We start from the raw sequence: 445,269 nt of genomic DNA, 5'->3' as shown, positions 1-445,269 counted from the left end.
GGTAGGGCGCTGCACCTTCCACCGCCGGATCCAGCACCAGCCGATGTTCGAGCGGCGGGAAGGCGCGCGAACGGCATTCCGCCCGGTCACAAAGCCGGCAGGACAGGCCGATGCCCACCGCCGCCGCGTCGAGTTCAAGCCCATCCGCATAGACTAGGTCCGGGGCGCGGGAGATGTCGCAGCCCATCGCGACCACATGCACCGGCGGCGGTTCGCCCCAATGCGCGGCGGGTGATTGGACGGATCGCGCGACGGTCAGGAAGGTCGCGCCATCGGGCAGGCGCGCCACCTGCACGCGGATGCGCCCCGGTGTGCCGAAGGCCTCGTGCACCACCCAGCGCGGGCAGGACCCGCCGAAGCGCGCGAAGGGAAAGCCGGCCGCGGAGAAGCGCTTGCCGACATTGCCCGCCGGGTCGACGCGCAGGAAGAAGAAGGGCACGCCGCGCGCGCCGTCGCGCTGCAGGGTGGACAGGCGCTGCGCAGCCTGTTCGAAGCTCACGCCGAAGCGCGCGGCCAGGGCCTCGATGTCGTGGCGCAGGTCGCGCGCGGCCGCCAGGTAGGGCGCGTAGGGCATCAGCAGCGCGGCGGCGGCATAGTTCAGCAGGCCGATGCGCATCATCTGCGCGGCCTCGGGCGTGGAGGGCTCGGCGCCGGCCAGGGCGGCGTCGACGGCATCGCGCGCTTCCAGCAGCATCAGCGTGAACGCCATCTGGAAGCCGCGGGATTCGCGCGGCAGGGATTCCGACAGGTACAGCACGCGCGCCGCGGCATCGTGCCGGCGCATCGCCCCGTCCAGCGGGCCGACCTGCACGGCCAGGCCATGCGCGCGGCGCAGCCGTTCGGCGATGGCGTGGTTCATCTCGGCCGGGCGCGCGGCGAGGTCTCGGCCGATCGCTTCTGCCGCGGCCTCGATCGCCGGGAAGTGGTTGGCGCGGTCGTGGAAGAAGTCGCGCGTCTCCTCGTTGGGCAGCAGGATGCGCCGACCGGTCGGCAGCGCCAGGCCCGAGGAATCCTCGCGCGCCACGCGCCAGGCGCGATAAAGCGCGAGCATCGCGCGCGACGCGTTGGGCGCCGAGGCGGCGAGGGTCGCGACCTCGGCTTCCGGGACTTCCTCGAGCCCCAGCATGGGGTCCGAGAGCACCTCCCGAAGGCCGGATTCCAGCTGCCGTTCCGCGCTGCCGGAGAGTGCGGCGAGCTCGACGCCCAGCACCTCGGTCAGCTTGATGAGCAGCGACGCGGTGACGGCGCGCTGGTCGTGCTCGATCAGGTTCAGGTAGCTGGCCGAGATGCCGAGCCGCACCGCCAGCCCCTGCTGCGTGAGGCCGCGCTCGCTCCGCAGGCGTCGTACCGTTCGGCCAATCAGCGGGCGGGCCATCGCTTTACACCCTTCACAGATTCGGCCGTCCGGCTGTGCGAAACGCGACCATCTTGCGGCCTGGAGCGCAGGATTGCTGGTGCGCTTCGGCGATGCAATGTGAATTATTCACGGGCGCCGGACGGTCCGGCCTGGAGTTCAGATGACGATGCGCCCGCACACCACGCCCTGCTTCGCGCCCGATGGCTCCGCCGGCGGCGGCATGCCGCCGCAGGACCCGAACCGCTTCGCCGGCATCCGTCGCGACTACACCGAGGCCGATGTGGCGCGCCTGGCGGGGTCCTTCCGGGTGCGCCACACGCTGGCCGAGAACGGCGCGCGCCGCCTTTGGCAGCTGCTGCGCGAGGAGCCCTTCGTGAACACGCTCGGCGCGCTGACCGGCATGCAGGCGCTGCAGCAGGTCAAGGCCGGGCTGAAGGCGATCTATCTGTCGGGGTGGCAGGTCGCGGCGGATGCGAATTCCGCGGGGCAAATGTACCCGGACCAGTCGCTCTATCCGGTCGATTCCGTCCCGAAGGTGATCAGCCGCATCAACGCCTCGCTGCGGCGCGCGGACCAGATCGCGACGATGGAACGGCTCGATGGCAAGGCGGATGACCGCACGCACTACATGGCGCCGATCGTGGCCGATGCCGAGGCCGGCTTCGGCGGCGCGCTGAACGCCTACGAGCTGATGCGCGCCATGATCGAAGCGGGCGCCGCCGGCGTGCATTTCGAGGACCAGCTGGCCTCCGAGAAGAAGTGCGGCCACCTGGGCGGCAAGGTGCTGGTGCCGATCAGCCAGCACATACGCACGCTGAACGCGGCGCGGCTCGCCGCCGACGTGGAAGGCGTTCCGACGGTTCTGCTGTGCCGCACCGATGCCGAATCGGCGCAGCTGCTGACCGCCGATGTGGACGAGCGCGACCGCCCCTTCATCGGCAACGACCGCACGCCGGAGGGCTTCTTCCGCATCCGCCCCGGCATGGGCAAGCAATACGCGATCGCGCGCAGCCTGGCCTATGCGCCCTATGCCGACCTGCTGTGGTGGGAGACGTCGGATCCCGACCTGCAGGATGCGCGCGACTTCGCGGAAGCGATCCATCGCGAATTCCCCGGCAAGATGCTGGCCTACAACTGCAGCCCGTCCTTCAACTGGCAGCGCAAGATGGGCGTGGAGGCGGCCGCGCAGTTCCAGCGCGAGATCGGCGCCATGGGCTACAAGTTCCAGTTCGTCACGCTGGCCGGGTTCCACTCCCTGAACCTGTCGATGTTCAGGCTGGCGCGCGGCTACGCCGAGCGCGGCATGGGTGCCTATTCCGAACTCCAGCAGGCCGAATTCGCCGAAGAGGCCAACGGCTTCACCGCGGTCCGCCACCAGCGCGAGGTCGGCGTCTCCTACTTCGATGCGGTGGCGATGGCGGCCTCGGGCGGCCGGTCCTCCACCACGGCGATGGAACACTCCACCGAAACCGCGCAGTTCGTCCCTGCGCATTGAACGAGAGGAAACGAGATCATGAGCAACGACCGCCACGACGACGGCCTGGTGCATTCCCATCGCTGGGCCACCGAACCGCACCGCCGCCCCCAGCCGCGGGTTGTGATCAAGCCCCGCGACGACCACGATGACGGCCTGGTGCATGCGCATGGCTGGGCCTGCGGGGATCGGGGCCGCCCGGCGCATTGAGGCTGCGGGTCGGGGGCCGCATCGGCCCCCGGCCCATCTTCTCCGTGGCTTGCGCGACGTCAACGACAGGCCGTGCGGACTCGCGGATGGTGTGTGCGGCGCATCGATGCGCAAGGGACACACCCGATGACACCGGCCCGCTATTCGATCCCCTCGATCCTCCTGCACTGGACCATGGCACTCGCCATCGCACTCGCCTGGGGCGGCGCGCAACTGGCCGAGGCCCTCGCCCGTGGCCCGTCGCGGACGATGGTCTTCGGCGTGCACGCGCTGATGGGCCTGGCGGTGCTCGCGCTGCTGCTGCCGCGCCTGCTCGCGCGACTGCTTGGCGCCGCCCCTCGCGCCGCACCCCGCGCGCCGATGTGGGAACAGCGCCTGGGTGCGGCGGCGCATCTGTTGCTTTATGCCTTGATGATCCTGCTGCCGCTGACAGGCCTGCTGACGGCGCTGACAGGGCGCGCACCCTTCGACCTCGCCGGGCTGGCGACGCTGCCGAACGCCCTTGTCGCCACGGGCCTGCGCGGCACCGTGAAGGGGGCGCACGAGGTGCTGGCCAATGTGATGCTCGGCGCCGTCGCCCTACATGTCGTCGCCGTGCTCTGGCACGCCTTCGTGCGGCGGGACGGTGTGGCGGGGCGCATGATCCCGTGGCGCACGCGCACCGCTTGACATATCCATGCGCAATTCCGAATAGATAGGATGTGGCCCGCTGGTGTGGTCGGCATACCGCCATCCCCACCGGCGCGGCCGGAGCCCGTCCGTGCCATGACCCTGCCGACCATCTCCGCTGCCCGTGCCTGCGCCATGCTGCGCGACGGTGGCGCGCTGCTCGTGGATGTGCGCGAAGCCGATGAGCGTGCGCGCAGCCATGTGCCCGGGTCTGCGCATCTGCCGCTCTCGCGGCCGCAAGATGCGGCGCTTGTGGTCGGTGATGGCCGGCCGGTGATCTTCCACTGTGCGTCGGGCGCGCGCACGGCGCAGGCCGCGGCGCGCCTGGCCGCCCATGCCGGCGATGGCGGCGCCTTCATCGTCGAGGGCGGCATCGACGCGCTGCGCCGCGCCGGCGTGGCGGTGGCCGAGGACCGCCGCGCACCACTGCCGCTGATGCGCCAGGTGCAGATTGCCGCCGGGTCCCTGGTGCTGGCCGGCGTGCTGATGGGCGCGCTGGTGGCCCCGGGATTCTACGGGATCGCGGGCTTTGTCGGGGCCGGCCTGGTGTTCGCGGGCGTGTCGGGCTTCTGCGGCATGGCGAACATCCTGGCGCTGATGCCGTGGAACCGCCGTACGATCGAATCTCAATAAATCTTTAACGCTTCCGTCACCGGCCCGTGAGGGAGGCCGGTCTGGCCCCGTCCTATCCGGCAGGCAATCGAACCCCTGCCGGAGAACGTCATGTCGGGCACGCAGCTCAGCGCCACCACGTCCTTTACCCTCGCCCATATTGCAGCGAACGGGTCCGCCGCGCTGGATGCGGAGGTCGCGGCCTACGACGCGGAGACCGGCCTGATCTTCGTGATCGGCCCGAATGGTGTCGATGCCGTGGATGCGGCGACGGGCGTCATCCTGGGTAGCCTGGATACCAGTGCCTTCGGCGCCATCAACTCCGTCGCGGCAAGGGATGGCGTGGTCGCGCTGGCGTTGCAGTCCGACCCCAAGACGGACCCGGGCGTGGTGGTGGTGGCCGATGTGGTGCGCGTGGGTGACGACGTGACGGTCGTGCCACGGACATTCGGTGGCCTGCCCTTCGTGACCGTCGGCGCCCAGCCCGACCAGATCGGCTTCACGCCGGACGGCACCAAGCTGCTGACGGCCAATGAGGGGGAGCCGAATTCCTACGGGCTGGTTGGCAGCGTCGATCCGCTCGGGTCCGTCAGCATCATCGACCTCGTGGCCGGCACCGTGCAAACCGCGGACTTCAGCGCCTTCAACGGGCAGGAGGCCGCGCTGCGCGCCGCCGGCGTGCGCATCTTCGGGCCGGGTGCGAGCGTCGCGCAGGACCTCGAACCCGAATACGTCACGGTCGATCCGAATGACCCGACCAAGGCGTATGTGACCTTGCAGGAGGCGAACGCCATCGCGGTGCTCGACCTCGCCACCGCGACTTTCACCGACATCATCCCGCTCGGCTTCAAGGACCACGGGCTGGCCGGCAACGAGATCTCCGCCAACGACCAGGACAACGTCTTCGCGCCCGCCACCTTCGACAATGTCTTCGGGATGTACCAGGCCGACGGCATCACGGCGGTTGATGTCGGCGGCACCACGTACCTGATCACGGCGAATGAGGGCGACAGCCGCACCGACTGGCCGGGCTTCAACGAGGAAGCGCGCATCTCGCAGCTGACCCTCGACCCGATCGCCTTCCCCGACCTGGACGGGAACGGCCGCGCCGATGTCGTCGATTCGATCGGCCGTCTGACGGTCACCAACGCGCTCGGCGACACCGACGGGGACGGTGACTTCGACCAGCTCTACGTCTTCGGCGGCCGGTCCTTCAGCGTGTGGAACACCGAGGGCGAGCTGGTCTTCGACAGCGGCAACCTGCTGGACGAGATCATCGCCACGCAGTTCCCCGGCAGCTACGACGAGAACCGCGACGACAACAAGGGTGTCGAGCCCGAGAGCATCACGATCGGCCAGGTCGGCGCCGACACCTTCGTGTTCGTGGCGCTCGAGCGTGCCGATGGCGTGGCCGCCTTCCGCATGGACGGCCCGGCCGACTTCACCTTCGCCGGCTTCTTCACCACGCCGGGCGACGACGCGCCGGAAGTCATCACCTTCATCCCGGCCGAGGACGCACCTGGCGGCGTCCCGCTGCTGGTGGTGCCGAACGAGGACAGCGCGACCACAACTGCCTATGAGCTGAACGCCACCTTCAAGCTGCAGCTCCTGCACTTCTCGGATGCCGAGGCGGGGCTGCTGGCCTCCACCACCGCGCCGCTGCTCGCGGCGCTGGTCGATGCCTTCGATGACGATTACGGGAACACGCTGATCCTGGCGGGCGGCGACAACTACATCCCGAGCCCGTTCTTCGCGGCCGGCACCGATCCCTCGGTCGCCGCGACGCATACGCGCGGTGACAATCCCGGTGCGGCGGATATCGAGATCCACAACCGCATCGGCGTCGAGGCCTCGACCGTCGGCAACCATGAATTCGACTTCGGCACGCGCGCCTTCTCGGATGCCGTGGCCGATGCTGCCTTCCCCTATCTCACGGCCAACCTCGATTTCTCGGGTGATGCCGACATCCGCGGCCGCTACACCGAGACGGTGGGCGTGGGCGGGCTCGAGGACGCCACCGCGCTGCGCGGGCGCATCGTGCCCTCCGCCGTGGTCGACAAGGGCGGTGAGAAGATCGGCCTGGTCGGCGTTACCACGCAGATCCTCGAAGCCATTTCCTCGACCGGTGGGGTCGAGGTGAAGGGCTTCGCTGGCGACGGCTCCGAGACCAACGACATGGCGCAGCTGGCGGCGTTGCTGCAGCCGGTGATCGACGACCTGCGCACTCAGGGCGTCGACAAGATCATCCTGATGTCGCACCTCCAGCAGATCGCGTTCGAACAGGCGCTGGCGCCGTTGCTGGAAGGCGTGGACATCATCCTCGCCGCCGGGTCGAACACCCGCCTGGGCGACGAGACCGACGAGGCGGTGGCCTTCCCCGGCCATGCTGCCGACTTCGCCAATACCTACCCGATCCTGACCACCGGCGCGGATGGCGGCACCACGCTGATCGTCAACACCGACAATGAATTCACCTACCTGGGTCGCCTGGTGGTGGAGTTTGACGACCAGGGCCGCATCATCACCGACAGCCTCGACCCCGCGATCAACGGCGCCTATGCCGCGACGCGCGAGAACGTGGCCGAGGCCTGGGGCGTCGATGAGGCCGACCTCGACACCACTGCCTTCGCCGAGGGCACCAAGGGTGCCGAGGTGCAGGAGATCACCGACGCCGTGCAGGCCGTCATCGCCGCCAAGGACGGCGAGATCTGGGGCTTCACCGAGGTCTACCTCGAAGGCGAGCGCAACCAGGTGCGCAACCAGGAGACCAACCTCGGCAACCTGACGGCCGATGCCAACCTGTTCGCCGCCCAGCAGGCGCTGGGTAGCGGCGCGCTGGTGGTCTCGCTGAAGAACGGTGGCGGCATCCGCACCGCGATCGGTGCGGTGGACGTGGTGACCGGCGAGAAGGATCCGCCGATCGCCAACCCCGATGCCGGCAAGCCGGAGGGCGGCATCTCGACGCTCGACATCGAGAATTCGCTGCGGTTCAACAACCGCCTGGTGGTGTTCGACACCACGGCGGCCGGGCTGAAGGCGATCCTGGAGCACGGCTTCGCCAGCCTCGGCAACCAGGGGCGCTTCCCGCAGCTGGGCGGGCTGTCCATCTCCTACGATCCTGACCTGCCGGCCGGGTCGCGCGTGCTGAACGTGGCCGCCATCGACGCGAACGGCGACATCGTCGCGCGCATCATCGAGAACGGCATGGTCAGCGCCGATGCGCCGGCGCTGATCAGCGTGGTGACGCTGAACTTCCTGGCGCAGGGCGGCGACGGCTACCCGGTCAAGGCGAATGCCGAGAATTTCCGCTACCTGCTGGAGGACGGCACGCTCGGCCCCGTGCTGGACGAGACGACCGACATATCCGTCGCGCCGGCCGGCGCGCTCGGCGAACAGCAGGCGCTGAAGGACTTCCTGCAGGAGTTCCACGCCACACCGGGCGCCGCCTTCGACGAAGCGGACACGGCGGTATCGGGCGACACCCGCATCCAGGACCTGAATGTGCGGAGCGAGGATACGGTGCTGGACGGCATCGTGCTGGTCGGCGGCGGTCTGCTGGATGGCACCGTGGGTGATGACCGCATCACCGGTCGCAACACCTCCGATACCGTGCTGGCGGGTGCCGGCAATGACACGATCATCGCCGGCAGCGGGCAGGACAGCATCGACGGCGGCGGCGGTGCCGACAGCATCCGCGGCGATGCGGGCTTCGACACCATCAACGGCGGAGACGGCCGCGACACCATCCGGGGTGGCGCCAACGATGACCGGCTGCTGGGCGATGCGGGCGATGACCTCATCGAGGGGGAGGATGGCGTCGACGAAATCTTCGGCGGCGCCGGCGACGACACCCTGCGTGGTGGCCGGCGCGAGGACACCATCGATGGTGGCGACGACGACGACCTGATCGAGGGCGACATCGGCTTCGACGTCCTCTCGGGCGGCGCTGGCAACGACACGATATCGGGTGGCCTGTCGCGCGATACCATCACCGGTGGGGAGGGCGATGACCTGCTCTCCGGTGGTGTCGGGCCCGACCGCTTCTACTTCGGACCCGGCAGCGGTGCCGACACGATCACCGACTTCGTGCCGTCCGACCGCATCGTCCTCGACGGCCTGGCCGTCACGGCCCGCACGGTGTTCGATGCCGACGCGGACGGCCGGGACGACCTGCTGCTCACGCTCGACGATGGTGGGTCGATCACGCTGATCGACGTGACGCGGCTGACCCCGGTGGCGATCGAACTGATCTGACGGCGCGGCGCGGGCGGGGCGGGGGCTATCCTTCCTCCGCCCCGCACCACAGCCCGATCAGCGCGGCGATCACCGCCACGCCGCGCCGGTAGTCCGCGACATCCACCCATTCGTCGCGGCCGCCATTCTGCGTGAGGTCGCCGCAGAGCGGCCCAAGCCCGACGCAGGGTATACCCGACTGCACCATCGGGTTGCGGATGTCCGAGGATGTGTGCAGCGGGTTGATCTCCGGCGCGGTGCCGGTGCCCAGGCGCACCGCTTCGCTGGTCGCGTGCCACAGCGCGTGGTCCTGCCCGACCTCGGCCCCCGTCACCCCCGACAGCCACTGGACCTCGGGCGGATGCGCCGCAAGCGTCGCGTGGGCGGCGGCCGCCTCGTTCAGCGCGGCCTCGACCTCCGCCTGCACGTCGGCGAGCTTCTCGCCCGGCGGGAAGGCCAGCGCGCAGGAGAGCTGCACGGCCGGCGGCACGCGTGAGGCACGGCCATCGCCCAGCGCGCGGATATCGCCGATCAGCAGGTTGGTGGACCGCCCGATGGCGGCATCGAGCACCGGGTGATGGACTCGCGCGCCGCGGCGCGCATCGAGCGCGCGCAGGGCCGCGACCACCGGTGGCACCAGGTCGATCGGGTTCACCGCGAGATGTGCGAAGGCAGTGTGCCCGGGTTCCTGCGTGGGTGGCTGGGTGCCGCGCAGCACGATGCGGAATACCAGCTGGCCCGGGGCGAGCGCCTTCACCTCCCGCATGCCGATGCCCGATTCGGCCGGGTGAAGGTACACCGCCGCATCCGCCGCGACCCCGCCATGCAGCAGCGCATGCACGCCGCGCGCATGGCGCTTCGATGGCGTGCTCGCCAGGATCACGTCGCCCTTGGGGCGCAGCCCAGCCGCCTGCAGCACGCGCACGGCCTCCACCATGGTCGCCACGCCGGCCAGGTCGTCCGCCACGCCCCAGCCATGGATGCGCCCCTGCGCGACCGCACCGGCGAAGGGGTCGTGCGTCCAGCCATGCTGGGGCTGGAAGGCCTCGCCATCCGGATGCGCGAAGAAGATCACGCTGCGCCCGCCGCCGGTGCCGGGCAGGCGGGCGAGCACGGCCACGCGCTCCTCGGCGGCCATGGCGGCCTCGGCGGCGAATTCCTCGCGCAGCTGCACCTCGGCCGGCTTGTAGCGGCGGCGTTCCACGCTGCAGCCGGCGGCCTCCGCGGCCTCGGCGATGCGCGCCTGCACGGCTTCCTCGCCGGATTGCTGCAGGCGGATCAGCTCGCGCAGGAAGGCGACCGAGGCGTCCCCGCCGGCCTCGGCGGCGGCGGCGATGCGGGTGGCGACATCGGATGCTGGCATGCGGAAGATCCTGGGTGGTTCGTGCGATGGTTCGGCCCGCGCGACGTGCCGTCAAGCGCTGGCCAGCGCGGGGCTGCCGCGCCATCCTTGCGCGCATCGTGCGGGAGGCATCGCGGCATGCGGCTGATCATCGGGGGCAAGTGGTCCTCCACCTGGACCATGCGCGGCTGGCTGGCCTGCAAGCTCTCGGGCCTGCCCTTCGAGGCGGAGACGCTGTTCCTGTCGCGCCCTGACAGCAAGGCGCGCCTGGCCGAGGCCTCGCCCACCGGGCTGATCCCGGTGCTGGTGGATGACGGCTTCGCCGTGACCGACACGCTGGCGATCGCGGAATACCTGTGGGAACGCGCGCCGGGCTGCGACATCTGGCCGGGGGACCTGCGCGCGCGCACCGCTGCGCGGATGTCGGCCGCCGAAATGCACGCGCATTTCGCCGAACTGCGCGCCGCCATGCCGATGAACCTGCTGAAGCGCTGGCCGATCGCGAACGGCATTCCGTCCAACGCCAAGCTTCTCGGCCGTCCGGGTGTCGAGGCGCAGGTCGCGCGCGTGCAGCAATCCTGGCGTGACACGCGCACCGCCTGGGGGGCCGGCGGGCCGTACCTGTTCGGGGCGCGGTTCAGTTTCGCGGATGCGATGTGGGCGCCGATGGCCTCGCGCTTCCGCACCTATTCCGTGGCTCTGGCGCCCGATGCGCAGGCCTATGCCGATGCGGTGCTGGCGCATCCGCTGGTGGCGGAATGGGTCGAGGGCGCGCACGCCCAGGCGCGCGAGATCGGGTTCGAGGCCTGCGCCGCCTGGCCGTGAGAAACCCGGGCTTCGCACTCAGCCGCCCTGCCTACCCTGCGCGCGGGCCGGGCCTGCCACTGGTCTCACACGCCGAGCACCGACGCCGCTTCGTTCACCGCCGCTTCCAGCGCGCCCTCGGCGAAGGGCGAGACCAGCCCCGCCGAGGCCACCAGCCCCTGGAAGGGCATCGACCCGCCGCGCCCGCACAGCGCCACATAGGCATCGAGCGCACCCTTCGCGTCGCGCCGAGACCACACCCAGAACTGCAGCGCGACGCATAGCGCCAGCGTGTAGTCGATGTAGTAGAAGGGCGAGTTGTAGATGTGCTGCTTCGCCTGCCAGCGCCCGCCCTTGGCCGGGTAGGCGAGGTCGCCATAGTCGGTCCAGGGCATGTAGTGGCGTTCGAGCCGCTGCCACATCGCGTGGCGTTCCGCCGGCGTCGCATCCGGGTTCGCGTAGACCTCGTGCTGGAAGTGATCGACGCAGACGCCGTAGGGCAGGAAGGACAGTGCTCCGATCAGGTGCATCGCGCGGTAGCGGTCGGCGGCCGCATCGCCCACCAGCAGCCCCATCTGCGGATGCGTGAGGTATTCGAGGCCCATGGAGTGGATCTCGGCCGCCTCCATGGTCGGCCACAGATAGTCCACGCCCGGCTGGTGCCGGCTTTCCCAGCACTGGAAGGCGTGGCCCATCTCGTGCGTGAAGACGCCGATGTCGTTGTGCGTGCCGTTGAAGTTGGCGAAGATGAAGGGCGCGCCGACGCTGGGAAACGACGTGCAGAAGCCGCCGCCCGCCTTGCCCGAGCGGTTCTTCAGGTCGAGGAACCCGCCTTCGCGCATCATTGCGTAGAAGCCCGCGAGCCGCGGGTCCATGCGGTCGAACATGGTCTGCGCGGCCATCACCAGCGTGTCGTGGTCGCCAGCCGGCTTCGGGTTGCCGGCGGGGTCGATCAGCGCCTCGTCCCAATAGCGCAGGCGGTCCCAGCCATGGGTGGCGCGGCGGGCTTCCAGGATGCGCGCGACCAGTGGCGTGACATGCCGCGCGACGGCGTCGCGATACCGCGCCACATCCGCTGGCCCGTAGTCGAGCCGCCGCATGCGCCGATAGGCCAGCGGCGTGAAGGTGGCGTCGCCCAGCTTGCGCGCCATGCCCGTGCGCAGGCGCACGAGCTGGTCGTAGATCTCGTCCAGCGCATCGCCGTTGCGCGCGAAGAAACCCCAGCGCGCGGCCTCGGCCTCGTGGCGCGTCGCGCGGTCGGGGTCCTCGGCGAAGGGGGCGATGCCCGAGAGGTTCAGCTCATGGCCCTTCAGTGCCACCTTCGCGCTGGCCAGCAGCGCCGTATAGCGGGCGCAAAGCCGGCTTTCCTCCTCGGTATCCGCCGCGATGGCCGGGTCGAAGGCGGTGATGTCGGTTTCCCAAAGTGCCACCGCATGCGCGCCGGCGGTCGCTTCCAGGCCGGCGCGATCGCCATCGGCCAGCAGGCGCCGCTTCAGCGCGGTCTCGTGCGTCGCGGCCTCCGGCGCCAGCGCATCGGCGTATTCGCGCGCGGCGACGGCGTCGGCATCGGCGGTGTTCTGCGCGAAGCGCAGGTGCACCAGCGACGACCAGGTGTCGTAGTCGCGCCGCGCCTTGTCCCACAGCGCGAGCGCGCCGGGCCGGTCCCCGGCATCGAGGCGCGCATCGATCGCGGCATGCGTCGCGGCCAGGCTGTCCCGGTCGGGGCGTGGGGCGGTGATGTGGTCGAAGCGCAGGGTCATGGCAGCGTCCAGAATGGCGGCATGTCCAGGTGCAGCGCACCGGGGCGCAGCGTCAAGTGCGGGCTGCGGGCGGTGGCGCCGGCGCCGCGCCGGGGCCAGACTGCACCGCCAGAGACCGTCGCCATCCGCCGTCGGTCCCGCGCCCCGGAGCCCGCCATGCCGCGCCTGATGTCCACCCTAGCCATCGCCGGCCTGCTGCGCGAGGCGGCGCCGGCGATCGAGGCCGCGTTGGGCGCGCGGCTGGATGTCGAACTCGCACCGACCCGCGCGCTGGAGGCCCGCATCCGCGCGGGCGAGGGCGCGGATGCCGCGGTGCTGACGGCCGAGGCGATCGCGGCGCTGTCTGCGGAATGCGTGTTGGATGGCTCCACGGCGCGGGCGCTCGCGCATTCGCGCGTGGGCCTCGCCGTGAAGGCCGGCACGCCGCATCCGGACATCGCGAACGTGGCCGCGCTGCGCCGCCTGCTCATCGACGTGCCGTCGCTCTGCTACTCGCGTGCCGGCGCCTCGGGCATTTTCTTCGCGGATCTCATCGAACGCCTGGGCATCGCGGATGCCGTGAACGCCAAGGCCGTCGTGATCCCGCAGGGCTTCACGGCGGAGAAGCTGTTGACCGGCGAGGCCGCCATCGCCTTCCAGCAGGTCAGCGAATTGCTCGAGGTGCCGGGCATCGAGGTGGTCGGCGCCCTGCCCGAGGGTGCGCAGACCATCGCGGTATTCTCGGGCGCGGCTTTCGCCGGCGCGCCGGACGGGCCGCGCGTCCTGGCCGCGGTGGCGCGCGCCTGCACGCCGGGCGCGCTGCGCGCGAAGGGGCTTGAACCGCCCGGCTGACCTCTCCGCGACAGCCGATCGCTGTGGGCAAGCGTCTTCGCCCGGCCGGATGCTTCGATCCCGCCGGGACGTGCCCTATGCCGCGACCCGACGCAGCCCGGCGCCGCGCTGCCAGCGCGTGGCGCGCCGCAGCAGCCACAGCGCGATGCACAGGTTCACCAGGTTCCACGCAATGCCGTTCCACATCGCCGCGCGGTACGACCCGGTCGCGTCGAAGATGGCCCCCGCCATCCAGCCGCCCAGCGCCATGCCGACCAGCGTGGAGGACAGCGCTATGCCCACGCGCGTGCCCGCCTGCGCCGGGGGGAAGTATTCGCGCACGATCATCGCGTAGGACGGCACGATCCCGCCCTGGAACAGCCCGAACACCGCGCTGACCGCAAACAGCGCCACCATGCCGTCGGCCGGCAGGAACAGGAACAGCGCGACACCCTGCAGCGCGGAGCCCAGCACCAGCGTGCGCAGCCCGCCGATCCGGTCCATCACCGCGCCGAACAAAAGGCGCGAGACGATGCCCGCCGCCAGCATGACCGAGAGCATCTGCGCGCCACGCTGCGCGCCGTAGCCCAGGTCCACGCAATACGCGACGATGTGCACCTGCGGCATGGCCATGGCGACGCAGCAGGCGATCCCCGCCGCGCCGAGGATCGCCTGCAGCAGGTTCGGCGGCAGCCCGAGCGGATGCACCACCGCCACGCCGGCCGGCCGCGGTGGCGACGCCGGCGGCAGCGGCGGGCGGGTGCGCAGCGCGAGCGCGAGCGGCAGCATGGTCGCGATGCACACCGCGCCCATCGCCAGGTGCGCATGCCGCCAGCCGATCGTCTCCACGCCCCATTGCAGCAGCGGCGGCCAGACCGTGCCCGCCAGGTAATTGCCGGAGGCAGCGAGCGCGAGCGCGATGCCGCGCCGGCGCGCGAACCACAGGGATGCATCCGCGATCAGCGGCCCGAACACCGCCGCCGCCCCGAGGCAGCCCATCAGCACGCCATAGGCCAGCCCGAAATAGAACACGCTCGGCGCCAGTGCCGCCGCCACGCCGCCCGCGCCCAGCGACACCGCGCCCACCAGCACCGGCACCATGACCCCGAAGCGGTCCGCCAGGCGCCCCATCAGCACGCCGCCGAACACGAAGCCGACCATGGTCATGGTGTAGGGCAGGGAAGCATCCGCGCGCGCCGTGCCGAATTCCGCCTGCACCGCCGGCAGCATCACGACCACCGACCACATCGGCGCGCTGCCCAGCATGGACAGCAGCACGATGGCGACCAGGCGCAGCCAGGCACGAGGCGAATCGATCTGCGCGGCCGCGCTGTCCTGCATGGTGACGTTTCCTCGGCGCATAATCGTGCTTCCCGATCAGACGGCACCGGCCCGCTCGTGGCGCGACGGCACTGTCCCGATCCCGGGTGGGTGAGCGGGGCGGAGCCGATACCGACAGGTCGGAAAGCGCGTCAGCGTGGCACGCGGCGCGGCGCGCGGCCAAGCCAGGCCGGCGCATGGCCGCCGCGCGCCCGCCGCGATGTGTCCTGCCCTGCGCCGATCAACCCTGCCGTAACCATGCGGCGCCTATGGTCCGCGGATGCGCGTTGCCCTCCTGCAGATCGGCGCCAGCACGTTCATGCTTCTCGTGCTGGCCATGTGGCCGCGTGCGGGTCAGCCGATCCTGTTGGTGCTGCCGCCTGGCGCGCCGGCCGGTGCTGCCTTCGCGGCGGAGGGCTGGCGCGTGCAGCGCATCGCCGAGGCCGGACCCTTCCGGCTGGTGGTCGCGACACCCGATTCCGCCGCCGGCGACGCCGCCGTGCTCCGCCGGGCGTCAGGCGCCGTGCTCGCCCTTGCCGCGCGCGCGCTCGTCGCCTGTGCGCCCGGCACCCGATAAGGATTGGTCCCGATGGATCTCGAACTGCTGCGCCGCGGTACCGGGCGCTTCCTGCTGGTCCTGCTGTGGGTGCTCGCGCTGCTGACGCCGGTCGCGGCGCTGATCGCGGGTCGCAGCCCGGAGGATGCCGCCATTGGCGCCGCCATGGTCGGGGTCATGGCGCTGGTCGCGAGCGTCGCGGCGCGGGCCGGCGCGGGCGCGCCCGGTGCGCGCCACGCCATAGCGGTGGGGCTGATGGTCAGCGTCTCGGTGCAGGTCTGGCTCGCGCCGCCGGCCCTCGCGATCGACCTGCACATGGCCTATTTCGCGAGCCTCGCGCTGCTCTCCGGCTTCGTGGATTGGCGCAGCATCCTGCTCGGCGCGACGGTGGTGGCGCTGCACCACCTGGTGCTGAACTTCGCGGCGCCCGCCTGGGTCTTCGGCGTGCCCGAGGGCAGCCTGGGCCGCGTCGTGCTGCACGCGGCGGTGCTTGTCGTGGAGTCCTCGGCGCTGATTCTCATGACCCGGCGTCTCGAAGCTGCGGCGCTGCGCACCGACGCCGCGCTGAACGAAGCCCGCGCGGCGCGCGCGGCCGAGGCGGCCGAGGCCGCGCAGCGCCTCGCACAGGAGGAAGCCGCCCGCGGCGCCGCGCAGCAGGCGCGCGAGGGTGTTGCGGTCACGGTCGAACAGCAGATCGGCCGCATCGCGATCGACGTGGAGACGGCCTCGGTCACGCTGGGTGCCGCGGCGCAGCGCATTTCCACGGCGGCGGGCGAAGGCGCGGCGGGCGCGCAATCCGCGCGCGCCGCCGTGGCCGAGGCCTCCGGCGGCGTGCAGGCGGTCGCCGCCGGGGCCGAGCAGCTCGCGGCCTCGGTCTCCGAGATCTCGCGCCAGGTCGCGGCGGCCGCGAGCGTGGCGCGCACCGCCGCCGAACGCGCCGACGCGACCGGCGGGATCGTCCGCGGCCTGTCCGAAGGCGCGCAGCGCATCGGTGACGTGGTGCGCCTGATCGGCGAGATCGCGGGCCAGACCAACCTTCTGGCGCTCAATGCCACGATCGAGGCCGCGCGCGCGGGCGAATCCGGCAAGGGCTTCGCCGTGGTCGCGAGCGAGGTGAAGGCGTTGGCCGGCCAGACCGCCCGCGCCACCGAGGAGATCGGCGCGCAGGTTGCCGCCATCCAGCACGAGACGCAGGGCGCGGTCGATGCGATCCAGGGCATCGCCGAGGTGGTGCAGCAGGTCAACGAGGTCGCCGCCGCGATCGCCGCCGCGGTCGAGCAACAGGGGGCGGCGACGCGCGAGATTGCCGGCAGCACCGCGGGCGTGGCGCGCGGCACGGAGCTGGCCTCCGATGCGGTCGACACCGCTGCCGAACGCATGGCGCGCACCCGGGCGGAGGTCGCCGAACTCGAGCGCATGTCGGAGCGGCTGCGCCGTGAGGCCGCGGCGCTGCGCGCTGCGCTCGGCTCGACGCTGGCGGGGTTGCGCGCGGCCTGAACCGCGCAACAACCGAGTCCGTCCGCCCTGGCTGACGTCGGCGTCCCTGGCGGGGGCATCCGGGCCGGATCAGATGCCGCCATCCGGGGTGGTTCTGCTCTACAGCCCCATGAGGTCGAGCGTCCGGCCGATCACCTTCGCCTCGTCGAAACGATCGAGCGCGCGCGCCTGCCCCGCCGCCCCCATGCGCGCGCGCAGCGCCGGGTCGGCCGCCAGGCGCGCCAGCGCGGCGGCGAGCGGCGCGACCTGCATGGGCGGCACCAGCAGGCCGGTCTGGTCGTGCACCACCTGTTCGCGCGGCCCGCGGATGTCGGTGGCGACCACGGGCAGGCCGGTCATCATCGCCTCGATCACGCTCATGGGCAGGCCCTCGAAATGCGAGGGCAGGCAGAAGACGTCCGATGCCGCGAGGATGCGCGCGACGTCGTGCCGGTAGCCCAGCCGTACCACCCGCGTCCCGAGCGCCGCGGCGGCACGCGCGAAATGCGGGTCGAGGTCCTCGCCATGATCGGAGGCGAGGCGTTCGCCCACCACCCAGAGCACGGCATTCGCCGGCGTGGCTTCCATCGCACGCAGCAGCTCCGGATGGCCCTTGTGGCGGACCAGGCGGGAGACGCATGTGATGACGCAGTCATCCTCGCGCGCGCCGAACTCGGCGCGGATCGCGGCGCGCGCCGCCGCGTCGGGATGGAACAGCGCCGGGTCGCGCCCGTTCAGCACCGCAGTGGCGTGGCTGTGGATGCGCAGGCGGCGCGCATCGGCCGCCTCCTCCTCGCTGACCGTCAGGAAGGTATCGGTGATGCGCCCGCCGAGCCTTTCAAGGCGCAGCGACAGCGTGCGGCGCCACCATGGCCCAGGCTGGTTGAACAGGAATCCATGGCAGGTGTAGGCGATGCGCGAAACGCCTGCGGCCTTCGCGGCGGCCCGCGCCAGCAGCCCGCTGATCGGCATGTGCGCATGCACCAGGTCGAAGCGTTCGCGCCGGAACAGGTCCAGCAGGGCGCGGAAGGCCCGCGCCTGGGCGGCCGGGTTCAGGCTGCGCGCCATGGGCAAGGCTTCGACGCGGAAGCCCTCGGCCCGTGGGATGTCGAGCAGCGGACCTTCGGCGCTCACGCCCACCACCTCGTGCCCGCGCGCGCGCGCGCCGCGCATCACCGGCAGCAGGAAGTGCCGCAGCGAGAAATCGACATTGGTGACTTCGCAGATCTTCATGCGCGTTCCGGATTACGCCGGAACGCGCCGATGGGGAATGCGTGGCGCTGCCGCGTCAGCCTTCGCCGGGGCCGCGATTGCCCTGGATCATGGACAGGAATTCCCGCCGCGTGGAGGCATCGTCGCGGAAGGCCCCCAGCATGCGGCTGGTCACCATCGACACGCCGGTCTTGTGCACGCCGCGCGTGGTCATGCACTGGTGCACGGCTTCAAACACCACGGCCACGCCCTTGGGCTTGAGGACGTCGTTGATGACATTGGCCACCTGCGCGGTCAGCTTCTCCTGGATCTGCAGGCGCTTGCCGAAGGCTTCCACGACGCGCGCGAGCTTGCTGATGCCGACCACGCGCCCGTTCGGCAGGTAGGCGATGTGCGCCTTGCCGATGATCGGGCACATGTGGTGTTCGCACATGCTCTCGACGCGGATGTCGCGCAGCAGGACCATCTCGTCATAGCCCTCGACCTCCTCGAACGAACGGGCGAGCAGTTCGACCGGGTCTTCCTCGTAGCCGCAGAACCATTCGCGGTAGGCCTTGGCCACACGCTTGGGCGTGTCGAGCAGGCCTTCGCGGTTCGGGTCGTCGCCGGCCCAGAGCAGCAGGGTGCGGATCGCGTCCTCGGCTTGCGCCTGCGTGGGCCGCGGCAACGTGGTGGCCTGGTCGTCGGCGGGCCCTGTCGTGGGCAGGTGAATGTTCACGGGTCGCGGTTCTTTCCAAGGGCGCACTGCGTCGGACAGATTTCCGTGCCGTCGCGTCACGGCGCCTTCCTCGGACATCGAAATGGGGTGGGTGCGGGAACGCGCAAGCGTCGCGTCAATGCACCCGGCCCGAGGGCTGATGCGGGCTGTCCAGGCTGAAGGCCGGGATGTCCACGTCGAAGCCCTCGCCACTGTCGGTGACGACCATGTGATACGCGCCCTGCATGAAGCCCGAGGCGGTGCCGAGCGGCGTGCCCGATGTGTATTCGAAGCGCCCGCCCGGTTCGAGCACCGGCGTCTCCCCGATCACGCCCGCGCCATGCACGGTCTGCGTGCGGCCGAGCCCGTCAGTGATGCGCCAGGTGCGGCGCAGGAGCTGGACGGTCTCACGCCCGGTATTCGCGATCTCGACCCGATAGGCCCAGACGTATTGCCCGCTCTCAGGCTCCGACTGGTCCGCGAGGTAGAACGCACGCACCGTCACGCGGATGCCGCGCGTGGTGGCGCTGAACTCTTCCTTCCTGGCCATGATGGCAGCCACTCCCCAGGCGTCATTTGAAGCGCTGTGTGGCCGGCTTGTCCACCACCTATGACGCGTGGTTCTTGACTCGCATCAAGAACCGCGCGCCGCGGCGGTCGCGAGCCCCGCGCCGACCAGCATCGCGCCACCCGTCCGGTTGAAGGCGCGCCGCACCGATGGCCGCCCCACCGCGTTCGAAAGCCGTGCCGCAAGCAGCGCATAGATGCCGGCATTCGCCGCGGCGAGCGTGACGAAGGTCGCGACCAGCAGCGCGGCCTGCGGCAGGAAGGGCGTGCCGGCATCCACGAACAACGGAACGAAGGCGACGAAGAAGGCGATGCCCTTCGGGTTCAGCGCCGTCACGACATAGGCATCACGGAAGGCGCGGCGCGCCTGCACCGGTGCTGCTGCCGTGGCGGTGACCGGCGCGCGCCACATCCGGATGCCGAGCCACACCAGGTAGGCCGCGCCGGCAAGCTTCAGCACCGTGAACAGTGTTGCGGAGGCTGCCAGCAGCGCCCCCAGCCCTGCCAGCGACAGCGTCATCGCCGTGAGGTCGCCCAGCGCCACGCCGGCCACCAGCGGCAGCGCGGCGCGCGAACCGCCGCCGAGCGACTGGCCGACCACGAGCAGGATGGTCGGCCCCGGGATCGCCAGCATCACCACGGTCGCAGCGACGAAGGCGAGCCAGGTGTCGAGCGGCACGGCCGCTATTCCGCAGCGCGCGCCGGTGCTGCCGCCACGGCATCGAGGGCCTGCGAAAGGTCGTCGATGATATCGGCCACGTCCTCGAGCCCGACCGACAGGCGCACCGTGCCGTCGGCGATGCCCAGGCGAGCGCGTTCCTCTGCGCCCACGCGCATGTGCGTGGTGGTGGCCGGGTGCGTCGCGAGCGACTTCGAATCACCGAGGTTGTTCGAGATGTCGATCAACTGCAGCGCGTCCATGAAGCGGAAGCACGCATCCTTGCCGCCCTTCAGGTCGAAGGTGACCAGCGTGCCGCCTGCCGACATCTGCGCCATGGCCAGCTTCTGCTGCGGATGGTCGTCGCGGAAGGGGTACAGCACGCGCGCGATCTCATGCCGTTCGGCCAGCATGTCGGCCACCGCCGCGGCGTTGCGGCACATCGCGGGCACGCGCAGATGCAGCGTCTCGAGCCCCTTCAGGATGACCCAGGCGTTGAACGGGCTGATCGACGGGCCGGTGTTGCGGATGAAGGGCTGCAGCACGTCCTCGACCCACTTCTTGCTGCCCAGCACGCAGCCGCCCAGCACGCGGCCCTGGCCGTCGAAATGCTTGGTCGCGGAATACACCACGATGTCGGCGCCGTACTGCATCGGCTTCTGCAGCAGCGGTGTGGCGAAGACATTGTCCACCACCACCAGCGCGCCGGCCTTGTGCGCCAGGTCGCACACGGCGCGCAGGTCCACGATCTCGAGCATCGGGTTCGACGGTGTTTCCAGCAGCACCATCGTGGCCGGCGTGGCCAGCGCGCGCGCCCAGGCCTCGAGGTCGCCGCCATCGACGAATTCCGTCGCGATGCCGTAGCGCGGCAGCAGGGTCGACACGATCCAGTGGCACGACCCGAACAATGCGCGCGACGCGACCACGCGGTCGCCCGCCTTCAGGTGCGACAGCATCGCCGCATGCACCGCGGCCATGCCGGTGGCGGTGGCGCGGCAGGCCTCGGCCCCTTCCAGCGCGGCCAGGCGCGCTTCCAGCATCGCCACCGTGGGGTTGCCGAAGCGGGAATACTGGTAGTGCACCTCGGTGCCGGCGAAGGTCGCCTCGGCCTGGGCGGCGCTGTCGTAGACGAAGCCGGAGGTGAGGAACATCGCCTCTGCCGTCTCGTCGAAGCCCGAGCGCATCTGGCCCCCGCGCACGAGCTGCGTTGCGGGGCGGAGCGGGCGGGTGGTTCGAGAAGCCATCGGGCGGACCCTTCGCGAATGAACGGCGTCCGGCCCCTTCGCGGGCGGGGCATGGGTGTCATGCCCACGGCCGTTTAGCGCGCTTGTTTTCGCATCCGATCGATGCGCCCTGGACCGGGACCTCGCCGCAAGCTGGCCGGACAAATCGCGAGGGGTGTCACCACCACCCGCGTCGTTACGCCCGCCCGGTGCGTGCGGTCAAGCCGGCTGTCCCGGGCGGTCCCGTGAAATGCAGGCGCGCATCGAGCTGGAAGGGTTGCGGCGCACCGCGATGCGCCGCGGCGTACAACGCGTCGACCGGCTGCTCGGCGGCGTCGTCACGGAAAGGGCTGGACCGGCCGCCGCCCGGGTAGTTCGTCAGTTCGCACAGCCAGGCGCGCCCTCGGCCACCAGGAAATCGACCCGCAGGTAGACGAGCCCTGCGGAAAGCCGGCGTGCCGCGTCGAACAGCCGCGCCGGGTCCATCTCCGCGGGGAAGGGCGCCGGCGAAGGCTTGGCATACAGCGCGAGCTGGCGCAGGGCGATGTCGAAGCAGCCGCTGACCGTCTCGGCGCCATGCGGGAAGGTGTTCACCTTGATGTATTGCGGCACGCCACCGAAGCAGTAGACGCAGATCTCGTGCGGGCGCCGGTGCCCCGGGATGCGCAGCAGCGGCTCCGCGATCACGCGCGGGGGTAGGTCGCGGTAGCCCCATTCCATGCGTTCGCGCCACATCGAGCGCGCCAGCCAGGCATCGAGCTGCGCGGTGATGGCGGTGCAGTCGGGGCGGTCGCGGGCCCGCACGCGGATGTTCCAGCCGGAGCCGTTGGCTGGCCTTGAGGTAATAGGCCCGGGGCAGGCTCTCCCAGTCGATCGCGCCGGCGCTGTCGTGGACCTGCAGCGGTGGCACGGTCATGTCGTGGCCGAGGATCGCCCTGGCATGGGCGCGCATGCCCACCTTGTCGGCCATCAGCGGCAGGCGCGGGTCGCGATCGAAGATCAGCCGGTGCAGGATCCATTCGACATAGCGCCGGGGCGGCGCGAGTTCGGGCCATTGGCCGAAATCGCTGTGGAACCGCCGCACCAGCCGGCGCGCCACCGGCAATTCCGCCCGCGGGATCGCCTGCTACGCCAGCCAGTCCAGGATCGCTTCCGTTGCCATGGTCCAGCCTGACAGGGGCCGCTTGCCCGGACCCGCCCCGCCCGCCTATACGAAGGGCGCGCGGGCGTAGCTCAATGGTAGAGCTCTTGGTTCCCAACCAAGTGACGAGGGTTCGATTCCCTTCGCCCGCTCCAGCCTGCCTCAGCGTGGCGCGGGTGCGGGCACCGTCACCGACATCGGGTCACTGCCCTGCGCCTCGCGTGCACGGCGGACCCGCGCCTCCAGATCCGTCAGTTCGGTCCGGCGTTCGTTGAGCCGTGCCTCGGTCGCGGCGATCTGCCCGGCGATCTCGGCGCGGCGGCGCTCGGCGGTCGCGACCTCCGCACGCATGGCGTCCAGTTGCTGCGCCACCTGGGTGCGTTGCCGCTCGGCCGCGGCCACCGCGGCGCGCAGGCTTTCGGCCTGCGTCGTGGCCTCGCCGCGGCTGCGGTCGGCCGCCGCCACCTCGCCACGCAGGCGCTCCACCTGGCCCGCCAGCTCGGCGCGGCGCTGGTCGGAGGCTGCCACCTCGCGCCGCAGCGTCTCGATCTGCGCGGCGAGTTCGGCGCGCTGGCGCTGCGTGGTCGCGACATCGCCGCGCAGGCCTTCCGCCTGGCGTGCCAGGTCCTGGCGCTGCCGGTCGGAGGCGGTGAGTTCCTGGCGCAGCGCCTCGGCCTGGCGCTGCAGCGATTCCGCTTCCCCGCGCGATGCCGTGACGGCGCCGGCGGCGCGGCGGGCTTCCTCGACCTGGGCGCGGGCGCGCTCGGCCTCCTGCTCGGCGGTGCGCCCGGCGGCGGAGGCGCGGCGCTCGGCCTCCTCGGCGGCGGCTCGCCGCTCCGCGAGCGTGCGCTCGGCGGCGGTCGCCTCCCCGCGCAGGGCGGCCAGGCGGCGTTCCTCGGTGCCGGTCGATTCGCGCAGCTGCGCGAGGCGCTGCTCGGCCGCGGCGACGGCCGTGCGCAGTTCGGTGGCCCGGGCCTGCAGGCCGCGGAGTTCCGTCGCGGTCTGGTCGCGGGTGGCGGTCAGGCGGCCGATCTCGCCTTCCAGCGCCGCCACGGTCTGCCGGCGCGCCGCGGCTTCGCCCTCGGAAATGTTCACCGCCTGGCGGGCTGCGGCCAGGCGCTGTTCCTGTTCGCGCAGCGCGGCGTCGGTCTGGTTGGCGCGGGCCTGCAGGTCGGTCAGGCGCTGCTGCTCGGTGCCGGCGCGCTGGGTCAGGCCGGCCAAGCGCTGCTCGGCCTGGGTGGCCTCGTTGCGCAGGCCGTCGCGGCGGCGGGTCTCGGCTTCGGCGGCGTCACGCAACTGCGCGAGGCGAGTCTCCTCGGCCGCGGTGCGCTGGCCGAGGCCGGCGAGGCGGCGTTCCTCCTCCGCCGCGCGGGCAGTGAGGCCGGCCACGCGGGCATCGGCGGCGCTGATATCCCCGCGCAGCGCGCCCAGGCGCCGTTCCTCGGCATTGGCATTCTCGCGCAGGGCCGCGAGGCGGCGGTCGGCCTCCGCCACCTGGCCGCGGCGTTGCTCGCCCTGGGCGGCGGCCTGCGCGGCCTCGGCCTGCAGGGCGGCGAGGCGACGCGTCTCCTCCTCGACCCGCTGGCGGAGCTGGGCGGATTCCTGGTCGGCGGAGCTGCGCCCGTCCTGCGCCGAACCCAGGTCCCGCCGCGCGATCGCCAGGCGGCGCTCGATCGCGGCGAGGTCCCCGCGGGCGCGGCGTTCGGCGGCGAGCGTCGATTCGAGCTCGCCGACCCGGGTGGTGAGTTCCTGCCCGCGTGCCTGGGAGGCCGTGAGGTCACGCTCGAGCCCGGCGACGCGGGCGCTGTTCTCGACCGACAGGCCGCAGGCCGGCAGGACGGCGACCGAGGCAAGCAGGGCCAGCCTGGCGATGGCGCGGGTGCTGGTCATGGCGCGGGCCTCATGGGGTCGGTGCGGGTTGCGGACAGGGGGTGGTGACGCTTCGGTGATCCGGACGGCATATAGGAGGCCGTGCCCGGCGCTGGCGAGTCTAGCAAGCGCTGGTTGCATCGCCGAGTTTCCGTCGGGCTGCGCAGGCTGCCTGTCTTCACGATGCCACGCCCCGCAGCGCCAACCGACGGGCCGGTGGTGGGAACCGCGCCGCAGGGCCCCGGGCCGGGCATGGCGCGGGGTGCAGGCCGCCCGCTGCGGGCATGGTCGCGGCCGGGAACGGTGGGCCGCCCCGTGGCACTGATCAGATCCGCTTCGCCGCCGCCACCGCCGCGGCCGACCCGCTGCCCACCACCCAGGCCCAGGCGCGCAGGACGGGGCCATAGGCGGGTCCCTCGCCGGCCTCGCGCGCCTCGTCGCGGTGGTGGACTTCCTCCTCGCGGCAGTGTTCGAGCAGGGCGTGCACGTCGGGGAAGATGCCCTCGGCGGCCAGGCGGTCGGTCTGGGCGCGGTAGTGGTGGTCGACGAAGGTCTCGACCGCGTCCACCGTCGCGAAGACCGCGCGCGGGCCGAACAGCGCGGGCAGCGCGCCGGTCAGCCAGCCTGCCACGCGCCAGATCGGCAGCAGGCGGGACCGGTCCGCGGGCGGCAGGAGGCCTTCCAGCAAATCGAGGTGGCCCTGTTCGGTGGCGCGGTGGCGGGTGGCGAAGTCGCGCACCGCGGGGTCGCGGCTGAAGGCGAGGATGCCGTCGTAGATCCGCACGGCACCGGTCTCCCCGGCATGGTCGGAGCGCAATTCGCCGACCAGCCAGGCGGGAAAGGCGGTGGTGGGGGTGGCGTCGGCGGTCGTGGTGCTCATGCAGGCGGAGATGGCGCGGCGGCGGCGGGGGTCAATCCGGCCCCTGGTCCAGCCCGGCGCGCAGGCTGCCGTCGGGGTCGGCCACCATCCCCTCGCGCAGGAACAGGTCGATCAGGACAAGGTTCACGTTGAACTTGATGCCGTCGGTCGCGCGCACGGCCTCGAGCAGGCGGGCGGCGGGCCACAATTCGAAGCGCTCGACCTCGTCATCCCCGGGGGTGGGGGTGATGCCCTCGGGGATATCGAGGTCGAAGCAGTGCAGCACGTCGCGGCGCAGGCCCTCGGCGTTGGACATGACGTAGGAGACGCGCCCGGCCGGCCGCGCCGTCGCCGCAAGCGTGGGCGGCAGGCGGGCTTCCTCGGCGGCTTCCTTGACCAGGCATTCCTCAGCGGACAGCCCGGCCGGGATGCCGCCGGCCACCACGTTGTCGAGCTGCCCGGGGGCCACCGCCTTGTCCTTGGCGCGGATGCCGACCCAGACATGCAGCCCGTCGGCCCGGCGCACCAGTCCGTTCACATGGACGCCCTGGGACATGGCGCCGAAGGCCGGCAACGCGCCGCGGTCGAGCGTGCCGAGCACCGGCCCGGTGCTGGTGGCGCGCAGGTCGAAGGCCTCGTTGCGAATGCGCAAGAAGCCGCCGGCGGCGAGGGATGGCAGGGCGGCGGCCAGTGCCTCGCTGCGGGCACCGGGGCTGCGCAGCCGGGCGGCCAGGCCGACGCCATCCCCGTCGAAATGGAAGTCGCGCGGGCGGAAGGTCAGAGCCTGGGCCAGGTCCGGCGAGACCCAGCCGACTTGTGCGCCACCCATCCGGAACGGGATCAGCCCGGCAGGGGAGGCGATGTTGTTGCAGGCGGCGATGTGGCGGGCCAGGGCGGGGTCGGGCATGGGGCGGGTGTAGCGCCGGGCGGGCGCCCCCGCGAGGGGTGGGGGGCTTGCATCCGGCGCGCCGATGGGTCCCATGCGGCGGGCGCGCTTCCGCTCAGCGCCTCAAGGCCCCATGTCGCGGGCCTGTACCGGAGTTCCGCCTGCGTGTCCGCTGCCAAGCCTGCTGCCGAAGGCAGCCACCTCTCCGCCCTGCTGCGCATCGCGCCGTATCTGTGGCCCAAGAACGAGACCGAGCTGCGCATCCGCGTCGTCGCCGCGCTGGTGCTGGTGGCGGCGGCCAAGGCGGCGAACGTGCTGGTGCCGATCGCCTATGCGCGCGCCGTCGATGCGCTGGCGCCCAAGGACGGGATCGGCGCGGCCATCACCGTGCCGGTGGCGCTGCTGCTGGCCTACGGCATCCTGCGGGTGATGTCGTCGGCGCTGGCGGAACTGCGCAACGCCATCTTCGCCAAGGTGCAGGCGCGCGCGGGGCGGCGCGTGGCGCTCGAGGTGTTCGAACACCTGCACGCGCTGTCGATGCGCTTCCACATGGACCGCGCGACGGGCGGGCTGTCGCGGGTGATCGAACGCGGCGTGCGCGGCATCGCCACCTCGTTGAACTTCCTGCTGTTCAACATCATCCCGACGATCGTCGAGATCCTGTTCGTGGCGTTCATCCTGTGGTGGATCTTCGCCGCGTCCTTCGCGCTGACCATGCTCGGCACGATCGCGGCCTATGTGACCTTCACGCTGCTGTTCACCAACTGGCGGCTGCGCTTCCGCCGCACCATGAACCAGACCGACGAGGAAGCGAACACCAAGGCAGTGGACAGCCTGCTGAACTACGAGACGGTCAAGTATTTCGGCAACGAGGGCCACGAGGCGCGCCGCTACAACGAGAGCCTGACTCGCTACGAACGCGCCTACGTCACCAGCGAGACCACGCTGAACATGCTCAACGCCGGCCAGGCGCTGATCATGGCGGTTGGCCTCACGGTGACCATGCTGCTGGCCGGGTCGGGCATCGCCGCCGGGACCATGACGGTGGGCGACCTGGTGATGGTCAACACCTACCTGATCCAGCTGTACCTGCCGCTGAACATCCTCGGCTTCGCCTATCGCGAGATCAAGCAGGGGCTGACCGACATGGAGCAGATGTTCGTGCTGCTCGAAGTGCCGGCCGAGGTGCAGGACGCGCCCGGCGCGCCCGCGCTGGCGAAGGGGCCGGGCGAGATCCGCTTCGACGACGTGCAGTTCGGCTACCGCCCCGACCGGCAGATCCTGAAGGGCGTATCCTTCACCGTAGAACCCGGCCGGATGCTGGCCATCGTCGGGCCGACCGGGGCGGGGAAGTCCACCATCTCCCGCCTGCTGTTCCGCTTCTATGACGCGACCGGCGGCGCGGTGACGGTGGACGGGCAGGACGTGCGCGGCGTGACGCAGTCCAGCCTGCGCGCCGCGATGGGCGTGGTGCCGCAGGACACCGTGCTGTTCAACGACACCATCCGCTACAACATCGCCTATGGCCGCCCCGGCGCGACCGACGAGGAGGTCGAGGCCGCCGCCCGCGCCGCCCAGGTGCACGACTTCGTGCTGCGGCTGCCGGAAGGCTACGCGACGCGCGTGGGCGAACGCGGGCTGAAGCTGTCGGGCGGGGAGAAGCAGCGCGTCGCGATCGCGCGCACCATCCTCAAGGATCCGCGCATCCTGATCCTGGACGAAGCCACCAGCGCGCTCGACACCCGCACCGAACAGGAGATCCAGGCCGCGTTGCGCGACGTGGCGCGCAACCGCACCACGCTGGTGATCGCCCACCGCCTGTCCACCGTGGTCGAGGCCGACGAGATCATCGTGCTGCAGGAGGGCCGCATCGCCGAGCGCGGCACCCATGCCAGCCTGATCGCCGCCGATGGCCTCTATGCCGAGATGTGGCGCCGCCAGGCGCAGGCGGTTGCCGCCGCCGAAGCCGCCGCGCGCGCCCAGGCCGAGGCCGACCTGGATCGCCCGCGCGCCGGGCGGCTGGGCGAGTCCGTGACGTAATCGGGGGTTTCGCGACCCGCGCGGGCGCCCCATGTGACTGACCAGGAAGGAGAACGCCGCATGCAGCAGGACCCCTCGGGCATGGCCCCGGAGGACCTCAGCCACGCCGGATCGGTTGTGGACAAGGCGATCGAGTACATGATGGAGCAGCAGATCGCCCCGATCTCGATCGCCTCGGCCCTGCTGGGCGGTGCGCTCGGGTTGTTGGCGCGCACCATGGACGACCGCGCGGTGGCGGGCGTTCTGCGCAATGCCCTGGCCTCGGTCGAGGCGGGCGAGCTGGCCGAGGCGCGCGAGGCGCCGCCGCAGCCGCCCCAGGCTTGACGCAGCGGCTTGACGCCACGGCCCGGCTGGGCCACACACCGCGCCTTCCTTCGTCTCCACCGGCGCGCGGGACCCTCTCCCCGCGCCCTCATCGTTTCGGGATTTTCGCCATGGCCCGCCGCTGCGGTATCACCGGCAAGGGCGTCCTGACGGGCAACAACGTCAGCCACGCCAACAACAAGACCCGCCGGCGCTTCCTGCCCAACCTGCAGGAAACCTCCTTCTGGTCGGACGTGCTGGGCACGCCGGTGAAGATGCGTCTGTCGACCAACGGCATCCGCACCATCGAGCACAATGGCGGCCTGGACGCCTTCCTGCTCGGCACGCCGGACCGGCGCCTGCCCGTCGAGGCGAAGCTGCTGAAGCGCCGGATCGAGCGCGCCCAGGCCAAGAAGGCGGCCTGACGCCACCCTGCCCGCGGGCAGGCACAAGGGCGGCACCCGCAGGGGTGGCCGCCCTTTTTCGTGGCTACGGGGCGGGCGCCACCTGCGGCGGCGGCAGCGCGCCGGGGTTCTGCGGCATTGCCAGCCCCTGGCCCGGCTGCGGCGCGGTGCCGCGCGGCGCCGAGCCGGGCTGCACCGGGAAGCCTCCGGCGTTCGAGACCACCGTCCGCACCCCGCCCGCCGCCTCGGTTGCCGCGGCGAAGGCCACGTCGCCCCAGAACCGCGCGAGCACGCCGGCCGGCACCTCGTTCAGCTGCAGCACCCGGCCGAGGTCCTCGCCATCGTTGCGGGACACCGTCCAGAGCAGCTCGACCCGCTGCGTGCGGGTGGCCGGCTGGTCGATGACGGCCACCTGGCCCGTCACGGCGAAGCGGGCGCCCTGCGTCGTCTCCTGCACCAGCATCCCCTGCTGGCCCAGGGCCTCGCGCAGCCGGGCGGTCAGCGCCTGGTTGCCGTCCCCCGGGGCACCGCGGACCATGGGCACGTAGATGCGCGGCGGGCCGGTGACCGCCAGCGCGGCGGGGTCGGTGCCCTTGCGGGCGGCCTCGGCGCGCAGCAGCAGGTCGGCGATGCGCGGGGCGGCGTCCCGTGCGGCGCGGCGCAGCACCTCGGGGCTGGCGTCGGACCAGTCGCGGGCGGCGATGCGCGTGCCCTCCGTGGTGCCCTGGGCCTGGCCGTCGGGGTCGGTCAGGCGATAGCGGGGGGTGACGAAGCCGTTCTCGGTGCGCGCCTCGACCGTCAGGCGCCAGTCGAGCGGCAGGGGGGCCTCGGCGGCGGCAGGCACCTCGGCGGCCAGCAGGGCGGAGGACAGCGCCTCGGCGAAGCCGCGCGCCTGCTGTTCGCTCAGCAGTGCGGTGGTCGGCGGGTCGATGGTCAGGCGATACGCCGGGGGTGCTGCCAGCATGCCGGCATTGCCGCCCGGATTGCCGCGGAAGGGCTGCGGCAGGTCGCCGCAGGCGGCGAGCAGCGCGGCCGCCAGCAGCGCCGCCAGATGCCAGGGGCGGCGCATCAGACCGAGACCACGCAAGCGACGAGCATCGTCAGCATCAGCATGGCGGCGAACATGAGGACATAGGGCATGGCGTCCTTATTGGCGCTGCGGGCGGCGATGAAAAGGCCGGCGGGGGGCGTCGTAGCCGGACCCCTGCGATTGCTGCCCCACAGGCAGCCAGGGGTCGTCCCCGCGGCAGTCGGCCGGCCGGGGCCTGGCGGCGGCATCCGCCGGGTGGCGTGCCCGTCACGCCGTCAGCGCAATGGCGGAAAGCTGGTGCCCGATCGGTCCGCCCTTCGCCAGCGTGTTGCGGCGGTGGCTGAAGAAGCGGGCCTCGTCGGCCAGGGTGTCGTGTGGCGTGACCTCGGCGGCGACGCCGGCGGCGGCGAGGCGCGCCGCGCAATAGCCGGCCAGGTCGAACTGCCAGCGGTCGGGGCGCGTGCCATCGGCGAAGAATCGCGCATCGGCGGCGTCGCGCGTCAGCACCGCATCGCGCAGGTCGGCCGCGACCTCGTAGGAGGGCTGGCGGATGCAGGGGCCCACCGCGGCGACGATGCGCGCGCGGCTGGCGCCGATGGCGCACATCGCCGCGATGGTGGCTTCCAGCACGCCGCCCACGGCGCCACGCCAGCCGGCATGGGCACCGCCGATCACGCCTGCCTCGACGTCGGCGAACAGGACCGGCGCGCAATCGGCGGTGACGATGCCGAGCGCCAAGCCGGGCCGGCGGGTCACGACGGCATCGGCCTGCGGGCGGCGGTCGATGGGCCAGGGGTCCTCGAGCACCGCGACAGCGTCGCCATGCACCTGCGTCAGCCCGACCAGCGCGGCGCCGGGCAGGCCCAGCGCATCGGCCGCGCGCCGGCGGTTCTCGGCCACCGCATCAGGGTCGTCGCGGCCGGACAGCGAGCAGTTCAGCGCCGCGAAGCCGCCGGAGGACACGCCGCCGCGCCGCGTGAAGAAGCCATGCGCCAGGCCGGGCTGCGCGGCGAGGGTTGCGGCGGTGACGGCTTCGGCCATCAGGGATCCTCGAATCCGGGCAGGGGAGGCAGGCCGGGATGACCCAGGCAGATCGCCTTGAACAACCGGCCCATATGCTCGGGCGCGGCGAGGCGCTGCGCAGCCGATAGATGGCGCTGCGCATGGCCGGGGTCCATGCGCGCCAGGATGGCCGCACGGCTGAACAGGCCGAGCCGGGCGAGGAACACGCCCTGCGGCATCGGCCCCTGCACCGCCGCACCGGCGGCCTGCGCGGCCGCGGCCAGGGCGGCGAAGTCCACATGGGCGGTGATGTCGGCTTGCCCCGGCGGGCCCAGCGGATCGGCGCTGCCATGACTGGTCATGGCCTGCAGGCTGTCGCCGAAGCCGGCCTCGCCCGGGCCGTAGTCGATGAACAGCGCAACGCCGCCCTGCGCGGCGACACGCGCCGCCAGCGCCGCGGCGATCGCGACCGCGGCTTCGTTGACTTCCTGGATGGCGCCGTCGGGTGCGGCGGCCGGCAGCGGCGGGGCGTCGGTGGCCGGGCGTTCGGCGAAGGCGCCATCGGCGACGAAGCGTTCCATCCACGCATCGCCGCGGCGCACGAATTGCCGGATCGGCAGGGCATCGAGGAATTCGTTGCCGATGATGATGGCCGGGCCGGGCGGCAGGGCGGCGATGTCGTCGTGCCAGGCGCGCACGGCGGTGCCGAGCAGGTCGGCCTGCGCCTCGCGCAGGCGGGGGGAGGTCTCGACCAGGTGAACGCGCAGCGCGGCGCGGAAGCCGGGGGCCATCTCGGCCACGGCGCGCAGCGCGTCGGCCATCAGGGTGCCGCGGCCAGGGCCGAGTTCGGCGAAGACCACCGGGTCGGGGCGGCCCATCGCCTGCCAGGCGATCGCCGCCCACAGGCCGATGCATTCGCCGAAGGCCTGGGTCAGTTCCGGCGCCGTGGTGAAGTCCCCGCCGGCGCCGAAGGGATCACGCCCAGCGTAATAGGCGGAGGCCGCGCGCCGCATGTAGCGGTCGAGCCGCTGCGGTTCGGCCGCGGTGCCGCCGCCATGGCCGGCACCGCTGGTGCCCTCGGGCGACTGGACGGCGGGATCCTGGCCGGGCGGGGGGCCTTCAGATGGCATGGCGTTCCTTCGCCCGCAGCATCAGCCAGGCGCCGACCAGGATCATCGGCACGGACAGCAACTGCCCCATCGTCGCGCCGGCGAACAGGAAGCCCAGATGCGCGTCGGGCTGGCGGAAGAATTCGCCGATGATGCGCGCGACGCCGTAGCCCGCCAGGAAGGCGCCGGCCAGGAAGCCGGGCTTCGCGCGGATTCGTTCGCTGCGCGCGAGCCACATCAGCAGCGCGAACAGGCAGGCGCCTTCGAGGAAGGCCTGGTACAGCTGCGAGGGGTGCCGCGGCTCCGGCCCGCCGGTCGGGAAGACCATCGCCCAGGGCACGTCGTGTGCCACACGCCCCCACAATTCGCCGTTGATGAAGTTGGCCAGCCGGCCGAGGAACAGCCCGATCGGCACCACGCACACGACGCGATCCGCAAACGCCACCCAGTCGAGCCCGTTGCGCTTGCTGAACAGCCAGGCGGCGATGATCACGCCGAGCGCCCCGCCATGGAAGGACATGCCGCCCTGCCAGACATACAGCGCTTCCCACGGCGCCGTGACGTAGTAGCCGGGGCGGTAGAACAGCACGTAGCCCAACCGCCCGCCGATGATGATGCCGAGCGTCACCCAGGTGATGAAGTCGTCCACCTGTTCGGTCGTGGCGACCACCGGCGGGCGGCGCACCAGCACGCGCGCCAGCCGCCAGCCGAGCAGGATGCCCGCGATATACGCCAGCGCGTACCAGCGGATGACGATCGGGCCGATCTCGACCAGCACCGGGTCGATCATCGGGAAGGGAATGGCCAGCAGCATCAGGCGAAGGGGTCCTCGGCGTTCATCAGCACGTCGCGCACATAGGACCGCACGCCGTCCTCGATGCTGGTGGGCTTGTGGTCGAAGCCGGCGGCGCGCAGGCGGTCCATGCGGGCCTGCGTGAAGTACTGGTACTTGCCGCGCAGGTCGTCGGGCATAGGCACGAAGCGGATGTCGTCATTCCGCCCGAGTGCCGCGAAGATCGCGCGCGTGAGGTCGAGGAAGGTCCGCGCCGTGCCCGAGCCGATGTTGTACAGCCCCGAGGCCTGCGGGTTGCGCGCGAGCCACGTCATCGCTGCGACGCAGTCGCTCACATGCACGAAGTCGCGCTGCTGCGCGCCATCGGCGATACCCTCGCGGTCCGAGGCGAACAGCGTGGCGGCCTCCCCGCGCATCACCTGGTTGAACTTGTGGAGCACGACGGACGCCATGCGGCCCTTGTGGTGTTCGTTCGGCCCATAGACGTTGAAGAAGCGCAGTCCCGCCCAGTGCGGCGGACGCGGCGCACCCTGCGCCAGCATCTGCGCCACCCGCCGGTCGAAGGCCAGTTTCGACCAGCCATACAGGTTCAGCGGCCGCAGCCGCATCAGCGCCTCGGCCGACAGGTCGTCGTCGAAGCCCAGCGCCCCGTCGCCATAGGTCGCGGCCGAGGACGCGTAGATGAACGGCACGCCGGCTGCCGCGCACCAGTCCCACAGCATCTGCGGCAGCGCGATGTTGGTGCGCGCCACCAGGTCGCCATCGGTCTCGGTGGTGGCGCTGATCGCGCCCATGTGAAACAGCGCGTCGACGCGCGGCTTCTTCGCGAGGAAGGCGGGCAGGTCGTCGGGTGCCACGATCCCGGCGATGGCATGCTTTGCAAGGTTGCGCCACTTCAGGCCCTGGCGCAGGCGGTCCACCACCACCACTTCCTGACCAGCGGCGCAGAGTGCCGCAACCAGGTTGGAGCCGATGAACCCGGCGCCGCCGGTGACGATATGCATGATCCGCCTTGTTCCGACGCGGGCCTTGAGGGCCGGGCGGCGGCGGTATAGGCCCCCCCGGGACAGCCCGGCAAGGCGGCGGGCGACACAGGAGGCCGAGATGGCAGGCGAAGGCAGCCGCGGAAAATTCATGGACGACCTGGCCGGAGTGGCCGGGGGCGCCTTCTCGGTCCTGGCCGGGTTGCGCAACGAGGCCGAAGCGATGGCCAGGTCCCAGGGCGAGGCCGTGGTCCGCCGGCTCGACCTGGTCAAGCGCGAGGAACTGGACGCCGCCATGGAAGTGGCGCGCCGCGCCCGCGAGCAGGCCGAGACGCTGGAGGAGCGCGTCGCGGCGCTGGAGCACCGGCTCGCGGCACTTGAGGCTGGCGGCAAATCCTCACCCGAAAGCTGAAGAATTGATTGCAACCTATGCGGGCTTGCGACGCCATTTCGCGTCTGCGTAGTCTGCCCCTCGTATCCGGTCGCCCGATTCGCCCACAACATCTGGTGGGTGGCGCGGGCGGCGCCCCGGGCCTGGAGGTGCCGCAATGTCCGCCTCTCTCCAATTCGAGCGCGAGCGTTCGTCCAATCCCCTCGACATCCTCGAACAGATCATCGCCGCCAATGAATGGGCCTTCGAGCGCCGTTCGGACGGCGAGATGGCGGCCGAGGCACCGGGGAAATGGTGCGACTACGGGCTGCATTTCTCCTGGTCGCACGAAATCAGCGCCATGGCCTTCACCTGCGCCTTCGACCTGAAGGTGCCGGCGGACCGCCGCGACAAGCTCTATGAACTGCTGGCCCTGGCGAATGACCGGCTCTGGATCGGTCATTTCGGCATCGAGGTCGAGGACGGCGTGCCGGTCTTCCGCCATTCCGTGCTGCTGCGCGGGTCGCCTTCGGCCAGCGCCGAGAGCCTCGAGGACATGGTGGATATCGCCATCACGGAATGCGAGCGCTTCTTCCCCGCCTTCCAGTTCGTGCTCTGGGGGGGCAAGGCGCCGGCGGAGGCGCTTGCGGCCTCCATGCTGGACTGCGTCGGAGAAGCATAGGCTTTCGCGGGCCGTCGGACGGCGGGCGGGGCTCCGCCGCCGTCCGGGGGTGTCCAGCCCGGCGTGACCCTGCCCCTCGCGGCAGCGAGGCCGCCATCACCTGAGCGAAACTTTCCGATGCCCGGCGCGTTGCGCGCGGCATGGCGGAGCCGTCTGAACACCCTGACTCAACCGCCATGGCGCACCCGGCCGAGGCCGTGCGGCGCGACGTGCCGCGTCGTGCCGCCCTGGTGCTGAACGCCTCGGCGGGCACCATCGCGGCCATGCCGGATGCCGCAGGCAGCCTCGCGGCGATGCTGGACGACGCCGGCTACCGCCTGGTGGCCCCCGCACAGCCAGACCTGTCGGTGGACCACCAGATCGATGCCGCGCTGGCGCTGGGGCCGGAGGTGATCTTCGTCGCCGGCGGCGACGGCACGCTGCGCGGCGCGGCCGGGCGCATCGCCGGCAGCGGCGCCGTGCTCGGCGTCTTGCCCGGCGGCACCATGAACCGCATGGCGGCACGGCTTGGCCTGCCCGCCGATCCCGTGGCCGCGGTGCGCAGCCTGGCCGGCGCCACGGTGACCGACCTGCCGGTCGGTGAGGCGAATGGCGAGATCTTCCTGTACCAGGCGGTGGCGGGGCGCGCCTCGCGTCTGGTGCGCTTTCGCGAAATGCAGCGCGGTGCGGGCGTGCTGGGCTGGATCCCGCTCGCGCGGGCGGCCCTGCGGCTGGTGCTGCGCCGGCCGGGGCGGTCGCTCCGGCTGCGGTGCGGCGAGCGCGTGCGCCGCGCCGACGTGGCGGTGGTGACCGTGCCGTTGCCCGATGCGCCGGCGCTGCTGCGCGTCGAAGCGGTGCGCCGCAGCGGCGTGCTGGGCACGGTGCACCAGGCCTGGTGTTGGGTCCGCGGGCGGCTGGCGGCGGCGCCGGCGGTGGTGACCTGCGAACGCCCACGCCTCGCGGTGCAGGGGCGCGCCGCGCATCTGCGCGTGACGCTCGACGGCGAGTTGCACCTGATGGCGACGCCGCTGCGCATCCGGCTGCGCGCGGAACGCCTGCGGGTGCTGCGCCCACCCCGCGGATGATCCGCATCGCCCATCTGTCCGACCTGCATTTCGGCGCGCACATACCCGGCCTGGTGGAGCCGCTGCTGGCGGACATCGCGCGCTTCGCGCCCGACGCCATCGCGATCAGCGGGGACCTGACCCAGCGGGCGCAGCCCGAGGAATTCGCGCAGGCTGCGGCGTTCCTCGCGGCGCTGCCGGCACCCTGCGTCGCGGTGCCGGGCAATCACGACATCCCGGGCGGTGCGGTGCTGGAACGCCTGGCCGATCCGCGCCGACGCTGGCGCCGCTTCATCGGCGCCGAGACCGAACCCATGCTGCTTCTGCCGGGCGCGGCGCTGGTCGGGCTTGATACGGTGCGCCGCGTGCAGCCGCGGCTCGACTGGTCGGCCGGGGGTGTCTCATCGCGCCGGCGTGCCAGGCTGGCGGCGCGGCTCGCGGCCTGTGCCGGGCGCAGCATCGTGGTGGTGGCGCATCATCCGTTGCGCCATCCGGCTGCGATTCCCGGCCGCTCTGCGCCGATCGGCGGGGAGGCCGCCCTGGCCATGCTGGCCGATGCCGGCGTGGCGGCGGTGCTGTCGGGCCACCTGCATCGCCCCGGGCGGATCCCGGGGCCGCCCGAGATCGTGCTGACGGGCAGCAGCCTGTCGCATCGCACGCGTGGGCTGCCGAACAGCTGGACGCTGGTCGAACTGGATGGCGGGGCGCTGCGCGTGAACGCGCGGGAGGACAGCGGCGACGGCTGGCGCGCGGCGTGACGACCCGCGGGGCGTGATGCTTCGGGCGGCGTCCCCCTGGCGTGCCGGTGCGCGACACCGCGCGCCAGGTTGATGCGGCGGCGGCTTTTCGCACCAAGGAAACACGGGCTGTGGCGTCGCCCCGCCACGCACCCTCGTCGCCCCCGCCGGCGTCAGCGTCAGGCGGTGACGCGCCCGATGGGGCCGCGCAGGCGCCGCCGCTGTGTCCTCTCGCTGACCCGGCGCGGTGCGGCGCGCCGGAACCGGGCGCCGCCCTCGGCCTTTTCAAGCGTCAGGGTGCGGGTATGGAAGGCTTCGAGCCCCGGGCGGTGACCGATCGACACGATCGCGGCCTCCGGCACAGCCTCGACGAGAAGGGTCATCATCGCGTCCTGGTTCGGCTCGTCGAGCGCGGCGGTCGCCTCGTCGAGGAAGATCCAGCGCGGCTTCTGCAGCAGCAGCCGCGCGAAGGCGAGGCGCTGCTGTTCACCGAGCGAGAGGACCCGGTCCCAACGCTCCTCGTCCGCGAGCCGGTCGCACAGGTGACCAAGCCCGACCTTCTCGAGCGCATCGCACTGGGCGGCCGCATCGAAGGCATCCGCGGGACGCGGGTAGTTCAGCACGGCGCCGAGCGCGCCGAGCGGCAGGTAGGGCCGCTGCGGCAGGAAGGCCATGGCGTCGCGCGGCGGTGTCGCGATGCGCCCGCCGCCCCACGGCCACAGCCCGCCGATGGCGCGGAACAGGGTCGATTTGCCGGTGCCCGACTCGCCCTTGATGAGCACGCGCTCGCCCGGTTCGATCCGGGCCGAGGCGCCATGGATCACGGTCGTGCCGTCGGCGAAGGCGATCTGCAGGTTGTCGAGCACCAGGGCCTCCTCCTCGCCCTCGGTCGCCTCCTCGATGGTGATGGTGGGCTGCGATGTGTCGGCGTTGAGCTGGTCGAGGTCGTCCAGCGCATCCTGCAGGGCGGCGAGGCGCGACACCGCGCTGCGCCATTCGGCGATCTGGGGGAAGCGGTCGACGAACCAGTTGAGCGCGACCTGCACCTGGCCAAATGCCGCGCCGACCTGCATCAGCACGCCGAGCGACATGGCGCCGGCAAAATAGGCCGGCGCGGCGACCACGGTCGGAAAGATCATCGCCAGCGTGCCATAGGCGCTGGTCAGCCACATGAGGTTGCGCTGGCTGCTCATCAGCTCGCGCCATACGCCGCGCACCTCGCCGAACAGGCGGTCGATGCCACGACGCTCATCGGCCTCGCCGCGGATCAGGGCAATGCTCTCGCCGCTTTCGCGCGCCCGGGTCAGGCCGAAGCGGAAATCGGCCTCGGCGGTGGTGCGGCGGACCTGGATGCCGATCATCGGTCGGCCCACCCACCAGGTGAGGCCGGAGCCGACCAGCGCATAGAGCACCGCAGCCCAGACCATGTAGCCGGGGATGTGGAAGTCCATCCCGCCCAGCACGATGTCGAGCGGCCCCGACAGCGACCACAGGATGCCCACGAAGGCGATCAGCATCGTGACGGAAATCAGGATGCCGACGACGAAGTCGACCGACAGGTCGGCGGCCAGGCGGACATCCTCGGCGATGCGCTGGTCGGGGTTGTCGGCTTCGGCCGCGCCGGCCTCAAGCTGGTATTGGCGGCTGTCGCGCAGCCAGGATTCCGTGAGGCGTCGCGTCAGCCAGCCGCGCCAGTTCAGCTGCAGCAGCTGCTTGAGATAAAGCTGGTACACCGCCGCCGTCATCGACAAGGCGGCGAGCACCAGGAAGACAAGAATCTGGTACTGGAAGGCGTCGGCGTCGCGCTTGTCCAGCGCATTGAAGAAGTCGCGGCTCCAGACGTTGAAGCGGATCTGGACGGCGACCTGCGCCAGCGTCATGGCAAGCACGCCGGCGATCAGCACCCGCGCGTTTCCCCGGTCCGGGGCGGTCAGCCAGGCGCGGACCCAGCGGCCGAAGGCGCGCATGTCAGGGGTGGCGGGCGGTGCCTGAGCGGCCTCGTCGGAAGATTGGTCGGCCATGGGCGCTCCAGGCGGGACGGATGGGGGGTGCGTCGGCACCGCAGGGGGCATGCGGTACCGATGCGTGCCTGGTGCGGGCGGGCGTCAGCCCGCGAAGCCGCGCCCGGCGACAAGCGAGACGACGAACAGGATCAGGAACAGGACGAAGAGCACCTTCGCGATGCCGCTCGCCGCCGATGCGATGCCCCCGAAGCCGAGCACGCCGGCGACGATGGCGACCACGAGAAAGAGGAGTGTCCAGTAGAGCATGTGAAATCTCCCGAAGGCGCCGGCGTGCAACGCGGCACGGTGGCGCGGGTTGCATCGGCAGCAGAACGCCGCCGGGTTGCCCCGGCGGCGCGGCGTGGTGTTCGTGGGTCGCGGGGGCTCCTCAGAGCGCCTTTTCCCAGCGCGCCACCTGCTCCTCGGCCTGCTCCTTGGCGATGCCGTAGCGTTCCTGGATACGGCCCACCAGCTGGTCGCGCTGGCCCTCGACGATGGTGATGTCGTCGTCGGTCAGCTTGCCCCACTGCTCCTTCACGTTGCCCTTGAGCTGCTTCCAGTTGCCGGCGATCTGGTCCTTGTTCATCTGCGTGCTCCTTGCGTTGCCCGCGCCGGGTTGGCGCGATCTGCGATGGACGCGCCGTGGTAGCGCGATGCAGCAGAAACGCCGGGCACGGCGCGGGGTTGCGCCGCGACGCGATCAGACTGGCGGGGCGCGCCCGCCATGCACCGCCTGGTAGGTCGCGATCGCGAGCGCGAGGGGCTCGAAGGGCTTGCTGATGACGAAGGCGGGTTCCGCCCCTTCCGCGGTCAGCAGGCGTTCGGGATAGGCGGTCACGAAGATCACCGGCACCGTCATGGCGCGCTGGATCTGCGCCACCGCCACGCTGCCGTCGCCGCCGCGGCCGAGGTTGATGTCGGCCAGGATCAGCCCGGGGCGCTTCGCCTGCGCCTGACGCACCGCGTCGGCCTCGCTGGCGGCGAGGCCCACCACGCGGTGGCCGCAGGCCTCGACCAGGCGCTTGAGGTCGAGCGCGATGATCGGTTCGTCCTCGATAACCAGGATATCGGTCGCGGCGACGGCGCGCAGCGCGGCGCGGGCGGCCTCCGCCTCCCGCGCGGCCTCGTCGTCGGACAGCGCCAGGACGCGCCCGGCGTCGGACAGCGGCAGGTCCTCGAGCGCTGTCAGCAGCAGGATGTGGCGCTGCAGCTGCGGCAAGCCAGATGACGCGGCTTGGGGTGGCGCGGCCTGCGCGATGGCGGCATAGAGCGCGAGCCGCGCCGGCAGGTCGGGCAGCGGCTTGCCCAGGACCTGCGCCACCAGCGCATCGCCGCTGTCGCGGTCGCCCGTCACGGCGCGGGCAAAGCGGCGGGCATACGGGAGTGCACGCAGCAACTCGGTTTGATTCAGCGCGTTCATCTTGGCACCTGCTGCAGGGGGTCCATTATGGCGGGCATGGACGCGTCGCGCCCGGTGGTTTCGTGAATGATGCACCGACGGGCTTCCGCGACGCGATCGCGGAGCTCACGCCGCAGCTGCGCGGCTTCGCGCGGTTCCTGGCCCGCGATGCCGCCCGCGCCGACGATCTGGTGCAGGAAACACTGCTGCGCGCGCTCGAGAACCCCGGCGCCTGGCAGGAAGGCACCAACCTGCGGGCCTGGTTGTTCCGTATCCTGCGCAATGCCTTCGTGGACCAGGCACGGCGCAGCGGGCGGGAGAAGCGCCTGCTCGGCGCCCTGCCGCTGCGGGCGGTGGAACATGCGGCGCAGCCGGGCGTGGCGGAACTGGGCGAGCTTGGCCGCGCCATCGCCGCGCTGCCGGCGCCGCAGCGCGAGGCCATCCTGCTGGTGGCGGCGCTGGAATTCACGGTCGAGGAAGCGGCATCGGTCACCGGCATCGCGGAGGGCACGCTCAAGGCGCGCGTGTCGCGCGCGCGCGACACCCTGGCGCGACGACTGGCGCCGCGGACGTGATGCGGTCTGTGGCGGCGCGCGCCGGCGGAACCCTGCATGTGGCGGCAACATTCTTAAGGCCCGGCAAGTTTCATGCAAGAAACGCGGGTCAGCCATGCAATTTTTGACAGCCGGCGATGCAACCGAATGCCGCCGCCAGGCGTTGGGTGGTCATGAGCATGACCCTTGATCCCCGTTCCGATGCCTCCGGCGCGACCGGCGCCAGGTTCTGCTTCCACGACGAGCTCGTGGCGCTATTGCCACGGCTGCGCGTCCAGGCCTTGTCCCTGACGCGCAACCGCACCGAGGCGGACGACCTGGTACAGGCGGCTGTCGCCAATGCACTGGCCGCCCAGGCCAGCTTCACCCCCGGCACGCAGCTGGGCGCCTGGGTCTACCGCATCATGCGCAACCGTTTCATCTCCGACCGCCGCCGCCATCGCGACACCGTCGAGATGGACGATGCGCCGGCCGATGCCTTCGCCCGCTCGGGCAACCAGGAAGACAGCATCGCGGTCGGCGAATTGCGCCGCGAAATGGCGCTCCTGCCCGAAGACCAGCGAATCGCGCTGGTGATGGTGGCTGTGCAGGGCATGTCCTACGAGGAGGTCGCGGCGGCCACCGGATGCGCCGTGGGGACGGCCAAGTGCCGGGTGTTCCGCGCACGTCGGACGCTCGAGGCGCGACTGTTGGGCGATGCCCCGCGCGGCACCCCCCGCAAGCGCGCTGGCGCCGGGGCGCCCGCTGCGCGTAGCATGGCCGCGCCAGGGGATCGGCGGCATGTTGCCGCCACGGGGTGCGATGGGCCAGCCTGAGGACAAGGACGCAGCGGCGGCCAGACCGGTGCCGGCGAAGGCGAACAGGAACGGGAAGGCGGCGGTCCCTGACGCCGCCTTCGACGTTTGGCTGCGTCGTGGCCTGCACCAGATCTTCGACGATGTCGCCCGCGAACCGATTCCCCCCGAACTGCTGCGCCTGATCGAACAGGACCGCAAGAAGTGACGCGAGGCGGCGATACGCCGCCCGCGCACGGCCGAGGCGCCCGGTGGTGGCATACCGGCGTGCGCGGGCGGCTCCTGGCGCTGGTGGCGGCGGCTACGGTCCCGATCGCGGTGATCGCCGGCAGCAACGCCTGGAACGCCTACGATGCCGCTCTCGAGCAGTCCCGGCAGGAGGTCCTCGTGCTGCGAGAGGCCGCGGTCGCGCGGCATGGCTCGGCTGTCGGATCGATGCGGGAGGTGCTGACGGCGCTCGCGGCGGACCCCGACCTGCTGACGAGGGGCCCGGAGGCCTGCGACGCGACGCTGGAGCACGCGCGCAGCCTTTCGCCCAGCCGCTATTCGAATTTCTGGGTGCTGGGTGGCGCGGGCGAACTGCTTTGCAGCGGCGTGCCCACGCCACGTGGCGGGAACTACGCCGCGCTCGATTATTTTGACGCGGCACGATCGGCGGGCGGTTTCGCACTCGGGGAATTCACCATCGGCATCGTGAGCGGACGGGCTGTGCTGCCCGCGGCCGTGCCGATCCTGGCGCCGGATGGAACGATGACCGCGCTGGTCGGCGGCGGCCTGTTCCTCGATTCCTTCCTGCAGACGGAACGTCGCGCGCCCACCATCGCCGAGCACCATGTCTGGCTGCTCGACGAGGACGGGACCACGCTGCCGCTGGGCAATGCCATCGCCGGCGCCCTGCCGCCGGCGCCCGACCTTGACCGGCTGCGCCGGTACACCGCCGATGCCCTGCAAGGTGTGGCGCGGGACGGCTCTGCGCTGATCTGGGCGGCGGAGCAGCTCGAACGCGGCCTGGTGCTGCTGGTCGGGCTGCCGGTCGGCGCCATCCAGGATGCTGCGCGCCAGGCCCTGCAGCAGCGGCTGATCGAACTCACGGTCTTCGTCCTGGCATGCCTGGCGGCAATCCTGATCGGTGTCGAACTCGGCGTGTCGCGGCCGCTGCGGCGGCTGGCGGCGCGCGTGCGGACCTGGGCGCCCGGCCGCCCCTACGAGGCGCAGTCGGGCGGCAGCGTTCCGGTCGAAGTCTTCGAACTCGACCGCGCGCTGACCGCCGCGGCGGCCGCGCTGCAGGACCGCGAGCAGGCGCTGACCGCCGCGCTGCAGCAGCGCGATCTGCTGATGGCCGAGATCCACCATCGCGTGAAGAACAACCTGCAGATCGTCGCGTCCCTGCTCAGCCTGCAGTCCGACCGCATGCGCAGCGAGACGGCGCGGCGCGAATTCGCGGTGGCGCGCGACCGCGTCCAGGCGCTCGCGATGCTGCACCGCCACCTGTACATGAACCAGACGTTCCAGCGCATGTCGCTGCGACCCTTCCTCGAGGAATTGTCGCGCAAGCTGGGCGAGGCGATCGGCGGCGGGTCGGGCGGCAGCGTCGCCATCCGGGTCGAGGCCGACGACATCGAGCTGGGCGCGGATGAATCCATATCGCTGGCGCTGCTGCTGACCGAGGCGGTGAGCAATTCGGTGCGCCACGCCTTTCCGGACGGGCGGCCCGGCACCGTCACCATCTCCCTGCGGGTCGAAGGGACCACGGCGCTGCTGCGCGTCAGCGACGACGGCGTGGGAATCGACGGCGCCGCGGATGCCGGCGACGGCCTGGGCACCCAGCTGATCAACGGATTTGCCGCGCACCTGGGCGGCGTTGCGGAATTCACCTCCGGGCCTGGCACCACCGTGTCGGTGCGCTTCCCGCTGCCCGAAGCCGCGCGGCCTGTGGCGGTGCCGGATCACGCCGCATCCGTGTGATCGGCTGTCGCGCGGTCGCGCGCGGTCCGAGCAGACAGCGCGGGCCTTCTCCCAGATGTGGGGGACTGTCGTCGCGCAGAGAGCGCGGCCGCGGCGCAGCGATGGCCGGGTGGGTCACCGCGCCTGTGCCGACCGGCGGGACAGCGCGTTCGCGCAGGCCCCGATCAGCAGGAACCGGCTGAGCGCTTCAAGGTGCGCGCAACCACACGCGGCTCGAAGCGTGGTCTCGGGCCGAGGCGAGCGGAAGCGGATCCGGCGTCCATCAAGCCATGAACGCCGACCGCGCCGATGGTTGGCGCCACAGCGCCGACCGGCACCATTCACCTGTCGCGGCAGCGCATGATGCGATGCAACCGCGGCGCGCCTTCGGCGTTCCTCCTGCGCAACCCCGATCAGGAGTGATCATGACCCCGATGCTGCGTGCCGCCTGTGCGGCCTTCCTGCTCTCCCTGCCGCTGGTCGCCTGCGACGAAGGTCCGGCCGAACGCGTGGGCGAGCGCGTGGACCGTGCGGCGGAGAACGTGCGCGACGCGGTGGATCCGCCGAATGGTCCGCTGGAGCGCGCCGGCCGCGCAATCGACCGCGCCGCGGACTGACCCGCGCACATCCCGGCAGGGATCGAAGGCGCCGGCCCGCAAGGGTCGGCGCCTTCGTCGTTTCTGGGTGACATCCGACGCCTGGTCCGCGGGCGCGCCGACCGCGACGCCCGCCGACGCCCCGCACCGGTGGCGTCAGCAGCCTGGCGACGCGGTCAAGGTGAACAGGTCGAGCACAGGGAGGCCCCATGCTGGGCGCCCCGCTGCGGACACGCCCGTGCGGGGCGCCGATAGCGTCGGGCGCAGCCGCCGGCCGTGTCAGGCCGGCAGCGCCAGGCCGGCGTCGGGCGGCGGCAGCGCTGCCTCGGCGCCTTGCGGCGCGCGACGCGGCGCCGCGGCCGCGGGGAGCCGGGCGAGCAGCGCATCGAGCGTGCGCAACACCGGCGCCGCGCCCAGCGCGCCGCCGAGCTGCGCGGCCGCCCCGTCTTCGAGCGCCAGGCCCAGGCAGGGGCCCGCGGCGGCCTGCGCCGCGGCACGCCGCAGGCGCTGCGCCGAGACCGGGCGCGACAGGCACAACACGGTGGCGGTGGGGGTCTCGTCCTCGCGCGCCAGGCGCCAGCCCTGCTGCCGCGCCGCCGCGCCGGCCACGGCGGCCAGGGCACGATCGACCGCGCCGCCCACCGGCGCCAGGCGCAGCGCCGGTGCGTCGTCGGGTACCGGTTCGTCGGCCACCAGCGTGGTGCCGACCGCGGCGAGGCCCTCGGCGATGCGCCGGACCGCGGCGGCCGAAAGCGCGCCGTCGGCCTGGTCGGCGCTCAGCGCGGCGACGCCGGGCAGCACCAGGTCGCGCAGCGCCGCGCCGGCGCCCTGCGCGTCGGCATGGAGTTCGGCGATCTCGGTCGCGCCCTCGGGGTCACCGGCGAGGTGGCGCTGGTAGAAGCGCAGCGGCGCCGGCAGTGCCTCGGCATTGCCGAGCAGGATCTCGAGGAAACTCAGCGCCGGGACATGCCGGCCGAGGATGGCGAGGCAGGCGGTTATCGGCGGCGCCAGCAGCAGCCCGATCGGCCCCCACAGCACGGTCCACAGCGCCGAGGAGATGAGCAGCGCGAGGGGCGAAATGCCGGTGCTGCGCCCATAGAGCATGGGCTCCAGCAGGTAGGTCACGGTGCCGTCCACCACCGCGAACAGCAGCAGCACCAGCAGGGGCCCGGTCCAGTCCGGGCTGGTCGCGAAGGAGACGATGAGCGGCAGGCAGAGCGCGATCCAGGCCCCGAGGAACGGGATGTAGCGCAGGACGAAGCCGAGCACGCCCCACAACGGCGCGTTCGGCACGCCGATGACCGCAAGGCCGACGCCCATGCCCAGACCGAAGATGGCGTTGATCAGGGTCTGCATCAGCAGGTAGCCGCCGACCCGGTCGGTCGCGTCCGCCATGGCGCGGGTGGTACGGTTGATGTCGTTCAGGCCGGCCAGCCGCAGGAAGCGGTCCCGGACGTCCTCGCGCTGCATCAGCAGGTAGGCCATGAGCAGCAGCGCGATCGCGAGCGACGCCGCCGCCCCCGCTGCCATGCCCGCGACATCCAGCAGCGCTTCGAGCGTTCCGCCGCCGGCGCTGACCGGCGCCACCTGGACCGGCGCGGCGCCTGCTGCCGCGCTGCCGCCGCTCAGTTCCTCGGACAGGCGGCGCAGCGTGCCCATGGCGTGGTCGAGCACGCCCGAACCTTCCGAGAGCGTGCGCAGCTTCTCGCGCAGGGTGATTTCCCAGTTCGGCAGGTCGGCCGCCAGCGTCAGCACCTGGGAGATGACCAGCAAAATCACGCCACCGATCGTCGCGAGCGTGAGCAGCAGCAGCAATGTCACCGCCAGCGCGCGCGGCAGCCCGACGCGCTGCAGCAGCCGCGCCGGCGGGATCAGCACCACCGAGAGCAGCAGCGCCAGCGCCATCGGGATGAACACGTCGCGACCGACATGCAGGACCGCAAGCACCAGGACGGCAGCAATGACCCAGAGCGGCCCGCTCCCCTGCGGTGCGGCGCTGCGCTGGAATTCGGCTTCGGATTGCACGCGGTATCCCCCAGTTTGGCATCACCGCAACGCAACGGAGGCGTTTCGGTTGCGTCTGCGGGGCAGGGGAATCGCTTGCGCCGTGCGCGGCATGCGAAACCTTCCCGCCCCGGCCGCGTTTGCCCGCCATGAGCACCACGAGACACCCCCCTGCGCCATCCGCCACGCGGTCGGATTCCAACGCCGGTGCGGCGGACGGCCTGACCGCCTTCCTGGCCGACACCTATCTGCTGATGGGCAAGACCCAGGCCTGCCATTGGAATGTGAAGGGACCCAACTTCCAGGGCCTGCACACCCTGTTCGAGGCCCAGTACACCGAGTTGTTCGCCGCGGTGGACGTACTGGCGGAGCGCATCCGCGCACTGGGCAGCCCCGCACCGATGACGATCCAGGGCATGCTCGCGCTGTCGACCCTGAGCGAGCCGGACGCCATTCCCGACGCCGCCACCATGGCGCGCATGCTGGGCGAGGACCACGCCGCGCTCGCCGCCGCCGCGGCACGCCTGGCGCACGACATCGAGCACGACCTTGCGACCCACGACCTGCTGGTCGCGCGCATCGCGGCCCATGACAAGGCCGCCTGGATGCTGCGCAGCCACCTGGCGTGACCACCCATTCCGAAACGAAGGAGATGACCATGAACAACGCGAACCGGACCCAGGGCATTGGCGAGACCGCCGCCGGCATGGCGCAGGATGCGAAGGATGCCGCGAGCGCGGAGCTCGCGGTGCTGCGCGAGAAGGTCGAGGCGCTGATGCGCGACCGCGTGACGCCCGCGCTGGCCGATGCCGCTGGCCGTGCCGAGGACGCCGCGCATGATGCGATGGATGCGGTGCGACGCCAGACCGGCAACTTCGCTGCCACCGTGCGAGACCAGCCGATCGCCGCGGTCGGCGCCGCCGCCCTGGCGGGCATCGCCATCGGCCTGCTGCTGCGGCGCTGACCCGTGCGGCTACTCGGCCTTCTGGGCGTCGCGGCGCAGGCGGAAGGCCTGCGCCTGCGACGCAACATGGGCAGCGTGACGCGCCGCGCCGGCTGGATGGCCGGCGCGGCGTTGTTCGGCGTGGTGGGCATCGGCTTCGCGCATGTCGCGGCGCTCGCGTGGCTGGAACCGCGCTACGGCTTGGCCGGTGCAGCCGGTATCGTGGCGCTGGGGGATGTCGCGCTGGCTGGCATCCTGGCGCTGGCGAGCCGGCGTCGGCGCGACCCGGTGGCCGAGGAAGCACTGGCGCTGCGCCGCACCATGCTGGCCGCTGCTGCCGCCCGCAACCCGATGCGCGATGCGGCGGCGCTGGCGCTGGGATCGGCGCCCGCGCCGGTGCTTGGCGCCATCGCGGGCGAGGCGATCGCGACCTGGCTGCGCCGGCGCTGACCGGCGCGGCGTTCGCTAGGCATGAAAAAGGGGCGGTGGCCGATTGGCCGCCGCCCCTTTGCCATCGGCAAGAAGCTTTGCGTCAGTAGCCCGGCGCGGTCGCTGCGCCGCCCACGGCACCCACCGCGCCGCCGATCAGCGCGCCGGTGCCGGCATTGCCCGAGAAGGAGCCGATCGCGGCACCGGTGCCCGCGCCCAGCAGGCCGCCGGTGACGGCGCGCTGGCCCGGGCTGTTGCCGCAGGCGCCGAGGGCCAGGCCGGCGGCGAGAGCGAGGGTTGCGGGAATCATGCGGATCATCGTCAGCCTCCGTTCCTGTTGTCTTCAGATCACGTTGAAGACGTTGAGCAGGACGATCACGACGACGGGCACGCCAAGGAAGTACAGCAGGATCGAGCGCATCGGGTTTTCCTCCGTTGAAGGGCGGCGATGCCGACCTCAACGCGCGCCCGGTGCGTTGGTTGCGCGGCGGGCGTGCCTCAAGCGGCGCTTTCGCCCCCGGGGCGCGGGACCTCGATGACGAACAGCCTGTGCTGCGCGGTGTCGACGCGGCGGCGCATCTCGTCGCGCCAGATGCGTTCGGCGGTGGCGGCATCGTGGAAGGGGCCGAAGCATTCCTCGCTGCCGGGTTCGAGGTCCTGCCAGTTCGAATCGACGAAGATGCCGCCCCAGACGAACCACAACTTCCGTTCCGCCATGCCTCGCCTCCTGGTGTAGGGGCCATCATGGCGCGTCGTTGTGCGGTGCAGCAAGCGCGGCGACAGCGCCCGACCGCGACTGCTGCGTCAGGCGGACCGCAGGGCGGGCGATGCGGCGCGCGCCGCGAGGCGCTCCCGGACGCAGTCGCGCAGCGGGCCGTGGGTCAACACCGGGCGACAGGCAGCCCCGGCGTATCGGCCGTTGCCGCGTTCGCTCCCGACATTCTTGAACAGCGTGGTGATGGCATAATTGTCGAAGTGCTTGCGGTTGCCGTCGTCGAAGTCGCTATCGGTCACCGCGCCGTCGGCCAGCAGCAACCCGTGCGCGACCGATCGCATAGACCGGACGCGTGCGTTGCCCGATCCGCCTCAAGACGCTCGCAGCGCACGGCTTCGCCACATAGCGTTCTGCCGGTGCTGCGGCCCGAAACCGCGTCAGCGTGCCGCCTGGGGTACACGCCGCCGGCGCAGCATGCGCAGCACTTCCCGCGGGTCGAAGGCGCGCAGCGCGACGCCGGCGCCAAGGAAAACCGTGCCGCCGGCCGTGATCAACGCGGCCGCGACCAGGGCGCGTTCCACCGACCCCGCGCCCGCCGGCAGCAGCCAGCCTAGCGCGGCCACCGCCATCCCCATGATTGCCGCCGCTACCAGGATCCGCGGCACCGTCCGCCGCGACCGCCGGTCCACCACCCAGTCGCGCCGGCGCATCAGCAGCCAGCCCAGCAGCAGAGCATTCACCCAGGCTGCGAGCGCGGTGGACAGTGCCACGCCGACATGCTGCAGCGGCCCCATCAGCATCAGGTTGAAGCCGAGGTTCAGCGCCACCGCGCCCAGCCCGACCTTCACCGGCGTCGCGGTGTCCCCGCGCGCGAAGAAGGCGGGCGCGAAGACCTTCACGAGCACGAAGGCCGGCAGCCCCACCGCATAGGCAACCAGCGCCGCCGAACTCGCCGCGGCTTCCACCGCCCCGAAGGCGCCGCGCTGGAACAGTGCCGCGATGATCGGACCCGACGCGACCGCAAGCCCAACCGCCGCCGGCACCGTCAGCAGCAGCGCGAGCTCGACCGCCCGGTTCATCGACCGGTGCGCCGACAGCGCCTGCCCGCTGCGCAACTGCCGCGACAGCAAGGGCAGCAGCGCCGTGCCCACCGCCACCCCGATCACGCCAAGCGGCAGCTGCGCCACGCGGTCCGCGTAGTAGAGGAAGGATATCGCACCGGAGGGCAGCAGCGATGCGATGATGATGTCCACCGCCAGGTTCAGCTGCACCACGCCCGCGCCGATGATGCCCGGTACCATGCGCTTGAGCACCTGGCGCACCTCGGTGGTCACCGCCGGCGGGCGCAGCAGGTTCAGCGCCATGCCGGCCTGCGCCGTGGCCCACATCACCAGCGCCAGCTGCACGACGCCCGAGGCCGTGACGCCCCAGGCCAACGCATGCCCTGGTGTCGCGACATAGGGTGTCAGGAACAGCAGCGTCGCCATCGAGATCAGATTGAAGAACACCGGCGCGGCCGCGGCGGCGGCGAAGCGGTCGAGCCCGTTGAGCACACCCGCCACCAGCGCCGTCAGGCAGATGAACAACAGGTAGGGGAAGGTGATGCGCGTCAGTTCGACGGCCAGGGCGAATTTCGCCGGGTTGTCGGTGAAGCCGGGGGCCAGCACCTGCATCACCTGCGGCATGAACACCATGCCCAGCACCACCAGCAGGCCGAGCCACAGCGTCATCAGCGTGCCCATGCGTTCGGCGAGGGCCTGGGCATTGGCGCGGCCCTGGGTGGCGAGCGTGCCGGCGAAGGCGGGCACGAAGGCGGCGTTGAACGCGCCCTCGCCGAACAGGCGGCGGAACAGGTTGGGCAGCTTCAGCGCAACGAAGAAGGCATCCGCCACCGGCCCGGCGCCCAGGCGCGAGGCGATCAGCATGTCGCGCGCGAAGCCGAGCACCCGGGACACCATGGTCCAGGCGCCGACGGTCATGACGGAACGCAACATCAGCGGCGACGACAGCATGTCATGGGCAACGGGATGCGCTGCCTGCGTGGCGGATGCAAGGCGCGGCGGGGAGGGCTTTGCCCTCCCCGGACCCCACCCACCAAGGGCTTAAGGCCCTTGGATCCCCTGACTTAATCGGGGTGGTTGGGAGGGGCATGGAGCGCACGTCGCGCAAGGCGCACCGACGATGCCCCTCCGCAACCGCCCCGATCAGTATTGGTGTCCAGAGGCCCTTAGGCCTTTGGCGGTGGGGGTCCGGGGGAGGCAGCGCCTCCCCCGCCCGCGCTCACTCGGCGCGGATGTTGTTTTCCCGCACCACCTGGCCCCAGCGGGCCCAGTCCTCGGCGAAGACCCGCGCGAAGGCCTGGCGCGGCCCGCCCGCCGGTTCGGCGCCGAAGCTGCGGGTGCGCTCGATCACGTCAGGCAGCTTCAGGATGGCGTCGAGTTCTGCGTTCATCCGGTCAAGGATCGGTTCCGGCGTGCCGCGCGGTGCCAGCATGCCGCCCCAGAAGCCGACCACGTGGCCGGGCACGGTCTCGGCGAAGGTGGGGACGTTCGGATAGGCCGGCGCGCGTTCGGCGCTGGTGACCGCGATGGCCCGCAGCGTCCCGGCCTCGATCTGCGCGCGCGGGGCGAACAGGCCATCATGCGCCACGTCCACGTCCCCGCGCATCAGCGCGGTGATCGAGGGCTGGTTCCCGGCATAGGGCACGTGCGTCGTCTCGAACCCCGCCTGCTTCATCAGCAGCACAAGCGCCAGGTGGTTGATGGCGGCGGCGCCCGGGGTCGAGACGGTCAGGCGCCCCTGCCTTTCGCGCGCCAGGGCGATGAATTCCGCCACCGTGCGGGCCGGGAAGTCGGGCCGGCAGACCAGCGCGAGGGGAGAATTCTGCGCCAGGAAGACCGGCGCGAAGGCCTGCACCGGGTCGATCGTCGCGCTCCGGTTCACCGCCAGCGCGATCAAGGTGGACGGCGAGGTGTACATGAAGGTCGTCCCGTCCGGCGCGGCGCGCGCGACCAGGTCGGCGGCCACCTGCGTGCTGGCACCGGGGCGGTTTTCGACGATGAAGCTGCTGCCGGGCAGGCGTTCCGCCAACTTGGACGCCAGGAGCCTGGCCATGATGTCGTTGGCGCCCCCGGCGGCGAAGCCCACCACGATGCGAACCGGGCGGGATGGCCAGGCCTGGGCGCGCGCGGCGCCGGCGGCGAGCACGGCAGGCGCGGCCATTAGCAGGCTGCGGCGCAGGGTATGCTGGAACATCGATGTTTCCTTCCCAAGTCCCGCCATGCCGAATGGCCCCGCTTGGGCGGGATCGTTGCAGCGAGGATAGCAGGCCTGCCCGCGCCGGCACCCCCCGATCATGCAGGCCCGCCCGCCGAAGCGCCGCACGATAAGGTATACCGTCTGGACGGTTGACAAAACCGTCCAGACGGTATAGTTGCGATGCGCCATGAACGTGACCCTGCCCGCCACCGACGCTCGCACCCGAATCCTGGATGCGGTCGAGCGGATCGTCCTCGCCCGCGGCGTGGCCGGCCTCACGCTCGAGGCGGCGGCGCGCGAAGCCGGCGTCTCCAAGGGCGGGCTGCTCTATCACTTCGCCTCCAAGGAGGCGTTGCTGACCGGGCTGCTGGAGCGCCTCGCCGCCTTTATCCGCGCAGAGTTCGACAAGAACTGCGCCCGCCAGCCGGACGGCCCCGGGCGCGTCGCCCGCGCCTTCCTGTCCTGGGCCTTCGGCGAGGCGGACTGCTCCCCGGGGGACGAACACCACGACCGCGCTGCGGCCGTTTTCCTCGCCGCCTTCCACCACGACCCGGCGCTGCTCGACCCGATGCGCGCGGTCTACGGAGGCATGAAGGCGGCGCTGATGGCCGATGGCGTGCCGCCGGGCAAGGCGATGACCGTGCTTGCGGCCTGCGACGGCATGTTCATGGCGCAGATGTTCGGGCTGTACCGGCCGACCGAGGACGAACTCTCGGCGCTGCGCGCCACCCTTGAAACCCTTCTCGAGGTGAAGCCGTGACGCGCCGCGCACGCATCCTGTCGGGCGTGCTGGCCGTGGTTGCGGCGGGTGGCGCCTGGGTCTGGCTGAGCCAGTCGCCGGGGCCGAGTGCTGCGACGCCTGTCGCCGCCGCACCCTCTGCGCCGATCGGCGTCGGCGCTCTCGGGCGCGTCGAACCCGCCTCGCGCATCCGGCGGCTCAACCAGCCGGGCGGCATGGCGGTGACGCGGCTCGACCGGCTGCTGGTGGCCGAGGGCGACGAGGTGACCGAGGGCCAGTTGCTCGCCGAATTCGCCGATGCCACGCAGAAGGACGCGGCGGTGGCGCAAGCCCTGGCGGCGGTGGCGGAATATCGCGCCAGCCTCGATCGGATCCGCGCCGCCGGCCGGCCCTCCGAGGTCGCGGCGCAGCGTGCGCGCATCGCGGCGCTGGCCGCGCAGCTCGACCTCGCCGAGCGCGAGGCCGAACGCGCCGAACGCCTGCTGCCGACCGGCGCCGGCGCGGTCGCGGCCGCCGACCGTGCACGCGCCACCGCGGTGCGCCTCGCGGCCGAACGCGCGCAGGCCGAGGCGGATCTCGACAGCCTGCTGTCCTCGCGGCCCGAGGACATCGCATTGGCCGAGGCCCGCATGGCCGCCGCGCAGGCGGCCTTGGCCAAGGCGCAGGCGGATGCGGAACTCTCGCGCGTACGGGCCCCCTTCGCCGGCACCATCCTGCGCATCATCGCGCGGCCGGGCGACCAGGTGGGCAGCGACGGGCTGCTCGAGATCGGCGACCTCAGCCGCATGGATATCGTGGCCGACGTCTACGAGACCGACCTTGCCCGGCTGCGCATCGGCGCGCCCGCCGAAGTCGTGGTCCCGGGCGAGGCGCAGCGCTTCAACGCGACCCTGCGCGGCATCGGCTGGACGGTGCGGCGCACCACGCAGGGCAACACCGATCCCGTCGCGGCCGTGGACAGCCGCACGGTCGAGGTGCGCCTCACGCTCGACGAGGCCGGCGCGGCGGCGCTGCGGCGGCGGTCCAACATGCAGGTCCAGGTGGCGATCCGGCCATGAACGCCATCGGCGGCACCACCCTCCTGCCCTGGGCGCCCGAGAAATCGGGCGAGGCGCCGAACGCGACCCCGGTGTCCGACGCCGAGCACCCGGCCCCGCCGCGCGGCAGCCCCGGCCTGCTGCCCGGCCTGCTGCTGCCCACGCGGCTCGCGTGGCGGCAGCTGCGGGCCGAACGGGCGCGCCTGTTCTCGGCCATGGCGGGCGTGATGTTCGCGGCGGTGCTGGTGTTCATGCAGCTCGGCTTCCGGTCCGCACTGTTCGACAGCGCCACCGCGCTGCTGGCGAACATGCGCGCCGAACTGTTCCTGATGAACCCGCTGACCACCGCATCCTTCCGGCCCGAACCGCTGCCGCGGGTGCGCGCGCACCAGGCGCTGGCCTTGCCGGAAGTGGCGCAGGCGGTGCCCGTGTACCTCGCGCAATCCACCTGGCGGAACCCCGAGGACGGATCGCGCCGCGCCATCCAGATGATCGGCTTCGACACCGAGGCCGGCGCGATGGAATTCGAAGGCCTGGACGCCATCGGCCCCGCGCTGCGGCAGGTGGACGCGGTTGGCTTCGATGATCGCTCACGCCCCGAATTCGGCCCCGCGGCGCGCATCTTCGCCGAACGCGGACCCTTCGAGGTGCAGGTCGGAAACCGCATGGTCCAGGTGGTGGGCGTGGTTTCCATCGGCCCATCCTTCGGCGCCGACGGAAACCTCGTGATGAGCGAAGTGAACTTCCGCCGGATGGTGCGCGAACGCCAGGCATCGAACACCGACCTGGTCGCAATCCGCCTGCAGCCCGGCACCGACGTGGCCGCCGCACAGCAACGCCTGCGCGAGATCCTGCCGCCCGACGTCGTGGTGCTCACGCACGCACAGCTGGTCGCGCACGAACGCAACTACTGGGAAACCGCCACCCCCATCGGCTTCATCTTCGCCTTCGGATCGGTGATGGGCCTGATCGTGGGCATGGTGATCGTCTACCAGATCCTGTTCAGCGACATCGCCAACCACCTGCGCGAATACGCGACGCTGAAGGCGATCGGCTATTCCAACTTCTACCTCGCGCGCGTGGTCATGGCTGCCGCGCTGATCCTCGCCGTGATCGGCTTCATCCCCGGCGCCGCCCTGTGCGTGTGGCTCTACGACGTGGTCGCCGGCGCCACCTTCCTGCCCCTGGCGATGACAGCCGAACGCGCCATCCTCGTGTTCGGCCTGATCTTCACGATGTGCGCCGCGGCCGGCCTGCTGGCCATGCGCAAACTCCGCGACGCAAGTCCGGCGGATATGTTCTGATGGGAAGGCATGGGCGCGTGGCGGGGGAGGGCTTTGCCCTCCCCCGGACCCCCACCCACCAAGGGCTTAAGGCCCTTGGAACCCTCGACTTGATCGGGGGACTTGGCGAGGGGCATGGCGCATCTGCCGCGTCGGTGTCGCCGCCGACGCCCCTCCCCAAGTCCCCCGATTCAAAACCCGCGGTCCAGGGGGCCGTAGCCCCCTGGTGGGGGAGGTCCGGAGGGGGCAAAGCCCCCTCCGTCGCGCATAACCCATGATCAACCCCATCAGCATATCCCGCCTGACCTATGCGTATGGGGAGGGTGAACTGCGCCGGCCGGTGTTGCGGGACATCGACCTGACCGTGCATGCGGGCGAGGTGGTGTTGCTCACCGGTCCGTCGGGGTCGGGCAAGACGACGTTGCTCACCCTGATCGGCGCCTTGCGTGCGATGCAGGAGGGGTCCTGCCGTGTGTTGGGCCGCGAGTTGATGGGAGCGGGTGAGGCCGATCGCGTGCGGTTGCGGCGGTCGATCGGCTTCATTTTCCAGAACCACAACCTGCTGGGCTTCCTGACGGCGCGGCAGAATGTGGCGATGGCGCTCGAGATCGACGCGGCCTTGCCGGAGCGCGAGCGTTTGGCGCGTGCGGGCGAGATGCTACGCGCGGTCGGGCTGGCGGGGCACGAGGACAAGCCGCCGGGCAAACTTTCGGGCGGGCAGCGGCAGCGTGTGGCGATCGCGCGGGCGCTGGTGGCTGGACCGGGGCTGGTGCTGGCGGATGAGCCGACCGCGGCGCTCGACAAGGTCTCGGGCGGGGAGGTCGCGCATCTGCTGCGTGACATGGCGAAGTCGCGCGGTACGCCGATCCTGTTGGTCACCCATGATCCGCGCATCCTGGATATCGCCGACCGCGTGGTGGCGATGGAGGATGGGCGGATCGTCGAGGCGCAGGCGGCGTGAGCCGGGCCGCTGCCACGTTGATCTGAATCAATCGTCGCGGCCGCGCGCGCTGCGATGCTGCGCGGCATGTGGATGGCATTTCCATGTCGGCGCGCGTTGGGCCTCTCGTGAGGGATGGCGGCCCATTGCTGGCGGTTGCCGCGCCCGAGACGCGCGCCCGGCTGCTGGCGCAGGCGCGGCCGATGGTCTTGCCGCGCGGCGCCGCGATCTTCGCGCAGGATGTACCGGCGGAGTACGTGCACCTGCTCGTGCAGGGTTCGGTCGGGCTGAGCACGATCGAGGAGGGCGGCGCGGCGACGCTGGTCGAAATTCTGGGGCCGGGCGATGCGTTTCCGCTCGGCGCGGCAATGCTGCGGCTGCCCTGCCCGGTCTCGGCTGCGACGCTGGCGCCGTCGCGCATCGTAAGCATCCCGGGTGCCGCGCTCCGTGCCGAGGCCGTGGCCGATGCCGGGCTGATGCAGGCGGCGATCGAGCAGATGTCCCGGCAGTGGCGCCTGCTGGCGGACCAGGTGGCGGACCTCAAGACGCGTGACGCGACGCAGCGAACCGCGCGCTTCCTGGCGCGCCGGCTGCCGCGGCCGCACGGGCCGGTGGAACTGCCCGAACCGCGGGCGGCGATCGCGGCGCGGCTTGGCATGACGCCGGAGAGTCTCTCGCGCGCGCTGCATGGGCTGGAGGCGGCGGGGCTGCTGCGGCTGAACGGTCGGCGGGTCGACGTGCCCGACCGTGCGGCGCTATTGCGCCTGGCGATGCCGCGCGGCGAGCACCGCGTACGCCCGGCCTAGTCCCGGTCCCGATCGGGCAGGGCTGCACGCGGGACTCTTCGCTGATACCGCCCGCACACCCCCTTCGCGCGCGGGGCGTGCCATGCTGCGATGCGCGCACAACCGAAGGGAGAGACCGTCATGGCGCGCGTGCCGGACATGACCGTGGACGACCTGGCCGAGGCCGACCGCGACCTCTTGAAGCGCAACATCGCGCTGCACCGGGCGCTGACCAACAGCCCGAACGGCGCGCGTGCCTTCTCGGGGCTGGGGCAGTTCATCCGCTACGGGTCGAAGCTCGACCCGCGGCTGCGCGAACTGGCCATCCTGCAGGTCGGCTGGCTGGCGCGATCGCCCTATGAATGGTCGCACCATGTGAAGATCGGCTTCGACTTCGGCGTGACCGAGGCCGACATCCACGCGCTGATCGCCGAGACCGAAGGGCGGCCGTCGACGCTCGAGCCGGTGGCGCAGCTGGTGCTGCTGGCGGCGCGCGAGGCCTATCACGGCCCTGGCGTGAGCGAGCCCACGTTCGAACGCCTGCGCGCGCAGTTCGACAATGAGCGCCTGGTCGACCTGGTGCTGGTCATCAGCTTCTACTGCGCGGTGGTGCGCGTTCTGGCTTCTCTCGATATCCGGGTCGAGCCGGACTACCAGCCATACCTGGACCGTTTCCCGCTGCCGGGCTGACCGGCGGGTTGCGGCCGCGCCGCGCGGGGCCACCTGCGCGGCATGACGCTGCTCTCCGCCATCGCCGTCCTGTGTACCGCGCTGCTGTTCGGCGGCATGGCCTTCTTTGCCGCCGTGGTGGCGCCGGTGACCTTTACGCGGCTGCCGCCGGAGATGGCAGGCCGCTTCGTGCGCGGGATGTTCCCGGTCTACTACCTGTGGGTTCTGGGCACCGCCGCGGCGGGGGCGGTGGCGCTGATGCCGCTGCGGGTGGTCGATGCGCTGGTCCTCGCGATCATCGCGGGCAGCACCGCCTGGCTGCGGCAGGGGCTGATGCCGCGCATCAACGCGCTGTCGGATGCGGCGCAGGCCGGTGATGCCACTGCGAAGGCCGGGTTCGACAGGGCCCACCGCCTTTCGGTCATCGTGAACGTGGTGCAGATGGTGGCCGCTGGCGGCGTGTTGCTGCGCTTCGCCTGACCCCGCGCATGGCGCCCGCGCGCCCGGCGCATGGTCATTCCGCTCGACGACGCGTGCTGCACCGCGTCAGGCTGCAGGCATGAACCCGTTGCTGCGCCCCGCGCTGCCGATCCTGATCGGTGTTTCCGTCATGCTGTCGCTGGCCATGGGCATCCGGCAGAGCCTGGGACTGTTCATGGCGCCGGCGACCCAGGACCTCGGCATGGCGGTGGCGGAGTTCACGCTCGCCATCGCGGTGCAGAACCTGGGGTGGGGGTTCCTCACGCCCTTCGCCGGGGCGGCGACCTCGCGCTGGGGGTTCCGGCCGGTGCTGATGGCGGGCGTGGTGGCGTATCTCGCGGGGCTCGTGGTGATGGCGCTGGCGCAGGGCGCGCTGTCGATGATGATCGGCGCGGGCCTGTTGATCGGCCTGGCGCTGGCCTGCACCGCGAGCGGCATGGCGTTGGCCGTGGCGTCGCGGCCGGTACCGGCGGCGTTGCGGTCCACCGCGCTCGGCATGGTCTCGGCGGCGGGGTCGGTGGGCGCGCTGATCGCCGCGCCGGTCGGGCAGGTGCTGGCCGAGGGCTGGGGCTGGCGCGCCGGCGTGGCGGGCTTCCTGGTGCTGGCGCTGGCCATGCTGCCGGCGGCCTGGGTAGCCGGGCGCGTCGATGCCGTGCCGATCCCCGCCCTGGCGCGCGGCGAATCGCCGCGCATGTCGGTCGCGCTGAAGCAGGCCATGACGCATGTGCCCTTCCTGGTGATGGCCGGCGCATATTTCGTCTGCGGGCTGCAGCTGGTGTTCCTGACCACGCATCTGCCATCGTACCTGGCGCTCTGCGGGCAGGACCCGATGCTCTCGGCCAAGGCGCTGGGCATGATCGGTGGGTTCAACGTGCTCGGGTCGCTGTTCTTCGGCTGGGCCGGCGGGCGGTGGAACAAGGGGGCGCTGCTGGGCGGCATCTACCTGGTGCGGTCGCTGGTGCTGGGGCTGTACTTCGCCTGGCCGCCGAGCGAGGCCTCGACCCTGGTCTTCGCGGCCATCATGGGCTTCCTGTGGCTGGGCGTCGCACCACTGGTGGCGGGGCTGGTCGCCGAGTATTTCGGCCTGCGCTTCCAGGCGATGATCCAGGGCATCGCCTTCATGTCGCACCAGCTGGGGTCGTTCCTCGGCGCCTTCGGCGGTGGTGTGCTGTTCGACCTGCACGGGGACTACGTGCTGGCTTGGCAGCTCGGTGTGGGGATGGGGCTGACGGCGGGTGCAATCCAGGTGGCCTATGCGCTGCGGGGCCGGCCACCGGCGCCCGACCCGCGGCCTGCCCTGGCGTGATCCTTTTCGCCGCGCCCGCGATCCCCTATGTGGCGCTCAGATTATCGTCCCAGGGAGGGAATCCGTATGAACCGTCGCGCCCTGATGGGGGCCGCGGCCGCCGCCGCCCCCGCCGCCCTTGCTACGCCCGCGCTGGCGCAGACCCAGACGCCGGAGGTGCGCTGGCGCCTGACCTCATCCTTCCCGCGCAACCTCGATGTGCTGTTCGGCACGGCCGAGGGCATCGCGCGGCGCGTCGGGCAGCTGACCGACGGGCGCTTCCGCATCACCGCCTTCCCGGGCGGCGAGATCGCGCCGCCGCTCGCGGCACTCGATGCCGTGCAGTCGGGTGCGGTCGAATGCGCGCATACCGCGCCGTACTACTACGTGGGCAAGGAGCCGGGCTTCGCCTTCTTCACGGCGGTCCCGTTCGGCCTGAACAACCGGCAGTTCAACGCCTGGTGGCGGCATGGCGGCGGCAAGGAACTCGGCGCCGAGCTGTTCCGCGAATACAATGTGGTCAGCTTCACCGCGGGCGATACGGGCGCGCAGATGGGTGGCTGGTTCCGCCAGGAAGTGCCGAACCTGGCCGCGCTGAACGGTCTGAAGTTCCGCATCGCCGGCTTCGCGGGCCAGGTGTTCCAGCGCCTGGGCGCGGCACCGACGCAGGTCGCGGCGGCGGACATCTATCCCTCGCTCGAGCGCGGGACACTCGATGCGGTCGAGTTCGTTGGCCCGCATGACGACGAGAAGCTCGGCTTCGTGCGCGTGGCGCGCTTCTATTACGCGCCGGGCTTCTGGGAGCCGGGCGCGCGGCTGCACCTGATGGTGAACCAGCGCGCCTACGACGCGCTGCCCGACACCTACAAGGCCGCGCTCGAGGTCGCCTGCATGGAGGCCGATTCCGAGATGCTGGCGCGCTACGACTTCCTGAACCCGCAGGCGCTGCGCCGGCTGGTGGCGGCGGGTGCGCAGCTGCGCTTCTTCAACCGCGATATCCTGCAGGCGGCGTGGAACGCGGCGAATGCCGTCTATGCCGAGACGGCGGAGCGCAACCCGCGCTTCAAGAAGATCCTGGAGGCCTATATCCCGTTCCGGAACGAGCAGTACCAGTGGTTCCGCGTGGCGGAGAATTCCTTCGACAACTTCGCCTTTCCCGCGGCTGCCGCGCGGTAGGCGCGGCAGCTGGCTTTTTTTCGTCCCTCCGACGGCGGGCGGCGGGCATCCGCCCGCCTTGCCTTCGCGCCGGGGGCTGGAGCGCCCGGCGCGGTTGATGGTCTGGGCGCGGTCGCGCATTCGCGCTCGCGGATCGCGGCGTGCCGCGATCCGTTTTGTTGACCCTCAGGCGGCGGGCGGCGGCCATCCGGCCGCCTTGCCTTCGCGCCATGGGGTGGATCGCCCGGCGCGGTTAATGGTCTGGGCGCGGTCGCGCATTCGCGCTCGCGGATCGCGGCTTGGCCGCGGTCCGACCTGTCGCATGGCCGAAGTTTCACCCGCGCCCGATTCACGCCACGGGCTTGAGCGCATAAGGTCGCCGCACCTCGCGCACGGATTCGCAGCATGGATTTCGGCTCGCTTTTCTCCGCCCTGCTCATGGGCATCGTCGAGGGCCTCACCGAATTCCTGCCGATCTCCTCGACCGGCCACCTGATCCTGCTCGGCGAACTGATTGGATTCCGCGGGCCGCCGGGCAAGACCTTCGAGATCTCGATCCAGCTCGGTGCCATCCTCGCCGTGGTGGTGATCTACCGGCAGCTCATCCTCGACCTGCTGCGCGGCATGTGGCGGCCGGGGCTCGAACGCTTCTACGTGACGAACCTGGTGCTGGCCTTCCTGCCGGCGGCGATCATCGGCGCCACGCTGCATTCCACCATCACCGGCGCGCTGTTCAATCCCTGGGTGGTCTGCGTCGCGCTGATCGTGGGTGGCGTCGCCATCATCGCGATCGAGCGCGCGCGCCCCGAACCCACCATCCGCTCGGTGCCGGAGATCGGCCCGCTCGCCGCCGTGCTGATCGGCTGCGGCCAGGCGCTGGCGATGATCCCGGGCACGTCGCGATCGGGTGCCACCATCATCACCGCCCTGGTGATTGGCGTTGACCGCAAGACGGCGGCGGAATTCTCCTTCGTTCTCGCCATCCCGACCATGCTCGCGGCGACGGTGTATTCGCTGTGGAAGGCGCGCGCGGATATCGACGTGTCGGCCTTCGGGCAGATCGGCGTCGGTTTCCTCACGGCCTTCGTGGTCGCCTATTTCACTGTGCGCGCGGTGCTGTCGGTCATCGGTCGGATCGGCTTCACGCCCTTCGGCTGGTACCGGATCGGGCTTGGCCTGGTGATGATGGCGGTACTGGCGCTGCGCTGACGCTCAGGCCGCGCGCAGCGCCTCGATGCCGCCGCGCAGTTCGATCACGCCGACCACCTGCGCAAGGTTGCCCGCGACCAGGTGCACCATGCCCGCCGGCATGGCTTCGAGCGCGAGCTCGACGCGCATCGCACCCCCGTCGCGGCGCGCCAGCAGCAGGTCGGGCACCAGGTCGCGCTTCGCGAGCGGCTGCAGCAGGCGCGGCACAAGGCCGGGCGAGGCCTCCGCGAGCACGTGGAAGCGCGCGGCAACGGTCATGTCGGGGTCGGTCATGGCGGTGATCACTTCGTGTCGTGGCAGGAGGGGCGGCGCGAGACCGATCGGCCGAGGGCGCGCCCGCCCCGGAGCGCGTCCCTAGCGGGCCGTGCCGGTAATTCGAGCTGCGTTGCGCGGAAGCGATGCCATGGCGGCAGGCTAGCCAGCGTAGCGGTGCGGCGCCAGCCTCGGGCGCGGCTGCGGCGAAATGAGCAATCTCCGTTCGTGCGCGACGCGCTCGGCCGCGTGGCGCGGCGCGGCAGCGCCCGCGCCGCGCAGCATTGTTGTCGATGGCGTGGTCCGGGATTCCCGGTTGCGGCCCTGCCTGCCCGCACGCGCGGGACCGAATTCCCGCACCGGCCGTTCTGCCCTAGGTTGTCGCCTCCGACACCTGGAGCCCCACCATGCGCCGCCGCCACCTGATCCTCGCCGCCCCGGCGCTGCTCGCCACGCCGGCGCTGGCGCAGCCCTATCCCGGGCCGGTGCGCATCATCGTGCCCTTCGCCACCGGGGGCACCACCGACATCATCGCGCGCCTGATCGCCGATGAGATGGGTCGCCGCCTGTCCACCACCGTGATCGTCGAGAACCGGCCCGGCGCGGGGGCTACGCTCGGCACCGGGCTGGTCGCGCGAGCGGCGCCCGACGGGACCACGCTGCTGGTGTCCACCATCTCCGGCATGGCGGTGGGCAATACGCTGTACCGCGACCGAATCCAGTGGGATGCCGACCGCGACTTCGCGCATATCGCGACCATCCTCGGCACGCCGTATCTGCTGCTGGTGAACCCGACCACGTCGATGAACTCGGTGGCTGACTTCATCGCCGCAGCAAAATCGCCGCGCGGCGTGGCCTATGCCACCAGCGGCATCGGGTCGGTGCCGCACCTGATCGGGCTGCGCCTGGCGCAGGCGGCGGGGTTCGAATTGCAGCACATTCCGTATCGCGGCGGGTCGCAGGCAGCGACCGATGCGATCGCGGGCACGGTGCCGGCGGTGATGGATAGCCTGACGGCGGCGTCGGCGTATATCCGCGCGGGGTCGCTGCGCGCGCTCGCCTTCACGACGCGGGAGCGCATCGCGGATTTCCCGCAGATACCGACCTTTGTCGAAAGCGGCTTCCCCGACATCATTGCCGATGGCTGGGCCGGCATCGCGGCCCCCGCGGGCACGCCGCGCGTGTTGCAGGAACGCCTGGCGGGCGCGATCCGCGAGGCGATGGCGGCACCGCAGATCGCGCGGCGCTATGCAGAGACGGCCACACTGCCGGGCACGCTGTTCCTCGATGACGCGCAGGCCTTCGTGCGTGCGGAGATCGCGGCCTGGGCGCCGGTGGTGCGCGCCTCGGGCGCGACGCCCGGATAAGCGCGCCTCGGGCGCGATACGGCTCCCGGCGCGCCCGCGCGTTCTGCCGCAGCGCACGCATTCCCCCTGGCGCGGCACGCCGCGACAGGATTTGATGGATGCCAAGGATTGCACGGTACCGACGAAGCCGCGATACGGCACCCGCGCATCCATCCAGGGAGGAGACCAGAATGGCACGTGTCGCACTCGTCACCGGAGGCCAGCGCGGCATCGGTGCCGCCATCAGCGAGGCCCTGCAGGCCGCAGGGCGCAAGGTCGTCGCCTCCTACGCCGGCAACGATGCCGCCGCCGAGGCTTTCACCAAGCGCACCGGCATCCCCTGCTACAAGTTCGACGTGGCGGACTACGAGGCCTGCACCAACGCCATGAAGCAGATCGAGCAGGAAGTCGGTCCGGTCGAGATCCTGGTGAACAACGCCGGCATCACCCGCGACGCCACCATGAAGCGGCTGTCGCGCGACATGTGGGATGCGGTGATCGATACCAACCTCGGCTCCTGCTACAACATGTGCAAGCTGGCCTGGGATGGCATGACGGCGAAGAAGTTCGGGCGCATCGTCAACATCGGGTCAGTGAACGGGCAGGCGGGGCAGTATGGACAGGTGAACTACGCCGCCGCCAAGTCGGGCATCCATGGCTTCACCAAGGCGCTGGCGCAGGAAGGTGCCCGCAGCCAGATCACCGTGAACGCGATCGCGCCCGGCTACGTGGACACCGAGATGGTGCGCGCCGTGCCGCCCGACGTGCTCGAGAAGATCGTCGCGCGCATCCCGATGGGCCGCCTGGGCCGCGCCTACGACATCGCGCGCGGCGTGCTGTTCCTGACCGCCGACGATGCGGACTTCATCACCGGGTCGACCCTGTCGATCAATGGCGGGCAGCACATGTACTGAGGCCGTGCGCGCGGTCGCGGTGATCGGGCGCGACGGGCCAGATCCGTCTCGCCGCGCCGCCCGGCGCGAGGCGCATATCGCCGCCATCGAGGCCTTCGCGCGCGACGGCGTGCTTCTGCTGGGCCTGCCGCTGCATTCGCCGCAGGGGCGCTCGGAAGGCTCGCTGATGGTGGTCGATGTAGTCGCGCTCGAGGACTACCTCCTGCGCGAACCCTTCGCCGCCGGCGGCGTCTGGCACGACATCGCCTGCTGCGCCATCGAGATCCCGTCGTTGCCCTGGCGCGCCTGGCCGGCGCCCGGCGCCCAGCTGCCGCCTGGGCGCGGCCACACCATCCTGTGGGCCGAGGGCGAGGCCGACCTGCACCGCCTGGACGGCGCCGCGGCGTCCGGCGTGCTGACCTTCGCCGCACGAACCTGCGACCGGCCCGGTGCGATCCTGGTGACCGCGCATGCGAGCGACGCCGCGGCCCTGGCCTGGGCCGAGAGCGACCCGCTGCTGCGCCTCTGCTCCCTGGCCCTGCACGCCACGCAGTTCCGCCCTTTGCCGTACCGGCCGCTGCCATAGCGCGCCCAGGCTGACGTGCGCGCTGCCGCGTGCCAGGATCGCGTCGCCAAACCGAAGGGGCCGCCATGGGCTACGCCATCATCGCCTGGGACGGGCCGGACCCGGCGCGCCGCGCAGCATCGCGCGACCGGCACATGGCGGTGCTCACGCGCTGGGCCGGGGACGGGCGCCTGGCGCTCGGCATGCCGATCTTCACGCCGGATTGGCGCCCGGCGGGATCATTGATGGTGCTCGAGGTGCCCGACCAGGCGGGGCTCGATGCGTACCTGGCGGAGGAACCCTTCGCCGTCGACGGCGTGTGGGATCGCTGGACCGTGCACCCCTTCCGCATCGCGCCGTTGCCCTACCGCCCCTTGCCTCAGCCGGGCGACCCGGTCTCCGCCACGCGCACCCATACCGTGATCGTGGCGATGGACGGCACCGACGCGCAGGCGCCGGCGCGCCGCCAGGCGGTGCGCGCGCAGCACATGGCGCGCGTCGCACCGCTTGCCGAACAGGGCGTAGTGGCGATGGGCGGCGCGATCCTGGACGCGGCGGGCGTGATGCGCGGATCGATTGCCGTGACGCGGCACGCCACCGACGCCGAGGCGCAGGCCTGGATCGCCGAGGATCCCTACGCGACCGGCGGCGTTTGGCGCGACATCACGCTGCACGGCACGCGCTTCGCGGGCCTGCCCTATCGGCCGCTGCCCGGCGCGTGAAGCCGCCTGCCGGGGGGGGGCTTCCGGGGAGCGAAACCGCGTCGCCATGGAACGCGCTGCACGCCTGTGCCTGCTGCTGGGGCTCCTGATTCTGGTCGTGCCCGCGGCGCTGGTGCCGATCCCGCCGCTGCTGGACCTGCCCAACCATGTCGCGCGCCTGCACCTGCTGGTGGATGCGGTGGTGGCGGGAAGGGAACACCCGTTCTTCGCGGTCGACTGGACGCATGCGATGGTCAATACGCCCGTCGACGCCTTCGGCGTGGCGATCGGGGCGGTGATCGGCGCGGGGGCCGCCGAAAGCGTGCTCTGCGCCCTGGCGCTGGTGCTGCCGCCGCTGGGCGCGGCGCTGCTCAACCGCGCGCTGTTCGGTGGCAGGCATTGGTGGATGGCGGCGTTCCCGATGCTCGACTGGAACGGCAGCCTGCTGCTCGGCTTCATCAGCTTCCAGATCGGCGCTGGGCAGCGCTACTGGCCGCGGCCTGGGACCATGGCGTGGTGCGGCGGTGGGCGCCCCTGCCGCGCCTGGCCGCCCGCGCGATGGCAACCCCTGGGCTCCTGTTCGTGCATCCTTTTGCGGCGGCGTTCTTCGCGCTGCTGCTGGGCGGGCTCGTGTTCGGGCGTGGCGTGGGGGGATGGGGCGGCCTGCCGCGACGTATTCCCTGGGTGCTTGCCACGGGGGTGGCATGCCTGCTGCCGGTGCTGCTCAATCTCGCGCTGACGCCGACGCCGCCGGTCTCCGAACTGCCGGCGGCCACGGGCGGCGCGCCTGACCGCGGCGGGCTTGCCGGGCACCTGCACCATGGCTTCACGGTGCTGATGGGCGGCCTGTCCACCTATGACCGAACCGTCGAGTGGGTCTAGTTGCTTCCGCTGTGGGGCGTGGCGGCCGCTTCCGTGTGGATGGGCCGCGGCATGCGAGGCCATGCCGGCGTGCTGCTTGTGGCGGGCGTCCTCGCCGTGGTCGCGGCGACGATGCCCGTCTATGTGGTCGGCAACGCGGCGTCGAATTGGCGGCTGGTCGCGCTGGTCGGCCTGACGATCGTCGCGGGCTGCCGCCCGGCCTCACCGTTCCCGGTGCGCCCCGGGGCCGCGGCCGCGCTGGCGGGTGCTCTCCTGGTGGTCGGGGGGCTGCGCACGGCCGGGGTGGGGGCGGTGTGGTGGCTGGCGCGCGCGGACCTGGTTGCGGTCCAGGCGGTGCTGGCGCGGGTGTCGCCGGGCGCCGCGGTCCTGCCGGTCGAGCAAGCGCCTGATCTCGTGCGCGCGGCGGCGGTCGCGCCGCATCGCGTCTTCGTCGGCGGAACCCCGCTCTACTGGCATCTGGCGACGCTGGCGGTGCCATGGCGCGACGCCTTCCTGCCGACGCTGTTCACCGGGCGCGGCAAGCAGCCGGTGCGGCCGCGCCCGCCATGGGACGCGCTGGCGGTGCCGCACGGACCGCCGCCGTCGATCCACGCCCTCGCGCTGCCGGGCGAAGTCCTGCGCGCGCGCCTGGCAGCCGACCCGAAGCTGTACTTGTGGCGCTACCTCGCGCATTGGCGGGAGGATTTCGGCTATGTGCTGGTGCTCAACGTCGACCAGCCGGACCAGGAAGGACCGGTGCCGCCGATTGCCGGGCTCGAGCTGGTGGCAAATGAAGGCTTCGCGCAGCTTTGGCGCATTCAGCCGGTACCACCCCCCGTCGGAGGGCAGCGTCCGGGGCGGGACCGGCAGACCGCAGAGCCGCTCCCGCGCGCCTTGGCTCGCGGCAACGTCTCTAGGATTTTGTTTTCGCGAGAATCTTCACCCGATCGGATGATTCAATCTGATAGGGGCCTAGCCTAGGGGAACGACGTTGGATCTGCTCGAACAGGACATTCTCGGCGATGCGATCGGGGAGCACTGGTACTACCGCAGCAAGTCCCGCGCGATGCTGCGGCTGCTGCACGGGACGGCGCCGCGATCGGTGCTCGATATCGGCGCAGGGTCAGGCTTCTTCGCGCGGGAATTGCTGACGCGCGGCGGGGCCGGGCGCGCCACCTGCGTCGATCCGAACTACCCGGCCGACCGCGATGAGGCCGTGGACGGCAAGCCCCTGCTGTTCCGCCGCGCGGTGACGTCCACCGACGCCGATCTGCTGCTGCTGATGGATGTGCTCGAGCATGTCGACGACGACGTGGGTCTACTCGGCGGCTACGTGCGGATGGCACCGCGCGGGGCGACGGTGCTGCTCACGGTGCCCGCCTTCGAGTGGCTCTGGAGCGGGCACGACGTGTATCTCGGCCATCGGCGCCGCTACACCGTGGCGCGCCTGGAGGCGACGGCGCGCGCGGCGGGGCTGGTCGTCGACCGCGCCTGCTACGGTTTCGCCGCGGTGTTTCCGCTAGCGGCGGTGCTGCGGCTGCCCGGTGCGCTGCGGCGCGGCGCCACTGGCCAGGACCCGCCGCCGCGCTGTGAGATGCGTCGACACGGTGTGCTGGCGAACCGCGTGCTGGATGCCGCCTGCGCGGCCGAACTGCCGGTCTTTCCCTTCAACCGGCTGTTCGGCCTGAGTGTCTTTCTGCGGGGGCGGGTGGCGTAGGGCGCCGGGGTCGTTCCCGTTCGCCTTCGCCCACGGCAGGAGCTGTGTTCGTGCCCATCTTCACCCGATCATGTCGGTCGACCTGATCGGGCGTTGCGTTACGCCGCCGCCTTGGCCGCCACCTCGAAGGCCGCGCCGGTCTTCTCGCGCATTTCCTCCAGCGACACACCGGGGGCCAGTTCGGTCAGCACCAGGCGCGTCGGGCCCTTTCGCGCCACCTCGAACACGCCGAGGTCGCTGATCACCATGTCGACCACGCGCGCACCGGTCAGCGGCAGGGTGCATTCGGGCAGCAGCTTCGGCTTGCCGCCGGCGGTGTGTTCCATCAGCACGATCACGCGCTTCACGCCGGCCACCAGGTCCATCGCCCCGCCCATCCCCTTCACCATCTTGCCGGGGATCATCCAATTCGCGAGGTCGCCATTCGCCGCCACCTGCAGCGCGCCCAGGATCGACAGGTCGATATGCCCGCCGCGGATCATCCCGAAGGACTGCGCGCTGTCGAAGTAGCTGCTGGTCGGCAGCTGCGTGATGGTCTGCTTGCCGGCGTTGATCAGGTCGGCATCCTCCTCGCCCTCATGCGGGAAGGGGCCGAGGCCGAGCATGCCGTTCTCGCTCTGCAGCTGCACGTTGATGCCGGCGGGGACGTGGTTGGCCACCAGCGTCGGGATGCCGATGCCGAGGTTCACGTAGAAGCCGTCCTGCAGTTCGCGGGCGGCGCGGGCCGCCATCTCGTCGCGGGTCCAGGGCATGGTGGCGTTCTCCTCAGGCCTGGGATTCGGCGCCGGCCGCGGCCGCGGCGGGGCGCTTGCGGACGGTGCGCTGTTCGATGCGCTTCTCGTAGCCCTGCGGGCAGACGACCATGCGCTTGATGAAGATGCCGGGCGTGTGGATGTGGTCGGGGTCGATTTGCCCGGCCTGCACCAGGTGCTCGACCTGCGCGACCGTGACCTTCGCCGCGGTCGCCATCATCGGGTTGAAGTTCCGCGCGGTCTTTCGATACACGAGGTTCCCCTCGGTATCCGCCATGTAGGCGTGCACGATCGCGAGGTCGGCGAAGATGCCGCGTTCCATCACGTAGGTCTCGCCGTCGAACTCGCGCGTCTCCTTGCCCTTCGCGACATCGGTGCCGACGCCGGTCTTGGTGAAGAAGGCCGGGATGCCGGCGCCGCCGGCGCGGATGCGCTCGGCCAGCGTGCCCTGCGGATTGAATTCGATCTCGAGCTCGCCGGCCAGGAACTGCCGCGCGAATTCCGCGTTCTCGCCCACGTAGGACGACACCATCTTCCGGATCTGGCGCGTCTTGAGCAGCAGGCCGAGCCCGGCATCGTCGATGCCGGCATTGTTCGACACCACCGTGAGGTCCTTCACTCCCGATTCGCGGATCGCCTCGATCAGCAGGGCCGGGATGCCGCATAGGCCGAAGCCGCCGGAATGGATCACCATGCCGTCGCGCAGCACGCCGGCGAGTGCGGCTGTCGCGTCAGGATAGACCTTGCCCATGCGGGACCCCCGGAAAGCGTTCTGAAGGGCTTCTCCCTAGCGGTCTGCGCGCCGCATCGGAAGGGGTTCCGGCCCCCCTTGCAGGGGTGCGATGTCAGGGTTATACCCCGCGCCTCTTCCCGGGGGGCCATAGCTCAGTTGGGAGAGCGCTTGAATGGCATTCAAGAGGTCAGGGGTTCGACTCCCCTTGGCTCCACCACCCCACCGCAGGGCGCCGCGCCGAACAGGCCGGCGCCCTTCGTGTTTCAGCCGACGGCCACGACGCGATAGCTGAAGGCGGCGCCGTTGGGTTCCACGACCGTGACGTATTCGCCGGGGCGCACGGGTTCGCTGCCGGTATCGAACTGCGTCTCGGGCGCGTCAGGCCCGTCCGCCGCGGCGCCGAAGAAGCGGATCGACCATCCGTGGTCCGGTTCGTACTGGACGTCGCCCGGCAGCGCCTCGGCGCCCGGGGCGATGCGCCGGGCCCGCCAGGGCTCGGGATCGGCCGCCCAGGCCTCCGCATCCGGCCGGCCCGCGGCATCGAGCGCGAGGTCGATCTCGTAGCGATGCTCCGGGCTGCCTTCAGGGAAGCCCGGGCCCGTCGCCAATGCCAGCGTCATGCGCAGCAGCGTCATCAGATCGCGACCCTCACACCCAGCTCGACCACGCGGTCGGAGGGTATGCGGAAGAACTCCGTAGCGGGCACGGCGTTGCGCGACATTACCGTGAACAGCCACTGCCGCCAGCGCGACATCTTTGGCACGGCGGCGGCGACCACCGTCTCGCGCCCCAGGAAATAGGAGGTCTGCATGGGTTCGAACGGGATGCCGACCTCGCGCAGCGCCTCGAGCTCCTTGGGGATGTTGGGGCTTTCCTGGAAGCCGTAATGCAGCCCGATGCGATGGATGTCGGGCGCGAGCTGCTCGACCACGCGGCGGCGGTCGGGGTCGACCACGGGGATGGATTCGTTGGTGACGGTCACGAACAGAACGCGTTCGTGCAGCACCTTGTTGTGCTTGAGGTTGTGCAGCAGCGCGCCGGGCAGGAAATCGGCCTGGCTGGTCATGAACACCGCCGTGCCGGGCACGCGCACCGTGCGCGACTGCGGCAGCCGGGCGATGAAGGACTTGAGCGGCAGCCCGTCCTGGCGGAAGCGCGCGAACAGCAATTCCCGCCCGCGGTGCCAGGTCGTCATCAGGGCGAACAGGAAGCCACCCAGCACCAGCGGCACGTAGCCGCCCTGCGGGATCTTGAGCACGTTGGCCGCGAAGAACACCAGGTCGAGCAGCAGCAGCGGTGCGAAGACCGCGGCCGAAAGCGCCCAGCCCCAGCCGAAATGCCGGCGGAACACGATGATCGCGAGGATGGAGGTGCACACGAAGGTGCCCGTCACCGCGATGCCATAGGCCGCGGCCAGGCTGTCGGAATTGCGGAACTCGAGCACCAGGATCACGACCCCGACCAGCAGCAGGATATTGATCTGCGGCATGTAGATCTGGCCTTCCTCGGTCTCGCTGGTGTGGCTGACCTGAAGGCGCGGGATGAAGCCAAGCTGCACGCATTGCCGCGCGATGGTATACGCACCCGAGATCATCGCCTGGCTGGCGATGATCGTCGCCGCGGTCGCGAGCAACACCAGCGGCAGGCGGAACCATTCCGGCGCGATCAGGAAGAACGGGTTCTCGATCGCCGCCGGGTCGCGCAGCACCAGCGCGCCCTGGCCAAGGTAGTTGAGCGCCAGCGCCGGTAGCACGAGCCACAGCCAGGCCCAGCGGATCGGCCGCTTGCCGAAATGGCCCATGTCGGCATACAGCGCCTCGGCCCCCGTCACCGCCAGCACGACCGCGCCGAAGGCGACGAAAGCGGCGAGCTGGTAGTTGAGGCAGAACTGCACCGCGTAATGCGGCGAGAGTGCCAGCAGCACCGACGGGTTGTGCACGATCTCGACCGCGCCGAGCACGGCGAGCACGGCGAACCAAGCCGCGCAGATCGGCCCGAACACCGCGCCCATCAGCCCCGTGCCCCGGTATTGTACCAGGAACAGCGCGAGCAGGATCGCGAGAGAGATCGGGACCACCGCCTCCTCGAAATGCGGCGAGACGACCTTCAGGCCCTCGACGGCCGACAGCACCGAGATGGCGGGCGTGATGATGCCGTCGCCGAAGAACAGGCAGGCGCCGATGATGCCGATCACGGCCACCACCCAGCGCCAGCGTTCCGACGCCAGGCCGTCCCGCGCCAGCGCCATGAGGGCCAGGATGCCGCCTTCACCGCGGTTGTCGGCCCGCAGGATGAACACGACGTACTTGACCGTGACGGTGAGGATCAGCGCCCAGATGATGAGGCTGAGGATACCGAGCACTTCCCAGCGCTCGAGCCCGCCATCGGTGAAGTGGCCGAGCGCGGCCCGCAGCGCATAGAGCGGCGAGGTGCCGATGTCGCCATAGACAACGCCCAGCACGCCCAGCAGCAAGGCGGGCGTCAGGGCCTGGGACTTGCCGTGGGGCGTGCTCACGGGGCCTCGCTGCGGTGCGTCATGGCGGGAAGGCATAGGCCCGGAGTCGGACCTGCCGCAATCCCGCCCCGATGTCCCGCGCGCATGGCCGCCACGACGGCCGCGGGGCTGGTGCCCGGGCCCTCAGTGCCCCCGCAGGATCTGGCTGAGGAACATCTTGAGCCGGTCGGTCTTGGGGTCGTTGAAGACCTGGTCGGGGGTGCCGATCTCGACAACCTCGCCGCGGTCCATGAACACCACGCGGTCGGCGACCTGGCGGGCGAAGCCCATTTCGTGCGTCACCACGATCATTGTCATCCCGGTGTCGGCCAGCATGACCATGGTGTCGAGCACCTCCTTGATCATCTCGGGGTCGAGCGCGCTGGTCGGTTCGTCGAACAGCATGATCTTGGGCTTCATGCACAGCGCGCGGGCGATCGCCACGCGCTGCTGCTGGCCGCCCGAAAGCTGGCCCGGGTACTTCGCCGCCTGCTCGGGGATGCGCACCCGGGTCAGGTATTCCATCGCCAGTTCCTCGGCCTGCTTCTTGGGCATCTTGCGGACCCAGATCGGCGCGAGGGTGCAGTTCTCGAGGATGGTGAGGTGCGGGAACAGGTTGAAGGACTGGAACACCATGCCGACCTCGCGGCGGATCGCGTCCAGCGCGCGCAGGTCATCCGACAGCTCGATGCCGTCGACCACGATGCGCCCTTCCTGGTGCGTCTCCAGCCGGTTGATGCAGCGGATCATGGTGGACTTGCCCGAACCCGACGGGCCGCAGACCACGACGCGCTCGCCCAGTGCCACCTGCAGGTTCACGTCGCGCAGAACGTGCAGCGCGCCGAACCACTTGTTGACCTTATCGAGCACGATCGCCGGAGGGGCGTCGGTGCGGGCAGCGGAGGCGATCTGGCCTTCCGTCTCGATGGCTGCGCTCATGTGTTTTTCGTGTCCCAGGTCGTTGATGCGGCGTTTGCGTTGGCGGCACCGGCCCGCTCCCCACCCGGCCACCCATTCAGGATAAAGTCGTTGGGTGGCCAGGTGGGGGAGCGGGCCGGCGCCGATCAGACATCACCTGCGTCGGTGCTTGTTGAGGTCGGCCTCGAGCCCCGCGCTGTACTTCGACATCGCGAAGCAGAACACCAGGTAGATCAGGCCGACGAAGACATAGACCTCGACGCCGAAGCCCTGCCATGCGGGTTCGACGATCGCGGTCTTGCCCGCGGTCAGCAGGTCGAAGATGCCGATGATCAGCACCAGCGAGGTGTCCTTGAAGAAGCCGATGAAGGTGTTCACCAGCGGCGGGATCACCGTGCGCAGCGCCTGCGGCAGGATGATGAACGTGGTCTTCTGCCAATAGGACAGGCCCATCGCGTCGGCCGCCTCGTACTGGCCCTTGGGCAGGGATTGCAGGCCCGCGCGCACCACTTCCGCCAGGTAGGCGCCGGCGAACAGGATGATGGCGATCTGCGCGCGCAGCAGCTTGTCGATGTTCATCCCTTCCGGAAGGAACAGCGGGAACATGACGGACGCCATGAACAGCAGGCTGATCAGCGGCACGCCGCGGATCAGTTCGACGTATACGACGCACAGCACCTTGATGGCCGGCAGGTTCGACCGCCGCCCGAGCGCCACCAGGATCGACAGCGGGAAGGCGAAGGCGAGCCCGAAGGTCGCGAGGATGAGCGTGATCGGCAGCCCGCCCCAGCGTTCCTGCGGCACGTAGGGCAGGCCCAGCACGCCGCCCCACATCAGCACGCCGATGGCCGTAAGCGTGCCGATCCAGATCGGGATCAGCGTCCAGTTCCAGAAGCGACGCATCGCCGAGACGATGTACAGCGCCACGAACAGGATGCAGACCAGCGCGGGGCGCCAGTGCTGTTCGTAGGGGTAGGTGCCGAACAGCATGAAGCGGTGCTTTTCGGTCACCACCGCCCAGCAGGCGCCGGTGCCGTGCAGGTCCCGACAGGCCTGGGTCTGCGCGATGCCGTTCGGGCCGATCGGCACCGACCAGATCGCGTTGATGAAGGCCCAGTCCACGAAGCCCATCACCGCGCGGATGATGAGGTAGCCGCAGACCAGCGTGACCGCGGTGGACAGCCAGCCCGAGAACAGGTTGGCGCGCATCCAGGCGATCGGCCCGACCGCCGTGAGCGGCGCGCTGCGTGCGCGCTGCTCCGGGATGGCGGGGGTATTGGCGGTGATGTCGCTCATGGCTTCAGCGCTCCACCAGCGCGATACGCGCGTTGTACCAGTTCATGAACAGGCTGATCGACAGGCTGATGGTCAGGTAGACCAGCATGATGATGGCAATGCCCTCGATCGCCTGGCCGGTCTGGTTCAGCGTGGTGTTGGCGATGGACACGATGTCCTGGTAGCCGATCGCCACCGCCAGGGACGAGTTCTTCGTCAGGTTCAGGTAGTTCGAGGTCAGCGGCGGGATGATGACGCGCAGCGCCTGCGGCATCACGATCAGCCGCAGCACCGAACCGTGCCGCAAGCCCAGCGCCTGCGCCGCCTCCCACTGCCCGTGGCTGACCGACAGGATGCCCGCGCGCACCACCTCGGCGATGAAGCCGGCGGTATAGGTGACGAGGCCGATCAGCAGTGCGGCGAATTCCGGGCTGACATTGACGCCGCCCTGGAAGTTGAAGCCGCGCAGCGCCGGCCAGTCGCCCTGCCAGGGCGCGCCCATCACCTGCCAGGTCAGCACCGGCAGGCCGATCACCAGTGCGACGGCGGCTGGCCATACCTTGCGCGGCTGGCCGTCGGCGTACTGCTTCGCCCGCGCCTGGCGCGCATAGAGCCACGTCAGCACGATGCCCACCACGCAGGCCAGCAGTGCCGCGGTATGGGCCGGTTCCCAGACGATCCAGGGCAGCTTCAGTCCGCGGTTCGACAGGAACACGCCCTCGACCGGGTTCAGCGCCTGGCGCGGCCCGGGAAGGCCCTGCATGACGGTGTACCAGAACAGCAGCTGCAGCAGCAGCGGCAGGTCGCGGATCACCTCGACGTAGAAGGCCGCGATCTTCGACACCAGGAAGTTCTTCGACAGACGCGCCACGCCGATGATGGTGCCGAGGATGGTCGCGAGCACGATGCCCACCACCGCCACTTTCAGCGTGTTCAGCACGCCGACCGTCAGCGCGCGCAGGTAGGTGTCGGTCGGGTCATAGGGGATCAGGTGCTCGGCGATCGGCAGCCCGGCCTCGCGGTTGAGGAAGCCGAAGCCGGTCGCGATCCGCCGCACCTCGAGGTTATGGACGGTGTTGGACCACAGCCAGTAGATCACCGATCCGATCAGCGCCACCACCAGCACCTGATACACGATGCCGCGCACGCGCTCGTCGGACCAGGACAGCCGCAGGGGCCGTTTCGGCGGCTTGCGCCGGAATCGCGGATCGACGGTCGCGTCGGACATCTCTTGCTTGCCTCACCTGTCGTCGTTGCCCGCCGCGTGCGGCGGGGAAGGCGCCGCGGGGCGGAGGGCCTGCGCCCCCCGCCCCGCGGGTCGTCATCTCAGCGGAACGGCGGCGCGTATTGCAGGCCGCCGGCGGTGGTCCACAGCGCATTGCGGCCACGCGGGATGCCGATCGGCTCCAGGTTGCGCGCGTAGATCTCGCCGTAGTTGCCAAGGCCGCGGATGATCCGCGCCATCCAGGCATTGTCGACGCCGAGCATCTGCCCGAGATCGCCGTTGCGGCCCAGCATGCGCTGGACTTCCGGGCGGGCATCGGTGCGGGTGGCTTCCTCGACGTTGGCGGCGGTGATGCCGAATTCCTCGGCGCCGATCAGCCCGAAATGCACCCAGCGCACCAGGTCCGCGAAGCGCTGGTCGCCGTGGCGCACCAGCGGGCCCAGCGGCTCCTTGCTGATCACGTCGGGCAGGATGACGTGGTCGGCCGGGCGCGGCTGCGCCGAACGGGTGGCGGCCAGGCCCGACACGTCCGTCGTGTACGCATCGCAGCGGCCCGCGACATAGGCCGCGACCACTTCCTCGAGCCGCTCGATCACCACGGGCTGGAACTGCACGCGGTTGGCGCGCGCCCAGTCGGTCAGGTTCTGTTCCGTCGTGGTGCCGGGCTGCACGCAGATGGTCGCACCATTCAGGTCGCGCGCCGCATTCACGCCCAGCGACCGCTTCACCATGAAGCCCTGGCCGTCATAGAAGTTGATGCCGGTGAAGTCGAAGCCGAGCGAGGTGTCGCGCGACAGCGTCCAGGTCGTGTTGCGCGACAGCATGTCCACCTCGCCCGACTGCAGCGCCGTGAAGCGGTTCTGCGCGGTGGTGGGCACGAAGCGCACGCGGTTGGCGTCGTTGAACAGCGCGATCGCGACGGCGCGGCAGTAGTCGGCGTCGAAGCCGCGCCACACGCCCTGGCTGTCCGGCTGCGCGAAGCCCGCGAGGCCCGTGTTCACGCCGCAGATCAGCGTGCCGCGGGCACGGATGGCGTCGATCGTGGCGCCGGACGGCGCGGCAGGCTGCTGCGCCAGCGCCGGGCCGGACAGCGCGGCGGTCAGTGCCGCCGCGCCCGCCAGGCGCAGGAAATTGAACCGTGTCGTTGCAGTCACTTGCAGGTCTCCCTTGGGCACCCTGGCCCCGGCGGCCGGGCGTCTGTGATCGCCTGGTGGGCATGCTGCGCCACGGCAAGGCCGCAATCAACGCATTCCGCCAGACCCCCGGGCCGCGATCCGTCCCGGGGGGAGGGGCCTAGCAAACCACGGGCCGGAAAGGCAAACCTGCCCGGCCGCCGCCCCGGGGAACCAGATGCTGCATCTCGACCAAGCCGCCCTTCGTGCCGCCCTGCCGTGGGAGGCGCTGATCGACGCGCTGGCTGCGATGTTCCGCGAGGGCTGCGAGGCCCCGCTGCGCCACCGCCACGCCATGCCAGGCGCCGACGGGTCGGAGACGACGCTGCTGCTGATGCCGGCCTGGCGCGCCGGCGGGCATACCGGCGTCAAGATTGTGCATGTCGCGCCGGGCAATGCGGCGCGGGGGGAACCGGCGGTGCATGCCGCCTACCTGCTGAGCGACGCGATCACCGGCGCGCCGATGGCGCTGATGGATGGCGGCGAACTGACCGATCGGCGCACCGCGGCCGCCAGCCTGCTCGCGGCGCGCCACCTGGCGCGGCCGGACAGCGCGCGGCTGCTGCTGCTGGGCAGCGGCAAGGTGGCGCGCGCCCTGGCCGAGGGCTACGCCGCGCGCTTCCCGATCACCGACATCGCCATCTGGTCGCCGACCGCCCGCCACGCCGCGCACCTGGCCAAGGAGCTGGCCGCACGCGGCCTGCCCGCCCGCGCCACCGACCGGCCCGACCCGGGCGCGGCCGACATCGTCTCCGCCGCGACGCTGTCCGCCACGCCGCTGGTGCGCGGGGCGGCGGTCGCGCCCGGCACGCATGTCGACCTGGTCGGTGCGTATCGCCCCGACATGCGCGAGAGCGACGGTGCACTACTGGCCCGCGCGACGGTGGTGGTGGACACCCGCGCCGGGGCCCTGGCCGAGGCCGGCGACATCGTGCAGGCCATCGCCGAAGGCGCGATCAGCCCGACCCATCTCGTCGCCGACCTGGCCGAACTGTGCCGCGGCACCCATCCCGGCCGGCGGGACGCTGACGAGATCACGGTGTTCAAGTCGGTCGGCTGGGCCGGCGAGGACCTGGCCGCTGCGGTGCTGGCATACCGCCGGCACGCGTCCGGCTAGCGCGTTTTCCTATCGGACCACAGCGGACGACTGCCACCCAGCCGCCATCGCGTCACCGGCGCACACTTCGCGCGACGATAGAGTCCTGGCTGGGTCGCCGGGTGGGAAGCGGGCTGGTGCCGATTCCGGCAGGTCGCGCAACGTGCTTCGTGGGCCGCGCCGCCTCAGCGCGGCTGGAAGCCCGCCGGGGTCAGGGAGAAGCGCCGCAGGTCGATCCCCTGCTGCTGCGCCACCGATTGCGCGACCTCGTTGCGATAGGCGGCAAGCGCGGCCGGGCCAGCCGCGCGCAGGTCCTGGTGGCGTGCCACCACCGCCATGGCGTGGAAGGCCAGGGTCTCGGCGGTCGCTTGGCGCTCGGCGTCGGTCATGCGCGCGACATTGGGCATGCCCGCCAGCATCTGCCGCGCCTGGCCGCGCACCGCGGCGATGCCGGCCGGCTGCGCCGTCGCGTCGCCACCGGTCGAGACCTCCCACGCGATCAGGTAGAAGGCGGCGACCACGTCGGACAGGTCGCGCGGGTCGTAGCCGTGCTGCACCAGCAGCCGGTCGAACTCGACCCAGGGCGCGCCGGACTGCACCGCCTGCCGCAGGCCGGCGGGGTTCGGACTGGACGGCAGGGCGGCGGCGAGCACCTGGTCGCGCACGCGTGCGGTCACGGTGGGGTCGGTGGCGAAACTGGTCGCGCTGCGCGCGGGGCGTGCCGGCTGGCCCGCGGGGGGCAGCGGCGCCGGCTTGCCGAGGCCGCCGGCCACGGGCTGGGGTGCCTCGCCAAGGCCCGGCTTGACGACGGGCGCGACGGTGGCTGCCGCGGCCGGCTGCGGCACGGGTTGCGGTATCGGCCGGGGCTGGGCGGCCGCATCGGGTGCAGGGAACAGACGCAGGCCGGCGCCGATCGCCGCCTGACCATCGCCGCCGAGCGCACCGAAGGGCATCACCGCCGGCCGGCTGTCGGTCGACTTCTGCGCCTGGAGACTGCCCGGCGCCCATGCGAGCGCCAGGACCGCCAGTGTGGGGAAGGAAAGCCGCTGCATGGGGCGCACCTGTCCTGCCTGTGCCTACGCCCCCATGAATCGGTTGCGCGCCGCGCAAGTCAAGCGCGGCGCGCATCAGGTCGTGAAACGCTTCGGGGCGCGTCATGCCGGCGGCCGACATCCAGGGCCACCGGCACGCGCCGCGCGGGCCTCGGGAGTTATTCGAAGCGGGCGGCTTCCTCGAAGTCCAGGCGCGGGCTGCGCGGGAACAGGCCGGACGGATCGCCATAGCCCAGGTTCACCAGGAAGTTGGTGCGCCACTGCGTGCCGGCGAAGAACGCCTCGTCCACCTTGGCGGCGTCGAAGCCGCTCATCGGGCCGGCATCGAGCCCGACGGCGCGCGCCGCCATGATGAGGTAGGCGCCCTGCAGCGAGCCGTTGCGGAAGGCGGTCTGCTCGGCGAAGGAATAGCTGCCGGTGAACCAGTTCTTGGCGTCCGGCGCATGCGGGAACAGCTTCGGCAGGTGGTCGTAGAAGTTCAGGTCATGCGCGACGATCACCGTGACCGGGGCGGTCATGGTCTTTTCCATGTTGCCGGCCGACAGGGCAGGCTTCAGCTTCGCCTTGCCCTCGGGCGTGCGGATGAAGACGAAGCGCGCGGGCGACGCATTGGCGCTGGTCGGCGCCATCTTCAGCAGGTCGTAGACCTCACGCAGCTTGGCGTCGGGCACCGGGCGGTCGGTCCACTTGTTCTGCGTGCGCGCGGTGCGGAACAGCTGGTCGAGCGCGCGGTCGTCGATCGTCTCGGGGGCGGTGGTCGCGTCCATGGCGGTATCCTGGGTCAGGGTGGGGTGGTTGCGACAGATATGTCGCCGCCGCGGCGGTGGGCCATGCCCGCCGCGCAATGGTGGCGATCATCGCCGCGAATGATGCGAACGGCATGCCGCCGGCACGCGCGGTCAAATGCCGTTTGACAATGCCGCCACCCGCCCGTTCCCGACCCCTTCCCCCCAACGACAGTAACCTGGATGGGTGCCCGGGTCGGGGAGCCGACTGGTGTCGGAGCGCAAGAACGCGCCGAACGGCGCATTCCCACAAGGTCTCTCAGGCCTCGACCTGCTCCACCGCCACCACTTCCGGCACGTAGTGGCGCAGCATGTTCTCGACCCCGTGCTTCAGCGTGGCGCGCGAGGACGGGCAGCCGGAACACGCCCCCTGCATGCGCAGCTTCACGATCCCGTCGCGGAAGCCGTGGAAGGTGATGTCGCCGCCATCGCCGGCCACCGCGGGGCGCACGCGGGTGTCCAGCAGTTCCTTGATCTGCGCCACTACTTCCTGGTCTGCGGCGTCGAAATCCTCGCCGTGCTCGCCCTCGGCCGTGCCTTCCAGCACGGGCATGCCGGACAGGTAGTGCTCCATGATGGCGCCGAGCACGCGCGGGCGCAGCATGGCCCAATCGGCGTCGTCCGCCTTGGTCACGGTCACGAAGTCGGAGCCGAGGAAAACGCGCGCCACGTCGCCGACCTGGAACACGCGCTCGGCCAAGGCGGAGCGCCCGGTGGCCTCGGCCGCTGCGGTGAAGTCCGCGGTGCCGCGCTCGCCCAGTACGTCGCGCCCGGGCAGGAACTTCAGCGTGGCGGGGTTCGGGGTGGCTTCGGTCTCGATGAACATGGCGGGGTCCCGCGGCTGGCGTTGCATTCCCGACCTATGTGGTCCGCTTTACCGCCGGACGCAACCGAGGGCGACGCGCGGACTGCCCGACCGGCATGGTCAGCACGCCAGGCCGCTTATGCGGGGTGCCAGGCGAACTCGACCGGGCCACGCGCCACAGGTGGCGTTTGCCGCGAGGTCGATCGGGTGCAGTTTCAAATGTGGCTTGGGTGGCCCCAACCTGGTCCGGTGCGGGGCAAGGTCGCGCAGGACAACAGCTACGCGCTGCCGATAAGGTCCTGCCCGCAGGGGCGACGCGCACGGGCCGGCGGTTCGCTTGCGCCGTCGCCGGCGGATGGGCGCGGCAGGGAAACCCGCCGCGCCCTGCCGTCTTCAGCCGCGGGCCGGCGGAACCGGGGCCGGCGGCGGGGCGGCCTGCACCGGCGGCGGCGGCGGGGGCGGCGAGGCGCAGGCGGCCACGAACAGCACCGGGGCCAGCAGGGCCAGCAGGGCCACCTTACGGAATACGGCAGTCATCTGTATCTCCTTCGTCGAAATGGCGCGTGGACACGCCGAGATTGAATGGCAATTCTCGGCGCGAAGTCAAATATCCCATTTCGCGGATTGTACGAAAAACGAGGAGCACGGTTGGTGTCGAGCGCGGATGTCACGGGTACACCCGGCCCGGACGCGACGAGAGGGCAAGGCCCGGGAACGGCCACGCGCCGGTTGATCCTGCGTGGTGCTGCGGGAATCCTGGCCGCGGGGGGGCTGGGCGCCTGCGCGACCACCCCGCCGCCCATGCCGGCGGTGGTCGGGCGCAAGGACAACACGCAACTCGGCCGCCTGCTCGAGGGCACGCCCGACCTGGGGCTGGGCGGCGACCCGGTGGATGCCGAGGCGCTGCGCCGCTTCTACGCGCGCCGCCGCTACATGCCGGTCTGGGCTTCGCGCAGCCCCCAGGCCGAGGACCTGGTCGCGACGGTGCTGCGCGCAGGCGACCATGGGCTCGACCCCGAATCGTTCCGCGCCAGCCTGCTGCGCCGCCAGGACGAATTGCCGCCGCTGGAGCGCGAGGTGCTGCTCACCGACGCCTTCCTCGCCTATGCCGGGGCGCTGGCGCATGGCGCGGTTCCGGTGGACCGGCGCACCAGCTTCGAGGCGCTGGCGCCCGGCGAGGTGGATGTCGCCGCCGTGCTCGACGAGGCGATCGACAGCCCCGACCCGGTCTCCGTGATCGATGGCCTGGCGCCTTCGACCCTGAACTACCTGGCGCTGCGCCTGGGCCTGCGCGGCGGCGGGCTGCCCAATCCGCGCGGCGGTGGGCCGCGCAGCCTGCGCGGGCGCGCAGCCCTGGCGGCGGCCGCGCAGCAGCGCCAGCGCCAGCGCAGCATCGCCGCGAACCTCGAGCGCGAGCGCTGGCTGCCGCGGCGCCTGCCGCCCGACCGTGTCTGGGTCAACGTGCCGGACCAGCGTCTGGTGATGTTCCGCGACGACCAGGCGGTGTTCACCACCGCGGTCGTGGTCGGCGACAATGCCGAGCGCAACCAGACCCCGGAATTCCACACCAGCATCGAGGCGAGCTTCTTCAACCCGCCCTGGGTGATCCCGCGCGACATCGTCGCCGCCGAGATCCTGCCGCGCCTGGAACGCGAACCCGACTACCTCGCGCGCAACAACATGGTGATGCGCGCGAACGGGGAGATCGAGCAATCGGCCGGGCCCGAGGCCGGCCTCGGCTTCCTGCTGTTCGACATGCCCAACCGCTTCGACGTGTACCTGCACGACACGCCGGACCGCTTCCTGTTCAGCCGCAGCAACCGCCGCATGAGCCGTGGCTGCATCCGCGTGCAGAACCCGCGCGAACTTGCATCCCTGTTGCTGCGCCAGCCGCCGGAGGAGATCGACCGCAGGATCGCCACCGGCCGAACCACCCGCGCGCGGCTGCCGGCGCCGGTGCCGGTGTTCATCACCTACCACACCGCCTTCGTGGACCCCGAGGGCACGATGCAGTTCCGCGAGGACTTCTACAGCCGCGACGGCACGGTGTGGGAGCGGCTGCGCAAGGCGCCGGCGGCCGCCTGATACCAACGGCCGATGTCATCGATCGCTGGCATCAGCTTTTTCCGACCCGCAGATGCCGGGCGCGGAAACCTCCGGTTTCCTTGGCTTTCGCCGGACCGCCGGCGTCGTGCGCATGCACGCCTCTGGCGTGACGCCCATTCGGGCGCTCGGCACGAGTCGGAGCCTCGTGCCGTTGGCACGACACGTCAGGGCAGGTCGAAGCGCACCGCGATCGCTGCGGCGGCGATCACCGCGAGGTCGTGCGCGCCTTCCGCCGGCACGTCGAGCCCGCCCTTCACCGCCCGCGCCGTGATCACGCCATAGGGCAGCGACCGGCGCACCGCTTCGATGTCCACCAGGTCGGGGCGCTGCACGCCGATCGTGACCTCCACCTGCATGGCGCGGATATCGAGGCCGAGCGTGGGGATGAACGCCAGCGAGGAATGGTGCAGCGCGTCCTGCACCGCGCGCAGCGCGGCCTTGGTGTAGTCGCCGCCATGCAGGTCGTTGCCCGTGCCCATCTCGAGGATGATGCGCTTCAGCGCCATGTCCCGCGCTCCCGTCAGAGATCGAGGCGCACGATGGCGCAGCAATTCGCGATGACGGTGGTCGCGGTGCCCTCGTCGTTCGGGATCTCGAGCCCGCCTTCCACCACGGTCACGCTACCGCTGCCGTGCGGCAGGATCGCGAGCACCTGGGCGTGGTCCACCTGGTCGGGCTTCGGCACGCCGATCAGTACCTCGACCTGCATGGCATCGACCGGCTGGTTCACCGCGGCACCGATGGTCAGGGAATTGTGCCACAGCGCGTCGCGCAGTGCGCGCACCGCGGCCTTGGTATAGTCCGTGCCGCGTATGTCGGTGCCCATCCCGATCTCGAGCACCATGCGTTTCAGCGCCATGTCCGTCCCCGCCCTGCGATGCGCCAGCCTAGCGCGCTTTCCGACCCGCCGGTATCGGCGCCGGCCTGTGCCCCGCACCGCGTCTGGCCGGGGCGGCCGGGTCGGTGCATTCTGCGCCGCGGCCGCCGCATGGCGCGGCGCCACGGGACAGGCGGTGTCATGCGGCTCGGTTTCTTCACGCGGGTGCTGGACGAGGGCGGTGTGGCGGAGCGCTACCGCTGCGCGCTGGCACAGATCCGCCATGCCGAGACCCAGGGCTTCGACAGCACCTGGGTGGCGCAGCACCATTTCCACGCAGATGAGGGCGGCATGCCCGCACCCTTCGTGCTGCTGGCGCAGGCCGCCGCGCTGACCAGCCGCATCCGCCTGGGCACCGGCATCGTCACCCTGCCCATGGAACTGCCGATCCGCGTCGCGGAGGATGCCGCAGTTCTCGATATCCTGTCTGGCGGGCGGCTCGAACTGGGCGTGGGCTCGGGCGGCAATCCGCAGGCCTTCGCCGCCTTCGGCCTGACCGATGCCGACCGCCGCGCGGTCTTCGCGGACAAGCTGCAGGCGCTGGTGGGTGCGCTGCGCGGGCAGCCGCTCGAGGGCGGCGACCGGGTCCATCCGGCCTGTCCCGAACTCGCCGCGCGGCTGTGGTACGCGACCTTCTCGGTGGAGGGTGCGCGGATCGCGGGGCGGCTGGGGATGGGGCTGCTGCTGTCGCGCACCCAGCCGCGCCCGGCCGAGGCGCCGGATGCGAAGCTCGCCGACATCCAGGACCCGATGGTGGACGCCTATCTCGGCGCACTGCCCGACGGTGTCGCGCCGCGCATCCTTGCCTCGCGGTCGGTCTTCGCCGCCGACCGGCACGAGCATGCGATGCGCTTCGCGGAGGCGGGCCTGCAGCGCTTCCATCGCCGGCTGGTCTCGTTGGGCCGCGCGCCCGACGCGCCGCGCAGCACGGCGGAGATCATCCGCCGCCAGGACGTGCACCTCGGTACGCCGGAGGAGGTGGTCGCCTCGCTGCGGACCGACCGCATCCTGGACCGTGCGACGGACCTGGCGGTGCAGGTGCATTCGGTCGAACCGCCACATGCCTACGTACTGCGGTCGATCGAACTGGTGGCGCAGCAGGTTGCGCCCGAATTCGGCTGGCGCCGCGCCGCCGCCGAGCCCGCGCGCGCCGCCTGACGCGGGGTACCGCCATGACAGGGGATTCAGCATCGATGGACGTGATCGACAGCCTGGCCGGCATCGCGCCCGGGTCGCGCATGGATGCGCTGCGCGACGGGCGCCGCGTGGCGCGCATCCATGCGCAGCTGAGCCACGACGCGCTGCTCGCCCCTGCATCGCCGGGGGATGTCTCGATTGCCGAACGCCTCGCCATCGCGGCCTATGTCGCGGGGCTGCACGGCGCGGCGCCGACCGCGCTTCATTACGCCGCCGCGCTGCGCGCCCACGTCGATGACGCGCTGGCCCGCGCAGTGTCGGCCGCCATCGTGCAGACCGCCGCCGAGGGTCCGCGCGGCGCCTATCCGCCCGGCCCGCTGAGCGTGGAAGACACGCCGGCGCCGGCCTTTGCGCTGTCGCCGGACGTGGCCGCCGCGATCGGCCCGAAGCTCGTGTCTGGCTTCACCCATGCGCATTACCTGGTGTTCCACCCGCGCGATGCGGCGGCCGAGCGCTTCGCGCCACTGCGCGCCGCCGGCTGGTCCGAGGACGGTATCGTGACGCTGTCGCAGCTGGTCTCCTTCCTGGCCTTCCAGATCCGCGTCGTCGCCGGCCTGGCCGTGCTGGCCGCGACACCCTGAGGATCCGCCCTATGTCCGCCACGCCCAACGCCTTCACCCGCGCGCAGATCGGCTGGGTGCCCTTCGTGGCGCCGCTGGACGAAGCCCAGCTCACGCCACGCCACATCGCGGCCCTGGTCGATGCGGCACGGTCGAAGTCGGCGTATTTTCGCCTGCTCGCGCGCGACCCGGATGCGCTCGAGCACCGCACGCGCACCGACAAGGACATCTTCTACAATCCCGAGGCGGGTGCGCCGCGCGCCGACCGGGAGCTCGCCGCCGTGGCGGTGTCGCGCTTCAACGGCTGCATCTACTGCGCCTCGGTGCATGCGCGCTTCGCCGCGACCTATGCGAAGCGCGAGGCCGATGTCGATCGGATGCTGGCCGAAGGTGTTGGCGCCGACCTCGGCGAGCGCTGGAACGCGATCGTCGAGGCCTCGGTCGCGCTCACCGCCATCCCGATGCGATTCGGGCCGGAGCATGTGCAGCGCCTGCGCGCGACGGGCATGGACGACCTGGCGATCAGCGACGTCATCCAGGCCGCGGCCTTCTTCAATTGGGCGAACCGGCTGATGCTCTCGCTAGGCGAGGCCTCGGCGGATCATCCGCCCAATACCGCGGTGCGCTGAGGGGCGTTCCCTGGAAGGGCCGGTGCCCGACCGCGGGCGCGCGGATCAGCGCAGCCGCCACACCTCGACCGGGCCGCGTTCCTCCCAGACCACGGCGGCCAGGTCGTAGTTCTCGGCCAGGGCTTCCTCGATCATGGCGGCGATGCGCGGGCGCACGTTGGGCCACCAGCCGCGGTCGATCACGATGGCGCGCGGGGTGGTCGACAGGATGCGCGCCACTTCCTCGTTCGGGTCGATGCCGGTGACGCTCCAGTAGGGGCCCACCAGCTGCGCCGGAAAGGCGTAGCGCGTCGCAAGCCCGGCCTCGGCCAGGACATAGAGCGCGGGATGGTAGTTCACCACCCAGACCGCGTCGCCGGGTTCGATCTCGCGCCGCAGCGCGTCGGCCACCTCGCGCACCGGGTCGGGGCCGGTCAGGCCGATGGCGCCATACAGCCGCGGCACGGTGGACGACCGCCAGGCATCCACCGCGACGCCGCCCACGATCAGCGCGAAGGACGCCACCACCAGGCCCGGGCGCGCGGCGCGGGCGAGCCGGCGCGCGCCCAGCGCGGCCAGCAGGGACAGCGGCGGCAGCCAGATCAGGAAGTAGTGCTGGAAGTACATCCCCGGCATCACCACCGCGCAGGTGGCGGCGGCGAACCACACCACGCAGAAGCGTCGCAGCAGCGCGACCGGCCCGCGCCGCACGCGCGGCCGCCACAGCGCTGGCACCAGCAGCACGAAGGCCCAGAGCAGGATCATCGCCGCGATCAGCGTGAACCGCCCGGCATCGAGCAGCCCGACCCGTGCGCCTGCGTAGCGCATCGGTGCCAGGAAGGACCCCACCAGGAAGGCATCGAAGTTGCCCCGCAGGGCATAGGCCGCGGCGAAGGCCAGCGTCGGCGTCGCGCACAGCAGCGCATAGGCCACGGCGTAGAGCACCACGCGCGGCCAGGGCAGCAGACCGCGCAAGAAGGCCGGCCCGACAAGCAGCAGCCAGGCGAGCGAGCCCTCGAAGAAGGTCACCGGCTTGATCGCCAGCGCGAAGCCGACCATCAGCCCCATCGCCACCACCTTGGCGAAGGGCGGCGCCTCGTTGTTCTCGATGGCGCGCCGCGCGCCGCGCAGGCCGAGCGCCATCGACCAGGTGGTGAGCGGCGTGAACAGCACCTCGGTATTGGTCGCGAGGCCGCCCAGCAGCGTCGCATGCGCCAGGTACAGCAGCCCCGCCGCCAGCCCCAGCGCCGGCGGCGCGGTGGCGAAGCGCACGATGGCATAGAGCCCCCAGGCCGTGGCCCAGGTGCCCAGCAGCCCGAGCAGGCGCGGCACCCAGATGTCGTCGCCCAGCACGAACATGATGGCGGCGAAGAGCGCCGGTGCGCCGACCGGATGCATGTCCCACACGCCGACCAGCGGCCAGTTGCCGGCCAGCCATTCGCGGGCCTGCAGCATGTACAGCCCCTCGTCGGTGTCGATCACCGCCGGGGCGAAGGAGAAGGCGCGCAGCAGCAGCGCCGCCACGAACAGCACGGCAGGCACCGCCGCACCGCGCAGGATGCGGCGCAGGCGCGAGGGCGGCAGCATCCGGCGCGCGGCCGGCGGCACGATGAGGCTGCCCTCGGGACTCATGGCGGATGACGGCGAGCGGCGCCTAGAGCGCCGGCCGCCGGTCCTTCCAGGGGGCGGCTGCCTCGAACCCTGCGGCGGCGCGGTAGATCGTGGCCTCGTCGAAGTAGCGCCCGACCAGCTGCAGCGACAGCGGCAGGCCCTCCGCCTGCGAGATCCCGCACATCAGCGTCAGCGCCGGATGGCCGGTCACGTTGAAGGGCGTGCGCGCCTGGCGGGGATAGGTGATCTCGACCGCCTCGGGGTCGTCGATGCGGCAGGCGGGGTCCATGCTGCTCGCGGTCAGCAGGACGTCGCAGTCGGCCAGCGTGGCCTCGACCGCGGCGACCAGTTCGCGTCGGCGGCGCTGCGCGTTCACGTAGTCCTCGGCACGCACGAACAGGCCGGGGGCGAGGCGCTTGCGCGTGAGGTTGGAATAGCCCTCCGGCGCCTCGCGCAGCCAGCGTCCATGGATGGCAGCGGATTCCGCCATCAGGATGGCGCGGTTCACGCCAGCGAAATCCCCGAGGCGCGGCAGCGTCACGGTCTTCACCTTCGCGCCCAATTTCGCCATCAGCTTCGCGGCGGCGTCCAGGGCGGCGGCGACCTCGGCCGTCGCGGGCTGGTCGGTCTCGTGGAAGTGGCGGACATATCCGATGGTCAGGCCGCGCAGCCCTTTCCGGAGCGACCGCGCGTAGTTCTGCGCGCGCACGGCGGCACTGCCCGGATCGGCTGGGTCATGCCCGGCCATGGCGTTCAGCAGCATGGCGTTGGACGTCACGTCGCGCGTCATGGGCCCGACATGGTCCAGCGTGAAGGCCAACGGAAACACGCCGCGACGCGACACAAGCCCGTAGGTCGCCTTCATGCCGACGATGCCGCAATGGCTGGCCGGGTGGCGCACCGACCCGCCGGTATCGGTGCCCAGCGCCGCCGGCAGGATGCCGGCGCCGACCGACGAGCCCGAACCGGATGACGACCCGCCCGGATGATGCGCCGTGTTCCAGGGGTTGCGGGCCGGCGGGAAAGGCAGGTCGAAGGCCGGCCCGCCGATGGCGAATTCATGCGTGGCGAGCTTGGCCGGGAATACCGCGCCGGCGGCGCGCAGCCGCGCGACCACCGCCGCGTCCGCCTGCTTCATGTTGTCGAGCAGGTGGCGCGAATGGCAGGTGGTCGGGTGGCCCTTGAGGTCGATGATATCCTTGAGCCCGACCGGCAGGCCGTCGATCGCCGAGCGCGGGCCGGAGCGCGCGATGCGCCGGGTGGCCTTCTGCGCCTCGACGCGGGCTTCGTCCCAGAGCGGGCGGATGGCGGTGTTGAGCCGAGGTTCCAACGCATCGAAGCGCGCGCGCAGCGCATCGAGGTATTCGACCGGCGAAATCCGGCGGCGCTTGATGGCGGCCGAGGCCTCGGCCAGCGTCATGTCCTCGGGCGCGGTCATGCGCGCGCGGCCTTGGGCTGAGGCACGGCGAAAGCGGGCATCGGTTCTGCGGTCTCGTCGGCGGGGCGGGGAAAGGCGCCGGCCAGGCGGCGCGCATGGGCAACAGCCTCGGCGATCTCGGCCGCGCGGCCGCGCCAGGGGTCGCCGAGCCCTGCGGCCCTGGCGAGGGCGTCGTCGTCGGTCATGCGGGTGGGTCCTTCGGCCATTCTCCCGGGACCCTGCCGCAAATGGCTGGCGGGGGGAACCGCCCGCCGCTGTCAGCTGAACGTGACGGCACCGGATGCGAGGTCGAGCTTGACCGCGGAGTGACCTTCGTAGCCGGCGACGTGTTCGGCGATGTCGAAATTCGCATCCTTGCCGAGCTCGTCGCGCACCAGGTCGATCAGCGTCTCCGTCTGCCCCTTCGTGCTGGTCTTGAGGTCGAGCGCATCCAGCGTGCTTTTCGATGTGGATGCGGTCGCGAGGCTCGTTCCGCCGAAGACCCAGGCATCCCATTCCGCCTTGGGCGTTGCGACCATGGCGAGCAGGATCTCCTTGGCGTCGTCGCGGGCCTTCTGGTGATAGGTCGGCTCGCCCAGCGACCCGGAGAAGTGCGCCACCATGCCGACCTTGGTCGAGCTGCACCAAAGCACCAGGCCGACGCAGCTGCCGAAGCCCTTGGACTGGAGTTCGCCGCTGGTGTCCCCGGTGCACCATGAGGTGTCGGCATCGAACAGGTAGGGCGCAGAGCCCTTGTTAAACTTCTTTGCCATGACGGTGCCTTCCGCCTTCGTCAGGCCGCGTCACGCATGACGCCGGAGAGCAGCGTATAAGCCGCGGTCCAGGCGCCTTCGGCCTCGGGCGTCCAGGCATCCCCCAGGCCCTGGCCGAGGGTCCAGAGCAGCGCGGCGCCGACGCTGTCGTATTGCGCGGCCGCGACGCCGTAGCCGACATGGCGGCGGGCCAGCGCCTGTGCCGCGGGCACGATCTTCTCGGGTTCGTGCAGGCTGGTGACCACGGTGTTGAGCATGGTGACCAGCTTGCGCTTCTGCTCGGGCAGCGTCTCGGCCTTGAACAGCGGTCGGGTGCTGGGGTCGATCTCGAATAACCGATCGTAGAACAGCGTCGCGGCGGTATCGGCGATGGGCACCACCTGCTGCCAGGTGGCCTGGACGACACGGGTCTGGTCGGGCGACATGGCGGCTCCTGCGGCGGGATCACACCGCGACAGCCTAGCGGTGCGTGCCGGGCGACTTCATCACGTTTGTGCAGCGGCTGCGCAAAAAGGGCGGGGCGGGACCACGGGCCCCGCCCCGGAGTTTTCCGCCCGGCGCGCCGGGCGCGAGCATCGGGAGGGAGGACCCGTGCCACGAGGGAGACAGGCGCCGCGGCGCCTTGATCAGGACCATGCATCCGGGGTGCTTGCCGAAGCGTTTCCCGCCGCGCGATTTTCCGCCGATGCGATCCGGCGTATGGGTTGGCCATGACCCAAGCCCCGAACCTGCCCCTTGCGGGGCTGAAGATCGTCGAGCTCGGCCACTACATCGCCGCGCCCTTCGCGACCCGCCTGCTGGCCGACCTCGGCGCGGAGGTGGTGAAGGTGGAGCCGCCGGATGGCGACCCGGTGCGCGGCTGGGGCAGCAGCGTCGAAGGGCATGCCGTGTGGTTCAGCGTGCATGGGCGCAACAAGCTGAGCGTCACGCTGGACCTGAAGAAGCCGGCCGACCGCGAGAAGCTGGTCGCGCTTTTGCAACGTGCCGATGCGCTGGTGGAGAATTTCCGTGCCGGCTACCTCGAGCGCATCGGGCTCGGTCCCGATGTGCTGCACGCGGCCAATCCGCGGCTGATCATCGGGCGCATCTCGGGCTATGGGCAGGGCGGGCCGTATCGCGACAAGCCGGCCTTCGGCGCGATCGGGGAGGCGATGGGCGGGCTGCGGCACCTCACGGCCAACCCGGGACAGACCGACTACCCGCCGCCGCGTTGCGGGGTTTCGATCAGCGACGACCTGGCGGGCATGTACTGCGCCATGGCGGTGGTGGCGGCCTGCTGGCAGGTCAAGGGTGACCCCGCCGCGCGCGGCCGCGTGGTGGATGTGGACCTGGTGTCCAGCGTGTTCTCGCTGATGGAGGGCATGCTGCCGGAATACGGATTGTTCGGCTGGGTGCGGCAGCCGCAGGGCGCCGCGATCAAGACCGCGGCGCCGACCAACACCTATCCCTGCGCGGATGGGAAGTGGCTGTGCATCGCGGGCAATTCCGACCTGATCTTCAAGCGGCTGATGGGCGCGATCGGCAAGCCGGAGATGGCCGAGGACCCGCGCTTCGCCAACAACACCGGCCGCTGTGCGAATGTCGCGGAACTGGACGCGGCGATTGCGGACTGGACGCGCGGGCGCGACGCCGCGACCGCCGAGGCGGTGCTGGAAGCCGCCGAGGTGCCGTGCTCGCGCCTGTTCGACATGGCCGATTGCGCGACCGACCCGCATTTCCGAGACCGCGGCTGGGTGATGGAGGTGGCGGACCCGCTGCTGGGCGATGTGCTGCACCCCGCCGCGCCCTTCCGCTTCGATGGCGTGGCGCCGCGCGAGATGGTGCGCTGGACCGGCCCCGCCGCCGGCGCGCACAACGACCTGGTGTTCGGCGCCGTGGCGCGCGGGGAGGGGGCGCCGCTGCGGCCGTGACTCAGTCGGCGCGGATGTTTCCGGCGCGAATCACCTCGCGCCAGCGCGTGAGTTCCTCGCGGATCAGTGCGGTATAGGCGGCCGCACCCAGCGTGCCGGGGCGCACGCCGATCCCTGCAAAGCGTTCGCGCACCTGGGGGCTCGCCAGCGCGGCGGCGATTTCGTTTTCCCAGCGCGCGGCGATCTCGGGCGGGATGCCGGCGGGGGCCGAGAAGCCGAACCAGTTGGTGGAGGTGACACCAGGGAAGCCGAGTTCCGCGAAGGTCGGCACCTCGGGTAGGGCGGGTGAGCGCTCGGCCTCGCTTGTCGCGAGCGGACGCATACGGCCGCCGCGGATATTGCCCATGGCGGTCGGCACGCTTTCCATCAGCGCGGGGATCTGCCCGCCCATCACGTCGGTCATCGCCGGGGCGGAGCCGCGATAGGGCACGTGGATGAAGTTGATGCCCGCGGCGCGCGCGAGCAACTGCCCGATCAGATGGTTCATCGTGCCGTTGCCGCCGGAGCCGTAGGTGATCTCGCCGGGGCGGGCGCGCGCCAGGGCGATGAGTTCCGCGACATTCGCCGCCGCGACATTCGGCCCGACGATCAGCACCGAGGGGAAGGTGCCGACCGAATGGATATGCGTGAAATCCGCCAGCGGATCGTAGGGCACGTTGGCATAGAGCACCGGGCCGATGCCGTGCGATGCGGCGGAGGAGATCATCACCGTGTGCACATCGCCGCGCGCCTTGGCCACGATATCGGCGCCGAGCATGCCGCCCGCACCCGGGCGGTTCTCGATGACGATGGGCTGCCCCAGTCGGTTGCCGAAGTATTCGCCGAGCGTGCGCGAAAGGATGTCGGCCGCACCGCCGGGCGGGAAGTTCACGATCCACCGGATGGGACGTTGCGGCCAGGCCTGCGCGGTGGCGAGGCGCGGTGCGGCGGGCAGCGCGGCGGCGGCGAGCAGCAGGGCACGGCGCGTGGCGTGGGTCATGGGAGCCTCCGGCGGGATGGGACCAGGATGGCGCGGAGTAAGCAAGCGTCGCGCCAGGGGCGCGCAGGGCAAAGTCGCGCCAGGGGCGCGCAGTGCGAAGTCACGCCATGGACGCTGCGCAGCCCGCGTGGTTCGATCGCGACGATTCCGCCGGAGACCGCCATGCCACTCGACCTGATCCTGCGCGACGTGCGCCTGCCCGATGCGAAGCCGGGCGATCCGGCGATGGATATCGGCGTTGCGGGCGGGCGGATCGCGGCGATCGCGCCGCGGCTGGACACGACCGCGCCGGAGGAAGCGCAGGGTGGTGGGCGCGTGGTGAGCGCCGGCTTCGTCGAGACGCATATCCACCTCGACAAATCCTGCATCCTGGCGCGCTGCGATTGCGGCCGGCAGCGCTTCCCGCATGGTGCGATGGAGGCCGTCTCGGCCGTGAAGCACACCTTCACGGTCGAGGACGTGACCGAACGCGCGTCGCGCACCATCGAGAACTGCATTCTGCACGGCGCCACGCGCATGCGGACCCATGCCGAGGTGGACCCGAAGGTCGGGCTGCGCGGCGTCGAGGGCGTGCGCGCGCTCATCGAGAAATACCGCTGGGCGATCGACCTCGAGATCTGCGTCATGCCGCAGGAGGGGCTGACCAACAATCCCGGCACGGACGAGCTGATGGTGGCCGCGCTGAAGAACGGCGCGACGGTGGTGGGTGCCGCGCCGAACTACGACAGCGACCGCGCCGCGCAGATCCGGCGCGTCTTCGAGATGGCGCGCGAGTTCGACGTGGATATCGACATGCACCTCGACAGCGGCACCTCGGCCGAGGAGCTGGACACGCTGCTGGTCTGCGATTTGACGGAGAAGTACGGTTGGGGCGGGCGCGTCGCCGTCGGGCATGTCACGAAGCTGGCGGCGATGCCGTGGCCCGCGCTGGACAAGGTGGCGAAGCGCATGGCGGATGCCGGCGTGGCAGCGACCATCCTGACAGCGACGGATTTGTACCTGGGCGGGCGGCATGTCGAGGCGAATGCGCCGCGCAACGTGGTGGACGCCAACCGCCTGGCCGAGCAGGGCGTGCTGTGCACCGTGGCGTCGAACAACATCCTCAACCCCTTCACGCCCTTCGGCGACGGGCAGCTGCTGCGCCAGGCGAACATGCAGGCGATCGTCACCAACCGCGGGTCGGATTCCGAGGTGCGAGCGGTGTGGGACATGACGACGACGAACGCCGCGCGCCTGCTGCGCCAGGACGACTACGGCGTGGCGGTCGGCAACCCGGCCGACCTGGTGGTGCTGGATGCCGAGACGCCGGAGATGGCGCTTCGCACCGTGGCGCCGGTGCTGATGGCCTACAAGCGTGGGCGGCGCACCGTCACGCGCGAACGCGCGCGGCTGCACCGGCCCTGAGCGCGTTCAGTCCGCCGCCTGCGCGCGGCGCGCGCGGGTGTGGCGGTTCTCCGGCACGCGCAGGCCGAGGTTCTCGCGCAGCGTCGTGCCTTCATAGGCCGTGCGGAAGATGCCGCGGCGCTGGAGCTCGGGGATCACCAGCTCGGAGAATTCCTCGAAGGGCTTCGGGTAGTAGTTACAGATCACATTGAAGCCGTCGGCGGCGTCCTTCTCCAGCCATTCCTGGAGTTCGTCGGCGATGTAGTCCGGCGTGCCGACCAGCACGCGGTGGCCCTGCGCGGCGGAGACCGACCGCGCGGTCTGGATCAGCGACAGGTTGCCCTTGCGCGCCATGTCCATGATCAGTTTCTGGCGCGACTTGGCGGAATTGGCTTCCGGCAGGTCGGGCATCGGCCCGTGCAGCGGGTAGGAGAAGATGTCGACGCCGCGGGTGAAGCGCGCGAGTGCGGCCAGCGCGACATCGTCGGGCAGCAGGGACTGCAGCTGGTCGTACTTCTCCTGCGCTTCCTCCATCGTGCGGCCGATGACGGGCGTGATGCCGGGCATGATCTTGATGTCGTCCGGCGAGCGTCCGTACTTCGCTGTGCGGCCCTTCACATCGGCGAAGAAATCGCGCGCGGCATCCAGTTCGGTCTGCGCGGTGAACACCACATCCGCCGTGCGCGCGGCGAGTTCGCGCCCGGGTTCGGACGAGCCCGCCTGCGCCACCACCGGTCGCCCCTGCGGCGTGCGCGAGACGTTCAGGGGCCCGCGCACATGGAAATGCGCGCCGTGGTGGTCGAGGAAATGCATCTTGTCGCGGTCGAACCAGACGCCGCTGCCCTTGTCGCGCAGGAAGGCGTCCGCTTCCCAGGAATCCCACAGGCCGGCCACCACCTCGTAGAACTCGATGGCGCGTTCGTAGCGCGCGGCGTGGTCCACATGGGTGTCGAGGTTGAAGTTGCCGGCCTCGTCCTCGATCTGGGACGTCACCAGGTTCCAGCCGCAGCGGCCCTTGCTGATGTGGTCGATCGTCGCGAAGCGGCGCGCGATGTTGTAGGGCTCATTGAAGGTGGTGGTGGCGGTCGCGACCAGGCCGATATGCGTCGTGCCCATGGCCAGCGCCGCCAGGCAGGCCGTGGGTTCCAGCTTGACGATGCGCGACAGCCGTGTGCGCGTGAGGTCGCCGGCCTTCAGCGCATCCGACCCGCCGACCGCCACCGTGTCCTGGAAGAAGATGGTGTCGTACAGGTGCTTCTCGGCCGTCTGCGCCAGGCGCATGTACCAGCCGAAATCCATGTCGGATTCCACCGCCGCATCCGGGTGGCGCCAGCCGGCCAGGTGGTTGCCCGGCACGCTCAGGAAGGCGCCGAGCTTGAGCTGCTTCTTGGCCATGGTGTGCCCTCTCAACGCGCGACGCGGATGCCGGTCGCCATGGTGTACTGGTCCCCCCGCGGTATCAGCGTGAGGTTGCGCGCGGTGCCCCATCCGGATCGCACGAAGAAGATCGGCACGATCGCCGCTTCCTCCATCACACGGCGCACCGCCTGCTGGGTCAATGCCTCGCGCTGCGCGTCATCCATCGTGCGTTCGATCTGTCCGAGCAGCCCGTCCAACGTCGCATCCGAATAGCGGCCGCGATTGGCCGGGCCGTGGCTCAGGTCCGGATTGTAGGTGCGCAGGATGTTGTTCATGCCCTCCGATGCCGCGCCGGTGGTCGAGGCGAACATCGACATCGACACCGAGAATTCCGGCCCGCCCGCCGCTGGCGCGCGGTTGGCGCGGCGGAAAAAGATGCTGGACGGGATCGCCTCCACTTCGGTGCGGATGCCGATGGCCGTCAGCATCTGGCCCAGCGCCTGGCATGTACGGCCATCACCGGCGAACCGGTCCGACGTACAATGGATGGTCAGGCCGAACCCCTGCGGGTAGCCGGCCTCGGCCAGCAGCGCGCGGGCACGCGGCGGGTCGAAGGTCGGGATCGGCAGCCCCGGCACGTGGCCCATGAAGCCCTGCGGGGCGATCTGCCCGGCGGCCTCGGCGCCGCCTTCCATCGCGCGTTCGGCCAGAGCGGCGCGGTTGATGGCGTGCGACAGCGCCAGGCGCACGCGGCGATCCTGCAGGGGGTTGCGGTCGAGCGGCTGGCCATCCGCGCCGGTCACGAAGGGTGAACGCTCCCGCCCGCTGTCGATGTACATGTACAGGTTGAAGGCGGATGTTGCCGTATGCAGCCGCGACCGCTGGTCGCTGCGCACGCGCCCGTAAAGCGCGGGGGGCACGGCATCCACCACGTCCACATCGCCGGCCAGCAGCGCGGAGACGCGCGCGCTGTCGTTCGGAATGAAGCGGAACACCACGCGCTGCCAGGGTTCCGGCGGCCCCCAGTGGCGCGGGGCGCGTTCCAGCGTCACATCGCTGCCCGGCGTGAAGCGCACCCAGCGATAGGGGCCGGTGCCGACCGCGGCACGCCCGCCGTTGAAATCCTCCTCGGTCGCATTCGCGCCAACCGCGGCGGCGGAGACGATCATGATGGTGGTAAGGTTGACATGCAGCAGCGGTGCCGGCCCGCGGGTGCGGATGCGGACGGTGCGGGCGTCCACCTCCTCGACCGAGGCGAAGCTGCGGAGCTGCGCGCTGTAGGTCCGCAGCCCGCGCGCATCCGCTGCACGGCGCAGCGAGAAGGCGATATCCGCCGCGGTCAGCGGCGTGCCGTCGTGGAAGGCGACGCCGTCCCGCAGGCGGAATTCCCAGGTGGTGTCGTCGATGACGCGCCAGGATTCCGCCAGGCCCGGCAGCGGTTGCAGGTACTGGTCCTGGTTCACCAGCGATTCGTATACATGCATCTGCACGTTGCGGTTCGGGCTGTAGGATTGGTGCGGGTCGGACCCGTCCACCGCCGCCTTCATGCCGATGCGCAAGGTCTGCGCCTGCGCTGGCGCGGCGCAGGCGACCAATAGCGCGAGCAGCAGCCGCTTCATTGCGCCGCGCTCCCGAGCGCCTGGGCCACCGCTGCACGCCGACGCGCCGCAGCCGGGTGTTCCGGCCAGTCGAGTCCGAGGTTCTCGCGCAAGGTCCTGCCCTCATATGCGGTGCGGTAGAGTCCGCGCCGCTGCATCTCCGGGATCACCTGGTCCACGACGTCGTCCAGCCCGCCGGGCAGCCAGGGCGGTAGCAGGTTGAAGCCGTCCGCGGCCTCGCCATGGAACCATTCCTCCATGGCGTCGACGATGTCGGCCGGCGTGCCGACCACCGTGCGGTGGCCGTTGCCGCCGGCGATCGACAGGTACAATTGCCGGATCGACAGGTTCCCCCGCCGCGCCATCTCGAGGAAAATCTGTCCGCGGCTGTGGTCGCGCGCGCCGGCGGGCGGTTCGGGCACCGGGCCATCGAGGTCGTGGTCCGACAGGTCGCCCAGGTAGTTCGCCAGCGCGCCGAGCCCGACCACCGGCTGCACCAGGTCCTGCAGGACCTGGTAGCTGTCCTGCGCCTCCTGCCGCGTGCGGCCGGGTACCGCCATGATGCCGGGCATGATCTTGAGCTGCCCGGGCTCGCGACCGTATTTCGCCATGCGCCCCTTCACGTCGGTGTAATAGGCGCGGGCGTCTTCCAGTGTCTGTGCCGCGGCATAGACCACATCGGCCGTCGCGGCGGCGAGCTCGCGCCCGTCCTCCGACGCACCGGCCTGCACGATGATCGGGCGGCCCTGCGGCGTGCGCTGCACGTTGAGCGGCCCGGCCACGCGGAAATGCTTCCCCTCGTGATGCAGCGGATGGACCTTGTCGGGGTGGTAGTTCAGGCCGCTCGCCTGGTCGCGGATGAAGGCGTCGTCCTCCCACGAATCCCACAGGCCCTTCACCACCTCGACGAATTCCACCGCGCGGTCGTAGCGCCCGGTCTTCGGTGGCGCGCCCACCAGGCCAAAATTCTGGGCCTCCATGTCGGTCGCGCTGGTCACCACGTTCCATCCCGCGCGTCCGCCGCTGATGTGATCCAGCGAGGCGAATTTCCGCGCGATGTGATAGGGCTCATTGTAGGTCGTCGATGCCGTCGCCACGAGGCCGACGTGGTTCGTCACCATCGCCAGCGCGCTCAGCAGCGTCAGCGGTTCGAACTGCACGTTCTTGCAGGTGTGGGACAACGCGCCCTTCGGCACGTCGTTGAAGCGGATGCCCACGCCATCGGCCAGGAAGGCCATGTCGAGCAGCCCGCGCTCGGCGGCCTGCGTCACGCGCACGGCGTGCTGCAATTCCATGTTGCCGCCGGCCGAGGCCTGCGGATGCCGCCAGGCCGCCAGGTGGTAGCCCATGCCGATCATCGAGACGCCGAGGCGGATCTTGCGCGGGGATGCCATGCGGATGCTCCGTCGCGACCCGCGGGCGATCGCCATGCCCGACACGGCGGCGCGCAGGTCAGCGGCGCAATCCAACACCCAGGATGCGGGGGTGTCCATCGGGTGACGCACACGCAGCGGGCATGGGCGCACGGCCGAAGGTCATCAGCAGTGCAGTGGCGGTGGCGGGCTGCCCGCGAAAGACGCAACCATGCGCGCGGCCTCGATCGCCGGGATCAAGGCCGCTGCATGGATCAGACGACCTTCGGCGCGCTTTCCATCCAGCGCCAGTACAGGTCGCGCGCCTGGGTGGTGAAGCGCCCGATTTGCATGTCGCGCCCATTGTAGCGCGTGCAGGGCTGCACCTTGGCGTAGTTGCCGGTGGAGAAGATCTCGTCCGCCGCATCGAGCTCCGCCGGCTTCACCGCACGTTCCTGAACGCTCACGCCGGCATCCTGGAACAGGCGCATGACGCGCTGGCGGGTGATCCCGTTGAGGAAGGTGTGGTTCACCGCAGGCGTGATGACCTGGCCGTCCTTGGCGAACCACAGGTTCGCGCTGGCGAATTCCGCGACATGCCCGAGCGCGTCGCACATCACGGCGTTGTCCGCGCCCTGCGCCGCCGCGTAGTGCGAAGCCCGTGCGCCGTTCGGATACAGGCACGACGCCTTCGCATCGGTCGGCGCCATGTCCGGCGCGGGGCGGCGGAACGGCGCCATCACGGCGGAGAAGCCGGCCCATTGCGGGATCGGGCTGTCGTAGATGGACAGGATGAAATCCGTGCTGTCCGGGTCGGGCCGCGCGGCGCCCAGCCCCTTGCGGATGAAGAACATCGGGCGGACGTAGAGTTCCGCATCGGGACCCATGCGGCGGATGCCCTCGCGGCACAGCGCCTCGATCTCGTCGGGCGTCTTGGTCGGCTTCATCAGCATGGACTTCGCCGAGGCCACGCAGCGCGCGGCGTGGCGCTCGAGGTCCGGCGCCCAGCCCCTGATCGCCCGCGCGCCGTCGAAGATGACGGAGCCCAGCCAGAAGGCGTGGTCCATCGGGCCGATCACCTTCGGCTCCTCGGTGGACCAAGTGCCATCGTAGTAGAAGACGCCGGCCATGGTGTTTCCCTCTCCGTGCGCGTGCTGCGATGGTGTGCCATGGCGGCAGGGGCCGGTGAAGCCCCGCGGGCGGGAGGGATTCGATGGCCGATCACATGGATGCGCAGGAAACCCGCGATGCCGCGGCGCGCGCGACCGAGGTCGCGCGGCGGCTGCCGCTGGTCGTGGCGGCGGCCCTGCAGGCACCGGCGCAGGCGGCCCGGCTGTCCGGCATCGATCCGGCCGGGATGACGGACCGCGCGGCGCTGGCGCGGATCCCCGTGCTGCGCAAGGCAGACCTACCGGCGGCGCAGAAGGCGGACCCACCCTTCGGCGGCTTCGTCGCCGATCCGCCGGGGGCCTTTGCGCGGCTGTTTACCTCCCCAGGGCCGATCTTCGAGGGGGAACGCGCCGGGGCCGATCCGTGGCACATGGCGCGCGCCTTCTTCGCCGCGGGGTTCCGGGCAGGCGACGTGGCGCTGAACACCTTCTCGTACCACCTGACGCCCGGCGGCTGGATCATGGATGGCGGTCTGCGGGCGCTGGGCTGCGCCGTGATCCCGTCGGGGCCGGGGAATACCGAGGCGCAACTCGACCTTGTCGCGGCGTTCCGGCCGGCGGGCTATGTTGGGACGCCGGATTTCCTCAAGATCCTGCTCGACGCTGCCGGGGCGCGCGACGTGTCGTGCATCCGGCGCGCGCTGGTGTCGGGTGCCGCCTTTCCGCCGTCGCTGCAGGCCGAGATCGCCGCACGCGGCATCGATGCCTACCAGATGTACGGCACGGCCGATCTCGGCTGCGTCGCCTACGAGACGCCGGCACGCGAGGGGCTGGTCGTGGCCGAGGAAGTGCTGCTGGAGATCGTGCGCCCCGGCACCGGCGACCCGGTGCCGGATGGCGAGGTCGGTGAAGTGGTGGTGAGCGTGCTCGACCCCGCCCATCCGGTACTGCGGCTTGCGCTGGGCGACCTTTCGGCCGTGCTGCCGGGCGCCTCGCCTTGCGGGCGCACCAACACGCGCATCGTGGGCTGGCGCGGCCGTGCCGACCAGACGGCGAAGGTGAAGGGGATGTTCGTGCGGCCGGAGCAGGTGGCGGAGATCGCCGCGCGCCACCCGGGGGTCGGGCGGCTGCGGTTGGTCATCACGCGCATCGGCGAACAGGACGCGATGGCGCTGCGGGTGGAAGCCGCGGGGGCGGAAGGATTGGTCGATGCCCTGGCGGCCTCGCTGCAGGCCGTGACGCGGCTGCGCGGTGCCGTGGAAGTGGTGTCGCCAGGCAGCCTGCCCAACGACGGGAAGGTGATCGCCGACGAACGTCCCGTCGGCTGACCGGGGCGTAGCGCCGCATTTGACCGGCCCCGCGCCCCCTTCTAGCGTCCGCCCACTGTTTTCGGGGAGGAGCACGCACGATGACCGTGCATTTCTGCGTTCATGACGAAGGCGATTCCGTCGGTGTCGTGGTCGTCGAGGGGATCAAGTCCGGCCAGACGCTGAATGGCTGGATCATGGACCAGGACCGGATGATCGAATTCCCGGCGAAGTCCGACATCCCGATCGGCCACAAGGTCGCGATCCGCGCGATCGCGAAGGGCGACACCATCATCAAGTACGGCGTGGATATCGGGAAGGCCGTGGCCGACATCGGCGCGGGCGAGCATCTGCACGTACACAACGTCAAGACGAAGCGGTGGTAAGGCCATGGGCATCGACCTGAAGAACGCCACCTTCGAAGGCTGGCGCCGCGACAATGGCCGCATGGGCGTGCGCAACCACGTGCTCATCCTGCCGGTGGACGACATCTCGAACGCCGCGGCGGAAGGTGTCGCGCGCAACATCCAGGGCACGCTCGCGATCCCGCATGCCTATGGGCGGCTGCAGTTCGGCGCCGACCTCGACCTGCATTTCCGCACCATCATCGGCACCGGCTGCAACCCGAACGTCGCCGCGGTGGTGGTGATCGGGATCGAGCTCGGCTGGGCCGGCAAGGTGGCCGAGGGCATCGCCAAGACGGGCAAGCCGGTCGAGTTCTTCGCCATCGAGCAGAACGGCGACATCGCGACCATCGCGAATGCGTCGCGCGCCGCCTATCGCATGGTGAAGTACGCGACCGCGCTCAAGAAGACCCGCGCGCCGATGGTCGACCTGTGGGTGTCGACGAAGTGCGGTGAGTCCGACACGACCTCGGGCCTCGGGTCCTGCCCGACCGTCGGCAATTCCTTCGACAAGCTGTGGGAGAACGGCAATACGCTGGTCTTCGGCGAAACCACGGAACTGACCGGCGGTGAGCACCTGGTGGCCGCGCGCTGCAAGACGCCCGAGATCCGCGCCGAATTCATGCGCATGTTCGACCGCTACCAGGCGGTGGTCGAGGCCAACAAGACCTCCGACCTCTCCGAAAGCCAGCCCACCAAGGGCAACATCGAGGGCGGGCTGACCACCATCGAGGAAAAGGCGCTCGGCAACATCCAGAAGATCGGCAAGAAGTGCACGGTCGATGGCGTGCTGGACAAGGCGGAGGAGCCGACGCATCCGGGGCTGTGGTTCATGGACTCGTCGTCCGCGGCGGCGGAGATGGTCACGCTCTGCGCGGCCTCCGGCTTCGCGGTGCACACCTTCCCGACCGGCCAGGGCAACGTGATCGGCAACCCGATCGTGCCGGTCATCAAGCTGACCGCGAACCCGCGCACGCAGCGCACCATGTCCGAGCACATCGACGTCGACGTGACCGGGCTGCTGCAGAAGCGGATGAACATGGACGAGGCGGGCGAGGCGCTGATCGACTGCATCATCCGCACCGCAGACGGACAGCACACGGCGGCCGAGATCCTCGGCCATCGGGAATTCTCCCTCACGCGCCTGTACGAAAGCGCGTGACATGCCCGCGCGGCGCCCCGGCAGTCCGGGGCGCCGCCGGTTTCGTCCCCCGCAGTTTCCGCGTTAGCCTTCCGCAAACACCGCCACGGGAGGCCACAACCATGATCCGCCGACGCCACATCCTGGCCGCGCCCGCCGCGCTGCTGCCCGCCGCCGCACGCGCCCAGGCGCCGTTCCCCGACCGGCCGGTGCGGTACGTCGTGCCCTTCCCGCCGGGCGGCCTCACCGACATCATGGCGCGGCTGGTCGGCCAGAAGCTTTCCGAGATCTGGTCCCGCCCCGTGGTCATAGAGAATCGCGCCGGCGGCAATGCACTGATCGGCGCCGATGCAGTGGCCAAGGCCGCGCCGGATGGCCACACGCTGCTCGCCGTGACCATGACGCATACGGTGAACGCCACGCTGTTCCCGAATGCGCCGTATGATTTCCGGCGCGACCTCACGACCGTCAGTGTGCTCGGGTCGTTGCCGCTGGTCGTGGTCGTGAACGCCGAACGCAACCCTGCGCGCAGCCTGGCCGACCTGGTGCAGCAGGCTCGCACGCGCCGGCTCAATGGCGGGTCGTCGGGCAATGGGTCGCCGCCGCATCTCGGGCTGGAATTGCTGAGGCGCGCAGCGGGGGCGGGGGACAACATCACCCATGTGCCCTATCGTGGCGGCGCGCCGTCGGTCACCGACCTCGCGGCCGGCAACCTCGATGTCATGGTGTCGAACCTGCCCGAATGCATCGCGCAGATCCAGGGCGGGCGCCTTCGCCCGCTGGCGGTCACATCGGCCGAACGCCACCCGCTCATCCCGGAGGTGCCGACGGTGAAGGAAGCTGGCCAGCCGACGCTCGAGATGACGAACTGGACCGCGATGATGGTGCCCGCCGCGGTGCCCGCGCCCATCCTGGCCAGGATCGAAGCCGACACGCTCGCCGCCATCCGCGACGCCGACGTGTCGCGCCGCGCGCGCGATGGCGGCTTCACGGTCGAGGCCTGGGACCGCGCGCGCTCGCTGCCCTTCGTCACGGAAGAAACCGCGCGCTGGGCGCGTTTGATCCAGGAAGCAGGACTGCGCGCGGACTGATGCATCTCTCCCTCACCGAAGCCGAGACCCTGGCGCGCAGCGCGCTCGCGATCGCCGGCGCCAATCCGGGCATGGCCGCCGCCACCGCGCAGGCGCTCGCGGCCGCCGAGGCCACCGGCCAGCCCGGCCACGGCCTGTCGCGCGTGCCGCAATACGCGGCCTTCCTGCGCAATGGCCGCGCCGATGGCAGCGCCACCCCGCGCATCGTCAACGAACGCGGCGGCGCGGTGCTGGTCGATGCCGGCCATGGCCTGGCGTATCCGGCGCTGGCGCTGGCGGAATCCGAAGCCGCCTGGCGCGCGCGTGCGCATGGCATCGCCATCGCGGGCGTGACCAATTCGCATCATTCGGGGGCGATGGGACTGCCGGTCGCGCGCCTCGCGCGGCAGGGCCTGGTCGCGCTCGCCTTCACCAATTCGCCGGCCGCCATGCCGGTGCCGGGCGGACGACGGCCGCTGATGGGCACCAACCCGGTCGCCGCCGCCTTCCCGCGCGGCGCCGCGCCGCCGCTGGTCATCGACATGGCGCTGTCGGAAGTGGCGCGCGGCAAGATCATGGTCGCGGCGAAGGAAGGGCGCGCCATTCCCGAAGGCTGGGCGCTCGACGCCGAAGGCCGTCCGACCACCGACCCGAACGCTGCGCTGTCCGGTGCGATGCTCGCGATGGGCGGCACCAAGGGCGCGCTGCTGGCGATGGTGGTGGAATTGTTGTGCTGCGCCCTGACCGGCGCGGCCTTCGGCTTCGAGGCGGACAGCTTCTTCACCGACGAGGGCAACCGCCCGCGCCTCGGCCAGGCGCTGCTGGTGGTCGATCCGGGTGCGCTCGGCGGCGCGGGTGCCTTTGCCGAACGCATCGAGGCCTTCGTTGCCGCCATGGCAGCGGAAGACGGCGTGCGGCTGCCTGGCAGCCGGCGCGACGCGCTCGCCGCCCAGGCACGGGTGCAGGGCCTCGAGATCCCGGACGCGCTGCATCGCCGCCTGCTCGACCTCGCCAGCGCGTGACCCGCGCGGCCGATCTCGACCGTCACTGCGGCCCCGCCGCCGTCGCCGCGCTCTTTGCGCGACGCCCGCAGGATGTGATGCGCCTGTTCCATACGGCCGAGCGTCGGCGCGAGGCCGGCCCGCATTGCGCCCTGCTGGCCCGGTCGCGACGCCCGTATCGCGAGGTGGTGGCGGCCGACCTCGCGCGCGTCGCCGGCACGCAGCACCATGGCGGCATCGTCGCGCTCGCGGTGCCGCGCGCGGTGCCGGCGATCGACCCGCGCGCGCTGCCCGCCGCCGTGGTGGGCGCGCGCGTGACACCGGTGCTGGACGGCATCGGCAATCCGCACAACCTCGGCGCCATCGCGCGATCTGCCGCCTTCTTCGGCTGCCGCGCGCTGGTTCTGTCGGGGGACCCGCGGCAGGCGGGGCTGTCGGATGCGGCCTTCCGCACCGCCGAGGGCGGGCTGGAGGCGCTGGACCTGTTCCGTGCCACCGACCTGCCGCTGCTGCTGCGCGGCCTGCCACCGAGTGTCGTGAGCATCGCCGCCGTGCCGCGCGGTGGCGTACCGCCCGCCGAGGTGCCGCCCGGCCTGCCGCTGATGCTGGTGCTCGGTAACGAGGAAACCGGGCTGGCGGCACCCACCGTCGCTGCCTGCAGGCTGCGCGTGACCCTGCCGGCGGCTGGGCCGGTCGAAAGCCTGAATGTGTCGGTTGCCGCCGCGGTGCTGATTCACGCGTTGTTGGCCTGACCAGGAAAGGCTTGCCCTGGCGACCGGGACGGGTGCAATGCGACCGATGGACGGAACCCTGGCAGACCTGCCCGCGGCGCGGCTCGACCTCGCGGAGGATGGCGGCGCGCGCGTATTGACCGCGACCGGGCGGATCGACGCCGCGGCCGCGGCGCGGCTTTGGCCCGCGGCCATGACGGCTGCTGCGGGCGGGCCCGTCGCGGTGCTGGACCTGTCGGCCCTGGAAGCCATCGACACCGCCGGTGCCGTGCTGCTGCTCGAAGCCGCGCCCGATGCCGAAGCCCGGGGCGCCGCGCCCGAGGTTGCCGCCCTGCTGGACCGCACCCGGCGTGCACTTGCCGCGGCGCCGCCGCCACCGAAGGTGCCCGCCGCGTGGCGGCCGATCACCGCGGTCGGCCGCGCGACGGTGGACCGCGCGCGGGAATCGCTGAAGGGCGTTGCCTTCCTGGGCGAGGCGGTGGTCACGACCGGCCGCGTGCTGGCGCGCCCAAGGCTGCTGCGCTGGCAGGACCTGCTGCGCCACCTGGACGAGGTCGGCACGCGGGCCTTTCCGCTCACGCTGCTGCTCGGCTTCCTGATCGGCGTGATCCTGGCCTACCAGTCCTCGATCCCGCTGCGGCGCTTCGGGGCCGAGGTCTTCGTGCCGAACCTGGTGGGCATTTCACTTCTGCGCGAACTGGGGCCGCTGCTGGCCGGCGTGGTGATGGCCGGGCGCACCGGATCGGCCTTCGCGGCCGAACTCGGCACCATGACGGTGAACGAGGAAGTGGACGCGTTGAAGATCATGGGCATCGACCCGACCGCGATGCTCGTGCTGCCGCGCCTGGTCGCGGCCACGCTGGTGATGCCGGTGCTGGCACTGCTGATGTCGCTGGCAGGGTTGGCCGGCATGACGCTGATCATGAACACGCTGGGCTATCCCTGGGCCGCCGTGCAGGGGCAGTTGCAGCAGTGGTTGTCCTTGCAGGACCTGGTGGGCGGCTTGTTCAAGGCGGCCTGCTTCGGCCTGGTGATCGCGGGCATCGGCTGCCGCGCGGGGCTGTCCGCCGGGCGGGGTCCGCGCGCGGTAGGCGATGCGGCGACCGCCGCGGTGGTCGGCGGCATCGTCGCGATCGTGGCGATGGATGGCGTGTTCGCCGTGCTGTTCTTCCGGCTGGGGATCTGAGCGTGTCCGATGGTCGGAGGGCCGAAGGGCCCGGAGAGCTGAATCGGCCGCGCGAGACCGGCGTGTCCGATGGTCGGAGGGCCGAAGGGCCCGGAGAGCTGAATCGGCCGCGCGAGACCGGCGTGTCCGATGGTCGGAGGGCCGAAGGGCCCGGAGAGCTGAATCGGCCGCGCGAGACCGGCGTGTCCGATGGTCGGAGGGCCGAAGGGCCCGGAGAGCTGAATCGGCCGCGCGAGACCGGCGTACCGTCGGACCCTGTCATCCGGGCCGAGGACCTGGCCGTTGCCTTCGGCGGGCGCACCATCTTCAAGGACGTGTCCTTCGAGGTGCGGCGAGGTGAAATCTTCGTCATCCTGGGCGGGTCGGGCTGCGGCAAGTCCACGCTGCTCAAGGCGCTGATCGGGCTGGTGCCGCTGGCCGCCGGACATGCCTGGCTGCTGGGCGAGGAACTGACGGCGGCAAACGATGCCGCGCGACGCGCGTTGTTGCAGCGCATCGGTGTCATGTGGCAGTCCGGCGCGCTGTTCGGGAGCATGACCCTGGCCGAAAACGTGGAACTGCCGATCGAGGAACACACGCGCCTGCCGCGCCCGGCGCGGGAGGCGCTGGCGCGTTCGAAGCTTGGCCTGGTCGGGCTCGGCGATGCGGCCGGCCGGCTGCCGGCCGAGATTTCCGGCGGCATGGCCAAGCGCGCGGGCATCGCGCGCGCCCTCGCACTCGACCCGCCGCTGCTGTTCCTGGACGAGCCCTCCGCGGGCCTCGACCCGATCACCTCGGCCGGGCTCGATGACCTCATCAAGGAGATCGCGCGCGACACCGGCACCACCTTCGTGGTCGTCACGCACGAACTGCAATCCATCCTGGCGATCGGCGACCGCTGCATCATGCTCGACAAGACCGCGCAGGGCATGATCGCGCAGGGCAACCCGCGCGATCTGCGCGACAACAGCGACCACCCGACCGTGCGCGCCTTCTTCCGGCGCGAGGCCGCCTGAGATGGCACAGGCGGGGCGGTCGTTGTATTTCCGCGTGGGTGTGCTCGTGGTCGTCGGCGCCGCCGTCGCGATCGGCTTCGTCCTGTTCCTGACCTCCGGCTCCCTGCGCGGCGAGCAGACCATCTTCGAGACCTATGTGCGGGAATCGATCGCCGGTCTCGATGTCGGCGCGCCGGTGCGATTCCGCGGCGTGCCGGTCGGGCGCGTGACGGAGCTCGGCCTGGTTTCGGTGGTCTACGGCGCCGTCGCGCGGGATCCGGAGGACACCACCGCGCGCCTGGTGCTGGTGCGGTTCGCGGTCGACCCGGACCGCTACGGCCGGATCAACGTCGCCGCCGCCGTGCGGGCGGGGCTGCGGGTCCGCGTGGCATCCTCGGGAGTCACGGGGCTGGCGTATCTCGAGGTGGATTTCGTCTCCGACCCCGCGCGCTTCCCGCCGATCGAGGTGCCCTGGACGCCGCGTTATCCGGTGATTCCATCGGTCCCGTCCACCATCACCCAGGTGACCAGCGCGGCCGAACGCGTGATGACGCAGCTCGCCGACCTCGACCTGCGCTCGCTGGTCGGCGCGGCGACCGAGCTGGTCGAGGGACTGCGTGACCAGGTCGGCGGCCAGGGCGACCTGGCGACGACGCTCCGCGAGGCCGCCGCCACCATGGTCGCGCTGCGCAGCGTGATCGAGGGTGCGGACCTTGCCGCCACCGTGCGCGAACTGCGCGAGGCGGCGGCGCGCGTGGGTGCCGCGGGGCAATCGGCCGAGGCGCTGCTGGCCAGCCCCGAGATCACCGGCGCCGCGGCCAGCATCGGACAGGCCGCGAACGACCTGCGCGTGGCCGTCGCGCGGCTTCCGGCCGTCATCCAATCCCTCGAACTCGCGCTGCGCACGGTGCGTGGCACCACCGGCGATGCGCAGGCCGACCTTGGCCCGCTGCTGCGCGACCTGCGCGCGACCGTCTCCAGCCTGCGCGACACCGCCGAGCAGCTGCGCCGCAGCCCGTCGCAGTCCCTGTTCGGCGCGCCGCCGCCACCACCGCCACGGGATCGCCGCTGACATGATCGACCGTCGCCTGCTGCTGTTGGTGCCTCTGCTGGCGGGGTGCTCCGTGCTGCCGGACCGCCCCTATGTCGAGACGCGGCGCTTCCCGCTGGAGCCGCGCCGGCCACCGGGCGCCGAGGGGCGCGCGCGCCGCACCCTGTTGGTGCGCACGATCCGCGCCGGCGCGGGGATGGAGACGCGCAACCTGCGCACGCTACGCCCGGACGGCACGGAGAACCTGGACTTCTACGCAGAATGGGCGGCGCCGCCGGCGGAATCGGCCGAACAGGCGCTGCGCCGCTGGCTGATCGATTCGCGGCAGTTTTCCGCCGTGCTCGCCCCCGGGTCGCGCGTGACGCCCGACTACGTGCTCGAAGGCGAGATCACCCAGCTCGCCGCCGTGCAGGGGGAAGGGCGCGCGCGCGCGGAACTGACCCTGGTGCTGGTCGATGAGCGCAATGGCAGCCGGCTTGTCGGCCAAATGGTGAGCAGCGGCACCGCGCCCCTCGCCTCCGGCACCGCTGCGCCGACGCCCGACCAGGCGGCGGAGGCCATGAGCGCGGCGCTGGGCAGCGCGCTCACGTCGTTGGAGCAGGCGCTGCAGCGCTTCACATGAGGGCGCGCTACTCCGCGGCCTTTGCCGGCGCCGGGCCTGCCTTCCAGGAATACGCGTAGTCGCCCCATTCGACGGCGGATGCGGCCTCGCCGATTTCGAGCGCGTCGCGCGTGTCGAGCATCACGGCGTATTCGTCCGTGGCCGCCTTCTTCGGCGTGAAGGCATTGCCCAGCGCCTTGGGGTGCGGGCCGTGCGTGAAGCCGCAGGGGTGCAGCGTCATCATGCCAGCATGGATGTTGTCGCGGCTGAAGAAGTCGCCCGCGTGGTAGAACAGCACCTCGTCGTAGTCGTCGTTGTTGTGGAAGAACGGGACCTTCAGCGCGCCGGGATCGGTCTCGAAGGGGCGCGGGCAGAAGGTGCAGATCACGAAGCGGTTCGCCACGAAGGTGGTGTGGGCGGACGGTGGCAGGTGATAGCGGTGGGACATCAGCGGGCGGATGTCCTCAACGTTCAGGCGCACAGGCGAGAGATCGCCGTGCCAGCCCACCGCATCCAGCGGATTGAACGGGTAGGTCACGGTCGAGATCGCGTTGCGCCGCTTGATGCGCACCGCCCAGTCGCCCTGTCCCTGGTCGCGGAAGGCCTCGTCCAGCTTCGGTGTTTCGAGGATGGCGGGGTCGAAGACCGCGTGCTTGCCGACCATGCCGCGGTCCGGAAGCTGGAAGGTGGAGCCCGTTGCCTCGATCAGCAGGGCGACCGTGGGGGCCGAGCACTCGATGCGCCACATGGTCGATCGCGGCAGCACCACGTAGTCGCCGGCGCGGAAGGGCAGGCGGCCATAGTCGCAGAAGATGTCGCCCGCACCCTGATGGATGAACAGCAGCTCGTCGCCGTCGCCGTTGCGCGCCAGGTGGTCCATGCGCGTCGGCGCGCGCCAAAGGCGCAGGCGCACGCTCGCGTTGAACAGGATGTCCGGCGCGTCCCAGGGCGATGCGTGTTCGGCGTTGATCTTCGCCAGGTCGAATGCCCGCGGGCGCAGCGGTCCGTCCCAGGACGTCCAGCCGGTCGGCGGATGCCGGTGGTACATGTGCGTGGCCGGGCCGAAGAAACCTTCCTTGCCCAGTTCGCGTTCGAAGGTGCCGGCGGGCAGGTCGGCATGCGCCTGGCGCGAGGTCAGGCCCTCGCTGCGGGGGAAGGGGATGTACTGGCGAGACATGGCGTCTTCTCCCGGGCTGGACGTAGGGCGCAAAATGGTTTCAGATGAAACCAATGTCAAGCTTCGACCTCGATGCCTTCCTGCCCTACCGGCTGTCGGTCGCCTCCAACCTGGTGTCGCGCCTGTTCGCGCGGCGCTATGCGGAGGAATTCGGCCTGACCATCGCCGAATGGCGCGTCATGGCCGTGGTCGGCGCGGACGGCACCGCGAGTGCAAGCGATGTCCGGGCCCGCACCGGCATGGACAAGGCCAAGGTGAGCCGCGCAGTGACGGCGCTGCTGGCGCGGCGTCTGCTGCGGCACACACCGCACACCGGCGACCGGCGGGTCGAGCCGCTCGCGCTCAGCGCGGCGGGCCGTGCGATGTTCGAGGCGATCGTCCCGCGTGCCCGCGCGCTGGAGGCGGAACTCGCTGCTGGCCTGGCGCCGGCACAGGCTGCCGCCCTGGAGGCCGCGCTGCGGCACATCGCCGCGCGCGCCACGGCCCTTGGCGCCGATCCCGGCGGCGGGCCGGACTGAACCGGCCGGCGGCTGCGCGCCAGGAATACGACGAATGCTGGCGGTCGTCCGCCCGTGCCACGACACCTGCGTCGCCACCGCCGGCATGAAACGCTTCGCCACGGTGTGACCCGCACGGTTGGCGCGGCGGCATTCCCTCGGCTAGCCTCCGTAACGGACACGGACGGGCGCAGCGCCCGGCACTCGAGGAGGAGCGCAGATGCTCATGCGACGCCTTGCCATGGCTGCGGCCCTGGCCTTCACGGCCTTCGGCGGCACTGCCGCGCTGGCGCAGACCGGCGACCCGTCCTTCAACCTGGTGAATCGCAGCAACCGGGTGATCTACGAGGCCTATGCCTCGCCATCCTCGGACAGCAACTGGGGGCAGGACCGGCTGGGCACCAACGTGGTGCCGGCGGGACGGTCCTTCGTGATCCGCCTGCCGCAGGGCGAATGCATCTACGACGTGCGCGTGGTGTACGACCGGCAGGGCGGCCCGGCCGAGGAACGCCGCAACATCAACCTGTGCAACCTGTCGGAGCTCGCCTTCGATGGCCGCCAGGCGCAGCAGGGCGGGCAGCCGCCGCAGGCGCAGCAGCGTCCGCAGGGCCCGGCCCCGGGCGGCGCCGGCCCGACCGGCAACCCGTCCTTCAACCTGGTGAACCAGGGGCGGCAGACGGTGATGCAGGTGTTTGCCTCGCCTGCCACCGACCAGAACTGGGGGCCTGACCGCCTTGGCGCGGATACCGTCGCACCGGGCGCGGTCTATGCCATCCGCCTGCCGGAAGGCCCGTGCATGTACGATATCCGCTTCGTCTACGACAGCGGGCAGCCGCAGGAACGCCGCAACGTGAACCTGTGCGACGTCACCAACATCACCGTGCCGCTGCAGTAGGCGCACGGACAACGAAAAGGGGCGGCCCCCGCGAGGGAGCCGCCCCTTTTTTGATGCGCGCAGGTTCAGGCGGCGCGTGCTGCCGCCAGCGCCTTCCACACCGCCTCGGGCGTCGCGGGCATGTCGATGCTGGCCACGCCGGAATCGGCCAGTGCGTCGACCAGCGCGTTGATCACCGCCGGCGGCGAACCCACCGCGCCGGCTTCGCCCGCGCCCTTCACGCCCATCGGGTTGGTCTCACACGGCACCTCGATCAGGTCCACATCGATCGGCGGCAGGTCGTCGGCACGCGGCAGGGCGTAGTCCATGAAGGATGCGCTCAGAAGCTGTCCGGACTCGGCGTCGAAGGCGGTGCGTTCCATCAGCGCCTGGCCGATCCCCTGCGTCACGCCGCCATGCACCTGGCCGCGCACGATCAGCGGGTTCAGCGCATGGCCCACGTCATCCACCACGATGTAGCGCGGGATGGCGACGATGCCGGTCTCGGGGTCCACTTCCACCTCGGCCACGTGGCAGCCATTGGGGAAGGTGTGCGCCTTGATCTCGGCGGTTTCCTGCGCGTCGAGCAGCGTGGCCTCCTGGCCCGCCGCGGCGCGCTTCCGCTGCGCGGCCGCCAGTTCGATGATGCCCACGCCGCGGTCGGTGCCGGCCACCGCGAAGCGACCGTCCTTCGGCGTGAACTCGATATCGGCGACCGAGGCTTCGAGGTGTTCGGAGGCGGCGCGCTTGCCCTTCTCGACCACGCTCGCCGTCGTCACCAGGATCGCCTGGCCTTCGGAATAGAGGCTGCGCGCGCCGCCGGTGCCGCCGCCATCGGGCAGGCTGTCGGAATCGCCCTGGCGGATGCGGATCCTCTCGATCGGGATGCCGAGCTCGTGGCTCGTCATCATGGCATAGGCGGTCTCGTGGCCCTGACCGGTGGACTGCGTGCCGACATAGACATCGACGAAGCCGTCATCGGCGAAGCGCACCGCCGCATTCTCGCTCGGGCTGCCGCCGGTGGCCTCCAGGTAGTACGCGAGGCCGATGCCGCGCTTCTTCCCGCGCTTCGCGGCCTCCGCACGGCGTGCCGGGAAACCGGCCCAGTCGATATTCGCCAGCGCGCTGTCCATCAGCCTGGCGAATTCGCCGGAATCGTAGCGCTGCCCCATCGCGGAGACGTAGGGCATGGCCGAGGACGGGACCATGTTGCGCCGACGGATGTCGATGCGGTCGATGCCCATCTCGCGCGCCGCGGTGTCGATCAGGCGTTCGACCAGGTAGTTGCTCTCGGGCCGGCCGGCGCCGCGATAGGCATCGACGGGCACGGTGTTGGTGACCACGCCGATCACCTGCGCGTGGATCGCCTGGAAGTCATAGACGCTGGCCAGCACCTTGGTGCCCGCCCCGGTCGGGATGAAGGGCGCGAAGGTGTTGAGATACGCCCCCATCCCCGCCCAGTTCTTGGTGCGCAGCGCGAGGAACTTGCCGTCCTTGTCGAGCGCCAGTTCGCCGATGGTGATGTTGTCGCGCCCATGCGTGTCGGACTGGAAGGCCTCGGTGCGTTCCGACGCCCACTTCACGGCACGCTTCAGCTCGCGCGCGGCGAAGCAGGTCAGGACGTGCTCGGGGTACAGGAACAGCTTCATCCCGAAGCCGCCGCCGACATCGGGCGTCACCACGCGGAAGCTCTCGGGCGCGACGTTGAAGATGTTCTTGGCGAGGATGTTGCGCACCAGCCAGGAGCCCTGGGTGTTGGTGGACAGCGTCCAATGGGCGCGCCCCGCGTCGTAGTCGGCGAGTGCGGCGCGCGCCTCCATGCTGGCGACCACGACGCGGTTGTTCACCACGCGCAGGCGCGTGACATGCGCGGCGCCCTTGATGAGCGCATCGGCGTTCGCTGCATCGCCCACATGCCAGTCGAAGCACGTGTTGTTCGGCGCACTGGCCCAGACCTGCGGCTGGCCGGGATTCGTCGCGGTCGCGAGGTCGGTTGCGGCGGGCAGGATGTCGTAGTCCACCGAGATCGCCTCGGCGGCGTCGCGCGCCTGTTCGATGGTCTCGGCCACCACGAAAGCCACCGGATCGCCGACATGGCGCACGACGCCTTCGGCGAGCGCACGGCGGGGCGTGTCGGAGCACGGCGTGCCGTCCGCCGACTTCACCGGCGCGAGGCAGGGCATGAAGCCGAGCCCGGCCGCCGCCAGGTCCGCCCCCGTCCAGACGCCGAGCACGCCGGGCAGGGCCTTCGCCGCCGCGGCGTCGATGCCGGTGATCCGTGCGTGGGCATGCGGGCTGCGCAGCACGTAGCCCTGCGCCTGGCCCGGCACCGTCATGTCGTCGGTGTAGCTGCCGCCGCCCTTGAGCAGGCGCGGGTCCTCGACGCGGCGGATGGATTGGCTGAGGCCGAACTTCGCCATGCCCTGGGTCTCCCTTTGGTGTGCTGCCCTGCATCATCTGCGATGCGGGGCGCGTATGGGAAGGGGGGGAGTCCTAGGCTGCCCTCAGACGGCGGGCGCCGGCCATCCGGCCGGCTTGCCTTCGCGCCGTGCACTGGCGCGCCGGGGGTTGCTGATGGTCCAGACGCGGCGCGCCTCAACTATGCGTGCTCGGCCGGTGCCTTGCCGCCCACCATCCGCTTCGCCCGTTCGCGCAGGGACTGGAACACGACATAGAGCATCGGGATCACGAACACGCCGATCACCGCAGCGCCGATCATGCCGCCGAACACCGCCGTGCCCACCGCGCGGCGGGACATCATGGCCGCGCCCGAGGCAAACACCAGCGGCACCAACCCCAGGATGAAGGCGATCGAGGTCATCATCACCGCGCGGAAGCGCAGCCGCGCGCCCATGATGGCAGCATCGCGGATGGACAGCCCTTCCTCGCGTTTCTCCTTGGCGAATTCCACGATCAGGATGCCGTTCTTGGCGGCCAGTGCGATCAGCACCACCAGGCCGATCTGCGCATAGATATCCAGCGGCATCTGCGCCACCCACAGCGCGCCGAAGGCGGCCAGCACGCCCACTGCCACCGACAGCAGCACCGGCACCGGGATGATCCAGGATTCATACAGCGCGACCAGGAACAGGTAGGCGAACATCACCGCGAGCGCGAGAATGTAGACCGTCTGCCCCGAGGCGAGCTTCTCCTGGTAGGCCGTGCCCGTCCATTCATAGCCGTAGCCCGGCGGCAGCACGCGGGCCGAGAGCGTCTCCATCGCCGCCAGCGCATCGCCCGAGGAGATGCCCGGCCGCGGCGCACCGTTGATCGAGATGGCGCGGTAGTTGTTGTAGCGGAAGATGGTCTGCGGCCCGATGCGCGTCTGCACGTCGGCGATCGCGCGCAGCGGCACCATCTCGCCGCGCGCGTTGCGGACATGGATGCGCCAGATGCTGTCGATGTCGCGCCGGTCGGCGGCCTCGGCCTGCAGGTTCACCTGCCAGGTGCGGCCGAACAGGTTGAAGTCGTTGACGTAGAAGCCGCCCAGCGTGGCCTGCAGCGCGGTGAACACGTCCGAGATGCGCAGGCCCAGCGCCTGCGCCTTCTCACGATCCAGGTCGAGGAACAGCGTCGGGTTGGTCGCGTTGAAGGTGGAGAACACCGCCGTCAGCCGCGGGTCCTGGTTGGCCGCGACGATCAGCCCGAGCATCGCGGCACCCAGTTCCGCCGGCGGGCGTCCCTCGTAGTCCTGCAGGATGTATTCGAAGCCGCCGCCGGTCCCCAGGCCGATGATCGGCGGCAGGTTGAAGGCAAAGACATTCGCCGTGCGCACCGCCTGGCCTTCGCCGAAGACGCGCCCGATCGCCGCCTGCACCGACATCGCGGCCGTCGTGCGGTCGGCAAAGGGCTTCAGCCGCGCCACCAGGAAGGCGGAATTGGACTGCGCCCCGCCATCGATCAGCGAGAAGCCGACGATCGCGAGCGTCCCCTGCACCGACGGAATGCCCTTCAGGATCTCCTCGACCTGCACCACCGCCTCCCGGGTGCGGGAGACCGACGCGCCCTGCGGCAACTGCACCTGCACGAAGAAGGCGCCCTGGTCCTCCTGCGGCAGGAAGCCCGACGGCGTAATCTTGGACATCTGCCAGATGCCGAGGAAGAACCCGCCGGTCAGGACCAGCGAGAGCACCGACACGCGCACCAGGCGCGTCACCACGCCGGCGTAGCGGTCGCGCACCCAGTCGATGCCGCGCAGCCAGCGCCCCATGATGCCTGGCCGATGCCCGCCGGCATGGACGTGCGGGCGCAGGAACACCGCGCACAAGGCCGGCGAGAGTGTGAGCGCATTGATCGCGCTGATCACCATGGCGGCGCTGATGGTCACCGCGAACTGGCGGAACAGCTCGCCCGACAGGCCCGGGATGAAGCCGATCGGCACGAAGACCGACAGCAGCACCAGCGTGATCGCGATGATCGGCGCGGTGATCTGCGACATCGCCTTCTTGGTGGCTTCCGCGGGCGTGAGGTGGGGTTCCTCCTCCATCACGCGCTCGACGTTCTCGACCACCACGATGGCGTCGTCGACCACGATGCCGATCGCCAGCACCATGGCCAGCAGCGAGATCGTGTTCGCCGAATAGCCGAGTGCCAGCAGGATCACGAAGGACCCGATCAGGCTGACCGGCACCGCCACGGTCGGGATGATGGTGGCGCGCATGTTCCCCAGGAACAGGAACACCACGATGACCACCAGGATGAAGGCCTCGACCAGCGTCTTGATCACTTCCTTGATCGTGTCGTTCACGAAATCGGAGGTGTCGAAGAAGATGCGGTGGTCCATGCCCTCGGGGTAGCGCGTGCGCATCTCATTCAGCGCGCGGCGCACATTCTCCGCCGCCGTCACGGCATTGGCGCCAGGCTGGAGATAGACGCCCATGGTCACGGCCGGCTTGCCGTCGAAGCGACTTTCCGTATCCATGCTGGCCGCGCCGAGTTCCACGCGCGCCACGTCGCGGACCCGCAGCACAGACCCGTCGGCATTGGCGCGGATCAGGATCTCGCCGAATTCCTCGGGCGTGGAAAGCCGCCCGCGGGTCTCGAGGTTGATCTGGAACTGCTGGTCGTCGGGCACCGGCCGCCCGCCCAGCCTCCCGACCGGCGCCTGCACGTTCTGCGCCTGGATCGCCGCCACCACGTCGGATGGCGTGAGGTTGAGGCTGATCAGCCGGTCCACCTCGAACCAGATGCGCATGGAATAATCCATCGCGCCGAACAGGCTCACCTGGCCCACGCCCTGCACGCGCGCCAGGCGGTCGACGATGTTGATGGTCGCGTAGTTCGACAGGAAGATCGGCGTCTGCGCGCCGGACTCCGAATAGAGGAAGATGAACTGTAGCACCGCCGAGGACTGCTTGCGCACCGTCACACCCTGGCGCTGCACCTCCTGCGGCAGGCGCGCCAGTGCCGCCTGCACGCGGTTGTTCACGTTGACGGTCGCGAGGTCCGGGTTGGTGCCCAGCTGGAAGGAGACGTTGAGGCTGTAGGAGCCGTCATTGGCGCTGTTCGACCGCATGTAGATCATGCGGTCCACGCCGTTCACGCTGGCTTCGATCACCTGCGCCACGGTCTGCTCGATCACGGTGGCCGAGGCGCCGGGGAAGCGTGTGGTGACCGAAACCTGCGGCGGCACGATGTCCGGCAACTGGCTGACCGGAATGCGCAGCATGGCCATTGCGCCGGCCAGCGCGGTGACGATGGCGATGACGATGGCGAAGCGCGGGCGGTCGACGAAAAGGGCGGAGAACACGCGCGATCAGCCCCGGCCCGGCGGCTGCGGCGCGGGCCGTGGCGGCGCGGGTGCATCCACCGGCGCCGGGTTCACCGGCTGCCCGGGCCGCACGCGCTGCAGCCCTTCCACCACCACCGTCTCGCCGCCCTGCAGCCCGCCCTCGATCACCGCGCGTTCGGGAGTGGAACGCCCCAGCGTCACGTTGCGCCGCGTCGCGACATTCCCCTCGCCCACCACGAAGACGAAGGCGCCCTGCTGGTCCTGCAGCACGGCCGCGCGCGGCAGGGTGATGGCCATGACCGGTTCGGCACCCTCGACCGTGACGCTGACGAACTGCCCGTCCACCAGCTCGCGCGGGGAGACGGAGGATGCCTGGCCGTCCACCTGCCGGATGGGGTTCGCGATCAGCGCGCGCACCAGGATCGTGTCGGTGTTGCGGTCGATCTGGTTGTCCACGAAGTCGATCCGGCCGGTCTCGGGGAAGTTCCGCCCGTCGGTGGTGCGGATGCGCACCAGCACGGCGGCCGGCCCGCCGCGCCCCTCGAACCGGTTGCGCAACTCGAGCGCGGTGCGCTGGCTGACCGCAAAGGCCACGCGCATCGGGTCCTGGCTGACGATGGTGGACAGCGTGCCGGCATCCGGCCCCACCACGTTGCCGACCGCCAGCACCGAACGGCCGATCTGGCCGGCGATCGGTGCCGTGATCTCGGTGTAGCCGAGGTTGATCTGCGCCACGCGCACCGCCGCCTCGGCGGCCAGGACGTTGGCGCCCGCGGTGCGCTCCAGCGCCAGGGCATTGTCCAGCGCAACCTGCGTCCCGGTGCCCGACTGCCGCAGCTCGCGCGCGCGCGCCAACGCCACGCGCGCATTCTCGAGCGTGGCATTGGCCCCGGCCAGGTTGGCGCGCGCCTGCTCCACCTGCGCCTCGAAGGGGGCGCGTTCGATCCGGTAGAGCACCTCGCCCTCGCGCACGTCGCCGCCCTCGCGGAACAGGCGCTGTTCCAGGAAGCCAGTGACGCGGGCGCGGATGTTCACGCGGTCGGTCGCCTCGACCCGGCCGACGAATTCGATCGTCTCGGTGATGGGGCGGCGCTCGGCCACCTGCACGCCGACCGCGGGCGGGCCCTGCGGGCCGAACTGCGCTGCGGCGGGAACCGTTGCGACAAGCAGGGCCATGGCCGCGCCCGCCAGGGCGCGCAACGAAGCGAGGGCGTTCATCACAGGCTCATGTCGCGTTGCAGCATGACACGTCAAGCAATGTTACGGTGAACCATGCGCGCAGCACATGGCGCCGCGCCGCCAGGCGCGGGGTCAGTGCGCCACGAAGACCGGGCAGGGGGCGGCATGCAGCAGGCGCCGCGTGGCGGAACCGGTGAAAAGGGTGCGCAGGCCGGTGTGCTCGAAGGCGCCCATTACCAGCAGTGCCGCGGGCATGGCGGCCGCCTCCGTGAGCAGCGCATCGACCGGGCGCGCGCCTTCCACAGCCAGCGCCTCGGCCGCGACGTCGTGGGCGCGCAGGTAACCGGCCGCTTCGTCGGCCATGCGCTGCGCCTCGGCCCGCGTCTCGGCGACCGACAGCACCCTGACCGGCATCTCCCCGGCCAGGCCCAGCAGCGCGAAAAGCTGGATGGCCCGCATCGCCGGGATCGATCCGTCATAACCGACCAGCACGCCGCCGCCCGCGACCGGCGGGCCGGGCGGCACCACCAGCAGCGGGCGCGCACCTTCGTGCAGCAGCGCCTCGATGACCGGCGCCAGGCCATCGGGGCAGTCCTGGAGCCCCAGCGTCGAATCGCGGCCAAGCACGATGATGTCGTGCGCCGCACCGGCCGCGAGCAAGGCGGGTTCGGGCGAGTCGGTCAGGCGAAGCCGGGTGAATGCGGCGTCCCCCGCGGCGGCGGTGCAGGCGGCGAAGGCGGTGTCGGCCTCCTCCTCGGCGCGCTTGGCGCGCGCGGCGTCGCGCCGTTCCTTGAAGGCGGCGGCACCGGCGGGCACCGCCTCGTGCTCGTCGCGCACATGCGGCCAGTCGAGCACGGTCGCGGCGGTCAGCGCCGCGCCGGTGCGGCGCGAGAGGTCGATCGCGAGATCGCGGGCGCGCTGCGCGCCCTCGGTATCGTCCAGCGCGACCAGGATGCTGCGGATCATGCGTGGGCTCCCTCAGTGTCTGTTTGAGAATGCGCCTTTCGGCGCAATCTCAAGGTCCGGCACCGGCCCGCACCCCCACCCCGACCACCCATTCCAGGATACTGACGTGGGTGGCCGGGTGGGGGGTGCGGGCCGGTGCCGGACTCATCAAACAGGCACTCAGGCGTGACATTAGCGGCAATCGCAGGGCGGTTGAAGGTCAGCGCGGGCCGGGCATGCGCAGGAAGGCCAGGGTGCAGGCCACCAGCGCCACCGCGAAGACCATCAGCGCAGCGCCGATGCCGCCCGCCGCGGCCGCCGCGCCGGAGGCGGCCTGCAGCACCGCCGCCCCCCCGAAGAAGGATATGTTCATCGCCGACAGCGCGCGCCCCACGCGTTCCGGCGGCACGGCTGCGCGCACTAGCGCGAAGCAGATCACCTGCAGCGAGATCAGCAGCCCGAAGCCCGCCAGCAGCAGCGCATCCGCCGCGACACCCCAGCCCAGCGCCCCACCCAGCACCATCAGGGAGATCATCGCCGCGCCACCCAGGTGCCCCGCCACCAACAACCCACGCCGGTGCTGCTGGAAGCGGCGTTCCAGCAGCCCCGCCACGGCCGGGCCGATGATCAGCGCGATGGTGCAGGCCAGCAGCACATGGCCGGCCTCGACGCGCGGCAGGCCCTTGACCTCCATCAGCCACGGCCCGCCCCACAGGCCGCGCACGCCGAGCACCGCGGCGAAGGATGCGAAGGCGATCACCACCGGCCCGCGGATCTCACGCGAGAGTGCGAGCGCAATCACGTCGCGCGCATCCTCCGCGACGCTGCGCCGTGCCTGCGCCGGTGCCTGCGTGTCGCGCACGATCGCCGCCACCGCCACCAGCGCACCGAGGGCGAGCACGGCGCAGGCCACATACCCCGCGCGCCAGCCGGCGTGGTCCACCAGCAGCGCCAGCGGGCTGGCCGACAGCAGCATCCCGGTATTGCCGAAGGCCTGGATCACCCCGCCCCACAGCCCGAATTTCTGCGGCGGCAGGTTCTTGGCGGCATAGGTGATGGGGCACATCAGCATCCCCGAACACCCCACCCCCAGCACCACCTGCGCCGCCAGCATCGACCACGGCCCGCTGGCGACTGCCCCCAGCAGCGAGCCGACAGCGGCCACGCCCAACAATGCCAGCGCCGTGCGCTTCACGCCGTAGCGGTCGAGCGCCACGCCCACCGGCAGCATGGCCAGCGCGAAGGCGGCGGGAAAGGCGCCGGTCAGCGCGCCGAGGCCCTCTGCCGAAAGGCCGAGGTCGCGCTGCAGCACGTCGGCCGCCATCGCTGGCACCGTGCGTACGGCGTTGGAGAAGACATGGCCGAGCGCGAGCGCCAGGACGGACAGCCCGAGCAGGTCCAACCCGTCAGTTCCTGAACATCTTGCCGGGATTCATGATGCCGCGCGGGTCGAGCGCGACCTTCACGCTGCGCATCACCGCCAGCGCTTCCGGCCCGTGTTCCTGTTCGAGGAATTCGCGCTTGCCCATGCCGATGCCGTGCTCCCCGGAACAGGTGCCGCCCAGGGCGAGCCCCTGCGCGACGATGGCGCGATCCAGCGCCCAGGCGCGTTCCAGGCCCTCCTGGTCGCCTTCCGGAAACAGGATCAGGCAGTGGAAGTTGCCGTCGCCGACATGGCCTACGATGCAGGAAGTGAGGCCCGAGGCGAGCGCCGTCTCCTTCGCCTGCACCACCGCTTCCGCCAGGCGCGAGATCGGCACGCAGACATCGGTGGTGATGCCCCGGTGTCCGGGCTTCAGCGCCACCGCCGCCCAATAGGCATCGTGGCGCGCCTGCCAAAGCCGGTTGCGTGATTCCGCATCCGTCGCCCAGGTGAAGCCCTGCGCACCGAGATCGGTGGCGATCGCCTCGACCGATTCCGCCTGTTCCTTCACCGAGGCCTCGCTGCCGTGGAATTCCAGGAACAGCGTGGTCAGTGGTGCGAAGCCTTCCAGCTTCGAATAGCGGATGCAGGCCTCCATCTGGTCCTCATCGAGCAATTCGATGCGCGCGACGGGGATGCCGGTCTGCATGACGGTGATGACGGTCTCGACCGCCGCCGCCAGGGTGGAGAACTGGCACACCGCGGCCGACATGGCTTCCGGAATGCCGTGCAGGCGCAGGCGCACCTTGGTGATGACGCCGAGCGTGCCCTCGGAACCGATGAACAGCCTCGTCAGGTCGTAGCCGTTCGATGCCTTGCGCGTGCGGCCGCCGGTTTCGATCACGCGCCCATCGGCCAGCACGACTTCCAGGCCCAGCACGTTCTCGCGGATGGTGCCGTAGCGGACCGCGTTGGTGCCCGAGGCACGCGTCGCGCACATGCCGCCGATGCTGGCGTGGCTTCCGGGATCGACCGGGAAGAACAGCCCCTTGTCGCGCAGGAAGGCGTTCAGCTCCTGGCGCGTCACACCCGGTTCGATGAGGACGTCCATGTCCTCCTCGTTCAATTCCAGCACCGCCTTCATGCGCGACAGGTCGAGCGAGATACCCGCGCGCACCGGGTTCACATGCCCTTCCAGCGAGGTGCCGGCGCCGAAGGGCGTCACCGCCACGCCATGCTGGTGGCACAGCGCGAGGATGCGGCTGACTTCCTCGGTCGTTTCCACGAAGGCGACGGCGTCGGGCAGGGTCGGCGTGGTGGTGTCCTCGCCGCGCGAATGCTGTTCGCGCACGCTGGCGTTGGTGCTGAGGCGATCGCCCAGGAAGGCGCGCACGGCGGCGATGACGGCATCGGCGGGCGATGTCACGGTGTCCATGGGATCACTCCTCCCGCCGCAGCGGGCCGGTCAGGCAATGCGGGCCGCCGCCGCCCGCGGTGAACAGCGACAGGTCGGGGTCGAGCACGACCAGCCCCTCCGCGCGCAGGGCCGCATTCAGCGCGCCCGAACCACGCGCCGACACCACCCGCCCGCGCCCGAGTGCCAGGATGTTGCACCCGAGCGCCATCGCGTCGCGATACGGCACGTCGATGCAGCGGATGCCCTGCGCCGCAAGCCAGGCCACGAAGTGGGCGTCCAGCACGTCGAGGCACGCCACCGCGAGCCCCGGCGCGGCCATGCAAAACAACACGTCCAGGTGCAGGAAGTGTTCGTCGAACACCTCGATGCGCACCTCCCATCCCTCGGCGCGCAGCCAGGCGGCGAATTGCTCCGCCCCCGCCAGGTCGGTGCGCCCGCCCGACGCCCCCACCACTGCCACGCCAGGCTTCAGGATGTGGATGTCGCCGCCCTCCAGCGTGCCGGCCGACGACTTTCGCCAGAAGGCGCCGCCGTGGAAATCCATCACGCCGGCATACTCGCCGCGCCGCTGCGGCCGTTCCAACTGGCACAGCACCGCGCCCCAGGGTGTCACCACCGCTGAATCGCGCGTGTAGACCATGTAGGGGAGGTGCGGTTCCGGCGGCAGCACATGCACCCGTACACCGCCCTGGCGAAGCGCATCCACCAGTTCGCCATGCTGCGCCGCCAGCGCGAGCGCCGAGGGCTGCTGCGCCCCCGCCAGCGTGCGCCGCACGATGCTGTTGGTCGGAATCCAGCGGTAGTGAGCCGGCGGGCAGACCAGCACATCGGTCAGCACGCCGGTCTCGGAGGAGACGGTCCAGTCGGCCATGCCGCGCACCCTGCCGCGCGCAGGACTGACCGTCCAGCCGCGCGTTTGACGCGCCCCGGACCCCGTCCTAGCGTCCTGCCATAGCAGCCAAGCAAGAGAGGAAGCGGCGCCATGGCGAATGCGGTCAAGGAAGCGTGGAAGGCCGGCAAGGCGGTGGTGAACGGGTGGCTCGCCATCCCGAACGCCTTCTCCGCCGAGATGTACTCCAAGTGCGGCTGGGATTCCGTGACCGTCGACATGCAGCACGGCGTGCAGGACTACCTGTCCTGCGTGGCCTGCTTCCAGGGCATGCAGCCCTCGGGCGTGGTGCCGATGGTGCGCGTGCCGTGGAACGAGCCCGGCATCGTCGGCAAGGTGCTCGACGCAGGTGCGTACGGTGTCATCTGCCCCATGGTGAACACCGAGGAAGAAGCCCGCGCCCTGGTGCAGTACTGCAAGTACCCGCCGGCCGGCACACGCTCGAACGGCCCGATCCGCGCCGGCGCCTATGGCAGCAGCGGCGGCTACCAGAAGACCGCGAATGACGAGATCCTGGTCATCCCGATGATCGAGACCAAGACGGCGATCGAGAACATCGAGAAGATCCTCGATGTGCCCGGTATCGACGGCATCTATGTCGGCCCGTCCGACCTGTCCTTCTCCTACGGCCTCGAGCCCAAGCTGGATGTCGAGGACCCCTTCATCCTGGGCATCTACGACAAGCTGCTGGCCGAGACGTCCAAGCGCGGCATCGCCGCCGGCCTTCACAACGGGTCGCCCGCCTATGCCAACAAGATGATCAAGAAGGGCTTCAAGCTGGTCACCATCGCGAACGAGGTCGGGCTGATGTGCCAGGCCGCGACGGCGGCGGTGAAGGCCGCGCGCGGCTAAGACGGACCGGCGCGGGCATGACGCTTCCTGTCCGCGCCGACTTCCGCTTCTTCCTGGCCCACCGCGTCCGCTACGTCGAACTCGACACCCAGGGCATCGTCTTCAACGCGCATTACCTGACCTGGTATGACGAGGCGGTGTCCGACTACATCCGCGCCACCGGCTGGGATTACCAGGCGGAGGTGAAGGCGACCGGCGCGGATTTCCACGTCGTCCGTGGCCTGGTCGAATACAAGGTCGCGATCGGGCGGCGGGCGGAGATCGAGATCGGCGCCCGCACCCTTCGCGTGGGTCGCACCTCCATCACCTTCCAGCCCGGCGTGTTTCCGCGGGGCGAGGATGCGTTGCTCGCCACCGGGGAGATCGTCTGGGTGCTGACCGACCAGGCGACACGCCGGCCCGTGCCCATCCCGGATCGGCTGCGCGCCATGCTGGAAGCGTGGGAGGGGCGGGCGTTCACGGCGCCGGGGTAGAGCGAACGCGAGGGCGCGGCACCGCCGCCGATCACCGGGACCGCGCGCAGCGGGACGCGCGCAAGCCTCCGGCGCAGTCGGTCCTGCGCGCCCTTCGGGCGCAGTGCGTGCCAGTGCGCGCTTCGAGCGCATTCCGTGCTACTGCGCCGCCATGGAGACCAAACCGCCCATTCCCCGCGCCGTCCTCGTCGGCATCCAGACGCCGGAGGTCGATGACATCGCGCATGCCGCAAGCCTCGAGGAACTCGGGCGCCTGGTGAAGACGCTCGGCTACGAGGTGATCGGCACCGTGTCGCAGCGACGCGAGGGCACCGGCGCCGGATTGCTGCTGGGCAGCGGCAAGCTCGCCGAATTGGCCGCGCTCACCGGCGGCACCGGCGTGGTCGGGACCATGGCGCCACCGCCGCGATCCAAGGCACGGCAGCGCTTCGACGGCGCCGCGGACGCACCCGCCAAGGCAGAACCGGACGCGGACGCCGCCCCCAAGCCCGATTTCGTGATCGTCGACCACGAGCTCTCGCCCAGCCAGATCCGCAACCTCGAACGCGCGACCGGCGCCGAGGTGCTCGACCGCACCGGCGTGATCGTCGAGATCTTCCACCGCCACGCCAATACGCGCGAGGCGAAGCTGCAGGTCGAGATGGCGCGCCTCAAATACGTGGCCCCCCGGCTGCGCGAATCGACCGGTGGCGGCGGACGGCAGCAGGGGCCTGGCGCAGGCGAGACCACCCTAGATCTCGACCGCCGCAAGATTCGCGACCGCATCTCCGAATTGAAGGACCAGCTCGAGGCGGTGCAGCGCGACAGCGACAACCGCCGCAGCGGCCGGCGCGACCAGCTGCGCGTCGCACTGGTCGGCTACACGAATGCGGGCAAGTCGTCGCTGATGCGGGCGCTGACCGGCAGCCAGGTGCTGGTGGAGGACAAGCTGTTCGCCACGCTCGACACCACCGTGCGCATCCTGCAGCCGGAGACGCGGCCGCGCGTGCTGATCTCGGATACCGTGGGCTTCATCAAGCAGCTGCCGCACGATCTGGTCGCGTCGTTCCGCTCGACGCTCGCGGAGGCGCTGGAAGCCTCGTTGCTGCTGTTCGTGGTGGATGCGTCCGACCCGACCTACGAGGCACAACTCGAGGTCAGCCGCAGCGTGCTGCGGGAGATCGGTGCCGATGCCGTGCCCTCGCGCCTGGTGCTCAACAAGATGGACCGGGTGGATGCCGCCGGGCGCGCCGCGCTGGCCGAGAAGCACCCGGACGCAATCATGCTCTCCGCCCATGCGCCCGGCGATGTGAGCGCGCTGCGCGACACCATCATCGCCTTCTTCGAGGCGGCGATGGTCGAGGACGTCCTGGTGCTGCCCTACGCGAAGCAGGGTCTTCTCGGCGAGGTCTATGACAGCGCGCGGGTGCTGTCGGAGGCCTATGACGAGACCGGCCGCGTGCTGACGGTCCGTGGCCTGCCTGGCGCCATCACGCGCCTGCGCCGGAGCCTGGCCGCGCCCTGAACCTCGGGCGTGGCGCCATCCACCTGCGCGCCGGCTACCCCAGCATCGCCACCGCCCGCACGGCGACCGTGACCGCCGCCAGGTCCCGCGCGCCGGCGGCGTCGCGGACCAGGGCGGCGACAGTGTCGCTGCGCGCGTCGTCCGGCGTCTCGCCGCGCAGCAACCGGGCGGCGAGGCGGGCCTGTGCGGCGCCGGCCTCCTCGGCCAGGGCAGCGCGCGCGCGCGGACCGAAGGGGCCTGGCGCGGGTGCGGCGGCGATGGCCGCGCGCAGGGCGTCCAGTGCGAAGCGCGATTCGATGCTGCCCCAGGCGGTGGCGGCGGCGGCGGCGTCCACGCCGGCATTCCCGGCCAGGCGCACCACCGCCGGTGCCGCGGCCAGGCGCGGCGCGGCGGCGGCGAGCAGCCCGGCCTCGGGCGGCAGCCCGGCCGCCGGCACGGCGTGCGCCGCCGCGGCCGTTGCCAGTGCCGCGATGCCCGGCCGCAGTGCCGCCAATGCGTCCTCCAGCGGTTGCGCGGGTGCGGCCAGAAGGTCCTGCGCGGCCGCCTCCTGCAGGCGCCGCAAGGCAAGCAGGGCAGCGAGCCGCGTCTCGGCCGGTGCCTCCGCCGCGTCGATCGCGTCGCAGGCGGCTTCCAGCCCGAAGGCCTCGGCCGCCAGCAGTGCGGCGCGGCAGGCCGCGACCGGGTCGGCCGCCATGGTCAGCCGCGCCAGCGCCGCGCAGCCCAGCCGGTTCGCCACTGCATTCGCCACAATGGTCGCGACCAGGTCGCGCCGCAGCCGGTGGCGTTCCGCGAAGCGCGCATAGCCCGCCTGCAGGGGCTTCGGGAAATAGGCCATCAGCGCGGGCAGCAGCGCCGGTTCGTCCGGCAGCGTGGACTCCGCCAGCGCGTCGGTCAGCCAGAGCTTCGCGAAGGGCAGGAGTGCCGAGATCTCCGGCCGCGTCAGCGCATCCCCGGCACCGATGCGCCGCGCCATGCCCGCCGCATCGGGCAGCCCCGCCACGGCGCGGTCGAGCAGGCCGGCGGCTTCCAGTTTCTCCATCAGCGTCGCCTGGGCGGGCAGGTCCTCTGGCCCGGCCATGGCCTCCAGCGTGACGGCGATGGATTGCTGGGCGTTGTCGCGCAGCACCAGGGCGGCGACCTCGTCGGTCATGTCGCGCAGCAATTCGTCGCGGTTGCGGCGGGTGAGCACGCCATCGGCCTCGGCATCCGCGAGCAGGATCTTGATGTTCACCTCGTGGTCGGAGGTGGACACGCCGGCCGAATTGTCGAGCGCATCGGTGTTGATGCGGATGCCGAGGCGCGCCGCCTCGATGCGGCCCGCCTGTGTCACGCCGAGATTGGCACCCTCGCCGACGATGCGCGCGCGGATCTGCCCGCCGTCGATACGGATCGCGTCGTTGGCGCGGTCGCCGGCCTCGGCCTGCGTCTCGGTGGCGGCCTTCACGTAGGTGCCGATGCCTCCGAAATAGAGCAGGTCGGCCTCCATCCGCAGGATCGCCTGCATGATGGCGGCGGGTTCGGCGCGATCGGCGGCGATGCCGAGCATGGCCTGCGCCTGTGGGCTCAGCGGCAGCGACTTGGCGTTGCGCGGGAACACGCCACCGCCCTCGCTGATGAGGCGCGCCTCGTAATCCGCCCAGGACGACCGCGGCAGGCGGAACAGTCGCTCGCGCTCGACATAGGACGCCTCGGGATCGGGCGCGGGGTCGAGGAAGATGTGCCGGTGGTCGAAGGCCGCGCGCAGGCGTGTATGGCGGCTCACCAGCAGGCCATTGCCGAACACGTCGCCCGACATGTCGCCCACGCCCACCATGTCGAAGGGCGCATCCTGCACCGACCGCCCCAGCACCTCCTGGAAATGCCGGTCGATCATCACCCAGGCACCGCGCGCCGTGATGCCCATGCCCTTGTGATCGTAGCCGGCCGACCCACCCGAGGCGAAGGCGTCGCCCAGCCAGAAACCGTATTCGGCCGACAGCCCGTTGGCGATGTCGCTGAAGGTCGCGGTGCCCTTGTCGGCGGCGGCGACGATGTAGGGGTCGTCGCCATCGCGCCGCACGATGCCCCGCGGCGTGACGACGTCCGTGCCCTGGTAGTTGTCCGCCAGGTCGAGCATGGAGCGCACCAGCGTGCGGTAGCAGGCGATGCCTTCCGCCTGGAACGCCTCGCGGTCGGTCATGGGCGGCGGGTGCTTCAGCACGAAGCCGCCCTTCGCGCCGGTCGGCACGATGATCACGTTCTTCAGCCGCTGTGCCTTCATCAGCCCCAGGATCTCGGTCCGGAAATCCTCGCGCCGGTCGGACCAGCGGATGCCGCCGCGCGCGACCGGGCCGGCGCGCAGGTGGCAGCCCTCCATGCGCGGCGAATGCACGAAGATCTCGCGCCAGGGACGCGGCGCGGGCATCTCGCCGGCCAGCGCGCTGTCCAGCTTGAAGGCCAGGTAGTCCTTGTCCTGGAAGAAGTTGGTCCGCAGCATGGCATCGAGCGTGACGCGCAGGCGCGTCAGGATACGGTCCTCATCGGGGTTCTCGATTGCCTCGAGCAGCATGTCCCAGGCGGCTTCGGCTTTCGTGGAGTCGCGGTCGGGCGCGGCGGGGTCGAAGCGGCGGCGGAAGATCTCGACCAGCAGCCGCGCGGCCTCGGCATGCGCCGCCAGTGCAGCCTCGACCGATGCCTGCGCGAAGGGAAAGCCGACCTGCTTGGCCCAGCGGAACATCGCCCGCAGCAGCCAGCATTCCCGCCAGTCCAGCCCGGCGCGCAGCACCAGGCGATTGAAGCCGTCGGCCTCCGCCGCGCCATCCAGCAAGGCGCCCAGCGCGCCGAGGATTTCGTCGAAGCGGTCCTCCGGGCAGTCGGCGCCGGCCTCCAGCCGATAGACATGCAGCACCACCGCCGGCCCGTCGGCCGGCGCCAGGTGGTAGGGGTGTTCCTCGATGGCCCGCAGGTCGAGGCTCTCGAACAGCGGCAGCGCATCGGCCAGCGCCAGCGGCGTGGCGGGATTGGCGAGGCGCAGCGTCAGGGTCCGCGGTCCCGCCCCGGGGGCGCGCTGCAGGTCGGCGCGCGGGCGCCCCGCCGCGATCGCGCGTTCCGCCAGCAGGATGTCGGCCACGCCCTGGGCCGCGGTCGTGCCCTCGCGATAGGCCCCGGGGAAGGCCTCGCGCCAGCGGCCCAGCACCGACGCCGCAGCCGCCTCGCCGCGCGTGGCGGCGAGCGCCTCCGCCAGGCGTTCGCCGAAGCCGCGCGCCGCCTGCGCAATGGCCGATTCCAGCGTGGGAACATCAACTGCCGGCACCGCGCCGGGCTTGGTTGCCACGATGTAGTGCACGCGCGCCAGCGGCGCATCGCCGAGCGCGATGTAGTAGGCCGACAGCCGCCCGTCGAAGGCGCGCGCCACCGTCGCGCCCACCCGTTCGCGCAGGCGCGTGTCGAAGGTGTCGCGCGGCAGCCAGGCGATCGCGGAGACGAAGCGCTCGAACGGGTCGTGGCGCACCACGAGTGCCGCGCGCGGACGGATGGTCAGGTCCAGCGCGCGGCGCGCCCCCGCCAGGATCGCGTCCTCCGGCGCCTGGAACAATTCGTCGCGCGGCCAGGTGTCCAGGATGTTGCGCAGCGCGCGCCCGTCATGGCTGTCCGGTTCGACGCCCGCCATCTCGAGGATACGGTCGCATTTGCGCCGCAGCAGCGGGATCGACCGCGGGTTGCGGTTGTAGGCCGCCGCGGCGAACAGGCCGAGGAACAGCCGCCCGCCGACCACCTGGCCGGCGGCGTCGAAGATGCGCGTCGCCACCACGTCGGCATGTTGCGGGCGATGCACCGTGGCGCGCATGTTCGCCTTGGCCACCGTGACGGGCGTGGCGTTGGACAGCGCGCCGCGCACCGCCTGCGGGATGGCCGACAGGTCGCGCAGCGCGTCGAAGACCGGCAGCGCGGGGTCTGTCAGCAGGCCAAGGTTTTCCTCCGCCACCACGCTGATCGTGCCATCCGCCGCCAGCGCGAACCGGCGATGCCCCAGCAGGACGAAGTTCTCCTCGACCAGCCAGCGCAGGAAGGCTGCGGCTTCCTCGGCGTCCGGGCCGCCGGGCGCCACGACCTCGGCCTCGGCGCCGCGCAGCAGGGTCAGCATGGCCGGGAAGCCCTGGGTGGCGGCGCGCACATCGGCCATGGCGCGGGTCAGCGCGGCCTCCAGCGCCTCCAGGCCCTCGGCACCGCGCGGCGGGGTGCCCGACAGCACCGGCCCGGCGGCACCGAGTGTCACGCGCATCATGCTTTCGCGCTGCGGAGAGGCGCCGTCCAGCGCCAGCAGGCGGCCCGACGCGTCGCGCCGCACGCGGAGGATCGGGTGCAGCAGGGACGCCACCGCGCGCCCGTGCAGCGCCAGCGCGGCGAGCACCGAATCGACCAGGAAGGGCATGTCGTCGGTGACGATCTCGGCCACCGCGCGCGGGCCGGTGCCTGGCCCGGGCGCCAGCACGCGGACCTTGGCGGTGCCTGGCCTGCGGTCCTGGGCGAAGGCGAACAGGCTGGCGGCGGCCGCGGCCAGGGCTTCGGGCGGTTCGGCGGCCAGCTCGGCGGTGGGCACACCGGCGTGCAGGTCCCGCAGCAGGCGCGCGGCATCGGGCGGCAGGGCCGGGGCCAGGCGCGCCAGGGCCTCCTCGGCCGCCCGGATCACCTCGGCGCGGGTCGTATCCGCCGGGCCGGGCATGTCGTTCGCCATGGGTTCCTCCGTTTCGCCGCACCGCCGAGCCTGCGCCCCGCCGCCCCGCCGCGTCCAGACTTGACGCTGACGCACCCCGGCCCGCCACGCTAGGATGCGTCCCATGAAGATGACGTTGCAGGACCTGCTCGCACCGGTCACGCCCGAACGGTTCCTCGCCGAGCACTACGACCGTGCGCCGCTGCACATCCAGGGCAGGCCGGACAAGTTCGCCGGCGTGCTCGACTGGGCGGGCATCAACCGGCTGCTCGACATGACGCATGTCTGGACCGAGACCAGCCTGAAGCTGGTGCTCGACAGTGCGCCGGTGCCGCCCGCGGCCTACAGCGTCAAGGCGGTCTCGCGCGATGGTGCGCAGGTGCTGCAGCCTGTCGCCGCCAAGGTGCAGGACTGGGTGCGCCGCGGCGCCTCGGTCGTGATGAACGACGTGGACAGCCTCACGCCGGGGCTGGCCGCCGTGTCGGACGCGCTGGAAGGCGCGGGCTTCGGCAAGGCGCAGGCCAACGTCTACATCTCGTTCCAGTCGCACAAGGCGTTCCATTCGCACTACGACACCCACGACGTCTGGGCCGTGCAGGTCGAAGGCGAGAAGACCTGGAACATCTGGGAAGGCCGCGCCGAATGGCCGATCCCGCACCCCGCATTCCGTGGCCAGAAGCAGGACCACCACGACCAGGCGAAGGGCGCGCTGCGCGGCCAGGTGCACCTGAAGAAGGGCGACATCCTGTACCTGCCGCGCGGCTGGTACCACGACGCCCTGGCCGAGGCGCCGAACTCCGTCCATGTGGCGTATGGCGTGCACGCGCCGCTGGGCATGGATGTGCTGAACGTGCTGGTGGAACGCGCGCTGTATGACGCCGAGTTCCGCAAGCCGCTGCCCCGCCAGGATGGCAGCGCCGCGTCGCGCGAGGCGCTGGCGATGCGCAGCGCGCTGCTGGGCGACCGGCTTGCGGCGCTGGCGCGCGATCCGAAGGTGCAGGAGGTGGTGGCCAGCTTCGTGCGCGACTATCGCTTCCAGCGCGGCGGCTACGACCTGCTCGCGGCGCGCGCGGACGCACCGGCCGACGCCGCGCCCGCCGGCCCAGCCTTCCGCGTCGTGGCGGAGGCGAAGCCGGTCAGGCGCGGCAACGAATTCGGGCTGCGCACGCCGTCGGGCATCGTCGCGCTGACCCTGCCAGAGGTGGAGGCCGCCGCCTGGATTGTCACCCGCCCCGCGGTGACGGAGGCGGAACTGCGCGGCGCGCATCCCGGCTGCGACGCGGGGGCGCTGATCGCGCGGCTGCGCCAGGCCGGCGTGCTCGCGGCATGATCCGCCTGGTCCTCGCCTTCGTGCTGCTGGCCGGCCCGGCCGCCGCGCAGATCCGCCCCTTCAACTGCGTTGGCGCCGAACGCATCGAGGATGACGTCTTCTCCGTGCCCTTCGCCCGCGGCAATGCGCGGGTGAGTGATGCGGCGCGCACGCCGCTCGCGGCGGTCGAGGAACTCATGCGCGCCAATCCCGACCGCGTTGCCTGCCTGCTGGGCCATGCCGGGCAGGAGGGCGGCGCCACCACATCGATCCGCCTGGCGGCCGAGCGCGCACGCGCGGTTGCCCAGGCGCTGTCGACCCGCGGCATCGAGCGCGACCGCCTGCGCGCCGAGGCCCGCAGCGCGCAGTTCAGCCCGCGCGTGCGCGCGGCCGAACCGCCGTCGCGCACCGTGACCATCGTGGTGCTGCCTGCCCCCTGACGTCAGCGCGTGTGTCCCGCGCCCTTCCGGGTGGCGCGCGATTTCGTGATCGCACAACTGCATCCATCCGCGGCGGGGCTCCGTAAGGCGGTCAGCGGGGCCGATGGCGGCCTCGTTCCAACCCACGGAGAGACCGCCATGACGACTCCCCTTCGCCTGACGCTCGCCGCCTTCGGCATGGTCGCGGCCGCTGCGCCGCTCCAGGCCGCCACGCTGCTGGGCCTGACGGCCGACAATGCGCTGGTGCGCATCGACAGCGAGACGCGTCGCGCGTCCGCTCCCGTCCGCATCACCGGCGCCGATGGCCGCGTGATGGGCATCGACCAGCGCCCGCAGGATGGCCGCATCTATGGCGTGACCGAGCGCGGGCAGATCGTGACGATCGACCCGGCGAATGGCCGCGCCACCCAGGTCAGCCGCCTCAACACCGAATTCCAGCCCGGCGGCCGCGCCGTGGTGGACTTCAACCCGGTCGCCAACCGCCTGCGCGTGATGGGCATGAACGGCATCAATCTGCGCGTGAATGTCGAGACCGGCGAGGCGGTGCGCGACGGGCAGCTGAAGTTCGCCGCCGGCACGCCCTTCGCCGAACAGGCGCCGCGCGTCACCGCCGGCGCTTACACCAACAGCATGGCGGGTGCGACCGCGACGGCGCTCTACACCATCGACACGCTGACCCGCACCTTCAACCTGCAGGCGCCGCCGAATGACGGTGTGCAGCAGCCGCGCGGCGAAGTGGCGGCCATGCTGCCGCCGGGTGTCGCCTTCGACATCCTGCCGGGCGAGGGCGGTGCCAACATGGGCTTCCTGCTGGCCGGCGGGACGCTGCACAGCGTGAACCTCGAGACCGGCGCGGCAAGCGCGACCGGTGCGGTGACGGGGATGCCCGCCGCTGAGGTGATCGACATCGCCGCCATGCGGTGACCCTCGCGCGCCCCCGGCGGGCGTGAATTCCCTCCGCGGCTTGTTGCCCCCTGCCGCGGCGCCCGCCCGGGGGAAAGCGCCTGGCCCGCGCCCGCATCGGAGACGATGCGGGCGCGGTGCCGTGTATGGGCGCAACGGGCGGAAGGCGCCGGGCCGCGCGCTGCGCCAGGATCGCGCCATGAGCACACGCTTCCGCTGCATCCCGATGGATGCCCCATCCGCCGCCCGCTTCCGCACCACGCTTCGCGACGATCGCGGCGGGGCGGTGCATGTCCGCCCCGTCGACGGGCCGGGCTTTCCCTGCCGCGCCTGCCTGCGGTTGGGCCGGCCTGGTGAGACGATGCTTCTGGCATCGTGGGACCTGCCGCTGCCGCAGGGGCCCTACTGGACGCCCTCGCCGGTGTTTCTGCACGCGCAGGACTGCGGCGGCGCGCCGGTCGAGGATGGGCTGCCCGAGACGGTGGTGGTGAACAGCATCGTCAGCCTGCGCCATTACGATGCGGAGGGGATGTGCCTGTACGACCTTGGTGTGGTGGTGCCGGGCCAGGAGGCGGAGGCGGCGCTGCGCGCGCGGATCGATGACCCGCGCGTGGCCTATGTGAACATCCACACGGCGCGGCCGGGGTGTTGGCTCACGCGGGTGGAGCGCATCACCGTGGCCTGACCGGCGCCGCCAAGCCGGCGCCTCAGAAGCCGACCAGGTCGCCACCCTTCAGCTTCAGCATCGCCCGCGCTTCCGCAGGCGTCGCGACCTCCATCGACAGGTCTTCCAGGATGCGGCGGATCTTCGACACCTGCTCGGCATTCGACGTTGCCGCCTTGCCCTTGCCGATCCACAGGCTGTCCTCGAGCCCGACGCGGACGTTGCCGCCCATCATCGCCGCCATGGTCACGAAGGGCATCTGGTGGCGCCCGGCTGCCAGCACCGACCAGACATAGGCATCGCCGAACAGCCTGTCCGCGGTCTCCTTCATGAACATCAGGTTGCGATGTTCCGCGCCGATGCCGCCCAGGATGCCGAAGATGGTCTGCGTGAACAGCGGCGGCTCGACCACCTTGCGGTCGAGCATGTGCGCGAGGTTGTACAGGTGCCCCACATCGTAGCATTCGAATTCGAAGCGCGTGCCGTGGCCCTTGCCGAGCCGTTCCACCACCTGCTCGATATCCTGGAAGGTGTTGCGGAAGATGTAGTTGGTGGTGCCCTCCAGGTAGGGCTTCTCCCAGTCGTGCTTGAAGGCCTTCACCCGCGCGGCCGACGGCGCGATGTTGAAGTTCATCGAGCCCATGTTGAGGCTGCACATCTCCGGCTTCGCCAGCAGCGGCGCGGCCAGGCGTTCATCCAGCGACATCCCGAGCCCGCCGCCGGTCGTGATGTTGATGACCGCGTCGGTGGATTGCTTGATCACCGGCAGGAACTGCATGAACACCGCAGGGTCGGGCGTCGGGCGGCCGTCGATCGGGTCGCGCGCGTGCAGGTGGATGATCGAGGCGCCGGCCTCGGCGGCCGCGATCGACTGCTCGGCGATCTGCTGTGGCGTGATCGGCAGGTGTTCCGACATGGACGGCGTGTGGATCGCACCCGTGACGGCACAGGTGATGATGACCTTGGACATGCTGCTTCCTCCGGGTTCGCGCATGATCCTGCCCCGCGCGGCCGCGCGCCGGAACCCCCCGCGTCGCCGCGCTGACGCGGCGCCCGGTGTGTCGCCGCGCTGACGCGGCGCCCGACGCGTTGACGCGCCACCCGCACCGCCTGATCCTGCCCGCGTGCCCCAGACCCCCGGCGTCAGTGCGATTGGTGGAGCCGTCCTCGCCGTCGGCGGCGCGGTCTTCGCCATCGGCTTCTCGACCACGCTGGCGATGCCGCTGTTCACCACCTACGCGGCGCGTGATGGCGGTGGCGCCTCGGGCCTGGCCGCGGCCTTCATTGCCTATGCCGCCACGCTGATCGTCACCGCGCCGCTGTTGGGCGGGCTGTCCGACCGGATCGGGCGCAAGCCCTGCGTGCTGGCCGCGCTGCTGCTGGCGGGCCTGTCCACACTGGCGCTGGTGGTGGCACCGGGGCTGGTGGCGCTCGGTGTCGCGCGCATGCTGCAGGGGCTCGCGATCGGCCTGGTGGCCGGCGGCGCCACGGCCTGGGCGGCCGAGCTCGCCGGCGGGCCCGAGGCCGGGCGCCAGGCCGCGCGCGTCACCGCCTTCGCCACCGCCGGGTCCTACGGCGCGGGTGCGCTGTTCACGCTGTTCGCGCTGTGGCTGCTGGGCGATTCCGAACCGCCCGTGACGTTCTGGCTGCACATCGCCGGCTGCGCGCTGCTCGCCATCGTGGTGCTGCGCCTGCCGGACCGCCGCCCGCACGAACGCGTCGCCTGGCTGCGCGTGCCGGCCTTCCCGCGCGGTACGGTGGCGGGGTCGTTCGGGATGTTCGCGGCTTGGGGCGTCACGGGCGTGACCATCACGTCGGTGCCGAGCGCGCTGGCCGCGGCGGGGTATCCGCGCCTTGGGCCGATCGCGGTCTGCTTCATGATCCTGGCCGGGACGGCGGTACAGCAGGCGATCGGGCGGCTGCCGGCGCGCCGTTCGTCGCTGATCGGCCTGCCCGTGCTGGTGGCGGGGGCGGGGCTGGTGGTGGTCGGCACGCTTACCGCCTTCCTGCCGCTGTTGCTGGCGGGCGGCGCGCTGGTCGGCAGCGCAGCCTATGGCTTCCTGTTCGTGGGGGCGCTGGCGGGCGCGAGCGAGGCAGCCTCGGGCGAGGATCGGGCGCGCGCCGCTGCCGGCGTGTTCCTGATCGCGCATCTGGGCTTCTGCGTGCCGCCGCTGCTCACGGGCCTGGCGGTGGATGCCTTCGGTCCGGCGGTGGCGCTGGGGGGATTCTGGGGGCTGCTCGCGCTGTTCTGCGGTCTGCTCGCGCTGCGCCTGCGGCGGTAGCGGGGGCGGGCCCGTCGCGGGCATGATCCACCCGACAGGAGCCCCGCATGGATCGCGTCGTCGTCTTCGACATCGAGACCGTCCCCGACCTCGTTGCCGGCCGCGCGCTGATGGGCGCGGAGGCCGATGGCCTGCCCGATGCCCTGCTGCGCGAACGCCTCGGCGCCCGCTATGCGCGCGATGGCCAGGATCCTGCCACGGCCTTCCTGAAGCCGCCGCTGCACGCGGTGGCGTGCCTGGCGCTGCTGGTCGCGGACCGCGAGGGCCATGACGAACCCTGGCGCGTGCGCCGCCTGGCCGCCCGCCACACCGGCGATACGGCCGAGGCCGAGATCCTGGCGCTGTTCGAACGCACCGTCGCGGCGCGCCCCGCGCCCATCCTCGCGGGCTTCAACACGTCTGGCTTCGACCTGCCGGTGCTGCGCTACCGCGCCATCGCCACCGGGGTCGCGATGCCGGCGCTGAACGGCGCGAACGGGCGCAACTACGGCTATCGCTACGGCGCGGACCACATCGACCTGGCCGACCGGTTGTCGGGCTTCCGCGCATCACCCATGCCGTCGCTCGCCGAGGCCGCCGCGCTGGTCGGGCTGACCGCCAAGGCGGGCATGCACGGCGCCGATGTGGAACCCGCCATGGCCGCGGGCCGCGGCGACGAGGTCGCGATCTATTGCGAGACGGATGTCTGTGCCACCTGGCTGGTGCTGCTGCGCTTCTGGCAGGCGTTGGGCGCGATCGGTCCCGATGCCGCGCGCGGGTCCTTCCGCGCCTTCGCCGAGTTCCTCGAGGAACACCGCGCCGAGCCGGACTTCGCCCAGCATGCGGAGGTGGCGGCAGCGTTGGCGGTGGGCTGACCTGGCCGCGCACCGCTGCCTCGTCGAATCGACCGGCCCGTGCCTAGAGCAGATCCCGATCAGATGGAATCATCTGATCGGGTGCAGATGCTCGCGAAAACAGAGGTCTAGAGAGGTTGCAGTGAGCCAAGGCGAACGGAAACGGCTCTAGGTGCCCCAGGTCGGGACCGTCGTCTCGATCGTCTTGTCCATGTTGATGATGAAGTCGGTGCTGCACTGGCACGCTTCGCGGGCCATCTCGACCGCCTCCTCGTGCGACATCAGACCGCTCGAGACGATGGACTCGATGTCGGCCCAGGTCGGGTAGTCGAAGGTGAAGTACACCGGCGTGTCGGCGCCCTGCGCGCCATAGGTCTCGAGCAGCGCCTGCAGCTTGGCGGTGCAGTTCGCGTGCCCCTGCGCCGATCCGCAGGGCTGGCGCTCGGTGTACAGCCACACGATCCGCGCACCGAGGTCGAATTCCGCCTTGAGCGCTCGCGCACCCACCATCTCGGAATGCGCGCTCGGCACGTCTTTGGTGCCGGGCGGTTCGCTGACGAAGGTGAATTCGTGGTTGAGCTGCGTGCGCGGCGACCACATCATGATGGTGCAGATGTTCTTGCCGCCCACGGGGCGCACCCGCCGCGCCGCCTGTCGGTAGGATACCGCGTAGGACGCGGCTTCGCTGGTGTAGGCAACCTTCCTGACGTTCAAGGTCCTGCTCCGTGGTCGTCAGGCGCGGACGATATCGCAGGCCCGCGCGCGCAGGCCACGGGAAACCGCACGGCTGCCGCGGTGCTCCGGCGGCTATCGCTCGCAGCGGATGAACACGGTCGACGCATGCGCCTGTTCGCCCACATCCACCGCCGGACGCTCGCCGCTCGGGCTTTCGCGCAGCACGGGGGTGACGTTATTGCGGCGCAGGAAGTCCACCGCCTCGGTCCCCTTCACCGCGAAGTTCACGTTCTGCGGGATGTCGCCGGTACGCTGCGCCACGCGCGCGGCGTTCAGCTTGGACACGATCACACCGATCACATGGCCTTGACGGTCGAGCAGCGGTCCGCCGGAATTGCCCTGCTGTACCGGCGCGCTGATCTGGAACTGCGTCGGATTGTCGTTCAGCCCGGCCAGCGCACTGACCTCCCCGGTGGTCAGGGTCGGGCCGGAGGAAAGCAGGCCGGCCAGCGGAAACCCATAGGTCACGACACTCTCCCCGCGGCGCACCGGGTTGGCGCGGAAGGCGAGCACTGGCCCCGGGCTGCCGGCCACGCGCACCAGCGCGAGGTCCCGGCGCGCATCCGCGGCGGGCACCTGCCCCGGCATGGTGCGGCCATCGGCGGTGCGCACCAGGATGCGCGAGCAGCCCTCGATGACGTGATGGTTCGTGAGCACCTGCTCCGGGCCGACCACGAAGCCGGTACCGGTCGATGCCCGCGCATTGGGGTTGGGCCGCGGTCCGGGCATGGCGCCAGGCGCGGTGCCCGGGCCGGCCGCGACGCCGCCGGGCAGCGGTGCCGGCTTGCCATCGGGCGCGGGCGCGCCGGGCGGGGCGCGCTGCGCCACCGGCGGCGGGGCGGCGGCGGGGGCCAGCGCCATCGCGACATTCCGGTCGGCGCAGATATCCGCGTTGCGGCGGACCACCTCCTGGCCGCTTTCCAGCACCATCCGTAGGTCGAACCGGCAGCCGGCGGCCTCGGAGGGCCGCAGCGCAAAGAAGGCGCCGGGCGCCAGCGGCCCGCGGTTCAGCAGGTTGCTGCCCCAGTCCGGGCGCCCGCTGCGCACGGCGTGCAGGGCTGTCGCGGGGGCCGGGGTGCGGTTGTAGACGCGGAAGGTCTCGGTCTGCCCAAGCGCCGGAGTCGCGGCCAGGGCGGGCAGCAGCAGCAGGCCTAGGATCAGGGGACGCGTCATGCGCCTCATCATGTCGGTGGCGTGTGCAGGCGAGTCAATCGCGCCGGCGGCCGGTCGGGCCCGGGCGCACCGCCGGCCGTCACGGCTGCGGCGTGGGCGCGGGGCTGGCCGGTGGCGCTTCCGTCACGGCCGGCGCCGCCGGGGCAGGCTGCGGCGCCAGGTCGACAGACCGCGTCGCGCAGACATCGGCGTCGCGGCGCTGGACCTCGGTGCCATCCACCAGGGCCAGGCGGATGTCGAAGCGGCAGCCCGCGCCCTCGCCCAGGCGGACCGACAGGAACTGCCCCGGTGCCAGCACGTTGCGGCCGAGCAGGTTGCCGCTCCAGGCGGTATGTCCGCTGCGCACGACATACAGCGCGGTGGCCGACTGCGCAGTGCGGTTGAAGAAGCGCACCGGTTCGTTCTGCGCCTGCGCCGGCGCCATGGGCAGCAGCAGGATCCCCCCGAGCGCGGCGGCGCGCAGCAGCGCGGCCGGGGCGGTCACGGCCGTGCTCCCGGCACGGCAGGCGGCCGGGCCGTGGCCGCGGGCGTATCGGCGGTGGGGGGCGGGGCATCGGGGGCCATGGTGATCACCCGTTCGGCGCAGACATCGACATCGTTGCGCAGCGCCTCGCGCCCGTCGCGCAGGACCAGCCGCACGTCGAAGCGGCAGCCGCCGCCATCGCCCGGCTGCACCGACATGAAAGCGCCAGGCCGCAGGGTCAGCACCCCCAGCAGGTTCCCACCCCAGGACGAGGTGCCGGTCGGCGCAAGGTAGAGGCCGGTCGCGGACACCGGGGCGGCGTTCACGACGCGGATCGGCTGGGTCTGCGCCAATAGCGGCGCGTACGGCATCAACATCGGAACCAGGGCCAGGGCCAGGACGGGTGGCACGTTCATGTGACCTCCATGTCGCGATCCCGGGAGGGGCTGTCAATCGCCGCGGCTTGACCTTCCCATCATGGGAAGCGCCACTTGCCACCCGACATGCCCGAAGCGCCCGCCCCCGACCTGTCGCCCGCCATGCCGCGCCCGGCCCTGGCTCTGCCGGTCGAGGGCATGACCTGCGCCGCCTGCGCGGGACGGGTCCGGCGCGCCCTGCTCAAGGTGCCCGGCGTCACGGCGGCCGAGGTGAACCCCGTCACCGGCCGCGCCGCCGTCATGGGCCAGGCGGACCTTGGCACCCTGGCCAACGCGGTGGCCGGGGCGGGCTACCGCGTGCCGGAGGCGATCCTCGACCTCGCGGTGGGCGGCATGACCTGCGCGTCCTGCGTCGCGCGGGTGGAACGGGCGCTGGCACGGGTGCCGGGGGTGCTGTCGGTCCAGGTGAACCTCGCGACCGCACAGGCGCATCTGCGCGCCGTGGCCGGCACCACCGAGGCGGCGCTGGGCGCGGCACTCGTCGCCGCCGGCTACCGGCTGGTGCAGGCTGACCGGGCCGGTGGCGAGGACGCGGCCGCGGCGCGTGAAGCCCGCGACCTGTTGGCCGCGGCGCTGTTGAGCGCCCCGTTCCTGCTGGGCATGGCCGGCATGGCGCTGGGGCAGGATTGGATGCCCGGCGGCTGGGTGCAGGCGGGGCTCGCGACCCCGGTGGTGTTCTGGCTGGGCGCGCGCTTCTGGCGCGCCGGCTTCGCCGCGCTGCGGGCGGGCAGCGGCAACATGGACCAGCTGGTCGCGATCGGCACCGGCGCCGCTTGGGGCCTGTCCATGTTCCTGCTGCTGCGCCACGGCGGCGGCCACGCCCATGCGCTGTATTTCGAAGCGGCGGCGGTGGTGGTGTTCTTCGTGCTGCTGGGCCGTTGGCTCGAAACCCGCGCCAGGCGCGCCACGGGGGCGGCGATCGCGGCGCTGCTCGGCCTCGCGCCGCGCACCGCACGCCGCATCGACGGCGGCACCGAGCACGAGGTCCCCGCCGCCGCGCTGGCGGTGCACGACCTTGTCGTGGTGCGCCCGGGCGAACGCATCCCGGCCGATGGCGTGGTCCGCGAGGGAAGCTGCGGCATCGACGAGAGCGCCCTGACCGGCGAAAGCCGCACGGTCGAGAAGGACCCCGGCGCGCAGGTCTCGACCGGCACCATCGTGCTGGATGGCCGGCTGGTGATCGAGGTCCGCGCCATCGGCGAGGAGACGATGCTCGCGCGCGTCGCGGCGCTGGTGGCGGCCGCGCAGGCCTCTCGTGCGCCGGTGCAGAAGCTGGTGGACCGGGTCAGCGCCGTCTTCGTGCCGGTGGTGATGGGCATCGCCGCGCTGACGCTGGCGGGCTGGCTGGCGGCCGGCGCAGGGCTGGAACAGGCGGTGATCACCGCCGTCTCGGTGCTGGTGATCGCCTGCCCCTGCGCGCTCGGCCTCGCCACGCCGGCGGCGATCATGGCCGGGACCGGCGCCGCGGCGCGCGCCGGCATCCTGGTGCGCGACATGGAGGCGATCGAGCGCGCGCAGGCCATCACGCTGGTCGCCTTCGACAAGACCGGCACGCTGACCGAAGGGCGGCCGCGGCTTGTGGCGCTGCATCCGGCGGCAGGGGTGGCGCCGGCGCAAGCGCTGCGCCTGGCCGCGGCGCTGCAGGCCGGCAGTGAGCATCCGCTGGCCCGCGCGGTCGCTGCCGCGGCCGCCGAAGCCGCCGCGCCGCCGCCGGTCGAGGATTTCCGCGCGCTGCCCGGCCGCGGGGTGGAGGGCGTGGTCGAGGGGCGGCGGCTGGCCCTGGGCAGCCCGCGCCTGCTGGCGGAACGCGGCGCGGTCGCTGCCGGCCTTGGTGCCCCCGCTGCGGCCGAGGCCGCCGCCGGGCGCAGCCTGGCCTGGCTGATCGAGGGCGACGCGGCGCTGGCGCTGCTGGCCTTCGAGGACGCGCCGAAGCCCGGCGCGGCAGGCGCCATCGCCGCGCTGCACGCCGCCGGCCTGCGCACCGCCATGCTGAGTGGCGACCTGCGCGCGGCGGCGCAGGGCGTCGCCACGCGCCTGGGCATCGACGACCTGGCGGCCGAGGTGCTGCCCGCCGACAAGGCCGCGCGCATCGCCGCCTGGCAGGCGCAAGGCCAGCGCGTGGCGATGGTGGGCGATGGCGTGAACGACGCCCCGGCGCTGGCGCAGGCGGATCTCGGCATTGCGATGGGCACCGGCACGGATGTCGCGATCGCGGCGGCCGGCATCACGCTGCTGCGCGGCGACCCGGCCCTGGTGCCCGCGGCCATCGAGGTGGCGCGGCGAACGCAGGGCAAGATCCGCCAGAACCTGGCCTGGGCCTTTGGCTACAACATCATCGGGCTGCCCTTGGCCGCGGCGGGCCTGCTTTCGCCCGTGGTGGCGGGGGCGGCTATGGCGCTGTCCTCGGTCAGCGTCATGGCGAGCGCGCTGTGGCTGGCGCGCTGGCGCCCGCGGGAGGATGCACGGTGAATATCGGCGAAGCGGCCGCCGCCTGCGGCGTCTCGGCCAAGATGATCCGGCACTACGAGGCGATCGGCCTGGTCAGCGCCGCGCGCAGCGCCAACGGCTACCGCGTCTACGTCGAGCGCGACGTGGCCGTGCTGCGCTTCATCCGCCATGCGCGCGACCTCGGCTTCCCGCTCGAGGATGTGCGCCGGCTGCTGGCGCTGTGGCATGATCGCGCCCGCGCCAGCGCCGAGGTGAAGAAACTTGCGCTGGCGCATGTCGCGGCACTCGAGGAAAAGGCACGATCACTCGACGCCATGGCGGCAAGTCTGCGCCACCTCGCTGAGCACTGCCATGGCGATGCCCGGCCCGACTGCCCGATCCTGGACGACCTCGCACGCTAGCGCCGCCGCGCTTTGCCATTCACGTTCACAAACATCTCGACCCGACCCGATGATGTCATCCGATCGGGATCCGCCCGCCCAAGGAATGACCGCCATGGAAAAGACGTCGCCCCCCACCATCACGCTGAAGGTCGAGGGTATGTCCTGCAGCCACTGCGCGCAGGCCGTGACCGCCGCGATCGAGGCGAAGGACCCGGCCGCGAAGGTGGTGATCGACGTCGCCGCCGGCACGGTGCAGGCCAGCACCATCCTGCCGCGCCACGTGGTGTCGATGGCGGTCGAGGAGGAAGGCTACGAGGTGAAGGCGTAGGGCCTGCCTGACGGCACCTGCGCCGCTCGTCAGTTGCTGCCGCCATCCACCACGAAGTGCTGCGCCGTGACCATCGCGCTGTCGTCGGCCGCCAGCCACAGCACCATGCGCGCAATATCGTCGGGCAGCAGTGCGCCCTTCAGGCACTGGTTGGCCTGGCTGCGCGCCTCGGCCTCCGGCGTCAGCCACAGCGCCTTCTGCCGTTCGGTATGCACCCAGCCGGGCACCACTTCGTTCACCCGGATCCGGTCGGGGCCGAGGTCGCGCGCCAGGCCGCGCGTGAGCCCGCGCACCGCCGCCTTCGCCGCGGTATAGGCCGGCATGCCGCCGGCGCGGTTCATCCAGGAGATCGAACCGAGGTTGATGATCGACCCGCCACCGGCGCGGCGCATCATCGGCACCACCGCCTGGGCGCAGAAGAAGTGGTGGCGAAGGTTGGTCGCCATGCGTTCGTCCCAGTAGTCGGGCTCCACCGTCTCCAGCGCGTGCCGGTCGTCACGGGCGGCGTTGTTCACCAGCACGGTGATGTCGCCGACCCGTGTCGCGGCTTCCGCCACCGCGGCGCGCAGTTCATCGATGTCGCGCAGGTCGCAGGCGATGAAGACCGCACCGCTGGCGCCCGCCACCTCCGCGCCATGGGCGGCGTCGAAGTCCAGGAACGCCACGCGCGCGCCCTGCTGCGCAAAGCGCGCGACCATCTGCGCACCGATGCCCGAGGCACCGCCCGTCACCAGCACACCGCGCCCCTTGAGGCTCGGATAGATTGCAAAACCGTCATACATGGGCGCGTCCCTCCCGCGTCGTCCGAGATTGACACCTGTGTGAGCGCACGGCGACCATCCCCGACGGGAGACATCAACAGGAGAGTTTCACCATGTTCCAGCGAGGCCTTGCGGCCGCGTTCATCCTTGCCTGCGCCACCGTCACGGGCGCCGCCATGGCGCAATCCAACATCCCGAGCCCGACGCTCGACGCCATCCGCGCACGCGGCGCGCTGAACTGCGGGGTGGGCACCGGCGTTGCCGGCTTCGCGCTGCCCGACAGCCGCGGCGTGTGGCAGGGCCTCGATGCCGACCTGTGCCGCGGCCTGGCGGCGGCCATCTTCAACGACCCGACGAAGGTGCGCTTCATCCCGCTGTCCTCCTCCACGCGCTTCACCGCGCTGGGATCGGGCGAGGTGGACATCCTGTTCCGCACCAGCACCCAGACCATGCTGCGCGACACCACGCTCGGCCTGCGCCACGTCACCACCTATTTCTATGACGGGCACGGCTTCATCGTGCGCGCCAATGCCGGCGTCACGCGCGTGCGCGACATGGCGGGCGCCACCATCTGCCTGATCCAGGGCACCACCAACGAACAGGTCACGGCGGACTATTTCCGGTCGGTCAACGTGCCGTTCCAGCCGGTGGTCTTCGAACGCACGGACCAGGCGGCCGCGGCGCTGTCCGCCGGGCGCTGCGACAGCTTCGGCACCGATGCCTCCCAGCTCGCAGCCGTACGGTCGACCATGCCGCGCCCGGCCGACTGGACCGTGCTGCCCGAGCGCTTCAGCAAGGAACCCTACGGCGCCTATATCCGCCGCGGCGACGACAACTGGCACGACATCGTGCGCTGGTTCACCACCGCCATCATCGAGGCGGAGGAACAGGGCGTGACCGCGGCGAATGCCGAGGAGCAGCGCCGCACCAGCACCAATCCGAATACGCGCCGGCTGCTGGGCGTCACGCCTGAGCTTGGCCAGTCGCTGAAGCTCGATCCGGCCTGGGCCTACAACGCGATCCGCGCCATCGGGAACTACGGCGAGCTGTACGAACGCACCATGGGCGAGGCGACGCCGGTGGCGCTGCCGCGCGGGCCGAACCGCCTGCACACCAATGGGGGGCTGCTCTACGCGCTGCCGATGCGCTGAGTCTTGCGGCCGCGCAGTGCGGCCGCATTTTCCGCCCTCAGGCGCCGGGCGTGCTCATCTGCGCGCTTGGCTTGCGCGCCGGGCACTGGACCGCCCGGCGTGGCTGATGGTCTGGGCGCGGTCGCGCTGTGCGCTCCCGGATCGCGTGCCGCGATCCGTTTTCCTGTCTTTCGCAGCGGGGTCAGCCCTGCCGGCCGCGCGGCACCGGACGCCAGTCGGGCGGTGCCAGCTCGAATCCCGCGAAGTCGAAGGCGGGGCTGACGGTGCACCCCACCAGCGTCCAGCGCCCGAGCGAAACCGCCGACTGCCACCACCCCTTCGGCACCATCGCGAACAGCCGCTGATGCGCCGACAGGTCCGGGCCCAGATGCATCGCCTGCGCGTCATGCCCATCGGCCGACATCGACAGCGCGAGCGGCCCGCCGGCATGCCAGTGCCAGCCCTCGGCCGCATCCACGCGGTGCCAGTGGCTGAATTCATCCGCTGCCAGCAGGAACAGGATGGCGGTGCCCGCGCCGCGCGACCCGTCGGCCGGCGCGTCGCGCCAGGTCTCGCGGTAATGCCCGCCCTCCGGGTGCGGGCGCAGGTCGAGCGCGGCGATGACCTGCGCGGCCGTGACCGCCGGGTCGCGCAGGTCGATCATCAGGCCGCCGGCACGGTGCGCGACAGCGGCGGCAGCGTCGAGACCTCGGCGAACCAGGCGGCCAGCTTCGGGTGCGCCGCGCGCCACGGCTCGGCGGCGAAACGGAAATCGAGATAGCCGAGCGCGCACCCCACCGTGATGGCACCGATATCGGCCAGGCCGGCGGGCGGGTTCGCTTCCAGCACGTCCAGCGCGCGCTCCACCGCCGCCTTCTGCCGCGCGTCGAAGGCCTTTCGTCCCTCATCCTGCGGGTGCGGCATGTTCAACCGCCGCGCCACCGCTGCATCCAGGATGCCATCGGCCGCGGCGTGCATGATCTGCGCGCGCAGCCGGGCCGCGCTGCCGGTCGGCGGAAACAGTGCGGGTGCGTCGCCGATCGTATCCAGGTATTCGCAGATCACCGGGCTGTCGTAGATCGCGGTGCCGTCGTCGGCGACCAGCGCGGGCACCTTGGAGAGCGGGTTGCTGGCGAGCAGGTCGGCCGGCGAGACATGCGGGTTGGTGCCGACCGTCTCGATCCGGTGGTCGATGCCGCGCGCGATGGCGCAGGCCATCACCTTGCGGACATAGGGGCTGGCGGGGGAATGGTGCAGCTTCATCGTGGAATCGTCCGTTTCAGCGGAAATTGTCCTTGGCGGCGCGGATGCGCGCCAGGGCGGCGACATCGGCGGCGCGCAGGAAGGGGTTGGCGTCGGCTTCCTCGCCGATCGTGGTGGGCAGGGTCGGCCGGCCCTCGGTGCGCTGGCGCGCGATCTCGGCGGCGCGGGCCTGCAGCGCGGCGTTGTCGGGGTCGATGCTGAGCGCGAAGCGGGCATTGCTCTCGCTGTATTCGTGGCCGCAGCACACCAGCGTCTCGGGCGGCAGGGCGGCCAGCGCGGCCAGGCTGTCGAACATCTCGGCGGCGGTGCCTTCCAGCAGCCGTCCGCAGCCCAGCGAGAACAGGGTGTCGCCGCACAGCAGGATCGCGCAGTCCGGCAAATGAAAGGCGATGTGGCCGCGGGTGTGCCCATCGCTCGCGATCACGTCGACCGGCACGCCGAACAGCTCGAAGCGCTCGCCGGGCTTCACCGCGAGGTCGAGCTTCGGCAGCCGGTGCGCATCCGCCGCGGCCCCCACCACCGTACAGCCGTAGCGCTTCACCAGGTCGGCCACGCCGGCCACGTGGTCGCCGTGATGGTGGGTCAGCAGGATGGTGTCGATCCGCCCGTCCAGGGCATCGGCGGCGGCGATCACGGGGTCGGCCTCGCCCGGGTCGCAGACCGCGAGGCGCCCATCCGAGGCCCGCAGCAGCCAGGCATAGTTGTCGGAAAGACACGGCACCGGCGTCACGGTCAGGGGCATGGTCGGTAACTCCTCCGGCGGGGCGCGGGGGCATCCCAACCCGCCACGCGGACCCCTATATCCTCCGCATGGGCGGCGAGGTCCACGGGCTCGGAACATTCTACGCATCGGCGAACGGCGCCGCGGCGGGGCGGTTGCTTGCGCAACGGCTGCGACGCACCTGGCCCCGCCTGGCCGGCCAGTCGGTGCTCGGAATCGGCCATGCGGCGCCCTACCTCGACCTCTGGCGGGGCGAGGCGGCGCGCTGCATCGCGCTGTCGCCCGCGCAGCTCGGCCTCGCGCGGTATCCGGCGCAAGGCCCGGCCAGCGCCCTGGTCGCGGAGGAGGATTCGCTGCCCTTCCCCGACCTGTCCTTCGACCGCGTCCTGCTGGTCCATGGCCTCGAGATGGCCGAGAACGCGCGTCGCCTGCTGCGCGAGACTTGGCGCATCCTGAAGGATGATGGCCGGCTGCTGGTCGTTGTCGCGAACCGGCGGGGGCTGTGGGCGCAGATGGAGCATACGCCCTTCGGGCACGGGCATCCCTATTCGCCGGGTCAGGTCTCGCGCCTGCTCGCGCGCCACATGTTCCATGTGGAACACCGCGATTCGGCGCTGTTCACGCCGCCCTGGGGGCCGTGCCTGCGCGCCGGCGCGGGGTGGGAACGCCTGGGCCATGCGGTCTGGCCCGCGCGCTATGCCGGGCTTGCGATCGTCGAGGCGGTGAAGGACCTCGCCTGCGCGACGCCGGCCGGGCTGGTGCAGGTGCCGCGCCGGGTGCTGGCCCCCGCGTGACAGACCGCTTGAGGCTGCGCCGTGCGGCGCAGTCTGCAGCCCGGCACCGGCCGGCTCGCGCACCCGGCCACCCGTCGCGCCGCAGGCGCGCTATTCGCGCGACGGCAGCATCCTGGTTGGGTGGCCGGGTGGGGGAGCGGGCCGGTGCCGGCATTCCCAAACGGTCCCAGACCGGCCCCCCCTTGCCGGGCGGCGCCCCCCCTGCGATGGACGCGCTCTCGTTCTCCGGAGACACGCCCATGACCCCCGCCCAGAAGACCGCCCTCGAAGGGGTGTGCACCGCCACGCTGACCACCGTGCTGCTCAAGAAGGGCGTGCGCTTCTGCTACATCGCCGGCTCGCGCCCGATCGTGCCGGGCAGCGGCAAGCGAATCGTCGGCCCCGCCTTCACGCTGCGCTTCACGCCGACGCGCGAGGACCTCGCGACCGTCGATTCCTGGTCCTCCCCGCGCAGCACGCGTGCGGCCATCGAGGAGATGCCGGAGGGCTGCGTCGCGGTGGCGGATGCGATGGCCTCCACCGCCGCGGGCATCTTCGGCGACATCCTGTGTGCGCGCATGGCCAAGAAGGGCGTCGCCGGCCTGGTCACCGACGGCGTGCTGCGCGATGGCGCGGGCGTGATCGGCACCGGCCTGCCGGTGTTCTGCCAGGGCTATGTGGCGCCCGCTTCCGTCGCCGCGCTGAACTTCGTGGGCTGGCAGGAGACCATCGGCTGCGGCGGCGTCACAGTCATCCCCGGTGACATCATCGTGGCCGACCAGGACGGCGCCGTGGTGATCCCGGCCGCCATGCTGGATGCCGTGGTGGAGGCCGCGGTCGAGCAGGAACGCCTGGAAGCCTGGATCATGACCGAGGTCGAGCGCGGCGTGCCGCTGCCCGGCCTGTATCCCCCCAATGCCGAGACCAAGGCGCGCTACGAAGCCACGCGCAAGTGACCGCCCGGCGCGCGTGGCGGGCGCTCCACGCGCGCTGATGCGCCACGCGCCCCTGGCGCGATGACACGCCGCGCGCGCCGCCTATTCCAGCACGACGCGCGAAGGCGTGACGACCACCCCGTTCGACCGCCCGCCGGCGCCGAAGGTCTCGATCCGCGTGGCATAGCCCTGCGCCGCCACCATGCCGGTCGCGATGTCGATCGCCACGCGCGCGAAGATCGCCACGCGCGCATCCGATTCGCCGCCGCGCAGCCGCCCGGCCAACTCCACCGCGCAGCGCGCCAGCAGCACCGGACGCCCGCCCATCGCGGCCGTGCCCTCGGGCCGGCAGGTGCCCCCGCGCGGCGACCCGGCGACGGGCAGGGAGACATCCTCGCGCGGGGCGAAGCGGCGGCGTTCCAGGCTGAGTGTGCCGAACTGCTCCCGCCACGCTGCCAGCAGCCCGTCGCGCGCGGCATCGGGCGCCGGTGCGGTGCCGTCTGGGCGCAGCGCGGCGAATTCCTGCACCCGACCATCCACATCCCGCAGCGCCGAGATGCGCAAGCCGAGCTGCTGCTGCACCAGCACTAGGCGCGTCGCGTTGCCTTCCGGGCGCGCCTCGGCCACGGCCAGGCAGTCACGCTGCGGCGGGCGGCCGGGGCGCGGGGTGTGCTCGCGGCACAGGCTGCGCCAGGGGCCCCAGGCACTGCCGCCGACCGCGACCGGGGCGACCAGTGGCCGCACCGCGCCATCCAGCGTCAGCGCGGGCGCGGTGGCGCGCCAATCGCCCGGCTGCGCGGCGGCCGGCGTGCCGACCGCCAGGCCACCGGCCAGCCACGCCAGCGGCAGGGATGCGCGTACCCTCATGATGCGGCGGCGTGGCGGCTGATGCACGGCACTGTCATTCTCCGACCCTATCCCGCCCCCGCCCGGCGCGGCTAGAACGACAGGCATGAGCGGCAATGGCATGGATGCGGTGCGCGAAGGGCTCGCGCGGGGCCTCGCGCGTTTTCTCGCGCCTGCGCGCCTGCCCGACGGCTATGCGCCCGCTTTTGCCACGCAGCCGCGCGGGCAGGTCTTCGACCTCGCCGCCAATGCCGCAGCGGCCGAGGCGCTCGCGCATCCGCTGCTGGGCGGCGCCGAGGGCGCGCTCGACCTGCTGCTGTCCTTCCAGGGGGCTGGCCGCGCCCCCCAGGCGCTCGGCCCGGCCCGCGTCACGGTCGAGGACGAGACGCCGCGTTCGTTCGACATCCGCACCCCGCACCACCGCTTCACCGGCAACCTGAAGCGCGGGGAGATCGAGCAGCGGCTGCATGGCGAGGACGGCCCGCCCGCCATCCTGCACGGCGGCAACCTGGTCGAATTCACCTGGCGCGGCCGCAAGCACTGCCTCGATGTCGAGGACGCGATCACCACCACCGGGATCGAACCCGTGCCCGGCGGCGTGCTGCTGTTCCATGAAAGCATCGTCGGCGGGCGCGGTCGTTTCTCCCGCGCCGCGTCGCAGGACCTTGCACGGCTGCGCTACGCGTATGAGGTGCGCGCGGACAGCCCGGTGGTCACGCTGACCGTGACGCTCACCACCGCGCCGGGCATCACGCTGGATCGCGTGCGCATCACCACCGCCTGCGACGGCATGAGCGACCAGCGGTTCGCGACGCTGGTGCTGGGCGAGGGGGCCGAGGCGCGGCACAGCGACAGCCCGGCGGGCGACAACATCACCGTGCAGGACGGCCCGGTCGCCTGTTTCGGCGCGTTGCAGGGGCGGCCGGCGCGGCAGGCGCTGGCGCTGTCGATCCGTCCGTGCGGGCCGGCGCCGCTGCTCAGCGTGAAGGCCAGCGGGCCCGAGCCGCGCCGCCTGCACTGGCTGCTGGCGCGCTACGCCGAAGCGCGGCTTGGCCCGGGGCAGGCGCTGGTGGCGCGCGAGGAACGGCTGGTGCTGCGTGGTCTGGACGCGCCGCTGGCCGTGCCGCGCGGGGCGGATGCCGCCAGCGCGGCGCCGGCCGGGGCGATCGCGCTGGCGCTCGCGACCCACGCGGCGCTGGCGAACGGGCCGCGCGGTGCCGCACTGCGCGCCGCGGCACTGCACGCGCTCGGCGCCTTTGAGCCGGATGGCGCGACGCCGGCGGACCTGGCGCAGGCGCTGATGGCCGCGGATGCGCTGCGCCAGGGCGCCGGCGATCCGTCGCTCGCGTCCCGCGCCGCGGCGATCGAGGCCGCGCTGGTCGCGACACAGCGCGAGTCCGGTGTATTCCGTGATGCCGGCGATGCGCCCGCGACGGTCGGCGGCCACGCGGCGGCGCTGCTGGCGCTGGCGCGGCGCGGCAGGCCGCCGGAACAGCCGCTCCGGCGGGGCATCGCTGCGCTTGGCCTCGCCACGCTGGCGGGACCGATCGACACGCTGGCGTTGCGCGGCGAGGGCGATCCCGCCGCGACTGGCACCGAGGACCTCGCGCGCTTGCTGCGCGCACTGCGCGCCGTGCAGGCGGCGCGCGCCGCCGGCGCCATGGCGCTGCCCGAGGATGCGGCGAGGCGCCTCGCCTTCCTGGCCGCGACCGCGATGACGCTGTTGCAGGGCCGCATCCGGCCCGAGGGCGAAGTGCTGGTGGTGTCCGGCGGCGCGCCGGGCACGGCGCCGACACTGGGCGCCCAGGTGGCGGCGCTGGCGGCGCTGGTGCCGCCCGAGGCGACGCAGGAGCGGGCGGCCGCATGATCGGTACGACGGACCTTGTGGCCGCGCGCGTGCGGCGTGCCGCGCCGCACCGGCATCTGGCCGCCTGCCTGTCCGCGGTGCTGATGCTCGGGCTGCTGCAGGCCTGCGCGGCACCCCCGCCGGTGCCGGCCGCGATCGAGGCGCCGCTCTCCTACCCGCCCAGCGCGCGCGAGCGCATGCTGCGCATCGCCACCGCGGAATGGGAGGAGTGGGGTCGCCAGACCTCCGACAGCGCACCGGGCACGCGGGAGACCGATGTGGCGAATTTCCCGCGCGTGCTGGCCTATTGGCGCGCGGTTCCGGAGGGCGACGGGCCGGTCGCGCGCAATCGTGCGCGCTACTACTACGGCAGCGCCGACCTGTGGCGCGAACCGGCCTGGTCGGCGGCCTTCATATCCTTCGTGATGCGCAGCGCGGGGGTGGACCAGCGGGAATTCCCGCCCTCGGCCGCGCATGCCTTCTACATCGATGCGATGATCCTGGACGCGCAGCGTTTCCCGGCGCAGGCCCCCTTCATCCCGCACGAGGTCGCCGCGCGCGCGCCGCAGGTGGGCGACCTGGTCTGCGCCGATCGTTCCTCGCGCCCGATCAGTTCGTGGCGCGAGCGCGCGGCCGACCGCGGCGCCTTCCGGCCCACCCATTGCGACATCGTGGTGCGCGTGGCGCCCGGCGTGGTCGAGGCGATCGGCGGCAACCTGCGCGACGCCGTCACCCTTGCCGTGATGCCGACCGACGCGAGCGGCCGCCTGCTGCCGCGCGGCCGTGGCGAACCGCGCTTCTTCGCCGTATTCGAGAACCGCCTGGGGCGCCTGCCGCCCTTCGCGCCACCACCACCAGCCAACGGGGCACCGCCATCGTGACCGACCTGTTCTCTCCCTTCACCTTGCGCGGCGTCACGCTGAAGAACCGCATCGGTGTCGCGCCCATGTGCCAGTACTGCGCGAAGCCGGATGGTTTCCCGACCGACTGGCATCTCGCGCACCTGGTCTCGCGCGCGGTGGGCGGTGCCGGCGTGACCATCGCGGAAGCCACCGCCGTCACGCCCGAGGGGCGCATCAGCCCCGGCGACCTTGGCATCTGGTCCGATGCGCATGTCGCGCCGCATGCGCGCCTTGCCGCGGCGATCGCGGCGGTGGGGTCGGTGCCGGGCATCCAGATCGCGCATGCCGGGCGCAAGGCGTCGCGCAACGCGCCGTGGCTGCATGGGCCGGCGGACCCGTCCTGGACCTGCATCGCTCCCTCGGCCGAGGCCTTCGGCGACTTCGCGGTGCCGCAGGCGATGACCGAGGCGCAGATCGGCGCGACCATCGCCGACTTCGTCGCGGCGGCGAAGCGCGCCGTGCAGGCGGGCTATCGCTTCATCGAGATCCATGCCGCGCATGGCTACCTGATGCACCAGTTCCTCAGCCCGCTGTCGAACCGCCGCAACGATGGCTGGGGCGGGGATTTCGACGGGCGCACGCGCATCGTGACCGAGACCTGCGCGGCCGTACGCGCCGCGATCCCGGCGGACCTGCCGCTGGCGATCCGCGTGTCGCACACCGACTGGGTCGAGGGCGGCTGGACCACGGAGGAGACGGTCGAACTGGCGCGCCGCGTGAAGGCGCTGGGCATCGACCTGGTGGACGTCTCCTCGGGCGGCAACGACCCACGGCAGAAGATCGCGCTGGTCCCGGGCTACCAGGTGCCGGGTGCGGCGGCGGTGCGCGAGGCCGGCGTGCCGGTCGCGGCCGTGGGCCTCATCACCGAGCCCGAGCACGCGCAGTCCATCCTGAGCGAAGGCAAGGCCGACCTGATCTTCCTGGCGCGCGAACTGCTGCGGAACCCGTACTGGCCGCTGCACGCCGCGGCGAAGCTCGGCCGCACCGATGCGCTGGCGATCCCGCCGCAATATGACCGCGCCTGGGGCGCGCTGGGCAAGGTGACAATGGACATGGCCGTCGCGCAGCCGCAGCCGGCGCTGTGACAGGGCGCGCCCGCGCCGGCTAGCGCGGGTTCCGTCCGCCCTGGTTCACCTCAAGGCCGCTAGCTGCCTGCTTTCGCGAGCAGCTTCACCCGATCGGACGATTCCGTCTGATCTGGACCTGCTCTAGACTCGCGCCTGCAACGCTGGAGGCAGGCCATGGCCGAGATCGACGGTGTCCGCGCACTGCTGACCGGACGGCCGCGCCCGGTCGGCTGGTCGGAGCGGCGCGCGCGCATCGAGGAGGTGGCGGCGGCAGACCCGCCGCCGCCGGGCATCGCTTTCGCGCCCACGACCATCGCCGGCATTCCCGCCGAATGGTCCGAGGCGCCGGGTGTCGATGCCGCGCGCGTGCTGCTGTTCCTGCATGGCGGCGGGTATTGCTCGGGGTCGATCGTCAGCCATCGCACGATGGCATCCCGCGCCGGCGCGGCGGCGGGGATGCGCGCGCTGGCGCTGCAGTATCGCCTCGCGCCCGAGCATCCCTACCCGGCGGCGCTGGAGGATGCGCGCACCGCCTTCGCCGCGCTGCTGGCCGAGGGCTTCCGCCCGGCCGACATCGTGGTGGGCGGCGACAGCGCCGGTGGCGGTCTCACGCTCGCGCTGATGGTCGCGCAGCGGGATGCGGGGCTGCCGCTGCCGGGATGCGCCTGGCTGGCTTCGCCCTGGGTCGACCTGGCGACGACCGGGGCGAGCATGGACGCGAAGGATGGCGTCGATCCGCTGATCCATCGCGGCTACCTCGAGGAATTGTCGGCCGCCTATCGTGGCGGCGTGGCGGCGGATGATCCGCGCGTCTCGCCGCTGCACGCCGACCTGCGCGGCCTGCCGCCGGTGCTGGTGCAGGTGGGGTCCGCCGAGACGCTGCTGGACGACGCGGTGCGCATCGCCGGGCGGCTGGGCGCGGCGGATGTGCCGGTGCGGCTCGAGGTCTGGCCGCACATGATCCACGCCTGGCCGTTGTGGTCGGCGCGGCTGGCGGAGGGGCGTCGCGCTCTGGCCTCGGCCGGCGCCTTCCTGCGGGCGCGGGGGTTTCCCGAGGCGGCGGCAACGGCGTAGCCTCCCCGGCAAAGCCAGGGAGGGCGGCATCATGCGCAAGGGATTGATCGCGGCGGCATTCGGCCTGCTTGTCGCCGCTTCGGCGACCGCGCAGGAGGCGTTTCCCTCGCGCACCATCACGCTGATGGTCGCCTATCCGCCCGGCGGCAACACCGACCTGATGGCGCGCGCGCTGCAGCCGGAACTCACGCGCGCGCTGGGGCAGACCGTGGTGGTGGTGAACCGCGGTGGCGCGGCGGGCACGATCGGGTCCGCGGAACTCGCGCGCGCGCGGCCGGACGGCTACACCATCGCGATCACGCCGAACAACCCGATGACGGCGCAGCCGCACGCCATCGCGCTGACCTACGGGCTCGACAGCTTCCGCTTTCTCTGCCGCGTGTATGACAACCCGCAGGTGGTGATCCTCGGGCGCAACGCGCCCTTCAGCGACTTCGCCGGGCTTGTCGCGCATGGGCGCTCCGCGCGGGAGGCGCTCGTCTATGGCGCGCCGGGCAATGCCAGCACGCAGCACATCCTGATGGCCGCGCTGCTGAAGCGCGCCGGCGTCGAGGGGCTGATGGTGTCCTTCACCGGCGCGGGGCCCATGAGCCAGGCGGCGATGGGCGGGCAGATCCAGGCCTTCATCGAGGCATCGTCGATCCCGGCCTCGACGGGGCTCACCCCGATCGCGGCGGTTTCCGCGCAGCGGCTGCCGCATCTGCCGGATGTGCCGACGGTCGCGGAGCTTGGCTTTCCGGTGCAGGGGAGTTCGCATGGCGGGCTGATCGCGCCGGCGGGCATTCCCGACGCGGCGGCGGCGGCGATCGAGCGCGCCTGCGAATCCGCGGTGGCCAGCGAGGGCTTCCGCACCACCGCGCAGCGCCTGGCCTCCGTGCCGGCCTTCCTGCCGGGGGCGGCGTTCCGCGAGAGCTTCGCGGCCGAGAGCGCGGCGAACGAGGGCCTGCTACGCGACCTGGGGCTGCTGCGCGCCCGCTGAACCCGCGCGGACTTGTCGCGACGCGAGTGGCGCGGCCATGCTGCGTCGTCACGCTGGAGGACGCCGTGCCGGCCTATCTGATCGTCAACATCACCGTGCATGACCGCGAGGCGTTCGAGGCCTATCGCGCCCAGGCGCCGGCGGTCATCGCCGCCCATGGCGGGCGCTACCTGGTGCGCGGCGGGCCGGTCGAGGTGATGGAGGGCGAGCCCGGTCTCGACCGCGTCGTGGTGCTGGAATTCCCCACCGTGGCGGCGGCGCGCGGCTTCTGCCACAGCGCTGACTACGCGCCGCTGATCGCGCTGCGCCGTGCCGCGAGCACCGCGCATATCGCGCTGGTGGACGGGGTGGCGGCGTGACGATCGACGCGCTTGCGCCGTTCTATCCCTGGGTGAAGGCGATGCACCTGCTGGGCGCCTTCGCCTGGATGGCGGGGCTGTTCTACCTGCCGCGGCTGTATGTCTATCACTGCCAGGTGGCGGCCGGTTCGGCGCAGTCGGAACTGTTCAAGGTGATGGAGCGCCGCCTGCTGCGCGCCATCATGAACCCCGCGATGATCTGGACCTGGGGTTTCGGCTTGCTGCTGGTGCTGACACCGGGCGTGGCGGATTGGACCGCGGGCTGGTGGTGGGGGAAGGTCGTGGGGCTGCTGACCATGACCTGGTTCCACATGGACCTGGCCGCGGCGCGCAAGCGCTTCGAACGTGACGCCAACACGCGCAGCGAGCGCGGCTGGCGCATCATGAACGAGGTGCCGACGCTGGCGCTGATCCTGATCGTGGTGATGGTGATCGCGAAGCCGTTTTGATGTGTCCCTCAAACGGCGGAAGGCCGGCATCCGCCGGCCTTGCCTTCGCGCCATACGCTGGTGCGCTGGCGGCATAGCGTCGTCTGGGCGTGGTCTCGCTTGGCGCGATCCGAGTCGTTTGCGCCCTCAGGCGCGTGGTGCCGGAGGCACGCCTTTGGCGTGGCGCGCCCGCTTCGCGGGCTTGGCTTGCGCGCCGTGGTCTCCCGGAGCGCGGCAGGGCCGCGATCCGTTTGCAGTGGGGGGCGGGACCTTGAAGGCGGGCTCGCAGCTCCGCATATCGCCTGTTGACGGGCGGCCTCAGCCTTCCTAGGGTCCCGTTCGCTTCCCGCCTGCGGCGCGGGGTGCCTCGCGCCTTGTGCCGCGACTTCCTTCCTTCCTCCTCGGGACATTGCCCCTCGCGCCGGTCCTCGGCGCCGATCCGGGCGAGCAGGCAGTGGCTTCCATCGCCGCGCCCGCGGGAATTTCCCGGCCAATCCCCCGCTCTCGGACGCCGTCCAGGATCCAATGCACCTCTCCGAACTCAAGGCCAAAAGCCCCGCCGACCTCCTCGCCTTCGCCGAGGAGCTGAACGTCGAGAACGCATCCACCCTGCGCAAGCAGGACATGATGTTCGCCATCCTCAAGACCCTGGCGGAGAACGACCAGGCGATCTTCGGCGAGGGCACCCTCGAGATCCTGCCCGACGGCTTCGGCTACCTGCGCTCGCCGCAGGCGAACTTCCTGCCGGGACCCGACGACATCTACATCTCGCCCGCGCAGGTCCGGCGCTTCGCGCTGCGCACCGGCGATACGGTCGAAGGGCAGATCCGCGCGCCGAAGGATGGCGAGCGCTACTTCGCGATGCTGAAGGTCAACAACATCAATTTCGAGCCGCCCGAGGCGCTCAAGCATCGCATCAACTTCGACAACCTGACGCCGCTCTATCCGAACCGCCGGCTCAAGATGGAGAACCCGGAGGTCGAGAGCGTCGCGAAGTCCCCCGCCAAGGACAACACGCACCGCGTCATCGACCTGATCGCCCCCATCGGCATGGGCCAGCGCGCGCTGATCGTCGCACCCCCGCGCACCGGCAAGACCGTGATGCTGCAGAACATCGCGAAGAGCATCAGCGCGAACAATCCCGAAGTCTTCCTGATGGTGCTGCTGATCGACGAGCGGCCCGAGGAAGTCACCGACATGGCGCGCACCGTGCGCGGCGAGGTCGTGGCCTCCACCTTCGACGAGCCGGCCACGCGCCATGTGCAGGTCACCGAGATGGTGCTCGAGAAGGCCAAGCGTCTGGTCGAGCACAAGCGCGACGTGGTGATCCTGCTGGATTCGATCACGCGCCTGGGCCGCGCCTACAACTCCGTGGTGCCGTCGTCGGGCAAGGTGCTGACCGGTGGTGTCGACGCCAACGCCCTGCAGCGCCCCAAGCGCTTCTTCGGCGCGGCGCGCAACATCGAGGAAGGCGGCTCACTGACCATCATCGCCACCGCGCTGATCGACACCGGTTCACGCATGGACGAGGTGATCTTCGAGGAATTCAAGGGCACCGGTAACAGCGAAATCATCCTGGACCGCAAGCTGTCCGACAAGCGCGTGTTCCCGGCCATCGACATCACCAAGTCCGGCACCCGCAAGGAGGAGCTGCTGGTCGATCGCGGCACGCTGTCCAAGATGTGGGTGCTGCGGCGCATCCTGAACCCGATGGGCACGCAGGACGCGATGGAGTTCCTCACCGACAAGCTGAAGTACAGCAAGACGAACCAGGACTTCTTTGATGCGATGAACACCTGATCGGTGTTCACCGCATCCGTATCGTCGGGCACGCCTTCGGCGTGACGCGATGAACACCTGATCGGTGTTCACCGCATCCGTATCGTCGGGCACGCCTTCGGCGTGACGCGATGAACACCTGAGGGTGACCGGCGCGCCCGCATCGTCGGGCACGCCTTCGGCGTGACGCGATGAAGGCCCTCGACGCGGCGGCTTTCCCGCCGTCGCGCCCCGCCTACCGCGGCAAGGGCCGCAACCGCTCAATCGCGCGCCCCAGCGCCGCATCCGCGCGGCGGACATCGCCCGCCGCCAGCGCCTGCTCCGCCATCGCCATCTGCGCGCGCACCTGCTCGACATGCCGCAGGGTCGGCACCGCTTCCGCCATCCCCTGCGCCACCGCCAGTTCCTCGCTCGCCCGCGCACGCCTGCCGCGGATCCAGTCGTCCTGCATGCAGCGGACGCAGATGAAGCTCCGCGCCAGCCGCAATTGCCCGGCCAGCGCGCGCGGGTCGGGCGGGCCGCCCCGCGCCGCGACGCGGCCCTCCGCCTCGATGGCACGGATGGCCGCGTCGATCGCGGCCATCGCCTCCTCTTCCTCCTGCCATCCCAGCACATCGATCCCGTGGCGCACCTGGCGCATCGCCGGCACTGCGCCGGGCAGGGACGGTGCCGCCGCGATCATGTCGCGCGCCGTCTGCAGCTTGTCGCGGCCGATCATCGACCGCCGCGCGGGGTGGTTCACGCCCGACCGCTCGATGTCGTCGTTGCAGCGCGCGCACAGCATGTCGCGGGCGAAGCGCAGCTGGGCGATGATCGCTCGCGCCTCCGGCGTGATGACGGCGCGCGCATCGGGTGGCGCGGGCGTGGCTGCGCCGGCTCGTTGCGCCTGCGCGCCACGCCCGGCCGCCACCGTGGCGAGCATCCCCGCCAGCACTGCCCGCCGTCGCACCACGCCGACCCAGCCCGCCATCGCCGCTGCTCCCGCGCCCCCGGCGACAGCCTATCCCCTTGCGCGCACCCCCGCGACGCCCACAAAGGAGACACCATGAAACCCTGCACGGACCCCGCGGAGATCCTCCGCGCCACCCTGTTCGCCGCGCGCGCCCATGCCGGGCAGGCGCGCAAGGGTGCGGCCGCCGAACCCTATGTGAACCACGTGATCGAGGTCGCTGGCATCCTGGCGGACCACGGCGCGCCGCTGCCCGCCATCCTGGCCGGCCTGCTGCACGACACGGTCGAGGACACCGACTGCACCCATGCCGACCTGGTCGTCGCCTTCGGCGAGGAGGTCGCGGCCATCGTCGCCGAAGCCACCGACGACAAGTCCCTGCCCAAGGAGATCCGCAAGTCGCTGCAGGTCTCCCACGCGCCCAAGAAGTCGGATGCGGCAAAGCAGCTCAAGCTGGCCGACAAGATTTCCAACCTGCGCGCCATCGCCGACAGCCCGCCGGCCAACTGGAACCATGCGCGGCGCACCGAATATGTCGGCTGGGCAGGGCGTGTGGCCGCGGGCTGCAAAGGCGTGAACCCCGCACTCGACGCACTGTTCGACGAGACCTATCGCGACGCCCTGGCGCGCCTGGCGGAGGAGATGCGGGGGTAGCGCCGGCTCGCCCCTGCGGCTCACGCCCGATGCCCCCCCGATGGACGCGCGCGGAGCCACATGGCACCTTCCGGCCTGCATGCTTTCCATCCCCGCCAGCCGCCCCAATGCCTATACCGGCAGCCCGCTCGACCGCGCCGGCGAGAAGCGCGACGATGCCGAGTTCATCGCTGCCGCGCTCACCCACCCCGACACGCTCTTCGCGCCGGTCTGGCGTGCGCGCTCGCTCATGAAGGGTGTCGCGGAAGGCCGGCCCGAAGCCGTGCTGCTGACCGGCGCAGCGGCCGAGGCGGTGCGCATGGCCGATGGCCCCTGGGCCTTCCTCGGCCTGTGGGAGGGCAGGCCGGTCTTCGCGGTGGATTGCTCGACCGCCGACGACCCGCTGCCGCTGCTGCCCGACGGCATGGGCACCTTCACCGACCTGCGCCAGGTGGCCGGCCTGCTGCCGGCCGGCGAGGCGAGCGTGCTGGCACATGCCCGCGGCATCATGCACTGGCGCGTGAAGCATCGATTCTGCGGCGTGTGCGGCAGCCGCTGCGAACCGCGCAGCGCCGGCAACGTCATGGTCTGCCAGGGGTGCGGGGCGCAGCATTTCCCGCGCACCGACCCCGCCGTCATCATGCTGGTGGTGCGCGAGGATGCCTGCCTGCTCGGCCATTCCCACCGCTTCCCGAACGTGACGATGTATTCGACGCTGGCCGGCTTCGTGGAACCCGGCGAGAGCCTCGAGGAAGCGGTGCGGCGCGAGGTGAAGGAGGAAGCCGGCATCGATGTCGGCGAGGTCTGGTACCATTCCTCGCAGCCCTGGCCGTTTCCGTCGTCGATCATGCTCGGCTTCCATGCCGAGGGGCTGTCGGAGGACATCCACATCGACCACGACGAACTGAAGGACGCACGCTGGTTCACACGCGACCAGATCCGCAACCACCAGGCGCTGGGGTTCTCCCTGCCGCGCGCGGATTCCATCGCGCGCCGCCTGATCGAGGATTGGATGGGCGCATGACGCGCGCGCTGCTGATGCTTGCGCTCCTGGGCCTCGGTGCCTGCCAGCAGGGCGGCGTCTGGGCGAACGTGCCGCGCGACGACAGCCCCGACGGCCAGGCCTGCCGTCGCGAGGCGGCCGACGACCCCGAGGTGCGGCGGATCAGCGGCACCGCGACGTCAGGCAACCTCGCGCAGGATGAACGCGTGCGCGAGGAACTGCTCGCGGCCCTGCCGCGCGCCTGGCGCACCTGCATGACGCGCCGCGGCGCTCTGCCGCCTGGCGGGGTCGAGCAGGTTCGCCGCACGACCTTCTGACATGGGCCGCGCTACCTTTTGACTCGTGCCGCGTGCCCGAACGGGCGCCGCGGGTTATCTGGCGGGCCAGAGGAAACCTGAGGTTTCCGGTCACACCGATGGCGTGCCTCCGGCATGACGCGCACGGCGTGCCTACCCGGCACGTCACGCGGCGGGTGGCGCTCCGGCATCTCTCGCGCACGGGCAGGCAAACGCCGATACCGGCGGCCGAAGGCTTCGGCTGCTTCGCCGGGCGTTCGCGCGCGCGGGCATCTCGGGGTGGCGGCGCGCGAGACTACGTACCTGGCGCCGGCGCCGAGCCGCGGCCGGTCCCTCGCCACCGCCCACGTCGTCGCGGGTCAGGCGACCGCCTCGGCCTCGACCTCGACCACGAAATCCGGGCTGGCCAGGCCGGCCACCACCAGCAGCGTGCTGGCCGGCGCATGGCCGGCCAGGAAGGCATCCCGGTGGCGACGCCAATGCGTGACCAGCAGCGGGTCAGTCAGGAACACGGTCATCTTCACGATGTTCGCCGGGGCCATGCCATGCGCCGCCAGCACGGCGCCGAGATTGGCCAGGCACTGGTCGATCTGGTCCTCCGGCGCGCCAGCCAGCGTGCCGTCGGGGCGCAGCCCGACCTGGCCCGAAACCACCAGCCGCCGGCCCTCGCCCTCGATCAGCGCGGCCTGGGAATAGCGCGATTGCGGCACCGGCACGCCGGGCGGGTTGGAAAAGGTCACGCGGGCCATGGCGGGTCTCCGGACAGGGGAGGCGAAGCGTAGCCCGGGCCGGCCGGCCGGGCCGCACTTGTCGAACAGACAGTCAGAGGTCGATCGAGGCCGGTTCCGACGGCGCGGCGGGTGGCGGGGCGGCGGGCGTGGCACCGGGCGCCGGGGCCAGCGCCGCGCGCAGGTTGCGGCGCAGCTGGAATTCGAACTCCACGTTCAGGTCGTTGCCGGCGGCGCGCACGATCTCCTCCGCCGCGCGGGCGCGTTCGGCGGGGCTGCCGGCCGGGCGCACCGAGGCACGGCGCACCTCGGCCTCGGCAAAGCCGGCGGGGCTGCCGTCCTCGGCGCGGATCTCGATCCGGCAGCGCATGGTGCAGGTCAGGCGTTCCGTCGCCGCGGTGAACACGCCGCCACCGGCGGAAGGTTCGCGCGTGAGGGTCGCGATCTGCGTGCTGAAGCGCGCCAACCCAGGACCGCCTGCGGCCGAGAGCCTCTCCTGGGCCATGATCCGCACCACATCGGCGGGCACCAGGGGCGCCGGCGGCATGACGCGCGTCGCGGCGGCGTCGGTCGCGGGCTGGATCTCGATTCGCCCGACGGCCAAGCGTAGCGGCGTCAGGTGGCTGTAGGAGGGCGGGCCGGCCGGGGCGGGTGGGGGTTCCTCGGGGCCGGCGCAGGCCGCGGTGGCCAGCAGCGCGCCCAGCGCGGCGCGGCGGGGCAGCGCCACGGGCTCAGCCCTCGGTGCCGCGCAACTCGGCGCGGTCGAAGCGGAAGCCGATATTGCAGAATTCGCAGGTCATCGTGATGGTCCCGTCCTCCGCCATGTGGTCGAGATCCTCCTCCCCGAAGCCTGCCAGCACGCCCGACAGCTTCGCGCGGGAACACCGGCAGCCATAGGACAGGGCGCGGGCGCGGTCGAGGGCGAGGCCCTCCAGCGCGAACAGGCGATGCAGCAGGCGTTCGCCGGGCAGCGCGTCGTCCAGCAGTTCCGCGTCGGTCAGCGTGGCGGCGAGTGCCACCGCGGTGCGCCAGGCGTCGTCCTGCGCGTCGCGGTCCATCTCGCCGATGCCGCCCTCGCCGGCCACCCGTTCAAGGATGAGCGCGGCGGCGCGCCAGCCGGCCTCGGTGCGGGCGCAGGCCAGATGCACATGCGTGGCGATCTGTTCCGAGGTGCGGAAATAGGTGCCCGTCATCTCGGTGAGGGTGGTGCCCTCGATGGCCACGATGCCCTGGTAGCGGTCCATCTCCGGGCCCTGGTCGCAGGTGAAGGCGAGGTAGCCCTGGCCGAGCAGAGCCGCGGCATCCGGTGCCGGCGCCCCGGCCAGCAGGGCGGCGAGGCGTTCGTCATTGGCCCGGGCATAGCCGCGCAGCGCGCCGGCATCGGTGCAGTCGGCCAGCAGCATGGGCACCGGGCCGTCGCCCTTGGCCTGCAGCGAGAACGACCCGCGGAACTTCAGCGCCGCCGCCAGCCCCGCGGTCAGCGCCAGCGCCTGGCCGGCCAGCGCGGTCACTGTCGGGTGGCTGTCGTGCCGGGTCAGCAGCGCATCGGCCAGTGGGCCCAAGCGCACCAGGCGGCCGCGTACCGGGCGGTCGTGCAGGTGGAAGGGCTGCACGCCGCGCGGCACGACCAGGTCCGGCACGGGCGGACGGTCGTGGTTCAGGAAGTCGGGGGTGGCGGAGGGTTCGGTGGGGCTGGACACCCGGCCCAGATAGGGCGTGGGCGGGGCGGCGTCCACGGTGCCTGGCCGGGCGGCGCCGACACCTGGGCACTTTAGGACTTTACCGCTTTAGCACTTTGGCGGGCTGGAGTGGCGCGGCCCGCCGCCGCCCGCCCCCCTCACGCCGCCCGCAGGGAGGCGACGATCCCGTCCAGTTCCTGGCGCAGCGCGGCTTCGCCGGCGGCGACGTCCTCGACCACGCGGCGCAGCTCCGTCACGCGCGCGGCGGTCGCCTCGGCGCTGCCGCGGATCTCGGCGACACTGCCCGAGACCTCCCCGGTGCCGGTCGCCGCCAGGCCAGCCCCGCGCGCGATCTCCTGCGTGGCGGCGCCCTGCTGTTCGACGGCGGCGGCGATGGCGCCGGCGATCTGGTCGACCTCGCGCACCACCTCGCCGATGCCCTGGATGGCGGCGACGGCCTGTCCGGTGCTGGCCTGGATGTCGGCGATCTGGCGGCCGATCTCCTCGGTTGCCTTCGCGGTCTGGGAAGCGAGCGCCTTCACCTCGCTCGCGACCACGGCGAAGCCCTTCCCGGCTTCCCCGGCGCGCGCGGCTTCGATGGTGGCGTTGAGCGCCAGCAGGTTGGTGCGCCCGGCGATGTCGCTGATCAGGCGCACCACCTCGCCGATCTTCTGGGCGGAGGCGGCCAGTTCGCGCACGCCCGCATCCGTTTCGCCGGCCTGTTCGGCGGCCCGGCGCGTGGTGGCGGCGGATTGGCTGACCTGGCGCGTGATCTCGCTGACCGAGGCCGCCATCTGTTCCGCCGCGGCGGCGACCGTCGCGACATTGGCGCTGGTGCGGTCGGCGCCGGCGGCGGCGGTGGCGGCCTGGCGGGCCGAGGTTTCGGTGCCCTGCGCGATCTCCCCGCTCGCCTCGGCCAGGCGCTGCGCGGCGCCGGCCAGGCTGCGGGTGAGCGCACCGATGCGGTCCTGCACGGTGGTGGCGGCGGCCTCGGCCGCGGCGCGGCGGGCCTGCTCGGCCTGCCGGCGCGCCTCGGTCGCGGCGTGCTCGGCGGCGGCGGCGCGGCCGGTGGCGGCGCGCAGCGTGTCGACCGACCGCGCGATCACGCCGAGCGCGTCGGTCCGGTCGCGGCAGGGCACGTCCACATCGGTGCGGCCCTGCGCGATGGTGTCGATCGCGCCGGCGATGGCGCGCAGCGGGCGCATGGCACGCACCACCGTGACCCAGACCACCGCGCCGACCAGCAGCAGCACCGCCAGCCCCGTGAGCAGCGCGTCCTGCCGGCGTTGCGCGATGGCGGCGGCGATGTCGGCGACCGGCACGCCCACGAACAACAGCCCGACCTGCCGGCCGGCGGCGTCGCGGATCGGTTCGTAGATGGTCAGGTGCAACTGGCCGAGGATCTCGTTGCGGCCGCGATAGACCTCGCCGCGGGTGATGGCGGCGTCATGGGCCGTCCCGGCGGCCAGGCGCGTGCCGGTGCCGCGCGTCCCGTCGGGGCGCTGCACGTTCGTCGCGATGCGCTGGTCGCCCTGGAAGATGGTGGCGACGCCGCCGGCCACGCGCTTGACCGCATCGACCACGTCGTTGCGCCCTTCGAGCGGCTGGCCGCCGAGCGTGAGCCGCCCATCCTGGATCGCCCAGCCGGTGCCGAGCGGTCGCAGGACCTGCTTGAGAAGTTCGAGGTTCATGTCGAGGTCGGCCTGGGCATGCGCCATCTGCCGCTGTTCGAAGTCCCGCAGGTGCAGCAGCTGGAGCATGGCGACGCTGCCGCCCACCGCCAGGACAGCGGCGATGACCAGGCGCTGCACCAGCCCGACCCGTGTCCAAAAGCGCCCAAGCGTCTGCGCGATGCGCGACATGCAAGATTCTCCGATGCGTGACCGGGGCGAGTGTGTCGCGCAATTGTGAGGGAGCGATTAAGTGCTTGAAGAAAGGCGATTTTCCATGCCGGGGAATGGAAGGCGCGGCAGGACTCGGCTGGCAGGTCCGGGGCGGCGGACCCGTCTGGCAGCGATGATCGCGCAGGATTGCCGAATTAATTCCTAAAGTCGAGCGGCGCCTTGTCAGGACCGGCGCGTGTCACGGCCTGCTGGATGATGCTGCGGCGCCGGATGTCGCGATGCGGCCGACGGCGCCATCCCGGCCAGCCCGTCAGCCCCCGCCCAGCGCCCACAACAGCACGCCCTTCTGGGCGTGCAGCCGGTTCTCCGCCTCGTCGAACACCACGCTTTGCGGGCCGTCCATCACCTCGTCGGTGATCTCCTCGCCGCGATGGGCGGGCAGGCAGTGCATCACGATGGCATCGGGCGCCGCCTTGGCCAGCAGCGCGGCGTTCAACTGGTAGGGCGCCAGCAGGTTGTGGCGCTGCGGCGCGCGGCCTTCCTTCTCGTCCGACATCGACACCCAGGCGTCGGTCACCACGCAGCGCGCATCGCGCACCGCCGCGACCGGGTCGTTGGTCAGCTCGATGCGTGCGCCCTGTGCGCGCGCCCAGTCGACCAGCGCGGTGGGCGGGGCCAGGTCCGGCGGGGTCGCGATGCGCAGGATGAAGCCGAAGCGCGCAGCGGCCTGGATGAAGGATTGCGCGACGTTGTTGCCATCCCCGGTCCAGGCCACGACCTGGCCGGCGATCGGGCCGCGATGTTCCTCGAAGGTCATCACGTCGGCCATGATCTGGCAGGGGTGCGAGATATCGGTGAGGCCGTTGATCACCGGCACCGTCGCGTGTTCGGCCAGTTCGCGGATCTTCCGCACGTCGTCGGTGCGCAGCATGATCGCGTCGACATAGCGCGAGAGCACGCGCGCGGTGTCCTTGGGCGTTTCGCCGCGGCCCATCTGCGTGTCGTGGGCCGAGAGCACCACCACCTCGCCGCCCAACTGCCGCACGCCGACTTCGAAGCTGACGCGCGTGCGGGTCGACGGCTTTTCGAACAGCAGCGCGACCGTCTTGCCGGCGAGCGGCTTGCCTGCGACGTCGCCGCGCTTGGCCCGCGAACCGAGGTCGAGCATGCGGCGCAGCGCGGGCCCGTCGAAATCCATGATCTCGAGGAAGTGGCGGGGGGACTCGTTCCCCCCGCCGGCCGGCTTCAACACCGCGCTCACTTCGCGGCGACCTGCGCCTTCGACGGCGTGAGGCGGCGGCAGGCGCGGTCGAGCAGCGCCACCGCCTCGTCCGCCTCGGCCTCGGTGATGATGAGCGGCGGCGCCAGGCGCAGCACGTTCATGCCCGCGGCCACCGTCAGCAGGCCTTCCGCCACGGCGGCGGCCTGCATGTCGCCGTTGCTGATCTCGGGCTTCAGCTTGATGCCGAGCAGCAGGCCGGCGCCGCGTACGCCCTCGATGACGTCGGGGTGGCGTTCCGCGAGGCCGAGCAGCCCGCGCCAGAGGTGCCGCGCGACGCGGTCCACCTGGTCGAGGAAGCCCGGCGCCATCACCACGTCCATCACCGCGAGGCCGGCGGCGCAGGCGAGCGGCCCGCCGCCATAGGTGGTGCCGTGCGTGCCGGGCTTGAGGTGCTTGGCGACCTTCTCCTTGGCGAGGATCGCGCCGAGCGGGAAGCCGCCGCCGATGCCCTTGGCGGCCGACATCACGTCGGGCTCGATATCCGCCCATTGGTGCGCCCAGAGCTTGCCGGAACGGCCCATGCCGGACTGCACTTCATCCAGCGCCAGCAGCAGGCCGTATTCGTCGCAGACCTGGCGCAGTTCGCGCAGGAAGCGGATGGGGGCGGGGCGGACGCCGCCCTCGCCCTGGATGGGTTCGATCATGATGCCGCCGGTCTGCGGCGTGATGGCCGCGCGCAGCGCGTTCATGTTGTCGAACGGGACGTGGGTGAAGCCCTCGACCACCGGACCGAAGCCGGCGAGGTACTTCTCGTTGCCGGTGGCGGCGAGCATCGCGAGCGTGCGGCCGTGGAAGGCGCCTTCGAAGCAGATCATACCGAAGCGCTCGGGGTGGCCGTTCTCGGCGTGATACTTGCGGACGGCCTTGGTCATGCCCTCGTTCGCCTCGGCGCCCGAGTTGCAGAAGAAGACGCTGTCAGCAAACGACGCGGCGACGTGGCGCGCGGCGAGTTCCTCGGCCTGCTTCACGCGATACAGGTTCGACACGTGCATGACCTTCGCGGCCTGCTCGGCGATCGCTTTGGTCAAATGCGGGTGGCCGTGGCCGAGGCTGGAGGTCGCGATGCCCGCGCCGAAGTCGAGGAATCGGCGCCCGTCATCCGTCCACAGTCGCGCGCCCTCGCCCCGCTCGAAAGCGAGATCGGCACGGTTGTAGGTCGGCATCAGGGCGGGGATCACGGGAACCATTCTCCGCAAAATCCCCCGCGGGCAGCGCGACCATCGCGATGCCGGCCAGGGGAAAGGAGGCAGGATGCCGCAATATGCGCCGATACAAAAGGTCGGTGGCAGGCGGGGCCACGGCCGCCGGGGGGAAGCGGCGGTCGCGGCCCCGCGCACGCCGGGCACGCCGCGGGGGTATGGCGTGCCCGGAGGGCGTTACAGGTTGGGGGCCGAGGGGTTGCGGCGGACCGGCGTGCCGGCGGGGTCGACCGCACGCTCCAGCGCCGTGCCGCGGGGATTGACCGCGGTGCCGTCACGCTGGGAGGGGTAGGCGCCGGACATGTTGGTGCCCATCGCGCGATCGGTGGCGCGGCCGGCCGCCGAACCCGGCGGGTCGCCAGCCTGGCGGTCGGTCACGTCGCAGGCGGCCAGGCCGCCGATCAAAAGGATCGCGGCGCCGGCGCGCAGCAGGGGGAAGGTCATCGGGGCTCTCCGTGGTCGGCTATGCCCGTGCAACGCAGCCGCCCCGGATTGGTTGCACGCGGGCGTGCGCGTTCAGGCGGGGTCGCCGGTGTCCGCGACCAGGCCGGCGGCCTCGATGCCGGCGATGCAGCATTCCTCGTCCTTGGGCGAGGCGTCGCCGCTGATGCCCACGGCGCCGAGCAGCACGTTGTTCGCATCGCGCACCAGCACGCCGCCGGGGACGGGCACGGCGCGCCCGCCGGTCAGGTCGGACAGGGCGTTGGTGAAGCCGGGCACCGCCTGCGCGCGGCGCGCCAGTTCGCGCGTGCCGAAGCCCATGGCGAGCGCGCCGAAGGCCTTCCCGGTGGCGATCTCGGGCCGCAGGATCGACGCACCATCCTCGCGCCTGGCGGATTTCAGCTGGCCACCGGCATCGAGCACCACGACACAGAGCGGCAGCAGGCCGAGCGCGCGGCCCTTGGCGAGCGCCGCTGCGGCGATGGTCTCGGACTGCGCGAGGGTGAGGCCGTTAATGGCGGCGGGGTGGGCGGGCTGGGGCATGGGTGCGTTCTCGTCTGCAGGACGCGCGCGATTAGGCGCTCAGCGGCGACGTGTCGAGCCGCCGCGGGACTGGCCGCAGAGCGTCTCGCAGGGCACCCCGTCGCGGTCGCGATCGAGCCGCAGCAGGCCGCAGGACTGGAAATGGAACATCGCCTCGGCGCAGCTCGACATCTGGGTGCAGTAGGTCTTCTCGCCGCAGCGCCAGGGCGTGCCCGTGGCGGGCTGGCGCGGCGCGCCCTGCGCGAGCGCCGGGCTGGCGACGAGCAGGCCCGCCAGGATGATCGCGCGATGGGGCACCGGTGTCCTCCCGGCCGGAGCGCACGATCCTGCGCCGGTGGAGCGGCGGCGGGCAAGCGGGACGTGGGGGCGCTCGGCTGGCTGCCGCGAGCATGGTCCGATCGGGACCTGCCCGGGGTTCAGCGCGGCGGCTGCGGGGGCACCGGTGCGCCGGGCGCGCGGGCGCCGGCCGTGGAGGTGCCGAGCATGCCCTGCGGCGTGGTGCCGGTGGCGTCGGGGTCGTGCGCATGGCCGGCGGCGGATCCATCGGTGCCGCGATTGACCGCGTGTGGGCTGTCGGTGCGCGGGGGGTGGTTGGCCGGGCCAGCATCGCGGCCGACCGTCGCGGCGCGGCCGGGCTGCGGGCCGCCGGCCTCGGGCGGGGTCGGCGCCTGCGCCGAGGCGAGCAGCGGCAGCGCGAGCAGGAGAGCGGTGAGAAGCATGGCGGCGTGGTTCATGGCGTCCTCCTGCGGGTCCTGCGGTGGCAACGCCCGGCGCGCGGGGTGGTTGCCGTCCTCGCCAGCGCATCGGGGGCGTGGCAGAAGGCGCCCATGCAGGAGGACAAGGACGCTCGGCGCGGCGCTGGCCGGGTGCCGCGCCCCGCGGGACGGGCCCCCACCGCGCCCCGCCTGCGCGAGGCCGCGCTGGCGCACCTGGCACGCTTCGCCGCGACCGAGGCGGGCCTGCGTCGCGTGCTGGAACGCCGCGTGGACCGCTGGGCGCGCGCGGCCGAGGCCGAGGGGCAGCCGCGCGAGGCCATAGCCCCCGCCGCCGCCGCCGCGCGCGCCGCCGCCGCCGAGGTTGCCGCCGCCATGGTGCAGGCCGGCGCGGTGGACGACGCGGCCTTCGCCGCCAGCCGTGCCCGGCGGCTGGCGCGCACCGGGCGGTCGCGGCGCGCCATCGCCGCGCATCTCGCGGGCAAGGGCGTTGATGCACAGACCGCGGCTGACGCGCTGCCTGAGGGCGAGGAGGCGGAACTCGACGCCGCGCTGGCGTATTGCCGGCGCCGGCGCATTGGTCCCTTCGCCCGCGCCACCGAGGATGCCGAGGCCCGGCGCAAGGCACTGGCGGCGCTGGCGCGGGGTGGCTTCGGCCATGGCGTGGCGCGGCGCGCGCTGGATATGGACCCTGCCGCCGCCGAGGACCGGCTGCTGGCCGCGCGGCGCGACGCCGCAGGCGTGCTGTAGGCCACCGGCGCATGAACGCCGCGCGCGTCGTCTTCACCCGCCATGGCGTGCTGCGCGGCGCGCGCCACGCGGTGCCTCTGGTGATCGGCACCTTTCCCTTCGGGCTGGTGGTCGGCGTGATCTCGGATGCGAAGGGGCTGTCGCTGCTCGAGACCTGGTTGATGTCGGGGCTGGTGTTTGCCGGGTCCTCGCAGTTGCTGGCGCTGGAATTGTGGACCGATCCGGCGCCGATCCTGGCGGCCACGCTGGCGGCCTTCGTGGTCAATATCCGGCTCGCGCCGATGGGGGCGGCGCTGGCGCCGTGGCTCGATTGGCTGCGCGGGGTGCGGCTGTGGGGCACGCTGGCGACGCTGGTGGACCATTCCTACGCGCTGTCGGCCGCCGACCAGCGACGCGGCGGGCGGGATGCGGGGTTCCTGCTGGGGGTGAGCCTGGCGCTGTGGTTCTTCTGGATGATCGCGGTGGCGCTCGGGCATGTGTTCGGCGCGGCGGTGCGGCTGCCGCCGGGGCATCCGGTGTTCTTCGCCGCCACCGCGACCTTCTGCGCCATCCTGGTGCCGGTCTGGCAGGGGGTGCGGCGCGACCTGTGGCCCTGGGGGGTGGCGGCGGCCGTGTCGCTGCTTGCGTGGGCGGCGGGGCTGGCGGCGCCCTGGCCGCTGATGGCGGGCGCGCTCAGTGGGGCGGCGCTGGGGGCGTGGCTCGAACTGCGGCGCACACCATGACGCTGCGGATGGACGTGTTGCTGGCGATCCTGGGCATGGCGCTGGCGACCTATCTGTGCCGCGCGGGGGGCTATGCGCTGTTCCGCGCCTTCCGCCCGCCGCGGGGGGTTGAGGTGGCGCTGCAGCACCTGCCGGGACCGATCTTCGTCGCCTATGTCGCGCCGGCGCTGGCGGCGCAGGGGGCGAAGGGCTTCGCCGCCGCAGCCGTGGTGGTGGCGGTGCAGGCGGCCACGCGCAACCTCGCGGCGGCGATCGGCGCCGGCGTCGTGGCGATCTGGCTGTTCGGGATGGTGGCGTAGGCGGCTAGGGCGCCGCCGCCGGCACCAGCGTGATGGTGATGCCGGCCGAGGGCGCCTGTTCCGCCCCGCGCACGCGCAGCGCGACCGCGGCGGCGACGCCGTCGGCATCGAGCACCGTGACGCGGTAGGCGCCGGGGCCGGGGGGACTCCAGGCGACCTCGCGCCGTGCCGGTTCACTGCGCAGCGGCGCGCCATCGACCAGGAACGTCAGCGGCCGGCGGCCACCGGCGGCGCGCAGCACGACCGGGCCGGCATCCTCGGCCAGCGCGGCGCCGGGCGGCGGGAACAGCAGCCGCAGGCGGTCCACCGGCGCGGCCTGGCGCGGTGCATCGGCCACGACGCGCAGACCCTCGCGCGGGGCTTCGGGCAGCAGGGCGAAGACGCGCGCGAGCACCGGCAGGGCACCCTGGCGGCCGGTCGCACCCGGCATCGCAGTGCCATCCGGTCGGCCAATCCACACACCCGCGACGTGGCGCGCATCGAAGCCCATCGCCCAGGCGTCGCGCCCGCCCCAGGAGGTGCCGGTCTTCCACGCCACGCCGGTGGGCCCGCCGCCGGGGAAGTTCTGCACCAGGATGGCGCCGACCGCGTCCGCCGCGCGGCGTTCCACCACCTGTTGCGGGTCCGCGGGCGGGCCAGGCGTCAGTCGCAGCGGCCGCGCGCGCCCGTGATCGGCGATGGTGGCATAGAGCGCGACCATCTCGCGCAGCGTGGTGCCGGCGCCGCCGAGGGCCAGCGGCAGCGAGGCATCCGCCCCCGGCGGCAGGCGCGGCGCCGCGCCGGCTGCCTTCAGCGCGGAGGCGAAGCGCAGCGCGCCCACCTGGTCGAGCAACGCCACCGCCGGCAGGTTCAGCGACATGCGCAGCGCCTGCGCCGCCGTCACGCGCCCGGCGAAATCGCGCGAGAAATTCTCCGGCGCGTATTCGCCGAAATGTCGCGGCAGGTCGGCCACGATGCTGCCGGGCGTGGCGATGCCCCGTTCGAACGCCATGGCGTACAGGAAGGGCTTCAGTGCCGAACCCGGCGAGCGCACCGCGCGCGTGAGGTCGAGCGCACCGGCCCGCGATTCCGCGCCCCATTCGCCGCCGATCAGCGCGCGGACCTCGCGCGTTGCGACATCCGCCACCACGATGGCGAGCGCGGCGCGGTCGGGCAGGGTGGGCAGGATCTCGGCCGCGAGGCGTTCGGTCGCGCGCTGCAAGGGCGCATCGAGCGTGAGCGTGACATGGCCCGTCGCACCGCGCGCCATCTCGCGCGCCAGGTGCGGCGCGAGGCGCGGCATGTCGCGGCGACGGCCGGGCATGTCGGCGGCGATCGACAGCGCGCGATCAGCCTCGGACATGCCAGCCGCTGGGCCGCCGCGGCGCGCCAGCACCGCATCGCGCGCCGCGCGCGCGGCATCGGGGTGGCGATCCGGGCGCAACGAGGCCGGGCGGCGCGCCAGGGCCACCAGCAGCGCCGATTCCGCGGCGTCGAGCCGCGCCGCGGGGCGGCCGAACCAGGCGAGGGATCCCGCGCGCATGCCCTCGATATTCCCGCCCTGCGGCGCGAGCGTCAGCCAGATGCCGAGGATCTCGTCCTTGCCGAATCGTGCTTCCAACTGCAGCGCGCGAAAGATCTCGATGACCTTGGACCTCAGCGTGCGCGGCCGCGGCTCCAGCAGCCGCGCCGCCTGCATGGTCAGCGTCGATCCGCCCGACACCACGCGCCCGGCGCGCACCCACTGCACCACCGCACGCCCGAGCGCCACGGGATCGACACCCGGATGGCTGCGAAACCGCCGATCCTCCGCCGCCACCAGCAACTCGGTCAGCACCGGCGGCACATCCGCCACCGCCGTGCGCAACCGCCACACCCCGCCCGGCGCCGGCAACACCGACAGCGTGCGGCCGTCACGGTCGAACACCTCGACCCCCGCGGCGTGAAGACGCGACAGGTCCGGCGGGAAGATCCTGTCGAGCGCCAGCACGGCAAGGACCGCGGTGGCGGCGATGAGGAGGGCGGCGCCAGTGCGGCGGACGGCGGCGGGAAGGGCTTTGCCCTCCCCGAACCCCACCCACCAAGGGCTTAAGGCCCTTGGAACCCTCGACTTGATCGGGGGAATGGGGGAGGGGCAGGGCGTGCCTGTCGCATCAGGTGGCACCGACGATGCCCCTCCCCCATTCCCCCGATTCAAATCCCGCGGTCCAGGGGGCCGTAGCCCCCTGGTGGGCGAGGTCCGGAGGGGGCAAGACCCCCTCCGTCACCGACCGCGCAAGGCGCGTCCTCCTCACGGCAGCACCGTGATCCTTGCCGTGTTCTGGCGCGCGAAGATCCCTGGCCGGTACATGTCCTGGGCTTCGCCGCCGGGGAGTTCGAAGGTGCCGGGCGTGACCGCGCGCAGGCGGACGGCGATGCGGGCGAAGGGGCGTTGGGGGGTGATGGTGACGGCCGCGGCGTAGCGGTCGTCGAGCGCGGGTTGGCTGTCGACCTCCGTGAGGGTGCCGAGCCAGGGCATGCCGGCGATGTCGCCGGCGGGCAGGCGTGTGGCGATTTCCCAGCCGGCGGGCAGGCCCTGGATCAGCATGGCTTCGTGGCGGTCGTTGGTTTCGCTGCGCACTTCCATCAGCAGGATGAAGGACGCGTTCTGGCGGAGCTGGTCGAGATTCAGCGGTTCGCCGTTCAGCGCGAAGAAGCGGCGGGTGACGCGGAAGCCCTCGCGCGCGGCCGGCAGTGGTTCGCGCGGGATGCCGTTGATGGAAACCGACTGCCAGACCGAGGCGCTGCCCAGGTTGCGTGCGGTGCCCGGGCCGGTGAGGGAGGCCATCACCACCGGGCGTGGCGGCAGCGCGCTGCCGTTCACGGCGATGGTGGCGGCGCGGGTGCCCTGGCCCAGCACCTGTGCGGCCAGCACGGCCCAGGATTGTTCCTGGGTGCTGGTGCGATACGGCGTGAAGTCCGGGCCGGGCAGGGTGGACATCACCTGGTTGAGGCGTTCCGGCAGCAGGCCGGATTCGCGCAGCAGGGTGGTGGTGGCGAGCAGGTCGCGCGATGCGCTGCCGTAGTCGTAAAACCAGAAGCGCCGGCCGGTCGCGGCGAGGGCTGCGGTGAAGGCTTGTTCGGCGCGGGCGGTGTCGCCGCCGCGCGCGAAGGTGGCGGCGAGTTGCGCGCGCGAGAGCTGCGTCGGCAGGTCGTTCAGCGCTTCCATCAGGCGGCGCGCGGCGCCCAGGCGCACCTGCCCCGCGAGTGCCATGGCGTGCAGGCGATAGGCCTGTGCCGCGCGATCCTGCGGGGTATCGCCGCCGGCATCCTCGATGGCTTCGTCGAGGAAGCGGAGCGCTTCGCGCAGCGCGCCTTCCGGCACGGTCGCACCCGCGGTGCGGGCGCGGACCAGGGCTTCCACCGCGAAGGGTGTGAGCCATTGCTGGGTTTCGCCGCTCGCGCTCCACATCGCGAAGGACCCGTCGAAGCGCTGGCGGTCCAGGATGGAATCGACGGCGCGTTGCAGGCGGATGGCGCGTTCGGCGTCGCCATCCTCGGTCGTGCCGGCCGACAGGGCGAGCGCGCGCGAGGCGGATTGCTCGAGGCAGTAGAGCGGGAAGTCCTCCACCGCGCGCAGCATCCCGGCCACGTCGTAGCGGACCGCCGCGCCGAAGGACGCGCTGGCACGCCAAGCGTTCGGTACGAAGCGGTCGATCGGCGGGTTCAGCGGGAGTTCCACGCCCGCGGGGAGTTCCACGCCCGCCACTTCCGTCACGCGCGGGCGGGAGGAGCGGATGGTGATGCGGCTCTCGCGCTCCACGCGGAAGCCGTTGGGGCCGCTGACGGCAAGGCGCAGGATGCCTTCGCCGCCTTCGGTCGCACGCAGCGTGGTGAAGGGCTGCGCGCGCGCGCCGGTGGCGAGCGTAGCGGCCAGGCGTGCGGGGCCATCGATGGCGAGGCCGCCGGTGGCGGTCAGCTCCGCGACGATCTCGCCGGCGGGCAGTTCGATGTTGTGCAGCAGGATGGAAAGTCGCGCCTCGTCGCCGGGGGCGAGGAAGCGCGGCAGCAGGGCTTCGGCCACGACCTCGTCGCGCACGGTCAGCGGGCGCGATCCGGCGCCCACGCGCGTGCCCTCCCAGGCCACCGCCATCAGGCGCAGTTCGCCGGCGAAATCGGGGATGTCGAGCGGCACCATCGCGACACCGTTCGCATCCGCGCGCACCACGCCGGAGAACAGCGAAACCAGGCGTTGCGGCGGTTGCAGTGCGTCGGCGCCGGCATCCTCGTCGCCGCCCTGGCGCAGCAGGGCGAGTTCGCCTTCGGCGGGTGCGATCAAGCGGCCGTAGTCGTCACGGATATCGACGCCGAGCTGGCGGCGCGAGAGGAAATGCGCCGCCGGGTTCGGCGTGGCGAAGTTGGTCAGGCGCAGGATGCCTTCATCGACCGCGGCGAGGGTCAGCAGCACGGGGCCGTTCGCGTTGGTGACGCGCACCGGCACTTCGATGCGCTGGCGCGGGCGGATGCGCTCGGGTGTGTCGATGGCCACACCGAGCGTGCGCGGTGCGGGGTCGATGCCGACCCAGGCCAGGCCGAGCCCGCGGCCGGCCTGGCCGTTGCGGGTTTCGCCGGCGCGGAAGACGGTCACGGCCACATAGGCGCCGGGGCCCCAGGACGCATCGACGGGGATCTCGACCTCGGTGCCGGCGGTGGTGACCTCGATCTCGCGCAGCGCGACCAGGCGGTCGGTCAGCACGGCGACCGAGGCGCGCCCGGCGAAGGGCGGCGTGATGCGGATGCGCGCGCGATCACCGGGCGCATAGGCACGGCGATCGGCGGCGATGTCGACGCGGTCGGGGATCTCGGCGGATTCCACGCCGGCCCAGCCGGAGCGGAAGCGGATGGAGGTGATGCCGAGGCCGCCCGCATCCGACACTTCCAGCCGGTAGCGGCCGAAGGGCAGCGAGCGCGCAAAGCGTGCGGGTTGGCCCGCGACGACGCGGATTTCCTGCGCATCGACCGGTTCGTCGCGCCACACGGTCTCCCAGCGTGCGATGGAGCCGCGCACGACGATCCGCCAGTTCGGGCGTTCGCGCACCAGGCGGGCGCGCAGCGTGGCGGGCACGGCGGTGCCGTCGGGCGAGACGGCGGCGATGTCGAAGGCTGCTTCGCTGCCGGCGTCGATGGCGTCGTTCTCGAAAGCCGGGCGCACGCCGACGAGCGTGGCGCGGGCGCGCACCGGCACGGTGAAGCGCGTGCGGGTTTCGCGGCCGCCCGGTTCACTGACCGAGACGCCGACCTCGGCGCGCACGGGGCGCGTGGTGTCGGGCGGCTGCGGCAGCGTGAGGGAGAGCGTGGTGGCGCCCTGTTCGTTCGTCTCGGGGATTTCGAAGGGGATCAGGTCGGGCGCGAATTGCTCCTGCGCCAGGCCGAAGCGCCAGCCGCGCCATTCGGCGAAGGGCTCGGGGTCGTGCACCAGGCGCAGTTCCGCGGTGCCGGAGAGGCCCGCGCCCGGCGCGCCGTACAGGAAGCGCGCGGTGACCGGGATTTCCAGCGTGCGGCCGGCGACCAGCGGGCCGGGCACGGGGCCGGTATTCACTTCCAGGCGCTCCGGTACGAAGGCGTCGACGCGGAAGGTGGTGCGGCCGATCGGTGGCGCGTTGGGGTCGGTCAGCGCCTCGATCACCCATTGGCCGAAGGGCGCGCCGGCGGACAGGCGCAGCGGCCAGTAGATGGCGCCGCCGTCCTGGCGTGGCGGGACGATTTCGGCGGCGATCTGCCCGTTCGGGCGGCGCAGGCGCAGGCGGATCGGCAGGTCGAGCGGCTGGCCGGCGGGGTCGCGGATCAGGGCCGCGGCGTTCACCGTCTCGCCCGGCCGGTAGATGCCGCGGTCGAGCCACAGGAAGGCATCGACCGGGCCGGGATGCGGGCGGCCCGTGGCGCCACGATCCGACAGGTCGAAGGATGCGGCTTCGAGCGAAAGTGCCGCGATGTCGTCGGTGGTTTCCGCATGCACCGCGACGGGGGCGAGCGGCCCGGTGCCGCGCATCAGCGCAACCGGGAAGCGCACCAGGCCATCCGCGCCGGTGCGGGCCTCGGCCAGGATCTCGTTGTTGCGGGCCATCAGCATGATGCGCAGGCCGGGCGTGATGGTGGCGGATTGCAGGGAGCGCGCCTGCACCGCCAGCCCATCGGCGCCGCGCCAGGCGGTCAGGCCGATATCGGTGACGAAGAAGGGCAGCGCCGCGGTTTCGCCGCCGCCGCGGCGCGATTCATCCTGGCGCAGCACCAGCAGGTAGGCGCCGGGGCCCGCGCTGCGCAGCACGTCGGGAAGCGGCAGGATGGAACGATGTGTGCGGTTCGGTTCGACGCGCTGGAGTTCGGCGCGGCCTTCCCACAAGACGCGGCCCATCTCCTCGCTGATATTGGCTGCGGTCCAGGATTCGAGTGCCTCGCCCGGCGTCCAGTCGCGGCGCAACGGCACCAGGTTGCGCTCGGCCACGCGCACGATGCGCATGGTCATGCCGGTGACATTGACGGTGGCGACGCCCACGCGCGGTTCCTGCCCGCGCGGCAGGATGAAGGCGCGCGTGTCGAAGGCGATGCGCGGATCGCGGTTCGGCACGGCGATGCCCACGGTGGTGTCGGTGCGCAGGTTCTGGCGGTCCTCGCCGGGCAGGCCGGCGCGCAGGATGATGCGCGTGGTGGCCCCCCAGGGCAGGCCGGCGATGCAGAGCAGGTCGCCCTCGCGTTCCACCGCCAGGTTAGGAATGGGCGGGTCGGCGCGCACCCAGTCCTGCGGCTGCCAGTCGGTGCGGCGCGCCGGCGGGTTGGTGAAGGCGATGCAGGCGCGGGCGGGGTCGGCATCGGCCTCGGGCGTCACGCGGCGTACCAGCATGCCGGCGGCGCGGCGGGCGGCTTCCAGGCGCTGCTGGTGCTCGGGGCTGTCGGCGCGCTCCAGGATGGCTTCCAGTGCCTCGATCTGCTGGACCGGGCGATTGAGGCGGCGCAGCGCTTCGGCGACGACCATCAGCGGCGCCACTTCCGGTTCGCCATAGCCCGCGAGCTGGAAGGCGCGCCAGCCGGCCTGCAGGGCGCGCTGGTTGTTCGGCGGATTGGCGGCGAGTTGCGCCTGCGCAAGCGAGAGCCAGTGCGTGGCATTGGGCTGGCCCATGCCGATGCGTTCTTCCCAGGCGGCGGCGGCCGCAGCGTAGTCGCGCCGGCCTTCGGCCTGGGTGGCGCGCAGTTCGGCGGCGGCGCGCTGCTGCGGCGATGCGCCGGCGGGGAACCGGCGCTGCATCTCCTGCTGGTAGGCCGAGACATCGCGCCCCAGACCCGGCAGGTCGAAGCTTTGCGCGGCGGCCAGGCCCGGCATCGCGAGGGCGAGGAGCAGCAGCAGGCGGATCAGGCGCATGTGGGGCGGTTCCAGTCGAGACGCTCGGCGCGTCGAGCATGGCACGGCGCGGGCCGTTGCGCACGTGATGTGCGCGATGGGTGCGCGCGATCGTGAAGCGCTTCAGCGTGCGTGGCGGGCGGGTCTGGTCCTGGCCGCCCGGCCTGCGCAGACTGGCGGCATGCGACACATCCTCCTCCTCGCGGCCGCGCTGGCCGCCGCCGCGCCGGCAGCGCGTGCTGCCGAGACCTCGCTGCCGGCGCTGATGCGCCTGCTGCCGCAGCCGCAGGCGGGCAGCCAGCAGCCAGGCCACGTCATCCTGGCCTATGCGCGGGCCGACCTGCTGGCCGGGCAACGCGGGCCGACAGGCGCGCCCGGCTTCTCCCGCGTGGAGGCCGTCACCGCGGCGGGGCCGGCGGCCCTTGGCAACATCGCTCTGGGACAGGTGGAGGATTGGCCTGCGGTGTCGGGCTTCGACTTCGACGCGATCGAGGCGCTGGTGCTGCTCGACACCGCGCCCGTGCCGAATGCCGTGCGTGTGCTGGCCGGTGCGCGTATCCCGACCCTGCAGGCGCTGGCGGCGCCGCTGGCCCCGCGCGGCTTCGCGCCCCGCCGGATCGCGGGACAGGAGGTGCTGGCACGCGGCGCGGACAATGCCCCGAACTTCCAGTTCCGCGCGGCGGGGGATGCGCTGGGCGGCAGCCTCGGGATCTCGTTGCGCTACGCCGTGCCGGCGGCCGGCGTGCTGGTCGCGACGCGCGAGGATGCGACGATGGCCGCGGCGCTGGGCGCGGCGGGTGCCGGGCGGAGCCTGGCGGACGTGCCGGAGCTGCGCGCCCTGGCCGAGACGAGCGCCGGCGGTGTCGGGGCGCGCGACCTGGCGCAGGCACTGGTCTTCGTGACGGCGCCCTATGTCATCGTGCCCGACCTGACCATCGGACCCGACGATGCAGCGCGGCGGCTGCGCGCCGAGATGGTCGACACCGCCACGCTGCCAAGCCCGTCCCCCTGGGCCTTCGCCATGCTGTCGGAACGGCGCGACGCGCAGGCGATCGTGACGCGCCTGGCGATCGCGTATCGCGACCGCGCGGCGGCCGTGGCGGCGGCCGAGGCGATGGCCGCGCGGCTTGCCGTGATGCCGCCGGCGCCCGGGATCGGCGCCGCGCGTCACGAGGTGGTGGACGGCGCCGCCGAGGGCATCTTCGTCGCGGCGATCGAGGCGCGCCAGCCGCCCGGCACGGAGGAGACGCTGATGCGCGTGATCACCCGCCGCCACTATTCCGGCGCACCGACGCCCATGACGATCGGCGCGGTGCCGCGCGCCGCCTTCGCGCGCTGAGGGTCAGGCAGTCTCGCGCAGGAATTCCGCGAAGGTCGCGGCGGCGGCCATGAGGTCGGCGGTGTCCATCGCCTCGTGCGGGTTGTGGCTGCCATTCGCGTTGCGGACCAGCAGCAAGCCGGTCGGGATGCCCTGGGCGGCGAAGTTCGCGGCGTCGTGGCTGGCCGGGGAACCGAGCGGCAGGGTCGCGATGCCCGCGCGCGCGGCGGCGGCGGCGAGCGCGGCCTGCAGCGCGGGGTCGCAGGGGCCGAGCGGCGCGGCGTTGCGCGGCCCGAGGTCGATGGTGACGCCGCGGCGCGCGGCGGTGGTGGCGAGGATGTCGTGGAAGCGTCGTTCCAGCTCGGCCAGGTGCGCGGCGTCGTAGGCGCGCAGATCAATCGAGAAGGTGAAATCGCCGGCGACGACGGTGATCTCGTGCTTCGCCGTGTCGGTGTGGAAGCGGCCGATGGTGACGGCCATGGCGCGGCCGGCGGCGTCTTCCTCGGCCCACATCGCGTCGAGGGCGGTGAAGATGTCCGCGCCGGCGAGTGCGGCGTCATGGCGGAAGCGGCGCGGCAGGCCGACATGCGCGTCCGCGCCGGTGATGCGGATGGCGGCGTGGCGGATGTTGCCGGGGATGCCGGTGCAGATGCCGATCGGCGCGCCGGCCTCGAGCAGGGATGGCGCCTGTTCGATATGCGCCTCCAGGAAGCAGCGGATCGGGCCGGGCGGCAGCAGGCGCGCACCGGGCGTGATCGCCTTCGGGTCGCCGCCGCAGCGCGCGATGTGCTGCGCGAGGGTGAGGCCGGTATCGGCGCGGCGGCGGTCCAGCGCCTCCGGCGGCAGGATGCCGAGCGCGGCGCGGCTGCCGATCAGGCCGAGGCCGAACCAGACCGCTTCCTCGCAGCGGAAGGCGGCAATGGTGACGTCGGCGCGCGGGACGAAGCCTTCCGCGCGCAGCGTGGAGACCGCGGCCAGCGCGGCGACCACGCCCGCCGCGCCGTCAAAATTGCCGCCGTGGCGCACGGTGTCGAAATGCGAGCCCAACAACGTGCGTGGCGCGGCACGATCAGCCCCCGGCCAGGTGAGGTAGAGGTTCGCCGCGGCATCGCGCGTGATCTCGAGGCCGAGGCGGCGCGCATGGCCGATGGCAAGATCGTGGGCCGCGTTCTCGCGGTCGTCGAAGGCGTGGCGGGTGATTCCGGGCGGGTCGGCGCCGATCGCGGCCAGCGCATCGAGCATGGCCTGCACGGCGGCGGTGTTCACGCGCCGATCTCCGCCAGGACCTGCACGGTGTGTTCGCCCAGGCCGGGCGCGGGCGCGCGCCAGTGACCGAGGCCGGGCAGCATCGGCAGCGGCACTTCGCCGAGCTGCGGCTGGGGCACCTGCGATGCCGCGCCATAGGCGACGACATGCTCGTTCGCCAGCCAGTCGAGCGGCGTGTTGACTCGATCCGCGAGCAGCCGCGCGCCTTGCAACTGCGTGACCCAGTGCGTGGAGTCGCGCTTCGCGAAGGCGGCCCGCACGATGGCGTAGAGTGCGTCGCGATTCTCCCAGCGCAGCGGAAACGAGGCGAAGCGCGGATCGACCTTCGCGTCGGGAATGTCGAGCACGTCGCAGATGGTCAGCCATTCGGCCTGGCGCACCAGCGTGATCATCACCCAGGCGCCGTCGGCGGCCTGGTAGGCGCCGGCGGGTGCGTTCGGCGGTGCGGCGGATGTTCCCTGGTAGCCCCATTCGCCGATCTGGTGCGTCAGCAGGTTCGACGCGGCGGCCATCAGGGACATGTCGATGATGCGCTGGCGCGGCGTGCTGTCCTGTGCGCGCGCGGCAAGGGCCACCTGCACCGCGGCGAAGGCGTGGATGCCGGTGGCCATGTCGACGATGAAGGGGCCGGCCTTGTGCGGCGCGCCGTCGGCGCCGGCATTCAGCGCGACGAAGCCGGAGAAGGCCTGCGCGACGGAATCCGTGCAGGGGCGTTCGCGATAGGGGCCGGATTGCCCGAAGCCGGAGATCGACAGGCAGACCGCGTCCGCCTTGGCGTTCTGAGGGCCGAGGCCGATGCGCGCGGCGACACCGGGGCGGAAGGCCTCGATCAGCACATCGGCCTGCGACGCGAGCTTCGCGGCGGCGGCACGGCCGGCGTCGGATTTCAGGTCCAGCACGACGGAGCGCTTGCCGCGGTTGAAGCACACCGTCATGACCGAGACGCCGTCCTTGGCTGACCCCAGCCCGCGCGACCAGTCGCCCTCGGCCGGTTCCAGCTTGATGACATCGGCGCCGCAGGCGGCGAGCATCATGCCGCAATAGGGCCCCGCGATGCCCTGGCCGGCATCGAGCACGCGGATGCCCCTGTAGGGGCGCATCGCCTCGTCCATCGCGTTTCCTCCTGAGCGTTTGTGGGCTTATCCTGACGCGAACACGCGACAAGGGAAGGGGACGCCATGAGGACCACGCGACGTGCGGTGCTGGGCGCGGCGCTGGCCACGCCCGCGCTGGCGCAGGACTGGCCCACGCGGCCGGTGCGCTGCATCGTGCCTTATCCGCCCGGCGGGCCGACCGACCTGGTGGGGCGCGTGGTGGCGATGCGCGCGCAGCAGGAGCTGGGCCAGCCGCTGGTGATCGAGAACAAGCCGGGCGCATCCGGCACGATCGGGTCGGCGGAGGTGGCGCGCGCCGCACCCGATGGCGGCGTGTTCCTGGTGAATGCCTCCGCGCATGTCATCATTCCGCACATCAACCGCGCCATGCCCTATGACGCGCTCAACGATTTCACGCCGGTGACCAACATGGCGATGGTGCCGCTGGTCGCGCTGGTGAATCCACGCTTGCCGGTGCGATCGCTGCGCGATTTGGGCGACTACGCGAAGGCCAATCCGGGGCGGGTTTCGTACGCGTCGTCGTCGATCGGCGGGGCGCAGCACCTGGCGGCCGAGATGTTCAAGCAGATCGCCGGCGTGGATATCGTGCACATCCCCTATCGTGGCGCCGGTCCGGCGATCCAGGACCTGATCGCGGGCAACGTGCAGGTGATGTTCGACAGCGTTCCCGCCGGCGCGGGTGCGGTGCGCGAAGGGCTGCTGCGGCCGCTCGCCGCGTTGAACGCGCATCGGGTGCCAGTCTATCCCGACCTGCCCAGCGCGGCCGAGGCCGGCTTTCCAGACCTGGTGATCTCCACCTGGTACGGCGTCTGGGCGCCGCCACGCACGCCGGCGGCGATCACGGAACGCATGCAGCGTGCCGTGGCGGTTGCGGTGCAGGACCCGGAGGTGCGGGCGCGGCTCGCGCCGCTGGGTGCCGACCCGGTGGCCGACAGCCCTGCCGCCTTCGATGCCTTCTGCCGCAGCGAGTCACAGAAATTTGGCGCCATCGTGCGCGCCGCGAATATCCGGATGGAATGATGCGCGCGATCGTCTGCGAGTCCTGGCGGGATTTCGATGCGCTGGAGGTGAAGGAGATCCCGCCGCCCCCGCTGCGCCCGCGCGGCGTGCGCATCCGCGTGGCGGCGGCCGGCGTGTCCTTCGCGACGCAGCTGGTGGTGGCGGGGAAGTACCAACGCAAGCCACCGCTACCCTTCGTGCCCGGCACGGAGGTGGTCGGCACGGTGGTGGAAGCCGCGCCCGATGCGGATGCGCCATCGCCGGGCACCCGCGTCTTTGCCGTGGTCGACTGGGGCGGCTATGCGGAGGACGTGGTGGCGGACGACATCCATGTGGTGGCGATCCCTGACGGGCTGCCGATGGAACCGGCAGTGGCCTTCCCGATCTCCTATCCCACCGCGGGGTCGGCGCTGCTGTGGCGCGCGCGCGTGGCGCCGGGCGACTGGGTGCTGGTGCAGGGCGCGGCGGGCGGCGTAGGGCTTGCGGGGGTCGAGATCGCGAAGGCGATGGGCGCGCGCGTCGTCGCGCGGGCAGGTGCTGCGAAGCACGACCTGTTGCGCGCTCGCGGCGCGGATGTCGTGCTGGACAGCGCGTTGCCGTTTCGTGACGCGGTGCTGGAGGCGACCGGCGGCGTGGCCTGCGTGCTGGATACCATCGGCGGCGAAGCCTTCGATGAAGCGCTGCGCTGCCTGGGCGATGGCGGGATGCTGGTGGAGATCGGCTTCGCGGGCGGGGGCATTCCGTCCGTCGCGGCGAACCTGCTGCTGTTGAAGAACATCGCGGTGGGCGGCGTGAACTGGGGGACTTATGTCGGCTGGTCGCCGGGCGACAATCGGGCGTTGCACGCGCCGCGCGCGCGGGCGCTCTGGGCGCAACTGATGTCTTGGTGGCAGGCCGGTGCGCTGCGGCCGGAGGTGCACGCCGCCTTCCCACTGGAAGGCTTCCGCGAGGCCATGGCGGACGTCCGCGCGCGGCGCAGCGCCGGCCGCGTGATCCTGACACCGTGAGCGATGCGCGGGATCATCGCGGCATTGCGCTGATCGTCGCCTCCGCGTTGTTCATGCAGAACCTGGACAGCGCGGTGCTGGCGACCGCGCTGCCCGCCATGGCGCGCGACCTGAACGAGGACCCGGCGCGGCTGGGTGCTGCCATCACGTCGTACCTGGTAGCGCTGACGGTGTTCATCCCGTTCTCCGCCTGGATCGCCGACCGCTTCGGCGCGAAGCGCGTCTTCATGCTGGCGATCCTGGTCTTCGTCGCTTCCTCGGTGCTGTGCGGGCGCGCGCAGAGCCTCGGTGAACTGGTGGGCTTCCGAATCCTGCAGGGCGTGGGCGGGGCGATGATGGTGCCGGTGGGCCGGCTGCTGCTGCTGCGCGGCGTGGCGAAGAAGGACATGCTCTCGGCCATGGCGTGGCTGACCATGCCGGCTCTGCTGGGGCCGGTGATGGGGCCGCCGCTGGGCGGCGTGCTGACCGACCTGTTCTCCTGGCGCGCGGTGTTCTGGATCAACGTGCCGATCGGGTTGATCGGCTTCGTGCTGGTGGCGTGGAAGATCCCCGCCGTGGCGCCAACACGCCCGGGGCCGCCGGACCTGGTGGGGTTGGCGCTGACGGGTGCGACGCTCGCACTGGTGATGTTCGGGATCGAGACGGTGGGGCGGCATGTCGTGCCGGGCTGGATGTCGGGCGCGGCGCTGGCACTGGGCGTGTGCGCTGGCGTGCTGGCTGTGCGGCACATGCGCGGGCGGGCGCGGCCGGCGGTGGATCTCTCGCTGTTCCGCATCGCGACCTTCCGTGACCCGGCGGTGGCCGGCAGCATCTTTCGCACGGGCGCGGGGGCGGTGCCCTTCCTGATCCCGGTCATGCTGCAGATCGGCTTCGGGATGAGCGCGTCGCAATCGGGCTTCGTGTCCTTCGCCACCGCGCTCGGCGCCTTCGCGATGAAGCCGCTGGTGCGGCCGCTGCTGAAGGTTACCGGCTTCCGCGCGGCGCTGATGGGCAATGGCGTGGTGGCGGCGGCGGGGATCGCGGCGCTGGCGCTGCTCACGCCGGCCTGGCCGGCGGCGGGGATCTTCCTGCTGCTGGCCGCCGGCGGGCTGGCGCGCAGCCTGCAGTTCACGGCGCTGAACACCCTCGCCTTCGCCGATGTGCCGACCGAACGCATGTCCGCGGCGACGGCGCTGTACGGCACCTTGCAGCAATTGACGCCGGCACTGGGCGTGGTGCTGGCGACGACGACGCTGGAGGCATCGCTGGCCCTGTCCGGACGCGGCGCGCTGGCGGTGGCGGATTTCTCCTGGGGCTTCGTCGCGGCGGCGGTGGTGGTGCTGGCCTCGGTGCCGCTGCATGCGCGACTGGCGCCGGATGCCGGGGCGGAGGTGTCAGGGCATCGCCGCTAGAACAGCTCCATCAACTTGGCGTGGTCGTCGAGTTCAGACGGCGCGCCTTCGAAGATGAACCTGCCCGATCGCATCACCAGCACGCGGTCGGAGATGGCGAAGGCCTCGCGCACGTTCTGTTCGACCAGCAGGATCGACATGCCGCGCGCCTGGCGCAGCGCGGCGATCGGGCGGATCAGGTCCTGGAACAGCTTGGGCGCCAGGCCGATCGAGGGTTCGTCCAGCAGCAGCACGCGCGGGCGCGTCAGCAGCGCGCGGCCGATCGAGACCATCTGCTGCTGCCCGCCCGACAGCGTGCCCGCGCGCCGCGTGCGGAATTCCTTGATGCGCGGCAGGACGTCGAGCACGTCGTCGATGCGTTCGCGCTGGCCTGATTTCGGCACGCCAGCCGACCACAGCGCGAGGCCGAAGATCTCCTCGACCGTGAGATCGGGGAAGACGCCGCGGCCCTCGGGCACCAGGGCCACGCCCGCGGCGCCCATCGTCGCCGGATTGTGCTGCGCGGGTTGCTGGCCGAAGACGCGCAGTGTGCCGGCGGAGGGGCGATGCAGGCCGAACAGCACGCGCAGCAATGTGGACTTGCCCGCACCGTTATGGCCGATCAGGCAGAGGATCTCGCCGTCGTTCAGCGTGAGCGAGACATCCTGCAGCACGTCGCGCCCGCCGAAGCCGGCGGTGAGGCCCGTCGCCTGAAGGGCTGGCGCGCTCATGCGGCCTCCTGCGGGCGGTCGCCGAAATAGATCGCGGCCAGCGCGGGGTCGCGCAGGATCGATTGCGGGTCGCCTTCCGCCAGCACGCGACCCTGGTCGAGGAAGGCGATGCGGTCGGAGAGTTCCGCCACGACGTCGAGATTGTGTTCGATCAGGCAGATCGCCACGCCGCGTGCGGTGGCGGCCCGCAGCAGGGCACCGAAGCGCAGTCGCGACGACAGGTCGAGCCCCGAGGCCGGTTCGTCGAGCAGCCAGATATCCGCTTCCGCCGCCAGGATGCGCGCCATCGACAGGAACTTGCGCTCGGCATAGGCCAGGTCGACCGCACGCGCATCCGCGAGGTCCGACAAGCCCGTGGCGTCCAATGCGGCGGCGGCGCGTTCGGCGCGTGCGGCGCGGGCCCGCGCGCCGCCCGGCTGCCAGAACCAGGCCGATGTCTCGGTCGCGGCCAGCACGTTCTCGCGCACCGTCATGTGGGTGAACAGGCGCAGGTCCTGGAAGGATCGCGCAACGCCCAGCCGCGCCACTTGCCACGGTTTCAGCCCCATGATCGGCTTGCCGCGGATATGCGCCGTGCCGGAATCGGCACGCAGGTTGCCGGTGATGAGGTTGAAGGTGGTGGTCTTGCCTGCGCCGTTCGGCCCGACCAGCGCCGTGACCTGCCCCGCCGGCAGCGAGAGCGACACGCCCGCCACCGCCTGCACGCCGCCGAAGGCGCGCGCCAGGTTCTCGGATTTCAGCAGCACCTCGGTCACGAGGTGGACCTCCCCTTGGTCTGGTCGCCGACCAGGCCGGCGGGGCGGAAGATCATCAGCAGCGTCATCGCCAGGCCGTAGATGATCTGCTGCACGGCGCCGACCTCGGTTGGCGGGATGAAGGGGATGAAGGACAGCACGGCAGGCAGCGACAGCAGCATCACTGCGCCCACCAACGGCCCCCACAGCGTGCCGGTGCCGCCGATGATCACCATGGCCATGATCTGGATCGACTGGTCGAGCGTGAAGGACTCCACGTTGATGAAGGACAGGTGGAGCGCATAGAGCGCGCCCGCCACGCCGGCGCCGGCACAGGCGAAGACGACGGCCAGCGTCTTGGCGGCGTTCACGTTCTTGCCCAGCGCCTCGGCCGCGCTGTCGGCGTCGCGGATGGATTGCAGCGTACGGCCGAAGGCGCCGCGCTGCAGGCGCGCGGTAAGGAACAGGATCAGCGCCAGCGCGGCCAGCGCAAGCGGCAAGACCGGCACGACCGTGCCGAGGATCTCCGGGCGCGGGATGCCGACCAGCCCGCCGATGCCGCCCGTCAGCGGCTTGAGTTCGGCGAAGAGCGTCGCCGCCACCATCTGCAGGCCGAGCGAGGCGGCGACGAAGTATTCGCCCCGCACGCGCAGCGCGGGCAGGGCCAGGCACAGCGACAGCCCCCCCGCGATCGCCGCCGCCGCCAGGCAGGCGAGGAACGGGTCGGGCACCAGCAGCAGCGCCACCTGCGCCCCGGCATAGGCGCCGAGCCCGAAGAACACCGCATGCGCGACCGAGAAGATGCCCGCATAGCCCACGATGAAGTTCAGCGTTGAGGCCAGGATGCCCGAGATGGCGGCGAGTGTGGCGAGGTTCAGCAGGAAGGCGGTCATCGCGTCTGCACCACGCCGAAGATGCCGCTCGGGCGGAAGATGATGAAGGCGAACAGCACGAAGAAGGACACCGCCTCGGCCCATTGGGTATCGACCACCTGCAGGGCGATGCTCTCGGCGATACCCAACATCATGCCAGCGAGTGCGGCGCCGCGCAGCGAGCCGATGCCGCCCACGATGGTCGCCGCGATCGAGATCAGCATGATCTGGTGGCCGATCGCCTCGTTCAGCCCGGTGGTCATGACGGTGATGATGGCGGCCGGCGCCGCCAGCGCGGACCCGATCGCGAAGGCGAGCACCGACAGCCCGTTCGACGACAGCCCGTAGGTGCGGATGAGGTCGGGGTTCTGCGCCAGCGCGCGCAGCCCGACGCCGGCCGGATGCCGCGTGAGAAACAGCGTGAGTGCCACGAACAGCACCGCCGCCGTCGCCAGCGCGATCCAAAGCATGGGTGCCACGAAGACATCTGGCAGGATCTCGGCCGAGAAGGACAGCGGCGTGTCCACCGTGGCGAAGCCGCGCCCGGCGATCATGCCGATCACGTTCTGCACCACGATGCCAACGCCGAAGGCCGCGACGAAGACGGTGAAGAAGGACCCCTCGTGCCGCTGGATCGGACGATAGACGTAGCGTTCCATCGCCACGCCGAAGGCCATGGCCGCCAGCACCGCCGCGGCCGCGCCCGCCCAGCCGGGCCAGCCCGCCCGCCAGGCAAACAGGAAGACGTAGCCGGCGATGGTGAAGGCGGTGCCGTGCGCGACATGGAAGATCTTCGTCGCGCCGAAGATCAGCGCGAAGCCGGCGGCGGTGAGCGCGTAGATCGCGCCGATCTGCAGCCCGTTGAGCAGCAGTTGCAGGAACAGCACGGGGCGGCCCCGGTCAGCCGATGGCGACGAATTGCTGGCCGCGGATCTCGTTGACCTGCATCTGGGTGAGCATGTTGCCCTGTTCGTCGAACTCGCCCTCGCCGCCGACCAGGTCGAACTTGCGGGTGGCGAGCATCGCGGCGCGCAGGCTGTCGCCGTTCACCGTGCCGCCGGCGGCTTCCACCTGCTTGGCCAGCAGCCCGAACAGATAGGCCGCGTTGTAGTAGTTCGCGTGATAGACCAGCGGCGCCTGGCCGAAGCGCGCCTGGAAGTCGGCGGCGAAGCGCGACGTAAGCGCATGCGCGCCGGTCAGGTCCAGCTTCTGCGAGGTGAATAGCGCGCCCTCGGCCTCGGGCATGGTGCGCAGGCTGTCGATGCCGAAGGCGGAATAGGAACAGATGGTCTGCGTCACGCCATTGTCGCGCAGCGCCTTCACGATCTGTGCGTTCTGCGCGCCGAAGGATGCGACATAGACGGCATCGGGCCGCGTCTGGCGCACGCGTGCCACGACGGGGCCGAATTGCTGCGCGGCGCGCGGCACCGAGAAGCTGCCCACCAGCTCGCCGCCGTTGCGCGGCAGGGCGGTGCGCAGCTGGCCCAGGATGCCGTCGCCCAGCGGGTCGTCCACATAGATCAGCGCCACGCGCCTCGCGTTCCGCTGGCGCACCAGGAACGGCACCATCACCTGCACTTCGAGATGCGCGAGCGCGATGACGTTCCAGAAATACGGCGACAGACCGGCGAGGTCGGGCCCCACGGCGCCGCCATTTACCATGATGGTCTTGGCGCGGTCGCCGATCGGCGCGACGGCCTTCGACGTGGCTGTCCAGGACACCAGCACCCAATGCGCGCGGTCGACGCTGATCAGCTTGTTCATGCCGACCACGGATGGCTGCGGCAGCGCCTGGCTGTCCTCGGACTGCAGGCGCACGGGGCGGCGCAGCATGTTGTCCGCGGCGATGTGTTGCAGCGCCACCTGCGCGCCGCGGGTGAAGGCCTCGCCGAATTCGGCGCTCGGGCCGCTCATGGGGAACAGCGATCCCATCACGTAGGGCTCGGTGGTCTGGGCGGTGGCGGGGCGAATGAAGGGCAGCGCGAGGCCGGCGGCAAGCGCGCCGCGGCGGCCGATCGTGGGACCGGACATGGACGATACTCCCTCATGGGCTGGCGCCTTGTGGCGTCGCCCTTGTGATGCGGAGCCTCCGCCCGCGACGCCGTGGCTGTCAACCGTGCGGCAGGCGGAAGCCCGGTTCGTCCCATCGCATCGCGGCGAGCTTTCCGCTGGTGGACAGCGTGATGTAGGCGGTGCGCATGTCGGGGCCGCCGAAGCAGATGTTGGTGGGCATGCGCTCGGGCATCTTCACCACGCGCAGGATCTCGCCGGCGGGCGAGACGGTGGTGATTTCGCCAGCGACCAGCGTGGCGACGATGATGTTGCCCGATGCGGCGATGGCGATGGAATCGAGGCGGCGATAGCCCGGGAACTGGCAGATCACGCGACCGCCGTTGCTGGATGGCCAGGGTTCCTTGCGCAGCCTGCCCGGTGCTTCGACATCCCAGGCCCAGAGGCGGCCGGTCTCGGTCTCGGCCACGTAGACGGTCTTGCCATCGGGGCTGATGCCGATGCCGTTGGCGCCACCGAAGATCGGGAAAGCTGCCTCGACCGCGCCGCTGCCATCGGCCTTCGCGTAGTAGGCGCCGCCATGGTCGCGGTCGCGCGCGCGGACCTTGCCGAGGTCGCTGAACCAGAAGCCGCCATGCGCGTCGAACATCAGGTCATTGGGGCCGCGCAGCGGGCGGCCATCGACGGCGCGGATCAGCGTCTCGACGGAGCCGGTCGCCGGGTCCACGCGTTCGATGCGGCCGCCGGAATAGTCGGCCGCCTGGAAGCCAGGGCGCAGCAGGCCGGGTTCCTCGTGCCAGGAGAAACCGCCATTGTTGCAGACGTACAGCATCCCGTTCGGCCCCGGCGCGAGGCCGTTGGGCGCGCCGGTCACGGTGGTGATGGTGGATTTCGCGCCGTTCGCGGCGACGCGCGTGATGCGCCGCGCCTCGATCTCGACCAGCGCGACCGAGCCATCCGGCATGCAGACCGGCCCTTCGGGAAAGCGCAGCCCGTCCGTGACGATGCGCAGGTCGGGGGTCTCGACGGTGACGGTCATGGCGCTTCCTTCCCTATGCTTGCGCCGATGATGGCGCGGCCCGGGCGCGCTGCGAAGCCTTGACGGCGGCGCCCGCGCGCCGGAGCGTTCCGCCCATGACCACGCCCGATCCCGTGACGCTCTCGGTCCTCGACAACCGCTTCCGCGCGATCGTGGAGGAAATGGGCGAGGCGATGCTGCGCACTGCCTATTCGCAGATCCTGAATTCCTCGCGCGATTTCTCGATCGCGCTGTGCGACGCGCAGGCGAGGCTGCTGGCGCAGGCAGACCACATCCCGGTGCATGTCGGCGCCATGCCCTTTGCCGTGCAGGCGGTGGTGGAAGCCTTCGGCGATGCGGTGCGGGACGGTGACATCTATCTGCTCAACGACCCCTATCACGGTGGGTCGCATTTGCCGGACCTGACCATCATCGTGCCGGTGTTTGGTGAAGGGCGGCTGCTGTTCTGGTCGGTGGTGCGGGCGCACCACACCGATATCGGCGGCGGTACGCATGGCGCCTACAACCCCGCGGCGACCGAGATCTTCCAGGAAGGGCTGCGCCTGCCGCCGATCCTGCTCGGGCAGGGGCGCGTGCCGCGCGCCGACCTGGTGCGGATGATCGTGACCAACACCCGCCTGCCGCGGGAGGTGCGCGGCGACCTGATGGCGATGATCGGCGCGGCGCATCTGGGCGAGAAGCGGCTGCACGCCGTGGTGGCGAAGCACGGCGCGGCGCTGGCGGATGCCGCGGCCACGGGCATCATGGCGCTGTCGGAGGCGCATGCGCGCCGCATCATCGCCGGCTGGGCCGATGGCACCTGGACCGGTGAGGCCTTCCTGGACGATGACGGCTTCGGGCAGCAGGATATCCCGATCCGCGCGACGGTGACCAAGCGTGGCGATTCCATCACCGTGGACCTGTCGGCGTCGGCGCCGCAGGTGCCTTCCTTCCTGAATTCGTCCTGGCCCAACACGGTCAGCGCGGTGCGCATGGCGATCGCCTTCCTGCTCGACCCCGAGGTCGCGAAGAACGACGGCTGCTTCCGCCCCATCGAGATCATCGCGAAGGAAGGCACCATCGTGCTCCCGCGCGAAGGCGCGCCGGTGACGATGTGCACCTCGCACTGTTCGAACGAGATCGTGGAGGCGGTGGTGAAGGCGCTGGCGCATGCGTGCCCGGACCGTGCGATGGGCGGCTGGGGCCGGCGCTTCCGCGTGGCGATCAAGGGCAGTGATGCGCGGCGGCCTGGCCGGTCCTTCGTGTGGCACCTGTTCCATGCGCGGCCGGGTGGCGGTGGGTCGTCGCAGGGCGATGGCTGGTCCACCGCCGGCGAATGGCATTCGGCGGGCGGGCTGAAATTCGGGTCTGTCGAGATGGCGGAAGCGCGCTTTCCGTTGTTCTTCGCCAGGCACGAATTCCGCCCGGGCAGCGCGGGGGATGGCACCTATCGCGGTGGCTTGGGCGGCGAACTCGTGATGCGGCTGGAGACGGATGGCCCGGCGGTGGCGAACACCGCGGGCGATGGCGTGCGCTATGGCGCGGCGGGGATGCTGGGCGGCCAGGACGCGGCGCCGCATCACTACACGCTGGATCGCGCCGACGGCACCTCGCGCGACCTGCGCACCAAGGAAGTCGGCATTGCGCTCGCCCCCGGCGATACGCTGCATGTGCGTGCCGGAGGCGGTGGCGGTTGGGGACCACCGGATAAGCGTGACCCGGCGGCGCGTGCGCGCGACGCCCAGGAGGGGCTGCTGTGAGCGCGCCCGATGATCGGGCCGCGACACTGCGAGGCCAGCCGACCTATCGCATCGGCGTCGATGTCGGCGGCACCTTCACCGACGTGGTCTGCGTCGCCGCCGATGGCATGACCACGCTGGCGAAGGCAGCCTCCACGCCCGCCGACCAGAGCGAAGGCGTGGTGGCTGGCCTGGCCGTGCTGGCGCAGCGCCTCGGCCTCGCGCTGCCCGACCTTCTCGCGCGCACCGAGCGCATCGTGCACGGCACCACGGTCGCGACGAATGCACTGCTGGAACGCCGTGGCGCGAAGGTGGCGATGCTGACCACCGAAGGCCATCGCGACGTCATCGAGATGCGCGAGGGGCTGAAGCCCGAGCGCTACGACCTGCGCCTGCCCGCCGCGCCGGCGCTGGTGCCGCGCCGCCTGCGCCTGCCGGTGCGCGAGCGCATCCGTCCCGATGGTCGCGTCGAACAGCCGCTGGACCGCGCATCACTGGACGCCGCCATCACCACGCTGCGCGCCGAACAGGTCGAGGCGGTGGCGATCTGCTTCCTGCATGCCTGGCGCGACGATGCCCATGAACGCGAAGCCGCCGAGGCCGTGCGCGCCGCGCTGCCCGGCGTGTTCGTGACCACCTCCGCCGAGGTGCTGCCGCAGATCAAGGAGTTCGAGCGCTTCTCGACCGCCTGCGTGAACGCCTATGTCGGGCCGGTGGTGTCGCGGTATCTCGCGCGGCTGCGCGGGCGGCTCGGCGATGCCGGCTACCACGGCCCCGTCTTCGTGATTCTCTCCCATGGCGGCGTGGCACCGGTCGAGGAAGCCGCGCGGCTCGCGGCCGGCACCGCGTTGTCGGGCCCGGCGGGCGGAGTTGCGGCAGGCGTTGCGCTGGCGCAGCGTGGGCTGGGGCAGGACCTCATCACCTTCGATGTCGGCGGCACCTCGACCGACATCGCGCTAGTGCAGGATGGCGAGGCGGCACTCGGCCGCGGGCGCACCGTGGCGGGGGAGCGCATCGCGCTCGAGAGCCTGGACATCGTGACGCTTGGCGCGGGCGGCGGGTCGATCGGGCATGTCGGCGCGGGTGGCACGCTGCAGGTCGGGCCGCGCAGTGCTGGTGCGGTGCCCGGGCCTGTGGCCTATGGGCAGGGCGGCACCGAACCGGCGGTGACGGATGCGAACCTGGTGCTCGGCTACCTCGACGCGAACAACTTCCTCGGCGGTGCGCGCAAGCTGGATCGCGACGGCGCGCTGGCAGCCTTCGGGCGGCTCGGCGCGTCGCTCGGCATCGACGCCATGGCGGCGGCGGAGGGGGTGCATCGGCTAGCGAATGTCCGCATGGCGGATGGCATCCGCGTTGCCACCGTGCGCCGCGGCGTCGATCCGCGCGACTTCACGCTGCTCGCCTTCGGCGGCGCCGCGGGGCTGCATGCCAGCGCGGTGGCGCGCGAACTGGGTGTCATGCGCGTCGCGGTGCCGGTCTTCGCCGCGGGGCTGTCCGCCTGGGGCATGTTGCACACCGACCTGCGCTACGAGATGGCGCGCAGCGAGATCGGCGCCGGCGGCGTGCCCGACGACGATGCGCTGCGCAGCATCTGGGCCGGGCTCGAGAGCGAGGGCCGTGCGCGCGTCGGCGCCTGGTTCGGCGGCGCGGTCGAGACGAAGCGTGCGGCCGACATGCGCTATGGCGAGCAGGTCTTCGAGATCGCCGTGCCGCTCGATGGGGTGGCCTGGGATGCGCCGGGCCTGGCCGCGCGGGTGACTGCGGCCTTCCACGCGCGCCACGAATCGCTGTTCACCTACGCGCTGGCCGGCGAGGAGGTGGTGCTGGTCAACGCGCGCCTGGCGGTGATTGGCCGCCTGCCGCCCATGCCCGCCCCGCCCGCCGTGGCCGCGCGCGCGCCGGCCGCACCCTTTGCTACGCGCCGCGCGCGGCTGGAGGGCGCCGAACACGACCTGCCGGTCTTCGACTTCGCCGCGCTGGCGGATGGCCAGCAGGTGGCCGGCCCTGCCATCATCGAGAGCGACACCACCACCGTGTTGCTGCTGCCCGGCGACCAGGCGCGGATGGATGCGCGTGGCTGGGTCGACGTGACCCTGCCGGGAGAGAGCACATGACTTGCCCCGTGGCGCATCACCTGCGTCGACACCTGCCTGGCCGCGGAGACTGAACCCATGTCCGAATGGTCCCTTCCGCCCGGCCATGGCGGCCGCTGGATCCTCGCCTGCGCCGCAGGCAGCGGGGTCGGCCTCGCGCTCGCGGCGGTCTGGAACGCGCTGCTGCTGCCGGTGATGGCGCCGGGGCTTGTGGGCGTGCTCGTGCCGCTGCTCCAGGCCGTCGGCGGGGCGGTGCTGGGCGCCTGCCTCGGCGCCGCGCAGGGTGCGGCGCTGCGCCATGCCTATCCGGACCTTCCGCTCGGTGCCTGGATCGTGGCGACGGCGGTGGCCGGGTATCTCACTGCGCTGGTGATCAACCTGGTCCAGGGCGGGCTTGTGCAGCAGGTGGGCAGCATGCCGATCGAGCTGTTCGTGCTGATGGGCGCGGCGCTGAAGGGCGTCGTGGCGGGGCTGCTCTATGGGCAGGCGCAGGGGCGCGTGCTGGACCGCGTGGTGCGCGAACGCGCGTCCTGGACGCGGGTGGTGATGGTCGGCTTCATGCTCGGCGCGCTGCTGGGCAGCATGCGCTGGCTGGTCGGGCCGGCGTCGATGACACCGGTGTCGCTGGTGCTGGGTGGGCTGGTCGGCGGGGCGCTGGAAGGCCTGGCCCTCGGCATCGTCACCGCCGGCGCCTTCCGCTTCATGCCGCCGCGCGGAGCTCCGCCAGCGCAGCCGTGAGGTTCTCGCGCGCCCGTGCCTCATAGGTCGTGGCGAGGCGGGTGCGGAAGATGGCGGGTGCCTCCAGGAAGCGGGCGAGCACCGCGCCGCGGCCGGCACGCCAGCGCGCTTCGTCCACCGCGGCGTATTCGCGGCGCAGGAAGCCGGTGTTGCGCGCGAAGACGTCGGGCAGTTCCGCCAGCGGCGTGAGGTCGAGGTCGAGCAGCCGCTGCACCCGGCAATCCGTCCCGGCATAGGCCAGGTGGTCGGCGGTGGCGCGGATGGCGTCCTGCGCCCAAGTCGTGTCGCCCGGCACGAGTTGCGCGAGCAGCGCTGCGGAGGCGTCCTCGTTGTCCTTGGCCATCGGGTCGTAGATCGCGTCGTGGAACAGCAAGGCCAGGGCGAAGTCGCGATCGCCCGGGTCGCCGCCATGCAGCAAGTGGCGCAGCCAGAGCAGCCCGACATGCGCGGCGTCGTGATAGGCGCGGTGGGGTTCGCCGTAGCGGCGGCGGAGTTCGGCCGCGGCGGCGGCGGGCAGGTCGGCGCGGGCGAGCAGCGCGCCGAAGCCGGCGCGGCACTGGTCGAGGTCCTCGGCCAGGACCAGGGCGGCGCCTTCGCGGCCTTGCGTGCGGGTCATGGCGTCAGCCCTCCCGCCGCAGGGCGATGCGCCCGCCGGTATCCTCGAGCAGCAGCGTGCCGTCGGGCTGCAGGGCGTAGCGATAGGTTTCGCCGGGGATCATGCGGATGGGCGTGCAGCCGATGAGGCCGCAGGCGCGGCGTGGGGCCCAGTCCTCGATGGTCAGGCGCAGCCAGGGGCCGGCATCAGCCAGCGTCCAGTGGCCGGAGACGGTCATGGCGGTGCCGTCGGGGCCGCGGTCGCGGCGGGCGAATCGGCCATCGGGCTGCAGGGTGATCTCGACCGACTGGCCGCCCTGCGCGGCACGCCAGGTGCCGGCGAGGGGGCTGGCCTGCGCGAGGCCGGGGACCAGCAGGGCCAGGGCGAGGATGGCGGCAAGGCGGGGGGACATGGGGCGCTCCGGGGCTTCATGGGCCCTACGCGCGCTGTATGCGCGTGGATGCGCGCGGGGGCGCTGAATCGCTTCAGGGCGTGGCGAAGACGCGCCCGAAATGTGCGAGCGGCGCGGTGTCGATACCTGCCCGGTCGAGCAGCGCGGCGACGCCGAGCGCGGCGCTGTCGAGCACCGGGATGCCGAGCGCGGCTTCCAGCGGTGCCATGGCGTCGAGGCCGTGGAGGTTGGTGCTCCAGACCAGGATGGCGTCGGGTCGCGCCTCGGTCGCCACGGTGTGCACGGCGTCGATGATGGCGGTGGACGCGACGGCGGCGGCGGAGAGGTTGTCGGGGCAGCCGAGGCCGTGCGCTGCGACGGTCTCGATGCCCTCGGCCGCGAAGCCGGCGATGTGGGCCGCACCTTCCGCGACGGTACCGGGCAGCACGAGTGCGATGCGGCGCGCGCCCCGGCGCCGCAGCCAGGCGGCGGTGAAGATGGCGGTGGTGGTGGCGGGGCAGTGTGCTTCGGCGGCGAGGGAGGCGATCAGCGCGCGGTCGGCGGGCAGGCCGAGCGCGGCGCCGCGCGTGCCGTTCCAGCACACCGCCGCGACGCCGGCATGGCCGAGCAGCCGCGCGGCGTCGGCATAGGAGGGCGCGTCATAGGCACCCGCCGGCTGGCCGCTGCCATCGGGCGCATAGGGGATGCGCGCGGCGCAGTGGTCGATGCCGGGCAGGTGGCGCAGCAGCGCGGCCGTGGTGCGCTCCACCACGCGGTTGGAGGAGGGCAGGATGGTGCCGATGGCGATGCGCGACATGCCGCGCATCATCCGGGCCGGGCGCAACTGCGCAAGCGCGATCAAGCGCGCCCGTGGCATGAGGGGCACATTGCGGGAGAGGACGGCGATGGCGCCACGGGCACGGACGGGACGGGACTATGCGGCGCGCATCACGCGCGCCATGGCGCTGATCGCGGCATCGCCGGACGACCCGCCGGGGCTGGAGGCGCTGGCCGCGGCGGCCGCCTTCTCGCCCTTCCATTTCCACCGGGTCTATCGCGCGATCTCGGGCGAGACGCCGGCGCAGACCGCCGCACGGGCCCGGCTGATGGGTGCGGCGGTGGCGCTGTTGAAGTCGGGCGAACCGGTCGCGGTGGTGGGCAGGCGCGCCGGCTATGGCAGCCAGGCCGCCTTCACCCGGGCCTTCCGCGCCGCCTATGGCATTCCGCCGGCGGCGTATCGCGCCCGTGGCGGGCTGGGATTCCCGATCGATCGTGACACGCAGGCGGAGCGGGCGATGTTCACCGTGGAGATCCGCGACAGCGCGCCGATGCGCCTGGTGGTGCTGCGCCATCTGGGCGTGTTCGAGGGCATCGGCGCCGCCTTCGACCGGCTGATGGCATGGGGCGGCGGACGCGGGCTGATCGGGGCGGAAACACGCTTCGTGGCGCTATACCTCGATGACCCGACCAGCATGCCGGATGCCGAGCTGCGATCCGAGGCAGGCTTCACCGTCGGGGCCGAGGTGGCGGGCGAGGGCGAGGTGCGGATCGTCGAGGTGCCGGGCTTCGCCCGCGTGGCGGCGCTGCGCTTCAAGGGGCCCTATGCGGAGCTTGAGCGCGCCTATGACTGGCTGTACGGGCGCTGGCTGCCGGGCAGCAACGAGGAGCCGGCGGATGCGCCGGTCATGGAGGAATACCTCAATGACTGTCGGGCGCTGCCGCCGGCGGAATGGCTGACGGACATCCTGCTGCCGCTGAAGGGGTGAGCGGCTACTTCTTACCGCTCATGCCCAGCTCGGCCTCGATCTCGCGGATGCGCGCGAGCAGGGTGGTGCGCATGGAGGGCGACGCGTGCGGCTTGAGGCCCGCCAGCGTGTCCTTGAGTTCGCGCAGCAGCTTTTCCTTCTCCCCGCGGCTGCGCTGGATGGGGCGTGCGTCGGAGAACTGGCCGTCCCGGCTTCGCATGGTTGTCTTCCGTTCTGGGTTGGGCCGCATGCGGCCTTGGGCGCGCGTCAGATGTCGAGCATCAGACGCCGCGGATCCTCGATGCTTTCCTTCACGCGCACCAGGAAGGACACTGCTTCCTTCCCGTCGACGATCCGGTGGTCGTAGGACAGCGCGATGTACATCATCGGACGGATCTCGACCTTTCCGCCCACCGCCATCGGCCGGTCCTGGATCTTGTGCATGCCCAGGATGCCGGACTGCGGCGGGTTCAGGATGGGGGTCGACATCAGCGATCCGTAGATGCCGCCATTGGTGATGGTGAAGGACCCGCCGGCGAGCTCGTCGAGCTTCAGCGCGCCGTCGCGCGCCTTCTTGCCGAAGGCGCCGATGGTCTTCTCGATCTCGGCGAACGAGAGCGTGTCGGCGTGGCGGACCACCGGCACGACCAGGCCCGAGGGGCCGCCCACCGCGATGCCCATGTGCACGAAGTTCTTGTAGACGATCTCGTCGCCGTCGATCTCGGCATTGACCGCCGGGAATTCCTTCAGCGCGGCGACGCAGGCCTTCACGAAGAAGGACATGAAGCCGAGCTTCACGCCGTGCTTCTTCTCGAACACGTCCTTGTATTCGCTGCGCAGCGCCATGGCCGCGCCCATGTCCACCTCGTTGAAGGTGGTGAGCATGGCGGCGGTGTTCTGCGCTTCCTTCAGGCGGCGCGCGATGGTGGCGCGCAGGCGCGTCATCTTCACGCGCTCCTCGCCGGATTCCGGCGCGCGGGCTGGCTTGGGTGCCGCGGGTGCAGCGGCGGCGGGCGCGGGGCGGGCCAGGTAGTCGAGCACGTCGCCCTTGGTGATGCGGCCATCCTTGCCCGTGCCGGTGCCGACCGCCGCGGCGGTGGCGCCCGTCTCGGCCATCATCTTGGCGGCGGCGGGCAGGGGCGCGGCGCCCTGCGCAGCCGCCGGCGCGGAGCCGGATGGCGCACCGGGCACGGCAACAGGGCCCGTCACGGCGCGCGGCGACTCGACATGCGGCACCGGCGGGGCGCCGGCCGCGGGTGCGGGGGCGGCGGCCTTTGGCGCGGCGGCGGCGCCACCGGCGACGATCGACCCGAGCACCGACCCCGGCGCGACCTCCGCGCCCTCGGCGGCGGAGATGGCTTCCAGCACGCCGGCGGAGGGCGCGTTGACCTCGACCGTGACCTTGTCGGTCTCGAGTTCCACCAGCGGCTCGTCGGCCGCCACCGCCTCGCCGGCCTTCTTCAGCCAGCGCGCCACGGTCGCGGAGGAAACGCTCTCGCCGAGCGTGGGAACCAGGATGTCGGTCATGTCTGCCGTCCGTTGATCGTCGTGTCGCGCGTCACGGCGCGCTTTGTAACGTCGCGCTTCGCAGCGCGCTTTGTCATGTGGCGCGTCACAGCCCGAGAGCCGAACGCACCAGGGCTTCCTGCTGCTGGGCGTGGATGCGCGCGAGGCCGGTGGCGGGGCTCGCCGCATCCTCGCGGCCCACGTAGTCGGGGCGCTTGGCCGCGATGTCGAGGGTGCGCAGCACCTTCTCGATGCGGCGGTCCATGAAGGTCCAGGCGCCCATGTTCTCGGGCTCCTCCTGGCACCACACCACCTCGGCGTTGCGGTAGGGTGCCAGCGCCTTGGCCAGGCTGTTCGCCGGGAAGGGGAACATCTGCTCGACGCGCACGATGGCGACGTCATCGATGGCCTTCTCGCGCCGTTCGGCCAGCAGGTCGTAGTAGACCTTGCCGGTGCACAACACGACGCGCTTCACCTTCTCCTCGGGCGCGATCGCGTCGATCTCGGGGATCACGTAGCGGAAGGCGCTGCCGGGGCCGAATTCCGAGAGCGAGCTGACCGCCAGCTTGTGGCGCAGCAGGGACTTCGGCGTCATCAGCACCAGCGGCTTGCGGTAGTTGGCCTTCAGCTGGCGGCGCAGCGCATGGAAGTAGTTGGCCGGCGTGGTGAAGTTGCACACGCGCATGTTGCGTTCGGCGCAGAGCTGCAGGTAGCGCTCGAGCCGGGCGGAGGAATGCTCCGGCCCCTGGCCCTCGTAGCCATGCGGCAACAGCATCACCAGGCCCGACATGCGCAGCCACTTGGTCTCGCCCGAGGCGATGAACTGGTCGATGATGACCTGCGCGCCGTTGGCGAAATCGCCGAACTGGCCTTCCCACAGCACCAGCGTCTGCGGGTCGGCCAAGGTGTAGCCGTAGTCGAAGCCGAGCACGCCGAATTCCGCCAGCAGGGAGTTGAAGGCCTCGAACTTCGGCTGGCCGGCGCGGATGTTGTTCAGCGGGACGTATTCCGCCTGCGTCGCCTGGTCGATCAGGTAGGCGTGGCGGTGGGAGAAGGTTCCGCGCTGCACGTCCTCGCCCGACAGGCGCACGCGGTGGCCTTCCAGCAGCAGCGTGCCGAAGGCGAGCGCTTCGCCGGTCGCCCAGTCGATGCCTTCGCCGGTTTCGATGGACTGCTTCTTGGCTTCGAGCTGGCGGGCGATCTTGGGGTTCACGCCGAAATCGGCCGGCACGCGGCACAGCGCGCCGCCCACCTCGCGCAGGGTGTCGAGCGGCACGGCGGTTTCGTGCAGCTTCTCGACTTCCTCGCCGGCGGTGGCCGACTTCAGGCCGGACCAGTGGCCTTCCAGCCAGTCCGCCTTGTTCGGGCGGAAGGATTGCGCGGCCTGGAAGGCATCCTCCAGCGTGGCGTTGAAGGCGTCGTACATCGCCTTCGAGTCTTCGGCGGCGAGCGAACCCTCGCGCGCCAGTTTCTCGGCATACAGGGTGCGCGTGGTGCGCATTTCCTTGATGCGGTTGTACATGATGGGCTGGGTGAAGGCGGGCTCGTCGCTCTCGTTGTGGCCGTGGCGGCGGTAGCAGACGATGTCCAGCACGATGTCGGCGCCGAAGGTCATGCGGAATTCGGCGGCCATGCGGGCGCAGAACAGCACCGCCTCGGGGTCGTCGCCGTTGACGTGCAGGATCGGCGCCTGGATCGCCTTCGCCACGTCGGTGCAGTACAGGCCGGAATAGGCGTGCGCCGCGACGGTGGTGAAGCCGATCTGGTTGTTGGTGACGATGTGCACCGTGCCGCCGGTGCGGTAGCCGATCAGCTGGGACATCGCCAGCGTCTCGTACACCACGCCCTGGCCGGCGAAGGCGGCATCGCCATGCAGCAGGATGCCCATGACCGACCGGCGGCCCTTGGTGTCGCCGGCCATGTCCTGGCGCGCGCGCACCTTGCCGGCGACCACCGGGTTCACCGCTTCCAGGTGCGAGGGATTCGGCTGGAGCGACAGGTGCACCATGTGCCCGCCGATCTCCATGTCGGTGGAGGTGCCAAGGTGGTACTTCACGTCGCCCGAACCCTGCACGTCGTCAGGGTTGGCGCCCACACCCTTGAATTCGGAGAAGACCTGCACGTAGGGCTTCTTGACCACGTTCACGAGCACGTTGAGGCGGCCGCGATGGGCCATGCCGATGGCGATTTCCTTCACGCCGCCGGCGGCCGCGGTCTCGATCACCGCTTCCAGGGCGGGGATGGTGGATTCACCGCCTTCCAGGCCGAAGCGCTTGGTGCCGACGAACTTCTTCGCGCAGAAGGCCTCGAAGCCCTCGGCCTTGGTGAGGTCCGCGAGCAGCTCCTTCTTGGTGGCGGCGTCGAAGGCGGTCAGCCAGGGCGCGCCTTCGATGCGGCGCTGGATCCAGGACTTCTGGTCGGGGTCCTGGATGTGCATGAACTCGACGCCGATCGGCCCGCAATACGACGCGCGGCAGATCGCCATGATCTCCCGCAGCGTCGCGCTTTCCTTGCCGAGCACGAAGTCCAGGAAGATCGGGCGGTCCATGTCGGCTTCGGTGAAGCCGTAGGTCTTGGGGTCGAGCTCCGGATGCGCCTTGGGCGCGGTCAGGCCGAGCGGATCGAGCTGCGCTTCCAGATGCCCGCGCACGCGGTAGGAGCGGATCAGCATCAGCGCGCGCAGGCTGTCGAGCACCTGGCGGCGCGCGGCCTCGGCGGTCGCGGCCTGGACGGCGGGCGCATCGGTCGCGCGCCGGGCCGCGGGGGCCGGGGTCTCGGGATCGGGGCCGAAGGCGCCGCGGATGCGCGGGGCCCAGGACGCGCCGGTGGCGTCGGTGAGGACCGCGCGCGCCTCGTCATTCAGCGCGGCGAAGAGTTCCGCCATGGAGGGATCGACGCTGTCGGGCTTCTCGGCCCATCGGGCATAGAGATCCGCCAGGTAGGCGGCATTCGCGCCGGTCATCGCGGTTGCGAGGACGTCCACTCCAGCCATCGTTCTTCTCCGTGCCGGCGGATCGGCCGCCGGTCACCTTCCTCGGTTCTTGATGCGGGTCGTCGCCACAACCCCCGGGGAGGTTGCGGCGCCATCCCTTACCATACCCCTTGCGGCCCGCCGGTGGCAGGCCTTTCGGGTCTCAGCGCTTGAGCGCCTTGACCATGGTCGACCCCAGGGCGGAGGGGCTGTCCGCCACATGGATGCCGGCGGCCTTCATGGCGTCCATCTTGGCCTCGGCCGTGTCCTTGCCGCCCGAGATCACGGCGCCGGCATGGCCCATGCGCCGCCCCGGGGGGGCGGTGGCGCCGGCGATGAAGCCCACCACCGGCTTGTTCGGCTTGCCGGGGCCGAAATTCTCGCGCTTGAGATATTCCGCCGCCATGATTTCGGACTGGCCGCCGATCTCGCCGATCATGACGATGGACTTGGTCTCGTCGTCCTTGAGGAACAGCTCCAGCACGTCGATGAAGTCCATGCCCTTTACCGGGTCGCCGCCGATGCCGACGCAGGAGGACTGGCCGAGCCCCGCCGCGGTGGTCTGCGCCACGGCTTCGTAGGTCAGGGTGCCGGAGCGCGAGACCACGCCGACCGACCCGCGCTTGTGGATGTGGCCGGGCATGATGCCGATCTTGCAGGCTTCCGGCGTGATGACGCCCGGGCAGTTCGGCCCGACCAGGATCGACTTCGACCCGCACAGCGCGCGCTTCACCTTCACCATGTCGAGCACGGGAATGCCCTCGGTGATGCAGATGATGAGCGGCAGCTCGGCGTCGATCGCTTCCAGGATGGCATCCGCCGCGAAGGGCGCGGGCACGTAGATGACCGAGGCATTGGCCTGCGTCTTCTCCACGCACTCCGCCACCGTGTCGAAGACCGGCAGGTTCAGTTCCGGGTGCATCGTGCCGCCCTTGCCGGGCGTGGTGCCGCCGACATAGGTCGAGCCATAGGCGATGCCCTGGGACGCATGAAAGGTGCCCTGGGCGCCGGTGAAGCCCTGGGTCATGACGCGGGTGTTCTTGTCGACGAGAACGGCCATGGCGTTACGCGCCCTTCACTGCAGCGACGACCTTCTGGGCGGCGTCGGCGAGGTTGTCGGCGGGGATGATGGCCAGGCCGCTCTCGGCCAGGATCTTCTTGCCGAGGTCCACGTTGGTGCCCTCGAGCCGCACCACCAGCGGCACCTTGAGGTCGAGGTTCTTGCTCGCCACCACGATGCCCTCGGCGATCATGTCGCACTTGGCGATGCCGCCGAAGATGTTGACCAGGATCGCCTTCACATTGGCGTCCGACGTGATGATGCGGAAGGCCTCGGTCACGCGCGCCGCATTCGCGGTGCCGCCCACATCGAGGAAGTTCGCCGGGCTGCTGCCGTACAGCTTGATGATGTCCATCGTCGCCATGGCCAGGCCCGCGCCGTTCACCATGCAGCCGATCTCGCCATCGAGCGCGACGTAGTTCAGGTCGTTCTTGACCGCGTCGAGTTCCTTCGGGTCCATCTCGCTGTCGTCGCGCAGCGCTTCGAGGTCCTTGTGGCGGTACAGCGCGCTGTCGTCGAAGGACACCTTGGCATCGAGCGCCACGATGTCGCCCTTGCCGGTCACCACCAGCGGGTTGATCTCGACGATCATGCAGTCGAGCTCGACATAGGCGCCGTACAGCGCGGTCACGAACTTCGTGAAGGCGGCGACCTGCTTGCCTTCCAGGCCCAGGCCGAAGGCCAGCTTGCGGCAATGGAAGCCGGAGATCCCCGCGGCCGGGTCGACCGCGACCTTCAGGATCTTCTCGGGGTGGTTCTCGGCCACCTCCTCGATCTCCATGCCGCCTTCGGTCGAGGCCATGACGGTGATGCGCGAGGTGTCGCGGTCGACCAGCAGGCCCAGATACAGCTCACGCTTGATGTCGCAGCCGTCTTCCACATAGACGCGGCTGACGACCTTGCCGTGCTCGCCGGTCTGCTTGGTGACCAGCGTCTTGCCGATCATCGCCTCGGCGGCGGCGCGCACATCCTCGATCGACTTCACGACGCGCACGCCGCCCTTGCCGTTCGGGTCTTCCTTGAAGCGTCCCGCACCGCGGCCGCCGGCATGGATCTGCGACTTCACGACGTAGACCGGGCCGGGCAGCTGCTTCGCGGCCGCCACGGCCTCGTCGGCCGACCAGGCGACATGGCCGTCGAGCACCGTCACGCCATAGCGGCGCAGCAGCTCCTTGCCCTGGTATTCGTGGATGTTCATGCCGGGGGGTTCCCTGAGACGGGGCGGACAGGAAAAGGGCCCGGCGCGGTGTCCGGGCCAGGGTGGGTCAGCCCACCAGCTTCTTCGACGCGTCGATCAGTTCCTGCACCGCGCCGCAGGACTTGTCGAAGGCGGCCTTCTCTGTGGCGTTCAGCTCGATCTCGACGATCCGCTCCACGCCGCCGGCGCCGATCACGACCGGCACGCCGACATAGAGGTTCTTCACGCCATACTGCCCGGTCAGCCAGGCGGCGCAGGGCAGCACGCGCTTCTTGTCCTTGAGGTAGGATTCCGCCATCGCGATGGCGCTCGCGGCCGGGGCGTAGAAGGCCGAGCCCTTCTCGAGCAGCTTCACGATCTCCCCGCCGCCATTCGCGGTGCGGGCGACGATCGCGTCCACCTTCTCCTGCGTCGTCCAGCCCATCTTCACCAGGTCGGGCACGGGAATGCCGGCCACGGTGGAATAGCGCGTCAGCGGCACCATGGTGTCGCCATGCCCGCCCAGCACGAAGGCGGTCACGTCCTCGACGCTCACGTTGAATTCCTGGGCCAGGAACAGCCGGAAGCGGCTGGAATCCAGCACGCCCGCCATGCCGACCACCTTGTTCGCGGGCAGGCCGGACTTCTGCTGGAACACCCACACCATCGCATCGAGCGGATTGGTGATGACGATGACGAAGGCGTTCGGGCAATGCGTCTTCACGCCCTCGGCCACCTGGGCGATGACGCCGGCGTTCTTGGACACCAGGTCGTCGCGGCTCATGCCCGGCATGCGCGGGAAGCCGGCGGTGATGATCACCACGTCCGAGCCCGCGATGTCGGCATAGTCGCCGGTGCCTGCCATGGCGCTGTCGAAGCCGTCGACCGGCCCGGACTGCATGATGTCGAGCGCCTTGCCCCCGGCCACGCCCGGGAAGACGTCGAACATCACGACGTCGCCCAGTTCCTTGAGGCCGATGAGGTGGGCCAGCGTGCCACCGATGTTGCCGGCGCCGATCAGCGCGATCTTCTTGCGGGCCATGTAGCCTTCCTCGGGTCTGGTGCAGTGCGCAAAAACGCGCTGCTACCTACTCCGCGGCCCGCCGCCCGGCAAGGCTGGGCCGTTACAGGGGCATGCAGCGGACGATGTCCGAATGCCCATGCGCCAAGGTCGCGAGGGTGCCGGTCGGGCAGGCATGGGCCTGCGCATTGGTGGCCGGCTCGAGGCCGCCCTGCCAGGAGACCGCGCGGGTGCGCGGGGCGCAGTTGCGGCCGCGGCAATTCACCGCCGCCTGCTGCTGGCGCGTGCCGGACCGGGCGGCGGCCTGGCGCGTCCCGCGGGCGTCGCGGGCGGAGGCGGCGCTGCGGGTCGAGGCCTGGCGGGTGCCGCGGGCATCGCGCGCCGGGGTGCGCTGCGACGTGGCTTGCCGGGACGTGGCGCTGCGGCTGGCGGCTTCGCGCCGCTGCGGGGCGGCGGCGGCGCGCGTGGCGGAGGCGCGGCTCGCCTGCGGCGTCCCCTGGCGGGACTGTGCCTGCGCCTGGTCCCGGGTGCGTGCCTCGGACGGCGCGGCACTCCAGCCAAGGCTCGCCAGGACGATCAGCGCGGATGCCAGGAGCCGCATGCGGTTCACCTCTCGATTCATTGCCGGGCGTTACAAAGGCCGCGCACCATACCCAGGCGGACCGCCGAGGGAAAGTGCGAAGCGTGATCCAGGTCACTTGACCCGGGAGGGGTCGCACCGGCTGCGGTCAGGTCAGGTGCGGCAGCGCCAGGTAGGCCTGGGACTGCATCTCGACCAGGCGGGAGGCGGTGCGTTCGAACATCGCGGCGTTCTCGCCGCGTTCATACAGCCGGTCGGGCACGTCCTCGGCGCTTGCCACCAGCTTCACGCGGTGTTCGTAGAGCGTATCGACCAGGGTGATGAAGCGGCGTGCCTTGTCGAAATTCTCGGGCCCCAGGCGGGGGATGCCATCAAGCACGATGGCGTGGAAATGCGTGGCGACCGCCAGGTAGTCGGCCGGCCCGAGCGGGCGGCCGCAGATCTCGTCGAAGGCGAATCGCGCGACGCCGCGCGCCGCCTGCGGCACCGCCACCGCGCGGCCGAGCAGCGTGAGGGTGGTGGTTGACGCCGGCGCGCCGCCGGTCAGTTCCGCGAAGGCGGCATCAAGAGCGCGCTCGGCGCGGCCATCGGGGGGCACGTGCCAGGTCGGCAGGCCGCGGATGCGTTCGCGCCGGTAGTCGCGCGCGGATTCGATGACCAGTACCTCGATCCGCTTCTTGATCAACGTGATGAAGGGCAGGAAGGCGTCGCGGCCGGGCTTGCCGCGGAACAGGTCATCGGGCGCGGTGTTCGAGGTCGCAACCACCACCACCCCGCGGGCGAACAGGGCTTCGAACAGGCGGCCGAGGATCATGGCATCGGCGATGTCGTGCACCTGGAATTCGTCGAAACACAGCAGCGCGGCTTCGGCCACGATGCTGTCCGCGAGCGGCGGGATCGGGTCGTGGTCGTGGATGTCGGCGGGCGCGGGCGCGTCGGCGTCGCGCAGCTTCCAGGCATGGATGCGCCGGTGCACCTGCTGCATGAACTGGTGGAAGTGCAGGCGTTTCTTGCGCGGCACCTCGGCGGCCGCGAAGAACAGGTCCATCAGCATGGACTTCCCGCGGCCGACCTCGCCCACCAGGTACAGGCCCATGGGTGCGCCGGCGGGCGCTTCCTCGGTGGCCTTGCGGCGGAAGAAGCGGGAGAGGAAGCCGCCCGTGTCGGGCGGGTCCTGGCGTGGGTCGTAGCCGCGGGTGCGGCGCCAGAGGTCCTGCAGCTTCTCGGCCGCCATCACCTGCGCGGGGTCGGCGGTGATGGTGCCGGCCGCGATCAACGCGCGCAGCGCGGGCAGCGGGCCTTCGGACGGTGTGGTGGAGGACGGGCCCGGGCCGTGGCCGGGCATGGCGTCCGGAGGTGGCGTCATGGCGGCGCAGGCTTAGCCCGCGGCGTGGCGCGGGACAACCGCGGCAGGTGCGACCCTGCGCCTATGCCACGCCGACGCAGCGAGGCGGATCGAGGCGTGTCGCGATCCGGGAGCGTGAATGCGCGACCGCGCCCAGACCATCATGCGCGCCCGGTGCACCAGCGCGTGGCGTGAAGGCAAGCCGGCCGGATGGCCGCCTTCCGTCGCGTGAGGGCAAACGAGAATGCGGACCGAGGCGCGCCTCGAGCCGGGAGCGCGAATGCGCGACCGCGCCCAGACCATCATGCGCGCCCGGTGCACCAGTGCGTGGCGTGAAGGCAAGCCGGCCGGATGGCCGCCTTCCGTCGCGTGAGGGCAAACGAGAATGCGGATCGAGGCGCGCCTCGATCCGGGAGCGCGAATGCGCGACCGCGCCCAGACCATCATGCGCGCCCGGTGCACCAGCGCGTGGCGCGAAAGGCAAGCCGGCCGGATGGCCGCCTTCCGTCGCGTGAGGGCAAACGAGAATGCGGACCGAGGCGCGCCTCGAGCCGGGAGCGCGAATGCGCGACCGCGCCCAGACCATCATGCGCGCCCGGTGCACCAGTGCGTGGCGCGAAAGGCGAGCCGGCCGGATGGCCGGCGCCCGCCGTCTGAGGGCAAAAAAGAGCGTTCACTCCCGCTGCGACAGGTAATGCGCCAGGGCCGCGATCTGCGCGTCGGTCAGCCCCATCACCGCACCGTTCATCTGCGAATCGGCGCCCACGCGCAGCCCGTCGCGGTATTCGGCCATGGTGCGCGCCAGGAAATCCTCGCGCTGGCCGGCGATGCGCGGCACCTGTTCGCGCCCGGCCAGCGTGGGCATGTGGCACACCGCGCAGTTGCGCGGGCCGATCAGCGCCTGCCCGGCGGCAAACAGCGCGGGGTCGCGCGCGCGGCGGTCGTCCGGTGGGCCCGGCGGCAGGGAGGCGTAGTAGGCGGCCAGGTCCTCGATCTCGCGGTCGGGCAGGCCCTGGGCGAAGGCCAGCATGGCCGGCACTTGGCGCAGCCCCTCGCGGAACAGGATCATCTGCGTGACGATGAACAGCGGCGGCTGGCCGGCCAGCGAGGGGATGCCCTCGGTCTGGCTGCGGCCATCCGCGCCGTGGCAATTGGCGCAGCGATGCGCCGCGAGATCCGCCCCGCGCGCGGCATCCTGCGCGGCGGCGGAAAAGGCGACGGCGGCGCCGAACAGCGCCGCCGCCAGGAACGCCCGCAACCTCACTGGCGATAGGTGATGCGGTAGATCGCGCCCATCTGCTCACCCGAGACGAGCATGGAGCCGTCGCGCAGCACATGCACCTCGACCGGCCGGTCGGCGAAGGTCTGCGCGGCGTCGTTGCGGAAGCCGGTGAGGAATTCCTCGATGCGGGTCACGTTGCCCTGTGCGTCGAGATGCGCGACCACCACGTCGTAGCCCGACAGCCGCGAACGGTTCCACGACCCGCGCCGGGCGATGAAGGCCATGTTGCGGTACTGCTCGGGGAACATCGTGCCGGTGTAGAAGCGCATGCCGAGCACGGCGGTGTGCCCGCCCAGCAGCGCCGCGGGCTGCGCGAATTCCGAGCAGTTGCGCCCGGCATTGTATTGCGGGTCGCGCCAGTCGCCGAGGCAGAAGGGGAAGCCGAAATCCTCTCCCGCGCGGCGCACGCGCAGCAGCGTGTCCTGGGGCGCGTCGTCGCCCGCCCAGTCGCGGCCGTGGTTGGTTGCCCACAATTCGCGCGTCACGGGGTGGTGCGCCATGCCGACCGAATTGCGCACGCCGCGCGCCTCGATCCGGCGGTCGGACCCATCGGGGTTGAAGGAGACCAGCAGCGCGAACTTGTCGCGGTCGAACTCGCAGACGTTACAGTTCACGCCGACATTGGTGTAGATCCGCCCGTCGGGTCCGAGGGTCGCGAACTTCCAGTGGTGGTTGCCACCGTGTTCCTGCTCGGTCGGGAAGCCATAGGCGGCGGTCAGGTCCACCGGCGTGGGCACGTTGTCGAGGTTCGCCTCGATGTTGTCGTAGCGCAGCACGCGGTTGACCGCGAAGACATACAGGCTGTTGCCGATCATCACGAGGCCGCTGGGTTGTGCCAGGCCCTGCGCGATGATGCGGGTGCGCGTCGTGCCGTCCGGGTTGCGCGAGATGGCATAGACGCGCCCGATCGCGCGGGTGCCGGCGAACAGCGTGCCGTTCGGCCCTTCGGCGATGGCGCGCACGCCCGGCATCCCATGGGCGAAGACCTCGGCCTGGAAGCCCGGCGGCAGGCGGATGGACCCGACCGGCACCTGGTCGAGCGGCGTGACGGTCAGGCGGCCGGCATGCGGGGCGAGGGTCGATCCTTCGGGCCGGCCGACCGCCCAGCCGGGCACGGGTGCGGGGGCGGCGGGCGCCTGCGCGAAGGCGGGCGCGGCGAGAAGTGCGGCGGCGAAGCCGAGCAGGATGCGTCGTGAGGACATTGCGTTCTCTCTCCCTGTCGCCCCGGTGCGCGGGCGTGGGCGGCATGGAAGGACGGAACGGGCGGTCCTGCAAGCCTGGGTTGCATGACCGGGCCTGGACGACCGCGCCGCGCGGGCGGAGTCTCTCGGGCATGGATGGTCTTCTCGCCGGATTGCCGCCGATCGGCCCGCTGCTGGGCGTGGCCGCGGCCGCGCTGGCGGGCGGCGTGTCGCGCGGCTTCTCGGGCTTCGGGGCGGCGCTGGTCTTCGTGCCGCTGGCCTCGGCGGCGGCGGGGCCGCAGGCGGCGGTGCCGGTGCTGGCGCTGATGGAATGCGTGGCCTGCCTGGTGTTCCTGCCCAGTGCCTGGCGCCACGCCGTGCGGCGCGAGGTCGCGGTGATGTCGGTCGGCGCGATCTGCGCGGTGCCGCTGGGTGCGATGATCCTGGCGGCGAGCGACCCGGTGGCGCTGCGCTGGGCGATGGTGGGCCTGGTGCTGCTGGCGGTGGCGGTGCTGGCGTCGGGCCTGCGTTATCGCGGGGCGGGGTCGGTGCCGCTGACCATCGGCGTGGGCGCGGCGGGCGGGCTGATGAGCGGCACGGCCATGCTTGGCGGCGTGCCGCCGGCGGTGTTCTGGCTGGGGCGGGACGCACCGGCGGTGGTGGTGCGCGCCAACATGAACCTGTACTTCGCCATCCTCACGGTGGCGGTGACGGCGGCCTTCGCGTGGCGCGGGCTGATCGGGCCGGACAGTGCCTGGTTCGCGCTGGCCGCGGCGCCGGCCTATGGCGCCGGGCTCTGGGCCGGGGCGTGGCTGTTCGGGCGCGCCAGCGAAGCGACGTTCCGCATCGCGGGCATCGGCATCATCCTGGCGGCGGCGGTGCTCGGCTTGCCGCTCTGGGATGGCCTTACGGGCCGATGATGCGCGCGGCCGCGACGATGGCGGCGATGCGGTCGTTGCCGGCGCCACCGGCCTCGACCGCCGCGATGGCCTTGGCTTCCGCGGCGCGGATGGCCTGCAGCCGTTCGAGCACGGCCGGCGCGCGATCGAGCGGGATCACGACCACGCCATCGGCATCGCCCACCATGATGTCGCCCGACCGGACATGCTGTCCGCCCAGCGTGACCGGCGCGCCGACCACGCCCGGGCCGTTCGCCGCCGGGGAGGCAGGGATGATGCCCGCGGCAAAGAGCGGCAGGCCGGTGGCGACGATTCCGGCGCGGTCGCGCGCCAGGCCGTCGGTCACGAAGGCGGCGATGCCCTTGTTGCGCATCATGCCGGCGACGATGTCCCCGACCACGGCCGTGGCGGTGTAGGCGTCGTTCGCCACCACAACGACGTCGCCGGCCTGCGCCTCGGCCAGGGCGCCGTACACGCCCACCACGTCGGCCGGGTAGGACAGCGCGGTCAGCGCCGGGCCGACGAAGGCGGCATTGGCGTCGTCCATCGGCTTGATGCGGAAATCGAGCGCGCCGCGGCCATCCATCGCGTCGACCAGGTGCGAGGTCTGCGCGCCGCGGAAGGCTTCCAGCAGCGCCGCGTCGGGCCGCGCATGGCCGCGATGGATGGTGAGCATCGGCGGATTGTCGAGCATGGCGCGTGTCCTCGTTCTGCGGGGGCGATGCTCGCGCGTGGGCCGGGGGCCGTCGAGTCGGGGCCTGTTCGAGCGCTTCGGCGCCGGCGCGCACCGCCACTCGGCCGCCGTGGCCGGGACCGGGCGAAGGGCACTCAGCGCCGCCCGCGCAGCACCGCCGCCGCGGCCAGTTGCAGCACCAGCGCCGCCGCGCCCACCGTCCAGTCGCCGCCGACTTCCCGCAGCAGGCCGAAGATGGCCGGGGCGAAGGCATAGAAGGCCTGGTTCACTGCGGTGATCAGCGCCACCACCGCGCCAACCTGCGCCGCCGGCCATTCGGCCTGCGCGATCAGCGGCGGCAACGAGAGCAGGTTGCCCAGCCCCAGCCCGAACAGCACACAGGCCAGCACCAGCAGCGGCGCGCTGGTTCCGCCGGCCGCCAGCAGCGCGACCGACCCCGCCGCCTGCACCAGGAAGTTCAGCGCCGCCGCCCCGCGCCGGCTGGCACCGGACGGCAGCAGCCAGCCGACGGCGGTGCGCCCCAGGACCGCGCAGACGGTCGCGAGGCTGACCGCCCAACCGGCACCGGCGACACCCAGCGCCGGCGTCATCAGCGAATAGACCTGCGACAGCAGCCCCATCTGCCCGACCATGCCGAGCGCGAAGGCCATCGACAGGCTGCGGAAGCCCGGCTGCGACCAGAGCGAACCCGCCACGCCCGCGGCCGCGCGCGGGGCGGGCGGGGCCGCCGCGCCATCGGCGTGTTGGCCGAGCATTGCCGGGTCCGGCGCGAACCATCGCCCCACGACGGGCCAGAGCACCGCCATGCCGATCGCGCCGATGGCGATGGCCGCGGGGAGGAACCCGATGCCGCCGATCAGCGCCGCCCAGAGCGGCACGAAGACGATCCCGCCCATCGAGGCGCCGTTGTAGGCCATGGCCAGCGCGGCCGGCCGGCGCCGGTCGAACCATCGGCTGACGATGGCGTTGATGGCGGCACCGCTGGTCATGGCCCAGCCGGCGCCGGTCAGCAGCGCGGCGGGCACCAGCCAGGCGGGTGCCGGTGCGGCGGCCCAGGCCACCGCACCGCCTGCCGACAGCACCAGCCCGGCGCGCAGCATGGCCACCAGGCCCAGGCGCGCCTGCACCGCCGGCAGCCGCGCGACCAGCAGCGCGGAGGCGAGGAAATGCAGCGTGATGGCGCCCGAGACGGCGGCCACCGACCAGCCCCGGCCGCCGGCGAGCGCGTGCAGCCACACGCCCGGGCCGTAGAAGCCGATGCCCCAGGCGAAGGACGCCAGCGCGAAGGCCGCCCAGACCACCTGCCAGCCGAAGAAGCGATCCGCCATCGGGCGCAACCTGCCACGGATCGGCGCGTTGCGCGCGATTTCGCCCGGCGCTCGGTTGCGGTGCGGCAAACGCTATGTTAAGCGCGCGCCGCCGCCGGGATCGCCGTCCTGCGCGGCCATGACCCTTGGCGTGTTCGCCGGAACGCGCCGCACAAAAGGACCGGGATCGCTCGTGGCCGCCGAGACCATCCAGACCGTCTCCCCTTCCTCGCCGAGCCCGGTCGGTGCCGCTGCGCGCTATGCGTATGCGCTGCTAGGCCTGGCGGACGACCTGCGCCAGGCCGAGCCCGGCGCCGTCGACCGCATCTCCGCCGACCTCGAGGAGCTTCTCGTGCTGTGGCGCGAGGATGCCGATTTCCGCGACTTCATCGCCGACCCGCGGCTTGACGGCGTGAAGCAGCGCGCCGGCATGTTCGCGATCCTGGATCGCGTGAAGACCGGCACCGAGGTGCGCAACCTGGTCGGCGTGATGATCGTGAACCGCCGCCTGGCGGCGCTGCCCGCGGTGGCGCAGGCCTTCGGGGCGCTGCTGTCGGCCCGCCGCGGCCAGCAGACCGCCGATGTGGTCACCGCCCATGCGCTGACGGACACGCAGCGCGCCCAGATCGTCGCCCGCCTGACCGAGGCCGGGTATTCCGGCGTGCGGCTGTCCGAGAGCGTCGATCCGTCCATCCTGGGCGGGCTGATCGTGAAGATCGGCTCCCGCCTGTACGACAACAGCATCAAGTCGAAGCTGCAGCGCCTGCAGTACGCTATGAAGGGGGCCGCCTGACCATGGATATCCGTCCTGCCGAGATCTCGGAGATCCTGAAGGCACAGATCGCCGGCTTCGATGCCGAGGCGAACGTGGCCGAGGTCGGCACCGTGCTGACCGTGGGCGACGGCGTGGCCCGCGTGTACGGCCTGCAGAACGTGATGTCCGGCGAACTGGTGGAATTCCCGGGCGCCGGCATCCGCGGCATGGCGCTGAACCTCGAGGTCGACAATGTCGGCGTCGTCATCTTCGGCGACGACAAGAACATCCGCGAGGGCGACACCGTCTCCCGCACGCAGTCGATCGTGGACGTGCCGGTGGGCAAGGGGCTGCTGGGCCGCGTGGTCGATGCGCTGGGCAACCCGATCGACGGCAAGGGCCCGCTGACCGACGTGACGCGCACCCGCGTCGAGGTGAAGGCGCCGGGCATCATTCCCCGCAAGTCGGTGCATGAACCCATGCAGACCGGCATCAAGGCGATCGACAGCCTGATCCCAATCGGGCGTGGCCAGCGCGAGCTGATCATCGGCGACCGCCAGACCGGCAAGACGGCGGTGGTGCTGGACACCATCATCAATCAGAAGCCGATCAATCAGTCGGGCGACGAGTCGAAGAAGCTCTATTGCATCTATGTCGCGATCGGGCAGAAGCGCTCGACCGTGGCCCAGCTGGTCAAGACGCTTGAGGAGCAGGGCGCTCTTGAGTATTCGATCATCGTGGCCGCCACGGCGTCTGACCCGGCGCCGATGCAGTTCCTGGCGCCGTATTCCGGCTGCGCGATGGGCGAGTTCTTCCGCGACAACGGCATGCACGCGGTCATCTTCTACGATGACCTGTCGAAGCAGGCGGTGGCGTATCGCCAGATGTCGCTGCTGCTGCGCCGCCCGCCGGGCCGCGAGGCCTATCCGGGCGACGTGTTCTACCTGCATTCGCGCCTGCTCGAGCGTGCGGCGAAGATGAACGACGATTTCGGCGCCGGGTCGCTGACCGCGCTGCCGGTCATCGAGACGCAGGCGGGCGACGTGTCGGCCTACATTCCGACCAACGTCATCTCCATCACCGACGGCCAGATCTTCCTCGAGACCGAGCTCTTCTATAAGGGCATCCGCCCGGCGGTGAACGTCGGCCTGTCGGTGTCGCGCGTGGGTTCGGCGGCGCAGATCAAGGCGATGAAGCAGGTCGCCGGCAAGATCAAGCTGGAGCTGGCGCAGTACCGCGAGATGGCGGCCTTCGCGCAGTTCGCCTCGGACCTCGATGCCACGACGCAGGCGCTGCTGGCGCGCGGTGCGCGGCTGACGGAACTGCTGAAGCAGCCGCAATACAAGCCGGTGCCGGTCGAGGAGCAGGTGATCTCCCTGTTTGCCGGCACGCGCGGCTACCTGGACCGCATCACGGTGGCGCAGGTCGGCGAGTTCGAGCGCCGGCTGCTGGCCGACCTGAAGGCGCGTTCGCCCGATATCGTCGAGGCCATCCGCACCGACCGCGAGATCAAGAAGCCGACCGAGGACAAGCTGGTCGCCTTCCTGGACGACTTCGCCAAGTCCTTCGGCTGACCTAGGCAGGGCGCGGAGAGCCACAGATGGCGAGCCTCAAGGCGCTGCGCATGCGGATCAACAGCGTGAAGTCCACGCGCAAGATCACGCAGGCGATGAAGATGGTGGCTGCGGCCAAGCTGCGCCGCGCGCAGATGCGTGCCGAGGCGGCGCGCCCCTATGCGGAACGCATGGAGCGCATGCTCGCCTCGCTCGGGGTGGCGGTGGCGAACCAGCCTGACGCGCCGAAGTTGCTGGTGGGCACCGGCGGGGATGCGGTGCATCTGCTGGTGGTGATGTCGGGCGATCGCGGTCTGGCCGGCGCCTTCAACACGAACATCGGGCGCTTCGCCCGCACCCGGATTCGCGAACTGGAAATCCAGGGCAAGACGGTCAAGGTACTGGCCGTCGGGCGCAAGGGTGCCACCTTCCTCAAGCGCGAATTCGGGTCGCGCTTCGTGGGCGAGGTCTCGTTTGCCGGCAAGAAGACGGTGGGCTTCGAGGATGCGGCCGAGGTCGCGGCGACGATCACGCGCATGCTCGAGGATGGCGAGTTCGATGTCTGCTCCCTGCTCTACAACCGCTTCCGCAGCGTGATCTCGCAGATCCCGTCGGAGCAGAAGCTGATCCCGGCCGCGCTGCCGCAGGCCGAAGCCGAGGTCGCGACCGGGCCGCAGGCGCAATACGAATACGAGCCGACCGAGGAAGAGATCCTCGCCGCGCTGCTGCCGCAGAACCTGGCCGTGCAGATCTATCGCGCCGTCCTGGAGACCAATGCCGGCTTCTATGGCAGCCAGATGCAGGCGATGGACAATGCCACGCGCAACGCCGGTGAGATGATCAACAAGCTCACCCTCAACTACAACCGCACCCGCCAGGCCAACATCACCCGTGAGCTGATCGAGATCATCTCTGGAGCGGAGGCATTGTGATGGCGCGTGCACCGAAGAAGAAGTCCGATGCCGCCGAGGCGGCGCCGATCGAGCAGGGGATTGCCATCGTGAAGAACAATGTCGGCAAGGTCACGCAGGTGCTGGGCGCCGTCGTGGACGTGCAGTTCCCGCAGGACCTGCCCAACATCCTGAACGCGCTGACCGTCAAGATCGGCGATCGCGTCCTGGTGCTGGAAGTGGCGCAGCACCTGGGCGAGCGCACGGTGCGCACCATCGCGATGGACAGCACTGACGGCCTGGTGCGTGGTTCGGAAGTGATCGACACCGGCGCGGGCATCTCGGTGCCGGTCGGCCCCGGCACGCTGGGGCGCATCCTGAACGTGATCGGCGAGCCGATCGACGAGCGTGGCCCGGTGCCGCACGACAAGACCTACACCATTCACCGCGACGCGCCGAAGTTCGACGAGCAGGCGACCGCGGCCGAGATCCTGGTTACCGGCATCAAGGTCATCGACCTGCTGGCGCCTTACCTGAAGGGCGGCAAGATCGGCCTGTTCGGCGGCGCGGGCGTGGGCAAGACCGTGACCATCCAGGAGCTGATCAACAACGTCGCCAAGGGCCATGGCGGCGTTTCGGTCTTCGCCGGCGTGGGTGAGCGCACCCGCGAGGGCAACGACCTGTACCACGAGATGGTCGATGCCGGCGTCATCAAGCTGGGCGAGGGCACGACCGAGGGCTCCAAGGTGGCGCTGGTCTATGGCCAGATGAACGAGCCGCCGGGCGCGCGTGCGCGCGTGGCGCTGTCCGGTCTGTCGATGGCGGAATACTTCCGCGACGAGCAGGGCCAGGACGTGCTGTTCTTCATCGACAACATCTTCCGCTTCACCCAGGCGGGCGCGGAAGTGTCGGCGCTGCTGGGCCGCATCCCGTCGGCGGTGGGCTACCAGCCGACGCTGGCGACCGACATGGGCGCACTGCAGGAACGCATCACCAGCACCAAGAAGGGGTCGATCACCTCGGTGCAGGCGATCTACGTGCCGGCGGACGACTTGACCGACCCGGCGCCGGCGACGTCCTTCGCGCACCTGGACGCCACCACCGTGCTGAACCGGTCGATCGCTGAGCTCGGTATCTTCCCGGCGGTGGACCCGCTCGACTCGACCTCGCGCGCCATGGACCCGCGCATCGTCGGCGACGAGCACTACAACACCGCCCGCGAAGTGCAGAAGATCCTGCAGACCTACAAGTCGCTGCAGGACATCATCGCCATCCTGGGCATGGACGAACTGTCGGAAGAGGACAAGCTGGTGGTGGCGCGCGCGCGCAAGATCCAGCGCTTCCTGTCGCAGCCCTTCCATGTCGCGGAAGTCTTCACCGGCACGCCGGGCGTGTTCTGCAAGCTGGAGGACACGATCCGCTCCTTCGCCGGTATCGTGAAGGGCGAGTTCGATCACCTGCCGGAAGCCGCCTTCTACATGGTCGGCACGATTGAAGAAGCCGTTAAGAAGGCGGAAGGACTGAAGGCGGCCGCGTAGACGGCTTCTTCAATCGAGAGTCTTTGTTTGGCCCTCAGACGCCGGGCGGCGGCCATCCGGCCGCCTTGGCTTTCGCCGCAAGGCTGGCGCGCTGGAGGGTGAAGGTTTGTGGGCGGCGCCGGCCGCTGTGCGGCCGGATCCTGTGATGGCGCGCCAGGCTGGTGCGGGCGCGCTGGGTGTGATGGTGGTGGGCGCGCGTGGCGCCCGTTGACGTAGGGGTTTGCACGGATGGCCACCTTCCAGCTCGAATTCGTCTCCCCGGAGAAGCTGCTGCTCTCGCGCCCGGTCGAGATGGCGCTGCTGCCCGCCGCCGATGGCCAGATGGGCGTGCTGCCCGGCCACGCGCCGATGATCGTCGCGCTGCGTGGCGGCGTTATCTCGGTGCACGAGGGCGGGACCGAAACCGATGCCCTGTTCGTGCCCGGCGGCTTCGCCGAGATCGCCCCAACCCGCGTCACCATCCTGGCGGATGAAGCGACGCCGGTTGAGCAGCTCTCGCGTGCTGAGGCCGAGCAGCGAATCGCCGCTGCCGAAAAGGCGCTGGCCGAACTGAACGCCGAGGGCACCACGCCCGAGCGGCGCGAGACGGCCATGGACCGCGTGCTGGCGGCGCGGGCGATGCTCGCGGCCGCGCAGGCAGCCTGAACGCGTCCTGGCCGGGCGCCGGGCCCGCGCGCATTCACGGCGTCCAGCCTGGCGGGACGACCCGGGATCGGACGGTCCCTACCAGGATGCTCGGAGTCCGCAGCACGGCGTTTTCGGAAGGGATGCGGGTACCGCGCGACGCGGCGGCGTCGTTGCGCCCGGTCTTCGCGCGCCACGGCGTCCCGTGCCAGCGCCGCCTTGAAACTGCCATGTGGGCAACGAAGATTGGCCGCGGAGGCACGCCTGCGAGCCGCCCCGCCCGCCTGAGGGAGTTCCCATGAAGCACTGGCATATCGACGAGGTGGGCTGGGACCGCTTCGACCCCACGAAGGTCGACCCCGAGATCGTGCCGCTGGTGAAGGCCGCCGCGATGGTCGAGCGCAACGCGGCGGATTACGTCACCTACCTCACGCGCGTTTTCCGCGACGACCCCGACTTCCAGGCGGCGGCGGAACACTGGGGCGTGGAGGAAACCCAGCATGGCGACGCGCTCGGCCGCTGGGGCGAATTGGCCGATCCGGGCTGGGACTTCGCGGCGGCCTTCGCGCGCTACCGCGCCGGCTACCAGGTGCAGCTCAACGCCGATGCGTCGATCCGCGGGTCGCGCAGCGGGGAGTTGATTGCGCGCTGCATGGTCGAGACCGGGACCTCGTCCTACTACACCGCGCTGGCGGAGGCGACGGCGGAACCCGCGCTGAAGCAGGTGTGCAAGCTGATCGCCGCCGATGAGTACCGGCACTTCAAGCTGTTCTACGACCACCTCAAGCGCTACCTCGCGCGCGAGAACCTGTCCTTTCCGCGCCGTCTGCGCGTGGCGCTCGGCCGCATCGGCGAAAGCGAGGACGACGAGCTCGCCTTCGCCTTCCACTGCGGCAACGAGCCCGAGGGCACGCCCTATGACCACGACCGCTGCATCAGCGGCTACATGGGCCGGGCGATGGGCTTCTACCGCTTCCATCACATCGAGCGCGGCATGGGCATGATCTTCAAGTCGATCGGCCTGGAACCGCGTGGGCGCATGGCGGACATCGCCGCCAAGGGCGCTTGGCGGCTGCTGCAGTGGCGGCGCGAGCGCTACCGCCAGGCGCTGAAGCGGGCGGTGAACGAGAACGCGGCGGTGTCTGCCAAGGCGGCGTGACGCGGGCTCGGCGCTGCTTCGGCTCCAGTTGAGGTCTGCTCTCCGGCGTGCGGGTTGATGGCGATGACCGCGGCATCGTGCTGCGGGTCCTCGTCCTCCGCGGCGTCGTGCGGCGGCGGCGCGCCGGTTGAGGCGCAGACCCTCCGGTAGCGGTGGCGTGGCATCGCCTCGTCGAAGTCGAGCACCGGGACCGCGATACGTCGCGCCTCGGCGGCGTAGAAGCGGAATGTTCGGTCGCTGCCCGCATCCTGGACAGCGTCGGTCCTGGCGGCGCGCAACGGGCGCCGCTGGCATGTCGGCGGTGTCCCAGCGCGGCAGGGCGCCGGGCTGGCTGCGCCGCGATTCGCCGCCGTGTAAGCCGAAGCCCGCACGATCGGGCGCGCGAGGCGTTTGTGCGCGCGATCGGCCGATATCGCGACCTCCCGCAGGATCTGGCTGACCGGCGACGTCGCGCGGCACCCGCCCGACGTGCGCGAGTGTCGGCACCCGCAGCCGCAGGGTCGTCGCACCCATGGCGCAGGCCGCCCTGGCGCCGGTCCAACCGCCATCCCGCCTTGGGCTTACGAACCGGCAACCTTCCGGCGATTCGGACCCGGCACGGGTCGAATCGCCCGGACCCGACGAACTCCCCTGGCCGCTTTCCTGGCATTCCAGGTGGTTTGAGAAAAAAATTCGGGCGCGATGCAGTTTTCCCTTTGCGCGCGGAACCGTCGGGCCTATACGGCGCGCCTAGACGCAGTACGCACGTGCCTCTGGCCCCCGGCCCCAACCCGGCCAAAGGGTTTACGCAACGACGTCAAGCGTTCTGGCAACCCCGTTCGGCATCGTGCCGGGCGGCTCACTTGGTCGCTGGTTCGTTCGACCGTTTCGTCAACCTAGGGCCGTCGCCTGGACAGGCGGCCCACCGGAGCCTGGAAAGGTGCGGCGATGACCCCGAAGATCGCTGAGTATCTGCGCGACCACGCGCCTGCGACCCCGTGCCTCGTCCTCGACGTGGACCGCGTGGAGCAGAATTACCGTCGGCTCAAGGCCGCGCTGCCGCTCGCGCGCGTGTACTACGCCGTGAAGGCCAATCCGGCGGCGCCGATCCTGCAGCGGCTGACGGGCCTCGGTTCGTCCTTCGACGCCGCGTCGTTCGAGGAGATCGAGGCGTGCCTCGCCGCTGGCGCGCAGCCGGGCGCGATCTCCTATGGCAACACCGTGAAGAAGGTCTCGGCCATTCGTGCGGCGCACGAGGCCGGCGTGACGATGTTCGCCTTCGACAGCGAGGCGGAGTTGCTCAAGATCGCCCGCAACGCGCCGGGCGCGCGCGTCTATTGCCGCATCCTGGTGAAGAACGAGGGCGCGGAATGGCCGCTGTCGCGCAAGTTCGGCTGCGAGCTGGACATGGCGCGCGACCTGATGGTGCAGGCGGGCGAGCTCGGCCTCGATCCCTACGGCATCTCCTTCCATGTCGGCAGCCAGCAGACCAGCACGGCGGCCTATGAAGGGGCGATCGCGCGCGTGGCCATGCTGTTCACCGACCTCAAGGAGGCCGGGGTGAAGCTGCGCATGGTCAACCTGGGCGGCGGCTATCCGGTGCGCTACCGCGCCGAGGTTCCGGGCATCGATGATTTCGGCACCGCCATCATGGGCGCCATGACGCAGCATTTCGGCAACGACCTGCCCGAGATGCTGATCGAACCCGGCCGCTTCATGGTGGGTGATGCCGGCGTGGTGTCGTCCGAGGTCGTGCTCGTCTCCCGCAAGGGCAAGGACGATCCGGTGCGCTGGGTCTACCTGGATATAGGGCGTTTCGGCGGCCTGGCCGAAACCGAGGGCGAGGCGATCAAGTACGCCTTCCGGACGCCGCATGACGGCGGCGCAGACGGGCCGGTGACGATCGCGGGGCCAACCTGCGACAGCACCGACACGCTGTACGAGAAGTCGAACTACCGCCTGCCGATGGCGCTGGATTGCGGGGATCGGGTCGAACTGCTCTCGACCGGGGCCTATGTCACGACCTATGCGGCGCAGGGCTTCAACGGGTTCCGGCCGCTGGCGGAGCACTATATCTAGCCCTCGAACGGCGGGAGGCGGCCATCCGGCCGCCTTGCCTTCGCGCCACGCACGGGTGCGCGTGGCGCGGCTGAAGGTCTGGGCGCGGTCGCGCTTTGCGCTGGCGGATCACTGCGTGATCCGCTTTGCGGCCCTCAGACGCCAGGCGGGCCGCATCCGCGGCCCTTGGCTTCGCGCCAAGCGCTGCTGCGCTGGCTGCGGCTGATGGTCTGGGCGCGGTCGCGCTTTGCGCGCGCGGATCGCTGCGCGATCCGTTGTGGAGCCCTCGGGTGCCGAGGGCGGCTTTCGGCGGCTGGGATGTGCGACATGCATGTGCTGCCAGACGACGCTGACGGTCTGGGCGAGGTCCGCCGCCGCGGGCTCGCGCCGCAATTGCGCGGCTTGGCCTCAGCGACCCTTACCGCAGCCACGGCGGGCGCGACGCCGGCAGGCGGTGCGGCATCAGCGACTTCGCCCGACATTTTTCCTTCCCACAATCCCGTGCGCCGCATAAGGTGCGGTCATGGACAGCATAGACCGGAACATATTGGTCGCGCTGCAGCATGACGGGGCTGCAGGCCTTGCGGAGCTCGCCAAGGTCGCCGGGCTTTCCGTCTCCGCCACCGCGGAACGGGTGAAGCGGCTCGAGGAACGCGGCACCATCCGCGGCTGGCGTGCCGATCTCGCCCCCGCGGCCGTGGGGTGCCCGCTGCTCGCCTGGGTTTTCGTCGCGCTGCGGCCGACCACCGCCGACGCAAAGTTCCGCGAGGCACTGCTGCCGCATGAATCGGTGCTGGAATGCCATGCCGTCTCCGGTGCGTGGTCTTACATGCTGAAGCTGCGGGTGGCCGGGCTGGTGGAGCTCGAAGCGTTCGTCTCCGGCGAGTTGCGTCGCCGCGGCGTGGAACGCAGCGAAACGGTGCTGGCCCTGGCCACGCTCAAGGAAACTGCCATCCTGCCCGTGGCACCGGCGGACGACGACGAAGAGTGACGCGGGGCGGCCTGCTGGTGCAGGCTACGTGCATGAGCCGCCGCCAGCTCGAGGTCACGCCCGACCTGCTGCTCCGCGCCTATGGCGCTGGGGTGTTCCCGATGGCCGAGAGCCGGCAGTCGGACCGCCTGTATTGGCTCGACCCCGCCTTGCGTGGCGTGCTGCCGATCGACGAGGGCTTCCATCTGCCACGGCGGCTGCGGCGCACGGCGCTGTCGGCGCGCTTCACGGTCAGCGCTGACCGCGACTTCATGGGCGTGATCCGTGGCTGCGCCGAACCTGCCCCCGGCCGGATGGACACCTGGATCAACCCCCAGATCGAATCGCTGTTCGGCGCGCTGCACGAACGCCACGCGGCCCATTCGGTCGAGACCTGGCAGGATGGGCGGCTGGTCGGCGGGTTGTACGGCGTGGCCCTCGGTGGCGCCTTCTTCGGGGAGAGCATGTTTTCGCGCGTGACGGATGCGTCGAAGGTCGCGCTGGTGCACCTGGTGGCACGGCTGCGGCTGTGCGGCTTCGTGCTGCTGGACACGCAGTTCCTGACCACCCACCTGGCGCGCTTCGGTGCGCTGGAGATCCCGAAGGCCGAGTACAAGCGGCGGCTGGCCGATGCGCTTGAGGTGCCCGCGCGCTGGCATGCCGAGATGCCGGGGGAGGTGGTGGCGGAGGAGATCCGGGCGCTGCGCGAGGGCGGCTGAGGCGCGGTGGTCAGCCGTGCCATTCCGCGAGTTCGACGGTGACGCCCTCGGGCCCGTCGATGAAGACCAGCTTGCGGGCGTGGAAATCCATGATGGCATTGCGGGTCTTGAAGCCGGCGGCTTCCAGCTTCGCGACCTCCTCCGCTACATCGTCCACCGCGAAGCAGATGTGGTTCATGCCGAGCTTCGCGAGGTTGCGGATCTGCGGGTCGGGCACCGGGTCCGGGTGGCGGTAGTGCAGCAGCTGGATCTCGGTGCGCGGCATGACGTTCTCCAGCACCAGGGTGACGTGGTCGGCCTCGATGCCGGGCACGCCCATGTAGGTGTCGAAGGGCTCGCCCTTGATCACCACGGCGATGGCTTTGCGGAAGCCGAGCACGGCGAAGAAGGCGCGGGCGCGGTCGAGATCGCGCACGACGATGGTCAGGTGGTCGAAGTTGCGCAGCATGGCGCTCTCTCCCGGCGCGGCATACCCGGCATCTGAGCACGAACCGCGGACGTCGCGGAACGATTGCGCGAGCCAACGGGGGCGCGTCGTGGAAGCGCCAGGTGAAGCCGTGCTGCATGTCCTCGGACAACTTCGCCCGGCCTCGACGCCCCCTTCATCGCGAATACCATGCGCACCGGGTCGCAGGCTTAAGCGATCGCGGTATTCGGCTTGGTCACGGGATGAGATGACGTGGATACAACCGAATACGGCGAGGCGACGCGGGAGGGCTCAGTCCCTGCCGTTGCGCCGTTCGCGCATCCACAACTCACGCCAGATGGCGACTGCCAATGTCACACATACCGCCAGGATCATGAGGATGAGACTGTACGGCATGCCCCGACCACCGTGCGGACCCACGTAGCTGGCAATGCTGACTGACGCGAGCAGCGCGGAAAGCCCAACAAACAGAAGGAAAATACCCCCCAACTGACGTGACTCGGCTGACGCGAAAGGATTGCCCGGGTGCGTACCGTTCCAGCGGGCCCGCGCCACCCGATCCCCGCCGGCGAGGCGCAGCGTCCGATACGCCAGGACCGTCATTATTAGACCTGGCACAATCGCAAACAAAAAATAGACCGTTAAGAAAAACAGAAGCCCACCATAGGGACTCGATCGAGCATCAAACAATATCACATCAAGCCGGAAGAAGAATGAAATAAGCGCCACAAGAAGTCCAGCGCTCGACCAAGCTGAAGCCCCTCTTCAAACCGTTCGCGCCACTGCGCGGCCCAACCGCTCATTTCCCGGCTCTGACAGAGGGTCGCCGGCGACTAACGTAAAGCAGCCGCGACCGTGGGCGCCAACATGAAGCGCGCGCTGCTACCGGATCAGCCCGCTCATCGGGCTCGACGCATCCGCCTGGTAGTTCACCGGCATCCGCCCCGCGAGGAACGCATTCCGCCCGGCCTCGACCGCCGCCTTCATCGCCAACGCCATGCGGACCGGGTCGCGGGCATGGGCAATCGCGGAATTCAGCAGCACCGCATCGCAGCCCAGTTCCATGGCCTTCGCCGCATCCGACGCTGTGCCGATGCCCGCATCGACCAGCACCGGGACCTTCGCCTGCTGCTTGATCGACCGGATCATGAAGGGGTTGGTCAGCCCCAGCCCCGAGCCGATCGGCGCACCCAGCGGCATGATCGCCACGCAGCCGAGGTCTTCCAGCTTGCGCGCGGCCACGGGGTCGTCGGCGCAATAGACCATCACCTCGAACCCATCGGCGATCAGCGCCTTCGCGGCCTCCAGCGTGCCTTCCATGTCCGGGTAGAGGAAAGGCGGCGGGCCGAGCACCTCCAGCTTCACCAGGTTCCACCCGCCCGCCTCGCGCGCCAGGCGCAGCGTGCGCACGGCGTCGTTCGCGGTGTGGCAGCCGGCGGTGTTGGGCAGGTAGGTGTAGCGCGTGGGGGGCACGAAATCCTGCAGCATGGGCGCCGAAGGATCGGACAGGTTCACCCGGCGCACGGCGACGGTGACGATCTCGGCGCCCGAGGCTTCGATCGCGGCCGCGGTTTCCTCGAGCGACTTGTACCGCCCGGTGCCCACGATCAGACGGGACCGGAAGCGCCGGCCCGCGACCTCCCAGGAGTCGTCCGCGACGGGGGTGGTGTCCATGGTCAGCCTCCGCCGATGAAGTGCACGATCTCGAGCCGGTCGCCCGGGCCGAGCGCCACGCTGTCGTAGGTGGAGCGCGGCACGATTTCCTCGTTGCGCTCGACCGCGACCTTGCGGGTGTCGAGGCCGATGGCGCGCAGCAAGGCGGCGACGGTGTCGCCCGGGGCGATGTCGCGGGCTTCCCCGTTCACGGTGATGGCGATGCGGCTGGTCATGCTTCCGCGGAATGTGGCGAAGGCGGGGGGGGGCCGCAAGGCACGTGGGCGCATGGCTGGGGGGCGCCCGCTTGCCCCCCGGAAAGCCCCCGTGCTAGCCCATCCGGCCCTTGCACCGGGAAACGCCCGTGAACCCGCCCCTGATCGCCGTGCTGAACGGCCCGAACCTCAACATGCTCGGCATCCGCGAACCTGAGAAGTACGGGTCCGCGACGCTGGACGACGTGGAGGCGCTCTGCGCCGAGACCGCCGAGGAGTTCGGCCTGGCGATCGACTTCCGCCAGACCAATTCGGAAGGCGAATTGGTGACCTGGGTCCAGGAATGCCGCGGCCGCGCGGCGGGCATCATTATCAACCCGGCCGGCTACACCACCACGTCGATCGCGACGATGGACGCGCTGCTGGCGGTCGGGCTGCCGGTGATCGAGGTACACATTACCAATATCCACCGCCGGGAGGAGTTCCGGCACCACAGCTTCATCTCGAAGGCGGCCGTGGGCGTGATCTGCGGGCTGGGCGTGCAGGGCTACGCGCTGGCCATGCGCGCGATGGCGGACCTGGTCGAGCAGGACGGGGAATGATGGGCAACTTCATCCAATTCGACGCCGCCGCGATCCGCGAGCTGGCGCAAATCCTGCGCGAGACGGACCTCACCGAGATCGAACTGGTGGACAAGGATGCGCGGCTGCGCGTGGTGCGCCAGTCGATCATCGCGGCGCCGGCGGCAACGCAGGTGACCGTGACCGCGCCGGCCGCGGCCGCGCCTGCCGCAGCCGCGATCGTTGCCGAGGCGCTGGACGCCGACCACCCCGGCGCCGTGACCAGCCCCATGGTGGGCGTGGCCTACATGTCGCCCGAACCGGGTGCGGCGCCCTTCGTGACCGTGGGATCGAAGGTCGCGCAAGGCCAGACGCTGCTGCTGATCGAAGCGATGAAGACCTACAACCAGATCAAGGCGACGCGCGCGGGCACCGTCACGCGCATCCTGGTCGAGAGTGGCACGCCGGTCGAATACGGCGAGCCGCTGATGATCGTCGAATAGGTTGTCCTATCCCATGTTCGGCAAGGTGCTGATCGCCAATCGCGGCGAGATCGCGCTCCGTGTCCATCGTGCCTGCCAGGAGATGGGCATCCGCACCGTGGCCGTGCATTCCACCGCCGATGCCACGGCGATGCATGTTCGCCTGGCCGACGAGAGCGTGTGCATCGGCCCGCCGGCGGCGCGCGACAGCTATCTGAACGTCGCGGCGATCCTGTCGGCCGCGACCATCACCGGCGCAGACGCGGTGCATCCGGGCTACGGCTTCCTGAGCGAGAACGCCCGCTTCGCCGAGATGGTCGAGGCGCATGGGCTGAAGTTCATCGGCCCGTCGCCGGACCACATCCGCATGATGGGCGACAAGATCGCCGCGAAGGATGCGATGCGGCGGCTCGATGTGCCGCTGGTGCCGGGGTCGATGGGGGCGCTCGACACCTTCGAGGAAGCGCGCGCGGTCGCCGAGCAGGTGAAATACCCGGTGCTGATCAAGGCGGCCGCCGGTGGCGGCGGGCGTGGCATGAAGGTGGCGCGGTCCGCCGACGAGCTCGAGGAAGCCTGGCGCGTCGCACGCGGCGAGGCCAAGGCCGCCTTCGGCGACGATAGCGTGTACCTGGAAAAATACCTCGACCGCCCGCGGCATATCGAATTGCAGGTGCTGGCCGACACCCATGGCAACGTGGTGCATTTCGGCGAGCGCGACTGCTCGCTGCAGCGCCGCCACCAGAAGCTGGTCGAGGAAGCCGGCAGCCCGGTCCTGACCGGCGCCGAGCGCGATGCGCTGGGCGCACGCGTGACGGCAGGATTGTCGAAGCTCGGCTACCGCAATGCCGGCACGCTGGAATTCCTGTGGCAGGACGGTCAGTTCGCCTTCATCGAGATGAACACCCGCCTGCAGGTCGAACACCCGGTGACCGAGATGGTCTGCGGCATCGACCTGGTGAAGGAACAGATCCGCATCGCGGCGGGCGAACCGCTCGGCTACACGCAGGCGGACATCGCCTTCAGCGGCCACGCGATCGAATGCCGCATCACGGCCGAGGATCCCGACACCTTCGCCCCCAGCCCGGGGCGCGTGAACACCTACCATGCGCCGGGTGGCCTGGGCGTGCGCGTCGATAGCGCGCTGTATTCGGGCTACACCGTGCCGCCGCACTACGACAGCCTGGTGGCGAAGCTGGTGGTGCATGCGCCGTCGCGCCGCGAGGCGATCGGGCGCATGCGCCGTGCGCTGAGCGAGATGGTGGTGGCCGGCATCCGCACCACGCTGCCGCTGCACCAGGCGGTGATGGACGACCCCGAATTCCAATCCGGCGACTACACCATCCATTGGCTGGAACGCTTCGTGGCGGCGCGCCAGGGCTGAACGACTCCCGCGCCGGGGACGACCCCGGCGCGCATCGCGCAACGGTGGGGACGGCCCTGCCACAGGGGGAGACCTGTGATGGGATGGATCTATCTGCTGGGCGCCGGGCTGCTCGAGATCGGCTGGGCGATCGGGCTGAAATACACGCAGGGTTTCACGCGGCCGATGCCGACGGTGCTGACGGTGGCGAGCATGGTCTTCAGCCTCGGCCTGCTGGGCCTGGCGCTGAAGACGCTGCCGCTCGGCACCGCCTATGCGATCTGGACGGGGATCGGGACGGTCGGGACCGTCATCCTCGGCATCCTGCTGTTCGGCGAGGCGGCCACGGCCTTCCGCCTCGCCTGCGTCGGCTTGATCCTGGCCGGGATCGTCGGGTTGAAACTCGCGACCCCGGCGTGATCGCGGGTCAACGCGCCGGGCGCACGCCCATCGCCGTGGTGCGTTCGTCCATGCGGGCTTCGTAGGTGATGCCGCGGCGCGTCGCCCAGAAATTGACGAGCTGGTAGAGCGGGATCATCGCCTGGTGTTCCATGGTCACCAGGCGCACCGCCTCGCGCAGCATAACCTCGCGCCGTTCGTCATCGAGCGTCGCGGCGGCCTGTTCGGTCAGCGTATCCAGCGCGGCGTTCGAGAAGCGCGAGGAATTCGACGCGCCGCGCCGCCGCTCGCGGTCGTAGGTGCCGAAGATGTTGACGAGCATGTACGACGCCTCGCCGGTCACCGAGCCCCAGCCGCCCATGCGCATGTTGAATTCCTGGCGCGAGGTGCGCGCGGAATAGCTTGCCCAGGGCAGCGCCTGCACCTCGGTACGGACTCCGACGCGCGTCCACATCTGCGCCAGCGCCTGGCACGTGCGCGCGTCGTTGGGATAGCGGTCGTTGGGGCAGGATGCGGTGATGCGGAAGCCCTGCGGGTAGCCCGCTTCCGCCAGCAGGCGGCGCGCGCCCTCGGGGTCGTAGGCGGGCACCGGCACGTCGGGGTTGTAGCCGAAGGACCCCGGCGGCAGCCACTGGCCGGTCGGCCGCGCGGTGCCTTCCATGACGCGTTCTGCCAGCGCGGCGCGGTCGATCGCCATCGACATGGCGCGGCGCACGCGCAGGTCGTGGAACGGGTTGCGCGCGAGCGGGCGGCCGTCATTGTCGGTGACGAACAACGGGTTCTCGGCGCGCGAATAGTCCGGGATCATGTAGATCAGGCGCAGGCCCTGGATCTCGAACAGGCTGACGCGCGGTTCGCGGCGCAACCGTGCCAGGTCGGTCGAGGGCACCTGGTCGATCACGTCCACGTCGCCGGCCAGAAGTGCGGCTGTGCGCGAGGCATCGTTGGCGATGAAGCGATAGGACACGCGCGCCCAGGGCTGCGGGCCGGCCCAATAGGCATCGTTGCGGGCGAATTCGGTGCGGTCGCCCGAACGATACGACACCAGGCGATACGGCCCGGTGCCGATGGCGGCGGTGCCGGCATTGTACTGTTCGGTCTCCGCCCCCGTGCCCGCGTGCCGCGAGATGATCTGGATGGAGGCGAGTTCGACCGGCAGCAGCGGATGCGGGGCCGCGGTGTGGAAGCGGATGGTCAGCGGGTCCACCACCTCGACGCGCGTGATGGCGCGGATCAGCCCGGAGAATGTCCCGGGCGAATTGCGCACGGTCGGCACGCGCTCGATCGTGAAGGCGACGTCGTCGGCCGTGAGGTCGCGCCCGTCATGCCACTTCACGCCGGCGCGCAATCGGAATTCCCACAGGGTCGGTTCCACAGCGCGCCACGATTCCGCGAGCATGGGGCGCAGCCGCGCCTGCGCGTCGGTTTCGACCAGCCGGTCGAACATATGCTGCGTCAGGCTGATGTTCGGCGAGGCGTTGTAGAAATGCGGATCGAGCGAGGTGGGCGACCCGCCGATCCCGATGGTGAGGTTCTGTGCCGAGGCATGTGCGGCACCCGCCGCGATCATTGTGCAGGCAAGCAGTGCGCGGTGTGCGGGCAGGCGTGGCATGGCGGTGTCTCCTGGGCGCAGGCGAGGTGGCCGCGAGCCTAGCGGCGGCCAGGGCGTGCTGCTACAACCAACGCCACCAAAGACGACCCGGGAGGCTTGGAATGAAGCGGATCCACCAGCGGCAGGCCGCTGCCGCAAGCGTGTTCGCCACGGCGCTGGTGCTTGGCGCCGCGCCGGCGCTGGCGCAGACCGCGACCATCGCGGTGGGCGCACCGGTCACATCGATCGATCCGCACTACCACCAGCTCTCGCCGAACAACGCGGTCGCGGACATCATCTTCGACCGCCTGGTGAACAACGACCCACAGTCGCGCAACATCCCCGGCCTTGCCACCGAATGGCGCGCGGTCGAACCGACCGTGTGGGAATTCAAGCTGCGGCCCAATGTGCGCTTCCACAACGGCAACGCCTTCACCGCGGAAGACGTGGCCTTCACGCTGGCGCGGCTGCCCAACGTGCCGAACAGCCCGTCATCCTTCGCGGCCTATGCGCGGACCATGACGCGGGTCGAGATCGTGGATCCGCTGACCATCCGCTTCCACACGCCCCAGCCCTATCCACTGCTGCCGCTCGACATGACCAACGTGCGCATCGTCGACAAGGAAACCGCCGAGGGCGCGACCACCGAGGACTTCAACTCGCTGCGCGCCGCCATGGGCACCGGCCCCTATCGTGCGGTGGCGCACCGCAACGGCGACCGCATCGAATTCGAGCGCTGGGACGGCTACTGGGGCGAGCGCGCGCCCTTCCAGCGCGTGAACTACCGCATGGTGACCAACGACGCGGCGCGCACCGCAGCCCTGCTGGCCGGCGACGTGGACCTGATCGACCAGGTGCCGACCTCGGACCTCGCGCGGCTGCGCCAGGACCAGCGCGTGCGCGTGGCCGAGCAGGTTGGGCTGCGGCTGATCTTCCTCGGCCTCGATCACCTGCGCCCGGCCAACGAGAATTCGCCCTTCGTCACCGACAATGACGGCCGTCCGCTCGGTCGCAACCCGCTGGCCGACGTGCGGGTGCGCCGCGCCCTGTCCATGGCGGTCGACCGCCGCGCCATCGTCGAGCGCGTGATGGAAGGCGCGGCGGTGCCGGCCAACCAGTTCCTGCCCGAGGGCGTGTTCGGCCATGTCGGCGACCTGCAGGCGATCCCGTACGACCCGGATGGCGCGCGGCGCCTGCTGGCCGAGGCCGGCTACCCGCAGGGCTTCCGCATCACGCTGAACGGGCCGAACGACCGCTACATCAATGATTCGCGCATCGTGCAGGCGATCGGCCAGATGTGGACGCGCATCGGCGTGCGCACCGCGGTCGAGGCGCAGCCCTGGACCACCTTCGTGGGCCGCGCCGGGCGCAGCGAATACTCCGCCTTCCTGATCGGCTGGGGGTCGAACCCGGATGGGTCGCACCCGCTGCGCAACATCCTGGCGACCGTGAACCGGGACCGCGGCTGGGGTGCGTCGAACCGCGGGCGGTATTCCAATCCGCAGGTCGACGCGATGCTTCTGGAATCACTGTCCGAGCTGAACGAGCCGCGGCGCGGCGAACTGATCGTCGGTGCCATGCGCATCGCGATGCAGGATGTCGCGGTGGTGCCGATCCACATCCAGACCAACATCTGGGCGACGCGCCGCGGTTTCGAATACACCGCGAGCGTGGACGAGGGCACGCTGGCGCAGCGCCTGCGTCCCGCGCCACGCTGAACCCGAAGGAGCGCCGGCGATGACGGTCTACCTCGTGCGGCGCCTGATCCAGGCGCTGTTCGTCGTGCTGGCGATGTCCATCATCGTCTTCGTCGGCATCTACGGGATCGGCGACCCGGTCGAGATCCTGATCAGCCCCGACGCCGACCAGATCGAGCGCGAGCGCGCCGTGGCCGCGCTCGGCCTCGACCTGCCGCTGTGGGAGCAATACCTGGTCTTCCTCGGCAATGCGCTGCAGGGAGATCTGGGGCGATCCTTCGTGTTCAACGAACCCGCGCTGAAGCTGATCCTGCAGCGCATGCCGGCCACCATGGAGCTCGCCTTCGGGGCGATGTTCCTGTCCATCATCATCGGCCTGCCGCTGGGGCTCTATGCCGGGCTGCGCCCGGATTCGCCGGTCAGCAAGGGGATCATGGCGGGCTCCATCCTCGGCTTCTCGCTGCCGACCTTCTGGGTCGGGCTGATGCTGATCATGGTGTTCGCGGTGCAGCTCGGCTGGCTGCCCTCCACCGGGCGCGGGGAGACCTGTTCGATCGGCGGCTTCGTCGGGCTGACATCGTGCAGCGACGGGCTGCAATGGTCGTTCCTGACCATCGACGGGCTGCGGCACATGGCCATGCCGGCGCTGAATCTGGCGCTGTTCAAGATCAGCCTGGTGATCCGCCTGACCCGCGCAGGCGTGCGTGAAACCATGCTGATGGACTACGTGAAGTTTGCCCGCGCGAAGGGGCTTTCGCCGGCGCGCGTGACCTTCGTGCACGTGTTCAAGAACATCCTGATCCCGGTGGTGACCGTGGTCGGGCTGGAGCTGGGGTCCACCATCGCGTTCAGCGTGGTGACCGAGAGCATCTTCGCCTGGCCGGGCATGGGCAAGCTGATCATCGACAGCATCAACGTGCTCGATCGGCCGGTCATCGTGGCCTACCTGATGATCATCGTGCTGCTGTTCATCACCATCAACCTGATCGTGGACCTGACCTACTCGATGCTGGATCCGCGCGTGAGGCTGGAGACCAAGGGCACATGAGCGATGTCGCGCTGAAGGGGGCGCCGGCGAGCGCGCCGGTGCCCGCCAGGGTCGAGACGCCCTTCCGGCGCTTCGTCTCGGAATTCTGTGAATCCAAGGTGGCGGTGGGCGGGGCGATCGTCTTCGCCGCCATCGCGCTGATCGCGATCTTCGCGCCCTGGATCGCGCCGCAGAATCCCTATGACCTCGCGCAGCTCGACATCATGGACGGGCGCATGGAGCCTGGCACGGTGGGCGGGGCGGGCTTCACCTACTGGCTCGGCACCGACGACCAGGGCCGCGACATGATGTCGGGCATCATGTACGGGCTGCGTATCTCGCTGATGGTGGGCGCGGGCTCCGCGCTGATCGCCTGCGTGGTGGGCGCGTCGCTCGGGCTGCTCGCCGCCTATGCCGGCAAGAAGACCGACACGGTCATCATGCGCCTGGTCGACCTGCAGCTGTCCTTTCCGTCGATCCTGGTGGCGCTGATGATCCTGGCCTTCCTGGGCAAGGGCATCATGAACGTGGTCATCGCGCTGGTGATCGTGGAATGGGCGTATTATGCGCGCACCGTGCGCGGCACAGCGCTGGTGGAACGCCGGCGCGAATACATCGAGGCGGCGCAGTGCCTGGCGCTGCCCACGCACCGCATCCTGTTCCGCCACCTGCTGCCGAACTGCCTGCCGCCGCTGATCGTGGTGGCCACCATGCAGGTGGCGCGCGCCATCGCGCTGGAAGCCACGCTGTCGTTCCTGGGCCTCGGCGTGCCGATCACCGAGCCGTCGCTTGGCCTGCTGATCGCGAACGGCTACGAGTACATGCTGTCGGGCAAGTACTGGATTTCCTTCTATCCGGGCATCGCCCTGCTCATCACCATCGTGTCGATCAACCTGATGGGCGACCAGTTGCGCGACGTGCTGAATCCCAGGCTCAAGAAATGAGGCCTCGAACGCCGGCCGCCGGCTCCGCCGGCTTGGCTTTCGCGCCGACGTATTGTTGCGCTGACGCGGTGTTTGTCCTGCGCGCGCCGGCCGCTGTGCGGCCGGATTCGAGGAGCTGGAACCAGTGACCTCCGCACCGACGCTGGAGGTCCGCAACCTCCAGACCCACTTCTTCACCCGCGCGGGCGTGGTGAAGGCGGTGGACGATGTCTCCTTCACCGTGCGCCGCGGCAAGGTCCTGGGCCTGGTCGGCGAATCCGGATCGGGCAAGTCGGTCACTGGCTTCTCGATCATCGGGCTGGTGGATGCGCCCGGGCGCATCGCCGGCGGGTCCATCCTGTTCCAGGGCCGTGACCTCGCGAAGCTGAGCGAGGAGGAGATGCGCGACCTGCGGGGCAACCGCATCGCGATGATCTTCCAGGACCCGATGATGACGCTGAACCCGGTCCTGCGCATCGACACGCAGATGATCGAGACGGTGCAGGCGCATCGGAAGGTCAGCCACGAAGCCGCGCGGCAGCGCGCGCGCGACACGCTCGGCATGGTGGGCATCCCCTCGCCGGACGAACGGCTCAAGGCCTATCCGCACCAGTTCTCGGGTGGCATGCGCCAGCGTGTCGCGATCGCCATCGCGCTGCTGCACGAACCGGAACTCATCATCGCCGACGAACCCACCACCGCGCTCGACGTGACCATCCAGGGGCAGATCCTGGCGGAGGTGCAGAAGCTGGCCGAGACCACCGGCACCTCGCTCATTTGGATCACGCACGACCTGTCGGTCGTGGCCGGCCTCGCGGACGACATTGCCGTGATGTATGCCGGGCGCATCGTCGAGAAAGGCACGGTCGCGGAAGTGCTCGACCGTCCGCTACATCCCTATACCGCCGGGCTGATCGGCTCCGTGCCGTCGCGCAACAAGCGCGGCGAGCCGCTGCGGCAGATCCCGGGCATGACGCCCTCCCTGCTGAACCTGCCGCCCGGTTGCGCCTTCCGTTCGCGTTGCCCGCGCGCCGCCGCCCCCTGCATGGCCGAACCCGAAATGCGCGAAATCCTCCCGCAGCGCGAAGCACGCTGCTTCCTGCCGCTGACGTCGGATGCGGAGCAGGCGGCATGAGCGCAGCACTCGATGCCGGGTCGCCGATGGTGGAACTGCGCGGCATCTCGCGCCGGTTTGAGAAGAAGCTCGACTTCGCGGGCAAGATCGCGCGCAAGCTCGGCGCGCCGGTGCGCGAGGAAGTGGTCCACGCGGTCGACCAGGTGGACCTGACCATCCGCAAGGGCGAGGTGGTGGGCCTGGTCGGCGAATCCGGCTGCGGCAAGTCCACGCTCGGGCGCATGGTGGCGGGCATCCTGCCGCCATCGGACGGCGTGATCATGCGCAACGGCACCGACATCCTGTCCCGCAACAACGCCGCGGCGCGGGAGATGAAGCTGCGCACGCAGATGATCTTCCAGGACCCCTACGCGTCGCTCAACCCGCGCATGCGCGTGGCGGACATCGTGGGCGAGGCGCCGCTGGTGCATGGCATCGTCACGCGCGCGGGCTACGAATCCTACGTCGACGAACAGATGCGCCGCGCGGGTCTCGACCCCGCCTTCAAGCGGCGCTACCCGCACCAGTTCTCGGGCGGGCAGCGCCAGCGCATCGGGATCGCGCGCGCGCTCGCGGTGAAGCCAGACTTCATCGTCTGCGACGAGGCGGTGGCCGCCCTGGATGTCTCGATCCAGGCGCAGATCCTCAACCTGTTCATACGGCTGCGGACGGAACTCGACCTCACCTACCTGTTCATCAGCCACGACCTGGGCGTAGTCGAGCACATCTCGGACCGCGTCGTGATCATGTATCTCGGCCGCGTGGTCGAGGAAGCGCCATCCGAGACGGTCTTCGCGCGCCCGAACCACCCCTACACGCAGTCGCTGCTGGCCTCGGTCCCGCGCATCGAGAGCCGCAAGCGCGCCTTCTCGGTGGTGAAGGGGGAAATCCCGTCGCCGCTCAACCCGCCGCCGGGCTGCCATTTCCATCCGCGCTGCCCGCATGCGATGGAACGCTGCAGGGTGGAGGTGCCGGTGCTGCGCGAAGTGGCGCCGGGGCAGCGCAGCGCCTGCCATCTGAACGACAGTCGCTGACGCTGCGTTTTCGCGACGCGGCAGGCCCCGTGTGTCCGCTGCTCGCGCGGCGGTGCCCACACTTCGCACGTCGGGCTGTGCGCACCGCGCGAGGCATGGCCGTTTCTTCACGGATTCATTGTAGCCCGCCTGCCCCGCGTTGCGTTAACTGGCGAGCTCATGAACATCTTCCAGCACATCGCCCGGTTCGACCCGCGGTTCGCGCCGACCTGCGTCTTCGACATCGGGGCGAATATCGGCCAGACCGTCGGCCAGATACGGCGCGCCTGGCCCAGTGTTCTTGTCCATGCCTTCGAGCCGATCAGCAGCACCTTCGCGAAGCTCGAGGAGAACACTGCGGACGACGCGGCGCTGGTGCGCCATCGGCTGGCCTTCGGCAGCCGTGCCTGCCGCGCCGTCATGCATGCCGAACCGCAGGGTCTGTTGAATCGTATCGTCGGCACCGGCAGTCGCAAGCCACCGGGCCGTGGCCCAACCGAGGAAGTCGAGGTCGTCATGGGCGACGCCTTCTGCGCCGCACAGGGCATCACCGACATCGGCATGCTGAAGGTCGACACCGAGGGTCATGACCTCGAAGTCCTGGTCGGCTTCCGTGAGATGCTGGCGGCCCGGCGCATCACCTATGTCGAGGTGGAATGCGCGATCGCGCCCGACAACGCCATGCATGTCCCGTTGTCGCGCCTGTCGGACTTCCTGTTCGCCTTCGGCTACGGCCTGTACAATCTGTATCCGGGCATTCGCCGCAATCTGAACACCAACAAGCCGGAACGCGGCATGTGGTACGGCAACGCTGTATTCGTGGCCGAAGCCTGGCCCGACAACGCCGAGTACGCCTGACCCGCCGCGTCGATGTGTCGTCAGCGGTGCCGCGTCAGCGCGGCCGCGCCGCCATCGCGAAGCCCAGCAGCGCCAGGCCCCCGACCGCCGTCAGCAGCCACGGCACCGCCGCATAGCCGCCCAGACCATCCCACAGCAGCGCCAGCAGCAGCGGCGCGGCGGTGCGCGGCAGCATCGCGATGGCCGACAGGGCGCCGGTGACCGCGCCGTAGCCCTCGCGACCCAGGATCTCGGCCGTGCCGGCCGCGCGGACGATGGTCATGAGCCCATCCGCGACCGCCCAGCACAGGACGAAGGCGATGGTCAGCGCCAGGCTGCTCGGCGCCACCGCCAGCGCCAGCATTCCGACAGGCACCAGCCCTGACGCCAGCAGCCCCACGCTGCGCATGGTGGCGGCCCGCCCCGCGGCGAACAGGAGGCCCCGCGCCACGACCTGCGCGGGGCCGTGCGCCGCGGCCAGCAGCAGCACCGTCGCCTCGGGCCAGCCGCGTTCGCGCAGCAGCGGGATCAGGTGCGCACCCAGGCCCGTGGCGATGAAGGCATGCGCGGCGAAGCACAGCGCGAGGCCCGCGAAGGCTGGCTGCCGCAGCCGCGTGCGCAGAGGGATCCGCGTGGCGGCGGCGGCCAGCCCGGGCGCGGGGCGGCGCGCATGGCGTAGCATCAGCACCGTGATCACCGCCGATGCGCCCTGCAGGGCGGCCAGCGCCTGCAGCGCTCCGCGCCAGCCCAGGGCGTGGATCAGCCATTCGCTGAACGGCAGGAAGACGGTGCCGGTCAGCCCCGTGACGAAGCTGATGATGGTGATGGTGCGTGTCGCGTCCCGCGCTTCGGCCACCACCACCGCCATCGCGATTCCCCACAGCCCGATCGCCTGCGCGACCCCGATGCCGATCCAGATCGCGAAGAAGACGACGGGGTGCGCCACCAGGCTCCAGGCCACCAGCAGCGCGGCGGCCGCGATGGTGCCGGCCGTCATCATGCCATGCGGGCCGTGCCGGTCGAACCACCGCCCCGCCGGCGCGGCCGCGAGGCCCGAGGCCAGCAGCCCGCAGGTATAGGCGGCGTTGATCAGCACGCGCGACCAGCCGAGTTCGGCCTCCATCGGGGCAACCATCAACGGGAAGGGCGTGAACAGCGTGCCCCAGCCGATCAGCTGGGTGCTCGCCATGCCCCAGACCAGCGCGCGGTCGGACAGGCCGCGGCCGCTCACACCGTGAACTGCTCCGCGATGATGCGCTCCGACAGGCCGTGGTCGGGGTCGAACAGCAGCGTGAGGGAGACGTCGCGCGCCTCGCGCACCTCGACACGGCGCACGTCGCGCACCTCGGTGTAGTCGGCCACCGCGGCGACCGGGCGCTTGTCGGGTTCCAGGATCTCGAACACCACCTCGACATCGGCGGGCAGCAGCGCGCCGCGCCAGCGCCGGGGCCGGAAGGCCGAGATCGGCGTCAGCGGCAGCAGGTTCGCCCCAAGTGGGACGATCGGCCCATGCGCCGACAGGTTGTAGGCGGTACTGCCGGCGGGCGTGCTGATCAGGATGCCGTCGCAGATCAGTTCCTCGAGCCGCTGCTTGCCGTCGACCAGGATGCGCACCTTGGCCGCCTGGCGGCTCTCGCGCAGCAGCGAGACCTCGTTGATGGCGAGCGCCTGCACCGGCGCGGCGCCGTTGCGGAAGGCGCGCATGCGCAGCGGGTGCAGGGTCGAGGCCTGCGCGGCGGCGATGCGCGCGGGCAGGTCGTCCTCCCGCCAGTCGTTCATCAGGAAGCCGACCGAGCCGCGGTTCATGCCGTACACGGGCACGCCACGATGCAGGAAGCGATGCAGCGTCTCGAGCATGAAGCCGTCGCCGCCCAGCGCCACCACGACCTCGGCGGTATCCGGGTCGGCGGCGCCGTAGCGGGCGGCGAGTGCTTCCTGCGCGGCCCGCGCCGCCTCGTTCTGCGCGGCGAGGATCGCGAGGCGCGGGGCGCTCACGCGCCGGCCTTCGCGACCCAGCCGCGCGCGGCCTCGCGGTGTTCCAGCAAGGGCATGCCGGCGCGCACGCGGGCGGTCACCGCCGGGTCGATGCGCGCCGTGGCCCAGCCGATGCCGTCGCTGCACTTCGCGACCACATGGCCCCAGGGGTCGGCCACCAGCGAATGGCCGTAGACGCTGCGCGCGGCTCCGCGTTCCTCGTAGGTGCCGTACGACGCCGCCGCGATCATCCAGCACTGGGTGTCGATGGCGCGCGCGCGCAACAGCGCCTCCCAGTGGTCCTTGCCGGTCTGCAGCGTGAAGTTGGACGGCACCAGGATGGCTTCCGCGCCGCGGCGGCGGAGGTGCTGGTACAGTTCGGGGAAGCGGATATCGTAGCAGATGGTGCAGGCGAAGCGGATGCCGCGCGCGTCGAACATCGCGAGGTCCGACCCGCCGCCATACAGCGCGCTTTCGCGATATCCCGTGCCGTCGGGGGCGGTGATGTCGAACAGATGGATCTTGCGGTAGCGCGCCACCTCGGTGCCGTCGGGGCCAAACACAAGCGTGGTGTTGAACAGCTTCTCGCCGCCATCCTCGATGATGGAGCCGCCATGCACCGTGATGCCGTGGCGGCGCGCGAGGCCGCGCAGCATCTCATACGCCGCGCCACCCTCGGCGCCGGGTTCGGGCAGCACCTCGGCCGCAGCGCGGCGGCTTTCGCGCCCGCCGCCGAGGTTGGTCCAGGTCTCGGGCAGGGAGACCAGGCCGGGGCGGTCGGCTTCCACCGCGGCCTCGATCAGGCGCTGCGCCTGCGCGAGGTTGGCGGCCTTGTCGCTGCCCTGGTTCATCTGGATCACGGAGATATGCATTTTCCTGCCCTTAGGCGCCGGGCGCCCGCATGCGCGGGCTTGGCTTTCGCGCCCTGTACTGTTCCGCCGGCGGCGACGTGCGGGTTGGGCGCGGTCGCGCTGTGCGCGCCCGGATCGCGCGGGGCGCGATCCGACAGGCGTGGCAATCGAGCGCCGGCGGCTCGTGCGGGGGCGGGGGTGTCGCGCACCGCAATCGGCGCACCGCCAGGATGCGCCGCGGGGCCGGTTCGGAGGTCACGCGCGCATCCGCGCTTGGCGCGTCACGCGTCGCGATCCGTTCGCGGCCAATCGAGCCGCGGTTCGGCTCGCCCGCGCACCACGCGCGCGGCGGGCGGGGGCACCGGCGGGCGCGTCGGCTCTGGCGGGGCGATGCGCGGTTCGGCGCGGCGTGACGGCGGGGCCACGTAGTCTTCCTCCACCACGGTGCGCGCTGCCGTTCCGGGCTGGCGCAGCAGGGCACGGATCTCGCTGCGCAGGTCGGCGAGTTCCGCCTCCACCGCCTCGAGCCGCGACTTCACGCCGAACACCGCATAGGGCATGGCCAGCAGCGCCAGCAGCGAAATGCCGATCGCCAGCAGGATGACCAGGCCCACCCAGGAGGGCAGGCCCGGGATGGAGAGCCGTTCGATCAGCCCCTGCAGCGTGTCAGCCACCGGTCATGCTCATATGGCGCGCGACGGCGGGGGATTTGCGCCGGCGGTCGATCACGAAGTCATGGCCCTTCGGCTTGCGCGCGATGGCGTCGCGGATCGCCTGCGCCAGCGCGGCATCGTCCACGCTGGGGTCGCGCAGCAGCTCGCGGAATTCGGCGGCATCGTCCTGGCCCAGGCACATGAACAGCGTGCCGGTGCAGGTGAGACGCACCCGGTTGCAGGATTCGCAGAAGTTATGAGTCATCGGCGTGATGAAGCCGATGCGCCGGCCGGTCTCCTGCACTGTCACGTAGCGGGCGGGGCCGCCGGTCGCGTAGTCGGTGTCCGTGAGCGTCCAGGTCCGGCGCAGGCGGGACCGCACGAGCGACAGCGGCAGATACTGGTCGGTGCGGTCCTGGCTGATCTCGCCCATCGGCATGGTCTCGATCAGGCAGAGGTCGAAGCCGTGTTCGCCGCACCAGGCGACCATGCGATCGAATTCGTCCTCGTTCACGCCCTTCAGCGCCACCGCATTGATCTTGATGGCGAGCCCGGCGGCCTTGGCGGCGAAGATGCCATCCAGCACCTGGTCGATCTTGCCCCAGCGCGTCATGGCGGCGAAGGCGCCGGGGTCGAGCGTATCCAGCGAGACATTGATCCGCCGCACGCCTGCGGCGAACAGGTCGTCGGCCATCTTCGCCAACTGCGTGCCGTTGGTCGTGAGGGTGAGCTCGCGCAGACCGCCGGCGCCGATGCGCGCGCCAAGGCTGCGCACCAGCGTCATCACGCCCTTGCGCACGAGGGGTTCGCCGCCGGTCAGGCGGATCTTGTCGGTGCCCAGCGCGATGAAGGCGCCACACAGCCGGTCGATCTCCTCGAGCGACAGGATCTCCCGCTTCGGCAGGAAGGTCATGTCCTCGGCCATGCAATAGACGCAGCGCAGGTCGCAGCGGTCGGTGACCGACACGCGGAGGTAGCTGATGCCGCGCCCGAAGGGGTCGGTCAGCGGCGCCGGCGCGGAAGGAAGTCCTGGCATATTGGGGATTTGGGGCCGGAGGGGCAGCCGCCGCAAGCCCCTTTCACCGCCCTAGTGTCCTGATTTCGAAGTCCAACGGACTTCGTCCTCAGGCCACTCGTCTTGCTTTGCCGTGGCCTGCTCGTCCGCTGCGTTCGCTGGAAGTCCAGCGAACTTCGCGGCAGGACACTACCCGAACAGCGCCAGGCCACCCGCCACCAGCAGCACCCCCATCGCGAAGGGGCGGTACAGCCGTTCCGGCACCACCTTGAACAGCCGCGCGCCGATCGGCACCGAGAGCGCCATGACCGGCAGCAGCACCGCCAGGCGCACCAGCACCGGCAGGTCGATCAGGCCCCCGATCAGCGGCGGCACGATCGACACGATGGCGATGGTGGCGAAGAACATGATGAGGTTGGCGCGGTGGCGCCGCGCTTCCTCGAGGCCGGCCAGCAGGTACAGGATCACCGGCGGGCCGCTCATGCCGGTCGCACCCTTCAGCAGCCCCGCCGCGGTGCCGACCGCGAGGTTGAGCGGCAGCGGGCGGGACCCGTGGTAGCGCCAGCCCGACATCAGCAGCAGCCCGAACACCAGCACGAATCCGCCGATGAAGCGGCGCAGCGCATCGCCATCCGCGCTCAGCAGGATCCAGGCGCCGAGCGGCGTGGCCAGCGCTGCCGCGCCGCCCAGCGGCAGCACCACGCGCCGGTCGGCATCCTTGATGGCAGCCGGGAGCAACTGCACCGAGACCACCAGTTCCATCAGCAGCATGACCGGGATGCCCGCGCGCGGCCCCCAAAGCAGCGAATAGACCGGCGCCAGGATCACCGCCGTGCCGAAGCCCGAATAGCCCCGCATGATTCCGGCGATGGCGGTCGCCACGATCGCGCCCGCCAGACGCCAGTCGAGCAGGATCGGGGTGGCAATCTCAACCCACGCGATCACCGGCGGTCATCCTCGATCACGTCCAGCACAACCACGGCGGCGTTGATCAGGACCTTCCCGGCGTGCTCGAAATTGACGGTAATGCGATCGCCTGTCACCGACTGCACTTGTCCGATACCCCAGTCGGGCTGACCCGGAAGGCGAACGCGCATGCCTGGCTCGATGATTGCGGTCACGCGATGATGGCCATCAAGGTTCCGGCGCTAAGATGGCGGAAGCACCGCAGAGGATACTGTCTCGCCCCATGACGCAAGGGATGTCCCGGGCCATGCCCTCCGTACCGCCGCTGTCCGATCTGCGCCTGGCGCGGTTGGTCGGTCTTCGCCTGTGCCATGACATCAGCGGCGTGGCGGGCACCGTCGGCAATGCGCTCGAGCTGCTGGACGGCGCGGGGTCGGAGGCCGCCGACCTGGCGGTCGATGCCGCCGCGGTGCTGCGCCGGCGCCTGCTGCTGTGGCGTGCCCTGCTGGGCGGACAGGGCGAGTCGGCGCTCGGCACCGTGCTGGGGCTTGCCACCGGCGAGATCGCGGGCGGGCGGGCCAGCGCCGATGCCGCAGCGCTCGATGCCGGCATCATGGTCGCCGAGGAAGTGGTGCCGGTGCTGCTCACTGCCGTGCTGCTCGCGGGCGAGGCGCTGCCGCGCGGCGGCGTGGTGCGCCTGGTGGGCGACCCGCACCGCGAGATGGCGGTGCTGCCCGAGGGCCCGCGCGCAGCCTGGCCGCCGGCGCTGCTGCGCGCGGTGGCGGGGGCGCCGCTGCCGAACGAGCCGACCGGGCGGGAGGTGCTCTCGTTGTGGCTGGCCGCGACCGCGGCGGCAGGCAGCGTCAGCCTGAGCCTGGCGATGCCGCCAGGCGAGGGCTGCGGGCCGCTGCTGCTGAGCATCGGCGAATAACGCACGCGCCGCGGCGGCGGGGCGCGGGCTCCGCCGCCGTGCTTTACCGATTCTTTGGCCCCTGCCGGCCATGCTGCCGCGGCACGCACCCGCGGGGATGGCAATGGACGATCTGCTGGCCGACTTCCTGACCGAAACCCACGAGGGGCTAACCGCGCTCGACTCCGCGCTGCTGCGACTCGAACGCACGCCCGACGACCAGCCCACCCTGTCGGAAGTCTTTCGCCTGGTGCACACCATCAAGGGGACCTGCGGGTTCCTGGGCCTCGCGCGGCTCGAGGCGGTGGCCCATGCGGCCGAGAATGTGCTCGGGCGCTACCGCGACGGGTCGCTGCCAGTCACGCCGGCGGGCATCAGCCTGATCCTGTCCTCGCTCGACCGCATCAAGGCGATCGTCGCCGGGCTGGAGGCGGCCGGCGCCGAGCCGGCGGGCGACGACGCGCCCTTGATCGAAGCCCTGAACGCGGCAGCCGAGGGCCGCAGCACACCCGCCGCCGCGCCCGCCGCCGCTCCTGCAGCCGCACCGCAGGCCGAGGCGCCCGCCCCCGCGGCGGCACCGCCGGCCGAGGCACCTGTCGCTGCCGCGCCGGACGTGCCGGCCGCCGCCGCCGAGGCGACCGGCGGCATCGCCGCCCCGCTGACCATCCGCGTCGCGGTCGATGTGTTGGAAGACCTGATGACGCTGGTCAGCGAGCTCGTGCTGACGCGCAACCAGCTGCTGCAGCTGGCGCGCGGGCATCATTCGGACGCCTTTGCGGTGCCGCTGCAGCGGCTGTCGCACATCACCTCCGACCTGCAGGAGGGGGTGATGAAGACGCGCATGCAGCCGATCGGCAATGCCTGGTCGAAGCTGCCGCGCCTGGTGCGCGACCTGTCGATCGAACTGGGCAAGAAGATCGAGCTCGACATGCGCGGCGCGCAGACCGAACTCGACCGCCAGGTGCTGGAGCTGATCCGCGACCCGCTGACGCACATGGTGCGCAATTCGGGCGACCACGGGCTGGAAACGCCCGAACAGCGCCGCGCCGCCGGCAAGCCGGAAACCGGTCGCATCCTGCTGAACGCCTACCATGAAGGCGGGCACATCATCATCGAGGTGGGTGACGACGGGCGCGGCCTGCCGGTGGAGCGCATCCGCGCCAAGGCGCTGGCGAACGGCCTCGCGACCGAGGCGGAACTCGCCCAGATGCATGAGCGCGAGGTGCTGCGCTTCATCTTCGCGCCGGGCTTCTCGACCGCGCAGCAGGTCACGTCCGTGTCCGGCCGCGGCGTTGGCATGGATGTGGTCAAGACCAACATCGAGAAGATCGGCGGCACGGTCGAACTCTCGTCCAAGGAAGGGCGCGGGACGACCTTCACCATCAAGATCCCGCTGACGCTGGCGATCGTCTCGGCGCTGATCGTCGAGGCGGGGGGCGAGCGCTTCGCGCTGCCGCAGATCGGCGTGGTGGAACTGGTGCGCGTCGCCGCCGGCGGGGCAAATCCCGGCGTCTCGGCGGGCGGCGCGAACGCCACGGCCGGCGCGGGCGGCCAGGATGGCGGGCCGCGCATCGAACGCATCAAGGACGCCCCGGTGCTGCGGCTGCGCGACCGGCTGCTGCCGCTGGTCTCGCTGGCCGGGCTGCTGCGCCTGCCAGCGCCGGAGCGCCAGGCCGAGGGCTTCGTGGCGGTCATGCAGGTGGGCGGGCAGGCCTTCGGCATCATCCTGGACCGCGTCTTCGATACCGAGGAGATCGTGGTGAAACCGGTGGCGCCCATCCTGCGCCACGTCACCATGTTCAGCGGCAACACCATCCTTGGCGATGGCAGCGTGATCATGATCCTCGACCCGAACGGGATCGGCCGCGCCGCGGGTGTCGGCGCCGATGCGGCGGGCGAGGACGCGCGCCGCACAGCCACCACGGCGGGCGGGATGCGATCGGATGCCAGCGCATCGCTGCTGCTGTTCCGCGCCGGGGATGAAACCCCCAAGGCGGTGCCGCTCGGCCTGGTTGCGCGGCTCGAGGACATTCCGGCGGACCGCATCGAGATGTCGGGCGCGACGCCGGTGGTGCAGTACCGCGGCGCGCTGATGCCGCTGATCCCGGTCTCGCCCGGCTGGATGCGCCCCGATGGCGCGGCGCGCCAGGCGGTGCTGGTCTTCACCGAGAACGACCGCGCCATGGGCCTGATGGTCGACGAGATCCTGGACGTGATCGACGAGCGGCTCGACATCCAGCCAGGGTCGGGGCGTGCGGGGTTCATCGGTTCGGCGGTGATTTCGGGCCGCGTGACCGAGGTGCTGGACACCGCCTGGTGGCTCGCGCAGGGCGGCGAGGACTGGTTCCGCACTGCACGGTCCGCAGCGGCGGGCAAGTCGCGCCCGCGCCTGCTGATGGTCGAGGACAGCGCCTTCTTTCGCCACCTGGTGGTGCCCGCGCTGTCGGCCGCCGGTTACGAGGTGATGGCTGTCGATGGCCCCGCTGCCGCGCTGCGCCTGCGCGAGGAAGGCCACGTCTTCGACGCCGTGGTGTCCGACATCGAGATGCCGGACATGGACGGCATTGCCTTTGCGAAGGCGGTGCGCGCCGGTGGCGCCTGGGAAGCCATGCCGCTGATCGCGCTGTCGTCGCGCGCCGAGCCCGCCGACGTGGCGCGCGGGCGTGAGGCCGGCTTCACCGACTATGTCGCCAAGTACGACCGCGAGGCGTTGCTGCAGTCCCTGCAGGACTGCCTGTCGGCGTCGGTCGCGGCCTGAGGGATACGCCAGATGGAACAGACCGCCGCCGCGCCCGCCGGGCGCCCCGCCCCGCCCAACGCCACCCGCCATGAACGGGAGGAGGATGTCTTCCTGACGCTGACGGTCGCCGGGCAGTCCTGCGCCGTGCCGGTGCTGATGGTGCGCGACGTGCTGGGCCCGCAGGCCATCACGCGCATTCCGCTCGCCCCGCCCGAGATCGCCGGCAGCCTGAACCTGCGCGGGCGCATCGTGACGGCGGTGGATCTGCGCCTGCGCCTCGGCCTGCCGCCGCGCGAGGCCGGCCCCGCGCCCATGAGCGTGGTGGTGGAGCAGGCGGGCGAACTCTATTCCCTGCAGGTCGACGAGGTGGGCGAGGTGGTGCCGCTGCCCGCCGCGGGCTTCGAGCCCAACCCGCCGACGCTCGACCCGTTCTGGCGCGATGTCTCGCGCGGGGTGCATCGGCAGGAGCACCGGCTGACCATCGCGCTCGAGGTCGACCGCGTGCTGGCGATCAGCTGAGGAGACCGGCCATGACCGATCGCACCTGCCTTGTCGTGGATGACAGCCTGGTCGTGCGCAAGGCCGCACGTCGCATCATCGAGGGCCTGGGCTTCACCGTGACCGAGGCGAAGGACGGACAGGAGGCGCTGGAGGCCTGCCGCGCCAGGCTGCCCGACGGCGTCCTGCTCGACTGGAACATGCCGGTGATGGACGGCATCACCTTCCTGCGTGCGGCGCGCGCGGAATTCGGGCCGGACCATCCGCGCATCGTGCTCTGCACGACCGAGGCGGAGTTCGCCCGCATCGTGCAGGCGCTGGAAGCCGGCGCGCAGGAATACGTGATGAAGCCCTTCGACGCGGAGATCATCCGCGACAAGTTCGAGCAGGCCGGGCTGCTGGAGCCTGCGGCATGAGCCTGCCCGCCCCCGCGGGCAACGACGTACGGGTGATGCTGTGCGACGACAGCGCCACGGCGCGCGCCATCCTGCGCCGGCTGCTGGAATCGGAACCGGGCATCCGCGTGGTGCACCAGGCGGCGAACGGGCGTGACGCGCTGGATGCGCTGGCGGCCGCGCGGCCGGATGTCGTGCTGCTCGACCTCGAGATGCCGGTGATGGACGGCATGACGGCGCTGCCGCTGATCCTGAAGGCGGCGCCGCAGGCGGCGGTGATCGTGGCCAGCGCATTGACGCAGCGCGGTGCCAAGGCGGCGATCGCGGCGCTGGCCGCAGGTGCCGCGGACTACGTGCCGAAGCCGCAGGGCGCGGCCGGCGGCGCGGCCGACCCGGTGTTCAAGGGCGAACTGGTCGCCAAGGTGCGCGGCTGGGCGCGGATGAAGCGGCAGGAGAAGGCCGCCCCCCCACGCGCCGCGCCGCTGCGCCCGCCACCACCCACGCGCCCACCCGGCCCGGCCAGGGGCCGGCCGGCGCTGGTCGCGATCGGGTCCTCGACCGGCGGGCCGCAGGCGCTGGCCACGCTGGTCAAGCGACTGCCGCGGCTGCCGGTGCCTGTGGTGGTGGTGCAGCACATGCCCGCCGGCTTCACCACCATGCTGGCGGAACACCTCGACCGCATGGGCCAGCAGCGTTGCGCCGAGGCGAAGGATGGCGAGGCGCTGCAGCCCGGGCGCATCCATTTGGCCCCCGGCGACCACCACCTGCTGGTGGAAGCGGCCGCGGGCGGGCTGCGCGCGCGCCTGACCAGTGGCCCGCCGGAGAATTTCTGCCGCCCCGCGGTGGACCCGATGCTGCGCAGCGCGGTCGGCGCCGTGGGCGGGCGGCTGCTGGCGGTGATCCTGACCGGCATGGGGCATGACGGGCTCGAGGGCTGCCGCGGCGTGGTGGCCGCCGGCGGCACGGTGCTGGCGCAGGACGAGGCATCCTCGGTGGTCTGGGGCATGCCCGGCGCGGTCGCGCGCGCCGGCCTGCCGCAGCTGCTGGCGCCGCCCGAGGCGCTGGCCGAACGCATTGCCGCGATCGCGGCCGAAAGGGTCACGGCATGACGCCCGACAGTTTCAACTACCTGGCCGGGCTGGTGAAGCAGCGCTCCGGCATCGTGCTGACCGCGGACAAGGGCTACATGCTCGAGACGCGCCTGGCGCCGATGCTGCGGCGCGACGGGATCGCCGGGCTCGATGCGCTGGCGCTGCGCCTGCGCGCCCCCGGGTCGACCGCCCTGGCCGCCGAGGTGGTCGAGGCGCTGACCACCAACGAGAGCTCCTTCTTCCGCGACGGCAAGCCCTTCGAGCACCTGAAGAAGCTGTTGCCGAAGCTGGCCGCGGCGCGCCCGGCCGGTCATGTCATCCGCATCTGGTCGGCCGCCTGCTCCTCGGGGCAGGAGGCCTATTCCATCGCCATGACGGTCGCCGAACTCGGCACTGCCATGGCCGGCAAGCGCGTCGAAATCCTGGGCACTGACCTCTCGCGCGAGATGCTCGACCGCGCGCAGCAGGCAGTGTTCACGCAGTTCGAGGTGCAGCGCGGCCTGCCGGTGCAGATGCTGGTCAGGCACTTCATCCAGGACGGCACGCGCTGGCGTGTGAAGCCCGAATTGCGGGCCATGGCGCGCTTCCAGCCCTTCAACCTGCTGGACGATCCGCGCAGCCTGGGGCGTTTCGACATCGTCTTCTGCCGTAACGTGCTGATCTATTTCGACGCGCCGACCAAGTCGCGCGTGCTGGCCACGCTGGCGGGGCTGCTGCCGCCGGATGGCGTGGTCTACCTGGGCGGCGCGGAGACCGTGCTCGGCTTGACCGAACGCTTGGTGCCGGCGGCCGGGGAGCGCGGTGTGTACGAGCCGGCACGCCCGGCGGCGCGCAGCGCGTGATGCCAGGTTGACGGTCAGGCCGCCGCGGCAGCGCTTGGGCGGGCGAAGATGCGACGCCCACCCCACCCGCACGATATCGCGGTGACCGGCCCGCGCCTGATGTCCGTCACGACTCGGCGGAGAAGGCCTGGGTGCGCACCAGGCGCGCATAGAGGCCGTCGGCCGCCATGAGCTCAGCGTGGCGGCCCTGCTCAACCGCGCGGCCGGCCTCCATCACAACGATGCGGTCGGCGTCGCGCACGGTCGCCAGGCGATGCGCGATGACCAGCGTGGTGCGCCCGGCGCGCAGCCGCGCAAGCGCCTGCTGCACCAGCGCCTCGTTCTCGGCATCGAGCGCGCTGGTCGCCTCGTCCAGCAGCAGGATGCGTGGGTTGCGCAGCAGGGCGCGGGCCAGCGCGATGCGCTGCCGCTGGCCGCCGGACAGGCGCGACCCGCCCGACCCCAGCGCGGTGGCGTAGCCCTGCGGCAGCGCGGCGATGAAGTCGTGCGCGGCGGCGGCGCGGGCGGCCTCCTCGACCTCGGCGCGGGTCGCGTCCGGACGGCCGGCGGCGATATTGGCCTCGGCCGTGTCGTCGAAGATCACCGCATCCTGGCCGACATAGGCGATGGCATCGCGCAGCGAGGCGATGCTCACCTCGCGGATCTCGGCGCCATCGACCAGCAGGCGGCCCTCGGTTGCGTCGTACAGGCGGGGGACCAGGGCGATGGCGGTGGATTTGCCGGCGCCGGAGGGGCCCACCAGCGCGACCGTCTCGCCCGGTTCGGCGGCGAAGGTCAGGCCGCGCAGGGCGGCATCGGGCACCGCGCCGGTCGCGTCGGAGGCATAGGTGAAGCCCACGCCTTCGAAGGCGATGCGCCCGCGCCCGGCGGGCAGCGGGGCGGCGCCGGGCGCGTCCAGGATATGGCGCTTCTCGTCCACCACGGCGAAGACCCGCGTGAGGCCCGCCAGCCCTTCCTGCAGTGCCGCGTTCAGCGACCCCAGCGCGCGCACGGGGCGGGATGCGATCAGCAGCGCGGCCACGAAGCCGGTGAATTCGCCGAGGGTCCCGGCGCCCGAGGCCACGCGCCAGCCCACGAAGATCAGCACGGCGGCGACGGCGAAGCCGCCGAGCGCTTCCAGCAGTGGGTCGAGCGAGGCGCGGGTGCGGGCGATACCATAAAGGCTCTCGCGCAGGCGGGCGAACAAACCGGCGGCGCGGGCTTCCTCGGCGGCTTCCAGGCGATAGGCGCGCACCACGCGGGCGGCACCGAAGGACTCTGTCAGTGCCGCGGCGGCTTCGCCCACGCGTTCCTGCATGCCGCCCGAGGCCCGGCGGATGCGCTTGCCGAGCTTGAGGATCGGCACGACGGCGATCGGGTACATCACCGCCGCCACCAGCGACATCTGCCAGTCCAGGTAGACCATGGAGGCGACCAGACCGACCACGGTCAGCGCATCGGCGATGGCATTGATCGACTTGGTCAGCGCCTCGCGGATCAGCGCCGCGTCGGTCGTGAAGCGGGCGGCGTGGCGCGCCGGGGCCTCACGCGCCACGGAGGCCAGGTCGGCGCGGGTGAGGGCGCGGAACAGGTCGTTCTGGATGGCCTCGATGACCCGCAGGACCACGCCCTGGATGGCGACCGCCTGGCCGTATTGCGCGGCGGCCTTGAGGCAGGTGACCACCACAATGACCAGCGGGATGGCCCACAGAACGTCCTGCCGCCCTTCGGTGAACAGGTCGAAGGATTGCTGGATGACCACCGGGTACAGCGCGGTGGTGGCGGCGACGCCGAAGGTGCAGGCGAGGGCCACGGCTATGCCGCGGCGGTGCTGCGCCACATAGGCGCGCCACAGGCGGGTCAGTAGCGTGCGGGACGTGGTGTCGAGGGCAGGGGCGGCGGCCATGGGCGCGGGGCATAGAGGGTTTTGGCGGCCGGGGGTATGGGCCGGGGGGCGTGGGCGGGCCTTGCCGCGGCGGAAGGCCGTCCGGGCGGCTGGTCGCTGGCGGGGGCTGGGCGCGCGCGGCTGTCACATTAACGGGCTTGCAAGTTTCGGCGGCCCTGTGCTAGTTCTTGTTTCGTTCCGGTGAAGGCGGCGGGACCTGATCCCCCACTCATCCCCCGAGTGTGGTCCCGCCGCCGGCCCCGGTGCCCGCGCCGGCGCTCCTCCCGCCATCGTCGGACGGCGCCGCGCCGGGGCCTGCCGCGATGCGGCGGGCAAGTTCGGCGAGGGCTTCGTCGCGGGTTGCGGAGCAGCCGCCTTCGCGCCACCAGCGTCTAACTTCGCCTAGCAGTTCGCCCATTCGCGGCCCGGCCGTGATGCCGCGCTCGGCGAGATCGGCGCTCGCGATCGGAAATACCGGGAGAGGCATGCTGGCCGCCTGCGCGCGCGCGGCGTTCCAGTGCGAGGTTTCTGTTGCGCCATGCGCATGATGCTGGAGGGTTAGCGACCAGTCGGCAAAGCGGCGCAGAAGTGCCTCATCCGAGAATGAGCGTTGATGCGCGGAGAGAACCAGGGCGGCTTCGCCATTGGGCGTATGGTTTGGCGGCGAGCGGGGTTGGCCCTGTCTCGCCCGCGCCGCCGCCGCATCCATTGCCAAAAGGTCCAGGATGCGGCGTTCTTCAAGCGACGCCTTCAGCCGTTCCGCGAGGAGAAGAGGCGCGTCGCGCTCGGGCAGCAGCGCGACAAGCCTCGGCCATGGATCGGGCAGGGGCGAGAGGCATTCCAGCCGAGCCAGACTGTCGACATCCCCGTTCGTGCCGAGCACTGCCCCCAGCACCCCCGTCCGTGCCATCAACTCCACCGCTGCCACCGGGTCCGGCACTGACAGGATGCGCTTCAGCTCCATCCAGACGCGTTCGGCCGACAGCCGTGCCAGCCCCGGCACCGCGCGCGTGATCGCCGCGACCGCCGCCGCATCCGGTTCGCCCAAGCCATAGCGCGCCTGGAAGCGGAAGAAGCGCAGCGCGCGCAAGTAGTCCTCCGCGAGCCGCGTGTCCGCATCCCCTACGAAGCGCACGCGGCCGGCCGCCAGGTCCTCCCGCCCGGTGAAGTAGTCGAACAGCGCGCCATCGGGGGCGAGGGACATGGCGTTGATGGTGAAGTCGCGCCGCGCGGCGTCCTCGCGCCAGTCGGTGGTCCATTCCACGGTCGCGTGGCGGCCATCGGTCAGCAGGTCGCGGCGCAGGGCGGTCACCTCGACCGGCGCGTGGTCCAGCACCGCGGTGACGGTGCCGTGCGTCAGGCCGGTCTCGAACACCTTGAGGCCGGCGGCGCGCAGGCGGGCAGCGATCGCCTCCGGCGGCAGCGGGGCGGCGACGTCCACATCCGCGCTGGCGCGCCGGGCCAGGGCGTCGCGCACGCAGCCGCCCACCGCGCGCGCGCCCGGCAGCGCCGCCAGCACCGCGGCCACTGCGGGCGAATCGAGGAAGGGCGGGCGATCGATCCAGGCGACCGGCGCGTCGGTCATCGCCGCGGCTGGGCTTCGCTGGGCGGGATGTCGCTGCGCTCCAGCTGGACCGGCACGTAGTCGCGGCTGTGGTCCATGCTGCGCGACAGGCCATACCAGATGGCGCCGCCCAGCATCAGCACCACGCCGCAGGCCGCCAGCACCAGCAGGATGGTGCTGGGTTCGGCCGAGGGATTGGCGCGTCGCCACAGCCCATAGGCAGCGAAGGGCAGCAGGAACAGCAGTGCTTCGATCAGGTAGGGCACGTCGGCAGGATCGCGCGCGCGGACCGGGAAGGGAAGCGAGGCGACGCGTGGCGCGGTGCGTGGCCCGGCGGGCGCGGGCCGCGACAACCGTCTGCGCCGCTGGCCGGCGGGTGGGGACCTTCGGGTTGGGGGGAGTCCCCGCCGCGCGCCATGGCAGGTGGCCGCGCGGGTCGTGGCCTGGCGCGACGTGGCTCAGCCGCCGGCGAGGCGCAGTACCTCGGCGGGGCTCATGCCCGCCTCGCGCAGATCCCGCAGCGTGGCCGCGCGGTCGCGCTTGGCCAGCCGCCTGCCGGTCGCGTCGGTCAGCAGCGCGTGGTGGGCGTAGTCCGGCGCGGGCCAGCCCATCAGCGCCTGCAGCAGGCGATGCAGGTCGGTGGCGGGCAGCAGGTCGACCCCGCGCGTCACCAGCGTGACGCCCTGCAGCGCGTCGTCATGGGTGACGCACAGGTGGTAGGAGGCCGGGATGTCCTTGCGCGCCAGCACCGCGTCGCCGAAGCGTGCGGGGTCGCAGCGGCGCGGGCTCGCATGTTCGCGGAACGTCAGCGGCGCAGGCACCGCAGCCAGCGCGGCCGCCATGTCGATACGCAGGGCGTGGGGTTCGCCCGCCGCCATGCGCGTCGCGCGCTGGTCCGCCGAAAGCCGCCGGCAGGTGCCGGGATAGAGCGGCCCGTCCGGCCCGTGCGGTGCGGCGGCGCTGGCGGCGATCTCGCGCGCGATGTCGCTGCGCGTGCAGAAGCACGGGTACAGCAGCCCGCGTGCCGCCAGCGCATCGAGCACGGCGCGGTAGTCGGTCAGGTGGCGCGACTGCACGCGCACCGGGCCATCCCAATCGAGGCCGAGCCAGGCCAGGTCCTGCCGGATCGCGTCGGTGAAGTCGGGGCGGCAGCGGGTGGGGTCGATGTCCTCGATGCGCAGCAGGAAGCGGCCGCCGGTCTCGCGCGCGGCGCGCCAGGCCGTCAGCGCCGCATGCGCGTGGCCCAGGTGCAGCAGCCCGGTCGGGCTGGGGGCGAAGCGGGTGACGTTGGCGGTTGCGCCCATGGGCCGCAGCGGGTAGCGGGCAGGGGCGCGCGGGGCAAGGCGCGTCGGGGTTCGCCATCGGCAGGCGGCCCGCCGCGCTGCCGGGACGTGTCCCTGCGCTACACTTATCGCACCGCTGTGCCTGTGTGCAGTTCGACCAACGTGCCTTGCGGAATGCGACCAACGTGCCTGCGCAACGATGTGACCGACGTGCCTGCGCAACGATGTGACTGACGTGCCTGCGCACGATACGACCAAAGGGAGCCGACCATGGTGGAACTGGACGGGCCGCGCCGCGGTCCGCTGAATGGCGGCACCCCTGATGCGCTGGTGGTGCTGGTGCATGGGCTCGGCGCCGATGGGGACGATCTGATCGACCTGGCGGGCGTCTGGGCGCCGGCCGTGCCGGGTGCTGCCTTCGTCGCCCCCCACGCACCCGAACGAATCGAGGGCCTGCCCAATGGCCGGCAATGGTTCGCGCTGTGGGACCGCAGCGAGGCGCAGTTGCGCGCCGGCGTGCAGGCCGGGGCCGCCGCACTCGGTGCCTTCGTGGCGGCCGAGGCGGAGCGGCTGTCGATTCCGCCCGACCGGGTGGCGCTGATGGGCTTCAGCCAGGGGGCCATGACGGTGCTGGAGGCCGGGCTGCGCGGCGCGGTGCCCGATGCCGCCTGCGTGCTGGCCTATTCCGGCGGCATGATCGGCGGCGATGCGCTGCTGGACGAGATCGTCGCGCGCCCGGCCGTGCTGCTGGTGCATGGCGAGGATGACGAGGTGGTGCCTGCCGCTGCCTCCCGCGCCGCGGCAGCCGCGATGGAAGCCGCCGGCGTGCCGGTGCGCGCGCTGTTCCGCCCCGGGCTGGGGCATGGGCTGGACGATGTGGGCCTGGCGGCGGGGGCGCAGGTGCTGCATGGGCTGCTGAAGGGCGCGTGACAGGTCGTTGAAACTGCCGGTTGTGCGCCGCCGCGAGGGTTGCGGGCGCGCGGCCCGCATGTCATGCATGCAGCCTATTCGCGGCGGCGCCACTGTATCTGGGGCCTTACCGCCGGGTCAGGCCCCCAGGTCTTGGTGGCGCGTCTCTGAAAGGAGCGGCGCTTGCCTGACGGCGGAGTTTTCACCGGCGGCCAGTCCTACCCGGCGCTCGTGCTGAACGCGGATTTCCGCCCGCTGTCCTATTTCCCGCTATCGGTCTGGTCCTGGCAGGATGCGATCAAGGCGGTGTTCCTGGACCGTGTCTCGGTGCTGTCCGAGTACGAGGTGGAGGTGCATTCGCCATCGCTGGCGCTGCGGCTGCCTTCCGTCATCGCGCTGAAGGAATACATCCCGGCGGCGCGGCGGCCGGCCTTCACGCGCTTCAACGTGTTCCTGCGCGACCGCTTCGAATGCCAGTATTGCGGCGAGGGGCGGCCGACGCATGAGCTGACCTTCGACCACGTGATCCCGCGCTCGCGCGGCGGGCGGACGTCGTGGGACAACGTCGTGACCGCCTGCGGGCCGTGCAACCTGCGCAAGGGCAACCACCTGCCGCGCGAATGCCGGATGATCCCGCGCCAGGAACCGCGCCAGCCGACCTCGTGGGAATTGCAGGACAATGGGCGGGGCTTCCCGCCGAACTACCTGCACCAGTCGTGGCGGGATTATCTGTATTGGGACAGCGAGCTGGAGAATTAGCCAGCTCGCTCGTAACGACGTTCGCGCTGCGAGGGGAAATCATGAACCGCATCGTGCGTGCGAGCCTCGCTGTATTGCGCAGGCCTTACGCCCTGGGCGATCACGTCCCACCGAGTCTGAAGTCGTTGTAGCTGAGATTGTTGCCGAGTTCATTGGTTGTGGTGATCTGACGGCCGTCGAGTGAGCCCCCCCTGCGCAGCCGAACGGCCGGAAGACCACGATCAATTGCTCCCAACGTCACGGCGTCGGCCGTCAGCTCGATCGCGGCGCGACGCAACCTGAACCCAGAACCAAAGGTTGCTGCGAGATCGTCGGGCTGGACGCGGCGCACCGTTTCCGGCCGCGTGGGGTCATCGAAGGTGACAAGCATCGGCAGCTGGTCCGGCCGTAACTCGCGGACCGCACGCAGACGGGTAAGCTGCCCAAGGCCTTCATTAGTCCCACCCCGCCAACCGGTGAGTCGGATCCCCATGATCTCGGCCAGGCTCACCGGCTCCCGGTAGAAGTTCGGACCGACCTCCCATCTCAGGAGCGCCACCAGGACGCGTCCTTCGCCGAGGTCCACAGGCGTCGCTTCCCCGACGACGGTCACTTCAACGTTGTCCGGCGGAATGATGAAGGATGGCGTTCGCCATTGGGAAACCTGGACGACGCTGGATCCTGACCTGACCGATCCGTCCGGCGTTTCCACGTCGAGCGCCAGTCGGTAGCGATAGGTGTAGGTCGGGTAGAAGCTCTCGAAGGCCAGGTAGCTGAGGCCAACGACCAGAGCGAGACCGCCTGCGACTGCCAAACGAAGATTTCGCATCGAGAATCCTTCGCCTGCGCTGCATGAGCGCCCGGTGGCAGAAGATGCTGCGCACCGTCGCGGTTTGCGCGCGCGGATCGTGTGGCTGCGACAGCGAACTATCGACCTAGCGGCTCCGGCAGCAGACGCTGCGCGACCAGGACCAGGAACTCCATCATCATGTGCGCGCAGAGCGACGCCGCCATGCCCTGCACGTCGTGGTTCGGGCTGACGGTGTTGAAGTCGGCCGCGACGATGTTCAGGCCCGACAGGGAGCGCATCAGCGCGATCCCCTCCCGCGCCGTCAGCCCGCCCCAGGCCGGGGTCGCGACCCCCGGTGCCACGGAGGGGTCAAACACGTCCATGTCCCAGCACAGGTACAGCGGCCGGTCGCCCACCACGTCGCGGAATTCCGCCATGGCCTGCGCGGTGCCGCGGCGGACCAGGTCCTCCGTGGTGACCACGCGGAAGCCGAGCCCTTCGGCGTGACGGACCACGCCCGGCACGCCGGTGAAGCCGCGGATGCCGACATGCCAGGTGGCGGCGGCGTCCACCAGCGCCTCCTCCGCCGCATGGGTGAACTGGTTGGAGGCGTCGTAGGGGTTGGCCGGGTCGTAGGGATAGGCGTCGGTGTGGCTGTCCACGTGCAGCGCGACCAGGCCCGGGTGGTGCCGCGCCGCGGCGCGCATCAGCGGCAGCGAGACGGACCCGTCGCCGCCGATGCCCACCGGGATCGCGCCGGCCTGCAGGATGGCGTCGGCGGCGGCCTCGATGCGCGGGTGGGCCTCGGTGATCCGGCCCGGCGTGATGCCAGCGACATCGCCGCAATCGACGGCGTTGAGCGCGGCCAGCAGGTCGAAATCCGCCAGGACAGGGTGGTGGCGGCGGATCAGCGGGGATTGCGCGCGCACCGCGGCGGGGCCCTCGCGCGAGCCGATGCGGAAGGGGTGGATGCCGCAGTCGAAGGGCACGCCCAGGATGGCGACGCGGTTGCCCGGCTGCACCGCGCCGGCGGGGATGCCCATGAAGGTTGGCGGCGCGGTGAACAGGGGTTCGCTCATGCCTGGGCGCCTTCCGTGGTGCTTGGCCGCTGCGTGGCGCAATGACGTCGGTGGGCGTGCATCCGGGTGCGCCGGCGCCGCGCGCTCAGCCGGCCGCCGCTTCCTTCGGCATCGCCTTGTACGCCCCCACCCCCTCGCCCAGCTTTTCGTTGTTCGCCTCGCGCACCCGCGCCGCGGCCTCGTCGTACAGGAAGGGCAGGAAGGCGTAGCGCACCCCCGCCGTCACCGGCAGCGCCTGGTGCAGCAGGGAGCAGGAGAACACCACCGCGCCCCCGGTCGGCGCGCGCCAGGATCGCTTGCCGTATTCGGGGAAGCGCAGCTCGCCACCCGCGAATTCCTCGGCATTCAGGTTGATGGTGACGGCGAAGCGGCGATGCGCGGTGCCCGCCGTGGTGTTGTCACGATGCGCGGCGAAGTGCCCGCGCTCGGCTGAATCGTAGCAGGCGACGATGTAGCGCTCCATGCGCGTGGCGTCGAAGTGGTGCACGCGCTTCAGTTCCGGCACCACGCGTCGGAGGATGCGTGCGCGGGTGGCGGAACGCAGGCCTTCATCCTCGATCGTGCAGTCGCTGCGGCGCTTCATCGCGGGGTCGAAGACACCCACGGTCTTGCCGTTCTCCTCCCGCATGAAGCCGGACGGGTTGCCGCCCTGCGCCTGGTAGTGCCCGATCAGCGCGCGGCACAGCTCGGGTTCGAAGATGCGCGGCAGCACGAGAACGGGGGGCGGGATGTCGGTGCCGCCATGGGTCTCGGGCGGCGGCAATGCAGCGAGGCGCGCCATGATGGCCTCGGCCTCCGCCAGCGGGCGCGTTTCGATCACGCGCAGCATGGGGTCGAGCAGCACCCAGGACGGCGCATAGATCGGCGCGCCGCCATCCGGCGCCGGACGGACCACGCCGACGTCCCGTGCCACCGCGCCGTCGAGGTCGAACAGGAAGCGGATGCCGGGCAAATCCTGCACCAGGCGGCGTTCGGCGCGGTCGGTGGGATCGGCGCTGATGCCGAAGAAGCAGGCGGATTCATCGTCGAAGCGCGCGCGATGCCCGGCCACCGCGGCAAGCGCGGCCTGCGCCACCGGCTGGCGCGACGACCCGAGGAAGGCCAGCAGCACGTACCGTCCCGCCACGGAATGGAAGGCGTAGCGCGGGTTGTCCGTGGACGGCAGGGTGAACCAGGGAAAGGGATCGCCAGGCAGCGTCTTCATGGCGATTTCGATACCACAGTCGCGCGCGACGTTTCCACCGATGCGCCATTCCATGCCCGGTGCGCCGCGGTCTGGCTCGCGGCCGTGCCTCAGGCGGTTGTCTTGGCGAGCACTCTCACCCGATCAGATGTTTACGCCTGGTCGCGATCTGCTCTAGCCGACCGTGACGCGCGCCTCGGCCCGCGCGCTGCGCCCGGCCTCGTCTGTCCAGGTGAAGTCGAAGCTGCTGGTGCGCTCCATCCGCACGAAGAACACATGGTACGGGTTGGCCGAGGTGCCGTTGCGGAAGTCCGCCGCCAGCAGCGTCTCGCCGTTCATGCGCACCAGCAGGCGGGTCAGCATGTCGCGGCGCGGCCCCTGCAGGCCTGTCTCCATCGGGTGCTCGATCAGGGTGCGGATCTCGATCACCTCGCCCGCGCGGGCACTGCGCGGGATGCGGATGCGGGGTGCGTTGAGCGTGCTCATGTCAGGCAGCCCCCGGTGGTGACGCGGACCTCGGCGGTGGCGCGGCGAACGCGGCCGTCGTTCATCTGCGCCAGGACGATCACGTGCTGCGCCTCGGCCAGGCGGATGCGGGTCTGCACCTCGGCGCGCGCCAGCAGCGGCGTCAGGCGGAACGTGGCGATTCCCGGTGTCGGGTTGGCGGTGGCGAAGACATGGATGGCCGTGACGTGGTCGGCGGCCGTCATGGGGCTTTCGGCCAGGATGGTGATCGGCACCTGGCCGCCATTCTCGGCGGTGGCCGGCGCGCGCAGCGTTATGCCGCCATCGGTGATGGCGGCGTTGCCGACGGCGTCGCGGATGGCAGCCTGCAGGGCATCGTCGGCGGTGGCCGCCGCCGCCGGGAGCAGCGCCAGCGCCAGCAGGGAACGTCGGGTCGTCATCAGCCGAACATGGATCGCGTGATGCTGTCATACCAGGCGTCGGCGTAGATCGCCTCGGCGCGGCGCTGTTCCGGCAGGTCGCCGCGCGGGGAGACGCCGCCGGAATTCGGCACTTCCGTGATGGCGGTGCCGTCGGCGTTCGGGCGGAAGATGCCCACGACCGAGATGCCGTAGTTCTCGCCCACGTGGCTGTAGCAGGTGTTGAAATACACGGCTTCAGGCGGAGTCTGGCCGCGATGCAGCGCCACCGCGCTGGCCACCGCCTGCTTGGCCGTTGTGTTCGCGACATAGCCGGACTTCGGCATGGGGCCGGGGATATTGGCGTCGCCGATCACATGGATGCCCTGCGCCGCACGGGCTTCGAAGGTGCGCGTGTTCACCGGCACCCAGCCGCTGTCGTTGACCAGGCCGGTCTCGGCGGCCAGCGCGGCGGCGGATTGCGGCGGGATGACGTTGGCGACGTCGACCTTGTGGCGTGTGCCGAATTCGGTTTCCAGCACGCGCTCGGCCACGTCGATCTTCACGACCTTGCCGTCGCGGTTGCCCGGCACCCATTCGATCATGTCGCCGTACAGGGCGCGCCAGCCATCCTGGAACAGGCCCTGCTTGCTGAAGCCCTCCTTCGCGTCGAGCGCGATGATCTTCGATCGCGGCTTATGCCGCTTGAGGTAGTGCGCGATCATGCTGATGCGCTCGTAGGGTCCCGGCGGGCAGCGGAACGGGTTGCCGGGGATGGCGAGGCCGACCACGCCGCCATCCGGCATCGCTTCCAATTGGCGGCGCAGCAGCAGTGTCTGCGCGCCGTCGGCGGGGATCCAGGCGTGGGGCATGACATCCGCGGCGGCCTGGTCGTAGCCCTCGATGGCGCCCCAGCGGAGCGCAATGCCGGGGGAAAGGATCAGCCGGTCGTAGGCCAGCGTCTGGCCGCCCGCCAGGCGCACGGTCTTCGCGGCGGCGTCGATGCCGGCGGCGCGGTCGTGCACCAGGGTGACCCCGCGCGCGCGCAGACCGTCGTAGGAATGGGTGATCTGGCTGATTTGCCGTTCGCCGCCCAGCAGCAGGTTGCCATAGGGGCAGGTGACGAAGGCGCGCTGCGGTTCGACCAGCGTGACCTGGACGTCCGGGTAGGAGCGTCGCGCGAAACTGGCGGCCGACGCGCCGCCGAAGCCGCCACCGATCACCAGCAGGCGCATCGCACCCTGCGCGCGCAGCGGCGTGGGCGCGGCAAGCAGGGCGCCGGCGGCGAGGATGGCGCGGCGGGAGAGGATCATGGTCATGGCCCGGCCCCCTTCAGCGGATACGCGAGAAGTGTTCGGCCACGGCGGCGATCTCCGCCTCGGTGTAGCCGCGGGCGATGCGCCCCATGATGGTGCCCGGGCGTTCATTGGCGCGGAAGGCGAGCATGATGGCGATGAGTTCCGCGCGGTCGCGCCCGTTGATGGCGCCCGCGCCCGTGACGCCGCGGCCGTCGGGCCCGTGGCAGCCGAGGCAGCCCTCGGCGGCGAGCGGCGCCTGGGCGCGGGCCGCCATGGGCAGGGCGGCGAGGGCAAGGGCGAGGATCGAACCCCGCAGGGCGTTTGGCCGCATCTGTGGAAACCTCCCGGCAAGGGCGTGACAGCCCGGAACTTGCCGATTTCGCGAGCGGGGCCAAGCGAAAGGTTTTGCGGCTACGACGCCGCGGGCCGGCTGGCAGGCCATGCTCCGCAGGGGTGGGTGACGGAGGCGGATTTCGCGCAGACAGGCGCGCAGGGGCCGGCCGTGCCGCCCAGTGGATCGCCGGGGCGATGGCACCCGGGGTCCAGGCGGCCCGCCGCCGGCGCCTTCAGGCCGGCAGCCCGAAGGCCGGGCGCAGCCGCATCCCCACCCAGTTGCCCGCCAGTGCCGGGATGATCCAGCCCCAGCCATGCAGGCTGCCCGAGGCGATCCCCGCCACATAGGCGCTGATGTTGCACCCCGAGGCGACCACCGCCCCCACCCCCAGCAGCAGCCCGCCCAGCACCGACGCCACGGCGTGCCGCCAGGGCATCGCGAGCCGCGGCGCGAAGCGTCCGGCGAGGCCCGCCGCCAGCAGCGCACCGGCCATCAGCCCGACATCCATCACCGTGGTGCGGTCGGCCAGTACCGGACGCAGAAAGGCCTCGGTCCGGGTGGGGTCTTCCCAGAAGGCCCAGAAGGCCGGGTCGTCGAGGCCGAGCGCCTCGATGACGCGCGACCCCCAGAGCGGGAAGGCCGCGGTGATCACCCAAGGCCGCCCGGCGAGCCAAAGCGTCGCGAGGTTCAGCAGCGCCAGCGCGACGGCGCCCCACAGCAGCGGCCAGGGGCCGTGCAGCCAGGCGCCGCCCGTCCCGCGCAAGGGCGTGGCCGCGCCGTGGCGGCGCCGTTCCGCCAGCCAGGCGGCAGCGCCTGCAGCGGCCAGTAGTGCCAGGCTGACCCCGACCGCCGGCCACAGCCCAAGCAGCCCCGGCAGCGTCGCGGCAGGCAGCGCGGGCAGGCCGGACCAGGCCTCGGACTGCCAGGCGGCGAGTGTGGCGCCGGCGACGAAGAAGGCCAGCGTCAGCAGCATCCGCAGGCTGCCCCCGCCGGCGGTGTAGAGCGTGCCCGACCCGCAGCCACCGCCAAGCTGCATGCCCACCCCGAACAGGAAGGCCCCCACCACCACCGCAACGCCGAGCGGGAAGACGATGCCGCGCACCGGCGCGCCGGCCAGGCTGCCCGCGTCGATCGCCGGCAGCATCAGCACGACCAGGATCGCGAGCATCACCAGCTGCGCGCGGAAGGCCGCGCTGCGCCGCTGGCCAAGCAGCGCGCGGAAGCCGCCGGCGAAGGAGAAGGTCGCGTGGTACAGCGCGACCCCCAGCCCCGCGCCCAGCGCCCAGAGCGCGGCCTGCCGCCAGCCATGCCCCGCGCCGAACCATGCCGCGCCGCCCGCCAGCAACAGAGCGGCGGCGAGCACCGGCCAGGGCGCGGCGGCTGCGCGGGTCGCGGTGGCGCTCATGGCCGCGGGGGGGCGGTCGTCCCGCACCGGAACGCTGCGCCGAGCAGCCACCGGACGCCGGTCTCCTTGACGGGGGAGCGGGCTGGTGCCGGCATTCCCGGACGACCCCTCAGACGCGTTCGCTGATCCGGATTGCGACCTTGCAGCCGGCCTTGATGGCGGCGGAGAGCAGGCGATAGGCCGGCGCCTGCTCGGCCTCGTTCTCGAGGCCGATGTCGCGGTGTTCCAGTTCCTCGGCGCGGAACTTCTCGATGTGGGCCTTGAGCTCGGCCTCGTCCTCGCCGAGGGCTTCCTCCTGCGCGCGGTAGTGTTCGTCGATCGCTTCCTCGACCGCGACGGTGCAGGCCATCGCACCCCGGTGGCCGAGCAGCGCGGTGGCCGCGCCCAGCGCGAAGCCGGCCACGTGCCAGATCGGCAGCAGCGCGGTGGGGCGCACGCGGCGGGTCGCGATCAGGCGGGAGAAGGTATCCAGGTGCACCTGCTCCTGCGCCTGCATGTGCTTGATCATCGGCCCGTATTTCGTACGGCCGAGCACGGCGAGCTGCCCCTGGTAGATGCGCTTGGCGCCGTATTCGCCGGCATGGTCGACGCGGATGGCGCGTTCGACATAGTCGCGCGGGGTGGGGTCGCCGGGCAGGCGGTCCTCGGCAGTGGTGCGGGTGGTCATGCGCTTCGTCCTTTGCGGGCCAGGGCGAGGGCCAGCAGCCCAAGCCCTGCCCCATAGATGAGGTTCATCGCCGCCATGGAAAGCGGCAGTCCGGGGATCAGGTAGGTGGCCGCGTCGCAGGGCTTGGTCGGCGCGGCGGCCATGTTGCGAAGCATGTCGTCGATGGATTGCGCGCCGCCGGCGGTCGGCGCCGCGCAGCCCGGCAGCGGGGAGGGCCACCAGCCTTGCTCGACACCCACATGGAAGCCGCCGATGGCGGCGGAGACGAAGGCGCCCAGACCGGCGGCGGCGAGCAGCAGCACCCGCCCGCGCCCGGGCAGCAGCACCGCGCCCGCGGCCAGCGCGGCCGCGACCCAATACGGCCAGCGCTGCCACAGGCAGAGCTCGCAGGGGGCGAGGCCCCACCAGGTCTCGCTGCCGAGCGCAAACAGTGGCGCACCCGCGGCGAGGATCAGGATGACGACGGCGGAAGCCATGGCGCGGATGTCGCGCGTTGCGGCGTGCGGGGCAAGTCCGCCGGGGCCGATGCCGCCACCGCGCCCGGCGTGGTCTGCGTTTGCGCCGGTTCACTGCACCGCCGCCGAGCGCCCGGTTTCGCGAGCATATCTGCCCCAGGCCGGATGATTTCATCCGTTCCGGATCTGCTCTAGCCTTCGGATGACAAGGCGGGAGGACATGATGCGCAAGCTCTGGGGCCGGGCGAGTTCGTCCAACGTGATGAAGGTGCTCTGGACGCTCGAGGAGCTCGGCCTGGACTACGAGCGCGTCGATGCCGGCGGCGCCTTCGGACGCACACGCGAACCCGACTACCGCGCCATGAACCCGATGGGCCTGGTGCCGACGCTCCAGGAGGAGGATGGCTGGGCCTTGTGGGAGAGCAACGCCATCGCGCGCTACCTGTGCAACCAGTATGCGCCCGGCGGGTCGCTCTACCCGTCGGCGCCGCGCGCCCGGGCTGCGGTCGAGACCTGGATGGACTGGACGCTGGGGCACGTCACGGCGCCGATGGTCACGATCTTCTTCACCCATGTCCGGCTGAAGGAGCACGAGCGCGACTGGGCGGCGGAAGGCAAGGCACGCGTGGATTGCGCGCGGCTGTGGAAGATCGTGGACGGCAAGGTCGCGTCGCAGCGCTTCCTGTGCGGGGAGGACCTGACGCTGGCCGACATCGCGCTGGGCTGCTGGGTGCATCGCTGGCATGTGCTGCCGATCGAACGGCCGGCGCTGCCGAACCTTGCGCGCTACTACGAGGCGCTGAAGACGCGACCGGGCTTCACGCGCCATGTCGCGCTGCCGCTGGAATAGAACAACGGAGGACAACGTCATGGCCCGCACCACCACCAGCCACGCCGCCGAGGCCGACTTCAAGCGCGGCCTGCGCGCCTTCTTCGAGTATCGCGACCTCGGCATCGCCGCGGCCACGGAGGGCGCCTTCGGCGCGCATGTGATCCGCGGCATCCCCGGCGCGCACGCGACCGGCGCCTGGCATACCCACGACCTGCCCTTCCAGATGTTCTTCGTGCTGAAGGGCTGGGTGAAGTTCGAATACGAGGATATCGGCGAGAAGACTTTTCTCGCCGGCGATTGCTGCTACCAGCCCCGGCTGGTGAAGCACCGCGAGATCGCGCATTCGGAGGATGTCGAGATCCTCGAGATCACCGGTCCGGCTGAGTTCGAAACGAAGGAAGTGCCCGCGCCTGAGCGCGCCGCGGCGGCGGAATAGCCGCCGGCGCGCGTGCGTCGCCGCGGTGAATTGAAAAACGGCCGCCGGGACCGTAGTTTGCGCGGGCGGCGTCCCCCCGGGTGACGCCGCCGCAGCGATGCGCGGTCGCGGGCGTGGCGGAATTGGCAGACGCGACGGGCTCAAAATCCGTTTCTGGCAACAGAGTGTCGGTTCGACCCCGACCGCCCGCACCATGCTTCCTGGCGCGATGTCGCCCCCACCAACCCATCGCGCGGGGTCCGCATGGCGTCGCCCGGCCGCGGGCCGCGCCCGAGGGCACGCGGCGCCTGAACCCCTTGGCGTGCTTCCGTCAGAGCTGTTCCTCGACCGGCAGCCGGCGGATCAGCGATGCCATCACGCGGCGGATCCACGATGCCCGCGGCTCCTGGTCCGTGCAGCGCGCGCCGTCCGCGGCGCGGTCGCACCAGTTCAGCCTTCCGTCCTGCAGCACGACGCGCCAGCTCACCGACGGATCGGTGAGGCGCGCGTATTCGTCGGCCACTGCCTGCGCCAGGGCCGGATGGCGCACGAAGGCGCCCATCTCGGTGTTCAGCGCCGCCGAGCGCGGGTCGAGGTTGAACGATCCCACGAAGGCGAGCGCGCCGTCGATCGCGACGGCCTTGGTGTGCAGCGCGGCGCCGCGCGACCCGAGCAGGCTGGCCGGCCCGCCATCCGCATCGGGCTTCAGCTCGTGCAGGTCGATGCCCATGCGCAACATGGCGCGCCGGTATTTCGCGTAGCCGCCATGCACCGCGACCACGTCCGTGGCGCCGAGCGAATTGGTCACGGCGCAGATGCGAACGCCACGGGCGCGCAATTCGCCGAGCAGCGCCAGGCCCGCGCGCCCGGGGACCAGGTAGGGCGAGATCAACAGCACCTCGCGCCGCGCCTGGCGCAGCGCGTCGGCGATCTCGGCCGCGATCCCGCCGGCGGCCCGTGCGCGCTTGCGGGCGCCGAGGCCGCGCCGCGCCTTCTCGGGCCGGTCCGCGATGACGTGCACGCTGCGCGACGGCGTCGGCACCAGGCTGCCGCGGACATGGTCCAGCGGGTCGTCGTGCAGGGCGCCCAGCAGCGCCTGCGCCTCGGGCGCCTGGCCTGCCGCCGCGAGGCTTTCGCGCAGCGCCGGGAGACCCGACCGGGCGGCGGCGGCGGCCGTGGTCGCCGCCGGCCGTGCGAGCGGGCTCGACCAATAGGTTTCGAAGACCGCCTGCGCCTGTGCCGCCGCGCCGCCGGCGATGACCAGGTCGAGGTCGCGGAAGCTGATCCCGTCCTCGGCCTGCAGGTCGAAATACTCGTCGCCGATGTTGCGCCCGCCGACCACGGCGAGGCAGCCATCCGCGATCCAGGACTTGTTGTGCATGCGGCGGTTGAGGTGCCAGCCGCCGAAGGCGAGTTCGAGCGGGAAGCCCAGCGCGCCGAAGCGGCGCCATCGCGTGCCGTTGAACAGCCTGACCGCGATGCGCGGATGTTCGTCGAGCGCGGCCAGCGTGCGTTCGCGCCCCGGCGCGTAGACATCGTCGAGCAGCAGCCTCACCGCGACGCCGCGATCGGCCGCGGCCAGCGTTTCGCGCGCAAGAAGGCGGCCGGTGAGGTCGGACCGCCACATGTAGTATTGCAGGTCGAGCCGTCGCGCGGCCCGGCGGGCGCTGGCGGCGCGCACGCGGAACGCCGCGGTGCCCTCGGCGACCAGCGCCACCAGGTCGTTCGCGCCGCGCTGGGCGACGGTGCCGCGGTCGATCCCCGGCGCATCGGTTGACGCGGGGCGGCGCGCGCACCCGGCGCCGTCGTGCCCGGACGCCCCGTTCATCCGGATGCGGCGTGCTGTGCGACCGCGCCGATGCGCAGCCGGCCGATCAGCGGCAGGTGGTCGGATGCCACGCGCGCGAGCGGGCTCGCATAGGCGCGCACGTCGCTGACCAGCCCGGCGGGCTGCCCCAGGATGCGGTCGAGTGCGAGGACCGGCACCGCGGCCGGGAAGCTCGGCGGCGACGGCGCGGCGGCCCCGAACGCCGGTTCCAGCGCCCGCAGCGAGGAGCGCGGCCCGTGGCTCCATTCATTGAGGTCGCCCAGCAGCACGGTGGGCATCTGCGCCCCCTCGGCAAGGGTGCGCAGGATGGCGTGGCCCTGGCGCGTGCGGCAGCGGCGCAGCAGGCCGAAATGCGCCGCAATCACGCGCAGCGGGCCTTGCGGCAGGTCGATCTCGGCCACCAGCGCGCCGCGCGGTTCGGCGCCGGGCAGGCGCATGCGCGTGATGCGGGCGGCCAGGTCCTCGCGCAGCAGCAGCGCATTGCCGTGCCAGCCATGCCCGGACGGCACGTCCGATACCGGCACGAGCTTGAGGCCCGCATTGCGCCGCACCGCCGCGAGGTCGAGCAGCCCGGCGCGCCGGCCGAAGCGCTTGTCGACCTCCTGCAGGGCCAGGATATCGGCGCCGAGTTCCGCGATCACCGCGGCCGAACGGTGCGGGTCGAAGCGGCCATCCGCCCCCACGCATTTGTGCAGGTTCCAGGATGCCACCCGCAGGTCGGCCGGGTGCGCCGGGTCCGGGTCGGTCGCCGGACCACCGGGCTGGCGTAGCGAGCGCAGGTCCTGCACGAAGTCGCGCAGCCGCTGCGCGGCGCCGGTGATCTGCGGCAGCCGCAGGCGCGCGGCGTGGCGGGCGACGAAGGGCTTCATCCATCCTCTTTCGCATGACCCTGTGCGCAGGCACAGGTTTGGCGGTGAGCCTGCCGACACCAGGTGCGTTGCCGCGGCCGGGCACCGCCGGGGCCGGGTACCGCCCGCGCCAAGCGCCTGGCCGAAGGTGGCGTCCCACCCGCGGCCCGGACTGCAACGGCGCAGCCCCCGCGCGGTTTCCTGAGCCCTGACGGCACCCGGCGTGGCTGTGCCGGCAACTTTTGCCGCATGAGTGGGTTGATGGGGCACGGCATTCCTGCCCGCAACAACGGAGAAACGCCATGCGTCCGAACATCAAGATCCTCGCCATCACCGCGACGGCACTGCTGCCCGCTATCGCCCTGGCGCAGACGGCGCCGCAGCCGGCACCGTCCACCACCATGCCGCAGTCGCCTTCGACCATGCCGCAGGCGAATGTGCCGGCGCCGGTCCAGGGGAGCGCCGCGGGCATGGTGGCGACGGCGAATCCGCAGGCCCGCCGCGCCAGCCGCGTGATCGGTGCCAACATCATCAACGAGGCGAACAACACCGTCGGCGAGGTGCACGACCTGATGATCTCGCCCGCCGGCGGGCCGGTGATCGCCGTGCTGTCGGTCGGCGGCTTCCTGGGCATCGGGGAGCGGTATGTGGCCATTCCGCTGGCCGACCTGCGGTGGAATGCCGATCGTGAGCGCTGGACCCTGCCCGGCGCGACGGTCGACAGCCTGAAGGCGCGCCCGGCATTCACTTACCCGGAACGCGGCTGACGCCCGGTCCGGCAGGGCGGAGACGTCCTGCCGGATCTTTCCTTCCTGGCTTGGCATCGAGTGCGCCGGCGGCCTGTGGGTCGCCGGCGCACTTGATGTGTCGCGCCGTGGCCCGCCTGCCTCCGCAGCTGTTCGATGGGGCCGGCAGCCGAGCCTGACGTCGCGTAGCGCCAGGCAGCCCAACCGCCCGCCACGGTCCGCCCGGCCCGGGGTGCCGATGTCCGGCCGATGCGTCCGTGTCGCGGCGGGGCCCGGCGGGCCGCCGGGGGGCGAATCTTGCCTTCCGCCGCCATTCGCGCCAAAGACGCCCCCCAACCCGCATCCCCACCCCGGATTCCCCACGGAGGGCCACCCATGGCCTCGTCCTTCGACCGCATCGCCGACATCATCGCCGAGAACAGCGAAGTCGAGCGCGACAAGATCCTGCCCGACAGCCATGTCATCAACGACCTGGGCATCGACAGCCTGGACTTCCTCGACATCGTCTTCGCCATCGACAAGGCCTTCGGCATCAAGGTCCCGGTCGAGGCCTGGACGCAGGAAGTGAATGCCGGGACCGCCCCGGCCGAGCAGTACTTCGTCATGAAGAACCTGGCGGCGCGCATCGACGAACTGGTCGCCGCCAAGGGGGCTTGATCCCGTGACCGAGCACCGCGCGGTGCCGCGCGCGCGGGCCTGAAACGGGCAGACCGCAATGCGCCTCGAATACTTCCAGATGATCGACCGGGTGGCCGCGCTGGAAGGCGAGGCCATCGTGGTCGAGAGCACCATCCCCGAGGCCTCCCCGGTCTTCGAGGGGCATTTCCCCGGTTATCCGCTGATGCCGGGCGTGCTGCTGGTCGAGACGATGGCGCAGGCGTCGGGCTGGCTGCTGCTGAAGCTGATGGCGTTCGAACGGATGCCCTTCCTGATGGGCGTGAAGGAAGCGAAGTTCCGGTCCTTCGTGGGGCCTGGCACGCCGGTGACGGTGCATGCGCAGCGCCTGCATGACGGGTCGGGCTATGCGGTCACGAAGGCGCGCATCGAGGCCGCGGGCAAGCGCATCTGCGACGCCGAGCTGACCTTGCGCATCATGGATTTCCCGGCCCCCGAACTCGCCGCGGCGATGAAGGCGCGCGGGCAGGAGCTCGGCCTCGCATGACGCGCAAGGAAGTGGTCATCACGGGCATCGGCCTGGTCTCCTCGCTGGGCGAGGGGCCGGAGGCGCACTGGACCGTGCTGTCGCAGCCGGGGGCCAAGCCTGTCGTCGACGAGGCGGCCTTCGCGCCCTATGCCGTGCATCCGCTGCCGGCGATGTCCTTCGACGCGCAGATCCCGAAGAAGGGCGACCAGCGGCAGATGGAGCCCTGGCAGCGGCTTGGCACCTATGCCGCAGGCCTGGCCATCGACCAGGCCGGCGCGCGCGGGCTCGTGTCGGACATGCACCTGATCGTCGCCGCCGGCGGGGGCGAGCGCGACGTGGCGGTGGACGAGGCGGTGGCGACAGCGCTCTGCGCGACGCCGGCGGCCGAGGCCGGGGCGATCCTGAACGAACGCCTCGCGACCGACCTGCGCCCCACACTGTTCCTGGCGCAGCTGTCGAACCTGCTGGCGGGCAATATCTCGATCGTGCATGGCGTGACGGGGTCCTCGCGCACCTTCATGGGCGAGGAAGCGGCGGCGGCCGATGCGGTGCGCATCGCGGCGGCGCGGCTTGCGGAAGGGCGCGGCGGGATTGCGCTGGTGGGCGGCGCCTATGCGTCCCAGCGCTGGGACCTGGTGCTGCTGTATGGCGCCGGCGGAGCGGTGTGGCGCGGGCCGTTTGCGCCGGTCTCGGCCCGCGATGGCGCGGGTGGGTTCGTGGGCGGGGCGCTCGGCGCCTTTCTGGTGCTCGAGACGGCGGCGCATGCCGCGGCGCGCGGCGCGGTGCCGCTGGCGCGTATCGCGGGCGTCGCGACCGATGCGGCGCATAAGCGCGGCGGCGGCGCCTCGGCGCGGGCGGCGCGGGCGCTGTGGGACCGCCTCGCGGTGCCGGACGGGCGGCTTGGCGTGCTGTCCGGCATGACCGGCGTGGCGGAAGCGCGGATCGAGGAAGAAGCCTTCCTGGCCGGCATCGGCGCGGCGGCGGTGCGGCGCACCGGCTCGCTGCTCGGCCATGGTGTGGAAGCGACCTTCCCGGCCAATGTCGCGCTCGGAGCGCTGGCGCTGTCGCGCGGCGGCTTCTACCCCGCGATGGACCCGGCCGATGTGGGCGACGGGCCGGTCGACCGCATCCTGGTCACCGGCTTCGGCCAGTGGCGGGGCGAGGCGCTGGCCCTTCTGGAGCGCGCGGCATGAAGGATCATCTCGGCCGGCCGCTGGTGGCGGTGACCGGCATCGGCATCGTCAGCCCGCTGGGCTGGGGGCGGGAAGCGACCTGGGCGGCGATCACCGCCGGCACGTCGGGCATTTCGCGTATCCGCCGTTTCCCGACCGAGAAGCTGCGCACCACCATCGCCGGCACCGTCGAACTGCCCGAGGAAGCGGCCGGTGCGGAGCCAGTGAGTTCCCCCGTGCGGGTGGAGCGCATGGCCGAGGCCGCGGTGGCCGAGGCCCTGGCCCAGGCGGCGATCGGCGAGGGCGGTTTCCCTGGCCCGCTGATGGTCGGCATGCCGCCGGTCGAATACGAATGGCCGCAGCGCTTCGAACTGGCGCGCCAGGCCAATGGCAACGGCACCTATCGCGCGGCGACCGACGTCGCGGCCGGTCGGTCGGACCTGTACGAGACCTTCATGTTCGGTGGCGTCGGTGAGCGTTTGGCCGCGCGCTTCGGCACGCGCGGGGCGCCTATCGCGCTGACCACGGCCTGCGCGACGGGGGCCTCCGCCATCCAGATGGCGGTCGAGGCGATCCAGCGCGGCGAGGCGGATGCGGCGATCGCGCTCGGTGCCGATGGGTCGGTGCAGCCGGAGGCGGTGATCCGCTTCTCGCTGCTCTCGGCGCTGACCGCGCGCAACGACGAACCGGAGAAGGCCTCCCGCCCCTTCGAGAAGACGCGCGACGGCTTCGTGATGAGCGAGGGCGCGGCGGCGCTGGTGCTGGAAAGCCTGGAGCACGCGACGGCGCGCGGCGCGGTGGTGCTGGGCATCGTGTCGGGCTGCGGTGAGCGGGCGGATTCCTTCCACCGCACCAGGTCGAACCCGGATGGCCACGCCATCATCGGCGCGATGCGCAATGCCATCGCGGATGCGGGCATCGCGCCTGCCGATATCGGCTACGTGAACGCGCACGGCACCGGCACGCCGGAGAACGACAAGATGGAGACGCTGGGCATGCGCGCCGTCTTCGGCGATGCGCCGCCGCCCATTTCGTCGAACAAGTCGATGCTGGGGCACACCCTGTCGGCCGCCGGCGCGATCGAGGCGGCGCTGTCGCTGCTGACCATCCGCGACCAGCTGCTGCCGCCCACCATCAACCATGTCGAGGCTGATCCCGCGATCACGCTCGACGTGGTGCCGAACGTGGCGCGCCAGGTGACCGGGCTGCGCCATGTGCTGTCCAATTCGTTCGGCTTCGGCGGGCAGAATGTCTGCCTGGTGGTGAGTGCCGCGCCATGACGACGATGCGCGCGCTGCGCCTGCATGGCGACCGTGACCTGCGGCTGGAAGACGTGCCCGCGCCGCCGCCGCCCGGCCCGGGCGAGGTGACGCTGCGCATCAAGGCTGTCGCGTTGAACCACATCGACGTCTGGGGCTTTCGCGGCATGGCCTTCGCCAAGCGCGAGATGCCGCTGATCGTGGGCGCCGAAGCGGTGGGCGAGGTGGTCGCGGTTGGCGCCGGCGTGACGGAGTGGAAGGTCGGCGACCGCGCCGCGCCCTATGGCGCGCTGACCTGCGGCACCTGCCGCCGCTGCCTCAAGGGCGAGGACAACCTGTGCGAGAATGTCCGCGGCGTGAAGGGCTTCCACGTCGGCGGCTTCGCCTGCGAACTGGTGAACCAGGAAGCGCGGCTGATGGTCCGCGTGCCCGATGGCATCTCCTGGGATGATGCCGCCTGCGGCACCATCACCTTCAGCACGGTCGAGCACATGCTGTTCGACAATGCGAAGCTGGAACCGGGTGAGACCATCCTGGTCCATGCGGCCGGGTCGGGCATCGGCACGGTGGCGGTGCGCATCGCCAAGGATCTGGGCTGCACCGTGATCGCCACGGCCGGCGATGACGAGAAATGCGCGAAGGCTAAGGCGCTGGGTGCCGACGTCGTGGTGAACTACACCACGCAGAACTTCCCGACCGTGGCGCGCCGCGCGACCGGCAAGGTCGGCGTGGACGTGGTGTTCGAGCATGTGGGCGCCTCCACCTGGGCGGGGTCGCTGCTGTCGCTGCGCATGGGCGGGCGGCTGGTGACGTGCGGGTCGACCAGCGGTGTCTCCGCCGAGACCAACCTGATGATGATCTTCCAGCGCCAACTGCGGATCTTCGGGTCCTTCGGCGCGTCGATGCGCAACATCGCCGATGGCTACGCCAAGATGGCGCGCGGCATCCTGCCGGTGCTGGACACGGTGCTGCCGGTGGAACGCTTCACCGAGGGGCTGGACCGTCTGGAAAGCCGGCGTGTCTTCGGGAAGATCGTTGTTACGCTTTAAGTATCGCGCCTGGCTGTTCGCCGACCGGCTGTTCGGGCTGCTGGTCCGTGCGGTCTTCGCGCTGCTGCGGCTGTTGGGGCCGGATTCCGGGCCGAAGATCGGCGCCGCGATCTCGCGCAGCCTCGGGCCTTTGACCAGCGCGCACCGCATCGCGCGGGAGAACATCGCCGGCGCCTTCCCCGACAAGACCGAGGCGGAGCGCGCGGCGATCCTGCGCGAGGCGTGGGACAACCTGGGTCGCGTCGCCTGCGAATACGTCCACATGGACCGCATCTGGGATTTCGACCCGGCGCAGCCCGAGGCCGGACGCATCACCGCGAGCCCCGCGACGGTCGCGCTGTACGAACGGCTGCGCGACGACGGCAAGCCGGCGATCGTCTTCTCCGCCCATCTGGCCAACTGGGAATTGCCGGCGATCGCCGCGGCGCGCCACGGGATCGAAAGTGCGGTGCTGTACCGCACCCCCAATAGCCCCGCGGTGGCGAAGGAGATCCTGCGGCTGCGCCAGGACAGCATGGGCACGCTGGTGGCGGCGGGGATGTCGGCGCCGTTCAAGCTGGCGCGCGCGCTGGAACGCGGCCAGCACATCGGCATGCTGGTCGACCAGCGCTTCGGGCGCGGCCCGCGGATCGACTTCCTGGGTCGGCCGGCCTTCGCCAATCCGCTTCTGGCGCAGTTGGCGCGGCGCTTCGACTGCCCGGTGCATGGCGCGCGCGCCATCCGCCTGCCCAATGGGCGGTTCCGGCTGCACCTGACCGAGGAAATCCCGCTGCCGCGTGACGCCGAGGGGTTGATCGATGTCGAGGCCGCGACCCAGGCCATGAACGACGTCATCGCCGGCTGGGTGCGCGAGCATCCGGGGCAGTGGCTCTGGATGCATCGCCGCTGGCGGTAGAGCATGGCGCGCTCAACGCAGGAGGGGCGCGCATGTCGCACATCATGGTCACCGCCGGGGCGCTCGATGTCGCGGTGGAATTGCATGGGCCTGAGGGCGGCACGCCCGCGGTGCTGCTGCACGGCTTCCCCGACGATGCGCGGGCCTGGGATGGCGTGGCGCCGGCGCTGGCGGCCGCGGGGCTGCGCGTGGTGGTGCCGTATCTGCGCGGCTACGGCCCCACGCGGTATCGCGATGCGGCGACGCCGCGGTCGGGCCAGCAGGCGGCGCTGGGCGCGGATCTGCTTGCGCTGATGGATGCGCTGGGCCTCGAGCGGGCCTTGCTGGCGGGCTACGACTGGGGCGGGCGGGCCGCCTGCATCGCCAGCGCGCTGTGGCCGGACCGCGTGATCGGCCTGGTTTCGGCGAATGGCTACAACATCCAGGACATCGCCGCGGCGGCGCGCCCGGCGCCGCCCGAGCAGGAGGCGCGCTACTGGTACCAGTGGTACCTGCACACGGACCGCGGCGTGGCGGCGCTCGAGCAGGACCGCGCCGCCTTCTGCCGGTACCTCTGGCGTTTGTGGTCGCCGACCTGGCGCTTCACCGAGGCAGAATTCGCGCGCACCGCCGCCAGCTTCGACAACCCCGATTTCGTCGCGACGGTGGTGCAGTCGTATCGCCACCGGCACCGCGCGGCGCTGGGCGACCCGGCGCTGCAAGGTATCGAGGACCGCCTGGCGGCGCGCCCGCCGATCACGGTTCCGAGCATGGTGTTGCACGGTGCTGAGGACGGGGTGGACCCGCCGGCGAACAGCGCGGGGTGCGCGCGGTGGTTCGCGGGGCCGTTCGGGCGGGTGGTGGTGCCTGGTGCCGGGCACTTCCTGCCGCGGGAGGCGCCGCAACCCTGGGTAGAAGCGCTGCTCGCATTCCCGCGATAATCTTTGCGGGTCAGTTTGTCTCGAAAATCGTCAGTTTGCTCAAATCAGACGTTTACCAACCATTCTTGATGCATGTCATGGGTGAAAAACCGCTTGAGGATACGCGCATAGGTGGTATCTTACGCCTGTAGCGTGAGAGGGCACCAAAATGCGCGTCTTGTTAGTTGAGGATGATCTCACTACTGCTCGCGGTATCACCCTGATGCTCAAGCAGGCGGCGATGATCGTCGACACCGCGGACACGGGCGAGGAGGCGGTCGAGCTGGCCCGCCTGTACGATTACGACATCGTGATCCTCGACCTGATGCTGCCGGACATCGACGGGTCGGAGGTGGTGCGCCGCCTGCGTGCCGCGCGGATCGAGACGCCGGTGCTGATCCTCTCGGGCGTCTCGCGCCCGCAGACCAAGGTGAAGGTCTTCGGCATGGGGGCCGACGACTTCATCACCAAGCCCTTCGACCAGCAGGAACTGGTCGCGCGCATCCAGGCCATCGTGCGCCGCGCCAAGGGCTTCAGCCAGCCGACGCTGCAGGTCGGGCCGCTGAACCTCAACCTCGGTTCGCGCGAGGTCACGGTCGAGGGGCGCACCGTGCACCTGACCGGCAAGGAATACGCGATCCTGGAACTGCTCGCGCTGCGCAAGGGCGTGGTGATGACCAAGGAAGCCTTCCTCAATCACCTCTATGGCGGCATCGATGAACCGGAGGTGAAGATCATCGACGTCTTCATCTGCAAGCTGCGCAAGAAGCTCGCCCAGGCCGGGGCGAACGACCTGATCGGCACCGTCTGGGGGCGCGGCTATGTGCTCCGCGACCCGACCGCCGGGCGGGGTGCGGCCTGGCAGCCGGCCGCTGCGGCCACGGGCCCCTTGCCGGCCGTGCCGATGGACATGCGCGCGGCGTGATTACCGCAGCGCCCCGCGCCGTCGCGCGGGGCGTCAGGCAAAGGTCAGCAGGCGCCGCGGTGTATCCACCAGGATCTCCTGGATCTCCGCCTCGCTGAACCCGCGCCGCCGCATCAGCGGCAGCACGGTGCGGTGGATATGGGCGTAGCCCCACCCACCCCAGCGCGTCATGTGCGCGCGGTGGCAGATGTCGTGGCTGATCACGACCTGGCCCTTGTGGCCGCGGTCCAGCACCTTGCGGATGGCGCGCAGCCGTCCCGCGTCGTTGGGCATGTCGATGTCCAGGTTGTGGACGTACAGGCTGCTCTCCTGCCCGAACAAATCCCATTCCAGCACCACGCCGGTATCCGCCAGGCGGAACAGCGCATCGTCGTCGAACACCGTGCGGTCGATGTGGTCCATGATGGTGCGCGACGGATCGCCGCCGCGCGCGGCGATGAAGTCCATCACCTCCTGCGGGCTGTCCTGGCGGCGGGCGGGGTGGATGGTCAGTGCCGCGCCGGTTTCCTGCTGCGCGATCAGCGCGGCTTCCATCACGCGCCGTTCGAGCGGCGTCCAGGCATCCTGGCATCCGATCTCGCCGATCAGCCCGGCGCGCACCTGCGTGCCCCACATCCCTTCCTGCACCTGCGCGACCATCTCGGCGGCGAAGTCGTCGATGCTGCGCGTGTGGTTCTCGGGGAACTGGTAGTCCTCGACGTAATGGCCGCAGCCCATGACGATGTGGCAGCCGGTGGCCCGCGCCACGCGCACCAGCCCGTCGGGGTCCGGCGACAAGCCGCCGATCGACAGTTCCACGATGGTCTCGCAGCCGGCCGCCACGGCTTCGGCCACCGCCTCGGTCGCCACCTCGACGCTGGGCTGCCAGGCATTGGCCGGCGATGCGGCGGTCGAGCTGCTCATGCCCCAATGATTCGCCAGGCCGGGTTCGACGCCCGGATCGCGGTCGCGGATCGTCGGCGGGCGGATGTCCCAGATCAGGTGTTCATGCATCAGCGTCGAACCCAGCACCGCCGGATCCACCAGGCCCAGCACGGTCTGGGCTTTGCCTCGCATCTCGTCGCGCGTCAGTCGTGCCATGGTGTCCTGCGTTCGGCGTGAGTGTGGCGTGCGAGTCGTCCGCGGCCCGCCTGGCGGGTCGAGCGGCCGAACGGCCGCCGCCGGTCGTCCGGCGAGACAAGCGGCCCGGATGGGCCGCGCCCGTCGCTTGAGGGCGGCATATCAGCTCCGCCGGATGTTCCACGGGTAGGCGCCCGACCCCTGCACGAAGCCCGACAGTCCGGTGCGATAGGCGGTCGAGATGAAGAACTGCCCGAGCGGCAGGATCGGCGCGTTCTCGAAGGATTCGCGCTGTATCACGTCAGCGAGGCGCTTCTGCTCGACCTCGGTCTCGGCCAGCAGCCACTGGGATGCGGCCTGCTCGACGCGCGGATTGTCGTACCAGCCGAACCAGCCGCGATCGCCCTGGCCGCGCAGGGTCGCGTTGACCGCGGGGTTGATGATCGACACGCCGGGCCACCAGGTGTGGAAGATGGACCAGCCGCCGCGCTCGGGCGGTTCCTTGCTGGCGCGGCGCTGCACCACCGAGCCCCAGTCGGTCTCGACCAGGTCGACATTCATGCCCAGGCGCTTGAGCAGGTCGGCCATGATCTGCCCGAACGGCCCGATGGTCGGGAAGTCGGTCGGGTTGATGATGACGACCTTCTCGTTGTTGTAGCCCGCCGCGCGGATGGCCGCGCGCACAGCATCGAGGTTGCGCGCGCCCTGCATCGCGGTGTTCGCGGTGGTGCTCTCATAGGGCGTGCCGCAGGGCCACATCGACAGGCACTGCTTGAAGGCGGAGGGGTCGTTGCCGGTCACGCCGCGCAGGAAGTCCTCCTGCGTGATGGCACCCAGCAGCGCGCGGCGGATGGCCGGGTTGTTGAACGGCGCATGCAGGTGGTTGAAGCGCGCCACGCCGATGTAGCCGAGCGTGTTCAGCACCGCGACCTCGACCCCGCGCGTGCGGCGCAGACGCGGGGCGAGGTCGGCGTTGATCTGTTCCCACCAGTCGATCTCGCCGGCCTGCAGCGCGGCAGATGCCGTCGCGCTGTCGGGCATGATGGTCCATTCGACGCGGTCGAAATGCGCCACCTTGCCGCCGGCAGTGCGGCTGGCGGCTTCCTGCCGCGGCACGTAGCCGTCGAACTTCGCGTAGGCGACGCGCGAGCCCGAGACGTATTCGTCGCGCAGGAAGCGGAAGGGGCCGGAGCCCACCATCTCCGTCACCTGCTGGAACGGGTCGGTGCGCGCCAGCCGTTCGGGCATCATGAAGGGCACCACGGCGGCCGGCTTGGCGAGCGCTTCCAGCAGCAGTGGAAAGCGCGACTTCAGCTTGATGCGGATGGTGCGATCGTCGGCGGCCTCCCACGCATCGACCACGGCGCCGAGCGACTGGCCGAAGGTGTCGCGCCGCGCCCAGCGCGCCAGTGACGGTGCGCAATCCTGCGCGCGCACCGGTTCGCCATCATGCCAGCGAAGCCCTTCGCGCAGGCGGATCGACCAGGTCAGGCCGTCGTCCGAGACGGTATGCCCCTCGGCCATCTGCGGCTGAACGCGCAGGTCGTCGGTCATCCCGTACAGCGTGTCGAACACCGTCCAGCCGTGGTTCTCGGTGACCGCCGCGGTGGTCCAGATCGGGTCGAGCGAGGTGAGGTTGGCCTGCGGCACGAAGCGCAGCGTCCGGGCGCGCGCGGGTTGCGCGAGAGCGGGTGCGGCGGGCAGCGCGGCAGCGGTGGCAAGGAAGGAACGACGGCGCATGGGGTATGCTCCTGCTGGTCGTCCCGCGTGCATGCGGGTTGATGCGAGAGTGCCACCTGCGCGGTGCGCGCCACAAGGCGTGGCGGCCTGTCAGGCATGTCGCTGCGTGGCGCGGCCGCCTGTGGTTGCCATGGCGGCGCCGGCTGGCGGCTGCGGGATCGCGGGGCAGCCAGGCGTCGCGCCGTGCCCGATCCGTCATCGCAGGCGTCGAGCGTTCCCCTCCGCTGCAAGCGCCATGTGCGCCGGCGCGGCCCAGCAGGCCGGCGGGCTGAGCTCCGCAATGCGCTGTTGGCTTCCCGGTCCGGCTGCGCCGCCGGCGGCCGGCTACATCGAGGAGGTGACCGCCGGCGCCAGCGCCGCCAGCTTGCTGGCCGGGTGCGACGGGTTGCGGAAGCGCAGTTCGCCGTCCTCGGCGGCATCCGGCGGTGCGAAGCCGAACATCTCCATGCGCGAGGCACACACGGCCGCCACCACGCGCCGCGCCGCCGGTTCGGTCAGGAAGCGGCGCGCCGCGCCCTCGAGTTCCAGTGTCTCGCGCAGCGATCGCCATTCGCCGCGGTCGAGGTCGTCCACGAACATCGCCAGGATGCCCGGCGCGGTGCCCGTCAGCCGGCTGTCCGCTGCGAGCCGCATGCGCCCGACCACGGCTGCGGCGACGGCATTCTCGCGCCCCGCGCGCGCCGCCATCACGAAGACCGATCCGCCGGCCGGATTGCCGGTGACGGCGAGATGCGCCTCGGGCCCGAACTGCGCGCGCAGGCTGCGCGGCAGCGCGGTGCCGGCCTGCGCGCCCGCCAGCACCAGCGGGTCGAGCTTCAGCACCGCGTCTGCGCTGGAATCCTGCCGCTTCTGCGCAGCCAGCAGGGCCATGATGCGCGCCTGCAATTCGGCCGCCTTGTCGGGGCCGGCCAGGCCCTCGGGCAGGGTCATCTTGAGCAGGTAGCGCCCGGGATGGGCGGCGAGCCAGGTCTGCAGTTCCGGGTTCACGGCATCGACCAGGGCGCACCAATCGCCGCGATGCACCGGGCGGCCATCCTCGGCCGAGACGGTTTCACACACCACCTCGGCTGCCACCCCTTCTCGCGTGACGCGCAGGTCGAAGGGCGCGTCCTCGGCCAGGCCGGCGAAATCCACCGCGAAGCCGCGCGCGCGATACAGCGCCGCGGTGCGCAGCAGGTGGAACAGCGGGATCAGCGTGGACTCGCCCGTCAGGCCGTCATGGATCAGGGCGCGCAGGCGGGCGCGCGGCGCCTCGGGCAGGCTGCGTGCCAGGCGCACCGCATCCTGCGCGAAGGACAGCACGCGGCGCTCCGCCAGGGAAACGCGACCACCCGCGCCCGGGACGGCCGCGCGGGCCAGCACGAATTCGACGGCATGGCGCTGCTGCGCGGCGCGGCCGGACAGCGTGCCGGCCTGCACACGTCGCGTGAGGTCGGCCAGGCGCGCGGACCAGGCGCGGCCTCCGCACAGGCGCAGGAAGGCGGCAGGCGCGGCGGCGTCGGGGCTGGGGTCGGCAAAAGACATGGCGAGGCCTCATGTTCAAGCATCGGCCCGCGGGGGCCGGTGTCTCCGGCGCAGAGCGCGCCGGTCAGCAGGTCTGCCTAGCCATTCCCCGATGGCGCGATGCAGGTCGCGCCGGCCGGATGCCGGTCTTGATGCCGGTCAAGTCTCCTACTCCCCCACATGGGGGGCGCGTCAAGCGGTGGTTGGCGCATGGGGGCGCGCGCCGCGCGGGACGTGCCTCAGCGGCAGGCATACAGGCCGCCGGTGTGCTCGACGCGCACCCAATCCGGCCAGGCCTCACGCGGGGGTTTCGATTGTGACGCGCGCGAGGCCCTCATGATGCGGCGATGGCTGCGCGGCGGCGGGGTGCCGGCCGATGGGGTGCCCGGCGATCGCGTGGCGCAGGCATGGTGGAAAAGGAAGCAGCGCCGCGGGGCACGCTGCAAGGCAATGCCATGCACCCTCCGGCAATCTTTGCGGCGCAGGGTGCGGCCATGCGCCAGGTGCTGATCGCCCTCCTGCTCGTCGCCGCCCCGGTTGTCGCGCAGCCGCCGCCGCAATGCACGGCCGAAACCGAGGGCCAGGCCGTCTGCATGGCCGGAAAGCTCTGTGAATGCCGGTTCGAGCGCGGCGGCCAGATGACCGGGCGCCCGGACCGATTCGCCTGGGATTGCGGCGTGATGCGCCCGCCTTGCCCGCCCGACCCGACGATCCAACCGGCGCAGCCTTGGACTGCCCCTGGCGGGCTGCTGATCGTACCGCGCGGCTTGCGCCCCTGAACGCCGCCCGCTGCTGTCGCCGCGGCCCTTCGGCCGGCATCGTTTCGTGACCGTGGGATTGGCGTTTCGCGACCCGTGCTCACTTGTGCGGTGCGGGGTGGCGCGACTATGGTCCGCCCGCGTCGAAGCATCGGCGCGAAGCTTTGTTCTGACGTGGCGGCGCGGCCAACGCGCCCGGGGATTGGTGATGCGGTTGAGCGACGCGAAGCGCCTTTGGGCGGTAGTGCTCGGTCTGGTGCTGGCCATGGCGGCCACGCCCGTCCTGGCGCAGGGCATGGTGGGCGCACCCTCCGCCTGGGGCATGGGCCTGCAGGAGTCCGGTGGGCCGATCAAGGACGCCATCAGCAGCTTCAACTCGCTGGTTTTCTGGATCATCGTCGTCATCACCATTTTCGTGCTGGCGCTGCTCGGCTGGTGCGTGTGGCGCTTCCGGGCCGAGGTGAACCCCACCCCGTCGAAGACCAGCCACAACACGCTGCTGGAAGTGGCCTGGACCGTGGTGCCGGTGCTGATCCTGGTGGTGATCGCGATCCCGTCCTTCCGCCTGATCTACTACCAGGACCGCACGCCCGACGCTGACCTGACCATCAGCGTCCAGGGCCGGCAGTGGTACTGGAACTACACCTATCCCGACCACGGCAACTTCAACTTCGACAGCTACCCGCTCGCCGAGGACCAGCTACCGCCCGAGCGTCGCCACCTGTTCCGCTTGGCGGTCGACAACGAGCTGGTGATCCCGATCGGCGCCAACGTCCGCGTCATCACCACCGGCTACGACGTCATCCATTCCTTCTTCGTGCCGGCGCTGGGCATCCAGAAGTATACGATCCCGGGCCGCGCGCTCGAGACCTGGATGCGCGCCGATCGCGAGGGCGTGTTCTACGGCCAGTGCAACCAGATCTGCGGGACCAACCACTGGTTCATGCCGATCGCGGTGCGCGCCGTGCCGCAAGCCGAATTCGACACCTGGGTGGCGAGCGCGCGCACGCGCTTCGCCCGCGCGGAGGATGCGCCGGCCCCGGCGCTGGCCACTGCCCCCGAGACCACCGACAGCCTTCAGATCGCGGAGGCGCGCCGCTGAGGCGCGACCGAGAGGACAGACGATGGCCACCGCAACCGACGCGCACCATGACGACCACGACCACAAGCCCGGTTTCGTGAACCGCTGGCTGTTCTCGACCAACCACAAGGATATCGGGACGCTCTACATCATCTTCGCGCTGTTCGCGGGGGTGATCGGCGTCGGCCTGTCGGTGCTGATGCGCATCGAGCTGCAGACGCCGGGCATGCAGATCTTCGCCGATGGCCAGGTGTGGAACGCCTTCGTGTCGGCGCATGGCCTGATCATGGTGTTCTTCGTGGTCATGCCGGCGCTGATCGGCGGCTTCGGCAACTGGTTCGTGCCGCTGATGATCGGCGCGCCGGACATGGCCTTCCCGCGCATGAACAACATCAGCTTCTGGCTATTGGTGCCCGCCTTCCTGCTGCTGGGCGCGTCGCTGTTCGTGGGCGAGGGGCCGGGCGCGGGCTGGACGATCTATCCGCCGCTGTCCGACAGCCAGTTCCACCCGTCGATGGCGATGGACCTGGCGCTGTTCTCGCTGCACCTCGCGGGTGCGTCGTCCATCATGGGTGCGGCCAACTTCATCACCACCATCCTGAACATGCGAGCGCCGGGCATGACCCTGCACAAGATGCCGCTGTTCGTGTGGTCGATGCTGGTCACCGCCTTCCTGCTGCTGCTGGCGGTGCCTGTGCTGGCGGGTGCGATCACCATGCTGATCACCGACCGCAACTTCGGCACGGCGTTCTTCCGCCCCGCCGGCGGCGGCGACCCTGTGCTGTTCCAGCACCTGTTCTGGTTCTTCGGCCACCCCGAAGTCTACATCATGATCCTGCCGGGCTTCGGTATCATCAGCCACGTGGTGAGCACCTTTAGCCGCAAGCCGGTGTTCGGCTACCTCGGCATGGCCTACGCCATGGTCGCGATCGGCTTCGTGGGCTTCGTGGTGTGGGCGCACCACATGTTCCAGTCGGGCATGGACGTCGACACGCGCGCCTACTTCATGGCAGCGACGCTGGTGATCGCGGTGCCCACGGGCATCAAGATCTTCTCCTGGATCGCGACCATGTGGGGCGGGTCGATCGAGTTGAAGACGCCGATGCTGTTCGCCATCGGCTTCATCTTCCTGTTCACCGTGGGCGGCGTGACCGGCGTGGTGCTGGCCAATGCGCCGATCACGCAGATCCTGCACAACACCTACTACGTGGTGGCGCACTTCCACTACGTGCTGAGCCTGGGCGCGGTGTTCAGCATCTATGCCGGCTTCTACTACTGGATCGGCAAGATGAGCGGCCGCCAGTACCCGGAGTTCTGGGGCAAGGTGCACTTCTGGCTGACCTTCGTCGGCGTGAACCTGACCTTCTTCCCGATGCACTTCTCGGGCAACCAGGGCATGCCGCGCCGCTACCCGGACTACCCGGAGGCGCTCACGGCCTGGAATTTCATCGCCTCGATCGGGTCCTACATCTCGGCGGCGTCGCTGATCCTGTTCTTCTACGTGATCTGGCTGACCTTCCGTTCGGGCGAGAAGGTGGCGGCCAATCCGTGGGGGCCTGGCGCGACCACGCTGGAATGGCAGGTCTCCTCGCCGCCGCCCTTCCATTCCTTCGACGAGCTTCCGCGCGTCCGCTGAGGGCGCGCGCCGAACGGAGCCACCATGAGCGACACAGCGCTGGAACCGGGACAGGGGGGCGCGGCCCCCCTTCCTGCGTCCCACGACATGTCCGAGGTCAGCGACTGGATCGCGCTGCTGAAGCCGCGTGTCATGACGCTGGTGGTATTCTCGGCCGTGGTCGGGCTGGTCGTCGCACCGGGGGCCGCCTCCATGCCGCCGGTGCTTATGGTCGCGGCCGTGCTGTGCATTGCAGTGGCCTCGGGTGCAGCGGGTGCCATCAACATGTGGTTCGACCGCGACATCGACGCGGTGATGCGCCGCACGTCGAAGCGCCCGATCCCGGCCGGGCGCATCGCGCCCTCCGCCGCGCTGGCCTTCGGGATCTGGCTTTCGGTGGGGTCGGTCACGCTGATGTGGATGGCGACCAACCTGGTCGCGGCCGGCATCCTGGCACTGTCGATCGCCTTTTATGTGTTCGTCTACACCATGTGGCTGAAGCGGCGCACGCCGCAGAACATCGTGATCGGCGGCGCTGCTGGCGCCTTCCCGCCGGTGATCGGCTGGGCGGCGGTGACCGGCGATGTCACGCTGGTGCCGGTCATCCTGTTCGCGATCGTGTTTGCCTGGACGCCGCCGCATTTCTGGGCGCTGTCGCTCTGGGCACATGACGACTACGCGCGCGCCGGCGTACCGATGCTGCCGGTGACGGCCGGGGCGCGCGAGACGCGCCGCCAGGTGATGATCTACACCGCCATCCTGGTCCCGCTGAGCCTGGCGCCCTGGCTGGTCGGCTTCTCGGGGCCGGTCTATGCCGCGGTCGCGGTGGTGCTGGGCGCGATGTTCCTGCGCCATGCGCTGGCCGTGCTGCGGGACGCGCAGGACGAAGCCGGCCGCAGCCTGACGCGCGACGCGCCTGCCAAGGCCTGCTTCCGCTTCTCGCTGTACTACCTGTTCGTGCTGTTCGGCGCGCTCGCGATCGACCGGCTGGTGTTCGCCGCATGACGCCCGAGGAACTCGCCCTGTTCCACAAGCGCCGGCGCGGGCGCAACATCGCGATCCTGCTCGTGCTGGTGAGCATGTCGGTGCTGTTCTACTTCGTGGGCATGGCGCGGATCCTGCGCGGATGACCGGGCCCGGGGATGACCGCCGCGCGGCCATGCAGCGCCGCAACCGCCGCCTGGGCCTGGTGATGGGGAGCGTGGCCTTCGGCATGGTGGGCCTGTCCTTCGCCGCCGTGCCCCTCTACGACCTGTTCTGCCGCGTGACGGGCTACAACGGCACGACGCAGCGCGGCCTGGCCGCCCCGGGTGCGACCGAACGCACCATCACCGTGCGCTTCGCCGCACAGACCGACCGCACCCTGCCCTGGCGCTTCCAGGCCGAGCAGTCGGCCATGACGGTGCGGCTGGGCGAAGAAGGCCTCGCCTTCTACACCGCGGCGAACCGGTCCGAGACGCCGGTGACCGGCGTGTCCGTCTACAACGTCACGCCGGAGAAGGTCGGGCGGTACTTCCACAAGGTCGCGTGCTTCTGCTTCGACGAGCAGACGCTCACCCCCGGCCAGCGCGTGGACATGCCGGTCTCCTTCTGGGTCGATCCTCGAATCGCGGACGACCCGAACACACGTGACGTCACCACCATCACGCTGTCCTACACCTTCTATCGCACGATCGAGGATGCGCAGCGCGCCGGCGCGCTGGCCAATGCCGGGCCGCATGTCGGCCGGGCCGGAGCGCGGACGAACTGAGACGGCCTCGCGCGCGGCGCTGCCGCGCGGGGCCGCCCGGTCATGCCGGCGGCGGGCTTGATCCGCCACCGCATTTCGGGATTGATGCAGCGCGAAACGGGCAGGGCGACTTCCCTGCGAACGACCCGAGGTCCAGGACGTCCGATGGCCAGCACCACCCCCGCCGAGGCGACCCACGGCGAAGCCGCGCCGCACTACAAGCACCCGTACCACCTGGTCGATCCGTCGCCCTGGCCGCTGACCGGCGCCTTCGGTGGCGGCGCGCTGGTGCTCGGCATTATCCTGTGGGCGCATTCCTCCATCACCTGGGTGTTCTGGCTGGGTCTGGTGATGGTGCTCGGCACCATGTTCATGTGGTGGCGCGATGTGCTCAAGGAGAGTGCGACGCCTGGCCTGCATTCGCCGATCGTGCGCATCGGCCTGCGCTACGGCATGGTGCTGTTCATCGCGTCTGAGGTGATGTTCTTCGTCGCCTTCTTCTGGGCGTACTTCCACTTCGCGCTGTACCCGGAACATGTGTCGGGCGCCGCGGCGCCGCCGATCTGGCCGCCCCGTGGGATCGAGACCTTCGACCCCTGGGGCCTGCCCTTCCTGAACACCATGATCCTGCTGCTGTCGGGCTGCACGGTCACCTGGGCGCATGCGGCGCTGATCCAGAACGACCGGAAGGCGCTGATCCAGGGCCTGGCGCTGACGGTGGCGCTCGGCGTGCTGTTCACGGCGCTGCAGGCCTGGGAATATTCGCTGGCGCCGTTCAAGTTCTCCGGTGGCGGGGTGTATTCCTCGACCTTCTTCCTGGCCACCGGCTTCCACGGGTTCCACGTGATGGTCGGCACAACCTTCCTGCTGGTCTGCCTGATCCGCGCCATCAAGGGCCATTTCAGCCCGGAACGGCATTTCGGCTTCGAGGCCGCGGCCTGGTACTGGCACTTCGTGGACGTGGTGTGGCTGTTTCTGTTCGTCTGCATCTACTGGTGGGGTGCCGGCGTCATCGCGGAACACTGAGTTTGGCCTCAAGCGCCGGCGCCGCCATCCGGCGGCTTGGCTTGCGCGCCACGCACTGGCGCGCTGGCGGCGGTCAGGTTGGACGCGGTGGCGCCGTGCGCTCCCGGCCCGAGGCTATGCCTCGGGCCGTTTTGATTGGATGGCCATGACCTCGTCCGTGCCCATCTGGAAGGTCGCGCTGCTGGGTCGCTGTCCGCGCTGCGGGCAGGGGGCACTGTTCCGCGGCCTGCTCGACATCCGCGACACCTGCGATGCCTGCGGACTCGACCTGCGGGCGCATGATGCCGGGGACGGACCGGCGGTGGCCGGCATCTTCGTCATCGGGGCGCTGACCGTGGGGCTCGCGATCTGGGTGGATGTGCGGTTCACCCCGCCGCTCTGGGTCCATGCGGTGCTGTGGCCGGCGCTGGTGCTGCCGGCGTCGGTGGTCACGATGCGCGTGGCCAAGGCCGCGCTGGCGGCGTTGCAGTGGCGCCATCGGCGGGACGCATCGTGACGCGCCGCCGGGCTTCCGGTGCGGCGCGCGCGCCCATATAGCGGGCGCATGTCGAACACGCCCGGGCCGCGCAGGCTCATCCTTCCGCTGCTCGTGACACTGCCGGTCATGCTGGTGCTGGTTGGCCTGGGCACCTGGCAGGCGCAGCGCCTGGGCTGGAAGGCCGGCATCCTGGCGCGCATCGATGCGGCCGAGGCCGGGCCGCCCGCATCCCTGCCCGCCGACCCGGTCCCGTTCACCAAAGTCGAGGCCACGGGGCGCTTCGACCATGCGCGCGAAGCGCTGGTCGGGCTCGAGGTGCGCGGCGCCGTGCTCGGCTCCCGCCTGGTCACGCCGCTGTTGCGGGAGGGCGCGCCGGCCATCCTGGTGGATCGCGGCTGGGTGCCGATCGAGGGCCGCGCGGGCGTAGACCAGCCCGCGGGCGATCTGCGCGTGACCGGCTGGGTGCGCCCGGTCGAGCGCGTCGGCCTGTTCTCCGCCACCGACGACGCGCCCGGGCGGCGCTTCTACACCTTTGACCCGGCGGTGATCGGGCCGGCGCTGGGGCTGCCGGCCGTCGCATCCTTCGGCCTGGTGGCGCTGGGCGAGGGCGAGGGGCTGCCGCAGGCCGACCGGCGCCTGCCGCGCCCCTCCAACAATCATCTCGGCTATGCCATCACGTGGTACGGCCTTGCCGTCGCGCTCGCGGGCGTCTTTTTCGTCTGGGCGCGGCGGCGGTTGAAGGACTGAACACCCGATGCCCAATGCCGCCTATCGCCGACTCAAGACCCGCTTCGCCCGCATCGCCACGCTGGGCGAGGCCGCGTCGATGCTGCACTGGGATGCCTCGGCCATGATGCCGCCGGGCGGCGGCGCGGCGCGGGGCGAGCAGCTCGCGGCCCTGGCCGGGCTCTCGCACGAATTGCTGACCGCACCCATCGTCGCCGAGGACCTCGAGATCGCGACGGCCGAAGGCCCCTGGGAGGAGACGAACCTGGCGCTGATGGTGCGCACGCATGCGCGTGCCACCGCCCTGCCGACCGAACTGGTGGAAGCCAGCGCGCGGGCCAATTCAGCCTGCGAGAAGATCTGGCGCGAGGCGAAGGCGCAGGCCGATTTCGCGCGCGTCGCTCCGGCCCTGGCCGAGGTCGTGCGCCTGCAGCGCGAGACCGCGCAGGCGCTGGCCGCGGCGCTGTCCATGGATCCCTACGATGCGCTGATGGATGGCTACCAGCGCGGCGTGACGGCGGCCGATGTCGAACCTGTCTTTGCGGCCTACGAGGCCTTCCTGGCGGAGGCGCTGCCGCGCGCCGAGGCGATCCAGGCCGCGCGCCCGGTGGCGCTGCCGCTGCCCGGGCCGTTCCCGGTGGCGGCGCAGCGCGACCTGTGCGCGCGGCTGTCCGCACGCATCGGGCTCGACTACGGTCACGCGCGGCTCGATGAATCGCTGCATCCCTTCTGCGGTGGCACGCCCACCGATGTGCGCATCACCACCTTCTACGACGAGCAGGATGTCGCGAAGGCGATGCTCGGCGTGCTGCACGAGACCGGGCACGCGCTGTACGAACGCGGCCTGCCCGCGGCCTTCGCGCGCCAGCCGGTGGGCGAGGCCGCCGGCATGGCGGCGCATGAATCACAGTCGCTGATCGTCGAGATGCAGGCCTGCCGGTCCGACGCCTTCCTGGGCTTCTTGGGCGGCGAACTGCGCGCGGCCTTCGGCGGCGATGCGGCGGCCTACGCGCCGGGCAACCTGGCGCGGCACTGGCGGCGCGTGGAGCGCGGCTTCATCCGCGTCGATGCCGACGAGATCACCTATCCCGCCCATGTCATTCTGCGCTTCCGGCTGGAGCGCGCGATGATCCAGGGCACGCTCGAGGTCGCCGACCTGCCGGGCGCGTGGAACGAGGGCATGCAGCGCATGCTCGGCATCACGCCGCCCGATGATACGAAGGGCTGCCTGCAGGACATCCATTGGCACGACGGCGCCTTCGGCTACTTCCCGTCCTATACGCTGGGGGCGATGGCGGCGGCGCAACTGATGAAGGCGGCGCGCGCGGCCGAGCCTGGCCTCGACGCTGCCCTCGCGCAGGGCGACATGGCGCCGCTGCTCTCCTGGCTGCGCGTGCATGTGCATGGCAAGGGATCGCTGCTCGGCTTCCAGGACCTGCTGCGCGCCGCCACCGGTAGGCCACTCGACCCGCAGGACTTCATGGACCATCTGCGGGCGCGCTACCTCGATGCCTGACGCCATCGAGGCGCTGCGATTCCGCTTCGCGCCGACCGGCCGGCGTCTGCCGACCCTGCCGGAGGCGCCATCGGATGCGCCGAGCGTGGTCGGGCTGTCGCTGCCCAAGGCCGGATCGACGCTGCTGTTCGCACTGCTGCAGGACCTCGCGCCACGTGCGGGGCTGGCCTACGTCTCGCTGCAGGATTTCTTCTTCATCGACGGGCTGCGCCAGGCGGAGCAGCCGCACGAGGCCGGTTCGCTGTTCCGAGCGCAGGGGTATTGCTACGGCGGCTTCCGCGGCCCGCCGCCCTACGCCATCCCGATCCTGGACACCGCGCGGTGCGTGGTGCTGGTGCGCGACCCGCGGGACATGGCGGTGTCGCAGTGGTACTCGGTCACGCAGAGCCACGTTGTGCCGAAGGCCGCGGAGGGCGAGCACTTCATGGCGCGCAACCGCGAGCGTGCGCTCGCCCGCGGCAAGGATGCGCATGTCATGCAGGTTGCGCGCGGATTCGATGCGCAGTTCGACCGGCTGCTCAGCAGCGGCATCCTGCACCGCGCCACGACCGCCGTGTTCCGCTACGAGGACGTGATCTTCCGCAAACGCGAATGGGTGGATGCGATCTGCGACTGGTACGGCTGGACCATCGCGGCCGAGACACGCCACGCCGTTGCCGACCGCCACGACGTGCGGCCGGCCACGCCCGACCCGTCGGCGCATATCCGCCAGGTCACGCCCGGCAACCACCGCGAGGAACTGGGCGAGAAGCAGCTCGCGCACATGAATGCGGCGCTGGCACGCTGGCTTGCGATGTTCCGCTACGCCTGATTTCGGGCGCTGCCCGGCTGGCGCGATCAGGCGCCGGCCTTGATGAAAGCGGCCGCGCGTTCCGCCACCAGCATCACCGCCGGCTGGATATTGGGCGAGGGGATCAGCGGAAAGGCCGAGGCATCCGCCACGCGCAGCCCGTCGATGCCGCGCAGGCGCAGTTGCGGATCGAGCACGCTGCCCATCGCCGCCGTGCCGCAGGGGTGGAAGACGGTGCCGGCTGTGGCGCGGATATTCGACAGCAGCGCGTCGTCCGTGGTCGCGTCCGGCCCGGGGCGGAGTTCTTCCTCGATCAGCGCCGCGAGCGGGGATTGCTGCGCGATGCGCCGACCGAGCCGTGCCGCGCCCAGCATGACGCGCACGTCGTTCGGATGGTCGAGGTAGTTGGCGCGGATGCCGGGCTTGTCCCGCACGTCGGGCGATTTCAGGAAGACCTCGCCGCGGCTTTCGGGGCGGCAGACGCCGTAGTTGAACATGAAGCCGGGGAAGTCCTGCAGCCCCTTCATGTAGTCGAAGGTTGAGAAGTTCACGAAGAGGAACTGCACCTCGGCTTCCTCGGCGCCAGGTGTCACGCGCGCGAAGGCATTGGCTTCCCCCGCGCCGATCGCGAGCGGGCCGGCGCGCGAGAGCAGGTAGTCGAGTCCCATCTTCGCCTTGCGCAGCGGCGATTGCAGGATCTCGTTCAGCGTGCCGCAGGGCTTCGACCGGTAGATGAACTTCGCGATCAGGTGGTCCTGCAGGTTGCGCCCGACTTGCGGGCTGTGATGCACGACCGGGATGCCCAGGCCCTGCAGTGCCGCGCCATCGCCGATGCCCGAGAGCATGAGCAGTTTCGGCGTCTCGATCGCGCCGGCCGAGCAGACGATCTCGCGCGCCGCGCGGAAGGTGACCGGCTGGCCGTCCTGCAGGGCTTCCACCGCTACCGCGCGGCCAGCCTCCAGCACGATGCGCGTGGCGAGCACGCCGGTTTCCACGCGCAGGTTGGCGCGCTTCATCGCCGGGCGCAGGTATTCCTTCGCGGACGAGGAGCGCGTACCGCCGTTCACGTTGAGCTGCACCGGCCCCGCGCCGTCGATCGGCTGGCCGTTGTTCCAGTCGGCGTTGCGCGGCAGGCCGGCAGCGATGCAGGCCTCGACGAAGGCCGCGGCGGCAGGTGCCAGTTTGCGCGGTTCGCGCACATGGATCGCGCCATCGGCGCCACGCGCGGGATCGGGCGCGCCGTCCCAGTGTTCGATGCGGCGGAAGACGGGTTCGACGTCGCGGTAGGCCCAGCCGGTCGCGCCCGCCTGCGCCCAGCGGTCGAAATCGTGCGGGGAGCCGCGCAGGAAGACCAGGCCATTCACGCTGCCGGACCCGCCCAGCACGCGCCCGCGCGGCCAGTGGATGCGGCGGTCGGCGAGGTTGGGCTCGGCCTCGGTCTCGTAGCGCCAGTCGTACTTGCCGCTGCCATACAGCTTCGCGTAGCCGGCGGGCAGGCTGATCCAGATGTCGCGATCGGGCGGCCCTGCTTCCAGCAGCAGCACGCGGCAGGCGGGGTCCTCGCTGAGCCGCGCCGCCAGGATGCAGCCGGCCGAACCGCCGCCGACGATGACGATGTCGGCGGTGGCGGCGGGTTGCTGGCGCAGCGCCGCGCCGCCGGGTTCGTCGCGCGGGCTCACGGTTCCATGCGCACGCCGGTGCGCTCGACGACGCCCTTGAACTTCTCCAGCTCGGCGACGAAGAAAGCGCGCGTGTCGTCGGGCGTGTTCGGCCGTGTCCAGGGCGTGATGCCGGCGACCAGGAAGCGGTCGCGCAGCTGCGGGTCGCGCAACGCCTGGTTGATCGCGCCGTTCAGCGCGCTGGTGACGGCGGCGGGCATGCGCGGCGGGCCCAGCACCGAGAACCAATTGCCCAGGTCGAAGCCGGGGATGCCGGATTCCGCAAGTGTCGGGATGTCTGGGAAGGCGGGGAAGCGCTCGAGCCCGGTCAGCGCGATGCCGCGCACACGATTGTCGCGCACCTGCGCGGCGGCGGAGGCGAGCACCGCGACACCCCATGCGGTCTCGCCGCGCGCGATGCTCTCGACCATCAGCCCGCCCGAGCGATAGGGCACATGCGCGAAGCGGCCGCCGAGGTTGAGCGAAACGGCGATCGCCTCGCCCGCGAAATGCGGGATGGAGCCCACGCCCGACGACGCATAGGGCATGTCGTCCTGCGGGCCCGCGCGCAGCCGCGCCACGGCTTCTGCCGCGTTCGCCGCCGGGAAGTTCGGCTTCGCCACCAGGATCAGCGGGCCGTTCGCAACCATGCCGACATGGGTGAAGTCGTCGATCGGGTTGTACCGGGTGCCGCCCTGCATGGCGTTGGGGATGAGGATGTGGGACGACGCTTCGTTCAGCATCAGCACGTGGCCGTCGGCGGGTTGGCGGCGCAGCCAGTCGGCGGCGACGGTGCCGGAGGCGCCAGGCCGGTTCTCCACCACGATGCGCCCATTCGGCAGGAAGCCCTGCATCCGGTCAGCGAGCAGCCGCGCGGTGATGTCGGTGGATCCGCCCGGCGCGAAGCCGCTGACCAGTGTGATGGTGCGGTCGGGGAAGGCTTGCGCGCGTGCCACCGCAGGAGCGGCGAGCACGGCGAGGGCGATCAGGCTGCGGCGTTGCATCGGTGCGTTTCCCAGGAACATTGTGGTTGGCCGCAGGGAAGCGCCGAACGGCGCCGGAGACAAGCCGTCCGTCAGCCCGCCGCGCTGCCTGCGAGGAGGTTGACGGCGACGCCGAGGATGGCCGCGTTGAACGCGAACGACGCCAGGCCGTGCGCCAGCACCATGCGTCGCATCGCCGGGGAGGAGGTCGTCACGTCCGAGACCTGCGCTGTCATGCCGACGGTGAAGCTGAGATAAAGGAACTCCAGCCAGTCCGGCTCCTTGCCGCCGGGGAAGTCCAACCCGCCCTCCGCCAGCCAGTAGGCGTGCGCGTAATGCGCTGCGAACAGCACGTGCAGATACAGCCAGGACAGCGTGATCGTCGCGACGCCGAGCGCCATCGCATGCGCCGGGCGCGGGCCACCGCCGCCGATCTCGCTCACAACACCGAGCAGCGCCGTCAGGGCTGCCATGAGCGAGGTGCCGAGGATCGCCCAGCGGCTGTCCTCAAGCAGCGCCGCCTGGTGGCGCAGCCGCGCTGGCGGCGTGACGGCCAGGTGCCGCAGCAGCAGCACCGTATGCGTCGCGGCGCCGGCGCACCAGCCGAACAGGAAGGCGGCGCGCGGCGAGACGCCTGGGACCAGGGCCGCGATGCAGCCCGCGGCCAGCAGGACGGCCAGCGCCACGACCAGCGATGGGCGGTGCCGCAGCCTCAGGCGCATCAGGCCGCCAGCGCGCGGGCGAAGACCCCCGGGTCGACATTACCGCCGCTGACCACCACGCCGATCACGCCGCCGCGTGCGGCGACGCGACCGGCCAGCACCGCCGCAAGCGCCACTGCCCCGCCGGGTTCCACCACGATCTTGAGGTGTTCGAAGGCGAAGCGCATGGCGCGCAGCACCTCGGCTTCCGTCACCACCACGCCGCCGGCCAGGTGGCGGTGGTTGATGGCGAAGGTCAGCGCGCCGGGTTGCTTGGCCAGCAGCGCGTCGCAAAGCGGGCTGCCGGTGACGCTGTTGGGCAGGCGGCGGCCGGCTTCCAGCGACCGCTTCGTGTCGTCCCAGCCCTCGGGCTCGACAGCCCAGACCTCGGCCTTTGGCGCGAGTGCCTCGAGCGCCAGCACGCAGCCGGCGATCAGCCCGCCGCCGCCGGTGCAGACCGCGACGGCATCCGGCACCAGGCCGAGCGCGCCGGCATCCTCGATCAGTTCCAGCGCCACGGTGCCCTGGCCGGCAATGACATGCGGGTGGTCGAAGGGCGGGATGACGGTCGCGCCGCGCTCCGCTGCAAGGCTTGCGGCCAACGCGTCGCGATCGACGCCGTGGCGGTCGTAGGGGACGATCTCCGCCCCCCAGCGCCGCGTGGCGGCGACCTTGATCGCGGGCGCGTCGGTCGGCATGGCAATGGTCGCCTTCATGCCGAGCATGTGCGCCGCGGCGGCGCAGGCCTGGCCATGATTGCCAGAGGAATGCGTCACGATGCCACCGCGCCGCGCCTCGGCATCGAGCAGCAGCGCGGCATTGGTGGCCCCGCGCAACTTGAAGGACCCGGTGCGTTGCAGGGGTTCGGGCTTCACCAGGACGGTGGCGCCGGCGATCTCGTCCAGCAGGCGATGGCGCAGCAGCGGCGTTTGCACGATGCGCCCGGAGAGCCGTTCGGCGGCGGCGCGGACATCGTCGAAGGTCGGAAGGGTGTCGGTCATGCGGCGGCCTTGCGGGCGAAGCGGAGCGGGTCACACAGCGGCACCGCGGCGGCGAGCGCGCCGGGGTCGCGCCCGTCGACCAGCGCGGCAAGCAGCATGCCCGCCGCAGGTGCGGTCTGCATCCCGTAGCCGCCCTGGCCGACCATCCAGAAGAAGCCGCGCTCGGTCCCTTCGCCGACAGCTAGGCCACGGTCGGGCGTGAAGCTGCGCAGGCCGGCCCAGCGGTGTTCGATGCGCGCCACGGGGATGTCCAGCGCCTGCTGCATGCGGTCGATCGCGACGGCCACGTCGTATTCGTCGGGCTGTGCGTCGCAGGGGGCGGAGTCGGTCTCGTCGGCGGGGCTGACCATCAGCTTGCGGCGGGCCTCGGCGCGCACGTACCAGCCGTGGTCGGCATCGCCGAGCAGCGGCCAGTCGGCGCAGTCGTGCTCGCCCGGGTCGATGATGCAGGCGGTGCGGCGCTTGGGCTGCAGGCCGATGGGATCGAGCCCGGCGATGCGCGCGACCTCGTCGCCCCAGGCGCCGGCGGCGTTGATGATGACGGGGGCGGTGAAGACGGCGCCGGCGCTGGTTTCGGCGTGCCAGGTGCCAGCCTGGTGCCAGATGCGCCCGGCGCGCGCGCGCAGCGCCAGCGTGCCGCCGGCGGCGCGCGCCTGGCGCAGGAAGCCCTGGTGCATCGCGGCGACATCGATGTCGAAGCAGTCGGATTCGATCGCGGCCATGGCGGCGTAGCCGGGGCGCAGCGCGGGGACCATGGCCTGGACCTCGGCCACGGGGATTTCGCGCATGTCGTCGCCCTCGGCGATCATGGCGCGCAGGTGGTGCACTTGGTCGGCCGGCGCGAGATGCACCACGGGGCGCGGGCGCATCAGCGGCGCATCGGCGAAGCCTGGCGGCGGCGATTCGAAGAAGGCGCGCGACGCGGCCGTGAAGATGCGCGCATCCGGGCTGCCGTAGTTGCGGATCCAGATGGCGGCCGAGCGCCCTGTGGCGTGGTAGCCGGCGCTCTCCTCGGCTTCCAGCAGCGCGACACGGCGGGTGACGGAGAGATGCGCGGCAGCCGTTGCGCCGGCGATCCCGGCGCCGATCACGAGGGCGTCGAAGGCGTGGGTGTCCATGGCGCGCGAGCCTGCGCCGCCGGCGTGAAACCGACAAGACGGCCGCTTATGGATCGTAAGCCTGTTGCCATGCGCGTTTCACCCTGCCTAACCTTGCCCCATCCGAGAAGCGGGCTCGTCGGCGAAGCCTGTCCCCGGGGAGAGAACGGAAGGGAAAGCGATGTCCAATAACGGGATCACCCGGCGCGGCGCGATGCGCAGCGGGGCGGGTGTGGTTGCGGCAGGCGCGCTCGGCGCGCCCATGGTGCATGCGCAGGGAACCGCGGGTAGCCTGCGCTTCGCCTTCTGGGATCACTGGGTTCCGGGTGCCAATGGCGCGCTGCAGCAGCTCGCGCAGCGCTGGGGCGAGCGCAACCGCGTCAACATGACGCTCGACTTCATCAACACAACCGGCAACCAGCTGCAGCTGACCATCGCCGCGCAGGCGCAGTCGCGCAGCGGGCATGACGGCATCAGCCTGCTGCCGTGGGATCCGGGCACCTATGCCAGCCAGCTGGAACCCTGCGACGACGTGATGGGGCGCCTTGTCGCGAAGTACGGCGCGGTCAACCCGGTCGCCGAGTTCCTGGGCAAGCGCGAGGGCGCCTGGCGCGGCGTGCCGGCCACGGCCGGCACCCAGACCAAGCCGGCCTGCGTGCGCTTCGACCTGCTGCAGCAGCATGCGGGCATCGACATCCGCGCCATGTGGCCCGCCCGCAACGAGCGCGGGCCGACCGCCGACCAGTGGACCTGGGACACCTTCCTGCGCGCCGCCGAGGCCTGCCACCGCGCCGGTGTTCCCTTTGGCCTGCCGATGGGCCAGTTCACCGACGCGGTCGACTGGGTGGGCGCGCTGTTCATCTCCTACGGCGCGCGCATCACCGACGAACGCGGCAACCCAACGATCCGCGGCAACCAGGAACTGCGCCAGGCGATCGACTACGCGGTGCGCCTGTCGCGCTTCCTGCCCAACGATGTCTGGGCGTGGGACGATGCGTCGAACAACCGCGCGCTGATCTCGGGGCGCTCGGCGCTGATCTTCAACCCGCCCTCGGCCTGGGCGGTGGCGAAGCGCGATGCGCCGCAGGTGGCGGAGAATTGCTGGACCGTTCCGATGCCGGCCGGCCCGCGCGGCCGCTACCTGGCCTACCTGCCCTACATCACGGGCATCTGGGCGTTCGGGCGCAACAAGACCGCCGCCAAGGCGTTCCTGGAATTCATCTCGGAGCGCGAGAGCGCGGAACTCTGCTCGACCATGTCGCAGGGCTACGATATCCCGCCCTTCCTGAGCATGTCGGACTTCCCGGTGTGGGAACGCGAAGGGCCGCCGGTCGGCACGATCTTCAACTATCCGCTGAAGGCGCACCAGCAGGCGACCTACTCCATCGCCTTCTCCCCGGCGCCTCCGGAACTGGCGCAGCAGATGTACATCCGCGCGCTCAACACCCAGGTGATCGCGCGCATCGCCCAGGGTGGCGAGAACATGGAGACCGCGCTCGGCTGGCTCGAGCGCGAGATCACCAACATGCGCCGCGGCGGCTGAACCGCGCCCGCGCGCCGGGTCCGGCGCGCGGCGGCGGGGCGGCGGGGCAAACCCTCGCCGCCCGGTGCCGGCAGACGCCTTCCCGGGGACGAACGCAATGGCGGATGGCAGTTTGGTGATGCAGGGCGCGGCCGCGCCCATGGGCGGCTCGGCGCTGCGGCGTTTCGCGCGGCGGCGCTCGACCGTTGCGTTCGTGATGACGTTGCCGCTGATCCTGGTGATCGGTGGCCTGGTCGCCTGGCCGGCTGGCTACGCGATCTACTTGTCCACGCTGAACCGCCGGATGACGGAATTCATCGGGCTGACGAATTTCGAGATCCTGCTCGAATCCGACAGCTTCCGGATGGTGATCTTCCAGTCGGTGTTCTTCGCGGTCACCGCGGTGATCCTGAAGGCGCTGATCGGCTTCTGGCTCGCGCACATGCTGCACCACATCCCCACCAAGGGGCAGCGCAAGTGGCGTGGCATGCTGCTGGTGCCTTGGGTCATCCCGCCCGCGCTGTCGACGCTCGGCTGGTGGTGGATGTTCGACCCGTCCTATTCGTCGATCAACTGGCTACTGAACATCTTCGCGGTGCCCTCGGTGCCCTGGCTGGGTGAGCCCTGGTGGGCGCGCATCAGCGTCATCATCGTGAACGTTTGGTACGGCGCGCCGTTCTTCATGATCATGTACCTGGCGGCGCTGAAGTCGGTGCCCGAGGCGTTGTACGAGGCCGCGGCGATCGATGGTGCGACGTCCTGGCAGCGGCTGCGCTACATCACGCTGCCGATGATGCGCAACATCATCTCGATCACCGTGCTGTTCAGCCTGATCGTGACCTTCGCCAACTACGACATCGTCCGCGTGCTGACCAATGGCGGGCCGCGCGACCTCACGCATGTCTTCGCATCCTATGCGTTCCAGGTCGGCATCCTGGCCGGCAACATCCCGCGCGGGGCGGCGGTCAGCCTGTTCATGTTCCCGATCCTGGGCGTGATCGCCTTCTTCGTGCTGCGCGGCATCAACAAGCGGAACCGGGAGGAAGCGTGATGTCTGCCAGCATGGCACCGCAGGCGCATCCGCGCGGCATCTTCCACAAGGCGGGCAGCCTGCGCGCCGAACGGCGGTGGGCGCTCTGGAGCGCGTACATCTCGCTGGTGATCGCCGCGATCATCATGCTCGCACCGCCCTTCTACATGCTGCTGACCAGCATCAAGACCAGCGCCGAGATCGCCGACCTGTCGGGCAACCCGTGGTGGGTGAACGCGCCGACCTTCGAGAACTACTGGGCGCTGATCAACAACCCCATGTTCCGCGGTTTCTTCTACAACAGCGTGAAGGTCACGATCGCGGTGGTCGCCATCTCGATGGTGATATCGGTGCTGGCGGCCTTCGCGCTGGGGCGGATGCGCTTCTGGGGCAGCCAGTTCCTGGCGACCGGCGTGTTCCTGACCTACCTGGTGCCGGACACGCTGCTGTTCATCCCGCTGTACCAGATCGTGGGCGGGCTCGGGCTGCTCGACAATGCCTGGGGGCTGGTGCTGGTCTACCCGACGCTGACGGTGCCCTTCTGCACCTGGATCATGATCGGCTACTTCGCGTCGATCCCGAAGGAACTGGACGAGGCGGCGCTGATCGACGGGGCCAACTGGATGCAGATGCTCACGCGCATCTTCATCCCGGTGGCGCTGCCGGGGATCATCGCGGCGACCATCTTCGCCTTCACCGTCTCCTGGGCGGCCTTTGTGTATCCGACGGCCTTCATCACGTCGCCATCCGAGATGCCGATGACGATCGGCGTGGTCAGCCAGCTGATCCGCGGCGACACCTTCGCCTGGGGGCAACTGATGGCCGGCGCGCTGCTGGCGGCACTGCCGCCGGTGGTCGTCTATGCCTTCCTGATGGACTACTACATCGCCGGGCTGACCGCCGGCGCGACAAAGGGGTAGTGGCGCGCGCAAGCGCGCGACGGGCTGACAGCCGTCCGATCGTCGGAGCGCAGGATGGCGCGGAGACGTGAATCGGCCGGCTCAAACATAGGGACACTCCATGGCGCAGGTTTCGCTTCGCAAGGTGATCAAGGCCTATGAGGGCGGTGTCCAGGCGGTCAAGGGCATCGACCTCGAGATCGCCGACCATGAATTCGTGGTGCTGGTCGGCCCGTCGGGCTGCGGCAAGTCCACCACGCTGCGGATGATCGCGGGGCTGGAGGAAATCACCGACGGCGAGATCGCGATCGGCGGCACCGTCGTCAACGATATCCCGCCGCGCGACCGCGACATCGCGATGGTGTTCCAGAACTACGCGCTCTATCCGCACATGTCGGTCTACGACAACATGGCCTTCGGGCTGACGCTGCGGAAGTTTCCGAAGGCCGAGATCGACCGCCGCGTGAAGGAAGCCGCGCGCATCCTCGACATCACGCCGCTGCTCGAACGCAAGCCCAAGGCGCTGTCGGGCGGGCAGCGCCAGCGCGTGGCGATGGGCCGCGCCATCGTGCGCGACCCCAAGGTCTTCCTGTTCGACGAACCCCTGTCGAACCTCGATGCCAAGCTGCGCGTGCAGATGCGCACCGAGATCAAGAAGGTGCACCAGACGGTCAAGACCACGACCGTGTATGTCACGCACGACCAGGTCGAGGCGATGACGCTGGCCGACCGCGTGGTGGTGATGAACCACGGCGTGATCGAACAGGTTGGCCCACCGCAGGTGCTGTACCACACGCCGGCGACGCGCTTCGTCGCGGGCTTCATCGGCTCGCCCGCGATGAACTTCCTGCCTGCGAAGCTCGAGGAGATGTCAGGCGCGTTGCGCCTGCACCTGCCCGGCGGCATGAGCGTGGACGTGCCCGACGCCCGTACTGCGCGCTACAGGTCCTATGCCGGCCGTGACGTGGTCTTCGGCATCCGCCCCGAGCACCTGACCGACGACAAGCCCACCGACAAGACCAACCCCGCGCCCATGATCCTCACACCCGAGGTGATCGAACCCATGGGCATGGAGACGCTCGCGCACTTCAAGCTCGACGGCGCCGAGCTCACCGCGCGGCTCGATCCCGCGACGCCGGCCGAAGTCGGCCAGCCGCTGCGGCTGATCGCGCACATGGACCAGATGCATCTGATCGACCCCACCACCGACAAGGTCATTTGAATGAAGCGCCTCGAGGGTAAGTCCGCCTGGGTCACCGGCGCGGGCAGCGGCATCGGCCGCGCCATTGCCATCCTGTTCGCGCAGGAAGGGGCGAAGGTCGCCCTGACCGGCCGACGCGCCGCACCGCTCGAGGAAACGGCGGCGATGATCGGGGGCGCTGCCGTGGTCGTGCCGGCGGACCTCACGAACGAGACGCAGGTCGCCGCTGCCCTCGCGAAGGTGGAATCCTCCATCGGCGGGCCCGACATCCTGGTGAACAATGCCGGGGCGAACCTGCCGAAGCGCTACCTGCACCAGCTCACGCCCGAGTCGATCCGCACGCTGGTGGATGGCAATCTCACCGCGCCGTTCATGACCTCGGTCGCCGTCCTGCCGGGCATGCGCAAGCGCGGCGGCGGGCACCTGATCCAGGTCGCCTCCATGGCGGGCAAGAACATCTCGTTCCTGTCGGGGCCGGGCTATACCGCGGCGAAGCACGGCTTCGTCGCCCTCAGCCAGGCGATCAACCAGGAGAACGGGATCCACGACATCCGATCCTGCTGCATCTGCCCGGGCGAGGTGGCGACCGACATCCTCAAGAACCGCCCCGAACCCGTGCCGGCCGAGGATATCGAGCGCCTGCTGCAGCCCGAGGACATCGCCGCCATGGCGCTGTTCGTCGTCACCATGCCGCCACGCGCCAACATCACCGAGATGCTGGTGACGCCCACCTACATGCGACTGCTGGCGCCGCAGGCGAGAAAGATCGCGGCGATGTAGGGCAAGGTCGGGGGAGGGAACTCCCCCGAACCCCCTCCTTTTTCTGAAACCTGGGAACTGACTGCCAAGGTCAGTGAAACTGCCGATGCACATGCACCACATTCCTGTCGATGCGCTCACCGGGCTGGTGCGCGACGTGTTCCTTGCAGCGGGCTGCGACGGGGCGGAATCGAACCGCATCGCCACGCACTTGGTGGGGGCCAACCTGTCCGGGCACGACAGCCACGGCGTCGTGCGCGTGCCGCGCTACGTCGAATGGCTCGAGGCTGGGTACGTCGTGAAGGGCCAGACGGCGGAGGTCGTCACCGATGGCGGCGCCTTTGCGCTGGTCGACGGCAAGTGGGGCTTCGGACAGACCGTCGCACCGCAGGCCGTCGCACTCGGCATCGCGCGCGCGCAGCAGCATGGCGTGTCGGTCACCGCGCTGCGCAACGCCGGGCATATCGGACGCGTCGGTGACTACGCGGAACAGGCGATTGCCGCGGGGCTGATCTCCATGCATTTCGTCAACGTCGCGGGCAGCGTGTTGGTCGCCCCCTTCGGCGGCGTGGAACGGCGTTTCTCCACCAACCCCATCGCGATCGGCGTGCCGCTGCCGGGTCGTCCTCTGGTGCTGGATTTCGCGACGTCGCTGGTGGCCGAGGGCAAGGTGCTGGTCGCATCCAGCGGCGGCAAGAAGCTGCCGGAAGGCGCGCTGATCGAACCCGATGGGCAGCTCTCGACCGACCCACACACGCTCTATGGGGCCTACGACGCGGTCGGGCCGCGCAACCCGGCGAACGGGCAGGGCGCGATCCGCGCCTTCGGCGAGCACAAGGGCTCGGGCCTCGCCTTCATGTGCGAGATGCTGGCCGGCTGCCTCACCGCCGGCGGCACCTCGGGGCCGGTCAGCGGACGCGGGCGCATCGCCAACGGTATGCTCTCGGTCTTCCTCTCGCCGCGCCACTTCGGCACGCAGGCCGAATTCGAACGCATGGGCCTCGCCTATGCCGATTGGATCGCGGCCTGTCGCCCGGCGGACCCTGCCGCGCCGGTGCTGCTGCCCGGCGAACCCGAACAGCAGCGCCGCGCCGAGCGCACCGCGGGCGGCGTTCCGCTGCCCGACGAAACCTGGTCGAACATCCTGGCGACCGCGACGCGGCTCGGTGTGAAAAGCCCGCCCTGATCAGCCCATGTCGCGGTGCTCGTAGCCGCGGCGCAGCCAATCCACCAGCGGCAGCGGGCGGCGCCGGGGCTGGGTGGCCGCCTGGCGGCGCGCGTGGATCTCGTGCAGCAGTACGTCGCCGCCCGGCAACCGGCGCAGCGTCAGCCGGCGCGTGAAGCGCTCGGCGGCGCCGGGGTGACGGCCGAGCACCAGCAGAGCGGATTCCGGCAGGGCGGTGGCGATCAGGTCGACCATGCGGTCGGCTTCCGTCGGTTCGAGCGCGGTGGTGCTGTCGCCCAGCAGGATCCAGCGCGGCCGGTGCAGCAGCACGCGCGCGATGGCCAGGCGCTGCAACTCCACGCTTCCGAGCGCGCCGTCCCAATCGGCCGACTCCGCGAGCCGGGGCACGAGTGCATCGAGCCCGACGGCCTCGAGCGCCGCGGCCGCGAGATCGGCGGGGAACCCGGCGGCTGCCTCGGGAAAGATCAGCGCATCGTGCAGCGGGCCCTCGGGCAGGTGCGGCTTTTCTCCGATGGTCGTGACATCCGCATCGGGCGGCAGGTCGACCACGCCGCGCCCCCAGGGCCAGATGCCTGCGAGCACACGGAACAGCGCCTGCGCAGCCTCAGGGTCGCCGTCCACCAGCACGCGCTCGCCAGGTGCGACGTGCAGCGTGATGTCGGACAGCAGCGCCGTCCCGTCCGGCGCGGCGACGCACAAGTCCCGTGCGCCGAGCCCGCGGCCCGCGCTGCGGTCGAGCATGATCGCGTCCGGCCCGGCGCGCGCGGCCTCTGCCCTGACCACCTGCACCGCTTCCTCGAGCGATAGGACGCGTTCCACCGAGGCGCGCCATTCCGCGATGCGCTGCAGGTTGTCGACCGGCCAGGAGAGCGCCGCCGTCACCTGCTGGAAGGCCTGCGCGATCTGCATGACGCCGCCCAGCGTGATGGTGCCCGCCATGTAGCGCGGCGTCGTCACCAGGATCGGGAAGACCGGCGCCAGGGTGAGGTAGCCGGCGGAGAATCCGGTCAGCCGCGACAGCCCCTGCGTCTGCGCCGCCCAGGCCGGGCGGATGCCGTCGAAGAGCGTGGCGATGCGGCTGCGTTCGCGCGCTTCCCCGCGGGCGAGAGCGATGGGCTCCGCGGTCTCGCGCGCACGCACCAGGCCGAAGCGGAAGTCGGCCTCCCGCGTCTGCCGCAGGTCGGTCGCGCGCACCAGCGGACGGCCCAGCAGGAAGGCCACCACCGAACCCGCCGCGGCATAGCCGAAGGACAGCGCCACCATGTGCCCGGGCATGTCGAAGCCGAGCACCGTGACACGCCCGGACAGCGTCCAGAGCAGCCCGACGAACGTCACGAGCAGAAGGATTGCGTAGAGCAGGCTGTGCGCGAGGTCGATCGCGTATTCGGTGACGATGCGGATATCCTCGGCGATGCGCCCGTCGGCGTTGTCGTGGTCGCCGGGGATCTGCGCGATCTGGTAGTGGCGCGCTTCCTCCATCCATTCGCCCACGACGCGCTGCGTGAGCCAGGCGCGCCAGGCGATGTTGAGGCGCCGTCGCGCCACCATGTGGCAGGCGTTGGTCAGCATGGCGCCGGCGACAATGGCGGCGAAGACGCCGATCTGCGTCAGGAAGCGGTCCATCGAACGCCGTTCGAGCGCATCGAAGAAATCCGCGTTCCACAGATTGAGCCGGATCGCGAGCGCCACCTGCGCCGCCCCGAGCAGGCCCAGCGCCAGCGTCCAGCCGCGCGCCTGCCAGCGCTGCGGCCCGATGCGCCAGAACGGGTCGGCCAGGCGTAGAAAATCGCGGAAGAAGGCGGTCCTCCCGCTGTGCTCCGGCGGGCCGGTCATGCCGGCGGCGGCGCGGCACCGTCGAGGAAGGCGCGCAGGGCCGCGATCTCCTCGGCCGCCGCGGGATCGGCCAGGCGTGCATAGAGCGACGAGGCGCCGCCGTAGATCGCGCTGGCCGCGGGGTCATCGCGCGCGAAGTCCGCGATCTCCTGCATCTCGCCCGCCCAGCGATAGGCCTTGTCGTACATCGACGGGACCATGCGTGCGAACCAGGTGGCGAGCGCGGGCTGGCTCGCGGCAATCTCGCTGCGCAGCGCATCGGCGGCGCCGGCGCGCGTTGCCGCCAGCATCATCGCGGAGCCGATCGCGACCAGACCTTTGGTGATGCCGGCATAGGACATCTTGAGCGCCGAGGCCGCACCGATCGGCCCGGAGAGCAGCCGCAGGTCGATACCGCGGTCCTGCAGCAGCGCGACGAAGCCGGGCGCGGCGGGGCCCGAGGCATAGACGACCGGCCCGGCATAGTCCGCACGCGGTGGCCCGCCGATGATCCCGGCATCGACAACGGGCAAGCCATGCGCGCCGACCAGACCGGCGAGCCGCTCCATGGTGTCGGGGCTGATCGCGTTGCAGTCGACATAGATCGGTGGCACCGGCGCGGCCGCCAGGATCGGCGCCAGCGCCTGTGCGGTCGCAAGGGCCTCGGCAGGCGGCAGGATCGACAGGACGGCAGCGGCCTGCGCGAGGTCCGCGCGCGGCACCGCAATCATGCCTGCGGCGGCGGCGCGCGCGGCGCTCGCGCCGCTGCGGCCTTCGAGGCAGGTCAGCACCGTCACGCCATGCTCGACCAGGCGGCGCGCAACCCCCGCGCCCATCGCGCCCTGTGCGACTATCGCCACGATCGCCTTCGTCATCTGCCTGTCCCTTCGCTTCCTGGTCGATTGCCTCGGTGCGCGCCGCGCAGTCGAACCGCTTCCGCTCGCCCCGGTTCACGGCAACGCGTCTAGCCGTCTGTTTTCACGAGCATAAGCGCCCGATCAGATGATTTCATCGGAGCGGGATCTGCTCTAGCCTTCCGCCAACGGGGCCACCATGCCCCGGCGGGACAGGAACGTCATGCGTCGGCCGCGGCCGGCGCGCTGCGCTTTCGCTTCCCGCACCCACCGGAAGGAAGACAAGCGCATGCCCACCATCCGTCCGACCAGCGGCGTGCTCGGCGCCAGCGTCACCGATATCGACCTGTCACGCCCGATGGATGCGGCGGACTTCGCCACCATCCTGCGCGCGCTCGGGCGATTTGGCGTCCTGTGCTTCCCGAACCAGCTGCTGGAACCGGCGGCGCTGCGGGATTTCTCGCGGCGCTTCGGGTCCATCCAGACCTCGCTCTCCGGCAGGTTCCAGGACCCGCAGGTCCCCGAGGTCGGCATCCTGTCGAACATCGTCGAAGACGGGAAGCCGATTGGCCTGGCCGATGCCGGGCAGGATTGGCACACGGACATGTCCTATCGCGACACCATGGGCTTCGTGAACGTGCTGAACGCGCACAAGGTGCCGCGGCGTGATGGCCGCGTTCTGGGCTCGACCGTCTTCGCCAATATGCATGCCGCCTATGACGCGCTGGACCCGGCGCTGAAGGCGCGGCTCGAGACCGCCACCGCGACCCATGACTTCAACAAGTTCTGGGACATGATGGTCAAGCGCGGCACCGCCAACCGCAAGCCGCTGACGCCCGAGGAACGCGCCAAGCGTCCGCCGTCGGTGCATCGGGTGTTCCTCACGCATCCGGTCACCGGGCGGAAGGTGCTCTACTGCAACCCCGGCTACGCGGTGCAGATCAATGAGCTGGACGAGGCCGAGAGCGATCGCGTGCTCGAAGCCCTGTTCGAGCACCAGCTACAGGACCGCTTCCTGCACACGCATCAATGGACCGAGGGCGATCTGCTGATCTGGGACAATATCGGCACGCTGCACAACGCCATCCCGGACTACGGTCCAGACGAGCATCGGCTGATGAAGCGCTGCCAGGTCATGGCCGACAAGGTGTTCCAGCCCGGCTTCATCCAGCAGGCGCTGGCCGCCTGATGCGCTGGATCCGCTTCACGGCCGAGGGCCGCACCGCCTACGGCATCCTGGAAGGCGACCGCATCGCCGAAGTCGCCGGCGACCCGTTCCGCGGCCACGAGGCGACCTCGCGCTGGCACGACCTAGCGGCCGTGAAGATCGAGGTACCGGTCATCCCGCCGACCTTCTATTGCGCCGGCCTGAACTATGTAGACCACGTCAAGGAAGGTGCGGCGAAGCGCGGCGAGGTGCCGAACATCCCGACCAAGCCCGACATGGGCTATCGCGCGGCGAACGCACTGATCGCGCATGGCGAGACTATCGTCATCCCCGCCGATGCCACCGAGAAGGTGCACTACGAGGGCGAACTCGTCGCCGTGGTGGGCAAGAAGGCCAAGCACCTGACCGAGGAGAACGCGCTCGACTGCCTGCTCGGCTGGACCATCGGCAATGATGTCAGCGAGCGCACCTGGCAGAAGGCGGACCGTACCTTCTGGCGGTCCAAGAACACCGACACCTTCAAGCCGATGGGCCCTTGGATCGAGACCGACTTCAACCTCGATGCCGCCGAGACCATCGTGCGCCTGAACGGCAACATCACCACGCGCTTCCACACCAACCACATGCTGTTCGGCGTGGCGAAGTTCATGGCGACCATGACGCGCAACGTCACGCTGTATCCGGGCGACATCATCTGGTGGGGCACGGACGGATCCTCGCCCGACCTCAGGCATGGCGACGTGGTGGACATCGAGATCACCGGCCTCGGCCACCTGACCAACCCCGTCATCCGCGAAGGCGCCTGAATCCGTGAATGTTCCGCATGAGCGCGTGCGCGCGCAGATCGAGGCCATCCTGCAATCCTGGGGCATGGCCCCCGACCTGCTCGCTACCACCGTCGAGGCGATGATCGAGACCGACCTGCTCGGCGTGGACAGCCACGGCATCTCGATGCTGATGACCTACGAGAAGCGCGTGAAGGACGGTTCGCTGAACCTCCAGGCGCGCCCGCGCATCGAGAAGCAGAATGCCTGCACGGCGCTGGTCGATGGCGGCGCGGGCCTCGGCCATCCGGTCTCGGCCTTCGGGATGAACCTGGCGGTGGACAAGGCGAAGGAGGCCGGCGTCGGCATCGTCGGCGTGCGCAACTCGCATCATTTCGGCGCGGCGGGCGTCTATGCGCGCATCGCCGCGCGGCGCGGCGCCATCGGCATGGTCACGTCGGCGACGCGCGGCGTGACCATGGTGCCGACGCGTGGCGCGGCACCGGTGCTCGGCACCAACCCGATTGCCTTTGCCGCACCGGCGAAGCGCCATCCGCCCTTCGTGCTGGACATGGCAACGACGACGACGGCGGCCGGCAAGGTGAAGGTGCATGACCTGAACGACCGCCCACTTCCCGCCGGCTGGGTGCTGGACGCCAAGGGCCAGCCGGTCACCGACCCGAAGCAGGGCTTCGACATCGTGTTCAACCGGCCGGATGGCGGGCTGTCGCCCCTGGGCGGCACCGCCGAGATGGCGAGCGCGAAGGGCTACGGCCTGGCGATGATGGTGCACATCCTCGGCGGCACGCTGGTCGGCTCCTCCTTCTCGCCGATTCGCAACCGCACGCAGAAGCCGGGCGACCCGGACGATATCGGCCATTTCTTCATGGCGATCGACCCCGCCGCCTTCCGCGCGCCGGGCGACTTCGAGGACGACCTGGACGATGTGATCGACGTGCTGCATGCGACACCCGCTGCCGACGCGTCGAAGCCGGTGCTTGTGGCGGGCGATCCCGAGGAAGCCGAGCGCCAGCGGCGCCTGCGCGACGGCATCCCGGTTCCGGCGACGCTCGCTGCGTTGATCCGGGGCATCTGCGAGCGGTCCGGCGCGGCCTATACGCTGTCCTGATGGGCGGCCGCCGGCGGACGGGCCGGGCGCTGCACGATGACCGGCTGACTCGACCCGCCTGGACGGGATAAGGTGGGGCACCAGGAACGCCCGGCCAGGAGACCAGCCAGCATGAGCGAAACCGCCGTCACCGTGCAGCCCATGCGCTACCTCGACAAGGCGATGGGCGCTTTGCGCGACCTCGGCCTGCCCATGCCGACGCAGAATGCCGAGGAAAGCCCCATCACCGGCCTGCTGTCCAAGATCATGGAAGTGGATGCGGATCGCGTCACGCTGATCGCCCGCGTGCTGAACCAGGCGTCCAATTTCAACGAGGTGGTTCGCGAGCAGATCAAGGCGATGGAGGTGGGCGAGCGCTACCAGACCATCACCAACGCCTTCAACTCCATTCGCGACGATGCCCGCGGCATGGTCGCGCAGATGGAGGACGGCAAGATCTCCACCATGGAGCGGCTGTCGAACATCTGGCAGAAGGCGACGCGCGGCGACATCGCCTCGCGCTTCAACACCATTCGCGACACCTATCTGGAAGTGTCCAAGGACACCAAGGAGAACATCGACCGCGAGCACGCCATCCTGGAGGCGTATCGCGACTTCCGCGGTGCGCTGAAGCAGGCCGAGGTGCTGGCGCTGGAAGTGCTGAAGTCCGGCGAGGCGCGGCTGGCTACCGCCAAGGCCGCGACGGATGCCGCGGTGGCCGCAGCCGAGGGCGCCACGGCGATGGAGCCCGCCGAGCGCGCCAAGCTGGAGCTCGCCCGTGACGAGGCGCTGCGCCACCTGCAGGCCGAGGACGGCAAGTACCAGATCGCCAAGGACCTCGCGGACAACCTGACGGTGTCCTACAACACCTCGGAAGTGATCATGGCGCGCCTGGTGCAGATCACCACCGCGAAGGAACGCGTCTACCAGCAGTCGGTGTCCTTCTTCTCGACCAACGAAGCGGTGCTGACGGCGCTGACGGCCTCCTTCACCGGCATGCACGGGCTGCACGAGAGCACGCGCACGCTCGAACAGATGAAGTCCGGCGTGAACCAGTCGCTGGAAGTGCTGGCCGAGATCGGCGGCAAGGTGCAGGAAGCCGCGCTGCGCGCCGGCTACGGCCCGACCATCCAGGCGGACGCGGTGAAGAAGCTGGTGGAATCGGTGGTGAACTACCAGGAGCGTTCGATCGAGATCATCGACGAGATGCGCACCGCCGCCACGCAGAACAGCGACGAGATCCGCCGGTCGGTCGAGGACGCCAAGCAGCGGATGGCCAAGCTCGCGCAGCGCGCCACCGTGGTCGCCGCGACGAATGGCTGAGACGCGCGCGGGCGCGCCCGCGCCCGCATTGGACGAGACTATGCTCGCGATGGACGTGGTGGACACGATCCGCCACGCCGATCGCGTGGTCGAGCGCGAGCTGGAAGGCCCCGGCCGACAGGCGCGCCTGCGCGAACGCCTGCGCGAGATCTATGCCTCCCAGGGTATCGAGGTCGCGGATCATGTGCTCGATGCCGGCATCACGGCGCTGGAACAGCAGCGCTTCGCCTATACGCCGAAGGGTGAGGGCTGGAAGCGCAGCGTCGCGACCGCCTGGGCCACGCGCGCACGCTGGGGGCGTTTCGCGCTGGCGGGTTTCGGCGTGCTGGTCGTGGCGTTCGGCGTGTACCACTTCACCGTCTCGGCGCCGCGCGCGCGCGAAGCGGCCGCGATCGCCCGCGAATTGGAGACCGAACTGCCGCGCGCGCTGCGCGCCGAGCATGACCGCGTGCTCGCCGGCACGCAGGAGGCGGCGCCGCGCGCGGAGGCTGCGCGACTGTTGGCCGAGGGCGAGGCCGCCGCGCGCGCCGGCAACCTGACCGAGGCGCGTGCGCGTCGCACCGCGCTGAACGACCTCGCCGCGCGGCTCGCGAGCGCCTACACCGTGCGTATCGTGAACCGGCCGGGCGAACCGTCTGCCGTGTGGCGCGTGCCCGCTGCCAATCCGCGCGCGCGCAACTACTACCTGGTGGTGGAAGCGGTGGACCGCGACGGACGCCCGGTGGAGGTGCCCATCATTAGCGAGGAGGATGGTCGCGTCGCCCGCGTCTCGCGCTGGGGCCTGCGCGTGCCGGAAGCCGAATTCGAACGCGTGCGCCGCGACAAGCTGGCGGACGGCATCATCGACCAGCCGGTGATCGGCCAGAAGGTGGCGGGCAGCAGCGCGACGAACTGGACGGTCCAGACCAACGGGGGGGCGATCCTGTCATGGTGAGCGGCGTCAAGTCATGGTGAGCGGCGTCGCCGTCCTGCAGGAGATGGACCAGCGCTTGGCGGAGGCGCAGCGCGAGGCCTCCGCCGCGCAGACCCAGGCCGACACGCTCGCGGCGCGGCGCGAGGGCCTGCGCAGCGAGGAAGCCGACGCGCTGCGCGACCTGGCGCGCCTGCGTGTGCTTGAGATGGCGGACGGAAAATCCGCCCTGGACGCGCTCGATGCCGCTGGCGCGCAGGTGCAGGCCAGCCTGCGCCGGCGCGCGGGCGAACTCGAAGCCGCGCAGCGCGCGGTACTCGACGCCCGCGACGTGCTGATGGCCGCGGAGGCCAGGCGCGATGCCGAGGCCGTGCGGCACCGCGCACTTCAGGAGGCCGAGGCCGCCGCCTTGCGGGCCGCGGATGCAAAGGCGGCCGAGGATGCCGAGTACCGGCGCCTCGCGACCACCGCCGAGGAGGCGGAACGCACCGCGCAGCATGCCGAGCAGAAGTCCGGCTTCGCCGAACGGGACTTCGAGGAGAAGGGCCGGCCCTTCCGCGCCGATCCGCTGTTCGCCTATCTGTGGGATCGCGGCTACGGCACGGCGCGCTACCGTGCCTTCCCGCTGGTCGCGATGATCGATGGCTGGGTCGCGCGGCTGATCGAATTCGAACCCGCACGCCGGTCCTACCAGCTGCTGTCAGAGCTGCCGCCGAACATGGTGGCGCATGCGCAGCGCATGCGTGCCGCGGCCGATGCGGCGGTGCGCGCCATGGTCGAACGCCGCCGCGTCATCGCCGGCCTGCCCGAGGGCGATGCGCGCCCACCGATCGACGCGCTCGAAGCTGCCGAGGATGCCGTCGAGGCCGCGCAGGCCGCGTTGGCCGCGGCCGAGGCAAAGCGCAGCGCGCTCGCCTCCGGGGAGGATGCCGATTCGCAGGCCGCCATCCGCGCCCTGGAAGCCGCGATCGGCGCGCGGTCCCTGCGGACGCTGCGAGAGGAGGCCGCCCGCACGCCTACGCGCGACGACGACGCGATCGTCGCGCGACTCGAAATCGCCGCGGCGGAGCGCGCGCGCATCGAACGCGACCTGGCGGATGCGCAGGCGCAGGCCGAGGGTGCGCGGCGCCGCTTCACCGAGATGCAGGCGCTGCGCACCGATATGCGCACGCGCGGTGTCGAGCGCAGCGAATGGGGCTTCGCCAGCGGCGCGTTGGTGGGTGCGCTGCTGAGCGAGGTGCTGCGCGGCGCGCTCTCGCGCGACGGCTTCTGGGACCGGATGGAACGGCAGCGCGTGCCGGATCGTACGCAGGGCACGGCGCATCCCGGCCCCTGGGGCAACTCGCTACCGGGGCCCTGGGGAAAGCCGGCGCCGGGGCCGTGGCACACCAACCCGCAGCCAAGTGGTGGCTGGTGGGGCGGCGAGGATGCCGCGCCCTATTGGGACCGCGGTGGCAAGCAGGCGGGCAGCGCCGGGCCGAAGGGCGGCGCCTGGGGCACTGGCGGCGGTACGACTGGCGGCGATTTCCGGACCGGCGGCAAGAGCGATTCGGGCGGCGGATTCCGCACCGGCGGATCCTTCTGACCAGGGCGGGTTTCCCGCCCTCGCCGCTTCAGGATAGTCTCTCGCCGCTTAACGAACCGGGAGACGTGCCATGACGTACCGCCGCAGCATTCTTGCCGCCGCCACCGCGGCCGCCATTGCCCTACCGGGCGCCGCCTTCGCGCAAGCGCCGCAATTCTTCCGCATCGGCACGGGCAGCGCGGGCGGCACCTATTATCCGATCGGCGGCATCATCGCGAATGCCTTGTCCTGCCCGCCCGGCGCGGCGTGCAACACGGCCGGCGCGACCGATGGCATCCCGGGCATGGTGGCCGTCGCGCAGGCCACGCAGGGCAGCGTGCAGAACGTGGCGATGGTGCAGGCCGGCAATGCCGAGGCCGGCTTCGCCCAGTCCGACGTGACCCACTGGGCCTATACCGCGACCGGCCTGTTCCAGGGCCGCCCGGCGCAGAACCGCATCCGCTTCGTCGGCCACCTGTTCCCCGAGCACATCCACGCGGCGGTGCGCCGCGACAGCCCGATCCAGACCTTCTCCGACCTGCGCGGCAAGCGCATTGCGATCGGCCTGCAGGCCTCGGGCGCGCGCATCGGTTCCGAGCTGATCCTGTCGGCCTATGGCCTCACGGCGGGCCAGGGCTTCACCGCCGAATACCTGAACCAGGCCCAGGGCACCGAGCGCATGCAGGACCGCGGGCTGGACGCCACCATCACGGTGGTCGGCTATCCGGCGGCGGCCTTCACCGAATTCTGCTCGCGCACCGGCTGCCGCTTCCTGCCGGTGCCGGAAGCCGAGGCCGCCCGCGTGATCGAACGCGCGCCCTTCTACGGCCGCGGCGTCATTCCGCGCACCGCCTATGAAGGCCTGACCGAGGACGTGCCGACGCTGACCGTCGGCGCCGTGCTGGTGGTGCGCGACAGCCTGCCGGACGACCTCGTGTACAACATCACGCGCGCGCTGTGGTCGGACACGACGCGCGGGCTGCTCGACCGCGGCCATGCCAAGGGGCGCGAGATCGTGCGCGAGAATGCGCTGCAGGGTCGCGGCGTGGTCCCGTTCCATCCCGGCGCCGAGCGGTTCTACCGCGAAGCCGGCATTCTTCGCTGATTCCGTAGAGGCAGGGCCGTGTCCGCATCAGATCCCAGCGGCACGGCCGCCCCTTCCGGCCGCGCGAAGCTCGACCTCGACGCGGCCGCCGAACTCGAAAAGAAGTACGACACCGAGGTTTCCTTCCGCGACCTGCATGGGCCGACTGCGATCTTCGTCTCAGCCATGCTGGTGGCGCTTTCGGCCTTCCACTACTACACGGCCGGCTTCGGCATCCTGACCGAGCACTGGCACAAGTCGATTCACCTGGCTGCGGTGCTCGGCCTCATCTTTATCATGTTCCCCACCAAGCACGAATTCGGCCCGCGCATCGGCAACGTGCCGGTGACGGACTGGATCCTGGCGGCGCTGGTCGCGGCGTCGTGCTTCTACCTGCCGCTGGTGTTCGACGAACTCACCTTCCGCATCGGCATGCCGAACCTGCCCGACATGATCATGGGCACGATCATGATCGTGCTGGTGCTGGAGACGACACGCCGCGCCATGGGCTGGGTGCTGCCCGCCATCGTGATCGTGTTCATCCTGTACGGGCTGTTCGGCAACAACCTGTCGGGCGTGCTGGCGCATCCGGGGTCGTCGTGGGAGGCCTTCCTCAGCCACGTGTATCTCACGCAGGAAGGCATCTTCGGCATTCCGGTGAAGGTGGTCGCGACCTTCGTCTTCCACTTCGTGCTGTTCGGCGTGCTGGCCACGCGCATGGGGCTGGGGCAGTTCTTCATCGACATCGCGTCGATCATCGCGGGGAAGTATCCGGGCGGGCCGGCCAAGGTGGCGGTGGTGTCGTCGGCGATGTTCGGCAGCATCAGCGGGTCGTCGATCGCAAACACCGTGACCACCGGGTCGCTGACCATCCCGGCGATGAAGCGTGTGGGCTACAAGCCGCATTTCGCCGGCGCTGTGGAAGCCGCCGCCAGCGCGGGCGGGCAGATCACGCCGCCGATCATGGGGGCGGCTGCCTTCGTGATGATCGAATTCCTCGAGATTCCGCTGACCACGCTGCTGATCGCCGCCGCGGTGCCGGCCGCGATGCATTTCTGGGGCGTCTTCGTGCAGGTGCATTTCGAGGCCAAGCGTCTCGGCCTGCGCGGTATGGACCCGAGCGAGATTCCCCGCCTGTGGCCGACCATCCGCGATGGCTGGCCCACCGTGATCCCGCTGGTGCTGCTGGTCTATGTGATCATGCAGGGCTACACGCCCTACCTTGCGGCCTTCACAGGCATCAGTGCCTGTATCGTCGTGGGCTTCCTGAACCCGCGCAATCGCATGACGCTGAAGGATCTGTGGGACGCCTTCGACATGGGCGCACGCTATGCGCTCGCGGTCGGCGCGGCGGCGGCGGCGGTCGGCATCGTGGTGGGCGTGGTCACGCTGACCGGTGCGGGCTTCCGCGTCAGCTTCATCGTGACGCAGGCGGCGGTGCAGACGGCGGAGTTCTTCCGCCCCGTCGTCGAACTGCTTCCCGCCAGTATCGGGTCCATGCAGGGCCTGACGCTGTTCATCACGCTTGTCTTCATCGCACTGATCTGCATCGCGATGGGCGCGGGCATCCCGACCACGGCGCTGTATATCGTGCTGGCGGCGATCGCCGCGCCCGCCGTGCAGCAGCTGGGCGTGCCGCCGCTCGCCGCACACCTGTTCATCCTGTACTACGGGATTCTTGCGGACCTGACGCCGCCGGTCTGCGTGGCGGCCTATGCCGCCGCCGGCATCGCCGGGTCCAACCCGTTCCGCACGGGGATCACGGCGTTCCGGCTCGGCATGGCGAAGGCGACGGTGCCCTTCGTGTTCGCCTATGCGCCGGTGATGCTCATCATGGTGGATGACTTCACGCTCAGCGCCTTCCTGTTCACCACCATCACCTGCGCCATCGGCGTGCTGCTGCTGGGCATCGGCATGACTGGCTATGCCTTCACGCATATGGGGCTGGCGTCGCAGGGCGTGCTGGTGCTGGCGTCGTTGCTGATGATCTCGCCCTCGGTGATGATGACCGCGGCGGGGGCGGTGATCGCGGCGCCTGTGCTGGTCATCAACTGGCTGCGCGCGCGGGCGCAGCCAGCGACCGCCTAGCGCACGCCCGATCAGGTGGAGTCACCTGATCGGGTCAGGATGCAGATGAACACGGAATGTTGGCGCGGCTGCCGCGCGCCGACGCGAGCGCAAAGGCCCCTAGAACAGCGAATAGCCGCCATCCACCACCAGGCAGTCGCCGGTGTGGTAGGCGGACGCATCGGAGGCGAGGTAGACCGCGAGCCCGCCGAAATCCACCCCGGTGCCCCAGCGCCGCGCCGGGATGCGCGGCAGGACGGCGGCGGCGAATTTCTCGTCCGCCACACTGCGCGCGGTCATCGGCGTTTCGATCCAGCCCGGCAGCACGGCATTGGCGCGGATGCCGTGCCGCGCCATCTCGACGGCCAGCGCCCGGATCATCGCCACCATCGCGCCCTTGGTTGCCGCATATTGCGTATTGCGCGCGGCACCCTCGATGGCCGCGAGCGACGCCGTACCCACCAGCGACCCGCCGCCGCCGCGTTCGGCCATGTGCCGCGCCGCCGCGCGCAGGGTGTAGAAGGCGCCGTCCAGGTTCACCCGCGTTACGCGGTGCCATTCCGCGCTGTCCAGTTCGGTGAACTTCATCTTGCGCCCATAGGTGCCGGCATTGGCAAAGCAGGCATCGATGCGCCCAAGCGCCGCGAGCGTCACGGCGAAGGCGGCATCCACCGCGGCTTCGTCGCCCACGTCGCAGAGTTCGGCATGCACCCGCACGCCATGCGCCGACAGCGCCGCCGCGGCCTGCGCGTTCTTCGCTGCATTCGTGCCCCAGATCGCGACATCGGCGCCGGCCCGCGCCAAAGCCTCCGCCATGCCGAGGCCGATGCCGGAATTCCCGCCGGTGACGAGCGCGACCTTGCCGGCCAGGTCGAAGGGCGCGTAGCCCATCAGTAGCCCGCCTGCCAGTCCACAAGCTGCGTCAGGGGCGCGCCGTCGACGAAGCGGCGGAGGTTGTCGACCAGCAGCGCCGCCACCATGGAATCGCGCTGCGGATGCAGCCCGCCGATATGGGGCAGGACCATGATCTTCTCCTCCGACCAGAAGGGATGCTCGGCGGGCAGGGGTTCGGTGCGGAACACGTCCAGCACCGCGCCGGCGATGGTGCCCGCGCGCACCGCGGCAACCAGGTCGGCATCGTTGATCAGCGCGCCGCGGCCAAAATTCACCAGCCAGGCGGACGTCTTCATCCGCGCCAAGCGTGCCGCGTCGATGAAGTTCTCGGTCGCTGGCGTGGCGGGCAGCAGGAGGACCACGAAGTCGCTCTCGGCCAGCACTTCGTCCGTGCGCTCGGGCCCGACCACCTTCGCGACATGCGGGATCTCGGCGACACCGCGCTTGGTGCCGATCACGCGCATCTCGAGCGCTGCCGCCTTGCGTGCCAGTTCCCCCCCGATCGCGCCGAGGCCGAGGATGCCGAGCGTCTGCCCTGCCAGCGTGGTGGACACCCGCCGTGTCCAGCGCGCCGCTGCATTGTCACCGACGATCGCCGCATAGGGCTTGGTGATGTGGAACAGCGCCCCGAGGATATTCTCGGGCATCTGCACCCGATGCGTCCCGCGCGCGCAGGACAGCGCGAGGTCGGCGGGCAGGTCGGCCCGCGCGAGCCAATGCTCGACCCCCGCCGTCAGGGCCTGCACGAAGCGTAGCTTCGGCATGCGCGCCAGCATGCCGGCCGGCGGCCCCCAGGAGAGCAGCGCCTCGGCCTCCGCCAGCTGCGCGTCGGTCGGTGTCGCGGCGCGGGCCAGCATCTCGATGCGCAGCCGATCGGCGAGCCCCGCCTCGGTGATCGCGCGCGCATAGGGCTCGGCCCCGTCGGTCCACAGCAGCAGCAGCGGCTTGGTCATCACTATCCTCCGTCCTGCCGCGATGCTGCGGCAGGCGGCGGGGCGCGTCCAGGTCAGGCGGCGGGCGCGCGCAGCTCGGCCGAGACCAGCTTCTGCATCTCAGTCACGCGCAGGATGCGAATGGCGCGGCGGTCGCGCGCCAGCCAGCCCTCGCGCGTCATCTCGGACAATTCGCGCGAGACCACTTCGCGCCGTGCTCCGATGCGCGCGGCGAGTTCATGATGCGGTGGCGGCGGCGAGACAACGCGCTCGCCCGGCGCGCTGGCGCGTGGGCGCGACAGGCGCAGCAGTTCCGAGAACAGGCGCAGGCGTACCGGCAGCGCCTCGCGTTCCAGCGTGCGTTCGGTCTGCAGGCGCAGCTTCGCCGCCAGCGTCTTCAGCAGCCCGTGGCATGCCGTGGGCGTCGCAAAGATGAACTCGAGAAAGGCCTGCGCCGGCACGATGCACAGGCGCGACCGGGCGATGGCCGTGACGTTCGCCGCACGCGGCGCGCCGTCGATCGCCGACAACTCGCCGAAGAACTCGCCGGCGCCGAATTCGTTGAGCAGCACCTCGCGGCCGGAGGCGGCGCGCAGCTGCACGCGCACCGCGCCCTGCGCCACGAAGAAGATGTCGGTCGAGGGTTCGTCCTCGTCCACCACGACCTGGCCGGGTTCCACCATGCGCCAGCGCACGGCCGCGGACAGTTTCGCCAGCGCCGCCGCGTCGCCGCCCTTGAAGAAGCTGATATCAGCCAGCGTGGCCGTGCGTGCGGGCTCAGTCATGGCCGGTCGCAACCAGACGAGGTGCGGGACGACGGGATCCGGGATCGCGTGCATGGACGGCCTCCTGCAATGCGCCGCGCCGGCGCCCTGCGAGACAGACTGCGGCGTCGCGCCGCCCGGTGGGAGTGACGTGCATCACGCCGTGGGAACCCCGGCCAGGCCTTGCAGCACGCCGTCGCAATCCATCACGCCGTGGCCGAAGCGGTTGTTCCACCCGCTGCTGCCATCCGGCTGCCAGGCGGCGTTGCGCAGGCGCTGGAACAGCGCGGCGTGGGGCACGGCGTCCTCGCTCCAGCGCGTGCGCAGCGCGGCCACCACGCCGGCGGCCACGCCGCTCGCGGCGGAGGATCCGCCGGCGACGCGCTGGGCATGGTCGAGCACGCGGAAATGGCTCGGTGCCACCAGGTCGGGCTTGTGCTGCGGCCCGCCGCCATAGGCCGGGAACTGCCCGGGGCCCTGCGACGAGTAGCCGGCCCAGATGCCATCGGCGCGCGCCGCACCCACGGTCAGCACGCTGTCGAGCGAGTTGGCGCCCAGGATGCTGCGACCGGGGCCGATCAGCTCCTCCGCGCAGCGGCCATCCGGGCAGAAGGCGCCGCAATTGCCGGCGGCGAAGACGACATCGGCGACCGTCGCTGCGTGATCCACCGCACAGGCAACCCAGTGGTAGCGGTTGCGGATGTATTCGCCCGGTGTCGCCTCGCCGCGCGCATCATAGACCGACCAGGCATTCACGAAGACCCAGCGCCCGCGGAAGGTCTTCGGCCGGATCAGGCCCAGCAGCTCGATATCGATCGCCATGCGCGTGATCGCGCCGAAGGCATCGGAGAGAAAGGCGGGCAGGTTGCCCAGGATGCGCGGCGGGATCAGCGGGCAGTCGAAGATCATCGCCTTCGGCGCAAGTTCGAGCACGTTGCGCGCGATCATCGTGCCGTGGTGGTTGTCCTTGGCAGCCTTGCCGGGCGGCACAGCGCCGGGTTCACCGGCCTTCCACCAGCCGCCCATGAAGCGGCTGCCGGGCGGCAGGCGCGACGCATCAACACCTTGGTCGATGATGACGACCTTCACGCCGTCGCCGTCCAGCCCGGCCGTGCGCAGCGACTCCGCGCGGATCAGGCGATGCGCGTCGGCGACGGTGCCAAAGGAGGCTCCCTCGCCCCGCCCGGGGCCCCAGTGTAGCGCGGCATTGAGGCGCAGGTCGCCCACCGGCGCATCGAGCTTGCCGAGGCCCTTGTCATTGTCCGCACGCTCCCGGAAGGCTTGCGCGAGTGCGGCGGACTCAAAGCTGATCCCGAGCGCGACATCGGTCGGTGCCTTGCGCCGGCGCGGCAGTTCCGCAGCCACCTCGCGGTCCTCGGCCAGGGTGAAGGCCCAGTCGTTCAGCGGGCGGCGCGTGATGTGCAGCGGCAGGGCATCGGCCGCCGCGTCGGCACCTTCGAGCTTCAGCCGCCGCAGCAGCAGGCGCGCCAGGGGAGTCGGGTCGGGGTCGAGATACGCCTTGAGCAGGCCGTCATCCTCGAGCAGCCACGGGGCGTCGCGGAACACGAAGCAGCGCCGGACGGGTCGCGCGGGGGCATCCTTTTCGTCTTTGGTTGCCATGACCTGAGCCTCCGTGTTGCACGCTTGAGTATCCTTGCACTTCCGGCCCGTTTCGTGAAATCTCCGTCACTGCGGCGCAGCACAAATTTGGAACCTGACGGTCCATGTCGGCCCTACCCATGACGCGAGTGCTGGAGACGGAGGTCGCGCCCAACGCGCGGCGTTTCGCCGCCTTCGCATTCGCGGATGTGGTTGGCTACACGATCCTGATGGCGACCGAGGAGGCGCGCACCCATCGCCGTTGGATGGCGGTGCTGGACGGCGTGCTGCGCCCGGTCGCGGCCGAGCATGGTGGGCGCATCGTGAAGTCCACCGGGGATGGCGTGCTGGCGGAATTCGCCGAGCCCGGCGGCGCGGTGGCCTGGGCGCTGGCGGTGCAGCGGCGTCTGGCGCGTGAGGATGAGGCCGAGCCCGACGCGCCGACCCTCGCCCTGCGCATCGCGGTGCATGCGGGCGAGATCACCGCGACGGCGCACGACATCTACGGCCAGGGCGTGAATGTCGCCGCGCGGCTGCAGGAACATGCGCCGGCAGGGGGCGTGCTGGTCTCGGCTGCTGTGCGGGACGCGGCGGGTGGCGCGCTCGCGGCACCGGTGCGCGACCTGGGGTGGCTGAGCCTGAAGCATCTCCCCGATCCGGAACGCGCGTTCGTGATCGATCCCGAGACGCCGCCGACACGCCTGCCGAGCCCGCCCGATGTCTCGCCGCTGCCCTCGCTGGCGGTGCTGCCGCTTTGCAACCTGGGAGGCGATCCGCAGGATGACTACTTCGCCGATGGCGTGGTGGACGACATCGTCGTCTCGCTCGGCAATCTGCGCGAACTGATGGTGGTTTCGCGCAGCTCAACGCTGAGGTGGCGCGGGCGCGACGTGGACCCGCGCGAGGTCAGTCGTGCCTTGGGCGTGCGCTATGTCGTGAGCGGGAGCGTGCGTCGCGCCGGCCGGCACCTGAGGGTGCAGGTGGAACTGTCCGATGCGCAGTCCGGCACCAGCCTCTGGGGCGATCGCGCGGAAACCGAAGGCGGCGAAATCTTCGCCCTGCAGGACCGGCTGGTAGAACGGATCGTCGCTGGTGTCGCGCCTCACGTTCGTGCCGCGGAGCTGCAGCGTGCCCTACGCAAGCGCCCCGAGAGCTTCACGGCCTATGACCTTACCCTGCGCGGGATCGGCCTCATTCATCGTCTTGAACGCGAAAGCTTCGCCGAAGGACGCGACCTCTTTGACCGGGCGATGGCGCACGATCCCGGCTTCGCCCTACCTGCCGCATGGGCTGCCCGCTGGTACAGCCTGCGTGTCGGCCAGGGCTGGTCGGTCGACCCGCGTGCCGACATGGAACGGGCGGCCAGCCTGTCTGCGCGGGCGATCGAACTGGACCGTCAGAACGCGGTGGCGCTGGCGACCCATGCACATCTGCGATCCTTCCTGTTCCACGACTACGACACGGCGCTCGTGTTCTTCGAACGCGCGCTGTCGGCGTGCCCGAACAGTGCGCTCGCCTGGCTGCTGTCCTCGGCCACGCTGTCCTATGTGGGGCGCACCGCCGATGCGATCCGCCATGCGGAACACGGTTTCCGGCTGTCGCCCTTCGACCAGAGCCTGTTCAGCTACTACAATCTGCTGGGGTTGGCGCATTACGCGCATGGCGACCTCGCGAACGCGATCAAATGGTATCGCCTCTCGATGACGGAGATGCCGAATTTCACCGCGACGCTGCGCGTCTACGCGGCTGCGCTTGCTGCTGCGGGGCAGTCGGCCGAGGCGCGGTCGGTGGCGGCGCGGCTGCTCGAGGTCGAGCCAGGCTTCTCGATTTCCAGCTACGTGCGCACCCGCATGCCGTTCCGCGATGAACGGATCAAGGAGCGCTACATCACAGACCTGCACGCAGCAGGCTTGCCAACATAGGTCGCGCCCGGCGCGCATGGAGGAGACAGGATGGGTGGCATAGGCCCGGCGGACAACGCCGACAACGCGGACAATGCGGACAACGCCGACAATGCAGACAACGCCGCCTCGTCAGGCGGTTCGGGCCGCTCCAGCGGCCGCCCGATCGGCATCAGCCCCGCCCTGCACGAGGAACCCAGCGAAGACTGGTTCCGCGGCAACCGCTGGCCGCCCCAGGACCTGCCCGCGCTGACGACCGACCTGCGCAACCGCAGCCTCGCGAACACGCCGGTCGCTTTCCGGCCGGAGGACTGGTCCTTTGCGCATTTCGCCGTGGTCGCGACCACGCAGTTCGCGCAGCAGACGATGGGCGGGCCCGCGCCGGCCTGGACGGGCGTTGCCATCCCGCCGCCGCCCGCGATTCCCGCCGTGCTGCCGGCGCCGCCGGCGCTGACGCCGATCGAGGCGGAACTGGCCGAACTGCGCGAGATCGCCGAATTCCGCGCCGGCGTGATGGCGGAGGCGATGGAGCAGCGCGACAACGTGCTGGGCTACTTCCGCGGTGTGCTCACCTTCAAGGGGCTGACGCATCCCTGGACCACCAGGCTGGCCTACGCGGCCATCCGCGTCGGGCAGTTCCTGGCGATGCACCACAAGCAGGCGCACAACCGGGCGCGCCCGTCGCGCCTTCTCCCCGCCCTGATGCCCCCGATCGACCCGCCGGGCCATGCCGCCTATCCGAGTGGCCACGCGACCGAGGCCTATCTGCTGGCGCTCGTGCTCGCGCAGGTGATGCCCGCGGTTGCGTCGGGGGAGGGTGTGGGCGGCGCACGTGTAACCGTGACGCCTGGCGAGGCCAGGCACGCCAGCCTTCAGAACGACATCACCAAGCGCGTGCGCGACCTGCCCGGCCTGGCGAACCGCATGACGAACACGCCGTTGTGGCGCGTCGCGCAGCGTGTCGCGCGCAATCGCGAGGTGCTCGGCGTCCACTACCCGAGCGACAGCGAGGCCGGGCTGCGGCTCGCCGCGCAGGCGCTGCCGATCCTGCTGGCCTGCCCGCTGATCGGCGCGGCGGGCAGCGGCGCGATCGACCGCGCCAAGGCTGAATGGGCCTGAACTTGCAACGCGGCGGGGCGTGATCCCCGCCGCGCTGCGTCATGCCTTTACGATCAGTGCATCCACCGCAACGGCGTCGCTGCCGGCGATGATGATGGGGTTCACGTCCAGTTCCGCGATGCGCCCGCGCTGGTCGGCCACGAATTCCGACAGTCGCACCACGATCTCCGCCAGGCGGTCGAGGTCAGCCGCTGGCGCGCCACGGAAGCCCTGAAGCGCGGCGCGCCCGCGCAGCCCTACGAACATCGCGCGCGCTTCGGCGAGTGTGACCGGCGCAAGCGCCAGCGCCGAATCGCGCATCAGTTCCACCAGCACGCCGCCGAGGCCGGCGACGATCAGCGGCCCCATCAGCGGATCGACACGCCCGCCCACCATCACCTCGACACCCGGCTTCGCCATGGGCTGCACCAGCACGCCGTTGATGCGTGCGCCAGGCGCGTGGCGCACAGCATTCGCCATGACGGCGCGATAGGCCTCGCGTACCTCGGCGGCATCCTTGAGTTTCAGGCGGATGACGCCGGCTTCGGTCTTGTGGGGCAGGTCCGGGCTTTCGACCTTCATGGCGACGGGAAAGCCCAGCGCCTCGGCGGCAGCGACCGCCGCATCCTCGCTACCGGTCAGGCGTTCGGGCACCACGGGCACGCCATAGGCCGCGAGCACGGCCTTGGCCTCGCGTTCGGTCAGCGTGCGGTCCTGCGAGGCGGCGATCAGCGCGGCGGCCTCGGCGGCCGCTTCGGGGCGCGACAGGCGGGCGAGCACGCGCGGGCCGGCGGCGCGGCGCGCCTCGCGGTCGTGCCAATGCGACAGCGCGGCAAAGCAGCGGTCCATCGAGCGGAACAGGCCGATGCGCGGGTTCTGCTCGGCTTCCTTCGAGCCGAACCCCTCCAGCCATTCGGTGGTCCAGACCACGCAGATCGGCTTGTCGGCCTTCTCGGCGATGGCGGCCAGTTCGCCGGGGCGCTTCGCGGAGAGTTCCGTCGAATAGATCTGCGCGTAGATCAGCGCGCCGTAGTGGTCTTCGCCCAGCATCGCGCCGGCGCAGACGGTCAGGCTTTCCGGGTCGTTCGCGACCTGCGCCGTCACGTCGCACGGATTGCGTGCGGAGCCGAAATCCGGGATGCGCGATTCCAGGATGGCCTGCACCGGTGGGGTGGGCTGCGGCAGCGGCACGCCATGCGCCTCCGCCTTGTCGGCCGACATGATGGCTGCCCCGCCCGAGACCGCTACCACCGCTACGCCGCGTGCGCGCGGCGCCGGCGCCTTGGCCAGGAAGGCGGCGGTTTCCACCAGCGCCTCGAAATCCTTCACCACCACCGCGCCGGCGCGCTGGAAGGCCGCGAGGTACGCCGCGGTCTCGCCGGCGAGCGAGCCGGTATGCGACATCGCCGCCGCCGCGCCGGCTTCCCCGGTGCCGAGCTTGTAGACCACCAGCGGCTTGTTCGCGCGGTCCGCGACCTCGGCCGCCTGGATGAAGCGCAGCGGTTCGGGCATGCCCTCGAAGACGCAGGCGATGGCGCGGCAGCCGGGGTCATCGGCCAGGAAGGATACGCAATCCGCGACATCGACATCCGACGAATTGCCGGTGGTCAGCAGATGGCTGACCGATACGCCGCGCATCACCGACTGTGCGAGCGAAAACCCCAGCGCCCCCGACTGGCTGACCAGGCCCACCGCATGGCCGAGCGGCGGTTCCATCGGCGGCGGGATCATGAAGGTGACGCCGGCCTTGGTGCCGAAATTCAGCATGCCGATGCAGTTGGGACCGACGATGCGCATGCCGGCCTCGCGCCCCAGCGCGGCCAGGCGCTGCTGCGCGGCGATGTCGGCGTCGCGCCCTGTTTCGGCGAAGCCGGAGGCATAGACCATGATGCCGCCCACACCTGCCTTCGCGCAGTCGGTCGCGATCTCCTCGATCGCGTCCTTGGCGGCGACGACGATGCAGCAATCGACCTTCTCGGGGATGGCGCCGACCGAGGGGAAGCAGGCACGCTCGCCGATCTTCTCGTAGCGCGAATTCACCAAGTATAGCCGGCCGGTGTAGTCCTTCAGCGCCTGGATCGTGCGGTCGGCGAAGGACCCGGCGCGCGGGCTCGCGCCGATCACGGCGATGGAGGCGGGGTTGAACAGGCGGGCCATGTCGCCGTGGCGATAGACGGCGCGGCTGGTGCCATTCATGTGGACGTTTCCCCTGGTCTTGCTTTCGGTGCGGGAAGCCTAAGGGTGGTCGCGCGCGTCGTCACCCCCGTGGGGGCGCGGTGGCGGAGGCGAGGGCGGCATTGGCATAGCGCGGGTCGGCGGTGATCTCGCGCCCCGCCCAAGCGGGGACGCGCAGGGGATGGTCGGCTGCGGGAAGTTCGACCTCGGCAACCACCAGGCCGGCGAGGGCGCCTTCGAAGACATCGACCTCCCACACCAGCCCGTCGAGCGGCACCTCGTGGCGTGTCTTGCGGAGGCTGCGCCCGGCGCAGAGCAGTGCCAGCATGTCCTCGGCATCGCGGGCCGGGATGTCGTACTCGAATTCCCGTCGCACGAGACCGCCGGGTCCCTTGATGGTGAGCCGTGCCGCATCGCCGGCCACGCGCACGCGCACCGACACGCCGTCTTCCCGCGCGAGGTAGCCCTGCCGCAGGTGGCGCGTCGTGGTCACGTCGGTGCGCCAGGCCTCGCCCTGCACCAGGAAGCGGCGTTCGATCTCGAACGCCATGGCGCGGTCAGCTTCGCGCCGCGTCGGCCAGGTATTCGACTGCCGCGTTCACGCCCCCCGGCGCGTGCGGTACGCCGGCGACGCGCATCGCGGCTTCCACGGTCGCGAGCGTGCCGAGGATCATCGGTTCGTTCAGGTCGCCCAGGTGCCCTATGCGGAACACCTTGCCGCCGAGCGGCCCGAGCCCGCCGCCGAGCGAGACGTTGAACACCTGCAGCGCGATCCGCCGCAGCGCGTCGCCGTCATGCCCCTCGGGCATCATGACGGCGGTAACGGAATTCGAGTAACGGTCGGGCGAGAGGCAGAAAAGCTGCGGCCCGTTGTTGCCCGACCAATGGCGCACGCAGCGGCGCACCGCTTCAGCCAGGCGCGCGTGGCGGGCGAAGACCTGGTCCAGGCCTTCTTCCTCGAGCAGCCGCACCGATTCCTGCAGCCCGTAGAACAGCGAGGTCGGCACCGTCCCGATGAAGGACTTGTGTCGACGCGTGAGCATGTGCGTCCAGTTGAGGTAGGATTTCGGCAGCGTCGATGCCGCATGCGCCGCCAGCGCCTTGGGCGAGGCGCCGGTGAACGACATGCCGGTGGGCAGCATCAGCCCCTTCTGGCTGCCGCCGACCGCGACATCCACGCCCCAGTCGTCCATGCGGAATTCCATCGACCCAAGCGAGGAGATGGTGTCGACCAGCAGCAGTGCCGGATGGTTGGTGGCCTGCAGCGCGGCGCGCACCTCGGGCAGCGGCAGTTCCATGCCCGTCGCCGTCTCGTTCTGAACGGCGCAGATCGCCTTGATCGCGTGGCCGGTATCGGCGGCGAGCATCGCGCGCAGTGCGGCGAAGTCCGCACCACGGCGCCAATCGGCGGCTAGCGTGCGGATCTTGAGCCCGAAATCCTGCGCCATCTTCGCCCAGGATTCGGAGAAGTAGCCGGTCTCTATCACCAGCAGCTCGTCGCCGGCGGAGAACAGGTTGACCAGCGCTGCTTCCCACGCCGCGTGTCCGGACCCGGTATAGAGGAACACGTCGTGCTGCGTGCGCAGGATGCGCTTCACGCCCGCCACGGCATCGTCATAGACCTTCAGGAAGGCCGGGTCGTTGAAGTCGACGCTGACATGCGCGACGGCCTTCAGGATGGAATCCGGGATGTTGGTCGGCCCGGGATTGGCGAAGAACTGGCGGCCGCGGGGAATGCGGGTGGCAGCGGACATGGTCGGTTCCTTCTTCAGCGCGATGGCCGGAGGCGCGCAGGCGCCGGAGGGCTGAATCGCGCGGTCAAACATGATTCAGCGCGCGAGCTGGCGCGCCATGGTCTCGAGGCCCGCGAGTGTCAGCGGGTACATGCGGTTTTCCATCAGGCGCTCCATGATCCCTATGGATTGCGTGTAGCGCCAGTGGGATTGGTCCACCGGGTTCAGCCAGGCGGCCTTGCGGAAGTGCCGCGTCAGGCGTGCCATCCAGACTTGGCCGGCTTCCTCGTTCCAATGCTCCACGGACCCGCCGGGCTGGATGATTTCGTAGGGGCTCATGGTGGCGTCGCCCACGAACACCAGGCGCCAATCGGGGCCGTAGGTGCGCAGTACTTCCATCATCGGGCGCTCGGTCTCGCGCCGGCGGCGGTTGGTGCGCCAGACGCGTTCATACGGGCAGTTGTGGAAGTACCAGAATTCCAGGTGCTTGAATTCGGACCGCGCGGCGGTGAACAGCTCCTGGCAGATGCGGATGTGGTCGTCCATCGACCCGCCGATGTCCATCAGCAGCAGCACCTTCACGGCGTTGTGCCGCTCCGGGACCATGTGCAGGTCGAGCGAGCCGCCATTGCGCGCCGTGGCCCCGATCGTGCCCGGCAGATCCAGTTCCGTCGCCGCGCCGGTGCGCGCGAAGCGGCGCAGCCGCCGCAGCGCGACCTTCATGTTGCGCGAGGACAGCGCCTCGTCCTCGTCCAGGTCCTTGAAGTTGCGTTCGTCCCAGACCTTCACCGCGCGGCGGTGGCGCGATTCACTCTGGCCGATCCGCACGCCTTCCGGATTGTAGCCATAGGCGCCGAAGGGCGAGGTGCCGGCGGTGCCGATCCATTTGGACCCGCCCTGGTGCCGGCCCTTCTGTTCCTCGAGCCGCTTCTTCAGCGTCTCCATCAGCGCATCGAAGCCGCCCATGGCCTCGATCGCGGCCATCTCCTCGGGTGTCAGGGTCTTCTCGGCGATCTTGCGCAGCCATTCCTCGGGCAGGGTCCGCGGCGCTTCGCCCTGCGGCGTCTCCAGCCCTTTGAAGATCTCGCCAAAAACGCGGTCGAAGCGGTCGAGGTGGCGTTCGTCCTTCACCAGGGCGGCGCGGCACAGGTGGTAGAAATCATCGACGCTGAAGTCGGCGACGCCCTCCTTCATCGCGCGCAGGAGCGCCAGGTACTCCATGATGGAGGCCGGCACGCCCGCCGCGCGCAGCGCGAGGATGAAGGGCGCGAACACCGCTACTGCCCGCGGCGCCGCGCCAGGAAAGCGAGCCGCTCGAAAAGGTGTACGTCCTGCTCGTTCTTCAGCATCGCGCCATAGAGCGGCGGCAGCGCGGACTTGGCATCGGACGACCGCAGCGCCTCGGGCGGCATGTCCTCGATGGTCAGCAGCTTCAGCCAGTCCAGCAGCTCGCTGGTCGCCGGCTTCTTCTTGAGTTCGTTCACATCGCGGATCTCGAAGAAGACGTTCAGCGCCTCGCGCAGCAACCCCTGGCGGATATCGGGGTAGTGCGCCTTGACGATCATCTCCATCGTCTCGCGGTCGGGGAAGCGGATGTAGTGGAAGAAGCAGCGGCGCAGGAACGCGTCCGGCAATTCCTTCTCGTTGTTCGAGGTGATGATCACCACCGGCCTGTGTTTCGCCGCGACGGTCTTGCGGGTCTCGTAGACGAAGAACTGCATGCGATCGAGCTCGAGCAGCAGGTCGTTCGGGAACTCGATATCGGCCTTGTCGATCTCGTCGATCAGCAGCACGACAGGCTGCTCGCTCTCGAAGGCATCCCACATCTTGCCGCGGACGATGTAGTTCGCGATGTCGTGCACGCGCGGATCACCGAGCTGCCCGTCGCGCAGGCGCGACACCGCGTCGTATTCGTACAGCCCCTGCTGCGCCTTGGTGGTGGACTTGATGTGCCATTCGATCAGCGGATAGCCGAGCGCCTTCGCGATCTCCTGCGCCAGTACGGTCTTGCCGGTGCCCGGTTCGCCCTTCACCAGCAGCGGGCGCTGCAGCGCGACGGCGGCATTGACCGCGACCTCCAGGTCGCGCCCCGCGACATAGCGTTCGGTGCCCTTGAACTGCGCCACGTCTGCTTCCCTTGATCGTCCCGGCGTCAAGGTCGGGCCGGGGCGCGCTTCACGCAAGCCCGGATCATTCGATCACCTCGGCCGCCAGGCGGAACAGCGCGGCAGCGAAGGCACGCATATTGGCCTCGCGCCCCGGCGCCCCGGTCTCCAGCGTGATGACGCGCTCCACCGGCCCGGATACCGCCAGGCAGGCATGCCCCGCCGCATCGCCGTACCGGTTGCCGGACGGCCCGGCCGCGCCGGTTTCCGCGAAGCCCCAGTCCGCGCCCATGCGCGCCCGCACCGTCCGTGCCAGCAGGATCGCGTAGGGCTCCGACGACGATCGCATCCCAGCCATGTCGGCATCCGTGATCCCGAGAAGACCTGCCCGCGACGCCTTGGTGTAGACCACCGCACCGCCAAGGAAATACGCCGAGGCTCCCGGCACCGCGAGCAGCGCGGCCGAGATCAGCCCGCCGGCCGAACTCTCGGCCACCGCCACCGTCTCGCCGCGTGCCTTCAACCTCTCGCCGATTGCCCGCGCCGCGGGCAGCAGCATGTCCATCGCAGCCTCCTCCGTTCAGATATGTGTCCACCAGCGGCGCGTCGCGGCCAGCGCCGCCAGCCCCGCCAGGCCCATCATCGCCGTCGCCGCCGGCGCACCGAACACCTCCGCCAGCCCGCCCAAGACCAGGAACCCGATCGGCCCCAGCCCGATGCACACCGACAGCAGCCCCAGGATGCGGCTGCGCATCTCGACCGGCGTCGCCAGGAAGATCAGCGTCGGCTGCATGATGGCGAAGCCCGCCCCGCCCACGCCCGACAGCAACAGCGCCGTGCCCGCCGCCAGCGGTCCCGTCGCCAGCGCAAACGCCACGGTCATGGCCAGGTACAGCGTGATGCCGCCGAGGTAGATCGCCTTGTAGTGTTCGGGCCGCGCCAGCAGCGCAATCGTCACCGCCCCCAGGAAGGCGCCCACGCCATCCATGCCGGCCAGCAGACCGACCCCTTGCGGGCCGAGCGCCAACTGGTCCTTGCCGATCACCGGGATCATGCTGGTGCAGGGCCAGCCGAACAGGTTGAACAGCAACGTCACCATCAGCGCGCCCACCAGGCGCGGTTCGCGCCGCACCACCGCCAGCCCTTCGGCGATGCTGGCCAGCACCGGCGTCACCACCGCAACGGGCGCGGGCGGTGTGCGCGGCAGGCGCAGCACCGCGACGACCGCGGGAATGTAGATCGCCACGCTCAGCAGGAACGCGCCATCCAGCCCGACCGTCGCCAGCACCACTCCGCCTAGCGTCGGCCCGAGCACGCGGCTGCCGTTGCTGGTCGCGACATCGACCGACATCGCGACACCCATGCGCGCGGGCCCGACCACTTGGCCGATCATGGCGCGCCGCACCGGGTTGTCGGACGCCCAGGCGATGCCGTTCACGAAGGAGGCAACCGCCAGGTGCCAAACCGCGATGGCATCGGCGAAGGCGAGGCCCGCGATCACCGCTGACGTCACCGCCTGCGACAGCACCACCAGCAGCAGCGCCTGGCGGCGGTCCATGCGGTCCGCCGCCGCGCCCAGGAAGGCGCCGAACAGCCCCATCGGCAGCAGGCGCAGCATGGTGAGCATCGCCACCACGAAGGCCGAGCCCGTGGCGGCATAGGCGAAGACGCCGACGGCCAGCGTCTCGAGCCAGCGCACGACGAAGACGCACAGGCCTGAGACCCAGAGGCGGAGGAAGTCGCGCTCTTGGAAAAGGGTGCGCATCGCGAAAGAAAGGTCGGGGGAGCGAACTCCCCCGAACCCCCTCCTTCTTTTGGCACTTGGGGACTGACAACGGAGGTCAGTTCCCAACGGCCAGAAAAAGGGTGGGGGCTTGGGGGAGGTTCTCCTCCCCCAACCTTCCTGTCAGATCCCCGCCTGCGACACGAAGCGCGTGTTCAGATACGCCTCGATCGCCTCGCTGCCGCCTTCGCTGCCATAGCCGCTGTCCTTGATGCCGCCGAACGGCACCTCGGGCAGCGCCAGGCCCAGGTGGTTGATCGTCATCATCCCGCTCTCGACCTGTGCGGCGATCGCGTTCGCGGTCTTGGCCGAACGCGTGAAGGCATAGGCCGCGAGGCCATAGGGCAGGCGGTTGGCTTCCTGCACCACTTCGTCGAAATCCTTGAAGCGGGAGATCATCGCCATCGGGCCGAAGGGCTCCTCGTTCATCGCGCGGGCATCCTTCGGCACGTCGGTCATCACCGTGGGCTCGTAGAAATAGCCCTTGTTGCCGATGCGCGACCCGCCGGTGTGCACCTTCGCCCCCTTCTGCTGCGCATCCTGCACCAGCATCTCGACCCAGGGCACGCGGCGGTCATGCGCGAGCGGGCCCATCGTGGTGCCCTCGGCCATGCCGTCGCCGACCTTCAGCGCCTTGGTGTGCGCAACGAATTTTTCCACGAAGCCGTCATACAGCTTCTCCTGCACCAGGAATCGCGTCGGGCTGACGCAGACCTGGCCGGCATTGCGGAACTTCGCCCCGGCCAACGTCTTGGCCGCGAGGTCCAGGTCCGCATCGTCGAACACGATGGCCGGCGCATGGCCGCCCAATTCCATCGTCACCCGCTTCATGTGCGCGCCCGCCATGCCCGCCAGCAGCTTGCCCACGGGGGTCGACCCCGTGAACGTCACCTTGCGGATGATCGGGTGCTTGATGAGGTACTCGCTGATCTCCGCCGGCACGCCATAGACCAGGTTCGCGACCCCCGGCGGCAGGCCGGCATCGACGAAGGCGCGGATCAGCTCGGCGGGGCTCGCAGGGGTTTCCTCGGGCGCCTTCACGATGATCGAGCAGCCGGTCGCAACCGCGCCGCACAGCTTGCGCACCACCTGGTTGATCGGGAAGTTCCACGGCGTGAAGGCGGCGACCGGGCCGATCGGGTCCTTCACCACCAGCTGGTACACGCCCTCGGCGCGGGCCGGGATCACGCGGCCATAGGCGCGGCGGCCTTCCTCGGCGAACCAGTCGATGATGTCGGCGGCGGCCATCACCTCCATCTTCGCCTCGGGCAGCGGCTTGCCTTGTTCCAGCGTCATCAGCCGCGCGGTCGCGTCGGCGCGGGTGCGGAAGATGTCCGCGGCCTTGCGCATCAGCTTGTAGCGGTCGAAGGCGGAAACCTTGCGCCAAGTCGCGAAGCCGCGCTCGGCGGCGGCCAGGGCCTCATCGAGGTCGGCGCGCTCGGCGTGGGCGACGGTGCCGATCACTTCCTCGGTCGCGGGATTCAGCACGTTCAGTGTCTTGCCGGAGCGCGCCGCGCGCCACTCCCCGTTCACGTGCAACTGGACATTGGGGTACGACATCGGCGTATTCCTCCGCGGCTGGGTCTTGACCGTCACCCTAGCCCCGCAGCCCTTGCGCGGCCAGACGCGACGGCTTGCCGCAGATGCATGGCTGGCCGATCACGGACATTTCAGACAGACACTGAGCGGCAGCAGAGTCGGCTGGTCCGGGCCGCCGGGATCGCCGTCGATGACCACCGCATCCGCCGTGGTGCGGCGCAACGCGGGCCGCTAGGATGGGTCCATGATGCTGTCCCTGCCGTCGCCGCGTACCCTGCTCCTCGCCGCTGCCCTGCTCTCCGCCTGCGCCGCCGCCGAGGGCGGCCGGGCCGGCGAGGCGACCTTCGCGCCGACTCCGACCAACCCCTTCGGCGCCTATCTGGCGGGGCGCTTCGCGACATCGGAATCCGACACGCGGGTGGCCGCTGACGCCCTGCTGGCCGCCCTGCGCGCCGACCCCGACCAGCCCGAGGTGGTTCAGCGCGCTTTCATCGCCACGCTGCTGGACGGCCGGCCCGAAGCTGTGCGCCTCGCGCGGCGTCTGCCGGACAACCCTCTGGCCGCCATGCTGATCGCCGGCACGGAAGCCCAGGCCGGCCGCTGGGACCGTGCCGAGGCACGCATCCGCACCCTGCCGCGCCAGGGCGCGGCGCAGTTGCTGCAGCCCTTGCTTCTCGCCTGGACGCTGCACGGCAAGGGCCAGACGGACGCCGCGGTGGCGCTGCTGCGCCCGCTGTCGGAATCGGGCCGGCTGCGCACGCTCTATGCGCTGCACGCCGCGCTGATCTGCGACCTGTCCGGCCGTGCGCGCGAGGCCGAGCGCTTCGTGCGAATCGCGATCGGCGACAACAGCCCACCGACGCTGCGCCTGGTGCAGATCTCGGCCGGCATCCTGGCGCGCGGCGGCCGCGAATCGGAGGCCGAGCGCCTGGTCGAGACCCTCTCGCGCGGGCAGGACGACCTGGCGCTGGCCACCGGCGAGCAGGCGATGCGCCAGTTGATCGCGACGCGGCCCGTGACCTCGGCCGTGGAAGGCATGGCCGAGGCGCATCTCGCCCTGGCCGGCGCTCTGCGTGGTCAGGGCGCGGCGGAATTCTCGCTGGCGCTCACGCGCCTTGCGCAGCGCCTGCGGCCCGGCTTCGCGCCGGCGATGCTGCTCGCGGCCGACGCACTGTCGGACGAAGGGCAATACGCCGCCGCGCTGGCTCAGCTCGACCAGATTCCGGCGGACGACATGCTGTCGGGCCTGGCGGGGCTGCGCCGCGCCGGGCTACTCGACCGGCTCGACCGTCCGGACCAGGCGATCGCCGAATTCCGCCGTGTGGCGGCTGCCTATCCTTCCGCATCGCAGCCCCAGGCCCGGCTTGGCGACATGCTGCGCAGCCGCCAGCGCTGGACCGAGGCCGCGGCCGCCTATGACGAGGCGATCCTGCGCGTGCCGGCGCCGGTGGCAGGCCACTGGCCGCTCTTCTACGCCCGCGGCATCGCGCGTGAGCGCAGCGGCAATTGGCCGCAGGCCGAGGCGGATTTCCGCCGCGCGCTCGAGCTGAGCCCCGAGCAGCCCTATGTGCTCAACTACCTGGGTTATACCTGGGTGGAGCGCGGCGAGAACCTGGTCGAGGCGCGGCGCATGCTGGAACGCGCGGTCGCGCTCCGCCCGCAGGACGGCAATATCGCCGACAGCCTGGGCTGGGCGCTGTTCAAGCTGGGCGACATGCCCGGCGCGATCCGCTGGCTCGAGCGCGCGGTCGAGCTCGAACCGCGCAACAGCGTGATCAACGACCACCTGGGCGACGCGTACTGGACGGCGGGGCGGCAGCGCGAGGCGCAGTTCCAGTGGCGGCGCGCCCTGGCGCTGGGGCCGGAGGGCGACGAGGGCCCGAAGATCGAGGCCAAGTTGCGCAATGGCCTGCCGGCCAATCCGGTCGCGGAGAACCGCCGCTGAGCACCGCCAGCGCGTCTGGCCTTCGGCAATCCGCGCCGGCCAAGGTCAACCTGTTCCTGCACGTGACCGGGCGGCGGGCGGATGGCTACCACCTGCTGGACAGCCTGGTGGTGTTCGCCGATGCCGCGGATGGCATCGAGGCGCTGCCGGGCGCGCAGCTTTCGCTGGCGGTGGACGGGCCCGAGGCGGGGGCGCTGGAGGCCGAGCCGGACAACTTGGTCCTGCGCGCCGCACGGGCGCTGTCCGCCGCGGCCGGGGTTCCGCCCAGCGCGGCGCTGGCGCTGCACAAGGTGCTGCCGGTTGCCTCCGGCATTGGGGGCGGCAGTGCCGATGCGGCGGCGGCGCTGCGCGCGCTGGATGCGCTGTGGGGCCTGGGCTGGCCCGACGCGCGGCTCGCCGAGGTGGCATTGTCGCTGGGGGCGGATGTGCCCGTTTGCGTCGCCTCCCGGCCCGCACGGATGAGCGGCGTGGGCGAGATGCTGGCCCCGGCGCCGTCGCTGCCGAGATTCGGGATGGTGCTGGTCAACCCGCGCGTTGCCTTGCCGACGCCCGCCGTGTTCCGCGCACGCGACGGGGCGTTTTCCCAACCCGCGGTGCTGCCCGATGGCTGGGAGGACGCGGCCGCGATGGCGAGCGACCTTGCGGCCCTTCGCAACGACCTGGAGCCCGCCGCGATGGTCCTGTGCCCCGCTGTGGCTGCGGCGCTGGCGGCGCTGCGGGACCTGCCGGGTTGCCTGCTGGCGCGCATGAGCGGATCGGGTGCGACGTGCTTTGCCATCTTCGACCAGCCGGGCGATGCCCGCCGCGCCGCGACGGCGTTGCCGGCGGTCTGGTGGCGCTGGGGTGGGGGGCTTCACGGAACGCCCGGGTGAAGGCTATGAGGCGGTGCGGATGGGGCGTCGCCAAGCGGTAAGGCAGCGGTTTTTGGTACCGCCATTCCCAGGTTCGAATCCTGGCGCCCCAGCCACGCAGTCCCGGTGTCGCCGGTATTTCGGCAGTCCGCGCTGCCCCGCCGCTAATGGCCCGCGTAGCGGGCCAGGCACGGCGCCGGATATCTCGAACCCACCATAAAAGACGCTCCTTAGGCCGAGGTTAGCCGCGCATACGGCGTCCGGCCTCCGAAGCCCGTTTCGACATATTCAGTTGGTGCGCAGTCCTCGCCCCGCGGCAGCACGCAGTCTGATGCAAACCCGATCACACTGCGCCGTTGCTACCTCACCGCCGGGCATGGACAGATCATGGCGATCGGTGCGTGCTTCGCGCCGACCAAGGCCCATCGCACAAGGACCATCCCATGACGCGTGTGCTGATGATCGCCCTCGATGGGCTGCGACCCGACATGGTGGATGCGGCAACGACACCGCACCTTGCTGCGCTTGCTGCGTCCGGCACGCGCTTCGCGCGCGCGCGCAGCGTCTTTCCCTCCGAAACGCGGGTGGCAACGCCCTCGCTGATCACCGGCTGCCGTCCAGGCGGGCATGGCATGGTGGCGAATACGCTGTTCGATGCCGGCGTCGCGCCGGACCGGCTGCTGCGCACGAAACTGGTCGAGGACGTGCTGGCCTTGGCGGCCGGCGCCGAATCCCCGCTGCAAAGGCCCAGCCTGGCGGAACGGCTCGCGCCGCATGGGCTGCGCTTCGCCCTGGTCAGCGCCGGTACGGCCGGGGCGGCGCGACTGCTGCATCCTGCTGCCGAACGGCTCGGCACCTTTCGCTGGAACGTGGAGGACACAGAAGGCGCCACGGCGGCCGAGGTGCTCGACGCGCTGGGCGCAACACCCGCTGCGGAGGTGCCCAATATCGCGCGCATCGAATTCGCCGGCCGCGTGCTGCTCGACCACGTGCTCGCACGCCATTGCCCCGATGTCGCGCTGCTCTGGTTGTCGGAGCCCGACGTGTCCTTCCACTGGGGCGGGCTGCGCGCGCCGCACACGCTGCGTGCCCTGCGCACGGCCGACGCGGTGCTCGGGCGCGTCGTCGCCTGGCGCGACGCGCAGCCCGACGCCGAGGAGATCGCCATCATCGTGCTGTCGGACCACGGCCATGTGACCGGCCGCGGCAAGCGCTGCCTGCGCACCGAGTTGCAGCGGGCGGGCTTTCGCGCCGGTATCGGCCTGGCACCCGACATCGATGTGGTGGTGGCGCCCGCGGCGGCGCCCGGCCTGTGGCTGCGCCATACCTCGCTGGCTCCGCAGATCGCCGATTTTCTCGCTCGTCAGGACTGGGCTGGGCCGCTGCTGGCGCGCGATCCGGCGATCCTGCCGGACGGCCGCGCCGCGCCGCTGGCGCTGCTCGGCAGCGCCCACGCGCGCAGCGCCGACCTTGTCGCGACCTTTGCGGGCGACGAAGGCCCTGATGCCTGGGGCCTGCCCGGCACCGCGCCCTTCGACGCGCCCGACGTGCCCGAGGGCGGCGGCATGCATGGCGGCCTGCACCGGGCGGAACTCGCGACGGTGCTGGTGATGCAGGGCGGCCCGTTCCGCCGCGGCGCCGTATGCGAGGAAGCCGCTGACCTGACGGATATTGTGCCCACGGTGCTGCATCTGCTGGGCCTCGGGACCGAGGGCATGGAAGGCCGGCCGCTGCGTGGCGCCTTCGACGCCGCTGCCGATGCCGCGCCGACGGAGGAACTGCACGACCTGCCCGGCGGCTTCGTCCTTGAAGCGATGCGCGCGCCGGATGGTCGGCTCTATCCGACAGCGATGCGTCGGATGCGCTGATCGCGGTGCCTTGCCTCCGCCGGGCTTGCTGGTCGCGGCAAACGCGCTGAAGTTTCTTCCGGACAGCCGACGCATGTCGGCCCGGACTGCTATCGGGACGCGAGCCCGGCGCCGGGTCCGCCAGGCGTCCGGCGGCGATTGCGGCCACCACTGCACGAGAGGACCTGCGCGTGACCGAGCCCTATCCCCGCGACCTCGTTGGCTACGGCGAGCACCCGCCGCATCCGCAATGGCCCGGCGGCGCACGCGTCGCGGTCAACTTCGTGATGAATTACGAGGAAGGGTCGGAATACTCCTTCCCCGACGGCGATGGCCGTTCCGAGACCAGCACCGCCGAGGCGCCGCAATCCCCGGTGCCGGACGGCCAGCGCGACCTCGCGGGTGAAGGCATGTTCGAATACGGATCCCGCGTGGGTTTCTGGCGCATCATGCGGATCTTCGCCAAGCGCAACCTGCCGATGACCGTTTTCGCGTGTGCGCTGGCACTCGAACGTCATCCGCCCGCTGCTGCCGCCATCCGCGCCGCGGGCCACGACATTTGCTGCCACGGCTGGCGCTGGATCGAACACTACAAGCTGGCGAAGGAGCAGGAGCGCGAGCACATCCGCCTTGCCATCGACAGCCTGCAGAAGACCATGGGCTCGCGTCCGCTCGGCTGGTACTGCCGCTATGGGCCCAGCGTTCACACCCGCACGTTGGTCGTGGAGGAGGGCGGCTTCCTCTATGACAGCGACTGCTACAACGACGAACTGCCCTACTGGGTGCTGCAGGACGGCAAGCCGCACCTGGTCGTGCCGTATTCGTTGGTCACCAACGACAGCAAGTTCGGCCGCGGGATCTTCTCGACCGCCGACGACTACTTCACTTTCCTCAAGGACCAGTTCGACATGCTGTACGAGGAAGGCGAGACGCAGCCGAGAATGATGTCGTGCGGGCTGCACATGCGCTTCATCGGGCATCCAGCGCGCGCCATCGGCCTCGCCCGCTTCCTCGACTATATCCAGGGTCACGATAAGGTCTGGATCACGCGCCGCATCGAGATCGCCGAGCATTGGCGGCGCACCTTCCCCTACCAGCCTGGCATGGAACAGATCGCGAAGGTGGGGCCATGACGCTGCGCCTGGTTCTGGAACCCCTGACGGCCAAGGCCTTCGCGCCCTTCGGCGACGTGATTGATCCGCCGGGCGAGGGTGCGGGCCTGGCGCTGACCGACACGCTGCGGGCAATCGACGGCGCGATCCAGCCGCGTCTGTCTTTCAGCACGGCGAAGGCCTGGTCGCTGCCGCTCACGGCGACCGAGATGGAGCGCCACAACCGGTCCTCGCAGTGCTTCGTGCCGATGGATGTGGAGCGCTGGGTCGTGCTGGTCGCCCCCGATGTTGGCGGGAAGCCTGATGCGTCCGCACTGCGCGCCTTCGTGGTGCGGGGCGACCAGGCGGTGAACTATCACCTGGGCACCTGGCACCACCCACTGCGCGCGCTGGACCGGCCCGGACGCTTCGCCGTGCTGATGTGGACCACCGGCAACAAGCCGGACGACGAGGAGTGGGCGACCCTGCCGGAACCAGTGGAACTGGCCGGCTGACCGCCGGATGCGCGCGTATCCCGACCCAGCGGCACCTAGCCATTCCGCCGCCTGGCCACCCATCCTGGATTCTGTCGTTGGCTGGCTGGGCGGGGGAGCAGGCCGGTGCCGTCCGATCGGAAATCGCGCAACCGGGCACTCGACCTGCTGAGGACTGAGCCCGATCAGTTGAACTCATCCGATCGAGCGAAGATGCTCGTGGAAACCGGTCTAGTCGTGCCGCAGCGCCGCGATCGGGTCGAGCCGTGCCGCGCGCCGCGCCGGCCAGAAGCCGAAGAACAGCCCGGTCAGCGCGGAAACGCCAACCGCCAGCAGCACCGAGTCCAACGTAACCAGCACCGGCCATCCGGCGAGGTCCGCCGCCAGGTGCGACAGCGTGATGCCGGCGGCGACGCCCACCGCACCGCCGAGCAGTGCGAGCACCAGCGCCTCGAGCAGGAACTGCGCCAGCACGTCGCGCCGGCGCGCACCGATCGCGAGGCGCAGCCCGATCTCGCGCGTGCGTTCCGTGACGCTCACCAGCATGATGTTCATCACGCCGATGCCGCCCACCAGCAGCGACACCGCGGCGACCGAGGCCAGCAGCAGCGACAGCGTGCGCGCCGCGGCATCGCGCGTGGCCTGGATATCGGACAGGTTGCGCACCGACACGCTGTCGGGTTCGTTGGCGGCGACGCGGTGGCGCTGGCGCATCAGCGCGCGGATGTTCTCCTCCGCGTCGCGCATGTCCTCGCCCTCGTGCACCTTGACCGAGATGGTGCCGACCTGCCGCGCATTGGCGCGCGACGCGCCCATCACGGACCGCCGCGCCGTCCAGTAGGGGATGAACACCGCGTCGTCCTGGTCCTGGCCCATCGGGTTCTGGCCCTTGCGCGCCATTACGCCGATCACCTCGAAGGGCGTGGAACGGATGCGGATCTCGCGCCCGACCGGGTCTTCCTCGCCGAACAGGTTCTCCGCCACCGTGGCACCCAGGATCACCACCTTGCGCGCGGCGCCGGCCTCCTCGGTGCCGAACAGCCGGCCGCTGTCGGGCACCCACTCATGGGCGGTGAAGAAATCCGGGTCCGCGGCAATCACCACCGCCGACCAGTTCTGGTTGCCTGCCACCATCTGGAAGGTCTGCCGGATGGAGCCCACCGCGACCTCGACCTCCGGCACCTCCCGCGCGATCGCCACGGCGTCGTCGTAGGACAGATTCGACCGACCGCCGGCCCCCAGCCGCACGCCGCCCATGGTGGCGGACCCGCCCCAGATGATCAGCAGGTTGGCACCGAGCGACTGGATCTGCGCCGTCACTTGCCGCCGCGCGCCTTCGCCTACCGCCACGGTCGCGATCACCGCGGCGACGCCGATGAAGATGCCCAGCGCCGTCAGGATCGACCGCAGGTAATTCGCGGCGAGCGCCGAGAGCGCACCACGGAACGCCTCGGCCAGGTCCATGCCGCCCCGCGTGGGCGGCAGCGGCGGGAGCACCGGCGTTGCTACGCTGGTGGCGGGCGCGGCACGCGTAATGGTGCCCGGCGCGTTCACGCCGCGTCTTCCATTGGCGGCAGTGCGGCCAGCATCGCGGCCGCGTCGGCCGGATCCTGCCGCGCATCCGACACCAGGCGACCATCGCGGAAGCGCAGCACGCGCGTTGCGAAGCGCGCTACCTCGGCATCATGCGTGACCATCAGTACGCCCACGCCGCCGCGGTTCAGCGCCTGGAACAGCGACACCACCGACAGGCCGGTGCGCGTGTCGAGCGCGCCGGTGGGCTCGTCCGCCAGCAGCAGGTCGGGGCTGCCCACGATGGCGCGCGCGATCGCCACGCGCTGTTGCTGACCGCCGGAAAGCTGCGAAGGCCGGTGCCGCATCCGGTCCCCCAGTCCCACGGCCGCCAGCGCCATCGCCGCGCGGTCCCGCCGTGCACGCCGGCGCAGCCCGCGATAGACCAGCGGCAGTTCCACATTCGCCAGCGCATCCGCGCGCTGCAGCAGGTTGAAGGACTGGAACACGAAGCCGATGCGCCGGCTGCGGAGTTCCGCCAGGCGGTCCTGCGACAGCGCGCCAACCTCCTCGCCCATCAGCCGGTAGGTCCCGGTGGTCGGGCGGTCCAGGCAGCCGATCAGGTTCAGGAAGGTGGATTTGCCCGACCCCGACGGCCCCATGGCAGCGACGAATTCGCCGGGCTGGATGCTGACCGAGACGTCGGCCAGCGCGCGCACCACGCCCTCGCCCGCAGGGAAACTGCGCGACAGGCCGGCGGTGTCGATCAAAGCGGTCATGCGTCAGAACAGTCGCCGGCCGGTCGCGGCCGCGGCGGCGCCGGCGCGGTCCTGGCCGATCACGACGCTCGCGCCCGGCGCGATCTCGCCCGAGAGGATCTCGGTGACGGTGCCGTCGGTGATGCCCGTGCGCACCGCGACGCTGCGCGGCGGCCCGTCGCCCTCCAGCACCCAGACCGTCCCGGGCGTGCCGCCCCGACCCGCCCCGCCGCCGCGCATCGCCGCGAGGCGCGCGCGCTGGTCGGGCGTGAGTGCCGCATTCAGCCGTGAGACGAGCCGCTGGCGCGCCTGCTGCTGCTGCTGGCGCCGCGTGTCGGCGTCGCTGGGCAGGGATTGCATGCGGCTGCGCATCTCGGCGCGCGCGGCATCGATTTCGGCGCGCTGCGCTGGCGTGAGGTCGGTGAGCGAGGCCAGCGCCTGGTCGAGCTGCGCCTGGCCGGGGGCCGCGGCCTCGGTGGGCGGGCCGCCGGCGGTGGTGCCGGGCGGGCGCCAGCGCAGCGCGGCATTGGGCACGCGCAGCGCCTGCGGGCGTTCCTCGGTGACGATGCGCAGGGTCGCGGTCATGCCCGGCAGCAGGCGCCCGGAGGCGTTCGGCGCCGTCACCACCACCGTGTAGGTCACCACGTTCTGCACCGTGGTGGCCGCCAGGCGGATGTCCTTCACGCGCCCGCGCAGTGTCTCGGACGGGAAGGCGGCGACGGTGAAGGTCACGTCCTGGCCGGCGCGCACGCGGCCGATATCGGCCTCGTCCACCGTCGCCCAGACCTCCATCTCATCGAGGCTTGCAGCGATCTGGAACAGCACCGGCGCCTGGAAGGACGCCGCCACGGTCTGCCCGACATCGATGTTGCGCGAGACCACGATGCCGTCGATGGGGGATCGGATGGTGGCGTTGTTCAGGTCCACCTCAACCTGGCGCATCAGCGCTTCCTTCTGCGCGCGAGCGGCCTCGGCGGCCTCGACCTGCGCGGATGCCGTGCGGGCGGCGGCGGCGGCCGAGATCGCGGCGGCTTCCGCGCGCAGCAGGTCGGCGCGCGCCTGCGCGACCGAGGCGCGGGCACGGTCCGCCGCGAAGGCGGTGCGCAGCGCGTCGCGCTCGGCGCCCACGCCGCGGGCGCGCAGTTCGGCGCTGCGCGCGGCCTCGCCCTCGGCATCGCGGGCGGCCGCCTCGACACCCAGGATGGCGGCGCGGGCGGCCTCGATCTGCGCGCGGGCCTGGGCTTCGTCGGCGACGGCGCGCTCGGCCTGGGCGCGCGCGACGATCACCTGGGCGGCGGCGGCCAGCATGTCGGCCTCGGCGGCGGCGCGGCGCGCCTCGATGGTGGCGGTATCGAGCCGCGCGATCGGCTGGCCCTCGCGCACCTGCGTGTTGAAGTCGGCGTGCAGTTCGCGGATCTGGCCGGAGAGCTGGCTGCCCACCTGCACCAGCGTGACGGGGTTCACAGTGCCTGTCGCCGCGACCACCGCGGTGATGGCGCCGCGATCGGCTGGCGCGCTGCGCAGCCGTGGCAGCGCGGCGCTGGTCGCGGCGTTGCCTGTCAGCATCGCGAGCCCCGGCGTGCCCGCCCACCACCAGCCGGCAGCGAGGGCGCAACAGCATCCGGCGACAAGGAGAAACCTGCGCATGGCGACTACCATAGCGCCTTGGCGGTAACCTGCATGTATCGGACTTTCGCGAAGCACGGCCGCCGCCTAGGGTCGCTGACCTGGGGCAGGGGGGACGACGCGATGCGGCTGCTGGTGCTCGGGGCCGGCGCACTCGGCGGGTATTTCGGGGGGCGGCTGGTCGAGGCCGGCACCGCCGAGGTCGCCTTCCTGCTGCGCCCTGCCCGCCGGGCCGTGCTGGAGCGCGATGGCCTACGAATCGACAGCCCCTTCGGCGCCTGGCAGGGCCCCGTGGCGACCCTGGCCGCGGGACAGGCGCGACCCGGCTGGGATGTCATCCTGATGTCGTGCAAGGCCTATGACCTGGATGACGCCATCGCTGCCATCCGCCCCGCCGTCGATGCGCGCACCGCCATCCTGCCGGTGCTGAACGGGCTGTCGCATGTCGACCGGCTGATTGCGGAATTCGGCCCGGAGCGCGTCCTGGGCGGGCTTGCCAAGATCCAGGCGACGCTGGCCCCCGACGGGACGGTGCGGCAGTTGAACGACTGGCGCTGGATTACCTTCGGTGAAGTCGGCGGCGGCCTGTCGGAGCGCGTCCGCGCGATCGAGGCCGCCTTCGCGCCGGCCCGCGGCGTGGTGGCGCAGGCGGTGCCCGACATCATGGCGCGCATGTGGGAGAAGCTGGTCCACCTGGGCACCAGCGCGATCGGCACGGTGCTGATGCGCGCCAATGTGGGCGAGGTCGCGCGCAGCCCGGGCGGCATCGACTTCCTCCATCGCATGCTGGACCGCAATGCCGCGATCGCGTCGGCGCGCGGCTTCCCGGTGCGCGATGCCTTCCTCGAGGAATTCCGCGCCGTCTTCGCCGATACCGGCGCCGCCTACGCCACCTCCATGCTGCGTGACCTCGAGGCCGGCAGCCGGATCGAGGCCGACCATATCCTGGGCTTCCTGCTGGACGCCGCGCGCGCCGCCGGCGTGCCGCACGAGGTCCACGAAGCCGCCTGGCTGCACGCCAAGGCCTATGAACAACGGCGCGAGGCGGGACGACTACCGGCGCGCTAGCCGCACCGTTCGATCGCCCTGGTTCGCCATGATCGGCATTCGTGCGGCGGGCGCGATGATGTTTGGAGTGCGGGATTCCACCGGGGCCGAGGGTGGTGCCGTGTCCGCGGCTTCGCTGCGCCGCAGCATCACAGTCGGCACGATGCGCACGCAATGCAAGACTCCGGCCCCCCGGCGCGTTTAGGGTAGGGTCAGCTTCGCGGGGTGGGTCCGATGGACGTGCAGAATGCCGCGCCACGATTCGTGGATGACTACCTGCTGTCGCTGCTGGCGCGCGCGTCCTTCGTCGTCTCCTCGGAATTCCACGACAGGCTGCGCGCGCGCGGCGTCTCGGTGCCGGTCTGGCGAGTGCTGGCCATGCTCTCCGGCGGGCCGGAGACGGTGACCACGCTGGCCGAGGCCTGCCTGTTGCAACAGCCGACCATGACCAAGGTGCTAGACCGGATGGAGCGCGACGGCCTGGTCAAGCGCCAGCAGGACGCGCGCGACCGCCGCCTGGTGCGCGTCCACCTGGCGCCGAAGGGCGAGGGCATGGTGGGCGATCTGCTGGCGGCCGCCCGTGCGCATGAGGCCGAGGTTGTGGCCCGCCACCCCGATGCCGCCGCCATCAAGGACCTGCTGCGCGCGCTGATCGCGCGGCAGGGCCAGAAGCGCCGCCCGCGCGGGGGCTGAGCCGATGCCGCCGATGCATGTCCTGCAGCGCATCGTCCTGGTGCTGCTTGTGGTGGCGGCGGTGGTGCAGGTGACGGTCGCCGTCCTGCGTTGACGCGAGGGTCCGGCGCAGCCAGCGTGCGCGCACTCGTCAGGGAGAGCGGCATGAAGGTCGGCGTCATCGGATTGGGCAGCATGGGCATGGGCGCGGCGCTGAGCCTGCTGCACGCCGGCCATGACGTGACCGGCTGCGACATGCGCGAGGCGGCGCGCGCGGAATTCGCGGCCGCCGGCGGTGGTGTCGCCGACCGCGCTGACGCGCTGCCGCAGGGCATCGAGGCGCTGGTGGTGCTGGTGGTCAATGCCGCACAGACCGAGGCCGCGCTGTTCGGGCCTGGCGGGGCGGTGGACCGGCTCGCCCCGGGTGCGGTGATCGTGAGTTCCGCGACGATGGGCCCGGACGCGGCGCGCGCGTTGGCCGAACGCGCGCGCGAACGGCAGCTCCTGTTCCTCGATGCGCCGGTTTCCGGCGGGGCCGTGAAGGCGCGCGCGGGCGAGATGACGGTGATGGCCTCGGGCTCCGCAGCGGCGTTCAACGCGGCGGCGCCGGTGCTCGATGCGGTCGCGGCGAAGGTGTGGAACCTGGGCGAGGAACCCGGCATCGGCGCGACGGTGAAGGTGGTGCACCAGCTGCTGGCCGGCGTGCATATCGCGGTGGCGGCCGAGGCGATGGCGCTGGGCATCCGTGCCGGCGCCGACCCGCGGCAGCTCTACGACGTGGTGACCAGCGCAGCCGGCAATTCGTGGATGTTCGAGAACCGCATGGCGCGCGTGCTGGACGGCGACGATGCGCCGCGATCCGCGGTGGACATCTTCGTGAAGGATCTTGGCCTGGTGGCTGACATGGCGCGCGGGCTGGACTTCCCGGTGCCGATCGCCGCCACCGCGCAGCAGCTGTTCACCGCGGCGCGGGCGATGGGGCAGGGCGGCAAGGACGACGGCTTCGTCATCCGGGTGTGGCAGGCGATGACCGGGATCAAGCTGCCGGGCGAGTGAGCGCCGCCTCGATCGCAGCCGCCACCTGGAACAGCCGCGCATCGCCCATGTGTTCGCCTGTGAGCATCAGCCCGACCGGCGGTTCGCCCTCCGCCTGGCAGGGAATGCTGATCGAGCAGCGGTCGAGGAAATTGCCGACACTGGTGTTGCGCAGCAGCGCCATGTTGATGCGGTTGTACTCGCGTTCGTCATCCACCTCGGCGATGGCGGGCGGCACCACCGGGCAGGTCGGGCCGAGCATGGCGTCGAAGGGCGCGGTGCGCGGAGCGATGGCGCCGATAATGCGCGCGCGGGCCTGCACGAGTTCCACATAGTCCGCCGCCGACATGCGTTCACCGCGCTGGATGCGCTTGAGGATCCGCGGGTCGTAGCGATCGCCCTGTTCGGTGGCCAGGCGGTGGTGCCAGGCCCAGGCCTCGCTGGCCGCAAAGCCTCCCGCGGCATTGGCAGCAGCGATCTGGTCGAGCTCGGGCAGGTCGAATTCGATGATCTGCGCGCCGGCCGCCGACAGCCGCGTGAGCGTGCGGCCGAACACCGCCGCGACCGTGCCGTCCATGCCATCGGTCAGGAAGGTGCCGCGCGGCAGGCCGAGGCGCAGGCCCTTCATCGGCAGCGGCTTCGGCGCGGCGGGGGTCTCCTCCCCCGCCATGAAGCCGTCGACGATCGCGCAATCTGCCACGGACCGCGCGAGCGGCCCCGCGGAATCGAGCGAAGGCGCCAGCGGCAGGATGCCCGCGATGGTCACGCGTCGGGCCGTTGGCTTCCACCCCACGACGCCACACAGCGCAGCCGGGATGCGGCAGGACCCGCCGGTGTCGGTGCCGAGCGCGGCGAAGCCCATGCCATCGGCCACCGCCACGCCCGCACCGGAGGACGACCCGCCCGGCAGGCGGCCGGTGGCGCGGTCCCATGGGCTGCGCGGCGTCCCGTGATGCGGGTTCACGCCAAGGCCGGAGAAGGCGAATTCGACCTGGTTCGTGCGCCCCAGGATGACGAAGCCCGCGCGGACCAGCCGCTGCACGGAAGGCGCGGTCGCCTTCGCCACGGGCGCGCCGTCGAGCACGACCGAGCCCGAGCGCGTAGTGAAGCCGGCCTCGTCATAGAGGTCCTTGATGCTGATCGGGATGCCGGCGAAGGGCGAGGGCGCGCGCCCGGCCGCACGCAACGTATCCATCGCGGCTGCACTCGCGCGCGCCGTGTCGGCGTGCACGGTGATGAAGACGCGCGCGCCTTCCCCGGCAGGGTCGGCGATGCGCGCGAGCGCGGCCTCGGTCAGTGCCGCGGCGGTGGTGGTGCCGGCCGCGAGTGCCGCGGCGGCGTCGGTCAGCGTGCGTGGCATCAGTAGATGTCCGGCTCCGGCGTGGGCAGCGTTCCTTCGAGGAAGCGCAGGTCGCAACCCTCATCCGCCTGGGTGACATTGTCGAGATACAGCGACGTCCAGCCGCGCCCATAGCGCCGCGGCGGTGGCGTCCAGGCGGCGCGGCGGCGTGCCATCTCGTCGTCTGGAACCAGCAGGTCGATCCGCCGGCCCGCCACGTCCAGCCGGATCAGGTCGCCGTCCTGCACGAAGGCGAGCGGCCCGCCGACATGGGATTCCGGTGCCACGTGCAGCACGCAGGTGCCGTAGGAGGTGCCGGACATGCGCGCATCCGACAGCCGCACCATGTCGCGCACGCCCTGCTTCAGCAGCTTCTGCGGCAGCGGCAGCATGCCCCATTCGGGCATGCCCGGCCCGCCTTGCGGACCAGCCTGCTTTAGCACCAGGACGGAATCCGCGGTGACATCGAGGTCCGGATCGTCGAGGCGCTTCTTGAGGTCGGCGTAGTTCTCGAACACCACGGCGGGGCCGGTGTGCTGCAGCAGGCGCTGCTCGGCCGCGCTGGTCTTGATGACGGCGCCCTGGGGCGCGAGCGACCCGCGCAGCACGGCGAGCCCGCCTTCGGTCTGCAGGGGCTTGTCGAGCGGCAGGATCACGCTGTCGTCGAAGACCTCGGCGCCGGCGATGTTCTCGCCGATCGTGCGGCCGGTGACGGTGCGCGCCGAAAGGTCGAGGTAGTCGCGGATGCGCTCGAGGAAGGCGCGCGCGCCGCCGGCGTAGAAGAAATCCTCCATCAGGTATTCGCCGGCATTGGGGCGCAGGTTCGCCACCAGCGGCACGCGGCGCGACAGCGCGTCGAAGCGTTCGAGGTCGAGCATCACGCCCGCGCGGCGCGCCATGGCGATCAGATGCGGGATGGCGTTGGTCGATCCGCCGAAGGCCATCGCGGCGGTCACGGCGTTGTCCACGCTGCCGGCGGTGATCAGCGATTGCGGCGTGGCGTCCTCCCACACCATCTCGACGATGCGCTTGCCAGCTTCGGTCGCCATGCGCGGATGCGCGGAATCGGCGGCGGGGATGGAAGACGCGCCGGGCAGGGTGAAGCCCAGCGCCTCGACCGCCAGCATCATCGTCGCGGCCGTGCCCGCAGTCATGCAGGTGCCGAAGGACCGGGCGATGCCCCCCTCCATGTCCTTCCACTGGTCCTGCGTGATGTTCCCTGCGCGAAGCTCCGCATGGTATTTCCAAACGTCGCTGCCGGACCCGAGCGTCTTGCCGCGCCAGTTGCCGCGCAGCATTGGGCCGGCGGGCACGAAGATGCTGGGCAGCCGCGAACTGATCGCGCCCATCATCAGCCCCGGCGGCGTCTTGTCGCAGCCGCCCAGCAGCACCAGGCCGTCGCAGGGGTGGCTTCGCGCGAGCTCCTCTGTCTCCATCGCCAGCAGGTTGCGATACAGCATGGAAGTCGGCTTCTGATACTGCTCGGTCACCGGATGCGCGGGCAACTCCACGGGAAAGCCGCCGGCCTGCCAGACTCCGCGCTTCACTTCCTCGGCCCGCGTGCGGAAGTGGAAGTGGCAGGGGCTGAGTTCTGACCAGGTGTTGATGATGCCGATCACCGGCTTGCCGCGGAAATCGCTCTCGGCATAGCCGGCCTGCAGCATGCGCGACCGGTGGCCGAAGGCGCGGATGTCGTCCACGCCGAACCAGCGGTGGCTGCGCAACTCCTCGGGGCGCTTGCGGGTCATGGCGTTCGTTCCTCCGTGCTTCCCGCCGAGGCTGCCAACTGCTATGGCAGTTGTCCATGGCCGCCGCCGAGACAGCCCGACAGAGGCTCGCCCCGTTGGCCGAGGAGGACACGCTCTCCCTTGGCGAACGGGCCTATCGCCGCCTGCGCGATTCGATCGTGCAGGGGATGTTGCCGGCCGGGCGGAAGATCTCCGAACGCTCGCTGGCGAGCGAACTCGGCATCTCGGCGCAGCCGGTGCGCGAGGCGCTGCGGCGGCTCGAACAGGATGGCATGGTCGTCACGCTGCCACGCCGCGGCACGGTGGTGGCGGAAGTGGGGCCGGCGCAGCTTGGCGAACTGGGTCGTATCCGCGCCGCGCTGGAAGGTGTTGCTTGCGCCTTGGCGGCGGAACGAATGTCCGCCGCCGAAGTGACCGCCATCGCCGCGATCCTGCCGCGGATGAAGGCCGGCACCGACGCCGCCGACACCGACGCCCTGGACGAGGCGAACGAGGAGTTCCACGGCATCATACATCGCGCCACGGGCAACCTGTTCCTGATGCGCTCGCTCGCGTCGCTGCGGGCCTATGACCATCTGGGCCGCCACCGCGCGGTGGGCAGCACGCCGCGCGACATGCCCAAGGCGCTGGCCGAGCACTGCGGGATCGTCGCCGCCCTGCGCCGGCGCGACCCCGCCCTGGCCGAGGCGCGTATGCGCCATCACGTGCTGCGATCGCTGGTCACCAACGGGGTGCTGCCGCCCCAGCCGCTGCGCCGGCCATAGCCGCGCGGAAACCCTCGCGCTGCCGCGGCGCGCCGTGGCAGGCTCGTACGCAAGCCCGTTGACGGGGGCGCCGCCACCGCGCCAGACTGCCATCTGCTATTGCAGTTCAACAAATCCGAGGGGTGGCCCGACCCGCCCCCGTTTCCCGAGGAGACGTCCATGACCCGCACCCCCCGACGCGGCCTTCTCGCCGCCGTTGCCGCCGCCGCGATCGGCGTGATGGGCGCCGTCGCCCCCGCCGCCGCGCAGGAATGGCGCGGCTGGAACATCCACGCCGCCGACTACCCGAACGGGATCGGCATGGATGCCTTCACGCGCCTGGTCGCGGAGCGCACCAACAACCGCATCCGCATGCGCACCTTCCATTCGGCGCAGCTCGGCCAGCAGGACGAGGCGATCCAGCAGATGCGCCTCGGCACCATCGATTTCGCCAACTTCAACCTCTCGCCCTTCAACAACCTCGCGCCGTCCACCAACGTGGTGACGCTGCCCTTCCTGTTCCGGAACGTGGCGCACATGCAGGCGGCGATCGACGGGCCGGCGGGCGAGCAGATCGCGCGCGACCTCGAGGGCATCGGCATCATCGCGCTCGCCTGGTACGACGCCGGCGCGCGCAGCCTGTACACCACGCGCCCGGTGCGCGTGCCGGCCGACCTGCGCGGCATGAAGATCCGCGTGCAGACCTCGGACCTCTGGATCGACCTGATGCGTGCGCTGGGCGCCAACCCCACGCCGCTGCCCTTCGGCGAGGTCTTCACCTCCCTGCAGTCGGGCGTGATCGACGGCGCGGAGAACAACTGGCCGTCCTATGAGTCGACCCGCCATTTCGAGGTGGCGCGCTTCTACAGCACGACCGAACATTCCAACGTGCCGGAGGTGCTGGCCGTCTCCGCCCAGCGCTGGCGCCGCCTGAACGAACAGGAGCGCACCATCCTGCGCGACGCGGCGCGCGAATCGGCCGCCATCCAGCGCCGGTCCTGGGCGGAGCGCGAGACCGTCAGCCGCCAGCGCGTGACCGCCGCCGGTGTGACGGTCATCGAGATCACCGACCGCACCCCCTGGTCGGCGCTGATGGAACCGGTCTACGCGAAGTACGCGGCGGATGCCCGCCTGGCGGCGCTGGTGGCGCAGATCCGGGCGATGCCGTGACGGCATTCTCCCGCGCGCTCGACTGGCTGTCGGCGGCGGTGGTGGGGCTGGCGGGCATCGCGCTCGTCGGCCTCATTGCCATGATGGGCTGGCTGGTCTTCGGCCGCTACGTGCTGAACGACACGCCCACCTGGATCGAGCGCGCGGCGACGCTGTGCATCCTCGCCATCGCCATGCCGGTCGCCGCCGTGGGCGTGCGGGAGCGCTTCCACCTGAGCGTGCTCGGCGTGCGCGAGGCGCTGCCGCCGCGCGCGCAGCGCTGGATCGCGGTGGGCTGCGACGCGCTGATGGGCGTGTTCGGCGCGGGCATGGCCTGGTGGTCCTGGGAGCTGGTCGGCACGGTGGCGAATTTTCGCATCCCGCTGCTGGGCATCAGCCAGGGCTGGACCTATGCACCCATGGTGCTGGGTGGGGCGCTGATGGTGCTGTTCGCGATCGAGCAGGTCCTGCGCGATGCGCTCGCGGAAGGGGCACCGGAAAAGCGCGGCGTCTCCGCCGCCTTCCTGGACTGAGGCACCATGGAATTCGGATTGCTGCTGATCTTCCTGGTCTTCGGCGGCCTGGTCCTGGCCGGCGTGCCGGTGGCCTTCTGCCTCGGCATCGCGGCCGCCGTCGGGTTCATCTACGAGGGGCTGAACCCCGCCGTGGTGTTCCAGCAGATGGCGTCGGGGATGAGTATCTTCGCGCTGCTCGCGATACCGTTCTTCATTTTCGCCGGCGAGATCATGCTGCATGGCGGCATTGCGCGGCGGCTGGTCGCACTCGCCTCGGCTGCGGTGGGCTGGATGCGTGGCGGGCTCGGCATGGTGGATGTGTCCACCTCGATGCTGTTCGGCGGCATCTCGGGTTCCGCGGTGGCGGATACCTCGGCCACCGGCACCATCCTGATCCCGGCCATGAAGGCCAAGGGCTATGGCGTGGACTACGCCGTATCGCTCACGGTGACGTCGTCGATCGCCGGTATCCTGATCCCGCCCAGCCACAACATGATCCTGTATTCGCTCGCGGCGGGCGGCGGCATCTCGGTGACGGCGCTGTTCGTCGCAGGCATCGTGCCGGGCATCATGATGTGCCTGTTCCTGGCCATCGCGGCGTATGTCATGGCGGTGCGCCGGGGATATCCGGCCGATGGATGGAAGGGGTTCAGGCATCTCGCATGGGCCTTCGTCGATGCCCTGCCAGGGCTGCTGACCGCCGTCATCATCCTGGGTGGCGTTCTGTCGGGCGTCTTCACCGTGACCGAGAGCGCTGCGTTCGGCGCCATCTGGGCGCTCGCGGTGACGCTGCTCGTCTATCGCGCCCTGTCCTGGGCTGACTTCATCATCGCCGTACGGGCATCCGTGCGTACCACCTCCGTGGTGTTCCTGCTGGTCGGCACCGCGACCGCCTTCGCCTGGCTGTTGGCGATGTATCGCCTGCCGGACATCCTGACCGAAGGCATGCTCGCGATCAGTTCCAACCCGATCGTCATCCTGCTGCTGATCAACGTGTGCCTGCTTCTGCTCGGCTGCGTCATGGACATGGCTGCGCTGATACTGATCACCACGCCGATCTTCCTGCCGGTGGTGGTGGCGATCGGTGTGGATCCGGTGCAGTTCGGCATGGTGATGATGATGAACCTGGGTCTGGGGCTCACCACGCCACCGGTCGGCGCGGTGCTGTTCGTGGGTTGCGCGATCGGGCGCATCCGGATCGAGGACGTGCTGCGTACCATCTGGCCCTTCTGGGGCGCGATCCTGGTCGCGCTGTTGCTCACCACCTATTGGCCCGCGGTGTCGCTGACGCTGCCGCGCCTGCTGCTCGGCTACGGAGCCTGACCCCATGACCGCACCTCACAAGCCCGTCCTGCTGACCGGCGCCTCGGGTAATCTTGGCCGGCACCTGGCGGCTGCGCTGGCGCAGCAGGGCTGGCGCCTGCGCCTCACGGACATCATGCCCTTCCCGGACCCGCTGCCCTCCGGCGCGTCCTTCGTGAAGTCGGACCTGAATGACGGCGTCGCGCTGATCCGCCAGGCCGAGGGCTGTGGCGCGATCCTGCATTTCGGTGGCGTGTCGGTGGAGAAGCCCTTCGAGGAGGTGCTCGGTCCTAACCTACGCGGCCTGTACCATGTTTATGAGGCGGCGCGGCGCGAGGGCGCGCGCGTTGTCTTCGCAAGTTCCAACCACTCGATTGGTTTCCATGAACGCCCGTCGGGCAATGCAGAACGCCTCGACGCCGACTGCGCGTTCCGTCCCGATGGCTACTACGGCCTGTCCAAGGCCTATGGCGAACTCATGGGGCGCATGTACTGGGACAAGCACGGCGTAGAGAACATCAACCTGCGCATCGGATCCTGCTTCCCGAAGCCGATCGACCGCCGGATGCTCTCGACCTGGCTGTCCTATGGCGACCTGACGCGCCTGGTGGAGCGCTGCGTGCTGGCCGAACGCTCGGGCCATGCCGTGATCTGGGCGTGCTCGGACAATCCGGCCTCCTACTGGGGCCGCGACCATCGCGAACGGATCGGCTGGGCACCGCAGGATTCCGCGGAGCCGTGGCGCCCGGAAGTGGGCTCCATCACTGCCGACCCGGTGACCGAGCGCTACCAGGGCGGCGGCTATACCGCGATCGAATACTCGCGCAGGACGCCCTCGCCGCGCGACGCCTTCTCACTCGAGGACTGATACGCCGCAGGCGCGCACCAACACGCGCGCATCCGTCCAGCCGATGCGCCGATAGCGCGTCGGTACGCCGTGCAGCACGGCGGCATGCGCCTCGGCTGCCACCCCGCCGAGCCGTTCGTAGAATCGCCGCGCGCCGTCATTGCCCTCGATGATGGTCAGCGCCGCGCGCACCGCACCGCGTGCCACCAGCGCCGCCACGGCATGGCCGAGCAACACCCTGCCGGTTCCGCCACCGCGCAGCCCGGGGCGCAGGTGCAGGTTATCGACATAGGCCTCGTCGCCCTGCAGCCAGGCCGCGCAGAAGCCGTCCAGACCGTCCGTGCCTTCCGCCAGCAGCACGATGCCGGGCCGCGGTGCGGCAAAATGGTCGCGCCACATCGCGCTGTGCAGCCCGGGCAGGCGGTCGTGCAGCAGGTCGCGCGGCAGCAGCGCCCTATAGGCCTCCTGCCAGGATGCCGTCAGCAGGTCGGCGATGGCCGCGGCATCCGCGGCCATCGCCTCGCGCAGCGTCATGCGGCGGGCGGCACCACGCTGGTCCAGCCATGCGGATCATTGGTCCGCCCGTACTGGATGCCAACGATTGCGTCGTACAGCTTCTGCGTGACCTCGCCGGTCTGTCCGCCGTTGATCAGCACGTCCTCGCCCTTGTAGCCGAGCGTGCCGACCGGCGAGACCACGGCCGCGGTGCCGGTGCCCCACATCTCGCGCAGCGTACCGTCGCGCCCGGCCTGCATCACCTCCTCGATGGCGATGGCGCGTTCGGTCACCTTCAGACCCCAGTCGCGCATCAGCTGCAGCGTCGATGCGCGCGTGACGCCATCGAGGATGGTGCCCGCGAGCGGCGGCGTGATCACTTCGTCGCCGATGCGCACCATGATGTTCATGGTGCCGACTTCGTCGAGGAAGCGGCGCTCCACGCCATCGAGGTAGAGCACCTGCGTGTAGCCCGCCGCCGCCGCATCCTTCTGGCCCGCCAGCGACTGCGCGTAATTCGCCGCGGTCTTGGCCTCGCCGGTGCCGCCGCGCACCGCGCGCACATGGCTGTCGGAGGCGAGGATGCGCACCGGCTTCACGCCTTCCTTGTAGTAGGACCCCACCGGCGAGAGGATCAGGAAATACAGGTAGCTGTGCGCCGGATGCACGCCCAGCATCACATCGGTCGCGATGATGGTCGGGCGCAGGTACAGCGACGTGCCCGCCTTGCGCGGCACCCAGTCGGCGTCCACGCCGACCAGCGCGTCGAAGGAAGCGCGGATGATGTCGACCGGCACCTCCGGCATGCACATGATCTGCGCGGAACGGTTGAAGCGCTGCGCGTGCCGGTCGGCGCGGAACAGGCGAACCTGCCCGTCATCGCCGCGAAAGGCTTTCAGCCCGTCGAAGATCGCCTGGCCGTAGTGCAGCACCGAGGTCGCGGGATCGAGGCTCAGCGGACCATAGGGCTCGATCCGGGGGTTGAACCAGCCACGGCCTTCCTCGTAGTTCATCAGGAACATGTGGTCGGTCAGCACTTTGCCGAAGGCGAGCGTATCGTCGGCCGGCTTCGGCTTCGGCGCGGTGGTGCGCGTGGTCGGGAAAGGGCCCATGCTGCGTGTCCTTCCAGGTTTCTTATGCGTGCGGTCGGCGGTCGTGACGAAAGAATGTTGCTTCAACTGCCCATAAGTTAGAATGACACGTCGGATCGGTCAATGATACTGACCCAAACGGAGGTCCAGCCCCGAACATGCCAGCCCCACGCCAGGCGCAGATCGCGGACGCCCCGGAGCGCAGCACGCTGCCGGCCGGGCGCAACCTGCTGTTCCTGCGCGAGGAGGAACTGCGCCTCGCGCAGGACCTGCTGTTCTTCGGCTATCGCGACTTCACCGCCGGCGCGGACGAGATCCTGGCCGGCATGAACATGGGCCGCGCGCATCACCGCGTGCTGCATTTCGTCGGCCGGCGGCCTGGCATCACAGTGGGCGACTTGCTCGGCATCCTCGCCATCACGAAGCAATCGCTCGGCCGCGTGCTGACGCCGCTGATCGAGGACGGCTACGTGGTGCAGGCGCCCGGCCGCGCCGATCGCCGCCAGCGCCTGCTGACCCTGACCGACAAGGGCGCCGCACTGGAACGCCGCCTGTTCGACCGCCAGCGCGAGACGCTGATGCGCGCCTATCGCGAAGCCGGCCCCGCCGCCGTCGAAGGCTTCCGCCGCGTCATGCGCGGGCTGATGGGCGACCAGGCGCGCACTGCCTTCGACATGCTGGAAGACCCGCCCGCGCCATGAACGGCACGACCGAGACCGCGCACCTGCTGGTGGTGGACGACGACGCCCGCCTGCGCGACCTGCTGCAGCGCTTCCTGACCGAACAGGGCTTCCGCGTGACCGCCGTGGCCGATGCCGCCGCCGCGCGGCGCACCATCTCGGGCATGATGTTCGACCTGCTGGTGGTGGATGTGATGATGCCCGGCGAATCCGGCCTGGCACTCACCGAAAGCCTGCGGCGCGAGGGCAACGAGGTGCCCATCCTGATGCTCACCGCCCGCGGCGCGCCCGAGGACCGCATCGCGGGCCTGGAGCACGGCGTGGATGACTACCTGGCCAAGCCCTTCGACCCGCGCGAACTGGCACTGCGCATCCGCACCATCCTGCGCCGCGCCGCGCCGATGCCCGGCCCGGCGCAGCACAGTGCGCCGGTCCAGCTCGGCCCGCGCTGGTTCGACATCGAGCGTGCCGAACTGCGCGGCCCCGAGGGTATCGTGCGCCTGACCGGCGGCGAGGCATCGTTGCTGCAGGCGCTGGCGCGGCGCACCGGCGAGGTGCTGAGCCGCGAGGAGATCGGCACTGCACTGGGCACGCCCGAAGCCGGCGAGCGCGCCATCGACGTGCAGGTGACGCGCCTGCGGCGCAAGGTCGAGACCGACCCGCGCGAACCCCGCTTCATCCAGACCGTGCGCCATCGCGGCTATGTGCTGAGGCCCGGGCCGTGACGCCGCGAGCGGGGCACCCCACCTCGTGCGTGTGATGCTGGATTCCCTGTTCCGTCGCCTGGTGCCGCGCGGCCTGCTCGGCCGTGCGCTGCTGATCATCCTGGTGCCGCTGGTCGCGGTGCAGATCATTGCGCTGTACCTGTTCTACGGCAGCCACCTCGATGTCATCTCCCGCCGCCTGGCCGGCGCGGTCGCTGGCGATGTCGCGATGGTGGTGGAACTGCTGGCGCGGCATCCGCGCGACGAGGAGCGCGGCTGGATCTTCCGCGAGGCGGCCTGGCGGCTCGACCTCTCGCTCGCCCTCGAGCCCGGCGCCGTGCTGGGGCCGACCTCGAGCCGCCCGGCCTCGCTGCCGCTGTTGCCGCTTGAGGAAGACCTCGATGACGCGATGCGCGAGCGGGTGCGCCTGCCCTTCGACACAGACTGGCAATCCGACCCGCGCAGCGTGATCATTCGCGTGCAGCTGCCCGATGGCGTGCTGCATGCCGAAGCCGCCCGTAAGCGACTGTTCAGCGGCACGCTGTACCTGTTCGTGATCTGGGTGGTGGGCTCCTCGCTGTTGCTGTTCCTCGTGGCAGCGCTGTTCATGAAGAACCAGGTGCGCGCCATCCGGCGCCTGGCGGAGGCGGCGGAGGCCTTCGGCCGCGGCCGCGACCTCGGCCCGATGAAGCCCGAAGGCGCGGCCGAGGCGCGCCAGGCCGCGCTGGCCTTCAACTCCATGCAGGGGCGCATCCGTCGCTTCGTGGAAAGCCGCACCGAGATGCTGGCCGGCATCAGCCACGACCTGCGCACGCCGCTGACGCGCCTGCGGCTCGGCCTCGCGATGCTGCCGGCGGATGCGCAGGACGATGCCGCGGCGATGACGCAGGATGTCGAGGAGATGGACCGGCTGATTGCCGCCTACCTCGCCTTTGCGCGCGGCGAGGGCACCGAGCAGGCGGCGCCGGCCGACCTTGGCGAATTGGTCGGCGAGGCCGCGGCCAAGGCGCGGCGCGACGGCGCGCAGGTCGAGGTCGAGGTGCCCGCGGACCCGCTCGTGCTCGCGGTGCGCGCCGATGCGCTGCGGCGCTGCCTGGGGAATTTGCTCGACAATGCGCGCAAGCATGCGCGGCGGATCGCGGTCGGGCTGTCGCGCGTGCCGCGCGGCGATGCCGGCGCCTGGGCGATGTTGACGGTGGACGATGACGGCCCCGGCATTCCGGAGGATGCGCGCGAGGAGGCCTTCCGGCCCTTCGCGACCTTCTCGGCGGGCGGCACGGGCCTGGGGCTAGCGATCGCGCGTGACATCGCGCGTGCGCATGGCGGCGATATCGTGCTGGAGGACAGCCCACTCGGCGGGTTGCGCGCCCGCGTGCGCCTGCCGGCCTGAAAAGCCGGCAGGCGCGTCGGGTCAGCGCAGGACGATCTCCACGCGCCGGTTCTGCGGTTCGCGGGTGTTGTCGGGCGTCGCCACCAGCAGCTGGCTCTCGCCAACGCCCGTCGCGGTGATCTCGTTGCGCGGCACGCCGAGGCGCACGAGCTCCGCCGCCACTGCATTCGCGCGCCGCACCGACAGGCCCTGGTTGTAGACCGGCGACCCCGAGGTGTCGGTATGGCCGGTGACCTCGATGCGCGTCACCGCCTGGCTGCTGCGCGCCTGCGCCGCCTCGGCGATGATCTGTCGCGCGCGCGTGGTCAGGTCGGCACGGTTCCAGTCGAAGAAGACCAGGAAGGTACGCGCGGGCGACGGCGCCACGGCCGCGGGCACCGGCGCCGGCGGGCGGGCCTGGCCGAAATTGTAGCGCACGCCGATCAGCAGCGAGTGGTTGAAGTTGTCCACCTCGACCGTGCTGCGACGGAAGCCGCCCACCTGGTTCACCGAGGTCGCTCCAAACTCCGGCGAAAGCGTGCCGAAGAAGCGGTATTCGGCGGTGATCGCCAGCCCGGGCACCGCGCTGACCGGCACGCCAACGCCGACGATCGCCTGGTAGGCGAACTCGCCATCGTCGTCGTCGATGCGGTAGCTCGGGAAGGTGGTGCCGTTGGTCGCGCGGCCACGCCAGTTCACGTTGTCGTATTCCGTGATGGCATAGCCCGCGCCGATGCCGATGTACGGCAGCACAGGCCAGTTGGACCGCGTGCCGAAATCATAGAGCACGTTGGCCATGATGCCGTAGGTCTTGCCGCGTCCCCCGCCGACGCCCGAGACGCCACGGAACGTCACGTCGTCCACCTCGTTGTAGCGGAAGTTGCCCTCGATCTCGGCGCGCAGCCCGTTGCCGAAGCCCCAACCAACTGACAGCACCGCGGCCAGGCCGGGGTCGAAGCTGGCGTTGAACGCGCCGGTTGGTGTCAGCCCCAGGTTCGTGCTGTTGACATTGCTGTCATCAAGGAAGCTCTGCAGGTTTCCGCCGTCGGAATCGGTGAGGAAATTGAGGCCTGCCCCGCCGCCGATATACAGGCCCGTCACCGGCTGCGCCTGCGCCGCCGCTGGGCCGACCAGCATGGCGGTCGCCAGCAGCACGTTCCGAAGTGTCATCGTCCGACCCCTTTGTATCGCGACCGGCATCGCAGGCCGGCCGTGTCGGCCGCGCGCACGTCACCATGACGGGCGCCGCAAGGCCTGCATGCGGCGAACACGGGCGGCGCGGCAGAGTTGCCTCGCCGCGCTTCAATGGTTTGTGAGGTCGGGTGGGGCGCCGGATCCGCCGGCGCGCCGGCGCGTCAGTCGATGGTGAGGTTGAGCCGCTTCACCATGCGCTCCTCGTACACGGAACGCTCGCGCGCGAAGGCGGTGTAGTCGGCCGGGCCGAGGTATTCGTCCGGCATGTCGTTGCGCTGCATGTAGGCCTGGATCGCATCGCTGAACTGCAGCTTGCGGAAGGCCTGGTGGAGGAACTCGGTCACCTCCGGGTCCATCCCCTTCGGCCCGGCGATGCCGTAGGGCGAGGTGACCGACATGCCGTAGCCGAGGTCGAGCAGCGTCGGCGTGTCGGGGAAGGATCGCAGCCGCTGGCGCGTCCAGACCGCGAGCAGCCGCATCTGCCCTGCCTCGACGCCCGGCTGCCAGGCATTGGAATTGGCGATGACGTCGAGCTGGCGTGCCAGCAGGGCGGTGATGTTCTCGCTCGTGCCGCGATAGGGCACGTGGATCATCTGCACGCCTTCCTTCTCGCACAGCTCTTCCTGCGCCAGGTGGTTCGAGGTTGCGATGCCCGAGGTCCCGTAGGAGAGCTGCCCCGGGCGCGCGCGCGCGGCCGCCCACATGTCGGCCAGCGTGTTCCAGCCTGATAGCGGGTGCACCACGTGGCCGAAGACGAAGCCCGATTGCTGCATGATGTAGGTGAAGTCATTGACCGGATGCCAGGTCGGCCGCTGCGTCAGGAAGGGATGGCGGATCACCGACAAATGGTGATGCGCGATGGTGTAGCCATCGGGCCGCGCCTGCGTGACCAGCTGGATGGCCGACCGCGTGCCGCGTGCGCCTGGCTGGTTCTCGATGATCAGGCTCTGGCCGAACTCACGCTGGAACATCTCGGCCTGCAGCCGCATGAAGCCGTCGAGCGTGCCGCCCGGCGCCCACGGGATCAGGAAGCGCACCGGCCGGTTGGGGAAGCGCCCCTGGCCGAACGAGGGCCGTGCCAGCAGCGGCAGCGCCGCCCCGGCGATCAGGATGCGACGAGCGATCATGGCGCGCCCCCTCAGCCGTCGAGGCTCAGGTTGAGGCGGCGGACCATCGCCTTCTCGTACTCCACGCGTTCCGCGATGAAGGCGCGGTAGGTCTGGGTGTCCTGGTAGACCAGCGGCATGTCGAAGCGGTTGCGGACCTCGGCGTTCTCCGGGGTCATCAGCGCGTCGCGCATGACGTCGTGCAGCACGCGCACCACGCCCTCGTCCATGCCCTTCGGGCCCGACACCCCATAGGGCGAGGTCACCACCAGGTCGTAGCCCAGTTCCTTGAGCGTCGGCACGGTGGCAAAGCGCGGCACGCGCTCGGCCGTCCAGACGGACAGGGCGCGCATCTGGTTGTTCTCCACGAAGGGCGCCCAGGTCGAGCTGTCGCAGACCATGTCCACCTGGCCGCCGAGCACCGCGGTGACGGCCTCGTTCGACCCGCGATAGGGCACATGCGTGAGCTGCACGCCGTCCTTCTCCTGGATGCTTTCCATCGCCAGGTGGTTGGTCGTGCCGATGCCCGAGGTGGTGAAGGTCAGCCGGCCGGGATTGGCCCGGGCGAAGGCGATCATGTCCTGCCAGGTTCGGAAGCGACTGTCCGCCTTCACCGCGCAGCCGAACAGCCAGCCCGTCATGCCGATGATGTGGGTGAAGTCGGCCACCGGGTCCCAGCCCGGCGTGCGCATCATCCAGGGCCGGCGCAGCACCGACAGGTGCATCTGCGTCAGCGTATGGCCGTCGGGGCGCGCCTGCTGCGCGACACTGAGCGGGCCGAGCGTGCCGCCCGCGCCGGGACGGTTCTGGATCACCACCGGCTGGCCCAGGGCACGCGCGGCGATGTCGCCGATCGAGCGCAACTGCACATCGGCCGACCCGCCCGCCGGCCAGGGCACGACCAGCTGGATCGGCCGGTCGGGGAAGCGCGCTTGGGCGCGCGCCAGGCCTGGCGCGGCCAGCGCGGCGGCGCCAGTGGCCAGCACCAGGCGGCGGGTCGGATGGGGGGCGGTGGTGTCCCGGACAGTCATGCGGCGTTCCTCCTGCGGGCGGCGCGTCTGTCGGCGCCTGCGCTGGCATGACGATAGCGGTGCCCTGCCCGGAAACCCAAGCCCTTCCCTGCGCCTTGATCCCGGCTGGCGTCGGGGGCAGTTTCCGCCGGCAATTCAAGCCTTCCAGCCCCAGGACCCCCGATCCATGCCCGAAACCTTCGACGTCATCGTGATCGGCGCCGGCCCCGGCGGCTATGTCTGCGCCATCCGCGCCGCGCAGCTCGGCATGAAGGTGGCCTGCGTCGAGAAGCGCGAAACCCTGGGCGGCACCTGCCTCAACATCGGCTGCATCCCGTCCAAGGCGCTGCTGCACTCGTCGGAGGTGTTCGAGGAAGCCGGCAAGCATTTCGCCGAGCACGGCATCGGCGTGGGGCAGGTCACGCTCGACCTGGCGAAGATGCAGGCGCGCAAGGCGGAGGTGGTCTCAGCCAACGTCAAGGGCGTCGAGTTCCTGTTCAAGAAGAACAAGGTGACCTGGCTGAAGGGGGAGGGGCGGATCGTCGCGCCCCCCGGGCGCGCGAACGAAGGCGCGCCCGGCACCGTGCAGGTCGCCGGCACCGAGTACGGCGCGAAGCACATCGTCATCGCAACGGGGTCGGAATCCACGCCTCTGCGCGGTGTCGAGGTCGATGAGAAGCGTATCGTCACCTCCACCGGCGCGCTGGAGCTGGACGCGGTGCCGGGCCATCTGGTGGTGATCGGCGGCGGCGTGATCGGGCTCGAGATGGGCAGCGTCTGGCGGCGCCTCGGCGCGCAGGTGACGGTGATCGAATTCCTCGATGGCATCCTGCCGGGGATGGATGGCGAGGTGCGCAAGCAGTTCGAACGCATCCTGGCCAAGCAGGGGATGAAGTTCCGCCTGTCGTCGAAAGTGACCGGCGCGGCGGTGGACGACACCGGCGTGACGCTACAGGTGGAACCCGCCGCGGGCGGCGCGGCGGAGGCGATCCGCGCCGATGTCGTGCTGCTGGCGATCGGCCGTCGGCCGCATGTCACGGGCCTCGGGCTGGACGCCGTGGGCGTGGTGCTGGATGAGCGCGGCCGCGTGAAGACCGACGCGCATTTCACGACCAACATCCCCGGCATCTACGCGATCGGGGACGCGATTGCCGGCGCGATGCTGGCCCACAAGGCCGAGGACGAGGGCTATGCCCTGGCCGAGATGCTGGCCGGCCAGAAGCCGCACATCAACTACGATGCCATCCCGGGCGTGGTGTATACGTGGCCGGAGGTCGCCTCGGTCGGTGCCACCGAGGAAACGCTGAAGGCCGCCGGGGTCGCCTACAAGGTCGGCAAATTCCCCTTCATGGCGAATGGCCGCGCGCGTGCGATGGGTGCCACCGACGGCTTCGTGAAGGTCCTGGCCGACAAGGTGACCGACCGCGTGCTCGGTGCGCACATCGTCGGCCCCGATGCCGGCACGCTGATCGCGGAAATCGCGATGGCGATCGAGTTCGGCGCGAGCGCCGAGGACATCGCCCGTGTCAGCCACGCGCATCCGTCCCTGAACGAGGCGGTAAAGGAAGCGGCGATGGCGGCCTGGAACAAGGCGCTGCACATCTGAACCGGCGCAACGCTTCGCAACACCGGGTCGCGCTTGCAGCGACCCGGCCGGCCAACCATCTGCGCGGGCATGGTGATCCTGCGCCCCTCCCTCTCCCGCAAGGCCGCGGGCTGGCTGCTGCTGGTCCTCGGCGTGCTCGGGCTCGTGCTGCCCTTCCTGCAGGGCTTCCTGTTCCTTGCACTCGGCGTGTTCGTCCTGCGCGACCAGCATATTTGGGCGGCGCAGCGCTGGGGCTGGGTGGCAGGGCGCTGGCCGCAGCATGTCGACAAGGTCGAGGCGCTCGAGGCCTCCCTGCTGCGCCGCATGGCCGGCGCGCGGGACCGCATTCGCCGGCTGTTCACCCGGGCGTGACGGCGGCGCCCGACCGGCGTAAGCCACCCGCATGCATCGCATCTGGCTTGTACTGGGCGCCCTGACCGGGCTTGCCGCCGTCGGCCTCGCGGCCTGGGCCGCGCATGGCACGCCCGCGGGGTTCGAAGGCGTGCAGCGCCGCGCGGTGGACAGCGCGCTGATGGTCCAAGGCTGGCACGCCGCCGCGCTGCTGGTGGCGGGCCTGATGGTGGAGCGCGGGCGGCGCCTCGCGAACCTCGCGGGCCTGGCCTTCGCCCTCGGCACCGTCGCCTTCTGCGGCGCGGTGTGGTGGGGGGCGATGGGTGGCGCCTCGGTTGGACCCGTGGCGCCGACCGGCGGAATGTTGCTGATGGCCGGATGGGCGCTGCTGGCGCTCGGCGCGTTGAAGCGGTGATCCGCAGCGCCTACCTGGCGGCGGAGGGCTTCGCGCCGGAACTTACCGAGGAGTTGCGCCGCGCGGGAGTGGGCATCGCCGCATGGCATGGACGCCTGGCCCTGTCGCCCGAGGCGCCCGTGGCGGCCGCCTGGTCGCTCGATACCTGGACCGACCCGCGCGAGGTCGCGGTTCCCTCGGTCAAGGCCGGCGCGGATGCGCTGCGGGACCTGCAGCGCAACTGGGCGCACTACCCGCTGCTGTACCACCGCAGGTCCGCCCTCCTGGCCGAGCGCCTGCCGCCGGTGAAGGCCCGCCCGCTGGCCTTCCCCGCCCCCGCGCCCACTGCGCATCTGGGCGCCTGGACGCTGCTGGCGCCCGACCGGCTGCTGGCCAGCCCGACCAAGACCAGCCCCTTCGTGAATGGCGAGGTCGGATTCGTCGAGGACCGCGAGGGACCGCCATCCCGCGCCTACCTGAAATTGTGGGAGGCGCTGACGCGTATCGGCCGGCATCCGCTGCCGGGCGAGACCTGCCTCGACCTCGGCGCCGCGCCGGGCGGCTGGACCTGGGCGATCGCCCGGCTTGGCGCGCGGGTGACGGCGGTGGACAAGGCGCCGCTGGACCCTGCCATCGCGGTCATGCCCGGTGTTTCCTGCCGGCAGGAGAGCGCCTTCGGCCTGGACCCCCGGCAGGAAATGCCGGTCGACTGGCTGTTCTCGGACATCATCTGCTACCCGTCCCGCCTGCTGGTTCTGGTCCGCCGCTGGATGGAGGCGGGGGCGGCGCGCAACATCGTGTGCACGCTGAAGTTCCAGGGGGAGACGGACCACGACACTGCCGCGGATTTCGCGGCAATCCCGCGCGGTCGGGTGTTTCACGGCTTCCACAACAAGCACGAGCTGACCTTCGCCTGGCCTGCCTGACGGGCCCTGGCACGGTCCCTGCTATGCCTGGTCTGCGCCAGCACGGCGCCGCCCGGATCACCCGGGCGCCACCAGGATGGAGTTCGCAGCCATGCAGACAGCCCCCACCGCCCCGCAGGCGATCCGGGCCTTCCGCATGCAGAGCCAGCAGGATGCGGCTCGGCTTCAGGCTGCCGGCGGCGGACAGGAGTTCGCCGCGACGCTGCAAGGATTGCGGCAGGGCCCCGCCAACATGGCAGGGCCCGGAACACCCACGGGCAACACGCTCGCCGCACTGCTCCAGCGGCTGGACACCGACCAGGATGGCCGGATCACGCCGCTGGAGCTGCGCGCCGCGACCAACCGGCAGCAGCCGCCGGAGGGGGCCGGCGCCGATCCATCGGGACGCCGCCACGCCCTGGGGGGCTGAACCGGATCACGCTTTCCGTCGCGCGAAGAATACGCCGGGCCTCGCCTGTTCCATATCCGGCCCCGCCGTCCTAGGTCTGGGGCATGGATGTCATGCCGCCCGTGCGCGACCGGCCCCGCCGGCGCGACAGCGCCCTGGCCATCGCCGCGCGCATGTGGCGGGAGGCGGCGTCGGACCGCATCTCCCTGACCGCCGCGGGCTGCGCCTTCTACGCCATGGTCGCCCTGTTCCCGGCGATCTTCCTCCTGGTGCTGGTCTATGGCCTGGCCTTCGACCGCGAGACGGTCGAACCGCAGCTGGAAGTGCTGCGGGAACTGGTGCCGGAAGACACCTTCGACCTGATCGCGGGGCGCGTGCACGACCTGATCGAATTGCCGCGGCCGCGCCTCGAATGGGGTGCCATCGTCTCGGGCGGGGTGGCGATCTGGTCCGCCTCGGCGGGCACCAGGGCGATGATCGGCGCCCTCAACATGGCGCACAACGTCACGGAAAGCCGGGGCTTCTTCCACTACCACCTGCTCGCGATCGGAATCACCATGGCGATCACCATCGCGGTGGCGCTGGCGATCGCCTCGCTGGTGGCGCTGCCGGGAATCGCCGCGCTGCTCGGGCTACCGGCGCCGCAGGCCTGGACCTTGCGCGGCACCTCGATGGGCACGCTGCTGGCGCTGGTCTTCCTGGGGCTGATCGTGGTGTACCGGCTGGGACCATCGGGGCGGCACCCGGGCATCGTCTGGACGCTGCCGGGCGCGGTGGTGGCAACGCTGCTCTGGGCGGCGGCGTCGGCGGGGTTCACGCTGTACGTGTCGCATGTCGCGACCTACGACCTGATGTACGGGCCGTTGGGTGCCGCCATCGCGCTGATGATGTGGTTCTGGGTGTCGGTGTTCGTGGTCCTGCTGGGGGCGGAGCTGAACGTCTCGATCCTGGAGACCCGCGCCTCGACGCGCGGCTGACCCGCGGGCAGGATCATCCCTGGAGGATGCCTGCCCATGACACTGCCGGTGATCGACCTGGTGCGCGTGCGCGCGGTGGACGCGCCGATCGACCCGCCGCTGCGCAACAGCCTGAATGTCATCCCGCGCGCGCCGCTGGTGATCGTGGATGTGCACACGGCCTGCGGGGCGGCAGGCACCGCCTATGTGTTCCCGTATACGGCGGCGGCGCTGGGCCCGACCGCGGCACTCGCGCGCAGCCTGGGCGCGGGGCTGGTGGGGCGGGCGCTGGCGCCGGCCGCGCTGTGGCGCGAACTGCACGATGCCGGGCGCATCCTCGGCACCGAGGGCCTCGTGCAGATCGCGCTCTCGGCGATCGATATGGCGATGTGGGATGCGCTGGCGGTGCGCGCGGGGCTGCCCCTGTGCGTGCTGCTGGGCGGCGAGGCACGGCCGGTGCCGATCTATGCGTCGCTCCGCGGCTGGGGTGCAACGATGCTGGCGGACGAAGCGGGCGCGGCGGCGGCCGCACTCGGCGCGCGCGCGGTGAAGTTCAAGCTTGGGCAGAAGCGGCTGGAGGATGACCTCGATACCGTGCGCGCCGTTCGCACAGCGGTGGGCGACGAGGTGCAGATCCTGGTCGACTACAACCAGGCGCTGAGCCTGCCCGAGGCCGAACGCCGCGCCCGCGCGCTGGAGGCGCGCGATGTCCGCTGGCTCGAGGAACCGCTACCGGTGCAGGACGATGCGGGGCTGGCGGAACTGGCGCGGCGCGTGACGATTCCGATCCAGGGCGGCGAGAACTGGTGGGGTCCGGCCGGGATGCATCGCGCGCTGATGGCCGGTGCGGTGGACTTGTGCATGCCCGATGCGATGAAGATCGGCGGCGTGACCGGCTGGATGCGCGCCGCGGCGATGGCGGCAGCGCATCGCGTGCCGATGTCGTCGCACATCTTCGTGGAAGCGAGCGCGCACCTGCTGAACGTGACGCCCACGGCGCATCTGCTGGAACACCTGGATGTCGCCGCGCCGCTGCTGGCCGAACCGCTGGTGGTGCAGGACGGCATGGCGCTGGTGCCGGATCGGCCCGGCATGGGCATCATGTGGGATGAGGCGGCGCTGCTGCAGCACGCCGCGGATGTGTGAGGAAACCGGACCGATGCGCGCAGCCTTCGTCGATGCCAATGCCTCGCTTGCCGACGTGATGCGCCGGCTGCGCCGCGCCGGCGACCTGCCGGTCGCGATCCACGAGGACCCCGACATAACGCCCGAGGCCCTGCCCGGGCTGTTGGCCGGCGTGCAGATCGCGATCGACGACCACACGCATTTCCCGGTCGATGTCGTGAAGCGCTGCCCCGACCTGAAGCACATCGTCTTCCTGGGCACGGGCGCCAGATCCTACATGGACCCCGAGGCGCTCAAGGCCGAATGCGGCGTCAAGGTCCACATCATCAAGGGCTATGGCGACACCGCGGTGGCCGAGATGGCCTTCGCGCTGATGTGGGCGGCGGCGCGCAACATCGGGCAGACGCACCACGCCATGGTCGGCGGCGGCTGGCCGCGCGACGAGGGCATGCAACTGACCGGCAAGACCGTCGGCATCATCGGCTTCGGCGGAATCGGCGCCGAGATGGCGCGGCTGTGCGCCGGCGCCGGCATGAAGGTGCTGGCCTGGAACCGTACGCCGAAGGCCCATCCCGGCGTCACCTTCACCCACATCGACGCGCTGCTGTCCGCGAGCGACGTGGTGTCGCTGCACCTGCTGCTGAACGACGAAACGCGCGGCTTCCTCGATGCCACACGGTTGGCCCGGATGAAGCCCGGCGCCCTGTTCGTGAACACCGCGCGCGGCGCGATCGTCGACGAGCCCGCGCTGGTCGTGGCGCTGCGCGAGGGCCGCATCCGCGCCGCCGGCCTCGATGTCTTCGTCGAGGAACCGCTGCCTGGCGGGCATCCGTTGGCGGCGCTGCCCAATGTGGTGCTGACGTCGCACTCGGCCTTCCGCACGCCGGAGGCAACGGACAACCTGATCGAGGCGTCTCTCGAGCATTGCCGCAGGATCGTGGCGGGCTGACGCGAAGGCTCTGCGCGACGCGCGTCTCGCGGTAGCGTCCCGTGCCACGTGGGGTCGCGCGTACCAGCGCGAAGCCGCGTGGCCGCAACGTGTCAGGATCCGCCGGCAAGCACCCGCGGGCCCGCGCGTCGAGCGGCCGGAAGGTGAGACCCGTCGCGGCGCCCGCCGCGTGCCATCGGTCCAGGCCGCCGCCGCGCCCCTGCAGGTGGAAATCCGACCGGATGTGTGTGGCGAAGCCCATTGCGGGCGTCATCTCCTCGATCACGCCGCGACAGGCCTGACCCGCCGGCCTCGCCTCCATCACGATCTCGTCGGCGCCGCCGCAGGCCGGCGCCGGTGTCGTCGTCGACCAAGTCGCCGCCGCCCGGTGGCGCAGGGCGCGTCGTTGACGGTGGCCGGGTTGGCCGCACGGGCCGGTGCAGGGCCGCCGACCGTGCCTGAGGGCCGCTTCCGCAGCGGACGGTCAGCGGAGGTCGAAGCCAATCGGCACCACCACGCTCGCTTGCGCCCCCGGCATGGCCGGTGGCAGCGGCGGCAGCGGGGACACGCGGCGCAGCAGCGCGAGCGCCTCCTGGTCCAGCATCGCCGAACCGCTGCCGCGCAGGAGCCGCGGTGCGAGCACGGTGCCGTCGCGTGCGATCGAGAAATGCACCATCGCGACGCCCATGATCCCCTGTTCGCGCGCTGTGTCCGGGTAGCGCAGGTTGCGCCGCAGGATGCGCGCGACGGCGGCCGCGTAGTCGGGCGGCAGGCGCGCCGCGTCGCGCTCGCCCGCGGTGCCTCTGTCGTCGGCCGCCGCACCGGGCGCGGGGGCATCGCTACCACCCGTCGCCAGGGCCGCGCCCGCGCCGCGCGTCGTGCCAGCCGCCCCGCCCGGCCCGCGCGCCGGGGCACGCGGCGCGCCGGTCGCTGGAGCGCGCGCGGCCGGCCGCGCGGTCGCGACACGGGTGGGTTCGGCCGCGGCGGTCGGCGCCGGATCGGGCGGCGTCGGCGGCAAGGGAAGGGCCTCGGTCGCAGGCTCCGGCTGCGTTTCGGCAAGTGCTGTGACCGGCGGGTGCGACAGGACAGACTCGGCGGGCGGCGACGTCGTAGCCACCGGCGGCGGTTCCGCCAGCGTCACCAGGCGTGATGCCTGTGCCGTCGCAGGTGCGACCTCGACGGGTGGCGGCGGAACGGATGTGGCCTCGGTCGGCGCGGGGGCTGCCGTCGCGGGGGGCGGTGGCGCTGGCGCCACGGCAGCTACAGCCGTCGTGGGGTTCGGCGCCCTGGGGGGCGGGGATGTGGCCTCCGTTACCGGCGCTGCGATCGATTCCGCCTCGGCTGCGAGCGGTGCCGACACCGGTGCAGCCTCGATGGCCGAGGCGTCGGGCGCCGGCGCGTCGGGGCCGCCCGCCGCCGCGTCCGCCTGGACCGGTTCCGCGTCGGCCGGACCCTGGTCGCCGAGCAGGCCAGCGCCACCCAGGCCGGCCAGGCCCAGCGACAGCGGCGTGCCGGCCGGGGCGACCGGTACCGTCGGGCGCAACAAGACCGCGAAAAGCCCAACGTGCAGCAGCACTGCCACTGCCCATGCCGCGGGGTGCACGCGCCAGTCGGTCGGCGGCACGGGCGCCGCCAGGGTGGTCACGGCGCGGCCTCGCCGATCAGCGACGCGCGCGCGAAGCCCGCCGCCGAGATAGCGCCCAGAACGCGCATCACATCGCCATAGCTCTGGCCGCGATCGGCCCGCAGGAATACCGCGCGGTCCGGCGCGGCCGTCGCCAGTGGGCGCAGCACCGCCACCAGTCCCGCCAATCCGACCTCCTCGCGCTCGACGAAGACGCGCCCCTGCGCGTCCAGCGAAAGCACGAGGGGTTCCTGCGCCTGCGCCGCGGGTGCGCCGGCGGTGCGCGGCAGGTCCACCGGCACGCCCACGCTCATCATCGGTGCCGCCACCATGAAGATAATCAGCAGCACCAGCATGACGTCGACGAAGGGTGTGACGTTGATCTCCGCCAGCACCTCGTCCTGGTGTCCGGGCCCGCCGATCGCCATGGCGCTATTCCGCCGCCAGGGCCGGGCGGACCGGGCGCGCGCCAGCCAGCGCCATGCGCGCCGCCAGACGTTCCGCCGCGCCGGCGGCCAGCGCGCGGGCCGCGCCGAGTTCGACCGTCAGGCGGTTATAGGCGAGCGCCGCCGGGATCGCGGCGACGAGGCCGAGCGCGGTGGCGAACAGCGCCTCGGCAATGCCCGGCGCCACCGCGGCCAGGCTGGTATTGCCGCTCGCGGCAATGGCGGTGAAGGCGTTCATGATGCCCCACACCGTGCCGAACAACCCGACGAAGGGGGCGCTGGCGGCGATGCTGGCCAGCAGTGGCAGGCCGCGTCGCGCCGCATCGACCTGTTCTGCCACCGCGAGATGCACCGCGCCGGCGATATGCGCGCGGCGATCGGCGGAGGCTTCCGCCGCTGCCTCTCGCGCCGCCTGTTCGGCCGCCTGCGGGACGGCGGCCCACAGGTTGGCGCCGCCTGGCGCGGCACCGCCCTCGGCGAAGCGGCGCAGCGCGGCGGCATCGCGGTTCAGGCGCCGGAAGCGCAGCAGCCGGTCCAGCGCCACCGTCCAGACGCCGAGGGATGCGGCCAGCAGCAGCAGCATCACCAGGCGGACCACCCAGTCCGCCATAAGGAACAGGCCGATCGGCGAGAGGTCGTGCGGTGTCGCCATGATGTCGCTCTCCCGTTCTCAGAGGCCGAAGCGCAGGCCGGTCCGGCTGGTCGCGCGCAGCCGTTCGGCGCAGTCGGGCGCGTCCTGCCCGGCGATCCGGCAGGCCAGCACGTCGTTGACCAGCAGCCGCGACATGCCGTCGCAGGCGAGCCCCGGCAGGTCGAAGATCCGTACCGCGGTGCGCCCGGCGCCGACCGGGCCGAGTTCCACCGCGACCCGCCGCGCGATTTGCCCGTCGCGCGCGAAGGCGACCAGATCCAGCCGCAGCGAGCCCAGCGCCGGTGCGCCGGCGGCATCGTTCGCTACCACCATCCAGACGCGGCAGGCCTCGGCCGGGCTGCTGACCTGTTCGAGGCGGTTCAACTCGACGGGCAGCGCTGTTTCCGCGCGGGCACCGGCGGTCGACGCTGCCAGGGCGATCAGGCCGGACAGGAGAAGGCCGCGGCGCGTGCGCGCGGGATCGATCATTCGCATGGAGAGGGTATTGCCAAAAATGCGACTGACTCGCAATCGCAGAAATGCATTCCATGTCGAAGGTGCACGCGTGGCGACGGGCCTGGCCACCGGATCGCCACCTGGTTCGTCCCCCCCCTTCTTGCTGCTGGGGGTTGCGGTCGATCTCCGGCGGCGCACAGCCGGGGCGAAGCAGCCTTGCGTCGGGGCAATCCGCTGGACAGCGAGCGTCTCCACAGGCTTCGCAGCGGTCACCGAGCGCCTCGGCGCGCCACGGATGCCAGCGCGTCTGCGCTCAATGCAGCGTGGTGCCGGGGGGTCGCGAGGCGCAGGCCGGCGGTGGCCATCTCGGCGGCGAAGCGGCGCGCTCCGATTGACGCGGGGCCACCTGAGTCCTCGGGCAACCAGTCGGCAAGCACGATCACGGCGTCGGTCGCCAGGCCGGCCTGTAGCGCCGCGACCAGACGCAGCATGCCGCGTTCATCCTGGCCGAGCGTGGGGCAGGCGCAGCAATGCACGCGGATAACGGGCGGTCAGGGCCGCATGTGCTGCCGCATGGTCTCGGTGTTTTCGGGGCGGTGCCGCGCACGAAGCGATATGCGAGCGAGCCGATCATGCGCAGGGAGGCCCGGCCGCCGGCACCATGGCCATGGAGCACTGGCGCGCATCTAACGCTTCTGTGCACCGCGTCGGATCGCGGTCGGAGGCCGCTTGTAGACGTCGGCGAAGGCCGCGTTGAAGCGCCTCAGGCTTCCAAACCCTGCTGACATGGCGATCTCGGTCATCGTCAGATCCGTCTCGGTCAGCAGGCGCTTTGCCCGCTGCACGCGCGCGGTCCGCGCGACGGCGCTCGGGCTCGCACCCAGGTGGCGTGCAAAGAGTCGACGCAGGTGCCGCTCGGTCATCCCCATGCGGGCCGCCAGTGCCTCGATGGTGGCGTCCTCGCCGTCCAGCGCGCCGTCCTCGACGATCAGCCGGAATGCCCGCTCGACCGTGGCCAGCGTGCCGTTCCAGGCGGGCGAGAAGGGCGTTGTTTCGGGGCGGCACCGGAGGCAGGGCCGGAATCCTGCAGCCTCCGCCGCGGCGGCGCTCGGGACGAAGCGCACGTTGCGGCGGAACGGGAGGCGCACCGGGCACGTGCAGCGACAATAGACGCCGGTTGTCCTGACGCACACGAAGAAGCGTCCGTCAAAGGCGGGATCGCGTTCCGCCCACGCCCTTTCCCACAGCGCTGATTGGCTCGTCATGCCGATGACCCTACCGCACGCGCATTCACTCCGGAGGATGAGGTCCGATTGCGGCGAGGCAGGTCCGTCACGATGCGCGATCCATGCGCGTCCATACTGCCATGAGGTCTCATTGCATGTCCGATACCCGACGCATTCTCGCCGGTGAATGGGTGCTGCTCGGCCTGCTGTCGCTCCTGTGGGGTGGCTCGTTCTTCTTTGCCAAGGTCGCTCTGTCGGAGGTTCCGCCACTGACGATCGTGCTGGCGCGTGTGGCGATCGCCGCCAGCGCCCTATGGCTGTATCTCCGGCTGCGCGGCGCCGCGATCCCGTCCTCAGCAGCAATCTGGTGGGCCTTCTGCGGCATGGGGTTCCTGAACAACCTGCTTCCCTTCTCGCTGATATTCTGGGGCCAGACCTTCATCGACAGCGGGTTGGCTTCGATCATCAACGCCACGACACCGCTGTTCTCGATCCTCATTGCGCATTTCCTCGCGGCCGATGAGCGTCTTTCCCTCAACAAGCTGGCTGGCATCGCGCTCGGGATCGCGGGTGTTGCCGTGCTGCTGAGTGCACACACGTCGTCGGGGAGAGATGGCGCGTTCTGGGGTGTCCTGGCCTGCCTCGGCGCCGCAGTCTCCTACGGTTTCGCAAACACTTTCGGCCGCCGCTTCAAGCGCATGGGCATCGCGCCTGCCGTGGGCGCCTTCGGGCAGATCACGGCGACCGCTTGCATGGCGTTGCCGCTTGTCCTGCTCGTCGACCGGCCTTGGCAGCAAGGCATGCCCGGCCTCGTCACCTGGGGCGCACTGATCGGGTTGGCGCTGCTGTCCACCGCTCTTGCCTACATCATCTTCTTCCGCCTGATCGCGACGGCTGGAGCGACGAACACGTCGCTGGTCACGCTCCTGATTCCGGTCAGCGCGGTTCTGCTTGGTGCGGGCTTCCTTGGGGAGCGGCTGTCGGCACTGCAATTCGGCGGCATGGCTCTCATCGGGCTTGGGCTGATCGTGCTGGACGGACGGCTCCTCGACCGAAGCAGGTGACGGGGGCAGTCTGCTGAACCGTCTCGTTCGCATCGAACATCACCCGGCGGCCATCCACGTGCGCGAGAGCGAGATGATCGTCGATGGCACCTGCCTGCCGGCTTGGTTCATCGCCACGCACGGGCCGGGCGTCGCGCAAGGTGTGCATCGGATGGAGACGGGCTGCGTGGTGGTGCTGTTCCAGCACCGGGCGTCGGCCCCCACGATAGCCTGTGTATCTGACCCAGGCGGGTGGACGGCCGCCGACACTACCCTGCCACGCGTCGCCACAGCCGCCGGTATTCCCGTGGCGTGACGGATGTCTGGCGAAGGAAGCACCGGCGCAGAACATCCTCGCTCGTGAAGCCGCAGCGCGCGGCGATCGTCTTCAGCGGTTCCGCGGTCTCGGTGAGCAGCCTCTGGGTTGCCTCGATCCTCATTTTCTCCACCATTCGGGCGGGGCTGAGCCCGACTTCCGCCCGGTATCGGCGACCGAAGGTTCGCTCGGTCATCCCACAGCGGGCCGCGAGGGCCTGAACCGAAAGATCGCCCGCGAGGTTCTCACGGATCCAGTGGTGGAGATCGTCGAACCGCCCCGCCCGTTGGAGCGCGAGCGCCTGGCTGAACTGCGCCTGGTCGCCGGGCCGCTTCAGGAACATCACGAGGTCCCTGGCGATCGCGAGCGCGACGTCGCGTCCGACATCCTGTTCGACGAGAGCAAGACACAGGTCCATTCCGGCGGTCACGCCGGCGGAACTCCAGACCGGCCCGTCGCGTACGAAGATGGGGCGGTGTTGAACGTCAATCGCTGGAAAGCGGTGCGCCAGTTCGCCGCAGCGGGCCCAATGGGTGACGGCGGAGCGACCTTCGAGCAGGCCCGCTTCCGCCAGCAGGAAGGCGCCTGTGCACACCGAGACCGTGCGTCGTGCCATGCGCGACCGGCGACGGATCCACGCCAGCAGGCGCGCATCCGCCATCGCGACATCCACGCCTGCGCCGCCGGGCACGATCAGGGTATCCACCGCGCGCCGCACGCCCCGGAACGGCGTCGCCGCGAGGCTCAGCCCGGCAGAGGTCGAAACCAGGTGCTCCGCGGCAACGAGCGAGAGGGCGTAGCGATGCGGCATGGCCCGGGCCGCAAGCGCCTCGTTCGCCGAGGCGAAGATCTGCATCGGACCCGTCACATCGAGCAGCTGGACGCCGGGGAACGCGAGGAGTTCGACCGCGTGCGACGGGCGTGGCGGAAATCGTCGGTGTTGTGTCATCGCCGCCAAGCTCACCATGGTGCATCACGGTCCGGAAGCCGAAATTCCGTGAGGCATGACGCCATGGCTCTCGAACTGAGACCGAACTGCGAATACTGCGACCGCGACCTTCCGCCGCACGCCGAGGACGCACGCATCTGCACCTTTGAGTGCACCTTCTGCGCGCAGTGCGTCGACCGGCACCTCAAGAACGTCTGCCCGAACTGCGGCGGCGGATTCCAGGCCCGGCCCATCCGGCCGCGGACGGAATGGCGCCCGGGTCTCTCGCTCGCGCAGTGCCCGGCGTCGAAGCGACGAGTTGCGCTGAGCTACGCGCAGGAGGACATCGCCGCCTTCACCGAGCGCCTGGCGCATATCCCGCCGGCCTCGCGCTGACCGGGCCTCGCGGCCTGCAGGCCGCATTCGCGTGCCGGACGCGCCGCGCAAGGCCAAAACACGTTCCCACTGGCCACAGAACCCGCCACCTGGGCGCAGGAGCCCGAGGCCCCACCGCCCTGGTTACGCAGATCAATCCCAGTTCACGGTGATGCGGACGTCGTCGGGCATCGGCGTGCCTGTCCCGGTTTCGATCATCGCCTTCAGGCTCATCAGGAAGGTCGCCCACTTGGTGGAGCAGTGGTGCATGAATTCGACGGGCTCGGCCCAGCCCGCGTGCTTGAACATCACGGTCGCCTGCTCGTCGTCCTGCCGGAGGTCGAAGCTGACCTTGGTGCCGACCCATTCAGCGGGGCCGTCGACCACGTCCCACAGCACGCGTTGGCCGGGGACGAGCTCGAGCACCTTCATGTCGAAGGCACCGCGGTCGCCGAACTGAAAGTGGATCCGGCCGCCCACCGTGCTGTCGCCGCTCGTTGTCACGGTCCACCAGCCCGCAAGGCCGTCGATTGTCGTGAGGGCCCTATAAACGTCGTGGGTGGAGGATTTGACTCCAACCCTGTGCAGGATGTCTGGCACTTGAGATCTCCTTCCATGCTGGGTCGGCACATGCGTGTGTTGCCGGCAAGTTGACGGAGATTGTCTACGGCTACCTGTGACCGAGGCTGGAGTGACAAGTATGGCGCGATTTCGCGTGACAGGGTTTGAGCAGGCTGGGTCCGCGTGGATGAGGCGGGAATGGACTCGCTGATCACGGCCGCGGCGCAGGCCCTGGCTAAGGGCAATCCGCTCGGCGCGCTGAAGCGCATAGCTTTGCGTGAGGATGCGCCGGCGCTGGCGCTACGCGGCATTGCGATGGCGCAGCTCGGGGATCTTGGGAAAGCCAAGCTCCTGCTGCGGCGGGCAGCGAAGGCATTCCGCCCGCACGAGGTCGTGTCGCGGGCGCGATGCGTTGTGGCCGAGGCGGAGATCGCTCTCGTCTCGCGCGATCTCACCTGGCCGGAAGACGCCCTGAAGGATGCGCGTGACATTCTCGACACGCACAACGACAGGCTTAACGCCGCGCACGCGCGGCATCTTGCCGTGCGCCGGCTGCTGCTGATCGGAAAGCTGGATGAGGCCGAGCGCGACCTGCGCGAACTCGACCCTGAACCTCTCCCGCCCGCATCACGAGCAGCGTATGAGTTAGCGGTCGCGGGCATCGCGATGCGGCGCATCCATATACAGGCAGCGCGTGCGGCCTTCATGCGTGCGCACGCGGCGGCGCTGGCGGCCGGTATTCCGGCGTTGAGAGCGGAAGTCGAGCGCGCGCAGCGCGAACTGGATGCACCGGCGGCGCGGTTGATCGCACGCAGCGAGCAGACGCTGGTCAAGTTGGACGAGGTTGAGACGCTGCTGGCATCGAAGGCGATCGTGGTGGATGCCTGCCGCCTGGTACTGCGCAATTCAGAGACGGTGGTGTCGTTGTCACGTCGGCCCGTGCTGTTCATGCTGGCGCGTACACTGGCTGAGGCATGGCCGGAGGATGCAAGTCGCGAGGACCTTCTCGCGCGTGCCTTCCGCGCGAAGCACGCGGACGAAGCGCACCGGGCACGGCTGCGCGTCGAGATGGGACGGCTGCGTGCGAGCCTGACGGCAGTCGCGAAGGTCGTCGCAACCAAGCGCGGCTTTGTGTTCAAGCCGCCGCAAGGTCGCGAGATCGTCGTGATGGTACCGCCGTTCGAGGACGAGAACGCGGCTGTGCTTGCCTGCCTCGCCGACGGAGAGGCGTGGTCGAGCTCAGCGCTTGCGGTGGCTCTCGGCGCCAGCGAGCGCACGATACAGCGCGCGCTCGACGGCCTGGCTGCGGCGGGCAAGGTGCAATCCTGCGGCAAGGGGCGGGCGCGACAATGGACCAGCCCGCCCGTATCGGGATTCACGACAAGCTTGTTGCTCCCCGGTCCGCTGCCAGGCGTCTAGTGAGGTCAGGCCGGACAGGCAGACATTGTTCTCCGGAAAAGGATGGATCAGATGAAACGCCGGGCGGCAGAGATCATCCGCGAGTATGGGCCATTTCCCGACGCACCAAAGGTCAACGGAGTGACGTTCGATGGCGAGCGCATCTGGTTTGCCGCGGGCGCTTCGCTGAGAGCCATCGACCCGGAAAGCGGAAAGCTCACAGGCGTCATCGACGTCGCCGCGCATGCGGGGACAGCCTTCGACGGGACGCACATCTACCAGATCGCCGAAAACCGTATCCACAAGATCGACCCAAAGAGCGGTGCCCTGCTCGCCTCGATACCGGCCCCGGGCAATGGCGGAGATTCGGGGATGGCCTGGGCCGAAGGGTCGCTGTGGGTCGGCGAGTATCGGAGCCGACGGATCCATCAGATCAATCCCGACACCGGCGCGCTGATCCGCTCAATCTCGTCCGACCGCTTCGTCACCGGCGTGACCTGGGCGGAGGGCGACCTCTGGCACGGCACCTGGGAAGGCGAGGAGAGCGATCTGCGCCGCATCGACCCCGAGACGGGAGAGGTGTTGGAAAAGCTCGACATGCCAGCCGGTACCGGCGTTTCGGGGCTCGAGTCCGATGGCAGTGAGCGGCTGTATTGCGGCGGAGGCGACAGCGGCAAGGTGCGCGTAGTCCGCCGGTCGAGGGCGACGCCTTAGCAGGCCGGGCGCACCCACATCGCCGCCCCGCATGCGGCCAGGCGCGATCGGCGCGATGTCGTGCGGCACGCTCGGCCTTTGCCTCGTCCCCGAAGGCGGCCCTTGGCGGCGATGGCCAGCATCGGCTTGCCTTCCCCTTCGTGCCCTTTGGGAGCGCTGGTGGCGAGGGTGCATCCGTCGATGCGCGGCACATCGGCCACGGTGCTGCGCGTGGCCCAGAGGTTAGTCGTCCAGGCGCTCGTTTGTGCGGGTCAGTACGAGCCGGAAGCCGGCACCGGCCTGGGCCCTGGCCGGCGGGTTGGCGCGCAACAGCGGCTTTGCCTGCGCGAAGGGGTTTCCGGGGATCACCATCACCGACCTGCCGCACGCGCGCGATCCTTGCAGATTTCGCACCGGCATCAGTGGGCCATTACTCTCTCATCCAAAGGCCCGGCCTGCTCCTGCGGGGGGGTATGGTCGCCTGCTCTGGGGCTCAGCGACGGTTACGCGTAACTCGGCGGGCTACCCGACCGTAGTGCAATCACTCGCGACGGCGTTCATTCAGGCCCACACCTCCGATCTGGAACCCAACTGCGCGGCTTTGGGAACCTTGACGGCGGGGCGCGGTTGAAGCCCGTATGGAAACCTACCGGACTGCCAACAACGATCCACGTCTCTTCAGGTCGTTCGCGTGCGTCGCCGCTGCTGCGCTGGTCGCAGTGGGCGCGATGCTCGCCCTGGAGAAGATCTTCTGACGGGCTGGGCCGCGACGCCGACGCGTGTAGCGGCCCGCTCCATGATTACCTGCTGTGCGAAGGCACACGGCCCGTATCGGGCGGTAGTGCTGATTGCGAGCGGGGCTGATGGCGACCAAACCGCACTCTGAATGAACAAGCGAACGGAATGGTCAGTGCGGACGATGCCAGGCGCTTCAGTCCGCCCGGTCTGGCGGGCCTTTGGCCGGCCCGGCGGTGGCCTTGTGCGCACAGCATCTCGCGTGAATCAGGCGGTTGCATTCTTGATTTCAATTCGTCGGTTCGCGTGTTAGTGACGGTCAGGGATCCGGTGAAGTTCCTGGAGGCGGGCGCGACGCAAGCACTTCCGCCGAACCCATCAGGCCGGACCAGGAGGGCACTTGCCGAGCCCCGCTCCTGATGAGGCGCTGCGATCGTCGGGTTCCGACAGCGTCGAGCCGCCCGTCCGTGACAATCTGATCCGTGCAGCGCGTAGCCGCCTCAATCGCGCCTCCCGCGATCAGCCGCGGGGCCATGGTTTCATCAGTTTGCTGCCCGCTCTGACGGTCGCCGTTCCCGCCTTCGTCCTTGCGCTTGCAGGCCAACTGACTTGGACCGCGACGGTGTCGGAAGCCACGGAGGAAGTGGCGCGCATGGCGGAGTCCGCAGCGGAGACCGCTGATCGCGCCCTCAGCGGCTATGCCGTGGCGGCGGCTCGCGTAAGCGACCGGTTGGCCGAGCTTGCCGCAGAGGCGCCGACGGCGTTCGAACATCGCGCCCACGCGCTGCTTGCCGAATTGGTCCAGGAGTTCGATCCGCCTGTCATCGCCTTCGCCCTGGACGCTGCTGGCGTTCCGGTGGCGGCGAGCCACCTGTTTCCAGTACCGACCGGCCAATCGCTGTCCGACCGCGATTTCTTCCAGGCGCTGAGCGGCGCCAATCCTCCAGCCGTCCATATCAGCCGCATGTTCGTCGGCCGCTTTGACGGCCGTCTGTTCTTCGCTGTCAGCCGAGGCCGCTGGTCCCGGCCCGACACGCAGGGGCGCGGCCGTTTCGATGGCCTCGTTACCATCTCGGTCGATCCGAACACGATCGGCGCAGGCCTACGCCGGCTATTGCCGCACAACACGGACCGGATCGCGCTGCTGCGTGACGACGGCGTCCCGATCGCCAGCAGCGTGATCCATGCCGAGCCGCTCCAAGTCGATTCAGGCGCGCGTGCCGTGTCGGCGCTCGCCGCGGCTGGCGCCACCTCCGACCGACACTGGGCCGGCCAGGACGGCAACGGCGAGGCGCGACTGGAGGCAGCGCGCCGCCTCAATGGCTTTCCCGTTTATGCCGTCGCAACGCGACCTCTCACTGCGGTCCGCGCCGAGTGGCGGTCGGCCTTCGGACCCTACCTCGCCTTCGGCGTCCCGGCGATAGCGGCGCTGCTGGCGTTGAGCCTGCGCGTGCGCAGCGACCAACTGCGTCTGGTGACGGCCAACGCGACACTTCTGCGCGACGTTGAGAGGTCGGAGGACCGCCTGGAACGGGCCAAGCGCTACGCGATGGTCGGAACCTTCGAGGTGGATTTGACGACTGGCCGTAGCCTTCGGTCGCCTGAGTACATGGCAGTGAACGGCCTCGCGCCCAGCGCAGCGCGCGAAACCCATGCGGACTGGATGCGCAGGCTGCATCCCGATGATCGGGCCGCGGCCGAGGCAAGGCTGTTGAATGCCGTCGCCGACGACAGCCGCATAACCGAATACGAACAGACCTACCGAATCGTCACACCCTCGGGCGAGGTGCGCTGGATATCGGCGCGCGGCGAGATCGAGAGGGATGCACGGGGGCGCGCGCTTGTCATGCGCGGCATCCATGTCGACGTCACCTCGCTGCGCTCGACCGAGGCGCAGTTGGCGGAGACCGACGCCCGCCTGGTCCTGGCACAGGACGCTGTCGGCATTGGGACCTGGGAATGGCTGCCGACTCAAGGTCGCCTTTACCTGGCGCAGCGGGCGTTGCAGCTCATCCGATATAAGTCCTCAGACACGGCGCCGCCTTGGCGCGACGTGATGCGGTGCGTCCTGCCGCAGGACCGGCGCCTCCTGTGGCGTGGGCTGCGCGAGGTGCTCGCGGCGGGCACCATGCGGGTGGAACTGCGCATTCGGGCATCGGCCGAGCCTGGGGCGCCGACGCCCTGGATCATCATTCGCGCGCGAGCTGTCGACCTTGGCGACGGCAAGGGACGGCGCATCCTTGGCGTCGCCTATGACATCACCGAGCGTAAGCAGGACGAGATCCGCGCCGCGCTTCTGGCGCAGGAAGTCGAGCATCGCGCGCGAAACGCGATGACGCTGGTGAGCGGACTGGTGCGCATGACAACAGCGCCGACACATGAGGAATTCGTCGCCACGCTCGAGGGGCGCATCAGGTCGCTGTCGCAGACCATCACGCTGCTCGGCCGCTCGCGCTGGGCGGGCGCGGCGATCGGGGAGCTGGTTCGCGAGGAGCTCGCCGCCCACTTGTCTAGCGCCGCTGACCGACGAGACATACGTATCGACGGGCCAGAGGTGATGCTCGACGTGGACGCAACGCAGCACGTGTCGATGGCCGTGCACGAGCTGGCGACCAACAGCGCGAAGTACGGCGCCCTGTCCGTGCCGGATGGGTCGATCGAGGTGACCTGGCGCATGGAGGGCGCCACGGTCGCGATGACCTGGAAGGAGCGTGGCGGACCCCGGGTGGCCGCCGCGCCCGAGCATGAGGGCTTCGGTACCTTCCTCATTCGCTCCACCATCGAGAACCAGCTTGGCGGTACCCTCGAGATGGCGTGGGAGCCCGATGGGCTCCGCTGCAGCATGCGGTTCCTGCCGACGGCCCGGTAGGCACTCGGGGAACCTACGGCAGCGGCGACGGTTTCATGTACTGCGTGAGGATGGGGGCGCGTTGGGGCCCGAATGCTTCCGCACCCAGGAAAGGAAACGGGACGTGAATGACATGAGCGACCAGATCCGCGAACACATGACCGTCGTTGCCAGCGACGGCGAACACGTCGGTATCGTCGATGGCCTCGAGGGCGACCAGATCAAGCTGACCCGCAACGAGGAAGGGATGCACCGCTTCCTGCCACTGGTCTGCGTCGCCGAGGTCGAGGGCGACGAGGTCCGGCTCAGCATCTCGGGGGCAGAGGCGCAACGCCAAGCGGACGAACCGGAAGCGCCGCTCTAGACGGTGGCGTGATGTCGCCAGGGTGGTCGCACCGCCGGCGCCTGGCGTCATCGACCGCTTGATGACGAACGACGACGCTCTCCGCGAGATCCGGCGCCATTCTGCTGCACGCGGGCAGTATGGTCGCTGGCTGGTGGTGCATCACCAGCGCGGACAGCGGTGCCGTGATGGCGACAGTCACCACCGTCCCGATGCGTGCGCGCCTGGTGGTTTGCCGCTTTCGCTCCCGCGCGGCGGAGTGCCGTGCGGTGTTCGACGCGCCGGCATGGGGAAGGGCGTACTGCGGTGCCCGTGCGTGCAACCGCAGCCACACCGCCGCGTTTCCGCTTCATGGCAACGCGTCCAAGCTGGGAGGGGCACCTGCGGCTGTCCCTCGTGTCGTGTCCCGTCGCGCTCTACAACGCGTCCTCGCGCGAGGGCGACGTCAGCTTCCGGCTCATCAATCCCACCACCGGCAACCGCGTGCGGCAACTGACCGTGGACGCCGAGACCGGCACACCCGTCGAGCGCAAGGAATTGGTGCGTGGCTTCGAGACGTCGAAGGACCGCTACGTTCTCCTCACCGATGAGGAGATCCGCAGCGTTAGGCTCGAGAGTACGCGCACAATCGACATCGAGCGGTTCGTCAAGCTCGAAGACATCGACCGGATCTGGTGGGAGGATCCCTACTATCTGGCGCCCGCTCAGAAGGCCGGCGTGGAGGCCTTCGTGGTGATCCGCGAGGCGCTGCGCGAGAGCGGGCGTGTCGCGCTGGGACGACTCGTACTGCACACCCGGGAACGCCTGGTTGCGCTCGAGCCGCGCGGGCGCGGCATCCTGGTGACCACGCTGCGCAGCCACGACGAGATCCGACCCGAGGAAGAGGCTTTCGCCGCCATCCCGGATCGCAAGGCCGATGCGCGGATGGTGGAGATCGCCGAGCAGATCATCGCCCAGCAGCACGGCGCCTTTGACCCTTCTGCGTTCGTTGACCGCTACGAGGATGCGCTGCGCGACCTCATCGCGCGAAAGGATGACGGCGGGGACGGCGGCGTCACCGCTCCGCCGCCGGAACCCGACAATGTGATCGACCTGATGGAGGCGCTGAAGCGCAGCCTGTCCGGCAAGGCGGCAAAAGCGAAGCCGGTCGCCGCCGCCGCCGCCGCGAAGGCGACGCCTGCGCGGGCCAAGGCCAAGGCCGCGCCGGCCGCGAAACCCGTGCGCCGTCGCTCGCGCTGACATGCCTGCCGGGCTCGACCGCTACCGGGCAAAGCGTGACTTCGCCCGCACTCCCGAGCCTGCCACCCTAGGTGCCAGGCCCGCCAAGGGCGGCGCACTGCGCTTTGTCATCCAGAAGCATGCGGCGCGGCGCCTGCACTACGACCTGCGCCTGGAATGGGGCGGTGTCTTGAAAAGCTGGGCCGTTACCAACGAACCGGTGCGCGACCCGGCGATCAAGCGGTTGGCCGTCGAGGTCGAGGACCACCCCGTCGAATATGCGCGCTTCGAAGGCAGCATTCCCGCTGGGCAGTATGGTGGCGGCACGGTCGAGATCTGGGACGAGGGCGCCTGGGCCCCGCGCGATGCCGCCCGGGTGGAGCAGGACCTCGCGGCCGGGCAACTCAAGTTCGTGCTGCTGGGCCAGCGGATGGAAGGCGGCTTCGCCCTGATCCGCCTGAAGCCGAAGCCGGGTGAGCGCAGCCCGCGCGCGAACTGGCTGCTGATCAAGGAGAACGACCCCTTCGTGCTGCGCGACGGCGCGCCGCCGTCTCCCGCGCCTGCAGAGCCGCCGCACCCGTTGCGCACGCGCGCCAGGGCCCGCCCGCTGCCGGACTTCCTGCCGCTGCAGCTCTGCCTGTCGGCGGAGACGCCGCCGGTCGGACCGAAATGGATCCATGAGCTGAAGCTCGACGGCTACAGGCTGCAGGTCGCGGCCGCGGGCGGGCGGGCCAGCATCCGCACGCGCACGGGGCTCGACTGGACATCCCGGTTTCCCGATATCGCCGCCGCCGCGGCCGGGCTGCCCGATTGCGTGCTGGATGGCGAGGCCGTGGCGCTGAACGACGACGGCGTGCCAGACTTCGCACTGCTGCAGGCCATCCTTTCAGGCGACAAGCACCACCCGATGGTGTTTTTCGCCTTCGACCTGCTGCAGAACGGAGCGCAGGACCTGCGTACGCGGTCCCAGCGCGAGCGCAAGGACATCCTCCGGACGCTGCTGGACGACCACACGGATTTCGGCACGCTGCGCTACGCTGAGGATTTCGCTGCGCCCGGCGATGCCATCCTGCGCAGCGCGTGCCGGCTGTCCATGGAGGGCGTGGTGTCGAAGCACGTCGACCGCCCCTACGCTGCCGGCCGCAGCGGCGCCTGGATCAAGACGAAGTGCCGCGCCTCCGAGGAAGTGGTGATCGGCGGGTGGAGCCTGAACCGCCACGGCACCGCCATCGGCGCCCTGCTGGTGGGCGTGCGGCGCAGCGGGGAGCTGGCATATCTCGGTCGCGTCGGCACCGGCTTCGGCGCCACGCAGTCGCGCCGGCTGCTCGGGCTGCTTGCACCGCTGACGCGCAAGGGCACGCCCTTCAGCGGCAAGCAGCCGGCGCGGCTGTCTGATGTCACCTGGGCTGAGCCCAAGCTGGTGGCCCAGGTCGCCTTTGCGGGATGGACGGACGAAGGCCTGCTGCGGCACGCCAGCTTCGTCGCGCTGCGCGAGGACAAGCCGCCGGAGGAGGTTGCCCTGGCCAAGCCAGCCATCGCCGCTGCCCCCACGCCCGCACCCGAGCGGCGGGCGAAGCTGAGCAATCCCGATCGCGTCCTGTGGCCGGCGACGGAGCGGTCGCCCATCGTCACCAAGGCGATGCTCGCGGACTACTACATGCGCATGGCGCCGCTGCTATTGCCCCAGGTGGCCGCCCGGCCGCTGTCAATCCTGCGCACGCCGGACGGCATCGACGGCGAGTCGTTCTTCCAGCGGCACGCCACCAAGGGCATGTCGCCGCTGCTGCAGCCGGTCGTGATCCCCGGCCAGCCGAAGCCCTATGTGACCATCCACGACGAGGGCGGGCTGCTGGCGCTGGCTCAGATCTCCGCGACCGAGCTGCATCCCTGGGGCGCGCGTGCTGCCACGCCCGAGGTGCCGGATCGTCTGGTCTTCGACCTCGATCCCGGGCCTGGCGTGGACTTCGCCACCATCCGTGCCGCCGCGCAGCGTCTGCGCGCGGTGCTCGACGCATGCGGAATGACCAGCTTTCCCCGCCTTTCGGGGGGGAAGGGCGTGCATATCGTGGTGGCGCTCGGGACCTCGCAACGTGGCGGCGCAGCGGGCTGGCCCGAGGCCAAGGCCTTTGCGCTGCACGTCTGCAAGCTGCTGGAACGCGAGGACCCAGCGTCCTTCACCACCACGATGTCCAAGCGGGTTCGCGAAGGACGCATCTTCCTCGACTATCTGCGTAACGCGTCGAAGGCGACCGCAATCGCAAGCTGGTCCCCGCGCGCACGCGCCGGCGCGCCACTCGCCCGGCCGATCAGCTGGACCATGCTGGCGAAGGCGACGTCGCCCGACGCCTACCGGCTCACGGAGCAGCTGCAGGCCAGGGCACCGCGTGATCCCTGGGTTGAGATGGAAGCCGCGGCGATTCCGCTGAAGCACGCCATCGAGCGCCTGAGGCGGCGCGCCTAGACACGCGCATCTTCGTTGCGGCAGCGCGCTTCTTTCGGCGGCAGAGGAGGGGCCGGACATGCCTGACAACGACGGCGCGACCGCGGCCCGGGTGACGACCGATGCGCTGCGTCGTGCGCGTGCACTGGTGTGCGACGAGCCGCGCGCGCAGCGACGCGTCTGGCGTGTGCAGCGGTTTGGCTGGGCGGCAATGGCCGTGTTCGTCGCCGCCGCCTGCGCGGGCGTGTTCGGAGCCGGCGGTCCGCTGACCGATCGACAGGCACGCGGCGGTCCCAGTGCGCCCGATGTGGCGTACGAGGGCGTCGTGCGCCTGTCCCGCGCCACGACCTGGTCGATCCTGCTGCCGGCCGGGATCGGTACGCTGGCGCTGGAAGCCTCCGCTCTGGAGCACTTCGAACCACGGCTGGTCGTGCCCCGGCCGATCGAGGAGCGCCGGGAGGAGAGCAGCCTGCTGATGATGTTCCACGCCTCCGGCGGCGGCCGGCTGCGGGTGAACATCGTCCTGACCCCCACCGCGCCGGGCCTGCATGAGGTCCGGCTGACCGCAGGGTCCGGCGGCGCGATCATGCGCATCGTGACCTTGCCCTAGCGGAGATCCGACATGGACACCGTGCTTCGCGCGGCGGCTGTCTACCTGGTGCTGCTGCTGCTGTTCCGCATCGCAGGCCGGCGGTCGCTGTACCAGATCACTACCTTCGACCTGGTACTGCTGCTGGTCATCGGTGAGGCGACGCAACCGGCGCTGCTAGGCGATGACATGTCAGTCACGACCGCTGTCATTGCCGTAACCACGCTGCTCACGCTCGACGTCGCCTTCTCCCTGCTGAAGCGCGACGTGCCGCTGGCGAACCGGGTGCTGGACGGGCGCCCCACGCTGCTCGTGCTGCACGGCCAGCCATTGCAGCGAGAGATGCGGTTGGCGCGCATCGAGCTCGACGACATCATGCAGGCGGCGCGCGAACGCCAAGGCATCGTGCAGCTCGAGGATATCGGGATGGCGGTGCTCGAGGTGGGCGGGGCGATCTCCGTCATTCCCCGCGAGGCGGTGGACAGAGCGACGGTGGGGTAGGTTCACGCCGGACGGTACGTCCAAGCCCAGGAGCGTCGTCCGCGGTGATGGCAGCGCCCCGGGGACCGGATGGCGTCACTGGTCGCGCACGTTGAGGCCTTCGGCCATGCTGAACCTTTCCCATTTCCGCCAGTTGATCCTGCCGTGACGCGATTCCGCGCACAACGGAAGTCTCCGCAGCGATGGCGGGCGGAGTCCCGTTGGACGGCGTCTGCGTTTATCCAGTTCACGACTATCCTGGCTGGGACAATGGGCGACACTGTCCCTGCGGTCCGATCGGCCTGCGCCATGGCCGCCGCTTCGCACGCGCAAGCCATGGCGAGGCGATTGCCCGGCTGGAGGCGGCCGGTGTTGGCGCGTCGCATCGATTCTGAAGGCGCGCCGGGGGCGGGCGTCAGGCGCCGATCGCTGCGAGCACCGCGGACCGCAAGGCCGACGACGAAAACGGCTTGCCCAGCGTGATGGGAAAGCGGTTCGTGCGTGGGCCAGCCGTGGAGATGAGCACCGCAGGTACATGATCCGCGTGTGGCGGGCCCGGCAGGCATTCTGCCAGGGTCGCCTCGGAGAACCCATCCGTGTCGGCGATCACGACCGCTGGCCGATGTCGTTCCATCAACAAAGGCAGGTCCCGGACGTTGCCAGCGGTCTCGACGCGCAGGATGCCAAGGCGCGTCACGATGGACCGTAGATCCATCGCCACAATCGCCTGCCGCGATACTACTATGGCGGTCTCGCGGCGTAGCCGGCGCAGCGTGGCCCGCCGTTGGACGAGGTAGCGTTCGTTCGAGATTCCCAGGACCCGTGGAGGATCCAAGCCGTGCGACGGCCCGATGCTGCCCAGCAGGACGAAGGCGCGTTCAAGCACCGACAAGCCGCGCAGCCGCCAGTTCAGGGCGCGCTGGGATTCACTCAGGCCCTCGCCGGTAAACCACTGCGGACCCGCGGAGGCGAGCTGTTCGTGAATCGCCGTCATCATTCCCTGAAGTCCGTCAGGCACGCAGTTCACGGAGATCATTTGCTCCAGATATGCTGCCAGCGCACGGTCTGCGGCAGGCGCCGAGCCGAGCGCCAGCAGCAGATATGCTCGTATGCGTTCTATATTCGCCGCAAGATCACCAACCACGGGACCTCCTGTCGGCGCGTGCATGTGGTTGAACGAGATGGCACAAGAACCATTCGCCGCTTCGCGAGTTTCATTCGCAAGCGACATAGTCCGGAGAAAGCAGGTGGCGACTGCCCGCATCCCGAACCCCACGACAACGGACCCGGCGGACGCCGAGCTAGATCGAGCGATTCGTGAAATCTACGGCGAAGCAATGCGAGAACCGCTGCCGCCAGAACTGCTGGTGCTTGTGCGAAAGCTCGCGGGCAAGGCGGGCTGACGCTTTTGCGCGCGTCACGCCGTGCGGGTCGGGAACACGAGCCGAACGCCCCGCCAAACACCCGTTACCTCCATTAGTCGTCCACCCACCTGGCGCACGAGGCCCGCAACGATCGTCTCGCCGAGGCCGGCATCCTGTGTCCGGATCCCGCCAGCGAGATCGGAGACATGCAGAAGTTCGCGCTGCTTCTCACCGTTGTGGAGCGTGATGGAGATGCAGCCAGAGGTCTCCTGAGAGGACACTGCCCTCAGCGACATTGTCGTCCACTCCGTTACCAGCAGAGCGATGGCGATCGCCTCGTCGGAGTTCAGCGGGGGCGGCGGAACCTTGACCTCGATCGAAACGCGACCGGCCAGACCATGCGCGGCAACAAGTCGATCGCAGATCGACCACAGCAGATGCCGCATGTCGGCAGGTCCGTCGGCATCGATGCATCGCAGCGACCGATGGACAGTCGCCACCGTGGCGACGCGCTCCTCTGCGTCCCGCAGGACATTGGCCGCAGAGCCGGGATCGGTCAGGCCATCGTCGATGCGGTCAGCCTCGATCCGCAGCAGCGACACGATCATCTGCAGGGTATTCGCGACCCTGTGGTTGACCTCATCGAGCAATAGGCCCCGTTGAGCGACGACTTCGGCCCACGCTTCATCCCGCGCCGCCATGGTGCACCCCAGGGCACGCACTTCCGGTGGCCAGGTGTCGATCTGCTGGGACCGCACGCTTCCTTCTGTGACGTGGCTCTCGAGCACACGCAATGGCCTGGTGAACCAGCGCCGCCCGCCGACGGCGATCATCACAGGGCCCCCTGCGACCATCACCGCCGCGGCCGCCATGAGCAGTAGCATGGCAGATGCCGGCACCTCAGGACGACGCGTAGTTGCCAGTAGGACCACGTCGTCGGTCACCGCCGCCCGCGCCGACAGCGTGCCCGCGCCTTCGGACGCCGAGGTGCCATCGGCGAAGCGGTGCAGAATAGTGCCGGAGCGATCGATCCAGCTGAGTTTCCAGTCTGATGGCGGAGCCAGGTCGACGAGCCGCGCCACGCTTGTGATGCCCAGAACCACGCCTGCTCGGTCGGCGTCGTCGTCAGGCAACGGATGGATCGAGACCATCAGGGGCGGCTCGCCGGTACCGGAGGGCGCCGGACCCATCCAGCGAGGACGCCGATCCGCCAACACCCGCGCGGTGAGCCGCGTCGCGACCTGCAGGGTGGCTACTGAGTCGGCGTCGGCGCAGGACACGTCACCGTCCCGCCCAACGACCACAAACACGACCAACAGTCGCGTTTCCGCGTGAGCGGCGCGAGATTCGGCGCGGCAGTCGGTTTCGAGGGACGGTGCGAGCCGGGCCACCGACGACGCGATGGCCTGATCGACTTCGGCAAGGGCGCGACGCTGCCGCGCAGCCATACCTTCGACCTGCTGCGAGAGCGACGACCTCGCCGCGTTGAGGTTGTCGTGTCGAATCATACTCACCGCAAGGCCTGCAACCGTGACCGCGAAGGCGGCGGCTGCCAACCACAGCAGAGCCAAGCGCACAGCGATGGGCATGCTTCCCCGCCCCGATGGTGGGTGAAGCAACAACGCTCATGTGTCGTGTCGGTTGCGGGCCACGTTCACACCTGAAGCAGCACGCGCAGCTGCGCCGAATCGCCGCAGCCGTCAGTCGTTCCCGGCTGTCGGAAATCCTCGTCAAGCAGCGCCTGGAGTTGGCGTCGCGCCCGGAACACTCGGCTCTTCACGGTACCGACGCGGCAGCCAACGATGCCAGCGACTTCCTCGTACGTCATGTCCGACCCGATGGCGAGGACGAGTGCCTCCATCAACACGGGATGGAGCGCAGAGAGTGCGGCGCGCACGTCGCGGCCGGCGGCAAGGCGTTCCTGCATCGCGGGCACCGCCAGAACATCCTCCGGAACGTCATCGATCGTAACCGACGAGGGGCGCTTCATGAAGGCGTTGTAGAAGCGGTTCCGCAGGATAGTGAAGGCCCAGGCGCGCAGGTTTGTCCCTGGCTCAAAGCGATCGCGAGCGTTCCACATGCGAAGCACGGCGTCCTGGACAAGGTCATCCGCATCGGCCTTGTTTTTCAGGAGCACCCTCGCATAGGCCCGCATCTGCGGTAGCAGCGCGATCATGTCCTGTTCGAACGGCATCAGCCCTCCATCCAGGAGACAACCGTCGAAATAGCTCATGGTTCCCGCCGTCGCGGGGTTACGTGAGTCGAGTTGCTCGCGCATCAATCGTAGGTGGCGCAAGGCGGCGCGCTGAATCCGGACATACGATAGCAACCGCTCCTACGCGGAACAGCGCGCCCGACGAGGGCGTGTGCCTGTCCGCCAGGAGAACCTGGATGTGATCACGGCTGATACCCCTGCGACCAGAGGCATAAAGGCGACCATCCGGAGGAGACGGTTCGTCGCAGTGCGTCCTGCGTCAAATGTTCCAAAAATGTCGCGCTGCATGACGTTGAGCAAATGGCGTGGAACCGCGATGCACATTGAACGTTGCCGTCACGAAGGGCGCGCATTGCCCGCTGTTGTCCTGGAGCGAGGTCATGAACACCCCGTACCCATTCCGTCGCGGAACACTCGCGCAGCACATCGCTATGAGTTCGCGCGTACCACGGGCTGCACCGCCCGACACGCAGCAGCCGGAGAAACCAGTTAATGTCCCGCGCGGCGAACGCGTGCCGCCGCTTGAAGGTTCGGCTGTAGTTCGGTCGCCCGTCAGTGCCGGCATGCGCTTGCTCAGCGGGACGCGATCGCCACGACAGTCAGAGAGCGATGAGCACACTCCGAGTCACGACAGCAGTGTCGTGCCTAAATGAGAAGATAGAGGTCATCGCGCGTTGGGGAGCATCGTCGTGAACCACGCCCCCCCTTCGTCGCGGTACACGACCCACCATGGTTCACCCGCATGCCGCGGCGGCATTGCAAAGCGCGCGAAGTGCCATCCGTGCGGCGTCTTCACCCGGATGGGTACGGTCAACGTTCGGAACATTGGATCCTCCTGCGACACCATCGTCGCTAACGCGCGAGCACCTCGCAGGTTAGCGTCGCTGGTCATCACGCCTTCGTTAGCGACTGAACTCGGCGAAGATCCAAGCAACCGGCTCAGGTTCGCCGACACACCGTCCGCGCAGAGCGCCATATGCCTGTATCGGGTATCGGGGTGCTGAACGGCGCGAAGTGAGTGGTCGCTCCTCTAGCACCGGCAAGGCCTGCGGCAGACCTAGGCCAAGCGCGCGCGCAGGCCGACGAGCGCGACGACCGTCCTATCTGTCATGACGGCATCGGCGACGCTGCGCGCTGATGCCAAGCGCGTGCGCAGCGGAACCTTCAGCGCCCCACCTTGTTGAGGAAGCACGCGCGGTAGCCCTGCCGCGACGTCACCACACAAAGGGAACGCAGTGCATGTACGCGACGAAAGCAGCAATTCTCCTGATGGCGGCCGCAATGATGGCCCAGCCTGGAGCGGCGTCCGCGCAAACCGCGGCGCCCGCGCCTGGCCAGACGGCGCAGCCGCCCGGGACGACCAACCCCGGCCAGCCGAGCCCGGCCGCACCGCAACGTCGGGGCGGGCTTCCCACCGGCGTTCAGATGGACGGCGCACCGGCTGAGGGCGCCAATAGTTTCACCGAGGGTCAGGCGCGTTCGCGCATCGAGGACGCCGGCTATACGCAGCTGAGCGGGCTGCGCCTCGACGAGAGCGGCGTCTGGCGAGGCCGCGCGTCGCATGGCGGCACGATGGACGACGTGGCGCTGGATTTCCGCGGGGTTGTCTACGCGGCGGCAGCAGCGCGCGCGCCCGCGGCGTCCTCCCAGCGAACAGCCACTCCGCAGCGTCCGGGTACAAGCCCGGCGTCGACGCGCTGAGCCGCAAGCAGACAGGAAGGACCTTCCAATGACGATACGCACCATTGCACGCATGTTCGACAGCCCGGCGGCCGCGTCCGCCGCGCTCCAGGACCTCGAGGCGGACGGCTTCACCGAGTCCGAGGTCAGCCTGGTGCGCGCCGGCGATGATTCGGCTGCAGCCGACAAGGATGGCAGTGCTGCGGCGACAGGCGCCACGATCGGCACGGTGGCAGGTGGCGGCGCCGGGCTCCTGGCGGGGCTCGGCGCGCTCGCCATCCCCGGCGTCGGGCCCATCGTGGCTGCTGGATGGCTCGTGGCGGCATTGACTGGCGCTGGGGCGCTCGCCGCGGCCGGCGGCCTGATCGGAGCGCTGATCGATTCGGGCGTGGAGCGGCCGGAGGCCGATGCGCTAGCCGAGGGCGTGCGCCGAGGCGGCACCGTCATCACGGTCCGCGCGGACGAACGGCGGGTGGTCGACGCCGAGCGCATCCTGGCGCGTCACGCCCCCATCGACACGGCGCTCCGCGCCGACGAATGGCGCGGCGATGGCTGGGTGGCGGGCGCCCAGTCGGACCCGCCGGGCAGGGTAGCGTCGCGCGCCGTCGACCGTACGGCCAGTACGAATATCTCGGGCGCGTACCCGGAACAGGGCGGATCCACGACGAGCGATCCGTTCGATCGCGGTCGTTGAGATTCCGCGCAAAGCAACGGCGGAGCGCGCGCGAGCGCGATCCGCCGTTGTAGCGAGGGACGAGGTATCCGACGCCCACCGCGGGGGTCGCGCTCGGCGCGGGCACTATGATCGAGCCAGCGTCACGGTCGGTTCGCTGTAGCAAGTGTTTGCGGGTGACCACGCTGCGGAATTGATGCGCACCGCGCGAACCCTGCCCCAACGTCCGATCCCGAGGCCACACGACGACCGTACCGTTTGAACCCAGTCTACGCATGTCGCTGTTGCATGTTGCGGCACCACGGAGATACGGCTGGGAAGACCAGCGCGGTTCCGAGGCATGCGTGAAGTCGGTGGCGTGCAGCGCGTATCCCCGGGCATCGTGGCGCTGGAAGGCCCGCCGTCTTCTCTACCCATGCGCTGTGGCGTGGATCTTTGTCATGAGGCCGCTGCGCTCGCGGCCGATTGCCCGTGCCGCAGCCCCCCTTTTTCCGCCTGCTGAGGCGCGCTGCGCCTTGACGGCGGAACTGCCGATCATCGCCACGTCGGCAGGACGCGTATCCGCCAGCGCGTGGAAGATGCGCATCCATAGCCCGCGCCCGCTCCAGCAGTTCCATCAGTTGTAGATCGTGGTCGGCGGGCCGTCGGTCGCCGGGCCGTCCTTCCAGCGGCAGCCCGAGCGAAGCACGTGCAAAATGCCGCTGATGACGCGCCGGTCGTCCACACGGCGCGCTCCGGGCCGGTTCCTCGGCAGCAACGACCGGGCGCTTGTCCCGCGCGGCACGAGCAGCAACCGCCGGCGCCGACGACTTTGGTGCGGGCGACCGGGATCGAACCGGTACTCTGTTGCCAGAAGCGGATTTTAAGTCCGCTGCGTCTGCCAATTCCGCCACGCCCGCTGCTGCCTTGAGGGGCGAACGCAAAGCTAGGGCCCGGTCCGACGATATTCAATTCGGCGTGTACCGGGGGCGCGGTGCCGCCGGTCGTCACCACCGGTGCCTGCACGCCCCATCCATTGCCGCGTGAACCGCTTCGTAGCCTCCGTGTGCAAGGGTGGCCATGGTCGGCTCCATCGCGCGGGGCGATTCACGCCCGCCAACCTCGCGAACGGACCAGGAGGCACACCATGCAGGCCGATGCGATTGCTCCCGCCGCACCTTCCGCCATCCCGCTCTCGTTGGCCGTGAACGGCCTTGCAGGCCTGCTCTCCGTGGGCGATGCGGTCGTCCATCCGGCGCATGGCGTGGGCCAGTTCGACGGTGTCGACGCGGATGAATTCGACGGCACGCGGCTCGAGTTCCTGCGGCTGTTCTTCGCCGAACGCCGCCTCACGCTGCGTGTTCCGCTGGGCAAGGCACAGCGCAATGGCCTGCGCCGCCCGATGGCGCCAGAGACCCTCGCCCGCGTTCTCGATGTGCTGGCCGGCACGCCGCGCAGCACGCGCGTCATCTGGGCGCGCCGCGCGGTCGAACTGGCTGCGAAGCTCAATTCCGGCGACCCAGTCGTGGTCGCCGAGGTGCTGCGCGACCTCGGCCGCAACGCTGGGCGCGCCGAGCAGCCGACCGGCGAACGCGTGTTGTTCGAACAGGCACTCGATCGCCTGGCGGGAGAGATCGCCGCACTCGAGGGCATTCCGCGCGCCGATGCCGCGTCGCGCATCCTGGCCCGATTGCAGCAGCGCCACGCCGCATCGTAAACGCATCCGGCGGGCCGGCGCAGGCCGCCGCGCCCGACTGGATGCAGGTGTCCCGATGCCCCTCGACCCCGGCGCGCAGAGCGTTCTCGACCTGATCCGTGCGGCGGGCCGTCCCCCGCTGCATCAGCTCACGCCCGCCGAGGCGCGCGCCGTCAATGTCGCAGCGCGCCCGGTCCTGCAGCCCGACCCGCCTGCAGTCGCGGCAGTTCAAAACCTGGCCTGTCCTGGCCCGGCGGGGCCTGTGCCGCTGCGCCACTATCGCAGCCGCGGCACGACGACGGGGTCCGTGCTGCCCTGCCTGCTGTATCTGCATGGCGGCGGATGGGTGATCGGCGACCTCGACAGCCACGACCAGATCTGCCGCAGCCTCGCGAACCACCTCGGTGCGGCGGTGATCGCGGTAGACTACCGCCTGGCGCCCGAGGCGCGCTTCCCCGCCGCGGTCGAGGATGCGGTGGCGGCCCTGCGCTTCGTCGTCGCGCAGGCGGCGCAGCTTGCGATCGACCCGACGCGAATTGCGGTGGGCGGCGACAGCGCGGGCGGCAACCTCGCGGCCGTGCTCGCGCTGATGGGCCGGGACGGTTCGGTGCCCGCGCCCGGCTTCCAGATGCTGCTCTACCCGGCCACCGACATGGCCGGGAACACGCCCTCGACGCAGCGCTTCACCGAGGGCTATCCGCTGACCGCGGCAGGCATGCGCTGGTTCATCGACCACTACGTGCCTGACCGCGCGCAGCGTATCGACTGGCGCGCCTCGCCGCTGCGCGCCGCCAGCCTGGCGGGTACGGCCGCCGCCTTCGTGATGACCTGTGGGCATGATCCGCTGCTCGACGAGGGTCTCGCCTATGCGCGGCGGCTGGATGAGGAAGGCGTGCATGTCGCGCACCTGCACGTCGCCGACCAGATGCACGCCTACCTGGGCATGGGCCGCATGATCCCGGCGGCCGACCTCACGCTGCGCCAGGCGGCCGCGGCGCTGCGGTTGCACTGGGGCCTGGACTGAGCCTCAGGCCGGCGGGGCGACCGAAAGCCCGTGTACGCCGTGCCTGGCAATCAGGCTCGCGACCAGGCCCGACGCCTTCGCCTCCTCCACGAAGCCGTGCAGGAAGGCCGCGGCGGCGGCATTGGCGCGCGGCGTGCCGATCGCCTGCTGCACCGACATGAAGCGTCCGTCCAGGATGCGTGCGCCGGGCAGGGCCGCCGCATCCGCCAAAAGGCGCGGCCGCAGCCCGGCCAGCGCTTCCAGACCCTGCGCCGTGAACAGGTCGAAGGCGCCGTCGATGCTCTCGGCGCGGATCAGCGTCGCCGCCTGGATGTTGCGGTCGAGCCAAAGGTCATAGGCCGCGCGCGCCGTGCTCGCGACGCGCACTCCCGCGCGGTCGACCTCCGTGAGCGTCGTGATCGGCGACCCGGCCGGCACCAGGTACGTCGCCTCGATCTCGGCATAGGCGGCGGTGAAGGCGATGGTCTCGGCGCGCTGCGGCTCGGCGCCGATCAGGCCGATGTCCCAGGCATCCGTGCCAGCCGCGTCGGCCAGCGTGCCGGGCCGCGGATAGGGCACGAAGCGCACCGGCACGCCGAGCCTCGCGGCAACTGCGCGCGCCATGTCGGGGGCCACGCCCTCCGGGCTGCGATGCTCGTCCCGCCCGGTCACCAGCAGGAAGTTGCCGAGGTTGATGCCGGCGCGGAGCACGCCGTGCGGTGCGAGCTGGGCGAGGATCTCGGGCGTCATGCGGGCTTCCGGTGCTGGGCGGCGCAGTAGACGCCGCGCGCCGTGGCGCGGCAAGCGGCCGGGTTCAGTCCATCGCGGCGCGGCCGCCCGGGCGCGCGTCGCGCCGCTGCGCGGCCATGCGCACCGGCGCGTTCACGGCGCCGAAGCCTGTGTAGCCGTCCCGGCGTTCCGCGATCTCCATGAAGATGCGGTCGCGGAACTGCCGGGTATAGGCATGCAGGAACACGCCGCCGGCGGCGTCGCGGTCGTACAACAGGTGGCGCCGCTGCAGCGCCATGAGCTCCGCATCATCGAGGCCCAGGCGCGCGGCGAGGTCTTCGTAGTAATTCTCCGGGATGTCGAGCATCGGTGCGCCGCGTGCCGCCGCGGCCTCGGCCGCAGCCGCCGCATCGGCCACGGCGAAGGCGATGTGGTGCACGCCCGCGCCCGCCAGCGCGGAGACGAAGCGCCCGGTGCCGGTATGCGTGCTCTCCGAGACATTGAGAGGCAGCCGGACGCTGCCATTCTGCGCCACGAAGGCGCGCGAGCGCACCAGGCCGAAGGGATCGGGCAATTCCCACAGGGTTTCCGCCTGCAGCCCCAATAGTGTCCGGTAGAACAGCACGAAGCTGTCCATCATGCCCGGGGCCACCGCCTCCGCCGCGTGGTCCACGCCGAGCAGTGGCGCGGGTCCATCCGCGACCGGCGTGAGCTGGAAGTCGTCCTCCCAGATCGGCCGCTCACCCCTGGCAGGGTCCGCCACGAGGTACAGCAGGGTGCCGTCGGGCTGGCGGATGGCCGGGATGTGGCGTTCGCCCTCACCGGTCCGCTCGCGCCAGACCGGGTAATGCAGCGCCTCCGCGCGCGCGACGACGCGCTGTGGGTCGTCCACGCGCAAGGCCAGGGCGCAGACGGTCGGGCCGAGCTGTTCGAAGCGCTCGGCCGCCGCGCTGTCGGGTTCGGCGTTGAGCACCAGGTTGGCGCCGCCATTGCGCCACAGCTCGACATCCTTGGAACGGTGGAGCCCCACCCGCGCGAAGCCGAGGCTACCGAGGAAGCCGCCGAGCTGTTCGCGTGCCGCGGCATCCACCGCGAATTCGACGAATTCGACGCCGCCGAGCTCCGGCAGCGACGGCATGGCCACCTGGCCCACCTGTTCCTCGAGCCAGAGCAGGCTGCGCAGCCCATCGCGCGCGATCCGCCGTGACGGCGCGGCGCGGAATTCGTCGTTGAACACTTCGAGGGATAGCGTCCCGCGCCATCCGGTGCCGAGCAGGTCCCGCAGGAAGCGCGCGACATCAAGTTCGCCCTGGCCGGGGAATAGACGATGATGGCGGCTCCAGCTCAGCGGATCCATCGCGAGGCGTGGTGCGTCGGCCAGTTGCAGGAAGAACACCTTCTCCGGCGGCACCGTCGCCGCCAGGCCGGCGAGGTCGTCGCCCAGCGCCAGCGTATGAAAGCTGTCGAGGCACAGGCCGAGCGCGGGATGGTCGGCCGCGCGCACGATCTCCCAGGCCTGGCGCCAGCGATTCACGTGACGGCCCCAGGCCAGCGCCTCGTAGCAGACACGCAGGCCGCGGCGTGCCGCGCGCTCGGCCATCGCATGCAGATCCGCGGCGGCACGCGCCGGGTCGTCGATCGCGCCAGGCTGCGTATTGGAACACACCAGCACCAGGTCGGTACCGAGCGCCTGCATCGTGTCGAACTTGCGCTCCGCACGGTCCAGGTTGCGGCCGCGCTGTGGCTCGGGCATCGCCTCGAAGTCGCGGAAGGGCTGGAAGATCGAGATGCCGAGGTCGAGATCCTCGCAGGCCTGCCGCACCTCGGCCGGTGTGCCGTCGAAGGTGAGCAGGTCATTCTCGAAGATCTCGACCGACTGGAAGCCGGCTGCCGCCGCCGCCTCGAGCTTGTCGTGCAGGGCACCCGACAGGCAGACGGTGGCGATGGATTTCGGCAGGCGCGCCGGCTCGGTCATGGGGGGCCTCCGTCAGGCGTCGAAGAACACCGTCTCGCCTTCGCCCTGGAGGCGGATGTCGAAGGTGTAGACCGGGTGGCCCTCGTGCAGCGCATGCGCTGCGATGAGCGTGCTGCGGCGGGCCGGTTGTTCAACCAGCCGCAGCACTGGGTCCTCGGCATTGGCGGCGGCCTCGTCGGCAAAATACAGGCGCGTCAGCAGGCCGAGGTTGATGCCGCGCGCGACGAGCCACAGCGTGATGTGCGGCGCCATGCGCGAATGGCCGCTGCGCCCGGCGGTGCGGCCCGGCTTGATCGTTTCGAAGGACCACAGCCCCGTCTCGAAATCCGTACCGGTGCGGCCCCAGCCGCGGAAGGTCTCGTCGCGCGGACCCGTCTGGCGGTCGGCGGGGTGGTTGAAGCGGCCATGCGCATCGGCCTGCCAGATTTCGACCAGGGCATCGCGCACGAGCGCGCCGGTGCCGTCGAAGATGCGGCCCTCGATGCGGATGCGCGTGCCCTGCGTGTCGGGGCCGACCAGCGCCTCGCCGAGGGTGTTGTCGAAGATGTCGAAGCCGGCCTGTCGCGGGATCAGGCCGATATGCACGTAGGGACCGGCGGTCTGGGACGGCGTCTCTGGCAGGTAGCCCAGCGTGTCGTGCGGTATCATGGCGTCAGTTCCCCTGCAGGCGGTTCTCGAACAGCGTGGAGCGCGATCCGCGCAGCACGATGTCCCAGCGATAGGCGAGGGTATGCAGAGGCACCGATGCATGGAGGTCGAGCAGCGCGACCAGCCGCTCGCGCGCCGCGGGGTCGGGCACGGTCTGCAGGATGCTGTCGTGGCGCAGCAGCGGGTCGCCTTCGAAGTACATCTGCGTGATGAGGCGCTGGGCAAAGCCCGACCCGAAGACCGAGAAATGGATATGCGCCGGACGCCAGTCGTTGATTCGGTTCCGATAGGGGTAGGGGCCTGGCTTCACCGTACGGAAGGCGTAGCGCCCCTCGGCATCGGTCAGGCAGCGTCCGCAGCCGCCGAAATTCGGGTCGATCGGCGCGTCGAAGTTGTCGTTGCGGTGGCGGTAGCGGCCGGCGGCATTGGCTTGCCAGAACTCCACCAGCACGCCGGGCAGCGGGCGCGCGCCGCCGTCCAGGACGCGGCCATGGACGATGATGCGCTCGCCCACCGGCGCGCCACCGTCGCGTGCGTAGTTGCGCACCAGGTCGGCATCAAGCGGGCCGAGCTCGTGCTGGCCGAAGACGGGTCCCGTGACCTCCGACAATGAGTTCTGCAGCGACAGCAGTGGGCGGTGCGGCGCGCGGAAGACGCTGGTCTTGTAGATCGGCGTCAGGGCCGGCGGGTGTGCGGCTGGGTCGCGCGCGACGAATTCGCTCTCGGCGGTCAAGGTCGTTCTCCCTTCCTCAGGCCATGGCGGCGGGGCTGGGCTCGCTGCGCGCAGCCAGGCCCTCAGGCTTGATACGCGCGGCATTGGACGGCGCCGGCGTGCCGCGGTCCAGGCGTATCTTGTCGTGCCGGCGTGGCTGGTGCCGCGATGCGGCAGCGGGTCGCCCCGCCGCCGCGGCGCTTCATTCGGTGGTGATGCCGCGGGCGCGGATCAGCTCGCCCCACTTGCTGCTCTCGGCCCGGAAATAGGCCGGCCACTGTTCGGGCGTGCCCGGGGTGGGAAAGATGGAGTTCTGGCGCAGGCGCTCCAGTACCTCGGGGTTGCGCATCACCGCGTCCTTCGCGGTGGCGAGCCGCGCGACGATGGCATCGGGCGTGCCGGACGGCGCGAGCAGCGCGAAGTTGCTCGTCGCCTCGAAGCCGGGGAAGCCGCTCTCGGCGATGGTCGGCACGGTCGGCGCGAGCGGGTTGCGCGCAGGGGTGCTCACGCCGATCGCTAAGATCTGGCCGGCCTGCATCAGCGGCAGCGCAGTCACGCCGTCCACCATGGCGACCTGGACCTCGTTGGTGATCAATGCCTGCACGGCGGGCGCGCCGCCGCGATAGGTGACGTTCTCGATGCTGATGTCGGCGCTGCGCAGGAACAGCTCGGTCGCGAGATGCGCTGACGATCCTGCGCCGGAGGAGGCGTAGGACATGCGCCCCGGCGCCTCCTTCGCCTTCGCGATCAGTTCCGCGATGTTCGAGACGCCGATGCGCGGGTTGACGCACAGGAAGATCGGCGAGACGGCGACGCGCCCGATGCCGACAAAGGCGGTGTCGTCGTCGTAGCCGCGGTTGGGGAACAGATGGCGTGACATCGCGTAGGTAGAGTTCACGCCGAGCAGCAGCGTGTAGCCATCGGGACGCGCGCGCGCGACCGAGCCGTGGCCGACCGTGCCGGAGGCGCCCGGCCGGTTGTCCACCACGACATTCCCGCCGAGTTCGCGCGACATCCCCTGCGCCACGACGCGGGCCACGAAGTCTGTCGACCCGCCTGGTGCCCAGGCGACGACGATGGTGACCGGGCGCGTGCCCGGATAGGCAGCCACTTGCGCGGAAGCCCGGTGCGGACGCAGCGCGCCGCCGGCGACAAGCGTGAGGGCCGCGAGGCCCAGGCGACGACGATCGAGCGACATGCGCTTTCTCCGTGGACGATTTCCCTGCGCGGACCGGACGGCGATGCCGTGTACGGTTCCGCGTTGACCTGTATGTACTGGTTAGTACAAAATGACGTCAAGCGGAATTCGGCGCCACCATCGCAGCGCCGTCCGCACCGGCCAGGAGGACAGTCCACATGACCCTTTGCGATCGTCTGCCCCCCGTGCTGGCCGGGCTGATCGGCTCGGGCATCGCCGGGTCGCGCACGCCGGCCATGCACGAACGCGAAGGTGCCGAAGCCGGGCTGCGCCTGGTCTATCGCCGCATCGACCTCGATGCGCTCGGCCTTGGCCCGGCGGCGCTGCCGGACCTGCTGCGGGCCGCAGAATGGATGGGCTACGCTGGCCTCAACATCACCTACCCCTGCAAGCAGGCCGTGGTGCCGCTGCTCGACGCGCTGTCGCCCGAGGCCGAGGCGCTGGGCGCGGTGAACACGATCGTGTTCCAGGATGGCCGGCGGATCGGCCACAACACCGACATGTCGGGCTTTGCGGAGGCGTTTCGCCGCAGCCTGGCCGGTGCGCCGCGCGGGCGCGTGGTGCAGCTCGGCGCGGGCGGGGCTGGGGCCGCGGTCGCGCATGCGCTGCTGACCGAAGGGGTGGGCTGCCTTGTCGTGGCAGACACCGACACGACCCGCGCGGAGGCGCTTGCCGAGGCTATGCGCGCGCGCTTCGGCGCCGGGCGCGCCATGGCCTGCACCGACCTGGCCGCCGCTGTGGCCGTCGCCGACGGCGTCGTCAACTGCACGCCGATGGGCATGGCGAAGCTGCCCGGGTCGCCGCTGCCGCCGGCCCTCCTGCACGCGGCGCTCTGGGTCGCGGACATCGTGTACTTCCCGATCGAGACCGAATTGTTGCGTGCCGCCCGCGCCGCGGGGTGCCGCACGCTCGATGGCGGCGGCATGGCGGTTTTCCAGGCGGTCGGCGCCTTCCGGCTGTTCACGGGCGTTGAGCCCGATGCTGCGCGCATGCTGCGCCACTTCGCGGAGCTCTCGGCGGCGCCCCAGCTCCTGGCCTGAACGACGCCGTCCAGGGCGCGTGCTCAGTCGCCCGGACGGACGTAGCGCAGCACCGCCTCGGCGATCATGTTGCGGTGTGCCGCGATGCTTTCGGGCTGTTGCAGGTCGCGGCCGAATATGGCGCGCAGCGTGTGGCGGTTCGACACGCGGTAGAAGCAGAACGACGAGATCAGGATGTGCAGGTCGAGCGGATCGAGCGCCGGCCGGAAGACGCGCGCGCGCTCGCCGCGCGCGATCAGGGCGCGCAGCGTGCTGATCACCGCCGCGTTGCGTTCGCGAATGACCGGCGAGGCCGCGACGTTCCGTGCATCATGGATGTTCTCGACACTCACCAGGCGCACGAATTCCGGGTGGTTGCCATGATGGTCGAAGGTGATCTCGACCAGGCGCCGCAAAGCTTCCAGCGGCGGCAGCGCATCGAGGTCGAGCGCCGATTCCGCATCGCGCATGGCGCCATACGCGCGTTCCAGCACCGCCGCATAGAGCTGCTGCTTGCCGCCGAAATAGTAGTAGATCATGCGTTTGGTCGTGCGGGTGCGCGCCGCGATGTCGTCCACGCGCCCGCCGGCGAAGCCCTTTTCGCTGAATTCCGCAGTCGCGGCGTCGAGAATATCGAGCCGCGTGCGCTCGGGTGCGCGGGTGCGGGCGGTGCGCGCCGGCGCCGCTGGGTCACGCGGGGATGCGGGAGGCATACGACATTGAACCGCCTGGTCCGTTCGCACGCAAGCGAAGGACGGTAGGGGTGTCAGCGCCGCGCCAGCGGCATCACCTCGGCGGCGAAGCGGCGCATCTCCGCTTCGAAGGGCTGGAACTGCAGCATGAAGGTCTCGATGCCAGCGTCGTGGAAGGCACGGATCCGATCCGCCACCTGCCGATAGGTCCCGACGAGCCCCGCCGCCGTGCCGCCATTGGTGCCCACCCGCGGCGACTTCGCCATGGTCTGGTGCATCACCACGGCGGGATCGATGTGGATGGCCTGGCGCGCGAGGACCGGCTTGTCGAGTTCGGCAAGCCGCGCGAGGCGTTCGTAGGCCGCGACTGCCTCCTGTTCGGTGGGGCGCGCGATCACGAACGCCGACAGGCCGTAGCGCAGCGGTGGGCCGGTGCGCGGGCGGCGGGCGACGTCGGCGATCAGCGCCGCGACATCGTCGACCGGTTGGCCGTTGATGAACCAGACATCGGCCTGCGCCGCCGCCAGTGCCCGCGCGGGTTCTGATTCGCCGCCGACGTAGATGCGCGGTCGCGCCCGCGTGGCCGCACGCGGCAGAATGACGGCGTCCTGCACGGCGAAGTGGGCCCCGGCGTGGTTCACGCGTTCCCCGCGCAGCAGCGGTTCCACGACGCTCAGCCATTCCTCGCCCAGCGCGTAGCGCGCGTCGTGTTCGGGAAAGGGCAGGCCGGCCTTGTCCATCTCCGCCCGGTTCCAGGCGTTGACCAGGTTGATGGCGAAGCGGCCGCTGCTGATCTCCTCGATCTGCAGGGCCATCTTGGCCAGCACTACGGGGTTGTAGAGCAGGGGCTTGATGGCGGTGATGATCTCGATGCGGTGCGTGAGCGCGGCGAGTGCGGCCGAGGCGCTCCAGGCCTCGAGCTGCCCGCGTTCGGGATCGTAGGGGTTGAAGGTGTGCTGCGCGACAAGCGTGCAGTCGAAGCCCAGCGCCTCGGCCTCCAGCACCAGGGCGCGGTTGCGCGTCCAGGAGGCGTCGAAGGGTTCGTCCGGGTCCTGGCGCGCGGCGCGGCTGCCATGGACCAGGGCCCAGATGCCGAAGCGGGGCGGTGCATCCATCAGCGGGGTCTCTGGCACATCCGGCGATCGAAGCGCTCGTGTGTCGCCCTGGCAAGGGTCTCGCGACGATCGCGCATGTTTCGTGCGCCGCGCTGCGCGTCGATCGCCGCGGCATCTTGATCGGACGCGGCACGCGCCTGCACAGTCCGCCCCGACAAATGCAAGGACCGCGCAGGTATGGCTCCATCGGTGATCGTGCTCGGCGCAGGGATGGTCGGCGTCTCGGTGGCGCTGCATCTCCGGCGCCGCGGTTGCGATGTCGTCCTGGTGGACCGGCGCGCGCCGGGCGAGGGTGCGTCCTTCGGCAATGGCGGGTTGATCCAGCGCGAGGCGGTCCATCCGCACCCGTTTCCCCGCGCGATGTCGGAGATCCTGCGCATCGCGCGGAACCGGTCGATCGATGCATCTTACCATCCGCTTGCTTTGCCGGGCTTCGTCTCGCCGCTGCTGCGCTACTGGTGGCATTCGGAACCGGCGCGCTACCTCCATGCGGCGCAGGCCTATGCACGGCTGATCGTCACTTGCATCGACGAGCACCTGGCCCTGGCGCGCGACACGGATGCGATGCCGCTGCTGCGCCCGATCGGCTGGATGCGCCTGTATGGCGACCGGTCACGGCTCGATGCCGCCGTCGCGCAGGCGGAGATTGCGCATCGGGACCACGGCGTGAACTTCGTGGCGCTGGATGGCGCGGGCGTCGCGGCGGCCGAGCCGCACCTCCTGGTTCAGCGCGCTGGTGCCATCCACTGGACCGATCCGCTGTCGGTCAGCGACCCGCACGCGCTGACGCTTTCCTATTCGCGGCAGTTTACGGGGCTGGGCGGTCGCATCGCGCTCGGCGACGCCGGCAGCCTGCAGCGATTCGGATCGGGCTGGAGGCTGCGCACGACGAATGGGCCGGAGGACGCGGCACAGGTCGTGATCGCGCTTGGCGCGGCCGCGGGGGAGACGACCCGGCGCTTCGGCTACGCCCCGCCGCTGTTCGGCAAGCGCGGCTACCACATGCACTACGGCCTGCGTGGCAACGCAGTATTGAACCGCCCCGTGCTCGATACCGACAGCGGATTCCTGCTGGCACCGATGCGTGCCGGCATCCGGCTGACCACCGGCGCTGAATTCGCCCGCATCGATGCCCGGCCTACGCCCGTGCAACTCGACCGCGCCGAGCCTGTCGCGCGGACGCTACTGCCCCTGCAGGACCGCGTCGACGCCACGCCCTGGATGGGTGTGCGCCCCTGCACGCCGGACATGCTACCCGTGATCGGCCCGCTGCCGGGCCAAGCCGGCGCCTGGTGCGCCTTCGGCCACGCCCACCAGGGTTTCACGCTGGGTCCGACGACCGGCCGGCTGCTGGCCGAGATGATGACGGGCGACCAGCCCTTCACCGATCCCACGCCGTACCGCGCCGATCGCTTCTAGGTCAGCGCCGGCGTGCGGTGAGCCCACGGCATCGCGCGCTCGAGCAACGCGCCGACGCGCAGGACATCTGCCTCTGCGCCCCAGCGCCCGACCACCTGCACCGCCGTCGGCAGCCCATCCGCGCCAAAGCCGGAGGGCAGCGATATCGCGGGATGCCCGGTGAGGTTGAAAGGATATTGTGGCGAGGTCCAACCTTGCCGCGTGATGCCACAGGCCACGCCATCGACCATCACGTCGTCATTCGCGGCATCGAAGGCAGCGGGCAGCGCTGTGCGCGTCATGGTCGGCATCACCAGCATGTCGTACCGGTCGAACAGGGCCTGCACCGCGCGGAACAGCCGCGTACGCGCGAATTGCGCGTTGCGGAAGTCGGCCAGGGCGAACTGCGCGCCGCGCTCCATGAACGCGACGGTGACCGGGTCCATCCTGTCGCGCCATTCCGGCAGGTACGGCGCGCAGAAGACGGCGAAGTTCGCCTGGTAGAGCACGCGGCCTTCGTATTCGATCCAGTCGATCGGATCCTGCACCTCCTCGACCACCGCACCCATGACCGCCCAGGCATCGAGCGTAGCGCGGGTATTCGCCGCGACATCCGCCGCGACGCGCGGATTTGCGCAACGCGGCACATAGCCGATGCGCAACGCCGACAGATCCTCGCCCATCAGCATGGGTGACATCGGCCGCGCCGCGCCCGCTGCACCGAGGCTCCAGGGGTCCAGCGCGCTCGGGCCGGCCAGGACGGCGTGCATCGTCGCCGCATCCGTGACACTGCGCGCGAGAGGCCCGGCATAGGTGTTGTTGCCGAAGGCATCGCGCGCCGTATCGGCGGGCACCAGGCCCAGCGTCGGCTTCAGCCCGACCACGCCGCAACAAGCCGCCGGCCCGCGGATCGACCCCGCGCCATCGGTGCCGAGGCCGAGCGGGCCGAGCCCCGCTGCCACCGCCGCGGCCGCCCCACCCGAGGAACCGCCCGAGGTGCGATCGAGATTCCAGGGATTGCGCGTCACGCCGAAGGACGGCCCATCGGTCAGGCCCTTCACGCCGAATTCGGGCGTGGTCGTCTTGCCGATGATGATGGCGCCGGCCCCGCGCAACCGCGTCACCAGCACGTCGTCCCGGGCGGCAGGCTTTGCCTGGGCATGGATCGCCGAACCATGCGTGGTGCGCAGCCCCGCGACATCGAGCAGGTCCTTCACGTGCACCGGCACGCCATGCAGCGGGCCGAGCGGTGCGCCGGCCATCACCGCCTGCTCGGCCGCGGCCGCAGCCGCGCGCGCGCGGTCTTCGTCCAGGGCAACGAAGCAGTTGAGGCGTGGCTGCGTGCGTTCGATCGCCGCCAGCACCGCCGCAAGGTATTCGACAGGCGATAGGCGCCGGCTGCGGATCAGCGCCGCGGCGCGCGTAGCCGACATGAACAGCAACTCGTCGTCGGACATCGGTCTCTCCGGTGCGGTTCCCGGCAACGCGGCGCGGGACTAGGCTCGCGGTATTCATCCAGCGAGAGCCGACATGCCGCAAGACTGCGCCAACAGCATCGATGCCGCGCTGCGCGGCCGTGCGCGTCGCGTCATTCCAGGCGGTCTCTGGGGGCATCTCAATGCCGCCAACCTGCCCGAGGGCTACCCGCAGTTCTTCGCTTCCGCCGAGGGATGCCGGCTGCGCGACGCCGATGGCCGTGAATTCGTCGACCTGATGTGCGCCTGGGGTCCGATGGTGCTGGGCTACCGCCATCCGGCGGTGGAGGACGCCGCGCGCCGCCAGGCCGAGCGCGGCGACGCGATGAACGGGCCGGCCCCGATCCTGGTCGACCTGGCGGAGACGCTGGTCGACATGATCCCGCATGCCGACTGGTGCCTGCTTGAGAAGAACGGCACGGATGCGACCACCGCCTGCGTCACCATCGCCCGCGCCGGTACCGGGCGGCGCAAGGTCCTGGTCGCGCGCGGATCCTATCATGGCGCGGCACCTTGGTGCACACCCTCGCTCGCCGGCGTCACCGCCGAGGATCGCGCGCATATCCTGCACTTCGACTACAACGACGCAGCGTCACTGCAGGCAGCGGCGGAGGATGCGAAGGGCGACCTCGCCGCGGTGATCGTCACCGCCTTCCGGCACGACATGGGGCGCGACCTCGAGCTGCCCGACCCGGCCTTCGCACAGGCGGTGCGCGCGGTCTGCGACGCCGCGGGCGCGGCGCTGATCCTGGACGACGTACGCGCCAGATTCCGGCTGCACCTGGGCGGGTCCTGGGAGACGATCGGCGTGCGCCCGGACCTCGCGGCCTACAGCAAGGCGATCGCGAACGGACATGCGCTCGCTGCCGTGACCGGCAACGAGGACTTCCGCGATGCGGCAACACGCATCTACACTACCGGTTCGTTCTGGTGCGCGGCGGTGCCGATGGCCGCCGCGGTCGCGACGCTTGCGGAACTGCAGCGCATCGACGGGCCTGGCCACATGCGCGCGATGGGCGAGAGGCTTCGCGCGGGGCTGGATGCGCTCGCGGCGCGTCACGGCATCGGCATCCGCCAGAGCGGTCCGCCGCAGATGCCGCTGCTGCTGTTCGACGACGATACCGAATGGCGCCGCGGGTCGGTGTTCTGCGCGGCCGCGCTGCGTGCCGGCGCGTATTTCCACCCGAAGCACAACATGTTCCTCTCCTGCGCGCATACGGCCGCCGATATCGACCTTGCCCTGCAGGCGGCGGAGGAAGGCTTCGCCGCCGTCGCCTGCATGGGCTGAGGCGTCAGCGCGGCGTGAGTGCCTGCCGCGCACTGGCCGAGGCGGCGATCGCCTCCCAGCCGTAGCGCATCGGTGTGAGGCGCGCCTCGGCCCAGGCCGCGTGCTGGTCGGTGTAGTGCGCGCTGCCCGGATGGCCCGAGGCGCCGTGGAATACCGTCCAGCGCGACTTCTCCCAGTCGCCGACGTCGAAGACGTACCGGGCGAGCGCGCCATAGGTTGCGCGCGGCCCGCCGGAGGGCAGCAGGCCGTTGGCGAAGACCGTGTCGCCATCCCCGCCGATCGCGCGCGCCGGCGCATTTAGCAGCGTCGCCGCGTCCGGAAACAAGGCCGAGAGCGGATGCGCAAGATGTGGCCGATGCGCCTCGCCCCAGGGCTGCGCCGCGATGGGGTCGGCCGCGGCAGCGGCCAGCGCGGCCTGCAGCGCCTGCGTCCAGGTCCATCCGCCGAGCAGTGTCGCATCGTCGGCGCGCAGCAGCGCGGGCAGCGTCCACCACAGCTGGTTGAGCGGAACGACGCCGGGCGGCACGGTCAGCAGCGCGCTGCCGGTCAGCGTGCCGAGGCCGCTGCGCTCGGCAAGGATGCGCGTCAAGGCAAGCCGCACGGCGATGTAGTCGCTGGCGGCTGTGCTGCCCTGCGCCATGCGACCATCCCAGGCGAGCAGCCTGTCGCGCAGCGCGGCGACAGCGGGATCGGCCGATGCGGGCAGGGCCCCGACTTTGCCGCGCAGCAGGACGGCGTTGGCCGAGAGCGTGTCCGCATGAATCGCCTCCGGCATCGTCGCAGGCTCTGCGAGCAACGCTGCAATCCGCCGCGCCCGGGTCGGCGGGTGGCAATCGGTGCAGAGGTAGTCGGGCCCGCTATCGGCGACGACGCGGTTGTTGGCGGTGACGATGACGCCGCCGGCGGGGTCGATCTGGCGCGGCATGGCCTCGAACGGAATCCAGCCCTGCCAATCATGCGCGCCGGTCCAGCCCGGCACGGGCAGCCAGCCATTCGCGCGCGGCCGGCGCGGCACCATCGCGCGCACGAGGTGGCCAATCCGCCCGGCGGTATCCGCCGCCACCAGGTTGTGGTCGATCAGGCCCCAGCCGCGCGTCGCCTCGAACAGGTCCGGCACGGTCCCTGCGCGCAGCATGCGCGGCAGGCAATCGAAGGACAGGTCAGCCTCGGCGAACTGCACGGAGCGCAGTGCGATGGCGTGGCCCGACAGCGGATCGCCGGCGATCACCGGGCCGTGCGATGTCTCGATCACCTCGATCTCCTGCGTGGCGCCGCCGCGAACCGCGATGCTTTCGCGCCGGCGCCGGACCGGCAGCCATGCGTCCCGATGCAGGTAATGCGCGGCACCGGCGTCGAAGCGCTCGACGAACAGGTCGTGGATGTCGACGAAGGCGTGCGTCACGCACCACGCCACCCGCCCGTTATGCGCGAAGTGCGGGAATCCCGGCACGCCCGGCACGGTGAGGCCGACCACGTCGAAGGCATCGCAGGCCAAGTGGCCCTGCGCATACATGTTCGGGATCTCGAACAACCGGTGCGGATCCCCCGCGAGCAGCGGGCGACCGGTCGGGCTGCGCGCCGGCGCCATCACCCAGTTGTTGCTGCCGCCGCCCGTCGCGTCCGGCGCCGCACTGTCGAGCAATGCCGCGACAGCGGGCGCCAGGTCGGCCAGCGTCGCGGTCCAGCGTGCGGCCTCGACACCCGGCGGGATGCACAGCAGGTCGATCCCGCCATCCTCGTAGCGCAGCTTCGCAGCCTGCTCCGCACCGACCAGCGGCAGGGCCGCGGCGCGCCACAGCTTGAACCAGACCGAGCCCATCAACAGGCCGAGCCGGCGCATGACCGCGATCGGATGCCAGGCCTCCCAGCGCTGCGGCGTGGCACCGAGCATCGCGTATTCGACCGGCAGTGGCGCGCCCGATGCGACGAAGGCGTTCACCCCCGCGACATAGGCCTCGAGCATGCCGCGCGCCTCGGCGCCAAGGGCCGCGACGTCGCGCCGGCAGGCAGCCTCCATGCCGAGCCGGCGGCACAGCATGTCCATCCCCGCGGCGGGCGCGCCGAGCCATTCGGCACTGCGCCCGAGCGCACGACGCAGGTTGAGCTCCATCTGGAACAGCCGGTCCTGCGCATGCACGAAGCCCTGCGCCAGGAAGGCATCCTGCGCGCTACGCGCACGAATATGCGGGATGCCCTCGGGGTCGCGGAAGACCTCGACCGCGTCGATCAGGCCGGGGATGCGCAGCGTACCGTCCAGCGGCGGCAAAGCCGCGCGCAATGCGTCGGGCGTCATCCGGCGAGTTCGACCTCCCAGAACATCGGGTAGGACGAACGGATGAGGTTGGTGAGCGAGGTGCGGTAACCCGCCGGGATGGTGAACTGCCCCCACATCACCGCCGGTGTCAGGTCATAGGCGATGGTCTGGATTTCGGCCGCGACGCGCGCGCGCGCCGCCTCGTCCTCGGCGCGCGCGAAGGACTGCAGCAGCGCGGGGATGCGGTCGTCGCAGGACCAGCCGGGGAAGTCCGCGCAGGTGGAGGCGACGTAGAAATGCGTGAGCGGGGAGAACATGTCCGTGCCGTTCGAATAGACCGAGAACATCGACCATCCGTCGCGCCGCACGCGCCGCGCCAGGACGGTGCCCCAGTCCATCACCTGCTGGTCAACGTTGAAGCCGGCCAGCTTCATGTTCTGCACCAGCACCATCGACGCGGTCTGGCTGATCGACCCGGCGACCTCCATGGCGATCACGGGTTCGCCACGATAGCCGGCTGCACGGAGCTCGGCGCGCGCGCCTTCGATATCCACCCGCGCGCCGGCAGCACCGGCCGTCGAGGAATAGGGCGCGTCGCACATCCAGAAGGACGGGCATTGCGGCGCGCGGAAGCGCTCGGGCACGCCGATCGCGGTCAGCACCGCCGTCTGGTCCGCGAGCTTCCACAGTACGCGGCGGATCGCCGGGTTGTCGAAGGGCGCGACCGCATGGTTCAGCCGGAAATTGCCCTGGAACTGATGCAGTCCACCCAGGCCCAGCAACTGCACGCCGCGCGCGCGTTCGAGCCGCGGCAGCAGGTCGAAGGGGAGGTACTGCATATAGTGGATCTCGCCCTGCATCAGGGCATTGGCGCCGGTCAGCTGGTCGGGCATGACGCGGAGGTTCAGTTGGTCGATCTTCACGCGCTTGCCGCCGGCCAGGAAGTCTGGCGGTTCGGCGCGCGGCACGTAGTCGGCGAAGCGTTCCAGCACCATGAGATTGCCCGGTCGCCAGAGATCCGCGCGAAAGCGGAAGGGGCCGGAGCCGACGATCTCGGTTATGCGTTGCGTGTTCGGCACGCGCGCCAGGCGTTCGGGCATCATCACCGGCAGCGGCGCGTTCGGCTTGCCGAGCACCTGCAGCAGCAGCGGGAAGGGTTCCTTCAGCACCAGCACGAAGGTCCGTGGGTCGGTCGCCTCGAGCGACGCGGTCGCAGCCTGCAGCATCCGCCCGAGCGGATCGCGCGGCGCCCAGCGGTTCAGCGACAGGACGCAGTCCGTCGCGGTCACCGGCGCGCCGTCGTGCCACTTCAGGCCGTCGCGCAGCCGGAAGCGCCACGTCAGGCGGTCGGCCGAACTCTCCCACGCCTCGACCATCTGCGGGCGGATCTGGCCGCGATCATCCATCGCGAACAGCGTGTCGAACACATGCGTCGCGAAGGTACGCGTGATCGCCGCAGTGATGACATGCGGGTCGAGGATGACGACCTCGGATTCCAGCACGATGTCGAGTGCCCTCGCGGCGCGTGCCTCGGGCGGGCGAATGATGCCGGAGGCCGCAAGCGCCGTGCCCGCTGCCAGCACGCCCCGGCGCCCCGTTGTTGGTTGCAGCATTCGCGCATCCTCCGCCCGTGTTTGCCGGAAAGACTAGCAGCCTGGCGCGGGTATGCCAGACTTGCGCGCGCGGCTGGCATACGCCCGCGGCCGTGGCATGCTGTACCGGCGCCGCATGCGCCACCAGCAGGAGCACCCAGCGTGACCATCACGGGCAGCCGCCGCGCAAGCACCGAACCGCAATGCGGCATGTACTGCGCCGCCGGTGCGCGGCCATGACGACGCTCATGCAGCGAGGCCTGTCGCGGCGGCGCGTCGAGGATGACCGCTTCCTGCGCGGCCAGGGCCATTTCGTCGAGGATTTGGATGCGCGAGATGCCCTGCACGCTGCCGTGCTGCGTTCGCCCCATGCCCATGCGCGGATCGTCGCCATCGATGTCACGGCGGCGCGCTCCATGCCGGGGGTCCGCGATGTGCTGACCGCGGCCGAGCTGCGTGCGGAGGGCCTCCATCCGCTGCCCTGTGTCGCCAAAGTCGCGACGCTCGCCCCGCTGATCATCCCCCCGCGCCCGGCCCTCGCCGAGCATCGCGTGCGCCATGTCGGCGACCCCGTGGCCTTCGTGGTGGCCGATACCGCAGCGCAGGCGCGCGACGCCTCCGAGGCGATTGTGGTCGACTACGAAACGCTGGCGGCCGTCACCGATGGCGCCGCCGCGCTCTTGCCTGCCGCGCCGCTGCTCTGGGAGGACGCACCCGGCAACCTCGCCTTCCGCTTCCAGAAGGGCGATGCGGCGGCGGTCGATGCCGCCTTCGCGCAGGCAGACACCATCGTCGCGATCGACCTGGTGAACAACCGCGTCACCGCTGCGGCGCTGGAGCCGCGGGCCGCCATCGCGCGGTTCGACGCTGTGACGCAGACCTTCCTACTGCAGGTGACAGGCCAGGGCGTGCACGCCATGCGCGACCAGCTCGCCACCGTGCTCGGCGTGGCGCCGGCGCGGATCCGTGTCGTGGCGCCCGATGTCGGCGGCGGCTTCGGTGCCAAGAACTTCATCTTCCCCGACTACGCGCTGGCCATGCTCGCCGCGCGCCGGCTCGGCCGCCCGGTGCGGTGGGTATCCGACCGGACGGAGGATTTCGTCTCGACCGTGCATGGCCGGGACAACCGCACGACGGCACGCCTGGCGCTCGATGCCGATGGCCGCTTCCTCGCGCTGCGTGCCGACACCGTCGCGAACATGGGAGCGTATCTGTCGGCCAGCGGACCGGGCAGTTCGACCAATTCGCCGGGCACGTCGATGGGCGGGCTGTACGACATCCCCGCCGTCTTCATGGATGTGCGCGGCGCCTTCACCAACACCGTGCCGATCGACGCGTATCGTGGCGCCGGCAAGCCGGAAGCTAACTACATCATCGAGCGCTTGGTCGACCTTGCGGCGCGGCGCACGGGGATCGATGCGACAGAGCTGCGCCGGCGCAACCTGATCGCCACCTTCCCGCATCGCACGGCGATGGGCATGAACATCGACTGCGGTGAGTTTCGCGCCAACCTGGACCGCGCGGCGGATGCGGCGGACATCGCCGGATTCGCGCAACGCCGCGCGGCCTCCGAGGCGCGGGGCATGTTGCGTGGCCTCGGCATCGCCTGCTTCCTGGAGACCTCGCGCGGCGCACCCGGCGAATGGGCCGCGGTGCGCTTTGCCGCGGATGGCACCGTGGCCCTCGCAGTCGGCACGCAGTCGAATGGGCAGGGGCACGAGACCAGCTTCCCGCAGGTCGCCGCCGACCTCCTCGGCCTTCCCATCGAAGTGTTCCGCTTGGTGCAGGCCGATACGCGCGATGTCGCGCGCGGCCACGGCCATGGCGGCGCGCGGTCGCTGCACATGGGCGGCGAGGCGATGGTGCGGGCGATCGATGCGATGCTGGGCAAGGCACGGGCGCTGGCGGCGCAGTTGCTGCAGGCGCCCGAGGCGTCCTTGCGCTTCGCCGAGGGCCGTTTCTGCCTGGCCGACGACCCGGCCGGCCGCGGCGTGGGCCTTCTCGACCTGGCGCGGGAGGCGCCCGGTGCCCTTGACGCAGAGGTCGACAGCGACCTCGACCTGGTCACCTTCCCCAATGGCTGCCAGGTGGCGGAGGTCGAGGTCGATCCCGAGACAGGCCAGGTGCACCTGCTACGCTACACCGCGGTGGACGACTACGGGCGTCTGTTGAACCCGATGCTCACGATCGGCCAGGTGCAGGGCGGCCTGGCGCAGGGCATCGGCCAGGCGATGCTCGAGGAGATCGTCCATGACCCGGAGTCCGGCCAGATCCTGACGGCGTCGCTGATGGATTACTGCCTGCCGCGTGCGACGGACCTGCCGCCGCTCGATATCACCTGCATCGAGGTGCCGACCGCCTCGAATCGGTTGGGCGTGAAGGGCTCCGGCCAGGCGGGTTGCATCGGTGCACCGCAAACGGTGATGCATGCGGTGCTCGATGCGCTTGCACCGCTCGGCATCGATGGGATCGACATGCCTGTCACGCCGATGAAGGTCTGGAAGGCGATCCACGCGGCGCGTTAGCGCGTTTTCCGACGGGCCGCTGCCGTCTGCCCGGACAAGGCGTCAGCCAGCGCCGCGCTGCGCCAGGATCGCGGCAAGCACGGCAGGCGCGCTGTCGCCGTCGAACAGCCGATCCGCCGCCATCGGCAGGCGCCGGCGCCAGTTCGGGCGTTCGCGGTCGGTGCCGGGCAGGTTTACACCGATCCGCTCGCCGGCAAGGTCCTCGGCCTGCACGAGCATCATGCGGCTCGGCGTCGCGGCGACAAAGCGGTGGACGGCTGCTGCCGTTTCCGGGCCGAAGCTGCCGGCTGCGATGCCGCAGGCCGCGGCGAGCGCCTCGCGCTCCCGCGCGCGCACGTCGAGGGATGTCTGCGCTGCGGCCGGCGCCAACAATCCCAGCGCCGCGCGTTCTTCGAGATCGGCGCCGGTCCACCAGCCGGCGAGCGTTGCGAGGTCGTGGGTGGACACGCAGGCCGCGGCCAGCGCGGGCCAGTCGGCGGGAGCGCGGAAGCCATGGCCGTCGCGCTCGAACCAGAGCACGCGATACGCCAGCACACGCGCTGCCGCGAGCCGATCCGCGAAACCCTCCGGCACGGTGCCGAGCGCCTCGCCAACCACAGCGCACGCCGCGGCGCGGCTTTCCCGCGCCAGCGTCGCAAGCATCCCCGATCCGTCGCAATGCAGGTAGCAGCCCTCGTTGGCGCGTGCGCCCTCGGGCACGATGAACAGCCGCTCGAGACCCATCGCGTGGTCGAGCCGCAGCGCGCGTGCGTGGCGCATGTTGGCGCGCAGCAGCGTGGCGAAGCCGCCATGCCGCGTGGCCTCCGAAACGTGCGGATGCGGTACCGGCAGGCCCCACACCTGCCCATCGGCCGCGAAGGGGTCGGGCGGGGCGCCGATCGAGAAACCGCGCAGGAACGCGCCGGGTTGGGACCACACCTCGGCGCCGTCAGGCGCGGCACCGACCGCGAGGTCGCGGTATAGCCCCGGCCCCGCCGCGGCGGCAGCACCAAGCTGACGGTCGCACATCCATTGCAGCGCCGTGTGAAAGCGCAGCGCATCCGAAGCACTCGCCCGCAGACTCGCCATCGCGGTGTCGTCGGGATGCGCATGGCCGGCCGGCCAGTCGCGCGGTCCGAAGCGCTCGGCCAGGACGGCGAAGGCTGCGAAATCCTCGAGCGCGGTGCCGCCCTCCCCGCGGAACGCTGTGAATTCGGCATGGTCGCGCGGCAAGGCTGCGACCGCGGCATCGAGCACGGCGCGCTTGGCAGCCCATGTGGCCGGGTAGTCGACCAGCGTACCGGCGCGCAGCGCGGCGAAAACCGCTGCGTGGCGGTCCAGCGCGGCCCGGACGGCCGGTGCGTCGCCGACCATGGGCAGCGCCGTCACATCGAGCAGCACGGGTTCGAGGAAGCGGCGATCCGAGGGCTGGTAGGGGCTGGCGCGTTCCCGCTCCGTCGGCATCAGGGCATGCGGCGGGCTAAGGCCGACCAGTGCAGCGCCGTGTGCCGCCGCGCCGCGCGCCAGCATCGCGAGCGCGGTGTAGTCGCCGATGCCCTGGTCGACGTCGTGGCGCAGCGCAAACAGCTGCGCGGCGACGCCGAAGCGTCGACCCGCCGGAGCGTCGTGGCACTGCCCGGGATCGACGTTTGCGCTCCGCGGCGCCGCGCGACGTCGCGCCAGGCTGTCGCGCGCCTGGGCGGTGGTCTCTGCCGGCAGATCAAGCGCGGCGAGCACCGCGCGCAATGTCGCCTCGGGAACCGCATGACGTGCGCCATCGATATCGTGCCACTGCGTCGCGATACCCGCAGCGGTCGACAGTTCGGCCAGCAACGCTCGATCCGGCGCGGCGGGCGCGCGCGGCGCGTTCGGCATCGCGGTGAACCACGCGACGGAGCGCGGTGCCAGCGGGACAGACTTGCCTGGGGCGGTGTCGCGCGCGGGATCGGCGCTGTCGGCAAGCAGGCGCCAGGTGCCTTCCGGCAGCGTCAGCGTCGCGCTGTCGTCGCCGCCGTGCAGGGCCACCAGCGCCCGCGTCTCGCCGGACTGCAGCACCATGACCACGCTGCGCGATCCGGGGTTGGTCCAGTCCTCCGAGGTCATCGGACTGCCGTCCAGGCGCAGCCAACGCAGGTCGGGCGCGCCGGTCGCATCGGGCGTGCCGGTCAGCGGTGCCGTGCCCGACAGCGCGGGATGTGCGCGCCGCAGCGAGACCAGCCGCGCGGTGAAGTCGACCAGCGCCTCGTCGGCCGCGGTCCAGTCGAACCAGGTCGTCGCATTGTCCTGGCACCAGGCGTTGTTGTTGCCCAGCTGGCTGCGCCCGGCCTCGTCGCCCATCGAGAGCATCGGCGTGCCGCGCGCGGCGAGCAGCGTCGCCAGAAGCGCGCGGACATCCGCCTTGCGGCGCGCCGTGATGTCGGGATCGTCGCTCGCGCCCTCGATGCCGTGGTTCCAGGAGAGGTTGTCGTTGGTGCCGTCGCGGTTCTCCTCGCCATTCGCCGTGTTGTGCTTCTGCGCATGGCTGACCAGGTCGGCCAGCGTGAAGCCGTCATGGGCCGTGACGAAGTTGATGCTGTCGGTCGCGGGGCGCGTGCCGAAGACGTCGCGCGACCCGGCCAAGCGCGTCGCCGCATCGCCGAGGCTTCCGACATCGCCGCGCCAGAAGCGGCGAATGCTGTCGCGGAAGCGGTCGTTCCACTCGCCCCAGCCTGGCGGGAAGGCGCCCAGCCGATACCCGCCATGGCCGACATCCCACGGCTCGGCGATGATCCAGCGGTCGCGCAGCAACGGGTCCTGGCGCATCGCCTGCAGCAATGGGGCCTGCGGGTCGAAGCCGTTCGCGCGGCGTCCGAGCGTGGTCGCGAGGTCGAGCCGCAGCCCGGCCAGCCCGGCTTGGCCGACCCAGTGGCGCATCGCATCCATCGCGAGGCGCAGCGGCCAGGCCTGGTCGAGCGCCAATGCATGGCCACAGCCGCTGTCGTTCACGTAGCGGCCCTGCGTATCGGTGCGATACCAGGCGGCGTCGCCGAGACCACGCAAGGATAGCGTGGGCCCCTGTGCATCGCCCTCGCCCGAATGGTTCAGCACGACATCCAAGATGGTGCCGATCCCGGCCTCGGCCAGCGCGGCGACGGCGGCGCGCACTTCCGCCATGCCACCGGGCGCGAGCCGCGGGTCCGGCGCGAGCCACGCGACCGGATTGTAGCCCCAGGCGTTGGTCAGTCCGAGCGGCGCCAGCTGCGGTTCATCGACCCAGGCGGCGGTGGGCATGAGTTCAACATGGGTAACGCCAAGGCGCCGCAAATGTGCGATGGCGGCCGGATGCGCAAGGCCCGCGAAGGTGCCGCGGATTGCGTCGGGTATGTCGGGATGGCTGCGCGTGAAGCCGCGCACATGCAGTTCGTAGATCACACGCGGGCCGGGGCAGGGCGGCGGCGCCGGCGCCGGCGGCAAGGGCGCCACGAGCACCACTTTGGGCATGGCCGCTGAGCTGTCCGCGCCGGGCACCAGGAGCGTGTCGTGCGTCGCGAAGGGACGATCGATCGCCCGCGCCCAGGGGTCGAGCAGCAGCTTGGATGGATCGAAACGCTCCGACGCGGGGCCGTGCGCACGCAGCCCGTAGCGGGCGCCCTGCACGACGCCGCGCAGCATGCCGTGAAAGACATCGCCGGTGCGTCCCGGCAGGCGCCAGCGGCCGACCTCGCGCGCACCGGCCTGGTCGAACAGGCAGAATTCCACGGCGTCGGCACCAGGCGCCGGAATGGCGATGCTGGCGCCCTCGGCCGTCAGATGAACGCCGAGTGGCTCCGCCGCACCATCATCCATGCCGCGAAGCCAGACCCTTGAGCAGTGTGGCATAGCGCCCGGCCGACGGACCCCACGACACGTCGGTCGCGAGGCCATTCGCCTGGATCATGCGCCAGGCTGGCGCGTCGCCGAACAGCGCCAGCGCACGTCGCAGCCCGGCTGCCAGCGCATCCGCGCGGCCGGGTGCGACCTGCACGCCGGTCGCGCAGTGCGCCGCCAGCGCCATCGGGCTCGCATCGATCACCGTATCGCCCAGCCCGCCGGTGCGCGCGACGACCGGCACCGCGCCGTAGCGCAACGCGGCTAGCTGCGCCAATCCGCAGGGTTCGAAGCGCGATGGCACTACCAGCATATCCGCTCCGCCATAGACCAGACGCGCAAGGCCTTCGTCGAATCCGATGAAGGCGCCCGCACGCCCGGCATGCATCGCGGCGAAGCTGCGGCAGGCGTGTTCGATCGGCGCTTCGCCGGACCCCAGCAGCGCCAACTGCGCGCCGTGGTCCATCAGCGTATATGCCGCATCGAGCAGCAGGTCCGCGCCCTTCTGCCACGCCAGCCGCCCGACGAAGGCGACGAGCGGCGCGGCGGGGTCGACCGCGAGGCCGAAGCGCGCCTGCAGCGCCGCCTTGTTCGCCGCGCGCGGCGCGGGATCGTCGGCCGAGAATGTCGCGGCAAGCGCGGCATCCGACTGCGGATCCCAGTCCGCGACATCGAGCCCGTTCAGGATGCCGTGCAGGTCACGCGCGCGCCCGCGCAGAAGGCCATCGAGCCCCATGCCACCCTCCGGCGTCAGGATCTCCTCGGCGTAGCTCGGCGAGACGGTGTTGATCGCGTCCGCGAACCACAGCCCCGCCTTCAGGAAGCCGACGGCGCCGTAGTATTCCAGCCCCTCGCGCGCGAAGGCCGCGCCGGGGAGGCCGAGGGCGGGAAACACCGACGCCGGGAACTTTCCCTGGTAGGCTAGGTTGTGAATGGTAAAGAGGCACGGGATGCGCCGCGGCGCGAAGCGCAGATACGCCGGCACCAGCCCTGCCTGCCAGTCATGCGCATGAACCGCATCGACGCCGAGCGAGAGCGCGAGAAGCGTCGCCGCACGGCCGAGGGCGGCGAACCGGATCGCGTTGTCCCCCCATTCGCCGCCGCCCGGCGCGACATAGGGACCGCCCGGGCGGTCGAACAGGTGCGGCGCGTCGAGGGCGAGGATGCCGCGCGCCTCACGGATGCGGGCGGCGCCGCCGAACAGGTCGGGCAGGTCCAGCACCACGCGGCCGCGCGCGAAGGTGCCGCGCAGCGAGCGATAGGCCGGGATCAATGTCGTGACGTGCACGCCCTCGGTTGCCAGCGCGCCCGGCAGCGCGCCGACGGCATCGGCGAGGCCGCCGGTCTTGACCAGCGGATAGGCCTCCGAAGCGACCGCAAGGACCTTCACCCTGCGCTCAGTCCAGCCGGTCGAGCATTGGCTGCGTGATCAGGCAGACACCAGTGTCGGTCCGCCGGAAGCGGGCCTCGTCGGCTTCGGGGTCCTCGCCGACCACGAGGCCCGCGGGAATACGCACGCCACGATCCACCACCACCCTGGTCAGCCGCGCGCCGCGGCCGATGTCGACACCAGGCAGGACCACCGCGCCGTCCAGCATGGCGTAGGAATGCACATGCGTCCCGGTGGACAGCAGCGAGTGCCGCACCATGGCTCCGGAGACGATGCAGCCACCGGAGACAAGGGAGGAGATCGCCTCGCCGCGCCGCCCGTCGATGTCGTGCACAAACTTCGCGGGCGGCGTGACCTCGGCATGTGTCCAGATCGGCCAGGCGCGGTCGTAGATGTCGAGGTCGGGAACGATCTCCGTCAGGTCGATGTTCGCCTGCCAATAGGCATCGACCGTGCCGACATCGCGCCAGTACAGCGAGGTCTCCGCACCCGACCGGACGCAGGATTTCTCAAAGCGGTGGGCGAAGGCGCGGCCATGCTTGACGATGTGCGGGATCAGGTCCTTGCCGAAATCATGCGTGGACCCCGCTTCGTCATGGTCGCGCTGCAACTGTTCCGACAGGAAGCGCGTGTCGAAGACATAGATGCCCATCGACGCCAGTGCCTTGTCGGGTTCGCCAGGGATGCCGGGCGGGTCGGCGGGCTTCTCGACGAAATCGGTGATGCGGTCGGTCGCGTCCACATGCATGACACCGAAGCCGGTCGCCTCGGTGCGCGGCAGCACGAAGCAGCCCACCGTCACGTCGGCACCGGTGGCGACGTGCTGCGCCAGCATCACTTCGTAGTCCATTTTGTAGATGTGGTCGCCGGCCAGGATGACCATGAAGCGCGGCGCGTAGTCCTCGATGATGTCGAGGTTCTGGAACACCGCATCCGCCGTGCCGAGGTACCACGACCGCTCATCCACGCGCTGGCTGGCGGGCAGGATGTCGAAGGTCTCGTTGCGTTCGGGGCGCAGGAAGTTCCAGCCGCGCTGGAGGTGGCGGATCAGGCTGTGCGCCTTGTATTGCGTGGCCACCGCGATGCGCCGAATGCCGGAATTCAACGCGTTCGACAGCGAGAAATCGATGATGCGCGACTTGCCGCCGAAGAACACGGCGGGCTTGGCGCGCCGGTCGGTCAGTTCCTGCAGCCGCGACCCGCGGCCGCCGGCGAGGACATAGGCCATGGCCTGACGGGCATAGGGTGGGCCGATCGGGGCGCGGTCGTCCGTCATGGTCTCTCCCTTGGCTGGCCAGTCATCATGCCTTGTCCGGCCCGTTCCAGGAAACCGGCTCGAGATAGAGCGCGCCGAGCGGCGGCACATCGATGCAGGCCGAGGCCGGAAGCCCGTGGCAGGGCGCATCGGTTGCGACCACGTCGGTCATGCTTCCGGCACCGCTGCCGCCGAGCCCAGCCGCATCGGTATTGAGCAGCACGCGCCAGGTGCCGGCTGCCGGCAGGCCGATCCGCCAGCCCCCCCGCGGCACCGGCGTGAAGTTGCAGATCACCGCGACAGGGGGGCCACCGGCGCCATCGAAGCGCAGCCAGGAAAACATGGAATGCGCCGCGTCGTCGGCGTCGATCCAGCGGAAGCCCTCGGGCTCGCAGTCGCGTGCATGCAGCGCGGGATGCGCGCGATGCAGCGTGTTCAGCCGCCGCACGAGGTCCTGCACGCCGCGATGCGGTGTGTGCTGCAGCAGCCACCAGTCGCATTCCTGGGTTTCCGACCATTCCCGCCAGGGGGCGAATTCCTGCCCCATGAACAGCAGTTTCTTGCCCGGATGGCCCCACATGAAGGCGTAGTAGCAGCGCAGCGTCGCGAAGCGCTGCCAGTCGTCGCCCGGCAGTCGCCCCAGCAGCGTGCCCTTGCCGTGCACCACCTCGTCGTGACTGAGCGGCAGGATGAAGGCCTCGTTCCACGCATACATCAGGCCGAAGGTGACAAGTTCGTGGTGGTGCGCGCGGTGGACCGGGTCCTTCGCCACGTAACGCAGCGTATCGTTCATCCAGCCCATGTTCCACTTGAAGCGGAAGCCGAGGCCATCGGGCGCGGTCACGCCCGCCCAGGCGGACGCTTCCTCGGCGGCGGTGACCACGCCCGGTGCCTCCCGCGCAATGAGCGCGTTCGCGCCCTGCAGGAAGCGCACCGCATCGCGGTTGACGTTGGTGCCGTCCTCGTTTGGTGCCCAGCCATCGGGGGGGCGGTCGTAGTCCAGGTAGAGCATGGACGAGACCGCATCCACGCGTAGCCCGTCGGCGTGGTAGCGTTGCAGCCAGAACAGCGCATTCGCCGCCAGGAAGGCCGCGACCTCGCGCCGCCCGAAGTCGAACACAGCGGTCCCCCAGCCCGGCAGGAAGCCGCGGCGTGGGTCCGGGTGCTCGTACAGTGCTGCGCCGTCGAACCGCGCCAGGCCCGCGGCATCCAGCGGAAAATGCGCCGGCACCCAATCCAGCAGCACGCCGATGCCCGCCGCATGCGCGCGGTCGATGAAGCGCGCGAATCCCTCCGGCGGCCCATGCCGCGCCGTGACCGCATAGAGCCCGAGCGGCTGGTAGCCCCAGGATGCATCCAGCGGATGCTCGCTGACCGGCATGAACTCGATATGCGTGAAGCCGAGATCGACGACGTAGGGGATCAGCGCGTCGGCCAATTCGTCCCAGGTGTAGAAGCGCCCGTCCGGGTGCCGCCGCCACGACCCTGCATGGACTTCGTAGATCGCCATCGGTTCGCGCCGCGCATCGCGCCGGGCGCGCGCCGCGACCCAGGAGGCATCCGTCCAGGCGAAGCGATCGGTGCGGGTCACGACTGACGCGGTGGCCGGCCGGAGTTCCGCCGCAAAGCCGAAGGGGTCCGCCTTCAACGGGCACCGTACGCCGTCGCGGCCCAGGATCTCGTACTTGTAGCGCGCCCCTTCCGTCACGCCGGGCAGGAATATCTCCCACAGGCCGGAATCGACGCGCTTGCGCATCGCATGCCGCCGCCCGTCCCAGGCGTTGAAATCGCCGACCACCGACACGCATAGCGCCTGCGGTGCCCAGACCGCGAAGCGCACGCCCTCGGCACCTTCATGCGTGCAGGGATGCGCGCCCAGCCGGTCGAACAGGCGCGCATGCGTGCCCTCGACCAGCAGATGGTCATCCAACGGCCCGAGCGTCGGGCCGAAGGCGTAGGGGTCCTGGAAGTCCCAGGTATCCGCGCCGCGCGCAGCCTGCAGCGTGTAGGCCAGCGGCAGCGTGGCTTCGGCGACCAAGCCCTCGAAGAAGCCGGCATCGTCGCGGCGCTCCAGCGTCACGACGTCCGGCGTGAAGGCCACGAGCGTCTGCGCGCCGGGCACGAAGGCCCGCAGTACGACACCGCCAGGCACCGCATGCGGCCCCAGCAGCGCAAAGGGGTCGGCGTGGCGGGCCGCGAGCAGCTGCGCGATGGCACCGGCATCCGCCCGCCAGGCTGTCATGTCGCCACCGGCACGCCCCAGATCTCGCGCGCGTAGTCCGCGATCGATCGGTCGGAGGAGAACCAGCCCATCCCCGCGGTGTTCAGCACGGCGGTACGTCGCCAGGCCGGCTGGTCACGGTACAGCGTCGCCGCACGCTGCTGTGCTGCGCAATACGCGTCGAAGTCGGCGGCGACCATGAACCAGTCCTCCGCGCGCAGCGATGCCACCAGGTCGCCGTAGCGGCCATGATCGTCGGGCGAGAAGACGCCGCCGCCGATCGCGGCGAGCACCTCGGCCAGCGTGTCCGAGGTAGCCTCCGCCTGTGTTCCCCGCCAGCCGGAGGCGCGGCGCTCGGTCACTTCGTCGGCCGAGAGTCCGAACAGGAACATCTGCTCGGCGCCGATGTGTTCGGCCATCTCGACGGTGGCGCCGTCCAGCGTGCCAATGGTCAGCGCGCCGTTCAGCGCCAGCTTCATGTTGCCCGTGCCCGAGGCCTCCATGCCGGCCGTCGAGATCTGCTCCGACAGGTCGGCCGCGGGCACGATCACCTCGGCGGCGGAGACGTTGTAGTTCGGCAGGAACGCCACCTTCAGCAGCCCGCGCACCGACGGGTCACGGTTCACCACGCGCGCCACGTCGCAGGCGAGCTTGATGATCAGCTTGGCGCGGTGATAGCCCGGCGCGGCCTTGCCGGCGAAGACCTTCACCACCGGCGTCCAGTCGCGCATCGGCTGCGCGCGCATCGCCTCGTACAGCGCCACCGTATGCAGCACGTTCAGCAATTGCCGCTTGTATTCGTGGATGCGCTTGATCTGCACGTCGAACAATGCGGCGGGATCGACGCGCACGCCAGCCTGTTCGCGCAGCATCGTCGCGAGCGCTTCCTTGTTGGCGCGCTTGACCGCGGCGAAGCGCCCCTGGAAAGCGGCGTCGCCTGCAAGGTCCCGCAGCTGCACCAGTATGTCCGGCGCGTCGAGAACCTTTGGCCCGAGTGCTTCCACCAGCAGCCCGGTCAGGCCGGGATTGCACTGCATCAGCCAGCGGCGGAAGGAGATGCCGTTGGTCTTGTTCACGATGCGCCCGGGAAACAGCGTGTTGAAATCGCGGAATACGGTCTGGCGCATCAGGTCGGTGTGCAGCGCCGATACGCCGTTGACGTGATGCGACCCCACGAAGGCCAGGTTGCCCATGCGAACGCGGCGCCCGTGCTCCTCCCCGATCAGCGACACCGAGGCGAGCAGCCGGTCGTCGTCCGGATGCGCGGCGCGCACGGCATCGAGGTGTTCGGCATTGATGCGGTAAATGATCTGCATGTGGCGCGGCAGCAGCCGCTCCATCAGCGGAACCGGCCAGGATTCGAGCGCCTCGGGCAGCAGCGTGTGGTTGGTGTAGGAGACCGCGCCGCGGGTGATCGCCCAGGCTTCCGCCCAGGCGACGGCGTGCTCGTCGACCAGCAGGCGCATCAGCTCCGCCACCGCGATGGCGGGATGCGTGTCGTTCAACTGGATCGACACACGCTCGGCCAGCGTGTTGACGCTGCCAGCCTGGCGGACCTGCCGTCGCAGCAGGTCCTGCAGTGCGGCCGAGGTGAAGAAGTATTCCTGCCGCAGCCGCAGCTCCTGCCCCGCCGGACTGTCATCGGACGGATAGAGCACCTTCGAGATGGATTCCGCGCGCACCTGTTCGGCCAGGGCGCCGTGGTGGTCGCCGCGATTGAAGGCATCGAGGCGGAGCGGGTCGGGCGCGCGTGCGCGCCACAGCCGCAGCACGTTCACATGCTTGCCGCGCCAGCCGACCACCGGTGTGTCGTAGGCGACGGCGTCCACCCATTCGCCGGGATTCCAGCGCAGGCGTTCGTCGCCATCGGGCAGCGCTTCCGCGGTCACCTCGCCGCCGAAGCCGATGCGGTGCCGGATCTCGGGGCGGGCAAATTCCCACGGGTTGCCGAAGGACAGCCAGTCCTCGGGGAATTCCTGCTGCCATCCATCGCGCAGGATCTGCCGGAACAGGCCGTGATCGTAGCGTATGCCATAGCCGAAGGCTGGGATGGCGAGGGAAGACATGCTCTCGAGGAAGCAGGCGGCCAGGCGCCCGAGGCCGCCATTGCCGAGCGCCGCATCGGGCTCCGCCAGGCGCGCCTGGTCGATCGTGACGCCAAGTTCGGCCAGGGCGGTGCGCAGTTCCTCCGCCAGGCCGAGATTGCCGACGTTCTCGCGCAATAGCCGCCCGATCAGGAACTCGAGCGAGAGGTAGTAGACGTGCTTGCCTTCCTTGCCGCGGGTCTGATGCATCTGCACCAGGAAGCGCTCGACCACGTGGTCACGCACCGCCAGCGCGGTCGCCATGAACCAGTCGCGATCGCGCGCCTCCGAGGGCGGCTTGCCGAGCGTATAGGTCAGCTTGCGGAGAATGAGGTCGCGCAGCGACGAGGAGGTCGTCGCGAGGCGGTCGGTCGTGTTCAGGGGAAGCTCTCCGGACCTGGTGCGGGTAAGGATCGACCCTAGCAGACGCGGGGGAGCGATCCAAAGCAGATGCGCCATGCGGCGGCCCGCGGCGTGCGGTCCGTTGACACCCCAGGGCGCCCACGCCACCACTTGCGTGTGGCCGCGATGCGTCGCGGCGCCGCGGTGGCGGCCTATCCCGTGATGGCCGCCGGTTCCCGCGCAGCGACACCCTGGCCGCGAGGCAGCGATGCAGCCCTTCCGCGTGACGGCGCGACGCCGGTGATCAGCAGCGAACGGCGCGATGGCGGGGTCTTGCTTGTCCGGCTCGATCGCCCGCGAAAGCGCAATGCCATGGACCGCGCGATGATCGAGGCGTTGCTCGCGGCATTGCAGGGTGCGGGCAGCGACCACAGCGTGGCCGCGATTGTCCTGGCCGGCGCCGGTGGCAGCTTCTCGGCCGGCGCCGACCTTGCGGAGATGCGGGAGCTGGCGGTGGACCCCGCGGCGCGCGAGGCACGGTCCGCGCTGACCGTCGCGCTGCTCGATGCGCCGGCGCGCGTGCCGCGGCCCGTGATTGCAGCGGTGCAGGGGGCGGCGATGGGGGCGGGTGCGTCGCTCGCACTCGCCTGCGACGCGGTGGTGATGGCCGGGGATGCACGCCTCGCCTGGCCGGAAGCGAGGCACGCCATGCTCCCGCGCCTGGTCGCGCCGGTGCTGTTGCGCCATCTGGGCCCCAAGACAGCCTTCGACCTTCTCGCCACCGGTCGCGACGTGAGTGCGGGCGAAGCGCTGACGCTCGGGCTGGCGACGCGCATCGCGCCCGCCGACACGCTGGAGGACGAGGCCTGCGCGCTGGCCGCCGCCGCCGCGCTGCTGCCACCCGAGGCGATGCTGGAGCTCAAGCGCATGGTGCATGCATGAAGCCGCTCGAAGGCGTGGTGATCCTCGATCTGTCGCGCGTGCTCGCCTGTCCCTTCGCCTCCATGATCCTGGCCGAGCTGGGTGCCGAGGTCATCAAGGTCGAGCAACCCGGCAGCGGCGACGAGACGCGCGGCTTCGAACCCTTCGCCGAGGGTCCGGGCGGTGCGGTCAGCGGCTACTTCATGTCGTGCAACCGCTCGAAGCGATCCGTCACGGTGAACCTGCGCAATCCGGACGGCCAGGCGATCATCCGCAGTCTCGCGGCGCAGGCGGACGTGCTGATCGAGAATTTTCCGGTCGGCACCTTGAAGCGGCGGGGTCTCGACTGGCCGTCGCTGCAGGTGGTGAATCCGCGGCTCGTGTACCTCTCCTGCACCGGCTTCGGGCAGACCGGGCCTTATGCGAAGCGCAAGGGCTACGACACGGTCTTCCAGGCCATGAGCGGGCTGATGAGCTTGACCGGCGAACGCGGCGGCGGCCCGGTGAAGCCGGGTCTGCCGGTCGCGGACCTGACCTCGGGCCTCTGGGTCGCGATCGCCGTGCTGACCGCGCTGCGCGGCCGCGACGCGACGGGGCAGGGGGGCTTCGTCGACTTCTCGATGCTGGACGGCCAGGTCAGCCTGCTGACCATCGCCGCCGCGCGCTGGTTCGCGCTCGGCGAGGTGCCGCCGCGGCTCGGCACCGAACACCCGGGGCGCGTGCCGACCGCTAGCTTCCGCTGCCGCGACGGGCGGTTCCTGCACATCACATGCTCCGACCAGCATTGGGAACCGCTGTGCCGTGCGCTGCGGCTCGATACACTGGCCGTCGATGCCGGCTTGTCGACCAATTCGGGCCGTGTCGCACGCCGCGCCGAGGTGATGGAGGCCCTCACGTCCGCCATGGCGGCGGTCACGCGCGCGGAAGCGGTCGCGCTACTGGATGCCGAGGACGTGCCCAATGGCCCGGTGCTCGCGCTGGACGAGGTGCTGGCCGACGAACATGTCGCCGCGCGCGGCATGGTCGCGCGCTTCACGCATCCGGCGCTCGGCACCTTCCCGGCGCTGCCCGTACCGCTGCGCTTCGACGGCTGGGACCAGCCCGTGCCGGGGCGCCCGCCTCTGCTGGGCGAGCACACCGAGGCCGTCCTGCGTGAGCGGCTCGGCTACGACGCGGCACGCATCGCCGCGCTGCGGGAGGCGGGTGCGATATGACCGATGCCGCGCTCTATGCGGTCGCCGCGGACGGCGTGGCGACTCTCACGCTGAACCGACCTGCGGCGCGCAACGCGCTCAACACCGCGCTGTGCGAGGCGTTGCTGGCTGCTACGCGCCGCGCCGTCGCCGACGGTGCGAAGTTGCTGTTGCTGCGCGCCCGCGGCCCGGTCTTCTGCGCCGGTGCCGACCTCAAGGAACGCCAGGGGATGGATGATGACGCGGTGCGCGCGCGCCGCCTCAAGGCCTTCGCTGCCTATGACGCGATCGAACGCCTGCCCATGCCGGTGGTCGCCGTGGTGGAGGGCCCCGCGGTCGGGTCGGGTGTCGAGATCGCGGCCGCCGCGGACTTCATCGTCGCGACGCCGACGGCCAGCTTCCGCACGCCCGAGGCGTTGTGGGGCACGGTGGGCGCCACGCAGCGCCTGCCGCGCGTGCTCGGCAAGCGGCTCGCGAAGGACATGATGTTCACCGGCCGCACGCTCTCGGCGGCTGAAGCGCTGGCCGCGGGCCTGGTCAGCCGCATCGTCGCGCCGGACGAACTGGAGGAGACGGTCGCCAGCATCGCCGCCACCATCGCCAAGGCATCGCCCGCCGCGCTGGCGCTGGCCAAGCGTTGCATCGACGAGGGCCTGGAGCGTGACCCGCGCGGCGCCTTGGCCACGGAACTGATGGCCATCGAGGAGAGCCTGGCTGCCGCCGAATGGCGCCGCACCATGGCCGGCTTCGGGGATCGCTGATGGATATTGCACGTCTCTGCCCGCTCACCACCGAGGAGGCGCTGCTGCGCGCCGCGACGCTGGCACCGGATGTCGAGGCGATCGTGGCACCCGAGGGTCGCGCGACCTTCGCGCAGCTCGCCGCTCAGGTCGCGCGCGTCCGCGGCGCACTCGTTGCCGCCGGCGTGGTGCGCGGCGATCACGTCGGCATCTGCCTCGGCAACGGCCCGCGCTGGGTAGCACTTTTCCTCGCCATCGGGTCGATCGGCGCGGTGGCGGTACCGGTCAATACGCGGTTCAAGGCGGATGAGCTCGCCTATGCACTGCGGCAGTCCCGCGTGCGCGTGCTGTTCCTGGGGGCGCGCGTTCTGAAGGTGGATTTCCTCGCGATGCTGCGTGCCATCTGCCCTGGCATCGACGCGGTGTTGCCGGATCCCTCGCTGCCCGACCTCGTGCGCGTGGTGGTCTTGGACGATGCGCCGCCGCCGCGCGGCACGCTTGGCTGGGACGCCTTCCTCGCGGAGGGTGGGACGGAGCGGCCGGCGACGTGCACGCCCAACGACACGCTGCTGATCCAGTACACATCGGGCACCACCTCCTTCCCCAAGGGCGTCATGCTGGCGCATCGCAGCATGTGCGCGAACGGGTTCGTCTCCGGTGGCCGGATGGGACTGCGCATCGGCGATCGCTTCCACAGTGCACGGCCGTTCTTCCATGTGGCTGGCACCACGTTGTCGATCCTGGCATGCCTGCAGCATTGCGCCACGCTGGTCACCATGGACCGCTTCGAACCTGGCGAGGCGCTGCGCATGATGGAGGCCGAGCGCTGCACGCACGTCTCGGGCAACGACACCATGGCGCTGATGCTGCTGAACCATCCGGATCGCGCACAGCGGCGCCTGGTGCTGCGCGGCGCATGGGCCGCGGCGTCGCCTGCGATCGTGCGGCGCATCATCGACGAACTCGGCGCGCGCGAATGCGTGGTGGGCTATGGCCTGTCGGAAGCCGCGCCTAATGTCGCGCAGTCGTGCTGGTGGGAACCGGAAGACGTGCGCGTCTCGGCGCGCATGCGGCGGCAGCCCGGCATCGAGGTCCGTATCCGCGATCTGGCGACTGGGCGCGACTGTGCCGCGGGCGAGGCTGGCGAGATCCTGGTGCGCGGATGGAGCGTCATGCAGGGCTACTTCGACAAGCCCGTCGAGACCGCCGCCGCGCTCGACGCCGAAGGCTGGCTCGCCACCGGAGACATCGGCCGCCTCGGCGCCGACGGTCGGCTGGAATTCGCCGGCCGTGCCAAGGAGATCATTCGCGTCGGCGGCGAGAACGTGGCGCCGGCGGAGGTGGAGGATATCCTCCATCGCCACCCGGCCATCCGCCAGGCGGTGGTGGTCGGCGTGCCCGATCCTCGGCTGATCGAGGTGCCCTGCGCATTCGTCGTGTTGAACGACGGCGCGATCGCGACCGAGGCCGAGCTGCTGGCCTGGGCGCGCGATCGTATGGCTGGCTTCAAAGTGCCGCGCCATCTGCGCCTGGTCGAGGGGTTCGAGAGCATCGGCATGACGGCGAGTGCGAAGGTGCAGCGCGGCCCGCTCGCTCGGCATGCGGTGCAGCTGCTCGGGCTCGGCTGAACGGCCGGGGGGGGGCGCGCGGTCAGCCCGCCGGCGGCGTCGCCGGCCCAGCGCCGAGCGGACGCGTCATGAGCACGCTGTCGACCCAGCGCCCGTGCTTCCACCCCACCGCGGGCAGCAGCCCAGCCCGAGCAAATCCGGCGCGCGCATGCAGGCCTATCGACGGCGCGTTGGCGGAATCGCCGATCACCGCGATCATCAGCCGGAAGCCACGATTGGTGCACTCGGCCACCAACGCGTCGAGCAGCGCCGCGCCGGCGCCGTCGCGTGTCGATCCCGGCGCCACATAGACCGAGTTCTCGACGGCGAAGCGGTACGCCGGGCGCGCCCGGTAGGCCGAGGCATAGGCATACCCGGTGACGCGCCCGTCGTGCTCCGCCACGAAGTAGGGGTAGCCGGCCGCCAGCACGGCAGCGCGGCGAAGCGCCATCTCGTCCTGGCCCGGCGGGTCGAGTTCGAAGCTCGCCAGGCCGTGCGTGACCCAGTGGGCGTAGATCGCGGTGATGGCGGGGAGGTCGGCGTCTCGGCTTGGGCGGATGGTCGGTGCGGACTTGGCGGGAGGATGCCGGCGGCCGATCGGACCGGATAGCCGGATGACATGGCGGTTCCGCGATGGCGCTCGGGGCTTCCGTCGGCGGGTGGCCTGGGGTATGGCTGCATGGCTGGACCCGTAGCTCAGCTGGATAGAGCGCTGCCCTCCGAAGGCAGAGGTCGTTGGTTCGAATCCAATCGGGTCCGCCAAATTCTCTACACTAATCAAGGTGCTAGCTGAAGGGTTTTTCGGCTGGCGCGTGCTGCAGGTGCTCACGGAAGCACCACGGAAGCAGTCGGAGAGCGAATCGGGGTCGTCGGCGACGCCCTTCGAGCCGCAATCGCAAGCGGGTGCGCGCGGCTCGGCAGCATGCGGGGGCGCTTCTCGGATGTCCGGCGCGCGGCGCTCCAGCCGAGGCGACCACATTCGCGCAATTCGCTTGGGCCAAAGCGGCCGCAGAAATGTGATTGCGTATGGTGGACGCGCTGCGCCACGCTTCGCGCCGCATTCGACAGAAGGGCCGGTCCTGCGCGCCGATGGCGTGCTCCAAGGCCCGTCACTGACCGGGATCGGGGTCAGCCGGACTTCGCGGCCGGCTGCGATGAAGGGAAAGCGTAGATCGAGCCCAAAGGATGGTCGGTTCGACAGGTCGATCAGCCTGCGCGCGCTATGGCTCGCGAGCCAGGTCCGGGACCTCGGGAGCATCCGGCTTGCGGCGCGCGCCGCGAACCTGACGCCATCGGCCGTCAGCCGGCGCGTGCGCGCGCTCGAGGACGATCTCGGCGTGTCGCTGTTCGAGCGACGCTCGTCCGGCGTGACGACCACCGAGACCGGTGAGCGGTTCCTTGATGCAGCCCGGCTGATCCTGGCGGCGATCGACGACGCGGCGGCTTCCGCCCGCTCCGAGGGCGCCGGCGCCATCGGCCATCTGGTAGTGGCGTCGTACTTCTCGTTTTCGCACGGGCAGCTTCGCGACAGCCTGCTGACCTTCCTCGGACAGAATCCGCGAATGTCGTTTTCGATGGTCGAGGGCGGGCGCGAGCATCTTCTGCGGGCCGTGCGACGAGGTCGAGCGGACATCGCCGTTGTCCTCACCGCACGGGAGGAGCTTGGGCTGGACAGCTTGCCTTCGTGGCGGGAACCCGCGCTGGTTGCGCTGCCGGATGGCCACAGGCTTGCTGACCGTGAGTTGGTGGTGTGGTCCGAATTGGTGACCGAGACGTTCATCACAACGGCGAGCGGCTCGGGGCCGGAGGTGCGGGCCATGATCCAGGGCCTTCTGCCGATCGGGCATGCCGCGCGCTTCACCACGCATGAGGTCGGGCGCGAGGCGATGTTCAATCTCGTCGGCGCGAAGCTTGGCGTGGCCATCGTCGGGGAATCGGCGACCGGCGCCGCCTATCCAGGCGTCGTGTTCCGGCCTGTCGGCGACGAGACGGGACCGACGATGGTCGAGGCGGCGGCGTACTGGGACCCCAAGCGCGACAACCCCGCCTTGCGTCGTTTCCTGGCGCAGCTGCGTGCGAATCAGGGATCGCGCGGCGGCTGAGGCTGCGGCGCCCTCGATCGAGGCGCGGGCCGGCGTGCCGAGCGGAACCCTCGATCGCTCGCGAGGAACCGCGCCAGCATCGGCGCGACGAGCTTCGTGGGCTCGACCTGCTGCCCCGTCTCGCGCGAGAGCGCTTCCGCGTAGGCGACCAGGTCACGGTGGAGATCCGCCGGCAGCTCCACGGTGAGCTTCACCGGCCGGTCATCGAGGATCGGGCCAAGCTTCAGCTTCGGCATGGGTCAGCCTCCGTAGGGCTCAAGCACGAGGTCGCGGTGGACGATGACGCGCACCGGAAAGCCAGAGCGCACGGTCAGTGTCGGCGGGACGGATAGCTGCCGGCGGACGATCTCCTCGCCGGCGCGGCCGACGGTGTCCTGGCCGCTCTCGCGGATGGCGCGGGCGATGTCGCTTTCGTCGTCGCGGCCGAGTTCCAGGCCGAGGTTGAGCAGCGTCGCGAGGCCCGCGGCGAGGAAGAGCCGCCCCCAGTGGTAGTCGACCCCGTCCTCGAGGCCCGCGTAGCCTGCCTCGTCGGCCCCGGGCATGCGTTCCAGCACGATGGAGCGCCCGTTGGGCAGGATGAGCCGGTTCCAGACCAGCAGGATGCGCCGCTGCCCGAAGCTGACGCGGCTGTCATAGGCGCCGATCAGGCGCGCGCCCTGCGGGATGAGCAGGTGCCGCCCCGTCGGGCTGTCGAAGACGTTCGCTGTGACCTGGGCAGTGATCTGCCCCGGCAGGTCGGAGCGGAGGCCGGTGAGCAGCGCCGCGGGGATGACGCTCCCGGCCTGGATGACGAAGGGGCTCGCCGGTGTCTGGAGACGGTCCGGAGAGGTCGTGCGGCGATCGGCAGGCCCGCCCAGGAAGGCGAGCCGCCGGTCGGTGGCGTCGGGACCGATCGGCAACGCACCAGGATCCGCTGCCAGCGATCCGGCGGGCACTGCGCCACGCGGTTCACCCCGCGCCTCGACCTGCACAAAGAGCCGGCTGGTGCGCGCCGCCTCGATCTCCTGAAGCCGCCGCTGTTCCGCCGGATCGGCGGTGGTGGCGATTGGGGGCGGCACGACCGGCTGGCCGCGCTCCTGCGCGCGCACGATCGGCCGGCCGAGATCGCCCGGTAGCGGCGGCCCCAGCTGTGGGATGCCGGCGTAGTCGCGCGGCAGCATGGCGAGACCATCGGCCTGCGGGTTCCGGTCGGTGCTGTAGAGCTCGCGCGGCCCCTCGCCGCCGCTGCGGCCCTGGAGGGCCACGATCAGCGCCGCCCCGATGCCGAGCCCCGCCGCGACGCCGAGCCCGATGAGTACGCGCCGCGAGAGCCGCACCACGCGCGGCGGGTCGGGGCGCAGGCGCAGCGCCGCGGCGATGTCGCGCTCGCTCCCGCCCCGTTCCGGCGCCGCCCCGCTCATCGCGCCCGGCCATCGGTGCGCACGATGCGCACGCGCTGCTGCCGGTCACCGAGACGCAGCTCGGCCGCCGCGAAGAGCCGGTCGACGATCACAAAATTCTGCCGGACGCGGTAGTTGACGAGCTGCCCCTCACCCTCCGGCCCGATGACGAAGAGCGGCGGCATCTCGCCCTGGCCGATGCCGCGCGGGAACTCGATGAAGACCTGCCGCCCGTCGTCGAAGGCGCGCAGCGGCCGCCAGGCCGGGCTGTCGCCCTCGATCTCGTAGCGGAAGCGCAGCCGCGCGAGATCGAGCCCCTGCTCGACGGGTGCGGCGGCGTTCTGCCGGCGCAGCGCGATCAGCGCGTCCTGCGGATACTGCCAGGAGACGGAGGCCATGTACGTCTGTTCGGTCGAGCGCAGCTCCAGCAGGTAGGTGCGGCGGTCGGTGTTGATGATGAGGTTGGTGGTGAGGTCGGGCCGGGTCGGCTTGACGATGATGTGCACGCGGCGTGCGGGGCCGGTGCCGCTCTCGGTGTCGCCGATGATCCAGCGCACCGTGTCGCCGCCGGCGACGGGGCCGTTGCCGACCAGCGTCTCGCCCTCCTGCAGCATGATGGCGGTGACCTGGCCGGGCGCCGTGTAGACCTGATAGAGCGCGCCCGGCGTGAAGGGGTAGACCTGCACGGCGTTGATGAAACCCGCGCGCACGGGCTGCACGCGCGCGGCGGCGTTGGCCTGGTTGACCCGCACGGTGGGATCCGGCGCCTCGGGCGTGCGGCGCGCGGCCGGGATGCGCTGGAGCTGGCCCGGCAGTGGCAGGGGCGTCGGCACCTCGACGATCTCGACGGGGCGCGGCGGCTCGGGGATCTGCGTCGCCTGGATCGGCTCGTCGTCGTAGCGGATCTCGGGCGGGCGGAAGGCGCAGGCGCCGAGGCCCAACAGGATAAGCGCCAGGGTGGGGTGTGCGTGCCTCATTGCCCGAGCTCCCGCGACCAGTTGATGGCGTGGACGAAGATGCCGAGGGGGTTCTTGCGAAGGCGCTCGGCGTCGCGCGCCGGCTGGACGACGATCGTCAGGATCGCGGTCCAGCGCTCGGTGCGCGCGAGCTGGCCGTTCTCGTAGGTGCGTTCGATCCAGGCGACCCGAAAACTGTCCTCGGAGGCGCGGATGACGCTGGAGACCTCGACGGCGACCTGCTGGCGGCCGACGCGGGCGAACGGATCGCTGGCGCGCGCGAAGTCGTTCAGCGCCAGCGCGCCGCGATCGGTCGCGAAGTCATAGGCGCGCAGCCAGTGCTGCCGAACGATGATCGGGTCGGCGGCGATGCCGCGCACCTGCTCGATGAAGCGCGCGAGGTGCCAGGCGATCTGTGGGTCGGTCGGCCGGAAGTTGGCGATGGCGGGGGCGACGGCCTGCGCCTCGCCGAGCCGGTCCACCTGTACGACCCAGGGCACGACGGTGCCGCGGGCGGACTGCCAGACCAGCGCCCCAGCGAGGCCGGCGATCAGGGCGAGTTCGCCGAGCGCCATGAGGCGCCAGTTGCGCGCCTGGACGCGGGCGGAGCCGATGCGCTCGTCCCAGGCCTGGGCGGCACGCTGGTAGGGCGTCTCGGGCTCCGGCGTGCGGCCGTAGCGGACGGAGGGACGGCGGAACATCAGCGATCCTCCGTGAGGCGGATGGAGGAGCCCGCGCCACCACCGTCGCCCGAGCGGATAGCGTGGCCGAGGGTGGTGACGCCGTGGCTCAGCGCCTGGCCGCGGCGCATGCGCCGGGCCCAGGCGGGAGCGCCGGAGGATGGCGGCGGGTCCGCAGGGGGCGATGCGCCTCCACTGCCGGCGGCACTCCCGGCCGCGTGGCTCGCGCGGAGGCTGCCCGCCGCGCTGCGCAGCGGGCTCATGGCAGCCGAGCCCGCGGCCATCACGACACCCGAAGCACCGCCGGTGCGGTAGGCGGTGCCGGCGGCGCCCGTGGTATAGGCCGCGCCGCGTGCAGTCGCGCCGACCGCTGACCCCGCCGCGCCGACCGCTGCAAGCCCGGTCCGGGCGACAGCAGCACCGGCGACAGCTGCTCCCCCAACCGCCAGCCCCGTGCCGACCGCCGCGCCCGCGCCGAGCTGCGGCCCGCCGGAGATCAGCCCATTGGCTATGCCCGGCCCGAAGACCCCGAGTGCGAGCAGCGCCAGTGCCGCGAGCACGATCGACATCGCTTCGTCGATGGTCGGCTGGTTGGCGCCGAAGCCTGCCGTGAACTGCGCGAAGAGCGTCGAGCCGATGCCGATGATGACGGCCAGCACCAGCACCTTCACGCCGGAGGAGACGACGTTGCCGAGCACCCGCTCGGCGAGGAAGGCCGTCTTGCCGAACAGCCCGAAGGGCACCAGCACGAAGCCCGCCAGCGTCGTCAGCTTGAACTCGATCAGCGTGACGAAGAGCTGGATCGCCAGGATGAAGAAGGACAGCAGCACGACCGCCCAGGCGAACATCAGGATCGCGATCTGGACGAAGTTCGTGAAGAACGAGACGTAGCCCATGAGGCCGGAGACGGCCTGGAGCAGCGGCCGCCCGGCATCGAGGCCGACCTGCGCGACGCGTCCCGGCTGGAGCAGCTGCTGCGCCGTGATGGTCGAGCCCGAGGCGACCAGGCCGAGGCCGGCGAAGCTGTCGAAGATGACCTGGGCCAGGAAGTTCCAGTTGCCGACGATCCAGGCGAAGACGCCGACGAAGAGGGTCTTCTTGATCAGGCGGGCGATGATGTCGTCGTCCGCGCCCCAGGCCCAGAAGAGCGCGGCGAGCGTGATGTCGATGACGATGAGCGTCGCGGCGAGGAAGGCCACCTCGCCGCCGAGCAGCCCGAAGCCGCTGTCGATGTAGCGGGTGAAGACGTCGAGGAACCGGTCGATGACGCCGGTGCCGTTCATGGCACGCCGCAACGGTTGCGGGGATACGGCGCCACGGTCTGCCCTCAGGGACCATGGAACATGCGGGCGGAACCGGGCTGATAGCCGGCACCGGGTGCCAGGAAGCGCTCCAGCTGCTCGCGCGCCTGCTCCTCGCCGCTGGCCACGCGCGCGGCCTCCAGCGCCTGGGCACGGCCCTGCGCGGCGAGGAGCGCGGTGAGATCGGCGATCTGTTGGGACTGGAGGGCCAGGAGTTGGTTGCCCGCCTGCGCCGCCTGGAGCGCACCGGTCGCACCCTGGCTCTGGCCGATCAGCGCCTCGATCTCTGCGCGCGTGCCGGTGAGGTTGCCGACCACCGTCGCCTGGGTCATCAGCGCGTCCTGGAAGCCGGCGACGGAGGTCTGCCAGCGCTCGCGCGCATTGGCGAACATCTGCTGGCTGGAGCCGAGCGAGGCGGCGCTGCCGTAGCCCTGCGTGAAGGCGCGCTCGATGTCGGTGACCTCGTAGGCAAGGCGCTGGGCGCGGGCGATCAGCTGCTGCGTCCGCGCGAAGGACTGCTGCAGCCGCATGAGCGAGGAGTAGGGCAGGCTCGCGAGGTTGCGCGCCTGGTTGATCAGCATCTGCGCCTCGTTCTGGAGCGAGGCGATTTGGTTGTTGATCTGGTCCAGCGCGCGGGCGGCGGAGAGGATGTTCTGCGCGTAGTTCCATGGGTCGAAGACCGTCCACTGCGCCTGGGCGGGCGTGACCGTGACGGGGAACGGGAGGCCAAGGAGGGCCGCGCCGAGCAGCGCGGCGCGGAGCGGGCGGCGGATCATGGGGCGGGTTCCTCCGGAGGGTCGGGCAGAAGCTCGGCGGCCCAGTCGAGGCCACGGCGCAGCAGCCAGGCGCGCGCGAAGCCGGCGCGGCCATGGGTGGCCAGGGTCTCGGCGATGGCGGCCTGGTCGGTCTTGGAGGAGGCGGCGCAGAAGGCGAGCGCGACCTCCGACAGCCCCAGCTCGAAGAGCCGGTTGCCGCGGCGGGACTGGCAGTAGTAGTCGCGCTTGGGCGTCGCCCGGGCGAGGATCTCCGTCTGCCGGTCGTTCAGCCCGAAGCGGGCGTACATGGCGGCGATCTGCGGCTCGAGCGCACGCTCATTCGGCAGGAAGACGCGCGTCGGGCAGCTCTCGATGATGGCCGGCGCGATGGCCGAGCCGTCCACGTCGGCCAGGGACTGCGTCGCGAAGACCACCGAAGCGTTCTTCTTGCGGAGCGTCTTGAGCCACTCGCGCAACTGCGCGCCGAAGGTGGCGTCGTCGAGCGCGAGCCAGCCCTCGTCGACGATGATCAGTGTCGGCCGGCCGTCGAGGCGCCGGCCGATGGCGTGGAAGAGATAGGCCAGCACGGCGGGGGCGGCCGCAGTGCCGATCAGCCCCTCGGTCTCGAAGGCCTGCACCTCGGCCTCGCCCAGCCGCTCCGCCTCGGCGTCGAGCAGCCGGCCCCAGGGGCCAGCAAGGTTGTAGGGCTCGAGCGCGCGCTTGATTACCTGGGACTGCAGCAGCACGGCGAGGCCGGTCAGGGTGCGCTCGTGGATCGGCGCGGAGGCGAGGCTGGTCAGCGCGGACCACAGATGGTCCTTCACCGCCGGGTCGATCGCCACACCCTCGCGGGCGAGCAGGCCGGCGATCCATTCGGCGGCCCAGGCGCGCTCCTCCGGCGCATCGATCCGGGCCAGAGGCTGGAGCGCGACCGGCTCGGTCCTGTCGCCGGCCAGCGCGCCGCCGAGGTCATGCCAGTCCCCGCCCATGGCGATCGCGGCGGCGCGGATCGAGCCGCCGAAGTCGAAGGCGAAGACCTGCGCGCCGGCGTAGCGGGGGAACTGCAGCGCCATCAGCGCCAGCAGCACCGACTTGCCCGCGCCGGTCGGGCCGATGACCAGCGTGTGCCCGACATCCCCTACATGCAGCGAGAAGCGAAAGGGCGTCGCCCCCTCCGTCCGTGCATGGAACAGCGGCGGGCCGCCGAGATGCTCGTTCCGCTCCGGCCCGGCCCAGACGGCCGAGATCGGGACGATGTGGGCGAGGTTCAGCGTCGAGATCGGGGGCTGGCGCACATTGGCGTAGAGGTGGCCCGGCAGGCTGCCGAGCCAGGCCTCGACGGCGTTCACCCCCTCGCGGATGACGGTGAAGTCGCGGGACTGGATGACCTTCTCGACCAGGCGAAGGTTGTCGTCCGCGGCACGGGCGTCGTCGTCCCAGACCGTGACGGTCGCCGTGACATAGGCCCAGCCGGCGATGTCCTGGCCGAGCTCCTGCAGCGCCTCGTCGGCGTCGGCGGCCTTGTTGGCGGCATCGCTGTCGAGCAGGACGCTCTGCTCGTTGGTCATCACCTCCTTGAGGATCGCGGCGATCGACTTGCGCTTGGCGAACCACTGCCGGCGGATGCGCGTCAGCAGTTTTTGAGCGTCGGTCCGGTCCAGGCAGATGGCGCGCGTGCACCAGCGATACTCGAAGGCGAGCGCGTTCAGCTCGTCGAGGATCCCGGGGAAGGTGGCGCTCGGGAAGCCGATGATGGTCAGCACGCGCAGATGCGCATCGCCCAGCCGTGGCGCCAGGCCGCCCATCAGCGGCTGGTCCGCCAGCAGCGTGTCGAGATGCATCGGCGTCTCGGGCACGCGGACCAGGTGGCTGCGGGTTGAGACCGTCGCGTGCAGGAAGGTCAGCGTCTCGGCATCGTCGAGCCAGCGTGCCTCAGGGACGAAGGCCTCGATCTGGTCGAGCACGCGGTCGGTGCGGTCGATGAAGTTTCTGAGCGCCTCGCGGCCACCCGCCACCTCGGCGCCCGCTGTGCCCTCATAGAGAAAACCCTCGGCACGGGCGGCGTCGTCGGCCGGCGGCAGCCAGGCGAAGGTGAGGATGTAGCTGCTTTCGAAATGCGCGCCGGCCTCTTCGAACTGGGCGCGGCGCTCGGCATCGACCAGGGCCGAGACCGGGTCGGGGAAGGTGCTTGCGGGGTATCCCCGTGCCGGAACCCGCTGCGCCTCCGCGAAGACCGCCCAGCCCGAGCCGAGGCGGCGCAGCGCGCCGTTCAGCCGCGCGGCGGTGGCGGCGAGCTCGGCCGGGGTGGCGCTGTCCAGGTCCGGGCCGCGGAAGCGGGCGCTACGCTGGAAGGAGCCATCCTTGTTCAGCACCACGCCGGGTGCCACCAGCGCGGCCCAGGGCAGGAAGTCGGCCAGCGTCTGGGGCTTCCGGCGGTATTCGGCGAGGTTCAGCATCGCCGCCTCAGGCACGCAGCCAAGCGGGGTAGCGCAGGTGCCGGCGCACCACCTCGACGAACTGCGCATCCCGCCGCGCGGCCCAGACGGCGGCGAGGTGGCCCACCAGCCAGATCAGCACGCCCGCGACCCAGAGCCGCAGGCCGAGCCCGATCGCTGCAGCGAGCGTGCCGTTGGCGATGGCGACCGCGCGCGGCGCGCCGGCGAGCAGGATCGGTTCGATCAGCGCGCGGTGCACCGGCGCCGAGAAGCCCGGCACCAGATCGGCGGGCAGCGCCATCAGATCAGCGCCCCGCCGCCGAACTGGAAGAAGGACAGGAAGAAGCTCGACGCCGCGAAGGCGATCGAGATCCCGAAGACGATCTGCACCAGTCGCCGGAAGCCCCCCGAGGTGTCCCCGAAGGCCAGCGTCAGGCCGGTGACGATGATGATGATCACCGCGATGATCTTGGCGACGGGCCCCTCGATCGATTCCAGCACCTGCTGCAGCGGCTGCTCCCAGGGCATGTTCGAGCCGGCGGCGTGGGCGGGTGCCGTGAGCGCGAGGCAGAGCGCGAAGGCGGCCGCGCCGGCAAGGCGCGTGCGCAGCGTGGACGTCATGGTGTGTCTCCTGTGGGGGTGAGGTCGTAGTCGCCGGTGGCAGTCAGGCCGTGGACCTGGGCGAGTTCGGTGAGGCGGCGGTCGGCGCCGCGGCCGGCGAGCACGGCGATGACGTCGATCGTCTCGGCGATCAGCGCGCGCGGGACGGTGACGACGGCTTCCTGGATCAGCTGCTCGAGGCGGCGCAGCGCGCCGAGCGCGGAGCCGGCATGGATGGTGCCGATGCCGCCGGGATGGCCGGTGCCCCACGCCTTGAGCAGGTCGAGCGCCTCCGCGCCGCGCACCTCGCCGATCGGGATGCGGTCGGGGCGAAGGCGCAGCGCGCGGCGGACGAGTTCGGAGAGCGAGGCGACGCCGTCCTTGGTGCGCAGCGCGACCAAGTTCGGTGCGCGGCACTGGAGCTCGCGCGTGTCCTCGATCAGCACGACGCGGCCGCACTCACCGGCGACCTCGGCGAGAAGGGCGTTGGTCAGCGTGGTCTTGCCGGTCGACGTGCCGCCGGCGACGAGGATGTTGCGGCGCTCCGCAACCGCGATGCGCAGCGCGATGGCCTGCCCGGCCGTCATGATGCCGGCGGCGACGTAGTCCACCAGCGTGAAGACGGCGACGGCGGGCTTGCGGATCGCGAAGGCGGGGGCCGCGACAACGGGCGGGAGCAGGCCCTCGAAGCGCTCACCCGTCTCGGGCAGCTCCGCCGAGACGCAGGGGCGGTCCGCATGCACCTCCGCGCCGACATGATGCGCGACGAGGCGGATGATGCGCTCTCCGTCGGCGAAGGCCAGGCACTGGCCGGTGTCGGCGAGGCCACCCGCGAGACGGTCGATCCAGAGCCGACCGTCGGGATTCAGCATCACCTCGACGACGGCTGGGTCTTCGAGCCATCCCGCGATGCCGGGACCGAACGCCGTGCGCAGCATGCGCGCGCCACGCGCGGTCGTCTCGGCCTTGAGCGGATGCAGCGACATGCGGTCCCCGTGGTGGTGCCGCGGCGGAGGCGCCGCAGCGGGCGGGGATGATTAGAGAGCGGCAGGTCGGGGTAAGATCAACAAGCGGAATCGTGGCGTAGTGGAGTGGCGGACCAAGACAGGGATAACGGCATAGCGACCAGCGCAACATCTCACCGCATGGACGCTTCGGAAAAGGCGAGACCGTCGCCATCCAACGGACCGATACGAGCTGTGTTGTAAGGTCTTCTTGGCGATAATCGCGCAGGGGGCGCCAGGATCACCCCGCCCCATTCGCGGCAGCGGGGAGCGGGCGACAAATGATGCGTCGCCACGCGACCCCGTCGGCCAGCGATCCTTGCCAGGTTACCCGAGTAGATCTGCGAACTTGATCGGCAACTCGCGCACCCGCCTTCCGGTGGCGTGGTGCACTGCGTTGGCGATGGCCGCCGCGACGCCGACCTCGCACAGCTCGCCGATGCCGCGCACGCCGATGAGCGAGGCGTGCGGGTCATCCTCAGCGATGAAGGAGACGTCGATGTCGCGCGGGATATCCGCGTTGACCGGCAGGTGAACGCCGGACAGGTTCTTCGACACAAAGCGCCCGTGGCGCGCGTCCATCGCGCTCTCCTCGAGCATCGCGCGACCATAGCCCCAGATGATGCCGCCGATCATCTGGCTGCGCGCGGTGGCAGGGTTGAGGATTCGTCCGGCGGAGTAGCACCCGACCGCGCGGCGCATGCGCGCCACGCCGAGCTCCTCGTCCACCTCCATCTCGACGAACACTGCGCCCCAGGTGTGCATGGCGTGCGTCCCAGCGCCGCCATGCGCGTCGAATGGCACGCCGCCCGGCAGCTGGAACGCGCCGTCCGCCACCAGTTCCGCGACGCCACGTCTGGCGAGGAGCGACGGCCAGTCGGCGGGCGGCGGGACCGCCCCGCCAGCCAGCTCCCCGAGGCGCGCCTTGAGCCTGTCTGCCGCGTCGGCGACGGCTGAGCCCGCCGACATGGTGGTGGACGAGCCGAAGGTGCCGCCGGTTTCCGGCAGGTCGGTCGCGCCCAGCGCCGTCGTCACGCGCTCGATGGGAAGGCCCAGGCGCTCGGCTGCGATCCCAGCGAGAATCGTGCGCGTGCCCGTGCCGATCTCCTGGCTCCCCGCCTCGACGCGTACGGTGCCATCCGCGGCCAGCCGCACGCGCGCCGTCGATGCGAAGCGGAAGGTCGACATGATGGCCGACGCCATCCCCGTGCCGACGAGTCGGCGCCCTTCCCGGCGCGCGCGGGGCGTGGGATCGCGCCCTGCCCAGCCGAAGCGGCGCGCGCCTTCAGCGTAGGCTTCGCGCAGCTTCTTCGAGGAGAAGGGCTTGCCTCCGATCGGCTCGACATCCGCGTGATTCCGTAGACGCAGTTCCAGCGGATCGATGCGCAGCCGCTCGGCGAGTTCGTCCATGGCGCTTTCGAGCGCGAACATCCCCGGACCCTCGTGCGGGGCGCGCATGGCAGTGGGCGTCGGCACATCGGCCGGCACGATCCGCGTGCGCACGCGGATCGACGGGCAGGCATACATCGAGCGGGTGCCGGCCGAGCCGAACTCGATATAGTCGTCCGCCGTCGATGAGACATTCTCGGAGACGTGCTCGACCGCCGTCAGGCGCCCCTCCGCATCCGCACCGAGCCGGACACGCGACCGCACGACGGGCTGGTAGCCGGTGCCGGTGTAGCAGGCGTCCCGCCCCAGCACGATCTTGACCGGGCGGCCGGCAACGCGCGCGGCAAGCACGGCCAGCAGCTGATGCGGCCAGACGTAGCCCTTCGCGCCGAAGCCGCCGCCGGTATAGGGGCAGCGCACATGGATCGCGCCGGGGGGCATCTGCAGCAGGCCGGCGAGTGCGTAGCGCACGCCGAATGTCCATTGGCTCGCGGTGTGGATGTGCAGCTCAGCGCCGCGCCACTCCGCCAGCGTGGCAGGGGACTCCATCATGTTGTGATGCCGGGTCGGTGCCAGGTAGGTGGCGTCGATCGTGGCGGCGGCGCGAGCCAGGCCGGCGTCCACGTCGCCGCTCTCCTGGTCGATCTCGGCGAAGGCGTAGCCGTTGCCCTGCGTCCGCGGCGGCCGCGAGCTGCCCGTCTCGAACACGGTCGGCGGCTCGCGTAGGATCGACAGGCGCAGCAGCCCGGCCGCCTCCTCGGCCGCCTCCAGCGTTTCGGCGAGCACGATGGCGACCGGTTGGCCTTCGTGGCGGATCCGGTCGTCCGTCATTGGCACGGAGGCCGTTGCGAAAGGCGGAACCATGGGCGGGCCGAGCGGGGGCAGGTCGGCTCCTGTCAGGACGCGCACGACGCCCGGCACGCGAAGCGCCGCCGTCGCATCGATGCCCGCGAGCCGTCCCCTAGCGACGGGGCTGCCAACGATCACGCCGTGGAGTGTGCCGCGCGGCGTCTCCTCCCCGGCGAACACCGCCGCGCCCGTGACCTTCGGCGCGCCGTCGATGCGCCTGTGTGCCGTGGCGAGCGGGGAGCCCGTGCCGACGATCACGCCGGGCAGCGCGGCGTCGATGCGGTGGGAAGTGGGTCCGAGCCCGGTCATCACGCGATCCCTCCAGCTGTCAGGACGGCCCGGACGGCGGCATTCTCCACGAGCTTCGTCTTCCACGCCTGTCCGGGCAGCGGGCGCGCCGCGCCCAGCGCCGCGACGATGGCGGCCCGTATCGTCGCCTCGCTCAGCGGCGCGTCGCGGAGCCGCGCCTCGGCCTCGGTCAACCGCATCGGCTTCTGCGCCACCGAGCCGAGCGCGAGCCGGAGCTGGCGGATGCGCCCGTCCGTGGCATCGAGGCAGGCGGCGGCGGACACCATCGCGTATTCGTAGGATTCTCGCTCGCGCACCTTGAGATAAGCGGACCGGCGCGACGCGGCGTCGGCTGGTACGTGATAGCGCAGGATGATCTCGTCTGATCGGAGCTGCGTCTCGACGCCGAACGCCGCCGTGTTGGAGGTCGGCGCAGTGCGCGCCGCCTCCTCCTGGGTCAGGTGGAACGCGTTCATGGCGATGCGGCGAACGCCGCGCGGCCCCTGTATCTCCGCCTCGGCGCCGAGCGCGGAGAGAGCGACGGCGGGATCGGATGGCTGCGTGGCGACGCAGGCGTCGGTCCAGCCGAACAGCGCCGCGCGGTCCCATCCTCCTTCAAGCGCCGAGCAGCCCGAGCCGGCAACGCGCTTGTTGCAGGCCCAGGGCATGCGCTCGGGAACCGGCGCCTCGGCGCGGAAGTACGGGCAGCGCGTACGCTGCAGGACATTGCCGCCGAGCGTCGCCCTGTTGCGCAACTGCGGTGAGGCTGCGCGCAGGCACGCCTCGGCCAACACCGGCGCGCGCTCGCGCACCAGCGCGTGGGCACCAACCGCCCCCAGCGTCGCGAGCGCGCCGATCACCAGGCGTCCGCCCTCCGCGCGTATCCCATCGAGCTCGGGAAGGCGCGAGACGTCGACGACGCGCTCCGGATGCGCGATGCCGAGGCGCATCCAGTTCAGGAGTTCCGTTGTGCCGGCCGCGAGGGCCGCGCCGCCAGCGGCCGCCGACACGGCGTCGCCAATGCTCGCGGCGTGGCCATAGGTGAAGTTGCGCATGTGTGTTCCTCCTCAGCCCGCGCGCACGCTCAGGACGGTGGCCGGCTGCACGGCGCCGCTGGGGTGCACCGCCCGGCCCGCCGCACCGAGTTCCGCAGCCGCCCGCTCCACGGCGGCGACGATCTGCGGATAGGCAGCGCAGCGGCACAGATTGCCGCTCATCCATTCCGCGATCTCCGTGGCCGAGCCGGCGTGACCTTCGCGGATGCAGGCGACGGCGGAGACGATCTGCCCCGGCGTGCAATAGCCGCACTGGAAGGCGTCCTCGGCGATGAAGGCGCGCTGCACGGCGTCGAGCGTGCCGTCGGCACTGGCCAGGCCCTCCACGGTGACGATTGCACGGCCATCGCAGGCGGCGGCCAGCGTCATGCACGCGTTGATCCTTGCCCCGTCGAGAAGCACGGTGCAGGCGCCGCACGCGCCCTCGTTGCAGCCCTTCTTGGTGCCTGGCAGCGCCATCTGCTCGCGCAGAAGGTCAAGCAGCGAGACGCGCGCCTCGTGCACGATGACATGGGTGCGCCCGTTCACCGTCAATCGGGTGGAGCGCGACGGCGACGTCGGAGCCCCCGTTTGAGCAGATGCGCTCTCCGCCCCCAGGCTCGCCGCGCCAATCACCCCGACGGTACTTCCTTGAAGGAGCTGACGGCGGTTTAAGTCCGGTGATGACATCTGCGCCTCTCTCGTCGGAGAAATACCCACTGCTTGGTGCGGGGATTGGTCTCCCGCATCCCGTCGCGTTATGAACATGTCTCCACATAACGCTTGCGGGTAGGGCAGGAGAGGCAACTGAGCACGATCCGTACGCTTCGCGGACCGACATCGCGGCCCTTCCTCCATCGGGGAAGCTTCGCGCGGTTCGACTTCACCTATGGCGGCTTCCCGTCCTTCGGCCGGGACGCGGAGCCTCTGGTCTCCGAGCCCTCCGTCCTCGACTTCTCCTTTAGTGGCCATTCGCACGCCGTCGTGTCCCGCGATGGGCGGGGGGCGACGGTGCGGCGTTTCCCGCCGGGCAGTGGCGGGTCCACCGGCCTGGAGCCGATCCACTGGATCGACGTGCCCGAACCGAGCGAGTTCGTCGAAGTCCGCGTATCGGCCGCGCTGCGGGCCGACATGGCGGCCGATCTCCGGCGTCCAGACCTCGCCGACCTCGGCGAGCGCTTCGCCGTGGAGGATCCTCCCCTCTATGCAATGGCTGCGCGCGTACGGGCCGCCGCCCTCGGTGGCCGGCCGCTATCGGACCTCGAAGGCGAGGCGCTCGTCGGCGCCGCGCTGCGCAACGCGATCATCAGGCTGGGTGGGCGCCCCCGTCATGGGACGCGGCAGGGGCTTGACCGCCGCCGGTTGCAGCGCGTCGCGGAATACATCGACGCGCACTTGGCAGGCCCGCTCACCCTCGCCGAGTTGGCCGATGTGGCAGCCGTGAGCCGCTACCACTTCGCGCGGATGTTCACGCGCGCGGTGGGGCTGACACCCCACGCCTACGTGCAGTCACGGCGCATGGACCGCGCCCGGACCGCCCTTGCGGCCGGTGCGAGTGCGCGTGAGGCCGCCCACACCGCCGGCTACGTCCAAGGGCACAGCTTCCGGCGAGCCCTCCAGCGCGCCTTCGGCCCGTAAGAGGTCACCGGCATCGCCTAGGCGCCTCCCAAGCACAGCGGATAGCCGCGTTGACGGGGCCGCGCCGATTCATCGACTTGATGGCGGACGAATGGCGCTCCAATGAGGTGTGGGACGCTCCAATGAAGTCGCCCGCCTCGTAGCAGGTCGCAGCTGGCCTCGGTGGCTGCGTCGTAGTTTCCCATCACGGCATCGAGCACCGCTTCAACCGCATCAGCTATCCTTGGACTGACGGCCAAGTCGAGCAGATGAATCGAACCATCAAGGACGCCATCGTCAAGCGCTTTCAATGCGACCGCCATGATCAAATCTGGCGAAGCCTCGGTGAGCGCATCTGTAAATAAGGAATACTATGACGAAACTGACCACGCGCCGTGGGCCCGTTACTCGCTGTGCAGCGGAGAAGTTGCCGTGACTCGACCGGATCGCGAAGGCCCAGATCTTCGCAGGCTCGACCTCAATCTTCTGCTGATATTCCGTGCCTTGATGGAGGAGCGTAGCGCGACGCGCGCCGGCAACCGGCTGTTCCTATCACAGCCCGCCGTTTCGGGCGCATTGGCGCGGCTTCGCGAGTTCTTCGGCGACGAGCTCCTCGTGCGCGAAGGACGCAGTTTGACCCCGACCGCGAGGGCGCTGGAGCTAATGACGAACATCGCGCCGCACCTGGAGGGGCTCTCCGCCGCCATTGCCGGCGCTTCGGTTTTCGAACCGGCCACGGCACGGCGGGTGTTCCGCATCGGCTGCACCGACGCGGTGGCGATTGCGATCCTCCCAAGGCTGAGGGACGAGTTCAGCCGGCTTTCTTCGTCCTCCGACCTCGTGGTGCGGATCGGTGACTATCGGACGCTCCCGGCGCTGCTCGCCGCTGACGAGATCTCCGTTGCAGTCGGCTTTCTCAGGAATGCGCTGTCGGATGCGGCTCGCCAGCGCGTGTTGCGTCACGCTCCCTGGGTCGTCGTGCGGGATGGTGCTTCGCCGCCCGTGCGCGATGTCGCCGACTTCGCCAGCCGCTCGCACGTGCTGGTCACGCCGCTCGGCGACCTCGAGGGATTCGTGGACGAGGCCCTCGCGACCGTCGGCTTTGCACGTCGGGTCTCGCTTGGCGTCACGAGCTTCGCGCTGCTCGCTGCCGCCCTGCCGGGCAGCCGGCTCGTCGCGACGGTGCCGGACTTCGTTGCGCGGTGGCTGGGATCGCTTGCCGGGCTGCAATGCGACCCGATGCCCCTCGACATCGCGCCGGTGACCAATCTCATGGCTTGGCGGCAGACAAGCGACCGTGATCCGGCGGAGATCTGGCTGCGCGAGAAGATCGCCTTGGCCTTCGAGGCGGCCGGCGCCGCCTGAACGCCGGCAGCGCGGGACCGATCGGGCGATGCGATCCGGCCGATCGGATCGCGTGATTGGAACAGGGCATCGGGACGCATGACCTCTAAGCGGCGCGGTGTCGTCGCGCCAGGTCAAGGAGCCGAACCCATGAGCCTATCCTCCCGCCGAGCCCTGCTGGCCGCGATCCCTGCCGCAGGCCTCGGTCTTTCCATGCCGGCCGAGCTACGTGCCGCAGCGCCACGGCGTGTCCTTGCGATCTCCACGTCGGTCGGCCGTCAGCCGGATGGCCGCCCGACCGGCCTCTGGATGTCGGAGCTGACCACGCCGTACTGGGCCTTCGTCGACGCCGGCTTCGAGGTCCAGCTGGCGTCCATTGCGGGCGGCCGTCCGCCGGTCGATCCGCGCAGCATGGCCGGCCCGCGCGGCCGTGGGCCCTCGGTGGATCGTTTCGAGGCCGCGCCCGGTGCCATGGCCCGGTTCAACGATACGCCCGTCCTCCAGCCTGAGAGCGGCGACGGTTTTGACGCGGTGTTCCTGGCCGGCGGCCACGGGACGATGTGGGACTTCCGCGGCAATGCGACGCTGCGCACGGTCGTCGAACGGGCGTTCCGTCGCGGCGCGGTGGTGGCCGCGGTCTGCCACGGTCCGGCCGGGCTGCTGGACGCGACGGACGAGCGCGGCCAGCCGATCCTCCGCGGCCGCCGCGCGACCGGCTTCACCAATGCCGAGGAGGACGCGGTCGAGCTAACTGCCGCCATGCCCTACCTGCTGGAGGACGAGATGCGGCGCCTTGGCGCGCGCTTCGAAGCGGCCGCCAACTTCGCGCCATTCACGGTGCAGGATGGCAACCTGATCACCGGCCAGAACCCGGCATCGGCGGCGCCGATCGGCGATCTGATCGTCGCGGCGCTCCGCTCTCGCCCCGGGGCGTCCGGCTGATGCGGCGGCGGGCAGCGTTGGGCGGCCTCCTGGCGTTCGCTGGCGCGAGCCGGGCGCGTGCGACGCCCTATGTCGCGCCGCCGCGCCCTGCGGTGGTCTCGGGCGTACGCGTCGAGATGCTGCTGGATGGCCTCGCCCATCCCTGGGCCGTGGCCGAGTTGCCGGACGGCGCGTTGATCGTCACCGAGCGGCTTGGCCGCGCGCGCGTGCTGCGCGGCGGAACCAGCAGCGAGGTCTCAGGCCTGCCCACGGTGCTCACCGGGGGCCAGGCCGGGCTGCTCGACATCGCCATCCATCCGCGCTTCGCCGCCAACCAGTGGATCTATCTGACACTGGCGAGCGGCGACGCGTCGGCGAACCGGACCGTGCTCCTGCGCGCGCGCCTCGACGGGACGCGCCTGGTCGAGGCGAGGATCGTCTTCACCGTAAGCGAGTCGAAGTCGGGCCTCCAGCACTTCGGCTCGCGCCTCGCCTGGCTGCCTGACGGCACGCTCCTTATGTCGATCGGCGACGGCGGCAATCCGCCCGTCTCGTTGCGCGGCGCGCCGATCCGCGAGCAGGCCCAGAACATGGCCAGCCATCTCGGCAAGCTCCTGAGGCTCGACGAGGACGGGCGCCCGCCCGCCGACAATCCGCTCGTCTCAGCCCCGGGCGCGGCGGCCGAAATCTGGGCGCTCGGGCTTCGGAACGTCCAGGGTCTCGCCTGGGATGCGGTGCGCGGCACTGTCTGGTGCAGCGACCATGGGGCGCTCGGGGGCGATGAGCTCAATCTGGTTCGGGGTGGCGCCAATCACGGCTGGCCACGGGTGACCCACAGCCGGGAATACAGCGGGCGAGAGATCAGCTCCGAGCGGCGCCGCAACGGAGTGGTCGATCCGGCGCTCGTCTGGACCGAGACGATCGCGCCCTCGGGCCTCGCCGTTTGCAGCGGCCGCGCCTTCACGTCATGGCGCGGCGACATCCTCGCCGGCGGCCTCGTCAGCGGGGATATCCGCCGCGTCACGGCCGATGCCGCGGGCCGGGTGACGGGCGAGCACAGGATCCCGGTGAGGGCTCGCGTCCGAGACGTGCGCGAGGCGCAAGACGGGGCGTTGCTGGTTCTGACCGACGAGCCGCGGGGCCGACTTCTCCGGCTCCTGCCCGCCGACTGACGCGCCAACGCTGCTGGACCCAGCACCCCGCACCGCACCGCAGCGTCGGCGCGGGGCTGGCTGCGTTCGCCCGTCGGCGCGAGCGATGTTGCCGCCGCTCCCAACGTGATCCGCTGCATCGCAAAGCCCGATTTCACTTCGGCACCTCCGGCCAGCATCTCTTGGGAACCCGAGGCGGACGCATCCGCGCCGCCCGGCTGCAAGGAGACCACGCATGACACCGAGGATTCTCATCGTGCTTACGAGCCACCGCCTGCTCGGCCAGACGGGCCGCGCGACCGGCTTCCACTTCGAGGAGCTCGCGACACCCTACTGGGCGTTTCGCGACGCGGGCTTCGCCGTCGAGATCGCCAGCATCCAGGGGGGTGCCGCGCCGGTCGATCCCGGCAGCCACCCGGGGGATCCATCCCGGCTGCCGGCGTCGGTCGCACGCTTCCTCGGCGATCAGGGCGCCATCGACGCCCTCGCGACCACGGCGGCGATCGACACGGTGCAGGCGGAGGCGTTCGATGGCGTCTTCCTGCCGGGCGGGCACGGCACGATGTGGGACCTCCCGACGAATGCGGCGTTGGCGCGGCTGGTCGGTGCCATCTTCGACGCGGGCGGCGCGGTCGGTGCCGTCTGCCATGGCCCGGCCGGGTTGGTCGGCGCGCGCCGCGCGGATGGCCGCCCGATCGTCGAGGGGCGCCGGGTGAACAGCTTCACCAACGCGGAGGAAGCCGCGATCGGGTTGACCGAGGCCATGCCATTCCTGCTCGAGACGCGGCTGACGGAGCTCGGCGGCCGCTTCGAAGGCGGGCCGGACTTCCGTGCCTTCGCCGTGCGGGACGGGAACCTGGTGACCGGACAGAACCCGGCCTCCGCCGGAGCCGTCGCGGCGCATGTCGTGGACATTGTTCGTGCGCTCGGCGCG

General features: G+C 70.9%; 427 protein-coding genes, 6 tRNA genes and 1 pseudogene (2 of these 434 running past the window's edge). 222 read left to right on the top strand and 212 right to left on the bottom strand.

Annotation, left to right across the window (positions count from 1 at the left end):
* Positions 1-1,375 carry the 5' portion of a helix-turn-helix domain-containing protein gene (locus MWM08_RS23865; RefSeq protein WP_244409012.1) on the bottom strand. Its footprint begins 95 nt before the window's first position, so the window shows 1,375 of its 1,470 coding nt (coding positions 1-1,375); its start codon is at positions 1,373-1,375; its stop codon lies beyond the left edge, outside the window.
* A gap of 202 nt (positions 1,376-1,577) precedes the next feature.
* Between MWM08_RS23865 and aceA the strand changes: the two genes are divergently transcribed.
* The 5 genes from aceA to MWM08_RS23840 all read left to right on the top strand — a co-directional run bounded on the left by aceA (position 1,578) and on the right by MWM08_RS23840 (position 8,576).
* A complete protein-coding gene (aceA, locus tag MWM08_RS23860; protein WP_244460021.1) occupies positions 1,578-2,852 on the top strand; it encodes an isocitrate lyase in 1,275 nt (424 codons plus the stop codon).
* Between the two features lie 18 nt (positions 2,853-2,870).
* Positions 2,871-3,041: a hypothetical protein gene (locus MWM08_RS23855; RefSeq protein ID WP_244409011.1), complete on the top strand. Its 171-nt coding sequence runs from the start codon at positions 2,871-2,873 to the stop codon at positions 3,039-3,041.
* 126 nt (positions 3,042-3,167) lie between these two features.
* On the top strand, positions 3,168-3,710 hold the full coding sequence (locus MWM08_RS23850) for a cytochrome b (RefSeq protein WP_244409010.1): 543 nt from the start codon (positions 3,168-3,170) through the stop codon (positions 3,708-3,710).
* A 96-nt stretch (positions 3,711-3,806) separates the two neighbouring features.
* Positions 3,807-4,343 carry a rhodanese-like domain-containing protein gene (locus MWM08_RS23845; RefSeq protein ID WP_244409009.1) on the top strand — a complete coding sequence of 179 codons (537 nt, stop codon included), beginning with the start codon at positions 3,807-3,809 and terminating at the stop codon, positions 4,341-4,343.
* A gap of 90 nt (positions 4,344-4,433) precedes the next feature.
* Entirely contained in the window at positions 4,434-8,576 is a 4,143-nt protein-coding gene (locus MWM08_RS23840; protein WP_244409008.1) for a choice-of-anchor I family protein, read from the top strand.
* Between the two features lie 25 nt (positions 8,577-8,601).
* On the opposite strand, the gene MWM08_RS23835 is transcribed toward MWM08_RS23840, so the two are convergent.
* A complete protein-coding gene (locus MWM08_RS23835; RefSeq protein ID WP_244409007.1) occupies positions 8,602-9,918 on the bottom strand; it encodes a M20 family metallopeptidase in 1,317 nt (438 codons plus the stop codon).
* A 117-nt stretch (positions 9,919-10,035) separates the two neighbouring features.
* Here MWM08_RS23835 and MWM08_RS23830 point away from each other — a divergent pair, with 117 nt between their 5' ends.
* The gene (locus MWM08_RS23830) at positions 10,036-10,722 is read left to right on the top strand and encodes a glutathione S-transferase (RefSeq protein WP_244409006.1); all 687 of its coding nucleotides are present in this window, start codon (positions 10,036-10,038) and stop codon (positions 10,720-10,722) included.
* 65 nt (positions 10,723-10,787) lie between these two features.
* Here the strand turns inward: MWM08_RS23830 and MWM08_RS23825 are convergent, their stop codons facing one another.
* Entirely contained in the window at positions 10,788-12,461 is a 1,674-nt protein-coding gene (locus MWM08_RS23825; protein WP_244409005.1) for a M3 family oligoendopeptidase, read from the bottom strand.
* A 168-nt stretch (positions 12,462-12,629) separates the two neighbouring features.
* On the opposite strand from MWM08_RS23825, the gene MWM08_RS23820 reads away from it, so the two are divergent.
* Positions 12,630-13,292, top strand: coding sequence for a substrate-binding domain-containing protein (locus tag MWM08_RS23820; RefSeq protein WP_244409004.1), 663 nt, complete (start codon positions 12,630-12,632; stop codon positions 13,290-13,292).
* A 75-nt stretch (positions 13,293-13,367) separates the two neighbouring features.
* Here MWM08_RS23820 and MWM08_RS23815 read toward each other — a convergent pair whose 3' ends face one another.
* On the bottom strand, positions 13,368-14,612 hold the full coding sequence (locus tag MWM08_RS23815; protein ID WP_244409003.1) for an MFS transporter: 1,245 nt from the start codon (positions 14,610-14,612) through the stop codon (positions 13,368-13,370).
* A gap of 259 nt (positions 14,613-14,871) precedes the next feature.
* Here MWM08_RS23815 and MWM08_RS23810 point away from each other — a divergent pair, with 259 nt between their 5' ends.
* Both MWM08_RS23810 and MWM08_RS23805 read left to right on the top strand, forming a co-directional pair.
* Positions 14,872-15,168: a hypothetical protein gene (locus MWM08_RS23810; protein WP_244409002.1), complete on the top strand. Its 297-nt coding sequence runs from the start codon at positions 14,872-14,874 to the stop codon at positions 15,166-15,168.
* A 12-nt stretch (positions 15,169-15,180) separates the two neighbouring features.
* Positions 15,181-16,644 (top strand): methyl-accepting chemotaxis protein, encoded by a 1,464-nt coding sequence (locus MWM08_RS23805; protein WP_244409001.1) that lies wholly within the window; start codon positions 15,181-15,183, stop codon positions 16,642-16,644.
* A gap of 99 nt (positions 16,645-16,743) precedes the next feature.
* On the opposite strand, the gene MWM08_RS23800 is transcribed toward MWM08_RS23805, so the two are convergent.
* The 6 genes from MWM08_RS23800 to MWM08_RS23775 all read right to left on the bottom strand — a co-directional run bounded on the left by MWM08_RS23800 (position 16,744) and on the right by MWM08_RS23775 (position 21,826).
* Entirely contained in the window at positions 16,744-17,856 is a 1,113-nt protein-coding gene (locus tag MWM08_RS23800) for a glycosyltransferase family 4 protein (protein ID WP_244409000.1), read from the bottom strand.
* A 55-nt stretch (positions 17,857-17,911) separates the two neighbouring features.
* Positions 17,912-18,553 (bottom strand): GTP cyclohydrolase I FolE, encoded by a 642-nt coding sequence (gene folE / locus MWM08_RS23795; RefSeq protein WP_244408999.1) that lies wholly within the window; start codon positions 18,551-18,553, stop codon positions 17,912-17,914.
* A 115-nt stretch (positions 18,554-18,668) separates the two neighbouring features.
* The gene (gene apaG, locus MWM08_RS23790; protein WP_244408998.1) at positions 18,669-19,082 is read right to left on the bottom strand and encodes a Co2+/Mg2+ efflux protein ApaG; all 414 of its coding nucleotides are present in this window, start codon (positions 19,080-19,082) and stop codon (positions 18,669-18,671) included.
* Positions 19,083-19,166: 84 nt separating this feature from the next.
* A complete protein-coding gene (locus tag MWM08_RS23785) occupies positions 19,167-19,778 on the bottom strand; it encodes a LysE family translocator (RefSeq protein WP_244408997.1) in 612 nt (203 codons plus the stop codon).
* A 5-nt stretch (positions 19,779-19,783) separates the two neighbouring features.
* A complete protein-coding gene (metZ, locus tag MWM08_RS23780) occupies positions 19,784-21,001 on the bottom strand; it encodes an O-succinylhomoserine sulfhydrylase (RefSeq protein ID WP_244408996.1) in 1,218 nt (405 codons plus the stop codon).
* A gap of 357 nt (positions 21,002-21,358) precedes the next feature.
* Positions 21,359-21,826 carry an ATP-grasp fold amidoligase family protein gene (locus MWM08_RS23775; protein WP_255751422.1) on the bottom strand — a complete coding sequence of 156 codons (468 nt, stop codon included), beginning with the start codon at positions 21,824-21,826 and terminating at the stop codon, positions 21,359-21,361.
* A gap of 376 nt (positions 21,827-22,202) precedes the next feature.
* Between MWM08_RS23775 and MWM08_RS23770 the strand changes: the two genes are divergently transcribed.
* Positions 22,203-22,276 (top strand) — tRNA-Gly (locus MWM08_RS23770).
* A gap of 7 nt (positions 22,277-22,283) precedes the next feature.
* On the opposite strand, the gene MWM08_RS23765 is transcribed toward MWM08_RS23770, so the two are convergent.
* From MWM08_RS23765 to MWM08_RS23755, 3 genes are all read right to left on the bottom strand, one after another.
* Positions 22,284-24,011, bottom strand: coding sequence for a coiled-coil domain-containing protein (locus MWM08_RS23765; RefSeq protein ID WP_244408994.1), 1,728 nt, complete (start codon positions 24,009-24,011; stop codon positions 22,284-22,286).
* Positions 24,012-24,315: 304 nt separating this feature from the next.
* Positions 24,316-24,870, bottom strand: coding sequence for a demethoxyubiquinone hydroxylase family protein (locus tag MWM08_RS23760; RefSeq protein ID WP_244408993.1), 555 nt, complete (start codon positions 24,868-24,870; stop codon positions 24,316-24,318).
* A gap of 31 nt (positions 24,871-24,901) precedes the next feature.
* Positions 24,902-25,756, bottom strand: a complete 855-nt coding sequence (locus MWM08_RS23755) for an NUDIX hydrolase (protein ID WP_244408992.1) — start codon at positions 25,754-25,756, stop codon at positions 24,902-24,904.
* Between the two features lie 144 nt (positions 25,757-25,900).
* On the opposite strand from MWM08_RS23755, the gene MWM08_RS23750 reads away from it, so the two are divergent.
* From MWM08_RS23750 to rpmB, 3 genes are all read left to right on the top strand, one after another.
* On the top strand, positions 25,901-27,775 hold the full coding sequence (locus MWM08_RS23750; RefSeq protein ID WP_244408991.1) for an ABCB family ABC transporter ATP-binding protein/permease: 1,875 nt from the start codon (positions 25,901-25,903) through the stop codon (positions 27,773-27,775).
* A gap of 60 nt (positions 27,776-27,835) precedes the next feature.
* Positions 27,836-28,099 (top strand): hypothetical protein, encoded by a 264-nt coding sequence (locus MWM08_RS23745; protein WP_244408990.1) that lies wholly within the window; start codon positions 27,836-27,838, stop codon positions 28,097-28,099.
* A gap of 110 nt (positions 28,100-28,209) precedes the next feature.
* Positions 28,210-28,503, top strand: coding sequence for a 50S ribosomal protein L28 (gene rpmB / locus MWM08_RS23740; protein WP_244408989.1), 294 nt, complete (start codon positions 28,210-28,212; stop codon positions 28,501-28,503).
* Positions 28,504-28,567: 64 nt separating this feature from the next.
* Here the strand turns inward: rpmB and MWM08_RS23735 are convergent, their stop codons facing one another.
* The 5 genes from MWM08_RS23735 to rfaD all read right to left on the bottom strand — a co-directional run bounded on the left by MWM08_RS23735 (position 28,568) and on the right by rfaD (position 33,420).
* On the bottom strand, positions 28,568-29,569 hold the full coding sequence (locus MWM08_RS23735; protein WP_244408988.1) for a hypothetical protein: 1,002 nt from the start codon (positions 29,567-29,569) through the stop codon (positions 28,568-28,570).
* Between the two features lie 210 nt (positions 29,570-29,779).
* A complete protein-coding gene (gene pgeF, locus MWM08_RS23730; protein ID WP_244408987.1) occupies positions 29,780-30,553 on the bottom strand; it encodes a peptidoglycan editing factor PgeF in 774 nt (257 codons plus the stop codon).
* Positions 30,553-31,644, bottom strand: a complete 1,092-nt coding sequence (locus MWM08_RS23725; protein WP_341482847.1) for a class I SAM-dependent methyltransferase — start codon at positions 31,642-31,644, stop codon at positions 30,553-30,555. Before MWM08_RS23725 ends, pgeF begins: the two co-directional genes overlap by 1 nt.
* Entirely contained in the window at positions 31,634-32,437 is an 804-nt protein-coding gene (lgt, locus tag MWM08_RS23720; RefSeq protein ID WP_244408986.1) for a prolipoprotein diacylglyceryl transferase, read from the bottom strand. Before lgt ends, MWM08_RS23725 begins: the two co-directional genes overlap by 11 nt.
* Positions 32,437-33,420 (bottom strand): ADP-glyceromanno-heptose 6-epimerase, encoded by a 984-nt coding sequence (rfaD, locus tag MWM08_RS23715; protein ID WP_244408985.1) that lies wholly within the window; start codon positions 33,418-33,420, stop codon positions 32,437-32,439. The genes lgt and rfaD overlap by 1 nt, the downstream gene beginning before the upstream one ends.
* 100 nt (positions 33,421-33,520) lie before the next feature.
* Here rfaD and MWM08_RS23710 point away from each other — a divergent pair, with 100 nt between their 5' ends.
* The 4 genes from MWM08_RS23710 (at position 33,521) to MWM08_RS23695 (ending at position 36,252) form a co-directional block, all read left to right on the top strand.
* Positions 33,521-33,811, top strand: coding sequence for an accessory factor UbiK family protein (locus MWM08_RS23710; RefSeq protein WP_244408984.1), 291 nt, complete (start codon positions 33,521-33,523; stop codon positions 33,809-33,811).
* Positions 33,812-33,947: 136 nt separating this feature from the next.
* Positions 33,948-34,451, top strand: coding sequence for a type III secretion system chaperone family protein (locus MWM08_RS23705; protein WP_244408983.1), 504 nt, complete (start codon positions 33,948-33,950; stop codon positions 34,449-34,451).
* Positions 34,452-34,627: 176 nt separating this feature from the next.
* Complete coding sequence (locus tag MWM08_RS23700; RefSeq protein WP_244408982.1) at positions 34,628-35,515, top strand: diacylglycerol/lipid kinase family protein; 888 nt, start codon at positions 34,628-34,630, stop codon at positions 35,513-35,515.
* Positions 35,512-36,252 carry a metallophosphoesterase family protein gene (locus MWM08_RS23695; RefSeq protein ID WP_244408981.1) on the top strand — a complete coding sequence of 247 codons (741 nt, stop codon included), beginning with the start codon at positions 35,512-35,514 and terminating at the stop codon, positions 36,250-36,252. The genes MWM08_RS23700 and MWM08_RS23695 overlap by 4 nt, the downstream gene beginning before the upstream one ends.
* Positions 36,253-36,410: 158 nt before the next feature.
* Here MWM08_RS23695 and MWM08_RS23690 read toward each other — a convergent pair whose 3' ends face one another.
* The 4 genes from MWM08_RS23690 to MWM08_RS23675 form a co-directional block, all read right to left on the bottom strand.
* Positions 36,411-38,252: an ABC transporter ATP-binding protein/permease gene (locus MWM08_RS23690; RefSeq protein WP_244408980.1), complete on the bottom strand. Its 1,842-nt coding sequence runs from the start codon at positions 38,250-38,252 to the stop codon at positions 36,411-36,413.
* Between the two features lie 84 nt (positions 38,253-38,336).
* Positions 38,337-38,501: a DUF1328 domain-containing protein gene (locus MWM08_RS23685; protein WP_244408979.1), complete on the bottom strand. Its 165-nt coding sequence runs from the start codon at positions 38,499-38,501 to the stop codon at positions 38,337-38,339.
* 121 nt (positions 38,502-38,622) lie between these two features.
* Entirely contained in the window at positions 38,623-38,820 is a 198-nt protein-coding gene (locus MWM08_RS23680) for a CsbD family protein (RefSeq protein WP_244408978.1), read from the bottom strand.
* 114 nt (positions 38,821-38,934) lie between these two features.
* Complete coding sequence (locus tag MWM08_RS23675; RefSeq protein ID WP_244408977.1) at positions 38,935-39,654, bottom strand: response regulator; 720 nt, start codon at positions 39,652-39,654, stop codon at positions 38,935-38,937.
* 62 nt (positions 39,655-39,716) lie between these two features.
* On the opposite strand from MWM08_RS23675, the gene MWM08_RS23670 reads away from it, so the two are divergent.
* From MWM08_RS23670 to MWM08_RS23650, 5 genes are all read left to right on the top strand, one after another.
* Positions 39,717-40,208: a sigma-70 family RNA polymerase sigma factor gene (locus tag MWM08_RS23670; protein ID WP_244408976.1), complete on the top strand. Its 492-nt coding sequence runs from the start codon at positions 39,717-39,719 to the stop codon at positions 40,206-40,208.
* Between the two features lie 158 nt (positions 40,209-40,366).
* A complete protein-coding gene (locus MWM08_RS23665; RefSeq protein WP_244408975.1) occupies positions 40,367-41,002 on the top strand; it encodes a sigma-70 family RNA polymerase sigma factor in 636 nt (211 codons plus the stop codon).
* The gene (locus tag MWM08_RS23660; protein WP_244408974.1) at positions 40,968-41,189 is read left to right on the top strand and encodes a hypothetical protein; all 222 of its coding nucleotides are present in this window, start codon (positions 40,968-40,970) and stop codon (positions 41,187-41,189) included. The genes MWM08_RS23665 and MWM08_RS23660 overlap by 35 nt, the downstream gene beginning before the upstream one ends.
* Before the next feature lie 59 nt (positions 41,190-41,248).
* Positions 41,249-42,946 carry a sensor histidine kinase gene (locus tag MWM08_RS23655; protein ID WP_244408973.1) on the top strand — a complete coding sequence of 566 codons (1,698 nt, stop codon included), beginning with the start codon at positions 41,249-41,251 and terminating at the stop codon, positions 42,944-42,946.
* 404 nt (positions 42,947-43,350) lie between these two features.
* The gene (locus MWM08_RS23650) at positions 43,351-43,542 is read left to right on the top strand and encodes a hypothetical protein (RefSeq protein WP_244408972.1); all 192 of its coding nucleotides are present in this window, start codon (positions 43,351-43,353) and stop codon (positions 43,540-43,542) included.
* A gap of 258 nt (positions 43,543-43,800) precedes the next feature.
* Here the strand turns inward: MWM08_RS23650 and MWM08_RS23645 are convergent, their stop codons facing one another.
* The gene (locus tag MWM08_RS23645; RefSeq protein WP_244408971.1) at positions 43,801-45,546 is read right to left on the bottom strand and encodes an AI-2E family transporter; all 1,746 of its coding nucleotides are present in this window, start codon (positions 45,544-45,546) and stop codon (positions 43,801-43,803) included.
* 128 nt (positions 45,547-45,674) lie between these two features.
* On the opposite strand from MWM08_RS23645, the gene MWM08_RS23640 reads away from it, so the two are divergent.
* From MWM08_RS23640 to MWM08_RS23630, 3 genes are read left to right on the top strand one after another with little or no spacing between them, the layout of a single operon-like run.
* On the top strand, positions 45,675-46,154 hold the full coding sequence (locus tag MWM08_RS23640) for a Dps family protein (RefSeq protein WP_244408970.1): 480 nt from the start codon (positions 45,675-45,677) through the stop codon (positions 46,152-46,154).
* 29 nt (positions 46,155-46,183) lie between these two features.
* On the top strand, positions 46,184-46,489 hold the full coding sequence (locus MWM08_RS23635) for a hypothetical protein (RefSeq protein WP_244408969.1): 306 nt from the start codon (positions 46,184-46,186) through the stop codon (positions 46,487-46,489).
* Positions 46,490-46,492: 3 nt separating this feature from the next.
* Entirely contained in the window at positions 46,493-46,918 is a 426-nt protein-coding gene (locus tag MWM08_RS23630) for a hypothetical protein (RefSeq protein ID WP_244408968.1), read from the top strand.
* A gap of 82 nt (positions 46,919-47,000) precedes the next feature.
* On the opposite strand, the gene MWM08_RS23625 is transcribed toward MWM08_RS23630, so the two are convergent.
* The 5 genes from MWM08_RS23625 to MWM08_RS23605 form a co-directional block, all read right to left on the bottom strand.
* Positions 47,001-47,207, bottom strand: coding sequence for a YMGG-like glycine zipper-containing protein (locus MWM08_RS23625; RefSeq protein WP_341482846.1), 207 nt, complete (start codon positions 47,205-47,207; stop codon positions 47,001-47,003).
* Positions 47,208-47,395: 188 nt separating this feature from the next.
* Positions 47,396-47,614 (bottom strand): DUF4170 domain-containing protein, encoded by a 219-nt coding sequence (locus MWM08_RS23620; protein WP_244408966.1) that lies wholly within the window; start codon positions 47,612-47,614, stop codon positions 47,396-47,398.
* 87 nt (positions 47,615-47,701) lie between these two features.
* A complete protein-coding gene (locus tag MWM08_RS23615; protein ID WP_244408965.1) occupies positions 47,702-47,932 on the bottom strand; it encodes a hypothetical protein in 231 nt (76 codons plus the stop codon).
* A gap of 117 nt (positions 47,933-48,049) precedes the next feature.
* Complete coding sequence (gene murJ, locus MWM08_RS23610) at positions 48,050-49,606, bottom strand: murein biosynthesis integral membrane protein MurJ (RefSeq protein ID WP_244408964.1); 1,557 nt, start codon at positions 49,604-49,606, stop codon at positions 48,050-48,052.
* Between the two features lie 286 nt (positions 49,607-49,892).
* Positions 49,893-50,867 carry a Bug family tripartite tricarboxylate transporter substrate binding protein gene (locus MWM08_RS23605; RefSeq protein WP_244408963.1) on the bottom strand — a complete coding sequence of 325 codons (975 nt, stop codon included), beginning with the start codon at positions 50,865-50,867 and terminating at the stop codon, positions 49,893-49,895.
* Between the two features lie 190 nt (positions 50,868-51,057).
* Here MWM08_RS23605 and MWM08_RS23600 point away from each other — a divergent pair, with 190 nt between their 5' ends.
* The 10 genes from MWM08_RS23600 to MWM08_RS23555 all read left to right on the top strand — a co-directional run bounded on the left by MWM08_RS23600 (position 51,058) and on the right by MWM08_RS23555 (position 60,452).
* Positions 51,058-51,630, top strand: a complete 573-nt coding sequence (locus tag MWM08_RS23600; protein ID WP_244408962.1) for a TetR/AcrR family transcriptional regulator — start codon at positions 51,058-51,060, stop codon at positions 51,628-51,630.
* Positions 51,627-52,667: an efflux RND transporter periplasmic adaptor subunit gene (locus tag MWM08_RS23595; protein WP_244408961.1), complete on the top strand. Its 1,041-nt coding sequence runs from the start codon at positions 51,627-51,629 to the stop codon at positions 52,665-52,667. The genes MWM08_RS23600 and MWM08_RS23595 overlap by 4 nt, the downstream gene beginning before the upstream one ends.
* Positions 52,664-53,950: an ABC transporter permease DevC gene (devC, locus tag MWM08_RS23590; RefSeq protein ID WP_244408960.1), complete on the top strand. Its 1,287-nt coding sequence runs from the start codon at positions 52,664-52,666 to the stop codon at positions 53,948-53,950. Before MWM08_RS23595 ends, devC begins: the two co-directional genes overlap by 4 nt.
* A gap of 253 nt (positions 53,951-54,203) precedes the next feature.
* Positions 54,204-54,890, top strand: coding sequence for an ATP-binding cassette domain-containing protein (locus MWM08_RS23585; RefSeq protein WP_244408959.1), 687 nt, complete (start codon positions 54,204-54,206; stop codon positions 54,888-54,890).
* Positions 54,891-54,973: 83 nt separating this feature from the next.
* Complete coding sequence (locus tag MWM08_RS23580; protein ID WP_244408958.1) at positions 54,974-55,675, top strand: Crp/Fnr family transcriptional regulator; 702 nt, start codon at positions 54,974-54,976, stop codon at positions 55,673-55,675.
* Between the two features lie 90 nt (positions 55,676-55,765).
* Positions 55,766-56,344, top strand: a complete 579-nt coding sequence (locus MWM08_RS23575; protein WP_244408957.1) for a carboxymuconolactone decarboxylase family protein — start codon at positions 55,766-55,768, stop codon at positions 56,342-56,344.
* A gap of 42 nt (positions 56,345-56,386) precedes the next feature.
* Positions 56,387-56,803 carry a DUF4149 domain-containing protein gene (locus MWM08_RS23570; RefSeq protein ID WP_244408956.1) on the top strand — a complete coding sequence of 139 codons (417 nt, stop codon included), beginning with the start codon at positions 56,387-56,389 and terminating at the stop codon, positions 56,801-56,803.
* Positions 56,804-56,882: 79 nt separating this feature from the next.
* Positions 56,883-58,109, top strand: coding sequence for an MFS transporter (locus tag MWM08_RS23565; protein WP_244408955.1), 1,227 nt, complete (start codon positions 56,883-56,885; stop codon positions 58,107-58,109).
* Between the two features lie 66 nt (positions 58,110-58,175).
* Entirely contained in the window at positions 58,176-59,264 is a 1,089-nt protein-coding gene (locus tag MWM08_RS23560) for a TRAP transporter substrate-binding protein (RefSeq protein ID WP_244408954.1), read from the top strand.
* Between the two features lie 384 nt (positions 59,265-59,648).
* Complete coding sequence (locus tag MWM08_RS23555) at positions 59,649-60,452, top strand: undecaprenyl-diphosphate phosphatase (RefSeq protein ID WP_244408953.1); 804 nt, start codon at positions 59,649-59,651, stop codon at positions 60,450-60,452.
* A gap of 3 nt (positions 60,453-60,455) precedes the next feature.
* On the opposite strand, the gene MWM08_RS23550 is transcribed toward MWM08_RS23555, so the two are convergent.
* A complete protein-coding gene (locus MWM08_RS23550; RefSeq protein ID WP_244408952.1) occupies positions 60,456-60,725 on the bottom strand; it encodes a hypothetical protein in 270 nt (89 codons plus the stop codon).
* A gap of 386 nt (positions 60,726-61,111) precedes the next feature.
* Here MWM08_RS23550 and MWM08_RS23545 point away from each other — a divergent pair, with 386 nt between their 5' ends.
* The 8 genes from MWM08_RS23545 (at position 61,112) to MWM08_RS23510 (ending at position 66,787) form a co-directional block, all read left to right on the top strand.
* Positions 61,112-62,071: a Bug family tripartite tricarboxylate transporter substrate binding protein gene (locus MWM08_RS23545; protein ID WP_244408951.1), complete on the top strand. Its 960-nt coding sequence runs from the start codon at positions 61,112-61,114 to the stop codon at positions 62,069-62,071.
* A 170-nt stretch (positions 62,072-62,241) separates the two neighbouring features.
* Positions 62,242-62,964 carry an acetoacetyl-CoA reductase gene (gene phbB / locus MWM08_RS23540; RefSeq protein WP_244408950.1) on the top strand — a complete coding sequence of 241 codons (723 nt, stop codon included), beginning with the start codon at positions 62,242-62,244 and terminating at the stop codon, positions 62,962-62,964.
* A 4-nt stretch (positions 62,965-62,968) separates the two neighbouring features.
* Positions 62,969-63,529: a YciI family protein gene (locus MWM08_RS23535; RefSeq protein WP_244408949.1), complete on the top strand. Its 561-nt coding sequence runs from the start codon at positions 62,969-62,971 to the stop codon at positions 63,527-63,529.
* A 65-nt stretch (positions 63,530-63,594) separates the two neighbouring features.
* Positions 63,595-64,230: a YciI family protein gene (locus tag MWM08_RS23530; RefSeq protein WP_244408948.1), complete on the top strand. Its 636-nt coding sequence runs from the start codon at positions 63,595-63,597 to the stop codon at positions 64,228-64,230.
* A 46-nt stretch (positions 64,231-64,276) separates the two neighbouring features.
* Positions 64,277-64,948: a hypothetical protein gene (locus MWM08_RS23525; protein WP_244408947.1), complete on the top strand. Its 672-nt coding sequence runs from the start codon at positions 64,277-64,279 to the stop codon at positions 64,946-64,948.
* The gene (locus MWM08_RS23520; protein ID WP_244408946.1) at positions 64,927-65,091 is read left to right on the top strand and encodes a hypothetical protein; all 165 of its coding nucleotides are present in this window, start codon (positions 64,927-64,929) and stop codon (positions 65,089-65,091) included. Before MWM08_RS23525 ends, MWM08_RS23520 begins: the two co-directional genes overlap by 22 nt.
* 96 nt (positions 65,092-65,187) lie before the next feature.
* Positions 65,188-66,051, top strand: coding sequence for a hypothetical protein (locus tag MWM08_RS23515; protein ID WP_244408945.1), 864 nt, complete (start codon positions 65,188-65,190; stop codon positions 66,049-66,051).
* Between the two features lie 10 nt (positions 66,052-66,061).
* Entirely contained in the window at positions 66,062-66,787 is a 726-nt protein-coding gene (locus tag MWM08_RS23510) for a class I SAM-dependent methyltransferase (protein WP_244408944.1), read from the top strand.
* Positions 66,788-66,885: 98 nt separating this feature from the next.
* Here MWM08_RS23510 and MWM08_RS23505 read toward each other — a convergent pair whose 3' ends face one another.
* Together MWM08_RS23505 and MWM08_RS23500 are read right to left on the bottom strand one after the other, a co-directional pair.
* Complete coding sequence (locus MWM08_RS23505) at positions 66,886-67,539, bottom strand: CoA transferase subunit B (RefSeq protein ID WP_244408943.1); 654 nt, start codon at positions 67,537-67,539, stop codon at positions 66,886-66,888.
* Between the two features lie 13 nt (positions 67,540-67,552).
* Positions 67,553-68,290 (bottom strand): CoA transferase subunit A, encoded by a 738-nt coding sequence (locus MWM08_RS23500; RefSeq protein ID WP_244408942.1) that lies wholly within the window; start codon positions 68,288-68,290, stop codon positions 67,553-67,555.
* 123 nt (positions 68,291-68,413) lie between these two features.
* Between MWM08_RS23500 and MWM08_RS23495 the strand changes: the two genes are divergently transcribed.
* A tRNA-Ala gene (locus tag MWM08_RS23495) sits at positions 68,414-68,489 on the top strand.
* 46 nt (positions 68,490-68,535) lie between these two features.
* Here MWM08_RS23495 and MWM08_RS23490 read toward each other — a convergent pair.
* The 6 genes from MWM08_RS23490 to MWM08_RS23465 form a co-directional block, all read right to left on the bottom strand.
* On the bottom strand, positions 68,536-68,907 hold the full coding sequence (locus MWM08_RS23490; protein ID WP_244408941.1) for a hypothetical protein: 372 nt from the start codon (positions 68,905-68,907) through the stop codon (positions 68,536-68,538).
* Positions 68,907-70,823, bottom strand: a complete 1,917-nt coding sequence (locus tag MWM08_RS23485) for a potassium transporter Kup (RefSeq protein WP_423815994.1) — start codon at positions 70,821-70,823, stop codon at positions 68,907-68,909. The genes MWM08_RS23490 and MWM08_RS23485 overlap by 1 nt, the downstream gene beginning before the upstream one ends.
* Before the next feature lie 87 nt (positions 70,824-70,910).
* The gene (locus MWM08_RS23480) at positions 70,911-71,705 is read right to left on the bottom strand and encodes an amino acid ABC transporter ATP-binding protein (protein WP_244408939.1); all 795 of its coding nucleotides are present in this window, start codon (positions 71,703-71,705) and stop codon (positions 70,911-70,913) included.
* Between the two features lie 132 nt (positions 71,706-71,837).
* Entirely contained in the window at positions 71,838-72,980 is a 1,143-nt protein-coding gene (locus MWM08_RS23475) for an amino acid ABC transporter permease (RefSeq protein WP_244408938.1), read from the bottom strand.
* Positions 72,981-72,984: 4 nt separating this feature from the next.
* Positions 72,985-74,187 carry an amino acid ABC transporter permease gene (locus MWM08_RS23470; RefSeq protein WP_244408937.1) on the bottom strand — a complete coding sequence of 401 codons (1,203 nt, stop codon included), beginning with the start codon at positions 74,185-74,187 and terminating at the stop codon, positions 72,985-72,987.
* Between the two features lie 98 nt (positions 74,188-74,285).
* Positions 74,286-75,338 carry an amino acid ABC transporter substrate-binding protein gene (locus tag MWM08_RS23465; protein ID WP_244408936.1) on the bottom strand — a complete coding sequence of 351 codons (1,053 nt, stop codon included), beginning with the start codon at positions 75,336-75,338 and terminating at the stop codon, positions 74,286-74,288.
* A gap of 196 nt (positions 75,339-75,534) precedes the next feature.
* Here MWM08_RS23465 and lhpI point away from each other — a divergent pair, with 196 nt between their 5' ends.
* Positions 75,535-76,473, top strand: a complete 939-nt coding sequence (gene lhpI, locus MWM08_RS23460) for a bifunctional Delta(1)-pyrroline-2-carboxylate/Delta(1)-piperideine-2-carboxylate reductase (protein WP_244408935.1) — start codon at positions 75,535-75,537, stop codon at positions 76,471-76,473.
* 164 nt (positions 76,474-76,637) lie between these two features.
* On the opposite strand, the gene MWM08_RS23455 is transcribed toward lhpI, so the two are convergent.
* The 4 genes from MWM08_RS23455 to MWM08_RS23440 form a co-directional block, all read right to left on the bottom strand.
* Entirely contained in the window at positions 76,638-77,504 is an 867-nt protein-coding gene (locus MWM08_RS23455; RefSeq protein WP_244408934.1) for a DUF6683 family protein, read from the bottom strand.
* Positions 77,505-77,662: 158 nt separating this feature from the next.
* Entirely contained in the window at positions 77,663-78,271 is a 609-nt protein-coding gene (locus MWM08_RS23450) for a malonic semialdehyde reductase (protein ID WP_244408933.1), read from the bottom strand.
* A gap of 277 nt (positions 78,272-78,548) precedes the next feature.
* On the bottom strand, positions 78,549-79,115 hold the full coding sequence (locus MWM08_RS23445) for a NifU family protein (RefSeq protein WP_244408932.1): 567 nt from the start codon (positions 79,113-79,115) through the stop codon (positions 78,549-78,551).
* A gap of 372 nt (positions 79,116-79,487) precedes the next feature.
* Entirely contained in the window at positions 79,488-79,631 is a 144-nt protein-coding gene (locus MWM08_RS23440) for a hypothetical protein (protein ID WP_244408931.1), read from the bottom strand.
* Positions 79,632-79,895: 264 nt separating this feature from the next.
* Here MWM08_RS23440 and MWM08_RS23435 point away from each other — a divergent pair, with 264 nt between their 5' ends.
* Entirely contained in the window at positions 79,896-81,179 is a 1,284-nt protein-coding gene (locus MWM08_RS23435; protein ID WP_244408930.1) for a L,D-transpeptidase scaffold domain-containing protein, read from the top strand.
* A 185-nt stretch (positions 81,180-81,364) separates the two neighbouring features.
* Here MWM08_RS23435 and MWM08_RS23430 read toward each other — a convergent pair whose 3' ends face one another.
* Both MWM08_RS23430 and MWM08_RS23425 read right to left on the bottom strand, forming a co-directional pair.
* A complete protein-coding gene (locus tag MWM08_RS23430) occupies positions 81,365-81,706 on the bottom strand; it encodes a Lin0512 family protein (RefSeq protein ID WP_244408929.1) in 342 nt (113 codons plus the stop codon).
* 14 nt (positions 81,707-81,720) lie between these two features.
* Positions 81,721-82,059: a Lin0512 family protein gene (locus MWM08_RS23425; RefSeq protein ID WP_244408928.1), complete on the bottom strand. Its 339-nt coding sequence runs from the start codon at positions 82,057-82,059 to the stop codon at positions 81,721-81,723.
* Between the two features lie 159 nt (positions 82,060-82,218).
* On the opposite strand from MWM08_RS23425, the gene MWM08_RS23420 reads away from it, so the two are divergent.
* From MWM08_RS23420 to MWM08_RS23410, 3 genes are read left to right on the top strand one after another with little or no spacing between them, the layout of a single operon-like run.
* The gene (locus MWM08_RS23420; RefSeq protein WP_244408927.1) at positions 82,219-83,235 is read left to right on the top strand and encodes a putative FMN-dependent luciferase-like monooxygenase; all 1,017 of its coding nucleotides are present in this window, start codon (positions 82,219-82,221) and stop codon (positions 83,233-83,235) included.
* Positions 83,236-83,249: 14 nt separating this feature from the next.
* Complete coding sequence (locus MWM08_RS23415) at positions 83,250-83,855, top strand: CMD domain protein (protein WP_244408926.1); 606 nt, start codon at positions 83,250-83,252, stop codon at positions 83,853-83,855.
* Between the two features lie 11 nt (positions 83,856-83,866).
* On the top strand, positions 83,867-84,463 hold the full coding sequence (locus tag MWM08_RS23410; protein WP_244408925.1) for an alkylhydroperoxidase domain protein: 597 nt from the start codon (positions 83,867-83,869) through the stop codon (positions 84,461-84,463).
* A 45-nt stretch (positions 84,464-84,508) separates the two neighbouring features.
* Here MWM08_RS23410 and MWM08_RS23405 read toward each other — a convergent pair whose 3' ends face one another.
* From MWM08_RS23405 to MWM08_RS23385, 5 genes are all read right to left on the bottom strand, one after another.
* On the bottom strand, positions 84,509-86,074 hold the full coding sequence (locus MWM08_RS23405; protein ID WP_244408924.1) for a hypothetical protein: 1,566 nt from the start codon (positions 86,072-86,074) through the stop codon (positions 84,509-84,511).
* Between the two features lie 22 nt (positions 86,075-86,096).
* Positions 86,097-87,491, bottom strand: a complete 1,395-nt coding sequence (locus MWM08_RS23400) for an amidase (protein ID WP_244408923.1) — start codon at positions 87,489-87,491, stop codon at positions 86,097-86,099.
* The gene (locus MWM08_RS23395) at positions 87,488-87,676 is read right to left on the bottom strand and encodes a hypothetical protein (RefSeq protein WP_244408922.1); all 189 of its coding nucleotides are present in this window, start codon (positions 87,674-87,676) and stop codon (positions 87,488-87,490) included. Before MWM08_RS23395 ends, MWM08_RS23400 begins: the two co-directional genes overlap by 4 nt.
* A gap of 72 nt (positions 87,677-87,748) precedes the next feature.
* The gene (locus MWM08_RS23390) at positions 87,749-88,243 is read right to left on the bottom strand and encodes a hypothetical protein (RefSeq protein ID WP_244408921.1); all 495 of its coding nucleotides are present in this window, start codon (positions 88,241-88,243) and stop codon (positions 87,749-87,751) included.
* A 20-nt stretch (positions 88,244-88,263) separates the two neighbouring features.
* Positions 88,264-88,668 carry a globin family protein gene (locus MWM08_RS23385; protein WP_244408920.1) on the bottom strand — a complete coding sequence of 135 codons (405 nt, stop codon included), beginning with the start codon at positions 88,666-88,668 and terminating at the stop codon, positions 88,264-88,266.
* Positions 88,669-88,953: 285 nt separating this feature from the next.
* On the opposite strand from MWM08_RS23385, the gene MWM08_RS23380 reads away from it, so the two are divergent.
* Complete coding sequence (locus MWM08_RS23380) at positions 88,954-90,153, top strand: CaiB/BaiF CoA transferase family protein (RefSeq protein WP_244408919.1); 1,200 nt, start codon at positions 88,954-88,956, stop codon at positions 90,151-90,153.
* Position 90,154: 1 nt separating this feature from the next.
* Here MWM08_RS23380 and MWM08_RS23375 read toward each other — a convergent pair whose 3' ends face one another.
* The gene (locus MWM08_RS23375; RefSeq protein WP_244408918.1) at positions 90,155-91,132 is read right to left on the bottom strand and encodes a Bug family tripartite tricarboxylate transporter substrate binding protein; all 978 of its coding nucleotides are present in this window, start codon (positions 91,130-91,132) and stop codon (positions 90,155-90,157) included.
* 162 nt (positions 91,133-91,294) lie between these two features.
* Between MWM08_RS23375 and MWM08_RS23370 the strand changes: the two genes are divergently transcribed.
* The gene (locus MWM08_RS23370; protein ID WP_244408917.1) at positions 91,295-92,536 is read left to right on the top strand and encodes an amidohydrolase family protein; all 1,242 of its coding nucleotides are present in this window, start codon (positions 91,295-91,297) and stop codon (positions 92,534-92,536) included.
* 6 nt (positions 92,537-92,542) lie between these two features.
* Here MWM08_RS23370 and MWM08_RS23365 read toward each other — a convergent pair whose 3' ends face one another.
* The 4 genes from MWM08_RS23365 to MWM08_RS23350 all read right to left on the bottom strand — a co-directional run bounded on the left by MWM08_RS23365 (position 92,543) and on the right by MWM08_RS23350 (position 97,954).
* The gene (locus tag MWM08_RS23365; protein ID WP_244408916.1) at positions 92,543-93,910 is read right to left on the bottom strand and encodes an LLM class flavin-dependent oxidoreductase; all 1,368 of its coding nucleotides are present in this window, start codon (positions 93,908-93,910) and stop codon (positions 92,543-92,545) included.
* An 11-nt stretch (positions 93,911-93,921) separates the two neighbouring features.
* A complete protein-coding gene (locus MWM08_RS23360; protein WP_244408915.1) occupies positions 93,922-95,493 on the bottom strand; it encodes an ABC transporter substrate-binding protein in 1,572 nt (523 codons plus the stop codon).
* Complete coding sequence (locus MWM08_RS23355) at positions 95,490-96,965, bottom strand: LLM class flavin-dependent oxidoreductase (RefSeq protein ID WP_244408914.1); 1,476 nt, start codon at positions 96,963-96,965, stop codon at positions 95,490-95,492. The genes MWM08_RS23360 and MWM08_RS23355 overlap by 4 nt, the downstream gene beginning before the upstream one ends.
* A gap of 134 nt (positions 96,966-97,099) precedes the next feature.
* Complete coding sequence (locus MWM08_RS23350) at positions 97,100-97,954, bottom strand: branched-chain amino acid aminotransferase (RefSeq protein ID WP_244408913.1); 855 nt, start codon at positions 97,952-97,954, stop codon at positions 97,100-97,102.
* Between the two features lie 83 nt (positions 97,955-98,037).
* On the opposite strand from MWM08_RS23350, the gene MWM08_RS23345 reads away from it, so the two are divergent.
* The 10 genes from MWM08_RS23345 to MWM08_RS23300 all read left to right on the top strand — a co-directional run bounded on the left by MWM08_RS23345 (position 98,038) and on the right by MWM08_RS23300 (position 107,420).
* Positions 98,038-99,261 (top strand): phenylacetate--CoA ligase family protein, encoded by a 1,224-nt coding sequence (locus MWM08_RS23345; protein ID WP_244408912.1) that lies wholly within the window; start codon positions 98,038-98,040, stop codon positions 99,259-99,261.
* An 80-nt stretch (positions 99,262-99,341) separates the two neighbouring features.
* A complete protein-coding gene (locus tag MWM08_RS23340) occupies positions 99,342-99,626 on the top strand; it encodes a UxaA family hydrolase (protein ID WP_244408911.1) in 285 nt (94 codons plus the stop codon).
* Positions 99,627-99,630: 4 nt separating this feature from the next.
* Positions 99,631-100,806, top strand: a complete 1,176-nt coding sequence (locus tag MWM08_RS23335) for a UxaA family hydrolase (protein ID WP_279323220.1) — start codon at positions 99,631-99,633, stop codon at positions 100,804-100,806.
* A gap of 101 nt (positions 100,807-100,907) precedes the next feature.
* On the top strand, positions 100,908-101,876 hold the full coding sequence (locus tag MWM08_RS23330) for a tripartite tricarboxylate transporter substrate binding protein (RefSeq protein ID WP_244408910.1): 969 nt from the start codon (positions 100,908-100,910) through the stop codon (positions 101,874-101,876).
* Entirely contained in the window at positions 101,876-102,877 is a 1,002-nt protein-coding gene (locus tag MWM08_RS23325; protein WP_244408909.1) for an Ldh family oxidoreductase, read from the top strand. Before MWM08_RS23330 ends, MWM08_RS23325 begins: the two co-directional genes overlap by 1 nt.
* Positions 102,874-103,608, top strand: coding sequence for a TrmH family RNA methyltransferase (locus MWM08_RS23320; RefSeq protein WP_244408908.1), 735 nt, complete (start codon positions 102,874-102,876; stop codon positions 103,606-103,608). The genes MWM08_RS23325 and MWM08_RS23320 overlap by 4 nt, the downstream gene beginning before the upstream one ends.
* Positions 103,609-103,654: 46 nt before the next feature.
* The gene (locus MWM08_RS23315; RefSeq protein ID WP_244408907.1) at positions 103,655-104,773 is read left to right on the top strand and encodes an ABC transporter permease; all 1,119 of its coding nucleotides are present in this window, start codon (positions 103,655-103,657) and stop codon (positions 104,771-104,773) included.
* A gap of 218 nt (positions 104,774-104,991) precedes the next feature.
* Positions 104,992-105,768 carry an ABC transporter ATP-binding protein gene (locus MWM08_RS23310; RefSeq protein ID WP_244460018.1) on the top strand — a complete coding sequence of 259 codons (777 nt, stop codon included), beginning with the start codon at positions 104,992-104,994 and terminating at the stop codon, positions 105,766-105,768.
* A 1-nt stretch (position 105,769) separates the two neighbouring features.
* Positions 105,770-106,819 carry an MlaD family protein gene (locus MWM08_RS23305; protein ID WP_244408906.1) on the top strand — a complete coding sequence of 350 codons (1,050 nt, stop codon included), beginning with the start codon at positions 105,770-105,772 and terminating at the stop codon, positions 106,817-106,819.
* 1 nt (position 106,820) lies between these two features.
* Positions 106,821-107,420 (top strand): ABC-type transport auxiliary lipoprotein family protein, encoded by a 600-nt coding sequence (locus MWM08_RS23300; protein ID WP_244408905.1) that lies wholly within the window; start codon positions 106,821-106,823, stop codon positions 107,418-107,420.
* A 7-nt stretch (positions 107,421-107,427) separates the two neighbouring features.
* Here the strand turns inward: MWM08_RS23300 and MWM08_RS23295 are convergent, their stop codons facing one another.
* Positions 107,428-108,576 carry a homogentisate 1,2-dioxygenase gene (locus MWM08_RS23295; protein WP_244408904.1) on the bottom strand — a complete coding sequence of 383 codons (1,149 nt, stop codon included), beginning with the start codon at positions 108,574-108,576 and terminating at the stop codon, positions 107,428-107,430.
* Positions 108,577-108,629: 53 nt separating this feature from the next.
* On the opposite strand from MWM08_RS23295, the gene MWM08_RS23290 reads away from it, so the two are divergent.
* Complete coding sequence (locus tag MWM08_RS23290) at positions 108,630-109,094, top strand: MarR family winged helix-turn-helix transcriptional regulator (protein WP_244408903.1); 465 nt, start codon at positions 108,630-108,632, stop codon at positions 109,092-109,094.
* Between the two features lie 199 nt (positions 109,095-109,293).
* On the top strand, positions 109,294-109,968 hold the full coding sequence (locus MWM08_RS23285; RefSeq protein ID WP_244408902.1) for a hypothetical protein: 675 nt from the start codon (positions 109,294-109,296) through the stop codon (positions 109,966-109,968).
* Between the two features lie 65 nt (positions 109,969-110,033).
* Here the strand turns inward: MWM08_RS23285 and MWM08_RS23280 are convergent, their stop codons facing one another.
* From MWM08_RS23280 to MWM08_RS23250, 7 genes are all read right to left on the bottom strand, one after another.
* Positions 110,034-112,367: a xanthine dehydrogenase family protein molybdopterin-binding subunit gene (locus MWM08_RS23280; protein WP_244408901.1), complete on the bottom strand. Its 2,334-nt coding sequence runs from the start codon at positions 112,365-112,367 to the stop codon at positions 110,034-110,036.
* A 179-nt stretch (positions 112,368-112,546) separates the two neighbouring features.
* Positions 112,547-115,696, bottom strand: a complete 3,150-nt coding sequence (locus tag MWM08_RS23275; RefSeq protein ID WP_244408900.1) for an efflux RND transporter permease subunit — start codon at positions 115,694-115,696, stop codon at positions 112,547-112,549.
* 6 nt (positions 115,697-115,702) lie between these two features.
* Positions 115,703-116,896, bottom strand: a complete 1,194-nt coding sequence (locus MWM08_RS23270; protein WP_244408899.1) for an efflux RND transporter periplasmic adaptor subunit — start codon at positions 116,894-116,896, stop codon at positions 115,703-115,705.
* Between the two features lie 93 nt (positions 116,897-116,989).
* Complete coding sequence (locus MWM08_RS23265; protein ID WP_244408898.1) at positions 116,990-117,823, bottom strand: universal stress protein; 834 nt, start codon at positions 117,821-117,823, stop codon at positions 116,990-116,992.
* Between the two features lie 199 nt (positions 117,824-118,022).
* Positions 118,023-119,204 (bottom strand): MFS transporter, encoded by a 1,182-nt coding sequence (locus tag MWM08_RS23260; RefSeq protein WP_244408897.1) that lies wholly within the window; start codon positions 119,202-119,204, stop codon positions 118,023-118,025.
* 4 nt (positions 119,205-119,208) lie between these two features.
* Positions 119,209-120,600 carry an FAD-binding oxidoreductase gene (locus tag MWM08_RS23255; RefSeq protein ID WP_244408896.1) on the bottom strand — a complete coding sequence of 464 codons (1,392 nt, stop codon included), beginning with the start codon at positions 120,598-120,600 and terminating at the stop codon, positions 119,209-119,211.
* 4 nt (positions 120,601-120,604) lie between these two features.
* Positions 120,605-121,453, bottom strand: a complete 849-nt coding sequence (locus tag MWM08_RS23250) for a dimethylarginine dimethylaminohydrolase family protein (RefSeq protein WP_244408895.1) — start codon at positions 121,451-121,453, stop codon at positions 120,605-120,607.
* A 111-nt stretch (positions 121,454-121,564) separates the two neighbouring features.
* Between MWM08_RS23250 and MWM08_RS23245 the strand changes: the two genes are divergently transcribed.
* The 3 genes from MWM08_RS23245 (at position 121,565) to hflX (ending at position 124,300) form a co-directional block, all read left to right on the top strand.
* Positions 121,565-122,323, top strand: a complete 759-nt coding sequence (locus MWM08_RS23245) for an HpcH/HpaI aldolase family protein (RefSeq protein ID WP_244408894.1) — start codon at positions 121,565-121,567, stop codon at positions 122,321-122,323.
* A gap of 17 nt (positions 122,324-122,340) precedes the next feature.
* The gene (locus MWM08_RS23240) at positions 122,341-122,796 is read left to right on the top strand and encodes an acyl-CoA thioesterase (protein WP_244408893.1); all 456 of its coding nucleotides are present in this window, start codon (positions 122,341-122,343) and stop codon (positions 122,794-122,796) included.
* A gap of 151 nt (positions 122,797-122,947) precedes the next feature.
* On the top strand, positions 122,948-124,300 hold the full coding sequence (gene hflX / locus MWM08_RS23235) for a GTPase HflX (protein ID WP_244408892.1): 1,353 nt from the start codon (positions 122,948-122,950) through the stop codon (positions 124,298-124,300).
* A 34-nt stretch (positions 124,301-124,334) separates the two neighbouring features.
* On the opposite strand, the gene MWM08_RS23230 is transcribed toward hflX, so the two are convergent.
* Positions 124,335-129,014, bottom strand: coding sequence for an NAD-glutamate dehydrogenase (locus MWM08_RS23230; protein ID WP_244408891.1), 4,680 nt, complete (start codon positions 129,012-129,014; stop codon positions 124,335-124,337).
* Positions 129,015-129,117: 103 nt separating this feature from the next.
* On the opposite strand from MWM08_RS23230, the gene MWM08_RS23225 reads away from it, so the two are divergent.
* The 4 genes from MWM08_RS23225 to MWM08_RS23210 all read left to right on the top strand — a co-directional run bounded on the left by MWM08_RS23225 (position 129,118) and on the right by MWM08_RS23210 (position 132,330).
* On the top strand, positions 129,118-130,323 hold the full coding sequence (locus tag MWM08_RS23225; RefSeq protein ID WP_244408890.1) for a cupin domain-containing protein: 1,206 nt from the start codon (positions 129,118-129,120) through the stop codon (positions 130,321-130,323).
* A complete protein-coding gene (locus tag MWM08_RS23220) occupies positions 130,320-130,742 on the top strand; it encodes an OmpA family protein (protein ID WP_244408889.1) in 423 nt (140 codons plus the stop codon). Before MWM08_RS23225 ends, MWM08_RS23220 begins: the two co-directional genes overlap by 4 nt.
* A 138-nt stretch (positions 130,743-130,880) precedes the next feature.
* The gene (locus MWM08_RS23215) at positions 130,881-131,666 is read left to right on the top strand and encodes a DUF4394 domain-containing protein (RefSeq protein WP_244408888.1); all 786 of its coding nucleotides are present in this window, start codon (positions 130,881-130,883) and stop codon (positions 131,664-131,666) included.
* Between the two features lie 178 nt (positions 131,667-131,844).
* The gene (locus MWM08_RS23210) at positions 131,845-132,330 is read left to right on the top strand and encodes a DUF1203 domain-containing protein (RefSeq protein ID WP_244408887.1); all 486 of its coding nucleotides are present in this window, start codon (positions 131,845-131,847) and stop codon (positions 132,328-132,330) included.
* A gap of 22 nt (positions 132,331-132,352) precedes the next feature.
* Here MWM08_RS23210 and kce read toward each other — a convergent pair whose 3' ends face one another.
* Positions 132,353-133,279 (bottom strand): 3,5-dioxohexanoate:acetyl-CoA acetone transferase, encoded by a 927-nt coding sequence (kce, locus tag MWM08_RS23205; RefSeq protein WP_244408886.1) that lies wholly within the window; start codon positions 133,277-133,279, stop codon positions 132,353-132,355.
* Positions 133,280-133,433: 154 nt separating this feature from the next.
* On the opposite strand from kce, the gene MWM08_RS23200 reads away from it, so the two are divergent.
* Both MWM08_RS23200 and MWM08_RS23195 read left to right on the top strand, forming a co-directional pair.
* Positions 133,434-134,591, top strand: coding sequence for an MFS transporter (locus MWM08_RS23200; protein WP_244408885.1), 1,158 nt, complete (start codon positions 133,434-133,436; stop codon positions 134,589-134,591).
* Positions 134,592-134,638: 47 nt separating this feature from the next.
* Positions 134,639-135,445 carry a 3'-5' exonuclease gene (locus tag MWM08_RS23195; RefSeq protein WP_244408884.1) on the top strand — a complete coding sequence of 269 codons (807 nt, stop codon included), beginning with the start codon at positions 134,639-134,641 and terminating at the stop codon, positions 135,443-135,445.
* 147 nt (positions 135,446-135,592) lie between these two features.
* Here the strand turns inward: MWM08_RS23195 and MWM08_RS23190 are convergent, their stop codons facing one another.
* The 4 genes from MWM08_RS23190 to MWM08_RS23175 form a co-directional block, all read right to left on the bottom strand.
* Positions 135,593-136,138, bottom strand: a complete 546-nt coding sequence (locus MWM08_RS23190) for a hypothetical protein (RefSeq protein WP_244408883.1) — start codon at positions 136,136-136,138, stop codon at positions 135,593-135,595.
* Between the two features lie 93 nt (positions 136,139-136,231).
* The gene (locus MWM08_RS23185; RefSeq protein WP_244408882.1) at positions 136,232-137,332 is read right to left on the bottom strand and encodes a S1C family serine protease; all 1,101 of its coding nucleotides are present in this window, start codon (positions 137,330-137,332) and stop codon (positions 136,232-136,234) included.
* Between the two features lie 79 nt (positions 137,333-137,411).
* A complete protein-coding gene (locus MWM08_RS23180; RefSeq protein WP_244408881.1) occupies positions 137,412-137,816 on the bottom strand; it encodes a hypothetical protein in 405 nt (134 codons plus the stop codon).
* On the bottom strand, positions 137,813-138,211 hold the full coding sequence (locus tag MWM08_RS23175; RefSeq protein ID WP_244408880.1) for a hypothetical protein: 399 nt from the start codon (positions 138,209-138,211) through the stop codon (positions 137,813-137,815). Before MWM08_RS23175 ends, MWM08_RS23180 begins: the two co-directional genes overlap by 4 nt.
* Before the next feature lie 87 nt (positions 138,212-138,298).
* On the opposite strand from MWM08_RS23175, the gene MWM08_RS23170 reads away from it, so the two are divergent.
* From MWM08_RS23170 to MWM08_RS23160, 3 genes are all read left to right on the top strand, one after another.
* Positions 138,299-140,701 carry a heavy metal translocating P-type ATPase gene (locus MWM08_RS23170; protein WP_279323219.1) on the top strand — a complete coding sequence of 801 codons (2,403 nt, stop codon included), beginning with the start codon at positions 138,299-138,301 and terminating at the stop codon, positions 140,699-140,701.
* Positions 140,698-141,081: a Cu(I)-responsive transcriptional regulator gene (cueR, locus tag MWM08_RS23165; RefSeq protein ID WP_244408879.1), complete on the top strand. Its 384-nt coding sequence runs from the start codon at positions 140,698-140,700 to the stop codon at positions 141,079-141,081. Before MWM08_RS23170 ends, cueR begins: the two co-directional genes overlap by 4 nt.
* Positions 141,082-141,175: 94 nt before the next feature.
* Entirely contained in the window at positions 141,176-141,391 is a 216-nt protein-coding gene (locus tag MWM08_RS23160; RefSeq protein WP_244408878.1) for a heavy-metal-associated domain-containing protein, read from the top strand.
* A 29-nt stretch (positions 141,392-141,420) separates the two neighbouring features.
* On the opposite strand, the gene MWM08_RS23155 is transcribed toward MWM08_RS23160, so the two are convergent.
* Entirely contained in the window at positions 141,421-142,173 is a 753-nt protein-coding gene (locus MWM08_RS23155) for an SDR family NAD(P)-dependent oxidoreductase (RefSeq protein WP_244408877.1), read from the bottom strand.
* 92 nt (positions 142,174-142,265) lie between these two features.
* Between MWM08_RS23155 and MWM08_RS23150 the strand changes: the two genes are divergently transcribed.
* Entirely contained in the window at positions 142,266-143,303 is a 1,038-nt protein-coding gene (locus tag MWM08_RS23150; protein WP_244408876.1) for an amino acid ABC transporter substrate-binding protein, read from the top strand.
* A 181-nt stretch (positions 143,304-143,484) separates the two neighbouring features.
* Here the strand turns inward: MWM08_RS23150 and MWM08_RS23145 are convergent, their stop codons facing one another.
* From MWM08_RS23145 to gloB, 3 genes are read right to left on the bottom strand one after another with little or no spacing between them, the layout of a single operon-like run.
* Positions 143,485-143,946 (bottom strand): cupin domain-containing protein, encoded by a 462-nt coding sequence (locus tag MWM08_RS23145; protein WP_244408875.1) that lies wholly within the window; start codon positions 143,944-143,946, stop codon positions 143,485-143,487.
* Positions 143,946-144,545, bottom strand: coding sequence for a glutathione S-transferase family protein (locus MWM08_RS23140; protein ID WP_244408874.1), 600 nt, complete (start codon positions 144,543-144,545; stop codon positions 143,946-143,948). Before MWM08_RS23140 ends, MWM08_RS23145 begins: the two co-directional genes overlap by 1 nt.
* Before the next feature lie 16 nt (positions 144,546-144,561).
* On the bottom strand, positions 144,562-145,287 hold the full coding sequence (gloB, locus tag MWM08_RS23135; protein WP_244408873.1) for a hydroxyacylglutathione hydrolase: 726 nt from the start codon (positions 145,285-145,287) through the stop codon (positions 144,562-144,564).
* Between the two features lie 68 nt (positions 145,288-145,355).
* Between gloB and MWM08_RS23130 the strand changes: the two genes are divergently transcribed.
* The gene (locus tag MWM08_RS23130; RefSeq protein ID WP_244408872.1) at positions 145,356-146,060 is read left to right on the top strand and encodes a class I SAM-dependent methyltransferase; all 705 of its coding nucleotides are present in this window, start codon (positions 145,356-145,358) and stop codon (positions 146,058-146,060) included.
* Positions 146,061-146,299: 239 nt separating this feature from the next.
* On the top strand, positions 146,300-146,995 hold the full coding sequence (locus MWM08_RS23125; protein ID WP_244408870.1) for a ribonuclease activity regulator RraA: 696 nt from the start codon (positions 146,300-146,302) through the stop codon (positions 146,993-146,995).
* An 81-nt stretch (positions 146,996-147,076) separates the two neighbouring features.
* On the opposite strand, the gene MWM08_RS23120 is transcribed toward MWM08_RS23125, so the two are convergent.
* Positions 147,077-147,841 (bottom strand): hypothetical protein, encoded by a 765-nt coding sequence (locus MWM08_RS23120; protein WP_244408868.1) that lies wholly within the window; start codon positions 147,839-147,841, stop codon positions 147,077-147,079.
* Positions 147,842-147,926: 85 nt separating this feature from the next.
* Here MWM08_RS23120 and MWM08_RS23115 point away from each other — a divergent pair, with 85 nt between their 5' ends.
* The 8 genes from MWM08_RS23115 to rho all read left to right on the top strand — a co-directional run bounded on the left by MWM08_RS23115 (position 147,927) and on the right by rho (position 156,275).
* The gene (locus tag MWM08_RS23115; RefSeq protein WP_244408866.1) at positions 147,927-149,687 is read left to right on the top strand and encodes a hypothetical protein; all 1,761 of its coding nucleotides are present in this window, start codon (positions 147,927-147,929) and stop codon (positions 149,685-149,687) included.
* Positions 149,684-150,547, top strand: coding sequence for a DUF2272 domain-containing protein (locus tag MWM08_RS23110; protein ID WP_244408865.1), 864 nt, complete (start codon positions 149,684-149,686; stop codon positions 150,545-150,547). The genes MWM08_RS23115 and MWM08_RS23110 overlap by 4 nt, the downstream gene beginning before the upstream one ends.
* On the top strand, positions 150,544-151,653 hold the full coding sequence (locus tag MWM08_RS23105; RefSeq protein ID WP_244408863.1) for an NADH:flavin oxidoreductase/NADH oxidase: 1,110 nt from the start codon (positions 150,544-150,546) through the stop codon (positions 151,651-151,653). The genes MWM08_RS23110 and MWM08_RS23105 overlap by 4 nt, the downstream gene beginning before the upstream one ends.
* 156 nt (positions 151,654-151,809) lie before the next feature.
* The gene (locus MWM08_RS23100) at positions 151,810-152,709 is read left to right on the top strand and encodes an alpha/beta hydrolase (RefSeq protein ID WP_244408861.1); all 900 of its coding nucleotides are present in this window, start codon (positions 151,810-151,812) and stop codon (positions 152,707-152,709) included.
* 31 nt (positions 152,710-152,740) lie between these two features.
* Positions 152,741-153,688, top strand: a complete 948-nt coding sequence (locus MWM08_RS23095; protein ID WP_244408859.1) for a Bug family tripartite tricarboxylate transporter substrate binding protein — start codon at positions 152,741-152,743, stop codon at positions 153,686-153,688.
* Positions 153,689-153,753: 65 nt separating this feature from the next.
* Positions 153,754-154,047, top strand: a complete 294-nt coding sequence (locus MWM08_RS23090) for a DUF1330 domain-containing protein (RefSeq protein ID WP_244408857.1) — start codon at positions 153,754-153,756, stop codon at positions 154,045-154,047.
* Positions 154,044-154,496, top strand: a complete 453-nt coding sequence (hemJ, locus tag MWM08_RS23085; RefSeq protein ID WP_244408856.1) for a protoporphyrinogen oxidase HemJ — start codon at positions 154,044-154,046, stop codon at positions 154,494-154,496. The genes MWM08_RS23090 and hemJ overlap by 4 nt, the downstream gene beginning before the upstream one ends.
* 504 nt (positions 154,497-155,000) lie before the next feature.
* Positions 155,001-156,275, top strand: a complete 1,275-nt coding sequence (gene rho, locus MWM08_RS23080; RefSeq protein ID WP_244408855.1) for a transcription termination factor Rho — start codon at positions 155,001-155,003, stop codon at positions 156,273-156,275.
* Positions 156,276-156,489: 214 nt separating this feature from the next.
* On the opposite strand, the gene MWM08_RS23075 is transcribed toward rho, so the two are convergent.
* The gene (locus MWM08_RS23075; protein ID WP_244408854.1) at positions 156,490-157,224 is read right to left on the bottom strand and encodes a hypothetical protein; all 735 of its coding nucleotides are present in this window, start codon (positions 157,222-157,224) and stop codon (positions 156,490-156,492) included.
* Between the two features lie 75 nt (positions 157,225-157,299).
* On the opposite strand from MWM08_RS23075, the gene MWM08_RS23070 reads away from it, so the two are divergent.
* From MWM08_RS23070 to MWM08_RS23060, 3 genes are all read left to right on the top strand, one after another.
* Positions 157,300-157,857, top strand: coding sequence for an HD domain-containing protein (locus MWM08_RS23070; protein ID WP_244408853.1), 558 nt, complete (start codon positions 157,300-157,302; stop codon positions 157,855-157,857).
* A gap of 79 nt (positions 157,858-157,936) precedes the next feature.
* Entirely contained in the window at positions 157,937-158,860 is a 924-nt protein-coding gene (nudC, locus tag MWM08_RS23065) for an NAD(+) diphosphatase (RefSeq protein WP_244408852.1), read from the top strand.
* Positions 158,857-159,156, top strand: a complete 300-nt coding sequence (locus tag MWM08_RS23060) for a phosphoribosylamine--glycine ligase (protein ID WP_244408850.1) — start codon at positions 158,857-158,859, stop codon at positions 159,154-159,156. Before nudC ends, MWM08_RS23060 begins: the two co-directional genes overlap by 4 nt.
* Before the next feature lie 338 nt (positions 159,157-159,494).
* On the opposite strand, the gene MWM08_RS23055 is transcribed toward MWM08_RS23060, so the two are convergent.
* From MWM08_RS23055 to MWM08_RS23010, 10 genes are all read right to left on the bottom strand, one after another.
* Positions 159,495-159,884 carry a RidA family protein gene (locus tag MWM08_RS23055; protein ID WP_244408849.1) on the bottom strand — a complete coding sequence of 130 codons (390 nt, stop codon included), beginning with the start codon at positions 159,882-159,884 and terminating at the stop codon, positions 159,495-159,497.
* A 73-nt stretch (positions 159,885-159,957) separates the two neighbouring features.
* Positions 159,958-160,590, bottom strand: a complete 633-nt coding sequence (locus MWM08_RS23050) for a hypothetical protein (protein ID WP_244408848.1) — start codon at positions 160,588-160,590, stop codon at positions 159,958-159,960.
* 4 nt (positions 160,591-160,594) lie between these two features.
* Positions 160,595-161,563: an Hsp33 family molecular chaperone HslO gene (gene hslO, locus MWM08_RS23045; RefSeq protein ID WP_423815993.1), complete on the bottom strand. Its 969-nt coding sequence runs from the start codon at positions 161,561-161,563 to the stop codon at positions 160,595-160,597.
* A 137-nt stretch (positions 161,564-161,700) separates the two neighbouring features.
* Positions 161,701-163,404, bottom strand: coding sequence for a methyl-accepting chemotaxis protein (locus MWM08_RS23040; protein WP_244408847.1), 1,704 nt, complete (start codon positions 163,402-163,404; stop codon positions 161,701-161,703).
* Positions 163,405-163,696: 292 nt separating this feature from the next.
* On the bottom strand, positions 163,697-164,647 hold the full coding sequence (gene argF, locus MWM08_RS23035; RefSeq protein ID WP_255751370.1) for an ornithine carbamoyltransferase: 951 nt from the start codon (positions 164,645-164,647) through the stop codon (positions 163,697-163,699).
* Positions 164,644-165,846 (bottom strand): aspartate aminotransferase family protein, encoded by a 1,203-nt coding sequence (locus tag MWM08_RS23030; protein ID WP_244408845.1) that lies wholly within the window; start codon positions 165,844-165,846, stop codon positions 164,644-164,646. Before MWM08_RS23030 ends, argF begins: the two co-directional genes overlap by 4 nt.
* Positions 165,847-166,044: 198 nt before the next feature.
* Positions 166,045-166,311 (bottom strand): hypothetical protein, encoded by a 267-nt coding sequence (locus tag MWM08_RS23025; protein ID WP_244408844.1) that lies wholly within the window; start codon positions 166,309-166,311, stop codon positions 166,045-166,047.
* 72 nt (positions 166,312-166,383) lie between these two features.
* The gene (locus MWM08_RS23020) at positions 166,384-166,851 is read right to left on the bottom strand and encodes a GlcG/HbpS family heme-binding protein (protein ID WP_244408843.1); all 468 of its coding nucleotides are present in this window, start codon (positions 166,849-166,851) and stop codon (positions 166,384-166,386) included.
* A 39-nt stretch (positions 166,852-166,890) separates the two neighbouring features.
* Positions 166,891-167,148: an excalibur calcium-binding domain-containing protein gene (locus tag MWM08_RS23015; RefSeq protein WP_244408841.1), complete on the bottom strand. Its 258-nt coding sequence runs from the start codon at positions 167,146-167,148 to the stop codon at positions 166,891-166,893.
* Between the two features lie 119 nt (positions 167,149-167,267).
* The gene (locus MWM08_RS23010) at positions 167,268-167,585 is read right to left on the bottom strand and encodes a hypothetical protein (protein ID WP_244408840.1); all 318 of its coding nucleotides are present in this window, start codon (positions 167,583-167,585) and stop codon (positions 167,268-167,270) included.
* Between the two features lie 93 nt (positions 167,586-167,678).
* Here MWM08_RS23010 and MWM08_RS23005 point away from each other — a divergent pair, with 93 nt between their 5' ends.
* The 3 genes from MWM08_RS23005 to MWM08_RS22995 are packed head-to-tail and all read left to right on the top strand — an operon-like array spanning position 167,679 to position 169,335.
* Entirely contained in the window at positions 167,679-168,314 is a 636-nt protein-coding gene (locus MWM08_RS23005) for a RecX family transcriptional regulator (protein ID WP_244408837.1), read from the top strand.
* An 11-nt stretch (positions 168,315-168,325) separates the two neighbouring features.
* Complete coding sequence (locus MWM08_RS23000) at positions 168,326-169,036, top strand: AzlC family ABC transporter permease (protein WP_244408836.1); 711 nt, start codon at positions 168,326-168,328, stop codon at positions 169,034-169,036.
* Positions 169,033-169,335, top strand: coding sequence for an AzlD family protein (locus MWM08_RS22995; RefSeq protein WP_244408835.1), 303 nt, complete (start codon positions 169,033-169,035; stop codon positions 169,333-169,335). Before MWM08_RS23000 ends, MWM08_RS22995 begins: the two co-directional genes overlap by 4 nt.
* Before the next feature lie 4 nt (positions 169,336-169,339).
* Here the strand turns inward: MWM08_RS22995 and pbpC are convergent, their stop codons facing one another.
* Together pbpC and MWM08_RS22985 are read right to left on the bottom strand one after the other, a co-directional pair.
* Positions 169,340-171,304, bottom strand: a complete 1,965-nt coding sequence (gene pbpC, locus MWM08_RS22990) for a penicillin-binding protein 1C (protein ID WP_244408834.1) — start codon at positions 171,302-171,304, stop codon at positions 169,340-169,342.
* A gap of 300 nt (positions 171,305-171,604) precedes the next feature.
* Complete coding sequence (locus tag MWM08_RS22985) at positions 171,605-176,707, bottom strand: alpha-2-macroglobulin family protein (RefSeq protein WP_244408833.1); 5,103 nt, start codon at positions 176,705-176,707, stop codon at positions 171,605-171,607.
* Positions 176,708-176,867: 160 nt separating this feature from the next.
* Between MWM08_RS22985 and MWM08_RS22980 the strand changes: the two genes are divergently transcribed.
* On the top strand, positions 176,868-178,025 hold the full coding sequence (locus MWM08_RS22980) for a hypothetical protein (RefSeq protein ID WP_244408832.1): 1,158 nt from the start codon (positions 176,868-176,870) through the stop codon (positions 178,023-178,025).
* A 3-nt stretch (positions 178,026-178,028) separates the two neighbouring features.
* Here the strand turns inward: MWM08_RS22980 and MWM08_RS22975 are convergent, their stop codons facing one another.
* Both MWM08_RS22975 and MWM08_RS22970 read right to left on the bottom strand, forming a co-directional pair.
* Positions 178,029-179,270 carry a hydantoinase/carbamoylase family amidase gene (locus MWM08_RS22975; protein ID WP_244408831.1) on the bottom strand — a complete coding sequence of 414 codons (1,242 nt, stop codon included), beginning with the start codon at positions 179,268-179,270 and terminating at the stop codon, positions 178,029-178,031.
* A complete protein-coding gene (locus tag MWM08_RS22970; RefSeq protein ID WP_244408830.1) occupies positions 179,267-180,382 on the bottom strand; it encodes a CaiB/BaiF CoA transferase family protein in 1,116 nt (371 codons plus the stop codon). Before MWM08_RS22970 ends, MWM08_RS22975 begins: the two co-directional genes overlap by 4 nt.
* Before the next feature lie 66 nt (positions 180,383-180,448).
* On the opposite strand from MWM08_RS22970, the gene MWM08_RS22965 reads away from it, so the two are divergent.
* The 3 genes from MWM08_RS22965 to MWM08_RS22955 are packed head-to-tail and all read left to right on the top strand — an operon-like array spanning position 180,449 to position 183,782.
* Entirely contained in the window at positions 180,449-181,405 is a 957-nt protein-coding gene (locus MWM08_RS22965; RefSeq protein WP_244408829.1) for a Bug family tripartite tricarboxylate transporter substrate binding protein, read from the top strand.
* Positions 181,402-182,391, top strand: coding sequence for an NADPH:quinone oxidoreductase family protein (locus MWM08_RS22960; RefSeq protein WP_244408828.1), 990 nt, complete (start codon positions 181,402-181,404; stop codon positions 182,389-182,391). Before MWM08_RS22965 ends, MWM08_RS22960 begins: the two co-directional genes overlap by 4 nt.
* Complete coding sequence (locus MWM08_RS22955; protein WP_244408827.1) at positions 182,388-183,782, top strand: MFS transporter; 1,395 nt, start codon at positions 182,388-182,390, stop codon at positions 183,780-183,782. Before MWM08_RS22960 ends, MWM08_RS22955 begins: the two co-directional genes overlap by 4 nt.
* Here the strand turns inward: MWM08_RS22955 and MWM08_RS22950 are convergent.
* The 6 genes from MWM08_RS22950 to MWM08_RS22925 all read right to left on the bottom strand — a co-directional run bounded on the left by MWM08_RS22950 (position 183,779) and on the right by MWM08_RS22925 (position 189,147).
* Complete coding sequence (locus MWM08_RS22950; protein ID WP_244408826.1) at positions 183,779-184,492, bottom strand: ABC transporter ATP-binding protein; 714 nt, start codon at positions 184,490-184,492, stop codon at positions 183,779-183,781. The genes MWM08_RS22955 and MWM08_RS22950 overlap by 4 nt on opposite strands.
* Positions 184,489-185,247 (bottom strand): ABC transporter ATP-binding protein, encoded by a 759-nt coding sequence (locus MWM08_RS22945; protein ID WP_244408825.1) that lies wholly within the window; start codon positions 185,245-185,247, stop codon positions 184,489-184,491. The genes MWM08_RS22950 and MWM08_RS22945 overlap by 4 nt, the downstream gene beginning before the upstream one ends.
* The gene (locus MWM08_RS22940; RefSeq protein WP_244408824.1) at positions 185,244-186,119 is read right to left on the bottom strand and encodes a branched-chain amino acid ABC transporter permease; all 876 of its coding nucleotides are present in this window, start codon (positions 186,117-186,119) and stop codon (positions 185,244-185,246) included. The genes MWM08_RS22945 and MWM08_RS22940 overlap by 4 nt, the downstream gene beginning before the upstream one ends.
* A complete protein-coding gene (locus MWM08_RS22935) occupies positions 186,116-186,985 on the bottom strand; it encodes a branched-chain amino acid ABC transporter permease (RefSeq protein WP_244408823.1) in 870 nt (289 codons plus the stop codon). Before MWM08_RS22935 ends, MWM08_RS22940 begins: the two co-directional genes overlap by 4 nt.
* 13 nt (positions 186,986-186,998) lie before the next feature.
* Positions 186,999-188,129 carry an ABC transporter substrate-binding protein gene (locus MWM08_RS22930; protein WP_244408822.1) on the bottom strand — a complete coding sequence of 377 codons (1,131 nt, stop codon included), beginning with the start codon at positions 188,127-188,129 and terminating at the stop codon, positions 186,999-187,001.
* A 79-nt stretch (positions 188,130-188,208) separates the two neighbouring features.
* The gene (locus MWM08_RS22925) at positions 188,209-189,147 is read right to left on the bottom strand and encodes an SMP-30/gluconolactonase/LRE family protein (protein WP_244408821.1); all 939 of its coding nucleotides are present in this window, start codon (positions 189,145-189,147) and stop codon (positions 188,209-188,211) included.
* A gap of 95 nt (positions 189,148-189,242) precedes the next feature.
* On the opposite strand from MWM08_RS22925, the gene MWM08_RS22920 reads away from it, so the two are divergent.
* The 3 genes from MWM08_RS22920 to MWM08_RS22910 are packed head-to-tail and all read left to right on the top strand — an operon-like array spanning position 189,243 to position 193,699.
* The gene (locus MWM08_RS22920; RefSeq protein WP_244408820.1) at positions 189,243-190,886 is read left to right on the top strand and encodes a hydantoinase B/oxoprolinase family protein; all 1,644 of its coding nucleotides are present in this window, start codon (positions 189,243-189,245) and stop codon (positions 190,884-190,886) included.
* A complete protein-coding gene (locus MWM08_RS22915) occupies positions 190,883-192,982 on the top strand; it encodes a hydantoinase/oxoprolinase family protein (protein WP_244408819.1) in 2,100 nt (699 codons plus the stop codon). Before MWM08_RS22920 ends, MWM08_RS22915 begins: the two co-directional genes overlap by 4 nt.
* Before the next feature lie 57 nt (positions 192,983-193,039).
* The gene (locus MWM08_RS22910; protein WP_244408818.1) at positions 193,040-193,699 is read left to right on the top strand and encodes a hypothetical protein; all 660 of its coding nucleotides are present in this window, start codon (positions 193,040-193,042) and stop codon (positions 193,697-193,699) included.
* On the opposite strand, the gene MWM08_RS22905 is transcribed toward MWM08_RS22910, so the two are convergent.
* From MWM08_RS22905 to MWM08_RS22895, 3 genes are all read right to left on the bottom strand, one after another.
* Positions 193,662-194,315 carry an HD domain-containing protein gene (locus MWM08_RS22905; protein ID WP_244408817.1) on the bottom strand — a complete coding sequence of 218 codons (654 nt, stop codon included), beginning with the start codon at positions 194,313-194,315 and terminating at the stop codon, positions 193,662-193,664. The two genes, MWM08_RS22910 and MWM08_RS22905, sit on opposite strands and share 38 nt — an antisense overlap.
* A gap of 4 nt (positions 194,316-194,319) precedes the next feature.
* Positions 194,320-194,706 carry a hypothetical protein gene (locus MWM08_RS22900; RefSeq protein WP_244408816.1) on the bottom strand — a complete coding sequence of 129 codons (387 nt, stop codon included), beginning with the start codon at positions 194,704-194,706 and terminating at the stop codon, positions 194,320-194,322.
* A gap of 73 nt (positions 194,707-194,779) precedes the next feature.
* Positions 194,780-195,502: a maleate cis-trans isomerase family protein gene (locus MWM08_RS22895; RefSeq protein WP_244408815.1), complete on the bottom strand. Its 723-nt coding sequence runs from the start codon at positions 195,500-195,502 to the stop codon at positions 194,780-194,782.
* A 142-nt stretch (positions 195,503-195,644) separates the two neighbouring features.
* Here MWM08_RS22895 and MWM08_RS22890 point away from each other — a divergent pair, with 142 nt between their 5' ends.
* Complete coding sequence (locus MWM08_RS22890) at positions 195,645-196,451, top strand: AraC family transcriptional regulator (protein WP_244408814.1); 807 nt, start codon at positions 195,645-195,647, stop codon at positions 196,449-196,451.
* 4 nt (positions 196,452-196,455) lie between these two features.
* On the opposite strand, the gene MWM08_RS22885 is transcribed toward MWM08_RS22890, so the two are convergent.
* The 10 genes from MWM08_RS22885 to MWM08_RS22840 form a co-directional block, all read right to left on the bottom strand.
* Positions 196,456-196,650: a hypothetical protein gene (locus MWM08_RS22885; protein ID WP_244408813.1), complete on the bottom strand. Its 195-nt coding sequence runs from the start codon at positions 196,648-196,650 to the stop codon at positions 196,456-196,458.
* Positions 196,651-196,697: 47 nt separating this feature from the next.
* Positions 196,698-197,957: a 2-oxoglutarate dehydrogenase complex dihydrolipoyllysine-residue succinyltransferase gene (gene odhB, locus MWM08_RS22880; protein ID WP_244408812.1), complete on the bottom strand. Its 1,260-nt coding sequence runs from the start codon at positions 197,955-197,957 to the stop codon at positions 196,698-196,700.
* Between the two features lie 85 nt (positions 197,958-198,042).
* Positions 198,043-200,928 carry a 2-oxoglutarate dehydrogenase E1 component gene (locus MWM08_RS22875; protein WP_244408811.1) on the bottom strand — a complete coding sequence of 962 codons (2,886 nt, stop codon included), beginning with the start codon at positions 200,926-200,928 and terminating at the stop codon, positions 198,043-198,045.
* A gap of 142 nt (positions 200,929-201,070) precedes the next feature.
* Positions 201,071-201,967 carry a succinate--CoA ligase subunit alpha gene (gene sucD / locus MWM08_RS22870; protein ID WP_244408810.1) on the bottom strand — a complete coding sequence of 299 codons (897 nt, stop codon included), beginning with the start codon at positions 201,965-201,967 and terminating at the stop codon, positions 201,071-201,073.
* 4 nt (positions 201,968-201,971) lie between these two features.
* Positions 201,972-203,165: an ADP-forming succinate--CoA ligase subunit beta gene (gene sucC, locus MWM08_RS22865; RefSeq protein ID WP_244408809.1), complete on the bottom strand. Its 1,194-nt coding sequence runs from the start codon at positions 203,163-203,165 to the stop codon at positions 201,972-201,974.
* Between the two features lie 67 nt (positions 203,166-203,232).
* Positions 203,233-204,186, bottom strand: coding sequence for a malate dehydrogenase (gene mdh, locus MWM08_RS22860; RefSeq protein ID WP_244408808.1), 954 nt, complete (start codon positions 204,184-204,186; stop codon positions 203,233-203,235).
* Between the two features lie 82 nt (positions 204,187-204,268).
* The gene (locus tag MWM08_RS22855; RefSeq protein ID WP_244408807.1) at positions 204,269-204,766 is read right to left on the bottom strand and encodes a hypothetical protein; all 498 of its coding nucleotides are present in this window, start codon (positions 204,764-204,766) and stop codon (positions 204,269-204,271) included.
* 127 nt (positions 204,767-204,893) lie between these two features.
* Positions 204,894-206,111: a cell division protein ZapE gene (gene zapE / locus MWM08_RS22850; RefSeq protein ID WP_244408806.1), complete on the bottom strand. Its 1,218-nt coding sequence runs from the start codon at positions 206,109-206,111 to the stop codon at positions 204,894-204,896.
* A gap of 652 nt (positions 206,112-206,763) precedes the next feature.
* Positions 206,764-207,354, bottom strand: a complete 591-nt coding sequence (locus MWM08_RS22845; protein ID WP_244408805.1) for a c-type cytochrome — start codon at positions 207,352-207,354, stop codon at positions 206,764-206,766.
* The gene (locus MWM08_RS22840) at positions 207,351-208,574 is read right to left on the bottom strand and encodes a PQQ-dependent sugar dehydrogenase (RefSeq protein WP_244408804.1); all 1,224 of its coding nucleotides are present in this window, start codon (positions 208,572-208,574) and stop codon (positions 207,351-207,353) included. Before MWM08_RS22840 ends, MWM08_RS22845 begins: the two co-directional genes overlap by 4 nt.
* 131 nt (positions 208,575-208,705) lie before the next feature.
* On the opposite strand from MWM08_RS22840, the gene MWM08_RS22835 reads away from it, so the two are divergent.
* The gene (locus MWM08_RS22835; protein ID WP_244408803.1) at positions 208,706-209,473 is read left to right on the top strand and encodes a sulfite exporter TauE/SafE family protein; all 768 of its coding nucleotides are present in this window, start codon (positions 208,706-208,708) and stop codon (positions 209,471-209,473) included.
* On the opposite strand, the gene MWM08_RS22830 is transcribed toward MWM08_RS22835, so the two are convergent.
* The gene (locus tag MWM08_RS22830) at positions 209,460-210,146 is read right to left on the bottom strand and encodes an RraA family protein (RefSeq protein WP_244408802.1); all 687 of its coding nucleotides are present in this window, start codon (positions 210,144-210,146) and stop codon (positions 209,460-209,462) included. The genes MWM08_RS22835 and MWM08_RS22830 overlap by 14 nt on opposite strands.
* A 134-nt stretch (positions 210,147-210,280) precedes the next feature.
* Entirely contained in the window at positions 210,281-211,474 is a 1,194-nt protein-coding gene (locus tag MWM08_RS22825; protein ID WP_244408801.1) for an MFS transporter, read from the bottom strand.
* Positions 211,475-211,646: 172 nt separating this feature from the next.
* On the opposite strand from MWM08_RS22825, the gene atpH reads away from it, so the two are divergent.
* From atpH to MWM08_RS22795, 6 genes are all read left to right on the top strand, one after another.
* On the top strand, positions 211,647-212,246 hold the full coding sequence (atpH, locus tag MWM08_RS22820; RefSeq protein ID WP_244408800.1) for an ATP synthase F1 subunit delta: 600 nt from the start codon (positions 211,647-211,649) through the stop codon (positions 212,244-212,246).
* 2 nt (positions 212,247-212,248) lie between these two features.
* A complete protein-coding gene (gene atpA / locus MWM08_RS22815) occupies positions 212,249-213,781 on the top strand; it encodes a F0F1 ATP synthase subunit alpha (protein ID WP_244408799.1) in 1,533 nt (510 codons plus the stop codon).
* Between the two features lie 26 nt (positions 213,782-213,807).
* Positions 213,808-214,692: a F0F1 ATP synthase subunit gamma gene (locus tag MWM08_RS22810; protein ID WP_244408798.1), complete on the top strand. Its 885-nt coding sequence runs from the start codon at positions 213,808-213,810 to the stop codon at positions 214,690-214,692.
* Positions 214,693-214,757: 65 nt separating this feature from the next.
* Entirely contained in the window at positions 214,758-216,188 is a 1,431-nt protein-coding gene (gene atpD, locus MWM08_RS22805) for a F0F1 ATP synthase subunit beta (RefSeq protein WP_244460014.1), read from the top strand.
* 228 nt (positions 216,189-216,416) lie between these two features.
* The gene (gene atpC / locus MWM08_RS22800) at positions 216,417-216,833 is read left to right on the top strand and encodes an ATP synthase F1 subunit epsilon (protein WP_244408797.1); all 417 of its coding nucleotides are present in this window, start codon (positions 216,417-216,419) and stop codon (positions 216,831-216,833) included.
* A 277-nt stretch (positions 216,834-217,110) separates the two neighbouring features.
* Positions 217,111-217,971 (top strand): ferritin-like domain-containing protein, encoded by an 861-nt coding sequence (locus MWM08_RS22795; protein ID WP_244408796.1) that lies wholly within the window; start codon positions 217,111-217,113, stop codon positions 217,969-217,971.
* Here the strand turns inward: MWM08_RS22795 and MWM08_RS22790 are convergent.
* The gene (locus MWM08_RS22790; protein WP_244408795.1) at positions 217,908-218,156 is read right to left on the bottom strand and encodes a hypothetical protein; all 249 of its coding nucleotides are present in this window, start codon (positions 218,154-218,156) and stop codon (positions 217,908-217,910) included. The two genes, MWM08_RS22795 and MWM08_RS22790, sit on opposite strands and share 64 nt — an antisense overlap.
* A gap of 742 nt (positions 218,157-218,898) precedes the next feature.
* Here MWM08_RS22790 and MWM08_RS22785 point away from each other — a divergent pair.
* The 3 genes from MWM08_RS22785 to aat all read left to right on the top strand — a co-directional run bounded on the left by MWM08_RS22785 (position 218,899) and on the right by aat (position 221,697).
* Positions 218,899-220,029 (top strand): type III PLP-dependent enzyme, encoded by a 1,131-nt coding sequence (locus MWM08_RS22785; RefSeq protein ID WP_244408794.1) that lies wholly within the window; start codon positions 218,899-218,901, stop codon positions 220,027-220,029.
* Between the two features lie 502 nt (positions 220,030-220,531).
* Positions 220,532-220,999 carry an Lrp/AsnC family transcriptional regulator gene (locus MWM08_RS22780; RefSeq protein ID WP_255751368.1) on the top strand — a complete coding sequence of 156 codons (468 nt, stop codon included), beginning with the start codon at positions 220,532-220,534 and terminating at the stop codon, positions 220,997-220,999.
* A gap of 32 nt (positions 221,000-221,031) precedes the next feature.
* Complete coding sequence (aat, locus tag MWM08_RS22775; protein WP_244408792.1) at positions 221,032-221,697, top strand: leucyl/phenylalanyl-tRNA--protein transferase; 666 nt, start codon at positions 221,032-221,034, stop codon at positions 221,695-221,697.
* Between the two features lie 10 nt (positions 221,698-221,707).
* Here the strand turns inward: aat and MWM08_RS22770 are convergent, their stop codons facing one another.
* The 4 genes from MWM08_RS22770 to thiS all read right to left on the bottom strand — a co-directional run bounded on the left by MWM08_RS22770 (position 221,708) and on the right by thiS (position 224,013).
* A complete protein-coding gene (locus MWM08_RS22770; RefSeq protein ID WP_244408791.1) occupies positions 221,708-222,145 on the bottom strand; it encodes a VOC family protein in 438 nt (145 codons plus the stop codon).
* A 270-nt stretch (positions 222,146-222,415) separates the two neighbouring features.
* Positions 222,416-222,727: a hypothetical protein gene (locus tag MWM08_RS22765; RefSeq protein WP_244408790.1), complete on the bottom strand. Its 312-nt coding sequence runs from the start codon at positions 222,725-222,727 to the stop codon at positions 222,416-222,418.
* A gap of 279 nt (positions 222,728-223,006) precedes the next feature.
* Complete coding sequence (locus MWM08_RS22760) at positions 223,007-223,798, bottom strand: thiazole synthase (RefSeq protein ID WP_244408789.1); 792 nt, start codon at positions 223,796-223,798, stop codon at positions 223,007-223,009.
* A gap of 2 nt (positions 223,799-223,800) precedes the next feature.
* On the bottom strand, positions 223,801-224,013 hold the full coding sequence (gene thiS, locus MWM08_RS22755) for a sulfur carrier protein ThiS (protein ID WP_244408788.1): 213 nt from the start codon (positions 224,011-224,013) through the stop codon (positions 223,801-223,803).
* A gap of 128 nt (positions 224,014-224,141) precedes the next feature.
* Here thiS and aroQ point away from each other — a divergent pair, with 128 nt between their 5' ends.
* The 4 genes from aroQ (at position 224,142) to sugE (ending at position 226,814) form a co-directional block, all read left to right on the top strand.
* Positions 224,142-224,594: a type II 3-dehydroquinate dehydratase gene (gene aroQ / locus MWM08_RS22750; RefSeq protein WP_244408787.1), complete on the top strand. Its 453-nt coding sequence runs from the start codon at positions 224,142-224,144 to the stop codon at positions 224,592-224,594.
* Positions 224,594-225,055 (top strand): acetyl-CoA carboxylase biotin carboxyl carrier protein, encoded by a 462-nt coding sequence (accB, locus tag MWM08_RS22745; protein WP_244408786.1) that lies wholly within the window; start codon positions 224,594-224,596, stop codon positions 225,053-225,055. The genes aroQ and accB overlap by 1 nt, the downstream gene beginning before the upstream one ends.
* 13 nt (positions 225,056-225,068) lie before the next feature.
* Positions 225,069-226,415, top strand: a complete 1,347-nt coding sequence (accC, locus tag MWM08_RS22740) for an acetyl-CoA carboxylase biotin carboxylase subunit (protein ID WP_244460013.1) — start codon at positions 225,069-225,071, stop codon at positions 226,413-226,415.
* Between the two features lie 78 nt (positions 226,416-226,493).
* Entirely contained in the window at positions 226,494-226,814 is a 321-nt protein-coding gene (gene sugE / locus MWM08_RS22735; protein WP_244408785.1) for a quaternary ammonium compound efflux SMR transporter SugE, read from the top strand.
* A 7-nt stretch (positions 226,815-226,821) separates the two neighbouring features.
* Here the strand turns inward: sugE and MWM08_RS22730 are convergent, their stop codons facing one another.
* A complete protein-coding gene (locus MWM08_RS22730) occupies positions 226,822-228,405 on the bottom strand; it encodes an ABC transporter substrate-binding protein (protein ID WP_244408784.1) in 1,584 nt (527 codons plus the stop codon).
* A 101-nt stretch (positions 228,406-228,506) separates the two neighbouring features.
* Between MWM08_RS22730 and MWM08_RS22725 the strand changes: the two genes are divergently transcribed.
* The 6 genes from MWM08_RS22725 (at position 228,507) to MWM08_RS22700 (ending at position 235,016) form a co-directional block, all read left to right on the top strand.
* Positions 228,507-230,102, top strand: coding sequence for an ABC transporter substrate-binding protein (locus tag MWM08_RS22725; protein ID WP_244408783.1), 1,596 nt, complete (start codon positions 228,507-228,509; stop codon positions 230,100-230,102).
* 19 nt (positions 230,103-230,121) lie between these two features.
* Positions 230,122-231,129, top strand: coding sequence for an ABC transporter permease (locus MWM08_RS22720; RefSeq protein ID WP_244408782.1), 1,008 nt, complete (start codon positions 230,122-230,124; stop codon positions 231,127-231,129).
* The gene (locus MWM08_RS22715) at positions 231,126-232,052 is read left to right on the top strand and encodes an ABC transporter permease (RefSeq protein WP_244408781.1); all 927 of its coding nucleotides are present in this window, start codon (positions 231,126-231,128) and stop codon (positions 232,050-232,052) included. The genes MWM08_RS22720 and MWM08_RS22715 overlap by 4 nt, the downstream gene beginning before the upstream one ends.
* Positions 232,053-232,176: 124 nt before the next feature.
* Positions 232,177-233,166: an ABC transporter ATP-binding protein gene (locus MWM08_RS22710; RefSeq protein WP_244408780.1), complete on the top strand. Its 990-nt coding sequence runs from the start codon at positions 232,177-232,179 to the stop codon at positions 233,164-233,166.
* Positions 233,163-234,179, top strand: coding sequence for an ABC transporter ATP-binding protein (locus tag MWM08_RS22705; RefSeq protein ID WP_244408779.1), 1,017 nt, complete (start codon positions 233,163-233,165; stop codon positions 234,177-234,179). Before MWM08_RS22710 ends, MWM08_RS22705 begins: the two co-directional genes overlap by 4 nt.
* 159 nt (positions 234,180-234,338) lie before the next feature.
* Complete coding sequence (locus MWM08_RS22700; RefSeq protein ID WP_244408778.1) at positions 234,339-235,016, top strand: FkbM family methyltransferase; 678 nt, start codon at positions 234,339-234,341, stop codon at positions 235,014-235,016.
* A gap of 34 nt (positions 235,017-235,050) precedes the next feature.
* On the opposite strand, the gene MWM08_RS22695 is transcribed toward MWM08_RS22700, so the two are convergent.
* The 7 genes from MWM08_RS22695 to MWM08_RS22665 all read right to left on the bottom strand — a co-directional run bounded on the left by MWM08_RS22695 (position 235,051) and on the right by MWM08_RS22665 (position 240,609).
* Entirely contained in the window at positions 235,051-236,226 is a 1,176-nt protein-coding gene (locus tag MWM08_RS22695) for an MFS transporter (RefSeq protein WP_244408777.1), read from the bottom strand.
* The gene (locus tag MWM08_RS22690; RefSeq protein ID WP_244408776.1) at positions 236,223-236,990 is read right to left on the bottom strand and encodes an NAD kinase; all 768 of its coding nucleotides are present in this window, start codon (positions 236,988-236,990) and stop codon (positions 236,223-236,225) included. The genes MWM08_RS22695 and MWM08_RS22690 overlap by 4 nt, the downstream gene beginning before the upstream one ends.
* The gene (locus tag MWM08_RS22685; protein WP_244408775.1) at positions 236,987-237,841 is read right to left on the bottom strand and encodes a carbon-nitrogen hydrolase family protein; all 855 of its coding nucleotides are present in this window, start codon (positions 237,839-237,841) and stop codon (positions 236,987-236,989) included. The genes MWM08_RS22690 and MWM08_RS22685 overlap by 4 nt, the downstream gene beginning before the upstream one ends.
* A gap of 260 nt (positions 237,842-238,101) precedes the next feature.
* A complete protein-coding gene (locus tag MWM08_RS22680; protein ID WP_244408774.1) occupies positions 238,102-238,494 on the bottom strand; it encodes a hypothetical protein in 393 nt (130 codons plus the stop codon).
* The gene (gene moaA / locus MWM08_RS22675; RefSeq protein WP_244408773.1) at positions 238,487-239,509 is read right to left on the bottom strand and encodes a GTP 3',8-cyclase MoaA; all 1,023 of its coding nucleotides are present in this window, start codon (positions 239,507-239,509) and stop codon (positions 238,487-238,489) included. The genes MWM08_RS22680 and moaA overlap by 8 nt, the downstream gene beginning before the upstream one ends.
* Positions 239,510-239,677: 168 nt before the next feature.
* Positions 239,678-240,433: a sulfite exporter TauE/SafE family protein gene (locus MWM08_RS22670; RefSeq protein ID WP_244408772.1), complete on the bottom strand. Its 756-nt coding sequence runs from the start codon at positions 240,431-240,433 to the stop codon at positions 239,678-239,680.
* Positions 240,430-240,609: a DUF3553 domain-containing protein gene (locus MWM08_RS22665; RefSeq protein ID WP_244408771.1), complete on the bottom strand. Its 180-nt coding sequence runs from the start codon at positions 240,607-240,609 to the stop codon at positions 240,430-240,432. Before MWM08_RS22665 ends, MWM08_RS22670 begins: the two co-directional genes overlap by 4 nt.
* 92 nt (positions 240,610-240,701) lie before the next feature.
* Between MWM08_RS22665 and MWM08_RS22660 the strand changes: the two genes are divergently transcribed.
* From MWM08_RS22660 to MWM08_RS22635, 6 genes are all read left to right on the top strand, one after another.
* Positions 240,702-241,325 (top strand): histidine phosphotransferase family protein, encoded by a 624-nt coding sequence (locus tag MWM08_RS22660; protein ID WP_244408770.1) that lies wholly within the window; start codon positions 240,702-240,704, stop codon positions 241,323-241,325.
* A 103-nt stretch (positions 241,326-241,428) separates the two neighbouring features.
* Positions 241,429-244,062 (top strand): hybrid sensor histidine kinase/response regulator, encoded by a 2,634-nt coding sequence (locus MWM08_RS22655; protein ID WP_244408769.1) that lies wholly within the window; start codon positions 241,429-241,431, stop codon positions 244,060-244,062.
* A 12-nt stretch (positions 244,063-244,074) separates the two neighbouring features.
* Positions 244,075-244,563: a chemotaxis protein CheW gene (locus tag MWM08_RS22650; RefSeq protein WP_255751367.1), complete on the top strand. Its 489-nt coding sequence runs from the start codon at positions 244,075-244,077 to the stop codon at positions 244,561-244,563.
* Between the two features lie 11 nt (positions 244,564-244,574).
* Positions 244,575-244,958 (top strand): response regulator, encoded by a 384-nt coding sequence (locus MWM08_RS22645; protein WP_244408768.1) that lies wholly within the window; start codon positions 244,575-244,577, stop codon positions 244,956-244,958.
* Positions 244,955-246,046 carry a chemotaxis-specific protein-glutamate methyltransferase CheB gene (gene cheB, locus MWM08_RS22640; protein WP_244408767.1) on the top strand — a complete coding sequence of 364 codons (1,092 nt, stop codon included), beginning with the start codon at positions 244,955-244,957 and terminating at the stop codon, positions 246,044-246,046. The genes MWM08_RS22645 and cheB overlap by 4 nt, the downstream gene beginning before the upstream one ends.
* Positions 246,043-246,870, top strand: a complete 828-nt coding sequence (locus tag MWM08_RS22635) for a CheR family methyltransferase (protein WP_244408766.1) — start codon at positions 246,043-246,045, stop codon at positions 246,868-246,870. The genes cheB and MWM08_RS22635 overlap by 4 nt, the downstream gene beginning before the upstream one ends.
* Before the next feature lie 106 nt (positions 246,871-246,976).
* Here the strand turns inward: MWM08_RS22635 and MWM08_RS22630 are convergent, their stop codons facing one another.
* The 4 genes from MWM08_RS22630 to gluQRS all read right to left on the bottom strand — a co-directional run bounded on the left by MWM08_RS22630 (position 246,977) and on the right by gluQRS (position 251,602).
* Entirely contained in the window at positions 246,977-248,755 is a 1,779-nt protein-coding gene (locus tag MWM08_RS22630) for an ABC transporter ATP-binding protein (protein WP_244408765.1), read from the bottom strand.
* A 208-nt stretch (positions 248,756-248,963) separates the two neighbouring features.
* On the bottom strand, positions 248,964-250,319 hold the full coding sequence (locus MWM08_RS22620; protein ID WP_244408764.1) for a CCA tRNA nucleotidyltransferase: 1,356 nt from the start codon (positions 250,317-250,319) through the stop codon (positions 248,964-248,966).
* On the bottom strand, positions 250,316-250,564 hold the full coding sequence (locus MWM08_RS22615; RefSeq protein ID WP_244408763.1) for a hypothetical protein: 249 nt from the start codon (positions 250,562-250,564) through the stop codon (positions 250,316-250,318). Before MWM08_RS22615 ends, MWM08_RS22620 begins: the two co-directional genes overlap by 4 nt.
* A gap of 192 nt (positions 250,565-250,756) precedes the next feature.
* A complete protein-coding gene (gluQRS, locus tag MWM08_RS22610) occupies positions 250,757-251,602 on the bottom strand; it encodes a tRNA glutamyl-Q(34) synthetase GluQRS (RefSeq protein WP_244408761.1) in 846 nt (281 codons plus the stop codon).
* Between the two features lie 249 nt (positions 251,603-251,851).
* Here gluQRS and MWM08_RS22605 point away from each other — a divergent pair, with 249 nt between their 5' ends.
* On the top strand, positions 251,852-252,511 hold the full coding sequence (locus MWM08_RS22605; protein ID WP_244408760.1) for an alpha/beta hydrolase: 660 nt from the start codon (positions 251,852-251,854) through the stop codon (positions 252,509-252,511).
* A gap of 162 nt (positions 252,512-252,673) precedes the next feature.
* The gene (locus tag MWM08_RS22600; protein WP_244408759.1) at positions 252,674-253,249 is read left to right on the top strand and encodes an HNH endonuclease; all 576 of its coding nucleotides are present in this window, start codon (positions 252,674-252,676) and stop codon (positions 253,247-253,249) included.
* Positions 253,250-253,349: 100 nt separating this feature from the next.
* On the opposite strand, the gene MWM08_RS22595 is transcribed toward MWM08_RS22600, so the two are convergent.
* The 10 genes from MWM08_RS22595 to MWM08_RS22550 form a co-directional block, all read right to left on the bottom strand.
* Positions 253,350-254,057: a hypothetical protein gene (locus tag MWM08_RS22595; protein ID WP_244408758.1), complete on the bottom strand. Its 708-nt coding sequence runs from the start codon at positions 254,055-254,057 to the stop codon at positions 253,350-253,352.
* A gap of 98 nt (positions 254,058-254,155) precedes the next feature.
* Positions 254,156-255,097 (bottom strand): arginase family protein, encoded by a 942-nt coding sequence (locus MWM08_RS22590; RefSeq protein WP_244408757.1) that lies wholly within the window; start codon positions 255,095-255,097, stop codon positions 254,156-254,158.
* An 85-nt stretch (positions 255,098-255,182) separates the two neighbouring features.
* Positions 255,183-256,301: a 2OG-Fe(II) oxygenase gene (locus tag MWM08_RS22585; protein WP_244408756.1), complete on the bottom strand. Its 1,119-nt coding sequence runs from the start codon at positions 256,299-256,301 to the stop codon at positions 255,183-255,185.
* 153 nt (positions 256,302-256,454) lie between these two features.
* Entirely contained in the window at positions 256,455-256,766 is a 312-nt protein-coding gene (locus MWM08_RS22580) for a thiosulfate oxidation carrier complex protein SoxZ (protein WP_244408755.1), read from the bottom strand.
* Entirely contained in the window at positions 256,763-257,185 is a 423-nt protein-coding gene (locus MWM08_RS22575; protein WP_244408754.1) for a thiosulfate oxidation carrier protein SoxY, read from the bottom strand. The genes MWM08_RS22580 and MWM08_RS22575 overlap by 4 nt, the downstream gene beginning before the upstream one ends.
* Positions 257,185-258,462 (bottom strand): NAD(P)/FAD-dependent oxidoreductase, encoded by a 1,278-nt coding sequence (locus tag MWM08_RS22570; protein ID WP_279323218.1) that lies wholly within the window; start codon positions 258,460-258,462, stop codon positions 257,185-257,187. The genes MWM08_RS22575 and MWM08_RS22570 overlap by 1 nt, the downstream gene beginning before the upstream one ends.
* Positions 258,463-258,475: 13 nt before the next feature.
* The gene (locus MWM08_RS22565) at positions 258,476-258,772 is read right to left on the bottom strand and encodes a c-type cytochrome (RefSeq protein ID WP_244408753.1); all 297 of its coding nucleotides are present in this window, start codon (positions 258,770-258,772) and stop codon (positions 258,476-258,478) included.
* A 235-nt stretch (positions 258,773-259,007) separates the two neighbouring features.
* Positions 259,008-260,180 carry a YeeE/YedE thiosulfate transporter family protein gene (locus MWM08_RS22560; protein WP_244408752.1) on the bottom strand — a complete coding sequence of 391 codons (1,173 nt, stop codon included), beginning with the start codon at positions 260,178-260,180 and terminating at the stop codon, positions 259,008-259,010.
* A 109-nt stretch (positions 260,181-260,289) separates the two neighbouring features.
* Positions 260,290-260,847: a demethoxyubiquinone hydroxylase family protein gene (locus tag MWM08_RS22555; protein WP_244408751.1), complete on the bottom strand. Its 558-nt coding sequence runs from the start codon at positions 260,845-260,847 to the stop codon at positions 260,290-260,292.
* Positions 260,844-261,323 (bottom strand): disulfide bond formation protein B, encoded by a 480-nt coding sequence (locus MWM08_RS22550; RefSeq protein WP_244408750.1) that lies wholly within the window; start codon positions 261,321-261,323, stop codon positions 260,844-260,846. Before MWM08_RS22550 ends, MWM08_RS22555 begins: the two co-directional genes overlap by 4 nt.
* 199 nt (positions 261,324-261,522) lie before the next feature.
* Between MWM08_RS22550 and MWM08_RS22545 the strand changes: the two genes are divergently transcribed.
* From MWM08_RS22545 to MWM08_RS22535, 3 genes are all read left to right on the top strand, one after another.
* Positions 261,523-262,152 (top strand): glutathione S-transferase family protein, encoded by a 630-nt coding sequence (locus tag MWM08_RS22545; RefSeq protein WP_244408749.1) that lies wholly within the window; start codon positions 261,523-261,525, stop codon positions 262,150-262,152.
* Positions 262,153-262,171: 19 nt separating this feature from the next.
* A complete protein-coding gene (locus MWM08_RS22540; protein WP_244408748.1) occupies positions 262,172-262,570 on the top strand; it encodes a cupin domain-containing protein in 399 nt (132 codons plus the stop codon).
* A 107-nt stretch (positions 262,571-262,677) separates the two neighbouring features.
* Positions 262,678-262,764 (top strand) — tRNA-Leu (locus MWM08_RS22535).
* A 116-nt stretch (positions 262,765-262,880) separates the two neighbouring features.
* Here the strand turns inward: MWM08_RS22535 and MWM08_RS22530 are convergent.
* Both MWM08_RS22530 and MWM08_RS22525 read right to left on the bottom strand, forming a co-directional pair.
* Positions 262,881-264,377, bottom strand: a complete 1,497-nt coding sequence (locus MWM08_RS22530; protein WP_244408747.1) for a phospholipase D family protein — start codon at positions 264,375-264,377, stop codon at positions 262,881-262,883.
* The gene (locus MWM08_RS22525) at positions 264,374-265,246 is read right to left on the bottom strand and encodes an endonuclease/exonuclease/phosphatase family protein (protein WP_244408746.1); all 873 of its coding nucleotides are present in this window, start codon (positions 265,244-265,246) and stop codon (positions 264,374-264,376) included. Before MWM08_RS22525 ends, MWM08_RS22530 begins: the two co-directional genes overlap by 4 nt.
* Positions 265,247-265,527: 281 nt before the next feature.
* On the opposite strand from MWM08_RS22525, the gene MWM08_RS22520 reads away from it, so the two are divergent.
* The 9 genes from MWM08_RS22520 (at position 265,528) to ctrA (ending at position 273,314) form a co-directional block, all read left to right on the top strand.
* Positions 265,528-265,992: a PRC-barrel domain-containing protein gene (locus tag MWM08_RS22520; RefSeq protein ID WP_244408745.1), complete on the top strand. Its 465-nt coding sequence runs from the start codon at positions 265,528-265,530 to the stop codon at positions 265,990-265,992.
* Between the two features lie 354 nt (positions 265,993-266,346).
* Positions 266,347-266,628: an acyl carrier protein gene (locus tag MWM08_RS22515; protein WP_244408744.1), complete on the top strand. Its 282-nt coding sequence runs from the start codon at positions 266,347-266,349 to the stop codon at positions 266,626-266,628.
* Positions 266,629-266,686: 58 nt separating this feature from the next.
* The gene (locus MWM08_RS22510; protein WP_244408743.1) at positions 266,687-267,133 is read left to right on the top strand and encodes a 3-hydroxyacyl-ACP dehydratase FabZ family protein; all 447 of its coding nucleotides are present in this window, start codon (positions 266,687-266,689) and stop codon (positions 267,131-267,133) included.
* A complete protein-coding gene (locus MWM08_RS22505) occupies positions 267,130-268,308 on the top strand; it encodes a beta-ketoacyl-ACP synthase (protein WP_244408742.1) in 1,179 nt (392 codons plus the stop codon). Before MWM08_RS22510 ends, MWM08_RS22505 begins: the two co-directional genes overlap by 4 nt.
* The gene (locus MWM08_RS22500; RefSeq protein ID WP_244408741.1) at positions 268,305-269,567 is read left to right on the top strand and encodes a beta-ketoacyl synthase N-terminal-like domain-containing protein; all 1,263 of its coding nucleotides are present in this window, start codon (positions 268,305-268,307) and stop codon (positions 269,565-269,567) included. Before MWM08_RS22505 ends, MWM08_RS22500 begins: the two co-directional genes overlap by 4 nt.
* A complete protein-coding gene (locus MWM08_RS22495) occupies positions 269,564-270,595 on the top strand; it encodes a zinc-binding dehydrogenase (protein WP_244408740.1) in 1,032 nt (343 codons plus the stop codon). Before MWM08_RS22500 ends, MWM08_RS22495 begins: the two co-directional genes overlap by 4 nt.
* Entirely contained in the window at positions 270,582-271,490 is a 909-nt protein-coding gene (locus MWM08_RS22490) for a lipid A biosynthesis lauroyl acyltransferase (protein WP_244408739.1), read from the top strand. Before MWM08_RS22495 ends, MWM08_RS22490 begins: the two co-directional genes overlap by 14 nt.
* A gap of 32 nt (positions 271,491-271,522) precedes the next feature.
* Positions 271,523-272,410, top strand: a complete 888-nt coding sequence (locus tag MWM08_RS22485; RefSeq protein ID WP_244408738.1) for an alpha/beta fold hydrolase — start codon at positions 271,523-271,525, stop codon at positions 272,408-272,410.
* A gap of 148 nt (positions 272,411-272,558) precedes the next feature.
* Positions 272,559-273,314: a response regulator transcription factor CtrA gene (gene ctrA, locus MWM08_RS22480; protein WP_244408737.1), complete on the top strand. Its 756-nt coding sequence runs from the start codon at positions 272,559-272,561 to the stop codon at positions 273,312-273,314.
* Between the two features lie 33 nt (positions 273,315-273,347).
* Here ctrA and MWM08_RS22475 read toward each other — a convergent pair whose 3' ends face one another.
* The 4 genes from MWM08_RS22475 to MWM08_RS22460 all read right to left on the bottom strand — a co-directional run bounded on the left by MWM08_RS22475 (position 273,348) and on the right by MWM08_RS22460 (position 278,332).
* On the bottom strand, positions 273,348-274,394 hold the full coding sequence (locus MWM08_RS22475) for a phosphotriesterase family protein (RefSeq protein WP_244408736.1): 1,047 nt from the start codon (positions 274,392-274,394) through the stop codon (positions 273,348-273,350).
* A 141-nt stretch (positions 274,395-274,535) separates the two neighbouring features.
* Positions 274,536-276,113, bottom strand: a complete 1,578-nt coding sequence (locus MWM08_RS22470) for an ABC transporter substrate-binding protein (protein ID WP_244408735.1) — start codon at positions 276,111-276,113, stop codon at positions 274,536-274,538.
* A 324-nt stretch (positions 276,114-276,437) separates the two neighbouring features.
* Positions 276,438-277,637, bottom strand: coding sequence for a hypothetical protein (locus tag MWM08_RS22465; RefSeq protein ID WP_244408734.1), 1,200 nt, complete (start codon positions 277,635-277,637; stop codon positions 276,438-276,440).
* Positions 277,638-277,855: 218 nt separating this feature from the next.
* A complete protein-coding gene (locus MWM08_RS22460; RefSeq protein ID WP_244408733.1) occupies positions 277,856-278,332 on the bottom strand; it encodes a hypothetical protein in 477 nt (158 codons plus the stop codon).
* A 250-nt stretch (positions 278,333-278,582) separates the two neighbouring features.
* Here MWM08_RS22460 and coxB point away from each other — a divergent pair, with 250 nt between their 5' ends.
* The 10 genes from coxB to MWM08_RS22415 all read left to right on the top strand — a co-directional run bounded on the left by coxB (position 278,583) and on the right by MWM08_RS22415 (position 287,356).
* Complete coding sequence (coxB, locus tag MWM08_RS22455; protein WP_244408732.1) at positions 278,583-279,476, top strand: cytochrome c oxidase subunit II; 894 nt, start codon at positions 278,583-278,585, stop codon at positions 279,474-279,476.
* A gap of 22 nt (positions 279,477-279,498) precedes the next feature.
* Positions 279,499-281,091, top strand: coding sequence for a cytochrome c oxidase subunit I (ctaD, locus tag MWM08_RS22450; protein ID WP_244408731.1), 1,593 nt, complete (start codon positions 279,499-279,501; stop codon positions 281,089-281,091).
* A 24-nt stretch (positions 281,092-281,115) separates the two neighbouring features.
* A complete protein-coding gene (locus MWM08_RS22445) occupies positions 281,116-282,075 on the top strand; it encodes a heme o synthase (protein ID WP_423815992.1) in 960 nt (319 codons plus the stop codon).
* Positions 282,072-282,200, top strand: coding sequence for a hypothetical protein (locus MWM08_RS26365; RefSeq protein WP_255751366.1), 129 nt, complete (start codon positions 282,072-282,074; stop codon positions 282,198-282,200). The genes MWM08_RS22445 and MWM08_RS26365 overlap by 4 nt, the downstream gene beginning before the upstream one ends.
* Positions 282,197-282,820 carry a cytochrome c oxidase assembly protein gene (locus MWM08_RS22440; RefSeq protein ID WP_244408729.1) on the top strand — a complete coding sequence of 208 codons (624 nt, stop codon included), beginning with the start codon at positions 282,197-282,199 and terminating at the stop codon, positions 282,818-282,820. Before MWM08_RS26365 ends, MWM08_RS22440 begins: the two co-directional genes overlap by 4 nt.
* 144 nt (positions 282,821-282,964) lie before the next feature.
* Positions 282,965-283,825, top strand: coding sequence for a cytochrome c oxidase subunit 3 (locus MWM08_RS22435; protein WP_244408728.1), 861 nt, complete (start codon positions 282,965-282,967; stop codon positions 283,823-283,825).
* A 157-nt stretch (positions 283,826-283,982) separates the two neighbouring features.
* Positions 283,983-284,321, top strand: coding sequence for a DUF983 domain-containing protein (locus MWM08_RS22430; RefSeq protein WP_244408727.1), 339 nt, complete (start codon positions 283,983-283,985; stop codon positions 284,319-284,321).
* A gap of 48 nt (positions 284,322-284,369) precedes the next feature.
* Positions 284,370-285,050, top strand: a complete 681-nt coding sequence (locus tag MWM08_RS22425) for an SURF1 family protein (protein WP_244408726.1) — start codon at positions 284,370-284,372, stop codon at positions 285,048-285,050.
* Between the two features lie 7 nt (positions 285,051-285,057).
* Entirely contained in the window at positions 285,058-286,545 is a 1,488-nt protein-coding gene (locus MWM08_RS22420) for a carboxypeptidase M32 (RefSeq protein ID WP_244408725.1), read from the top strand.
* Entirely contained in the window at positions 286,538-287,356 is an 819-nt protein-coding gene (locus tag MWM08_RS22415) for a sulfotransferase domain-containing protein (RefSeq protein WP_244408724.1), read from the top strand. Before MWM08_RS22420 ends, MWM08_RS22415 begins: the two co-directional genes overlap by 8 nt.
* Positions 287,357-287,382: 26 nt before the next feature.
* On the opposite strand, the gene MWM08_RS22410 is transcribed toward MWM08_RS22415, so the two are convergent.
* The 5 genes from MWM08_RS22410 to MWM08_RS22390 all read right to left on the bottom strand — a co-directional run bounded on the left by MWM08_RS22410 (position 287,383) and on the right by MWM08_RS22390 (position 292,796).
* Positions 287,383-289,014, bottom strand: coding sequence for a GMC family oxidoreductase (locus MWM08_RS22410; RefSeq protein ID WP_244408723.1), 1,632 nt, complete (start codon positions 289,012-289,014; stop codon positions 287,383-287,385).
* Positions 289,011-289,997 (bottom strand): Bug family tripartite tricarboxylate transporter substrate binding protein, encoded by a 987-nt coding sequence (locus MWM08_RS22405; RefSeq protein WP_244408722.1) that lies wholly within the window; start codon positions 289,995-289,997, stop codon positions 289,011-289,013. The genes MWM08_RS22410 and MWM08_RS22405 overlap by 4 nt, the downstream gene beginning before the upstream one ends.
* Before the next feature lie 71 nt (positions 289,998-290,068).
* Entirely contained in the window at positions 290,069-290,698 is a 630-nt protein-coding gene (locus MWM08_RS22400; protein WP_244408721.1) for a DUF1345 domain-containing protein, read from the bottom strand.
* The gene (locus tag MWM08_RS22395) at positions 290,698-291,678 is read right to left on the bottom strand and encodes a threonine ammonia-lyase (RefSeq protein ID WP_244408720.1); all 981 of its coding nucleotides are present in this window, start codon (positions 291,676-291,678) and stop codon (positions 290,698-290,700) included. The genes MWM08_RS22400 and MWM08_RS22395 overlap by 1 nt, the downstream gene beginning before the upstream one ends.
* Entirely contained in the window at positions 291,675-292,796 is a 1,122-nt protein-coding gene (locus MWM08_RS22390; RefSeq protein WP_244408719.1) for an NAD(P)/FAD-dependent oxidoreductase, read from the bottom strand. Before MWM08_RS22390 ends, MWM08_RS22395 begins: the two co-directional genes overlap by 4 nt.
* 160 nt (positions 292,797-292,956) lie before the next feature.
* Between MWM08_RS22390 and MWM08_RS22385 the strand changes: the two genes are divergently transcribed.
* From MWM08_RS22385 to MWM08_RS22360, 6 genes are all read left to right on the top strand, one after another.
* Entirely contained in the window at positions 292,957-294,318 is a 1,362-nt protein-coding gene (locus MWM08_RS22385; RefSeq protein ID WP_244408718.1) for an ABC transporter substrate-binding protein, read from the top strand.
* Between the two features lie 196 nt (positions 294,319-294,514).
* Positions 294,515-295,348 (top strand): carbohydrate ABC transporter permease, encoded by an 834-nt coding sequence (locus MWM08_RS22380; RefSeq protein WP_244408717.1) that lies wholly within the window; start codon positions 294,515-294,517, stop codon positions 295,346-295,348.
* A complete protein-coding gene (locus MWM08_RS22375) occupies positions 295,348-296,247 on the top strand; it encodes a carbohydrate ABC transporter permease (RefSeq protein ID WP_244408716.1) in 900 nt (299 codons plus the stop codon). The genes MWM08_RS22380 and MWM08_RS22375 overlap by 1 nt, the downstream gene beginning before the upstream one ends.
* Positions 296,248-296,347: 100 nt before the next feature.
* The gene (locus MWM08_RS22370; RefSeq protein ID WP_244408715.1) at positions 296,348-297,448 is read left to right on the top strand and encodes an ABC transporter ATP-binding protein; all 1,101 of its coding nucleotides are present in this window, start codon (positions 296,348-296,350) and stop codon (positions 297,446-297,448) included.
* Positions 297,449-298,207 carry an SDR family oxidoreductase gene (locus tag MWM08_RS22365; protein WP_244408714.1) on the top strand — a complete coding sequence of 253 codons (759 nt, stop codon included), beginning with the start codon at positions 297,449-297,451 and terminating at the stop codon, positions 298,205-298,207.
* Positions 298,208-298,298: 91 nt separating this feature from the next.
* Positions 298,299-299,372: a malate/lactate/ureidoglycolate dehydrogenase gene (locus MWM08_RS22360; RefSeq protein ID WP_244408713.1), complete on the top strand. Its 1,074-nt coding sequence runs from the start codon at positions 298,299-298,301 to the stop codon at positions 299,370-299,372.
* On the opposite strand, the gene MWM08_RS22355 is transcribed toward MWM08_RS22360, so the two are convergent.
* Complete coding sequence (locus tag MWM08_RS22355) at positions 299,373-301,205, bottom strand: ABC transporter ATP-binding protein/permease (RefSeq protein WP_244408712.1); 1,833 nt, start codon at positions 301,203-301,205, stop codon at positions 299,373-299,375. It lies immediately after the preceding gene.
* A complete protein-coding gene (locus tag MWM08_RS22350; protein WP_244408711.1) occupies positions 301,202-302,059 on the bottom strand; it encodes an NAD(P)-dependent oxidoreductase in 858 nt (285 codons plus the stop codon). The genes MWM08_RS22355 and MWM08_RS22350 overlap by 4 nt, the downstream gene beginning before the upstream one ends.
* 268 nt (positions 302,060-302,327) lie before the next feature.
* Here MWM08_RS22350 and MWM08_RS22345 point away from each other — a divergent pair, with 268 nt between their 5' ends.
* From MWM08_RS22345 to MWM08_RS22310, 8 genes are all read left to right on the top strand, one after another.
* On the top strand, positions 302,328-303,227 hold the full coding sequence (locus MWM08_RS22345) for a TauD/TfdA dioxygenase family protein (protein WP_244408710.1): 900 nt from the start codon (positions 302,328-302,330) through the stop codon (positions 303,225-303,227).
* On the top strand, positions 303,227-304,012 hold the full coding sequence (locus tag MWM08_RS22340; RefSeq protein ID WP_244408709.1) for a fumarylacetoacetate hydrolase family protein: 786 nt from the start codon (positions 303,227-303,229) through the stop codon (positions 304,010-304,012). The genes MWM08_RS22345 and MWM08_RS22340 overlap by 1 nt, the downstream gene beginning before the upstream one ends.
* Positions 304,013-304,016: 4 nt before the next feature.
* A complete protein-coding gene (locus tag MWM08_RS22335) occupies positions 304,017-305,099 on the top strand; it encodes an Ldh family oxidoreductase (RefSeq protein WP_244408708.1) in 1,083 nt (360 codons plus the stop codon).
* A 111-nt stretch (positions 305,100-305,210) separates the two neighbouring features.
* Positions 305,211-306,401: a hypothetical protein gene (locus MWM08_RS22330; protein ID WP_244408707.1), complete on the top strand. Its 1,191-nt coding sequence runs from the start codon at positions 305,211-305,213 to the stop codon at positions 306,399-306,401.
* On the top strand, positions 306,394-307,335 hold the full coding sequence (locus MWM08_RS22325) for a DUF6384 family protein (protein WP_244408706.1): 942 nt from the start codon (positions 306,394-306,396) through the stop codon (positions 307,333-307,335). The genes MWM08_RS22330 and MWM08_RS22325 overlap by 8 nt, the downstream gene beginning before the upstream one ends.
* Positions 307,336-307,348: 13 nt before the next feature.
* Entirely contained in the window at positions 307,349-308,896 is a 1,548-nt protein-coding gene (locus tag MWM08_RS22320) for a hypothetical protein (protein WP_244408705.1), read from the top strand.
* A gap of 70 nt (positions 308,897-308,966) precedes the next feature.
* Entirely contained in the window at positions 308,967-309,980 is a 1,014-nt protein-coding gene (locus MWM08_RS22315) for a TAXI family TRAP transporter solute-binding subunit (protein ID WP_244408704.1), read from the top strand.
* 18 nt (positions 309,981-309,998) lie between these two features.
* Entirely contained in the window at positions 309,999-312,047 is a 2,049-nt protein-coding gene (locus tag MWM08_RS22310) for a TRAP transporter permease (RefSeq protein ID WP_244408703.1), read from the top strand.
* Positions 312,048-312,146: 99 nt separating this feature from the next.
* On the opposite strand, the gene MWM08_RS22305 is transcribed toward MWM08_RS22310, so the two are convergent.
* The 4 genes from MWM08_RS22305 to MWM08_RS22290 all read right to left on the bottom strand — a co-directional run bounded on the left by MWM08_RS22305 (position 312,147) and on the right by MWM08_RS22290 (position 316,236).
* Complete coding sequence (locus tag MWM08_RS22305; protein WP_244408702.1) at positions 312,147-312,917, bottom strand: SDR family NAD(P)-dependent oxidoreductase; 771 nt, start codon at positions 312,915-312,917, stop codon at positions 312,147-312,149.
* On the bottom strand, positions 312,917-313,873 hold the full coding sequence (locus MWM08_RS22300; RefSeq protein ID WP_244408701.1) for a D-2-hydroxyacid dehydrogenase: 957 nt from the start codon (positions 313,871-313,873) through the stop codon (positions 312,917-312,919). Before MWM08_RS22300 ends, MWM08_RS22305 begins: the two co-directional genes overlap by 1 nt.
* A gap of 53 nt (positions 313,874-313,926) precedes the next feature.
* On the bottom strand, positions 313,927-314,637 hold the full coding sequence (locus MWM08_RS22295) for a Crp/Fnr family transcriptional regulator (RefSeq protein ID WP_244408700.1): 711 nt from the start codon (positions 314,635-314,637) through the stop codon (positions 313,927-313,929).
* A 135-nt stretch (positions 314,638-314,772) separates the two neighbouring features.
* Positions 314,773-316,236 (bottom strand): S8/S53 family peptidase, encoded by a 1,464-nt coding sequence (locus MWM08_RS22290; RefSeq protein WP_244408699.1) that lies wholly within the window; start codon positions 316,234-316,236, stop codon positions 314,773-314,775.
* Positions 316,237-316,355: 119 nt separating this feature from the next.
* On the opposite strand from MWM08_RS22290, the gene MWM08_RS22285 reads away from it, so the two are divergent.
* On the top strand, positions 316,356-318,137 hold the full coding sequence (locus MWM08_RS22285) for an adenylate/guanylate cyclase domain-containing protein (RefSeq protein ID WP_244408698.1): 1,782 nt from the start codon (positions 316,356-316,358) through the stop codon (positions 318,135-318,137).
* Between the two features lie 30 nt (positions 318,138-318,167).
* Positions 318,168-319,235 (top strand): phosphatase PAP2 family protein, encoded by a 1,068-nt coding sequence (locus MWM08_RS22280; RefSeq protein ID WP_244408697.1) that lies wholly within the window; start codon positions 318,168-318,170, stop codon positions 319,233-319,235.
* 39 nt (positions 319,236-319,274) lie between these two features.
* Here MWM08_RS22280 and MWM08_RS22275 read toward each other — a convergent pair whose 3' ends face one another.
* From MWM08_RS22275 to MWM08_RS22240, 8 genes are all read right to left on the bottom strand, one after another.
* Entirely contained in the window at positions 319,275-321,410 is a 2,136-nt protein-coding gene (locus MWM08_RS22275) for an acetate--CoA ligase family protein (RefSeq protein WP_244408696.1), read from the bottom strand.
* A 61-nt stretch (positions 321,411-321,471) separates the two neighbouring features.
* A complete protein-coding gene (locus tag MWM08_RS22270) occupies positions 321,472-321,939 on the bottom strand; it encodes a CYTH domain-containing protein (protein WP_244408695.1) in 468 nt (155 codons plus the stop codon).
* 7 nt (positions 321,940-321,946) lie between these two features.
* On the bottom strand, positions 321,947-323,143 hold the full coding sequence (locus MWM08_RS22265; protein WP_244408694.1) for a pyridoxal-phosphate-dependent aminotransferase family protein: 1,197 nt from the start codon (positions 323,141-323,143) through the stop codon (positions 321,947-321,949).
* 75 nt (positions 323,144-323,218) lie between these two features.
* On the bottom strand, positions 323,219-324,397 hold the full coding sequence (locus MWM08_RS22260; protein ID WP_244408693.1) for a vWA domain-containing protein: 1,179 nt from the start codon (positions 324,395-324,397) through the stop codon (positions 323,219-323,221).
* A gap of 2 nt (positions 324,398-324,399) precedes the next feature.
* Entirely contained in the window at positions 324,400-325,248 is an 849-nt protein-coding gene (locus tag MWM08_RS22255; protein ID WP_244408692.1) for an AAA family ATPase, read from the bottom strand.
* A gap of 64 nt (positions 325,249-325,312) precedes the next feature.
* Entirely contained in the window at positions 325,313-325,792 is a 480-nt protein-coding gene (locus tag MWM08_RS22250) for a CinA family protein (protein ID WP_244408691.1), read from the bottom strand.
* Positions 325,793-325,807: 15 nt separating this feature from the next.
* A complete protein-coding gene (locus MWM08_RS22245; RefSeq protein ID WP_244408690.1) occupies positions 325,808-326,992 on the bottom strand; it encodes an MFS transporter in 1,185 nt (394 codons plus the stop codon).
* Between the two features lie 141 nt (positions 326,993-327,133).
* Positions 327,134-328,570: an NAD-dependent succinate-semialdehyde dehydrogenase gene (locus MWM08_RS22240; protein ID WP_244408689.1), complete on the bottom strand. Its 1,437-nt coding sequence runs from the start codon at positions 328,568-328,570 to the stop codon at positions 327,134-327,136.
* 223 nt (positions 328,571-328,793) lie between these two features.
* On the opposite strand from MWM08_RS22240, the gene MWM08_RS22235 reads away from it, so the two are divergent.
* From MWM08_RS22235 to MWM08_RS22210, 6 genes are all read left to right on the top strand, one after another.
* Positions 328,794-330,494: a tetratricopeptide repeat protein gene (locus MWM08_RS22235; RefSeq protein WP_244408688.1), complete on the top strand. Its 1,701-nt coding sequence runs from the start codon at positions 328,794-328,796 to the stop codon at positions 330,492-330,494.
* Positions 330,491-331,366 carry a 4-(cytidine 5'-diphospho)-2-C-methyl-D-erythritol kinase gene (locus MWM08_RS22230; protein WP_244460010.1) on the top strand — a complete coding sequence of 292 codons (876 nt, stop codon included), beginning with the start codon at positions 330,491-330,493 and terminating at the stop codon, positions 331,364-331,366. The genes MWM08_RS22235 and MWM08_RS22230 overlap by 4 nt, the downstream gene beginning before the upstream one ends.
* A gap of 20 nt (positions 331,367-331,386) precedes the next feature.
* Positions 331,387-331,461, top strand: a tRNA-Gln gene (locus MWM08_RS22225).
* Positions 331,462-331,788: 327 nt separating this feature from the next.
* Positions 331,789-333,213 (top strand): alkaline phosphatase family protein, encoded by a 1,425-nt coding sequence (locus MWM08_RS22220; RefSeq protein ID WP_244408687.1) that lies wholly within the window; start codon positions 331,789-331,791, stop codon positions 333,211-333,213.
* A gap of 170 nt (positions 333,214-333,383) precedes the next feature.
* A complete protein-coding gene (locus tag MWM08_RS22215; RefSeq protein ID WP_244408686.1) occupies positions 333,384-334,325 on the top strand; it encodes an allantoinase PuuE in 942 nt (313 codons plus the stop codon).
* Positions 334,322-334,798 carry an ureidoglycolate lyase gene (locus tag MWM08_RS22210; RefSeq protein WP_244408685.1) on the top strand — a complete coding sequence of 159 codons (477 nt, stop codon included), beginning with the start codon at positions 334,322-334,324 and terminating at the stop codon, positions 334,796-334,798. Before MWM08_RS22215 ends, MWM08_RS22210 begins: the two co-directional genes overlap by 4 nt.
* 210 nt (positions 334,799-335,008) lie before the next feature.
* Here MWM08_RS22210 and MWM08_RS22205 read toward each other — a convergent pair whose 3' ends face one another.
* From MWM08_RS22205 to MWM08_RS22195, 3 genes are read right to left on the bottom strand one after another with little or no spacing between them, the layout of a single operon-like run.
* Positions 335,009-336,331, bottom strand: a complete 1,323-nt coding sequence (locus MWM08_RS22205) for an ABC transporter permease (RefSeq protein ID WP_244408684.1) — start codon at positions 336,329-336,331, stop codon at positions 335,009-335,011.
* Complete coding sequence (locus tag MWM08_RS22200; protein WP_244408683.1) at positions 336,328-337,068, bottom strand: ABC transporter ATP-binding protein; 741 nt, start codon at positions 337,066-337,068, stop codon at positions 336,328-336,330. The genes MWM08_RS22205 and MWM08_RS22200 overlap by 4 nt, the downstream gene beginning before the upstream one ends.
* Before the next feature lie 3 nt (positions 337,069-337,071).
* Positions 337,072-338,694: an efflux RND transporter periplasmic adaptor subunit gene (locus tag MWM08_RS22195; protein ID WP_244408682.1), complete on the bottom strand. Its 1,623-nt coding sequence runs from the start codon at positions 338,692-338,694 to the stop codon at positions 337,072-337,074.
* A gap of 33 nt (positions 338,695-338,727) precedes the next feature.
* Between MWM08_RS22195 and MWM08_RS22190 the strand changes: the two genes are divergently transcribed.
* The 3 genes from MWM08_RS22190 to ltnD all read left to right on the top strand — a co-directional run bounded on the left by MWM08_RS22190 (position 338,728) and on the right by ltnD (position 341,448).
* The gene (locus MWM08_RS22190) at positions 338,728-339,741 is read left to right on the top strand and encodes a ketopantoate reductase family protein (RefSeq protein WP_244408681.1); all 1,014 of its coding nucleotides are present in this window, start codon (positions 338,728-338,730) and stop codon (positions 339,739-339,741) included.
* A 213-nt stretch (positions 339,742-339,954) separates the two neighbouring features.
* A complete protein-coding gene (locus tag MWM08_RS22185; RefSeq protein WP_244408680.1) occupies positions 339,955-340,413 on the top strand; it encodes a MarR family winged helix-turn-helix transcriptional regulator in 459 nt (152 codons plus the stop codon).
* 144 nt (positions 340,414-340,557) lie between these two features.
* Complete coding sequence (gene ltnD / locus MWM08_RS22180; protein ID WP_244408679.1) at positions 340,558-341,448, top strand: L-threonate dehydrogenase; 891 nt, start codon at positions 340,558-340,560, stop codon at positions 341,446-341,448.
* Here the strand turns inward: ltnD and MWM08_RS22175 are convergent.
* On the bottom strand, positions 341,429-342,787 hold the full coding sequence (locus MWM08_RS22175; RefSeq protein WP_244408678.1) for an amidase: 1,359 nt from the start codon (positions 342,785-342,787) through the stop codon (positions 341,429-341,431). The genes ltnD and MWM08_RS22175 overlap by 20 nt on opposite strands.
* Positions 342,787-344,514, bottom strand: a complete 1,728-nt coding sequence (araD, locus tag MWM08_RS22170; RefSeq protein ID WP_244408677.1) for an L-arabinonate dehydratase — start codon at positions 344,512-344,514, stop codon at positions 342,787-342,789. Before araD ends, MWM08_RS22175 begins: the two co-directional genes overlap by 1 nt.
* 56 nt (positions 344,515-344,570) lie before the next feature.
* Here araD and MWM08_RS22165 point away from each other — a divergent pair, with 56 nt between their 5' ends.
* The 5 genes from MWM08_RS22165 (at position 344,571) to MWM08_RS22145 (ending at position 349,091) form a co-directional block, all read left to right on the top strand.
* Positions 344,571-345,278 carry a GntR family transcriptional regulator gene (locus MWM08_RS22165; RefSeq protein ID WP_244408676.1) on the top strand — a complete coding sequence of 236 codons (708 nt, stop codon included), beginning with the start codon at positions 344,571-344,573 and terminating at the stop codon, positions 345,276-345,278.
* Between the two features lie 159 nt (positions 345,279-345,437).
* On the top strand, positions 345,438-346,427 hold the full coding sequence (locus MWM08_RS22160; protein ID WP_244408675.1) for a TRAP transporter substrate-binding protein: 990 nt from the start codon (positions 345,438-345,440) through the stop codon (positions 346,425-346,427).
* Positions 346,424-346,939, top strand: coding sequence for a TRAP transporter small permease (locus MWM08_RS22155; protein WP_244408674.1), 516 nt, complete (start codon positions 346,424-346,426; stop codon positions 346,937-346,939). The genes MWM08_RS22160 and MWM08_RS22155 overlap by 4 nt, the downstream gene beginning before the upstream one ends.
* A gap of 6 nt (positions 346,940-346,945) precedes the next feature.
* Positions 346,946-348,244 (top strand): TRAP transporter large permease, encoded by a 1,299-nt coding sequence (locus MWM08_RS22150; protein ID WP_244408673.1) that lies wholly within the window; start codon positions 346,946-346,948, stop codon positions 348,242-348,244.
* A gap of 4 nt (positions 348,245-348,248) precedes the next feature.
* On the top strand, positions 348,249-349,091 hold the full coding sequence (locus tag MWM08_RS22145; protein ID WP_244408672.1) for an NAD-dependent epimerase/dehydratase family protein: 843 nt from the start codon (positions 348,249-348,251) through the stop codon (positions 349,089-349,091).
* Here MWM08_RS22145 and MWM08_RS22140 read toward each other — a convergent pair.
* Positions 349,077-349,604 (bottom strand): GNAT family N-acetyltransferase, encoded by a 528-nt coding sequence (locus MWM08_RS22140; RefSeq protein WP_244408671.1) that lies wholly within the window; start codon positions 349,602-349,604, stop codon positions 349,077-349,079. The genes MWM08_RS22145 and MWM08_RS22140 overlap by 15 nt on opposite strands.
* The gene (locus MWM08_RS22135) at positions 349,601-350,677 is read right to left on the bottom strand and encodes a branched-chain amino acid aminotransferase (protein ID WP_244408670.1); all 1,077 of its coding nucleotides are present in this window, start codon (positions 350,675-350,677) and stop codon (positions 349,601-349,603) included. The genes MWM08_RS22140 and MWM08_RS22135 overlap by 4 nt, the downstream gene beginning before the upstream one ends.
* Before the next feature lie 137 nt (positions 350,678-350,814).
* Here MWM08_RS22135 and MWM08_RS22130 point away from each other — a divergent pair, with 137 nt between their 5' ends.
* From MWM08_RS22130 to MWM08_RS22120, 3 genes are read left to right on the top strand one after another with little or no spacing between them, the layout of a single operon-like run.
* Positions 350,815-351,357: a MarR family winged helix-turn-helix transcriptional regulator gene (locus MWM08_RS22130; protein ID WP_244408669.1), complete on the top strand. Its 543-nt coding sequence runs from the start codon at positions 350,815-350,817 to the stop codon at positions 351,355-351,357.
* A complete protein-coding gene (locus MWM08_RS22125; RefSeq protein ID WP_244408668.1) occupies positions 351,354-352,061 on the top strand; it encodes a response regulator in 708 nt (235 codons plus the stop codon). Before MWM08_RS22130 ends, MWM08_RS22125 begins: the two co-directional genes overlap by 4 nt.
* A gap of 34 nt (positions 352,062-352,095) precedes the next feature.
* Positions 352,096-353,430, top strand: coding sequence for an ATP-binding protein (locus MWM08_RS22120; RefSeq protein ID WP_244408667.1), 1,335 nt, complete (start codon positions 352,096-352,098; stop codon positions 353,428-353,430).
* A 21-nt stretch (positions 353,431-353,451) separates the two neighbouring features.
* Here MWM08_RS22120 and MWM08_RS22115 read toward each other — a convergent pair whose 3' ends face one another.
* The 3 genes from MWM08_RS22115 to MWM08_RS22105 form a co-directional block, all read right to left on the bottom strand.
* Positions 353,452-354,579, bottom strand: a complete 1,128-nt coding sequence (locus MWM08_RS22115) for an OmpA family protein (RefSeq protein ID WP_244408666.1) — start codon at positions 354,577-354,579, stop codon at positions 353,452-353,454.
* A gap of 185 nt (positions 354,580-354,764) precedes the next feature.
* Entirely contained in the window at positions 354,765-355,730 is a 966-nt protein-coding gene (locus tag MWM08_RS22110) for a Bug family tripartite tricarboxylate transporter substrate binding protein (protein WP_244408665.1), read from the bottom strand.
* 11 nt (positions 355,731-355,741) lie between these two features.
* Positions 355,742-356,740 (bottom strand): tripartite tricarboxylate transporter substrate binding protein, encoded by a 999-nt coding sequence (locus MWM08_RS22105; protein WP_244408664.1) that lies wholly within the window; start codon positions 356,738-356,740, stop codon positions 355,742-355,744.
* A 166-nt stretch (positions 356,741-356,906) separates the two neighbouring features.
* Between MWM08_RS22105 and lpdA the strand changes: the two genes are divergently transcribed.
* The 8 genes from lpdA (at position 356,907) to MWM08_RS22065 (ending at position 363,393) form a co-directional block, all read left to right on the top strand.
* On the top strand, positions 356,907-358,325 hold the full coding sequence (lpdA, locus tag MWM08_RS22100; RefSeq protein WP_244408663.1) for a dihydrolipoyl dehydrogenase: 1,419 nt from the start codon (positions 356,907-356,909) through the stop codon (positions 358,323-358,325).
* 69 nt (positions 358,326-358,394) lie between these two features.
* Positions 358,395-358,676 carry a PGPGW domain-containing protein gene (locus tag MWM08_RS22095; RefSeq protein ID WP_244408662.1) on the top strand — a complete coding sequence of 94 codons (282 nt, stop codon included), beginning with the start codon at positions 358,395-358,397 and terminating at the stop codon, positions 358,674-358,676.
* A 31-nt stretch (positions 358,677-358,707) separates the two neighbouring features.
* Positions 358,708-359,070 carry a DUF423 domain-containing protein gene (locus MWM08_RS22090; RefSeq protein WP_244408661.1) on the top strand — a complete coding sequence of 121 codons (363 nt, stop codon included), beginning with the start codon at positions 358,708-358,710 and terminating at the stop codon, positions 359,068-359,070.
* Positions 359,034-359,975: an SAM-dependent methyltransferase gene (locus MWM08_RS22085; RefSeq protein WP_423815991.1), complete on the top strand. Its 942-nt coding sequence runs from the start codon at positions 359,034-359,036 to the stop codon at positions 359,973-359,975. The genes MWM08_RS22090 and MWM08_RS22085 overlap by 37 nt, the downstream gene beginning before the upstream one ends.
* Positions 359,976-360,051: 76 nt before the next feature.
* Complete coding sequence (locus tag MWM08_RS22080) at positions 360,052-360,384, top strand: EF-hand domain-containing protein (RefSeq protein ID WP_244408659.1); 333 nt, start codon at positions 360,052-360,054, stop codon at positions 360,382-360,384.
* Between the two features lie 101 nt (positions 360,385-360,485).
* Positions 360,486-361,340, top strand: coding sequence for a YihY/virulence factor BrkB family protein (locus MWM08_RS22075; protein ID WP_244408658.1), 855 nt, complete (start codon positions 360,486-360,488; stop codon positions 361,338-361,340).
* 36 nt (positions 361,341-361,376) lie between these two features.
* Positions 361,377-362,465, top strand: a complete 1,089-nt coding sequence (locus tag MWM08_RS22070) for an enolase C-terminal domain-like protein (RefSeq protein WP_244408657.1) — start codon at positions 361,377-361,379, stop codon at positions 362,463-362,465.
* Between the two features lie 13 nt (positions 362,466-362,478).
* Entirely contained in the window at positions 362,479-363,393 is a 915-nt protein-coding gene (locus MWM08_RS22065) for an NAD(P)-dependent oxidoreductase (protein WP_244408656.1), read from the top strand.
* A gap of 463 nt (positions 363,394-363,856) precedes the next feature.
* Here MWM08_RS22065 and MWM08_RS22060 read toward each other — a convergent pair whose 3' ends face one another.
* From MWM08_RS22060 to MWM08_RS22035, 6 genes are all read right to left on the bottom strand, one after another.
* Positions 363,857-365,017: an energy transducer TonB gene (locus MWM08_RS22060; protein ID WP_244408655.1), complete on the bottom strand. Its 1,161-nt coding sequence runs from the start codon at positions 365,015-365,017 to the stop codon at positions 363,857-363,859.
* Positions 365,014-365,424, bottom strand: coding sequence for an ExbD/TolR family protein (locus tag MWM08_RS22055; protein ID WP_244408654.1), 411 nt, complete (start codon positions 365,422-365,424; stop codon positions 365,014-365,016). Before MWM08_RS22055 ends, MWM08_RS22060 begins: the two co-directional genes overlap by 4 nt.
* 4 nt (positions 365,425-365,428) lie before the next feature.
* Positions 365,429-366,094, bottom strand: coding sequence for a MotA/TolQ/ExbB proton channel family protein (locus MWM08_RS22050; RefSeq protein WP_279323216.1), 666 nt, complete (start codon positions 366,092-366,094; stop codon positions 365,429-365,431).
* An 18-nt stretch (positions 366,095-366,112) separates the two neighbouring features.
* Entirely contained in the window at positions 366,113-366,568 is a 456-nt protein-coding gene (locus MWM08_RS22045; protein ID WP_244408653.1) for a Tat pathway signal protein, read from the bottom strand.
* A 230-nt stretch (positions 366,569-366,798) separates the two neighbouring features.
* Positions 366,799-367,020 (bottom strand): hypothetical protein, encoded by a 222-nt coding sequence (locus MWM08_RS22040; RefSeq protein WP_244408652.1) that lies wholly within the window; start codon positions 367,018-367,020, stop codon positions 366,799-366,801.
* Positions 367,021-367,215: 195 nt separating this feature from the next.
* Positions 367,216-367,794, bottom strand: coding sequence for a bifunctional transcriptional activator/DNA repair enzyme AdaA (locus MWM08_RS22035; RefSeq protein WP_244408651.1), 579 nt, complete (start codon positions 367,792-367,794; stop codon positions 367,216-367,218).
* A gap of 116 nt (positions 367,795-367,910) precedes the next feature.
* Between MWM08_RS22035 and MWM08_RS22030 the strand changes: the two genes are divergently transcribed.
* Positions 367,911-368,819 carry a DMT family transporter gene (locus tag MWM08_RS22030; protein ID WP_244408650.1) on the top strand — a complete coding sequence of 303 codons (909 nt, stop codon included), beginning with the start codon at positions 367,911-367,913 and terminating at the stop codon, positions 368,817-368,819.
* Between the two features lie 248 nt (positions 368,820-369,067).
* Here MWM08_RS22030 and MWM08_RS22025 read toward each other — a convergent pair whose 3' ends face one another.
* Entirely contained in the window at positions 369,068-370,063 is a 996-nt protein-coding gene (locus MWM08_RS22025) for a GlxA family transcriptional regulator (RefSeq protein ID WP_244460008.1), read from the bottom strand.
* A 63-nt stretch (positions 370,064-370,126) separates the two neighbouring features.
* Between MWM08_RS22025 and MWM08_RS22020 the strand changes: the two genes are divergently transcribed.
* Entirely contained in the window at positions 370,127-370,438 is a 312-nt protein-coding gene (locus MWM08_RS22020; RefSeq protein WP_244408649.1) for a DUF1272 domain-containing protein, read from the top strand.
* A 132-nt stretch (positions 370,439-370,570) separates the two neighbouring features.
* On the opposite strand, the gene MWM08_RS22015 is transcribed toward MWM08_RS22020, so the two are convergent.
* Positions 370,571-371,017 carry an SRPBCC family protein gene (locus tag MWM08_RS22015; protein WP_244408648.1) on the bottom strand — a complete coding sequence of 149 codons (447 nt, stop codon included), beginning with the start codon at positions 371,015-371,017 and terminating at the stop codon, positions 370,571-370,573.
* Between the two features lie 159 nt (positions 371,018-371,176).
* On the opposite strand from MWM08_RS22015, the gene MWM08_RS22010 reads away from it, so the two are divergent.
* From MWM08_RS22010 to MWM08_RS21975, 8 genes are all read left to right on the top strand, one after another.
* The gene (locus MWM08_RS22010) at positions 371,177-372,397 is read left to right on the top strand and encodes a helix-turn-helix domain-containing protein (protein WP_244408647.1); all 1,221 of its coding nucleotides are present in this window, start codon (positions 371,177-371,179) and stop codon (positions 372,395-372,397) included.
* Between the two features lie 51 nt (positions 372,398-372,448).
* On the top strand, positions 372,449-373,090 hold the full coding sequence (locus tag MWM08_RS22005) for a Vgb family protein (protein ID WP_244408646.1): 642 nt from the start codon (positions 372,449-372,451) through the stop codon (positions 373,088-373,090).
* Between the two features lie 1,114 nt (positions 373,091-374,204).
* On the top strand, positions 374,205-376,673 hold the full coding sequence (locus tag MWM08_RS22000) for a sensor histidine kinase (protein ID WP_244408645.1): 2,469 nt from the start codon (positions 374,205-374,207) through the stop codon (positions 376,671-376,673).
* A 112-nt stretch (positions 376,674-376,785) separates the two neighbouring features.
* Positions 376,786-377,016: a DUF2171 domain-containing protein gene (locus MWM08_RS21995; RefSeq protein WP_244408644.1), complete on the top strand. Its 231-nt coding sequence runs from the start codon at positions 376,786-376,788 to the stop codon at positions 377,014-377,016.
* Between the two features lie 330 nt (positions 377,017-377,346).
* The gene (ku, locus tag MWM08_RS21990) at positions 377,347-378,234 is read left to right on the top strand and encodes a non-homologous end joining protein Ku (protein ID WP_244408643.1); all 888 of its coding nucleotides are present in this window, start codon (positions 377,347-377,349) and stop codon (positions 378,232-378,234) included.
* A 1-nt stretch (position 378,235) separates the two neighbouring features.
* A complete protein-coding gene (ligD, locus tag MWM08_RS21985; RefSeq protein ID WP_244408642.1) occupies positions 378,236-380,674 on the top strand; it encodes a DNA ligase D in 2,439 nt (812 codons plus the stop codon).
* A gap of 58 nt (positions 380,675-380,732) precedes the next feature.
* Complete coding sequence (locus MWM08_RS21980; protein WP_244408641.1) at positions 380,733-381,263, top strand: hypothetical protein; 531 nt, start codon at positions 380,733-380,735, stop codon at positions 381,261-381,263.
* Positions 381,264-381,275: 12 nt separating this feature from the next.
* The gene (locus MWM08_RS21975; RefSeq protein WP_244408640.1) at positions 381,276-381,743 is read left to right on the top strand and encodes a DUF421 domain-containing protein; all 468 of its coding nucleotides are present in this window, start codon (positions 381,276-381,278) and stop codon (positions 381,741-381,743) included.
* A gap of 394 nt (positions 381,744-382,137) precedes the next feature.
* Here MWM08_RS21975 and MWM08_RS21970 read toward each other — a convergent pair whose 3' ends face one another.
* Positions 382,138-382,953 (bottom strand): ANTAR domain-containing protein, encoded by an 816-nt coding sequence (locus tag MWM08_RS21970; protein WP_244408639.1) that lies wholly within the window; start codon positions 382,951-382,953, stop codon positions 382,138-382,140.
* A gap of 16 nt (positions 382,954-382,969) precedes the next feature.
* Here MWM08_RS21970 and MWM08_RS21965 point away from each other — a divergent pair, with 16 nt between their 5' ends.
* Positions 382,970-383,125, top strand: a complete 156-nt coding sequence (locus MWM08_RS21965) for a hypothetical protein (protein WP_244408638.1) — start codon at positions 382,970-382,972, stop codon at positions 383,123-383,125.
* A gap of 14 nt (positions 383,126-383,139) precedes the next feature.
* Here the strand turns inward: MWM08_RS21965 and MWM08_RS21960 are convergent, their stop codons facing one another.
* Positions 383,140-384,675 (bottom strand): sensor histidine kinase, encoded by a 1,536-nt coding sequence (locus MWM08_RS21960; RefSeq protein WP_244408637.1) that lies wholly within the window; start codon positions 384,673-384,675, stop codon positions 383,140-383,142.
* Positions 384,676-384,740: 65 nt separating this feature from the next.
* Positions 384,741-385,319 carry a sigma-70 family RNA polymerase sigma factor gene (locus tag MWM08_RS21955; protein WP_244408636.1) on the bottom strand — a complete coding sequence of 193 codons (579 nt, stop codon included), beginning with the start codon at positions 385,317-385,319 and terminating at the stop codon, positions 384,741-384,743.
* Positions 385,320-386,540: 1,221 nt separating this feature from the next.
* On the opposite strand from MWM08_RS21955, the gene MWM08_RS21950 reads away from it, so the two are divergent.
* Positions 386,541-387,002, top strand: coding sequence for a hypothetical protein (locus tag MWM08_RS21950; RefSeq protein ID WP_244408635.1), 462 nt, complete (start codon positions 386,541-386,543; stop codon positions 387,000-387,002).
* 52 nt (positions 387,003-387,054) lie between these two features.
* Entirely contained in the window at positions 387,055-387,675 is a 621-nt protein-coding gene (locus MWM08_RS21945) for a hypothetical protein (RefSeq protein WP_244408634.1), read from the top strand.
* A gap of 595 nt (positions 387,676-388,270) precedes the next feature.
* Here the strand turns inward: MWM08_RS21945 and MWM08_RS26360 are convergent.
* Both MWM08_RS26360 and MWM08_RS21935 read right to left on the bottom strand, forming a co-directional pair.
* Entirely contained in the window at positions 388,271-388,438 is a 168-nt protein-coding gene (locus MWM08_RS26360; protein WP_255751421.1) for a transposase, read from the bottom strand.
* Between the two features lie 28 nt (positions 388,439-388,466).
* Positions 388,467-388,553, bottom strand: a tRNA-Leu gene (locus MWM08_RS21935).
* Between the two features lie 227 nt (positions 388,554-388,780).
* On the opposite strand from MWM08_RS21935, the gene MWM08_RS21930 reads away from it, so the two are divergent.
* Positions 388,781-389,350 carry a CarD family transcriptional regulator gene (locus tag MWM08_RS21930; protein ID WP_244408632.1) on the top strand — a complete coding sequence of 190 codons (570 nt, stop codon included), beginning with the start codon at positions 388,781-388,783 and terminating at the stop codon, positions 389,348-389,350.
* Positions 389,351-389,405: 55 nt separating this feature from the next.
* Complete coding sequence (locus tag MWM08_RS21925) at positions 389,406-390,353, top strand: alpha/beta hydrolase (RefSeq protein ID WP_244408631.1); 948 nt, start codon at positions 389,406-389,408, stop codon at positions 390,351-390,353.
* 3 nt (positions 390,354-390,356) lie between these two features.
* Here the strand turns inward: MWM08_RS21925 and MWM08_RS21920 are convergent, their stop codons facing one another.
* From MWM08_RS21920 to MWM08_RS21900, 5 genes are all read right to left on the bottom strand, one after another.
* Positions 390,357-391,082, bottom strand: coding sequence for a transporter substrate-binding domain-containing protein (locus tag MWM08_RS21920; protein ID WP_244408630.1), 726 nt, complete (start codon positions 391,080-391,082; stop codon positions 390,357-390,359).
* A 64-nt stretch (positions 391,083-391,146) separates the two neighbouring features.
* Positions 391,147-393,036: a bifunctional sugar phosphate isomerase/epimerase/4-hydroxyphenylpyruvate dioxygenase family protein gene (locus MWM08_RS21915; protein WP_279323215.1), complete on the bottom strand. Its 1,890-nt coding sequence runs from the start codon at positions 393,034-393,036 to the stop codon at positions 391,147-391,149.
* A 12-nt stretch (positions 393,037-393,048) separates the two neighbouring features.
* Positions 393,049-393,684, bottom strand: coding sequence for a protocatechuate 3,4-dioxygenase subunit alpha (gene pcaG / locus MWM08_RS21910; protein ID WP_244408629.1), 636 nt, complete (start codon positions 393,682-393,684; stop codon positions 393,049-393,051).
* 4 nt (positions 393,685-393,688) lie between these two features.
* Entirely contained in the window at positions 393,689-394,417 is a 729-nt protein-coding gene (gene pcaH / locus MWM08_RS21905; protein WP_244408628.1) for a protocatechuate 3,4-dioxygenase subunit beta, read from the bottom strand.
* 181 nt (positions 394,418-394,598) lie between these two features.
* Positions 394,599-395,594 (bottom strand): Bug family tripartite tricarboxylate transporter substrate binding protein, encoded by a 996-nt coding sequence (locus tag MWM08_RS21900; protein ID WP_244408627.1) that lies wholly within the window; start codon positions 395,592-395,594, stop codon positions 394,599-394,601.
* A 158-nt stretch (positions 395,595-395,752) separates the two neighbouring features.
* Between MWM08_RS21900 and MWM08_RS21895 the strand changes: the two genes are divergently transcribed.
* Positions 395,753-396,634, top strand: a complete 882-nt coding sequence (locus tag MWM08_RS21895) for a shikimate dehydrogenase (protein ID WP_244408626.1) — start codon at positions 395,753-395,755, stop codon at positions 396,632-396,634.
* 23 nt (positions 396,635-396,657) lie between these two features.
* On the opposite strand, the gene MWM08_RS21890 is transcribed toward MWM08_RS21895, so the two are convergent.
* Together MWM08_RS21890 and MWM08_RS21885 are read right to left on the bottom strand one after the other, a co-directional pair.
* Complete coding sequence (locus MWM08_RS21890; RefSeq protein ID WP_244408625.1) at positions 396,658-397,326, bottom strand: TetR/AcrR family transcriptional regulator; 669 nt, start codon at positions 397,324-397,326, stop codon at positions 396,658-396,660.
* Positions 397,327-397,379: 53 nt separating this feature from the next.
* The gene (locus MWM08_RS21885) at positions 397,380-398,420 is read right to left on the bottom strand and encodes an LLM class flavin-dependent oxidoreductase (RefSeq protein ID WP_244408624.1); all 1,041 of its coding nucleotides are present in this window, start codon (positions 398,418-398,420) and stop codon (positions 397,380-397,382) included.
* A gap of 177 nt (positions 398,421-398,597) precedes the next feature.
* On the opposite strand from MWM08_RS21885, the gene MWM08_RS21880 reads away from it, so the two are divergent.
* The gene (locus MWM08_RS21880; RefSeq protein WP_244408623.1) at positions 398,598-399,839 is read left to right on the top strand and encodes an NAD(P)/FAD-dependent oxidoreductase; all 1,242 of its coding nucleotides are present in this window, start codon (positions 398,598-398,600) and stop codon (positions 399,837-399,839) included.
* Here MWM08_RS21880 and MWM08_RS21875 read toward each other — a convergent pair.
* The gene (locus MWM08_RS21875) at positions 399,836-401,275 is read right to left on the bottom strand and encodes an amidase (protein ID WP_244408622.1); all 1,440 of its coding nucleotides are present in this window, start codon (positions 401,273-401,275) and stop codon (positions 399,836-399,838) included. The genes MWM08_RS21880 and MWM08_RS21875 overlap by 4 nt on opposite strands.
* Positions 401,276-401,348: 73 nt before the next feature.
* Here MWM08_RS21875 and MWM08_RS21870 point away from each other — a divergent pair, with 73 nt between their 5' ends.
* Positions 401,349-402,581 (top strand): aminotransferase class III-fold pyridoxal phosphate-dependent enzyme, encoded by a 1,233-nt coding sequence (locus MWM08_RS21870; RefSeq protein ID WP_244408621.1) that lies wholly within the window; start codon positions 401,349-401,351, stop codon positions 402,579-402,581.
* Between the two features lie 4 nt (positions 402,582-402,585).
* Here the strand turns inward: MWM08_RS21870 and MWM08_RS21865 are convergent, their stop codons facing one another.
* Both MWM08_RS21865 and MWM08_RS21860 read right to left on the bottom strand, forming a co-directional pair.
* Complete coding sequence (locus tag MWM08_RS21865) at positions 402,586-404,874, bottom strand: penicillin acylase family protein (RefSeq protein ID WP_244408620.1); 2,289 nt, start codon at positions 404,872-404,874, stop codon at positions 402,586-402,588.
* Positions 404,871-406,448 (bottom strand): ABC transporter substrate-binding protein, encoded by a 1,578-nt coding sequence (locus MWM08_RS21860; RefSeq protein WP_244408619.1) that lies wholly within the window; start codon positions 406,446-406,448, stop codon positions 404,871-404,873. Before MWM08_RS21860 ends, MWM08_RS21865 begins: the two co-directional genes overlap by 4 nt.
* Positions 406,449-406,663: 215 nt before the next feature.
* Here MWM08_RS21860 and MWM08_RS21855 point away from each other — a divergent pair, with 215 nt between their 5' ends.
* Positions 406,664-408,952, top strand: coding sequence for a xanthine dehydrogenase family protein molybdopterin-binding subunit (locus MWM08_RS21855; RefSeq protein ID WP_244408618.1), 2,289 nt, complete (start codon positions 406,664-406,666; stop codon positions 408,950-408,952).
* A 42-nt stretch (positions 408,953-408,994) separates the two neighbouring features.
* Here MWM08_RS21855 and glgX read toward each other — a convergent pair whose 3' ends face one another.
* From glgX to MWM08_RS21830, 5 genes are read right to left on the bottom strand one after another with little or no spacing between them, the layout of a single operon-like run.
* Entirely contained in the window at positions 408,995-412,756 is a 3,762-nt protein-coding gene (gene glgX / locus MWM08_RS21850; RefSeq protein WP_244408617.1) for a glycogen debranching protein GlgX, read from the bottom strand.
* Positions 412,749-414,167 carry a glycogen synthase GlgA gene (glgA, locus tag MWM08_RS21845; RefSeq protein WP_244408616.1) on the bottom strand — a complete coding sequence of 473 codons (1,419 nt, stop codon included), beginning with the start codon at positions 414,165-414,167 and terminating at the stop codon, positions 412,749-412,751. Before glgA ends, glgX begins: the two co-directional genes overlap by 8 nt.
* A gap of 7 nt (positions 414,168-414,174) precedes the next feature.
* A complete protein-coding gene (gene glgC / locus MWM08_RS21840; protein WP_244408615.1) occupies positions 414,175-415,443 on the bottom strand; it encodes a glucose-1-phosphate adenylyltransferase in 1,269 nt (422 codons plus the stop codon).
* Between the two features lie 25 nt (positions 415,444-415,468).
* Positions 415,469-417,664: a 1,4-alpha-glucan branching protein GlgB gene (gene glgB, locus MWM08_RS21835; RefSeq protein WP_244408614.1), complete on the bottom strand. Its 2,196-nt coding sequence runs from the start codon at positions 417,662-417,664 to the stop codon at positions 415,469-415,471.
* Positions 417,661-420,186, bottom strand: coding sequence for a glycogen/starch/alpha-glucan phosphorylase (locus MWM08_RS21830; protein WP_244408613.1), 2,526 nt, complete (start codon positions 420,184-420,186; stop codon positions 417,661-417,663). Before MWM08_RS21830 ends, glgB begins: the two co-directional genes overlap by 4 nt.
* Between MWM08_RS21830 and MWM08_RS21825 the strand changes: the two genes are divergently transcribed.
* From MWM08_RS21825 to MWM08_RS21810, 4 genes are read left to right on the top strand one after another with little or no spacing between them, the layout of a single operon-like run.
* Positions 420,178-421,011, top strand: coding sequence for an enoyl-CoA hydratase/isomerase family protein (locus MWM08_RS21825; protein WP_341482837.1), 834 nt, complete (start codon positions 420,178-420,180; stop codon positions 421,009-421,011). The two genes, MWM08_RS21830 and MWM08_RS21825, sit on opposite strands and share 9 nt — an antisense overlap.
* A complete protein-coding gene (locus MWM08_RS21820) occupies positions 421,008-422,204 on the top strand; it encodes a CaiB/BaiF CoA transferase family protein (RefSeq protein ID WP_244408611.1) in 1,197 nt (398 codons plus the stop codon). The genes MWM08_RS21825 and MWM08_RS21820 overlap by 4 nt, the downstream gene beginning before the upstream one ends.
* The gene (locus MWM08_RS21815) at positions 422,201-422,944 is read left to right on the top strand and encodes an enoyl-CoA hydratase/isomerase family protein (RefSeq protein ID WP_244408610.1); all 744 of its coding nucleotides are present in this window, start codon (positions 422,201-422,203) and stop codon (positions 422,942-422,944) included. Before MWM08_RS21820 ends, MWM08_RS21815 begins: the two co-directional genes overlap by 4 nt.
* Positions 422,944-424,551: an AMP-binding protein gene (locus MWM08_RS21810; RefSeq protein ID WP_244408609.1), complete on the top strand. Its 1,608-nt coding sequence runs from the start codon at positions 422,944-422,946 to the stop codon at positions 424,549-424,551. The genes MWM08_RS21815 and MWM08_RS21810 overlap by 1 nt, the downstream gene beginning before the upstream one ends.
* A gap of 22 nt (positions 424,552-424,573) precedes the next feature.
* Here MWM08_RS21810 and MWM08_RS21805 read toward each other — a convergent pair whose 3' ends face one another.
* Entirely contained in the window at positions 424,574-425,089 is a 516-nt protein-coding gene (locus MWM08_RS21805; RefSeq protein ID WP_341482873.1) for a GNAT family N-acetyltransferase, read from the bottom strand.
* Between the two features lie 126 nt (positions 425,090-425,215).
* On the opposite strand from MWM08_RS21805, the gene MWM08_RS21800 reads away from it, so the two are divergent.
* Both MWM08_RS21800 and MWM08_RS21795 read left to right on the top strand, forming a co-directional pair.
* Positions 425,216-425,292 (top strand) — tRNA-Arg (locus MWM08_RS21800).
* A gap of 392 nt (positions 425,293-425,684) precedes the next feature.
* Positions 425,685-426,632, top strand: a complete 948-nt coding sequence (locus MWM08_RS21795; protein ID WP_244408608.1) for a LysR family transcriptional regulator — start codon at positions 425,685-425,687, stop codon at positions 426,630-426,632.
* Here MWM08_RS21795 and MWM08_RS21790 read toward each other — a convergent pair.
* The 13 genes from MWM08_RS21790 to MWM08_RS21730 all read right to left on the bottom strand — a co-directional run bounded on the left by MWM08_RS21790 (position 426,611) and on the right by MWM08_RS21730 (position 439,857).
* The gene (locus MWM08_RS21790; RefSeq protein WP_244408607.1) at positions 426,611-426,868 is read right to left on the bottom strand and encodes a DUF2274 domain-containing protein; all 258 of its coding nucleotides are present in this window, start codon (positions 426,866-426,868) and stop codon (positions 426,611-426,613) included. The genes MWM08_RS21795 and MWM08_RS21790 overlap by 22 nt on opposite strands.
* 3 nt (positions 426,869-426,871) lie before the next feature.
* Positions 426,872-428,032, bottom strand: a complete 1,161-nt coding sequence (locus tag MWM08_RS21785; protein ID WP_244408606.1) for a TraB/TrbI/VirB10 family type IV secretion system protein — start codon at positions 428,030-428,032, stop codon at positions 426,872-426,874.
* A complete protein-coding gene (trbG, locus tag MWM08_RS21780) occupies positions 428,029-428,988 on the bottom strand; it encodes a P-type conjugative transfer protein TrbG (protein ID WP_244408605.1) in 960 nt (319 codons plus the stop codon). The genes MWM08_RS21785 and trbG overlap by 4 nt, the downstream gene beginning before the upstream one ends.
* Complete coding sequence (gene trbF / locus MWM08_RS21775; RefSeq protein WP_244408604.1) at positions 428,985-429,668, bottom strand: conjugal transfer protein TrbF; 684 nt, start codon at positions 429,666-429,668, stop codon at positions 428,985-428,987. The genes trbG and trbF overlap by 4 nt, the downstream gene beginning before the upstream one ends.
* Positions 429,668-430,930 (bottom strand): P-type conjugative transfer protein TrbL, encoded by a 1,263-nt coding sequence (gene trbL / locus MWM08_RS21770; protein ID WP_244408603.1) that lies wholly within the window; start codon positions 430,928-430,930, stop codon positions 429,668-429,670. Before trbL ends, trbF begins: the two co-directional genes overlap by 1 nt.
* A gap of 44 nt (positions 430,931-430,974) precedes the next feature.
* The gene (trbJ, locus tag MWM08_RS21765; protein ID WP_244408602.1) at positions 430,975-431,724 is read right to left on the bottom strand and encodes a P-type conjugative transfer protein TrbJ; all 750 of its coding nucleotides are present in this window, start codon (positions 431,722-431,724) and stop codon (positions 430,975-430,977) included.
* Positions 431,721-434,159, bottom strand: a complete 2,439-nt coding sequence (gene trbE, locus MWM08_RS21760; RefSeq protein WP_244408601.1) for a conjugal transfer protein TrbE — start codon at positions 434,157-434,159, stop codon at positions 431,721-431,723. The genes trbJ and trbE overlap by 4 nt, the downstream gene beginning before the upstream one ends.
* Before the next feature lie 7 nt (positions 434,160-434,166).
* On the bottom strand, positions 434,167-434,439 hold the full coding sequence (locus MWM08_RS21755; protein WP_244408600.1) for a VirB3 family type IV secretion system protein: 273 nt from the start codon (positions 434,437-434,439) through the stop codon (positions 434,167-434,169).
* Positions 434,439-434,759 carry a TrbC/VirB2 family type IV secretion system protein gene (locus MWM08_RS21750; RefSeq protein WP_244408599.1) on the bottom strand — a complete coding sequence of 107 codons (321 nt, stop codon included), beginning with the start codon at positions 434,757-434,759 and terminating at the stop codon, positions 434,439-434,441. Before MWM08_RS21750 ends, MWM08_RS21755 begins: the two co-directional genes overlap by 1 nt.
* Entirely contained in the window at positions 434,756-435,724 is a 969-nt protein-coding gene (trbB, locus tag MWM08_RS21745) for a P-type conjugative transfer ATPase TrbB (RefSeq protein ID WP_244408598.1), read from the bottom strand. Before trbB ends, MWM08_RS21750 begins: the two co-directional genes overlap by 4 nt.
* A 345-nt stretch (positions 435,725-436,069) precedes the next feature.
* Positions 436,070-438,289 carry a xanthine dehydrogenase family protein molybdopterin-binding subunit gene (locus tag MWM08_RS21740; protein ID WP_244460005.1) on the bottom strand — a complete coding sequence of 740 codons (2,220 nt, stop codon included), beginning with the start codon at positions 438,287-438,289 and terminating at the stop codon, positions 436,070-436,072.
* On the bottom strand, positions 438,289-439,323 hold the full coding sequence (locus MWM08_RS21735; protein WP_244408597.1) for an FAD binding domain-containing protein: 1,035 nt from the start codon (positions 439,321-439,323) through the stop codon (positions 438,289-438,291). Before MWM08_RS21735 ends, MWM08_RS21740 begins: the two co-directional genes overlap by 1 nt.
* Positions 439,324-439,335: 12 nt before the next feature.
* Entirely contained in the window at positions 439,336-439,857 is a 522-nt protein-coding gene (locus MWM08_RS21730) for a (2Fe-2S)-binding protein (protein WP_423816057.1), read from the bottom strand.
* Positions 439,858-440,313: 456 nt separating this feature from the next.
* Here MWM08_RS21730 and MWM08_RS21725 point away from each other — a divergent pair, with 456 nt between their 5' ends.
* From MWM08_RS21725 to MWM08_RS21700, 6 genes and pseudogenes are all read left to right on the top strand, one after another.
* A complete protein-coding gene (locus MWM08_RS21725; protein WP_244408595.1) occupies positions 440,314-440,940 on the top strand; it encodes a helix-turn-helix domain-containing protein in 627 nt (208 codons plus the stop codon).
* Positions 440,941-441,113: 173 nt separating this feature from the next.
* Positions 441,114-441,275 (top strand): annotated as a pseudogene (locus MWM08_RS21720) (IS481 family transposase); the annotation flags it as partial.
* Positions 441,241-442,284, top strand: a complete 1,044-nt coding sequence (locus MWM08_RS21715) for a LysR family transcriptional regulator (RefSeq protein ID WP_244408594.1) — start codon at positions 441,241-441,243, stop codon at positions 442,282-442,284. The pseudogene MWM08_RS21720 and the gene MWM08_RS21715, both read left to right, overlap by 35 nt.
* A 288-nt stretch (positions 442,285-442,572) precedes the next feature.
* Entirely contained in the window at positions 442,573-443,205 is a 633-nt protein-coding gene (locus MWM08_RS21710) for a type 1 glutamine amidotransferase domain-containing protein (protein WP_244408593.1), read from the top strand.
* 17 nt (positions 443,206-443,222) lie between these two features.
* On the top strand, positions 443,223-444,356 hold the full coding sequence (locus MWM08_RS21705) for a PQQ-dependent sugar dehydrogenase (protein WP_244408592.1): 1,134 nt from the start codon (positions 443,223-443,225) through the stop codon (positions 444,354-444,356).
* A gap of 214 nt (positions 444,357-444,570) precedes the next feature.
* Positions 444,571-445,269: the 5' portion of a type 1 glutamine amidotransferase domain-containing protein gene (locus MWM08_RS21700; RefSeq protein WP_244408591.1), read on the top strand. It continues 15 nt past the right edge of the window; only the first 699 of its 714 coding nucleotides appear in the window; the start codon lies at positions 444,571-444,573; its stop codon lies beyond the right edge, outside the window.

Source organism: Roseomonas fluvialis, from assembly GCF_022846615.1.
In the GTDB taxonomy this organism is placed as follows: Bacteria; Pseudomonadota; Alphaproteobacteria; order Acetobacterales; family Acetobacteraceae; genus Neoroseomonas; species Neoroseomonas fluvialis.
The sequence above is the reverse complement of the archived record's forward strand: the minus strand, read 5'-3'. Positions and strand labels throughout refer to the sequence as shown.

Excerpts from the sequence above, each read along its gene's own strand:
- aceA (WP_244460021.1), top strand. The coding sequence starts at position 1,578 with ATGCCGCCGCAGGACCCGAACCGCTTCGCCGGCATCCGTCGCGACTAC.
- MWM08_RS23855 (WP_244409011.1), top strand. The coding sequence starts at position 2,871 with ATGAGCAACGACCGCCACGACGACGGCCTGGTGCATTCCCATCGCTGG.
- MWM08_RS23850 (WP_244409010.1), top strand. The coding sequence starts at position 3,168 with ATGACACCGGCCCGCTATTCGATCCCCTCGATCCTCCTGCACTGGACC.
- MWM08_RS23845 (WP_244409009.1), top strand. The coding sequence starts at position 3,807 with ATGACCCTGCCGACCATCTCCGCTGCCCGTGCCTGCGCCATGCTGCGC.
- MWM08_RS23840 (WP_244409008.1), top strand. The coding sequence starts at position 4,434 with ATGTCGGGCACGCAGCTCAGCGCCACCACGTCCTTTACCCTCGCCCAT.
- MWM08_RS23835 (WP_244409007.1), bottom strand. The coding sequence starts at position 9,918 with ATGCCAGCATCCGATGTCGCCACCCGCATCGCCGCCGCCGCCGAGGCC.
- MWM08_RS23830 (WP_244409006.1), top strand. The coding sequence starts at position 10,036 with ATGCGGCTGATCATCGGGGGCAAGTGGTCCTCCACCTGGACCATGCGC.
- MWM08_RS23825 (WP_244409005.1), bottom strand. The coding sequence starts at position 12,461 with ATGACCCTGCGCTTCGACCACATCACCGCCCCACGCCCCGACCGGGAC.
- MWM08_RS23820 (WP_244409004.1), top strand. The coding sequence starts at position 12,630 with ATGTCCACCCTAGCCATCGCCGGCCTGCTGCGCGAGGCGGCGCCGGCG.
- MWM08_RS23815 (WP_244409003.1), bottom strand. The coding sequence starts at position 14,612 with ATGCAGGACAGCGCGGCCGCGCAGATCGATTCGCCTCGTGCCTGGCTG.
- MWM08_RS23810 (WP_244409002.1), top strand. The coding sequence starts at position 14,872 with ATGCGCGTTGCCCTCCTGCAGATCGGCGCCAGCACGTTCATGCTTCTC.
- MWM08_RS23805 (WP_244409001.1), top strand. The coding sequence starts at position 15,181 with ATGGATCTCGAACTGCTGCGCCGCGGTACCGGGCGCTTCCTGCTGGTC.
- MWM08_RS23800 (WP_244409000.1), bottom strand. The coding sequence starts at position 17,856 with ATGAAGATCTGCGAAGTCACCAATGTCGATTTCTCGCTGCGGCACTTC.
- apaG (WP_244408998.1), bottom strand. The coding sequence starts at position 19,082 with ATGGCCAGGAAGGAAGAGTTCAGCGCCACCACGCGCGGCATCCGCGTG.
- metZ (WP_244408996.1), bottom strand. The coding sequence starts at position 21,001 with ATGGCTTCTCGAACCACCCGCCCGCTCCGCCCCGCAACGCAGCTCGTG.
- MWM08_RS23765 (WP_244408994.1), bottom strand. The coding sequence starts at position 24,011 with ATGACCAGCACCCGCGCCATCGCCAGGCTGGCCCTGCTTGCCTCGGTC.
- MWM08_RS23760 (WP_244408993.1), bottom strand. The coding sequence starts at position 24,870 with ATGAGCACCACGACCGCCGACGCCACCCCCACCACCGCCTTTCCCGCC.
- MWM08_RS23755 (WP_244408992.1), bottom strand. The coding sequence starts at position 25,756 with ATGCCCGACCCCGCCCTGGCCCGCCACATCGCCGCCTGCAACAACATC.
- MWM08_RS23745 (WP_244408990.1), top strand. The coding sequence starts at position 27,836 with ATGCAGCAGGACCCCTCGGGCATGGCCCCGGAGGACCTCAGCCACGCC.
- rpmB (WP_244408989.1), top strand. The coding sequence starts at position 28,210 with ATGGCCCGCCGCTGCGGTATCACCGGCAAGGGCGTCCTGACGGGCAAC.
- pgeF (WP_244408987.1), bottom strand. The coding sequence starts at position 30,553 with ATGGCCGAAGCCGTCACCGCCGCAACCCTCGCCGCGCAGCCCGGCCTG.
- MWM08_RS23725 (WP_341482847.1), bottom strand. The coding sequence starts at position 31,644 with ATGCCATCTGAAGGCCCCCCGCCCGGCCAGGATCCCGCCGTCCAGTCG.
- lgt (WP_244408986.1), bottom strand. The coding sequence starts at position 32,437 with ATGCTGCTGGCCATTCCCTTCCCGATGATCGACCCGGTGCTGGTCGAG.
- rfaD (WP_244408985.1), bottom strand. The coding sequence starts at position 33,420 with ATGCATATCGTCACCGGCGGCGCCGGGTTCATCGGCTCCAACCTGGTT.
- MWM08_RS23710 (WP_244408984.1), top strand. The coding sequence starts at position 33,521 with ATGGCAGGCGAAGGCAGCCGCGGAAAATTCATGGACGACCTGGCCGGA.
- MWM08_RS23705 (WP_244408983.1), top strand. The coding sequence starts at position 33,948 with ATGTCCGCCTCTCTCCAATTCGAGCGCGAGCGTTCGTCCAATCCCCTC.
- MWM08_RS23700 (WP_244408982.1), top strand. The coding sequence starts at position 34,628 with ATGGCGCACCCGGCCGAGGCCGTGCGGCGCGACGTGCCGCGTCGTGCC.
- MWM08_RS23695 (WP_244408981.1), top strand. The coding sequence starts at position 35,512 with ATGATCCGCATCGCCCATCTGTCCGACCTGCATTTCGGCGCGCACATA.
- MWM08_RS23690 (WP_244408980.1), bottom strand. The coding sequence starts at position 38,252 with ATGGCCGACCAATCTTCCGACGAGGCCGCTCAGGCACCGCCCGCCACC.
- MWM08_RS23685 (WP_244408979.1), bottom strand. The coding sequence starts at position 38,501 with ATGCTCTACTGGACACTCCTCTTTCTCGTGGTCGCCATCGTCGCCGGC.
- MWM08_RS23680 (WP_244408978.1), bottom strand. The coding sequence starts at position 38,820 with ATGAACAAGGACCAGATCGCCGGCAACTGGAAGCAGCTCAAGGGCAAC.
- MWM08_RS23675 (WP_244408977.1), bottom strand. The coding sequence starts at position 39,654 with ATGAACGCGCTGAATCAAACCGAGTTGCTGCGTGCACTCCCGTATGCC.
- MWM08_RS23665 (WP_244408975.1), top strand. The coding sequence starts at position 40,367 with ATGACCCTTGATCCCCGTTCCGATGCCTCCGGCGCGACCGGCGCCAGG.
- MWM08_RS23660 (WP_244408974.1), top strand. The coding sequence starts at position 40,968 with ATGTTGCCGCCACGGGGTGCGATGGGCCAGCCTGAGGACAAGGACGCA.
- MWM08_RS23650 (WP_244408972.1), top strand. The coding sequence starts at position 43,351 with ATGACCCCGATGCTGCGTGCCGCCTGTGCGGCCTTCCTGCTCTCCCTG.
- MWM08_RS23640 (WP_244408970.1), top strand. The coding sequence starts at position 45,675 with ATGAGCACCACGAGACACCCCCCTGCGCCATCCGCCACGCGGTCGGAT.
- MWM08_RS23635 (WP_244408969.1), top strand. The coding sequence starts at position 46,184 with ATGAACAACGCGAACCGGACCCAGGGCATTGGCGAGACCGCCGCCGGC.
- MWM08_RS23625 (WP_341482846.1), bottom strand. The coding sequence starts at position 47,207 with ATGATTCCCGCAACCCTCGCTCTCGCCGCCGGCCTGGCCCTCGGCGCC.
- MWM08_RS23620 (WP_244408966.1), bottom strand. The coding sequence starts at position 47,614 with ATGGCGGAACGGAAGTTGTGGTTCGTCTGGGGCGGCATCTTCGTCGAT.
- murJ (WP_244408964.1), bottom strand. The coding sequence starts at position 49,606 with ATGTTGCGTTCCGTCATGACCGTCGGCGCCTGGACCATGGTGTCCCGG.
- MWM08_RS23605 (WP_244408963.1), bottom strand. The coding sequence starts at position 50,867 with ATGTTCCAGCATACCCTGCGCCGCAGCCTGCTAATGGCCGCGCCTGCC.
- MWM08_RS23600 (WP_244408962.1), top strand. The coding sequence starts at position 51,058 with ATGAACGTGACCCTGCCCGCCACCGACGCTCGCACCCGAATCCTGGAT.
- devC (WP_244408960.1), top strand. The coding sequence starts at position 52,664 with ATGAACGCCATCGGCGGCACCACCCTCCTGCCCTGGGCGCCCGAGAAA.
- MWM08_RS23585 (WP_244408959.1), top strand. The coding sequence starts at position 54,204 with ATGATCAACCCCATCAGCATATCCCGCCTGACCTATGCGTATGGGGAG.
- MWM08_RS23580 (WP_244408958.1), top strand. The coding sequence starts at position 54,974 with ATGTCGGCGCGCGTTGGGCCTCTCGTGAGGGATGGCGGCCCATTGCTG.
- MWM08_RS23575 (WP_244408957.1), top strand. The coding sequence starts at position 55,766 with ATGCGCGCACAACCGAAGGGAGAGACCGTCATGGCGCGCGTGCCGGAC.
- MWM08_RS23570 (WP_244408956.1), top strand. The coding sequence starts at position 56,387 with ATGACGCTGCTCTCCGCCATCGCCGTCCTGTGTACCGCGCTGCTGTTC.
- MWM08_RS23565 (WP_244408955.1), top strand. The coding sequence starts at position 56,883 with ATGAACCCGTTGCTGCGCCCCGCGCTGCCGATCCTGATCGGTGTTTCC.
- MWM08_RS23560 (WP_244408954.1), top strand. The coding sequence starts at position 58,176 with ATGAACCGTCGCGCCCTGATGGGGGCCGCGGCCGCCGCCGCCCCCGCC.
- MWM08_RS23555 (WP_244408953.1), top strand. The coding sequence starts at position 59,649 with ATGGATTTCGGCTCGCTTTTCTCCGCCCTGCTCATGGGCATCGTCGAG.
- MWM08_RS23550 (WP_244408952.1), bottom strand. The coding sequence starts at position 60,725 with ATGACCGACCCCGACATGACCGTTGCCGCGCGCTTCCACGTGCTCGCG.
- MWM08_RS23545 (WP_244408951.1), top strand. The coding sequence starts at position 61,112 with ATGCGCCGCCGCCACCTGATCCTCGCCGCCCCGGCGCTGCTCGCCACG.
- phbB (WP_244408950.1), top strand. The coding sequence starts at position 62,242 with ATGGCACGTGTCGCACTCGTCACCGGAGGCCAGCGCGGCATCGGTGCC.
- MWM08_RS23530 (WP_244408948.1), top strand. The coding sequence starts at position 63,595 with ATGGGCTACGCCATCATCGCCTGGGACGGGCCGGACCCGGCGCGCCGC.
- MWM08_RS23525 (WP_244408947.1), top strand. The coding sequence starts at position 64,277 with ATGGAACGCGCTGCACGCCTGTGCCTGCTGCTGGGGCTCCTGATTCTG.
- MWM08_RS23505 (WP_244408943.1), bottom strand. The coding sequence starts at position 67,539 with ATGCCCTGGACCCGCGACGAGATGGCGGCCCGCGCCGCCCGCGAACTG.
- MWM08_RS23500 (WP_244408942.1), bottom strand. The coding sequence starts at position 68,290 with ATGGGCAAGGTCTATCCTGACGCGACAGCCGCACTCGCCGGCGTGCTG.
- MWM08_RS23490 (WP_244408941.1), bottom strand. The coding sequence starts at position 68,907 with ATGACGCTGCTGCGCATGACGCTGGCATTGGCGACGGGCCCGGGCTTC.
- MWM08_RS23485 (WP_423815994.1), bottom strand. The coding sequence starts at position 70,823 with ATGCCTTCCCGCCATGACGCACCGCAGCGAGGCCCCGTGAGCACGCCC.
- MWM08_RS23480 (WP_244408939.1), bottom strand. The coding sequence starts at position 71,705 with ATGAGCGCAGCCATCGAGACGGAAGGCCAGATCGCCTCCGCTGCCCGC.
- MWM08_RS23475 (WP_244408938.1), bottom strand. The coding sequence starts at position 72,980 with ATGAGCGACATCACCGCCAATACCCCCGCCATCCCGGAGCAGCGCGCA.
- MWM08_RS23470 (WP_244408937.1), bottom strand. The coding sequence starts at position 74,187 with ATGTCCGACGCGACCGTCGATCCGCGATTCCGGCGCAAGCCGCCGAAA.
- lhpI (WP_244408935.1), top strand. The coding sequence starts at position 75,535 with ATGCTGCATCTCGACCAAGCCGCCCTTCGTGCCGCCCTGCCGTGGGAG.
- MWM08_RS23455 (WP_244408934.1), bottom strand. The coding sequence starts at position 77,504 with ATGCAGCGGCTTTCCTTCCCCACACTGGCGGTCCTGGCGCTCGCATGG.
- MWM08_RS23450 (WP_244408933.1), bottom strand. The coding sequence starts at position 78,271 with ATGGACGCGACCACCGCCCCCGAGACGATCGACGACCGCGCGCTCGAC.
- MWM08_RS23445 (WP_244408932.1), bottom strand. The coding sequence starts at position 79,115 with ATGTTCATCGAGACCGAAGCCACCCCGAACCCCGCCACGCTGAAGTTC.
- MWM08_RS23440 (WP_244408931.1), bottom strand. The coding sequence starts at position 79,631 with ATGACTGCCGTATTCCGTAAGGTGGCCCTGCTGGCCCTGCTGGCCCCG.
- MWM08_RS23435 (WP_244408930.1), top strand. The coding sequence starts at position 79,896 with ATGCCGGCGGTGGTCGGGCGCAAGGACAACACGCAACTCGGCCGCCTG.
- MWM08_RS23430 (WP_244408929.1), bottom strand. The coding sequence starts at position 81,706 with ATGGCGCTGAAGCGCATCATCCTCGAGATGGGCACGGGCAACGACCTG.
- MWM08_RS23425 (WP_244408928.1), bottom strand. The coding sequence starts at position 82,059 with ATGGCGCTGAAACGCATGGTGCTCGAGATCGGGATGGGCACCGACATA.
- MWM08_RS23420 (WP_244408927.1), top strand. The coding sequence starts at position 82,219 with ATGCGGCTCGGTTTCTTCACGCGGGTGCTGGACGAGGGCGGTGTGGCG.
- MWM08_RS23415 (WP_244408926.1), top strand. The coding sequence starts at position 83,250 with ATGACAGGGGATTCAGCATCGATGGACGTGATCGACAGCCTGGCCGGC.
- MWM08_RS23410 (WP_244408925.1), top strand. The coding sequence starts at position 83,867 with ATGTCCGCCACGCCCAACGCCTTCACCCGCGCGCAGATCGGCTGGGTG.
- MWM08_RS23405 (WP_244408924.1), bottom strand. The coding sequence starts at position 86,074 with ATGAGTCCCGAGGGCAGCCTCATCGTGCCGCCGGCCGCGCGCCGGATG.
- MWM08_RS23400 (WP_244408923.1), bottom strand. The coding sequence starts at position 87,491 with ATGACCGCGCCCGAGGACATGACGCTGGCCGAGGCCTCGGCCGCCATC.
- MWM08_RS23395 (WP_244408922.1), bottom strand. The coding sequence starts at position 87,676 with ATGACCGACGACGACGCCCTCGCCAGGGCCGCAGGGCTCGGCGACCCC.
- MWM08_RS23390 (WP_244408921.1), bottom strand. The coding sequence starts at position 88,243 with ATGGCAAAGAAGTTTAACAAGGGCTCTGCGCCCTACCTGTTCGATGCC.
- MWM08_RS23385 (WP_244408920.1), bottom strand. The coding sequence starts at position 88,668 with ATGTCGCCCGACCAGACCCGTGTCGTCCAGGCCACCTGGCAGCAGGTG.
- MWM08_RS23380 (WP_244408919.1), top strand. The coding sequence starts at position 88,954 with ATGACCCAAGCCCCGAACCTGCCCCTTGCGGGGCTGAAGATCGTCGAG.
- MWM08_RS23375 (WP_244408918.1), bottom strand. The coding sequence starts at position 91,132 with ATGACCCACGCCACGCGCCGTGCCCTGCTGCTCGCCGCCGCCGCGCTG.
- MWM08_RS23370 (WP_244408917.1), top strand. The coding sequence starts at position 91,295 with ATGCCACTCGACCTGATCCTGCGCGACGTGCGCCTGCCCGATGCGAAG.
- MWM08_RS23365 (WP_244408916.1), bottom strand. The coding sequence starts at position 93,910 with ATGGCCAAGAAGCAGCTCAAGCTCGGCGCCTTCCTGAGCGTGCCGGGC.
- MWM08_RS23360 (WP_244408915.1), bottom strand. The coding sequence starts at position 95,493 with ATGAAGCGGCTGCTGCTCGCGCTATTGGTCGCCTGCGCCGCGCCAGCG.
- MWM08_RS23355 (WP_244408914.1), bottom strand. The coding sequence starts at position 96,965 with ATGGACACCCCCGCATCCTGGGTGTTGGATTGCGCCGCTGACCTGCGC.
- MWM08_RS23350 (WP_244408913.1), bottom strand. The coding sequence starts at position 97,954 with ATGGCCGGCGTCTTCTACTACGATGGCACTTGGTCCACCGAGGAGCCG.
- MWM08_RS23345 (WP_244408912.1), top strand. The coding sequence starts at position 98,038 with ATGGCCGATCACATGGATGCGCAGGAAACCCGCGATGCCGCGGCGCGC.
- MWM08_RS23340 (WP_244408911.1), top strand. The coding sequence starts at position 99,342 with ATGACCGTGCATTTCTGCGTTCATGACGAAGGCGATTCCGTCGGTGTC.
- MWM08_RS23335 (WP_279323220.1), top strand. The coding sequence starts at position 99,631 with ATGGGCATCGACCTGAAGAACGCCACCTTCGAAGGCTGGCGCCGCGAC.
- MWM08_RS23330 (WP_244408910.1), top strand. The coding sequence starts at position 100,908 with ATGATCCGCCGACGCCACATCCTGGCCGCGCCCGCCGCGCTGCTGCCC.
- MWM08_RS23325 (WP_244408909.1), top strand. The coding sequence starts at position 101,876 with ATGCATCTCTCCCTCACCGAAGCCGAGACCCTGGCGCGCAGCGCGCTC.
- MWM08_RS23315 (WP_244408907.1), top strand. The coding sequence starts at position 103,655 with ATGGACGGAACCCTGGCAGACCTGCCCGCGGCGCGGCTCGACCTCGCG.
- MWM08_RS23305 (WP_244408906.1), top strand. The coding sequence starts at position 105,770 with ATGGCACAGGCGGGGCGGTCGTTGTATTTCCGCGTGGGTGTGCTCGTG.
- MWM08_RS23300 (WP_244408905.1), top strand. The coding sequence starts at position 106,821 with ATGATCGACCGTCGCCTGCTGCTGTTGGTGCCTCTGCTGGCGGGGTGC.
- MWM08_RS23295 (WP_244408904.1), bottom strand. The coding sequence starts at position 108,576 with ATGTCTCGCCAGTACATCCCCTTCCCCCGCAGCGAGGGCCTGACCTCG.
- MWM08_RS23290 (WP_244408903.1), top strand. The coding sequence starts at position 108,630 with ATGTCAAGCTTCGACCTCGATGCCTTCCTGCCCTACCGGCTGTCGGTC.
- MWM08_RS23285 (WP_244408902.1), top strand. The coding sequence starts at position 109,294 with ATGCTCATGCGACGCCTTGCCATGGCTGCGGCCCTGGCCTTCACGGCC.
- MWM08_RS23280 (WP_244408901.1), bottom strand. The coding sequence starts at position 112,367 with ATGGCGAAGTTCGGCCTCAGCCAATCCATCCGCCGCGTCGAGGACCCG.
- MWM08_RS23270 (WP_244408899.1), bottom strand. The coding sequence starts at position 116,896 with ATGAACGCCCTCGCTTCGTTGCGCGCCCTGGCGGGCGCGGCCATGGCC.
- MWM08_RS23265 (WP_244408898.1), bottom strand. The coding sequence starts at position 117,823 with ATGATCCGCAGCATCCTGGTCGCGCTGGACGATACCGAGGGCGCGCAG.
- MWM08_RS23255 (WP_244408896.1), bottom strand. The coding sequence starts at position 120,600 with ATGGACACCGTGACATCGCCCGCCGATGCCGTCATCGCCGCCGTGCGC.
- MWM08_RS23250 (WP_244408895.1), bottom strand. The coding sequence starts at position 121,453 with ATGGCCGACTGGACCGTCTCCTCCGAGACCGGCGTGCTGACCGATGTG.
- MWM08_RS23245 (WP_244408894.1), top strand. The coding sequence starts at position 121,565 with ATGGCGAATGCGGTCAAGGAAGCGTGGAAGGCCGGCAAGGCGGTGGTG.
- MWM08_RS23240 (WP_244408893.1), top strand. The coding sequence starts at position 122,341 with ATGACGCTTCCTGTCCGCGCCGACTTCCGCTTCTTCCTGGCCCACCGC.
- hflX (WP_244408892.1), top strand. The coding sequence starts at position 122,948 with ATGGAGACCAAACCGCCCATTCCCCGCGCCGTCCTCGTCGGCATCCAG.
- MWM08_RS23230 (WP_244408891.1), bottom strand. The coding sequence starts at position 129,014 with ATGGCGAACGACATGCCCGGCCCGGCGGATACGACCCGCGCCGAGGTG.
- MWM08_RS23225 (WP_244408890.1), top strand. The coding sequence starts at position 129,118 with ATGAAGATGACGTTGCAGGACCTGCTCGCACCGGTCACGCCCGAACGG.
- MWM08_RS23220 (WP_244408889.1), top strand. The coding sequence starts at position 130,320 with ATGATCCGCCTGGTCCTCGCCTTCGTGCTGCTGGCCGGCCCGGCCGCC.
- MWM08_RS23215 (WP_244408888.1), top strand. The coding sequence starts at position 130,881 with ATGACGACTCCCCTTCGCCTGACGCTCGCCGCCTTCGGCATGGTCGCG.
- MWM08_RS23210 (WP_244408887.1), top strand. The coding sequence starts at position 131,845 with ATGAGCACACGCTTCCGCTGCATCCCGATGGATGCCCCATCCGCCGCC.
- kce (WP_244408886.1), bottom strand. The coding sequence starts at position 133,279 with ATGTCCAAGGTCATCATCACCTGTGCCGTCACGGGTGCGATCCACACG.
- MWM08_RS23195 (WP_244408884.1), top strand. The coding sequence starts at position 134,639 with ATGGATCGCGTCGTCGTCTTCGACATCGAGACCGTCCCCGACCTCGTT.
- MWM08_RS23185 (WP_244408882.1), bottom strand. The coding sequence starts at position 137,332 with ATGACGCGTCCCCTGATCCTAGGCCTGCTGCTGCTGCCCGCCCTGGCC.
- MWM08_RS23175 (WP_244408880.1), bottom strand. The coding sequence starts at position 138,211 with ATGAACGTGCCACCCGTCCTGGCCCTGGCCCTGGTTCCGATGTTGATG.
- MWM08_RS23170 (WP_279323219.1), top strand. The coding sequence starts at position 138,299 with ATGCCCGAAGCGCCCGCCCCCGACCTGTCGCCCGCCATGCCGCGCCCG.
- MWM08_RS23160 (WP_244408878.1), top strand. The coding sequence starts at position 141,176 with ATGGAAAAGACGTCGCCCCCCACCATCACGCTGAAGGTCGAGGGTATG.
- MWM08_RS23155 (WP_244408877.1), bottom strand. The coding sequence starts at position 142,173 with ATGTATGACGGTTTTGCAATCTATCCGAGCCTCAAGGGGCGCGGTGTG.
- MWM08_RS23150 (WP_244408876.1), top strand. The coding sequence starts at position 142,266 with ATGTTCCAGCGAGGCCTTGCGGCCGCGTTCATCCTTGCCTGCGCCACC.
- MWM08_RS23145 (WP_244408875.1), bottom strand. The coding sequence starts at position 143,946 with ATGATCGACCTGCGCGACCCGGCGGTCACGGCCGCGCAGGTCATCGCC.
- MWM08_RS23140 (WP_244408874.1), bottom strand. The coding sequence starts at position 144,545 with ATGAAGCTGCACCATTCCCCCGCCAGCCCCTATGTCCGCAAGGTGATG.
- gloB (WP_244408873.1), bottom strand. The coding sequence starts at position 145,287 with ATGCCCCTGACCGTGACGCCGGTGCCGTGTCTTTCCGACAACTATGCC.
- MWM08_RS23130 (WP_244408872.1), top strand. The coding sequence starts at position 145,356 with ATGGGCGGCGAGGTCCACGGGCTCGGAACATTCTACGCATCGGCGAAC.
- MWM08_RS23125 (WP_244408870.1), top strand. The coding sequence starts at position 146,300 with ATGACCCCCGCCCAGAAGACCGCCCTCGAAGGGGTGTGCACCGCCACG.
- MWM08_RS23120 (WP_244408868.1), bottom strand. The coding sequence starts at position 147,841 with ATGAGGGTACGCGCATCCCTGCCGCTGGCGTGGCTGGCCGGTGGCCTG.
- MWM08_RS23115 (WP_244408866.1), top strand. The coding sequence starts at position 147,927 with ATGAGCGGCAATGGCATGGATGCGGTGCGCGAAGGGCTCGCGCGGGGC.
- MWM08_RS23110 (WP_244408865.1), top strand. The coding sequence starts at position 149,684 with ATGATCGGTACGACGGACCTTGTGGCCGCGCGCGTGCGGCGTGCCGCG.
- MWM08_RS23100 (WP_244408861.1), top strand. The coding sequence starts at position 151,810 with ATGGCCGAGATCGACGGTGTCCGCGCACTGCTGACCGGACGGCCGCGC.
- MWM08_RS23095 (WP_244408859.1), top strand. The coding sequence starts at position 152,741 with ATGCGCAAGGGATTGATCGCGGCGGCATTCGGCCTGCTTGTCGCCGCT.
- rho (WP_244408855.1), top strand. The coding sequence starts at position 155,001 with ATGCACCTCTCCGAACTCAAGGCCAAAAGCCCCGCCGACCTCCTCGCC.
- MWM08_RS23075 (WP_244408854.1), bottom strand. The coding sequence starts at position 157,224 with ATGGCGGGCTGGGTCGGCGTGGTGCGACGGCGGGCAGTGCTGGCGGGG.
- MWM08_RS23070 (WP_244408853.1), top strand. The coding sequence starts at position 157,300 with ATGAAACCCTGCACGGACCCCGCGGAGATCCTCCGCGCCACCCTGTTC.
- nudC (WP_244408852.1), top strand. The coding sequence starts at position 157,937 with ATGCTTTCCATCCCCGCCAGCCGCCCCAATGCCTATACCGGCAGCCCG.
- MWM08_RS23060 (WP_244408850.1), top strand. The coding sequence starts at position 158,857 with ATGACGCGCGCGCTGCTGATGCTTGCGCTCCTGGGCCTCGGTGCCTGC.
- MWM08_RS23055 (WP_244408849.1), bottom strand. The coding sequence starts at position 159,884 with ATGGCCCGCGTGACCTTTTCCAACCCGCCCGGCGTGCCGGTGCCGCAA.
- MWM08_RS23040 (WP_244408847.1), bottom strand. The coding sequence starts at position 163,404 with ATGTCGCGCATCGCGCAGACGCTTGGGCGCTTTTGGACACGGGTCGGG.
- MWM08_RS23025 (WP_244408844.1), bottom strand. The coding sequence starts at position 166,311 with ATGACCTTCCCCCTGCTGCGCGCCGGCGCCGCGATCCTTTTGATCGGC.
- MWM08_RS23020 (WP_244408843.1), bottom strand. The coding sequence starts at position 166,851 with ATGCCCCAGCCCGCCCACCCCGCCGCCATTAACGGCCTCACCCTCGCG.
- MWM08_RS23010 (WP_244408840.1), bottom strand. The coding sequence starts at position 167,585 with ATGAACCACGCCGCCATGCTTCTCACCGCTCTCCTGCTCGCGCTGCCG.
- MWM08_RS23005 (WP_244408837.1), top strand. The coding sequence starts at position 167,679 with ATGCAGGAGGACAAGGACGCTCGGCGCGGCGCTGGCCGGGTGCCGCGC.
- MWM08_RS23000 (WP_244408836.1), top strand. The coding sequence starts at position 168,326 with ATGAACGCCGCGCGCGTCGTCTTCACCCGCCATGGCGTGCTGCGCGGC.
- MWM08_RS22995 (WP_244408835.1), top strand. The coding sequence starts at position 169,033 with ATGACGCTGCGGATGGACGTGTTGCTGGCGATCCTGGGCATGGCGCTG.
- MWM08_RS22985 (WP_244408833.1), bottom strand. The coding sequence starts at position 176,707 with ATGCGCCTGATCCGCCTGCTGCTGCTCCTCGCCCTCGCGATGCCGGGC.
- MWM08_RS22980 (WP_244408832.1), top strand. The coding sequence starts at position 176,868 with ATGCGACACATCCTCCTCCTCGCGGCCGCGCTGGCCGCCGCCGCGCCG.
- MWM08_RS22970 (WP_244408830.1), bottom strand. The coding sequence starts at position 180,382 with ATGGACGAGGCGATGCGCCCCTACAGGGGCATCCGCGTGCTCGATGCC.
- MWM08_RS22965 (WP_244408829.1), top strand. The coding sequence starts at position 180,449 with ATGAGGACCACGCGACGTGCGGTGCTGGGCGCGGCGCTGGCCACGCCC.
- MWM08_RS22960 (WP_244408828.1), top strand. The coding sequence starts at position 181,402 with ATGATGCGCGCGATCGTCTGCGAGTCCTGGCGGGATTTCGATGCGCTG.
- MWM08_RS22950 (WP_244408826.1), bottom strand. The coding sequence starts at position 184,492 with ATGAGCGCGCCAGCCCTTCAGGCGACGGGCCTCACCGCCGGCTTCGGC.
- MWM08_RS22940 (WP_244408824.1), bottom strand. The coding sequence starts at position 186,119 with ATGACCGCCTTCCTGCTGAACCTCGCCACACTCGCCGCCATCTCGGGC.
- MWM08_RS22930 (WP_244408822.1), bottom strand. The coding sequence starts at position 188,129 with ATGTCCGGTCCCACGATCGGCCGCCGCGGCGCGCTTGCCGCCGGCCTC.
- MWM08_RS22925 (WP_244408821.1), bottom strand. The coding sequence starts at position 189,147 with ATGACCGTCACCGTCGAGACCCCCGACCTGCGCATCGTCACGGACGGG.
- MWM08_RS22920 (WP_244408820.1), top strand. The coding sequence starts at position 189,243 with ATGACCACGCCCGATCCCGTGACGCTCTCGGTCCTCGACAACCGCTTC.
- MWM08_RS22910 (WP_244408818.1), top strand. The coding sequence starts at position 193,040 with ATGTCCGAATGGTCCCTTCCGCCCGGCCATGGCGGCCGCTGGATCCTC.
- MWM08_RS22905 (WP_244408817.1), bottom strand. The coding sequence starts at position 194,315 with ATGACCCGCACGCAAGGCCGCGAAGGCGCCGCCCTGGTCCTGGCCGAG.
- MWM08_RS22900 (WP_244408816.1), bottom strand. The coding sequence starts at position 194,706 with ATGTCCCCCCGCCTTGCCGCCATCCTCGCCCTGGCCCTGCTGGTCCCC.
- MWM08_RS22895 (WP_244408815.1), bottom strand. The coding sequence starts at position 195,502 with ATGTCGCGCATCGCCATCGGCACCATCCTGCCCTCCTCCAACCGCGTG.
- MWM08_RS22890 (WP_244408814.1), top strand. The coding sequence starts at position 195,645 with ATGGCGCTGATCGCGGCATCGCCGGACGACCCGCCGGGGCTGGAGGCG.
- MWM08_RS22885 (WP_244408813.1), bottom strand. The coding sequence starts at position 196,650 with ATGCGAAGCCGGGACGGCCAGTTCTCCGACGCACGCCCCATCCAGCGC.
- odhB (WP_244408812.1), bottom strand. The coding sequence starts at position 197,957 with ATGACCGACATCCTGGTTCCCACGCTCGGCGAGAGCGTTTCCTCCGCG.
- MWM08_RS22875 (WP_244408811.1), bottom strand. The coding sequence starts at position 200,928 with ATGGCTGGAGTGGACGTCCTCGCAACCGCGATGACCGGCGCGAATGCC.
- sucD (WP_244408810.1), bottom strand. The coding sequence starts at position 201,967 with ATGGCCGTTCTCGTCGACAAGAACACCCGCGTCATGACCCAGGGCTTC.
- sucC (WP_244408809.1), bottom strand. The coding sequence starts at position 203,165 with ATGAACATCCACGAATACCAGGGCAAGGAGCTGCTGCGCCGCTATGGC.
- mdh (WP_244408808.1), bottom strand. The coding sequence starts at position 204,186 with ATGGCCCGCAAGAAGATCGCGCTGATCGGCGCCGGCAACATCGGTGGC.
- MWM08_RS22855 (WP_244408807.1), bottom strand. The coding sequence starts at position 204,766 with ATGCGGCTCCTGGCATCCGCGCTGATCGTCCTGGCGAGCCTTGGCTGG.
- zapE (WP_244408806.1), bottom strand. The coding sequence starts at position 206,111 with ATGACGCCACCTCCGGACGCCATGCCCGGCCACGGCCCGGGCCCGTCC.
- MWM08_RS22840 (WP_244408804.1), bottom strand. The coding sequence starts at position 208,574 with ATGTCCTCACGACGCATCCTGCTCGGCTTCGCCGCCGCACTTCTCGCC.
- MWM08_RS22835 (WP_244408803.1), top strand. The coding sequence starts at position 208,706 with ATGGATGGTCTTCTCGCCGGATTGCCGCCGATCGGCCCGCTGCTGGGC.
- MWM08_RS22830 (WP_244408802.1), bottom strand. The coding sequence starts at position 210,146 with ATGCTCGACAATCCGCCGATGCTCACCATCCATCGCGGCCATGCGCGG.
- MWM08_RS22825 (WP_244408801.1), bottom strand. The coding sequence starts at position 211,474 with ATGGCGGATCGCTTCTTCGGCTGGCAGGTGGTCTGGGCGGCCTTCGCG.
- atpA (WP_244408799.1), top strand. The coding sequence starts at position 212,249 with ATGGATATCCGTCCTGCCGAGATCTCGGAGATCCTGAAGGCACAGATC.
- MWM08_RS22810 (WP_244408798.1), top strand. The coding sequence starts at position 213,808 with ATGGCGAGCCTCAAGGCGCTGCGCATGCGGATCAACAGCGTGAAGTCC.
- atpC (WP_244408797.1), top strand. The coding sequence starts at position 216,417 with ATGGCCACCTTCCAGCTCGAATTCGTCTCCCCGGAGAAGCTGCTGCTC.
- MWM08_RS22795 (WP_244408796.1), top strand. The coding sequence starts at position 217,111 with ATGAAGCACTGGCATATCGACGAGGTGGGCTGGGACCGCTTCGACCCC.
- MWM08_RS22785 (WP_244408794.1), top strand. The coding sequence starts at position 218,899 with ATGACCCCGAAGATCGCTGAGTATCTGCGCGACCACGCGCCTGCGACC.
- MWM08_RS22780 (WP_255751368.1), top strand. The coding sequence starts at position 220,532 with ATGGACAGCATAGACCGGAACATATTGGTCGCGCTGCAGCATGACGGG.
- aat (WP_244408792.1), top strand. The coding sequence starts at position 221,032 with ATGAGCCGCCGCCAGCTCGAGGTCACGCCCGACCTGCTGCTCCGCGCC.
- MWM08_RS22770 (WP_244408791.1), bottom strand. The coding sequence starts at position 222,145 with ATGCTGCGCAACTTCGACCACCTGACCATCGTCGTGCGCGATCTCGAC.
- MWM08_RS22765 (WP_244408790.1), bottom strand. The coding sequence starts at position 222,727 with ATGACGGTCCTGGCGTATCGGACGCTGCGCCTCGCCGGCGGGGATCGG.
- MWM08_RS22760 (WP_244408789.1), bottom strand. The coding sequence starts at position 223,798 with ATGGACACCACCCCCGTCGCGGACGACTCCTGGGAGGTCGCGGGCCGG.
- thiS (WP_244408788.1), bottom strand. The coding sequence starts at position 224,013 with ATGACCAGCCGCATCGCCATCACCGTGAACGGGGAAGCCCGCGACATC.
- accB (WP_244408786.1), top strand. The coding sequence starts at position 224,594 with ATGGGCAACTTCATCCAATTCGACGCCGCCGCGATCCGCGAGCTGGCG.
- accC (WP_244460013.1), top strand. The coding sequence starts at position 225,069 with ATGTTCGGCAAGGTGCTGATCGCCAATCGCGGCGAGATCGCGCTCCGT.
- sugE (WP_244408785.1), top strand. The coding sequence starts at position 226,494 with ATGGGATGGATCTATCTGCTGGGCGCCGGGCTGCTCGAGATCGGCTGG.
- MWM08_RS22730 (WP_244408784.1), bottom strand. The coding sequence starts at position 228,405 with ATGCCACGCCTGCCCGCACACCGCGCACTGCTTGCCTGCACAATGATC.
- MWM08_RS22725 (WP_244408783.1), top strand. The coding sequence starts at position 228,507 with ATGAAGCGGATCCACCAGCGGCAGGCCGCTGCCGCAAGCGTGTTCGCC.
- MWM08_RS22720 (WP_244408782.1), top strand. The coding sequence starts at position 230,122 with ATGACGGTCTACCTCGTGCGGCGCCTGATCCAGGCGCTGTTCGTCGTG.
- MWM08_RS22715 (WP_244408781.1), top strand. The coding sequence starts at position 231,126 with ATGAGCGATGTCGCGCTGAAGGGGGCGCCGGCGAGCGCGCCGGTGCCC.
- MWM08_RS22705 (WP_244408779.1), top strand. The coding sequence starts at position 233,163 with ATGAGCGCAGCACTCGATGCCGGGTCGCCGATGGTGGAACTGCGCGGC.
- MWM08_RS22700 (WP_244408778.1), top strand. The coding sequence starts at position 234,339 with ATGAACATCTTCCAGCACATCGCCCGGTTCGACCCGCGGTTCGCGCCG.
- MWM08_RS22685 (WP_244408775.1), bottom strand. The coding sequence starts at position 237,841 with ATGCATATCTCCGTGATCCAGATGAACCAGGGCAGCGACAAGGCCGCC.
- moaA (WP_244408773.1), bottom strand. The coding sequence starts at position 239,509 with ATGCCAGGACTTCCTTCCGCGCCGGCGCCGCTGACCGACCCCTTCGGG.
- MWM08_RS22660 (WP_244408770.1), top strand. The coding sequence starts at position 240,702 with ATGCCCTCCGTACCGCCGCTGTCCGATCTGCGCCTGGCGCGGTTGGTC.
- MWM08_RS22655 (WP_244408769.1), top strand. The coding sequence starts at position 241,429 with ATGGACGATCTGCTGGCCGACTTCCTGACCGAAACCCACGAGGGGCTA.
- MWM08_RS22650 (WP_255751367.1), top strand. The coding sequence starts at position 244,075 with ATGGAACAGACCGCCGCCGCGCCCGCCGGGCGCCCCGCCCCGCCCAAC.
- MWM08_RS22645 (WP_244408768.1), top strand. The coding sequence starts at position 244,575 with ATGACCGATCGCACCTGCCTTGTCGTGGATGACAGCCTGGTCGTGCGC.
- cheB (WP_244408767.1), top strand. The coding sequence starts at position 244,955 with ATGAGCCTGCCCGCCCCCGCGGGCAACGACGTACGGGTGATGCTGTGC.
- MWM08_RS22635 (WP_244408766.1), top strand. The coding sequence starts at position 246,043 with ATGACGCCCGACAGTTTCAACTACCTGGCCGGGCTGGTGAAGCAGCGC.
- MWM08_RS22630 (WP_244408765.1), bottom strand. The coding sequence starts at position 248,755 with ATGGCCGCCGCCCCTGCCCTCGACACCACGTCCCGCACGCTACTGACC.
- MWM08_RS22620 (WP_244408764.1), bottom strand. The coding sequence starts at position 250,319 with ATGACCGACGCGCCGGTCGCCTGGATCGATCGCCCGCCCTTCCTCGAT.
- gluQRS (WP_244408761.1), bottom strand. The coding sequence starts at position 251,602 with ATGGGCGCAACCGCCAACGTCACCCGCTTCGCCCCCAGCCCGACCGGG.
- MWM08_RS22605 (WP_244408760.1), top strand. The coding sequence starts at position 251,852 with ATGGTGGAACTGGACGGGCCGCGCCGCGGTCCGCTGAATGGCGGCACC.
- MWM08_RS22595 (WP_244408758.1), bottom strand. The coding sequence starts at position 254,057 with ATGCGAAATCTTCGTTTGGCAGTCGCAGGCGGTCTCGCTCTGGTCGTT.
- MWM08_RS22590 (WP_244408757.1), bottom strand. The coding sequence starts at position 255,097 with ATGAGCGAACCCCTGTTCACCGCGCCGCCAACCTTCATGGGCATCCCC.
- MWM08_RS22585 (WP_244408756.1), bottom strand. The coding sequence starts at position 256,301 with ATGAAGACGCTGCCTGGCGATCCCTTTCCCTGGTTCACCCTGCCGTCC.
- MWM08_RS22580 (WP_244408755.1), bottom strand. The coding sequence starts at position 256,766 with ATGAGCACGCTCAACGCACCCCGCATCCGCATCCCGCGCAGTGCCCGC.
- MWM08_RS22575 (WP_244408754.1), bottom strand. The coding sequence starts at position 257,185 with ATGACGACCCGACGTTCCCTGCTGGCGCTGGCGCTGCTCCCGGCGGCG.
- MWM08_RS22570 (WP_279323218.1), bottom strand. The coding sequence starts at position 258,462 with ATGACCATGATCCTCTCCCGCCGCGCCATCCTCGCCGCCGGCGCCCTG.
- MWM08_RS22565 (WP_244408753.1), bottom strand. The coding sequence starts at position 258,772 with ATGCGGCCAAACGCCCTGCGGGGTTCGATCCTCGCCCTTGCCCTCGCC.
- MWM08_RS22560 (WP_244408752.1), bottom strand. The coding sequence starts at position 260,180 with ATGAGCGCCACCGCGACCCGCGCAGCCGCCGCGCCCTGGCCGGTGCTC.
- MWM08_RS22555 (WP_244408751.1), bottom strand. The coding sequence starts at position 260,847 with ATGACCACCCGCACCACTGCCGAGGACCGCCTGCCCGGCGACCCCACC.
- MWM08_RS22550 (WP_244408750.1), bottom strand. The coding sequence starts at position 261,323 with ATGGCTTCCGCCGTCGTCATCCTGATCCTCGCCGCGGGTGCGCCACTG.
- MWM08_RS22545 (WP_244408749.1), top strand. The coding sequence starts at position 261,523 with ATGATGCGCAAGCTCTGGGGCCGGGCGAGTTCGTCCAACGTGATGAAG.
- MWM08_RS22540 (WP_244408748.1), top strand. The coding sequence starts at position 262,172 with ATGGCCCGCACCACCACCAGCCACGCCGCCGAGGCCGACTTCAAGCGC.
- MWM08_RS22530 (WP_244408747.1), bottom strand. The coding sequence starts at position 264,377 with ATGAACGGGGCGTCCGGGCACGACGGCGCCGGGTGCGCGCGCCGCCCC.
- MWM08_RS22525 (WP_244408746.1), bottom strand. The coding sequence starts at position 265,246 with ATGAAGCCCTTCGTCGCCCGCCACGCCGCGCGCCTGCGGCTGCCGCAG.
- MWM08_RS22520 (WP_244408745.1), top strand. The coding sequence starts at position 265,528 with ATGCGTCCGAACATCAAGATCCTCGCCATCACCGCGACGGCACTGCTG.
- MWM08_RS22515 (WP_244408744.1), top strand. The coding sequence starts at position 266,347 with ATGGCCTCGTCCTTCGACCGCATCGCCGACATCATCGCCGAGAACAGC.
- MWM08_RS22510 (WP_244408743.1), top strand. The coding sequence starts at position 266,687 with ATGCGCCTCGAATACTTCCAGATGATCGACCGGGTGGCCGCGCTGGAA.
- MWM08_RS22505 (WP_244408742.1), top strand. The coding sequence starts at position 267,130 with ATGACGCGCAAGGAAGTGGTCATCACGGGCATCGGCCTGGTCTCCTCG.
- MWM08_RS22500 (WP_244408741.1), top strand. The coding sequence starts at position 268,305 with ATGAAGGATCATCTCGGCCGGCCGCTGGTGGCGGTGACCGGCATCGGC.
- MWM08_RS22495 (WP_244408740.1), top strand. The coding sequence starts at position 269,564 with ATGACGACGATGCGCGCGCTGCGCCTGCATGGCGACCGTGACCTGCGG.
- MWM08_RS22485 (WP_244408738.1), top strand. The coding sequence starts at position 271,523 with ATGTCGCACATCATGGTCACCGCCGGGGCGCTCGATGTCGCGGTGGAA.
- ctrA (WP_244408737.1), top strand. The coding sequence starts at position 272,559 with ATGCGCGTCTTGTTAGTTGAGGATGATCTCACTACTGCTCGCGGTATC.
- MWM08_RS22475 (WP_244408736.1), bottom strand. The coding sequence starts at position 274,394 with ATGGCACGACTGACGCGCGACGAGATGCGAGGCAAAGCCCAGACCGTG.
- MWM08_RS22470 (WP_244408735.1), bottom strand. The coding sequence starts at position 276,113 with ATGCGCCGTCGTTCCTTCCTTGCCACCGCTGCCGCGCTGCCCGCCGCA.
- MWM08_RS22465 (WP_244408734.1), bottom strand. The coding sequence starts at position 277,637 with ATGTCTTTTGCCGACCCCAGCCCCGACGCCGCCGCGCCTGCCGCCTTC.
- coxB (WP_244408732.1), top strand. The coding sequence starts at position 278,583 with ATGCGGTTGAGCGACGCGAAGCGCCTTTGGGCGGTAGTGCTCGGTCTG.
- ctaD (WP_244408731.1), top strand. The coding sequence starts at position 279,499 with ATGGCCACCGCAACCGACGCGCACCATGACGACCACGACCACAAGCCC.
- MWM08_RS22445 (WP_423815992.1), top strand. The coding sequence starts at position 281,116 with ATGAGCGACACAGCGCTGGAACCGGGACAGGGGGGCGCGGCCCCCCTT.
- MWM08_RS26365 (WP_255751366.1), top strand. The coding sequence starts at position 282,072 with ATGACGCCCGAGGAACTCGCCCTGTTCCACAAGCGCCGGCGCGGGCGC.
- MWM08_RS22440 (WP_244408729.1), top strand. The coding sequence starts at position 282,197 with ATGACCGGGCCCGGGGATGACCGCCGCGCGGCCATGCAGCGCCGCAAC.
- MWM08_RS22435 (WP_244408728.1), top strand. The coding sequence starts at position 282,965 with ATGGCCAGCACCACCCCCGCCGAGGCGACCCACGGCGAAGCCGCGCCG.
- MWM08_RS22425 (WP_244408726.1), top strand. The coding sequence starts at position 284,370 with ATGTCGAACACGCCCGGGCCGCGCAGGCTCATCCTTCCGCTGCTCGTG.
- MWM08_RS22420 (WP_244408725.1), top strand. The coding sequence starts at position 285,058 with ATGCCCAATGCCGCCTATCGCCGACTCAAGACCCGCTTCGCCCGCATC.
- MWM08_RS22415 (WP_244408724.1), top strand. The coding sequence starts at position 286,538 with ATGCCTGACGCCATCGAGGCGCTGCGATTCCGCTTCGCGCCGACCGGC.
- MWM08_RS22405 (WP_244408722.1), bottom strand. The coding sequence starts at position 289,997 with ATGCAACGCCGCAGCCTGATCGCCCTCGCCGTGCTCGCCGCTCCTGCG.
- MWM08_RS22400 (WP_244408721.1), bottom strand. The coding sequence starts at position 290,698 with ATGCGCCTGAGGCTGCGGCACCGCCCATCGCTGGTCGTGGCGCTGGCC.
- MWM08_RS22395 (WP_244408720.1), bottom strand. The coding sequence starts at position 291,678 with ATGACCGACACCCTTCCGACCTTCGACGATGTCCGCGCCGCCGCCGAA.
- MWM08_RS22390 (WP_244408719.1), bottom strand. The coding sequence starts at position 292,796 with ATGGACACCCACGCCTTCGACGCCCTCGTGATCGGCGCCGGGATCGCC.
- MWM08_RS22385 (WP_244408718.1), top strand. The coding sequence starts at position 292,957 with ATGTCCAATAACGGGATCACCCGGCGCGGCGCGATGCGCAGCGGGGCG.
- MWM08_RS22380 (WP_244408717.1), top strand. The coding sequence starts at position 294,515 with ATGACGTTGCCGCTGATCCTGGTGATCGGTGGCCTGGTCGCCTGGCCG.
- MWM08_RS22375 (WP_244408716.1), top strand. The coding sequence starts at position 295,348 with ATGTCTGCCAGCATGGCACCGCAGGCGCATCCGCGCGGCATCTTCCAC.
- MWM08_RS22370 (WP_244408715.1), top strand. The coding sequence starts at position 296,348 with ATGGCGCAGGTTTCGCTTCGCAAGGTGATCAAGGCCTATGAGGGCGGT.
- MWM08_RS22365 (WP_244408714.1), top strand. The coding sequence starts at position 297,449 with ATGAAGCGCCTCGAGGGTAAGTCCGCCTGGGTCACCGGCGCGGGCAGC.
- MWM08_RS22360 (WP_244408713.1), top strand. The coding sequence starts at position 298,299 with ATGCACCACATTCCTGTCGATGCGCTCACCGGGCTGGTGCGCGACGTG.
- MWM08_RS22355 (WP_244408712.1), bottom strand. The coding sequence starts at position 301,205 with ATGACCGGCCCGCCGGAGCACAGCGGGAGGACCGCCTTCTTCCGCGAT.
- MWM08_RS22350 (WP_244408711.1), bottom strand. The coding sequence starts at position 302,059 with ATGACGAAGGCGATCGTGGCGATAGTCGCACAGGGCGCGATGGGCGCG.
- MWM08_RS22345 (WP_244408710.1), top strand. The coding sequence starts at position 302,328 with ATGCCCACCATCCGTCCGACCAGCGGCGTGCTCGGCGCCAGCGTCACC.
- MWM08_RS22340 (WP_244408709.1), top strand. The coding sequence starts at position 303,227 with ATGCGCTGGATCCGCTTCACGGCCGAGGGCCGCACCGCCTACGGCATC.
- MWM08_RS22330 (WP_244408707.1), top strand. The coding sequence starts at position 305,211 with ATGAGCGAAACCGCCGTCACCGTGCAGCCCATGCGCTACCTCGACAAG.
- MWM08_RS22325 (WP_244408706.1), top strand. The coding sequence starts at position 306,394 with ATGGCTGAGACGCGCGCGGGCGCGCCCGCGCCCGCATTGGACGAGACT.
- MWM08_RS22320 (WP_244408705.1), top strand. The coding sequence starts at position 307,349 with ATGGTGAGCGGCGTCGCCGTCCTGCAGGAGATGGACCAGCGCTTGGCG.
- MWM08_RS22315 (WP_244408704.1), top strand. The coding sequence starts at position 308,967 with ATGACGTACCGCCGCAGCATTCTTGCCGCCGCCACCGCGGCCGCCATT.
- MWM08_RS22305 (WP_244408702.1), bottom strand. The coding sequence starts at position 312,917 with ATGGGCTACGCGCCCTTCGACCTGGCCGGCAAGGTCGCGCTCGTCACC.
- MWM08_RS22300 (WP_244408701.1), bottom strand. The coding sequence starts at position 313,873 with ATGACCAAGCCGCTGCTGCTGCTGTGGACCGACGGGGCCGAGCCCTAT.
- MWM08_RS22295 (WP_244408700.1), bottom strand. The coding sequence starts at position 314,637 with ATGACTGAGCCCGCACGCACGGCCACGCTGGCTGATATCAGCTTCTTC.
- MWM08_RS22290 (WP_244408699.1), bottom strand. The coding sequence starts at position 316,236 with ATGGCAACCAAAGACGAAAAGGATGCCCCCGCGCGACCCGTCCGGCGC.
- MWM08_RS22285 (WP_244408698.1), top strand. The coding sequence starts at position 316,356 with ATGACGCGAGTGCTGGAGACGGAGGTCGCGCCCAACGCGCGGCGTTTC.
- MWM08_RS22280 (WP_244408697.1), top strand. The coding sequence starts at position 318,168 with ATGGGTGGCATAGGCCCGGCGGACAACGCCGACAACGCGGACAATGCG.
- MWM08_RS22275 (WP_244408696.1), bottom strand. The coding sequence starts at position 321,410 with ATGAATGGCACCAGCCGCGCCGTCTATCGCCACGGCGACATGGCCCGC.
- MWM08_RS22270 (WP_244408695.1), bottom strand. The coding sequence starts at position 321,939 with ATGGCGTTCGAGATCGAACGCCGCTTCCTGGTGCAGGGCGAGGCCTGG.
- MWM08_RS22265 (WP_244408694.1), bottom strand. The coding sequence starts at position 323,143 with ATGTCCGCTGCCACCCGCATTCCCCGCGGCCGCCAGTTCTTCGCCAAT.
- MWM08_RS22250 (WP_244408691.1), bottom strand. The coding sequence starts at position 325,792 with ATGGACATGCTGCTGCCCGCGGCGCGGGCAATCGGCGAGAGGTTGAAG.
- MWM08_RS22245 (WP_244408690.1), bottom strand. The coding sequence starts at position 326,992 with ATGCGCACCCTTTTCCAAGAGCGCGACTTCCTCCGCCTCTGGGTCTCA.
- MWM08_RS22240 (WP_244408689.1), bottom strand. The coding sequence starts at position 328,570 with ATGTCGTACCCCAATGTCCAGTTGCACGTGAACGGGGAGTGGCGCGCG.
- MWM08_RS22235 (WP_244408688.1), top strand. The coding sequence starts at position 328,794 with ATGATGCTGTCCCTGCCGTCGCCGCGTACCCTGCTCCTCGCCGCTGCC.
- MWM08_RS22220 (WP_244408687.1), top strand. The coding sequence starts at position 331,789 with ATGACGCGTGTGCTGATGATCGCCCTCGATGGGCTGCGACCCGACATG.
- MWM08_RS22210 (WP_244408685.1), top strand. The coding sequence starts at position 334,322 with ATGACGCTGCGCCTGGTTCTGGAACCCCTGACGGCCAAGGCCTTCGCG.
- MWM08_RS22200 (WP_244408683.1), bottom strand. The coding sequence starts at position 337,068 with ATGACCGCTTTGATCGACACCGCCGGCCTGTCGCGCAGTTTCCCTGCG.
- MWM08_RS22195 (WP_244408682.1), bottom strand. The coding sequence starts at position 338,694 with ATGCGCAGGTTTCTCCTTGTCGCCGGATGCTGTTGCGCCCTCGCTGCC.
- MWM08_RS22190 (WP_244408681.1), top strand. The coding sequence starts at position 338,728 with ATGTATCGGACTTTCGCGAAGCACGGCCGCCGCCTAGGGTCGCTGACC.
- MWM08_RS22185 (WP_244408680.1), top strand. The coding sequence starts at position 339,955 with ATGGACGTGCAGAATGCCGCGCCACGATTCGTGGATGACTACCTGCTG.
- ltnD (WP_244408679.1), top strand. The coding sequence starts at position 340,558 with ATGAAGGTCGGCGTCATCGGATTGGGCAGCATGGGCATGGGCGCGGCG.
- MWM08_RS22175 (WP_244408678.1), bottom strand. The coding sequence starts at position 342,787 with ATGCCACGCACGCTGACCGACGCCGCCGCGGCACTCGCGGCCGGCACC.
- araD (WP_244408677.1), bottom strand. The coding sequence starts at position 344,514 with ATGACCCGCAAGCGCCCCGAGGAGTTGCGCAGCCACCGCTGGTTCGGC.
- MWM08_RS22165 (WP_244408676.1), top strand. The coding sequence starts at position 344,571 with ATGGCCGCCGCCGAGACAGCCCGACAGAGGCTCGCCCCGTTGGCCGAG.
- MWM08_RS22160 (WP_244408675.1), top strand. The coding sequence starts at position 345,438 with ATGACCCGCACCCCCCGACGCGGCCTTCTCGCCGCCGTTGCCGCCGCC.
- MWM08_RS22150 (WP_244408673.1), top strand. The coding sequence starts at position 346,946 with ATGGAATTCGGATTGCTGCTGATCTTCCTGGTCTTCGGCGGCCTGGTC.
- MWM08_RS22145 (WP_244408672.1), top strand. The coding sequence starts at position 348,249 with ATGACCGCACCTCACAAGCCCGTCCTGCTGACCGGCGCCTCGGGTAAT.
- MWM08_RS22140 (WP_244408671.1), bottom strand. The coding sequence starts at position 349,604 with ATGACGCTGCGCGAGGCGATGGCCGCGGATGCCGCGGCCATCGCCGAC.
- MWM08_RS22135 (WP_244408670.1), bottom strand. The coding sequence starts at position 350,677 with ATGGGCCCTTTCCCGACCACGCGCACCACCGCGCCGAAGCCGAAGCCG.
- MWM08_RS22130 (WP_244408669.1), top strand. The coding sequence starts at position 350,815 with ATGCCAGCCCCACGCCAGGCGCAGATCGCGGACGCCCCGGAGCGCAGC.
- MWM08_RS22125 (WP_244408668.1), top strand. The coding sequence starts at position 351,354 with ATGAACGGCACGACCGAGACCGCGCACCTGCTGGTGGTGGACGACGAC.
- MWM08_RS22120 (WP_244408667.1), top strand. The coding sequence starts at position 352,096 with ATGCTGGATTCCCTGTTCCGTCGCCTGGTGCCGCGCGGCCTGCTCGGC.
- MWM08_RS22115 (WP_244408666.1), bottom strand. The coding sequence starts at position 354,579 with ATGACACTTCGGAACGTGCTGCTGGCGACCGCCATGCTGGTCGGCCCA.
- MWM08_RS22110 (WP_244408665.1), bottom strand. The coding sequence starts at position 355,730 with ATGATCGCTCGTCGCATCCTGATCGCCGGGGCGGCGCTGCCGCTGCTG.
- MWM08_RS22105 (WP_244408664.1), bottom strand. The coding sequence starts at position 356,740 with ATGACTGTCCGGGACACCACCGCCCCCCATCCGACCCGCCGCCTGGTG.
- lpdA (WP_244408663.1), top strand. The coding sequence starts at position 356,907 with ATGCCCGAAACCTTCGACGTCATCGTGATCGGCGCCGGCCCCGGCGGC.
- MWM08_RS22095 (WP_244408662.1), top strand. The coding sequence starts at position 358,395 with ATGGTGATCCTGCGCCCCTCCCTCTCCCGCAAGGCCGCGGGCTGGCTG.
- MWM08_RS22090 (WP_244408661.1), top strand. The coding sequence starts at position 358,708 with ATGCATCGCATCTGGCTTGTACTGGGCGCCCTGACCGGGCTTGCCGCC.
- MWM08_RS22085 (WP_423815991.1), top strand. The coding sequence starts at position 359,034 with ATGGGCGCTGCTGGCGCTCGGCGCGTTGAAGCGGTGATCCGCAGCGCC.
- MWM08_RS22080 (WP_244408659.1), top strand. The coding sequence starts at position 360,052 with ATGGAGTTCGCAGCCATGCAGACAGCCCCCACCGCCCCGCAGGCGATC.
- MWM08_RS22070 (WP_244408657.1), top strand. The coding sequence starts at position 361,377 with ATGACACTGCCGGTGATCGACCTGGTGCGCGTGCGCGCGGTGGACGCG.
- MWM08_RS22065 (WP_244408656.1), top strand. The coding sequence starts at position 362,479 with ATGCGCGCAGCCTTCGTCGATGCCAATGCCTCGCTTGCCGACGTGATG.
- MWM08_RS22055 (WP_244408654.1), bottom strand. The coding sequence starts at position 365,424 with ATGGCGATCGGCGGGCCCGGACACCAGGACGAGGTGCTGGCGGAGATC.
- MWM08_RS22050 (WP_279323216.1), bottom strand. The coding sequence starts at position 366,094 with ATGGCGACACCGCACGACCTCTCGCCGATCGGCCTGTTCCTTATGGCG.
- MWM08_RS22045 (WP_244408653.1), bottom strand. The coding sequence starts at position 366,568 with ATGCGAATGATCGATCCCGCGCGCACGCGCCGCGGCCTTCTCCTGTCC.
- MWM08_RS22040 (WP_244408652.1), bottom strand. The coding sequence starts at position 367,020 with ATGCTGCGTCTGGTCGCGGCGCTACAGGCCGGCCTGGCGACCGACGCC.
- MWM08_RS22035 (WP_244408651.1), bottom strand. The coding sequence starts at position 367,794 with ATGACGAGCCAATCAGCGCTGTGGGAAAGGGCGTGGGCGGAACGCGAT.
- MWM08_RS22030 (WP_244408650.1), top strand. The coding sequence starts at position 367,911 with ATGTCCGATACCCGACGCATTCTCGCCGGTGAATGGGTGCTGCTCGGC.
- MWM08_RS22025 (WP_244460008.1), bottom strand. The coding sequence starts at position 370,063 with ATGACACAACACCGACGATTTCCGCCACGCCCGTCGCACGCGGTCGAA.
- MWM08_RS22020 (WP_244408649.1), top strand. The coding sequence starts at position 370,127 with ATGGCTCTCGAACTGAGACCGAACTGCGAATACTGCGACCGCGACCTT.
- MWM08_RS22010 (WP_244408647.1), top strand. The coding sequence starts at position 371,177 with ATGGACTCGCTGATCACGGCCGCGGCGCAGGCCCTGGCTAAGGGCAAT.
- MWM08_RS22005 (WP_244408646.1), top strand. The coding sequence starts at position 372,449 with ATGAAACGCCGGGCGGCAGAGATCATCCGCGAGTATGGGCCATTTCCC.
- MWM08_RS21995 (WP_244408644.1), top strand. The coding sequence starts at position 376,786 with ATGAGCGACCAGATCCGCGAACACATGACCGTCGTTGCCAGCGACGGC.
- ku (WP_244408643.1), top strand. The coding sequence starts at position 377,347 with ATGGCAACGCGTCCAAGCTGGGAGGGGCACCTGCGGCTGTCCCTCGTG.
- ligD (WP_244408642.1), top strand. The coding sequence starts at position 378,236 with ATGCCTGCCGGGCTCGACCGCTACCGGGCAAAGCGTGACTTCGCCCGC.
- MWM08_RS21980 (WP_244408641.1), top strand. The coding sequence starts at position 380,733 with ATGCCTGACAACGACGGCGCGACCGCGGCCCGGGTGACGACCGATGCG.
- MWM08_RS21975 (WP_244408640.1), top strand. The coding sequence starts at position 381,276 with ATGGACACCGTGCTTCGCGCGGCGGCTGTCTACCTGGTGCTGCTGCTG.
- MWM08_RS21970 (WP_244408639.1), bottom strand. The coding sequence starts at position 382,953 with ATGTCGCTTGCGAATGAAACTCGCGAAGCGGCGAATGGTTCTTGTGCC.
- MWM08_RS21960 (WP_244408637.1), bottom strand. The coding sequence starts at position 384,675 with ATGCCCATCGCTGTGCGCTTGGCTCTGCTGTGGTTGGCAGCCGCCGCC.
- MWM08_RS21955 (WP_244408636.1), bottom strand. The coding sequence starts at position 385,319 with ATGAGCTATTTCGACGGTTGTCTCCTGGATGGAGGGCTGATGCCGTTC.
- MWM08_RS21950 (WP_244408635.1), top strand. The coding sequence starts at position 386,541 with ATGTACGCGACGAAAGCAGCAATTCTCCTGATGGCGGCCGCAATGATG.
- MWM08_RS21945 (WP_244408634.1), top strand. The coding sequence starts at position 387,055 with ATGTTCGACAGCCCGGCGGCCGCGTCCGCCGCGCTCCAGGACCTCGAG.
- MWM08_RS21930 (WP_244408632.1), top strand. The coding sequence starts at position 388,781 with ATGCAGGCCGATGCGATTGCTCCCGCCGCACCTTCCGCCATCCCGCTC.
- MWM08_RS21925 (WP_244408631.1), top strand. The coding sequence starts at position 389,406 with ATGCCCCTCGACCCCGGCGCGCAGAGCGTTCTCGACCTGATCCGTGCG.
- MWM08_RS21920 (WP_244408630.1), bottom strand. The coding sequence starts at position 391,082 with ATGACGCCCGAGATCCTCGCCCAGCTCGCACCGCACGGCGTGCTCCGC.
- MWM08_RS21915 (WP_279323215.1), bottom strand. The coding sequence starts at position 393,036 with ATGACCGAGCCGGCGCGCCTGCCGAAATCCATCGCCACCGTCTGCCTG.
- pcaG (WP_244408629.1), bottom strand. The coding sequence starts at position 393,684 with ATGATACCGCACGACACGCTGGGCTACCTGCCAGAGACGCCGTCCCAG.
- MWM08_RS21900 (WP_244408627.1), bottom strand. The coding sequence starts at position 395,594 with ATGTCGCTCGATCGTCGTCGCCTGGGCCTCGCGGCCCTCACGCTTGTC.
- MWM08_RS21895 (WP_244408626.1), top strand. The coding sequence starts at position 395,753 with ATGACCCTTTGCGATCGTCTGCCCCCCGTGCTGGCCGGGCTGATCGGC.
- MWM08_RS21890 (WP_244408625.1), bottom strand. The coding sequence starts at position 397,326 with ATGCCTCCCGCATCCCCGCGTGACCCAGCGGCGCCGGCGCGCACCGCC.
- MWM08_RS21885 (WP_244408624.1), bottom strand. The coding sequence starts at position 398,420 with ATGGATGCACCGCCCCGCTTCGGCATCTGGGCCCTGGTCCATGGCAGC.
- MWM08_RS21880 (WP_244408623.1), top strand. The coding sequence starts at position 398,598 with ATGGCTCCATCGGTGATCGTGCTCGGCGCAGGGATGGTCGGCGTCTCG.
- MWM08_RS21875 (WP_244408622.1), bottom strand. The coding sequence starts at position 401,275 with ATGTCCGACGACGAGTTGCTGTTCATGTCGGCTACGCGCGCCGCGGCG.
- MWM08_RS21870 (WP_244408621.1), top strand. The coding sequence starts at position 401,349 with ATGCCGCAAGACTGCGCCAACAGCATCGATGCCGCGCTGCGCGGCCGT.
- MWM08_RS21865 (WP_244408620.1), bottom strand. The coding sequence starts at position 404,874 with ATGACGCCCGACGCATTGCGCGCGGCTTTGCCGCCGCTGGACGGTACG.
- MWM08_RS21860 (WP_244408619.1), bottom strand. The coding sequence starts at position 406,448 with ATGCTGCAACCAACAACGGGGCGCCGGGGCGTGCTGGCAGCGGGCACG.
- MWM08_RS21855 (WP_244408618.1), top strand. The coding sequence starts at position 406,664 with ATGACGACGCTCATGCAGCGAGGCCTGTCGCGGCGGCGCGTCGAGGAT.
- glgX (WP_244408617.1), bottom strand. The coding sequence starts at position 412,756 with ATGGATGATGGTGCGGCGGAGCCACTCGGCGTTCATCTGACGGCCGAG.
- glgC (WP_244408615.1), bottom strand. The coding sequence starts at position 415,443 with ATGACGGACGACCGCGCCCCGATCGGCCCACCCTATGCCCGTCAGGCC.
- glgB (WP_244408614.1), bottom strand. The coding sequence starts at position 417,664 with ATGACAGCCTGGCGGGCGGATGCCGGTGCCATCGCGCAGCTGCTCGCG.
- MWM08_RS21825 (WP_341482837.1), top strand. The coding sequence starts at position 420,178 with ATGCGCCATGCGGCGGCCCGCGGCGTGCGGTCCGTTGACACCCCAGGG.
- MWM08_RS21830 (WP_244408613.1), bottom strand. The coding sequence starts at position 420,186 with ATGGCGCATCTGCTTTGGATCGCTCCCCCGCGTCTGCTAGGGTCGATC.
- MWM08_RS21820 (WP_244408611.1), top strand. The coding sequence starts at position 421,008 with ATGAAGCCGCTCGAAGGCGTGGTGATCCTCGATCTGTCGCGCGTGCTC.
- MWM08_RS21815 (WP_244408610.1), top strand. The coding sequence starts at position 422,201 with ATGACCGATGCCGCGCTCTATGCGGTCGCCGCGGACGGCGTGGCGACT.
- MWM08_RS21810 (WP_244408609.1), top strand. The coding sequence starts at position 422,944 with ATGGATATTGCACGTCTCTGCCCGCTCACCACCGAGGAGGCGCTGCTG.
- MWM08_RS21795 (WP_244408608.1), top strand. The coding sequence starts at position 425,685 with ATGAAGGGAAAGCGTAGATCGAGCCCAAAGGATGGTCGGTTCGACAGG.
- MWM08_RS21790 (WP_244408607.1), bottom strand. The coding sequence starts at position 426,868 with ATGCCGAAGCTGAAGCTTGGCCCGATCCTCGATGACCGGCCGGTGAAG.
- MWM08_RS21785 (WP_244408606.1), bottom strand. The coding sequence starts at position 428,032 with ATGAGCGGGGCGGCGCCGGAACGGGGCGGGAGCGAGCGCGACATCGCC.
- trbG (WP_244408605.1), bottom strand. The coding sequence starts at position 428,988 with ATGAGGCACGCACACCCCACCCTGGCGCTTATCCTGTTGGGCCTCGGC.
- trbF (WP_244408604.1), bottom strand. The coding sequence starts at position 429,668 with ATGTTCCGCCGTCCCTCCGTCCGCTACGGCCGCACGCCGGAGCCCGAG.
- trbL (WP_244408603.1), bottom strand. The coding sequence starts at position 430,930 with ATGAACGGCACCGGCGTCATCGACCGGTTCCTCGACGTCTTCACCCGC.
- trbJ (WP_244408602.1), bottom strand. The coding sequence starts at position 431,724 with ATGATCCGCCGCCCGCTCCGCGCCGCGCTGCTCGGCGCGGCCCTCCTT.
- trbE (WP_244408601.1), bottom strand. The coding sequence starts at position 434,159 with ATGCTGAACCTCGCCGAATACCGCCGGAAGCCCCAGACGCTGGCCGAC.
- MWM08_RS21755 (WP_244408600.1), bottom strand. The coding sequence starts at position 434,439 with ATGGCGCTGCCCGCCGATCTGGTGCCGGGCTTCTCGGCGCCGGTGCAC.
- MWM08_RS21750 (WP_244408599.1), bottom strand. The coding sequence starts at position 434,759 with ATGACGTCCACGCTGCGCACGCGCCTTGCCGGCGCGGCCGCCTTCGCG.
- trbB (WP_244408598.1), bottom strand. The coding sequence starts at position 435,724 with ATGTCGCTGCATCCGCTCAAGGCCGAGACGACCGCGCGTGGCGCGCGC.
- MWM08_RS21740 (WP_244460005.1), bottom strand. The coding sequence starts at position 438,289 with ATGACCGGGCTCGGACCCACTTCCCACCGCATCGACGCCGCGCTGCCC.
- MWM08_RS21735 (WP_244408597.1), bottom strand. The coding sequence starts at position 439,323 with ATGCGCAACTTCACCTATGGCCACGCCGCGAGCATTGGCGACGCCGTG.
- MWM08_RS21715 (WP_244408594.1), top strand. The coding sequence starts at position 441,241 with ATGATCAAATCTGGCGAAGCCTCGGTGAGCGCATCTGTAAATAAGGAA.
- MWM08_RS21710 (WP_244408593.1), top strand. The coding sequence starts at position 442,573 with ATGTCGGAGCTGACCACGCCGTACTGGGCCTTCGTCGACGCCGGCTTC.